Source organism: Stenotrophomonas sp. YJH_SMC_69, from assembly GCF_059370495.1.
Genome location: NZ_JCAFTS010000003.1, coordinates 1 through 449,623, shown reverse-complemented (window position 1 = coordinate 449,623; position 449,623 = coordinate 1). Strand labels below are relative to the sequence as shown.

402 protein-coding genes, 10 tRNA genes and 1 pseudogene (1 of these 413 cut by a window edge) are annotated in these 449,623 nt (G+C 67.2%); 186 read left to right on the top strand and 227 right to left on the bottom strand.

What is annotated here, in order from left to right; translation table 11 throughout:
- On the bottom strand, window positions 1-103 hold the beginning of the coding sequence (locus tag AC5P8F_RS07630; RefSeq protein WP_046431542.1) for a HesB/IscA family protein. The gene continues 236 nt to the left of window position 1, outside the view; the window shows 103 of its 339 coding nt (coding positions 1-103); the start codon lies at window positions 101-103; the stop codon falls past the left edge of the window.
- A gap of 128 nt (window positions 104-231) precedes the next feature.
- Between AC5P8F_RS07630 and asnS the strand changes: the two genes are divergently transcribed.
- The 12 genes from asnS (at window position 232) to AC5P8F_RS07570 (ending at window position 10,773) form a co-directional block, all read left to right on the top strand.
- Window positions 232-1,626, top strand: coding sequence for an asparagine--tRNA ligase (asnS, locus tag AC5P8F_RS07625; RefSeq protein WP_014647663.1), 1,395 nt, complete (start codon window positions 232-234; stop codon window positions 1,624-1,626).
- A 30-nt stretch (window positions 1,627-1,656) separates the two neighbouring features.
- Window positions 1,657-1,956, top strand: coding sequence for a hypothetical protein (locus tag AC5P8F_RS07620; RefSeq protein ID WP_005410232.1), 300 nt, complete (start codon window positions 1,657-1,659; stop codon window positions 1,954-1,956).
- Between the two features lie 7 nt (window positions 1,957-1,963).
- A complete protein-coding gene (locus tag AC5P8F_RS07615) occupies window positions 1,964-2,278 on the top strand; it encodes a hypothetical protein (protein WP_006453002.1) in 315 nt (104 codons plus the stop codon).
- A gap of 7 nt (window positions 2,279-2,285) precedes the next feature.
- Complete coding sequence (locus tag AC5P8F_RS07610; protein WP_014647665.1) at window positions 2,286-2,924, top strand: FMN-binding negative transcriptional regulator; 639 nt, start codon at window positions 2,286-2,288, stop codon at window positions 2,922-2,924.
- A 72-nt stretch (window positions 2,925-2,996) separates the two neighbouring features.
- Window positions 2,997-3,659 (top strand): carbonate dehydratase, encoded by a 663-nt coding sequence (gene can, locus AC5P8F_RS07605; RefSeq protein ID WP_010480460.1) that lies wholly within the window; start codon window positions 2,997-2,999, stop codon window positions 3,657-3,659.
- Window positions 3,660-3,678: 19 nt separating this feature from the next.
- On the top strand, window positions 3,679-4,200 hold the full coding sequence (locus AC5P8F_RS07600; protein ID WP_041864228.1) for a 3-hydroxyanthranilate 3,4-dioxygenase: 522 nt from the start codon (window positions 3,679-3,681) through the stop codon (window positions 4,198-4,200).
- Between the two features lie 203 nt (window positions 4,201-4,403).
- Window positions 4,404-5,678 carry a kynureninase gene (gene kynU / locus AC5P8F_RS07595; RefSeq protein ID WP_014647667.1) on the top strand — a complete coding sequence of 425 codons (1,275 nt, stop codon included), beginning with the start codon at window positions 4,404-4,406 and terminating at the stop codon, window positions 5,676-5,678.
- Between the two features lie 31 nt (window positions 5,679-5,709).
- A complete protein-coding gene (locus AC5P8F_RS07590) occupies window positions 5,710-7,077 on the top strand; it encodes an FAD-dependent oxidoreductase (protein ID WP_495227830.1) in 1,368 nt (455 codons plus the stop codon).
- The gene (sbcB, locus tag AC5P8F_RS07585; protein ID WP_495227826.1) at window positions 7,077-8,516 is read left to right on the top strand and encodes an exodeoxyribonuclease I; all 1,440 of its coding nucleotides are present in this window, start codon (window positions 7,077-7,079) and stop codon (window positions 8,514-8,516) included. The genes AC5P8F_RS07590 and sbcB overlap by 1 nt, the downstream gene beginning before the upstream one ends.
- Entirely contained in the window at window positions 8,513-9,199 is a 687-nt protein-coding gene (locus tag AC5P8F_RS07580; protein WP_032962055.1) for a DUF2461 domain-containing protein, read from the top strand. The genes sbcB and AC5P8F_RS07580 overlap by 4 nt, the downstream gene beginning before the upstream one ends.
- A complete protein-coding gene (locus AC5P8F_RS07575; protein WP_049408572.1) occupies window positions 9,199-10,179 on the top strand; it encodes an aldo/keto reductase in 981 nt (326 codons plus the stop codon). The genes AC5P8F_RS07580 and AC5P8F_RS07575 overlap by 1 nt, the downstream gene beginning before the upstream one ends.
- 42 nt (window positions 10,180-10,221) lie before the next feature.
- Window positions 10,222-10,773, top strand: a complete 552-nt coding sequence (locus AC5P8F_RS07570) for a DUF2939 domain-containing protein (protein WP_495227823.1) — start codon at window positions 10,222-10,224, stop codon at window positions 10,771-10,773.
- 171 nt (window positions 10,774-10,944) lie between these two features.
- Here the strand turns inward: AC5P8F_RS07570 and AC5P8F_RS07565 are convergent, their stop codons facing one another.
- The 3 genes from AC5P8F_RS07565 to AC5P8F_RS07555 all read right to left on the bottom strand — a co-directional run bounded on the left by AC5P8F_RS07565 (window position 10,945) and on the right by AC5P8F_RS07555 (window position 17,967).
- On the bottom strand, window positions 10,945-11,889 hold the full coding sequence (locus AC5P8F_RS07565; RefSeq protein WP_005410242.1) for a 5'-nucleotidase: 945 nt from the start codon (window positions 11,887-11,889) through the stop codon (window positions 10,945-10,947).
- Between the two features lie 47 nt (window positions 11,890-11,936).
- On the bottom strand, window positions 11,937-12,710 hold the full coding sequence (locus tag AC5P8F_RS07560; RefSeq protein ID WP_032962058.1) for an NAD kinase: 774 nt from the start codon (window positions 12,708-12,710) through the stop codon (window positions 11,937-11,939).
- 280 nt (window positions 12,711-12,990) lie between these two features.
- Window positions 12,991-17,967, bottom strand: coding sequence for an NAD-glutamate dehydrogenase (locus AC5P8F_RS07555; protein WP_046431556.1), 4,977 nt, complete (start codon window positions 17,965-17,967; stop codon window positions 12,991-12,993).
- A 250-nt stretch (window positions 17,968-18,217) separates the two neighbouring features.
- Between AC5P8F_RS07555 and AC5P8F_RS07550 the strand changes: the two genes are divergently transcribed.
- From AC5P8F_RS07550 to AC5P8F_RS07540, 3 genes are read left to right on the top strand one after another with little or no spacing between them, the layout of a single operon-like run.
- Window positions 18,218-18,874 carry a TetR/AcrR family transcriptional regulator gene (locus AC5P8F_RS07550; protein ID WP_046431559.1) on the top strand — a complete coding sequence of 219 codons (657 nt, stop codon included), beginning with the start codon at window positions 18,218-18,220 and terminating at the stop codon, window positions 18,872-18,874.
- Window positions 18,874-20,139 (top strand): efflux RND transporter periplasmic adaptor subunit, encoded by a 1,266-nt coding sequence (locus AC5P8F_RS07545; RefSeq protein ID WP_288496560.1) that lies wholly within the window; start codon window positions 18,874-18,876, stop codon window positions 20,137-20,139. Before AC5P8F_RS07550 ends, AC5P8F_RS07545 begins: the two co-directional genes overlap by 1 nt.
- Before the next feature lie 15 nt (window positions 20,140-20,154).
- Entirely contained in the window at window positions 20,155-23,328 is a 3,174-nt protein-coding gene (locus AC5P8F_RS07540) for a multidrug efflux RND transporter permease subunit (RefSeq protein WP_046431562.1), read from the top strand.
- 151 nt (window positions 23,329-23,479) lie between these two features.
- Here AC5P8F_RS07540 and AC5P8F_RS07535 read toward each other — a convergent pair whose 3' ends face one another.
- Window positions 23,480-23,767 carry a hypothetical protein gene (locus tag AC5P8F_RS07535; RefSeq protein WP_046431564.1) on the bottom strand — a complete coding sequence of 96 codons (288 nt, stop codon included), beginning with the start codon at window positions 23,765-23,767 and terminating at the stop codon, window positions 23,480-23,482.
- 130 nt (window positions 23,768-23,897) lie between these two features.
- Window positions 23,898-25,046 carry an acyl-CoA dehydrogenase family protein gene (locus AC5P8F_RS07530; RefSeq protein ID WP_049442456.1) on the bottom strand — a complete coding sequence of 383 codons (1,149 nt, stop codon included), beginning with the start codon at window positions 25,044-25,046 and terminating at the stop codon, window positions 23,898-23,900.
- Between the two features lie 152 nt (window positions 25,047-25,198).
- On the opposite strand from AC5P8F_RS07530, the gene AC5P8F_RS07525 reads away from it, so the two are divergent.
- The 4 genes from AC5P8F_RS07525 (at window position 25,199) to AC5P8F_RS07510 (ending at window position 31,246) form a co-directional block, all read left to right on the top strand.
- Window positions 25,199-26,128, top strand: a complete 930-nt coding sequence (locus AC5P8F_RS07525) for an ArsR/SmtB family transcription factor (RefSeq protein ID WP_014037755.1) — start codon at window positions 25,199-25,201, stop codon at window positions 26,126-26,128.
- A 13-nt stretch (window positions 26,129-26,141) separates the two neighbouring features.
- Complete coding sequence (locus AC5P8F_RS07520; RefSeq protein WP_014647681.1) at window positions 26,142-27,233, top strand: homocysteine S-methyltransferase family protein; 1,092 nt, start codon at window positions 26,142-26,144, stop codon at window positions 27,231-27,233.
- 57 nt (window positions 27,234-27,290) lie between these two features.
- On the top strand, window positions 27,291-29,975 hold the full coding sequence (gene metH / locus AC5P8F_RS07515) for a methionine synthase (protein WP_346601775.1): 2,685 nt from the start codon (window positions 27,291-27,293) through the stop codon (window positions 29,973-29,975).
- A gap of 86 nt (window positions 29,976-30,061) precedes the next feature.
- On the top strand, window positions 30,062-31,246 hold the full coding sequence (locus AC5P8F_RS07510) for an MFS transporter (protein WP_346601776.1): 1,185 nt from the start codon (window positions 30,062-30,064) through the stop codon (window positions 31,244-31,246).
- 12 nt (window positions 31,247-31,258) lie between these two features.
- Here the strand turns inward: AC5P8F_RS07510 and AC5P8F_RS07505 are convergent, their stop codons facing one another.
- From AC5P8F_RS07505 to AC5P8F_RS07480, 6 genes are all read right to left on the bottom strand, one after another.
- Entirely contained in the window at window positions 31,259-33,337 is a 2,079-nt protein-coding gene (locus AC5P8F_RS07505) for an acyltransferase family protein (protein ID WP_346601777.1), read from the bottom strand.
- Between the two features lie 48 nt (window positions 33,338-33,385).
- The gene (locus AC5P8F_RS07500; RefSeq protein WP_049408561.1) at window positions 33,386-34,066 is read right to left on the bottom strand and encodes a DUF2058 domain-containing protein; all 681 of its coding nucleotides are present in this window, start codon (window positions 34,064-34,066) and stop codon (window positions 33,386-33,388) included.
- 10 nt (window positions 34,067-34,076) lie between these two features.
- Window positions 34,077-34,319, bottom strand: a complete 243-nt coding sequence (locus AC5P8F_RS07495) for a SlyX family protein (RefSeq protein ID WP_005410256.1) — start codon at window positions 34,317-34,319, stop codon at window positions 34,077-34,079.
- Window positions 34,312-35,661, bottom strand: a complete 1,350-nt coding sequence (locus tag AC5P8F_RS07490) for a UDP-glucose dehydrogenase family protein (protein WP_495227819.1) — start codon at window positions 35,659-35,661, stop codon at window positions 34,312-34,314. The genes AC5P8F_RS07495 and AC5P8F_RS07490 overlap by 8 nt, the downstream gene beginning before the upstream one ends.
- 23 nt (window positions 35,662-35,684) lie before the next feature.
- On the bottom strand, window positions 35,685-36,662 hold the full coding sequence (locus tag AC5P8F_RS07485; RefSeq protein ID WP_495227817.1) for an FKBP-type peptidyl-prolyl cis-trans isomerase: 978 nt from the start codon (window positions 36,660-36,662) through the stop codon (window positions 35,685-35,687).
- 96 nt (window positions 36,663-36,758) lie between these two features.
- Complete coding sequence (locus AC5P8F_RS07480; RefSeq protein WP_014647689.1) at window positions 36,759-37,346, bottom strand: glutathione peroxidase; 588 nt, start codon at window positions 37,344-37,346, stop codon at window positions 36,759-36,761.
- A 365-nt stretch (window positions 37,347-37,711) separates the two neighbouring features.
- Here AC5P8F_RS07480 and AC5P8F_RS07475 point away from each other — a divergent pair, with 365 nt between their 5' ends.
- The 7 genes from AC5P8F_RS07475 (at window position 37,712) to AC5P8F_RS07445 (ending at window position 42,291) form a co-directional block, all read left to right on the top strand.
- Complete coding sequence (locus tag AC5P8F_RS07475) at window positions 37,712-37,948, top strand: hypothetical protein (protein ID WP_014647690.1); 237 nt, start codon at window positions 37,712-37,714, stop codon at window positions 37,946-37,948.
- A gap of 2 nt (window positions 37,949-37,950) precedes the next feature.
- Entirely contained in the window at window positions 37,951-38,310 is a 360-nt protein-coding gene (locus AC5P8F_RS07470; RefSeq protein WP_005410261.1) for a GntR family transcriptional regulator, read from the top strand.
- The gene (locus AC5P8F_RS07465; protein WP_014647691.1) at window positions 38,310-39,185 is read left to right on the top strand and encodes an ABC transporter ATP-binding protein; all 876 of its coding nucleotides are present in this window, start codon (window positions 38,310-38,312) and stop codon (window positions 39,183-39,185) included. Before AC5P8F_RS07470 ends, AC5P8F_RS07465 begins: the two co-directional genes overlap by 1 nt.
- Entirely contained in the window at window positions 39,182-40,210 is a 1,029-nt protein-coding gene (locus AC5P8F_RS07460; RefSeq protein ID WP_046431579.1) for an ABC-2 transporter permease, read from the top strand. Before AC5P8F_RS07465 ends, AC5P8F_RS07460 begins: the two co-directional genes overlap by 4 nt.
- Before the next feature lie 25 nt (window positions 40,211-40,235).
- Window positions 40,236-41,123, top strand: a complete 888-nt coding sequence (locus tag AC5P8F_RS07455) for a GIN domain-containing protein (RefSeq protein ID WP_014647693.1) — start codon at window positions 40,236-40,238, stop codon at window positions 41,121-41,123.
- Window positions 41,124-41,153: 30 nt separating this feature from the next.
- On the top strand, window positions 41,154-41,759 hold the full coding sequence (locus AC5P8F_RS07450) for a YggN family protein (protein ID WP_346601780.1): 606 nt from the start codon (window positions 41,154-41,156) through the stop codon (window positions 41,757-41,759).
- Between the two features lie 106 nt (window positions 41,760-41,865).
- Complete coding sequence (locus AC5P8F_RS07445) at window positions 41,866-42,291, top strand: hypothetical protein (protein WP_014647695.1); 426 nt, start codon at window positions 41,866-41,868, stop codon at window positions 42,289-42,291.
- Between the two features lie 105 nt (window positions 42,292-42,396).
- Here AC5P8F_RS07445 and AC5P8F_RS07440 read toward each other — a convergent pair whose 3' ends face one another.
- Window positions 42,397-43,824 (bottom strand): class II fumarate hydratase, encoded by a 1,428-nt coding sequence (locus AC5P8F_RS07440; RefSeq protein ID WP_032962093.1) that lies wholly within the window; start codon window positions 43,822-43,824, stop codon window positions 42,397-42,399.
- A gap of 292 nt (window positions 43,825-44,116) precedes the next feature.
- On the opposite strand from AC5P8F_RS07440, the gene purB reads away from it, so the two are divergent.
- The 6 genes from purB to lpdA all read left to right on the top strand — a co-directional run bounded on the left by purB (window position 44,117) and on the right by lpdA (window position 54,316).
- Window positions 44,117-45,484 (top strand): adenylosuccinate lyase, encoded by a 1,368-nt coding sequence (gene purB / locus AC5P8F_RS07435; RefSeq protein ID WP_111207021.1) that lies wholly within the window; start codon window positions 44,117-44,119, stop codon window positions 45,482-45,484.
- Window positions 45,485-46,236: 752 nt separating this feature from the next.
- The gene (locus tag AC5P8F_RS07430) at window positions 46,237-47,649 is read left to right on the top strand and encodes a ribosomal protein uL16 3-hydroxylase (RefSeq protein WP_346601782.1); all 1,413 of its coding nucleotides are present in this window, start codon (window positions 46,237-46,239) and stop codon (window positions 47,647-47,649) included.
- A gap of 9 nt (window positions 47,650-47,658) precedes the next feature.
- Window positions 47,659-48,555, top strand: coding sequence for a GNAT family N-acetyltransferase (locus tag AC5P8F_RS07425; protein WP_049442447.1), 897 nt, complete (start codon window positions 47,659-47,661; stop codon window positions 48,553-48,555).
- A 186-nt stretch (window positions 48,556-48,741) separates the two neighbouring features.
- Window positions 48,742-51,573, top strand: coding sequence for a 2-oxoglutarate dehydrogenase E1 component (locus AC5P8F_RS07420; RefSeq protein WP_014647701.1), 2,832 nt, complete (start codon window positions 48,742-48,744; stop codon window positions 51,571-51,573).
- Window positions 51,574-51,613: 40 nt separating this feature from the next.
- Window positions 51,614-52,816, top strand: a complete 1,203-nt coding sequence (gene sucB, locus AC5P8F_RS07415; RefSeq protein WP_014647702.1) for a dihydrolipoyllysine-residue succinyltransferase — start codon at window positions 51,614-51,616, stop codon at window positions 52,814-52,816.
- Window positions 52,817-52,879: 63 nt separating this feature from the next.
- Complete coding sequence (gene lpdA, locus AC5P8F_RS07410; protein ID WP_014647703.1) at window positions 52,880-54,316, top strand: dihydrolipoyl dehydrogenase; 1,437 nt, start codon at window positions 52,880-52,882, stop codon at window positions 54,314-54,316.
- Window positions 54,317-54,464: 148 nt separating this feature from the next.
- On the opposite strand, the gene AC5P8F_RS07405 is transcribed toward lpdA, so the two are convergent.
- The 11 genes from AC5P8F_RS07405 to AC5P8F_RS07355 all read right to left on the bottom strand — a co-directional run bounded on the left by AC5P8F_RS07405 (window position 54,465) and on the right by AC5P8F_RS07355 (window position 68,146).
- Entirely contained in the window at window positions 54,465-54,713 is a 249-nt protein-coding gene (locus tag AC5P8F_RS07405; RefSeq protein WP_049442445.1) for a hypothetical protein, read from the bottom strand.
- Window positions 54,710-54,922, bottom strand: a complete 213-nt coding sequence (locus AC5P8F_RS07400) for a hypothetical protein (protein WP_014647705.1) — start codon at window positions 54,920-54,922, stop codon at window positions 54,710-54,712. Before AC5P8F_RS07400 ends, AC5P8F_RS07405 begins: the two co-directional genes overlap by 4 nt.
- A gap of 209 nt (window positions 54,923-55,131) precedes the next feature.
- A complete protein-coding gene (locus tag AC5P8F_RS07395) occupies window positions 55,132-56,724 on the bottom strand; it encodes an alkaline phosphatase D family protein (RefSeq protein ID WP_495227812.1) in 1,593 nt (530 codons plus the stop codon).
- Window positions 56,724-58,967 (bottom strand): TonB-dependent receptor family protein, encoded by a 2,244-nt coding sequence (locus tag AC5P8F_RS07390; RefSeq protein WP_445978828.1) that lies wholly within the window; start codon window positions 58,965-58,967, stop codon window positions 56,724-56,726. The genes AC5P8F_RS07395 and AC5P8F_RS07390 overlap by 1 nt, the downstream gene beginning before the upstream one ends.
- Before the next feature lie 173 nt (window positions 58,968-59,140).
- Entirely contained in the window at window positions 59,141-60,571 is a 1,431-nt protein-coding gene (locus tag AC5P8F_RS07385; RefSeq protein ID WP_014647708.1) for a replicative DNA helicase, read from the bottom strand.
- A gap of 295 nt (window positions 60,572-60,866) precedes the next feature.
- Window positions 60,867-61,427, bottom strand: coding sequence for an NADPH-dependent FMN reductase (locus AC5P8F_RS07380; RefSeq protein ID WP_014647710.1), 561 nt, complete (start codon window positions 61,425-61,427; stop codon window positions 60,867-60,869).
- Window positions 61,428-61,493: 66 nt separating this feature from the next.
- The gene (asnB, locus tag AC5P8F_RS07375) at window positions 61,494-63,437 is read right to left on the bottom strand and encodes an asparagine synthase (glutamine-hydrolyzing) (RefSeq protein ID WP_481443487.1); all 1,944 of its coding nucleotides are present in this window, start codon (window positions 63,435-63,437) and stop codon (window positions 61,494-61,496) included.
- A gap of 3 nt (window positions 63,438-63,440) precedes the next feature.
- Window positions 63,441-65,720 (bottom strand): thiamine pyrophosphate-dependent enzyme, encoded by a 2,280-nt coding sequence (locus AC5P8F_RS07370; RefSeq protein WP_046431612.1) that lies wholly within the window; start codon window positions 65,718-65,720, stop codon window positions 63,441-63,443.
- Window positions 65,721-65,798: 78 nt separating this feature from the next.
- Window positions 65,799-66,455 carry a glutathione S-transferase family protein gene (locus tag AC5P8F_RS07365; protein WP_046431688.1) on the bottom strand — a complete coding sequence of 219 codons (657 nt, stop codon included), beginning with the start codon at window positions 66,453-66,455 and terminating at the stop codon, window positions 65,799-65,801.
- Window positions 66,456-66,631: 176 nt separating this feature from the next.
- The gene (locus AC5P8F_RS07360; RefSeq protein ID WP_053495598.1) at window positions 66,632-67,174 is read right to left on the bottom strand and encodes a GNAT family N-acetyltransferase; all 543 of its coding nucleotides are present in this window, start codon (window positions 67,172-67,174) and stop codon (window positions 66,632-66,634) included.
- 126 nt (window positions 67,175-67,300) lie between these two features.
- Complete coding sequence (locus AC5P8F_RS07355; protein ID WP_046431690.1) at window positions 67,301-68,146, bottom strand: glycine zipper 2TM domain-containing protein; 846 nt, start codon at window positions 68,144-68,146, stop codon at window positions 67,301-67,303.
- A 163-nt stretch (window positions 68,147-68,309) separates the two neighbouring features.
- Between AC5P8F_RS07355 and AC5P8F_RS07350 the strand changes: the two genes are divergently transcribed.
- Together AC5P8F_RS07350 and AC5P8F_RS07345 are read left to right on the top strand one after the other, a co-directional pair.
- Window positions 68,310-68,525 carry a DUF6116 family protein gene (locus tag AC5P8F_RS07350; RefSeq protein WP_014647716.1) on the top strand — a complete coding sequence of 72 codons (216 nt, stop codon included), beginning with the start codon at window positions 68,310-68,312 and terminating at the stop codon, window positions 68,523-68,525.
- The gene (locus AC5P8F_RS07345; RefSeq protein ID WP_046431615.1) at window positions 68,522-69,295 is read left to right on the top strand and encodes a TatD family hydrolase; all 774 of its coding nucleotides are present in this window, start codon (window positions 68,522-68,524) and stop codon (window positions 69,293-69,295) included. Before AC5P8F_RS07350 ends, AC5P8F_RS07345 begins: the two co-directional genes overlap by 4 nt.
- A gap of 34 nt (window positions 69,296-69,329) precedes the next feature.
- On the opposite strand, the gene AC5P8F_RS07340 is transcribed toward AC5P8F_RS07345, so the two are convergent.
- Window positions 69,330-70,154, bottom strand: coding sequence for a tRNA threonylcarbamoyladenosine dehydratase (locus tag AC5P8F_RS07340; protein ID WP_495227807.1), 825 nt, complete (start codon window positions 70,152-70,154; stop codon window positions 69,330-69,332).
- Window positions 70,155-70,233: 79 nt separating this feature from the next.
- Here AC5P8F_RS07340 and AC5P8F_RS07335 point away from each other — a divergent pair, with 79 nt between their 5' ends.
- Together AC5P8F_RS07335 and AC5P8F_RS07330 are read left to right on the top strand one after the other, a co-directional pair.
- Window positions 70,234-70,668, top strand: a complete 435-nt coding sequence (locus tag AC5P8F_RS07335) for a cytochrome c (RefSeq protein ID WP_014647719.1) — start codon at window positions 70,234-70,236, stop codon at window positions 70,666-70,668.
- Between the two features lie 136 nt (window positions 70,669-70,804).
- On the top strand, window positions 70,805-71,299 hold the full coding sequence (locus tag AC5P8F_RS07330) for a glycine zipper 2TM domain-containing protein (protein WP_005417545.1): 495 nt from the start codon (window positions 70,805-70,807) through the stop codon (window positions 71,297-71,299).
- A 72-nt stretch (window positions 71,300-71,371) separates the two neighbouring features.
- Here the strand turns inward: AC5P8F_RS07330 and AC5P8F_RS07325 are convergent, their stop codons facing one another.
- Window positions 71,372-71,581, bottom strand: a complete 210-nt coding sequence (locus AC5P8F_RS07325; RefSeq protein ID WP_014647720.1) for a cold-shock protein — start codon at window positions 71,579-71,581, stop codon at window positions 71,372-71,374.
- A gap of 235 nt (window positions 71,582-71,816) precedes the next feature.
- Between AC5P8F_RS07325 and AC5P8F_RS07320 the strand changes: the two genes are divergently transcribed.
- From AC5P8F_RS07320 to arsC, 3 genes are all read left to right on the top strand, one after another.
- Window positions 71,817-72,302, top strand: coding sequence for a DUF456 domain-containing protein (locus AC5P8F_RS07320; protein WP_495227805.1), 486 nt, complete (start codon window positions 71,817-71,819; stop codon window positions 72,300-72,302).
- Between the two features lie 118 nt (window positions 72,303-72,420).
- Window positions 72,421-73,575, top strand: coding sequence for a phospholipase A (locus AC5P8F_RS07315; protein WP_032958894.1), 1,155 nt, complete (start codon window positions 72,421-72,423; stop codon window positions 73,573-73,575).
- Window positions 73,575-73,916: an arsenate reductase (glutaredoxin) gene (arsC, locus tag AC5P8F_RS07310; RefSeq protein WP_014647723.1), complete on the top strand. Its 342-nt coding sequence runs from the start codon at window positions 73,575-73,577 to the stop codon at window positions 73,914-73,916. The genes AC5P8F_RS07315 and arsC overlap by 1 nt, the downstream gene beginning before the upstream one ends.
- A gap of 71 nt (window positions 73,917-73,987) precedes the next feature.
- On the opposite strand, the gene AC5P8F_RS07305 is transcribed toward arsC, so the two are convergent.
- From AC5P8F_RS07305 to AC5P8F_RS07295, 3 genes are all read right to left on the bottom strand, one after another.
- The gene (locus AC5P8F_RS07305) at window positions 73,988-74,623 is read right to left on the bottom strand and encodes a glutathione S-transferase family protein (RefSeq protein ID WP_049442437.1); all 636 of its coding nucleotides are present in this window, start codon (window positions 74,621-74,623) and stop codon (window positions 73,988-73,990) included.
- Window positions 74,624-74,680: 57 nt separating this feature from the next.
- Entirely contained in the window at window positions 74,681-75,019 is a 339-nt protein-coding gene (locus AC5P8F_RS07300; RefSeq protein WP_046431623.1) for a hypothetical protein, read from the bottom strand.
- Between the two features lie 125 nt (window positions 75,020-75,144).
- Entirely contained in the window at window positions 75,145-76,662 is a 1,518-nt protein-coding gene (locus AC5P8F_RS07295) for a fumarate hydratase (RefSeq protein WP_014647726.1), read from the bottom strand.
- Between the two features lie 146 nt (window positions 76,663-76,808).
- On the opposite strand from AC5P8F_RS07295, the gene AC5P8F_RS07290 reads away from it, so the two are divergent.
- From AC5P8F_RS07290 to AC5P8F_RS07270, 5 genes are all read left to right on the top strand, one after another.
- Window positions 76,809-77,693, top strand: a complete 885-nt coding sequence (locus tag AC5P8F_RS07290; protein WP_495227802.1) for an RNA polymerase sigma-70 factor — start codon at window positions 76,809-76,811, stop codon at window positions 77,691-77,693.
- Between the two features lie 57 nt (window positions 77,694-77,750).
- On the top strand, window positions 77,751-78,215 hold the full coding sequence (locus tag AC5P8F_RS07285) for a hypothetical protein (RefSeq protein ID WP_227864535.1): 465 nt from the start codon (window positions 77,751-77,753) through the stop codon (window positions 78,213-78,215).
- 174 nt (window positions 78,216-78,389) lie between these two features.
- Window positions 78,390-78,842 carry a carboxymuconolactone decarboxylase family protein gene (locus tag AC5P8F_RS07280; RefSeq protein ID WP_134809081.1) on the top strand — a complete coding sequence of 151 codons (453 nt, stop codon included), beginning with the start codon at window positions 78,390-78,392 and terminating at the stop codon, window positions 78,840-78,842.
- 188 nt (window positions 78,843-79,030) lie between these two features.
- Window positions 79,031-80,902, top strand: coding sequence for an ABC transporter ATP-binding protein (locus AC5P8F_RS07275; RefSeq protein ID WP_111206010.1), 1,872 nt, complete (start codon window positions 79,031-79,033; stop codon window positions 80,900-80,902).
- A 79-nt stretch (window positions 80,903-80,981) separates the two neighbouring features.
- Window positions 80,982-81,761 (top strand): ferredoxin--NADP reductase, encoded by a 780-nt coding sequence (locus AC5P8F_RS07270; protein WP_014647730.1) that lies wholly within the window; start codon window positions 80,982-80,984, stop codon window positions 81,759-81,761.
- 75 nt (window positions 81,762-81,836) lie between these two features.
- On the opposite strand, the gene AC5P8F_RS07265 is transcribed toward AC5P8F_RS07270, so the two are convergent.
- Entirely contained in the window at window positions 81,837-82,316 is a 480-nt protein-coding gene (locus AC5P8F_RS07265; RefSeq protein ID WP_495227799.1) for a glutathione peroxidase, read from the bottom strand.
- A 130-nt stretch (window positions 82,317-82,446) separates the two neighbouring features.
- Here AC5P8F_RS07265 and AC5P8F_RS07260 point away from each other — a divergent pair, with 130 nt between their 5' ends.
- On the top strand, window positions 82,447-84,615 hold the full coding sequence (locus AC5P8F_RS07260; RefSeq protein ID WP_014647732.1) for a M3 family metallopeptidase: 2,169 nt from the start codon (window positions 82,447-82,449) through the stop codon (window positions 84,613-84,615).
- Window positions 84,616-84,766: 151 nt separating this feature from the next.
- On the opposite strand, the gene cfa is transcribed toward AC5P8F_RS07260, so the two are convergent.
- Genes cfa through AC5P8F_RS07245 form a run of 3 tightly spaced genes read right to left on the bottom strand, consistent with a single transcriptional unit; the run spans window position 84,767 to window position 87,123 of the window.
- Window positions 84,767-85,882: a cyclopropane fatty acyl phospholipid synthase gene (cfa, locus tag AC5P8F_RS07255; RefSeq protein ID WP_126411165.1), complete on the bottom strand. Its 1,116-nt coding sequence runs from the start codon at window positions 85,880-85,882 to the stop codon at window positions 84,767-84,769.
- Window positions 85,883-85,901: 19 nt separating this feature from the next.
- Complete coding sequence (locus AC5P8F_RS07250) at window positions 85,902-86,783, bottom strand: DUF3298 and DUF4163 domain-containing protein (protein WP_134809088.1); 882 nt, start codon at window positions 86,781-86,783, stop codon at window positions 85,902-85,904.
- Window positions 86,784-86,820: 37 nt separating this feature from the next.
- On the bottom strand, window positions 86,821-87,123 hold the full coding sequence (locus AC5P8F_RS07245; RefSeq protein ID WP_006455911.1) for a GNAT family N-acetyltransferase: 303 nt from the start codon (window positions 87,121-87,123) through the stop codon (window positions 86,821-86,823).
- A 208-nt stretch (window positions 87,124-87,331) separates the two neighbouring features.
- Between AC5P8F_RS07245 and AC5P8F_RS07240 the strand changes: the two genes are divergently transcribed.
- Window positions 87,332-87,493: a hypothetical protein gene (locus AC5P8F_RS07240; RefSeq protein ID WP_014037806.1), complete on the top strand. Its 162-nt coding sequence runs from the start codon at window positions 87,332-87,334 to the stop codon at window positions 87,491-87,493.
- 43 nt (window positions 87,494-87,536) lie between these two features.
- Here AC5P8F_RS07240 and AC5P8F_RS07235 read toward each other — a convergent pair whose 3' ends face one another.
- Both AC5P8F_RS07235 and AC5P8F_RS07230 read right to left on the bottom strand, forming a co-directional pair.
- Window positions 87,537-88,163, bottom strand: a complete 627-nt coding sequence (locus tag AC5P8F_RS07235; RefSeq protein ID WP_014647735.1) for a rhomboid family intramembrane serine protease — start codon at window positions 88,161-88,163, stop codon at window positions 87,537-87,539.
- A gap of 7 nt (window positions 88,164-88,170) precedes the next feature.
- Window positions 88,171-89,736 carry a POT-type proton-dependent oligopeptide transporter gene (locus AC5P8F_RS07230; protein ID WP_495227797.1) on the bottom strand — a complete coding sequence of 522 codons (1,566 nt, stop codon included), beginning with the start codon at window positions 89,734-89,736 and terminating at the stop codon, window positions 88,171-88,173.
- Window positions 89,737-89,898: 162 nt separating this feature from the next.
- On the opposite strand from AC5P8F_RS07230, the gene AC5P8F_RS07225 reads away from it, so the two are divergent.
- Window positions 89,899-90,747: an endonuclease/exonuclease/phosphatase family protein gene (locus tag AC5P8F_RS07225; protein ID WP_495227795.1), complete on the top strand. Its 849-nt coding sequence runs from the start codon at window positions 89,899-89,901 to the stop codon at window positions 90,745-90,747.
- Window positions 90,748-90,878: 131 nt separating this feature from the next.
- On the opposite strand, the gene AC5P8F_RS07220 is transcribed toward AC5P8F_RS07225, so the two are convergent.
- Entirely contained in the window at window positions 90,879-91,490 is a 612-nt protein-coding gene (locus AC5P8F_RS07220) for a superoxide dismutase (protein ID WP_005410310.1), read from the bottom strand.
- A gap of 219 nt (window positions 91,491-91,709) precedes the next feature.
- Between AC5P8F_RS07220 and AC5P8F_RS07215 the strand changes: the two genes are divergently transcribed.
- Entirely contained in the window at window positions 91,710-92,162 is a 453-nt protein-coding gene (locus AC5P8F_RS07215) for a guanyl-specific ribonuclease (RefSeq protein WP_041863621.1), read from the top strand.
- Window positions 92,162-92,575 carry a barstar family protein gene (locus AC5P8F_RS07210; RefSeq protein WP_014647739.1) on the top strand — a complete coding sequence of 138 codons (414 nt, stop codon included), beginning with the start codon at window positions 92,162-92,164 and terminating at the stop codon, window positions 92,573-92,575. Before AC5P8F_RS07215 ends, AC5P8F_RS07210 begins: the two co-directional genes overlap by 1 nt.
- A 128-nt stretch (window positions 92,576-92,703) precedes the next feature.
- Here AC5P8F_RS07210 and AC5P8F_RS07205 read toward each other — a convergent pair whose 3' ends face one another.
- Window positions 92,704-94,464 (bottom strand): hypothetical protein, encoded by a 1,761-nt coding sequence (locus AC5P8F_RS07205; protein ID WP_495227794.1) that lies wholly within the window; start codon window positions 94,462-94,464, stop codon window positions 92,704-92,706.
- Between the two features lie 10 nt (window positions 94,465-94,474).
- Window positions 94,475-95,074, bottom strand: a complete 600-nt coding sequence (locus AC5P8F_RS07200) for an NfuA family Fe-S biogenesis protein (protein ID WP_014037813.1) — start codon at window positions 95,072-95,074, stop codon at window positions 94,475-94,477.
- Between the two features lie 90 nt (window positions 95,075-95,164).
- Between AC5P8F_RS07200 and AC5P8F_RS07195 the strand changes: the two genes are divergently transcribed.
- From AC5P8F_RS07195 to zupT, 3 genes are all read left to right on the top strand, one after another.
- On the top strand, window positions 95,165-95,515 hold the full coding sequence (locus AC5P8F_RS07195) for a 4a-hydroxytetrahydrobiopterin dehydratase (RefSeq protein WP_495227792.1): 351 nt from the start codon (window positions 95,165-95,167) through the stop codon (window positions 95,513-95,515).
- Window positions 95,512-95,928, top strand: coding sequence for an energy transducer TonB (locus tag AC5P8F_RS07190; protein ID WP_014647742.1), 417 nt, complete (start codon window positions 95,512-95,514; stop codon window positions 95,926-95,928). The genes AC5P8F_RS07195 and AC5P8F_RS07190 overlap by 4 nt, the downstream gene beginning before the upstream one ends.
- Before the next feature lie 92 nt (window positions 95,929-96,020).
- Window positions 96,021-96,830 carry a zinc transporter ZupT gene (gene zupT, locus AC5P8F_RS07185; RefSeq protein WP_014647743.1) on the top strand — a complete coding sequence of 270 codons (810 nt, stop codon included), beginning with the start codon at window positions 96,021-96,023 and terminating at the stop codon, window positions 96,828-96,830.
- Window positions 96,831-96,932: 102 nt separating this feature from the next.
- Here zupT and AC5P8F_RS07180 read toward each other — a convergent pair whose 3' ends face one another.
- Window positions 96,933-97,907, bottom strand: coding sequence for an RluA family pseudouridine synthase (locus AC5P8F_RS07180; RefSeq protein WP_049442427.1), 975 nt, complete (start codon window positions 97,905-97,907; stop codon window positions 96,933-96,935).
- A 407-nt stretch (window positions 97,908-98,314) separates the two neighbouring features.
- Between AC5P8F_RS07180 and rne the strand changes: the two genes are divergently transcribed.
- Entirely contained in the window at window positions 98,315-101,587 is a 3,273-nt protein-coding gene (gene rne / locus AC5P8F_RS07175; RefSeq protein ID WP_495227790.1) for a ribonuclease E, read from the top strand.
- A 169-nt stretch (window positions 101,588-101,756) separates the two neighbouring features.
- Here the strand turns inward: rne and AC5P8F_RS07170 are convergent, their stop codons facing one another.
- The 10 genes from AC5P8F_RS07170 to AC5P8F_RS07125 all read right to left on the bottom strand — a co-directional run bounded on the left by AC5P8F_RS07170 (window position 101,757) and on the right by AC5P8F_RS07125 (window position 115,607).
- Entirely contained in the window at window positions 101,757-102,644 is an 888-nt protein-coding gene (locus AC5P8F_RS07170) for an endonuclease/exonuclease/phosphatase family protein (protein ID WP_032960121.1), read from the bottom strand.
- A gap of 2 nt (window positions 102,645-102,646) precedes the next feature.
- Window positions 102,647-105,814 carry a discoidin domain-containing protein gene (locus AC5P8F_RS07165; protein WP_053496314.1) on the bottom strand — a complete coding sequence of 1,056 codons (3,168 nt, stop codon included), beginning with the start codon at window positions 105,812-105,814 and terminating at the stop codon, window positions 102,647-102,649.
- Window positions 105,811-106,647: a carbohydrate ABC transporter permease gene (locus AC5P8F_RS07160; protein ID WP_006456347.1), complete on the bottom strand. Its 837-nt coding sequence runs from the start codon at window positions 106,645-106,647 to the stop codon at window positions 105,811-105,813. The genes AC5P8F_RS07165 and AC5P8F_RS07160 overlap by 4 nt, the downstream gene beginning before the upstream one ends.
- Window positions 106,644-107,525 carry a carbohydrate ABC transporter permease gene (locus AC5P8F_RS07155; protein ID WP_005410323.1) on the bottom strand — a complete coding sequence of 294 codons (882 nt, stop codon included), beginning with the start codon at window positions 107,523-107,525 and terminating at the stop codon, window positions 106,644-106,646. Before AC5P8F_RS07155 ends, AC5P8F_RS07160 begins: the two co-directional genes overlap by 4 nt.
- Window positions 107,522-108,862 (bottom strand): sugar ABC transporter substrate-binding protein, encoded by a 1,341-nt coding sequence (locus AC5P8F_RS07150; RefSeq protein ID WP_014647749.1) that lies wholly within the window; start codon window positions 108,860-108,862, stop codon window positions 107,522-107,524. Before AC5P8F_RS07150 ends, AC5P8F_RS07155 begins: the two co-directional genes overlap by 4 nt.
- Window positions 108,863-108,866: 4 nt before the next feature.
- Complete coding sequence (locus AC5P8F_RS07145; RefSeq protein WP_014647750.1) at window positions 108,867-110,471, bottom strand: glucoamylase family protein; 1,605 nt, start codon at window positions 110,469-110,471, stop codon at window positions 108,867-108,869.
- Between the two features lie 243 nt (window positions 110,472-110,714).
- Window positions 110,715-113,771, bottom strand: coding sequence for a TonB-dependent receptor (locus AC5P8F_RS07140; RefSeq protein WP_111206003.1), 3,057 nt, complete (start codon window positions 113,769-113,771; stop codon window positions 110,715-110,717).
- A gap of 78 nt (window positions 113,772-113,849) precedes the next feature.
- Window positions 113,850-114,887, bottom strand: a complete 1,038-nt coding sequence (locus AC5P8F_RS07135; RefSeq protein WP_111206002.1) for a LacI family DNA-binding transcriptional regulator — start codon at window positions 114,885-114,887, stop codon at window positions 113,850-113,852.
- A gap of 148 nt (window positions 114,888-115,035) precedes the next feature.
- Window positions 115,036-115,311, bottom strand: a complete 276-nt coding sequence (locus AC5P8F_RS07130; protein WP_014647753.1) for a BolA family protein — start codon at window positions 115,309-115,311, stop codon at window positions 115,036-115,038.
- Window positions 115,308-115,607, bottom strand: a complete 300-nt coding sequence (locus AC5P8F_RS07125) for a YciI family protein (RefSeq protein WP_014037825.1) — start codon at window positions 115,605-115,607, stop codon at window positions 115,308-115,310. The genes AC5P8F_RS07130 and AC5P8F_RS07125 overlap by 4 nt, the downstream gene beginning before the upstream one ends.
- 375 nt (window positions 115,608-115,982) lie before the next feature.
- Between AC5P8F_RS07125 and AC5P8F_RS07120 the strand changes: the two genes are divergently transcribed.
- The 3 genes from AC5P8F_RS07120 to AC5P8F_RS07110 are packed head-to-tail and all read left to right on the top strand — an operon-like array spanning window position 115,983 to window position 119,410.
- Window positions 115,983-116,891 (top strand): segregation and condensation protein A, encoded by a 909-nt coding sequence (locus AC5P8F_RS07120; RefSeq protein ID WP_014647754.1) that lies wholly within the window; start codon window positions 115,983-115,985, stop codon window positions 116,889-116,891.
- Window positions 116,892-116,904: 13 nt separating this feature from the next.
- On the top strand, window positions 116,905-117,780 hold the full coding sequence (scpB, locus tag AC5P8F_RS07115) for an SMC-Scp complex subunit ScpB (protein WP_014647755.1): 876 nt from the start codon (window positions 116,905-116,907) through the stop codon (window positions 117,778-117,780).
- Complete coding sequence (locus tag AC5P8F_RS07110; protein WP_126411172.1) at window positions 117,773-119,410, top strand: pseudouridine synthase; 1,638 nt, start codon at window positions 117,773-117,775, stop codon at window positions 119,408-119,410. Before scpB ends, AC5P8F_RS07110 begins: the two co-directional genes overlap by 8 nt.
- A gap of 115 nt (window positions 119,411-119,525) precedes the next feature.
- Here AC5P8F_RS07110 and AC5P8F_RS07105 read toward each other — a convergent pair whose 3' ends face one another.
- Window positions 119,526-120,314, bottom strand: coding sequence for an AraC family transcriptional regulator (locus AC5P8F_RS07105; RefSeq protein WP_049442508.1), 789 nt, complete (start codon window positions 120,312-120,314; stop codon window positions 119,526-119,528).
- A 90-nt stretch (window positions 120,315-120,404) separates the two neighbouring features.
- On the opposite strand from AC5P8F_RS07105, the gene AC5P8F_RS07100 reads away from it, so the two are divergent.
- Complete coding sequence (locus tag AC5P8F_RS07100) at window positions 120,405-121,535, top strand: MFS transporter (protein WP_014647758.1); 1,131 nt, start codon at window positions 120,405-120,407, stop codon at window positions 121,533-121,535.
- Here the strand turns inward: AC5P8F_RS07100 and AC5P8F_RS07095 are convergent.
- The 3 genes from AC5P8F_RS07095 to AC5P8F_RS07085 all read right to left on the bottom strand — a co-directional run bounded on the left by AC5P8F_RS07095 (window position 121,522) and on the right by AC5P8F_RS07085 (window position 124,037).
- Window positions 121,522-121,956, bottom strand: coding sequence for a hypothetical protein (locus AC5P8F_RS07095; protein WP_014037831.1), 435 nt, complete (start codon window positions 121,954-121,956; stop codon window positions 121,522-121,524). The genes AC5P8F_RS07100 and AC5P8F_RS07095 overlap by 14 nt on opposite strands.
- Before the next feature lie 111 nt (window positions 121,957-122,067).
- Window positions 122,068-122,874 (bottom strand): amidohydrolase, encoded by an 807-nt coding sequence (locus AC5P8F_RS07090; protein ID WP_495227787.1) that lies wholly within the window; start codon window positions 122,872-122,874, stop codon window positions 122,068-122,070.
- Between the two features lie 14 nt (window positions 122,875-122,888).
- A complete protein-coding gene (locus AC5P8F_RS07085; RefSeq protein WP_032960092.1) occupies window positions 122,889-124,037 on the bottom strand; it encodes a pyridoxal phosphate-dependent aminotransferase in 1,149 nt (382 codons plus the stop codon).
- Between AC5P8F_RS07085 and ccmA the strand changes: the two genes are divergently transcribed.
- The 11 genes from ccmA to AC5P8F_RS07030 all read left to right on the top strand — a co-directional run bounded on the left by ccmA (window position 123,991) and on the right by AC5P8F_RS07030 (window position 132,615).
- Entirely contained in the window at window positions 123,991-124,845 is an 855-nt protein-coding gene (ccmA, locus tag AC5P8F_RS07080; RefSeq protein ID WP_425604372.1) for a heme ABC exporter ATP-binding protein CcmA, read from the top strand. The genes AC5P8F_RS07085 and ccmA overlap by 47 nt on opposite strands.
- Window positions 124,842-125,537 carry a heme exporter protein CcmB gene (gene ccmB / locus AC5P8F_RS07075; RefSeq protein WP_006456616.1) on the top strand — a complete coding sequence of 232 codons (696 nt, stop codon included), beginning with the start codon at window positions 124,842-124,844 and terminating at the stop codon, window positions 125,535-125,537. Before ccmA ends, ccmB begins: the two co-directional genes overlap by 4 nt.
- Window positions 125,538-125,580: 43 nt before the next feature.
- Window positions 125,581-126,351 (top strand): heme ABC transporter permease CcmC, encoded by a 771-nt coding sequence (ccmC, locus tag AC5P8F_RS07070; protein WP_032960090.1) that lies wholly within the window; start codon window positions 125,581-125,583, stop codon window positions 126,349-126,351.
- Window positions 126,348-126,536: a heme exporter protein CcmD gene (gene ccmD, locus AC5P8F_RS07065; RefSeq protein ID WP_005410342.1), complete on the top strand. Its 189-nt coding sequence runs from the start codon at window positions 126,348-126,350 to the stop codon at window positions 126,534-126,536. Before ccmC ends, ccmD begins: the two co-directional genes overlap by 4 nt.
- Window positions 126,533-126,994 (top strand): cytochrome c maturation protein CcmE, encoded by a 462-nt coding sequence (ccmE, locus tag AC5P8F_RS07060; RefSeq protein WP_075076334.1) that lies wholly within the window; start codon window positions 126,533-126,535, stop codon window positions 126,992-126,994. The genes ccmD and ccmE overlap by 4 nt, the downstream gene beginning before the upstream one ends.
- Window positions 126,995-128,914: a heme lyase CcmF/NrfE family subunit gene (locus tag AC5P8F_RS07055; protein WP_134809104.1), complete on the top strand. Its 1,920-nt coding sequence runs from the start codon at window positions 126,995-126,997 to the stop codon at window positions 128,912-128,914.
- 8 nt (window positions 128,915-128,922) lie between these two features.
- Window positions 128,923-129,540 (top strand): DsbE family thiol:disulfide interchange protein, encoded by a 618-nt coding sequence (locus AC5P8F_RS07050; protein WP_014647766.1) that lies wholly within the window; start codon window positions 128,923-128,925, stop codon window positions 129,538-129,540.
- 4 nt (window positions 129,541-129,544) lie between these two features.
- Window positions 129,545-129,994: a cytochrome c-type biogenesis protein gene (locus AC5P8F_RS07045; RefSeq protein ID WP_005417657.1), complete on the top strand. Its 450-nt coding sequence runs from the start codon at window positions 129,545-129,547 to the stop codon at window positions 129,992-129,994.
- On the top strand, window positions 129,988-130,977 hold the full coding sequence (locus AC5P8F_RS07040; RefSeq protein ID WP_169410942.1) for a tetratricopeptide repeat protein: 990 nt from the start codon (window positions 129,988-129,990) through the stop codon (window positions 130,975-130,977). Before AC5P8F_RS07045 ends, AC5P8F_RS07040 begins: the two co-directional genes overlap by 7 nt.
- Before the next feature lie 180 nt (window positions 130,978-131,157).
- Window positions 131,158-132,270 (top strand): homoserine O-acetyltransferase MetX, encoded by a 1,113-nt coding sequence (gene metX, locus AC5P8F_RS07035; RefSeq protein ID WP_111205996.1) that lies wholly within the window; start codon window positions 131,158-131,160, stop codon window positions 132,268-132,270.
- The gene (locus tag AC5P8F_RS07030; RefSeq protein WP_014647770.1) at window positions 132,271-132,615 is read left to right on the top strand and encodes a DUF1294 domain-containing protein; all 345 of its coding nucleotides are present in this window, start codon (window positions 132,271-132,273) and stop codon (window positions 132,613-132,615) included. It begins immediately after the preceding gene.
- A 112-nt stretch (window positions 132,616-132,727) separates the two neighbouring features.
- On the opposite strand, the gene cydC is transcribed toward AC5P8F_RS07030, so the two are convergent.
- A complete protein-coding gene (gene cydC, locus AC5P8F_RS07025) occupies window positions 132,728-134,407 on the bottom strand; it encodes a thiol reductant ABC exporter subunit CydC (RefSeq protein WP_495227785.1) in 1,680 nt (559 codons plus the stop codon).
- A complete protein-coding gene (cydD, locus tag AC5P8F_RS07020; RefSeq protein ID WP_495227784.1) occupies window positions 134,404-136,149 on the bottom strand; it encodes a thiol reductant ABC exporter subunit CydD in 1,746 nt (581 codons plus the stop codon). The genes cydC and cydD overlap by 4 nt, the downstream gene beginning before the upstream one ends.
- Before the next feature lie 228 nt (window positions 136,150-136,377).
- Between cydD and AC5P8F_RS07015 the strand changes: the two genes are divergently transcribed.
- From AC5P8F_RS07015 to pgaD, 10 genes are all read left to right on the top strand, one after another.
- Window positions 136,378-137,967 carry a cytochrome ubiquinol oxidase subunit I gene (locus AC5P8F_RS07015; protein WP_005410352.1) on the top strand — a complete coding sequence of 530 codons (1,590 nt, stop codon included), beginning with the start codon at window positions 136,378-136,380 and terminating at the stop codon, window positions 137,965-137,967.
- Between the two features lie 15 nt (window positions 137,968-137,982).
- Window positions 137,983-139,134, top strand: coding sequence for a cytochrome d ubiquinol oxidase subunit II (gene cydB / locus AC5P8F_RS07010; protein WP_014647773.1), 1,152 nt, complete (start codon window positions 137,983-137,985; stop codon window positions 139,132-139,134).
- Window positions 139,135-139,192: 58 nt separating this feature from the next.
- The gene (gene cydX / locus AC5P8F_RS07005) at window positions 139,193-139,309 is read left to right on the top strand and encodes a cytochrome bd-I oxidase subunit CydX (protein ID WP_005410354.1); all 117 of its coding nucleotides are present in this window, start codon (window positions 139,193-139,195) and stop codon (window positions 139,307-139,309) included.
- A gap of 55 nt (window positions 139,310-139,364) precedes the next feature.
- Window positions 139,365-139,441 (top strand) — tRNA-Pro (locus AC5P8F_RS07000).
- A gap of 140 nt (window positions 139,442-139,581) precedes the next feature.
- Window positions 139,582-139,658 (top strand) — tRNA-Pro (locus AC5P8F_RS06995).
- Window positions 139,659-139,879: 221 nt separating this feature from the next.
- Window positions 139,880-141,085: a CynX/NimT family MFS transporter gene (locus AC5P8F_RS06990; protein ID WP_014647774.1), complete on the top strand. Its 1,206-nt coding sequence runs from the start codon at window positions 139,880-139,882 to the stop codon at window positions 141,083-141,085.
- A gap of 341 nt (window positions 141,086-141,426) precedes the next feature.
- Window positions 141,427-143,454, top strand: a complete 2,028-nt coding sequence (gene pgaA, locus AC5P8F_RS06985) for a poly-beta-1,6 N-acetyl-D-glucosamine export porin PgaA (RefSeq protein ID WP_262224489.1) — start codon at window positions 141,427-141,429, stop codon at window positions 143,452-143,454.
- A gap of 1 nt (window position 143,455) precedes the next feature.
- Window positions 143,456-145,342: a poly-beta-1,6-N-acetyl-D-glucosamine N-deacetylase PgaB gene (gene pgaB / locus AC5P8F_RS06980; RefSeq protein WP_014647776.1), complete on the top strand. Its 1,887-nt coding sequence runs from the start codon at window positions 143,456-143,458 to the stop codon at window positions 145,340-145,342.
- A 7-nt stretch (window positions 145,343-145,349) separates the two neighbouring features.
- Window positions 145,350-146,600: a poly-beta-1,6-N-acetyl-D-glucosamine synthase gene (gene pgaC, locus AC5P8F_RS06975; protein WP_153643664.1), complete on the top strand. Its 1,251-nt coding sequence runs from the start codon at window positions 145,350-145,352 to the stop codon at window positions 146,598-146,600.
- Window positions 146,597-147,067, top strand: a complete 471-nt coding sequence (gene pgaD, locus AC5P8F_RS06970) for a poly-beta-1,6-N-acetyl-D-glucosamine biosynthesis protein PgaD (RefSeq protein WP_014647778.1) — start codon at window positions 146,597-146,599, stop codon at window positions 147,065-147,067. The genes pgaC and pgaD overlap by 4 nt, the downstream gene beginning before the upstream one ends.
- Before the next feature lie 96 nt (window positions 147,068-147,163).
- Here pgaD and AC5P8F_RS06965 read toward each other — a convergent pair whose 3' ends face one another.
- The 11 genes from AC5P8F_RS06965 to AC5P8F_RS06915 all read right to left on the bottom strand — a co-directional run bounded on the left by AC5P8F_RS06965 (window position 147,164) and on the right by AC5P8F_RS06915 (window position 158,599).
- Window positions 147,164-148,435, bottom strand: a complete 1,272-nt coding sequence (locus tag AC5P8F_RS06965) for a glutamate-5-semialdehyde dehydrogenase (RefSeq protein WP_014647779.1) — start codon at window positions 148,433-148,435, stop codon at window positions 147,164-147,166.
- The gene (proB, locus tag AC5P8F_RS06960) at window positions 148,432-149,589 is read right to left on the bottom strand and encodes a glutamate 5-kinase (protein WP_014647780.1); all 1,158 of its coding nucleotides are present in this window, start codon (window positions 149,587-149,589) and stop codon (window positions 148,432-148,434) included. The genes AC5P8F_RS06965 and proB overlap by 4 nt, the downstream gene beginning before the upstream one ends.
- 11 nt (window positions 149,590-149,600) lie before the next feature.
- On the bottom strand, window positions 149,601-149,864 hold the full coding sequence (locus tag AC5P8F_RS06955; RefSeq protein WP_014647781.1) for a YciI family protein: 264 nt from the start codon (window positions 149,862-149,864) through the stop codon (window positions 149,601-149,603).
- Entirely contained in the window at window positions 149,864-151,159 is a 1,296-nt protein-coding gene (gene argH, locus AC5P8F_RS06950) for an argininosuccinate lyase (RefSeq protein ID WP_481443651.1), read from the bottom strand. The genes AC5P8F_RS06955 and argH overlap by 1 nt, the downstream gene beginning before the upstream one ends.
- A 20-nt stretch (window positions 151,160-151,179) precedes the next feature.
- Complete coding sequence (argC, locus tag AC5P8F_RS06945; RefSeq protein WP_014647783.1) at window positions 151,180-152,133, bottom strand: N-acetyl-gamma-glutamyl-phosphate reductase; 954 nt, start codon at window positions 152,131-152,133, stop codon at window positions 151,180-151,182.
- On the bottom strand, window positions 152,130-152,729 hold the full coding sequence (locus tag AC5P8F_RS06940; RefSeq protein WP_014647784.1) for a GNAT family N-acetyltransferase: 600 nt from the start codon (window positions 152,727-152,729) through the stop codon (window positions 152,130-152,132). Before AC5P8F_RS06940 ends, argC begins: the two co-directional genes overlap by 4 nt.
- A 4-nt stretch (window positions 152,730-152,733) precedes the next feature.
- Window positions 152,734-154,062, bottom strand: a complete 1,329-nt coding sequence (locus AC5P8F_RS06935) for an acetylglutamate kinase (RefSeq protein ID WP_014037858.1) — start codon at window positions 154,060-154,062, stop codon at window positions 152,734-152,736.
- Window positions 154,063-154,137: 75 nt separating this feature from the next.
- On the bottom strand, window positions 154,138-155,226 hold the full coding sequence (locus AC5P8F_RS06930) for an acetylornithine deacetylase (protein WP_014647786.1): 1,089 nt from the start codon (window positions 155,224-155,226) through the stop codon (window positions 154,138-154,140).
- Between the two features lie 151 nt (window positions 155,227-155,377).
- Window positions 155,378-156,574, bottom strand: coding sequence for an argininosuccinate synthase (locus tag AC5P8F_RS06925; protein WP_014647787.1), 1,197 nt, complete (start codon window positions 156,572-156,574; stop codon window positions 155,378-155,380).
- A gap of 119 nt (window positions 156,575-156,693) precedes the next feature.
- The gene (locus AC5P8F_RS06920; RefSeq protein ID WP_014647788.1) at window positions 156,694-157,704 is read right to left on the bottom strand and encodes an N-acetylornithine carbamoyltransferase; all 1,011 of its coding nucleotides are present in this window, start codon (window positions 157,702-157,704) and stop codon (window positions 156,694-156,696) included.
- A gap of 331 nt (window positions 157,705-158,035) precedes the next feature.
- A complete protein-coding gene (locus AC5P8F_RS06915; RefSeq protein ID WP_014647790.1) occupies window positions 158,036-158,599 on the bottom strand; it encodes a glycine zipper 2TM domain-containing protein in 564 nt (187 codons plus the stop codon).
- 188 nt (window positions 158,600-158,787) lie between these two features.
- On the opposite strand from AC5P8F_RS06915, the gene cysS reads away from it, so the two are divergent.
- The 3 genes from cysS to AC5P8F_RS06900 are packed head-to-tail and all read left to right on the top strand — an operon-like array spanning window position 158,788 to window position 161,915.
- Complete coding sequence (gene cysS, locus AC5P8F_RS06910; protein ID WP_014647791.1) at window positions 158,788-160,164, top strand: cysteine--tRNA ligase; 1,377 nt, start codon at window positions 158,788-158,790, stop codon at window positions 160,162-160,164.
- 54 nt (window positions 160,165-160,218) lie between these two features.
- On the top strand, window positions 160,219-160,671 hold the full coding sequence (locus AC5P8F_RS06905; protein WP_014647792.1) for a SufE family protein: 453 nt from the start codon (window positions 160,219-160,221) through the stop codon (window positions 160,669-160,671).
- The gene (locus AC5P8F_RS06900) at window positions 160,668-161,915 is read left to right on the top strand and encodes an MFS transporter (RefSeq protein ID WP_495227781.1); all 1,248 of its coding nucleotides are present in this window, start codon (window positions 160,668-160,670) and stop codon (window positions 161,913-161,915) included. Before AC5P8F_RS06905 ends, AC5P8F_RS06900 begins: the two co-directional genes overlap by 4 nt.
- A 552-nt stretch (window positions 161,916-162,467) precedes the next feature.
- Here the strand turns inward: AC5P8F_RS06900 and dksA are convergent.
- Window positions 162,468-163,694 carry an RNA polymerase-binding protein DksA gene (dksA, locus tag AC5P8F_RS06895; protein WP_495227779.1) on the bottom strand — a complete coding sequence of 409 codons (1,227 nt, stop codon included), beginning with the start codon at window positions 163,692-163,694 and terminating at the stop codon, window positions 162,468-162,470.
- Between the two features lie 271 nt (window positions 163,695-163,965).
- Between dksA and yidD the strand changes: the two genes are divergently transcribed.
- The 3 genes from yidD to AC5P8F_RS06880 are packed head-to-tail and all read left to right on the top strand — an operon-like array spanning window position 163,966 to window position 166,413.
- Window positions 163,966-164,220 (top strand): membrane protein insertion efficiency factor YidD, encoded by a 255-nt coding sequence (yidD, locus tag AC5P8F_RS06890; RefSeq protein WP_014037867.1) that lies wholly within the window; start codon window positions 163,966-163,968, stop codon window positions 164,218-164,220.
- A 1-nt stretch (window position 164,221) separates the two neighbouring features.
- Window positions 164,222-165,568 carry a dihydroorotase gene (locus AC5P8F_RS06885; RefSeq protein WP_014647796.1) on the top strand — a complete coding sequence of 449 codons (1,347 nt, stop codon included), beginning with the start codon at window positions 164,222-164,224 and terminating at the stop codon, window positions 165,566-165,568.
- A complete protein-coding gene (locus AC5P8F_RS06880; protein ID WP_262224492.1) occupies window positions 165,568-166,413 on the top strand; it encodes a M23 family metallopeptidase in 846 nt (281 codons plus the stop codon). The genes AC5P8F_RS06885 and AC5P8F_RS06880 overlap by 1 nt, the downstream gene beginning before the upstream one ends.
- Before the next feature lie 89 nt (window positions 166,414-166,502).
- Here AC5P8F_RS06880 and AC5P8F_RS06875 read toward each other — a convergent pair whose 3' ends face one another.
- From AC5P8F_RS06875 to efp, 5 genes are all read right to left on the bottom strand, one after another.
- Window positions 166,503-167,207 carry a squalene/phytoene synthase family protein gene (locus AC5P8F_RS06875; protein WP_014647798.1) on the bottom strand — a complete coding sequence of 235 codons (705 nt, stop codon included), beginning with the start codon at window positions 167,205-167,207 and terminating at the stop codon, window positions 166,503-166,505.
- A gap of 11 nt (window positions 167,208-167,218) precedes the next feature.
- On the bottom strand, window positions 167,219-167,914 hold the full coding sequence (locus AC5P8F_RS06870; protein ID WP_014647799.1) for a phosphoglycolate phosphatase: 696 nt from the start codon (window positions 167,912-167,914) through the stop codon (window positions 167,219-167,221).
- Complete coding sequence (gene ubiG / locus AC5P8F_RS06865) at window positions 167,911-168,627, bottom strand: bifunctional 2-polyprenyl-6-hydroxyphenol methylase/3-demethylubiquinol 3-O-methyltransferase UbiG (protein ID WP_014647800.1); 717 nt, start codon at window positions 168,625-168,627, stop codon at window positions 167,911-167,913. The genes AC5P8F_RS06870 and ubiG overlap by 4 nt, the downstream gene beginning before the upstream one ends.
- A gap of 26 nt (window positions 168,628-168,653) precedes the next feature.
- On the bottom strand, window positions 168,654-169,997 hold the full coding sequence (locus AC5P8F_RS06860; RefSeq protein WP_014647801.1) for a TRZ/ATZ family hydrolase: 1,344 nt from the start codon (window positions 169,995-169,997) through the stop codon (window positions 168,654-168,656).
- Between the two features lie 206 nt (window positions 169,998-170,203).
- Window positions 170,204-170,770, bottom strand: coding sequence for an elongation factor P (efp, locus tag AC5P8F_RS06855; protein ID WP_005410381.1), 567 nt, complete (start codon window positions 170,768-170,770; stop codon window positions 170,204-170,206).
- A 96-nt stretch (window positions 170,771-170,866) separates the two neighbouring features.
- Between efp and epmB the strand changes: the two genes are divergently transcribed.
- Window positions 170,867-171,907, top strand: a complete 1,041-nt coding sequence (gene epmB, locus AC5P8F_RS06850) for an EF-P beta-lysylation protein EpmB (protein WP_126411185.1) — start codon at window positions 170,867-170,869, stop codon at window positions 171,905-171,907.
- A 67-nt stretch (window positions 171,908-171,974) separates the two neighbouring features.
- Here epmB and AC5P8F_RS06845 read toward each other — a convergent pair whose 3' ends face one another.
- The 3 genes from AC5P8F_RS06845 to AC5P8F_RS06835 all read right to left on the bottom strand — a co-directional run bounded on the left by AC5P8F_RS06845 (window position 171,975) and on the right by AC5P8F_RS06835 (window position 175,847).
- Window positions 171,975-174,101: a putative bifunctional diguanylate cyclase/phosphodiesterase gene (locus AC5P8F_RS06845; RefSeq protein WP_014647803.1), complete on the bottom strand. Its 2,127-nt coding sequence runs from the start codon at window positions 174,099-174,101 to the stop codon at window positions 171,975-171,977.
- A complete protein-coding gene (locus AC5P8F_RS06840; protein ID WP_495227776.1) occupies window positions 174,098-174,973 on the bottom strand; it encodes a phosphate/phosphite/phosphonate ABC transporter substrate-binding protein in 876 nt (291 codons plus the stop codon). The genes AC5P8F_RS06845 and AC5P8F_RS06840 overlap by 4 nt, the downstream gene beginning before the upstream one ends.
- A 103-nt stretch (window positions 174,974-175,076) precedes the next feature.
- Complete coding sequence (locus tag AC5P8F_RS06835) at window positions 175,077-175,847, bottom strand: RNA methyltransferase (protein WP_032956141.1); 771 nt, start codon at window positions 175,845-175,847, stop codon at window positions 175,077-175,079.
- A gap of 120 nt (window positions 175,848-175,967) precedes the next feature.
- Here AC5P8F_RS06835 and AC5P8F_RS06830 point away from each other — a divergent pair, with 120 nt between their 5' ends.
- The gene (locus AC5P8F_RS06830) at window positions 175,968-176,795 is read left to right on the top strand and encodes an inositol monophosphatase family protein (RefSeq protein ID WP_005417749.1); all 828 of its coding nucleotides are present in this window, start codon (window positions 175,968-175,970) and stop codon (window positions 176,793-176,795) included.
- A 671-nt stretch (window positions 176,796-177,466) separates the two neighbouring features.
- Here AC5P8F_RS06830 and htpX read toward each other — a convergent pair.
- Window positions 177,467-178,333, bottom strand: coding sequence for a protease HtpX (gene htpX, locus AC5P8F_RS06825; RefSeq protein WP_014647806.1), 867 nt, complete (start codon window positions 178,331-178,333; stop codon window positions 177,467-177,469).
- A 93-nt stretch (window positions 178,334-178,426) separates the two neighbouring features.
- Between htpX and gluQRS the strand changes: the two genes are divergently transcribed.
- The 3 genes from gluQRS (at window position 178,427) to phaR (ending at window position 180,822) form a co-directional block, all read left to right on the top strand.
- Window positions 178,427-179,347, top strand: a complete 921-nt coding sequence (gene gluQRS / locus AC5P8F_RS06820) for a tRNA glutamyl-Q(34) synthetase GluQRS (protein WP_041863637.1) — start codon at window positions 178,427-178,429, stop codon at window positions 179,345-179,347.
- 17 nt (window positions 179,348-179,364) lie between these two features.
- Window positions 179,365-180,105: a beta-ketoacyl-ACP reductase gene (locus AC5P8F_RS06815; protein ID WP_014647808.1), complete on the top strand. Its 741-nt coding sequence runs from the start codon at window positions 179,365-179,367 to the stop codon at window positions 180,103-180,105.
- Window positions 180,106-180,288: 183 nt separating this feature from the next.
- Window positions 180,289-180,822 carry a polyhydroxyalkanoate synthesis repressor PhaR gene (gene phaR / locus AC5P8F_RS06810; RefSeq protein WP_041864232.1) on the top strand — a complete coding sequence of 178 codons (534 nt, stop codon included), beginning with the start codon at window positions 180,289-180,291 and terminating at the stop codon, window positions 180,820-180,822.
- A gap of 74 nt (window positions 180,823-180,896) precedes the next feature.
- On the opposite strand, the gene AC5P8F_RS06805 is transcribed toward phaR, so the two are convergent.
- The 6 genes from AC5P8F_RS06805 to AC5P8F_RS06780 form a co-directional block, all read right to left on the bottom strand.
- A complete protein-coding gene (locus AC5P8F_RS06805; protein WP_049405938.1) occupies window positions 180,897-181,859 on the bottom strand; it encodes a TraB/GumN family protein in 963 nt (320 codons plus the stop codon).
- A 2-nt stretch (window positions 181,860-181,861) separates the two neighbouring features.
- Window positions 181,862-182,791, bottom strand: coding sequence for a DUF1684 domain-containing protein (locus AC5P8F_RS06800; RefSeq protein WP_014647811.1), 930 nt, complete (start codon window positions 182,789-182,791; stop codon window positions 181,862-181,864).
- A gap of 11 nt (window positions 182,792-182,802) precedes the next feature.
- A complete protein-coding gene (mutL, locus tag AC5P8F_RS06795) occupies window positions 182,803-184,707 on the bottom strand; it encodes a DNA mismatch repair endonuclease MutL (protein WP_495227773.1) in 1,905 nt (634 codons plus the stop codon).
- A 146-nt stretch (window positions 184,708-184,853) separates the two neighbouring features.
- Window positions 184,854-186,422, bottom strand: coding sequence for an N-acetylmuramoyl-L-alanine amidase (locus AC5P8F_RS06790; protein WP_032956153.1), 1,569 nt, complete (start codon window positions 186,420-186,422; stop codon window positions 184,854-184,856).
- Window positions 186,423-186,504: 82 nt separating this feature from the next.
- Entirely contained in the window at window positions 186,505-186,987 is a 483-nt protein-coding gene (gene tsaE / locus AC5P8F_RS06785; protein ID WP_049442404.1) for a tRNA (adenosine(37)-N6)-threonylcarbamoyltransferase complex ATPase subunit type 1 TsaE, read from the bottom strand.
- The gene (locus tag AC5P8F_RS06780) at window positions 186,984-188,468 is read right to left on the bottom strand and encodes an NAD(P)H-hydrate dehydratase (RefSeq protein ID WP_414612006.1); all 1,485 of its coding nucleotides are present in this window, start codon (window positions 188,466-188,468) and stop codon (window positions 186,984-186,986) included. The genes tsaE and AC5P8F_RS06780 overlap by 4 nt, the downstream gene beginning before the upstream one ends.
- Before the next feature lie 23 nt (window positions 188,469-188,491).
- On the opposite strand from AC5P8F_RS06780, the gene queG reads away from it, so the two are divergent.
- A complete protein-coding gene (queG, locus tag AC5P8F_RS06775) occupies window positions 188,492-189,562 on the top strand; it encodes a tRNA epoxyqueuosine(34) reductase QueG (RefSeq protein WP_046431754.1) in 1,071 nt (356 codons plus the stop codon).
- A gap of 44 nt (window positions 189,563-189,606) precedes the next feature.
- Complete coding sequence (xseA, locus tag AC5P8F_RS06770) at window positions 189,607-190,938, top strand: exodeoxyribonuclease VII large subunit (RefSeq protein WP_046431756.1); 1,332 nt, start codon at window positions 189,607-189,609, stop codon at window positions 190,936-190,938.
- A gap of 632 nt (window positions 190,939-191,570) precedes the next feature.
- Here xseA and AC5P8F_RS06765 read toward each other — a convergent pair.
- Complete coding sequence (locus tag AC5P8F_RS06765; RefSeq protein WP_005417787.1) at window positions 191,571-192,467, bottom strand: M48 family metallopeptidase; 897 nt, start codon at window positions 192,465-192,467, stop codon at window positions 191,571-191,573.
- Between the two features lie 84 nt (window positions 192,468-192,551).
- A complete protein-coding gene (locus AC5P8F_RS06760; RefSeq protein WP_014647818.1) occupies window positions 192,552-194,438 on the bottom strand; it encodes a formylglycine-generating enzyme family protein in 1,887 nt (628 codons plus the stop codon).
- An 84-nt stretch (window positions 194,439-194,522) separates the two neighbouring features.
- Here AC5P8F_RS06760 and rnd point away from each other — a divergent pair, with 84 nt between their 5' ends.
- Window positions 194,523-195,602, top strand: a complete 1,080-nt coding sequence (gene rnd / locus AC5P8F_RS06755; RefSeq protein WP_134809115.1) for a ribonuclease D — start codon at window positions 194,523-194,525, stop codon at window positions 195,600-195,602.
- 89 nt (window positions 195,603-195,691) lie between these two features.
- The gene (locus AC5P8F_RS06750) at window positions 195,692-196,765 is read left to right on the top strand and encodes a hypothetical protein (RefSeq protein WP_126411189.1); all 1,074 of its coding nucleotides are present in this window, start codon (window positions 195,692-195,694) and stop codon (window positions 196,763-196,765) included.
- Window positions 196,766-196,836: 71 nt separating this feature from the next.
- Here AC5P8F_RS06750 and AC5P8F_RS06745 read toward each other — a convergent pair whose 3' ends face one another.
- On the bottom strand, window positions 196,837-199,167 hold the full coding sequence (locus tag AC5P8F_RS06745; protein ID WP_478409047.1) for a TonB-dependent receptor: 2,331 nt from the start codon (window positions 199,165-199,167) through the stop codon (window positions 196,837-196,839).
- A gap of 231 nt (window positions 199,168-199,398) precedes the next feature.
- Here AC5P8F_RS06745 and AC5P8F_RS06740 point away from each other — a divergent pair.
- A tRNA-Ala gene (locus AC5P8F_RS06740) sits at window positions 199,399-199,474 on the top strand.
- A gap of 61 nt (window positions 199,475-199,535) precedes the next feature.
- Here the strand turns inward: AC5P8F_RS06740 and AC5P8F_RS06735 are convergent.
- Window positions 199,536-199,709 carry a hypothetical protein gene (locus AC5P8F_RS06735; protein WP_006457496.1) on the bottom strand — a complete coding sequence of 58 codons (174 nt, stop codon included), beginning with the start codon at window positions 199,707-199,709 and terminating at the stop codon, window positions 199,536-199,538.
- Between the two features lie 158 nt (window positions 199,710-199,867).
- Between AC5P8F_RS06735 and AC5P8F_RS06730 the strand changes: the two genes are divergently transcribed.
- Window positions 199,868-200,353 (top strand): hypothetical protein, encoded by a 486-nt coding sequence (locus tag AC5P8F_RS06730; RefSeq protein WP_126412540.1) that lies wholly within the window; start codon window positions 199,868-199,870, stop codon window positions 200,351-200,353.
- 6 nt (window positions 200,354-200,359) lie between these two features.
- On the opposite strand, the gene AC5P8F_RS06725 is transcribed toward AC5P8F_RS06730, so the two are convergent.
- Window positions 200,360-201,121 (bottom strand): SDR family oxidoreductase, encoded by a 762-nt coding sequence (locus tag AC5P8F_RS06725; RefSeq protein WP_014647822.1) that lies wholly within the window; start codon window positions 201,119-201,121, stop codon window positions 200,360-200,362.
- Between the two features lie 132 nt (window positions 201,122-201,253).
- Between AC5P8F_RS06725 and AC5P8F_RS06720 the strand changes: the two genes are divergently transcribed.
- Window positions 201,254-202,096 carry a bifunctional transcriptional activator/DNA repair enzyme AdaA gene (locus tag AC5P8F_RS06720; protein WP_049408320.1) on the top strand — a complete coding sequence of 281 codons (843 nt, stop codon included), beginning with the start codon at window positions 201,254-201,256 and terminating at the stop codon, window positions 202,094-202,096.
- Window positions 202,097-202,178: 82 nt separating this feature from the next.
- Here the strand turns inward: AC5P8F_RS06720 and curA are convergent, their stop codons facing one another.
- Window positions 202,179-203,204, bottom strand: coding sequence for an NADPH-dependent curcumin/dihydrocurcumin reductase (gene curA, locus AC5P8F_RS06715; RefSeq protein WP_495227767.1), 1,026 nt, complete (start codon window positions 203,202-203,204; stop codon window positions 202,179-202,181).
- Window positions 203,205-203,538: 334 nt separating this feature from the next.
- Here curA and AC5P8F_RS06710 point away from each other — a divergent pair.
- The 7 genes from AC5P8F_RS06710 to dxs all read left to right on the top strand — a co-directional run bounded on the left by AC5P8F_RS06710 (window position 203,539) and on the right by dxs (window position 210,106).
- Window positions 203,539-203,614: transfer RNA gene (locus AC5P8F_RS06710), tRNA-Phe, on the top strand.
- A 72-nt stretch (window positions 203,615-203,686) separates the two neighbouring features.
- Window positions 203,687-203,762: transfer RNA gene (locus AC5P8F_RS06705), tRNA-Phe, on the top strand.
- A 141-nt stretch (window positions 203,763-203,903) separates the two neighbouring features.
- Window positions 203,904-204,455, top strand: coding sequence for a lipocalin family protein (locus AC5P8F_RS06700; protein ID WP_495227765.1), 552 nt, complete (start codon window positions 203,904-203,906; stop codon window positions 204,453-204,455).
- A 165-nt stretch (window positions 204,456-204,620) separates the two neighbouring features.
- Entirely contained in the window at window positions 204,621-205,097 is a 477-nt protein-coding gene (locus AC5P8F_RS06695) for an LEA/WHy family protein (RefSeq protein WP_014647826.1), read from the top strand.
- Window positions 205,098-205,161: 64 nt separating this feature from the next.
- A complete protein-coding gene (locus AC5P8F_RS06690) occupies window positions 205,162-206,952 on the top strand; it encodes an acyl-CoA dehydrogenase C-terminal domain-containing protein (protein ID WP_014647827.1) in 1,791 nt (596 codons plus the stop codon).
- Window positions 206,953-207,427: 475 nt separating this feature from the next.
- A complete protein-coding gene (locus tag AC5P8F_RS06685; RefSeq protein WP_032956174.1) occupies window positions 207,428-208,093 on the top strand; it encodes an HNH endonuclease in 666 nt (221 codons plus the stop codon).
- Window positions 208,094-208,198: 105 nt separating this feature from the next.
- Entirely contained in the window at window positions 208,199-210,106 is a 1,908-nt protein-coding gene (dxs, locus tag AC5P8F_RS06680; RefSeq protein WP_495227851.1) for a 1-deoxy-D-xylulose-5-phosphate synthase, read from the top strand.
- Window positions 210,107-210,245: 139 nt separating this feature from the next.
- On the opposite strand, the gene AC5P8F_RS06675 is transcribed toward dxs, so the two are convergent.
- The 3 genes from AC5P8F_RS06675 to AC5P8F_RS06665 all read right to left on the bottom strand — a co-directional run bounded on the left by AC5P8F_RS06675 (window position 210,246) and on the right by AC5P8F_RS06665 (window position 211,525).
- Complete coding sequence (locus AC5P8F_RS06675) at window positions 210,246-210,449, bottom strand: hypothetical protein (protein ID WP_005417823.1); 204 nt, start codon at window positions 210,447-210,449, stop codon at window positions 210,246-210,248.
- 174 nt (window positions 210,450-210,623) lie between these two features.
- Window positions 210,624-211,187 (bottom strand): DUF3011 domain-containing protein, encoded by a 564-nt coding sequence (locus AC5P8F_RS06670; protein ID WP_032956176.1) that lies wholly within the window; start codon window positions 211,185-211,187, stop codon window positions 210,624-210,626.
- 131 nt (window positions 211,188-211,318) lie between these two features.
- A complete protein-coding gene (locus AC5P8F_RS06665; RefSeq protein ID WP_032956178.1) occupies window positions 211,319-211,525 on the bottom strand; it encodes a hypothetical protein in 207 nt (68 codons plus the stop codon).
- 402 nt (window positions 211,526-211,927) lie between these two features.
- Here AC5P8F_RS06665 and AC5P8F_RS06660 point away from each other — a divergent pair, with 402 nt between their 5' ends.
- From AC5P8F_RS06660 to AC5P8F_RS06645, 4 genes are all read left to right on the top strand, one after another.
- Window positions 211,928-212,209 carry a hypothetical protein gene (locus tag AC5P8F_RS06660; RefSeq protein WP_014647838.1) on the top strand — a complete coding sequence of 94 codons (282 nt, stop codon included), beginning with the start codon at window positions 211,928-211,930 and terminating at the stop codon, window positions 212,207-212,209.
- A 12-nt stretch (window positions 212,210-212,221) separates the two neighbouring features.
- Complete coding sequence (locus AC5P8F_RS06655; protein WP_014647839.1) at window positions 212,222-212,455, top strand: DUF1653 domain-containing protein; 234 nt, start codon at window positions 212,222-212,224, stop codon at window positions 212,453-212,455.
- Between the two features lie 91 nt (window positions 212,456-212,546).
- Window positions 212,547-213,119: a TetR/AcrR family transcriptional regulator gene (locus tag AC5P8F_RS06650; RefSeq protein ID WP_049442390.1), complete on the top strand. Its 573-nt coding sequence runs from the start codon at window positions 212,547-212,549 to the stop codon at window positions 213,117-213,119.
- A 13-nt stretch (window positions 213,120-213,132) separates the two neighbouring features.
- Window positions 213,133-213,465, top strand: a complete 333-nt coding sequence (locus tag AC5P8F_RS06645) for an SMR family transporter (protein ID WP_014647841.1) — start codon at window positions 213,133-213,135, stop codon at window positions 213,463-213,465.
- A 22-nt stretch (window positions 213,466-213,487) separates the two neighbouring features.
- Here the strand turns inward: AC5P8F_RS06645 and AC5P8F_RS06640 are convergent, their stop codons facing one another.
- Window positions 213,488-213,661: a DUF1328 domain-containing protein gene (locus AC5P8F_RS06640; protein ID WP_005417836.1), complete on the bottom strand. Its 174-nt coding sequence runs from the start codon at window positions 213,659-213,661 to the stop codon at window positions 213,488-213,490.
- A gap of 94 nt (window positions 213,662-213,755) precedes the next feature.
- Window positions 213,756-214,397: a LysE family translocator gene (locus AC5P8F_RS06635; protein WP_032956184.1), complete on the bottom strand. Its 642-nt coding sequence runs from the start codon at window positions 214,395-214,397 to the stop codon at window positions 213,756-213,758.
- 162 nt (window positions 214,398-214,559) lie between these two features.
- Between AC5P8F_RS06635 and AC5P8F_RS06630 the strand changes: the two genes are divergently transcribed.
- Entirely contained in the window at window positions 214,560-215,252 is a 693-nt protein-coding gene (locus tag AC5P8F_RS06630) for an aspartate/glutamate racemase family protein (RefSeq protein ID WP_032956186.1), read from the top strand.
- Window positions 215,253-215,264: 12 nt separating this feature from the next.
- Here the strand turns inward: AC5P8F_RS06630 and AC5P8F_RS06625 are convergent, their stop codons facing one another.
- On the bottom strand, window positions 215,265-215,660 hold the full coding sequence (locus AC5P8F_RS06625; RefSeq protein WP_032956187.1) for a hypothetical protein: 396 nt from the start codon (window positions 215,658-215,660) through the stop codon (window positions 215,265-215,267).
- A gap of 241 nt (window positions 215,661-215,901) precedes the next feature.
- Here AC5P8F_RS06625 and AC5P8F_RS06620 point away from each other — a divergent pair, with 241 nt between their 5' ends.
- Both AC5P8F_RS06620 and AC5P8F_RS06615 read left to right on the top strand, forming a co-directional pair.
- A complete protein-coding gene (locus AC5P8F_RS06620; RefSeq protein WP_495227762.1) occupies window positions 215,902-216,417 on the top strand; it encodes a DUF3011 domain-containing protein in 516 nt (171 codons plus the stop codon).
- A gap of 86 nt (window positions 216,418-216,503) precedes the next feature.
- A complete protein-coding gene (locus AC5P8F_RS06615; RefSeq protein WP_049442388.1) occupies window positions 216,504-216,953 on the top strand; it encodes a GNAT family N-acetyltransferase in 450 nt (149 codons plus the stop codon).
- Here AC5P8F_RS06615 and AC5P8F_RS06610 read toward each other — a convergent pair.
- From AC5P8F_RS06610 to thrS, 11 genes are all read right to left on the bottom strand, one after another.
- Window positions 216,932-217,273, bottom strand: coding sequence for a low molecular weight protein tyrosine phosphatase family protein (locus tag AC5P8F_RS06610; protein WP_049442387.1), 342 nt, complete (start codon window positions 217,271-217,273; stop codon window positions 216,932-216,934). The two genes, AC5P8F_RS06615 and AC5P8F_RS06610, sit on opposite strands and share 22 nt — an antisense overlap.
- Window positions 217,270-217,470 (bottom strand): hypothetical protein, encoded by a 201-nt coding sequence (locus AC5P8F_RS06605; RefSeq protein WP_049442386.1) that lies wholly within the window; start codon window positions 217,468-217,470, stop codon window positions 217,270-217,272. Before AC5P8F_RS06605 ends, AC5P8F_RS06610 begins: the two co-directional genes overlap by 4 nt.
- Window positions 217,471-217,587: 117 nt before the next feature.
- Window positions 217,588-217,664 (bottom strand) — tRNA-Pro (locus AC5P8F_RS06600).
- Window positions 217,665-217,732: 68 nt separating this feature from the next.
- Window positions 217,733-218,089 carry a MerR family transcriptional regulator gene (locus AC5P8F_RS06595; protein WP_005410431.1) on the bottom strand — a complete coding sequence of 119 codons (357 nt, stop codon included), beginning with the start codon at window positions 218,087-218,089 and terminating at the stop codon, window positions 217,733-217,735.
- Window positions 218,070-218,369 (bottom strand): integration host factor subunit alpha, encoded by a 300-nt coding sequence (locus tag AC5P8F_RS06590; protein ID WP_005410432.1) that lies wholly within the window; start codon window positions 218,367-218,369, stop codon window positions 218,070-218,072. The genes AC5P8F_RS06595 and AC5P8F_RS06590 overlap by 20 nt, the downstream gene beginning before the upstream one ends.
- A gap of 27 nt (window positions 218,370-218,396) precedes the next feature.
- On the bottom strand, window positions 218,397-220,778 hold the full coding sequence (gene pheT / locus AC5P8F_RS06585) for a phenylalanine--tRNA ligase subunit beta (protein WP_495227760.1): 2,382 nt from the start codon (window positions 220,776-220,778) through the stop codon (window positions 218,397-218,399).
- Between the two features lie 87 nt (window positions 220,779-220,865).
- Window positions 220,866-221,861 (bottom strand): phenylalanine--tRNA ligase subunit alpha, encoded by a 996-nt coding sequence (locus AC5P8F_RS06580; RefSeq protein ID WP_005417865.1) that lies wholly within the window; start codon window positions 221,859-221,861, stop codon window positions 220,866-220,868.
- A 193-nt stretch (window positions 221,862-222,054) separates the two neighbouring features.
- On the bottom strand, window positions 222,055-222,414 hold the full coding sequence (rplT, locus tag AC5P8F_RS06575; protein WP_005410435.1) for a 50S ribosomal protein L20: 360 nt from the start codon (window positions 222,412-222,414) through the stop codon (window positions 222,055-222,057).
- A gap of 11 nt (window positions 222,415-222,425) precedes the next feature.
- Complete coding sequence (gene rpmI / locus AC5P8F_RS06570) at window positions 222,426-222,623, bottom strand: 50S ribosomal protein L35 (protein WP_005410436.1); 198 nt, start codon at window positions 222,621-222,623, stop codon at window positions 222,426-222,428.
- Window positions 222,624-222,889: 266 nt separating this feature from the next.
- Window positions 222,890-223,432: a translation initiation factor IF-3 gene (infC, locus tag AC5P8F_RS06565; RefSeq protein WP_079222586.1), complete on the bottom strand. Its 543-nt coding sequence runs from the start codon at window positions 223,430-223,432 to the stop codon at window positions 222,890-222,892.
- A 48-nt stretch (window positions 223,433-223,480) separates the two neighbouring features.
- Window positions 223,481-225,382, bottom strand: a complete 1,902-nt coding sequence (gene thrS, locus AC5P8F_RS06560) for a threonine--tRNA ligase (protein ID WP_197605690.1) — start codon at window positions 225,380-225,382, stop codon at window positions 223,481-223,483.
- Between the two features lie 429 nt (window positions 225,383-225,811).
- Here thrS and AC5P8F_RS06555 point away from each other — a divergent pair, with 429 nt between their 5' ends.
- Genes AC5P8F_RS06555 through AC5P8F_RS06545 form a run of 3 tightly spaced genes read left to right on the top strand, consistent with a single transcriptional unit; the run spans window position 225,812 to window position 227,941 of the window.
- Window positions 225,812-226,108: a hypothetical protein gene (locus AC5P8F_RS06555; RefSeq protein ID WP_005410439.1), complete on the top strand. Its 297-nt coding sequence runs from the start codon at window positions 225,812-225,814 to the stop codon at window positions 226,106-226,108.
- Window positions 226,108-226,371 (top strand): hypothetical protein, encoded by a 264-nt coding sequence (locus tag AC5P8F_RS06550; RefSeq protein WP_032957460.1) that lies wholly within the window; start codon window positions 226,108-226,110, stop codon window positions 226,369-226,371. Before AC5P8F_RS06555 ends, AC5P8F_RS06550 begins: the two co-directional genes overlap by 1 nt.
- Window positions 226,372-226,381: 10 nt before the next feature.
- Window positions 226,382-227,941, top strand: coding sequence for a PepSY-associated TM helix domain-containing protein (locus tag AC5P8F_RS06545; RefSeq protein WP_495227758.1), 1,560 nt, complete (start codon window positions 226,382-226,384; stop codon window positions 227,939-227,941).
- 24 nt (window positions 227,942-227,965) lie between these two features.
- Here the strand turns inward: AC5P8F_RS06545 and AC5P8F_RS06540 are convergent, their stop codons facing one another.
- The 29 genes from AC5P8F_RS06540 to AC5P8F_RS06400 all read right to left on the bottom strand — a co-directional run bounded on the left by AC5P8F_RS06540 (window position 227,966) and on the right by AC5P8F_RS06400 (window position 257,856).
- Entirely contained in the window at window positions 227,966-228,370 is a 405-nt protein-coding gene (locus AC5P8F_RS06540; RefSeq protein WP_032957457.1) for a VOC family protein, read from the bottom strand.
- A gap of 97 nt (window positions 228,371-228,467) precedes the next feature.
- Entirely contained in the window at window positions 228,468-229,658 is a 1,191-nt protein-coding gene (locus AC5P8F_RS06535) for a glycoside hydrolase family 18 protein (protein WP_049405013.1), read from the bottom strand.
- Window positions 229,659-229,938: 280 nt separating this feature from the next.
- On the bottom strand, window positions 229,939-232,047 hold the full coding sequence (gene pnp / locus AC5P8F_RS06530; protein ID WP_046431803.1) for a polyribonucleotide nucleotidyltransferase: 2,109 nt from the start codon (window positions 232,045-232,047) through the stop codon (window positions 229,939-229,941).
- Between the two features lie 151 nt (window positions 232,048-232,198).
- Window positions 232,199-232,459, bottom strand: a complete 261-nt coding sequence (gene rpsO, locus AC5P8F_RS06525; protein ID WP_005417886.1) for a 30S ribosomal protein S15 — start codon at window positions 232,457-232,459, stop codon at window positions 232,199-232,201.
- 173 nt (window positions 232,460-232,632) lie between these two features.
- The gene (gene truB, locus AC5P8F_RS06520; protein WP_445978801.1) at window positions 232,633-233,541 is read right to left on the bottom strand and encodes a tRNA pseudouridine(55) synthase TruB; all 909 of its coding nucleotides are present in this window, start codon (window positions 233,539-233,541) and stop codon (window positions 232,633-232,635) included.
- 107 nt (window positions 233,542-233,648) lie between these two features.
- Complete coding sequence (rbfA, locus tag AC5P8F_RS06515; protein WP_005410447.1) at window positions 233,649-234,032, bottom strand: 30S ribosome-binding factor RbfA; 384 nt, start codon at window positions 234,030-234,032, stop codon at window positions 233,649-233,651.
- Window positions 234,033-234,164: 132 nt separating this feature from the next.
- Complete coding sequence (gene infB / locus AC5P8F_RS06510) at window positions 234,165-236,810, bottom strand: translation initiation factor IF-2 (protein ID WP_014647858.1); 2,646 nt, start codon at window positions 236,808-236,810, stop codon at window positions 234,165-234,167.
- Window positions 236,811-236,902: 92 nt separating this feature from the next.
- A complete protein-coding gene (gene nusA, locus AC5P8F_RS06505; protein ID WP_014647859.1) occupies window positions 236,903-238,414 on the bottom strand; it encodes a transcription termination factor NusA in 1,512 nt (503 codons plus the stop codon).
- A 4-nt stretch (window positions 238,415-238,418) separates the two neighbouring features.
- Window positions 238,419-239,009: a ribosome maturation factor RimP gene (rimP, locus tag AC5P8F_RS06500; protein ID WP_014647860.1), complete on the bottom strand. Its 591-nt coding sequence runs from the start codon at window positions 239,007-239,009 to the stop codon at window positions 238,419-238,421.
- A 366-nt stretch (window positions 239,010-239,375) separates the two neighbouring features.
- Window positions 239,376-239,452: transfer RNA gene (locus tag AC5P8F_RS06495), tRNA-Met, on the bottom strand.
- A gap of 82 nt (window positions 239,453-239,534) precedes the next feature.
- Window positions 239,535-239,611 (bottom strand) — tRNA-Met (locus AC5P8F_RS06490).
- A 127-nt stretch (window positions 239,612-239,738) separates the two neighbouring features.
- Window positions 239,739-241,199: an NADH-quinone oxidoreductase subunit NuoN gene (gene nuoN, locus AC5P8F_RS06485; protein WP_032957446.1), complete on the bottom strand. Its 1,461-nt coding sequence runs from the start codon at window positions 241,197-241,199 to the stop codon at window positions 239,739-239,741.
- 15 nt (window positions 241,200-241,214) lie between these two features.
- Window positions 241,215-242,723 carry an NADH-quinone oxidoreductase subunit M gene (locus AC5P8F_RS06480; protein ID WP_019660580.1) on the bottom strand — a complete coding sequence of 503 codons (1,509 nt, stop codon included), beginning with the start codon at window positions 242,721-242,723 and terminating at the stop codon, window positions 241,215-241,217.
- Between the two features lie 23 nt (window positions 242,724-242,746).
- The gene (gene nuoL / locus AC5P8F_RS06475) at window positions 242,747-244,921 is read right to left on the bottom strand and encodes an NADH-quinone oxidoreductase subunit L (RefSeq protein WP_134809121.1); all 2,175 of its coding nucleotides are present in this window, start codon (window positions 244,919-244,921) and stop codon (window positions 242,747-242,749) included.
- 7 nt (window positions 244,922-244,928) lie between these two features.
- Window positions 244,929-245,234: an NADH-quinone oxidoreductase subunit NuoK gene (nuoK, locus tag AC5P8F_RS06470; RefSeq protein ID WP_005417921.1), complete on the bottom strand. Its 306-nt coding sequence runs from the start codon at window positions 245,232-245,234 to the stop codon at window positions 244,929-244,931.
- Window positions 245,231-245,887 carry an NADH-quinone oxidoreductase subunit J gene (locus tag AC5P8F_RS06465; protein WP_014647864.1) on the bottom strand — a complete coding sequence of 219 codons (657 nt, stop codon included), beginning with the start codon at window positions 245,885-245,887 and terminating at the stop codon, window positions 245,231-245,233. Before AC5P8F_RS06465 ends, nuoK begins: the two co-directional genes overlap by 4 nt.
- Window positions 245,888-245,896: 9 nt before the next feature.
- Window positions 245,897-246,385 (bottom strand): NADH-quinone oxidoreductase subunit NuoI, encoded by a 489-nt coding sequence (nuoI, locus tag AC5P8F_RS06460; protein WP_005410456.1) that lies wholly within the window; start codon window positions 246,383-246,385, stop codon window positions 245,897-245,899.
- 4 nt (window positions 246,386-246,389) lie between these two features.
- Window positions 246,390-247,484 (bottom strand): NADH-quinone oxidoreductase subunit NuoH, encoded by a 1,095-nt coding sequence (gene nuoH / locus AC5P8F_RS06455; RefSeq protein WP_014037948.1) that lies wholly within the window; start codon window positions 247,482-247,484, stop codon window positions 246,390-246,392.
- Window positions 247,481-249,715 carry an NADH-quinone oxidoreductase subunit NuoG gene (nuoG, locus tag AC5P8F_RS06450; protein ID WP_241887690.1) on the bottom strand — a complete coding sequence of 745 codons (2,235 nt, stop codon included), beginning with the start codon at window positions 249,713-249,715 and terminating at the stop codon, window positions 247,481-247,483. Before nuoG ends, nuoH begins: the two co-directional genes overlap by 4 nt.
- Entirely contained in the window at window positions 249,712-251,052 is a 1,341-nt protein-coding gene (gene nuoF / locus AC5P8F_RS06445) for an NADH-quinone oxidoreductase subunit NuoF (RefSeq protein WP_014647866.1), read from the bottom strand. Before nuoF ends, nuoG begins: the two co-directional genes overlap by 4 nt.
- Window positions 251,053-251,056: 4 nt before the next feature.
- Window positions 251,057-251,584, bottom strand: a complete 528-nt coding sequence (nuoE, locus tag AC5P8F_RS06440) for an NADH-quinone oxidoreductase subunit NuoE (RefSeq protein WP_014647867.1) — start codon at window positions 251,582-251,584, stop codon at window positions 251,057-251,059.
- A 97-nt stretch (window positions 251,585-251,681) separates the two neighbouring features.
- Entirely contained in the window at window positions 251,682-252,989 is a 1,308-nt protein-coding gene (locus AC5P8F_RS06435) for an NADH-quinone oxidoreductase subunit D (protein WP_014647868.1), read from the bottom strand.
- Window positions 252,986-253,735: an NADH-quinone oxidoreductase subunit C gene (locus tag AC5P8F_RS06430; RefSeq protein ID WP_014647869.1), complete on the bottom strand. Its 750-nt coding sequence runs from the start codon at window positions 253,733-253,735 to the stop codon at window positions 252,986-252,988. The genes AC5P8F_RS06435 and AC5P8F_RS06430 overlap by 4 nt, the downstream gene beginning before the upstream one ends.
- Window positions 253,736-253,768: 33 nt before the next feature.
- Window positions 253,769-254,323 (bottom strand): NuoB/complex I 20 kDa subunit family protein, encoded by a 555-nt coding sequence (locus AC5P8F_RS06425; protein ID WP_005417936.1) that lies wholly within the window; start codon window positions 254,321-254,323, stop codon window positions 253,769-253,771.
- Complete coding sequence (locus AC5P8F_RS06420; RefSeq protein ID WP_008265012.1) at window positions 254,314-254,670, bottom strand: NADH-quinone oxidoreductase subunit A; 357 nt, start codon at window positions 254,668-254,670, stop codon at window positions 254,314-254,316. Before AC5P8F_RS06420 ends, AC5P8F_RS06425 begins: the two co-directional genes overlap by 10 nt.
- Window positions 254,671-254,781: 111 nt before the next feature.
- Window positions 254,782-254,866 (bottom strand) — tRNA-Leu (locus tag AC5P8F_RS06415).
- 51 nt (window positions 254,867-254,917) lie between these two features.
- A complete protein-coding gene (secG, locus tag AC5P8F_RS06410; protein WP_014647871.1) occupies window positions 254,918-255,355 on the bottom strand; it encodes a preprotein translocase subunit SecG in 438 nt (145 codons plus the stop codon).
- 31 nt (window positions 255,356-255,386) lie between these two features.
- On the bottom strand, window positions 255,387-256,142 hold the full coding sequence (gene tpiA, locus AC5P8F_RS06405) for a triose-phosphate isomerase (RefSeq protein ID WP_134809124.1): 756 nt from the start codon (window positions 256,140-256,142) through the stop codon (window positions 255,387-255,389).
- 778 nt (window positions 256,143-256,920) lie between these two features.
- Complete coding sequence (locus AC5P8F_RS06400) at window positions 256,921-257,856, bottom strand: isopenicillin N synthase family dioxygenase (RefSeq protein WP_032956201.1); 936 nt, start codon at window positions 257,854-257,856, stop codon at window positions 256,921-256,923.
- A gap of 194 nt (window positions 257,857-258,050) precedes the next feature.
- Here AC5P8F_RS06400 and AC5P8F_RS06395 point away from each other — a divergent pair, with 194 nt between their 5' ends.
- From AC5P8F_RS06395 to AC5P8F_RS06385, 3 genes are read left to right on the top strand one after another with little or no spacing between them, the layout of a single operon-like run.
- Complete coding sequence (locus AC5P8F_RS06395) at window positions 258,051-259,928, top strand: DUF3413 domain-containing protein (RefSeq protein WP_134809125.1); 1,878 nt, start codon at window positions 258,051-258,053, stop codon at window positions 259,926-259,928.
- 20 nt (window positions 259,929-259,948) lie between these two features.
- The gene (locus AC5P8F_RS06390; protein WP_014647875.1) at window positions 259,949-261,094 is read left to right on the top strand and encodes a glycosyltransferase family 4 protein; all 1,146 of its coding nucleotides are present in this window, start codon (window positions 259,949-259,951) and stop codon (window positions 261,092-261,094) included.
- Entirely contained in the window at window positions 261,087-261,944 is an 858-nt protein-coding gene (locus AC5P8F_RS06385; protein ID WP_014647876.1) for a polysaccharide deacetylase family protein, read from the top strand. Before AC5P8F_RS06390 ends, AC5P8F_RS06385 begins: the two co-directional genes overlap by 8 nt.
- A 78-nt stretch (window positions 261,945-262,022) precedes the next feature.
- Here AC5P8F_RS06385 and glmM read toward each other — a convergent pair whose 3' ends face one another.
- The 5 genes from glmM to trpB all read right to left on the bottom strand — a co-directional run bounded on the left by glmM (window position 262,023) and on the right by trpB (window position 267,226).
- Window positions 262,023-263,384, bottom strand: coding sequence for a phosphoglucosamine mutase (gene glmM / locus AC5P8F_RS06380; protein ID WP_014647877.1), 1,362 nt, complete (start codon window positions 263,382-263,384; stop codon window positions 262,023-262,025).
- A complete protein-coding gene (accD, locus tag AC5P8F_RS06375) occupies window positions 263,384-264,259 on the bottom strand; it encodes an acetyl-CoA carboxylase, carboxyltransferase subunit beta (RefSeq protein WP_005410473.1) in 876 nt (291 codons plus the stop codon). The genes glmM and accD overlap by 1 nt, the downstream gene beginning before the upstream one ends.
- A gap of 261 nt (window positions 264,260-264,520) precedes the next feature.
- The gene (gene trpA, locus AC5P8F_RS06370; RefSeq protein ID WP_046431828.1) at window positions 264,521-265,330 is read right to left on the bottom strand and encodes a tryptophan synthase subunit alpha; all 810 of its coding nucleotides are present in this window, start codon (window positions 265,328-265,330) and stop codon (window positions 264,521-264,523) included.
- 1 nt (window position 265,331) lies between these two features.
- Window positions 265,332-266,012 (bottom strand): hypothetical protein, encoded by a 681-nt coding sequence (locus AC5P8F_RS06365; protein WP_014647879.1) that lies wholly within the window; start codon window positions 266,010-266,012, stop codon window positions 265,332-265,334.
- The gene (gene trpB, locus AC5P8F_RS06360) at window positions 266,009-267,226 is read right to left on the bottom strand and encodes a tryptophan synthase subunit beta (protein WP_032957499.1); all 1,218 of its coding nucleotides are present in this window, start codon (window positions 267,224-267,226) and stop codon (window positions 266,009-266,011) included. The genes AC5P8F_RS06365 and trpB overlap by 4 nt, the downstream gene beginning before the upstream one ends.
- A 97-nt stretch (window positions 267,227-267,323) precedes the next feature.
- Between trpB and AC5P8F_RS06355 the strand changes: the two genes are divergently transcribed.
- Window positions 267,324-268,211, top strand: a complete 888-nt coding sequence (locus AC5P8F_RS06355; RefSeq protein WP_032957497.1) for a LysR family transcriptional regulator — start codon at window positions 267,324-267,326, stop codon at window positions 268,209-268,211.
- 72 nt (window positions 268,212-268,283) lie between these two features.
- On the opposite strand, the gene AC5P8F_RS06350 is transcribed toward AC5P8F_RS06355, so the two are convergent.
- From AC5P8F_RS06350 to prmB, 13 genes are all read right to left on the bottom strand, one after another.
- Window positions 268,284-269,393, bottom strand: a complete 1,110-nt coding sequence (locus tag AC5P8F_RS06350) for a toxic anion resistance protein (protein ID WP_197605860.1) — start codon at window positions 269,391-269,393, stop codon at window positions 268,284-268,286.
- Between the two features lie 44 nt (window positions 269,394-269,437).
- A complete protein-coding gene (locus tag AC5P8F_RS06345) occupies window positions 269,438-270,139 on the bottom strand; it encodes a hypothetical protein (RefSeq protein WP_329768462.1) in 702 nt (233 codons plus the stop codon).
- Window positions 270,140-270,141: 2 nt separating this feature from the next.
- Window positions 270,142-275,529, bottom strand: a complete 5,388-nt coding sequence (locus AC5P8F_RS06340; RefSeq protein ID WP_495227752.1) for a DNA repair ATPase — start codon at window positions 275,527-275,529, stop codon at window positions 270,142-270,144.
- An 85-nt stretch (window positions 275,530-275,614) separates the two neighbouring features.
- Window positions 275,615-277,633 carry a hypothetical protein gene (locus AC5P8F_RS06335; protein ID WP_014647885.1) on the bottom strand — a complete coding sequence of 673 codons (2,019 nt, stop codon included), beginning with the start codon at window positions 277,631-277,633 and terminating at the stop codon, window positions 275,615-275,617.
- Window positions 277,630-278,304, bottom strand: coding sequence for a hypothetical protein (locus tag AC5P8F_RS06330; RefSeq protein WP_014647886.1), 675 nt, complete (start codon window positions 278,302-278,304; stop codon window positions 277,630-277,632). The genes AC5P8F_RS06335 and AC5P8F_RS06330 overlap by 4 nt, the downstream gene beginning before the upstream one ends.
- A 168-nt stretch (window positions 278,305-278,472) precedes the next feature.
- Window positions 278,473-279,129, bottom strand: coding sequence for a phosphoribosylanthranilate isomerase (locus AC5P8F_RS06325; protein ID WP_014647887.1), 657 nt, complete (start codon window positions 279,127-279,129; stop codon window positions 278,473-278,475).
- Window positions 279,126-279,896, bottom strand: coding sequence for a tRNA pseudouridine(38-40) synthase TruA (gene truA, locus AC5P8F_RS06320; RefSeq protein WP_014647888.1), 771 nt, complete (start codon window positions 279,894-279,896; stop codon window positions 279,126-279,128). The genes AC5P8F_RS06325 and truA overlap by 4 nt, the downstream gene beginning before the upstream one ends.
- A gap of 32 nt (window positions 279,897-279,928) precedes the next feature.
- Entirely contained in the window at window positions 279,929-280,291 is a 363-nt protein-coding gene (locus AC5P8F_RS06315) for a VOC family protein (RefSeq protein ID WP_014647889.1), read from the bottom strand.
- 26 nt (window positions 280,292-280,317) lie between these two features.
- On the bottom strand, window positions 280,318-282,330 hold the full coding sequence (locus tag AC5P8F_RS06310; protein WP_346601441.1) for a FimV/HubP family polar landmark protein: 2,013 nt from the start codon (window positions 282,328-282,330) through the stop codon (window positions 280,318-280,320).
- 145 nt (window positions 282,331-282,475) lie between these two features.
- Complete coding sequence (locus AC5P8F_RS06305) at window positions 282,476-283,504, bottom strand: aspartate-semialdehyde dehydrogenase (RefSeq protein ID WP_014647891.1); 1,029 nt, start codon at window positions 283,502-283,504, stop codon at window positions 282,476-282,478.
- A gap of 90 nt (window positions 283,505-283,594) precedes the next feature.
- Window positions 283,595-284,632, bottom strand: coding sequence for a 2-hydroxyacid dehydrogenase (locus tag AC5P8F_RS06300; protein ID WP_197605854.1), 1,038 nt, complete (start codon window positions 284,630-284,632; stop codon window positions 283,595-283,597).
- A complete protein-coding gene (gene aroC / locus AC5P8F_RS06295; RefSeq protein ID WP_014647893.1) occupies window positions 284,625-285,728 on the bottom strand; it encodes a chorismate synthase in 1,104 nt (367 codons plus the stop codon). The genes AC5P8F_RS06300 and aroC overlap by 8 nt, the downstream gene beginning before the upstream one ends.
- Window positions 285,725-286,654, bottom strand: coding sequence for a 50S ribosomal protein L3 N(5)-glutamine methyltransferase (gene prmB / locus AC5P8F_RS06290; RefSeq protein WP_014647894.1), 930 nt, complete (start codon window positions 286,652-286,654; stop codon window positions 285,725-285,727). The genes aroC and prmB overlap by 4 nt, the downstream gene beginning before the upstream one ends.
- Before the next feature lie 123 nt (window positions 286,655-286,777).
- Here prmB and AC5P8F_RS06285 point away from each other — a divergent pair, with 123 nt between their 5' ends.
- Together AC5P8F_RS06285 and asd are read left to right on the top strand one after the other, a co-directional pair.
- Window positions 286,778-287,428, top strand: coding sequence for an SCO family protein (locus tag AC5P8F_RS06285; RefSeq protein ID WP_014647895.1), 651 nt, complete (start codon window positions 286,778-286,780; stop codon window positions 287,426-287,428).
- Window positions 287,425-288,267, top strand: a complete 843-nt coding sequence (asd, locus tag AC5P8F_RS06280) for an archaetidylserine decarboxylase (RefSeq protein WP_169411778.1) — start codon at window positions 287,425-287,427, stop codon at window positions 288,265-288,267. The genes AC5P8F_RS06285 and asd overlap by 4 nt, the downstream gene beginning before the upstream one ends.
- Before the next feature lie 111 nt (window positions 288,268-288,378).
- Here asd and AC5P8F_RS06275 read toward each other — a convergent pair whose 3' ends face one another.
- Window positions 288,379-288,726, bottom strand: a complete 348-nt coding sequence (locus AC5P8F_RS06275; RefSeq protein WP_046431838.1) for a ribonuclease E inhibitor RraB — start codon at window positions 288,724-288,726, stop codon at window positions 288,379-288,381.
- A gap of 23 nt (window positions 288,727-288,749) precedes the next feature.
- Window positions 288,750-290,360 (bottom strand): transglycosylase SLT domain-containing protein, encoded by a 1,611-nt coding sequence (locus AC5P8F_RS06270; protein WP_014647898.1) that lies wholly within the window; start codon window positions 290,358-290,360, stop codon window positions 288,750-288,752.
- 122 nt (window positions 290,361-290,482) lie between these two features.
- Here AC5P8F_RS06270 and AC5P8F_RS06265 point away from each other — a divergent pair, with 122 nt between their 5' ends.
- Entirely contained in the window at window positions 290,483-291,988 is a 1,506-nt protein-coding gene (locus tag AC5P8F_RS06265) for a helicase HerA-like domain-containing protein (RefSeq protein WP_046431840.1), read from the top strand.
- A 127-nt stretch (window positions 291,989-292,115) separates the two neighbouring features.
- Window positions 292,116-292,622, top strand: coding sequence for a transcription elongation factor GreB (greB, locus tag AC5P8F_RS06260; RefSeq protein WP_014647900.1), 507 nt, complete (start codon window positions 292,116-292,118; stop codon window positions 292,620-292,622).
- Window positions 292,623-292,709: 87 nt separating this feature from the next.
- Here greB and AC5P8F_RS06255 read toward each other — a convergent pair whose 3' ends face one another.
- From AC5P8F_RS06255 to AC5P8F_RS06205, 11 genes are all read right to left on the bottom strand, one after another.
- Window positions 292,710-293,534 (bottom strand): DUF3025 domain-containing protein, encoded by an 825-nt coding sequence (locus AC5P8F_RS06255; RefSeq protein WP_495227749.1) that lies wholly within the window; start codon window positions 293,532-293,534, stop codon window positions 292,710-292,712.
- A complete protein-coding gene (gene rimO, locus AC5P8F_RS06250) occupies window positions 293,531-294,892 on the bottom strand; it encodes a 30S ribosomal protein S12 methylthiotransferase RimO (RefSeq protein WP_142235326.1) in 1,362 nt (453 codons plus the stop codon). Before rimO ends, AC5P8F_RS06255 begins: the two co-directional genes overlap by 4 nt.
- A 188-nt stretch (window positions 294,893-295,080) precedes the next feature.
- Complete coding sequence (locus tag AC5P8F_RS06245; RefSeq protein ID WP_041863666.1) at window positions 295,081-295,296, bottom strand: hypothetical protein; 216 nt, start codon at window positions 295,294-295,296, stop codon at window positions 295,081-295,083.
- 87 nt (window positions 295,297-295,383) lie between these two features.
- Window positions 295,384-303,660, bottom strand: a complete 8,277-nt coding sequence (locus AC5P8F_RS06240) for a host specificity factor TipJ family phage tail protein (protein WP_495227747.1) — start codon at window positions 303,658-303,660, stop codon at window positions 295,384-295,386.
- On the bottom strand, window positions 303,651-304,046 hold the full coding sequence (locus tag AC5P8F_RS06235; protein ID WP_014647904.1) for a hypothetical protein: 396 nt from the start codon (window positions 304,044-304,046) through the stop codon (window positions 303,651-303,653). The genes AC5P8F_RS06240 and AC5P8F_RS06235 overlap by 10 nt, the downstream gene beginning before the upstream one ends.
- On the bottom strand, window positions 304,046-304,507 hold the full coding sequence (locus AC5P8F_RS06230; RefSeq protein WP_014647905.1) for a DUF1833 family protein: 462 nt from the start codon (window positions 304,505-304,507) through the stop codon (window positions 304,046-304,048). The genes AC5P8F_RS06235 and AC5P8F_RS06230 overlap by 1 nt, the downstream gene beginning before the upstream one ends.
- Complete coding sequence (locus AC5P8F_RS06225; RefSeq protein WP_014647906.1) at window positions 304,504-304,857, bottom strand: hypothetical protein; 354 nt, start codon at window positions 304,855-304,857, stop codon at window positions 304,504-304,506. The genes AC5P8F_RS06230 and AC5P8F_RS06225 overlap by 4 nt, the downstream gene beginning before the upstream one ends.
- Window positions 304,854-307,169, bottom strand: coding sequence for a phage tail tape measure protein (locus tag AC5P8F_RS06220; RefSeq protein ID WP_069116152.1), 2,316 nt, complete (start codon window positions 307,167-307,169; stop codon window positions 304,854-304,856). The genes AC5P8F_RS06225 and AC5P8F_RS06220 overlap by 4 nt, the downstream gene beginning before the upstream one ends.
- A gap of 94 nt (window positions 307,170-307,263) precedes the next feature.
- Window positions 307,264-307,506, bottom strand: a complete 243-nt coding sequence (locus AC5P8F_RS06215) for a phage tail assembly protein T (protein ID WP_227864145.1) — start codon at window positions 307,504-307,506, stop codon at window positions 307,264-307,266.
- 80 nt (window positions 307,507-307,586) lie between these two features.
- Entirely contained in the window at window positions 307,587-307,931 is a 345-nt protein-coding gene (locus tag AC5P8F_RS06210) for a hypothetical protein (RefSeq protein WP_014647908.1), read from the bottom strand.
- Window positions 307,931-308,389, bottom strand: coding sequence for a phage tail protein (locus tag AC5P8F_RS06205; RefSeq protein ID WP_346601446.1), 459 nt, complete (start codon window positions 308,387-308,389; stop codon window positions 307,931-307,933). The genes AC5P8F_RS06210 and AC5P8F_RS06205 overlap by 1 nt, the downstream gene beginning before the upstream one ends.
- A gap of 365 nt (window positions 308,390-308,754) precedes the next feature.
- Between AC5P8F_RS06205 and AC5P8F_RS06200 the strand changes: the two genes are divergently transcribed.
- The 3 genes from AC5P8F_RS06200 to AC5P8F_RS06190 are packed head-to-tail and all read left to right on the top strand — an operon-like array spanning window position 308,755 to window position 310,028.
- Window positions 308,755-309,426, top strand: coding sequence for a dienelactone hydrolase family protein (locus AC5P8F_RS06200; RefSeq protein ID WP_032957503.1), 672 nt, complete (start codon window positions 308,755-308,757; stop codon window positions 309,424-309,426).
- Entirely contained in the window at window positions 309,423-309,845 is a 423-nt protein-coding gene (locus AC5P8F_RS06195) for an HIT domain-containing protein (protein ID WP_014647910.1), read from the top strand. Before AC5P8F_RS06200 ends, AC5P8F_RS06195 begins: the two co-directional genes overlap by 4 nt.
- 15 nt (window positions 309,846-309,860) lie before the next feature.
- A complete protein-coding gene (locus tag AC5P8F_RS06190; protein ID WP_005418011.1) occupies window positions 309,861-310,028 on the top strand; it encodes a LiaI-LiaF-like domain-containing protein in 168 nt (55 codons plus the stop codon).
- Between the two features lie 106 nt (window positions 310,029-310,134).
- Here AC5P8F_RS06190 and dcd read toward each other — a convergent pair whose 3' ends face one another.
- Complete coding sequence (dcd, locus tag AC5P8F_RS06185) at window positions 310,135-310,707, bottom strand: dCTP deaminase (protein ID WP_014037995.1); 573 nt, start codon at window positions 310,705-310,707, stop codon at window positions 310,135-310,137.
- A gap of 78 nt (window positions 310,708-310,785) precedes the next feature.
- Window positions 310,786-311,640 carry an iron-sulfur cluster carrier protein ApbC gene (gene apbC, locus AC5P8F_RS06180; protein ID WP_014647911.1) on the bottom strand — a complete coding sequence of 285 codons (855 nt, stop codon included), beginning with the start codon at window positions 311,638-311,640 and terminating at the stop codon, window positions 310,786-310,788.
- Window positions 311,641-311,853: 213 nt separating this feature from the next.
- Between apbC and AC5P8F_RS06175 the strand changes: the two genes are divergently transcribed.
- From AC5P8F_RS06175 to AC5P8F_RS06145, 7 genes are all read left to right on the top strand, one after another.
- Window positions 311,854-314,643, top strand: a complete 2,790-nt coding sequence (locus AC5P8F_RS06175; protein ID WP_014647912.1) for a TonB-dependent receptor plug domain-containing protein — start codon at window positions 311,854-311,856, stop codon at window positions 314,641-314,643.
- A gap of 387 nt (window positions 314,644-315,030) precedes the next feature.
- On the top strand, window positions 315,031-318,009 hold the full coding sequence (locus tag AC5P8F_RS06170) for a TonB-dependent receptor plug domain-containing protein (protein WP_014647913.1): 2,979 nt from the start codon (window positions 315,031-315,033) through the stop codon (window positions 318,007-318,009).
- Between the two features lie 94 nt (window positions 318,010-318,103).
- Complete coding sequence (locus AC5P8F_RS06165) at window positions 318,104-320,131, top strand: alpha/beta hydrolase family protein (protein ID WP_495219816.1); 2,028 nt, start codon at window positions 318,104-318,106, stop codon at window positions 320,129-320,131.
- A 172-nt stretch (window positions 320,132-320,303) separates the two neighbouring features.
- Window positions 320,304-322,406 carry a M13 family metallopeptidase gene (locus AC5P8F_RS06160; protein ID WP_032957470.1) on the top strand — a complete coding sequence of 701 codons (2,103 nt, stop codon included), beginning with the start codon at window positions 320,304-320,306 and terminating at the stop codon, window positions 322,404-322,406.
- A 215-nt stretch (window positions 322,407-322,621) separates the two neighbouring features.
- Window positions 322,622-324,628, top strand: a complete 2,007-nt coding sequence (locus AC5P8F_RS06155; protein ID WP_069116157.1) for a M13 family metallopeptidase — start codon at window positions 322,622-322,624, stop codon at window positions 324,626-324,628.
- Window positions 324,629-324,751: 123 nt separating this feature from the next.
- The gene (locus tag AC5P8F_RS06150) at window positions 324,752-325,246 is read left to right on the top strand and encodes a VOC family protein (RefSeq protein ID WP_445978787.1); all 495 of its coding nucleotides are present in this window, start codon (window positions 324,752-324,754) and stop codon (window positions 325,244-325,246) included.
- Between the two features lie 76 nt (window positions 325,247-325,322).
- Complete coding sequence (locus AC5P8F_RS06145; RefSeq protein WP_288496721.1) at window positions 325,323-326,906, top strand: phytoene desaturase family protein; 1,584 nt, start codon at window positions 325,323-325,325, stop codon at window positions 326,904-326,906.
- A 140-nt stretch (window positions 326,907-327,046) separates the two neighbouring features.
- Here AC5P8F_RS06145 and AC5P8F_RS06140 read toward each other — a convergent pair whose 3' ends face one another.
- The 7 genes and pseudogenes from AC5P8F_RS06140 to AC5P8F_RS06110 form a co-directional block, all read right to left on the bottom strand.
- The gene (locus AC5P8F_RS06140; protein WP_126411223.1) at window positions 327,047-327,718 is read right to left on the bottom strand and encodes a rhomboid family intramembrane serine protease; all 672 of its coding nucleotides are present in this window, start codon (window positions 327,716-327,718) and stop codon (window positions 327,047-327,049) included.
- 93 nt (window positions 327,719-327,811) lie between these two features.
- Complete coding sequence (locus AC5P8F_RS06135) at window positions 327,812-328,240, bottom strand: MGMT family protein (protein WP_401750863.1); 429 nt, start codon at window positions 328,238-328,240, stop codon at window positions 327,812-327,814.
- On the bottom strand, window positions 328,147-329,067 hold the full coding sequence (locus AC5P8F_RS06130) for a DMT family transporter (protein ID WP_075075895.1): 921 nt from the start codon (window positions 329,065-329,067) through the stop codon (window positions 328,147-328,149). Before AC5P8F_RS06130 ends, AC5P8F_RS06135 begins: the two co-directional genes overlap by 94 nt.
- 160 nt (window positions 329,068-329,227) lie before the next feature.
- On the bottom strand, window positions 329,228-330,586 hold the full coding sequence (gene gorA, locus AC5P8F_RS06125; protein ID WP_014647922.1) for a glutathione-disulfide reductase: 1,359 nt from the start codon (window positions 330,584-330,586) through the stop codon (window positions 329,228-329,230).
- Window positions 330,583-330,744: pseudogene (locus AC5P8F_RS06120) on the bottom strand (amino acid dehydrogenase); the annotation flags it as partial. The gene gorA and the pseudogene AC5P8F_RS06120, both read right to left, overlap by 4 nt.
- 26 nt (window positions 330,745-330,770) lie before the next feature.
- Window positions 330,771-332,015: a DUF418 domain-containing protein gene (locus AC5P8F_RS06115; protein WP_041863671.1), complete on the bottom strand. Its 1,245-nt coding sequence runs from the start codon at window positions 332,013-332,015 to the stop codon at window positions 330,771-330,773.
- A 99-nt stretch (window positions 332,016-332,114) separates the two neighbouring features.
- Window positions 332,115-332,597, bottom strand: a complete 483-nt coding sequence (locus AC5P8F_RS06110) for an FKBP-type peptidyl-prolyl cis-trans isomerase (RefSeq protein WP_014647924.1) — start codon at window positions 332,595-332,597, stop codon at window positions 332,115-332,117.
- A 111-nt stretch (window positions 332,598-332,708) separates the two neighbouring features.
- On the opposite strand from AC5P8F_RS06110, the gene AC5P8F_RS06105 reads away from it, so the two are divergent.
- Entirely contained in the window at window positions 332,709-333,248 is a 540-nt protein-coding gene (locus AC5P8F_RS06105) for a C40 family peptidase (RefSeq protein ID WP_026347086.1), read from the top strand.
- Between the two features lie 131 nt (window positions 333,249-333,379).
- Window positions 333,380-334,153: a C40 family peptidase gene (locus tag AC5P8F_RS06100; RefSeq protein WP_005414115.1), complete on the top strand. Its 774-nt coding sequence runs from the start codon at window positions 333,380-333,382 to the stop codon at window positions 334,151-334,153.
- 212 nt (window positions 334,154-334,365) lie between these two features.
- Here AC5P8F_RS06100 and AC5P8F_RS06095 read toward each other — a convergent pair whose 3' ends face one another.
- Entirely contained in the window at window positions 334,366-335,700 is a 1,335-nt protein-coding gene (locus AC5P8F_RS06095) for a dicarboxylate/amino acid:cation symporter (protein ID WP_014647927.1), read from the bottom strand.
- Between the two features lie 154 nt (window positions 335,701-335,854).
- Between AC5P8F_RS06095 and AC5P8F_RS06090 the strand changes: the two genes are divergently transcribed.
- The 5 genes from AC5P8F_RS06090 (at window position 335,855) to AC5P8F_RS06070 (ending at window position 341,098) form a co-directional block, all read left to right on the top strand.
- Entirely contained in the window at window positions 335,855-337,561 is a 1,707-nt protein-coding gene (locus AC5P8F_RS06090; RefSeq protein WP_014647928.1) for an alkaline phosphatase, read from the top strand.
- Complete coding sequence (locus AC5P8F_RS06085; protein WP_032960809.1) at window positions 337,558-338,097, top strand: WG repeat-containing protein; 540 nt, start codon at window positions 337,558-337,560, stop codon at window positions 338,095-338,097. Before AC5P8F_RS06090 ends, AC5P8F_RS06085 begins: the two co-directional genes overlap by 4 nt.
- 549 nt (window positions 338,098-338,646) lie before the next feature.
- Window positions 338,647-339,933, top strand: coding sequence for a tRNA lysidine(34) synthetase TilS (tilS, locus tag AC5P8F_RS06080; protein WP_495227742.1), 1,287 nt, complete (start codon window positions 338,647-338,649; stop codon window positions 339,931-339,933).
- 36 nt (window positions 339,934-339,969) lie between these two features.
- Window positions 339,970-340,230 (top strand): exodeoxyribonuclease VII small subunit, encoded by a 261-nt coding sequence (locus AC5P8F_RS06075; RefSeq protein WP_014647931.1) that lies wholly within the window; start codon window positions 339,970-339,972, stop codon window positions 340,228-340,230.
- Window positions 340,220-341,098 (top strand): polyprenyl synthetase family protein, encoded by an 879-nt coding sequence (locus AC5P8F_RS06070; RefSeq protein WP_014647932.1) that lies wholly within the window; start codon window positions 340,220-340,222, stop codon window positions 341,096-341,098. The genes AC5P8F_RS06075 and AC5P8F_RS06070 overlap by 11 nt, the downstream gene beginning before the upstream one ends.
- Before the next feature lie 76 nt (window positions 341,099-341,174).
- Here AC5P8F_RS06070 and AC5P8F_RS06065 read toward each other — a convergent pair whose 3' ends face one another.
- The gene (locus AC5P8F_RS06065; protein ID WP_014647933.1) at window positions 341,175-341,546 is read right to left on the bottom strand and encodes a DUF4870 domain-containing protein; all 372 of its coding nucleotides are present in this window, start codon (window positions 341,544-341,546) and stop codon (window positions 341,175-341,177) included.
- A gap of 87 nt (window positions 341,547-341,633) precedes the next feature.
- Entirely contained in the window at window positions 341,634-343,001 is a 1,368-nt protein-coding gene (gene pmbA / locus AC5P8F_RS06060; RefSeq protein ID WP_495227740.1) for a metalloprotease PmbA, read from the bottom strand.
- A gap of 68 nt (window positions 343,002-343,069) precedes the next feature.
- Between pmbA and yjgA the strand changes: the two genes are divergently transcribed.
- Complete coding sequence (yjgA, locus tag AC5P8F_RS06055) at window positions 343,070-343,657, top strand: ribosome biogenesis factor YjgA (RefSeq protein ID WP_014647935.1); 588 nt, start codon at window positions 343,070-343,072, stop codon at window positions 343,655-343,657.
- A gap of 41 nt (window positions 343,658-343,698) precedes the next feature.
- Here yjgA and tldD read toward each other — a convergent pair whose 3' ends face one another.
- From tldD to AC5P8F_RS06035, 4 genes are read right to left on the bottom strand one after another with little or no spacing between them, the layout of a single operon-like run.
- Complete coding sequence (gene tldD / locus AC5P8F_RS06050) at window positions 343,699-345,144, bottom strand: metalloprotease TldD (RefSeq protein ID WP_014647936.1); 1,446 nt, start codon at window positions 345,142-345,144, stop codon at window positions 343,699-343,701.
- A gap of 57 nt (window positions 345,145-345,201) precedes the next feature.
- Window positions 345,202-349,059 carry a YhdP family protein gene (locus tag AC5P8F_RS06045; RefSeq protein ID WP_495227738.1) on the bottom strand — a complete coding sequence of 1,286 codons (3,858 nt, stop codon included), beginning with the start codon at window positions 349,057-349,059 and terminating at the stop codon, window positions 345,202-345,204.
- Between the two features lie 30 nt (window positions 349,060-349,089).
- Window positions 349,090-350,577 (bottom strand): ribonuclease G, encoded by a 1,488-nt coding sequence (gene rng / locus AC5P8F_RS06040; protein ID WP_005418079.1) that lies wholly within the window; start codon window positions 350,575-350,577, stop codon window positions 349,090-349,092.
- Window positions 350,570-351,178 (bottom strand): Maf family nucleotide pyrophosphatase, encoded by a 609-nt coding sequence (locus AC5P8F_RS06035; RefSeq protein ID WP_032961948.1) that lies wholly within the window; start codon window positions 351,176-351,178, stop codon window positions 350,570-350,572. The genes rng and AC5P8F_RS06035 overlap by 8 nt, the downstream gene beginning before the upstream one ends.
- Before the next feature lie 129 nt (window positions 351,179-351,307).
- Here AC5P8F_RS06035 and AC5P8F_RS06030 point away from each other — a divergent pair, with 129 nt between their 5' ends.
- From AC5P8F_RS06030 to arcD, 4 genes are all read left to right on the top strand, one after another.
- Window positions 351,308-352,045: an SIMPL domain-containing protein gene (locus tag AC5P8F_RS06030; RefSeq protein ID WP_049442355.1), complete on the top strand. Its 738-nt coding sequence runs from the start codon at window positions 351,308-351,310 to the stop codon at window positions 352,043-352,045.
- A gap of 219 nt (window positions 352,046-352,264) precedes the next feature.
- Window positions 352,265-352,915: an energy transducer TonB gene (locus tag AC5P8F_RS06025; RefSeq protein ID WP_495227736.1), complete on the top strand. Its 651-nt coding sequence runs from the start codon at window positions 352,265-352,267 to the stop codon at window positions 352,913-352,915.
- A gap of 197 nt (window positions 352,916-353,112) precedes the next feature.
- On the top strand, window positions 353,113-355,908 hold the full coding sequence (locus AC5P8F_RS06020) for a TonB-dependent receptor (protein ID WP_014647941.1): 2,796 nt from the start codon (window positions 353,113-353,115) through the stop codon (window positions 355,906-355,908).
- A 167-nt stretch (window positions 355,909-356,075) separates the two neighbouring features.
- Complete coding sequence (arcD, locus tag AC5P8F_RS06015) at window positions 356,076-357,497, top strand: arginine-ornithine antiporter (RefSeq protein WP_049442504.1); 1,422 nt, start codon at window positions 356,076-356,078, stop codon at window positions 357,495-357,497.
- A gap of 49 nt (window positions 357,498-357,546) precedes the next feature.
- Here the strand turns inward: arcD and AC5P8F_RS06010 are convergent, their stop codons facing one another.
- The 9 genes from AC5P8F_RS06010 to AC5P8F_RS05970 form a co-directional block, all read right to left on the bottom strand.
- Window positions 357,547-358,512 (bottom strand): alpha/beta hydrolase, encoded by a 966-nt coding sequence (locus tag AC5P8F_RS06010; RefSeq protein WP_495227734.1) that lies wholly within the window; start codon window positions 358,510-358,512, stop codon window positions 357,547-357,549.
- Window positions 358,513-358,589: 77 nt separating this feature from the next.
- A tRNA-Asn gene (locus AC5P8F_RS06005) sits at window positions 358,590-358,666 on the bottom strand.
- A gap of 22 nt (window positions 358,667-358,688) precedes the next feature.
- Entirely contained in the window at window positions 358,689-359,159 is a 471-nt protein-coding gene (rlmH, locus tag AC5P8F_RS06000) for a 23S rRNA (pseudouridine(1915)-N(3))-methyltransferase RlmH (RefSeq protein ID WP_014647944.1), read from the bottom strand.
- A 66-nt stretch (window positions 359,160-359,225) separates the two neighbouring features.
- Window positions 359,226-359,636 (bottom strand): ribosome silencing factor, encoded by a 411-nt coding sequence (gene rsfS, locus AC5P8F_RS05995; protein ID WP_005418109.1) that lies wholly within the window; start codon window positions 359,634-359,636, stop codon window positions 359,226-359,228.
- Window positions 359,637-359,694: 58 nt separating this feature from the next.
- A complete protein-coding gene (nadD, locus tag AC5P8F_RS05990) occupies window positions 359,695-360,360 on the bottom strand; it encodes a nicotinate-nucleotide adenylyltransferase (RefSeq protein ID WP_014647945.1) in 666 nt (221 codons plus the stop codon).
- A 3-nt stretch (window positions 360,361-360,363) separates the two neighbouring features.
- Window positions 360,364-361,401, bottom strand: coding sequence for a DNA polymerase III subunit delta (gene holA, locus AC5P8F_RS05985; protein WP_032961944.1), 1,038 nt, complete (start codon window positions 361,399-361,401; stop codon window positions 360,364-360,366).
- Between the two features lie 12 nt (window positions 361,402-361,413).
- The gene (locus AC5P8F_RS05980; protein ID WP_041863673.1) at window positions 361,414-361,989 is read right to left on the bottom strand and encodes an LPS-assembly lipoprotein LptE; all 576 of its coding nucleotides are present in this window, start codon (window positions 361,987-361,989) and stop codon (window positions 361,414-361,416) included.
- Window positions 361,990-362,126: 137 nt separating this feature from the next.
- Complete coding sequence (gene leuS / locus AC5P8F_RS05975; RefSeq protein WP_049442503.1) at window positions 362,127-364,769, bottom strand: leucine--tRNA ligase; 2,643 nt, start codon at window positions 364,767-364,769, stop codon at window positions 362,127-362,129.
- 105 nt (window positions 364,770-364,874) lie between these two features.
- Window positions 364,875-365,474, bottom strand: a complete 600-nt coding sequence (locus AC5P8F_RS05970) for a DUF998 domain-containing protein (RefSeq protein WP_046431876.1) — start codon at window positions 365,472-365,474, stop codon at window positions 364,875-364,877.
- 323 nt (window positions 365,475-365,797) lie between these two features.
- Between AC5P8F_RS05970 and trxA the strand changes: the two genes are divergently transcribed.
- From trxA to AC5P8F_RS05945, 5 genes are all read left to right on the top strand, one after another.
- Window positions 365,798-366,655 (top strand): thioredoxin, encoded by an 858-nt coding sequence (trxA, locus tag AC5P8F_RS05965; protein WP_014038035.1) that lies wholly within the window; start codon window positions 365,798-365,800, stop codon window positions 366,653-366,655.
- Window positions 366,656-366,762: 107 nt separating this feature from the next.
- Complete coding sequence (locus AC5P8F_RS05960; protein WP_032961938.1) at window positions 366,763-368,463, top strand: FecR family protein; 1,701 nt, start codon at window positions 366,763-366,765, stop codon at window positions 368,461-368,463.
- Window positions 368,460-370,085, top strand: a complete 1,626-nt coding sequence (locus AC5P8F_RS05955; RefSeq protein WP_495227731.1) for a CHASE2 domain-containing protein — start codon at window positions 368,460-368,462, stop codon at window positions 370,083-370,085. Before AC5P8F_RS05960 ends, AC5P8F_RS05955 begins: the two co-directional genes overlap by 4 nt.
- 67 nt (window positions 370,086-370,152) lie before the next feature.
- Window positions 370,153-370,605, top strand: coding sequence for a DUF4442 domain-containing protein (locus tag AC5P8F_RS05950; protein ID WP_014647953.1), 453 nt, complete (start codon window positions 370,153-370,155; stop codon window positions 370,603-370,605).
- 47 nt (window positions 370,606-370,652) lie between these two features.
- A complete protein-coding gene (locus AC5P8F_RS05945) occupies window positions 370,653-371,369 on the top strand; it encodes a hypothetical protein (protein ID WP_111206954.1) in 717 nt (238 codons plus the stop codon).
- Between the two features lie 8 nt (window positions 371,370-371,377).
- Here AC5P8F_RS05945 and AC5P8F_RS05940 read toward each other — a convergent pair whose 3' ends face one another.
- Window positions 371,378-372,694: a hypothetical protein gene (locus AC5P8F_RS05940; protein ID WP_049419039.1), complete on the bottom strand. Its 1,317-nt coding sequence runs from the start codon at window positions 372,692-372,694 to the stop codon at window positions 371,378-371,380.
- Between the two features lie 76 nt (window positions 372,695-372,770).
- On the opposite strand from AC5P8F_RS05940, the gene AC5P8F_RS05935 reads away from it, so the two are divergent.
- The 9 genes from AC5P8F_RS05935 to rnfB all read left to right on the top strand — a co-directional run bounded on the left by AC5P8F_RS05935 (window position 372,771) and on the right by rnfB (window position 381,914).
- Window positions 372,771-373,454: a DUF502 domain-containing protein gene (locus tag AC5P8F_RS05935; RefSeq protein ID WP_495227729.1), complete on the top strand. Its 684-nt coding sequence runs from the start codon at window positions 372,771-372,773 to the stop codon at window positions 373,452-373,454.
- Window positions 373,451-374,236, top strand: a complete 786-nt coding sequence (locus AC5P8F_RS05930) for a queuosine precursor transporter (protein ID WP_014038042.1) — start codon at window positions 373,451-373,453, stop codon at window positions 374,234-374,236. Before AC5P8F_RS05935 ends, AC5P8F_RS05930 begins: the two co-directional genes overlap by 4 nt.
- Window positions 374,237-374,330: 94 nt before the next feature.
- Window positions 374,331-376,271, top strand: coding sequence for a DUF885 domain-containing protein (locus AC5P8F_RS05925; RefSeq protein WP_014647957.1), 1,941 nt, complete (start codon window positions 374,331-374,333; stop codon window positions 376,269-376,271).
- Window positions 376,272-376,287: 16 nt separating this feature from the next.
- Window positions 376,288-377,358, top strand: a complete 1,071-nt coding sequence (locus tag AC5P8F_RS05920) for a serine hydrolase domain-containing protein (RefSeq protein ID WP_014647958.1) — start codon at window positions 376,288-376,290, stop codon at window positions 377,356-377,358.
- Entirely contained in the window at window positions 377,355-377,759 is a 405-nt protein-coding gene (gloA2, locus tag AC5P8F_RS05915) for an SMU1112c/YaeR family gloxylase I-like metalloprotein (RefSeq protein WP_014647959.1), read from the top strand. Before AC5P8F_RS05920 ends, gloA2 begins: the two co-directional genes overlap by 4 nt.
- Window positions 377,760-378,178: 419 nt before the next feature.
- Entirely contained in the window at window positions 378,179-378,622 is a 444-nt protein-coding gene (locus AC5P8F_RS05910) for a DUF2147 domain-containing protein (RefSeq protein ID WP_012480941.1), read from the top strand.
- A gap of 102 nt (window positions 378,623-378,724) precedes the next feature.
- Window positions 378,725-380,806 (top strand): methionine--tRNA ligase, encoded by a 2,082-nt coding sequence (gene metG / locus AC5P8F_RS05905; protein WP_495227727.1) that lies wholly within the window; start codon window positions 378,725-378,727, stop codon window positions 380,804-380,806.
- 78 nt (window positions 380,807-380,884) lie between these two features.
- Window positions 380,885-381,475 (top strand): HAD family hydrolase, encoded by a 591-nt coding sequence (locus AC5P8F_RS05900; protein WP_495227849.1) that lies wholly within the window; start codon window positions 380,885-380,887, stop codon window positions 381,473-381,475.
- Between the two features lie 25 nt (window positions 381,476-381,500).
- Entirely contained in the window at window positions 381,501-381,914 is a 414-nt protein-coding gene (rnfB, locus tag AC5P8F_RS05895; RefSeq protein ID WP_014647962.1) for an Rnf electron transport complex subunit RnfB, read from the top strand.
- Window positions 381,915-381,964: 50 nt separating this feature from the next.
- Here rnfB and AC5P8F_RS05890 read toward each other — a convergent pair whose 3' ends face one another.
- Window positions 381,965-382,312: a RidA family protein gene (locus AC5P8F_RS05890; RefSeq protein WP_005418155.1), complete on the bottom strand. Its 348-nt coding sequence runs from the start codon at window positions 382,310-382,312 to the stop codon at window positions 381,965-381,967.
- A 192-nt stretch (window positions 382,313-382,504) separates the two neighbouring features.
- Here AC5P8F_RS05890 and mprF point away from each other — a divergent pair, with 192 nt between their 5' ends.
- The gene (gene mprF, locus AC5P8F_RS05885) at window positions 382,505-385,069 is read left to right on the top strand and encodes a bifunctional lysylphosphatidylglycerol flippase/synthetase MprF (RefSeq protein ID WP_014647963.1); all 2,565 of its coding nucleotides are present in this window, start codon (window positions 382,505-382,507) and stop codon (window positions 385,067-385,069) included.
- Between the two features lie 124 nt (window positions 385,070-385,193).
- Here mprF and AC5P8F_RS05880 read toward each other — a convergent pair whose 3' ends face one another.
- The 4 genes from AC5P8F_RS05880 to AC5P8F_RS05865 all read right to left on the bottom strand — a co-directional run bounded on the left by AC5P8F_RS05880 (window position 385,194) and on the right by AC5P8F_RS05865 (window position 388,058).
- Window positions 385,194-386,540, bottom strand: a complete 1,347-nt coding sequence (locus tag AC5P8F_RS05880) for a virulence factor family protein (RefSeq protein ID WP_495227724.1) — start codon at window positions 386,538-386,540, stop codon at window positions 385,194-385,196.
- 78 nt (window positions 386,541-386,618) lie between these two features.
- Window positions 386,619-387,236 carry a DUF998 domain-containing protein gene (locus tag AC5P8F_RS05875; protein ID WP_014647965.1) on the bottom strand — a complete coding sequence of 206 codons (618 nt, stop codon included), beginning with the start codon at window positions 387,234-387,236 and terminating at the stop codon, window positions 386,619-386,621.
- On the bottom strand, window positions 387,233-387,406 hold the full coding sequence (locus AC5P8F_RS05870) for an oxidoreductase-like domain-containing protein (RefSeq protein ID WP_032958663.1): 174 nt from the start codon (window positions 387,404-387,406) through the stop codon (window positions 387,233-387,235). The genes AC5P8F_RS05875 and AC5P8F_RS05870 overlap by 4 nt, the downstream gene beginning before the upstream one ends.
- Window positions 387,407-387,455: 49 nt before the next feature.
- Entirely contained in the window at window positions 387,456-388,058 is a 603-nt protein-coding gene (locus tag AC5P8F_RS05865) for an HD domain-containing protein (protein WP_014647966.1), read from the bottom strand.
- 229 nt (window positions 388,059-388,287) lie between these two features.
- Between AC5P8F_RS05865 and AC5P8F_RS05860 the strand changes: the two genes are divergently transcribed.
- Window positions 388,288-389,439 carry a tetratricopeptide repeat protein gene (locus AC5P8F_RS05860; RefSeq protein ID WP_262224520.1) on the top strand — a complete coding sequence of 384 codons (1,152 nt, stop codon included), beginning with the start codon at window positions 388,288-388,290 and terminating at the stop codon, window positions 389,437-389,439.
- Window positions 389,440-389,446: 7 nt separating this feature from the next.
- Here AC5P8F_RS05860 and AC5P8F_RS05855 read toward each other — a convergent pair whose 3' ends face one another.
- Window positions 389,447-389,782, bottom strand: coding sequence for a zinc ribbon domain-containing protein YjdM (locus AC5P8F_RS05855; protein ID WP_010482882.1), 336 nt, complete (start codon window positions 389,780-389,782; stop codon window positions 389,447-389,449).
- 192 nt (window positions 389,783-389,974) lie between these two features.
- Here AC5P8F_RS05855 and AC5P8F_RS05850 point away from each other — a divergent pair, with 192 nt between their 5' ends.
- From AC5P8F_RS05850 to AC5P8F_RS05840, 3 genes are all read left to right on the top strand, one after another.
- Window positions 389,975-391,336 carry an Hsp70 family protein gene (locus AC5P8F_RS05850; RefSeq protein WP_032958655.1) on the top strand — a complete coding sequence of 454 codons (1,362 nt, stop codon included), beginning with the start codon at window positions 389,975-389,977 and terminating at the stop codon, window positions 391,334-391,336.
- Between the two features lie 229 nt (window positions 391,337-391,565).
- Window positions 391,566-391,859 (top strand): YkgJ family cysteine cluster protein, encoded by a 294-nt coding sequence (locus AC5P8F_RS05845; protein ID WP_053462562.1) that lies wholly within the window; start codon window positions 391,566-391,568, stop codon window positions 391,857-391,859.
- A gap of 11 nt (window positions 391,860-391,870) precedes the next feature.
- Window positions 391,871-392,053, top strand: a complete 183-nt coding sequence (locus tag AC5P8F_RS05840; RefSeq protein WP_005410566.1) for a hypothetical protein — start codon at window positions 391,871-391,873, stop codon at window positions 392,051-392,053.
- A gap of 49 nt (window positions 392,054-392,102) precedes the next feature.
- On the opposite strand, the gene AC5P8F_RS05835 is transcribed toward AC5P8F_RS05840, so the two are convergent.
- From AC5P8F_RS05835 to AC5P8F_RS05825, 3 genes are read right to left on the bottom strand one after another with little or no spacing between them, the layout of a single operon-like run.
- A complete protein-coding gene (locus AC5P8F_RS05835) occupies window positions 392,103-392,984 on the bottom strand; it encodes a DUF4097 family beta strand repeat-containing protein (protein WP_032958651.1) in 882 nt (293 codons plus the stop codon).
- Window positions 392,985-392,995: 11 nt separating this feature from the next.
- Window positions 392,996-393,529: a hypothetical protein gene (locus tag AC5P8F_RS05830; RefSeq protein WP_046431913.1), complete on the bottom strand. Its 534-nt coding sequence runs from the start codon at window positions 393,527-393,529 to the stop codon at window positions 392,996-392,998.
- Window positions 393,526-394,104 carry an RNA polymerase sigma factor gene (locus tag AC5P8F_RS05825; protein ID WP_032958649.1) on the bottom strand — a complete coding sequence of 193 codons (579 nt, stop codon included), beginning with the start codon at window positions 394,102-394,104 and terminating at the stop codon, window positions 393,526-393,528. Before AC5P8F_RS05825 ends, AC5P8F_RS05830 begins: the two co-directional genes overlap by 4 nt.
- Window positions 394,105-394,230: 126 nt before the next feature.
- On the opposite strand from AC5P8F_RS05825, the gene AC5P8F_RS05820 reads away from it, so the two are divergent.
- Entirely contained in the window at window positions 394,231-394,410 is a 180-nt protein-coding gene (locus AC5P8F_RS05820) for a hypothetical protein (protein ID WP_014647972.1), read from the top strand.
- A 35-nt stretch (window positions 394,411-394,445) separates the two neighbouring features.
- Complete coding sequence (locus AC5P8F_RS05815) at window positions 394,446-395,039, top strand: mechanosensitive ion channel family protein (RefSeq protein ID WP_080469282.1); 594 nt, start codon at window positions 394,446-394,448, stop codon at window positions 395,037-395,039.
- 206 nt (window positions 395,040-395,245) lie between these two features.
- On the opposite strand, the gene AC5P8F_RS05810 is transcribed toward AC5P8F_RS05815, so the two are convergent.
- Both AC5P8F_RS05810 and AC5P8F_RS05805 read right to left on the bottom strand, forming a co-directional pair.
- Window positions 395,246-395,512 carry a DksA/TraR family C4-type zinc finger protein gene (locus AC5P8F_RS05810; protein ID WP_014647974.1) on the bottom strand — a complete coding sequence of 89 codons (267 nt, stop codon included), beginning with the start codon at window positions 395,510-395,512 and terminating at the stop codon, window positions 395,246-395,248.
- Between the two features lie 170 nt (window positions 395,513-395,682).
- Complete coding sequence (locus AC5P8F_RS05805) at window positions 395,683-396,240, bottom strand: DUF2058 domain-containing protein (protein WP_014647975.1); 558 nt, start codon at window positions 396,238-396,240, stop codon at window positions 395,683-395,685.
- 62 nt (window positions 396,241-396,302) lie between these two features.
- Between AC5P8F_RS05805 and AC5P8F_RS05800 the strand changes: the two genes are divergently transcribed.
- From AC5P8F_RS05800 to AC5P8F_RS05790, 3 genes are all read left to right on the top strand, one after another.
- A complete protein-coding gene (locus AC5P8F_RS05800) occupies window positions 396,303-396,803 on the top strand; it encodes a M48 metallopeptidase family protein (protein ID WP_014647976.1) in 501 nt (166 codons plus the stop codon).
- A gap of 47 nt (window positions 396,804-396,850) precedes the next feature.
- Complete coding sequence (locus tag AC5P8F_RS05795; RefSeq protein WP_014647977.1) at window positions 396,851-397,549, top strand: RNA pseudouridine synthase; 699 nt, start codon at window positions 396,851-396,853, stop codon at window positions 397,547-397,549.
- A gap of 108 nt (window positions 397,550-397,657) precedes the next feature.
- Window positions 397,658-399,250: a phospholipase D family protein gene (locus AC5P8F_RS05790; protein WP_329768445.1), complete on the top strand. Its 1,593-nt coding sequence runs from the start codon at window positions 397,658-397,660 to the stop codon at window positions 399,248-399,250.
- 3 nt (window positions 399,251-399,253) lie between these two features.
- On the opposite strand, the gene AC5P8F_RS05785 is transcribed toward AC5P8F_RS05790, so the two are convergent.
- Window positions 399,254-400,330: an HDOD domain-containing protein gene (locus AC5P8F_RS05785; protein WP_046431919.1), complete on the bottom strand. Its 1,077-nt coding sequence runs from the start codon at window positions 400,328-400,330 to the stop codon at window positions 399,254-399,256.
- Window positions 400,331-400,608: 278 nt separating this feature from the next.
- Between AC5P8F_RS05785 and AC5P8F_RS05780 the strand changes: the two genes are divergently transcribed.
- Window positions 400,609-401,706, top strand: a complete 1,098-nt coding sequence (locus AC5P8F_RS05780; protein WP_008264553.1) for a Glu/Leu/Phe/Val dehydrogenase dimerization domain-containing protein — start codon at window positions 400,609-400,611, stop codon at window positions 401,704-401,706.
- A gap of 47 nt (window positions 401,707-401,753) precedes the next feature.
- Here AC5P8F_RS05780 and AC5P8F_RS05775 read toward each other — a convergent pair whose 3' ends face one another.
- A complete protein-coding gene (locus AC5P8F_RS05775) occupies window positions 401,754-404,594 on the bottom strand; it encodes a S8 family serine peptidase (RefSeq protein ID WP_495227720.1) in 2,841 nt (946 codons plus the stop codon).
- A gap of 182 nt (window positions 404,595-404,776) precedes the next feature.
- Here AC5P8F_RS05775 and AC5P8F_RS05770 point away from each other — a divergent pair, with 182 nt between their 5' ends.
- The 3 genes from AC5P8F_RS05770 (at window position 404,777) to AC5P8F_RS05760 (ending at window position 406,985) form a co-directional block, all read left to right on the top strand.
- A complete protein-coding gene (locus tag AC5P8F_RS05770; RefSeq protein WP_014647981.1) occupies window positions 404,777-405,952 on the top strand; it encodes a thiolase family protein in 1,176 nt (391 codons plus the stop codon).
- Between the two features lie 124 nt (window positions 405,953-406,076).
- On the top strand, window positions 406,077-406,418 hold the full coding sequence (locus tag AC5P8F_RS05765; protein WP_005418203.1) for a hypothetical protein: 342 nt from the start codon (window positions 406,077-406,079) through the stop codon (window positions 406,416-406,418).
- 156 nt (window positions 406,419-406,574) lie between these two features.
- The gene (locus AC5P8F_RS05760) at window positions 406,575-406,985 is read left to right on the top strand and encodes a hypothetical protein (RefSeq protein ID WP_014647982.1); all 411 of its coding nucleotides are present in this window, start codon (window positions 406,575-406,577) and stop codon (window positions 406,983-406,985) included.
- Window positions 406,986-407,097: 112 nt separating this feature from the next.
- On the opposite strand, the gene AC5P8F_RS05755 is transcribed toward AC5P8F_RS05760, so the two are convergent.
- The gene (locus AC5P8F_RS05755) at window positions 407,098-408,735 is read right to left on the bottom strand and encodes an acyl-CoA dehydrogenase family protein (protein ID WP_046431928.1); all 1,638 of its coding nucleotides are present in this window, start codon (window positions 408,733-408,735) and stop codon (window positions 407,098-407,100) included.
- Between the two features lie 113 nt (window positions 408,736-408,848).
- Between AC5P8F_RS05755 and AC5P8F_RS05750 the strand changes: the two genes are divergently transcribed.
- The 4 genes from AC5P8F_RS05750 to pdeM are packed head-to-tail and all read left to right on the top strand — an operon-like array spanning window position 408,849 to window position 414,538.
- Window positions 408,849-409,847, top strand: coding sequence for a ligase-associated DNA damage response exonuclease (locus tag AC5P8F_RS05750; RefSeq protein ID WP_495227718.1), 999 nt, complete (start codon window positions 408,849-408,851; stop codon window positions 409,845-409,847).
- Window positions 409,844-411,451, top strand: a complete 1,608-nt coding sequence (locus AC5P8F_RS05745) for an ATP-dependent DNA ligase (RefSeq protein ID WP_046431931.1) — start codon at window positions 409,844-409,846, stop codon at window positions 411,449-411,451. Before AC5P8F_RS05750 ends, AC5P8F_RS05745 begins: the two co-directional genes overlap by 4 nt.
- Window positions 411,448-413,907: a ligase-associated DNA damage response DEXH box helicase gene (locus AC5P8F_RS05740; protein ID WP_495227716.1), complete on the top strand. Its 2,460-nt coding sequence runs from the start codon at window positions 411,448-411,450 to the stop codon at window positions 413,905-413,907. The genes AC5P8F_RS05745 and AC5P8F_RS05740 overlap by 4 nt, the downstream gene beginning before the upstream one ends.
- The gene (gene pdeM / locus AC5P8F_RS05735; protein ID WP_014647987.1) at window positions 413,897-414,538 is read left to right on the top strand and encodes a ligase-associated DNA damage response endonuclease PdeM; all 642 of its coding nucleotides are present in this window, start codon (window positions 413,897-413,899) and stop codon (window positions 414,536-414,538) included. Before AC5P8F_RS05740 ends, pdeM begins: the two co-directional genes overlap by 11 nt.
- 1 nt (window position 414,539) lies before the next feature.
- On the opposite strand, the gene AC5P8F_RS05730 is transcribed toward pdeM, so the two are convergent.
- From AC5P8F_RS05730 to rlmD, 9 genes are all read right to left on the bottom strand, one after another.
- Window positions 414,540-414,809: a hypothetical protein gene (locus AC5P8F_RS05730; RefSeq protein WP_014647988.1), complete on the bottom strand. Its 270-nt coding sequence runs from the start codon at window positions 414,807-414,809 to the stop codon at window positions 414,540-414,542.
- 180 nt (window positions 414,810-414,989) lie between these two features.
- On the bottom strand, window positions 414,990-416,258 hold the full coding sequence (locus tag AC5P8F_RS05725; RefSeq protein WP_014647989.1) for an FAD-dependent oxidoreductase: 1,269 nt from the start codon (window positions 416,256-416,258) through the stop codon (window positions 414,990-414,992).
- A 125-nt stretch (window positions 416,259-416,383) separates the two neighbouring features.
- Window positions 416,384-416,590 (bottom strand): cold-shock protein, encoded by a 207-nt coding sequence (locus AC5P8F_RS05720; RefSeq protein WP_005410590.1) that lies wholly within the window; start codon window positions 416,588-416,590, stop codon window positions 416,384-416,386.
- 88 nt (window positions 416,591-416,678) lie between these two features.
- The gene (locus tag AC5P8F_RS05715) at window positions 416,679-417,425 is read right to left on the bottom strand and encodes an S-methyl-5'-thioinosine phosphorylase (RefSeq protein ID WP_006461208.1); all 747 of its coding nucleotides are present in this window, start codon (window positions 417,423-417,425) and stop codon (window positions 416,679-416,681) included.
- Between the two features lie 82 nt (window positions 417,426-417,507).
- On the bottom strand, window positions 417,508-418,062 hold the full coding sequence (locus AC5P8F_RS05710; RefSeq protein WP_495227714.1) for a hypoxanthine-guanine phosphoribosyltransferase: 555 nt from the start codon (window positions 418,060-418,062) through the stop codon (window positions 417,508-417,510).
- Complete coding sequence (gene nagZ / locus AC5P8F_RS05705; protein ID WP_014647990.1) at window positions 418,062-419,069, bottom strand: beta-N-acetylhexosaminidase; 1,008 nt, start codon at window positions 419,067-419,069, stop codon at window positions 418,062-418,064. Before nagZ ends, AC5P8F_RS05710 begins: the two co-directional genes overlap by 1 nt.
- 159 nt (window positions 419,070-419,228) lie before the next feature.
- Entirely contained in the window at window positions 419,229-419,924 is a 696-nt protein-coding gene (locus AC5P8F_RS05700; protein WP_495227712.1) for a DsbA family oxidoreductase, read from the bottom strand.
- 115 nt (window positions 419,925-420,039) lie between these two features.
- Complete coding sequence (locus AC5P8F_RS05695) at window positions 420,040-420,525, bottom strand: CYTH domain-containing protein (RefSeq protein ID WP_042359274.1); 486 nt, start codon at window positions 420,523-420,525, stop codon at window positions 420,040-420,042.
- A gap of 34 nt (window positions 420,526-420,559) precedes the next feature.
- Window positions 420,560-421,894: a 23S rRNA (uracil(1939)-C(5))-methyltransferase RlmD gene (gene rlmD, locus AC5P8F_RS05690; RefSeq protein ID WP_197606543.1), complete on the bottom strand. Its 1,335-nt coding sequence runs from the start codon at window positions 421,892-421,894 to the stop codon at window positions 420,560-420,562.
- 127 nt (window positions 421,895-422,021) lie between these two features.
- Between rlmD and AC5P8F_RS05685 the strand changes: the two genes are divergently transcribed.
- On the top strand, window positions 422,022-422,750 hold the full coding sequence (locus AC5P8F_RS05685; protein ID WP_014647994.1) for a response regulator: 729 nt from the start codon (window positions 422,022-422,024) through the stop codon (window positions 422,748-422,750).
- A gap of 514 nt (window positions 422,751-423,264) precedes the next feature.
- Here AC5P8F_RS05685 and recO read toward each other — a convergent pair.
- The 9 genes from recO to rpoE all read right to left on the bottom strand — a co-directional run bounded on the left by recO (window position 423,265) and on the right by rpoE (window position 431,925).
- Window positions 423,265-423,984, bottom strand: coding sequence for a DNA repair protein RecO (gene recO, locus AC5P8F_RS05680; RefSeq protein WP_197606965.1), 720 nt, complete (start codon window positions 423,982-423,984; stop codon window positions 423,265-423,267).
- An 18-nt stretch (window positions 423,985-424,002) separates the two neighbouring features.
- Window positions 424,003-424,899, bottom strand: a complete 897-nt coding sequence (gene era, locus AC5P8F_RS05675; RefSeq protein WP_005410599.1) for a GTPase Era — start codon at window positions 424,897-424,899, stop codon at window positions 424,003-424,005.
- Window positions 424,896-425,576, bottom strand: coding sequence for a ribonuclease III (gene rnc / locus AC5P8F_RS05670; RefSeq protein ID WP_046431951.1), 681 nt, complete (start codon window positions 425,574-425,576; stop codon window positions 424,896-424,898). Before rnc ends, era begins: the two co-directional genes overlap by 4 nt.
- Entirely contained in the window at window positions 425,566-425,949 is a 384-nt protein-coding gene (locus AC5P8F_RS05665) for a DUF4845 domain-containing protein (RefSeq protein ID WP_014647998.1), read from the bottom strand. The genes rnc and AC5P8F_RS05665 overlap by 11 nt, the downstream gene beginning before the upstream one ends.
- A 52-nt stretch (window positions 425,950-426,001) precedes the next feature.
- On the bottom strand, window positions 426,002-426,796 hold the full coding sequence (gene lepB / locus AC5P8F_RS05660; RefSeq protein WP_014038087.1) for a signal peptidase I: 795 nt from the start codon (window positions 426,794-426,796) through the stop codon (window positions 426,002-426,004).
- A gap of 55 nt (window positions 426,797-426,851) precedes the next feature.
- On the bottom strand, window positions 426,852-428,645 hold the full coding sequence (lepA, locus tag AC5P8F_RS05655; protein WP_032958997.1) for a translation elongation factor 4: 1,794 nt from the start codon (window positions 428,643-428,645) through the stop codon (window positions 426,852-426,854).
- A 180-nt stretch (window positions 428,646-428,825) separates the two neighbouring features.
- A complete protein-coding gene (locus tag AC5P8F_RS05650) occupies window positions 428,826-430,358 on the bottom strand; it encodes a DegQ family serine endoprotease (RefSeq protein WP_049420101.1) in 1,533 nt (510 codons plus the stop codon).
- 74 nt (window positions 430,359-430,432) lie between these two features.
- Window positions 430,433-431,308 carry a sigma-E factor negative regulatory protein gene (locus AC5P8F_RS05645; protein WP_049441924.1) on the bottom strand — a complete coding sequence of 292 codons (876 nt, stop codon included), beginning with the start codon at window positions 431,306-431,308 and terminating at the stop codon, window positions 430,433-430,435.
- Window positions 431,305-431,925, bottom strand: coding sequence for an RNA polymerase sigma factor RpoE (gene rpoE / locus AC5P8F_RS05640; RefSeq protein WP_014038091.1), 621 nt, complete (start codon window positions 431,923-431,925; stop codon window positions 431,305-431,307). The genes AC5P8F_RS05645 and rpoE overlap by 4 nt, the downstream gene beginning before the upstream one ends.
- Before the next feature lie 235 nt (window positions 431,926-432,160).
- On the opposite strand from rpoE, the gene AC5P8F_RS05635 reads away from it, so the two are divergent.
- The 4 genes from AC5P8F_RS05635 to AC5P8F_RS05620 all read left to right on the top strand — a co-directional run bounded on the left by AC5P8F_RS05635 (window position 432,161) and on the right by AC5P8F_RS05620 (window position 437,300).
- Complete coding sequence (locus AC5P8F_RS05635; RefSeq protein ID WP_134809163.1) at window positions 432,161-434,224, top strand: 3-hydroxyacyl-CoA dehydrogenase NAD-binding domain-containing protein; 2,064 nt, start codon at window positions 432,161-432,163, stop codon at window positions 434,222-434,224.
- 715 nt (window positions 434,225-434,939) lie between these two features.
- Complete coding sequence (locus AC5P8F_RS05630) at window positions 434,940-435,803, top strand: pirin family protein (protein WP_005410608.1); 864 nt, start codon at window positions 434,940-434,942, stop codon at window positions 435,801-435,803.
- Between the two features lie 121 nt (window positions 435,804-435,924).
- Window positions 435,925-436,644 (top strand): aquaporin Z, encoded by a 720-nt coding sequence (aqpZ, locus tag AC5P8F_RS05625; protein WP_049441926.1) that lies wholly within the window; start codon window positions 435,925-435,927, stop codon window positions 436,642-436,644.
- A 197-nt stretch (window positions 436,645-436,841) separates the two neighbouring features.
- On the top strand, window positions 436,842-437,300 hold the full coding sequence (locus AC5P8F_RS05620) for a hypothetical protein (protein WP_049441929.1): 459 nt from the start codon (window positions 436,842-436,844) through the stop codon (window positions 437,298-437,300).
- Window positions 437,301-437,428: 128 nt separating this feature from the next.
- On the opposite strand, the gene AC5P8F_RS05615 is transcribed toward AC5P8F_RS05620, so the two are convergent.
- A complete protein-coding gene (locus AC5P8F_RS05615; RefSeq protein WP_014648005.1) occupies window positions 437,429-438,280 on the bottom strand; it encodes a pirin family protein in 852 nt (283 codons plus the stop codon).
- Window positions 438,281-438,495: 215 nt separating this feature from the next.
- On the opposite strand from AC5P8F_RS05615, the gene AC5P8F_RS05610 reads away from it, so the two are divergent.
- Both AC5P8F_RS05610 and AC5P8F_RS05605 read left to right on the top strand, forming a co-directional pair.
- The gene (locus tag AC5P8F_RS05610) at window positions 438,496-440,577 is read left to right on the top strand and encodes a carbon starvation CstA family protein (protein ID WP_014648006.1); all 2,082 of its coding nucleotides are present in this window, start codon (window positions 438,496-438,498) and stop codon (window positions 440,575-440,577) included.
- Window positions 440,577-440,801, top strand: coding sequence for a YbdD/YjiX family protein (locus tag AC5P8F_RS05605; protein ID WP_032958992.1), 225 nt, complete (start codon window positions 440,577-440,579; stop codon window positions 440,799-440,801). The genes AC5P8F_RS05610 and AC5P8F_RS05605 overlap by 1 nt, the downstream gene beginning before the upstream one ends.
- A 117-nt stretch (window positions 440,802-440,918) precedes the next feature.
- On the opposite strand, the gene AC5P8F_RS05600 is transcribed toward AC5P8F_RS05605, so the two are convergent.
- Window positions 440,919-442,169, bottom strand: coding sequence for a DUF819 family protein (locus tag AC5P8F_RS05600; protein ID WP_053496043.1), 1,251 nt, complete (start codon window positions 442,167-442,169; stop codon window positions 440,919-440,921).
- Between the two features lie 157 nt (window positions 442,170-442,326).
- On the opposite strand from AC5P8F_RS05600, the gene AC5P8F_RS05595 reads away from it, so the two are divergent.
- Window positions 442,327-442,716: a VOC family protein gene (locus AC5P8F_RS05595; protein WP_014648009.1), complete on the top strand. Its 390-nt coding sequence runs from the start codon at window positions 442,327-442,329 to the stop codon at window positions 442,714-442,716.
- An 86-nt stretch (window positions 442,717-442,802) separates the two neighbouring features.
- On the opposite strand, the gene AC5P8F_RS05590 is transcribed toward AC5P8F_RS05595, so the two are convergent.
- Complete coding sequence (locus tag AC5P8F_RS05590) at window positions 442,803-444,089, bottom strand: sensor histidine kinase (protein ID WP_032958989.1); 1,287 nt, start codon at window positions 444,087-444,089, stop codon at window positions 442,803-442,805.
- On the bottom strand, window positions 444,076-444,789 hold the full coding sequence (locus AC5P8F_RS05585; RefSeq protein ID WP_014648011.1) for a response regulator transcription factor: 714 nt from the start codon (window positions 444,787-444,789) through the stop codon (window positions 444,076-444,078). The genes AC5P8F_RS05590 and AC5P8F_RS05585 overlap by 14 nt, the downstream gene beginning before the upstream one ends.
- A gap of 131 nt (window positions 444,790-444,920) precedes the next feature.
- Here AC5P8F_RS05585 and AC5P8F_RS05580 point away from each other — a divergent pair, with 131 nt between their 5' ends.
- From AC5P8F_RS05580 to AC5P8F_RS05570, 3 genes are all read left to right on the top strand, one after another.
- Window positions 444,921-446,624, top strand: a complete 1,704-nt coding sequence (locus AC5P8F_RS05580; RefSeq protein WP_050483544.1) for an ArnT family glycosyltransferase — start codon at window positions 444,921-444,923, stop codon at window positions 446,622-446,624.
- 111 nt (window positions 446,625-446,735) lie between these two features.
- Complete coding sequence (locus AC5P8F_RS05575; RefSeq protein ID WP_041863683.1) at window positions 446,736-447,503, top strand: phosphatase PAP2 family protein; 768 nt, start codon at window positions 446,736-446,738, stop codon at window positions 447,501-447,503.
- Window positions 447,500-449,149 (top strand): phosphoethanolamine transferase, encoded by a 1,650-nt coding sequence (locus AC5P8F_RS05570; RefSeq protein ID WP_014648014.1) that lies wholly within the window; start codon window positions 447,500-447,502, stop codon window positions 449,147-449,149. Before AC5P8F_RS05575 ends, AC5P8F_RS05570 begins: the two co-directional genes overlap by 4 nt.
- Window positions 449,150-449,623: the final 474 nt, after the last annotated feature.

The following is a 449,623-nucleotide window of genomic DNA, read 5'->3' as shown; positions in this document are numbered from 1 at the left end:
AGCCGGTCTTGGTCACGCCGAAACGCAGGCCCAGCGCGCCGGGGGTCTGGGCGACGAAGCGCTGCACGCGCTCGAAGGCAATGGGGGTCAGGCTGACGGCCATGGGGCTACTCCAGAGGTACGGGGACATTATAAGGAGCCGTTGCCACGAAAAATGCCTCGCAAGCAGAACGCTGCAACCGGTAAACTCCCGTGTTCACAGATCGAGTCGATCAGCAGAGGATTCAAGTCATGACGGTGGTCAGCGTTGAACATGCGCTTGCCGGGAAGATCCCGGAAGGCGGCGAAGTCACGGTACGCGGATGGGTGCGCACGGTGCGCGGTTCAGCGAATCTGGCCTTCGTGAATGTGAGCGACGGCTCCTGCTTCGCCCCGATCCAGGTCGTGGCCGGCGACAGCCTGGCCAACTTCGATGAGATCAAGCGCCTGACCAGCGGCTGCTCGGTCATCGCCACCGGCACGCTGGTGAAGTCGCAGGGCAAGGGCCAGTCGTTCGAGATCCAGGCCAGCACGCTGGACGTGGTCGGCTGGGTCGAAGACCCGCTCACCTACCCGATCCAGCCCAAGCCGATGTCGCCGGAGTTCCTGCGCGAAGTGGCGCACCTGCGTCCGCGCACCAACCTGTTCGGCGCGGTCACCCGCATCCGCAACTGCCTGGCCCAGGCCGTGCACCGCTTCTTCCACGAGAACGGCTTCAACTGGATCAGCACCCCGATCATCACCACCTCCGACGCCGAAGGCGCCGGGCAGATGTTCCGTGTGTCCACTCTGGACATGGTGAACCTGCCGCGTGACGAGAAGGGCGCGATCGATTTCAGCCGCGACTTCTTCGGCAAGGAAACCTTCCTGACCGTGTCCGGCCAGCTGAACGTCGAGGCTTACTGCCTGGCGCTGAGCAAGGTCTACACCTTCGGCCCGACCTTCCGCGCCGAGAACAGCCACACCACCCGCCACCTGGCGGAGTTCTGGATGATCGAGCCGGAAATCGCCTTCGCCGACCTGGCCGAAGACGCGCGCCTGGCCGAGGAGTTCCTGAAGTACCTGTTCCGCGCAGTGCTGAACGAACGCAGCGACGACCTGGCCTTCATTGCCGAGCGCGTGGACAAGAACGCGATCACCAAGCTGGAAGACTTCATCAACGCACCGTTCGAGCGCATCGACTACACCGACGCGGTCAGCCTGCTGCAGAAGTCCGGCAGGAAGTTCGACTTCCCGGTTGAATGGGGCCTGGACCTGCAGACCGAGCACGAGCGCTGGCTGACCGAGGAACACGTCGGCCGCCCGGTGGTGGTGACCAACTATCCGGAGCACATCAAGGCCTTCTACATGCGCCTGAACGACGACGGCAGGACCGTTGCCGCGATGGACGTGCTGGCCCCGGGCATCGGCGAGATCATCGGCGGCAGCCAGCGCGAAGAGCGCCTGGACGTGCTGGACGCGCGCATGGCCCAGTTCGGCCTGGATCGCGAGCACTACAGCTGGTACCGCGATTTCCGCCGCTATGGTTCGGTGCCGCACGCCGGCTTCGGCCTGGGCTTCGAGCGCTTGGTGGTGTACGTCTGCGGGCTGTCCAACATCCGCGATGCGATCCCCTACCCGCGCGCGCCGGGCAGCGCGGACTTCTAAGCCCCACACGACCACGGAGGTACCGCCCCCATGACCCTGTTCTTCGCCCTCTGTTTCGTCGGCGTTGCAGTGGCCGGGTTCAGTGCCTTCGTGATCTTCTGGCCGCTGACCCTGGTGCACGTGCGCGACCGCCATCCGGCGCTCGCCGCGCGCTTCGGCAGCGGCGCCTTCCTCAAGCCCGATGCCCTGGCCTGGCTGCTGCGACGCGACTATCGGCAGCAACCGGACCGCTCGCTGTCCGGGCTGGCGACACCGGCCTGGGTATCGCTGCTGACCCTGCTGGCCGGACTGGGCATGGCCGCCCTGCTCTGGCTGGCCTCGCTCTGGTAATACGCTCATGAATGACATCACCGCCTCGCGCGACAGCTGGTGGCTGGCCAGCCTCGGCAACACCCTCATCTGGGCGCGCCTGCGCGTTCGCCCGGCCGGCACTGCCGAAGTGCTCGACAGCGATGGCAACACGCTGAGCTACGACAGCGAAGACACCGCCCGTTCGCAGTTGTTCGACGCCGAGTTCGTCGAGTACGACGGCCTGGACGAGGAGGACGCACTGGTGCGCGGCTTCAGCCTGCACGAAGTGCAGCCGCCGCAGGCCGACAGCGACGAGGGCCTGCGTGGCCGCATGATCCAGTCACTCGGCGGGCGCGCCTGACCCCTGCATGTTCACCCCGCGCGCCTTCGCCGAGACCGACCTGCTCTGGCTGGACCGCCTGCTGGCGCGCGACCCGTTCGTTACCGTGCTCACCCCCGGCAGCGATGGCCTGCCGGAGCTGACCCGGATGCCGGTGCTGTACCGGCGTGACGGCGACCAGATCGAACTGCGCGGCCACTGGGCCCGCGCCAACCCGCAGTCGCGCCACAGCGGCGCGGCCAAGGTGCTGGTCGATGGACCGCACGGTTACGTCTCGGCCAGCTGGTATCCGGACAAGGAGCCCGCCGCGCGGGTACCGACCTGGAACTACGCTGCTGCCGAGCTGCGTGGCCAGCTGCAGACCTTCGACGATGCCGGCGCGCTGGCGGAGCTGGTCGGCGCGATCAGCGACCGCTTCGAAGCCAGCGTCGGCCAGGCCTGGCAGTTCGATGCCACGCGTGCCGAACATGGCCCGGAGCTGCGCGCCATCGTCGGCTTCCGTTTCCAGGTCGAACATGTGCAGATGAAGCTCAAGCTGAGCCAGAACCATCCCGACGCCAACCAGCGTGCGGTGATCGCCGAACTGGAACAGCTGGGCACCCCCTCTTCCACCGAGTTGGCGCAGTGGATGCGCTGGCACCGCGAACAGGCCGCCCGCAGCGACTGAACGCCGCAGATTCCCGCGACGACGCAGCCGGACGGCTGCGGCGCGCCCCCACCCCACGCCAGGGACCCGAACATGAAAGACATCCACAAGCTGCTGCAGAACAACCGCGACTGGGCCGACCGGATCGAGAAGGAAGACCCCGAGTTCTTCCACCAGCTGGCCAAGCAGCAGCACCCGGAATACCTGTGGATCGGCTGCTCCGATTCGCGCGTGCCGGCCAACCAGATCATCGGCATGGCCCCGGGCGAAGTGTTCGTGCACCGCAACGTCGCCAACGTGGTCGCGCACACCGACCTGAACTGCCTGAGCGTGGTGCAGTACGCGGTGGACCAGCTGAAGGTGAAACACATCCTGATCGTTGGCCACTACGGCTGCGGCGGTGTGCATGCCTGCCTGCACAACACCCGCGTCGGCCTGGCCGACAACTGGCTGCGCCACGTCGGTGACGTGATGCAGAAGCACACCGGCATCCTCGATGCGATCGAGACCGATGAGCTCAAGCACGCGCGCCTGTGCGAACTGAACGTGATCGAGCAGGTGGCCAACCTGTGCCGCTCGACCATCGTGCAGGATGCGTGGGCCCGCGGCCAGAAGCTGATGGTGCATGGCTGGGTCTACAGCCTGAAGGACGGACGCGTGCGCGAGATGGGCATCGACGTCGGTTCGCAGGAAGAGCTGCAGCCTGCATATGAAAAGGCCCTGTCCTACATCCCGCGCAAGGGCAAGCGCGACTGATCCCTTACGGATGACCATCATGCTCGCTTCGCCGATCAACCTGCACGCCTGGATCGAAGAGAACCGCCACCTGCTGAAGCCGCCGGTGGGCAACAAGATGATCGACAACGGCGATTTCATCGTGATGGTGGTCGGCGGGCCGAATTCGCGCACCGACTATCACTACGACGAAGGCCCCGAGTGGTTCTACCAGCTCGAAGGCGAGATGGTGCTGAAGGTGCAGGAAGACGGCGCGGTGCGCGACATCCCGATCCGCGCCGGCGAGATCTTCCTGCTGCCGGCAAAGGTTCCGCACTCGCCGCGGCGCCCGCCCGGTGGCATCGGCCTGGTGGTCGAGCGCAAGCGCCTGCCGCACGAGATGGACGGCGTGATCTGGCACTGCGAGCGCTGCAACCACAAGCTGCACGAAGAGTTCTTCCCGCTGCAGAACATCGAGACCGACCTGCCCAAGGTGTTTGCGCGCTACCACGCCAGCCTGGAGCTGCGTACCTGCAGCCAGTGCGGGCACGTGGATCCGCTGCCGGTGCCGGCGGTGGGCTGAGTCCCGAACGGTAGTCGCCCACCTTGGTGGGCGCTTGCTTGCTCCCGCCCTGGTAGATGCCCACCTTGGTGGGCGCTTTCTTGTACGTGCGCCAACGAAGGTTGGCGACTACCGGATCACACGGCGCTGGTGCCGGGCCGGCTGCTACCGGGCCATGCCCCAGGCGCTACACTGGCGGTCCCGTTGCAGCCTGTTGCCCGACCATGTCCGACCTGCTCAGCCGCACCCACGCCATCGCCCTGGACGCCGCCGATCCGCTGCGCCCGCTGCGCAGTGAATTCCTGATTCCGCGCCATGAGGGCGGCGAGCAGACCTACTTCGTGGGCAACTCGCTGGGCCTGCAGCCGCGCGGCGCGCAGGCAGCGGTGCAGGAAGTGATGAAGCAGTGGGGCGAATTGGCGGTGGAAGGCCACTTCACCGGCCCGACGCAATGGCTGTCCTACCACCGCCTGGTGAGCGCGCAGCTGGCCCGCGTGGTTGGCGCGCTGCCCAGCGAAGTGGTGGCGATGAACACGCTGAGCGTAAACCTGCATCTGATGATGGTCAGCTTCTACCGGCCGACCACGCAGCGCCCGGTGATCCTGATGGAAGCCGGCGCGTTCCCGACCGATCGCCACGCGGTGGAAGCCCAGATCCGCTTCCATGGCTTCGACCCGGCCGAGTGCCTGGTGGAAGTGCAGCCGGACGAAGCCAACGGCACGATTTCACTGAACGCCATCGAGCGCGCCATGACCGAACACGGCCCGCGCCTGGCACTGGTGCTGTGGCCTGGCGTGCAGTACCGCACCGGCCAGGCCTTCGACCTCGATGCGATCACCCGCGCCGCCCGCCTGCAGGGCGCACGCATCGGCTTCGACCTGGCGCACTCGGTCGGCAACCTGCCGCTGCGCCTGCATGACGTGGCCCCCGATTTCGCCGTGTGGTGCCATTACAAGTACCTCAACAGCGGCCCGGGCGCAGTGGCTGGCGCCTTCGTGCACGAGCGCCACCACCGCGACACCACCCTGCCACGCTTTGCTGGCTGGTGGGGCCATGAGGAAGCCACCCGCTTCCAGATGGCGCCGCAGTTCACTCCGGCCATCGGCGCCGAGGGTTGGCAGCTGAGCAATCCACCGATTCTCGGCCTGGCACCGCTGCGTGCCTCGCTGGACCTGTTCGAGCGCGCCGGCATGGAGGCGCTGCGCAGCAAATCGCTGGCGCTCACCGGCATGCTCGAAGCACTGGTGCGCGCGCGCCTGCCGCAGGTGCTGGACATCATCACCCCGGCCGATCCGCAGCGCCGCGGCTGCCAGTTGTCGCTGCGCGTGATCGGTGGCCGCGAGCGTGGCCGCGCACTGTTCGAGCACCTGCGCGGCATCGGTGTGCTCGGCGACTGGCGCGAACCCGACGTGATCCGCATCTCGCCCACCCCGCTCTACAACCGCTACCTGGACGTGCACCACTTCGTCGAGGAAGTGGAAGCCTGGGCCGGCCTTTGAGCCGGTCCCTCCCCTGCTGCTGGACAGTTCGTTGATCGCACATGCTTCCCGCTCGTTGAGCATTATCGGTGCCGGCCTGGCCGGGTCCCTGCTGGCCATCCTGCTGTCGCGGCAAGGCTGGCGCATCACCCTGTACGAACGCCGCGGTGATCCGCGCGTGGCTGATTACGAGAGTGGCCGCTCGATCAACCTGGCATTGGCCGAGCGTGGGCGCAATGCGCTGCGCCAGGCAGGTGTGGAGGACGAAGTGATGGCACGCGCGGTGATGATGCGCGGCCGCATGGTGCACCCCCGCGACGGCGAACCGCAGCTGCAGCGCTATGGCCGTGATGACAGCGAAGTGATCTGGTCGATCCACCGCAGCGATCTGAACACCACGTTGCTGGAACTGGCCGAGCAGGCCGGCGCCACCGTGCACTTCCATCGGCGCCTGCACACCGTTGATTTCGACGCCGGTTACGCGCGTTTCATCGATGACTGCGACGACAGCCCGCACGACATCCGCTTCGACACCCTGATCGGTGCCGACGGCGCCGGTTCGGCCCTGCGCGCGGCGATGAACCGCCGTGCCCCGCTGGGCGAGGACATCGCCTTCCTCGACCACTCCTACAAGGAGCTGGAGATCCCTCCGGCCGCCGACGGCAGCTTCCGCATCGAGCGCAATGCGCTGCACATCTGGCCACGCGGCCATTACATGTGCATCGCCCTGCCCAACCACGAAGGCACCTTCACCGTCACCCTGTTCCTGCCCAACCAGGGCGATCCCAGCTTCGCCACGGTCAACACCGGCGCGCAGGCCGAGGCGCTGTTCGCACGGGAGTTCGCCGACACCCTGCCGCTGATCCCGAACCTGCGCGCGGACTGGGAACAGCACCCGCCGGGGCTGCTCGGCACGCTCACCCTGGAGCGCTGGCACCAGCACGGTCGCGCCGTACTGATCGGCGATGCCGCGCATGCGATGGTGCCGTTCCACGGCCAAGGCATGAACTGCGCGTTCGAGGACTGCGTTGCGCTGGCCCGCCACCTGATGGAAGCGGATGACCTGGAAGGCGCGTTCGCCGCGTTCGAAGCCGAGCGCAAGCCGAATGCACGTGCCATCCAGCAGATGGCGCTGGAGAACTACCTGGAGATGCGCGACCGTGTCGCCGATCCTGCGTTCCTGCTGCAGCGCGAACTGGAGCAGGAACTGCAGCGGCGCTGGCCGACCCGCTTCGTGCCGCACTACACGATGGTCACCTTCCTGCACACACCTTACGCCGAGGCGCTGCGCCGCACCGAACTGCAACGCGACATGCTGGTGGCCGCCACCACCGGTCACGATTCACTGGACAACATCGACTGGGCCGCGCTGGAAGCGCAGATCCACGCGCAGCTGCCGGTCCTGGAGGGCGCGCACTGATGGCCGACAGCTTCCTGTTCTACGACCTGGAAACCTTCGGCCAGGACCCGCGGCGCACGCGCATCTCGCAGTACGCCGCGATCCGTACCGATGCCGACCTCAACGAGATCGATACGCCGGTCAGCTTCTTCGTGCGCCCGGCCGATGACCTGCTGCCCTCACCGATGGCGACCCTGGTTACCGGCATCACCCCGCAGCAGGCCCTGGCCGAGGGGATCAGCGAGGCCGAGGCCTTCGACCGCATCAACGAACAGCTGTCGCGCCCCGGCACCTGCGCGCTGGGCTACAACACGCTGCGCTTCGACGATGAATTCGTCCGCTACGGGCTGTTCCGCAATTTCCACGACCCGTACGAGCGCGAGTGGCGCAACGGCAATTCGCGCTGGGACCTGCTGGACATGCTGCGCCTGATGCGCGCGATGCGCCCGGACGGCATCCAGTGGCCGCTGCGCGAGGACGGCGCCACCTCGTTCAAGCTCGAGCACCTGGCCGAGGCCAACAACGTGCGCGAGGGCGATGCGCACGAAGCGCTGTCCGACGTACGTGCCACCATCGGCATGGCACGCCTGTTCAAGCAGTCGCAGCCGCGCCTGTGGGAGTACGCGCTGAAGCTGCGTGACAAGCGCTTCGTCGGCGGCCTGCTGGACGTGGCCGCGATGAAGCCGGTACTGCACATTTCCATGCGCTACCCGGCCAGTCGCCTGTGCGCGGCGCCAGTACTCCCGCTGGCCGTGCACCCCACCATCAACAACCGGGTGATCGTGTTCGACCTGGAAGGCGAGATCGACGACCTGCTGAAACTGCCGGCCGAGGTGATCGCACAGCGCCTTTACCTGCGCGCCAGCGAGCTGCCCGAAGGCGTGGCGCGGGTGCCGCTGAAGGAAGTGCATCTGAACAAGGTGCCAGCGCTGATCGCCTGGAACCACCTGCGCGCCGATGACCACGCGCGCCTCGGCCTGGACGTGGCCGCGATCGAGGCCAAGGTGGAACGGCTGCGCGCGTTCGCCCCGCAGCTAGCCGAGAAGGCGCGCCAGGTCTACAACCAGCCCCGCGTCGCCACCGTGGCCGACGTCGATGCCTCGCTGTACGACGGTTTCCTCGGCAACGGCGACAAACCGCTGCTTGCGCTGGCACGCACCACCGCGCCCGAGCAGCTGGCCGCGCTGGAAGGCCGTTTCCGCGACCCGCGCCTGCCGGAGCTGCTGTTCCGCTACCGCGCGCGCAACCACCCCGACAGCCTCGCGCCGGCGGAACGCCAGCGCTGGCAGGATTACCGCCGCCAGCGCCTGCTCGGCGACGGCGGGCTGGGCGAACTCAACCTGCCCCAGTACCGGCAGCAGCTCGATGCACTGGCCGCCGAAGCGCCCGACGATGCGCGGCGCCAGGCCCTGCTGCAATCGCTGCGCGACTGGGGCCAGCACCTGCAGGAGACACTGTGAGCACCTACTTCTCGGACGCCAGTTTCAGGTTCCTGCGCAGCCTGGCGCGGCACAACGACAAGGCCTGGTTCAACGACCACCGCCAGCAGTATGAAGACCACGTACGGCAGCCGTTCCTGCGCCTGCTGGGCGACCTGCAACCGGCCCTGGCCGAGGTCAGCGAACACTTCCGTGCCGATACGCGCGGCGTCGGCGGCTCGCTGTTCCGCATCCACCGCGACGCGCGCTTCTCCAACGACAAGTCACCGTACAAGACCTGGCAGGGCGCACGCCTGTTCCATGAGCGCCGCCGTGAAGTAGCCGCGCCTTCGTTCTACGTGCACCTGCAGCCGGGCGAGAGCTTCGTCGGTGCCGGCCTGTGGCATCCGGAACCGGAAACCCAGCGCCGCGTGCGCCACTTCATCCTCGACAACCCGGGCAGCTGGAAGGCCGCCGCGCACGCACCGGGCCTGCGCAAGCGCTTCGATTTCGAGGAGAGCGAAAAGCTGGTGCGTCCGCCGCGTGGCTTCCCCGCCGACTTCGAGTTCATCGACGACCTCAAGCACCGCAACTGGGTGATGTGGCGCTCGCTGGACGACGCCACCATGACCGGTCCGCGCCTGCTGTCCACGCTGGGCAAGGATCTGGCCGCGCTCGGCCCGTTCGTCGACTACCTGTGCGCGGCGCTGGACCTGGAATTCTGATGCCATTGGCACAGCAACGCCGCACGCTGGGCCGCACCGGCCTGGCGGTTTCGCCGGTGGGCCTGGGCTGTTCCGGCTTCTGGGGGCATCGCCGATTCCCGGAACAATCGGCCGCGAACGTGGTCGAGCATGCACTGGCACAGGGCGTGAACCTGTTGGACACCGGCCACAACTACTCCGGTTTCCACGCCGAGCCGCGGCTGGGCCGCATCCTGCGCCCGTTGCTGAAACAATACCCGCGCGACGCGCTGGTGATTTCCAGCAAGGGCGGCACGCTGACCGGCCAGGCCGGCGTCAGCGGCGCCGAGCAACGCAATTTCTCGCCGGCAGCCATCACCGCCAGCTGCGAGGCTTCGCTGCGCAATCTCGGCCTGGATCACCTGGACATCTACCAGTTGCATGGCGCCAGCGAGCACGACATCAACGATGACCTGCTGGCCGCGCTGCAGCGCCTGCGCGAACGCGGGTTGATCCGGCACACCGGCATCAACACCCACTCGGCCTCGACCCTGCGCTGGATGATCGCCCATCCCGACGCCTTCGATGTGGTGCTGCTGGACTACAACGCCCTGCAGCAGGACCGCGAACCGCTGATCGACCAGTTGCAGGCGGTGGGCATCGGCGTGCTGGCCGGGACCGTGCTGGCGCAGGGCCACCTGCTGCCCGCGCGCCCGCGCCTGCCACGGCTGGCCGATGGCTGGTACCTGGCGCGCGCCTGGCTGAAGCCCAGCAGCCGGCAGCTGATGCGCAGTGCCCGCCAGATGCGCCGGGCAGTGGCCGCGATCCGCAGCCAACGCCCGGCCCAGACCGCCTTCGCCTATGCGCTGGGCCATCCCGGCGTGGCCAGTGGCATCCTTGGCACCACCCGTACCCGCAGCCTCGACGAGGTGCTGGCGACGCGGCTGGAAGCGCTGACCCCGGCCGAACGGCAACAGCTGGTCGATGCCTTCGGTGACGGCCGTGGCTCGCCCAGTCATTGAGTCTTCACCCGGCACTGCCGCCATTGCGGCAGTCTGGTCGGCATGAAGAAACTCACCGCACTCATTGTGCTGCTGGTCCTGGCCGTCGCCGCCTGGTGGTTCGGCGGCCCCTACATGACCGTCAATGGCCTGTCCAAGGCCATCGAGCAGCGCGACACCGCCCGCCTGGAGCGTTACGTCGACTTCCCGCGCGTGCGCAGCAGCCTGCGTGCGCAGCTCAACGACTACCTGGTGCGCCAGGCCGGCCCCGACGTGGCATCCAGCCCGTTCGGCGCCCTGCTCTATGGGCTGGGCGACCAGCTTGGCGGTGCCGCAGTGGAGACCATGGTGACCCCGACCGGGATCGGCGCGATGCTGCAGGGCCTCGTGCTGTGGAAGCGTGGCCGCAATGAACTGCAGGGCGGCGATGCCTTCGGTGCGACCGAACCGGCGCGGCCGCTGAAGCATGCCGAGCATCATTTCGAGGCACTGGACCGATTCGTGATCGACGTCGATCGCGGCCCCGGCCAGCCACCGTTGAAGGTGGTGCTGGAGCCGCAGGGCCTGCGCTGGAAGGTGGTGGACCTGCAGCTGGGAATGTCGGGCAGCCCTTGATCGGACCCGTGGCCTGACGGCAGCGCCAACCAAGGTTGGCAACTACCGGGGCATGTGGCTCTGGTAGATGCCCACCTTGGTGGGCATGTGGCTCTGGTAGATGCCCACCTTGGTGGGCATGGGTCCTAGGCAGTGCCAACCAACGGTTGGCACCTACCGGTCGAGTCCGCCCTACCCCTCGTTGGCGACGCCGTGCGGCACGTGGCCGGCGGCCACATGCTCGCGGGCGCTGTCGATGTTGTGCTGCGAATCGTCGAAGAAGATGTCGGCACCGAAGGCCTGCAGGAACGGGCCCTTGTGACGGCCGCCCAGGAACAGTGCCTCGTCCAGGCGCACGCCCCACTCGCGCAGGGTGCGGATCACCCGCTCATGCGCCGGTGCCGAACGCGCGGTCACGAGCGCGGTACGGATCGGCGCGCTCTCGCCGGCCGGGAACACTTCCTGCAGCGTATGCAGGGCCGACAGGAAGCCACGGAAGGGACCGCCGCTGAGCGGCTCGCGGGCGCGCTCGCGCTCGTGGCGGCCAAACGCTTCCACGCCCTGCTCGCGCGAGATGCGCTCGCTCTCGTCACCGAAGATCACCGCGTCACCATCGAAGGCGATGCGCAGCTGGCCGGCCGGGCGACCAGTATCGATCTGGTCGGCGGCTGCCGCAGCGGTCTCGCCCGGCGGCTTGGGCAGGATGGTTGCCGCCGCGATGCCATGACGCAGCGCGCTGCGCACCGATTCGGGGTTGGCCGACAGGAACAGGTCGGTACCGAACGGCTTCACGTACGGCCAGGTCGGCTCGCCGGCGGTGAAGGTCGCGCGGATGATGCCCAGCCCATAGTGCTGGATCGAATTGAAGATGCGCAGGCCGGTATCGGCCGAGTTGCGCGACAGCAGGATCACCTCGACCCGCGGGTTCTCCGGGCTGGCGCCCTGGTTCAGCGCCAGCAGCTTGCGCACCACCGGGAAGGCCACGCCGGGGCCGAGGATATCGTCCTCGTGCTGGCGCTGGAATTCGGCGTAGGCCGCCACGCCATCACTTTCGAACAGCGCATGGCTTTCCTCGAGGTCGAACAGCGCGCGCGAGGTCACCGCGACGGTCAGCAAGCGGGGGGAGTTGTCGCCCATCGGTGGGGGTCCTTCAAGCGGTCGGCGGGGCCGGCCGCCCATTGTCCTCAAAAAACGAACTGTTCGCTCAGGATCCTGTCTTCCAGGTTGTGCTCCGGGTCGAACAGCAGGGTCACGCGGCGGTCCTTCGACTCGCGGATGGTCACCTCGACCACGTCGCGGGTCTCGTGCGAATCCGCCGTGACGCTGACCGGGCGCTTGTACGGATCGAGCACGCGGAAGCGCACCTCGGTATCGGCCTTGAGGATCGCCCCGCGCCATCGACGCGGCCGGTACGGGGCCAACGGCGTCAGCGCGATGGTGTGCGAGCCCAGCGGCAATACCGGGCCATGCGCGGAATAGTTGTAGGCGGTGCTGCCCGCCGGGGTGGCCACCAGCACGCCGTCACCGATCAGCTCGGCCACGCGTTCCTGGCCGTTGAGGTCGATGCCGATATGCGCGGCCTGCCGGGTCTGGCGCAGCAGCGAGACATCGTTGTAGGCCAGCGAACCGGTACTGGTGCCCGACTCGGTCAGCGCCACCATTTCCAGCGGGCGCAGGTTGGCCGGTTCGGCACGCGCAATGCGGGCCTGCACGTCGTCGTCGCCGCGGTACTGGTTCATCAGGAAGCCGACGGTGCCCAGCTTCATGCCGAACACCGGCTTGCCCAGGTGCCCATGCCGATGCAGGGTCTGCAGCATGAAGCCGTCGCCCCCCAGCGGACACAGCACGTCGGCCTGCTCCGGCGCGTGATCGCCATAACGCGAGACCATCGCGGCGCGGGCCATCTGTGCAGGTTCGGTGGCGCTGGCCAGGAAAGCGATGCGGGGGGTGTCGCTCATCGGTGGATCCGGGTGGGTGTGCCAGCAAGAGCATACCCGGTAGTGCCGGCCGCTGGCCGGCAGCTGCACCCGATTGTGGTCCATGCGGTTGCCGGCCAGCGGCCGGCACTACCCGGCAATGCAGAACGGCCCCGCTTTCGCGGGGCCGTTCCTCCAACTGCTGCAGATCAGGAGCCCCCTGAGTCAGGGGGGCGCGCCAACGGCGCGGGGGTCTGGGAGCATGGTTGGCATGGGGCCCACGGTTTGCAGAGCAAACCGTGGGGCGTCAGCGCGAATGCGCTTACGCACCATGCGCGGCCAGCTGACCCAGGCGCTGCACCGCGACCGAAACGGTCGGGTAGTCCAGGGTCTTCTGCTCGGCCAGTTCGGCCAGCATCGCCAGGGTGAAGCGCAGGCTGCTGTCGTCGCGACCCATCCAGGCCGCCACCTTTGCTTCGGCACTGCTGCCCTTGGTACCCAGCACCTGGCCCGCCAGATTGCGGTGGTTGGCGGCCAGCTCGTCACGCAGCACGCCACGTGCCACCGCGTGCCAACGGCCATTGACCTCCAGCGCATCGACCTGCTCGAACAGCCACGGCAGCTGCAGGGCATCGCCCAGGCGGAAGTGGACCTTGGACACGTCCACCGGCTTCAGCTTGCGGGTACGGGCCAGTTCGATGATGTCGAACGCCGGCTCCAGGAAGTGCAGTTCGGCCAGCTGCTGCGCCAGCGCGGACGGCAGGCCCTTTTCCTTCCACTCGGCCACCAGGGCTTCGTAGGTCGGACGCTGCGAATCCGGCAGCACACCCGAGGCAACGCGGATGTCGTTGAACGGGCCCTGGTAGCGGTTGACCGCTTCGGTGATGCCGGGCATCGCGCCGGGGCGCGACAGCAGCCAGCGCACGAACGAGCGCTGCAGCTTCCAGATCACTTCCAGGGCGTCGATCTGCACCGACTCCGGCACCTTGCCGTCGAGGGCATCGATCTGCGCCCACAGCGCGCGTGCATCCAGCGTTTCACGGCTGATGGTGTAGGCCTTGGCGACCTCGGCGATGGAACGGCCGGTGTCTTCCTGCATGCGCATCAGGAAGGTGGCGCCCATGCGGTTGATGGTCTGGTTGGTCACGGCCGTGGCGATGATTTCGCGCTTCAGGCGGTGACGCTCCATTGCGTCGGCATACTTCTTCTGCAGCGGGGTCGGGAAGTAGCGCTGCAGTTCCTTGGACAGGTACGGATCTTCCGGGATGTCCGAATCCAGCAGCTGGGCGAACGCCACCAGCTTGGAGTAGGACAGCAGCACCGACAGCTCCGGACGGGTCAGGCCCTGGCCGCGCGCCTTGCGCTGCGACAGCTCGGCATCGGACGGCAGGAACTCGATCTGGCGATCAAGCAGGCCCTGCTGTTCCAGGGTACGGATGAAGTGCTGCTTGGAACCCAGGCGCTTGACCGCCATCCGCTCCATCAGGCTCAGCGCCTGGTTCTGGCGGTAGTTGTCGTTGAGCACCAGCTCGGCGACTTCATCGGTCATCGAGGCCAGCAGCTTGTTGCGCTGCTCGACGGTCAGCTTCTTGGCCCGCACCACATCGTTGAGCAGGATCTTGATGTTGACTTCATGGTCGGAGGTGTCGACACCGGCCGAGTTGTCGATGAAGTCGGTGTTGAGCAGCACGCCGGCCTGCGCGGCTTCGATGCGGCCCAGCTGGGTCATGCCCAGGTTGCCGCCCTCGCCCACCACCTTGCAGCGCAGCTCGCCACCGTTCACGCGCAGCGCGTTGTTGGCACGGTCGCCGACATCGCTGTGCTGCTCGCTGGCGGCCTTGACGTAGGTACCGATGCCGCCGTTCCACAGCAGGTCGACCGGTGCCTTCAGGATCGCGCTCATCAGCTCGTTCGGCGACAGCGCCTTGACGTTCTCGTCCAGGCCCAGCGCTTCACGCACCTGCGGGGTGATCTCGATCGACTTCAGGCTGCGCGGGTACACGCCGCCGCCCTTGCTGATCAGCTTGGCATCGTAGTCCGCCCAGCTCGAACGCGGCACGGTGAACAGGCGCTCACGTTCGACGAACGTGGTGGCCGCGTCCGGGTTCGGGTCCAGGAAGATGTGGCGGTGATCGAACGCAGCCACCAGGCGGATGTGGCGCGACAGCAGCATGCCGTTGCCGAACACGTCGCCGGACATGTCGCCGACGCCGACCGCAGTGAAGTCCTGGCTCTGGCTGTCACGGCCCAGCGCACGGAAGTGGCGCTTGACCGACTCCCACGCACCGCGTGCGGTGATGCCCATGCCCTTGTGGTCATAACCGACCGAACCACCGGAGGCGAACGCATCGCCCATCCAGAAGCCGTGCGCGATGGCCAAGCCGTTGGCGATGTCGGAGAAGGTCGCAGTGCCCTTGTCGGCGGCCACCACCAGGTACGGATCGTCCATGTCGTGGCGCACGACATCCACCGGCGGCACGATCTTGTTGTTGACGATGTTGTCGGTGATGTCCAGCAGGCCCTGGATGAACAGCTTGTAGCAGGCCACGCCGTTGGCGAAGATCGCATCACGGTCGCCGTTCACCGGCGGGGTCTTGGCGAAGAAGCCGCCCTTCGCGCCGACCGGCACGATGACGGTGTTCTTGACCATCTGTGCCTTGACCAGGCCCAGCACTTCGGTACGGAAGTCTTCGCGACGGTCCGACCAGCGCAGGCCACCACGGGCGACCGCGCCGAAGCGCAGGTGGGTACCTTCCACGCGCGGGCCGTAGACGAAGATCTCGCGGTACGGGCGCGGCTTCGGCAGGTCCGGCACCAGCGCCGAATCGAACTTGAAGCTGATGACATGGCCGTGCTGGCCGTTGGCATCGGTCTGGTAGTAGCTGGTACGTAGGGTCGCGTCGATCACGCCCATGAACGAGCGCAGGATGCGGTCCTCGTCCAGGCTGGACACGCGGTCCATCAGCTTCAGCAGCGCATCGCGCGCGGCCTGCATCTGCGCGTCGCGGTCACCCTTGCGGGCGTCGACCACGGTCTTGAGCACCTTCAGGGTGGCATCGTCACCGGCAGCCAGCACGTCGAAGTGGGCCTTCAGCTGGGCCTGGCCGGCGGCGATGTCGTCCTTGCTTTCGTGGCCGGTGGCCGGATCGAAGCGGGCTTCGAACAGCTCGACCAGCAGGCGGGCCAGCAGCGGGTAGCGCGCGAAGGTGCCTTCCACGTAGGCCTGGGAGAACGGCACGCCGGTCTGCAGCAGGTACTTGCAGTAGCCGCGCAGCATGGCGACCTGGCGCCAGTGCAGGCCGGCAGCCAGCACCAGGCGGTTGAAGCCGTCGTTCTCGGCATCGCCGTGCCAGACGCGGGCGAAGGTCTCGCCGAAGGCTTCATCGACACTGGCGGCATCGATCGCGCCGGCGGTCGACTCGACCTCGAAGTCCTGCACGTACACCGGGGCGTTGTCGACCGACAGGCGGTACGGACGCTCGGCGATCACGCGCAGGCCCATGTTTTCCATCATCGGCAGCGCGTCCGACAGCGGAATGTCGTCAAGCTGGCGATACAGCTTCAGGCGCAGGCCATCACCGCTTTCGCGCGGCACGGCCTGCAGGCTCAGGCGCAGGTCGTCCGGGCCGGTCAGGGCGTCGAGCTGGCTGACATCGTTGGCGGCAACCGCGGTGCTGTTGTCTTCGATGTAGCCGGCCGGCAGCGCCTTGCCGATACGGGCGGCGATGCGCAGGCCTTCGGTCTCGCCGTGGCGGGCCACCAGCGCTTCGCGCAGGTCGTCCTGCCAGTTGCGCAGCACCTGGGCCAGCTTCTGCTCCAGTTCGGCGGTATCGACGTCGAGCATCTCACCCGGCTTCGGGCGCACGATCAGGTGCACCTGGGCCAGCGGCGATTCGCCCAGCACCACCGAGCTGTCGACGTACTCGCCGTGCAGCGCGTCCTTCAGCATCGCTTCGATGCGCAGGCGCACGTCGGTGTTGAAGCGCTCACGCGGCAGGTAGACCAGCGCGGAGATGAAACGGCTGTACTTGTCGCGGCGCAGGAACAGGCGGCTGCGCACGCGCTCCTGCAGGCCCAGCACGCCCATCGCGGTGCGGAACAGTTCGTCCTCGCTGGACTGGAACAGTTCTTCGCGCGGCAGGGTTTCCAGGATGTGGCGCAGGGCCTTGCCACTGTGGCTGGCCGGGGCCAGGCCCGACTGCTTCATCACGTGCTCGTGGCGCTGGCGCACCAGCGGGATTTCCCACGGGCGGCGGTTGTAGGCGCTGGAGGTGAACAGGCCGAGGAAGCGCTGCTCGCCGATGATCTTGCCCTTGGCGTCGAATTCCAGCACGCCGATGTAATCCATGTAGCCAGCGCGATGCACGCGCGAACGGGCATTGGTCTTGGTCAGGATCAGCGCATCCTTCAGACCGGACGTGGTGTTCAGGCCCTGCGCGGCCAGGGTCTTGACCGGACGGGCGGCGGACTTGTCCTTGCCGCGCATCAGGCCCAGGCCGGTGTCGTTCAGCGGCGCCAGCACCTCTTCCTTGCCCTGCTTCTCGACGCGGTATTCGCGGTAGCCGAAGAAGGTGAAGTGGTTGTCGGCGGCCCAGCGCAGGAACTCCTGTGCTTCCTTGCGCGATGCGTCGTCGACCGGCAGCTGGCGGCTGCCGAGGTCGTCGGCCAGCGCCAGCGCCTTGTCCTTCATCGGCTGCCAGTCGCGCACGATCGCACGCACTTCGTCCAGCGCCTTGTTGATGGCCTGTTCGATGGCAGCCATGGCGTCGGCCGGCTGGCGGTCGATCTCCAGCAGCATCACCGACTCGGCATCGCCCTCGCCGACCTTGACCAGCTTGCCGGCCTTGTCGCGGGTGAAGCGCAGCACCGGGTGGCCCAGCACGTGGACACCCACGCCCTGCTCGGCCAGCGACATGGTGACGGTATCGACCAGGAACGGCATGTCGTCGTTGACGATCTGCAGCACGGTGTGCGGCGATTCCCAACCGTTGGCCTTCGCAGTCGGATTGAACACGCGGACGTTGGCCTTGCCGGCCTTGCGGGCACGGGCGAATTCCAGCGTCTCAGCCGCGAGCGCGGCCCACTCTTCAGCGCTGTGGTGCGGGAACTCGTCCGATTCCATGCGCTTGTAGAAGTCAGTGGCGAAGGCCACCGCTTCGGCCTGTGCGGCCGCGGGGTAGCGCTTGCGCAAGGCCGTGTACACCGGCTCCAGGGAGAAACCAGCGGTCACTGCGACCTCCGACTCTGCTGGTTTCGTCTTGTTTTTCACGGTCTTGGCTGCGGTTTTTTGCGGTTTCATGGCAGAGCGATGCGCTTGCTCAGTTGGGAAAATGAAATTGTAGCCCTACCGCACGAAAAGGCCTTGCTGCAGGACGGAATAAGCAGATTCGGGTTTGCTGCGGTTTAGACGCCTATTCAGTTCGCTCCGGTATGGAGCTGGCGCCTGCTTCAGCACTGCCGACAGGATCGGCAAAGCGTGTTACCGGAAGACACACGCGGCGACGCCGATTCGATTCCACAATCCTGAACTGGACGGTATAGTCCACCGCGTGAACCCGGCCTACCTCCCCGTTGCCCTCGACGCGCGCGATGAGCGCGTGTTCGATGCCGTGCGCAGACTGCTGGCCGAGCAGGGCATGCAGATGAGCATGGACGCGGTGGCCCAGCATGCCGGCTGCTCCAAGCAGACTTTGTACTCGCGCTACGGCAGCAAGCAGGAACTGCTGCGCCGGGTGATGCAGCGCCACGTCGGCCACGCCACCGGGGCCATGCTGCGTGCACTCCGCGGTGACGACCTGCGTGCCAGCCTTCTCCAGTTCGCCACCGACTTCCTGGAGCATTTCAACCAACCGCACGTAGGACAGGCCTGCCGGCTGATTGCAGCCGAGGCAGCCCAGTTTCCCGAAGAGGCGCGTACGCTGTACCGGCACGGTGCCGGCGCGCTGACGCTTCATCTTGCTGAATGGATTGAAACCGTTTGCATGCAAGGCCAGCTCCGGCATGACGACCCGCACTTCATGGCCGAACTGCTGCTGAGCATGATCGCCGGTCAGGATTTCGACAAACAGCGCTTCCATACCCCCCATCGTGATGACGCGCTCCTGCGTCGGCGCTGGGCAGAGTTCTCCGTCGACAGCTTCCTGCGCGCGTTCGCGCCACAGCCGTCGCCGGCCCCGTCTACAAACCAACCCCGGAGTTCCTCCTGATGACCGCCCCACTCCGCACCCTTGCCTTGACGTGCGCCGTTGCTGTCGCGCTGGCTGCCTGCAAGAAGCCGGAACAGCAGACGCCCCCGCCGCCGGAGGTGGGCGTGATCGACGCCAAGCCGCAGACCCTGCCGCTGCAGCGCGAACTGGTCGGCCGCCTGTCGCCGTTCCGCAGCGCCGACGTCCGCGCACGCGTACCCGGCGTGCTGCTCAAGCGCGTTTACCAGGAAGGTTCGCAGGTCAAGCAGGGCCAGACCCTGTTCCTGATCGACCCGGCGCCGCTGCGTGCCTCGCTCAACGCCTCCGAGGCCCAGCTGGCTTCGGCCCGCGCCACCTACGCCAATGCCAAGGTCGCCGCCGATCGCGCGCGCTCGCTGGCGCCGCAGCAGTTCGTCTCCAAGTCCGACCTGGACAACGCCGAATCGGCCGAGCGCACCGCCCTGGCCGCCGTCAAGCAGGCCGAAGCGGCAGTGACCTCTTCGCGGATCAACCTGGGCTACGCCGAAGTGACCGCGCCGATCAGTGGCGTGGCCAACAAGCAGCAGGTCACCGAGGGCGCGCTGGTCGGCCAGGGCGATGTGACCCTGCTGACCACCGTTGACCAGCTCGACCCGCTGTATGTGAACTTCTCGCTGAGCGTGGATGAGCTGACCCAGCTTCGCGCGCAGCAGGCCAAGGGCTCGCTGGCGCTGTCCGGCGACGGCAAGGCCACGGTCAACGTCAAGCTGGCCGACGGCAGCACCTATGGTGAGCCGGGCACGCTGGACTTCTCCTCGACCACGGTCGACCCGGCCACCGGTGCGGTGTCGCTGCGTGCGCTGCTGCCGAACCCCCAGCAGATCCTGCTGCCGGGCGCCTTCGTCAGCTTCCAGGCCAACCTGGGCGAGCGCAACAATGCCTACCTGGTGCCGCAGCAGGCGCTGCTGCGTGACACCACCGGCGGCTACGTGATGGTGGTCGGTGCCGACGGCAAGGTGGTGCGCAAGAACGTGAAGACCGATGGCGCGCAGAACGGCAACTGGCTGGTCAGCGACGGCCTGGCCGCCGGTGACAAGGTGATCGTGGCCGGCGTGCAGAAGGTCAAGGAAGGTGCACCGGCGGTGGCCAAGCCGTGGACCCCGGGGCAGGACGCCAACGGCAAGCCTGCCGCAGGCGGCGCCGCTCCGGCGGGCGCAGCACCGGCGGCAGGCAAGGCACCGGCCGACGCCAAGCCGGAACAGGCCGATGCGGCCAAGCCGGCCACCACCGATTCGAACAAGCAGTAACGGGAACCTTCCGTCATGCCTAAATTTTTCATCGAACATCCAGTCTTCGCCTGGGTGGTTGCGATCCTGATCTCGCTCAGCGGCGTGATCGCGATCCTCAACCTGGGCGTGGAGTCCTATCCCAACATCGCCCCGCCGCAGGTCACCGTCTCGGCGACCTACCCGGGCGCCAGCGCGGACACCACCGAGAAATCGGTCACCCAGGTGATCGAGCAGCAGCTGACCGGTATCGATCACCTGCTGTACTTCAGCTCCTCGTCGGCCTCCAACGGCCGCGCGCAGATCACCCTGACCTTCGAGACCGGTACCGATCCGGACATCGCCCAGGTGCAGGTGCAGAACAAGGTTTCGCTGGCCACGCCACGACTGCCTTCGGAAGTGACCCAGCAGGGCGTGGTGGTGGCCAAGGCCAATGCCGGCTTCCTGATGGTGGTGGCGCTGCAGTCCGATACCCCGACCATCAACCGTGACGCCCTGAACGACATCGTCGGCTCGCGCGTGCTCGACCAGGTCTCGCGTATCCCCGGCGTCGGCAGCACCCAGCAGTTCGGTTCCGAGTACGCCATGAACATCTGGCTGAACCCGGAGAAGATGCAGGGCTATGGCCTGTCGGCCAGCCAGGTACTGGCCGCGGTACGTGCGCAGAACGTGCAGTTCGCCGCCGGTGCGCTGGGTTCGGACCCGTCGCCGGAAGGCCAGCACTTCACCGCCACGGTCTCGGCCGAAGGCCGCTTCAGCTCGCCGCAGGAATTCGAGAACATCATCCTGCGCGCCAACGCCGATGGCTCGCGCGTGCTGCTCAAGGACATCGCCCGCGTCGCCTTCGGTGCCAACAACTACGGCTTCGACACCCAGTACAACGGCAAGCCGACCGGCGCCTTCGCCATCCAGCTGCTGCCGGGCGCCAACGCCCTGAACGTGGCCGAAGCGGTGCGCGCCAAGATGGACGAGCTGCAGCCCAGTTTCCCGTCCGGGGTGACCTGGTTCTCGCCGTACGACAGCACCACCTTCGTCAAGATCTCGATCCAGGAAGTGGTCAAGACCCTGTTTGAAGCGGTCCTGCTGGTGTTCCTGGTGATGCTGATCTTCCTGCAGAACTTCCGCGCCACACTGATCCCGACCCTCGTCATCCCCGTCGCCCTGCTCGGTACCTTCCTGGGCATGTGGATGATCGGCTTCACGATCAACCAGCTGACCCTGTTCGCGATGGTGCTGGCGATCGGCATCGTGGTCGACGATGCGATCGTGGTGATCGAGAACGTCGAACGCATCATGAGCGAGGAAGGCCTGGCGCCGAAGCCGGCCACGCAGAAGGCGATGACCCAGATCACCGGCGCGGTGGTGGCGATCACCGTCGTGCTGGCGGCGGTGTTCATCCCGTCCGCCCTGCAGGGCGGCGCCGCCGGTGAGATCTACAAGCAGTTCGCCCTGACCATCGCCATCTCGATGGCGTTCTCGGCGTTCCTGGCACTGGGCTTCACCCCGGCGCTGTGCGCGACCTTCCTCAAGCCGACGCACAACGACAACCCGAACATCGTCTACCGCACCTTCAACAAGTACTACGACAAGATCAGCCACACCTACGTGGGCCACATCACCTCGGCGGTGCGCCATGCGCCGCGCTGGATGATCCTGTTCGTGGTGCTGACCGCGCTGTGCGGCTTCCTGTTCACCCGCATGCCGGGCAGCTTCCTGCCGGAAGAAGACCAGGGCTATGCGCTGGCGATCGTGCAGCTGCCGCCGGGCTCGACCAAGGGCCAGACCAACGAAGTGTTCGCGCAGATGCGTGGCATCCTGGAAAAGCAGGATGGCTATGAAGGCATGCTGCAGGTGGCCGGCTTCAGCTTCGTCGGTTCCGGCGAGAACGTGGGCATGGGCTTCATCCGCCTGAAGCCGTGGGAGGAACGCAAGTTCACCGCGCCCGAGTTCATCCAGAACATGAACGGCGCGTTCTACGGCATCAAGGAAGCGCAGATCTTCGTGGTCAACCTGCCCACCGTGCAGGGCCTCGGCCAGTTCGGCGGCTTCGACATGTGGCTGCAGGACCGCAGTGGTGCCGGCTACGAACAGCTGACCCAGGCGCGCAACATCCTGCTGGGCAAGGCCGCGCAGAAGCCCGAAGCCCTGGTCGGCGTGCGTCCGAACGGGCTGGAGAACGCCCCGCAGCTGCAGCTGCACGTGGACCGCGTGCAGGCGCAGTCGATGGGCATGTCGGTGTCGGACGTGTACAGCACCATCCAGCTGATGCTGGCCCCGGTCTATGTCAACGACTTCTTCTACGAAGGCCGCATCAAGCGCGTGACCATGCAGGCCGATGGCCCGTACCGCACCGGCCAGGAGTCGCTGAAGAGCTTCTACAGCCCCTCCACCCTGACCCAGAACGCCGATGGCACCAACGCGATGATCCCGCTCAACACGGTGGTCAAGTCCGAATGGGTGTCGGCACCGCCGTCGCTGAGCCGCTACAACGGCTACTCGGCGATCAACATCGTCGGCTCGCAGGCCCCGGGCACCAGCTCGGGCGAAGCGATGCAGACCATGGAGAGCATCGTCAACGACGACCTGCCGGCCGGCTTCGGCTACGACTGGTCCGGCATGTCCTACCAGGAAATCCTGGCCGGCAATGCCGCCACGCTGCTGCTGGTGCTGTCCATCGTGGTGGTGTTCCTGTGCCTGGCCGCCCTGTATGAAAGCTGGTCGATCCCGGTGGCGGTGCTGCTGGTGGTGCCGCTGGGCGTGCTGGGCGCACTGGGCCTGTCGATGCTGCGCGGCCTGCCCAACGATCTGTTCTTCAAGATCGGCCTGATCACCGTGATCGGCCTGGCCGCGAAGAACGCGATCCTGATCGTGGAGTTCGCGGTGGAGCAGCGCGCAGCCGGCAAGAACCTGCGCGATGCCACCATCGAAGCGGCCCGCCTGCGCTTCCGCCCGATCCTGATGACCTCGTTCGCGTTCATCATGGGCGTGATCCCAATGGCGATCTCCACCGGCGCCGGCGCCAATTCCCGCCACGCCATCGGTACCGGCGTGATCGGCGGCATGCTGTTCGCCACCCTGCTCGGCCTGCTGATGATCCCGGTGTTCTTCGTGGTCGTGCGCCGCATGCTGGGCGACAAGCTGGATGAACCGTCCAAGGAGTTCATGGAACGCCAGCGCGACGCGGATGCTGCACACCGTCCGGATCGTTGATCCGGCAGTGCGCTGAAACGAAAAGGCCCCGGAGCGATCCGGGGCCTTTTTCTTGCCGCCTTTGAATTCATGCCAACCAAGGTTGGCATCTACCAGGGCAACGGCATGCCCGGTAGCCGCCAACCTTGGTGGGCGCCGTTCGAGTCACGTCTCAGCGCAACAGCGCGACCACCACGCACACTGCCACGATTACCAGTGCAGCCCACTGCATCGGCACGAAAAAGAAATGATGGGGCGCCACTTCGCCCTTCTGCCGGGGTGCCCGGTTGAGCCACAGGCCCAGCAGCACGTTCACCGCCGCGCCAATGCTGGCACCCAGCAACACCTGCGAGAGTGGGGTGTTGCCCTTGGGGCCTGCGTGCGGGAAGAAATACGCCAGCAGCAGGATCGCTGCGATCGGCGTGATCAGTGTCAGGATTCCCCAACCACGATAGATCATCTGTGCAGACCGTATGGAAACGGCCTGCATTGGAACAGATCCGGCATCGTTCGGCCAAGAGCACAGCGCATTCACGCGTGGCGCGGATCGACCGGCCGCGCCGCCCTTGCAGCGGCGCGGCCGTTGCGTCTCAGCGCAGCCCGGTTTCGTTGCGGGCGATCACCAGGCGCTGGATTTCCGAGGTGCCTTCATAGATCTCGGTGATCTTGGCATCACGGAAGTAACGCTCCAGCGGCATCTCCTTCGAATACCCCATGCCGCCGTGGATCTGCACCGCCTGGTGGGTGATCCACATCGCCGCTTCCGAGGCGGTGAGCTTGGCGATGGCGGCTTCGTTGCTGAAGCGCTTGCCCTGGCCCTTCACCCAAGCCGCGCGCAACGTCAGCAGCAGCGCTGCATCCAGCTTGCACTTCATGTCGGCAATCTTGGCCTGGGTCATCTGGAAGGTGCCGATGGCGGCACCGAAGGCCTTGCGCTCCTTCACGTACTCCAGGGTCGCTTCATAGGCGGCACGGGCGATGCCGATGGCCTGCGAGGCGATACCGATGCGGCCGGCATCGAGCACGCTCATGGCGATCTTGAAGCCCTCGCCCTCCTGGCCCAGCACGTCCTCGGCCTGCGCCACGTAATCGTTGAACTCGATCTCGCAGGTGGCCGAGGCGCGGATGCCCAGCTTGGGCTCGGTCTTGCCACGACCGAAACCGGCCTTGTCGGTATCGATGAGGAAGGCGGTGATGCCGCGCGCGCCCTTGTCCGGCTCGCTCATCGCGAACAGCACGATGTACTTGGCCACCGGGCCGGAGGTGATCCAGCTCTTCTTGCCATTGATGACGAAGGTGCCGTCGGCCTGTTTCACCGCGCGGCAGCGCATGGCAGTGGCATCGGAACCGGACTGCGGCTCGGTCAGCGCGAACGCGCCGATGGCGGTGCCTTCGGCGATGGCACGCACGTAGGTCTGCTTCTGCTGCTCGGTACCGTGGGTGAGGATGCCGTTGCAGAACAGCGAGTTGTTGACCGACATGATGGTCGAGTGAGCGGCGTCGGCGGCGGCGACCTCCACCATCGCCAGCACGTACGCAACCGGGTCCATGCCCGCACCGCCGTACTCGGTCGGCACTTCGATGCCCATCAGGCCGTTCTCGCCCAGCAGGCGGATGTTGTCCAGCGGGAACTCGCCGGTGCGGTCATGGTGCTCCGCGCTGGGGGCGATCTTTTCCTGCGCGATGCGCCGCGCCACGTCCTGCAGCATCAACTGCTCTTCGGTAAAGCTGAAATCCACAACACCCTCCCGGGTACATGAAGTTATGGGCCGCATACGGCGCGCCCAGGTGCTCCGATTGTACCGGGGGCCGGCTGTTTCCGTACGCTGGCGACTTGACCGCGGCAGCCTCCTCGGCGAATATATCTCTATATCGCGATAGGTAGATATTTATGGATCTGGAAGACTGGTCGACCCGCCTGAAGGTGTTCGCCGATGCCACCCGCGTGCGCCTGCTGGCGCTGCTGGAGCAGGAGGAACTGACCGTGGCCGAACTGTCGGCAATCACCCGGCTGGCGCAGCCGCGCGTGTCCACCCACCTGGCGCGCCTGAAGGAAGCCGGCCTGGTCCGCGACCGCCGTGCCGGCGTGTCGGCCTACTACCGTTTCGACGAAGCCCAGCTGGACCCGGCGCAGCGTGCATTGTGGCATGCCTTGAGCAACGGAAGCGACGACCCGTTGCTGCGCCAGGATGCCGAGCGCGTGGCTGCAGTGCTGGCCCATCGCGCCTCTGACCAGAACTGGGCCGACAGCGTGGCCGGCGACATGGAGCGCCACTACTCTCCGGGCCGTACCTGGGAGGCGCTGGCGCGCACCGCCTTGCCGTTGCTGGAGACCGGCGACGTGCTGGACATCGCCTCCGGTGACGGCGTGCTGGCCGAACTGGTCGCCCCCCACGCCAAGCGCTACATCTGCATCGATACCAGCGCGCGCGTGGTCGCCGCTGCCAGCGAGCGCCTGCGCCGGCTGCCCAATGTGGAAGTCCGCGAGGGTGACATGCATGCCCTGCCGTTCAAGGACGGCAGCTTCGACCTGGTGGTGCTGATGCACGCGCTGACCTATGCCAGCAAGCCGGCGCAGGCCGTAACCGAAGCCGCACGCGTGCTGCGCCCGGGCGGCCGCCTGCTGCTGTGCAGCCTGGCCCGTCACGAGCACAAGGCAGCGGTGGAGGCCTATGGCCACGTCAACCTCGGCTTCAGCGACAAGGAGCTGCGCAAGTTCGTCGACAAGGCCGGCCTGCAGGTGTCCAGCCTGGAAACGGTCACCCGCGAGAAGCGTCCGCCGCACTTCGAAGTGATTTCGCTGATCGCCAACAAGCCCTGAGCCCGAGACCACCATGCCCGCCCTGCCCTGGTTGCATCCTGACCGTGCCAACGCCCTGCTCGACGCCCTGCGCGAGCGGATCCTGATCATCGACGGCGCGATGGGCACGATGATCCAGCGCCATGGCCTGCAGGAAGACGACTACCGCGGCGAGCGATTCGCCGGTGGCTATGACCATGCGCACGGTCCCGGCTGCGACCACGGCACGCCTGAAGGCCATGACCTGAAGGGCAACAACGACCTGCTGCTGCTGACCCGGCCGCAGGTCATCGCCGACATCCATACCGCATACCTGGACGCCGGGGCGGATCTGGTCGAGACCAACACCTTCAACGCCACTTCGGTCAGCCAGGCCGACTACCACCTCGAACACCTGGTGTACGAGCTGAACAAGGCAGGCGCCGCTGTTGCACGCGCCTGCTGCGATGCGGTGGCTGCGGCCACGCCGGGCAAGCCGCGCTTCGTGATCGGGGTGATCGGTCCCACCAGCCGCACCGCTTCGATCAGTCCCGACGTCAACGATCCGGGCTTCCGCAACACCAGCTTCGACGAGTTGCGCGACACCTATCGCGAAGCCATCGAGGGCCTGATCGATGGCGGCGCCGACACCCTGATGGTCGAGACCATCTTCGACACGCTCAATGCCAAGGCCGCGCTGTATGCGCTGGAGGAGGCCTTCGACGCGCGTGGTGCACGCCTGCCGGTGATGATCTCCGGCACCATCACCGACGCCTCCGGGCGCACCCTGTCCGGGCAGACCGCCGAGGCCTTCCATGCGTCACTGGCGCATGCGCGCCCGCTGTCGATCGGCTTGAACTGCGCGCTGGGCGCCGAGGCGATGCGCCCGCACGTGGAGACCCTCTCGCAGGTCGCCGACTGTTACGTCAGCGCACATCCCAACGCCGGCCTGCCCAACGCCTTCGGCGAGTACGACGAAACGCCTGAAGAGATGGCCACCACCCTGCGCGGCTTCGCCGAGGATGGCCTGTTGAACCTGGTCGGCGGCTGCTGCGGCTCCACCCCCGACCACATCCGTGCGATCGCCCGCGCCGTGGCCGGGCTGCCGCCGCGCGCCCTGCCCGGTGTCCAGGAGCAGGCCGCATGAATGTCGCCGCCACCGTTCCACACTTCCCGCCCTCCTGCTGTTGAGCCGACGCCTGCCATGACGCCTGTCCGCCCTACCCGCCTGTCCGGCCTGGAACCCCTGGTCATCACTCCGGACCTGCTGTTCATCAACGTCGGCGAACGCACCAACGTCACCGGCAGTGCGCAGTTCCGCAAGCTCATCAAGGAAGGCCGCTACGAAGAAGCGGTGGACGTGGCCCGCCAGCAGGTCGCCAGCGGCGCGCAGATCCTCGACGTCAACATGGACGAGGGCCTGATCGATTCGGAAGCGGCGATGACCCGCTACCTCAACCTGATCATGTCCGAGCCGGACATCGCCCGCATCCCGGTCATGGTCGACTCCTCCAAGTGGAGCGTGATCGAGGCCGGGCTGAAGTGCCTGCAGGGCAAGAGCGTGGTCAATTCGATCTCGCTGAAGGAAGGCGAGGCGCTGTTCCGCGAACACGCGCGCAAGGTCCTGCGCTACGGCGCCGCCGCGGTGGTCATGGCCTTCGATGAAAGCGGGCAGGCCGATACCCGCGCGCGCAAGGTCGAGATCTGCACCCGCGCCTACCGCATCCTGGTCGACGAGATCGGCTTCCCGCCGCAGGACATCATCTTCGACCCGAACATCTTCGCCGTCGCCACCGGCATCGAAGAGCACGACAACTATGCGGTGGACTTCATCGAAGCCACCCGCATCATCAAGCAGACCCTGCCGCACTGCCACGTCTCCGGCGGCGTCTCCAACGTCTCGTTCTCGTTCCGCGGCAACGAAACGGTGCGCCAGGCCATCCACTCGGTGTTCCTCTACCACGCCATCGCCGCCGGCATGGACATGGGGATCGTCAACGCCGGCGCCATGCCGATCTACGACGAGCTGGAGCCTGAGCTGCGCGAGCGCGTCGAGGACGTGATCCTCAACCGCCGCAGCGATGCCACCGAGCGCCTGCTGGAGATCGCCGAGCGCTACAAGGGCAGCAAGGGCGCGGCGAAGACCGAGGACCTGGCCTGGCGCGGGAAGCCGGTGGCGCAGCGCCTGGCACATGCGCTGGTGCACGGCCTGGATGCCTTTGTCGAGCAAGACACCGAGCTGGCCCGGCAGGCCTCCAGCCGCCCGCTGGACGTGATCGAGGGCCCGCTGATGGACGGCATGAACATCGTGGGCGACCTGTTCGGTGCCGGCAAGATGTTCCTGCCGCAGGTGGTGAAATCCGCACGCGTGATGAAGAAGGCGGTGGCCTACCTGCTGCCGTACATCGAGGCGGAGAAGGCACGCAGCGGTGATACCGCCAAGAGCAATGGCAAGATCATCATGGCCACGGTGAAGGGCGATGTGCATGACATCGGCAAGAACATCGTCGGCGTGGTCCTGGCCTGCAACAACTTCGAGGTGGTCGACCTGGGCGTGATGGTGCCGGCGCAGAAGATCCTCGATGCCGCCCGCGAGCACAACGCCGACCTGGTCGGCCTGTCCGGACTGATCACCCCGTCGCTGGAGGAGATGAGCCACGTCGCCCGCGAGATGGAGCGCCAGGGCTTCGACCTGCCGCTGCTGATCGGCGGCGCCACCACCTCGCGCGCGCACACCGCGCTGAAGATCGACCCGCACTACAAAGCGCCTACGGTGTGGGTGAAGGACGCCTCGCGCGCGGTGGGCGTGGCCCAGTCGCTGATCTCACGCGACCTGCGCGAAGCCTTCGTCGCGGCCAACGAGGCCGACTATGCCGAGATCCGCGCCCGCCACCGCAACCGTGGCGACGCCAAGCGCCTGGTGACGCTGGAACATGCGCGCGCGCAGAAATTCCAGGGCGGCTGGGACAGCTACATGCCACCGGCACCGGAACAACCCGGCCTGCACGTGTTCGATGACTACCCGCTGGACGAACTGGTCGACTACATCGACTGGACACCGTTCTTCCAGGCCTGGGAGCTGGCCGGCAAGTTCCCGGCCATCCTCACCGACGAGATCGTCGGCACCCAGGCCAGCGAGCTGTACCGCGATGCGCGCGCGATGCTCGAGCGCATCGTCGGCGAGAAGTGGCTGACGGCCAAGGCCGTGTTCGGCCTGTGGCCGGCCAACAGCATCGGCGACGACGTCCGCGTGCAGCACCCGCAGGGCGAAACCACCCTGCACTTCCTGCGCCAGCAGGTAGACAAGCCGGCCGAGCGCCCGGACTTCTGCCTGGCCGATTTCATCGCGCCCCTCGACAGTGGCAAGCAGGACTGGATCGGCGCGTTCGCAGTCACTGCCGGTATCGGCATCGACGCGCACGTCGCGCGCTTCGAGGCCGAGCATGACGACTACAACGCGATCCTGCTGAAGGCACTGGCCGACCGCCTCGCCGAGGCGCTGGCCGAGCGCCTGCACCAGCGCGTGCGTACCGAATTCTGGGGCCATGAGCGCGCCGAGGCGCTGGACAACGACGCCCTGATCGACGAGCAGTATCGCGGCATCCGGCCGGCGCCTGGCTATCCGGCCTGCCCGGAACACAGCGAGAAACGGCGCCTGTTCGACCTGCTGCAGGCCGAAGCAAACGCCGGCATGGAATTGACCGAGAGCTTCGCGATGCTGCCCACGGCCGCTGTCTCGGGCTACTACTTCAGCCATCCGCAGAGCCAGTACTTCGTGGTCGGCCGGCTCAGCCGCGAACAGGTCAGCGACTACGCCCGCCGCAAGGGCGTGGACCGTGCCCAGGCCGAACGCTGGCTGGCCTCCAACCTCGACTACGACCCCGAATGACACAAAAAGGGGACGGAGGGGATTAAGTCGCTTATGCACAAACGACTTAATTCCCTCCGTCCCCTTTTTTGCCTCATCATTCCGCGATGACCGTTCCCGTTGCACGCCTCTCCAGCTTCTACCTGTTCTACTACGCGGCGCTGGGCGCGTTCACGCCGTACTGGAGCCTGTTCCTGACCGCGCGCGGCATGAGCGTGACGGCCATCAGCGTGATGATGGGCCTGTGGTACGCCACCCGCGTGATCGCGCCCAGCACCTGGACCTCGCTGGCGGCCGCATCGCCACGACCGATCCGCCTGCTGCGCGCGGGCTGCGTGCTGACCCTGCTCAGCTTCGCGCTATTCCTGCTGCCGCTGCCACAGCCGTGGATGTACCCGGCGATGGTGGTGTTCTGCTTCTTCTACAACGCGGTGATGCCGCAGTTCGAGTCGATCACCCTCACCCATCTGGGCAACGACAGCCATCGCTACGGGTTGATCCGGGTCTGGGGCTCGCTCGGCTTCATCGCCGTCGTGACCCTGTTCGGCTGGCTGATCGAAGATGACGGCACGGCCAGCCACGCCGGGCTGCTGCCGTGGATGATGCTGCCACTGTTCGCGCTGCTGGTCGCCTCGGCCTTCAGCAACCACTACGCGCGCGGCATCGGCAAGACCGGCGGCGACGCCAGCGGCTTCTGGCAGATCGTGCGCCGACCGCCGGTGCTGGCGTTCTTCCTGGCCGCCTTCATGGAGCAACTGTCTTTCGGCCCGTACTACACGTTCTTTTCGGTCTACATGGACCATCACGGCTACCGCACGTCCACCCTGGGCCTGTTGTGGACCATCGGTGTGGTCTTCGAAGTGGGCGTGTTCTTCACCATCGGCCGCTTCTTCCGCCGCTATGACGCCAGCTGGATGCTGTTGATCGCGCTGGTCAGTTCCTGCCTGCGCTGGGCCGTGACCGCACTGTTCCCGGAAAACCTGCCGGTGATGCTGCTGGCGCAGAGCGCGCACGCGCTGGGCTTTGCGGCGTTCTTCGCAGCAGCGATGCAGATGCTGGCGACCTACTTCCCCGGTCGCCTCAATGGGCATGGCCAGGGGCTGCTGTACGGATTCTCGTCCGGTGTCGGCGGTGTGCTCGGCGCACTCATTGCCGGCCAACTGTGGAAGATCGACGATGGTCGCACCGCGTTCCTGGCCGGCAGCGGCTTCGCCCTGATTGGCGCCCTGCTCTGTTTCTTCGCACTGAGCCTGCCGCTCATACGTGCGCGACGGAACAGCCACGCGCGCTGACCCCTGCCCGGCTCAGCGCTGCAACAGAACCTGTTGCAGCGAGGGCAGCAGCACCCGATTGCCATGCGCACTGAGATGATCGCCATCGAAGAACAGCGGCCGCCCATCGCGCTGGGCTGGACATAACGCGTCGTCGCACAGCACCGGCATCGGGTCCCACAGCACGCCACCTGGCAGTCCATCGACCACCTGCTGCAGGCTGCCCAGCATGGGTGCCCGCAACGTTTCCATCGCGACGCGCGTGCTGTCCAGGCCGTTGCGGCAGACCTCGTTGCGGGCATTGAAGCGGTCCGAGCAGCGATAGGGCGGCGCTGGCAGCACTGGCTTGGGCGCCTCCAGCACGATGCGTACGCCACGCTCGGCCAGGGGTCTCCACTGCGCGACCGCCTCGGCCACTTCGGCGTCGCGTCCTGCCGCGGCCTCTGCCGTCAGTTCGCCCGCCAGCTGCGCCTGCGCATCGAACAGCACGAACTGATCGGAAAGGCGTGGCACGCGCAACGACACCAGCACCACGGCATCCCCCGGCTGCGCGCGCCGCGCGATATCGGCGAACACCGCGGCGTCGAAATCAGCGCAACCGGCACCGGCACCGCGCCACTTCTGCAGGCTCACCTGCGGGCATCCGCCGCGGCCATAGAGGGAGACCGCCGAGCCGGTTTCCAGGGCCAGTCGCTGCAGCAGCTCGATGTAGGCCATCGCATGCGAATCACCAGCAACGAACACCCGCTTCGGCGCGCCAACCGGTAGCGGGCGGTCGCAGTCTCCACGCGCAAAGGTGCGCGCACTACCGCCTTCGAAACGATGCTTGGCGACCACCAGTGCACACTCGGGATAGTCACCGGCCACGCTCTTGCCATTGGGGTACCAATCGGTCGGATGCCGGCTGACCGTACTCAACGACAGCCGCGGCGCCTGCAGGTAGAGCACTGTCTGGATGCCGGCGGCGCACAGCAGTACGACCGCGCCGGCCAGCACCCAACGCCCGGGACGCAGACGCTGCGCCAACGTGCCGCGGAACGGCTGTTCCACCCAGCGCCACGACAGCCATGACAGCAGCAGCACCAACGCCATCGCGGCGGTCATCTGCAAGGGTGTCTGCAGGCCCACGGTCCAGCGCATCAGCACGAACACCGGCCAGTGCCACAGGTACAGCGAGTACGACAGCAGGCCGATACGGCGCATCGGGGCGCTGGCCAACAGGCGCGCCACCCATGCCTGCGGATGATGATGCAGCGCCCACAGCAGGCCCGCGGTGGCGAAGGCCGGCAGCACGCCGTCAGGCCACGGTGACCGCCCGGCACGCGCGGACCACAACGCCCACCCCAGCAGGCCCAGCGCCACCATGGCCAGCAGGGAGAACACCGGCGCGGCGCGCTTCAGTGCCTGGCCGGTTGCCGGGTCCAGCGATTCGCGCACATGCAGCAGCTGGAACAGCAGCACGCCCACCCCCAGTTGCCAGAGGCGGGTGCTGGTGGCATAGAACGCCCACGATGGCGGCGCCTCGCGCAGACCCAGCACCGCCGCATGCAGCAGCGACGCCATGCTGACCAGGGCGAACAGGCCCAGGCTGATCCAGCGCCCGCGTGCACCGCGCGCCCAAGCCAGGAACAGCAGCGGGAACAGCAGGTAGAACTGCTCTTCCACGCCCAGCGACCAGGTGTGGGTGTAGGGATTGAATTCGGCCCTGGGTGCGAAATAGTCGTTGCCGATCGCTGCCAGCACCCAGTTGCTGAAGCCGAAGAACGCCATCAGTCCGGTCCTGTCACTGGCTTCGCTGAGCCAGGACTCGGGAATGAACAGCACGCTTGCCACGGCAGTCAGCAACAGGCAGGCCAACAGCGCCGGCGCGATGCGACGGATGCGGCGCGCATAGAAGCGCAGCATCGACTGCCCCAGCGACAGCGACAGCGGCGGCAGCCGGTGTACCGACGCGCTGACCACGAAACCGGAGATGACGAAGAACACATCCACGCCGGTGAACCCGCCTGGCAACCAGGCCGGGTCCAGGTGGAACACGATGACGGCCAGCACAGCGATCGCGCGCAGGCCGTCAATGTGCGGCACGTAGCCACGGCTTGGATCAGCGGTCATCCCTTCCCCCACGGCCGCGACGGCAGCGCGCCCGCGGCGGTCACGCGTTTACCAGACCAGGTCGTCCGGCACCTGGTACTGCGGGTCCGCGTACGGATCTTCCTCGGCCGGCGCATTCGGATCGACCTTCAGCGCCACCGATGCGGCGAACACCGCCTCGCACTGCGCCAGCACCTCGGCGGTCACCAGCAGGTAGCGGCCATTGAGCTGGACCACACCCAGCTCACCGGCGTTGAGCGCGGTCAGCTGTTCGGCGGTCACATAGATGCGCTTGATCTTGCCGCCGTAGGGGAAGTGGCGGGCAATGTCCGCCGCTTCGGCATTCAGGCCCTTGTCCTTCAGCAGTTCTTCCAGCTTGGCCTTGGCCTCGCGGCGCACACGCGCCTCTTCCTGCTTCAGGCGCTCGGTTTCGATGCGCTCTTCCTTTTCCTTCTGCGCGCGGATGGCGTAGGCCTTGGCCAGGTCCATCTCTTCTGCGCTGCGCGGCTTGCGCGGGCCCTGCTGGCCCGGGCCACGCGACTGGCCGGGCTTGCCCGGGCCGCCATGGCCAGGACCGCGACGCTGGCCAGGCTTGTGCTCGCCCTTGCCAGCGCCCTGCGGCTTTCCATTGCCGTTGCCACCCTTGCCCTGCGGGCGGCCATCACGGCGGGGGCCATCATTCTTGCGCTCTGGCTTGGGCGCAGGCTTGAAGCCCAGGCCCATCAGCTGGTCGCGGAGGGTATCGCTCATAGGATTCGGATCAGTAGTGCGGCGGCGGCGGTTCGCTCGCCGGATCGGAAGAATTCAGCGCGTTGCGGACCTTGCCCAGATCTTCCAGCAGCACGCGCAGCACGTCGGCGTTGCGCATGCCCTGCATGCGGGCATCGGCCAGCGCATCGCTCAGTTCGGCCAGCGCCTGTTCCTGGAAGGACACGCGCATTTCCAGTTCGACCAGGCGCGCTTCCAGCGCCTGCTCGCGTTCGGTTGGCAGCAGATCAGACATGCAGCGAGCGCCCCCGGCCAATGCCGTAATACGCCAGGCCCGCTGCTTCCACGTCCGCCGGCTCGTACAGGTTGCGGCCGTCGAACACCACCGCGTCCTTCAACTGCTCGCGCAGCGTCTGGAAATCGGGGCTGCGGAACTGCTTCCACTCGGTCACCACGACCAGTGCATCGGCGCCCTGCAGCGCCTCGCTGGCATTGCTGCAGAACACCAGGTCATCGCGTTCACCGAAGATGCGCTGCGCCTCATGCATCGCTTCCGGATCGTAGGCACGCACCGTCGCACCGCCTTCCCACAGTTGCGCCAGCAGGCGTCGGCTGGAGGCTTCGCGCATGTCGTCGGTGTTTGGCTTGAATGCCAGGCCCCACACGGCGAAGGTCTTGCCACGCACGCCTTCGTCCTCGCCCTTGTCGTAATGGCGCTGGACCAGGGCGAACAGATGGCCCTTCTGCGCATCGTTGACCGCTTCCACGGCGTTCAGCAGTTTAGGCTCCAGGCCGGCCTGCTGCGCGGTGCGGGCCAGCGCCTGCACATCCTTGGGGAAGCACGAGCCACCATAGCCGGCGCCCGGGTAGATGAAATGCCAGCCGATGCGCGGATCCGAGCCGATGCCCTGGCGGACCTGCTCCACATCGGCGCCGACACGTTCGGCGATGTTGGCGATTTCGTTCATGAACGAGATCTTGGTCGCCAGCATCGCGTTGGCGGCGTACTTGGTCAGCTCGGCCGAACGCACGTCCATTTCCACCACGCGGTCGTGGTTGCGGTTGAACGGTGCATACAGGCGCCGCATCACCGCCACCGACTCGGCGCTGGTCGCACCGATGATGATGCGATCCGGACGCATGCAGTCGGCAACGGCGTCGCCTTCCTTCAGGAATTCCGGGTTGGACACCACGTCGAAGGCGATGTCGGCGCCACGTGCCGCCAGCTCTGCGGCAATGGCGGCACGGACCTTGTCGGCGGTGCCCACCGGCACCGTCGACTTGTTGACCACCACGGTCGGCACGCTCATGTGCTGGCCGATGGTGCGGGCCACGGCCAGCACGTACTGCAGATCAGCGCTGCCATCCTCGTCCGGCGGCGTGCCGACGGCGATGAACACGACCTGGCCGTGGCCGATCGCGGCTGCGGCATCGGTGGTGAACGTCAGCCGCAACGCGGCGTGATTGGCCTTCACCATCGGTTCCAGGCCCGGCTCATAGATCGGGATGATGCCCTGGTTGAGGCCATCGACCTTGGCCTGGTCGATATCGACGCAGACCACCTGGTGGCCGACATCGGCCAAGCAGGTACCGGTCACCAGCCCTACGTAACCGGTACCGAAAATCGCAACGCGCATGTCCGTGCTGGCTCCGTGGTCGCTTACGGCAGGACGCCCAGCAGCTCGACGTCGAACGTCAGAGTCGCGTTCGGGCCGATCGGGCCACCCGGGGTGCCGTTCTCACCGTAGGCGAGCTCGCCCGGGATCCAGAAGCGGTACTTCGAACCGACCGGCATCAGCGCGACGCCTTCGGTCCAGCCCTTGATCACCTGGTCCAGGCCGAACTCGGCCGGCTGGCGACCATAGGAGCTGTCGAACACGGTGCCGTTGAGCAGCTTGCCTTCGTAGTTCACGCGCACCTTGCTGCTCGGCAGCGGACGCTCGCCGCTGCCCGGGCGGATGACCTGGTACTGCAGGCCCGACGGGGTGGTTACCACGCCCGGCTGGGTCTTGTTCTTGGCCAGGAACGCATTGCCTTCCTCGCGGTTGGTCTGCGCGGAAGCGGCGGCCTTGGCCTGCATTTCGGCCTGCTTGCTGCCCATGAACGCCTGGATGGTGGCGGTCGCGTCAGCTTCCGTCATCTTCGGCTGACCCTTGCTCAGGCCGGTGCTGATCGCGTCAAACAGCGAGGCGACGTCGATGTCGTCCTTCAGCTGTGCCAGCGACGGGCCGACCGAGTAGGAACCGATCATCTGCGACACCTTGACGCGGTCGACCTTCGGCGGCTGCGAACCCGGCGCCATGCCCGGCACCTGCTGCCCGCTGCGGGCCATCACGACCTGACGCAGTGCGGCATCGGTGGCCTTGGCCTGTTCCTGGGTGATCTGCGGCTGCAGGCCTTCGAACGAACGTTCCACGGCGGTGCGCAGCGCGGCCACATCGATCTCATCGGCGATCGGGGTGAACGACTTGGCGACGTCCAGGCCGATGGCGTAGCCGAGCTTCTGCTTGGGGGAATTCAAGGTTGCGGTCTCCTTGGCGGCTGCGGGGGCAGCCGGTTGTTGCGACAGAGCGACACCCGAAGTGCCCATCGCCAGAATCAGAACCGACGCCGCGGCGCCGCGCATTCCCATCTTCATTCGCTGCATTCCTGGAAGTGTCTGGGCGCCGACGTCGGCGCGAAAAGAAGCATTGTCGCACGCATGCCGTCGATGTCGAGGCATCCGTGCCGGATATCAATGCGTAGGAGCGACGGCCAGCGCCTTGTCGATGGCGGCGGTCAGCTGTGGATCGTCCGGCGTCACCTTGCTGGCGAACTGGGCGATGACCTTGCCATCGCGGCCGACCAGATATTTGTGGAAGTTCCAGCCCGGCGCCACGCCGGTGGCTGCGGTCAACCGCTGGTACAGCGGCGTGGCCTCCGCACCGACGACGTGCACCTTCTCGAACATCGGGAACTTGACGCCATAGGTAAGCGTGCAGAAATCCTGGATCTGCTTCTCGTCACCCGGTTCCTGGCCCTTGAAATCGTTGGACGGGAAACCCAGCACGGCAAAGCCGCGGCCGGCATAACGCTTCTGCAGCGCCTCCAGGCCTTCGTACTGGGGGGTATAGCCGCACTTGCTTGCGGTATTGACCACCAGCAGCACCTGCCCGTGGTAGCGCTGCTGCAGGTTGACCTGCTGCTTGCTGGCCAGCGGGCGATAGTCCAGGTCCAGCAGATCGGCCGCCAGCACATGGGCGGAACCGGCCAGGCCGGCCACCAGCAGGGTCAACAGGGACAGGCCGCGCAGTCGGCGCGGAACAACGGTCGGCAGGGGCATCGAGAGCAGTCCGCGGTAGCCATTCACAGGGCCGGCCGATAGCGGCCGGGAATCGGCCGAACTATAGCACCGGGCTCCGTTGCCCCTTGTTGCGGCGGGCGCCGGCGGCTTTGCGCGGCGTGGCCTTTCCCGGGAGGACCCACCCTCAACGGCGCAGGGATGACATAGCATGGGCAACGCTGAATGGAAGGCAGGGCGTGATCGGCCCGCACGACAATTCCGTTTCCCTTTTCAATCAAGGGGATAAGGGGATATTTCAGCGGTTTGACCACCCCTGCCATCAGTTGGGCACGGCAAGGGGTTGCACGTGGGCGTGCCGGTGTTATAGTTGCATACAACACCAGTCACCTGAGACAGGGGGAGCCATGAACGCCCGGATCCGTCGCAACCTCACCGCACCCGCGGCCGCTGCCGTTTCGACCCTGATCGTGCTGGCCTGGCTGGCCATGCCAACCGCTCCCGCCTCCGCCGACAGTGCGCAGGATGCATCCGTTTCGCCGGCCGGGAACGCCGATCCCTCCCCCTCTCCCCCGCGTCGGCTGCACAGCTCCCTGTCCATGCCGTATTTCTCGTTCGCACAGCCGCTGACCCCACGGAGCTGAATATGAGCGACATCCAGTGGAGCGACGGCGCTCCCATCTACCGTCAGTTGAAGGAGCGCGTGATCGCCATGATGCTCGACGGAATCCTCAAGCCGGGCGATGCCCTGCCTTCGGTGCGCCAGGTGGCCGCCGACTACCAGCTCAACCCCATCACCGTTTCGCGCGCTTACCAGGAACTGGCCGATGAAGGCCTGGTCGAGAAGCGCCGCGGCCTGGGCATGTTCATGACCGAGCAGGCGGCCACGCAGCTGCGCAGCAGCGAGCGCGAGCGCTTTCTCAACGAAGAATGGCCGGCGGTGCTGGAGCGCATCCAGCGCCTGGGCCTGAGCCTCGACGAATTGCTGCCCCAGGGGAAAGTCTGATGAATAGCACCGCAAGTGAACCGGTCATCACCGCCCGAGGCCTGCGCAAGGCCTACAAGACCACCGTGGCCCTCGACAATGCCAGCTTCAGCATTCCGAGCGGGCGCATCGTCGGCCTGATCGGGCCCAACGGCGCCGGCAAGACCACCGCGCTGAAGGCCATCCTCGGCCTGACCTCGGTGGAAGGTGAGTTGAGCGTGCTCGGCCGCGACCCGCGGCAGCACCGCGACGCGCTGATGAACGACATCTGCTTCATTGCCGACGTCGCCGTGCTGCCGCGCTGGCTGAAGGTCCGTGAAGCGATCGATTTCGTCGCCGGTGTCCATCCGCGCTTCGACCGTGCCCGCTGCGAGCGTTTCCTGGCCAACACCAAGCTGCAGCCGAAGCAGCGCGTGCGCGAACTGTCCAAGGGCATGATCGTGCAGCTGCACCTGGCGCTGGTGATGGCCATCGATGCGCGCATCCTGGTGCTGGACGAGCCCACCCTGGGCCTGGACATCCTGTACCGCAAGGAGTTCTACCAGCGCCTGCTGGAAGATTATTTCGACGAACAGAAGACCATCATCGTCACCACCCACCAGGTGGAGGAGATCGAGCACATCCTCAGCGACGTCATGTTCATCCGTGATGGTCGCATCGTGCTCGATGCAGAAATGGACGATGTCGGCCAGCGCTACACCGAGCTTCTGGTCAACGCCGACCAGCTGGAGACCGCGCGTGCGCTGAAGCCGATCGACGAGCGCAGCCTGACGTTCGGCAAGACCGTAATGCTGTTCGACGGTGTGCCGCGCACCCAGCTCTCCACCCTTGGCGAGACCCGCAGCCCGGGCCTGGCCGATCTGTTCGTCGCCATCATGAAGGGGACCTACGCATGACTGCCGTCAACCACCCCGTCAGCCCGATGGGCACCCTGCGCTGGCTGCTCAAGCGCGAGTACTGGGAGAACCGTGGCGGTTTCCTGTATGCGCCGCTGATCGCCGGCCTGATCTCGCTGGTGATGAGCACCGTCGGCATCGCCTTCGGCCTGTTTGCACTGAACCGTGCAGCACGCAACGGCGCACTGCATGTCGACGGCGAGAGCGTGAACATCAACGGCCTGGACCTGGCCCTGCTGACCCGCGACATCAGCGCCAAGGACCTGGCCGACCTCGGCAACGGCCTCGACCTGACCCTGGTGCTCAGCTCGGCCTGGCCGTTCCTGGTGCTGGCCTTCGTGGTGTTCTTCTACTGCCTGGGCGCCCTGTACGACGACCGTCGCGACCGCAGCATCCTGTTCTGGAAGTCGCTGCCGCTGTCGGACACCCAGACCGTGCTGTCCAAGGTGATCAGCGCACTGGTGGTGGCCCCGCTGATCGCGGTGATCGCCGGCATCATCACCATGTTCGGCTTCATGCTGGTGATCAGCATCGTCGCGCTGATGCACGGTGGCAGCCCGATGACCCTGATCTGGGGTCCGGCCAGCCCGTTGACCCTGGCCGCCGGTCACCTGGCCTGGATTCCGGTCTACGCCCTGTGGGCCCTGCCCACCGCCGGCTGGCTGCTGCTGTGCTCGGCCTGGGCCCGTACCAAACCGTTCCTGTGGGCGGTGATGCTGCCGCTGTTCGCCGGCGTCATTGTCAGCACCACCAAGGTGATGCCGTTGATCGGCCTGACCACCGGCTGGTTCTGGCAGAACATCGTTGGCCGACTGCTGCTGGGCGGCGTGCCGGGCACCGACCTGGTGTATCGCCTCAGCGCCGAGGAAGGCACGCGTCGCGATCTCGAATCGGTGGTCAGCCTGATGTCCCCGGCCTCGCAGCTGAAGTCGCTGGCGATGCCGGAACTATGGATCGGTGCCGCCGTCGGTGTCGTGTTCATCGTCCTCGCCATCCGCCTGCGCAAGCGCGCCGGCGAGATCTGATTCCATCCACCCGGAGGCACCACCCATGCGTTCCCTGCTCGCCTGTTCTGCGTTGTTGCTGTTGCCTCTGTCGGCGCTGGCCGCCGATGCTCCGAACTGCAAGTTCACCGCCGCCCGCACGCTGAAGCTGGATGTGGCCGGCGCCAAGGCGGTGGTGCTGGAGGTGAACCAGCATGACCTGAAGGTCGTCGCCAGCAAGGGCGGTGGCCAGCTCGATGGCCGCGCCTGCGCCTCCAGCCAGGAATGGCTGGACCAGCTGGTACTGGAGCAGCGCAGGGAAGGCGACAAGCTGGTCGTCAGCCTGCGCCGCGACGGCCGCCACAGCGGCATCAGCCTGGGCAACAGCTATGCGTGGCTCGACATCCGCGGCAGCGTGCCCGACAACCTGCCCCTGCAGCTCAAGGTCGGCTCCGGCGATGCCAGCGTGGACAACGCCCAATCGCTGAGCGTGGACGTCGGCTCGGGCGACGCGATCGTTCGCGGCACCCGCGGCAGCATCCACGCAGCGGTGGGTTCGGGTGACCTGGACATCGACGGTGGCGGCTCGCTGAACCTGCTGTCGCTCGGCTCCGGCGACGTCAAGGCGCGCAACATCGGCGGCGATGCGGTCACCGGCACCGTCGGCTCCGGTGACCTGAAGATCAGCGATGTCCGCGGCAACGCCCGGCTGGACACGGTCGGTTCCGGCGACATCGGGTTCAAGCGCGTGCAAGGCAACGTCGAGGTCGGCGTGGTCGGCTCGGGCGATGTCGATCTGTCCGACATCGGCGGCAACGTGCACGTGCGCAGCCATGGTTCGGGCGACATCCAGGTCGACGGCGTGCGCGGCAGCCTGACCGTCGACCACAGCGGCAGCGGCGATGTCGGCCACCGCAACGTCGGCGGCACGGTCACCCTGCCCCGCAACAAGTAACCGCCACCGGACCAATTCGAGGGAGTTGCCATGAACCTGCTGCGCCTGCTGCCTACCATCCTGCTGTGCCTGCCGCTGATCGCCTGCGGCGGCACTTCTTCCACGCCCGACAAGACCGTCGGCAAAAGCGTCGCCGAAGCCACCAGCGGCGTCGGCCAGACCGTCAAGGAGGCCATGGTTGATGCCCGCAAGGACATCACCCAGGGCAACATCAACATCTCCGCCGACAAGCAGCCGCGTGCGGAGATCACGCCGGATGGCCACCTGCTGATCGACGGCAAGGACGTGCCGGCCAACGAGGCCCAGCGACAGCGGTTGCTGGAGTACCGCGGCCACGTCGTCGCCATTGCGATGGACGGCATGGATGTCGGCCTGGCCGGCGCCAAGCTCGGCGCCAGCGCTGCCGGAGAGGCACTGAAGGGCATCTTCAGCGGCGACAGCGAAGGCATCGAGAAGCGGATCAACGCCGAGGCCGAGAAGATCGAAGCCCAGGCCAAGCGCATCTGCAACCGCTTGCCGGCGATGCTGGCCAGCCAGCAGGCACTGGCGCGCGAGCTGCCGGCGTTCAAGCCCTACGCAACGATGGACCAGAGTGACGTCGACGACTGCGGCAAGGACACCGTGGTCAAGCGCTAGGCCTGTGACAGATCATCGCACCCGGCCGGCAGCGGCGCCCCGCTGCCGGCCGTCGTGCGCCGGCCGGCTTACAATGGCGGCCCCGGAGGCCCCCCAACCGAATGCCATGAAGAAGTTGTTCCTGCTGCTGGCCGCCCTGCTCTGCCTGGGCCTGGTCGGCTGTGACAAGGATTACCGCAACCACCGCGCCGAGCGCGGCAAGCCAAAGATCTCCGTCAGCGAAGGCATGGTCACTGTGCGTCGCCCGCCGGCGCCGAACATCATCATCCTCGGCGATGGTTCGATGAAGGTGGACGAGATCCAGATTCCGCTGGACGAGGCACAGAAGCAGATGCTGCAGACCATGTTCGGCAAGCTGCAGGTGCTGCGCCAGAACACCCTGGTCGCCGCCCCGGCCGATCCCAACATGCAGCCGGTGAAGATCCAGCCGCCGGAAGGCATGGAAGTGATCCCGGCCGACCTGGTCCAGCGCATCCCCGAGTTCAAGGACTACACCGACACCTTCGGCAACATCGTCGCCGACCGTCGCTGAAAAAACGCCGCCCCCTGGGCGGCGTTTCCTCTTGTAGAACCGAGCCCATGCTCGGCCCAGGTCCAGGGAGCAGCCGGCCATGGGCTCGGCCCTACGACCGGCAGATCAACCGCCGCCGCCACCGCCCCCCGCGTGGATGCCACCGGCAGTCAGTGCGGCCGGGTCCAGCAGGCGGCGCAGCTCGGCTTCATCCAGGCCGCTGTCCTCCAGCGCGACATCCAGCACCGGACGCTGCTCCTTGTAGGCACGCTTGGCAATCGCCGCCGCCTTCTCGTAGCCGATGATCGGGTTCAGCGCGGTGACCAGGATCGGGTTGCGCGCCAATGCTTCGGCAACGCGATCCTCACGCACCTTCAGCCCGGCAATCGCGCTGTCGGCCAGCAGGCGCGACACATTGGCCAGCAGGCCAATGCCATCCAGCAGGTTCACCGCGATCAGCGGCAGGGTGACATTGAGCTGGAAGTTGCCGGTCTGCCCGGCCACGGTGATCGCGGTGTGGTGGCCGATCACCTGCGCGCAGGCCATCACCGTCGCTTCCGGAATCACCGGGTTGACCTTGCCCGGCATGATCGAGCTGCCCGGCTGCAGCGCCGGCAGTTCGATCTCGCCCAGCCCGGCCAGCGGACCGGCGTTCATCCAGCGAAGATCGTTGGCGATCTTGATCAGCGCCACCGCCAGTGCATTGAGCTGGCCCGACAGTTCCACCGCGTCATCCTGCGCGGCCAGGCCCTCGAACTTGTTCTCGGCGCTGTCGAACTTGAACCCGGTCTGCTGCTTCAACGCCTTGGCCACCTGCGCGCCGAAGCGCGGGTCGGCATTGATGCCGGTACCGATGGCGGTGCCGCCCAGCGGCAGCCGGCGCACACGCTTGAGGCTGTCTTCGATGCGTTCCTGTGCCGAGGCCAGCTGTGCCGACCATGCGCCGAACTCCTGCTCGAAGGTCAGCGGCATCGCATCCATCAGGTGCGTGCGGCCGGTCTTGACCACCTTGCGCAGGCTGCGGCCCTTCTTGTCGAGGGTCTTGCGCAGGTGCACCAGCGCCGGCAGCAGCTGCTCATGTGCCGCCAGTACCGCCGATACGCGCAACGCGGTCGGGATCACGTCATTGGAGCTCTGCCCCTGGTTGACGTGGTCATTGGGGTGCACCGCGGTCTTGCCCGCCTTGCCGGCACGGTTGGCCAGGGTGGCGATGACCTCGTTGGCATTCATGTTCGAGGACGTGCCAGAACCGGTCTGGTAGACGTCGATCGGGAACTGCGCGTCCCAGGTGCCGGCGGCCACTTCGGCGGCAGCGGTCTGGATGGCCTTGGCCACGTTCTTGGGCAGATGGCCCAGCTCGGCGTTGACGCCAGCGGCAGCGCCCTTGACCAGGCCCAGGGCACGGATGAAACCGCGCGGCATGCGCTGGCCCGACACCGGGAAATTCTGCACGGCACGCTGGGTCTGCGCGCCCCAGAGGGCGTCGGCAGGCACCTGCAGCTCGCCCATGCTGTCGTGTTCGATTCTGAAACCCTTGCTTGCAGCTCTGCTCATTGCATCAACTCCGCACTACTTCAGTTGGGGAAAGGGAAGCGGCGGCTGGCAGGGTGTCGCTTCCCGGGCTGGCGGCTGCGCCAACGATACTCCCTTGCCCGCAGCGTGGGATGACGAGGACGGGCCAGATCGTTCCGTCCGCAGGGCCGTGTTGTAGAGCCGAGCCCATGCTCGGCTGCCCGCGGGGCGCCGGATTCTCCGAAGCAGCCGAGCGTGGGCTCGGCTCTACAGGGCACGCCCCGCCGGCACGTCGTAGAATATCGGCCCCGCCGCTCGTCCCAGCCCTGCCGACATGTCCGATTCCGCCCTGCTCGCCCTGTCCCCGCTCGATGGCCGCTATGCCGGCAAGGTCGACGCCCTGCGCCCGATCTTCTCCGAGTACGGCCTGATCAAGGCCCGCATCACGGTCGAGGTGGAATGGCTGCTGGCCCTGGCCGCCGAGCCGGGCATCGTCGAACTGGCTCCGTTCTCCGACGCTGCCATCGCCCGCCTGCGCGCGCTGGCCGCCAGCTTCAGCCCGGCCCAGGCCGCGCGCGTGAAGGAGATCGAGCGCACCACCAACCATGACGTCAAGGCGGTGGAGTACTTCATCAAGGAACAGCTGAAGGACGACGCCGAGCTGGCCCCGGCGCTGGAATTCGTGCATTTCGCCTGCACCAGCGAAGACATCAACAACCTCAGCTACGGCCTGATGCTGGAACAGGCGCGCCGCGAGGTGCTGTTGCCGACCCTGGACGGCATCGCCAGCACCCTGCGCACCCTGGCCCACGCCGAGGCTGGCCAGCCGATGCTGTCGCGCACCCACGGCCAGACCGCCTCGCCGACCACCCTGGGCAAGGAGCTGGCCAACGTAGTCGCGCGCCTGGAGCGCCAGCGCCGGCAGATTGCCGCGGTCGAACTGACCGGCAAGATCAACGGCGCGGTGGGCAACTACAACGCCCACATCGCCAGCTACCCGGACGTGGACTGGCCAGCCTTCGCCGAGCGCTTCGTGACCGGCCTGGGCCTGGTGTTCAACCCGTACACCACGCAGATCGAGCCGCACGACAACATCGCCGAGATCGGTGATGCCGCACGCCGCGCCAACATCATCCTGATCGACCTGGCCCGTGACATCTGGGGCTACGTTTCGCTGGGCTACTTCAAGCAGCGCCTGAAGGAAGGCGAAGTTGGTTCGTCGACGATGCCGCACAAGGTCAACCCGATCGATTTCGAGAATGCGGAAGGCAACTTCGGCATCGCCAACGCGCTGTTCGAGCACTTCAGCGCGAAGCTGCCGATCAGCCGCTGGCAGCGTGACCTGACCGATTCCACCGTGCTGCGTGCGCTGGGCACCGCGTTCGGCCACAGCCAGGTGGCACTGGATTCGCTGGCCAAGGGCCTGGGCAAGCTGGAAGTGAACCCGCAGCGCCTGGACGCCGATCTGGACGCGGCCTGGGAAGTGCTGGCCGAGGCCGTGCAGACGGTGATGCGCCGCCACGGCCTGCCGAACCCGTACGAGCAGCTGAAGGCGCTGACCCGCGGCCAGGGCATCACCGCCGAGTCGATGCGTGCGTTCGTGCAGGGGCTGGAGCTGCCGACGGATGCGAAGCAGCGCCTGCTGGAGATGACCCCGGGCAGCTACACCGGCCTGGCTGAGTCGCTGGCGAAGAAGATTTAAGGGGATTCCTTTGCGGCGGCGGCCGCGGGCGCTGCCTGCGGCAGGCAACGGCAACGGCAACGGCAATAGCAACGTCAAGAGCGGCTCTGGATTGCTGCTAGCTGGGTGGGGCGGGAGGGGCCAGCGGGACACGCCGTGAACCCATCCATGGGGGCTCGATGGCGCCATCCATGGCGCCAACGGTCCCGCTGGCCCCTCCCGCCCCACCTCTGACAGTTTCCCGGTGACGGATCGAAGAGCATTGGGTTGTCGGACGGAATTTGAAAGAGGGACGCGGCTTCGCCGCGTCCGTCTTTGTTTGAGGGTCTTTTGTAGAGCCGAGCCCGTGCTCGGCTGCTTTTGGGCGTGGGCAACAGCAAGCCGAGCGTGGGCTCGGCTCTACAAGGGCATGAGCAAGCGCAGCGCGCGACCCGCTGTTGCCTTTGATCTTCTTCTTTCCATTCCGTGGCGGGCCGCGCAGGAAACTGTCAGGGGCCGGGCGGGTGGGCTGCGCGGGGGTGTCCGCCGCATGGATGCGGCGGCCAAGCTTACAGGGACGTACTTGCAGCGTCCCCCGCGCAGCCCACCCGCCCGGCCAAACCCGGCTTTTGCTTTCAGCGACCAACCCAGACCCCGCCACGAGGGGCTCCGCCGTTGGCCGGACACCCCGCGACAAACCACCGCACGTGCGCAATCCCGACGAACGGCGGACAATGGAACCCTTGGCGGCTCGCCACGCCGCCCCTCCCGCTTTCCGCTGCAAGGATTCCCCCATGGCCGCCCGCAAGTCCTCCGCCCCCCTGATCGAAGTCACCGCCCGCCCTGGCCAGCCGCTCGGCATGGCGCCGGCCACCTTCCTGCGCGACTTCTGGCAGAAGCGCCCGCTGCTGATCCGCAATGCCTTCCCGGATTTCCAGACCCCGGTACAGCCGGAAGACCTGGCCGGGCTGGCCTGCGAGGAAGGTGTGCTGGCGCGCCTGATCGAGCACGACAAGGCCCAGGACGGCTGGCGCGTGCGCACCGGCCCGTTCCAGGAAGACGTGTTCCCCGCCCTGCCCGACCACGACTGGACCCTGCTGGTGCAGGACGTGGACAAGTGGGACCCGGACGTGCGCGCCCTGATCGAGCACTTCAGCTTCCTGCCGCGCTGGCGCATGGATGACGTGATGATCAGCTTCGCCGCCACCGGCGGCTCGGTCGGCGCCCATGTCGATCAGTACGACGTGTTCCTGCTGCAGGCCCACGGCCACCGTCGCTGGCAGATCGATGCGAGCGAATCGATCAAGGGCAGGCAGCCGCCGCTGGGCTTCCGCCCGGACGTGGAGCTGAAACTGCTGAAGGTGTTCAAGCCCACCCACGACTGGGTGCTGGCGCCGGGCGACATGCTGTACCTGCCGCCGAACGTGCCGCACCACGGCGTCGCCGAAGACCCCTGCCTGACCTTCTCGTTCGGCATGCGTGCGCCGTCTTCTGCCGAGCTGATCAGCGACTATCTGGACACCCTGATCGCCGATGCCGATGAGAACATCCGCTACCAGGATGCCGACCTGAAGGTGCCGGCCGACCCGAACGAAATCGACACGGTGGCGATGGCGCGGGTGATCGCCGCCCTCAACGCCATCCGCATGAACGACCCGGACAAGCTGGGTGACTGGTTCGGCCGCTTCATCACCACCTACCGCGCCGCCGGCGAAGTGATGGCCCACCAGGCTGCGCCGGCCGCGGAGCAAGTGGTCGAAGCGCTGGCCTCGGGCATGCTGCTGCAGCGCCACCCGTGGGCCCGCCTGGCCTGGCGCCGGGCCAAGCGTGGCGCCAGCCTGTATGTCAGCGGCCAGGACTTCGCGCTGCCGGTGAAGGACGCGCAGCGACTGGCCGGCGCCGAGCAGCTCGACGCCGCCGCCTATCGCGGCCTGTCCGACAAGGGCCGTGCCGTGGTCCAGCAGCTGCTGGTCGGGGGTGTGTTCCAGCTGATCGACCCGAATGAGGTGTACGAGGCCGAAGACGAGGAAGACAGCGAGGATGCCGTGGTGCTCGGCGAGGTCGTCGAAGGCCGCGACCGCGTCGAGGCGATCGACGTCGACGCGGTGTCCGACGATGTCCACTCCGTGACCGTGCACGACGACGGTATCGAGGTCATCGTCAACTTCGAGGACGACGACGAAGACGACAGCACCGGCCGGGCCTGAGCCATCGTCATGATCCGGGTCCAGCAGGTCAGCCACGCCGACGCCCACGTTGCCATCCACGACGTGCGCCAACGCGTGTTCGTGCAGGAACAGGGCATCGCCGCCGAGCTGGAACGCGATGCGCTGGACCCGGTCAGTGCCCATGTGCTGGCGCTGGACAGTGACGGCCAGCCGGTCGGCACCGGCAGGCTGGCTCCGGACGGCCGCATCGGCCGCATGGCCGTGCTGGCCACCCATCGCAGCAACGGGGTCGGCGAGGCCCTGCTGGCGGCCCTGGTCGAAGCCGGGCGCCGGCTCGGCCTGGCCGAACTGCACCTGCACGCCCAGCTGCCCGCGCGCGATTTCTATGCACGCCAGGGCTTCCTGCCCGAGGGCGAGGTGTTCGAGGAAGCCGGCATCGGACACCAGCAGATGCGCCGCCGGCTGGGCGTGGCCAGCGCCATCGACAGCCGCGCCGAGGCGGTGGCGATCACCACGGCCATCATCCACCGCGCCCGTCGCCAGCTGTGGCTGCACAGCCGCCAACTGGACCCGGGGCTGCTCGACGCGCCCCCGGTACAGTCCGCCCTGCGCCGCTTCGTCACCGCCCGCCACGACAAGCAGCTGCGGGTGATCGTGCACGACGCCGCCGCGATCGCGTCTGCCGGGTCGCCGCTGCTGGCGCTGGCCCAGCGCCTGCCCAGCGTGGTCCAGTTCCGCGAGGTCAGCGATCCGGTCGACCGCGCGCTGGCCTCGGCCTGCCTGCTCAACGATGCGGGCGACTTCTACTTTCGTCTGATCGGCCATCGCCTCGACGGCGAGGCCGGCATCGCGCTGCCAGCACGTTCGCAGCCGTTCGAGCAGCAATTGCAGCGTGTCTGGGACCGTTCGCGCGTCTGCAGCGAACTGCGTGCGCTCGGCATCTGAGTCGGCACAGCCGACCGAACCTGTCTGGAACCGGCATCGGCGGACGCGGGATACCTGTGGTGGTGCCCCTTCGTGTCCGGTTGGGGGTACAATTTGGCTGTTTGAACGCGCCCGCGCAGGCCTATTCATCTTCCTGCCGGGTCCTTCTGAAGCCATACCCCACAAAGCGAATCAACACCCTCCATCGTGGACAATCAACTGAAGCAGTTTGCGCAATCTTCGCAACTCGCCGGCGGCAACGCCTCCTATGTCGAGGACCTGTACGAGCAGTACCTGGTCTCCCCGGATAGTGTCGATCCCAAATGGAAAACCTACTTCGACGGCTTCAAGGGCCGCGAAGCAGGTGACATTCCGCACTCGGCCGTCATCTCCCACATTGCGGACGCGGCCAAGGATGCGCTGAAGGCCGGTACCGGTAACGGTGCAGGCGACGAGCGCGAGCGCAATGTCGGTCGTCTGATCACCGCCTACCGTTCGCGCGGCCACCTGGACGCCCGCCTCGATCCGCTGGGCCTGGCCGCACCGGTCAATACCCCGGATCTGGGCCTGCCGTTCCACAGCCTGTCCGATGCCGACCTCAACAGCGAGTTCAGCACCGGCGGCGTCGGCGGCCAGCCGCGCATGAAGCTGCGCGACCTGCTGGCACGCCTGAAGGCGACCTACACCGGCTCGATCGGTGCGGAGTTCATGCACATCTCCGAGGTCGAGCAGCGCCAGTGGATCTACAAGAAGCTGGAAGCCGCCGGTGGCAACTACCAGCTGGACGCTGACACCCAGCGCCGCACCCTGGAGCGCCTGACTGCGGCCGAGGGCCTGGAGCGCTACCTGCACACCAAGTACGTCGGCCAGAAGCGGTTCTCGCTGGAAGGCGGCGATTCGCTGATCCCGATGATGGACACCATCATCCGCAACGCCGGCAAGGATGGCGTCAAGGACGTGGTGATCGGCATGGCCCACCGTGGCCGCCTGAACGTGCTGGTCAACACCCTGGGCAAGAACCCGCGCAAGCTGTTCGACGAGTTCGAAGGCAAGTTCGAGCACGACGAGCACGCCTCGGCCGGCGACGTGAAGTACCACATGGGCTTCTCCGCCGACGTCGCCACCGATGGCGGCCCGGTGCACCTGGCGCTGGCGTTCAACCCGTCGCACCTGGAAATCGCCGACCCGGTCGTGGCCGGTTCCGTGCGTTCGCGCCAGGAGCGCCGCAAGGACACCGCGCGGAAGCAGGTCATGCCGATCCTGATCCACGGCGACGCGGCCTTCTCCGGCCAGGGCGTGGTCATGGAACTGTTCCAGATGTCGCAGGCCCGCGGCTTCGCCGTCGGCGGCACCGTGCACATCGTGGTCAACAACCAGGTCGGCTTCACCACCTCCAACCCGCTGGATACGCGTTCCACGCGCTATGCCACCGACGTGGCGAAGATGATCGCCGCGCCGGTGCTGCACGTGAACGGCGATGATCCGGAAGCAGTGGTGTTCGCCGCGCAGCTGGCCTTCGAGTTCCGCCAGACGTTCGCCAAGGACGTGGTCATCGACCTGATGTGCTACCGCCGCTGGGGCCACAACGAGGCCGACGAACCGGCGATCACCCAGCCGCTGATGTACCAGGTGATCCGCAAGCACCCGACCACCCGCGAGATGTACGCCGAGCAGCTGGAAAAGGCGGGCGTGATCGCCGCCGGCGCCGGCAAGGCGATGGTCGATGCCTACCGCGAGAAGCTGGACGCCGGTGAAGTGACCACCGAGCTGGCCAAGGTCGAGAAGACCCCGCCGAGCAGCCCGCTGTTCGTCGATTGGCCGAAGCTGCTGGAAGGCAAGCTGTCCGACCCGGTCTCGACCAAGGTCGAGAAGAACAAGCTGGTCGAGCTGGCCAAGCTGATCAACACCATTCCCGATGAAGTGCAGCTGCACTCGCGCGTGGCCAAGGTCTATGACGACCGCCGCAAGATGGCCGCCGGCGAGATCCCGGGCGACTGGGGCTTTGCCGAGAACCTGGCCTACGCCACCCTGCTCGACGAAGGCCATGCACTGCGCCTGGTCGGCCAGGACGTGGGCCGCGGTACGTTCACGCATCGCCACGCGATCCTGCACGACCAGAAGACCGACAACTACTACATGCCGCTGCGGCAGCTGGTGGATTCGCCGGAGAAGGCCACCGTCATCGATTCGCTGCTGAGCGAAGAAGCGGTGATGGCCTACGAGTACGGCTTCTCCACCACCGATCCGAACACGCTGTGCATCTGGGAAGGCCAGTTCGGCGACTTCGCCAACGGTGCCCAGGTGGTGATCGACCAGTTCATCGCCGCCGGTGAAGCCAAGTGGGGCCGCATTTCCGGCCTGACCCTGCTGCTGCCGCATGGCTATGAAGGGCAAGGCCCGGAACACAGCTCGGCGCGCCTGGAGCGCTTCCTGCAGCTGTGCGCGCTGGAGAACATGCTGGTGGTCGTGCCGTCGACCCCGGCCCAGGCCTTCCACATGCTGCGTCGCCAGCTGCACATGACCACCCGCAAGCCGCTGGTGGTGATGTCGCCGAAGTCGCTGCTGCGCCACAAGCTGGCCGTGTCGACCCTGGACGAGCTGGCCAACGGCGAGTTCCAGCACCTGATCGGCGACGCCAACGCAGACGCCAAGAAGGTCAAGCGCGTGGTGCTGTGCTCGGGCAAGGTCTATTACGACCTGCTGGAGGACCAGATCAAGCGTGGCCAGGACGACGTGGCGATCATCCGCGTGGAGCAGCTGTATCCGTTCCCGCGTGCGCTGCTGGCGGCCGAACTGAAGAAGTACGGCAAGGCCACCGACGTGGTGTGGACGCAGGAAGAACCGCAGAACCAGGGCGCGTGGTACCAGATCCGCCACCATCTGCAGTTCTGCCTGGCCGATGGCCAGAACCTGCACTACGCCGGTCGCGCACGTTCGGCCTCGCCGGCTGCCGGTCACATGGCTGACCACGTCCGCGAGCAGCAGCAGCTGATCGCCGACGCACTGGTCAACCCGTTCAACGACACGTTCGCTGAATAATCCTCCCCCTATTTAGAAGACAAACCAGGAAGCTCCCGCAATGGCCACCGAAGTCAAAGCCCCGGTACTGCCCGAATCCGTCGCCGACGGCACCATCGCCACCTGGCACAAGAAGGTGGGCGACGCCGTCAAGCGCGACGAAAACCTGCTTGACCTGGAAACCGACAAGGTCGTCCTGGAAGTGCCGTCGCCGGTCGACGGCGTGCTGAAGGAAATCAAGTTCGCCGAAGGCTCGACCGTGACCTCCAGCCAGGTCGTGGCGATCATCGAGGAAGGCGCCGTTGCAGCTGCTCCGGCACCGACCGCCGAGGCCGCTCCGGCCGCTGCTCCGGCCGCCGCCGCTCCGGCTCCGGCCGCTGCCGCTGCGCCGGCCCCGGCCGCCAAGTCGGCCGCCGATGCGCTGCCGCCGGGCGCCCGCTTCACCGCCATCACTGAAGGCGTGAACCCGGCCGATGTCGACGGCACCGGCCGTCGCGGCGCGGTCACCAAGGAAGACATCGTCAACTTCGCCCGCAACGGCGGCGCCGGCAAGGCCGGTGGCGCACGCCCGGAAGAGCGCGTGCCGATGACCCGCATCCGCAAGCGCATCGCCGAGCGCCTGATGGAGTCGAAGAACTCCACCGCGATGCTGACCACCTTCAACGAAGTCGACCTGTCCAAGGTGTCGGCGGCGCGCAAGGAACTGCAGGACGAGTTCGTCAAGGCACACGGCATCAAGCTGGGCTTCATGAGCTTCTTCGTGAAGGCCGCCGCCAACGCGCTGCAGCGCTTCCCGCTGGTCAACGCCTCGATCGACGGCGACGACATCATCTATCACGGCTACTCGGACATCTCGATCGCCGTCTCGACCGAGAAGGGCCTGGTCACGCCGGTGCTGCGCAACGTCGAGCGCATGTCGTTCGCCGACATCGAGAAGACCATCGCCGACTACGCCAAGAAGGCCCGTGACGGCAAGCTGGGCCTGGAAGAACTGCAGGGCGGCACCTTCACCGTGACCAACGGCGGCACCTTCGGTTCGCTGCTGTCGACCCCGATCATCAACCCGCCGCAGAGCGCCATCCTGGGCATGCACGCCATCAAGGAGCGTCCGATCGCCCAGAACGGCCAGGTCGTGATCGCGCCGATGATGTACCTGGCGCTGTCCTACGACCACCGCATCATCGACGGCAAGGACTCGGTGCAGTTCCTGGTGGACATCAAGAACCAGCTGGAAAACCCGGGCCGCATGCTGTTCGGCCTGTAAGACACCTCCCGCCCCTCCGCGCCTGCGCGGAGGGGTTCTGGTAATGCATCAAGGAATAATTCAATGGCTGAACAATTCGACGTCGTCGTCATCGGTGCCGGCCCGGCCGGTTACCACGCTGCCATCCGCGCGGCCCAGCTGGGCCTGAAGACCGCCTGCATCGATGCAGCGCTGGGCAAGGACGGCAAGCCGGCCCTCGGCGGCACCTGCCTGCGCGTGGGCTGCATCCCGTCCAAGGCGCTGCTGGATTCCTCGCGCCAGTTCTGGAACATGGGCCACATCTTTGGCGACCACGGCATCAGCTTCAAGGATGCCAAGATCGACGTCGAGGCGATGGTTGGCCGCAAGGACAAGATCGTCAAGCAGTTCACCGGCGGCATCGGCATGCTGTTCAAGGCCAACAAGGTCGCCGCCTACTACGGCTTCGGTGAACTGCAGCCGGGCAACGTGGTCAAGGTCACCCAGCATGACGGTTCCATCGTCGAGCTGAAGGGCACCAACGTCATCATCGCGGCCGGTTCGGATTCGATCGAACTGCCGTTCGCCAAGTTCGACGGCGAGACCATCGTCGACAACGTTGGCGGCCTGGACTTCACCGAAGTGCCGAACCGCCTGGCCGTGATCGGCGCCGGCGTGATCGGCCTGGAACTGGGCAGCGTGTGGAAGCGCCTGGGCGCTGAAGTCACCATCCTGGAAGCCATGCCGGAGTTCCTGGCGGCTGCCGATGCCGAAGTGGCCAAGGCGGCTGCCAAGGAATTCAAGAAGCAGGGCCTGGACATCAAGCTCAATGCCAAGGTCTCCAAGACCGAGATCACCGGCAAGGGCAAGAAGAAGGAAGTCATCGTCACCTACACCGACGCGGAAGGCGAAAAGACCCTGACCGTGGACAAGCTGCTGGTGGCCGTTGGCCGTCGCGCCGCCACCAAGGGCCTGCTGGCCGAAGGCACCGGCGTCAAGATCAACGAGCGCGGCCAGATCGAAGTCGATGCGCACTGCCACACCGGCGTCAACGGTGTGTGGGCAGTCGGCGACTGCGTGCGCGGCCCGATGCTGGCGCACAAGGGCTTCGAGGAAGGCATCGCGGTGGCTGAGCTGATCGCCGGCCTGCCGGGCCACGTCAACTTCGACACCATCCCGTGGGTCATCTACACCGAACCGGAACTGGCCTGGGTCGGCAAGACCGAAGCGCAGCTGAAGGCCGAAGGCATTCCGTACAAGGCCGGCAGCTTCCCGTTCGCCGCCAACGGCCGTGCCGTGGCGATGATCGAGCCGGCAGGCTTCGTGAAGATCCTGGCCCATGCCGAAACCGATCGCATCCTCGGCATGCACCTGGTCGGCGCCAACGTCTCCGAGCTGGTGCACGAAGGCGTGCTGACCATGGAGTTCAGCGGTTCGGCCGATGACCTGGCCCGCATCTGCCACGCCCACCCGTCGCTGTCGGAAGTGGTCCACGACGCGGCGATGGCGGTCAGCAAGCGCGCCATCCACAAGGCGAACTGATCGGCATCATGGTAGGTGCCGACCGTTGGTCGGCACTCACCTGCAGACGAAAAACCCCGCTTCGGCGGGGTTTTTTGTTGCCCGTTTCCCTGTAGCGCCGAGCCCACGCTCGGCTGCCCTGCAAAGGCCGCCGAGCATGGGCCCGGCCCTACACCTTTCCAGCAGGCTTCTTCGGTGGATCCTCACAGACCCTGTGCTGTACCACCGTATCGCCGGCCTTCCATTGCTTGACCACCCGGCAGCGCGCCTCGGCTTTCAGCGCAGGGACCGCCGCTGCATTGGCTTCGTCAGCCGCAGCGCTCTGCTCGCGCTCCAGCCATGCCGACGGGGGTACCGGGGGTGCGGCCAGCACCGGGCCTGGCAACAGGACCAGACCGGCCAGCAGCACCCTCCTCATGCGGGAACCGCCCGGCCGCCAAGCAACCGCGCCGGCAGCATGAACAGCGCGCGCAGGAAGGCGAACAACGCCGAGAAGGTGATGCCGACCAGGCGGAACGGCAGGCTCAGCAGCCACACGAACGGCCACGCGATCAGGGCGAGGATCGCCAGCGGCCAGCACAGCACGAACAGCAGGCACCACACACCGAGCGCGAACAGGGTCTTCATCACGGTCTCCTTGGGGCGGCACCCTGCCGCCTGCGGACACCTTGGCGCCCCGCCCTCGCCGCCGGCAAACGGTTTGCGACGAAACCGGGCTGGGGGCGATGAAATCCGGTGCAGGGCCGTCGTTGTAGAGCCGAGCCCACGCTCGGCTGCTCTTCGTTGCGATCACAGAAAACCCGCGCTGCGCGCGACAGCCGAGCGTGGGCTCGGCTCTACAGGAGCTGCACCGCGCCCGGTCGGCCGTGGACCACCTGGAATCGCGCCGCGGTACGCACTGCGGCATCGGGGCGCAGCACGCTGTCGGCGAAGCGGAGCTCGGCGTCCACGGTCTGCCGGTTCAGCTGCAGCTCCCACCAGCCGCGGCGGTCGCCGTCGAAATAGCGGATATGCGGGTTCTGCGGAATCGACGGCCCGTAGTACGGCCCGTACGGCGTGTCGTCGCCGCCACTGCTGATCGCCGGGGCGATGAATTCGGTGGCCACGACCGGCGCACTGGCCGCGTCGAAATCCAGCTTCAGGTCGTTGACGAAGGTGGAATGCCAGTCGCCGCCCAGCACGATGGCATTGCCCTGCCCGCCCGCCTGCATCGCCTGCAGCAGACGCCTGCGTGCGGCGGGATAGCCATCCCACGCGTCGTTCCAGAAGCGCTCGCGTGGCGTGCCGCCGTCCAGCAGCAGCTGCGCCATCAGCAGCTGCTGCACCACCACGTTCCAGCGCGTGCCCTGCGCGGCGGCCATCGACTGCGTGAACCACGCTTCCTGCCCCGTGCCGAGCATGCTCATGCGTGGATCCAGCGCCGCTTCGCAGCGCGGTGACTCGCCCACACCGCAGGGATTGGCCGGGCGGAACTGGCGGCAGTCGAGCAGGGTCAGCTGTGCCAGATCGCCGTAACGCAGGCGCCGGTGCACGCGCAGGCCGCCATTGCCCGCAGGCGTGCTGCGCATCGGCAGGTGTTCGTAGAACGCGCGGTAGGCCGCCGCGCGGCGAACGATGAAGTCCTCGATCGACACGCTGGGCTTCTCCGGATGGATGCCCGAGTAGTCGTTCTGCACCTCGTGATCGTCCCAGATCACCGCGAAGGCGTGTGCGGCATGGGCCGCCTGCAGATCCGGGTCGAGCTTGTACAGCGCGTACTGGTCACGGTAGCGCTCCAGGCTCACCGTCTCGCCACTGAAACGCGCCGCGTCCAGCGTGCTGCCACGCACGTTCTGCAGCGGGCTGTATTCGTACATGTAGTCGCCGGCATGCAGCACGAGGTCGACATCGCTCCGTGCGATATCACGCAGCACCGGGTAGTAGCCGCTGTTCCAGGCCTGGCAGGTGCACAGGGCCAGCCGCAGCTGCTGCAGCTGCGTGTCCGGTAGCGACGCGGTGCGGAAGTGGCCGACCGCGCTTTCCTCATCGCCATCGCAGGCGAAGCGGTAGTAGTAGTCGCGGCCCGGGCGCAGGCCATTGACCTCCACGTGCACCGAATGGGCCAGCTCCGGCACCGCGGCAGCGACGCCCCGCTGTACCAGCCGGCGCATGCCGGCGTCTTCGGCCACGAACCAGCGCACCGGCACCGCCCGCGACGGCATGCCGCCGCCGTTGAGCGGGTCCGGCGCCAGCCGCGTCCACAACACGGCCCCCTGTGGATCCGGATCACCGGCGGCGACACCAAGGGTGAACGGATCACGCCCCAGCCGCGGCCGTGGGCCGGCCGTGGCCAGCCCCGGCATCGCCGCCAGCGCGATCGCCGCCCCCGTGCCCTGCCACGCCATGCGCAGCAGGCGACGACGGCGTTCCGGATCCACAGGCCCGCGCATCAGAAGCGCACGGTGGCGGTGGCCATCATCTGGCGCGGCGCGCCGACCTGCATGGTCGCCAGGCTGCGGGTCGGGTCGGCGGCGTAGGTGCCGTTGGTGTTGATCGAGGACAGGTAGCGCTTGTCGGTCAGGTTGGTCAGGTTCAGCGACATGGTCAGGTTCTGCGCCGGGCCCAGCGCGCCGAAGTCATAGGCCACGGAGGCATTGACCAGCCAGTAGCTCGGCACCGACGCGTCGTTGGTATAGGTCACGTAGCGCTTGCCGACGTGGTTGGCCGACAGGCGCATGTCCCAGGGGCCCGGGGTCCAGGCCAGGGTGCTGGCGAACATCCATTCGGGGGTGTCGACGGTCTTCTTGCCGCGGGTCGGCACCACGCCATTGTTCACGTAGTCGTTGTCGTAGGTGCTGTCATTCCAGGACAGCGCGTTGGACCAGGCCAGGTCCTGCATCGGCTTCAGCTGCAGTGTCGCCTCGGCGCCGCGGCTGGTCACCGAACCGACGTTGGAGAACAGCGCCGGGCAGCCGAGGATGCCCACGCACTGGGCGATCGCCAGCAGGCGGTTGTCGAACTTGACGTCGTACACCGCAACCGAGGCTTCATAGCCCTTCCCGTAGCCGCGCCAGCCCAGTTCCAGGGTGCGTGACTGTTCCGGCTTCAAGTCCTGCGCGCTGGCATCGAACGCCGCCTGCGGCACGTTGAACGGGCTGCCCACGCCCAACGCGTAGGCGGCGATGTTCCTGGCGAACGAACCGAAGATCTCGTTGCCTTCGTTGAGCTTGAAGTTGAATCCCGCCTGAGGCAGCAGGCCCTTCTTCGAAGTCAGGCTGCTGTTGTTGGCATAGCTGCCCAGTGGCGTGCGCACGCGGGTGCGGGTGTGCGGCGACTTCGCACCGATGTCGATGGTCAGCCGGTCATCGAACAGGCGGAAGCGGTCCTGCACGTAGAACTGGCGGGTAATGGTGGTGTAGCGCTGGTGCCACACGCGCTGGTCCGGGTTGCGCAGGAAGAAGTCATCGGTGACCGGGCCGTCGATGTAGTAGAAGTTGCGCTGCACGCTGTGGCCGTTGTCCTCGTACCAGAGACCGGCTTCCAGGTCGTGGCCACCGACGTTCCAGGTGAACGCCGAGGTCACGCCGGTACGGTCGATCGCGTACTCGGTGGTGCGGATCGAGATCGGAATCTCGCGACTGGTGCCCGGGTTGGATGGATTGGACGGGCTGAACCAGTGGCCCTGGCCGCGGTTGCTGTGGTTGTACACATTGACCTTCAGCCGCATCGACTCGTTCAGGCCGAAATCGCCGGCGATGCTGGACAGGTCATCGTTGCGCAGGCCGTGGCCGGAGTAGTACGCATCCCAGGGGCTGTTGACGCCGCCCGTGAACCTGCCGCGCGCGGCGGCGACGGCACGATCCCAGTCCGGCGCGTAGTTGTCCCAGTCCCAGCCAAGGCGATCGATCATCTCCAGCGACAGGTCCTGGTAGTCCGCCTCGACGCGGCGCGAGGCGTTGAACAGCGCGGTGATCCTGCTGTCCGTTCCGAAATTGTAGGTGGCCTTGCCGTTGAACTGTTTCAGCTCCTGCGAGCCCTTGCCCTTCCACTTGTCGCCTTCGGAGTACACGCCGGACAGATAGGCCGCAAAGCCCTGGTGCTCACCCGTCTCCAGGCGCGCATAGCTGCGCCGCGCGCTGTCGCTGCCGAAGCCCTGCGCCAGCACCACGCCGTACTCGGTGGACGGATCGATCGAATAGAACTGGAACACGCCACCGAGGTTGCTGGTGGACGGCGTACCCAGCGCGCCGATGCCGGTGGACACTTCGGCTCCGCCCAGGTTCTCGCTGATCACGGCACGGCTGATGTGCAGGCCGTTGCTGTTGCCATAGGCCATGTTGCCCAGCGGGATGCCATCGAGCGTGTAGCCCAGGCGGCTCTGGTTGAAGCCACGCAGGCTGATGGTGGTGGACCATTCGTAGGCGCCAGTGGCATCGGCCGACTCGAAGTGAACGCCCGGCTTGCTGGCCAGCAGCTTCAGTGGGTTCGCACCGGGCGGCAGGATCTTCATGTCCTCGGCGGTCACGCGCTGCACCTGGCGGGCTTCACCGCGGCCGATCACCGAGATCGAATCGAGGGTGGTCGCCGACGGTGCGTCGGGGGCGGGGGCGGTTTCAGCGGCAGCGAGCGACGGCAGCGAAGCACAGACCAGCAGGGCCAGCAGATTGCGGCGAAGCGGAGCGTGGGACGACATGGAGGCGGATTCCTTGGGCACGCTGGACGCCGAAGGGCGGCGTCGAAGAGCAGCAGCGGCGGAATCGTAGAAGCGGCGCGTTACATGTCATTTACACGCCACATGCGGAATCCTTGCGTTCCGAATGGTTTACCGTCCGGAAGGCGATTGCCGGCCAGCGGCCGGCATGGCCGTTATTCGAACGAGCCGACCGAATCGTGGGCCAGGTTGTCGAAGCGGGTGTACTCGCCGAAGAACTTCAGCTTGCACGAGCCGGTCGGGCCACCACGGTGCTTGCCGATGATAATCTCGGCCAGGCCCTTGTCCGGCGAGTTTTCCTTGTTGTAGTAGTCGTCGCGGTAGATGAACACGATCATGTCCGCGTCCTGCTCGATTGCGCCCGACTCGCGAAGGTCGGCCATCACCGGGCGCTTGTCGGTACGCGTTTCCAGCGAGCGGTTGAGCTGTGACAGCGCGATCACCGGCACATTCAATTCCTTGGCCAGGCCCTTCAACGAACGCGAGATCTCCGAGATTTCGGTCGCGCGGTTTTCGCTGTTGCCGGGCACGCTCATCAGCTGCAGGTAGTCGATCACGATCAGGCCGAGGTCATGCTCGCGCTTGAGGCGGCGGCACTTGGAGCGCAGCACTTCCGGCGACACGCCCGGCGTATCGTCGATGAAGATCTTGGTTTCCTTCAGCATCTTGATCGCGCTGGTGACGCGGCTCCAGTCCTCGTCTTCCAGCTGGCCGGTACGCAGGCGCTGCGCGTTGATGCGGCCATTGGAGGAAATCAGGCGCATCGCCAGCTGCGATGCCGACATTTCCATCGAGAACACCGCCACGCCCTTCTTCGACTTGATCGCCGCGTACTCGGCGATGTTCAGCGCGAAGGTGGTCTTGCCCATGGCCGGGCGCGCCGCGAGGATGATCAGATCGGTCGGCTGCAGGCCGGCGGTCATCGCATCGAAATCGGTGTACCCGGTCGGCAGGCCGGTGATGTTGCCGCCGTTCTCGAAGCGGTTGCGCAGCTCCTCGAATGCATCCTTCAGCGCACCGGGCATGGCCACGAAATCGGTGCGACCACGTGCGCCCTGTTCGGCAATGGCGAACACGCTCTTTTCCGCCGAGGCCAGCAGCTCGCTGCTGTCGCGGCCTTCGGGCTGGAAACCGTCGTTGACGATGTCGGTGCCCACTTGGATCAGCTGGCGCAACACTGCCTTGTCACGCACGATCTCGGCGTAGGCCACGATGTTGGCAGCCGACGGCGTGGTACTGGCCAGTTCGATCAGGTAGGCACCGTCGCCCACCAGTTCCATCTTGCCCTGCGACTCGAACCACTCGCCCAGGGTCACCGCATCGAACGGACGCTCGCGCTCGGAGAGCTCGCGGATCGCCCGATAGATCATCTGGTGGTCGCGACGGTAGAAGTCGCCTTCGGTCAGCTGGTCATTGACCCGGTCATACGCTTCGGGCGCCAGCATCAGCCCCCCCAGCACCGCCTGCTCGGCTTCCACCGAATGCGGCGGTACCCGCAACTGGTCGATGCGCGACTCGTCGCGATCGCGATCGAAGCCATCACCGCGCTCTCTGCGGTTGGAACGGAAGCCGGGACGAGCGGACATGCTGCGGTGTTTCCTGCAAAAGTGGGCCAGACGAGTGTAGGCATGCGCCGACCCCGGCGACCATGGACAAGCCTGTGGATAAGCCGTGGAGAAACGGGGGATATCCGCCGGCGCCTGGCCAGACTGGCGTGGGGGCGTCGCACTGCCTGCGACAGGCGCCATTGCGGCACCCGAGCGGAGCATTATCGCAGATCAGGCGCCACGGGTCGGAGCCCGTCGCTGCGCGTCAGGATCCGACCCCGGGCGTGGTTGGGGTCGGATCCCTCTGCGACGCAGAACTCCGACCCCGCAGGCGTCAATCGCCCTTGACGTGCACCGCGATCAGCGCCAGGAAGCGGTCCACGTAGCCCTGCAGGAACTTCTGCGTGCCCTCGTTGTGGATCGTGCCGTCGGCATCGATCAGGCCCTCCTTGAAGTGGATGAACGCCTCGGGCTGCCCAAGCACATGCATGTCCAGGAAGGCCAGGGTGTTGCGCAGGTGCTGCTGGGCCACGGCGGTACCGATCTGGCCGATGGAGGCGCCGATCACCGCCGCCGGCTTGCCGGCAAACGCACTGTCACCGTAGGGACGCGAGCCGATATCGATGGCGTTCTTGAGCACGCCCGGCACCGACCGGTTGTATTCGGGGGTGACGAACAGCACCGCGTCGGCGGCGCGCACCTGGTCCTTCAGCCGGGTACCCTGCGCCGGGTACTGCGCGTCGAAGTCCTGGTCATACAACGGCAGGTCGCCGATCTGCACGTACTGGAAGCGTGCGCGATCACCGGCGATCTTCTCCAGCGCATGGGCCAGCTTGCGGTTGCACGAGTCCTTGCGCAGGCTGCCGACGAACACGGCGATGGTGGGGACGGACATCGGGACATACTCCTCATGGTGCGGGAGGCCCAGCCTAGTCGCCGGGCCCGTGCAGGCCGGTGAAGATCAGCCGCCCCCAATGCCTGCGCGCACCTGCCGCCAATGCGCCTGCCAGGCCTGGAACATCAGCACGTTCCACAGATGGGTATGCCACTTGCGCTGCCCTCCCAGGAACTGCTGCCACAGCGGCTGCACCGCCGCCGCCGACAGCACGCCCTCACGCTCCAGCCGCGCCGGCTGCAGCAGGTCCTCGGCCCAGGGCCGCAGGTCGCCTTTCAGCCAGTCACTGACCGGCGCGCCGAAACCGCGCTTGGGACGGTGCACCATCGAATGCGGCACGTAACGGCCCAGCACGCGCTTGAGCAGCACCTTGCTGGTGGTCTCGCTGCGCTTGAAGCCCAACGGCAGCGACCAGGCGAACTCGGCCACCCGCCAGTCCAGCAGCGGTGCGCGCGCCTCCAGGCTGACCGCCATCGAGGTGCGGTCGACCTTGCACAACAGATCGTCCGGCAGGTAGGTCACGAAATCGGCCAGCATCATCGCGTCGGCCGGCGTACCCGCGCCGTGCAGCGGATCGGCCAGGTCGTAGAAGCTGCCGGCGGCCCGCGCGCCGGTCACCGCCGCGGCCGGGTCGCGCCAGCGCGAGATGCGGTTGCGGTAGACGTCGCCGATGCCACGCGCACCGGTCTCGGCCAGCAGCGCGGCCAGGCCGCCGGTGCGCGAGGCTTCGCCCTGCTGCTGCGCACGCGCGCCCATCCAGCGCCGCAGCGGCCCCGGCACGCGGCCGAGCATCTGCCAGTTGCGCAGCGCGCGTACATACCGGGTATAGCCGAAGAACAGCTCATCGCCACCGTCACCAGACAGCGCCACGGTCACGCCCTGCCGCGCCAGCCGGGCGACCAGCGCGGTCGGCACCTGCGACGCGTCGGCAAAAGGCTCATCGAACATCGCCGGCAACTGCGGCACCACCGCCAGCGCGTCGGCGCCGCTGACGTACAACTCGGTATGGTCACAGCCCAGGTGGGCCGCCAGCTCCCGGGCCAGCGGCGCCTCGTCATGTCCCGAATCGGTGAAGCCGATGCTGAAGCTGTGCACCGGCTGCCCGCTCTGGGCCTGCATCAGCGACGCCACCAGTGAGGAATCGGTGCCACCAGACAGGAATACGCCGACCGGCACGTCGGCCACCATGCGTAGCGCCACCGCGTCGCGCAGCAGCGTGTCCAGCTGTTCCTCGGCGTCCTCGATGCGGCCCTGGAAGGGTGCGGCCAGCGCCGCCTGCATGCGCGCGCGCGCATCCCAGTACGGCCGCTGTGCCTGTTCCGGACGATGCGCGGATGCGCCGGCAGCGACGGCCGCCGCGTCCAGGCGCAACACCCGGCCCGGCATCAGCTTGTAGCAGCGCTGGTGGATGCTGTGCGGCGCCGGGATGTAATCCAGCCGCAGCAGCAAGGTGAGCGCATCGCGGTCGATGTCGTTGTCGAACGCCGGGTGCTGCCAGAGCGCTTTCAGTTCCGAACCGAACACCAGCGTGTCGCCGGCCCAGCCGTAGTACAGCGGCTTCTTGCCGACGCGATCGCGGGCCAGCCACAGGCAACGCTCCTGGCGGTCCCACAGCGCGATGGCGAACATGCCGTTGCAGCGCTGCAGGGTGTCTTCCACGCCCCATTGCAGGATCGCCGCCAGCAGTACTTCGGTGTCGGAATGGCCGCGGAAGGCATGCCCCAGCGGCTCCAGTTCCTCGCGCAGGGCGGCGAAGTTGTAGACCTCGCCGTTGTAGGCCATCACGTAGCGGCCGTCGGCCGAGGCCATCGGCTGGTGGCCCAGCGGGGACAGGTCGAGGATGCTCAGGCGGCGATGCGCCAGCGCGATGCCCGCCTCGGCATCGACCCAGCTGCCGCCATCATCGGGCCCGCGGTGGTGCAGCGCCTGGCCCATGGCCAGGGCCTGCGCCTGCAGCGCCTCGGCCGACGCCACCGGCGCCGGCAACAACATTCCCGCCAATCCACACATGCATCAGGGTTCCTGCGCCAGGTCGAGGGCGGCGCCAATCACCGCATTGTCGCTTGGAAGCCCGAACATTGCTGCCCCCGCCAGTGGCGTGTAGGTGTCGGCACCGCAGACCCGGCGCAACGGCAGATGGCCGAACCCGGCCTCGACCAGCGCGGTGACCACGCCCTCGCCCACCCCGCCGCTGTGGCGGCCTTCATCCAGCACCAGCACCCGCCGTGCGCTGGCGGCCTGGGCAGCGATGAAACCGGCGTCCAGCGGTACCAGCCAGCGCAGGTCGACCACCCGCACCTGCCAGCCCAGCTGCTGCTCGATCGCCCGCGATGCGCGCAATGCCATCGGCACGCCGTTGCCATAGGTATAGATCACCAGATCGCCGGCCTCCGGCGCATAGACCCGGCCCTCCCCCGGCACCAGCGACTGGCCCTGTGCGGGGAAGTCGAACAGCCACTGGCCATCGCCGGCTTCGTGCAGGTCCTTGCTCATGTACAACGCGATCGGCTCCAGGAACACCGCCACGCGCCCATCCACCCGCGCCAGTGCGGCCAGCGTGCGCAGCATCATCACCGCATCGTCGCCACGCGACGGGCAGCCCACCACCAGCCCCGGGATGTCGCGCAACGCGGTGATCGAGTTGTCGTTGTGGAAGTGGCCACCGAAGCCCTTCTGGTACCCCAGCCCGGCCACCCGCACCAGCATCGGGTTGCGGTACTGGTCGTTGGAGAAGAACTGCAGCGAACACGCTTCGCCGCGCACCTGGTCGATGGCGTTGTGCAGATAGGCCAGGTACTGGATCTCCGGAATCGGCAGCATGCCCAGGTTGGCCAGGCCCTGAGCCATGCCCAGGATCATGGTCTCGTCCAGCAGGGTGTTGAACACCCGGCGTGGGCCGAAGCGGCGCAGCAGATCCTTGGTGACGGTGTAGACACCGCCCTTCTGTGCGACGTCCTCACCGAACAGCAGGCTCTGCGGATACTTCGCCAGCAGTTCCTGCAGGGCATGGTTGATCTGGATCGCGAGGTGGCGTGGCGCCTGCCGTTCGGGCAACGCCTCCGCACCGCCATACAGCGCTTCACGCGTTCCGGCGGGCACCTCGCGCCGTGCTTCGGCCTGCACCGCAGCCGGCGTATAGGGCGCAAGCGGCTCCATCACTTCCCGCAGCGACTGCAGCTTCGGCCGTCCTTCGGCATCGGCGGCGGCGGCCATGCAGCGCGCGCGCATCGTCTCGTAGGCCACCTCGATGGCGGCCGCATCCATCCAGCCCGATTCCATCGCGATCTGTGCCGAGCGCAGCAGCGGATCCTGCGCCTCGGCCGCGCACAGCTCCGGCAACGCGCGCCATTCCACCTCGAAGTCGGTGCCGGCGTGCCCCATCAGGCGCGTGGTGCGCAGATGCAGGAAGGTCGGCCGCCGCGTACGCCGGCAGTGCTCCACCGCCGCCTGCACCTGCGCATGGCCGGTGGCCAGGTCGAGGCCATCGGCGTAGAAATAGTCCAGCCCGGGCTGACCGCTGAAGCGTTCGGCGATCCAGCCTTCAGGCGTTTTCACCGAGATGCCCAGGCCATTGTCCTCGCAGACGAACAGGACCGGTGCCGGCAGCTTCTGGTAGGCCGACCACATCGCGGTGTTGAACGCGGTCTGCGCGGTGGCATGGTTGGCCGAGGCGTCGCCGAACGAGCACAGTACGATGCTGTCGGCCGGAATCGGCAGTTCGTGGCCCAGCCGCTTGCCGCTTTCGAGGGCCAGCGCGGTGCCCAGCGCTTTCGGAAGATGCGAGGCGATGGTCGAGGTCTGCGGCAGCACCCACAACGGTTTGCTGCCCCACACCTTGTGCCGCCCCCCGCTGGCCGGGTCATCGGCGCTGGCAGCAAAGGACAGCGCGGCATCGCGCAGCGGGTCGATCCCCGGCACCTGGCGTGAGCGCTCGGCCATGAAGGCACCGGAGCGATAGTGCAGGAATGCTGGATCCGTATGCCGGCAGGCCCGCGCCAGCAGCGCATTGCCTTCGTGGCCGGATGAACCGATGGTGTAGAAGACCTTGTTCTGCACGCGCAGCACGCGCGCCATCAGGTCCAGCTGGCGGCTGGCCAGCTGCGAATCGAACAGCTCGCCAAACGCGGCGGCGGTAAGCGTGCTGCCCGGCAGGATCGGCGCATCCGGCGCCGGGCGCGGGCGCGGGGTACCGCGCCAGCCACGCACCGCGTCGAGGAAATTGGCGTCGCACACGTCGGCGCGGTTGAGCACGCGCATGCGTGCGGGAATCGGATCTGGAACCACAGCGAACATCGAACACCCTCCGTGTCGTTGTTGCATTCCGCCCGGGGTTGGCCAGGCGCTACCCTGTGGGGATCACCTTGGTGAGAGTCATGCGGCCTCGAAGCGGGCGCGGACCTCGGCGGTCACCGCCGGCATCGGCAGGAAGCGCGGCTGCCCGCGCACGCGCTGCAACCAGGCGCGAACTTCCGGGAACGGCTGCAGGCTGATTCCACCCTCGCCTGCGACGTCGGTGTAGGCGAACAGCGCGATGTCGGCGATGCCGTACCCACTGCCGGTGAACCATTGCGCATCACGCAGGTGCTGCTCCATCACCGCCAGTGCAGCGGCGGCGCGCTCGTGCAGGCGTGGCAGTTCGGCGCGGCGCGGCGACCCAGGCGGGGTCCAGCCGCGGATGAAGCGCGCGACCGCTACGCACGGCTCGTGCGTGTACTGCTCGAAGAACATCCAGCTCAGTGCCTGCGCGCGCTCCCAGCCATCGGTGGGCAGGTAGGGCGTGCCTTCGGCCAGCCAGAAAAGGATCGCATTGGACTCGGTCAGCACGCGGCCATCGTCGCGGACGATCAACGGCACCTTGGCATTGGGATTGAGCGCGAGGAACTCAGGGGTGTGGGTCTGGCCGTGGGCACTGTCCACTTCCACCCAGCGGTAGCGGCTGCCGAGCTGCTCCAGCAGCAGGCGGACCTTGTGGCAATTGCCTGACACCGACATGCCGTGCACCGTCAACGGGACGCGCTCTTCCACCATTGCCTGCTCCCTCGGATCCGGCCGGCGGCCGGCTGCGTGCAGTCTGGCAAGCACGCCAGTGAATGCCAAGCGCGGGTGCAGCATGACTACACGGTAGTGCCGGCCGCTGGCCGGCATCCTCGATGCAGCTGGATCCAAGCGATTGCCGGCCAGCGGCCGGCACTACCAAGCCACGCTCAGCGCGCGCGTTGCCGCCACTGTTCGCGCGACTGGCCCCAGATCTGCATGGGCTTGTCGTTGTATGGCGCTGGCAACTCCCCCATGCGCAGCAGGGTGCTTCCCAGCTTGCGTGCCACGGCCCGCGAGTTGTCGTTGTCCTCGGCGATCGTGTGGATCACCTCAGCCCATCCCAGCGTATCGAACGCCCAGTCGATCGCCGCGACCGCCGCCTCCGGCGCATAGCCCCGGCCCCAGCTGGCATGACGGATGCCCCAACCAACCTCGGTACCCGGCCAGTCCTGCGGCTGCCACGGTCCCATCCGCCCGATCCAGTCGCCGCTGGATTTCTCGATCACGCTGAACATCGAGAAGCCGAACAGCTGCCAGGCGCCGGCCAGGCTGCAGAAACCGCGCCAGGCTACCGAGGGTGGCTGCACGCCGCCCAGGGTACGCATCGTGGCCTCGTCGGCGCAGAACGCCAGGTACGGCTCGTAGTCCTCGCGAAGCAGCGGGCGCAGGATCAGCCGCTCGGTTTCGATGCGCAGGTCGAAGATGCTCATGCCGGCTCCATGTCGAAGGGGGCACCCATGATGGAGGATGGCTTCCCTGCGCGGATGAATATCGCCGGTCGCAATGAAACGGGCCGGCATGAGCCGGCCCGTCAGGTACTGCATGCTGCGCCGGGATTACTGGCGCGTGGCTGCGGCAGTGGCACCGGCGGCAGCGGTCTGCGTGACCAGCTGGCCATCGACCACCGGCAGGCGATCGCTGGCCGGCTTGTTGTCCATGCGCACGGTCTTCTCCGCGCCGTCATAGCGGTAGGTCACGTTGTAACCCTTCACCACGTCGTTGGTACCCATGGCAATGCGGTTGCCCGGCTTGCTGGCCATGCGCATGGTGCCGGTGGTGCCATCCTCATTGCGATAGGTCACGTTGTAGCCGGTGACGCGGCTCGACTCGGAGGTGGCGGTCTCGGTGTGGCACTGGCGCTCGGTGCGGTTGACCACGCGGCCACCCACATGGCGCTTGTCGATCTGGTTGCCGATGAAGCCGCCGGCCACGGCACCGGCGGCGGTCGCGGCCTTCTTGCCGTTGCCGCCACCGACCTGGTTGCCGAGCAGGCCACCGACCACAGCGCCGACCACGGTGCCGCCGACGTTGCCATCACGTTCCGGCAGGCGTTCCTGCACCGTCACGTCCTGGCAGACCTCGTGCGGGGTCTGGGTGGTGGAGGTCTCGCGCACTGGATCGGTGCCGATCACAGTGGCGTAGGCCTTCTGCTTCTCGGTGATCGGGTCAACCTTCAGCACATCGGCATATTCAAGCCCGCGCGGCGCGGACGGGTCCAGCTTGTCACCACGTGCGCCGTCGTCAGAAGCGTTACCTTCAACGAGGCGCGATTCACCATTGGGGGTTCCGGCGCTGATGGAATCGGGCGACTTGTCACCACTCTTCATGAAGGCGGCGGTGGCGATGCCACCGACCAGCAGCGCGCCCGCTGCGACCAGGACAGTTGTAGTTGTGCTTTTCATGACCTGCTCCTTGCGGACCATCCGCAACGTTCTCGGGGCAGATTGCAGCATGCGCTGCCTGAACGGAATCTCCACATTTCCTGCTCATTCCGATAACCCATTCAGCATCGGGAAATGCTGGGCCCGTGGTAGCGTTTGCACATTCCCCACGAGGCTCCCCGCCATGGCCAACCCGATGCTGCTGCCGGTACTGCAATGGGCCCGCCGGCTGCGCTACCCCACCCTGTTCAAGCTCACCGCCGGCCTGTTCGTGCTGACCTTGTTCATCCCGGACCCGATCCCGTTCGTCGATGAGCTGGTGCTGGGCTTCGGCACGCTGCTGCTGGCCAACTGGAAGAGCCGCAACGCCGCAACACCTCCGCCGCTGGAACAGCGTTGAGCATCCTGGTTGACAGCCACTGCCATCTGGATGCCAGCGGGTTCGACCGTGACCGCGCTGCGGTGATCGAGCGTGCGCAGGCCGCGGGGGTGCGCCAGCAGGTGGTACCGGCGGTGACCGCGGCCAGCTGGCCGAAGCTGCGTGAGGTCTGCCAGCAGGCGCCGGGGCTGTACCCGGCCTACGGCCTGCATCCGATGTTCCTGGCCGATCACCAGCCCGGGCACCTGCCACTGCTGCGCGAGTGGATCGAGCGCGAACGCCCCTGTGCGATCGGCGAATGCGGCTTGGACTTCTTTGTCGAAGGGCTGGACGCCGACGCCCAGCAGGCGTATTTCATCGGCCAGCTGGAACTGGCCCGCGAATTCGAGTTGCCGGTGATCGTGCACGCGCGACGCGCGGTGGATGCGGTGATCGCCGCCATCCGCCGCGTCGGCGGCCTGCGCGGCGTGGTGCACAGCTTTTCCGGCAGCCCGGAACAGGCCGCGCAACTGCACAGGCAGGGCTTCCTGCTCGGCCTCGGTGGCCCACTGACCTACGATCGCGCGCAACGGCTGCAGCGGCTGGTGCGCGAGATGCCGCTGGAACAGCTGCTGCTGGAAACCGACGCGCCCGACCAGCCCGACGCCGGCATCCGCGGCCAGCGCAACGAGCCAGCGCGGCTGGCGACCATTGCCCGGCACGTGGCCGCATTGCGCGGGATGGAGCTGGAAGCCGTGGCCCAGGCCACGACGGAGAATGCGCGGCGATTGTTCGCGCTGCCGGCAATGTAACGGGTAGGTGCCGGCCGCTGGCCGGCACGATCCATCACACCGCGCTGGCCTCTACCGCATCCACCTTCACCTTCTTCGGCTCCAGCAGCATCTCCAGCGCCTTGCCAACCGCCGCGAAGGCGAACGCGCCGGTGATGTGGGTTGCCGCGCCCAGGCCGGCACCACAGTCCAGCTTCAACGCCGCATCGGCGCCCAGGTTCGGACGGATGCCGCAGACGCTGCCATCGGCCTGCGGGTACTTCACATTCTCCAGCGAATACACCGCCGGTACGCCGAAATAGCGCTTGGCGTTCTTCGGGAAGTTGAATTCGCTGCGCAGCTTCTTGCGGATCAGCGCCAGCATGGCGTCGTGCTCGGTGCGAGAGACATCGCGGATGCGCACCAGGGTCGGATCGGTACGGCCACCGGCGGCACCGACGGTCAGCAACGGCAGCTTGCGGCGGCGGCACCATGCGATCGTCTCGACCTTGACCCGGAAGCTGTCGCAGGCATCGATCACCAGATCGAACCCCCGGTCCAGCAGCTCGGCCATGTTGGACAGGGTCAGGAATGCCTGCACCGCGTCGACCCCGATGTCCGGATTGATCGCACGGCAACGCTCGGCCATCGCCTCGGCCTTGTTGCGGCCGTAGTTGCCTTCCATCGCCGGCAGCTGCCGGTTGGTGTTGGACACGCAGATATCGTCGGCATCGATCAGGGTCAGGTGGCCGACGGCCGAACGGGCCAGCGCCTCCACCACCCACGAGCCGACGCCGCCCATGCCGACCACCGCCACGCGGCTGCCCTGCAGGCGCTCGAGTGCACCCACGCCGTACAGCCGTTCGATGCCGGCGAAGCGTTGTTTGACCTGTTCGTTCATCGGGCTATTTTAACGTGCAGGTGCTGGCGCCCGCAGTACGCCGGCGTCGAACCCACCGTTGCACGCCCGGAGTGCCCGCATGAATGCCAGCCCGCCCCGCCGCCTGTCCAGCGCCCATCGCTACCTGTTCGTGCTCTGCCTGGGCCTGCTGATCGGCCTGATCGCCACGGTAATGGTCGGCCGCGCCCTGCAGGCGCGTCGCGATCCGTTCCCGGGCAGCCTGATGCAGGTGATGCAGCGGCAGTCACAGCTGCTGCAGCAGGCCCAGCTGCAGAACCGCTGCAGCCTGGCTGACAGCGTGCCGCGGCTGCAGGTGCTGCGCCTGCTGTCCAATGACCTGGACCAGGCGTTTCCCGGGCTGAAGGACAGTGCGCAGTTCCAGCAGCACGCCAGCCAGCTGCGCGGCAACCTCAACACGGCGCTGGCCTCACCCCCCGGCGACTGCAGGGCCCTCGCCCAGCTGGTGGAAACACTGCAGGCGGACTGCCGCGCCTGCCACCAGGATTTCCGCTGAGCCGCATTCATCCTGCAGCCGGGCAGCACGCACACGGTTGGCGCGTTGTTCACGTTCGAAAGGAGAGGATTCGTCCACCCTGCTGCACGACGCAGTACCACCCAACCCACCCGCCTTCACGGCCAGGAGACGCCCCATGAAGATCCAGCTCATCGCCGCCAGCGCCATCGCTACCCTCGCGCTGGCTGGCTGTGCCACCTCGCCCGGTTACAGCGGCGGTGGTTACAACAACGGCTACAACAACGGCGGCTACGGCAACAATGGCGGCTACAACCAGGGCCGTTGCGCTGACTGTGGCATCGTCACCCGCATCAACACCGTGCCCTCGGGCCGCACCGCGCCCAGCGCGACCGGCGCGATCCTCGGCGGCATCGTCGGCGCCGTGGCCGGCCATGAAATCTCCGACCACACCGGTGGCAGCCGTGGCAACAAGAACATCGCCGCCGCCGCAGGCGCGGTCGGTGGTGCCCTGGCCGGCAACCAGATCCAGAAGAACGTCACCAGCGATACCTATGACATCAGCGTGCGCATGGATGATGGCCGCACCATCGTGGTCAACCAGCGCGATCTCGGCGGCATCCGCGAGAACACCTACGTGCGCGTCGTCAATGGCAAGGTCATCCTGCGCTGACCTGCACCGGGCCAACGGCAAAGAAAAAGGCCCGCTTGCGCGGGCCTTTTTCATGCCGACGGGCGGCGGGTATTACACCGGCTGCACCTTGTCAGCCTGCAGGCCCTTCTGGCCCTGCACGACTTCGAAGCTCACAGTCTGGCCTTCCTTGAGGCTCTTGAAGCCCTGGGTCTCGATGGCGCGGAAGTGCACGAACACGTCCTCGCCATTCTGCCGGCTGATGAAGCCGAAGCCCTTCGCATCATTGAACCACTTTACGGTACCGGTCTCGCGCTCAGCCATCTCACTAACTCCCTTTGACTCTCTCTTGTTGTTGGAAACGCCCGGTGGGCGGCTGACAAGCAAGGGGGAAGCGAGGTGCATCGATGCAGCGGATCGGAAAGATCTTGCTTCATCAGGCCACGATCCACGGTGACCTTGCCAAGCTCAGCGACTGCAACTTAACCCGCCCAAAACGAAAAAGCAACTGGCAAAATCTTTCACTGTCAACCCCAAAACGGCCACCATACGGGACAGCATGGGACTCTCATTCATCTTATATCTGCTAGCGGTCATTTTTGTCCTGATCGGCATCGCCGGCATCATCCTGCCGGCCCTCCCGGGCATCCCGCTGGTGTTCATCGGGCTGCTGCTGGCGGCCTGGGCCGACGGCTTCGCCCACGTCGGCTGGCCCACCCTGGTCGCGCTGGGCGTGCTGACCCTGCTTTCACTGTTGGTGGACGTGCTCGCCACCGTAGTTGGCGCGCAGCGCGTCGGCGCCAGCCGCAAGGCCCTGTGGGGCACCTTCGTCGGCAGCATCGTCGGCCTGTTCTTCATGCCCATCGGCCTGTTTGCCGGACCGCTGGTCGGCGCCCTGCTCGGCGAGTACCGGCACACCCGCGAACTCGGCCGCTCGACCAAGGTGGGCCTGGCGACCTGGCTCGGCATCCTGCTCGGCCTGGCACTGAAACTGGCGGTGGTGATCGCGATGCTGGGCCTGTTCGCGTTCGCTTGGTTCTTCTAAGCCACCTAGCCTTCACGCCACGCGCACGCCGTGGCCGTGCATAAACGGTGGGGCTGGCCGCGATCCGGTGCAGCCGCCACACTGTGCGATTCCCGTATCCATCGAAGGGCCTGCTGCAATGACCCTCCCCACGCTGCTTCCCCGTCTGGCGCCGCTGGCGCTTGCCCTGGCCAGTGCACCGTTGGCTGCGCAGGAGTTCGCGCCCAGCGCCGACACCTCGCCGGCCGCCTGCGCGGCGATCACCACCGACGCGGCCCGCCTGGCCTGCTATGACCGCCTCTTCGGGCATACCCCGGAGGCCACCGCCGCCGCCGATGCCGCCGCCGAATCGGCTGCGCAGGCGCGCCGCGAGGAACGACAGACCGCGCGCGTGAGCCAGGGCGAGGAAAAGCTGCGCGAGCGGGTCAGCGACCTGTTCCGTCCGGCGGCACCGGACAGCGCGCTGGCCAATGCTGGCCGCGGTTCGCTGCTGGACAGCCGCTGGGAGCTGGCCGAGGACTCCAAGCTGGGGCCCTTCCAGCTGCGTGCCTACAAGCCGGTGTACCTGCTGCCGGCGTTCTGGACCAGCGACCGCAACACCACGCCGCATTCGCCGAACCCGGCCAACAGCGTGACGACCCCGCAGGTACTCGACAGTACCGAGCTGAAGTTCCAGATCAGCTTCAAGACCAAGATCGCCGAGAACCTGTTCGGCGACAACGGCGACATCTGGGCTGGCTACACCCAGAGTTCGCGCTGGCAGGCCTACAACAGCGAGGATTCGCGCCCGTTCCGCGAAACCAACTACGAACCCGAAGTGATGATGGTGTTCCGCAACGGCTACTCGATCGGTGGCTGGCGCGGGCGCATGACCGGCATCAGCCTCAACCACCAGTCCAACGGACGGGCCGATCCGCTCTCGCGCAGCTGGAACCGGGTCATGCTCAACATCGGCCTGGATCGCGAGAACTGGGCGCTGGTGCTGCGCCCGTGGTACCGCATCCCGGAAAGCCGCAGCGAAGACAATAATCCGGACATCGAGGATTACATGGGCCGGGGTGACGCGACCCTGATCTGGAACCGCAACGGGCATGAGGTCGCGCTGATGGCGCGTCATTCGCTGCGCACCGGCAGCCGCTCCCACGGTGCACTGCAGCTGGATTACGGCTTTCCGATCAGCAATCTGCTGCGTGGCCATGTGCAGGTCTTCGACGGCTATGGCGAGAGCATGATCGACTACAACCACAAGGCCACCTATGTGGGCGTGGGCGTGTCGCTGCTGGAGTGGTTCTGATGGACGTGACGATCTGGCACAACCCGGCCTGCAGCAACTCGCGCGGCGCACTGAAGCTGATCCGCGATGCGGGCTTCGACCCGGTGGTGATCGAGTACCTGGGCACCCCACCCGACGCGGCCACGCTGCGCCAGGTGCTGGCCGAGTCGGCCCTGAGCGCGCGCGACCTGGTGCGCAGCAAGGAGACCCAGTTCGCCGAACTCGGGCTGGAAGATGCCGACGATGCCACCCTGCTGGCTGCGATGGCCGAACACCCGCGCCTGATCAACCGCCCCGTGGTGCGCACGCCCAAGGGCACACGGCTGTGCCGCCCGCCGGAAACGGTACTGGAGATCCTGTAACGGAAAAGGGGACGGAGGGGATTAAGTCGTTTGTGCACAAACGACTTAATCCCCTCCGTCCCCTTTTCTGGTTACCGCCAGTCGGTGATGCCTTCGCGGCGGTAGGCCTCGGCGAACGCCGGGCGCGCCTTCATCGAGGTGGCATGTGCCTTGAGCGACGGCCAGGTGTCACTGGGCCTGGGCATGTTGCGCGACCAGCGCATCAGCATCACCAGCATGTAGTCGACCACGCAGGGCGTGGCGCCCAGCAGGTAGGGCCCATGCGCCAGCAGGTGCGTGGCCACATGCTGCCAGGCCGCTTCCAGGCGCTGTCGCGCCATCTCGCGACTGGCCTCCACGTTTGCCTCGCCCGCCACCTCGTGCGGATAGAACCAGGCGCGATAGGCCGGCTGCAACGTATTGGCACACCAGAACATCCAGCGGTAGGCATCGGCGCGCTGCGGCGTGCCCAGTGCCGGCAACAAACCGGCGTCCGGATGGCGGTCGGCCAGGTACAGGGCGATCGCCGCCGCTTCAGTCAGTACCAGGCCATCGATCAGCAGCGTCGGCACCACGCCGGCCGGATTCAGTGCCAGGTACTCCGCCGACTTGTGCTCGCGCGCGTCGAAATCCAGCAGCACCAACTCGTGCTCGATGTCGAGCTCGATCAGCAGCCAGTGCACCACCAGCGCGGCGGTGCTTGTCGAACCATACAGCGTGGTGCTCATGCGGCGGATCCTGTGCAGGTGGGCCGGCCGATTATGCGCCCGTGCGGGAGCCGTCGCTCAGCCGCAGCTGCTCATGCAGGTATCGCGGCGCTCGCCACAGGACATCATCGGCGCGCGCAGCGTGCAGTCATGCGTCTTCAGTTCGCAGGCACGGCGCAGGTCCGGGTTGTCCACGTCCTTGCAGCGCTTGTCCGGCGCCGGCACCATCCGCTGCTCGCAATTGCTCTGGCGGCTGCCGAGAGAGTCATTCTGCGCCATGCAGCTGCGATAGCCGGCCTGGCACTGCATGCGGCATTGCGCCGATGCAGGGAAATCCGCGCCTTCGTACGACGCCGGGGTGCTGCAGCCGGCCAGGGCCAGCAGCACGCCGGCCACGATGAAGCGATGCAGGGCCATGGACACGTCCTGTGCGAGGGTGTGCCGACCGTAGCAGAGCCAGGGCTACAGGCGTGTTAATCCTGCCTCCAGATACAGCAACGGCGCCACAGGGGCGCCGTTGTCCGGACCGAAGCGTGCGGGAATTACTCCACCACCACCGGAATCTTGCCGATGCGGGCCTGCCACTCGCGCGGGCCGGTCTTGTGCACCGATTCGCCGGCGGAGTCGACGGCCACGGTCACTGGCATGTCCTGCACGGTGAACTCGTAGATCGCCTCCATGCCCAGGTCAGCGAAACCGACCACCTTGGCCGCCTTGATCGCCTTGGACACCAGGTAGGCCGAGCCACCGACGGCCATCAGGTAGGCCGACTTGTGCTTCTTGATCGCCTCGATCGCGGCCGGGCCGCGCTCGGCCTTGCCGACCATGCCCAGCAGGCCGGTCTGTGCCAGCACCTGCTCGGTGAACTTGTCCATGCGGGTCGCCGTGGTCGGGCCGGCCGGGCCCACCACTTCGTCACGCACCGGATCGACCGGGCCGACGTAGTAGATGAAGCGGCCCTTCAGATCGACCGGCAGCTGCTCGCCCTTGTTGAGCATGTCGACCATGCGCTTGTGCGCGGCGTCGCGGCCGGTGAGCAGCTTGCCGTTGAGCAGCAGGGTCTGGCCCGGCTTCCAGCTGGCCACGTCTTCCGGGGTAATCGTATCCAGGTCCACCCGGGTGCCCTTGGATGCGTCGTAGGTCAGCTTCGGCCAGTCTTCCAGCGACGGCGGGTCCAGCATCACCGGGCCGCTGCCATCCAGGGTGAAGTGCGCATGGCGGGTGGCCGCGCAGTTCGGGATCATCGCCACCGGCAGGTTGGCCGCGTGGGTCGGGTAGTCGTTGATCTTGATGTCGAGCACGGTGGTCAGGCCACCCAGGCCCTGCGCACCGATGCCCAGCGCGTTGACCTTCTCGTACAGCTCCAGGCGCAGCTCCTCGATGCGGTTGGACGCACCACGGGCCTGCAGCTCGGTGATGTCGATCGGCTCCATCAGCGCTTCCTTGGCCAGCAGCATCGCCTTCTCGGCGGTGCCACCGATGCCGATGCCCAGCATGCCCGGCGGGCACCAGCCGGCGCCCATGGTCGGCACGGTCTTCAGCACCCAGTCGACAATCGAGTCGGACGGATTGAGCATGGCGAACTTGGTCTTCGCTTCCGAACCACCGCCCTTGGCGGCGACGATCACGTCGACTTTGTTGCCCGGCACCACCTTGACGTTGACCACGCCCGGGGTGTTGTCCCTGGTGTTGATGCGCTTGCCTGCCGGATCGGCCAGCACCGAGGCGCGCAGCTTGTTGTCCGGGTGCATGTAGGCGCGGCGCACGCCTTCATTGGCCATGTCTTCCACGCCCATGGTGGCGTCATCCCAACGCACGTCCATGCCGATTTCCAGGAACACGGTGACGATGCCGGTGTCCTGGCAGATCGGGCGGTGGCCCTCGGCGCACATGCGCGAATTGATCAGGATCTGCGCCATCGCTTCCTTCGCCGCCGGCGACTCCTCGCGCTCGTAGGCGGCGGCAAGGTTCTTGATGTAGTCGACCGGGTGGTAGTACGAGATGTACTGCAGCGCGTCGGCGATGGACTGGATGAGGTCTTCCTGCTTGATCGATGTCACGTCTTGCTCGCTTGCTCGAGGCTGGCGGGGGTAATCCACCCATTTTACCCCCTCCCCCGGCCCCGGGGTGGTAGTGCCGGCCGCTGGCCGGCAAGATTCCCCCGACGCTCTGTCACGCCACGCGCCACTGCGGCGTCCTTGCCCACATGAACGCCGAAACCGCTTTCCAGACCCACCGCCCGCGCCTGATGGCGCTGGCCTACCGCCTGCTCGGCAGCCGCACCGACGCCGAAGACGTGGTCCAGGACGCCTGGCTGCGCTGGTCCGGCGCCGATCCTGCGGCCGTCCGCGATGCCGAGGCCTGGCTGGTCACCACCACCACCCGGCTCGGCCTGGACCGGCTGCGTGCGGCCAAGCGCGAGCGCGCCCACTACGTCGGCCCATGGCTGGCCGAACCGCTGGCGGTCACCCTGGAGCCGGACCCGGCGCCCGGTCCGGCCCAGCTGCATGCGCTGGCCGACGACGTCTCGGTCGCTTTCCTGACCCTGCTCGAACAGCTCGGCCCCGAGGAACGCGCCGCCTTCCTGCTGAAGGAGGCGTTCGACCACGACTACCGCGAAATCGCCGAGCTGATCGGCCACAGCGAGGCCAACTGCCGGCAGCTGGTGCACCGTGCCCGGCAACGCCTGCAGGCCGGACGACCGCGCTTCAATGCCGATGCCAGCCAGCACCGGCAGCTGCTGGCGCGCTTCATGGAGGCCTCGCAGCGCGGCGACAGCGACGCGATCCAGGCCCTGCTGCACGCCAACGCGGTGCTGGTTTCCGACGGCGGTGGCGTGGTCACTGCGGCGGTGCGGCCGCTGCTGGGCGCCGAACGCATCGGCCGCCTGTTCTGGGCCATCGCCCGCCGCGGCGCGGTGCATCCCGCCCAGCTGGGCTACGTCAACGGCGAGCCGGCGATCCTGCGCTTCCAGGGTGAGCGCCTGCATTCGGTCACCACCATCGAAGTGGTCGATGGCCGCATCGCCAACGTGTACAGCGTGTTGAATCCGGAAAAGCTGCCGGGTATTCAAGGCGCACTCTCCGATTAGACATACGGACTTGGGCTTGGGCAATCTGTCAGCGCAATGGAAAGGAAACTGACGACAATGAATTCCAAGAAGCCAAGAAAGAGGATCAAAGTGAACGTCGGCGATGTATTTGCCGTACCGCTCAATGAAGTCGAGCTCGTTTTTGGCTATTTGCGCACTTACCAAGATCCGGACGTAGCGATCCTTCCATTCATTTCAAAGGGCAGAATGCTCCGTGACTGCGAACTTCCCACGTTGGAGAGCTTCATGGATGTACTGACTATTCGCACCGGAATTGAAAGAGGTGATTGGCCCAGAATCGCCTCTTTTCCTTTTCCGAATGAAGAATCAACTTGGGCACCACCAAGAAGGCAACTATCAACGATCCGTCCGGATGTCAGGCTCGTGGTAGTCAAGGGCAACTTTATTCCTGCTGAAAAATATGGCGAATGGGACACTCTACCCGTGCTCATCAAAGCCGATACTGGCCAATTGAAAGCGTTGATTCTCACGTCAGCAGCCGAGTTCCAAATGCTCACCTGAACGAGATCCCCCGCGGCTCGATGACGCTACAGGAGTCTTTGAGTTCGGTACTCGCACCTGGAGTCGCTCTTGGCCCGTCGTCATGTCGCTTTTGACCATTCGATGTCACGAACAGGGACGCCACGGCGTCCTGGTAGTGGAAAGGCGGCCACCGTGGCCGCCGTGGAGCCGAAAATGTCCGACCACGCCTCTCCCCGCGTCCCCTACACCCGCCTGGCCGCCGAGGCCTTCAAGGGCCTGCTGGCCACCAGCCAGGCCGTGCATGACAGCTCGATCGATCCGACCCTGATGGAACTGGTGTTCCTGCGCGTGTCGCAGCTCAACGGCTGCGGCTACTGCATGGACATGCACGGCACCGCGCTGCGCAAGGGCGGCATCGAGCCGCGCAAGCTGGACACGCTGCCGGCATGGCACGAGAGCCGCTTCTTCGACGAACGCGAGCGCGCGGCACTGGGCTGGGCCGAGGCGCTGACCCGGCTGACCGACGGCGCGCCGTCGCAGGCCGCGTTCGATGCCCTGGCACCGCACTTCGATGAGAAGGGCATCAGTGACCTGAGCATGGGCATCGCGGTGATCAATGCCTGGAACCGCCTCGGTGCGGGGTTGCTGCCGCCGCTGCCGGCCTGACCCACCCCGCCTTCGACAGTTCATCGGTGCTGCTGGTAGGTGTCGACCTTGGTCGGCACGCTGGATCCACGCAATGCGTGGATGCAGGAGGGTCAGATCCCTTCGCTTCGCGAAGGGATCTGACCCCGGTGCCGGCAACTCGGCTGCACTGACTCCCCCTGCACGTATCACGCGCGCACAATACGCGCATGCCTGCCATCCCCACCGCTGGCGCTGCCGCCGCGAAGAAACCCAGCCTGCGCCAGCGCTTCAAGGCGATGCGCAACCTGCCGCCGTTCCTGCGCATGGTCTGGCAGACCAGCCCCGCGCTCACCCTGGCCAGCCTGGGGCTGCGCCTGATCCGTGCGCTGCTGCCGGTGGCGATGCTGTACGTCGGCAAGCTGATCATCGACAGCGCCCTGCACCTGAGCCAGCACGACGCCGGTTTCCCGCCGCTGGGCGAGGCGCTGTCCAGCGGCATGCTCAATCCGCTGCTGGGCCTGCTGGCGCTGGAATTCGGCCTGGCCATCGCCTCGGACCTGCTCGGCCGGCTGGTCAGCTATGCCGACGCGCTGCTGTCGGAACTGTTCGCCAACGTCACCAGCATCCGGCTGATGGAACACGCGGCGACGCTGGATCTGGAGGACTTCGAGGACCCGGACCTGCAGGACAAGCTGGACCGCGCGAGGCGCCAGACCATGGGCCGGATGAACCTGATGAGCCAGCTGTTCGGCCAGGTGCAGGACGCGATCACCGTGGCCAGCCTCGCCGTCGGCCTGCTGGTCTACGCGCCGTGGCTGATCCTGCTGCTTGCGCTGGCACTGGTGCCGGCCTTCATCGGCGAATCGCACTTCAACGCGGCCGGTTACAGCCTCAACTTCCAATGGACGCCCGAGCGCCGCCAGCTCGACTACCTGCGCCAGCTCGGTGCCAGCGTGGAAACGGCCAAGGAAGTGAAGATCTACAACCTGCACCGCTTCCTGGTCGAGCGCTATCGGCGCCTGTCGGTGGCGCTGTTCCAGGCCAACCGTGCCCTGGCACGGCGCCGGGCGTTCTGGGGCACGCTGCTGGCTGCGCTGGGTACGCTGGGCTACTACACCGCCTACGCCTACATCGCCTGGCGCACGGTGCGCGGCGATTTCTCGATCGGCGACCTGACCTTCCTTGCCGGCAGCTTCCTGCGCCTGCGCCAGCTGCTGGAAGGCCTGCTGATCGGCTTCTCGCAGGTGGCCAGCCAGGCGCTGTACCTGGACGACCTGTTCTCGTTCTTCCAGATCGAGCCGGAAATCCACTCGCGCGAAGGCGCCATACGCGTGCCGCAGCCGATCCGCCAGGGCTTCGTGTTCGAGAACGTCGGCTTCCGCTATCCCGATGCCGAACAGTGGGCGGTGCGCCACCTCGATTTCCAGCTGCAGGCCGGCGAAGTGCTGGCCCTGGTCGGCGAGAACGGCGCCGGCAAGACCACCCTGGTGAAGCTGCTGGCACGCCTGTACGAACCGGACGAGGGCCGCATCCTGCTCGATGGCCGCGACCTGCGCGACTACGACCTGGACGACCTGCGCGCCAACCTCGGGGTGATCTTCCAGGACTTCGTGCGCTACAACCTCAGCGCCGGCGAGAACATCGGCGTCGGCCAGGTCGAGGCCATGGACGACCGGGCGCGCATCGCCGACGCCGCGCGCCGCGGCATGGCCGAGGAAGTGATCGAGGAGCTGCCCGGTGGCTACGACCAGCTGATCGGCCGCCGTTTCAAGCAGGGCGTGGACCTGTCCGGTGGCCAGTGGCAGAAGATCGCCATTGCCCGCGCATGGATGCGCAATGCGCAGGTGATGATCCTGGATGAGCCAACGGCAGCACTGGATGCGCGCAGTGAGTTCGAGGTGTTCCAGCGGTTCAGGGAACTGGCGGATAATCGCACCGCCGTATTGATTTCCCACCGTTTTTCCTCGGTCCGCATGGCCGATCGCATCCTGGTGCTGGCCGATGGCCGGATCGAGGCCAGTGGCACCCACGCCCAGCTGATGGCACAGGGCGGCCGCTATGCCGAGCTGTTCGAGCTGCAGGCGGCGGGTTACCGCTGAGAACGCCTCTCGTTCCGCCCAATGAGAACCCGTCTCATTTGAGATAGAATTCCCCCGACGACTTTTGATAGATACGCCCATGTCCTCCGCTTTTGGCGCCGAAACGGTGCTTGAGGTCCGTCACTGGACCGACGCCTACTTCAGTTTCACCACCACCCGCGACAGCGGCTTCCGCTTCGAGAACGGCCAGTTCGTGATGATCGGCCTGGAAACCGAGGCACGGCCGCTGCTGCGTGCGTACTCCATCGCCAGCGCCAACTGGGAAGAGCATCTGGAGTTCTTCAGCATCAAGGTGCAGGACGGCCCGCTGACCTCGCGCCTGCAGCACATCAAGCCGGGCGACAAGGTGCTGGTCGGCAAGAAGCCCACCGGCACCCTGCTGATCAGCGACCTGCACCCGGGCAAGAACCTGTACCTGCTGGGCACGGGTACCGGCATGGCGCCGTGGCTGTCGGTCATCAAGGACCCGGAGACCTACGAGCGCTTCGAGAAGGTGATCCTCTGCCACGGCGTGCGCTACGAAAAGGATCTGGCCTACCGCGATTACTTCGAGAGGGAGCTGCGTGAGCACGAGTTCCTGGGCGAGATGATCGGCGACAAGCTGCTGTACTACCCGGCCGTCACCCGCGAGCCGTTCGCCAACCAGGGCCGCCTGACCTCGCTGATGGAAAGCGGCCAGATGCAGCGCACCCTCGGCCTGCCGGAGCTGAGCCCGGAAAACGACCGCGCGATGATCTGCGGCAGCCCGCAGATGCTGGCCGACCTGCGTGCTGTGCTCGATGCCCGCGGTTTCCAGGTTTCGCCGCGCATCGGCCAGCCGGGCCACTACGTGTTCGAGCGCGCGTTCGTCGAGAAATGATGCTGCAACGGTAGTGCCGGCCGCTGGCCGGCTCTTCCTGGCCCACGGGGTTGCCGGCCAGCGGCCGGCACGACCTCACAGCAGCGCTTCGATCTCGCCGCGCAGCTGCTCCGGCCGGGTGGTGGGCGCATGCCGCGACACCACCCGCCCCTGGCGATCGACCAGGAACTTGCTGAAATTCCACTTGATGCGGGCACTGCCGAGCACGCCGCGCTTCTCCCGCGCGAGCCACCTCCAGAGCGGGTCGGCCCCCTCGCCGTTGACCTCGATCTTTTCCGACAGCGGGAAGCTGACCGGATAGTCCAGCGAACAGAACTGGCGGATCTGCGCGGCATCACCGGGCTCCTGCGCGCCAAACTGGTTGCACGGGAAGCCGATCACCACCAGGCCGCGCTCGCGGTAGTCCTGCCACAGCTGCTCCAGCCCGGTGTACTGCGGGGTGAAGCCACAGCGGCTGGCGACGTTCACCAGCAGCAACGGGGGGCCCTGGTACCGGGCCAGCGCCTGCGGCTGGCCGTCGAGGTCGCGGAAGCTGAAATCGTAGGCAGTGGTCATGGCAGCGGGCCGTGGGCGGTGAACGCATGGTACCCGCGCCCGGCCCCGGCAACATGCCTTTTGACACAAGTGCAGTCGCCGCCGGCCGGGTTACCCTCGGGCCCTTGTTTGCCTTACCGGAGCTTCTACCTTGACCACTCGACTTGCCCTTGCCGTGGCCATGTCCCTCGGCCTTGCCCTGCCCGCCTTCTCGGCCGGCGCCGCCACCCCGGCTGCCAGCACCAATGCCCAGCAGGCCAACCCGTTCTTCGCCGAAAGCCCGCTGCCGCTGCACTTCCCGCAGTTCGACAAGATCAAGGACAGCGACTTCGCCCCGGCCTTCGACGCCGGCATGGCGCAGCAGCTGAAGGAAGTGGAGGCGATCGCCAACAACAAGGCCAAGCCGACCTTCGACAACACCATCATCGCGCTGGAAAAGAGCGGTGACATCCTCGACCGTGCGACCACCGTGTTCTTCAGCCTGGTCGGCGCCGATACCAACGACACCCGCAAGAAGCTGCAGGCCGACTACTCGGCGAAGTTTGCCGCGCACAGCGATGCGATCGCGCTGAACGGCAAGCTGTTCGCCCGCATCCAGGCGCTGTACGACACCCGCAGCCAGCTGGGCCTGGACGCCGAAGGCGTGCGCCTGGTCGAGAAGTACTACGACAATTACGTGCGCGCCGGCGCCAAGCTGTCCGAGGCCGACAAGGCCACGCTGAAGGACATGAATGCCGAACTGGCCAATCTGGGCACCAAGTTCAGCCAGAACGTGCAGTCGGAAGTGAACGCTTCGGCAATCACCGTCGACGACGTCAAGGAGCTGGCTGGCCTGTCCAAGGAGCAGATCGCCGCCGCCGCCGAAGCCGCCAAGGCCCGTGGCCTGGAAGGCAAGTACGTGATCACCCTGCTCAACACCACCGGCCAGCCGCCGCTGACCAACCTGGCCAACCGCGCCCTGCGCCAGAAGATCTACGAAGCCTCGACCACCCGCGGCAGCCGCGGCGGTGAGTTCGACAACACCGCGCTGGTCTCGCGCATCATGCAGCTGCGTGCCGACAAGGCCAAGCTGATGGGCTTCCCGAACTTCGCCGCCTACAACCTGACCAACCAGACCGCCAAGACCCCCGAAGCGGTCAACGCGATGCTCGGCAAGCTGGCTCCGGCCGCGGTGGCCAATGCCAAGCGCGAAGCCGCCGACCTGCAGGCGATGATCGACAAGGAGCAGAAGGCCGCGCGCAAGCCGACCTTCCAGCTGGAACCGTGGGACTGGGCCTTCTACAGCGAGAAGGTGCGCCAGGCCAAGTACAACTTCGACGAGTCGCAGCTGAAGCCATACTTCGAACTGAAGAACGTGCTGGAGAACGGCGTCTTCTACGCCGCCGGCCAGGAATTCGGCCTGACCTTCAAGCAGCGCACCGACCTGCCGGTCTACCACGATGACGTCACCGTCTACGACGTGTTCGACGCCGATGGCAGCCAGCTGGCGATCTTCATCTTCGATCCGTATGCACGCGCCTCCAAGCGTGGCGGTGCGTGGATGAACTCCTACGTCTCGCAGTCCAAGCTGACCGGCTTCAAGCCGGTGGTAGCCAATCACCTGAACATCCCGAAGCCGCCGGCCGGCCAGCCGACCCTGCTGACCTGGGATGAGGTGAACACCACCTTCCACGAGTTCGGCCACGCCCTGCACGGCATGTTCTCCAACGTGAAGTATCCGTACTTCTCGGGCACCTCGGTGCCGCGCGACTTCGTCGAGTTCCCCTCGCAGGTGAACGAGATGTGGGCCGACAACCCGGTCATCCTGAAGAACTACGCCAAGCACTACCAGAATGGTTCGGCGATGCCGCAGGCCCTGCTGGACAAGGTGATTGCCGCATCGAAGTTCAACCAGGGCTTTGCCACCACCGAATACCTGGGGGCGGCGATGCTGGACCAGAACTGGCACCAGATCGGCCCGGACCAGGTGCCGGCGGCCAAGGACGTGATGGCCTTCGAGCGCGCCGCGCTGGAGAAGGACGGCATCTACTACGCGCCGGTTCCGCCGCGCTACAAGACCCCGTACTTCAGCCACATCATGGGCGGCTACTCGGCCGGCTACTACGCCTACATCTGGTCGGAAGTGCTCGATGCCAACACCCAGAAGTGGTTCAAGGACAACGGCGGCCTGAGCCGCAAGAACGGCGACCACTTCCGCGCCACCCTGCTGTCCAAGGGCGGCAGCGTCGACGCGATGCAGCTGTTCCGCGATTTCGCCGGCCACGAGCCGCAGATCGAACCGCTGCTGGAAAAGCGTGGCCTGACCGGCGCCGGCAACTGATCGCCAGCGCAGTCGCCTGAATCGAAAACCGCCCGGGAGACCGGGCGGTTTTTTGTTGTGGTCGGGGTCAGAGCCCTCTTCTGCGAAAAGGGATCTGACCCCGGGGTCGGATCCCTTTCCGACGGAAAGGGCTCCGACCCCAGCCACGCCATCAACGCGGCGCCACGTACCCACCCGGCACGCCTTCCGGCGACAGCACCAGCTGCCACAGCTGCGCGTGCCGGCAGCGGAAGGTGGCCATCGACCCGGCCAGGTAGAAGCGCCACATGCGCCGGAAGTGCTCGTCGTAGTGCGCATCCAGCCGCGGCCACGCTGCTTCCACGTTGCGCCGCCATGCCTGCAGGGTCAGGTCGTAGTCGGTGCCGAAGTTGTGCCAGTCCTCCAGCACGAAACGGCCTTCGAACGCCTTGGTGATCTGCACCGCCGACGGCAGCATCGAGTTGGGGAAGATGTAGCGTGCAATCCATGGATCGGTGCGATGCCGTGAGACGTTGGTGCCGATGGTATGCAACAGCAGCAGGCCACGTGGCGACAGGCAGCGCTTGGCCACTTCGAAGAAACCGGCGTAGTTCTTGTCACCGACGTGCTCGAACATGCCGATCGAGAAGATCGCATCGAACGGTTCGTCCAGTTCACGGTAATCCTGCAGGCGGATCTCGATCGGCAGGCCAGCGCACAACTGCCGCGCGAACTCGGCCTGCTCCTGCGATATGGTCACGCCGACGCCGCTGACACCGTAGCGCTCGGCGGCGAACTTCAGGGCTTCGCCCCAACCGCAGCCAATGTCCAGCACGCGCTGGCCCGGGCGCAGGCCCAGCTTGCGGCAGACCAGGTCGAGCTTGGCCTCCTGTGCGGCGTCGAGGTCGTCGGCGTTGCGCCAATAGCCACAGCTGTAGACCAGGCGCTGGCCGAGCATGGCCTGGTAGAGATCATTGCCGAGGTCGTAATGGCGGCGACCGACTTCGTAACTGCCCTGCCCCGCCTGCAGGTTGAACAGGCGCGCCTTCAGCGCGTCTGCCACTTCGCGCCAGCCGTGCACCCGTTCATCCAGGTGCGCCTGCATCAGGTGGACGAGGAATTCATCCAGGACATTGGCATCCCACCACCCCTCCATGTAGCTCTCGCCCAGGCCGAGCGAGCCGTGGCCCATGACCCGCGCGAAAAAGCGCGGGTCATGCACCTGGATGTCCTGTGGCTGGGTGCCGCCGATGCGGACCCCGGCTTCGTGGAGCAGGCCGGCGACCCGCTCCTGCAACCCTGTATCCACGCCACCTCCTCGACTGCGGTCAACCGCGTGCGAACAGCTCCACGTAGTCCTTGGCCACGTGCGGCAACAGCACCGCTGCCGGTACATCGGCGGTCTGGGTGCCGTCCGAGTATGGACCCACCTGGTACGGCGGGAAAACAAAGCGCAGCGCGGTGATCTGCCCCTTGTCGTCGGTCAGTGGCTGGAACTGGCTGAAATTGTCGGCCTGCGGGCCGGTTCCGTCGGCGATCATGCGCGATGCGTTGCGCAGCGATTCCTGCAGCTGGGCCGGGTCCATGTCCTCGCCACTGAGGCGGGTGGCCACGCGTTCGCGCAACTGGTCGGCGACGAAATCGCTGATCGCCTTCCAGCCCTTGGCATCGGCCACAAGCTTTTCGGCGCTGAGCATCTGCTGCTGCTGCGGCAGCCACACGAAGCGCGCCACCAGCGGTTCGCCGTGGGCGCCACCCGTGTAGCGGCTGCCGTCGGCACTGACCACCACCAGCTGCGGGGTTTCAAGCAGCTTCTCGAAGCTCAGCGACAGCTCGTAGGGCATGGTCGGCTTGTCGTTGCCCAGCCCGTCCAGCGCCTGCTGCAGGTCGCTGCGCGCACTCGTGGCATAGCTCTGCAGCGCGCGGGCCAGGCCCGGATAACGGTCGATACCGGCCGGGTAGCTGATGCCCACCACTTCGCGCTCGTTGTTCTCGATCACGTCGCGCAGATCCAGCGGCGCTTCCGTGGCCGGCGTTTCGCCCGCGGCCGTCGCCTCGGCGGCGGGCGCCGCGTCGGTCGCCGGTGCCGGCTCGCTTTCACGCTGGCAACCGGCCAGCAACAGCACGCCCACCACGCCGGCCAACACGCTGCCGTGCAATGGCCGGTTGTTTCCAATCTTCATCGGGATCCCCTGTTCATGTTTGTACATCATCGCCTGCCATGGCTGAAGCGTGACCCGCTGGCGTTCAGCCAACGAGCAGGTCGTGGTACTCCTCGTGGCGCTGCAGGAAGGCCTCGGCGTAGGAACATGCCGGCACCACCTTGTATTTCTGCTCGCGCGCGAAACGCAGTGCCACGCGGGTCAGCTCACCGGCGATGCCACGGCCGGCGATCGGCTCGGGCACCTCGGTATGGGTGATGACCATGCGCCTGCGCTTGATCTGGTAATCGAGCACCGCCAGCTGTCCGCGCACACGTGCGGTGAAGCGGTGGTTGGCCAGGTCGTGCTCGACCTCATAGGCCAGACCGGGGGGCGTGACCGAAGCCATGGAACTGTCTCCTGCGGCGACTGCGTGGATGGTGCGCAGCCGGGCGCCATGATCGCGTGAAGCCTGAACAGGGGCAAGTCCAGTCCATTCACGTCAGTTTTCGCCCTCAAGCTGGAGGCGGGCCGGCCGCTATCGCCTATGGAGGGGTACGGCCAGGCTGGCACGACCCTTGCGACCGTTGACCATGCGCACCACCGTGGAGGCTCCCATGCACGCCAGCAATTCCCATTCCGATACCGACCGCGCCCTGCTGGAGGGCCTGCTGCAACTGGCGGTGGAAGGGCAGACCGAGGATCAGGATTTCCAGCGCATCGGCGAGGAAGTGTTCGCCCGCCTGCTGGATACCTACGGCCAGCAGACCGCAGCCTGACCCGGCCGGGGCGGATCGGACCCGATCCGCCCCGCTACCCGCATCAACCGCCGCCGAGGCGGAAGGTCGGGTTGGAGAGTTCGCGCAGGAAGTGGGTGAAGATGCTCGGCTGCATGGCCAGCATGAAGATCACGCCAAACGCCGCACCTGCCAGGTGCGCGCTGTGGTTGATGCGGTCGCCACCGCGCCTGTCCATCCAGATGCTGTAGCCGACGTAGAACGCGGCATAGATGATCGCCGGTGCCGGGATGAAGAACACCAGGATGATCGACCACGGCTTGATCAGGATGAAGGCGAACAGCACCGCCGATACCGCCCCGGACGCCCCGAGGCTGAGGTAGTTCGGGTTCTTCTGGTTCTTCAGGTAGCTGGGCAGGATCGAGACCAGCAGCGCGCCGATGTAGAACGCCGGGTAGGTCAGGTAGCTGCCGGTCAGCTGCACCATCACGCTCTCGATGAATCCCCCGAAGAAGAACAGGGTGATCATGTTGAAGATCAGGTGCGACCAGTCGGCGTGGATGAAGCCATAGGTCACCAGCCGGTCGTACTGGCGGTGACGGTCGATGGCCGGCGGCCACAGGATCAGGCGGTCGGCCAGCTTGCGGTTGTTGAACGCCATCCACGACAGGATGGCGGTGATGGCGATCAACAGCAGATTGACGGGGGTCATGTCAGGCTCAGGCGGTACGGTAGTTGTCGACCATACGATAGCGTTTCGCGTACCAACCGAAGGCCAACGCCGCGACGAAGGCGAAGCCGGCGAAGAAGAACATCAGGAACGCCGCCTCGCTCAGGCCCGTGCCCGCGATCTGGTGGGTGACCGTGTCGTTGCGCACCGCCGCGTTGGACAGCAGCACCCACAGGTTGCCGATGGTGGTGGTCAGGTTCCAGAAGCTCATCACCACGCCCTTCATCGCCTGCGGTGCCTGGCTGTAGGCGAACTCCAGGCCGGTGGCCGAGACCAGCACCTCACCGAAGGTCAGCAGCGCGTACGGCAGCATCTGCCAGAAGATCGACATGGCGTTGCCGCCGTCCATCACCACCTGGATGCCACCCACCACGATCCAGGCCAGGCCACTGAAGGCGATGCCGGCGGTCATGCGGCGCAGCGCGGTCGGTTCGAAGCCGAAGCGGCGCAGGGCCGGATACAGCACCAGGTTGTTGAACGGAATCAGGATCATCACCAGCAGCGGGTTCAGCGCCTGCATCTGCGAGGCGGTGAACCAGCTTGGCATCTGCATCTGCTGGCCCTGCAGGACCCAGGTCGAGGCCTTCTGGTCGAACAGCGAGAAGAACGGCGTGGTCAGCGCGAAGATCACCAGCACGCGCAGTACCGAGCGCACGCCTTCCACGGCTTCGGCCGGATGCTGGCCACGGGCGCGGTCCAGCTGCAGCCAGGTGCCGCCACCGATGCCGGCAAGGATGGCCACCAGCGCCAGGCACAGGCAGATCACGATGCCCAGCGAACCGACCAGGCCGAACGAGGCCACCGCCAGCGCCAGGCCAAGCACGGCGATCACCAGGCCCGGACGGCCCTGGCCAGCCACGCGCGTGGTCAGCGCGGTACGCACCACGTTGGCGAACGAATGCGGGTCCTTCGGCGGCAGCGGCACCAGCACGTAGCGCCTGCGGCCCAGCCAGAACACGAAGGTAGCGATGAACATCAGGATGCCCGGGATGCCGAACGCCCACTGCGGGCCGCAGTTCTTCAGCACCAGCGGGATCAGCAGCGAGGCGAACAGCGAGCCGAAGTTGATGATCCAGTAGAAGGCGTCGAAGACGATCTTGGCCAGGTGCTTGTTGCTCTGGTCGAACTGGTCGCCCATGAACGAGGCCACCAGCGGCTTGATGCCGCCGGCACCGAGCGCGATCAGGCCCAGGCCGAGGAAGAAGCCCTCGCGGCTGTTCTCGAACAGCGCCAGGCACAGGTGGCCGGCGCAGTAGACCAGGCTGAACCAGAGGATGGTGTGGTACTTGCCGAAGAACCGGTCGGCCAGCCAGCCACCGAGCAGCGGGAAGAAATACACGCCGATCATGAAGCTGTGCATGATGTCCTTGGCTTCACCGGCACGGCCTTCGGCAGTGATTTCCTGCAGCAGCAGCGAGGTGATCAGGAACTGCACCAGGATGTTGCGCATCCCGTAGAAACTGAACCGCTCGCAGGCCTCATTGCCGATGATGTACGGAATCTGGCGCGGCATCTTTCCCTGGCCGGCGATGGGGGCGACTGCGTCGTGGCTCATCCTGTAAGGCATTCCTGCAAAGCGAAAGGCGCAAGGTTACCGGAACCGGGGCTTGCGAAGCACGCTGCAGGGCTGCATGACAACGGTGCCAATCCATGGCAGGCAGTGCAGGCCCTGCCGGAAGTCACGGCACCTGCACGACAAAAGCGTAAACTTATCGTTATGCGCCCCTTCGCCCACGCCCGCCTCCTGCTCAGCTGCCTTGCGCTGTTGCTGGCGTTGCAGGCGCAGGCACGACCACAGGCGCCGGCCGCCGTTGCCAGCGAGAGCGACCCCAGGCAGCTGACGGTCGCCGCGCTGGAGCTGCCCAGCCGCGATGACGCGCAATGGAAGCAGCGCCGCGAGCAGGTCGCACAGCTGCTGACCGAGCTGCAGCCGGACGTGATCTCGGTGCAGCAGGTGCTGCAGCAGCAGGGCCGCAACCCGGCCTGCTGGCTGGCCAGCCGGCTGCGCTACAGCTGCGACTTCGTTACCGCCGATCCGCCCAGCCAGCCGCTGCGGCATGGCAACGCCATGCTGACCCGGCTGCCGGTCAGCGAGGACGGCGTGACCCTGCTGCATCCTCCCGGCACCTTCAGCGCGGCCGGCATGATGCGGCTGAGGCTGGGCGAGGCGTTGGTCAACATCTATGTGGCGCGGCTGCGCCCGGACCCGGACGAGGCCAGCGCCCGCCAGCACCAGACCAGCGACCTGATGACCTGGATCGGCGCCACCGCCGAAGGCATGCCGAGCCTGATTGCCGGCGATTTCTCGGCCAGCACGGTGGAACTGGTGCGCAGCACGCCGGGGTTCCAGCCGGCCCGGCGCAATCCCGGCGGCCGTGCCGAGGCGCCGGCGGCCAGTGGGGGCGGCAGCAGCGGCCACGGCCTGGATGTGCTGTTCCAGGTCAAGCATTTCGGCGGCATCCGCCAGCAGCCGATCCTGCTGCCGGCCGACGGCGACCTGCCCGGCCTGCGTCTGGGTGTGATGGCGACCCTGCGCCTGCAGGGCGATACGGCCACTGCGGAATAGGTAGTGCCGGCCGCTGGCCGGCTCCCCCGGTACTGCACGGTTGCCGGCCTGCGGCCGGCACTATCGAACGACTGCTGCAACAGAAAAGGCCGGGGTCTCCCCCGGCCTTCTCATGTCATCCCGTCACGCGATCAGGCGATCGCTTCCTGGTAACGGCGCTCGACTTCGTTCCAGTCGATGACGTTGAAGAACGCGCCGATGTATTCCGGGCGGCGGTTCTGGTACTTCAGGTAGTACGCGTGTTCCCACACGTCCAGGCCGAGGATGGGGGTGTTGCCTTCCATCAGCGGGCTGTCCTGGTTGCCGGTGCTCTCGACCACGACCTTCTTGTCCGGGGTCACGCTCAGCCACGCCCAGCCACTGCCGAAACGGGTCAGCGCGGCCTTGGTGAAGGCATCCTTGAACTTGTCGAAACCGCCCAGGTCCTTGTCGATGGCCTTGGCCACGTCGCCCACCGGGTTGCCGCCGGCATTGGGGGCCATCACGGTCCAGAACAGCGAGTGGTTGGCATGGCCACCACCGTTGTTGCGCACCGGGCCCTGCAGGTTCTCCGGCAGCGACTTGAGCTTCTTCACCAGCTCTTCGACCGGCAGGTCAGCGTACTCGGTGCCTTCCAGCGCCGCGTTGACGTTGTTGATGTAGGTCTGGTGATGCTTGGTGTGATGGATTTCCATCGTCGCCGCATCGATATGCGGTTCCAGCGCGTCGTAGGCGTAGGACAGCTTGGGCAGGGTGTAGGCCATGATGCATCTCCTGATTGCGAGGGCACCCGACGATGTCGGGCGGTGCGCGGTGAATGATGGGGACAGACCGCCAGATTACCAAGGGGGATGTAAAGGAAATTGCGTCCTGCCAGTGAGCACGACGGCAATTGTTACGCAGCAGTGACGCAGCGCGCTCCTCATGCACCGTGCAGCGCACAGGCGCTACAGTGCGTGTACTACCCTCGCCCGCCCCTGCCCATGCGCAACCCCCGGCTGCTGATCACCGCCATCGCCCTGCTGCTGCTCGGCCTGGTCGCCAACCATTTCCTGCAAAGGCCGCCAGCGCCGCAGTTCGCACCCGACCTGCAGGGCACGCCTGTCGCGCGCGCGCCGGCCACCGCCTCGCCCGGCAAGGACAGCGGACTTCCCGCGTTCCTGCCCGCCGAAGCGCGCGCGACCATCGCCCTGATCCAGCGTGGCGGTCCATTCCCGCACCGCCAGGACGGCAGTACCTTCGGCAACCGCGAGCAGCAACTGCCGCAGCGCGCGCGCGGCTACTACCGCGAATACACCGTCGACACCCCTGGCGCGCGTACGCGTGGCACGCGTCGCATCGTCACCGGCGGCGATCCGCCGGAAGCGTGGTACTACACCGACGACCATTACGCGTCATTCCGCAGCTTCACCGTACCGGCCCAGGGAGCGCAGTGATGAGCCACGATGATTTCGGCCTTGGCCTGCATGACATCAACAACGCCGGCGTCTACGCCATCGACAGCGACGACATCGGCGCACTGGCCGCGGCGATGCGCGATGCCGGCCTGAAAGTGATCCGCATCGATCTGGAGGGCGTCGCGGACAAGCGCACCCTGCTCGCCCGTTTGGCCGCACAGCTGGATTTCCCGGCCGGTTTCGGCGGCAACTGGGATGCGCTGTCGGACAACCTGCGCGACCTGCAATGGCTGCCGGCCAATGGCTACGCGCTGTTCCTGGCCGACGTGGACGCGCTGCGCGCCGGTCCGCAGAAGGACTTCGACACCCTGCTGGACGTGATGGACGAGACCAGCCGTGACTGGGTCGGCCGCGACGTACCGTTCTGGGTGTTCCTGTCGCAGAGCGCGTAAGGTCACTGCCTTGGCCGGCATGCACTGACGCCTTGGCAGAGGCCGATCTTGGTCGGCGCTTCTGTGCCAACCAAGGTCGGCATCTACCAAAGCGCGGGCCGGCCAGCGCATCGGGCGCGGCCGAAGCTTTAGCGGCTCCCGTTGTCTTCCTGCAGTTCCTTCTTGAACGGGATGTCCGGCGGCGGTCGTGCCACGGCCGGCTGGTCCTGCATGTTGGGGTTGGTCAGGCCACAGCCGCCACCGGCCTGCAGGATCGAAATGACGCAGGAGATCCTTGTGTTGGTGCCCGGCAATGGAATCTCCATCGCCTTGACGCCCTTGCGCACCCATTCGGCCAGCAGCGATTCCTGCGGCACCCAGTATTTGTCGAACGAGGTCGGCGTGTAGTCGTACGGCGGGCGCTTCAGCCAGGTGCCGGACTGCGCAATGCGCTCCTTGCTCCAGCCGTCGTTGGCACCGCCGGGCGCACCGCGCGCGGCATGGCCATCGCCCTCCTGGCCAGGCACGCGCACGCTGCCATCGGCATTGAACAGGCCGCTGCCCTTGCCGGCGGTACTGGCCTGGCGGGTACCGTTGCTGCTGCCGTCGCGGTTGCGGCTGGAAGACCCCCAGTCATCGCCCTTGGCAGGTGTCGCCCAGTTGCCTGGATCAGGCGCCGGGCGCGCTCCCGCGTTTGCGGGTGTGCTGCTGGATGCTGACGGACGCGCGCTGCTGCTCGCCTGCGTCGCGCTGCCCTGGGCCGCAGTCGCAGGCGTCGCCGTGGCACTGCCACTGGAGGATGCCGGCGCTGCCACCGGTGCCGAGGCCACTTCACGTTCCCGCACCTGCACGTCGCGGCCAGTGGGCGCGCGTACGGCGGGCTCACGCCCGGCCACCGCCGCCATCCGCACCTGCGGATCGGCCACGGCCTGCACTTCACGTTCGCGCACCTGCACGTCCTGCTGCGGCACGCGCACCTGCACTTCCGCGCTGCGCAGCGGTTGGGGAGCCACCGGCGCGTCGACCGTACTGACTTCGCGTTCGCGCACCTGGATGTCACGCACCTGCGGCGTGCGCACGGCCAGTTCCGGGGTACGCACCGGGCTTGGTGTCGGCGGCGCCTGCACCGGCTGCACGCTGCGCTCGCGCACGGCGGGTGTGCTGTCATGCGGCACGACGCTGACTTCGGTGCGCGGCACACTGACCGGCGGCACCACGAAATCCGTGCTGGCCTGCGCCACTTCGGTGGCCTGGACGGGCGAAAGCGGCGGCGCGGCCACCGGCGCCGGCTCGGCGTCGGCCGGCGGTGGTGGAACGCTGGCGGTCGGCGCGGATGCCGGGGATGAGGCGGTGGTTTCGGCAGCCACCGGACGCGGCGCAGGGGCCGAGGCAGCGCCCGCCTCCTGGCCCGGCGTAACCCGACCTGCCGCCGCAGCCGCAGCCGCTTCGGCGCCCGGCTGATCGCCACCGCCTTCCTGCGATGCGCGGCCGACGAACTCCACCTGCACGCGCTCGCCCTCGGTGCCCTCTTCGTCCGGCGCGCTGGTACGGATCACCGCCACCCACAGCAACAGCACGAAGAACAGCAGGTGCAGCAGTGCACTGACCAGTGCCGAGGTCCAGCGCATCCAGCGCTGGTCGCGCGGCGCGGCGTCCCAGTCCTGCCAGAACAATCGGCGCAGTGCCTGCCACGGCGACAGCCGCGGCGACTGGCCTGGCGGGCCCGGCAGCGGGCGCGGCAGGAAAACTGCGATCACCTCGCGGGCATGGAACGGCCGCGGCAGTGGCCCCAGCGAGCGCAGCCACAGCGCCCAGCCATAAGGCAGGCGCGTGGACTTCTCGAGGACGGCGCGGGGCTGCTGGCGCGCCAGCAGCAGATCAATGAGTTGCTCGGCCCGGGTCAGAGGCACGCGTCAGCGATCAGGCGACGTTGCCGCGCGGAATGTAAGGCGCGTGGCCGCTGTCATGATCGGTCGCGTCACGCACAGCGGTCACGCCCGGCACGCGGCCCATCAGGGTTTTTTCGATGCCCTGCTTGAGCGTCACATCGGCCATGCCGCAGCCCTGGCAGCCACCACCGAAGCGCAGCAGCACCACGCCGTCGGACGAGACTTCCTGCACGGCCACCTTGCCGCCATGCGAGGCCAGCTGCGGATTGACTTCGTTCTCCACCACCCAGTGCACGCGTTCGACCAGCGAGGCCGCATCACCCGGCGCTTCGCCCTTGATGCGCGGCGCCTTGATGGTCAGCTGCTGGGCACCGGCGGTGCCGGCGACGATGTCGATCTCGGCGCCATCGAGCCAGCCAACGCTGCCGGCGTCGACATAGAGGGTGAAACCATCGCAGTCCACCGCCCACTCGTCACCGAGCAGGTCGGTCGGTTCGGCGAATTCCAGCCGGGCATCGGCGCGCGGCGTACCGGGGTCGACCGCGCTCAGGCGCACGCCCATGCCGGGCACGCCCTCGCGTTCGATCAACTTGCGGAAATGGGTCTGGGCAGTGTCGGAGATCTGGATCATCAGGCTATTCTAGCCAAGTAAGCGTCAGCCGCTCATTCGGTTTATACACCGTCCGGCGCATTGTTCAGTCAACACGAGGTGGAGATTCCCATGGCCGACCTGATTCCACTGGCCCAGGCCCGTTGCGTGCCGCGCAAAGGCAGCGACCACAAGCTCGGCGAGGCCCGCCTGGCCGAACTGCTGCCGCAGGTTCCCGGCTGGGAGCTGAGCGAGGGTGACCAGGCCCTGTCGCGTACCTTCCGCTTCAAGGATTACTACGCCACCATGGCCTTCGTGAACGCGCTGGCCTGGATCGCCCACCGCGAGGACCACCACCCGGACCTGGGCGTGCACTACGACCGCGCGGTCGTGCGCTTCTCCACCCACGATGTGGGCGGGCTGAGCGATAACGACTTCATCTGCGCGGCCAAGACTTCGGCCCTGACGGAGCAACTGCCATGAACGTACGTTTGCTGAGCCTGTCCCTGATCGCTGCGACCGGTCTGGCCGGCTGTGGCGCGTCCGAACCGCCGTCACCGCCACCACCGCCACCGACCGAAGTGGCCGCGGTGAAGACGCCGCCGCCGCAGTACCCGCTGGAACTGGCCTGCATGGGCGTGGGTGGCACCAGCACCTTCAAGGTGACCATCGGCACCGACGGCAAGCCGAGCGAGGTTGCGCTGTTGACCGGGGCCGGCAACCCGCAGCTGGACGAACTGGCCAAGACCGCCGTGCAGGGCTGGCAGTTCAAGGCCGCCACCCGTAACGGCCAACCGGTGCCGGCCACCATCCAGGTTCCTGTCAGCTTCAACCCGCCACAGCCGAAGCCGGACCAGTGCTTCGCCATCGAAGAACGCCTGCGCCGCGGCGGCTGATCGCGCGCCCCCCGACCGGGCCTGCCGACGCCCGCCTCGCCGCCCCGGCCCTGCCCGGGGCGGCTGTCTGTTGACCAGGATCGCGTGGGTTGATGCTGCAGATTCCCCCTGAAAACATCTGGATCGCACTGGCGGTCACGCTTGCCGCAGGCCTGGCCACCGCGATCGGCAGCCTGCTGGTGCTGTTCTCGCGCCGCCCCAGCCCGCGCCTGCTGGCGTTCGGTCTGGCCTTTGCCGGTGGCGCGATGGTCTATGTGTCGCTGTCGGAGATCCTCAACAAGTCCATTGCGTCGTTTGCACTGGCGTATGGCGAGCGCACCGGCTTCACCTACGGCACCCTGGCCTTCCTGCTGGGCGTGATCGTGATCGTACTGATCGACCACTTCATTCCCAATCCGCATGACAGCCTGGACAAACAGGACCCTGCGTTCCGCGAGAACAGCCGCGAGTACCTGAAGCGGGTCGCGCTGCTGACCTCGGTTGCGATCACCGCACACAATTTCCCGGAAGGGCTGGCGACCTTCTTCGCCACGCTGGAAAGCCCATCGGTGGGCATGCCACTGGCCTTCGCCATCGCCATCCACAACATTCCCGAGGGCATCGCGATCGCGGTGCCGGTGTACTTCGCCACCCAGAACAAGTTCTACGCGTTCAGTGCCAGCCTGCTGTCGGGCTTGGCCGAGCCCGTGGGCGCGGCGCTTGGCTACTGGCTGCTGTCAGGATCGCTGTCGCACGCCACGTTCGGCTGGGTGTTCGGCCTGATCGCCGGCGTGATGGTGTTCCTGGCGCTGGATGAGCTGCTGCCGGCGGCCAAGCGCTATGCCAAGGGCCACGAGACGGTTTACGGACTGGTGGCCGGCATGGGCACGCTGGCGATCAGCCTGGTGCTGTTCAAGTGGTGAGGGGTTCCCGGCTCGCCCTGTAGAGTCCAGCCATGCTCGACTGGCTTTCCGCGCGGCCCGACCGAGGCGCAGTCGAGCGTGACTCGACGCTACGGGAGATCCTTACTTCAGCCGGTCCAGCGCCTCGACCAGCTCATCCGCCAGCGGCGCGTTCAATACGTATGGGCTCTTGCCGTCATCCAGCGCGAACTCCAGCGAGGCCGCATGCAGGAACAAGCGCTTCAGCCCGATCTGCTCACGAAGCCGCTTGTTGACCGCTGGATCGCCGTATTTGTCGTCACCGGCCACCGGATGCCCCAGATGCTGGGCGTGCACGCGGATCTGGTGGGTGCGGCCGGTCTCGATGCGGACTTCGCAGTACGAATGGCCACCGCGGCGTTCCAGCACCCGGAAGTGGCTGATCGATTCCTTGCCGATCGCATTGACCTGCACATGGCGCTCGCCGCCCTGGCGCAGGCCCACGTGCAGCGGGGCGTCGACCGTCATCACGCCGTCGGGCATGCGCCCGGCCAGCAGGGTCAGGTAGCGCTTGCGGATGCCGGCGCCGTGGTCTTCACGCAGCAAGGCCTGCAGTTCGCTCAGCGCGGAGCGCTTCTTGGCCACGACCAGCAGACCCGAGGTGTCGCGATCCAACCGGTGGACCAGCTCCAGGGTCTGCCCCGGGCGCAGCGCGCGCAGCGTCTCGATGGCGCCGAAGCTGATGCCGCTGCCGCCGTGGCTGGCCACGCCGGTCGGCTTGTTCAGGGCCAGCAGGCGGGCGTCCTCGAAGACGATGGCCTGCTCCAGGCGGCGCATGAACGCCTCCGGCGGACCGGCCTTGTCTCCTTCCTCAGTGAGACGGACCGGCGGCACGCGCACCTCGTCACCGGCCTCGAGCTTGCGTTCGGCCTTGGCGCGGCCACCGTTCACCCGAACCTGGCCACTGCGCACCAGCTTGTAGACCAGGCTGCGCGGGGCGCCCTTCAGCTGGCCGAGCAGGAAGTTGTCCAGGCGCTGGCCGGCGCGGTCGGCGGGAACGGTGATCATGCGCACGGAAGGCTTGTCGCCAGCGGGTTTGATGGGGTCTTGGGCGGTCATCAGGCTGTTTATTCTGTTACACTCGGGGGGCGAGATAAGGGATTGATTTCGTTGGAAGTTACTCAGGGCCAGAAGCCCAGCTTCCGACGAATCCGGCACAGTGCGCGACCACCGCCCGCGGGGCGGCCATGTTAGCGGCTCACCGGCCTTCCCGGCCATCGCCGGATGCCTGACACGCAACCGTGCTGAACATGTCCCGCGTGGCGCTCCAGCCTGGCTGACAGCTGCCTGCGGCCTGTAACACCCCAAAACCCATAAGAGTGAAGCGCTCCCGCGGCCTGCCGTGGTGTCGTAGCGCTGGAAACCCAAGCCGCCCTCCCCGCGCTTGCGCGAATGGGCGGCGAACCGTGTCCAGAGGCGAAACCCCATGGCGTTCCGCGCGGTAGCCGCTTGCGAGGAACGCAACAATGAAGCGAATGCTGATCAACGCCACGCAGGCTGAAGAGCTGCGTGTTGCCATCGTGGATGGCCAGTCGTTGTATGACATCGACATCGAACAGCCGTCGAAGGAACAGAAGAAGTCCAACATCTACAAGGGCCGGATCTTCCGCATCGAGCCCTCGCTGGAAGCCGCCTTCGTCGAGTACGGCGGTGGCCGCCATGGCTTCCTGCCGCTGAAGGAAATCTCCCGCGACTACTTCCAGGCCGGTGTCGACCACAACAAGGCCGGCATCCGCGAGCTGCTGAAGGAAGGCCAGGAGATCGTCGTCCAGGTCGACAAGGAAGAGCGTGGCAACAAGGGCGCCGCCCTGACCACGTTCATCTCGCTGGCCGGCCGCTACATGGTGCTGATGCCGAACTCGCCCAGCGCCGGCGGCGTTTCCCGTCGCATCGAGGGCGAAGACCGGGCCGCGCTGAAGGACGCCCTGGACAAGCTGAACATTCCCGACGACATGGGCGTGATCATCCGTACCGCCGGCGTCGGCCGCGATGCGGAAGAGCTGCAGTGGGACCTGGACTACCTGCTCAATGTCTGGCGCGCCATCGCCGAAGCCGCACTGAGCAAGCCGGCTCCGTTCCTGATCTACCAGGAATCGCGCCTGATCGTGCGCGCCCTGCGTGACTACCTGCGCGCCGACATCGGCGAGATCCTGGTGGACACCGAGGAGATGTACGAGCACGCCCGCGAGTTCATGCAGCAGGTGATGCCGCAGACCCTGCGCAAGCTCAAGCATTACAAGGACGACATCCCGCTGTTCAACCGCTTCCAGATCGAGTCGCAGATCGAGGGCGCCTACGAGCGCAACGTGCGCCTGCCGTCGGGCGGCTCGATCGTGGTCGACCAGACCGAAGCGCTGACCGCGGTCGACGTCAATTCCTCGCGCGCCACCAAGGGCAGCGACATCGAGGACACCGCGTTCCAGACCAACCTGGAAGCGGCCGAGGAAGTGGCCCGCCAGCTGCGCCTGCGCGACCTGGGCGGCCTGGTGGTGATCGACTTCATCGACATGGCCTCCAACAAGCACCAGCGCGAGGTCGAGAACCGCCTGGCCAACGCGCTGAAGTACGACCGTGCGCGCGTCCAGGTTGGCCGCATCTCGCGCTTCGGCCTGCTGGAAATGAGCCGCCAGCGCCTGCGCCCGAGTCTGGGTGAATCCAGCCAGATCGTCTGCCCGCGTTGCGACGGCCACGGCCGCATGCGCAGCGTTGAGTCGCTGTCGCTGTCGATCATCCGCGTTGCCGAAGAGCATGCGATGAAGGAAAACACCGGGCAGGTGCTGGTCCAGGCGCCGGTGGAGATCGCCAATTACCTGCTGAACGAAAAGCGCAGTGCCCTGCGCGAGATCGAGCAGCGCCACGAGGCGCCGATCGTGATCGTCGCCGACGAGCAGCTGCACACCCCGCACTACACCGTCACCCGCCTGCGCGAGAACGAGCTGGGTGAAGAGAGCAACAAGCCCAGTTACCAGCGCGGCACCCCGCGCAAGCTGCCGGTGCATGCCCTGACCAAGGGCCAGCTGAACATCCCGCCGCCGGCGGTGACCCAGGTCAAGCACACCTCCCCCGCCCCGGTGCGCGAGGAAGTGGAGCCGGCCGCAGCGGCACCGGCCCCGGTCGTGGCAGCGCCGGTTGCAGCGGCCCCGAGCGGCGGCGTGATCGGTTGGCTCAAGCGCGTGTTCGGTGGCGAACCGGCGCCGGCACCGGCACCGGCGGCTCCTGTTGCCCGCCAGCAGCAGGACGGCGGCCGCAAGGACCGCAACAAGGATCGCAACAAGGACCGCAAGGATCGCCGCGACGACAACCGTGGCAACGGCAACGCTCAGCAGCAGAAGGATGGCGGCAACCGCAAGGAGCGCGGTGAGCAGCGCAAGGACGGCCGCAACGGCAACAACGGCAATGCCCAGCAGCAGCCGCAGCAGGGCAGGCAGAAGGAGCCTCAGCAGAAGGACGGCCAGCAGCCGCATCAGCAGAACAAGCCGCGCAACGAGCAGCAGGGCCAGAACCAGAACCAGCAGCAGCCGAAGCTGAAGCAGCCCAAGCAGCCGCGCCAGCCGCAGGACGGTGACAAGCCGGCCGAGAAGCCGCAGCGCAGCACCGCCGAGGCACCGGCCGAGGCCGTGACCGCGGCTGCCGCCGTGGCCGCCACGGCGGTCGCCGCCAATGGGGTGACCGCTCAGGAAGCCACTGCGCCGGTGGCGCCGGTTGCGCCGGCCGCCTCCGCTCCTGCGGAAGCCACTGCACCGGCCGACACCACTGCCAACGCCGGCAACGGGGCCGAGGCGATTGCCGTGACCGGTGAAGAGGCTGCTGTCGACGCCAACGGCGAGCAGGCCGGTGAAGGCGCGACCCGCCGCCGCCGTGGCCGTCGTGGTGGCCGTCGCCGCCGTCGTGGTGGCGCCGAGAACGCTGCCGGCGGCGATGGCCTGGGCGATGATCAGGACGACGCGGACGACAGTGATGACACCGATGCCGCTGATGTCGCCGAGCAGAGCAACGACAGCGTCGCCGGGACCACTCCGGTCGCCGCTGCGCAGCCGGCCCGTTCGCAACCGGAATTCGATTTCGATGACGAAGTCGAACCGACCGCTGCCGAATCCGGAAAGCCGGTCCGTGCCGCCGCCGCTGTTGTCGCCGCGCCGGTCGCGGTGGTGAGCGGCGCCGTGGTCGATGCCGCTGCACCGGTGGTGGCCGAGGTACAGGCCCCGATCAATACCGTGGCCAAGGCCGAACCGGCATCTTCGCCGGTGCAGACCAGCATGCTCGATGCCATCGACGCGGCGACCCCGGCCCAGCCGCTGGTGGCTGCAGCACCGGCGGTCGAAGCCAAGCCGGTCGTGGTTGAGGCTGCCCCGGCCGTTGAAGCCACTCCGGTGGTCGAAGTGAAGCCGGTCGTGGTCGAGGCTGCTCCGGTCGTGGAATCGAAGCCGGAGGTTGTTGCAGCGTCCCCGGTGGCTGAAGCCGAGCCGCTGGCCGTTGAGGCCGCCCCGGTGGTGGAGGCCGCTCCCGCGGTTGAAGCCAAGCCGGTTGTCGAGACCGCACCGGTCGCCGAACAGCCAGTCGCTCCGGTGGCAGTTGAAGCCGCACCGGTGGAAGCTGCGGCCCCGGTCGCCGATGCGGTGGTGACGCCGTCGATCGATCCGGTCGCCGATGGTCACACCGATGCCGCCGCCCAGGCGGCCGAAGCCAAGGCCGACGAAGAAGACGAAGACGCCGCCAAGCGCACACCGCCGGCGAACTGATCGCGATCTGGTCGCGTGAAAAGGAACGGCGGGGATCGATGATCCCCGCCGTTTCTGTTTGTGCGCCGGGCGCGTGCAGCGCTCTGGTAGAGGCCAACCTTGGTTGGCGCCGTTGTTCGAGCGAACGCGGACACGTCCGTGCCAACCAAGGTTGGCACCTACCAGGACATCAGCGCGTCGGCGCGAACTGCAACCGGGTCCACACGCCGTAGTGGTCCGAGGCCCAGCGACCGCTGTCATCGGGCTGGTCGAACAGGAGCTTCGCTTCGCGCGCGACCATCCGGTCCTGCTGGAAGAAGATGTGGTCGATACGCGAAGGTGCCTGGTAATAGTGCCGGTTCAAGGTGCTGACCCCGGCCAGGTCGGTGTTGACGTGCACGCTGCCATAGCTGTCGCCGTAATGGCTGCGCAGCTCGCTCAGGTCACCTGCGTCCACCAGCGCATTGAAGTCGCCCGCGATCACCACCGGCGCGCCGGCCGAGGTAGCGGTGATGAAGCGCAGCAGGTCCTCGACCTGGGTACGGCGGATGCGCTGACCACTCTCGTCGTTGCGCTCGTTGAGATGCGTGGCGTAGACGTTCACCGGCGTGCCGTCGACGTCGATGCGCAGGTGGGCCACCGTGCGGTAGTCGTCCAATGGCAGCAGCAGATGGTCCCCCTGGGCGAGGATCGGCCGCCGGGTCAGCAACGCATTGCCGTAACGCTTCGGCGCACCCACCGGATCGGTGGACACGAATACGTACTTGTAGCCGAGTTGGCTGGCCAGCCACTGCGCCTGGTTGCGCACGTTGCGGCGCTGGATCACCTCCTGCAGCGCGATGGCATCGGGCTGCAGGCGCTTGAGTTCGGCCAGGATGGTACGGCGGCGGCTTGGCCAGTCTTCGCGGTCATGATGGAGGTTGAAGGTGACCATGCTCATGCCTGGCGCGCTGGCGATGTCCACCGCTGGCGATGCGACCTGCGGCACCGCCGCCAGCGTCAGCCCTGGCAATGCCAATGCAATGGCCAGCCCCAGGGCGCGCACCGTCGCACGCGCTCCCTCCCCTTGTTGCTTCATCGTTACTGCCCCTTGCGCTCGGCGCGGCGCACCGCGCCCGGTACATCGATCTCGACCCGTGCCGGCAGCTGGTGCACGTGCAGTTCCTTGTTGATCCATTCGGCCGCTTCGCCGTTGATGGTCGCCTCGCCCGGATCACCGGCGTACGGCCACGGCAACACCACGCCACCGACCGGTGGCACCAGGCCCGGCTGCACCTCCAGCACCAGCTGCTTGTCGCTGCGCTGCAGGCGGTAATTGAGCTGGCCCTGCGGCGTGCGAAGGCCCTGCACGGCGATGCCCTCGCCCTGCAGCCAGGCCGTCGGGATGCCGGCGGCCAACACCAGCGCATCGTCCATGTCACGACTGTAGGCGAACATGTCCAGGGCCGAGCGCACGAAGTCCGAGGCGACCCAGGCATGCGGCAGGTCACCGACGAAGAACGGCTTGCGCGGCGTGCGCGAGACCACTTCGGCCCACTGGTTCCAGGCCTGCGGCGCACGGTCCTTGAAGAAGAACTCGGTCGCCTGCCAGGCGCGATCGCGCCAGCCCAGGCGAACGAAGGCGGCCACGTTGCGCCATTCGTACGGCGTGTAGTCCTTCCACTCGCGCTTGCCATCGCGGCGGGCCACGAATTCCTTCCAGTAGCGCTCGAAGGTCGCCTCCAACGCCTGCTGCGGCAGCCGGCCCTGCTCGCCGCCCGGCGCCAGCGCGATGGTGGTCGAGGTCGCGTCGAAATCGCCCAGCTCGGCCGAGCCCGGCAGGTAGTCGATGTTGTGCTGCTGCATCGCCGACAGCAGTGACGCCTGCAGGTCATCACGGAACTGGTCACGCGACTCGGCGATCTGCATCGCTTCGACCTTGCCCAGCTGGGCCGCCAGCGATGCTGCGTCCTTGTAGCCGCGCAACGCCCAGAAATTATCCCAGTACGAATGCATCGGCTTGGCCGAATAGCCTTCGTGGCTGATCGAGGCCGGCATCATCCCGTAGAACGCCGGATTGCGCGCACGGTTCTCTTCGGTACGCTCGCTGGCACGCAGCTGCTCCATGTAGCTGTAGGCGCCCTGCACGTGCGGCCACATCAGCTCGGCGAAGGTGCTGTCGCCGGTATAGCGCCCATATTCGGCGATGCTGTAGATCAGCTCACCGTGGCTGTCGTTCTCCGGTACCGGGTCGCTGCCGCGCGCATCGACACAGCACGGCACCTTGCCGTTCTCGAACTGGTAAGGCGCATACCAGTTGATGTAGTCACGCACGGCATCGCTGCGCCCCATGCGCAGCAGGCCTTCGGAAATCATCGCGCCGTCGCGGATCCAGCTGCGCGCGTACGAGCGCGTGCCCGGCTGCAGGCGCGGGCCGACCCGGGAGATCAGCATGTGCGCCACGGCGGTGCGCAGGGTGTCGACCAGGGCCTGGCCTGCCGCCGGCACCTGCAGCGAGACCACGCCCAGCGCGTGCCGCCACTGTTCGGCCACCTGCGCCTGCGCCTTGGCCACGTCCAGCGCCTGCGGCGCCCAGCTCCCGGTCTGCGGCAGCACCACTGCCACTTCGCGGCTCTGCCCGGGTTCCAGCTTGATCGTATACAGCAGCGCACCGGACGCCATGCCGGTACTGTCCTTCACTGCCGTAGTGGCCGGATACTTTCCGGACGCAAGATGCATCGCATCGAGCTTGCCATCGAACGTGCTGGCGAAACGGGCATCGGGCACCTGCAGTGGATAGATGCGCGGCTCGCCGTTGATGCGTACCAGCTGTTCGCCCACGTCCAGCGCATCGATGCGGCTGAAGCCGCCGACGGTGTTGAGGAACTGGGTCGGCGGGTTGACCTGCCAGGGGCGGATCGCCAGCGCCAGGGTGTACTCGTGCGCCACCTTGTCCGGATTGCTCAGCCGATAGCGGCCGATCAACTGCGCGCGCTCCGGCGTGCCCTGCACGAAGCTGGTCACCGCCAGGCCGGCCTTCTCGTGCACCCAGTCGACGTTGGCGATCGGAAGATAGTGGTCCTGCAGCGACTGGGTAGTGGCCACCTTCGACCAGTCCAGCAGCTTGCCGTCGAGGCGGATGAACGGCTCGATGCTGAAGCTGCCCTTGGCCGGCTCCAGCGCACCGTCCTCGCTGATCAGCGCCTGTTCCTGGCCGCCATCGAGGCCGAGCAGGGTCCAGTACGGCTGTTCGCCCACATACGCACGCGGCAGCGAACCGCGCGGCAGGTCGGCCGCCACCGAGGACAGGAAGGCGTTCGGCGTGGCGGCGAACGCCAGCGGCTTGAGCGTGATGTCACGGATGCCATAGCGCCAGTTCGGGCCATCGAGCAGATCGAAACGCACGTAGCGTGCGTCGGTGTCCGGCAGCGCCAGCCAGTCGCGGCCACCCGCACCGCCGGTCACCTCGCGCACAGTGCGCCAGTCCCGGCCATCTTCGGACGTCCGCACGGTGTAACGATTGGCTTCCAGGTTCGGCAGCCAGTCGATCACCGCACCGCCGATCTCGCGGCTCTTGTGCAGGTCCAGGCTGATGGTCTGCTGCTTGACCCCGCCGCTGATCCAGAACGTATCGCCCTTGCCATCGATCATGCGGTCCTGCAGCGCGGTGGCGGTATCGGCGATGACCGATGGCACCAGTGCCGAATCATCCTGCGGTGGCAGGCCCTGCAGGGTCAGCTTGTCGAAGCACACCGTGCCGCGGCCACCGACCTTGCTGTAGATCGTGAACTCGACCGCGGCGCTGCGCGCCATCTCCTTCTCGGGCGACGGCCCCCACGCCTTGTCGATCTGGCGACGCCGGTATTCGACCGGTGTCCACGCCTTGGGGAAGCTGTAGCCCGGGCGGTTGACCCACCAGACGTTGTCGCCGCTGGCATCGATCAGCTTGAACTGCAGGTCGTTGGCCGGCGAATCACCACGCAGCTGGAAGCCGAAACGGTAGTTGACCGGGTAGTCGATGTTCAGCGCGCGGCGGATGCCGACGTAGCCGGAGACCTTGTGGAAATCATAGTCCAGGCACAGGGCACGGCCGCCGCCGGCGCCGCTGACCGGCCGCAGCGAACCACTGACCTGGTCGGACAGCACCAGTTTCCAGGCGCCGATATCGTCGAAGTCGTCCAGCACCTTCGGCGCCGGCAGTGCCGGTGGTGCGGCGATCGCCAGGGAGGTCCACAACAGTCCCAGTCCAACGGCGATCGCTCGCTTCATCCCTTGACGCTCCCCAGCAACAGACCTTGGATGTAGTACCGCTGCAGCACCAGGAACAGCGCCAGCACCGGAACCACGGTGACCACCGCGCCAGCCATCATCATTTCCACGTCCATGATGTGTTCGCGCGAGAGGGTGGCCAGCGCCACCGGCAAAGTGTAGTGCTCCTGGTCGGTCAACACGATCAGCGGCCACATGAAATCGTTCCATGCGCCCATGAAGGTGAAGATCGCCAGGGTCACCAGCACCGGCTTGAGCATCGGCAGCACGATCTGGAAGAAGATGCGCAGCTCCCCTGCCCCGTCGATGCGCGCCGCTTCCAGCAGTTCGTCCGGGATCGAACGTGCGTACTGGCGTACCAGGAAGATGCCGAACACGCTGGCCAGCGCCGGCACGATCACGCCGCCGAAGCTGTTGACCAGCCCCAGCTGCTTCATCAGCAGGAACAGTGGCAGCATCGCCACCTGCGCTGGAATCACCAGCGCCGCCATCAGTACCTGGAACAGGCGCTCGCGGCCGACGAAGTTGAGCTTGGCGAAAGCGTAACCGGCCATGGTGTTGAGCAGCAGCGAGCCGATCGTGATGCCCAGCGACACCAGCAGGCTGTTGGCGAAGTTGCCGCCCATGCCGGTGCGCGCGAACAGTTCATGGTAGTTGTGCGTGGTGATGCTCGAAGGCAGCAGCGGCGGCGGGAAATGGCTGGCCTCGCCCTGCGGCATGAACGAGACCGAGACCATCCACAGCAGCGGTGCCAGGCTGACCAGGGCCAGCACCAGCAACGCACCATTGATCATCCAGGGGTACCAGCGCGACTGGCCGATTTCACGACTCATACCAACTGCCTCTTGCGGCCGAAACGCAGCATCACGGTGGTCACCGCCAGGATGATCAGGAACAGCAGGAACGCCACGGCGGAGGCGCGTCCCAGGTTCCACCACTTGAAGCCTTCCTCGAACATGAAATACAGCACGCTGACGGTGCTCTGCAGTGGGTCGCCGCGGGTCATCACGTAGGGTTCGGCGAACAGCTGGAAGTAGCCGGACACGGTAATCACCCCGACCACCAGCAGCACCGGGCCGAGCATCGGCAGGGTGATGTGCAGGAACTGCTTCCAGCGCGAGGCACCATCGATGCGCGCCGCTTCGTACAGGTCATGCGGGATCGCCTGCAGGCCGGCCAGGAAGATCACCATGTTGTAGCCGAAGTTCTTCCACACCGCGAACAGCATGATGGTCGGCATCGCCCAGTTGGGATCACCCAGCCAGTCGATCGGGCTGATGCCCAGATGGCCCAGGCCGTAGTTCACCAGGCCATAGCTGGTATGGAACAGGTAGCGCCAGATCACCGCCACCGCCACCAGCGTGGTCACCACCGGCGCGAACAGGGCCGTGCGGAACAGGGCCTTGAAGCGCGCGGCCGGTGCATTGAGCAGCATCGCCGCGCCCAGCGACACGCCGATCGACAACGGCACGCCGATCAGCACGAAGTAGGTGGTGTTCCACAGCGACTTCCAGAACATCGGCGTCTGCAGCAGGTCGATGTAGTTGCCCAGGCCGACGAAGCGCAGGTTGCTGCTATCGGCCAGTGCATAGAGGTCGAAGTCGGTCACGCTCAGTGCAAGCGCCGAGGCGACCGGCAGGCCGAAGAACACGCCCAGCACGATCAGCGAGGGGCCGGCGAAGATCCAGCCGGCCAGCGAAGTACGTTTCATTGCGCGCTCCCGGCGGCCACGGCGCTGCTCGATTGCGGCGACGGCGCGCGCTCCTGCAGGCGTTGTTGTTCATGCATCCAGCGGCGCTTGGCCAGCACCTTGTCCACGCGCTGGTCCAGCTCTTCCACGGCCTTGTCCTGCGGCAGGCCACCGCGCACCACCTTCTCGGTGACGATGCGCATTTCCTGCACGATGCGCTCCCATTCGAGCACCTTCGGCGTCGGCCTGACCCGCTCCAGCTGATCGCGGAACGCGGCCGCCAGCGGATCATTGGCCAGCGACGGCGTGTTCCACGCACTGCGGCGCGGCGGCAGGTCGCCAATGATCGAATGGAAGCGTGCCTGGATTTCCGGCCGCGACAGGAATTCGATCAGCTTCCAGGACGCCTCCTTCTGCTGCGACTTGCGGAAGATCACCAGGCTGGTACCACCGGCGATGCCCGCGCCCGGACCGTCCGGCCCCGGCAGCGCGGCGGTGCCCCACTGCCCTTCCAGTTCCTTCGGCTGCAGCTTCTTGAACTCGCGGATGTTCCAGGGGCCGGAGATGTAGAACACGTTGAAGCCGCGGAAGAATTCGTCCCAGACATTGGAGATCTGCGTCTCGGACATCTTCGGCGCCCAGCCCTGCTCGAACATGTTGGCGTAGAAGCCCAGCGTGCGGCGGAACCCCGGGCTGGAGAAATTGCCCCGGGTGTCGTCGTCACGCAGCAGCGGGTCGGGCTGCTGCAAGGCCAGCGACAGCTGCTGCTCGAACTCGTTGATCGGCATCAGCACCGCGTAGCGGCTCGGGCCCTGCATGCGCTTGATCGCCGCCATCTGCTCTTCCCATTCCTGCCACGTACGCGGCGGGTGGTCGTAACCGGCCTTGGCCAGCAGGTCCTTGCGGTAGTAGATCAGGCGCGTATCGACGTACCACGGCACGCCGACCAGCCCGCCGTGGATCACGTTGGTATCCCAGATGCCCTGGAAGTAGTCCTTCGGGTCGACCACGGTGGAGCGCTGCACGAACGGCTGCAGCGGGGTCAGCGCGTCGAGTTCGGCGAACTCCGGCACCCAGGTGTTGCCAAGCTGGCACACGTCCGGCAGGCCGTCGGCGGCGAACGCGGTCAGCAGCTTCTCATGCGCGGCGGTCCACGGGATGTTCTGCACATCCACCTTGATGCCGGGGTTTTCGGCCTCGAATTCGTGGATCAGCTCGCTGACCACCTCGGCTTCGCGGCCCATCGCCCAGAAGCGCACGGTGGTGGTGCCCGGTTCGGTACGGGCGCAGCCGGCCACGGCCAACGCGGCCAGGGCAGGCAGCGCCCAGCGGCGCAGGCGGTCGATCCAGTTCGGCATCGGGCTACTTGCCCTGGCCTGTGGTGCGGTTGGCATTGTTCTTCTGTTCCTGCGCGGCAGCCGCGCGTGATTCGGCGATACCCACCGCGCGTGCTGCCGCGGCCTTTTCGTCTTTCTGCAGTTCCAGCGGCTGGAACGACCCTTCCGGCGCCAGCCAGCCGCCACTGAACCCGGCCCGCTCCAGGCCCTTGCGGATGTACGGGTTCTTCTTCATCACTTCCCAGACGAAGTCATCGCGGTAGTTGGCGATCATGGTCAGGATCGGGCCCTGGTCGATGGCGATGTAGTCGCTGGCGACCCAGCCGCGATCGGGAACCAGACGACCGGTCTTGATCGGGATGTCGTAGTTGAAGCTGGGGTTGAACGAATCCAGGAAGCCGTAGCTGGAATAGATGTAGTCGCCAAAGCGCTTGTGCATCTCCAGCGTGGCCGGGATCACCTGCTCGGGGGCGAACACCACCGAGGCGATCGCAGCGGTCGGGGCGATGGTGCCGTCATCAAAGTTCTCGCGCAGGCCGGCGCCGCGCGAGGAGTAGTGGCGGAACTGGCGCTGCTCGCCGCGGTACTCCTGCGTGGTGTTCTGCGGACCATCGCTGGCGGTCAGGCCCCACACGTTCTCGCCATACTCCTTCCACTGCATCGGGTTGGCGATGGCATATTCGCGCTGGGCCAGCGCGGCCGACCGGCTGTTGAGGAAATAGGTGCTGCCGCGCTCGCGCATGTAAGCGTCCTGGATGTCGCGGAAGTCGATCCAGACGTGGCTGTACTGGTGGCCGAACAGCGGGCCGAAGGACAGGTATTCCTGGCCCTGGTAGACGCCCCAGTCGTTGTCGTAGGTACGCGTCCACACCGTCCACGCGTCCGGGCTGACCGGGTGCGTCGGCGAGCCCAGGGCGAGGATGTACACCATCATCGCCTCGTTGTAGCCCATCCAGTCGTGGTCGATGAAACCGCTCTCCGGGAACCAGCCCATCGAGATCAGCGGTGCACGCTGCTGCAGCCACGGCCAGTCGACCTTCTTGTACAACGTATCGGCGATCTGGCGGATTTCCTTCTCGCGCGGATCATCACCGTCGTAGTACGACTGCGCGAACAGCACGCCCATCATCAGCAGCGCGGTATCCACCGATGACAGCTCGACCCAGCTGTCGTAGCGACGGCCTTCCTGCATGTCCAGGAAGTGGTAGTAGAAGCCCTTGTAACCGGCCTTGCCGGTGCGCTGCGGGCCCATCGGCACGTCGCGGAAGAACTTCAGCGTGGTCAGCGTGCGGTCGATCGCCTGGTTGCGGCTGACCCAGCCGTTCTCGATGCCGATCGGATAGGCGGTCAGCGCGAAGCCGACCGAGGCGATGCTGGCGAACGGCCGCGACGGGTAGCGGTCCGGGGTCAGCCCGTTGACCTCGTTGGTGGTATCCCAGAAGAACTGGAAGGTGCGGCGCTCGATGTCATCGAACAGCGGCGGCAGCTCAGGCTTCATGGGCCGAGGCGGTGCATCGGCCTCGATCAGGATCACCGGCGGGCGCGGTTTGGCAGGTTCCTGCTGGGCCGGCTGGCAGGCGGCCACGGCCAGGCTCAGCGCTGCGGCGGACAACAGATGGCGTGCCTGCATGGCGCGGTTCCTCCGGTGGTCTGATCGATGGGAAAGCATACCGTCCAATGATCTGAAATCGTTTACAAGGTGTGTGCTTAAAAAACCACGAAAAACGTGGCCTGACACCGCGATCATTGCCCACGCCGCTGCCCCCTGGCCGGCAGCGGCGTGGGCAATGGACCGGCACGGGGCCGGCCATTGCCGTTTTCACCGATGCCGCCAGCGAGCCGGCGGCATCGGGTCATGCATCACCGCCCGGGCTTAGAAGCGGAAGCCCACTTCGGCCTTGACCTGGCGCGGAGTACCGATGATGTCGCCGGTCTCGTTGTAGCTGGCCTGCAGCTTGCCGTTGGTCTTGACGTAGTTGTAGGTGGAGAAGTTGTCGAAGTTGAACACGTTGATGATGTCCAGGCGGGCGTACAGCTCAGTGTTGCCCGGCATCTTGAACGTCTTCGTCGCCTGCAGGTCGACCGAACGGTAGCCGAAGATCTTGCCGCCCACCAGGAACTTGCCGGTTGCGTTGGGCACGGCCGCCTGCGGAGTCGGCAGCGTGTAGCCGCTGGCCTGCATCACCGGGTACCAGTCGTTGACGGCGGTCGGGGTGGCCAGGGTGATCTTGCCGCCGAAGGTGATGCCCCAGAAGCCCGCGTACGAACCGGTCACCACCAGGCGGTGGCGCGGCGCGCCGTTGGAACGGATGGTCGGGTAATCACCGATCAGACCGCGATCAAAGGCGTACTTCTCGTTGATGTCACGGTTGTGGCGCGCGGTGGTCCAGGTATAGGCGATCGAGGTGCCCCAACCGCTTTCCTTGGTGAACGGCTTCTGTGCCGACAGCAGGACCTGGGTGGCACGGGTCTTGATGCCCTGCTGGCCGATGATCAGGCTGCCGAAGCCCGGCACGTTGCAGCTCCAAGCCTGGCTCAGGCCCGGGGAGGTGCCACCACACAGGCGCGGATCATCGAAGAACTGGCCGGTCGGGTAGCGGTTGCCCAGGGTGAAGGCGAAGCCGTCGTAGCTCAGGGTTCGAGCGATGGTGGCGTCGGTCAGCCAGTCGCCGATCTGGTTGCTCATGCCCAGGCTGAACTGATCCGAGTACGGCGCCTTCAGCTTGTTGTTCAGCAGGTCCACTTCCAGGCCGGCATTGCTGGTCGCGCCGACCAGTGCCTGCAGGTTGCCGATGCCGTTGAGCAGGTTCGGGTTCCAGTCATAGCAGGCGGCCTGGCCGTTGATGCAGGCGCCGGTGGCCGGGTTGCGGAAGTAGATGGTCGGCTGCGGCAGGGCCAGCTTGGTGGTTTCCAGCTGCAGGTTGTCGAACAGGTCACGGTCGTAGGAACGGCCGGCACCACCATGGATCACGTGCTGCTCGTCGGCATTGATGTCATACGAGAAGCCCAGGCGCGGCTGCCAGGCATCCTTGAATGCCTTGCGGTTGTGACCGTTGCTGATGTAGTCGCTGATGTCCAGGCCGCCCAGTGCCAGCGAATCGGCATAGGTCTGGCCGGCCGGAGCGCGCGGATCCTGCGAATAGATGGCGTCGACCACCTGCTGCGGGGTCACGAAGTCCAAGTAGGACGGGGTCTTTTCGTAGTCCCAGCGCAGGCCGATGTTCAGCTGCAGGTGGTCATTGACCTGCCAGTCGTCCTGGATGAACACGCCGTACTGCTTGGACTTCGAACGCACTTCGCCGGACACGCCGGTCACGCCGGTCACCGGCTTGACGAACTGCGCCTTGTACGGAATGGAATCGGGGAAGTCCGGATCACCCAGCGAGTAGGTGAAGGTCGGGTTGATCTGCGCCGCATCGGACGCGTACAGGTCGATCTGCTTGTACTTCACGCCCATCTTGATGGTGTGGTCGCCCGCCCACTGGATGCCATCCAGGGTCAGGTTGTCTTCGATCGACCAGCCCTTCTGGCCCTTCACCTGCGAATCCAGTGCCGAGGCGCCACCGATCTTCACGATGGTGCGGTCTTCCGGGCCGTCCGGTGCGGTGTAGGTGATGCCGTTGGCCAGCGTCAGCGGGGTCGGATTGTTGAACGAATCTTCGTGGGTGACCATCAACTCGTTGTAGTAGCGCTCACCGCTGTGGTTCCAGCGCAGGGCATAACGACGGTCGGTGTTGACCACTTCACGGCCGGCTTCCGGCGAGGTCTGGCCGCTGAACTGCGACTGGGTTTCGTCGCGGTCCTGGAAGGTCAGCTCGATGCGGTCGTTGTCGGTCGGCTCGAAGTCGATCTTGCCGAAGATCAGATCCTGCTGGAACGGCTGGCTGGCCGGGCCGAGGCCGGCGGCACCGGCGGGCGGCAGCAGGCCGGCAGCGCCGGTGACCGCGCCATCCGGCGCGATGGTGACCGGCAGGTCGAAGCGCTTGGCTTCGTAGGTCACGAAGAAGTGCGCCTTGTCCTGGATGATCGGGCCGCCCAGGGCGAAGCCGTATTCCTTCTCGGCCGAGACCATCTTTTCCTTGCCACCCTGGCGCTCTGCCGGGGTCTTGGCACGCATGTCTTCATCGGTGTAGCGGTAGAACGCCTCGCCCTTGAACTCATTGGTGCCGGACTTGGTCGCAGCCGTCACGGCGGCGCTCGACACCTGGCCGTACTCGGCCTTGTAGTTGCCGCTGATGACCTTGTATTCACCGATGGCGAGCTGCGGGAACGGGTTGCCTGCGCTGCCGGACTGGCCGGCCACGCCGCCGCCCTTGACGTAGCTCTTCTGGCCCACACCGTCAATGTACACGTTGGTGCCGTCGGCGTTGGTCGCACCGCCGCGCAGCGAGGTGTTGCCCTTGGCGTCACGGGTGAAGATCATGCCCGGCACCGCGTCGGCGAACTCCAGGAAGTTGCGCGACACCTGCGGGGTGGTCTGGATCTGCTGCAGGCTGACGGTCTTGCCGACTTCGGAGGTGCGCACTTCCTGCAGCAGGGTCGGCGCGACGACGTTGACGGTGTCCAGGTTGGTGGCCGCGGTCGAACCGGGGGTGCTGCTGGCGGCACCGGCAAAGTTCAGCGTCGCGGTCGAGGCCACGGTGACGGTGACCTTCTGGGTCTGGCCGTTGGCGACCACGTCATAGGTACCCGGGTCCAGGCCCATCAGCGAGTAGCTGCCGTCGGCGCGGATGGTGCCACGGCGGACGGTACCGGTGGCCACGTTGGTGGCGGTCACTTCGGTACCTGCCTGGGCGCCGGCAACCTGGCCGCGCAGGCTGGCGTTGGCCGACTGCGCCATGACGTTGGGGGCGGCGGCCAGCATCAGGCAGCTGACCAGTGCGGTGCTCAGCAGCCGGCGCGCCGGCATGCGGAAGGTGGTATGCATCATCAACTCAATCTCCGGGTGGCGGTAACCGCTTGCGCGGTCCCTGCGATCAGTCAAAAAAAAGAAGGAACGCCTCTGGCTTCAATGGCCGGATGGCGGAGTGGTGGAATCGCGAACTATCAAGCGGGGAACCAGGGTCTGCTTGTCCCCTGTCCCATCCGTGGAGGTGCCGTCCATCAACTGCATCAGACGCGTCATGGCCCGGTCGCCGAGCTCGGCGATGCTGACCTGCATGGTGGTCAGCGACGGGTGGACGAAACGCGCCAGTGGAATGTCATCGAAACCTGCCAGGGCAACATCGGCCGGCACACGGACACCAGCCTGCGTGAACGCATACAGGCAGCCCAGGGCCATCATGTCGTTGGCGGCGAACACGGCATCGGGCAGCGCTCCGGCTGCCAGCAACTCCTGACCGGCGCGATGGCCGGAAGCTTCGTCGAAATCACCGGGCAGCTCGATGCCTTCGGCGCCACTGCCAAACGCCACCAGCGCGTCACGGAAGCCGCGCAGGCGCTCGCGCGCGTCGAAGTTGAGGTCCGGGCCAGAAATGAAGGCAATGTGGCGGTGGCCGGCGTCCAGCAGGTGGCGGGTCATCGCCATCGCACCGGCGTGGTCGTCGATGCTCAGCACCGGATGGTCCTGCCCGGGCAGATAGGTGTTGATCAACACCGTCGGCAGCGACTGCGGCAGGTTGTCGGTCAGGAAGCCCGGGCTCTCGGCATAGGGCGAGAGCACCAGCAGGCCGTCGACGCGGCCGCGCATGGCACGCAGGGCGGCGCCCTGCTGTTCCTGGTCGCCGTGGTAGCTGGACACCAGCAGGTGCTGGCGGCGGTTGCGGGCCACGCCGTCGATGCCGCGCATCAGTTCGGAGAAGAATTCGCCGTACAGGTCAGGCAGCACCACGCCCACCGTATTGGTGCGGCGGCTGCTCAGGCTGCGAGCGGCGGCATGCGGGGTGTAACGCAGCCGTGCGGCCACCTCCAGCACAAGCTGGCGGACCGGTTCGGCGACATTTTCATGCCCGTTGAGCGCGCGGGAAACCGTGGCCACGGAGACCCGGGCTTCGCGTGCGACGTCTTTGATTGTGATAGCTGCCTTGTTCACGAAGCCGCCCTCCACGGCTTGGACCTACCAGCATTGGCGCGGAATGTAAGCGTTTCCATCTGGGCTTGTAAACAGTCCGTTAGGCGAATGTCCCGAAATGGACATGAAAACCTGTCCGTGGCCAGGCCCTTGCGGACCCGCCAGGACAGTGCGGGACAAGGGCTCAGCCCTGTTCTGACGGGGTATGTGCGCGGATGGACAGCGCGTGGATATCGGTGTCCATCATCGACCCCAGCGCGGCATAGACCGCGCGATGCCGGGCCAACGGAGCCAGTCCGGCGAAGCGTTCACTCACCACATGAACGTTGAAATGGCCGCGCCCGTCGCGCGCGCCGGCATGGCCGGCATGGCGATGGCTGTCATCCTCGATCTCGAGCACGCTGGGTGCCAGCGCCTGCTGCAGCGCATCACGGATCCGCTCGATCCGTTCCGCGTTCACGGCAGGACCTTGCGGAACGGGCGTACCTGCACGCGGGTGTAGACGCCGGCAGCCACGTACGGGTCGGCATCGGCCCAGGCCTGGGCCTGCGGCAACGACTCGAACTGCGCGATCACCACCGAGCCGCTGAAACCGGCCGGGCCCGGGTCTTCACTGTCCACCGCCGGGCACGGGCCGGCCAGCAGCAGGCGTCCCTCGTCGCGCAGCGCGTGCAGCCGCGCCAGGTGTTCCGGCCGCGCCTGCAGCCGCTGCGCCAGCACATCCTGGCCGTCATACCCTTCGATCACATACCACACCGGCATTTCCTCGCTTGCGTTGTCGGGTCCGCAGATTCTAGCCAATGCAGCCCCCGCCCCGGTCCGGCTGGACACTGGCGCGGCAAAGGCTTACCCTAGACTCCATTGCACGTGGCTGGATGCAGCGGCCCGTCGGTTTTTGCGGCCAACGCAGCCCCCGACGACCGTCCCGCTGCTTCAAACCGGACCACCCGGCCGGGCCACGTAGACGACCTCCCCGTAGTTCTGTCGCTGCCGTTTACCGCGGCGCGTCCCGCTGTTTGATATGTGTGGAATCGCGCCGATCCCGGCGTGTCTGGCGCCTTGGGGCTCCGTGGCGTTGGCCCGGCGAACCCGGTGCCGCGACTGGTCCGTTGCAATCCTGATCTCCATTAGATGACTTCCGAACTCGCGCTCGACGCGAACCCGCCAACCCGGCCGCCCGCCCCCCAGCAGCAGGAAATGCCGCTGGCCGTGGTGCATGGGCAACCGGTCCTGCAGATTCCGCAGGACCTGTACATCCCGCCGGACGCGCTGGAAGTCATCCTGGATGCCTTTGAAGGCCCGCTGGACCTGCTGCTGTACCTGATCCGCCGCCAGAACCTGGATGTACTGGACATTCCCGTTGCCGAGATCACCCGGCAGTACGTGGAGTACATCACCGTGATGCGCGAGCTGCGCTTCGAGCTGGCGGCCGAATACCTGGTGATGGCCGCGATCCTGGCCGAGGTGAAGTCGCGGATGCTGCTGCCGCGCCCGGTCAGCGAGGAAGGCGATGAAGCCGACCCGCGCGCCGAACTGGTGCGCCGGCTGCAGGAGTACGAACGCTTCAAGCAGGCCGCCGAGAACATCGACGCCCTGCCCCGCCAGGACCGCGATACCACCGTGGCACATGCCTTCATGCCCGAACGTGCCACGGTGAAGCTGCCGCCGCCGGTGGACCTGAAGGAAATGCTGCTGGCCCTGCACGACGTGCTCAAGCGTGCCGAGCTGTTCAGCGGCCACGCCATCAAGCGTGAGGCACTGAGCGTGCGGCAACGCATGGGCGAAGTGCTGGGACGCCTGGAAGATGGCAAGTTCTATCGTTTTGAAGGGCTGTTCACCGCCGAAGAAGGCAAGCTGGGCGTGCTGGTCACGTTCCTGGCGGTGCTGGAGCTGGCCAAGGAACAGCTGCTGGACATCGTCCAGGAAGAACCGCTGGCGCCGATCTACGTGAAGTCGCTGGCGGCCGGCAACACCAATGCCCCGCTGCAGTTCAGTAGCGAGTTCGACGACAACGACGACGACGCCAATGCAGACGAGTGAGCGCTGACTGCCGATGGATCAATCGCTGATCAACCGCATTGTCGAGGGTGCCCTGCTGGCTTCCAGCCAGCCGCTCACCCTGGCCCAGCTGAAGGACCTGTTCCCGGAAGAGGAACCGGCACCGCCGGGCAGCATCGAACGTGCGCTGGAACGCCTGCGCGAGGCCTGCGAAGGCCGCGGCGTGGAACTGGTCGAGGTCGCCTCCGGCTTCCGCTACCAGGTCACCGGCGAAGTGCATGGCTGGATCAGCCGGCTGTGGACCGAACGCAAGACCCGCTACACCCGTGCCACCCTGGAAACCCTGGCGCTGATCGCCTACCGGCAACCGATCACCCGCGGCGAGATCGAACAGGTGCGCGGCGTGGCGGTCAGCAGCAACATCATCCAGGCGCTGGAAGAACGCGAGTGGATCCGCGTGGTCGGCCACCGCGACGTGCCCGGCAAACCGGCGCTGTTCGGCACCACCAAGGGCTTCCTGGACTACTTCGGGCTGAAGCGGCTGGACGAACTGCCGCCGCTGTCGGAGCTGAAGGACCTGGGCGAGCTGGAACCGCAGCTTGCCCTGGACCGCGATGCGCCGGCCGTCGCCGGTGCCGAGGGTCCGGACATCTCGGCCGGCGCCGATGGCGCTGCCGCGAACGATGATGCCAGCCTGGCCGGCAGTGACACCCCCGATTCCGCCGATGCAGCCCCTGCGTCGGCCACCGATGAGCAAGCACCTTCGCCCCTCGATGATGGGCACCCCGATTCCGCGCCGGGCGAGCGCGCGGTGCCCCTGAACGAACGCGAAGACAACGCCGTCGCGATGACGACCGTGGCTGTTGACCAAGCCGATTCCGAACCAGAGGCCGACCTCGAAACCGTCGGCCGGAGCAAAACTGATGAGTGACACCCCCCGTAACAAGCTCTCGCTGAAGCGCGAAGCCACCTCCGAACAGTTCAAGCTGGAAGAACGCCTGCACAAGGTGCTCGCCCAGGCCGGCCTCGGCTCGCGCCGCGCGCTGGAACAGCGCATCGCCGAAGGCCTGGTCAAGGTCAACGGTGAAGTCGCGCAGACCGGCATGTCGGTCAAGAGCGGCGACAAGATCGAACTGGATGGCCGCGGCTTCGTCGCCACCGCCCTGGCCGAGCCGTCGCGCGTGCTGGTCTACAACAAGCCGGAAGGCGAAGTGACCACCCGCGATGATCCGGAAGGCCGCCCGACCGTGTTCGAGTCGCTGCCGCCGCTGAAGGGCGCGCGCTGGATCGCCATCGGCCGCCTGGACATCAACACCACCGGCCTGCTGCTGGCCACCACCGACGGTGAGCTGGCCAACGCCATGATGCACCCGTCGTTCGAGGTCGAGCGCGAGTACGTGGTGCGCGTGCGTGCGCCGGAAGGCGAGGAAAAGGTCTCTGACGCCATCGTCGACCGCCTCACCCGTGGCGTCGCGCTGGAAGACGGCCCGGCCAAGTTCGATGAGATCGAACGCATCGGCGGCACCGATTCGCACGACTGGTTCCGCGTCGTGGTGAAGGAAGGCCGCAACCGCGAAGTGCGCCGGCTGTGGGAGTCGCAGGGCTGCCAGGTCAGCCGCCTGAAGCGCACCCGCTATGGCAAGGTGAGCCTGCCGCGCGAACTGGCCCGTGGCCATTCGGTGGAACTGGGCACCACGCAGGTTGAAGCCCTGCGCGCCCAGCTGAAGCTGGAAGAAGGCGCACCGTCGGCACTGACGCTGCAGCCGGTGATCGGCCAGCGCCGCGCGGCCAAGACCACCGTGCGCGTGCGCGAAGGTGGCCGTGGCAACGCCTACGTCAACGGCCACAACACCGCCGACGAAGGCCGCGAGCTGCGTCGTTTCGACAACGTCCGCGAAGACCGCGGCCGTGGTCGCGGCGGCAAGGGTGGCGGCTTCAAGGGCGGCCTGACGGTCAGCGGTGAAGCGGCAGCCAAGCAGTCGCAGAAGCCGTTCAAGCAGCGCGCCCAGAAGAATGATCGTTCGCTGCCGGAAGGCAATCCGGCCGCGTTCCGCACCTGGTACGTGCCGGATGGCGTGAGCACCGGCCCGAGCGGCCATCGCAACGCCGGCCCGGGCGCACGCGGCCCCGGTGCCCGTGGTCCGGGTGCAGGCGGCCAGGGCCGTCCGTACGGCAAGCCGAAGGGCCCGGGCGCAGGCGCCGGTGGCGGCCAGGGCCGTGGCGGCTTTGGTGGTGAAGGCCGTGGCGGCGCAGGCGGCCAGGGTCGTCCGGCCGGTGCGGGCAACCGCTCGCAGGGCCAGGGCAACAAGCACCCGTACGGTCATCCGGGCAACGCGCCGAGCTTCCCGTCCGACCACGCCACGCCGGGCTTCAACCCGTATGGCAGCCCGAAGCCTGCACAGGGCGCCCGTCCGGGCGGTCGCGGTCCGGGCGGTGGCAACCACCGTGGCCCGGGTGGTAACCGTGGCCCCGGTGGTCCGGGTGGCAACCGAGGCCCGGGCGGCCCCGGTGGCAACCGCGGTCCCGGCGGCCCGCGCCGCAGCGGCCCGCGCGGCGGCTGATCGGCAGCCACGTTGAAATGCAGAACCCCGGCTCCGTCCGGGGTTTTTCTTTGAAAAGGGGACGGAGGGGATTAAGTCGTTTTCGCCACGCCGTGCGTCGAAGGGCGAAAGCGACTTAATCCCCTCCGTCCCCTTTTGCGTGGCGCTGGAACGCGGCGGGCGTGGTGCCGGTCATGCTGCGGAAAAAGGCGATGAACGGACTCTCGGCGGAAAAACCAGTGTCCTGCGCAACGTGCCCGATGCGATGGCCAAGCAGCAGCAGCTCCATGGCGCGCATCAGGCGCCATTGCTGGCGCCAGGCCTGGTAGCCCATGCCGGTGTCGCGTTGCATCAACCGGCCGACCGTGCGCATGCTCAGGCCCGCACGCGCAGCGAGCTCACCCAGTTCAGGCGGCAGCTGCTCGGCCGGCGGCAGGCAGCGCGCGATGCGTGGATCGCGTGGCAGCGGCAGGTCCATCGGCGCCACCGGTGCGGCGGCGATCTCCAGCACGCACAACGCCAATTGATGGTGCGCGCGCGGCGCCCGCCAGTCATGGTCGAACGGCGCCTGCGCGATCGGTTCCAGCAATGCCTGCAGCAGGGGGCCGACGCCGATGATCGCCGGCTGCTGCGGCAGCCGTGCCGACAACGTGGCATCGAAATACAGCGAGCGGTAGTCCACGGCCTGGCGCATCTGTGCGCGATGGCGCAGGCCGCCGGGAATCCATGCCGCGCGCGAGGGCGGCAGCAGGCTGATGCGGTCGCCGAAGGTCAGCCGCGTGCAGCCCCGCCGGGTGTACAGCAACTGCGCGCGCGCGTGCTGGTGCCAACCCGAATCATGATCGGCCAGCGACGACGCGATGCCCAGCACCGGTGCGCTCCAGGCATCCGCATCGAAGTGCGCATCCGGTTGCAGCCACGCCATGTCCGATTTCATCCATTTCCTGGCCGGACCGACAGAGTGCGCCACTACGCCGGCCACCACAATACGCGGCCCTGTTTGCGGAGCACCCGCATGTCGCGTCGCCTGTTGTTGCTCACCATCGCGCTGCTGATGTTCCCCCAGTTGGCGCAGACCCTGTACAGCCCGGCCCTGGCCGACCTCGCCGGGCGCTTCGCACTGCCCCCCGGCGCCGCCAGCCAGGCCATGAGCCTGTACCTGTTCGGTTTTGCCGCCGGTGTCCTGCTATGGGGGCGGCTGGCCGACCATGTCGGTCGTCGCCCTGCCCTGCTCTGCGGCCTGGCCGTGTTCGTACTGGCCGCCTGCGGCGGCCTGCTGGCCAGCACGTTCGGCCAGGTCCTGCTGGCCCAGGCACTGGCCGCACTGGGTGCGGCGGCGGCCTCGGTGGTAACCCAGACCGTACTGCGCGATCACCTGAAGGGTCCGGCGTTGGCGCAGGCGTTCTCGTGGATCGGCATGGCGCTGGCCTTGAGCCCGGCGATCGGGCTGGCACTGGGTGTGCTGCTGGTGGACAGCCATGGCTATGCCGGCGTCCAGGCCGGCCTGCTGCTGATGGTCAGCCTGCTGATGCTCGGATGCGCAACGGGCCTGCGCGAGAGCCGCCCTGCGGAAGTCGCGCACACTCCCATGCTGCCACTGTTGTGGCAACTGCTGCGTGATCGCTGGATGTGGTCACAGGCGCTGCTGGTGATGGCGTTCAACGTGGCGATGTACAGCTGGTACGCGCTGGGCCCGTTCGTGTTCGAACGCCTGCACTGGCCGCTGGCCTGGTTCGGTGCCAGCGGCGCGCTGCTGGCGCTCGGCTCGGCGCTGGGTGCATGGGGCAATGCTCGCCTGCTGCGCGCAGGCGTTGCCTCTGCCACGCGCATCCGGCTCGCCGCAGGGCTGGTGCTGGCCGGTGGGCTGTTGGCTGCCTTGCTGCACAATCAGCCGGCACTGGTCGCGGCGATGGTACCGGTGGTGGCCGGGTTCGGCCTGGCCATTCCCAATGTGCTGGGCCAGGCCCTGCGCGGATACCCGCACTGCCTGGGCAGCGCCGGCGCCCTGTTCGGCCTGCTCTACTACCTGTTGATCGGCGTGGCGATGGCCGTGGTCGGCGCACTGCAACTGCTGGCGCCGACACTCATCGTGTGCGGCGTGCTTGCCCTGTGGCTGCAGCGGCCGGCACGGCTCAGCGCCGGCTGATGGTGAAGGCGGCGCCGTCCACGCCCAGATCCCAGCCCTTGCCGGTGCCGGACAGGGCCAGCGAGATGTCGCCCTTGGTCATCACCTGCGCGTTGCTGGACTTCACGGCACCCGCATGCGCGCCAACCGAGGCGTAGGTGCCCAGCAGCTCGTTGACGCTGACGGCGCCGGTGAAGCTGCCACGGCCATTGGTGATCTTCGACTTGCCCACGGTCAGGCCGCCGCCCTTCACTTCGATACGCACCGGCAGGCTGGTGCCGTTGCTGCAGCTGACCGTGCCGTTGCCGGAAGCGGTCTTGTAGATCAGTGACCAGCCGGACAGGTTGTAGCGCAGCTGGCAATCGAGGTTGCCGGCGGCGTGCGCGGCCGGGGCCAGCGTGGCAGCGGACAGGGCCAGCAGCAGGGCGAAGGGCTTGTTCATGGCAGGACTTCCAGTTCGGTCGGACTGCCGGCGAATCTAGCAGCGCGCGCGTGCACGCTGGATGCAGGCGCGCGCGCTGCGTGGCAGGCATTCAGCCGCCGTCGTGCTGTTTCAGGCCTGCTCGTCCAGGTGGAAGGCATCAGCATCGAGCATCGCCGGGAAACGCGCGCGATGTGCAGCCAGTGCGTCGGCCGAAATGGTGGTGGTCACCACCTGTTCGCGTTCGCGGATCTCCACCTGCGGCTGGCCGAGGAAGTCGATCACCGCGCTGTCGCCGGCGTAGTGCAGCTGGTTGCCGTCCACGCCGACGCGGTTCACCGCCGCCACGAAGCACAGGTTCTCGATCGCCCGCGCACGCAGCAGGGTCTTCCATGCATAGGCGCGCGCCGACGGCCAGTTGGCGACGAAGATCTGCAGGTCGAAATCCAGCTGCTGCGGGCGTTCGACGTTGTAGCGGTTGCGGCAGAACACCGGGAAGCGCAGGTCGTAGCAGACCTGCGGATTGATCCGCCAGCCCTTCCATTCCACGCTCAGGCGCTCACGGCCAGCGGCATAGCGCTCATGCTCGCCGCCGTAGCGGAACAGGTGCCGCTTGTCGTAGTACTGCAGCCCGCCATCAGGCGTAGCGAACAGCAGGCGGTTGTAGACGCCGTCGCCCGCGCGCAGCTGCACGCTGCCGATCACCGCCGCGTTCAAGACCTTGGCCTGTTCGCGCACCCAGGCCACGGTCGGCCCGTCCATGCCTTCGGCCTGGGCGATGGCGTCGTTGGAGAAGCCACTGGTGAAGGTCTCCGGCAGGATCACCAGGTCGGTACTGCCGGCCAGCGGTGCCAGCAACGCACCGTAGTAGGCGCGGTTGCCGGCCGGGTCATGCCAGCGGGTGTCGCCCTGGACGAGGGAAATGCGCAGGTCCTGCATGTCCGTGTCTCCGCTCACAGCAGGCGCAGGCGTTCGATCGCCGCGTCCATGGTCGCTTCGTTCTTGGCAAAGCACAGGCGCACCAGGCGCTGGCCGGCCGGCGGAGTCTCATAGAACGGCGACAGCGGAATGGCGGTGACGCCCTTCTCGATGGTCAGCCACTTCACGAACTCATGGTCCGGCAGGTCGCTGATCGCCGAATAGTCGACCAGCTGGAAGTAGCCACCCGGGACCGGCAGCGCTTTCAGGCGGGTGCCGGCCAGCTGCTCGCGGAAGCGGTCGCGCTTGGCCTGGTAGAACGCGCCCAGTTCCAGGTGGTGTTCGGGTTCGTCGCGGATCATCGCGGCGAAGCCATGCTGCGCCGGGCCGAAGCTGGTGAAGGTGTTGTACTGGTGCACCTTGCGGAACTCGGCGGTCAGCGCCGGCGGGGCGATCGCATAGCCGATCTTCCAGCCGGTGCAGTGGTAGGTTTTGCCGAAGCTGGAGATGACGAACGCGCGCTCGCGCAGTTCCGGGTAGCGCAGCGCCGATTCATGGCGACGGCCGTCGTAGATGATGTGTTCGTACACCTCATCGGAGATCAGGTAGATCTGCGTGCCGCGCAGCAGTTCGGCCAGCGCCTGCATGTCCTGCGCCGACAGCATCGCGCCGGACGGATTGTGCGGGGTGTTGACGATCAGCATGCGGGTGCGCGGGGTGATCGCTGCGCGCACGCGGTCCCAATCGACCGCGAACGTCTGCGGATCCAGCGACACATGTACGGCCCTGGCACCGGCCAGGTCGATCGCCGGTTCGTAGCAGTCATACGCCGGGTCCAGCACGATCACTTCCTCGCCGGCACGCACCACGGCGTGGATGGCGTTGAAGATGGCCTCGGTGCCACCGCTGGTGACGGTGATCTCGCTGTCCGCATCGACCTGCGCGCCGTAGCAGTCCAGCACCTTCTGTGCGATGGCCTGGCGCAGCGGCGCCACGCCAGTCATCGGCGGGTACTGGTTCAGCCCGGCGGCCATCGCCCTGGCGGTCTCGTCGATCAGGCGCTGCGGCGCCGAAAAGTCCGGGAAACCCTGGCCCAGGTTGACCGCGCCGTGTTCGGCGGCGAGCTGGGACATCACGGTGAAGATCGTGGTACCGACCTTGGGCAGCTTGGTGGTGGGTTGCATCGGCCTGGGCTGTGGGGGAACAGACCTGCGAGTTTACGCAATCCGCGCGTCGGTAGTGCCGGCCGCCGGCCGGCAACCTCGGCTGGCAGATAGCGAAATTGCCGGCCAGCGGCCGGCACTGCCAACGGCATTCACCGCTACAATTGCCGCCGCACTCCGGCATGAAGACCTTTGCCCCTTGAACACCCCTGCATTGCTGGCTGCCAGCGGCCTGAGCTTCTCCCGCAATGACGAGCCGGTGTTCGGCCCGCTGGACTTCCATGTGGACGCCGGCGAAGCCCTGCTGGTGCAGGGCGGCAATGGCGCCGGCAAGACCACCCTGCTGCGCGTGCTGGCCGGCCTGGCCCGGCCCGGTGCCGGCCAGGTGCGGATCGACGGCAAGCCGGCCAGCAATGCCGAGCGCGCGCGCTATGTCGCCTACCTCAGCCACCTGCCAGCGCTAAAACCGGACCTCGGCACGCTGGAAAACCTGCATTTCCTGTGCGGCCTGCACGGACGGCGTGCGCGGCAGATGCCCGGCAACGCGCTGGCCATCGTCGGCCTGGCCGGTTATGAGGACACCCTGGTACGGCATCTGTCGGCCGGACAGAAGCGGCGGCTGGCACTGGCGCGCATCTGGCTGTCGCCGGCACCGTTGTGGCTGCTGGACGAACCCTATGCCAACCTCGACCTGGAGGGCATCACCCTGGTCAACCGGATGATCTCGGCGCACCTGCGCGCCGGCGGCGCTGCGCTGGTCACCACCCACGGTGCCTATGCCGCACCGCCGGTGCGCACCCGCCAGCTCGACCTCGGCGGTGCCGCGTGATCGCGCCGGGCACCGAACCGGGCCTGTGGCAGACCGCAGGCGCCCTGCTCAAGCGCGACCTGCGCCTGCTCTGGCGCCGCCGCGGCGATGCGCTGCAACCGCTGCTGTTCGCGGTGCTGGTAGTGGTGCTGTTCGCCCTGGCCCAGGGCCGCGAACCACAGCTGTTGGCCGCCACCGCCGGTGCAGTGCTGTGGCTGGCCGTGCTGCTGGCCGGACAGCTGTCGCTGGATTCGCTGTTCCGTTCCGACGCCGAGGATGGCTCGCTGGAACAATGGCTGCTGGCGCCGGTGCCGCTGGCCTGGCTGGTGCTGGTGCGCGTGCTGCTGCATTGGGCCACCACTGCGCTGCCGCTGATCGTGGTCAGCCCGCTGCTGGCCGAAATGCTGCATCTGCCGCATGACCAGCTGCCGATGTTGCTGGCATCGTTGCTGCTGGGCACGCCGTTGCTGAGCCTGATCGGTGGCGTGGTCGCCGCGCTGACCGTAGGCATCCGACGCTCTGGTATTCTCGTGGCGCTGCTGTCGTTGCCGCTGTACGTGCCGGTGCTGGTGTTCGGCGCAGGCAGCCTGGCGGCAGCCGGACGCGGACAGGATCCGGTCGGTGCGCTGCTGATGCTGGGCGCCGGCCTGCTGGTCGCGCTGGTGCTGGCGCCGCTGGCCACTGCCGCTGCAATACGTATTTCTCTGAGTTGACCGAGCTGAGAGCCAATCCACCCCTGCTGGATAGCCGCCACGCATGAATCCGATTGTCCGCTGGTTCCACCAACTCGGTTCGCCCCCCACGTTCGACCGTTTCGCTGCCCGCTGGTCGCGGGTGTTCTACCTCGCGGCGGTGCCGGTGCTGCTGGTCGGCATGTGGCAGGCGCTGCTGGTGGTGCCACCGGAAGCCAAGCAGCTGGACAGCTTCCGCATCCTCTACATCCACGTACCCAGTGCCTGGATGAGCCTGTTCGTCTTCGCGCTGATGGCGTTGTATGCGGCCATCGCGCTGGTCTGGCGGATCAAGGTCTGCGAGATCCTGGCCATGGCCTGCGCGCCGATGGGTGCCGGCTTCACCCTGATCACCCTGCTGACCGGCAGCATCTGGGGCAAGGGCACCTGGGGCACCTGGTGGGACTGGGACCCGCGCATGACCAGCGAGCTGGTGCTGCTGTTCCTGTACCTGGGCGTGATCGGCCTGTACCACGCCATCGAGGACCGCCGCAGCGCCGCACGTGCGGCCGGCCTGCTGGCCATCGTCGGTGTCAGCCTGCTGCCGGTGATCCGCTACTCGGTGGACTGGTGGGGCGGCCTGCACCAGCGCCAGTCGATCAACGTATTCGGTGAATCGGCGATCAGCAGCGCGATGATCGCGCCGCTGTGGTGGATGGTGATCGGCACCAAGTTCTGGTTCGCCGGTTCGGTGCTGGCCAAGGCCCGCGCCGACAATCTCGACCGCGAGGCCGGCAAGGCCTGGGTCGGCGGCCGCGTCGATGCCGGACGCCCGGCCCGGGAGGCCCAGCCATGACCCACCTGCCCTATGTGATCGGTGCCTACGCGGTGTTCGTGCTGGTGCTCGGCGCCGATGCCATCGGTTCGTGGCTGCGCCTGCGCGTGGCGCGCCGGCTGGCACTGGCCCGCCAGCAGCGCCAGCAGACCCGCGCCGGCAGGCAAGACGCAGCGGCGCCGTTGTCGACGGAGCTGGAACGATGACCCCGGTACAGCGCCGCCGCCTGGTGTGGGTGCTGCTGGCCCTGCTCGCCTCCGGCCTGGCCACCGCACTGGTGGCGATGGCACTGGAGCGCAACATCGCCTACCTGTACACGCCCTCGGAAGTGCTGCGCGGCGATGTCGATGCACAGTCGCGCTTCCGCCTCGGTGGCATGGTGGTGAAAGGTTCCTTCAACCGACCGGTCGGCTCGCTGGAGGCGCGCTTCGAGGTGACCGACGGCGACGCGCAGCTGGCGGTGACCACGTCGCGGATCCTGCCGGACATGTTCGCCGAAGGCACGGCGGTGGTCGCCAGCGGCCGCCTGCAGGACGGCACCTTCGTCGCCGACGAGGTGCTGGCCAAGCACGATGAGAAGTACGTGCCGAAGGAAGTGGCCGACAAGATGGGCGACGCCCATCGCAAGCACGACGTGCCGATGACGGCACCCGAGGTGCGCTGAGTGCTGCCCGAACTGGGTCAGATCCTGCTGCTGTGCGCGTTGCTGGCCTCGCTGCTGCAGGCCGGCCTGCCGCTGGTCGGTGCGCAGCGCAACAATACGGCGTGGATGGCGGTGGCACGACCTGCCGCGTTCGCGCAGCTGCTGCTGGTCGCCGGCGCGTTCGCGGTACTGACCGCCGCGTTCGTGCAGCAGGACTTCTCGGTGCGCTACGTGGCCGAGAACTCCAATACGCTGCTGCCGATGGTCTACCGCTACTCGGCGGTCTGGGGCGCGCACGAGGGCTCGCTGCTGATGTGGGCGCTGGTGCTGGCGCTGTGGACCGGCGCGGTGGCGCTGTTCTCGCGGCACTTGCCGGCACCGGTGCAGGCGCGCGTGCTGGCGGTGATGGGCGTGGTCAGCGTCGGCTTCCTCGCCTTCCTGATCTTCACCTCCAACCCGTTCCTGCGCCTGAACCCGGCACCGCTGGAAGGCCGCGACCTCAATCCGCTGCTGCAGGACCCGGGGCTGATCATCCATCCGCCCATGCTGTACCTGGGCTATGTCGGCTTCGCGGTGCCGTTCGCCTTCGCGGTTGCCGCACTGCTGGAAGGCCGCGTGGACGCACGCTGGCTGCGCTGGACGCGGCCATGGACCAACGTCGCCTGGGGCTTTTTGACCCTGGGCATCGCGCTGGGCAGCTGGTGGGCCTATTACGAGCTGGGCTGGGGCGGCTGGTGGTTCTGGGACCCGGTGGAGAACGCCAGCTTCATGCCGTGGCTGGTCGGTGCGGCATTGATCCATTCGCAGGCCGTCACTGAAAAGCGCGGCACCTTCGGCAGCTGGACCCTGCTGCTGGCGATCGCCGCCTTCGCGCTGTCGCTGCTGGGCACGTTCCTGGTGCGCTCCGGCGTGCTGACCAGCGTGCATTCGTTCGCCGCCGATCCCTCGCGCGGCTTGTTCATCCTGGTGTTCCTGTCGGTGCTGGTCGGTGGCAGCCTGCTGCTGTACGCGCTGCGTGCCAGCCAGCTGAGCGTGGATGCCGAGGACCCACGCCGTGGCTTCACCGCCACCTCGCGCGAGACCCTGCTGCTGGCCAACAACCTGCTGCTGGCCACCGCCTGCGCGATGGTGCTGCTCGGCACGCTGTACCCGCTGCTGGCCGATGCGCTGTCGCTGGGCAAGATCTCGGTCGGCCCGCCCTACTTCGGCAGCCTGTTCCTGCTGCTGATGGCACCGATGATCCTGCTGCTGCCGTTTGGCCCGCTGGTGAAATGGCAGCGTGACCAGCCCTCGCGCGCCTTCGCGCTGCTGGCACCGTGGCTGGGCCTGGCGCTGCTGCTGGGCGCGCTGGCCTGGTGGCAGGCGCCGCAGAACGGCTGGAAGGCCGGCATCGGCGTGGCCGCTGCGGCCTGGGTCGCGCTCGGCACCGCACGCTTCGTCTGGCAGCGCCTGCGCGGCAATGGTCGCTTCACCGCCGAAATGCTCGGCATGATCGTCGCCCACGCCGGCATTGCCGTGTTCGTGGCCGGCGCGCTGCTGGTGGAGGCGCTGAACGTGCAGCGCGAAGTGGCGCTGGCACCGGGCCAGCAGCTGGTGGTCGGTCGCCACGAAGTGCGCTTCGAAGGCGTGGACCATCGCGAAGGCCCCAACTTCATCGCCGACCGCGGCCACCTGCGCGTGTTCCGCGACGGCCGCGAGCTGGCCCTGCTGCACCCGGAGAAGCGCCAGTACGCCAGCGGCGGCCAGGTGATGACCGAGGCCGGCATCGATGCACGCTTCAATGGTGACGTCTACGTGGCATTGGGCGAGCCGCTGGGCAACAATGCATGGGCGGTCCGGGTGCACATCAAGCCGTACGTGCGCTGGATCTGGCTGGGCGCGCTGTTGATGGCCCTGGGCGGATTCATCACCGCCGCCGATCGCCGTTTCCGTCGTCCGTAGGAGTTCCCATGTCCGAGTCCCCCACCCCGCGTCCCTCCCGCCCGCTGCCGCCGGTAGCCATCGTGATCGGCGTGCTGTTCTTCTTCGGCCTGCTCGGGCTGATGATCTACGGGGTGATGAAATCAGGCGATCCGCAGCGCGACGTACTGCCGTCGGCACTGATCGACAAACCGGCGCCGGCATTCGCGCTGCCGGTGCTGCACGACCCGGAAATGATCGTGCACAGCGACGACCTGCGCGGCGCGCCCTACCTGCTGAACGTGTGGGGCAGCTGGTGCGCGGCCTGCCGCGAAGAACACCCGGTGCTGACCCGCTTCGCGGAAAGCAAGCGTGTGCGCGTGATCGGCTACAACTGGAAGGACGACCCGACCGACGCGCTGCACTGGCTGGAACAGCTGGGCAACCCGTTCATGGTCGTGCTCAGCGATGTCGAGGGCCGCACCGCGATCGACTGGGGCGTGACCGCCGCACCGGAAACCTTCCTGGTCGATGGCAGCGGCATCGTGCGCTGGAAGTACAGCGGTGCGATGACCCAGCGCGTGGTCGACGAGAAGCTGATCCCGGCGCTGCAGAAGATCGAGAAGGCCCAGGGCAGTGCCGGCAACACCCTGCATACGGCGCCCTGAGCCCATGCGCTGGCTGCTGGCGTTGCTGCTCCTGATGCTGCCGCTGGCCGCGCTGGCCCAGCAGCCGCTGCACGATCCGCAGCCGCTGCAGTTCCGCGATGACGCCGAGGAACGCCGCTTCCATGACCTGGCCGCGCAGCTGCGCTGCGTGCAGTGCCAGAACCAGTCGCTGGCCGATTCGAACGCGCAGATCGCCCAGGACCTGCGCCGCGAGGTGCTGCAGCTGATGCAGCAGGGGCACGACGACGCACAGATCAAGCAGTTCCTGGTCGCGCGCTACGGTGAGTTCGTGCTCTATCAACCACCGTTGCAGCCGGGCACCTGGCTGCTGTGGGGTGGCCCCCTGCTGGTGCTCGGCGCCGGTGCACTGGTAGTGCTGGGCATCGTCCGCCGACGTGGACGCACCGTCGGCGCGGCGCCGGCCGGCAAGGCCGATGAAGGAGACGAATGGTGAACCATTGGCTGCCGATGCTGGCCGGGCTGGTCGCCGCGCTGATGGCAGCGCTGGTGCTGTGGCCACTGCGCCAGCGCGGTCGGCGCGGTTTCGTGGTCGGCGTGCTCGCGCTGGGCGTGGCCGGTGCCTGCCTGTATCTGCTGGTCGGTGACCCAAGGGCGGCACAGGTACAACCGACCCCGTCGGCAGCCACCCTGCGCGATGGCGTGCAGGCACTGCAGGACGCACTGGAGCGCGACCCGCAGCGTGCCGACGGCTGGGCATTGCTCGGCCGGTCGCAGGCCGAACTGGGCAACGCCGCAGCCGCGGCGGATGCCTTCGCGAGGGCCGCCGCATTGGCACCGGAAGATCCGGGCGTGCTGGTGGAAGCCGCGCAGGCGCGCGCGCAGGCTGATGCCGGCAAGCAGTTCGATGACACCGCAATGGCCTGGTTGCAGCAGGCGCGCGCACAGGCTCCCGATGCCGAGCGCGCCAGCTGGCTGCTGGGCATCGCCCTGCGCCAGCGCGGAAAGAACGCCGAGGCCGCGGATGTGTGGAGCGGCCTGCTGCCACGACTGGAGCCGGGCGCCGCGCAGGCGCTGCAGGCACAGATCGCCCTCGCGCGCGAGGCCGCTGGCCAGGCGCCCGATGCTGGCGCTGCGGCGCCACCGGCGCTGCTGCAGGTGCGCGTGCAGCTGCCGGCACTGAAGAACGCCGAGTGGCCAGCCAGCACCCAGGTGTTCGTGCTGGCCCGTGCCGTCGGCGGCCCGCCGATGCCGGTGGCCGCTCGCAAGCTGCCGCTGAGCGGATTCCCGGACACGGTCGGGCTGGGCGACGGTGACAGCCCGATGCCGACCGCACCGCTGTCGGCCCATCGCGAAGTGGAAGTGGTGGCACGCATCTCGCGCAGCGGCAGCGCCAACCGCAGCGAGGACGACCTGCAGAGCGTTCCGGTGAAGGTAAGCCTGCCCCACGACGGTGTTGTGGAGCTGCGCTTCCCTTGACCTGTAGAGCCGAGCCCATGCTCGGCTGCCCGGCGCCGGCAACTCAACCGCAGCCGAGCATGGGCTCGGCTCTACAGTAGATCCACGCCATGCGTGGATGCGACGGTCCGGTCCGCGTCCATCCATCCATGGAAACCAGCGTGTCGCCAGCTCCACATGCAGCCCCGCTAGAATGACTGCATGACCGAATTCATCCCGCCCGGCACCCGCTTCCACGCCCTGCCCTCGCCGTTCCCGTTCAAGCGCGGTGGCGCCCTGCACGGCGCACGCGTGGCCTACGAGACCTGGGGCACGCTGGCCGCTGACGCCAGCAATGCGATCCTGATCGTGACCGGCCTGTCGCCGGATGCGCATGCGGCGGCCAACGAGGCCAATCCGGCGCCGGGCTGGTGGGAAGCGATGGTTGGCCCCGGCAAACCCATCGATACCCGCCGCTGGTTCGTGGTCTGCGTGAATTCGCTGGGCAGCTGCAAGGGATCGACCGGCCCCGCCTCGATCAACCCGGCCAGCGGTGAGCCCTACCGCCTGGACTTCCCCGAGCTGTCGATCGAAGACGGCGCTCGCGCCGCGATCGAAGTCGTGCGTGCGCTGGGCATCGCGCAGCTGGCCTGCGTGGTCGGCAATTCCATGGGCGGGATGACCGCGCTGGCCGTGCTGATGCTGCACCCGGGCATCGCGCGCAGCCACGTCAACATTTCCGGCAGTGCGCAGGCGCTGCCGTTCTCGATCGCGATCCGCTCGCTGCAGCGCGAGGCCATCCGTCTCGACCCGCGCTGGAATGGCGGCCACTACGACGATGCCGAGTACCCCGAGTCCGGCATGCGCATGGCGCGCAAGCTGGGCGTGATTACCTACCGCTCGGCACTGGAATGGGATGGCCGCTTCGGCCGCGTGCGGCTGGATTCGGACCAGGCCGACGACGATCCGTTCGGGCTGGAATTCCAGGTGGAAAGCTATCTGGAAGGCCACGCACGGCGCTTCGTGCGTTTCTTCGATCCCAACTGCTATCTGTACCTGAGCCGTTCGATGGACTGGTTCGACCTGGCCGAGTACGCCGACGGCGACGTGCTGGCCGGGCTGGCGAAGATCCGGGTGGAGAAGGCACTGGCCATCGGTGCCAACACCGACATCCTGTTCCCGGTGCAGCAGCAGCAACAGGTCGCCGACGGCCTGCGTGCCGGCGGTGCCGATGCGCGCTTCATCGGCCTGGAATCGCCACAGGGCCATGATGCCTTCCTCGTCGATTTCGAGCGTTTCGGTCCGGCCGTGCGCGGCTTCCTCGACGCGCTGTAAGTGGCGTGGCGGCGTAACCTCGCGCTGGCCGCCTTCGGCGCGCTGACCGCCTTAATGATCAGCGGTGTGCTGCCGTTGTGGCTGGGTGGCTGGTGCCTGCTGGCCAGTGCGGTGTCGTTCGGTCTCTATGGCCATGACAAGCGCGCGGCGCAGCGAAAGCGATGGCGCATTCCCGAGCGCACCCTGCAGCTGCTGGCCTTCGCCGGAGGCTGGCCCGGCGCGCTGCTGGGCCAGGCGCTGTTCCGCCACAAGCATCGCAAAGCCGCATTCCAGTGGGTGTTCTGGCTGTGCGTGCTGGCCAACGTGGCCTCGATCGCGGTGATGCTGCGCGAGTTCTCCCATTGACCGGCCTGTAGAGCCGAGCCCATGCTCGGCTGGCTTGCTTCCGGAGCCGAGCATGGGCTCGGCTCTACAGTAGATCCACGCCATGCGTGGATGTGCCGACCAAGGTCGGCATCTACCGAAGCACTTCGCGCTCCAACACCCCATCGCGCAACCGGTACTGCGCATCGACCACGCCTTCGGGCAGGTCGTCGTGGGTGATCATCAGCAGGCTGCGCCCGTCCAGCAACCCGGAAAGGTCCTGCAACAGCGCACGTGCGGTATCCACGTCCAGGCCTTCGGTGGGTTCGTCCAGCAGCAGGATCGGCGCATTGCGCAGCAGCGCGCGCGCCAGTGCCAACCGCCGCGCCTGGCCGGCCGACATCGTCGCGCCGTTCTCGCCCACCCAGGCCTGCAGGCCACCGTTGCGCTCGGCCCAGTCCCCCAGGCGCACGCGACGCAGGACCGCCCACAACGCGGCATCACGGGCGTCGGGATCCCCCAGCCGCAGGTTCTCGGCCACGGTACCGGCAAACACCGGTGCGTTCTGCGGAAGCCAGGCCAGCTGGCGGTGCCACTCGGCCTGGGCGACGTCGCGCAGGTCGCGTCCGCCATAGGTGATTCGCCCCTGTTGCGGATCCCACAACCGCAGCAGCAGGCTGGACAGCGTGGTCTTGCCACTGCCGCTGTCGCCACGGATCGCGATGCGTTCTCCCGGCGCCAGGGTCAGCTGCAGGCCGGACAACACCGGCCGTGCGGCACCTGGCCACTGGAAGTGCACGTCATCCCAATGCACGTGCGCCGCCTGGGGTACCGGCTGCGGCGTCTGCGGATCCTCCACCGTCGGCGGTTGTTCGACGATGGCCTGCAGGCGGTCAGCAGCAACGCGCCCGGACTGCAGCGACTGCCAGGCCAGGCCCATGCCGGCCCAAAGTTCGATCAGCGCCACGGTCAGGAAGACGAGGCCCGCGGCCATTTCCGGCGCGATGTGCTGCTGTTCGGTGGCGTGCAGAGCCAACGCCAGCATCGCCACCAGGCCCAGCCCCGCCACCAGGCCTTGCAGGGTCGAGGCCGCGATCAGGCGCCAACGCCGACGACGATCACGCGAGGCCAGCTGCTTGGCGGCCACGCGTACCTTCAGCTGCCAAGCCGCATCGGCATGCAGCGCAGCCAGGTCACCGGCCCCCTCCAGCCCTTCGAATGCAGCGGTGCGCAACGCCGCGCGGTGCGCGGCACGATCGGCCTCTTCGTCGTCATGGCCACGCACGCCCAGCCACGGCACGCCGAAGGCGACCAGCAGCGCCAGCACCGCCAGCAGTACCGCCGCCGAGGGCAGGATCAGCGCTGCCGAGGCAACCGCCACCAGCGACAGCGCGCCCAGCGCCACCAGCGGCCCGATCGCACGCACCAGCAGCCCATCCACTTCGCCGATGTCCCCCAGCAGCCGCGCCAGCAGCTCGCCGGTGCGCGTGGCGCCCAATCGTGCCGGCGCCAGTGGCAGCGCGCGGCGGAAGAACCACACGCGCAGGTCGCGGGCGATGCGCAGCGTGGCATCGTGGCCGACCAGCTTTTCGAAGTAGCGCGACACGATGCGCGCCATGGTCAGGCCACGGATGCCGGCCGAGGGTGAGAAGAAGTTGAAGCCCTGGCCGAGGCCGGCCGCACCGGCCAGCGCGGCCGCCGTGAGGAAACCACCGGACAGGCCCAGCAGCGCCGTGCCGGCCAGCATCGTGGTCCACAGCAGCAGCAGGGTCAGCAACAGGCGCGGCCGGTGCCGCAGGAATATCGCGCGCAGCGAATCAGGCGAACGGCTCATGCGCGCACCGCCTGTGCCGGCTCGACCAGGCGGCCTTCCGGCAACAGCAGGCAACGATCGGCCCAGGCGATCACCGCCGGGCTGTGGGTGGCGACCACTACGCTGCGCCCGCGTGCATACGCGGCCAGACTGCGCAGCAGCGCCGCCTCGGTATCGGCATCGAGGAACGCGGTGGGTTCGTCCAGCAGCAGCACCTGCGGGTCGCGCAGCAGCAGGCGGGCCAAGCCGATGCGGCGCGCTTCGCCACCGGACAGGCCGAAACCACGCTCGCCGATCACCGTATCCAGCCCCTGCGGCAGGCGCTGTGCGAACTGCAGTACCTGCGAGGCCTCGGCCACCGCGCGCAGGCGCGCATCGCTGGCGCCGGGATCGGCCAGGCGCAGGTTGTCGGCGATGCTGCCGTGGAACAGGTACGGTCGCTGGCTGGCATAGGCCACCTGCACGCCGGGGCGCAGCTGCAGCTTGCCGGCACGCGGCGGCAACCAACCGGCCAGCGCCTCCAGCAGCGTGCTTTTGCCGGACCCGCTGGGACCGACCAGGGCCAGGCGCTGGCCCGGCTCCAGCAGCAGGTCCAGATCCCGCAGCACATCCTGCGGCGCCCCCAACGGGCGCAGTACCAGTCCTTGCGCCTGCAGTGGCGGCAAGGCGGCCTCGGCCGGCTCCACCGCCAGCGGCGCAACCTCGTTCTCGATCAGGCCCTGCTCGTCCGGCAGCGACTGCAGCAGGCGTTCCACTTCGGCGGCGGCGGCCAGTGCATTGGCGCGATCGTGGTAGTGCGCAGCCAGCCGTCGCAGCGGCGCATAGAACTCCGGCGCCAGCAGCAGGCAGAACAGGCCCGCACCCAGCGTCGGCACCGCTGCATGCAGCGACATCATGCCCAGATAGCTCAGGCCCAGGTACAGCGCCACCATCGCCACGCTCACCGAGGCGAAGAATTCCAGCACGGTGGACGACAGGAAGGCGATGCGCAGCACCTTCAGGGTGCGCACGCGCACGCCTTCGGCGGCGGCCTCGATGCCGGCCAGTTCGGCTTCGCCGCGGCCATACAGGCGCAGCAGGCCCAGGCCCTTGATGCGGTCGGCGAAATGGCCGCTCATGCGCGCCAGTTCGCCCAGCTGCGCGCGCCCGGCGGCTTCAGCGCCCCAGCCCACCAGCATCATGAAGAACGGCACCAGCGGCGCGGTGAACAGCAGGATCAGCGCCACCACCCAGTCCACCCAGGCGACAGCGGCCAGGATCAGCAGCGGCACCACCACCACTTCGGTGCGCACCGGCAGGAAGCCGCTGTAATAGCTCTCGATCGCATCACCGTGATGCAGCATCAGTTCGCCCAGTTCACCGGTGCGGCGCTGCCGCAGCCAGAGCGGGCCCTGGCCCAGCAGGCGCGCGAACACGCGTTCGCGCAGTGCCAGCCGGGCGGCGTCGGCCACGTCACCGGCGGCGGCCTGGGTGGCGCTGCCCAGCAGGGTGCGCAGCACCAGGATCACCGCCAATCCCGCCAGCACCGGCAGGCCAGAGGCCAGCGACACGCGCTCCACCAGCACCTGCTGCACCAGCCAGGCGATGGCGGCAGCCTGGCCGATCAACAGCGCGCCGGACAGGCTGATGCACAGCGCGGCCAAGCGCTGGCGGCCCCGGGCGGAGCGTGCCAGGTCGGCCAGCCAGGCCTTGCGCACACGCCGCTGGCGGGCGGTTTCAGCCTCCGGGGACAGGCCGTCAGGGGTCGTTTCGGCAGCGCTCAAGAGGTCTTCACGGGCAGCGGGGGAGACACGGCATTGTAGGCGCAGGCAATAGCCCGCCCCTGCGGCCGGCGGTCGCAGTCTTCATCAGGTTGGCATACGATCAATCGGGGCACCTGTTCATACATTGATCTGGATCAAGGCTGTTTGAAGTAGTCGGTCACATCATTCACGTCGTAGACCACCCTTCCCGCCACCTGCAACGGCACTATCCAACGAGGTAGCCAGGCCATGATTGATCAGACAGTCGTAGAACTGTCGCGGCTGCAATTCGCGCTGACCGCGATGTACCACTTCCTATTCGTACCGCTCACCCTCGGCCTGTCCTTCATGGTGGCCATCATGGAGAGCGTGTACGTGATGACCGGCAAGGAGATCTGGCGCAGGATGACCCTGTTCTGGGGCGTCCTGTTCGGCATCAACTTCGCCATGGGCGTTGCCACCGGCATCGTCATGGAATTCCAGTTCGGCATGAACTGGTCCTACTACAGCCACTACGTGGGTGACATCTTCGGTGCGCCACTGGCGATCGAAGGCCTGATGGCGTTCTTCCTGGAAGCGACCTTCGTCGGCCTGTTCTTCTTCGGCTGGAACCGCCTGAGCAAGGTCAAGCACCTGATGGTGACCTGGCTGATGGCGCTGGGGACCAACCTGTCGGCGATCTGGATCCTGGTGGCCAATGGCTGGATGCAGAACCCGACCGGTGCGGTGTTCAACCCGGAAACCATGCGCATGGAAGTGGTCGACTTCATGGCGGTGGTGTTCAACCCGGTGGCGCAGGCCAAGTTCGTGCACACCGTCAGCGCCGGCTACGTGACCGGTGCGGTGTTCGTGATGGCGATCAGCGCCCTGTTCCTGCTGCGCAACAAGCACAAGGACCTGGCCCGTCGTTCGTTTGCGGTGGCCGCGGCGTTCGGCCTGCTGTCATCGCTGTCGGTGGTCGTGCTGGGTGACGAGAGCGGTTACGCCGCCAGCGAACACCAGAAGATGAAGCTGGCCGCGATCGAGGCGATGTGGGAGACCGAGCGTGCGCCGGCCGACTTCACCGCCTTCGGCATCCCCAACCAGGAGACTCACCAGAACGACTACGCGGTGAAGATCCCCTACCTGATGGGCCTGATCGCCACCCGCTCGTTGAACCAGCCGATTCCCGGCATCCTGGAACTGGTCGAGCGCGCCGAACACCGCGTGCGTGGCGGCCAGCTGGCCTACGGTGCATTGGAACGCCTGCGCGCCAACAAGAACGACGTTGAAGCGCGCGAGATGTTCGACCGCCACTGGCAGGACCTGGGCCACGGCCTGCTGCTCAAGCGCTATCGCGATGACATCCTCAACGCCACCCCGCAGGAGATCTCGCAGGCGGCGATGGACACGGTGCCGCGCGTGATGCCGTTGTTCTGGACCTTCCGCGTGATGGCCGGCCTGGGCTTCTACCTGATCGCCTTCTTCGCACTGGCCTTCTACTACTCGTGCCGCAACAACTTCCAGGACAAGCGCTGGTTCCTCAAGCTGGCCCTGTGGACGCTGCCGGCACCGTGGATCGCGATCGAGTGCGGCTGGTTCGTGGCCGAGTATGGTCGCCAGCCGTGGGCGGTCGATGGCGTGCTGCCGACCTTCTATGCGGCGTCGGGCCTGGCCCTGCATGAAATCGTGCTGACCCTGGCCGGCTTCACTGCCATCTACACCGCGCTGATCGTGGTCGAGATCAAGCTGATGCTCAAGGCGATCCGCAAGGGTCCGGACGAGGTGCTGCCGTCGCTGCAGTCGCCCCAGCCGCATGCTTCCCACAATGCCTCGGCGCCGGCCGCCGGCCAGGCCTAAGGCAGGAGAACCAAGATGGATTTCATTCTTCTGGACTACACCACGCTGCGCGTGATCTGGTGGCTGCTGCTCGGCATCCTGCTGATCGGTTTCGCCGTGATGGATGGTTTCGACCTGGGCGTGGGCACCCTGCTGCCCTTCGTCGCCCGCAACGACGCTGAGCGCCGGCTGGTGATCAATACCATTGGTCCGGTCTGGGAAGGCAACCAGGTGTGGCTGATCCTGGGCGGCGGCGCGATCTTCGCCGCCTGGCCGCCGCTCTACGCGGTCAGCTTCTCCGGGTTCTACCTGGCGATGTTCGTGATCCTGTTCGCCCTGATCCTGCGTCCGGTCGGCTTCAAGTTCCGCAGCAAGATGCCCAGCGAGCGCTGGCGCAACACCTGGGACTGGGCGCTGTTCATCGGTGGCTTCATCCCGGCGCTGATCATGGGCGTGGCGGTGGGCAACGTGGTGCTGGGCGTGCCGTTCCACTTCGATGACAGCATGCGCATCTTCTACACCGGCTCGTTCTTCGGCCTGCTGATGCCTTTCGCACTGCTGGCCGGCCTGCTCAGCGTGTCGATGCTGGTCGCCCACGGTGCCGCCATGCTGGTGCTGAAGACCGACGGCCCGGTGGCCGAGCGTGCGGCCCGCTTCGGCAGCATCGCCGCGATCATCGCTTTCGTGCTCTTTGCGGTCGGCGGCGCCTGGGTGGCCTTCGGCCTGCCGGGTTACCAGATCACCTCGCAGGTGGTCACCGACGGCGCCACCAATCCGCTGCTGAAGACCGCCGAACTCGGCGCCGCCGGTGGCTGGATGCGCAACTACAGCACGATGCCGGCCACGATCCTGGCCCCGCTGCTCGGCCTGGCCGGCCTGCTCGCCAGTGCGGTGCTGCTGCGTGCCCGCCGCGGCGGCCTGGCCTTCATTGCCTCCGGTGCGGCCATCGCCGGCATCATCCTGACCGTCGGCTTCGCCATCTTCCCGTTCCTGCTGCCGTCCTCGAGCCAGCCCACCTCCAGCCTGACCGTGTGGGATGCCTCGTCCAGCCACCTGACCCTGTGGATCATGCTGCTGGCCACGGCGGTGTTCCTGCCGATCATCCTCGCCTACACCACCTGGGTGTACCGCGTGCTGAAGGGCAAGACCACCACCGAAGAGATGGGCAACAACCCGAACGCGTATTGATTGCTTGCACGTGTGCCGACCAACGGTCGGCACCTACCCGGAATGAAGGAGACTGATCATGTGGTATTTCGCCTGGATTCTCGGTGCCGGCCTCGCCTCGACGGTGGCCATCCTCAACGGCATGTGGTTCGAAGCCCGCGAGCAGAACCGCATCGAGAAAGAAAATCGTCGCTGAGCTGTAAAAAAACCTTGCCGCCTTGGCCTTCACACGGTATCTTAGGCGGCTCCTTCGGGGTGTAGCTCAGTCTGGTAGAGCGCTACGTTCGGGACGTAGAGGTCGCAGGTTCGAATCCTGTCTCCCCGACCACTTCGGTGGTCGCATTGAAGCCTGGTGAAGTCGTCCAGGCTTTTTTGTTCCCTGAAGTGGCACTGCTTCGGCAGTGTGAAGAAAACAGCATTCACCCCTTGCCGCCATCGGGGTGAATCGCTAGAATAGGCGGCTCCCTTCGGGGTGTAGCTCAGTCTGGTAGAGCGCTACGTTCGGGACGTAGAGGTCGCAGGTTCGAATCCTGTCTCCCCGACCACTTCGGTGGTCACCAAGAAGCCTGGAAGACATCACTGTCCTCCGGGTTTTTTTGTATCAGGCACCTGGCCGCCCGCATGACGGGACCTTGCCGGAGCCCGCACGTACAATGGCCGCGCTGCCGGCCCGCCAGCAGCCCCTCCCCCACCTGCCGCTTCGGCGTAGACCGATGCCGGCGCTGCATGCCATTGCCCCGGCGTGCGACACCTGCAAGGACCACCGATGAGTTCCTCCCCTTCCGATTCGCCGTCGCTGCTGCACGGCCGCGTCCTCGCATTCGCCGCGATCCTGCTGGCAGCGATCAACCTGCGCACCGCGGTCACCTCGATCACCCCGCTGCTGGACGTGCTCGGCCAGCAGTTCGGTTTCGGTACCACCATGACCGGCGTGCTGGGCATGCTGCCGACCGCGTCGTTCGCACTGTTCGGCGTGGCCACGCCGGCACTGGCGCGGCGCCTCGGGCTGGAGCGCACCACGCTGCTGGCGATGGTGATGGCGATGGCCGGCCTGCTGCTGCGTTCCAGCGCCGGCAACGTCGGCACGCTGCTGTTGGGTTCGGTGGTGGCACTGGCCGGCATGGGCATCGGCAACGTGGTGGTGCCGCCGCTGGTGAAGCGCTATTTCGCCAACAAGGTCGGCACCATGAGCACGCTCTACATCAGCGTGCTGCAGCTGGGCACGATGCTGCCGGCGCTGCTGGCGGTGCCGGTGGCCAACGCCGCAGGCTGGCGCGTGTCGCTGGGCATGTGGGCGCTGCTGGCGCTGGCTGCCGCACTGCCGTGGCTGGTGCTGGCCACGCGCGCGCCGAAGCCGCAGTCCAACGTGTCCGATCCGACCGCGCAGCCGCATGGCAAGGTCTGGCGCACGTCACTGGGCTGGAGCATGACGCTGATGTTCGGCATGACCTCGCTGATGACCTACTCGATGTTCACCTGGCTGCCGCGCATCGTGGTCGAGGCCGGTGGCACGCCCGCGTTCGGTGGCGTGATGGTCGCCGTGTTCTCGGCGCTGGGCCTGCTGCCATCGCTGGTCATTCCGTCGATGGCGGTGCGCATGCAGAACCCGTTCCCGCTGGTGCTGATTGGCTTTTTCTCGTTCGTGATCGCCTTCACCGGCCTGCTGCTGGCACCGATGAAGGCCCCCCTGCTGTGGGCCTGCCTGCTCGGCGTCGGCCCATCCACCTTCCCGCTGGCACTGACCCTGATCAACCTGCGCACCCGCACCCCGACCGGCTCGGCGGCGCTGTCCGGCTTCATGCAGGGCGTGGGCTACAGCTTCAGCTGCCTGGGCCCGTTCCTGGTCGGCTGGCTGCACACGGTCAGCGACGGCTGGACCCTCCCGTTCAGCTTCCTGTTCGGCTGCGCCGCCCTGATGCTGTGCGCCTCGTGGGTGGCCTGCAAGCCGCGCAAGCTGGAAGATCTCTGGTAAGCCACGTGGGGCCCGCAACCGGGCCCACCTACCATTCGTCAGCCCGTCTGCGCATTTTGACGCCGGGCTGACAATTCCGGGCGGATAGTGCCCACGAATGCCCATCCTTGCCGCGTGCCGGCATCGGGCATGGGGGCGGCAGCGCCGCCCGGGCCACCACTCGGTGTGCGGGGGACTTCGTTTCAGACAAGACATCGCAGGTCGCTGTCCGGGTTGTATCCGTCTTCGCTGGGCGGGAATGCACGAAGGGAGTGACGCGGGCCACGGCCACGCCAAAAGCTGGCATGTGATGTGCGTCACATTTTTCAGGTTGTCTGGTTCGGAAGCCAAGGGGGTCCCCAATGGTTGTCCACCGCCGGCTGGCGCTCTGCGTCGGCCTCGCCTGCACCGCCCTGGCCTGGGCCAGCAGCGCTGCCCCGCCCGACCGCGAAGCAGCGTTGGCCGAGATCGGCCGCTATCGAGACCAGGCGCGTTGGCTGGACGCCCTGGGCGCGATCGAGCGCGCCAGCCAGCAGCAACCCAACGACGACCTGCTGTTCAAGCTGCGCGTATTGACGCTGGGCGACATCGGCAACGCCTGGCGTGCGTGGGAGCTGTACCAGCAGCGCCCGCAACTGTTCGACGCTGCGCAGAAACAGCGCCTGGAGGGCGACTACCTGGCCAAGCTGGTGGTCTGGAGCCTGGCCTACAGCAGCAGCGAGGACAGCCGCCTGGAAGAAGCCGAATCGACCCTGGCCCGCATGCAGCGCTACCTCGGCGGCGAAGGCACCCCGCCCTCGCAGGCACCACTGCGGATCCGCATGGACCGTCTGATCCTGCTCAACCGGCTGGGCCGCCATGCACAGGTCCGCGAGGAAGCGCGGGCACTGCAGGCCGAAGGCCACACCCTGCCCGACTACGTGCTGCCCGCAGTGGGCGATTCGTTGATGGGCACCCTGCACCCTGAAGAAGCCATCCCGGTGCTGCAGGCGGCCGTCGCTGGCGACCCGACGCGCGACGCCTCGCATTCGGAACTGGCTTACGCCTACCTGGAAAGCGAGCAGCAGGAAAAAGCCATCGACCTGCTGCAGGCATGGCGCGACAAGGAGCCGGCGTGGCGCTGGAGCAACGGCAAGTCGCCGTACGCGAACTGGTCGCGCTACGAGGCCGATCTCAACCTGGCGATGGTGCGCGCCTACAGCGGCGACCTGCACACCGCGCAGCACGACCTGGAGTCGATGGTCGAGATCGCACCCGGCAACGGCGGGCTGCAGAGTGCGCTGGGCAGCGTCTACATGATGCGCGGCTGGCCACGCCGGGCGCTGCAGCGCCAGCAGATGGCACACGCGCTCGATCCGCGGGACATCGAACCGCGGCTGGGCATGGAAGAGGCCTATGTCGCCCTGCAGCGCGACGACCTGGCGCGGCCGCTGCACGATGACCTGGTCGCACGCTACCCCACCCAGCCGGCAGTCGAACGCATGGACCAGGCCTGGCGCGCGCATCGCGGCTGGCAGCTGAAGGCATGGACCGACATCGGCCGCAGCTCCGGGGGCGGTGGTACTTCGCCCCTGGGCAACAACGACCGCCACTACGGCGTGGACGTGGAGACGCCGGTCCTTGATGACCGCTGGCGGTTGTTCGCCCTCGCCGACCGTCGCGTGACCGACTTCCAGGACCAGCGCATCGATCCCCTGTGGCTGGGTGCGGGCGTGCGTTACCGCCTCGGGCAGCTGGATGCGGAAGCGGCGGTCCTGCGCGCCAACGATCACATCGGCGACACCGGCCTGCGCGTCGGCGTCGGCTGGCAGTTCAACGATTCCTGGCACGCCGGCGTGGTGGTCGCACGCAATGACCCGGAGGCCTCGATGCAGGCGCGCGCGGCCGGCATCACCGCCGACAGCGTGAGCGCACAGGTGGACTACCGGCGCAGCGAGCTCACCCACTGGACGTTCGGCGCGAGCCGCTTCCGCTATGACGACGGCAACCACCGCGAGCTGTTCGGCACCAGCGTCCAACAGCGCCTGCTGACCCGCCCACGCTGGCTGGTCGATGGCCTGGCCAGTGCCTACACCAGTCGCGGCAGCCGCGATGATGCGCCCTACTTCAACCCGAAGCGCGACCGCATGGTCGAGATCGGCCTGCGCATCGACCAGCAGCTGTGGCGGCACTACGAGCGCCACTTCCGGCACCGGCTGACCGTCTCGCTCGGCGACTACTGGCAGGACGGCTTCGGCAGCGCGTTGGTGCCGTCGGTGTCCTACATGCACGAGTGGCAGCTGGGCCCTGGCCGCGTGTTCGAGTATGGCGTGCGGTGGTCACGACCGGTCTACGACGGCCATCGCGAGCGCCATATCGGCTTCGAAGCCGCATTGCGCTGGGGAGACTGACATGGCCCGCTTCCTGCGACTGATCGTGCTCCTGCTGCTGGCCTGCGTGCCACCGGCGTTCGCGCAGCAGCCCCTGCATCTTGATGCGATCGACAACGGCCTGCTGATCCTCAGCTACCACGACATCCGCGACAAGGTGGCCGCCAAGGGTGATGCCGATTCCTATGCGGTGAGCACGCAGAACTTCGCCGCGCACCTGGACTGGCTGGGCGCGCACGGCTACCACCCGGTTTCGCTGTCGCAGCTGATCGAGGCCTCGCAGGGCCGCGCCACGCTGCCTCCCAAGCCGGTGCTGCTGACCTTCGACGATGGCCTGCGCAGCGTCTACGACAAGGCCTTCCCGCTGCTGCAGGCCTACCACTACCCGGCCCTGGTGGCGGTGATCACCGATTACGTGGACATGGCACCGGGCCGCACCATCGACTACGGCTACCGCCCGTTCGGCCACGATGACTTCGTGACCTGGGCGCAGCTGAAGCAGATGCACGACAGTGGCCTGATCGAAGTGGCCAGCCATACCGACGACCTGCACCACGGCGTGCTTGCCAATCCGCAGGGAAACTCCACGCCCGCCGTGGTCACCCGCATCTACACCCCGGCCACGCGCAGCTACGAGAGCGGGACACAGTATGAGCAGCGCCTGCGCACTGATCTTTCGCGCAGCGTGCAGCGCATCCAGCAGCACCTGGGCGTGCGCCCGCGCGCCATCGTCTGGCCATATGCCGCGTACAACCAGTTGAGCAACGACATCGCCGAGCAGCTGGGCATGCCGGTTTCGTTCGACCTGGAAGGCCGTAGCACGCCAGTGGCCCGCGACCTGCACGGGCTGGCACGATTGCTGGTGAGCAACAACCCGACCGTGGAAGGCCTGGCCTACGAACTGCGCCGAGACGTGGCGCTCGATGGCATCCGCGCCCTGCAGATCGATCTGGATGATATGTATGACCCGGATCCAGCCCAGCAGGCACGCAATCTCGATGCATTGATCGAGCGGGTCAAGCGCATCGCGCCGACCCATGTCTATCTGCAGGCCTTTGCCGACCCGGACGGCAACAACACCGCCGATGCGCTGTATTTCCCGAACCGGCACATGCCGATGCGGGCGGACCTGTTCAGCCGCGTCGCCTGGCAGCTGAAATCCCGCGCGGGCGTGAAGGTCTACGCGTGGTTGCCAGTGCTCGGCTTCGAACTGCCCGACCCGGAGCAGCGCAAGGTGCTGGCGATCCGCAATGGGGATGCCGACGGCATGTACCGGTTGGATTTCACCAACCCGAAGGCCAGGCAGATCATGCTCGACATCTACGAGGACCTGGCGGTCAATTCCTACTTCGAAGGCCTGCTGTTCCATGACGACGGCTACCTGCGCGACACCGAGCTGCCCGCCCTGGCGGCCGGCGAAGATGGCAGCGCACGTACCCAGGCACTGATCGACTTCACCCTGGCCCTGCGCAACAGCGCGCAGCGCTGGCGGCCGAAACTGGCAACGGTGCGCAACCTGTATGCCGAGCCGGTACTCCGCCCGCAGAGCGAAGCCTGGTTCGCGCAGCGCCTGGACCTGTTCAACAAGGCCTACGACCAGACGGCGCTGATGGCGATGCCGTGGATGGAAGGCAGCAGGCACCCCGAGCGCTGGCTCGACCAGTTGCTGGCCGCGGTACGCGCGCACGACCCGCAGCTTCAGCACACGCTGTTCGAGCTGCAGACCGTCGATTGGCGCAGCGGGCAGCCGATTCCCGCCGGGCGCCTGCGTGCGCAGATCCGCCAGTTGCAGGCGCAGGGCGTGCACCACTTCGCCTGGTACCCCGATGACTTCATCGCCGACCAGCCCTCCACCCGCGATGCCCGCGCGGCAATGTCCGCCGGCAACTTCCCGTACCCGGAGAAGTGACGTGGACATGCATCCGCTGCTGCAGGTCCTGTTCCAGTTCGCCTTCTACTACCCGATGGTGATGGCGTTCTTCTGGATGTCCGGTGGCCTGTACTACTACTTCCGGCGCGAGCGTCACTCACGTCCGCGCAACGATCCGCCCTTGATGATCGCCCCTCCCTTCGCGACCTTGCTGGTGCCCTGCCACAACGAAGCAGAAAACCTGGACGACACGCTCACTGCGGCGCTGGCCCAGCGCTACCCCGCCGATTACGAAGTGATCGCCATCGACGATGGCAGCAGCGATGACACCGGCGCACGGCTGGATGCGCTGGCGGCAAGGCATCCACGGCTTCGCGTGCTGCACCTGGACCGCAACCTGGGCAAGGCCAATGCGCTGCGCATGGGCGCACTGGCCGCACGCTCGGAGTACCTGGTGTGCATCGATGGCGATGCGATGCTGGAAGAGCATGCACTGCACTGGATGGTCTGGCACCTGGTCAGTGGCAACCGGGTCGGTGCGGTCACCGGCAACCCGCGCATCCGCAACCGCTCCACCCTGCTCGGACGCCTGCAGGTGGCGGAATTCTCCTCGATCATCGGCATGATCAAGCGGGCACAGCGCGTGTATGGCCGCATCTTCACCATCTCCGGCGTGATCGCCGGCTTCCGCCGCACTGCCCTGCACCAGGTCGGCTGGTGGTCGGATGACATGGTGACCGAGGACATCGACATCAGCTGGCGCCTGCAGCGCGCGCACTGGGACATCCGCTACGAACCCAATGCGCTGTGCTTCATCCTGATGCCGGAGACGCTCAAGGGCCTCTGGCGGCAGCGCCTGCGCTGGGCCCAGGGCGGCGTGGAAGTGATGCTGCGCCACGCGCGCTCGCTGCTGCACTGGAAAGAGCGGCGCATGTGGGGCGTGCTGCTGGAGTACGTGTTGAGCGTGGTCTGGGCCTACACGATGCTGTTCATCGTGCTGCTGTGGGCACTGGGCAAGTTCATCGAGCTGCCGCCGCAGCTGCATATCGCCAGCCTGCTGCCGGAGTGGCATGGCGTGATCCTGGCGCTGGTCTGCCTGCTGCAGTTCGCCAGCAGCCTGATCATCGACCGGCGTTACGAAACACAGATTGGACGCAATTACTTCTGGGTCATCTGGTACCCGATGGCGTACTGGCTGATCAGCCTTTCCACCACCCTGGTGGCGCTGCCCAAGACGCTGCTGCGCCGTGGCAGCAAGCGCGCCACCTGGACCAGCCCTGACCGGGGGATCCGATGAACGCGCAACGCCCGTCCAACCGCTTCGACTCGCGGATGATCCGCAAGCCGCATCGCCAGCCACACTTCCAGCGCACGGCCTGGGGCTTCGTCACCCTGGCGTTCTGGGGCTTCTACTTCTATCTGTGGGCCCCCCTGGTGACCCTGCTCTCGTGGTTGATCGGTGGCCAGCTGGCCTGGCGGCAGCTCTACGAACGGCAGAACCAGTTCGACCCGTACGTGCTGGTCGCGCTGCCATTGATGCTGCTGTGCGCCAGCGTGCTGCTGATCGCCTGGGCCGAGTACAACCGCGCCCGCTTCCGTGGCCGCGAACGCCGCCTGCCGCGGCCCCTGGCCAGCCTCAACGAAGTGGCCGCCGATCTGGGCGCCAGCACCGGGCTGGCCGAACGCCTGATGGGCTGCAAGGCCGCCACGCTGCACATGGATGATCACGCACGGCCGGTCGGCATCCGCCGCGAGGTGGTGTAGCTGCCGACCTGGGTCGGCGCTTGGGCCTGGTGGGTGCCGACCTTGGTCGGCACCGGGGTTTGCCGCGAAGAGCATCTACGCGCGGCGTGGATCCACTTATGTACGCGTCTGCCCTTCGCCGCGCACGACAAATCGTTCAACGGTGAGGGCTTCCAAGCCCATCGGGCCGTAGGCGTGCAGGCGCGTGGTGGAAATACCGATCTCACTGCCCAGGCCCAGCTGGCCACCATCGGAGAAGCGCGACGAAGCGTTGACCATCACCACCGCCGAGCGCAGCGCGTTGACGAAGCGCTCGGCGTGGCCGGTGTCCTCGGTGGCGATCACTTCGGTGTGGTCGGAGGTATAGGTGCGGATGTGCGCGATGGCTGCATCAAGATCATCGACCACGCGCACCGCCAGCACCAGATCGAGGAACTCGGCGGCGTAATCCTCCTCGGTCGCCGCCGTGCTGCCCGGCAGCAACGGCTGCGCCTGCGCATCGGCGCGCAGCTGCACCCCACGCTCACCCAGCGCCTGCGCCACGCGCGGCAGGAACGCGTCAGCCACGGCGCGGTGCACCAGCAGCGTCTCCAGCGAATTGCACGCCGCCGGCCGGCTGCACTTGCCGTCCACCAGCAGGTCGATGGCCTTGCCGAGGTCGGCGCTGGCGTCCACGAACAGGTGGCACACCCCCTTGTAATGCTTGATCACCGGCACGCGCGCGTGCTCGGCCACGAAACGGATCAGGCCTTCGCCGCCACGCGGAATGGCCAGGTCGATCAGCTCATGCAGCTGCAGCAGTTCCAGCATCGCCTCGCGGCGCAGGTCGGTGAGCACGGTCACCGCCGCCGGCGGTACGCCGTTGGCCTTCAATGCACCGGCCAGCGCCTGGGCGATGGCGGTATTGGAGTGGATCGCTTCGGAACCACCGCGCAGGATCACGCCATTGCCGGCCTTCAGGCACAGCGCGGCGGCTTCGGCCGTCACGTTCGGGCGCGCCTCGTAGATCATCGCGATCACGCCCAGCGGCACGCGCACCTTCTGCACGCGGATGCCGTTGGGACGTACGTCGTCGCGCGTCACCTGGCCGACCGGGTCAGGCAGCGCGGCCACCTCGCGTACCGCCTCGGCCATCGCGAACAGCCGCGGCGGGTCCAGTGCGAGGCGGTCGAGCATGGCACTGCCAACGCCCTTGTCGCGCGCGGCGGCGAGGTCGCGTGCGTTGCCGGCCAGGATCAGTCCGGCATTTACTTCCAGGGCCTGCGCCATCGCCAGCAGCAGCGTGCGTCGCGCCGCACTGTCCAGGCCGGCAACGATCTGCGCTGCATCACGGCAGGCGCGCGCCTGGGCTTCGATTTCGCTCATCGGGGTGTCCTTCAAACCGGTCATGGCAGCACCAGGTCGTCACGATGGACGACGCTGCCGCCGTAGTTGTAGCCCAGCACGGCCTGGATGTCGCGCGAATGATGGCCGGCGATCCGGCGCACGTCGTCGGCCGCGTACTGGCTGACGCCGCGGGCGACACAGACACGCCCCTGCGGTGCGATCCAGCACACCTGCACCATGTCGCCGCGGCGGAATGCCCCCTCGGCAGCGGTGATGCCGCCGGGCAGCAGCGAGGCGCCCTTCTCCCGCATCGCCTGTGCCGCACCGGCATCGACGACGATCGCGCCCTCGGCCAGCGGCGCGTGCCGCAGCCAGTGCTTGCGGGCAGCCTCGCGGCTGCGTGCGGCGTGGATGCGGGTGCCGAACAGGCGGTCCTGCGCCAGCGCGCGCACCACATCGCTGCTGCGGCCGTTGAACAGGTAGGTCTCGATGCCGAGGCGGCCCGCCTTGGCCGCCGCCTCCAGCTTGGTACGCATGCCGCCGGTGCCGGCGCGCGAGCCGGCGCCGCCGGCCATCGCCAGCACATCGTCACTCAGTTCCGGCACGTCGTGCAGTGGCCGCGCGTCGGCCACGGTGCGCGGATCTGCGCTGTACAGGCCGTCGATGTCGGTGGCGATGAACAGTGCATCGGCATCGACCAGCGCGGCCACGGTCGCGGCCAGGTTGTCGTTGTCACCGAGCTTGAGCTCGTCCACCGATACCGTGTCGTTCTCGTTGACCACCGGCAGCGCACCCAGCCGCAGCAGTTCGCTCAGCGTGGCGCGTGCATTGAGGTAGCGGCGGCGGTTGCGCAGGTCGTCGTGGGTCAGCAGCACCTGCGCCACCGGGCGCTCAAAGAAGCGCTGCCAGAGCCCGATCAGCTGCGCCTGGCCGAGCGCGGCCAGGGCCTGCCGCGCCGCCATCGCCGCACCGGGTTCATCGGCCCGCGGCAGGATCGCGCGCCCCGCCGCAACCGCGCCGGAGGAGACGATCACCACCTCGCGCCCAGCCAGTACGTTGGCGGATACAAACTGGGCCAGGCCCAGCGCGTGGCGTGGCGACAGGCCGCCACCATCGGCCGCCAGCAGGCTGCTGCCAACCTTCAGCACCGCACGCCGCCATGGCGGCAGCGCCTGTTGCGGGAACGGCGAAGCGACGGTGGCGGCGTGCAGGGTCATCGGTCAGGGCCTCAGCGGGTATTCCATTCGTGCACGGTCAGCTCGGAAGCGTGCATCGTCACCAGGGGATCGGTGGCGACGATGGCCCGCGCCTGTTCCAGGCTCTCGACATTGCACAGCACATAGGCGCCACCGCTGCCATCGGCGAAACCACCGGTCAGCTGCAGCTTTCCCTGTGCCTGCAACGCCTCGAGGAAATCGCGGTGCGGCTGCACCGCCGCATCGTTGAAGTCCGGCCGGCGCATCGCCATCACCAGATAGACAGTGCCCGCCATCAGGACAGCGCCTGCCAGCGTGCGCGCAGTTCGTCCAGGCGCAGATCGGCAGCCGAGCCCGGCGATACACGCGCAGCCAGGCTGCCTTCCGGGGTACGTCCCTGCCCTGCGCTGTCGGCACCGGCTGCAGCGGCCTTGTAGGCCTCGCGGAACGGCACACCGGCCACCGCCGCTTCCACGGCGACGTCGGTGGCATACATGCCCGAATCGATCGCTGCGCGCAGCCTGTCGTCACGCCACTCCAGATTGGCCAGCAGCGCCGGCAGCAGTTCCAGCGCGGCCAGGCCACGGCCGAAGCCGTGGAAGATGGCGCCCTTGGACGACTGCAGGTCACGGTGATAACCCGAAGGCAGCGACAGCAGCTGCTCGATCTCGGTGCGCGCGGCGGCGACGCTGGCGTGGGTCGCACGCATCAGCTCGATCACGTCCGGGTTGCGCTTGTTGGGCATGATCGAACTGCCGGTGGTGTACTGCGCCGGCAGCGCGACGAAGCCGAACTCGGCGCTGGTGAACAGCGACAGGTCCCAGGCGATGCGGCGCAGGTCCAGCGTAGCGCCACCGAGTGCTTCCAGCGCGGCCAGCTCGAACTTGCCGCGCGACAGCTGTGCGTAGATCGGCGAGATCTGCATGCGCGCGAAACCGAGCGCGGCCGTGGTGTGCTCGCGGTCCAGCGGCAGGTTCACCCCGTAGCCGGCGGCGGTGCCGAGCGGATTGGCGTCGACCAGCGCATGGGTGTCACGGGCTCGGATGGCGTTGTCGATGAAGGCCTCGGCCCATCCGGCCCACCACATGCCGGCCGAAGAGACCACGGCGCGCTGGATATGGGTATAGCCGGGAATCGGCAGGTCCTTCTCGGCCTGCGCACGGTCCAGCGCGATCTTGGCCACGTCGGTGCTGAGCCCGGCCACGCGCAGCAGCTTCTCCTTCAGCCACAGGCGGGTGGCGACCAGGATCTGGTCATTGCGGCTGCGGCCGGTGTGGATCTTGCGGCCAGCGTCGCCGAGGCGTTCGGTCAAACGCGCTTCGATTGCTGAGTGACCGTCTTCGTACTGCGCATCCAGCACGAAGCGGCCTTCACGGAAATCCTGCGCCAGCACGTCGAGCTCGCGCAGCAGGCCTGCCAGCTCGTCGGCGCTGAGGATGCCGATGTGCTGCAGGCCCTGCGCATGCGCGGCGCTGGCAGCGATGTCATGCAGGAAGAACTCGCGGTCGAGGATCACGTCGTCGCCGGCGAGGAAGGTCTGGATCTGGGCGTCGACAGCGACGCCGGGCTTCTGCCAAAGAAGGTCTGCCATGGGGGCTCCGGAAGGCGTGTTCAGTGCGGGATCGACGTCAGTTCGTCGATGCCCAGCGCAAGGTTGAGGTTCTGCATGGCCTGGGTGGCCGCGCCCTTGAGCAGGTTGTCCAGGGTCGCCACCACCACCACCCGCTTGCCGCCCGGGGCCAGGGTGAAGCCACCGACCTGGGCACCGTGGCGGCCGGCGATGCGGCTGACCCACGGCGCTTCATCCACCACTTCGATCAGGGGTTCGCCGGCATAGGCCTGCTGGAAGCGCTCGACGATCTGTTCGCGGGTCTGCACGCGGTTCAGCCACAGGTTGGCGGTCAGCGTGATGCCGCGGAAATGCGGCGCGACGTGCGGCATGAACTCGACGGCCACGCCCAGCTGCACCGACACCTCGCGCTCGTGCACGTGGTTGGTCAGCGCATACGGCATCAGGTTGTCGGCCAGCAGTTCGACGTTGTTCTTGTCCGACGGCGTGGTACCGGCACCGGAGTAGCCGGAGACACCGAAGCACTGCGGCGGGCCGGCCAGCAGGTCCAGCAGCGGATGCACCGCCAGCTGCATCGCCGTGGCATAGCAGCCCGGGTTGCTGATGTGCTTCTGGCCGTTGTAGCGGCCGCGGGTCAGCTCCGGCAGGCCGTAATACCAGCTGTTGTCGAAGCGGTAGTCGGCCGAGAGATCGACGATGACGGTGTCCGGCTTGGCGGCTTCAAGCGCGGCCACGAACGGTGCGGCCAGGCCGTTGGGCAGGGCCAGGATCACCGCGTCCACGCCTTTGGCGGCCACCGCGTCGGCATCCAGGTTCTCGTACTGCAGCTCGCCCTGGAACTCCGGGTGGTGGTCGGACAGGCGCTGCCCGGCGCGCTCGCGCGAGGAGACGAAGGCCAGTTCCAGGCGCGGATGGGCGGCCACCAGCTTGATCAGCTCGGCGCCGGTATGGCCGCGGGCCCCGACGATGCCCAGGGTGAAAGTCGAATCGTTCATGCGTGGCTGTCCAGGCGGTACTGCAGGTGGCGCTTCACGCCCTGCCATTCCGCATCGATGATGGAGAAGATGACGGTGTCGCGCGGCGTGCCGTCGGCGTGCCGCTTGTGGTTGCGCAGCACGCCATCCTGCTTGGCGCCGAGGCGTGCGATGGCGGTGCGCGAAGTGAAGTTGAACCAGCTGGTCTCGAACACGACGCTCAGGCACTGCAACCGCTCGAACGCGTGGCTGAGCAGCATCAGCTTGGTCTCGGTGTTGACCCCGGTGCGTTGCGCAGACTCGCCATACCAGGTGTAACCGATACTCAGGCGCGGCACGTCCGCTTGCAGATCGTAGTAGCGGGTGGTGCCGACAATCTGGTCGTTGGCATCGAACACCACGAACGGCAGCACCCTGCCTTCGGCCTGCGCCTGCAGCGCTGCCTGCACGTAGCCGGCCATGGTCTTCGCATCGGGCACCTGGGTGTACCAGAGCCTGGACAACGCGCCATCGCCAAGCGCGCCGCGCAGGCCATCGATATGCCCCATCTGCAGCGGCTCCAGCCGCGCATGGGTGCCCGCCAGCGTAGGGACCTTGGTCCAGTCGGCATGGTTCATGTGTTCAGCCCTGCAGGCTCGGCGCGCGCCGGGCGCAATGGTCGACATAGGTCTTGATCCGGTCGATGCCGTCGGCGCCGAACCAGAACACCTTCCAGTGGTCCTGCTTGTAGCAGCCGTCGGATTCAGCGTAATAGAAGTGGTTGATCGGATTGCCATGGCGCGAACGCCAGAACAGCTGCGGGGTTTCCTCCAGCATCACGTTCCAGACCGCACGGCCCAGGCCCTCGCCCTGCGCATCGTCGAGCACGGCGAACTTGTCCAGGTACACGCCCTCGGCCTCGTCGGTGAGGATCACCGCGGTGCGGTAGTTCTCGCTGACGTAGGCGCGCAGCAGCTTCGTCTTTTCGAAGTACTCCGGCACCAGGGTGCGGCCGAAGCTGGATTCGATCAGGCCCTTCAGGCGCGGCAGGTCCAGCTCGTTCCAGGCGGTGGCGCGCAGCACCTTCTCGCCCTTGCGCACCAGCGTGCCCGACCCCTTGTGGGTGAACAGTTCCTTGGCCAGATCGGCCGGGCGCGTGATCGACACCGACGATTCCAGCGGCAGGCGATCGAGCAGATCCTTGATCTGTTCGATCTTCACCTTCATGCCGCCGTGGATCCACGGCTGCGCGATCAGGTGGTCGTACTCGGTGGACAGGTTGATCGAATCGATCACGTTGCCCTGCTCGTCCAGCAGGCCGCCAGTGCCGGTCAGGAAGATGATCTTGTATGGCTGCAGTTCCTGCACCAGCTCGTTGGCGGCGAAGTCGGCGTTGACGTTGAGGATCTGGCCGCCAGCGGTCTCGCCCAGGCTGGTGATGACCGGGATCGACCCGGCACGCAGGCTGGCCTCGATCGGTGCCAGGTTGACCTTCTTCACCTCGCCGACCAGGCCGTAGGTGTCCACGTCCAGGTACTCGGCCTCGAACACGCCGCCGGTGATCGAGGTGGCGCGCGCTCCGTTCTGCTGCAGCGCCTCGACCAGGCGCAGGTTGGACTGCTGGAACACCCGGCGCACGATCGCCAGCGCTTCCGGCGACGTCACGCGCAGGCCGTTGACGGTCTGCTTCTCGATGCCGGCGGCCGACAGTTCGGCATCCAGCTGCGGGCCGGCACCGTGCAGCACGATCGGGGTCAGCCCGACTTCCTGCAGGAACGACAGCGAAGAGGTCAGCGCGTCGAGGTCGTCGCGCAGCACCGCGCCGCCGACCTTGACCACGGCGAAGCGCTTGGCGTCCAGCTGCGAGAAGCGCTTGAGGTACTGGCTGATCTCCTTCGCGCTGGCCATGCTGGAAAGCAGGCGCACGATGGTCTGGCGGGTCTGGCGGTGGGGCTGGAGGGCAGGAGACATTTCGGTTTCGTCACAGGCGGCGGTCGCCGCGTTGCAGTTCCACCCGGCCAGGGCCGGGCGGCGTTGTAGGGTCGATCAGGCGCCGGCGGCGATGATGCGATGCACGGCGTCGGTGTAGCGCTGCAGCTGCTCCAGCGTCACGAACTCATCAGCGGTGTGGGCCTGGGCGATGTCGCCCGGGCCGAACACCAGCGTGGTGTAGCCACCGGCGGAGAACAGCGAGGCCTCGGTCCAGAAGTCCACCGCGTTGCCGATCGGCAGCTCCAGCGCATCGGCCACATCGCGCGCCAGCAGGCGGCGGTTCTCGGCCTCGGCGATGTCACCGGCCGGCAGGCTGGGGCCACGGAACGTTTCGGTGAAAACGGCGGCTTCCGGTTCGGCGAAACCGGCGAAGGTCGCCAGCAGGCCATCGATGTCCATCGACGGCAGCGGGCGGAACCCGAAGCGCACCTCAGCAGCCGGTGCGATCATGTTGGCCTTGATCCCGCCTTCGACGCGACCGATGTTGAAGCGCAGCCCGGTCAGCCCGCCGAAGCGGGCCGAGGCCAGCGATTCCACATGGTCCAGTGCACGGTTGCCCCAGCGCATGGCCTGGTGCAGCGCGCTGGCGGCCGCGTCCTGCTTGCCGGACGCATGGCCGGCGCGGCCGGCGAACTGCATCAGCACCGAGCTGATGCCACGATGCGCCAGCACCGCTTCACTCATGGTCGGCTCGGCCACCAGCACCGCTTCATACGGCAGGCCACGGGCCAGGAACGCGGCGATACAGCGCGGATCGTTGGCTTCCTCGTCGCTGGAGAACAGGAAGGCGGCATCGCCATCGCTGGCATTGGCCGCCGCCACCAGCGCAGCGGCGGCGCCCTTGATGTCACACACGCCCAGGCCGACCACGCGGTCGTCCAGGCGGCGCATCACATGCGGGTCGGCACTCCAGTGCGGCGAGTCCGGCACGGTGTCCAGGTGCACGTTGAACAGATACTTCGGCGTGCCTCGCACGGCGTACAGGCTGACTGCGCCCGCGCCATGGTCGATCACCTCGACGTTGAAGCCGGGCAGGTTGTCGCGCAGGTAATCGAAGATGCCACCGGTGGTGATCGCACGCGGCGGGTTGCGGGTGTCGAAGGACACCAGGGCCTGCAGGTGATCGAGCGTCTGTTCAAGCATGTGTCTGAATATCCGTAGGGTTCGAAATCGGTAGTGCCGGCCGCTGGCCGGCTCCGCAATGATCCAGCCGTGCCACGAGCCGGCCAGCGGCCGGCACTACCCTCCATCGACGTTGCGAGGCGCCGGCCAGCGGCCGGCACCCCGTCACAGGTCAACCGCGATTGACCTGCGCATAGACAGTGGAGCTCATCCCGAACAGCTTGATGAAGCCTTCAGCCTCCTCCACGCCCCAGTCGGCCGACTGCGCGTAGGTGGCGCCCTTGGTGTTGAGCAGGTGCGGCGACTTCACGGCCACCGCATCGACGCGGCCACCACGGGTTTCCAGCACCACTTCGCCGTTGACCTTGGCCTGCGAGGACTTCAGGAAGGCTTCGATGTCGGTCTTCAGCGGGTCGTGGTAGAAGCCTTCGTACACCAGCTCCACCCACTTGCGCGCCACGTCCGGCTTGAAGCGGTTCTGCTGCTTGGTCAGCACCGCATCTTCCAGCGCACGGTGTGCGGCCAGCAGCGAAACCAGGCCCGGGGCCTCGAACACGATGCGGCCCTTCAGGCCGATCACGGTGTCGCCGGTGTAGACGCCGCGGCCCACGCCGTACGGGGCGAACAGCTTGTTGAGCTGGGCCAGGATCTGGTCGCCCGGCAGCGCCTTGCCGTCCAGTTCGACGGCTTCGCCTTCAACGAACTTCAGGGTCACGGTCAGGGCCTGCTCCGGCCACTCGCTGCGCGGTGCGCACCAGCCACGCGCGCCCTCGCCCGGAGCTTCCCACCGGTCGATCTCGCCGCCGGACATGGTCAGGCCCAGCAGGTTCTCGTTGATGGTGTAGGCCTGCTGCTTGGCGCGCACGCCGAAGCCACGCTCTTCCAGGTACTTCTGCTCGTAGGCGCGGGTCTGGGTGTGTTCCTTCTGGATCTCGCGGATCGGCGCGATGATCTGGTAGTCGCCCAGCGCCTTCACGGCCAGGTCGAAGCGGACCTGGTCGTTGCCCATGCCGGTGCAACCGTGGGCGATGATGTTGGTGCCCAGCTCGGCAGCACGCTTCAGCGCGGCATCGACGATCAGGTAGCGGTCCGAGACCAGCAGCGGGTACTGGCCCTGGTAGCCTTCGCCGGCCCACACGAACGGCTTGACGAAGCCTTCCCAGATGGCCGGGCCACCGTTGACGGTGAGGTGGCTCGCCACGCCCAGTTCGGCGGCGCGCTTCTCGATGAAGTCACGCTCTTCATCATCGACGCCGCCGGTGTCGGCGAACACGGTGTGCACGTTGTAGCCGCGCTCCTGCAGGTACGGCACGCAGAAGCTGGTATCCAGGCCGCCGGAGAAGGCGAGAACGACGTCTTTGTTGCTCATGGGGGTCAGGTCCACTTGGGGGATGGGAATTCGGTAGAGCCGACCGTTGGTCGGCTGGAATATTGGATGCGCCGCTGCGGGAGCAGCCGACCAACGGTCGGCTCTACCCCTTGTTCGATCTAGCGCCCGGCAACCGCCGCCATGATCGCCTTCTGCACGTGCAGGCGGTTCTCGGCTTCGTTGATGGCGATACACTGCGGCGAATCCATCACCGCGTCGGTGGCCTTCACGTTGCGGCGCAGCGGCAGGCAGTGGCTGAACACACCATTGTTGGTCAGCGCCATCTTCCGCTCGTCCACGATGAAGTGCTTGAACTGGTCGCGGATCGGCTTCTCCGGTTCCCAGTTGCCGAAGAACGGCAGCGCGCCCCAGCTCTTGGCGTAGACCACGTCGGCGCCGGCGTAGGCGCTGTCGATGTCATGGCTGATCTTCAGCGAGCCGCCGCTCTCGGCCACGTTCTGCTCGGCCCAGCCCATGTAACGCTCGTCGAGGATGTAGTCGGCGGTCGGGCACAGCAGGGTCACGTCCATGCCCATGCGGGTGGCGATGGTCAGCGCCGAATTGGCAACGGCGGTGTTCAGCGGCTTGGGGTGGTAGGTCCAGGTCAGCACGTACTTCTTGCCACGCAGGTCCTGGGTGCCGAAGTGCTCCTGCAGGGCCATGATGTGGGCCAGCTCCTGGCACGGGTGGGTGATGGTCTCCATGTTGATGACCGGCACCGGCGAGTACCTGGCGAAGCTGTTGAGGACGATGTCCTGGCGGTCGTAGGCCCAGTCGATGAACTTGGGGAACGCACGCACGGCGATGATGTCGCAGTAACGACCCAGCACCTTGGCCACTTCAGCGATGTGCTCTTCGGTATCGCCGTCCATCACCGTGCCGAGGTTGAACTCGATCGGCCACGCATCCTTGCCCGGCTGCAGCACCACCGCGTGGGCACCGAGCTGGAACGCGCCCAGTTCGAAGCTGGTGCGGGTGCGCATGGACGGGTTGAAGAACACCAGCGCGATCGACTTGCCCTTGAGCTGGTCGCCGAGCTTGTTGCGCTTGAACAGCGCCGCCTGGGTCAACAGCGCGTCGAGATCGCTGCGGCTCCAGTCCTGGGTGTTCAGGAAGTGCTTGGGGGACATCATCTTTCCTTGCGTGGCGGCGCCGGTTTCGACGCGGTGGAAGGGAAAACAGGAATCAAAGGTGGAGCGGGAAGATTGCAGTTGCAGCTTTCAGAAGATGCACTTTTGAAGCGCGGAAACGAAAAAACCCAGCCGGCGGGCTGGGTTTTTTCGGACGAACAGCAAAAAGCTCCGGTTACCCAGCGAGGATGTGGGGTTCCGGTCGACGCGCACGCGAGGTCATGCCCGACGCCTGTCGGGCTGCGCTGCTGTCGTGCTGGAAGTCGGTGAGCTTCATGGTCAACCATCTTTGCATGCGGCCGAGGCCGGCGCAAGGGCCGGGGTCCCAGAATCAGGGATTGCTGGCCGTGCCCTGCTCCGGGCCGACCCAGGGCGTGATCGACACCCGGATCTTGAGCCGGTTGCCGGGGTCTTCCGGCAGCCGCGAACGGTACTTGGTGCCCTTGTAGACGTAATCCACGTCGTAGGCGATGGGCCGGCGGAATTCACGCCCCACCGGCACGATGCGGCAGTCGCGGGTCAGCATCGGGCCAGTGTTGGCCGGTGCCGGGGCCGGCGTCTCGGCTCCGGGCTCCTCAACGGCCTCTTCGTCGCTGCGCTTGAACATCGAGCGCACCGAGTCCCAGAAGCGGCTGATCCGGCCCTTGTCCTCGACCGGCTCCTCGCCGGTCACGTTCACCGGGGCCAGGGTCCGGGTCGACACCGGCTCGCAGTGCTCCTCGGTGCGGGTCGCGCGCAGGGTCTGGAACACCGGCTCCACGTTCAGCACCTGGGCGTAGTCGAACTTCACGTTCTCAACGATCACCACCCGGTTGCGGGGCTCGGCCTCCTGCGCCAGCACCACGGCGGGCAGCGCCGACAGGCAGGCCAGGGTCAGCAACGCGGTGGATTTCATTGGCGACGGGAGCAAGGACACGGCAATAGTGTAGGCAGTGGCGAGCGCAAGGGGCTGAACATTACCCGTCCACGCCGCTCCTGCCCACCCCACCCCGGGCGGCCCCGGCGTCCACCGGTGGCAACGGGTGCCCCCAAAGGGGGCCGACACGTTCTAAAATCACAGGCTTGTCCCCCAGCCACAGCCCCATGACCCTGCGCCTGCACAACAACCTGACTCGCCAGCTCGAACCGTTCACCCCGCTCGATCCGGCCTGTCCGACCCTGTATGTGTGCGGCCCGACGGTCTACAACTACGTGCACATCGGCAACGCCCGTGGCCCGGTGGTGTTCGGGGTGCTGGCCGACCTGCTGCGGCGCCGTTTCGGTGGCCTGCGCTACGCGCGCAACATCACCGACGTGGACGACAAGATCAACACCGCCGCGCGCGAGCAGGGCGTACCGATCAGCACCATCACCGACAGGTTCGCCGCCGCCTACCGTGAGGACATGGCCGCGCTGGGCGTGGTGCCGCCGGACATCGAGCCGGAGGTGACCGCGCACATTCCGCAGATCATCACCATGATCGAGCAGCTGATCGCCAACGGGCATGCCTACGCTGCCGAAGGCCACGTGCTGTTCGCGGTGGCCAGCTTCGATGGCTACGGCAAGCTCTCGCGCCGCGATCCGGACGAAATGCTGGCCGGCGCCCGTGTCGACGTGGCCCCGTACAAGCGTGATCCGGGTGATTTCGTGCTGTGGAAGCCGTCCAGCGACGACCTGCCCGGCTGGGCGTCGCCCTGGGGCCGTGGCCGCCCGGGCTGGCACATCGAGTGCTCGGCAATGGCCGCCGCCCACCTGGGCGAGACCATCGACATCCATGCCGGCGGCGTCGACCTGCAGTTCCCGCACCACGAGAACGAGCTTGCGCAGAGCGAGTGCGCCCACGGCGGCAAGATCTTCGCCCGCTTCTGGCTGCACAACGGCATGCTCAACTTCGGCGGCGCCAAGATGAGCAAGTCGCTGGGCAACATCGAGCGCGTGCACGACCTGGTGCGCCAGCACCCGCCGGAAGCACTGCGCCTGGCCCTGCTGTCGGCCCACTACCGGCAACCGCTGGACTGGTCCGATGGCCTGATCGAACAGTCGGTGCGCACCCTGGACCGCCTGTACGGCACCTTGCGCGAACTGGCTTCAGTCGAGGCGGTCGTTGCGATCCCGGCCACGGTCGAAGCGACTCTGGATGACGATCTGAACACCCCGCAGGCACTGGCCGAAGTGGCCCGCATCGCCGCCGATGCGCGTCGTGCCACCGATCCGGCCGAGCAGGCGCGCCTGAAGGGTGAACTGCTCGGCGCCGGACTGGCACTGGGCCTGCTGCAGGCCGATCCAGCGCAGTGGTTCGGCACTGCGGCCAGCGACGGCGGCGACGATGCCCGCATCCAGGGCCTGATCGACGAGCGCGCTGCGGCCAAGAAGGCGCGCGACTTCGCCCGTTCCGATGCCATCCGCGACCAGCTGGCCGCCGAAGGCATCGTGCTGGAAGACACCCCGCAGGGCGTGCGCTGGTCGCGCAAGCGCGGCTGACCCGCCCTGCCCCGTGGCCGGTACGCCGGCCACGCCCCCACCGTAGAGACTGTTGTGACCGACTCCCCGTTCCCGCTTGAACCCACCGCCGCCGAGGCACAGGCCGCCATCGCCGAGGAATTCGGCTTCTTCGGCGACTGGTCCGAGCGCTACCAGTACCTGATCGACCTCGGCCGCAAGCTGCCGGCCTTCCCGGAAGAATGGAAGACCGAAGAGCATCGCCTGCTCGGCTGCCAGTCGATGGTCTGGATCGTGCCCGAAGGCAACGCGCAGTCGCTGCGCTTCCATGCCATCAGTGATTCGGCGATTGTCTCCGGCCTGATCTTCCTGGCCCTGCGTGTGTACTCCGGGCGCTCGGCGCAGGAGATCCTGGCCACCGAGCCGAGCTACATCCAGGACATCGGCCTGGCCCGCCACCTCTCGCCGACCCGCAGCAACGGCGTGGCGGCGATGCTGGCCTTCATCCGCGAGACCGCGCAGGCCCAGCTGCAGCGCGACCCATCGTGAGCGAGCCTGCCACAGCCGAAGACAGCGCGCTGGGCCTGCTGTCCCGGCCCGGTTTCGCCAGGCTGCTGGCGTACCGCATCTTCGCGATGCTGTCCTACCAGGTGGTCGCGGTCACCGTCGGCTGGCACATCTACGAAGTCACCCGCAATCCGTTCTCGCTGGGCCTGATCGGCTTGGCCGAGGTGCTGCCGTTCTTCTGCGTGGCGCCGTTCGCCGGTTACCTGGTGGATCACCTGCCGCGCCGCCGCCTGGGCATGGTCGCCTGTTGCGGACTGATCGCCACCGCACTGGTATTGACCAGCGTGTCCATGGGCTGGCTGCCGATCGACGGCGTGTGGCCGATCTACGCAGCCATTGCGCTGACCGGCATGGTCCGCGCCTTCCTGTCGCCGATCTACAACGCCCTGTTCGCCCGCGTACTGGCCCGTGACCAGTTCGCGCGTGGCGCCGGCCTGGGCGCGGTGGTATTCCAGGCCGGCATGATCGCCGGCCCGGCACTGGGCGGCGTGCTGGTCGGCTTCGGTGGCAAGGGCCTGTCCTACGCGGTGGCCACCGCCTTCGCGCTGGTGGCGATGGCCTGTCTGGCCACGCTGAAAGTGGAGGAGCCGGTGCACACCGGCCCTGCCGCGCCGATCTTCAAGAGCATCGCCGAAGGCGCGCGCTTCGTGGTCGACAACCGGATCATGGTCGGCGCGATGGCGCTGGACATGTTCTCGGTGCTGCTGGGCGGCGTGGTGGCGATGCTGCCGGCGTTCCTGCACGAAATCCTGCACCACGGCCCGGAAGGCCTGGGCATCCTGCGCGCGATGCCGGCGCTGGGCTCGGTGTGCGTGGGCCTGTGGCTGGCCCGCCACCCGCTGCACCGCAATGCCGGCCGCGTGCTGCTGTTCGCGGTGGCCGGCTTCGGCCTGTGCGTGATCAGCTTCGGGCTGTCGCAGCACTTCTGGCTGTCGGCGCTGATCCTGCTGTTCTACGGCGCCTTCGATGGCGTCTCGGTGGTGATCCGCTCGACCATCCTGCAGCTGGCCACGCCGGAAGAAATGCGCGGTCGCGTATCGTCGATCAACGGCATCTTCATCAGTTCGTCCAACGAGCTGGGCGCGTTCTATGCCGGCACGATGGCGAAGCTGCTCGGCCTGGTACCGGCCGTGGTGCTGGGCGGGTTCGCGGTGCTGAGCGTGGCCGGGATCACCGCGTGGAAGAACCCGACGCTGCGGAAGTTGAATCTTCGCGACCTGCAGTGAGCCTGTAGAGCCGAGCCCATGCTCGGCTGCGTATTTCCGTGCGCCCACGCGCCGGGCCATGCCCGGCGGGCTCTTTCCGCGACCGCGGTGGGGTGTCACGTTTCTTTTCGCGCGAAAAGAAAAGTAACCAAAGAAACACGCCGCCATCCGCGAGCCGGCGCTGCGCGCCGGTGCCCTGTGCTCCTCGGTGAATCAGGGGACGGCGCGGAGAGCCAGCCGACCAGCAGTCGGCTCTACAGGATAGAGCCGCCTCTTCGCCCCTGATTCCCCTGCGGTGCTCGGCTCGCTACAAGGCGGACCCAACAGCCGCGAGCGCACGCATGACCGCTCCTGATAGAGCCAAGCCATGCTTGGCTGCCTTTGCTTTTGCTTTTGCTTTTGCTCCTCCTTGCCCTCCGGCTTCGGCCTGAGCCGAGCGTGGGCTCGGCTCTACATCGGACCCACCCGCAGGCTCCACCCGATACCCGGAAGGCGCTCTACACAGCCAACTCGAACCCAACAAAAAACCCGGCCGAAGCCGGGTTTTCTGCATGACCAGACAACGATCAGGAATCAGTCGCCCTGCTGCTTCTGCAGATGCTCCCAACGCTCCTGGGCATCGATGGTGCGCTCGGCGGTCAGGCGCGCCTCCAGGCGCTCCAGGCCGATTTCTTCGCCGGTGTCGACGCAGTAACCGTAGTCGCCCGCTTCCAGGCGCTTCAGGGTGCTGTCGATCTTGCCGATCAGCTTGCGGTAGCGGTCGCGGGTACGCAGTTCCAGCGAGTTCTCGGTTTCGCGGGTCGCGCGCTCGGCTTCGTCGCCGATGTCACGCACTTCCTCGCGCAGGTTCTCGATGGTCTGCTTGGACTCTTCCACCAGGTCCGCGCGCCAGTTCTGCAGGCGCTGGCGGAAATACTCCTGCTGCAGCGGGCTCATGTATTCCTCTTCCGAGGACGGCTTGTAGCCAGCCGGCAGGATCGGGCGGCCGGTGGCCTCGTCGGTCTTGTATTCGACCACCTTGTACTTGCTGCGCGGGGCCGGTGCTGCCGAGCGGGCGGCGACGGCCACGGCAACCTTGCCGACAGGGCGCGACACGGTCTTCGGGACGGAATCGGATTTCACGGCGGTTTTGGCAGGCGATTTCGAAACGGGCACGGGATTCTTGGATTGCGGGGCCTTCGAAGCGGCAGGAGCGGCGGCCGGGGCCGGCTTGGAGGCCGGTTGGGCTGCTGCCACTGCCACGGTCTTGGCCGGGACAGGCTTGGCCGGAGCCGGCTTGGCAGCAGGCTTCGGTGCGGACTTCACTACTGGGGCCGGGGCCGGCTTTACGGCCGGTGCGGCAACATTCTTGGCAACCTTCTTTGCAGCGGCAGGCGTGGCGACCGGCTTGGCCGCAGCGACCTTCTTTGCCGCCGGCTTGGCGACCGGCTTGGCTGCAGCCTTCTTCACCACCGCCTTCGGCGCCGGCTTGGCTGCTGCCTTCTTGACCACCGGCTTGGCGACGGTCTTCTTCACCGGCGCAGCCTTGCTGACGGCCTTTTTCACCGGCGCCTTCTTGCTGGCAGCGGCTGGCTTGGCCTTGGCGGGCGCAGCGGCTTTCTTCGCCACCGGCTTGGTTGCCTTGACCGGCGTTTTCTTTGCGGTGGCCTTCCTGGCCGCCGGTTGCGAGGACGCTGCCTTGGTCGCCGGCTTGCTCGCCGGCTTCTTGGCAACGGGCTTTGCCGCCAACTTCTTCACAACAGGCTTGGCGGTTTTCTTGGCGGCCGTTGCGGCCTTCTTTGCAGTTTTTTTAGCAGCCACGAAACGCTCTTCCTTGGATTCCCCGGGGCCCGGGAAAGCGGGCCTTTATAGCCTACCCGACCCGCAGCAGCAACCTCGGCACCCTGCTCCATTCAGTCCTGGAGCCAAGGCGCCCAATGGGCAGTCCGACGAACACGGACCGCCTTGCGCGGTACGGAACCTGGCCAGCACCCGACGGTGCTGGTACCGGTCGCAGGCCATCGGCGACATGCGACCAACGGCCCATCCTGCACAAATGCGGCCTTCATGCCAACTGGCATAAGATGACTGGGTGATCTCGCGCCTGCTCATCGCCCTGCTGCGCTTCTACAAGCGCTTCATCAGCCCCTTGCTGGGGCCCCGCTGCCGTTTCGTGCCGAGCTGTTCTGAATACGCGATGGACGCGATCTCGCGGCACGGCCCGCTGCGCGGCAGCTGGCTGGCTGCGCGCAGGCTGGGCCGCTGCCACCCGTTCCATCCCGGCGGCTTCGACCCCGTGCCCGAGTCCCCCAACGCCCCCTCTTGCCGTTGCACAGGAAAACATTGACATGTCCTCCACCCTCATCACCAATGCCCGCATGGTCAACGAAGGCCGCACCTTCGACGGCGACCTGCGCATCGAGAACGGCCGCATCGCGCAGATCGGCAACGGGCTGGCGCCGCGCGACGGCGAGCAGGTGGTGGACGCGGCCGGGCGCTGGCTGCTCCCGGGCATGATCGATGACCAGGTGCACTTCCGCGAACCGGGCCTGACCCACAAGGGCGACATCGCCAGCGAATCGGCGGCGGCCGTGGCCGGTGGCCTGACCAGCTTCATGGACATGCCCAACACCAACCCGCCGACGCTGGATTCGACCATCCTGGAAGCCAAGTACGAGCTCGCGCGCGGCCGCGCCTGGGCCAACTACGGCTTCTACCACGGCGCCAGCAATGACAACCTGGACGCCATCCGTGCGCTGGACCCGAAGAAGGCGCCAGGCGTGAAGGTGTTCATGGGTGCTTCGACCGGCAACATGCTGGTCGACAACCCCGAAACGCTGGACGCGATCTTCCGCGAATGCCCGACCCCGATCATCACGCACTGCGAAGACACGCCGATGATCGATGCCAACCTGAAGGCCTTCCAGGAAAAGTACGGCGATGCGCTGACCCCGGACATGCACCCGGACATCCGCTCGCGCGAAGCCTGCATCAAGTCGACCCGCCTGGCGATGTCGCTGGCGCGCAAACACGGCACCCGCCTGCACGTGCTGCACATCTCCACCGCCGATGAACTGGCGCTGTTCGAGAAGGGCCCGCTGATCCGCGCCGATGGCAGCCGCAAGCAGATCACCGCTGAAACCTGCGTGCACTTCCTGCACTTCGCGCGCCCGGACTATGCGACCAAGGGCAACCTGATCAAGTGCAACCCGGCCATCAAGGAAGTGTCCGACCGCGAGGCGATCACCGCTGCGCTGGCCGACGACGTGCTGGACGTGCTGGCTACCGACCACGCGCCGCACACCTGGGAAGAGAAGCAGAAGCCCTACGCGCAGGCCCCCTCCGGCCTGCCACTGGTGCAGTACGCGCTGGTGGCCGCGCTGGAGCGCGTGCACGAAGGCAAGCTGACCCGCGAGCAGGTGGTGCAGAAGTTCGCCCACGCCCCGGCGCAGCTGTTCGACGTGGAAGAACGTGGTTTCCTGCGCGAAGGCTACTTCGCCGATCTGGTCCTGGTCGAAGACGTGCCGTTCACGGTCAAGCGCGAGGACGTGCTGTCCAAGTGCGGCTGGTCGCCGTTTGAGGGCACCACCTTCCGTTCGCGCGTCGCCTCCACCTGGGTCAACGGCCAGCTGGTGTGGGACGGCAGCAACCTGGTGGGCGAACCCGCCGGCCAGCGCATGACCTACGACCGCTGATGCGCTCGGCACTTCTGATCGGGTCGCTGCTGGCCGCGCCCCTGTTTTCCGTACCCGCGGCGCAGGCGCAGGATGGCATTGGCAGCCTGATCGACAGCCGCGTGGTGTTCCCGACCAGTGCATCGCAGGGCGCACTGGTGATCGGCAAGGTTCCCGCCGGCAGCCGCGTGCAGTACGCCGGTCGCCAGCTGCGGGTGAGCGGCTACGGCAGCGTGGTGTTCGGCATCGGCCGTGACGAGAAGGGCCCGCTGCGCGTGCAGGTGCAGCGCCCCGATGGTGGCAACGAGACCGCGACCATTGCGGTGACGCCGCGCGACTGGCCCACAGAGCGGGTCAATGGCGTGCCGCCGAAGACGGTCAACCCGCCGCCGGCGATTGCCGAGCGGATCAAGCGCGAACAGGCGCAGGTGACCGCCGCACGCGCCCGCGATGACGACCGCACCGACTTCACCCAGACCTTCATCTGGCCGGTGCAGGGCCGCATCAGCGGCCGCTTCGGCAATGCCCGCGTGTACAACGGCCAGCCCGGTGCCGGTCATTCCGGCATGGACATCGCGGTGCCGACCGGCACGCCGGTGAAAGCACCGGCCGCCGGCATCGTCACCTTCGCCGGCCCGGACCTGTACCTGACCGGCGGCACGTTGCTGCTCGACCACGGCTTCGGGGTCAGCTCCAACTTCCTGCACCTCTCGCGCATCGACGTAAAGGTCGGCGACCGGGTTGAACAGGGCCAGGTGATCGCTGCGGTCGGCGCCACCGGCCGTGCCACCGGCCCGCACCTGCACTGGGGCATGAACTGGTTCGAGACCCGTATCGACCCGCTGCTGGTGCTGGAGCGCAAGTAACGGTAGTGCCGGCCGCTGGCCGGCAACCTCATCCTCTTCCGCGCCCTGCTGGATGCCGGCCAGCGGCCGGCACTACCAGGTACGTTGGATCAACCGCGCGCGGCCCACCACACGCGCAGCAGGGTGCGCACCGGGGTGGCCTCGATCGGCTTGCCTGCGGCCTGTGCCGCCACCCGCGCACGCGCCAGGCTGGACCACACACGGCGCGGGCGCGGGCCGGGCACGCGGGTGCCCCACCCCTTCAACAGATGCTGCGCCCAACGCTGTGCGGCATTGCTGGCGTCCTCGTCCAGCAGGCTGCGCGGCACACCCGCCACGCCAGCGTCCTGCAGGCGCTGCGCCAAGGTCTGCAGCTGCACCGCACGACCGGCGCCGGTGCGCGGCTTGTCAGCGAACAAGGCCGCCTCCACCGCGGCTACGGCCTCGGCGTAGTTCGCCAGCGCGCGCCCGGCGCCGGCCGCATCCAGCGCGACCGTGCGCGCTTCAACCAGATCCGGAAGTGCTTCGGCCAACTGGGCCCATGGCGCACGCACCGGCTCCAGCAGCCTGCCCAGCGGATGGCGCGAGCGATGTCCCGCCCAGCTGCGCAGCTCCTCGCCCCACCACGCCAGCTTGGCGTCGGCCGGCAGCGGATCGCCGCTGGTGTTGAGCATGTCGTCGAACTCCTGCAGCAGCGCGAACCACGCCACTGCAAGCTCGCGTTGCGATTCGGCCACGAACGGGGCGGCCACCGACCATTCCGGCCAACGGCTGCGCCACTTGTCGAGGAAACTGTCCAGCGCGGTACTGCTCACTACACCATTCCTTACGGCTGGGCCGGGGCTGCCGGCCGGGTCGGCCAGAGACTGGCCAGTTGCAGAAGTTCAGCGTTCTCGACCAGCACGTCGGCCTGCCAGGCCAGCGGATCGTCGCTGTGCAGGCGGTAGCCCCACAGGGCTGCCACCGACGGCATGGCCGCGGCTCGCGCGGCGATGATGTCGCGCTCGTCGTCACCCACGTACACGCAGTCTTCGGCAGCAACGCCAATGGCCTGCGCAGCGTGCAGCAGCGGCAGCGGGTGAGGTTTGCGCTCGGCCAGGCTGTCACCGCCGACCAGCACTGCACAGCGCTGCTGCCAGCCGTGCTGCGGCAGGATCAGCCGCGCCAGGTACTCGGGCTTGTTGGTGACGATGCCCCACACGGTGCCGGCGTCATCCAGCGCGGCAAGCATGCCGGCCACGCCATCGAACAGCACCGCGTGCTGGCCGATCAGCGCTTCGTAGCGCTGCAGGAATTCCGGAATCAGTGCATCTCGCGCAGCGGCATCCAGGTCCGGGAAAGCGGCCCCGACCATCGCGCGCGAGCCCTTGGAGACCACCGGGCGCAGCACCGCCGGATCGATGGGCGCACGACCACGCTCGGCCAGCATCGCGTTGCAGGTGGCGACGAAGTCCGGCGCGCTGTCCAGCAGGGTGCCGTCCAGGTCGAACAGCACCGCACGCGGGAAGCGGGCGGCGGTCATGCCGGCTTGACCGCGTAGGCCAGGTAGTTGATGTCGGTGCGGCTGCTCAGGCGGGCATGGTTGCGCCACGGCTCGTAGGCCATGCCGCTGACATCCACCAGCTGCAGGTCGGCCTCGCGCAGCCAGCGCGCCAGCTCGGCCGGCTTGATGAATTCCTGGTAGTGGTGCGTGCCCTTGGGCAGCAGGCGCGCCACGTACTCGGCGCCGACGATCGCCACCGCGAACGCGGCGGCGGTGCGGTTGATGGTCGACAGGAACAGGTGGCCGCCCGGCTTCAGCAGGCGCTTGCAGGCCTCGATGATCGCGCCCGGGTCCGGCACGTGCTCCAGCATTTCCATGCAGGTGACCACGTCGAAGCTGCCCGGCTGCTCGGCGGCCAGATCCTCGGCCGCCTGCACCCGGTAATCGACCTGGGCGCCGCTTTCCAGCGCATGCAGGCGCGCGACCTTGACCAGCTCCGGGGCCAGGTCGATGGCGGTGACGTCAGCACCGGCCTGGGCCAGCGCTTCGCTCAACAGGCCGCCACCGCAGCCGATGTCGAGCACGCGGGCGCCGCGCAGCGGCACGCGGTCAGCCACGTACTGCAGGCGCACCGGATTCAGCGCATGCAGCGGCTTCTGCGGGCCGTCAGCGTCCCACCAGCGGTTGGCCAGCGCAGCGAACTTGTCCAGCTCGGCCTGATCGAAATTTGAGGAAGCGTGGGGGGCAGTCATGGGGGATGTCCTTGCGGCGCCAGGGTTCAGGCGCGGATATGGCGGATGCGCTCGCGCCACTGGCGCGCGTTGGCGATGATGCCCGGCAGGTCCATGCCGACCAGCTCGCGCTGCACCAGCTTCGGCTTGCCGGCGATCCAGACATCGCTGACCTGCTGGCGGCCGGTGGCGTACACCAGCTGCGACAGCACGTTGTGCAGCGGCTGTGTTTCCAGCGCGGACAGATCAACGCAGACCAGGTCGGCCTGCTTGCCGACTTCGATCGAGCCGATGCGGTCGCCGAAGCCCAGCGCGCGTGCGCCACCCAGCGTGGACGCGCGCAGCGTGGTTGCCGCGTCCAGTGCAGTGGCGTCGTCGGCCACGGCCTTGGCCAGGATCGCCGCGGTGCGGTTCTCGCTGAACATGTCCAGGTCGTTGTTGCTGGCGCAGCCATCGGTACCGATCGCCAGGTTCACGCCTGCGCGCTGCAGGGCGCAGGCCGGGCAGAAACCGGAGGCCAGCTTCAGGTTGGATTCCGGGCAATGCACCACGCTGACGCCACGTTCGGCGCACAGGTGGATTTCCGCATCGGTCAGCTGGGTCATGTGCACCGCGATCAGGCGGTCGTTGACCAGGCCGAGCCGATCCAGCCGCGCCAGCGGGCGCTGGCCGTGCAGCCTGATCGAATCGTTGATTTCCTGCGCGGTCTCGTGGGTGTGCAGGTGCACCTGCATGTCGAGCTGGTCGGACAGCATCCGTACCCGCTCGAAGTTGGCATCATTGACCGTGTAAGGCGCATGCGGCGCGAACGCGGTGCCGATCAGCGGATCGGTGCGCCACTGGTCGTGCAGTTCGCCGGCCTTGGCGAAGTACTCGTCGTCGGTCTTGGCCCAGGCGGTGGGGAAATCGATGATGACCGCGCCCACCAGCGCGCGGAAACCGTGTTTCTTGTAGACCGCGGCCTGCACGTCGCCGAAGAAGTAGTTCTCGTTGGCGCAGGTGGTGCCGCCGCGCAGCATCTCGGCGATGGCCAGGGTGGTACCGTCGGCAACGAATTCGGGGCCGATCACCGCCGCTTCCACCGGCCAGATGTGCTGCTGCAGCCAGGTCATCAGCGGCAGGTCGTCGGCAACGCCGCGCAGCAGGGTCATCGGGTTGTGCGTGTGCGCGTTGACCAGGCCCGGCATCAGCGCAGCCTCGGGTCGGCTCACCACCTGGGTGGCGCGGAAGCGTGCGCGCGCCTCGGCACGCGGCAGGATGGCCACGATCTCGCTGCCACGCACGGCAACGGCATGGTCTTCCAGCACCACCGCATGCGGCTCGATCGGAACGACGTAACCGGCTTCGATGAGCAGGTCGCAGGCTTCGGGGAGGTGCGGGCTATCGCTCATGCGGGCTCACTGGCTGTGGGGGCGGCGAGATACTTCTGGGGACACGCCCCTGAGTCAGGGGCTGCCGCGAAGCGGCGGGGTCTGGAGACCCGTGAAGCGGGGCCCATGATCTGCCGAAGCAGATCATGGGAGCGCCAGCGCGAATGTGCTGGCGCGTACCCGGCCAGCGGCCGGCACTACCGCAAGGTCGGCCTATGGCCGGAACCTTACTTGACGCGTGCGGAGTATTCGCCCGAACGGGTGTCGACGCGGATCACTTCGTCCTGGTTGACGAACAGCGGCACGCGGACCACGGCGCCGGTTTCCAGGGTGGCCGGCTTGCCGCCGCCGCCCGAGGTGTCGCCACGGACGCCCGGATCGGTTTCGGTGATCTTCAGTTCGACGAAGTTCGGCGGCTGCACGAAGATCGGCTCACCGTTCCACAGGGTGACCACGCAGGACTCTTCGCCCTTCAGCCACTTTTCGGCGCCGCCCATGCCGGCCTTGGTGGCCTGGACCTGCTCGAAGGATTCCGGGTCCATGAAGTGCCAGTACTCACCGTCGCTGTACATGAAGTTCATGTCGGTATCGACGACGTCGGCTGCATCCAGCGAGTCGGTCGACTTCATGGTCACTTCCTGGGTACGGCCGTCCTTGATCAGGCGGTACTTCACGCGGGTGAAGGCCTGGCCCTTGCCCGGCTTGACGTATTCGGTGTCGATGATGACGGCCGGTTGGTTGTTGACCAGGATCTTCATCCCGTTCTTGACGTCGTTCATGCCGTAGCTGGCCATGCGTAAACTCCTGAGTGGCAAAAACGCCGCGGGTGCGGCGAGCCGTTAGAATGGAAAGCCCACCGGGTGCCGGTGGGCGACTGTTTTTCTGCCCCCATGATAACCGCAGGCCCCCTCTCCATGCAGCTTTCCGCCTTCCCCCGGCCCCAGTCGCCAGGCGCGCCCGCGCGCTGGCAGCAGCTCTGGCGCCAGGCGCTGCGCGACCCGCACGCCCTGCTGGCCCGGCTGCAGCTGGACCCGGCCGCGCTGGGTGTCTCGGAGGCGGCCATTGCCCAGTTCGCGCTGCGCGTGCCGGAGGGCTTCGTGGCGCGCATGCGCGTGGGCGACGCGGCCGACCCGCTGCTGCGCCAGGTGCTGCCCGTCGACGAGGAAATGCGCCCGGCACCCGGGTTCAGTTTCGATGCGGTGGGTGATGGTGCCGCCAGGAAGGCCACCGGCGTCATCCAGAAGTACCGTGGACGCGCCCTGCTGGTCGCCACCGGCAGTTGCGCGATCAACTGCCGCTACTGCTTCCGCCGCCACTTCGACTATGCCGCGGAAAACGCCGCCAAGGGCGGCTGGCAGGAGGCCGTAGCGGCCATCGCGGCCGACCCGGACATCGACGAGGTCATCCTGTCCGGCGGCGACCCGCTGTCACTGGCCACGCACAAGCTGGCCGAGCTGACCGATGCGCTGCGCGCGATCCCGCACATCCGCCGCCTGCGCATCCACACCCGGCTGCCGATCGTGCTGCCGGAGCGCGTGGACGAGGAGCTGCTGGCCTGGCTGGGCAGCCTGCCGTGGCCGCTGGCGATCGTGGTCCACGCCAACCATGCCAATGAGTTCGACGCCAGCGTGGACGCTGCGATGAGCCGCCTGCGCGGCGTCGGCGCCCAGCTGCTGAACCAGGCCGTCCTGCTGCGCGGGGTCAACGACAGCGTGCGGGCCCTGCAGGACCTGAGCGAGCGCAGCTTCGCCGCCGGCGTGCTGCCCTATTACCTGCACCAGCTGGACCGGGTCGAGGGCGTGGCCCACTTCGAAGTGGACGACAGCCAGGCCAAGGCGCTGATTGCCGGCCTGACCGCGCGCCTGTCCGGCTACCTGATCCCCAAGCTGGTGCGCGAACTGCCCGGCGACCCGAGCAAGCGCCCGCTGTAATTCCGCAGGGGGTCAGATCCCTTTTTCCTGCGGAAAAGGGATCTGACCCCGACACAACAACCGTCGGTCAGAGACCCGATTCGATCATCCGCACCACTTCGGTGGCGGTCACCGGGTGGCTCAGCCAGTAGCCCTGGCCAAGATCGCAGCCGCGCTGCACCAGCAGTTCGAACTGCGCCTGCTGCTCGATGCCTTCGGCCACCACCGTGATGCCCAGCGCGTGGGCCATGGCGATGATGGCCGTGGTCAGTGCCAGATCGTCGGGATCGCGCTGCATGTCGGCCACGAAACTCTTGTCGATCTTCACGCCGTCCACCGGCACCTGGCGCAGGTGACTGAGACCGGAGAAGCCCGTTCCGAAATCATCCAGCCAGACCTTCACGCCGGTGCGGTGCAGCTTGTCCAGCAGCTGCGCGGCAACCATCTCGTCGCCGATCACTGCGGTTTCGGTCAGCTCCAGGTGCAGGCGCGAGGCCGGTAGCCCGGACTCATGCAGGCACTGTGCAACCAGCGCCGGCAGCTCGCCGCCGCGCAGCTGCCGCGGTGATACGTTCACCGACACGAACAGATCGTCGCCGCCCGCACCCCGTGGCCACTGCGAGGCTTCCATGCAGGCCGCACGCAGCACCTTCGGGCCGATGATCTCGATCAGTCCACTCTGCTCGGCCACTTCGATGAACACCGACGGCGGAATCGTGCCCAGGGTCGGATGCTGCCAGCGCAGCAGCACTTCGACGCCCACCATGCGCCGGTCGCGCATGCGGAAGATCGGCTGGTAGGCCAGGCGCAGCTCGCCGCGCTCCCAGGCCCCGCGCAGCTCCTGCTCCATGTGCACGCGGCGCTCGACCGCATGGTCCATCGCCCGGCTGTAATGGCGGTAGCAGTTCTTGCCGGCCATCTTCGCCTGGTACATGGCGATGTCGCCGTTCTTCAGCAGCGTCGTCGCATCGGCGGCATCGTCCGGGAACAGGGTCACGCCGATCGAGGTCCCCAGGAACAGCTCCCTGCCCTGTACCACCAGCGGCTTGCCCAGTTCGCGCACCAGCACCTCGGCCAGCAGCCGGGCGTTCGCGGCCACGTCGCCATCGCCGACCAGGATCACGAACTCGTCGCCGCCGAAGCGGGCCAGCAGCGCCTCATCGCCTCCCGCTTCGGCGACCGCGCGCCCGATGCGCTGTGCGAACTGCAACAGCGCTTCGTCACCGGCCTCGTGGCCGAGGGTATCGTTGACGCGCTTGAAGTCGTCGATATCGGCGAACAGCAGGCCCAGCCGATGATTGGATGCGCGCGCCGCCATCAGGCGATGGTCCAGTGCTTCCCGGAACGCCAGCCGGTTGGTCAACCCGGTCAGCGCATCGGTATAGGCCATGCGCCGCACCTCGCGGTCATGGCGGGCGATGGAATCGCGCATCCGGGCAAAGCCGCGCACCAGCTCGCCGACCTCGTCATTGCGGGTGTTCTCGGCCAGCGGCGCCTGGTAGTCGCCAGCCTCGATGCGGCGTGCCGCAGCGGCCAGGTCCCGGATCGGCGCCACCAGGGTGCGCTGCACGTACAGGATCACCGCCACGCCGATCACCACCAGCAGGCCCAGCATCAGCAGCAGCCAGCCCAGGTGGCGGCTGCCGACCTGCTGCAGGCGCTCGCCGAGCGTGGCATTGGCTGCCTGTTCGCGCTGCTGCACCTCGTCCAGCGCCATGCCGACGCGGACGCCGCCGATGCGCTGGTTGCCGACCATGATCGGCATGGTGTTGTCGAGCACCTTGGGCGATTCCTGCACCACCAGCGCCTGCGCCACCGCGGCCTTGGGAGCGAGCGGGTCGGCCATCGGCTGGCCGAAGCCGGACACCTCGATCGAGCCGTCATGCACCAGCCGGCCACGGTCGTCGAACACCAGCACATAGCGCACGACCGGCTGCCGTGCGGTGCTGCGCACCAGCGCACCGACCTGGTCCAGGTCGCGGTAGTACAACGGGTTGGCCAGCGCGTCGGACAGCTCGCGCGCCATCGCTTCGCCGCGGCTGCGCACGCTGCGGTCGAACAGTTCATGGATGACGCCACCACTGAGGTTGCGCACCTCGCCCTGCATCGCCGCCTGCCGCCCCAGCAACACTGCCAGGATCGCCACCACCACGACCATCGCCCCGCCCATCGCGAGCAGGAACCGGGCCTGCATTCCCGAGCCGAGCCACTTCATTCCACTTCCATCCGCACGCGCGTCAATCCTTGTTTCAATTCAACCAGCCGCTGCTGCGCATGCGCATCGACGCGGTGGAAACCGGAAGTACCGAAAAACCGATGCAACGCCCCCTGCGCCTGCGGGTCACTGGCCGCCTGCAGCAGGACGTCCTGCAGCCGGTCACGCACCCGCGGGTCGAGGTCGGCGCGCACCATCTCCACCGCCCGCGGGTAGGGCCTGGTGCGCAGCAGCTCGCGGAAGTCGCGCCGGAATGCCGCCGGCATCCTTCGCTCGTCGTTCCAGTCCACGCTGCTCACCGCCCCCACGTCAACCACGCCCTTGTGCACGAACGTAGCGATGTTCAACTCGCTGCGCGCGAACACATACCCCACACTGTCCCGGCCCGGCATGTCCCATACGCCGGCCAGGATCTGCGGCGCCAGCCCCTCCTGCAGCAGCGTCATCACCGGCACCAGGTAGGCACTGGTGGACGCCGTGTTCTGCAACGCCAGGCGATGCCCACGCATATCCTGGATGCGCTGGACCGGACTGTCGCGGCGCACGAAGAACACGGTCTGGTACTCACGCACACCATTGCGCTCGGTCAGCAACAACGGCCGCGCGCCACTGCGCTGGCCGAGTGCCACTGCCGTACCCGACGTTTCCGTGACCCAGTCGACCCGCCCCCGCCGCAGATAGCTGGCCATCTGCTGCGGGTCGCGCGCCATCAGGATCCGCCCCTCCTTGATGCCGACGTCATGCATGCGTGCCACCACATAGTCCAGCAACGGCTGCAGCTGCTCGTAATGGGCCTTGGGATCATCGCTGATCCGGCCCAGCACCAGCACCGGGTCCGGTGCTGCATGCACCGTCCCGGCCAGCAGGATCATGACCAGGCTCAGCAGTCCCCTCTGCACTGCCCTTCGCAGACCCGACACAGGCTTCATCCCCCCTGGGTATCCGGACAGACTACCCGAAAAAATGAGAACGTCGTCAGCTGTCCTTGTTGCCCGCTTGTGCCAGTCGCGCCATGCGCTGGGTGTCGGCCAGGATGCCGCGCAACAGGCGCACTTCCTGCTCGCTCGGCTCGCTGCGCAGGAACAGGCGGCGCAGCTTGCGCATCGCTGATTCCGGTGCGCGGCCCTTGTGGAAATCGATCTCGTCCAAGGTGTCGCCGAGCTGGGCGAAGAAGCTCTCCATCTGCTCATGGCTGGCGGCCTGTTCGCGGAAACCCGGCTCGGCGTCGGCGGCCGGCTGCGCGCCCAGCAGCTGCATGCGCGTTTCATAGGCCAGCACCTGCACCGCAGCTGCCAGGTTGAGCGAGCTGAACGCCGGGTCGGATGGAATATGCACCGCCGCATGGCAGAGCTGCAGTTCCTCGTTGGTCAGCCCGGTGCGCTCGCGACCGAACACCAGCGCCACCTCGGCGCCCTCGCCCGCCTTGGCCACCGCACGGGCGGCGGCATCGGCCGGCAGGTACTCCTCCAGCTGGACGCGGCGGGCACGGGCGGTGCAGCCCAGCACCAGTCGGCAATCGGCCACGGCCTCGGCCAGGGTGGCCACCACCGGGGCGTCCCCCAGCACGTCTTCGGCACCGGCCGAGCGGCGGAAAGCCTCCTCGTCCAGCGGTTTTTCGGGGGCGACCAGCACCAGGCGGGCCAGGCCCATGGTCTTCAGGGCACGGGCGGCAGCGCCCATGTTGCCGGGGTGCTGGGTACCGACCAGGACGAATCGGAGGCGGGTGGCGGCGGGAAACTGGGACATGAACAGGGAAAAGGTCGAGCTGGACGATGACCAATGGTAAACTGTGCGGCCGGCCACTGCGCCGGACCCGCTCTTTTCCCCCGCCAGTCCATCTCTTCTGCCTTTCCGGGAGCCCACGCCATGCAGAAACCCGCCGTCACCGTCATGGTCAAGGCCGCCCGCCTCGCCGGCAACGTCCTGTTGCGCAACATCAACAAGCTCGAGGCACTGAACGTGGTGCAGAAGGGCCGGATGGACTACGCCAGCGAAGTGGATGCGGACGCGGAAAAGGTCATCGTCAAGGAACTCAAGCGCGCTTACCCGGACTACGGCATCTTCGGCGAAGAAGGTGGCGTGCAGGGCGAGCGCCGCCAGATGTGGGTCATCGACCCGCTGGACGGCACCAGCAATTACCTGCGCGGCGTGCCGCACTACTGCGTGTCGATCGCCCTGGTCGAGAATGGCGAACCGACCGATGCGGTCATCTTCGACCCGCTGCGCAATGAACTGTTCACCGCAAGCCGTGGCGCTGGCGCCGTGCTGAACGACCGCCGCATCCGCGTGGCCGATCGCAAGGACCTGGAAGGCACGATGATCCACACCGGCTTCGCACCGCGCGAGCGCAGCCGTGCCAGCGCCCAGCTGAAGGCGGTTGACGCCCTGCTGGTGCACGGCGAGGACATCCGCCGCACCGGTTCGGCCGCACTGGACCTGGCCTACGTGGCCTGCGGCCGCGCCGACGCCTACTTCGAAGCCGGCGTGAAGGCGTGGGACATCGCCGCCGGCCTGCTGCTGGTCCGCGAGGCGGGTGGCAAGGTCTGCGACTTCAAGGGCGCGACCCTGGGCCGCATGGACAACCGTGGCCCGGAGACCCACCAGATCGTGGCCGGCAACCTGAAGGTGGCCGAGTCGCTGCAGAAGGTGCTGGTCAACACCGGTTATGCGGCGGAGTTCGACGCGAAGTTCTGAGGTTTCGCGTAAAGCGCTTCATGGAGACGGCACCTGCGAGGGTGCCGTTTTCGTTTGTGCGCACGGAGAGTCGTTTCCGCGACCGCGGAGGGGTGTCACTTTCTTTGCTCGTGCAAAGAAAGTAACCAAAGAAACACGCCGCCAGGGCGCGAGCCGATGCTACGCATCGGTACCCTGCGCTCCTCGGCCCGTCGAGGGACGGTGCGGGAACTCGCTGCGCTCAGACACCCGCACCTCTTCGCCCTCGCCGGACCTGCGGTGCTCGGCTCGCTCAAGGCGGACCCAAGGTCAAATGCCACAGCTGCACCCAGTAAATCCACGCCACGTGTGGATGCTGTTGTTCTTGATCTTGATCTTGATCTTCCAGTCCGCCTTGAGCGAGCCGAGCATCGCAGGGGAATCAGGGGCGAAGAGGCGCCGGTGTCTGAGCGCAGCGAGTTCGGCGCCGTCCCCTGATTCGCCGAGAAGCACAGGGAACCGTCGCGCAGCGACGGCTCGCGCCCCGGCGGCGTGTTTCTTTGGTTACTTTCTTTGCACGAGCAAAGAAAGTGACACCTCCCCGCAGGCGCGGAAACGATCCGCCGGGCACGATCCGGCATCAGCAATGCATCGCGCAAACAAAAACGCCCGGCGCGGGGCCAGGCGTTCCTGCACTACCGTGGAGCGGTGGCTTACGCCGCCGTCGACGCCCGCAGCGCGGCGATGCGCTCTTCCAGCGGCGGGTGGCTCATGAACAGCTTCTTGGCCGTCGAACCGGAAATGCCGAAGGCGGCAATCTGGGTCGGCAGCGTGCTCTGGCCGTGGTTGAGCTGCAGGCGCTCCAGCGCGGCGATCATCTTCTGGCGGCCCGCCAGCGAGGCACCACCCGCATCGGCACGGAACTCGCGATGGCGCGAGAACCACATCGAGATCATCGTGGCGAACAGGCCGAACACCATCTCCAGCACGAACACGATGATGTAGTAGGCGAAGCCGCGGCCGCCGCCTTCGCGGTTGCCCGACAGTGCGCTGTCGATGATGCCGCCGACCACGCGGGCCAGCACGATCACGAAGGTGTTCAACACGCCCTGCAGCAGTGCCATGGTGATCATGTCACCGTTGGCGACATGGGCGATCTCGTGGCCCAGCACCGCTTCGGCCTCGTCTTCACTCATGTTGTGCAGCAGGCCGGTGGACACCGCCACCAGCGCATTGTTGCGGTTGGCACCGGTGGCGAAGGCATTGATCTCCGGGCCGTCATAGACCGCCACTTCGGGCATGCCGATGCCGGCCGCCTTGGCCTGCCGCTCGACGGTGGCCAGCAGCCAGCGCTCGGTCTGGTTGCGCGGCTCGGTGATCACCACCGCACCGGTGGAGCGCTTGGCCATCCACTTGGACAGCAGCAGCGAGATGAAGGAGCCACCGAAGCCGAAGATCGCGGCCATGACCAGCAGGCCACTCATCTGGCTCGGATTGACCCCCAGCAACGACATCACGATGCTGGCGAGGATCAGGACCGCGAAGTTGGTCGCCAGGAACAGGGCAATGCGGGTAAACATGGGAAAATCCGGCTCGGAAGGGGTCGATAACAGTCAATTTGCGGTGTGGTCAGCTTGAATTCAAGCGCCAACCTGACCGACGATTCAGCCAGCATGACCTCCCCCATTTCCTGCGGCCGCTTCGCGCCCTCGCCGACCGGCCTGCTCCACCCCGGATCCCTGCTTGCCGCCTTCGGCAGCTGGCTGCTCGCCCGCCATCACGGCGGCCTGTGGCGGCTGCGCATTGAAGACGTCGATCCGCCGCGCACGGTGCCTGGCGCCGCGGAGGCACAACTGCAGGCGCTGGCCGCCTTCGGCCTCACCCATGACGGCCCGGTCCTGTGGCAGAGCGCGCGCGGGGAGGCCTACCAGGCCGCGCTCGACGTGCTGCTGGCCAGCGATCTGGCCTTTGTCTGCCACTGCAGCCGCAGCGAACTGGCCGCCAGCGGCGGCATCCACCACCGCTGCGTTGCGCGACAGCCACGACCGGACCCTGCCGTCCGCTTCCGCGTGCCACGCGGCAGCATCGTGCACTTCAATGATGGCCTGCGCGGGCCGCAGCACCAGGACGTGCATGCCGAGGTTGGCGACTTCGTGCTGCGCCGTGCAGATGGCTGCTGGGCCTACCAGTTGGCCGTGGTGGTCGATGACGCCGAACAGGGCGTGACCGAAGTGGTGCGCGGCGCCGACCTGCTCGATTCCACCGCGCGGCAGATCCTGCTGCAGCAGGCGCTGGGCCTGGCCGTGCCACGCTACTGGCACCTGCCGCTGCTGCTCGATGCACCGGGGCACAAACTGTCCAAGTCGCTGGCGTCGCTGCCGGTGGACAGCACGCGGCCGGTGCCGGTATTGCGCGCGCTCTGGCAGCTGCTGGGCCAGGCGCCTGCCGCACTGGACGGCGCCGATGACCGGGATGCGCTGCTGGAGGCTGCGCAACGGGCGTTCGACCCGGCGCGGCTGCCGCGGACCGACATCCTGTTGCCGGCCGGCGCACTTTCCGCGCCGATGTTGCAGAATCCCCCTTCCCCCACCTGATACCCGGACAGCACTCCATGACATCTCGCGTCGCACTGGTCACCGGCGGAACCGGCGGCATCGGTACCGCCATCTGCCAACGCCTGGCCGACCAGGGCCACCGGGTCGCCACCAACTACCGCGACGAGGCCAAGGCCCGCGCCTGGCAGCAGGCGATGACCGAGCGCGGCTACCACGTGGCGATCTTCCCGGGCGATGTCTCCGATCCGGACAGCGCCGAAGCACTCGTGCGCGCCGTCGAGGCCGAGCTGGGCCCGGTCGAGATCCTGGTCAACAACGCCGGCATCACCCGTGATACCACCTTCCACCGCATGCGCGCGGACCAGTGGCACGATGTGATCAACACCAATCTCAACTCGGTGTTCAACGTCACCCGGCCGGTCATCGAGGGCATGCGCCGCCGCGGCTGGGGCCGGGTCATCCAGATCAGCTCGATCAACGGCCTGAAGGGCCAGTACGGCCAGGCCAACTACGCTGCGGCCAAGGCCGGCATGCACGGCTTCACCATCTCGCTGGCCCGCGAGAACGCCGGCTTCGGCATCACTGTCAACACCATTTCGCCCGGCTACGTCGCCACCGACATGGTGATGGCGGTTCCGGAGGACGTGCGCGCCAAGATCATCGCCGACATCCCGACCGGACGCCTCGGCAAGCCGGAAGAAATCGCCTATGGCGTGTCCTTCCTGGTGGCCGAGGAAGCCTCGTGGATCACCGGCAGCAACCTGGACATCAACGGCGGCCACCACATGGGCTGGTGAGCCGCGCAGGGGGGCGCCGCGGCATGCACCGGCGGCCCCTGCCGATGGTCATGCTGCGCAGCACGCAAACCCTTGTTGCGCAACATGATCGCCCCTGAAAGCCAAGCCTGGCGGGGGCTGGAGCGGTTGCAACCGCTGCTGCACTGCGCCATGCTGCGCGTCTACTGTGACGAGTACCGCTTCATGGCTGCGACCCGCATCATCAAGAAGTATCCGAACCGCCGTCTCTACGACACCGAGATCTCCAGCTACATCACCATCGAGGACGTGCGCCAGCTGATCCTGGACGGTGAAGACTTCGAAGTCCGCGACGCCAAGAGCGGCGACGACCTCACTCGATCGGTCCTGCTGCAGATCATCGCCGACCAGGAACAGGACGGCGAACCGATGCTGTCCACCCAGCTGCTGAGCCAGCTGATCCGCTTCTACGGCGATTCCCTGCAGGGCTTCATGGGCAACTATCTGGAGCGCAGCATGCAGGTCTTCCTCGACCAGCAGCAACAGTTCCGCCAGCAGATGGGCAACCTGCTGGGCCAGACCCCGTGGGCGATGATGAACCAGCTGACCGAGCGCAACCTGGAGTTGTGGCAGGAATTCCAGCGCAGCATGGGCAGCGGTTTCGGTGGCCCGCGCCCCGGCGGTACCGGAACGGGAACCGGCACCGGCAACAAGCCCGGCGAACCGGGCACCGGCACCGGCGGCAAGACCCGCCGCTGAACGGCAGCTACGGCTGATACGAAAACGGCGCGCCCCTGGCGCGCCGTTCTGTTTGGCATCGCGCCAACGATGCGTCAGCGTTTCGCCTTGCACCCCGTGCACACGCGCTCGACCTTGTAGCCCTTGGCCTTCAGCTTCTCGACCACGCCATCACTGCCCAGCAGGTGCAGCGTGCCGACCACCACCAGCGTACCGCCCTGCCCGGCCTGCAGGTACGGCTGCAGCTTCGGCACCCAGGCATCGTTGCGCCCGGTGTTGATGCGCTGGTACAGCTGCGGATACTGCTGGCGCATCTCCGCCGCCATCTTGGTCCACAGCAGGCGCTCGTCGCCGCGACGCCATGCATCATGCAGCAGCCGCGCCTGCTCATCGGCCTTGCCGGCCTGGTCCAGCGCTTCGGCCAGCATCTGCCGCTGCTCCTGCACCGTCATCCCGTCAAGCATGCCGATCTGGGTATCGATGTCCTCCAGGCCCGCCGTCTTGCGGCCGGTCTTCTGCGCACGCTCCATGAAGTGGCGGTCCAGGCCCAGCGCCGGGTCCAGGCCCAGTTTCTGCATCTGCCCGACCGAAATGCTCAGGCCGACAAACCAGGCCTTCATGCCCTGCATCTGCGCCAGCGGCAGCTGGTTCTGGGCAGCAAAGGCCTGCAGCTTCTGCCAGGTCGGCGCATCCAGATCACGCTTCAGCTCGCTGCCATCGGTGCGGGTCGCGGCCTGCACCATGCGGCTGGCCAGCTGCGGCGACTGCATGTCTTCCGGCGACAGCTCGAACACCACCCGCTGCGAGGCCTCGAACGCCTGCTCGACATCGGGCGACAGCGGGTAGTCCTGCGGCTTCAGCAGGTGGAACGACCCCAGCAGGTAGACGCGTGCATCGCCCGGGCCGGTGACTTTCCACAACAGCGGTACGGGCGGCTTGGCCGCCGCGGCGGTCGCGGCCGCAGCCGTGGTGCCCGGCGCATCGCGGGCAGTGGCCAGGGGTGCCATCGCGCACGCCGCCATCAGCAGCGCGGCACGGAACAGGTGTTTGATCGGCATGGTCAGCCTTCTCCTTCAGGCAGGTGGTACGCCTTCTCGCCCGCTTCCACGCGCAGATCCAGCCGGTTTTCCGGTGGCGCCAGCGGACAGGTGGCGTAGGCGGTGAACGCGCACGGCGGGTTGTAGGCATGGTTGAAATCGATGCGCACGGTGCCGTCTGCGGCGGGCGCATCGGTATCCAGGTAGCGCCCGGCCGGATAGCTGCCGCGGCCGCTGGTGCGGTCGGCGAAGATCAGGAACAGCGGCTGCCCGGGCGCACCGATCGCTTCCAGCCGCCAGCTGCGACCATCGCGTTCGAACTCGACCGCGCCGGCATTGGGCATCTCGGTGGTCAGGCCGGTGATGTCGACGATCGGCAGGGTCTTGCCCGGCGGGTGCGCGATGAAGCGCGCCTGCACCTGCCAGTCCACGCCGCCCGGCCAGTACTGCAGGCCGGCAAAGTCACGCCGCGCAGGCGCATCGGCATGCTTGACCCGCAGCGCGTCCCGCGGCCCCCGGCGGATGATGCTGAGCTGGCCCTTGCCGCCATCGAAGGCCAGCAGCGTCGGTTGCGCGTCCTTGTCGGTGTCAACGCGGATGCGGCCGCGCACCGGCAGGCCATCATGACTGACATCGACACCGGCTTCAGGCGTGAACCACCACTGCGTCCCTTCGCGACGCAGCAGGCCCAGCTTGTCCGGGCCAACCGTCAGGCGGATGCCGTTGGTAGCGCCGCTGCCAACGAAATGCGATTTGTTCTGCAGCCAGTGCAGGCCCACCAGCGCCGTCCAGCCATCGGGCCGGGTCAGGTCCTGGTAGCGCGCTACACGCCATTGTTGCTGCGCGGCCGCGTAGGCCGGATCTTCAGCGGCCGTCGGCACCGGCGGTGTTGCCGGGCTGCAGGCGGCCAACACCACGGCGGCCAGCAGGCCCGCCATTCCCCGATAACGCATCGATGCTCCCCTCAACGTCCGCGCAGGAACCAGCGGTCGATCTCCGCCAGCGAAAAACGGGCCCAGGTCGGTCGGCCGTGGTTGCACTGGCCGGACCGTTCGGTGATTTCCATGTCGCGCAGCAGCGTGTTCATTTCCGGCAGGGTCAAGCGCCGGTTGGCACGCACCGCGCCGTGGCAGGCCATGGTCGACAGCAGTTCGTCGCGTGCACTGGCCACGCGGCGGCTCTGGCCATGCTCGCGCAGGTCGGTCAGCACGTCGCGCAGCAGCCCTTCCGGTTCGGCATGCGCCAACAATGCCGGAATACTGCGCACGTGCAGCGAACCGGGGCCGGCACGGGTCACCTCGAAGCCGAGCGCCGCCAGGGTTTCAGCTTCGCTCTCGGCGGTGTCGGCCTCGCGCTCGCCCACTGCCAGCGTGATCGGCACCAGCAACGGCTGCGACTGCAGGCCGATGCCATCGTGCGCGTTCTTCAGGCGCTCGTAGCCGATGCGTTCGTGGGCCGCATGCATGTCGACCACGATCAGGCCTTCGGCGTTCTCGGCCAGGATGTAGATGCCATGCAGCTGCGCGATCGCATAGCCCAGCGGCGGCACGCCTGCGTCGGCACTGGTGACCGGCAGTCCGTTCTCGGTCGGCATCGGCGGCAGCGCAGCACCGCGCTCGGCGCCGGCCGGTGCGGCATACAGCGCGGCATAGGCAGCCGGTGCATCGGCCACCTGCAGGCCCAGCGGCTGCTGCGGGCGCCATCCGGAGAATCCGCCACCACCACCTCCCGAGCCGGCACCCGGCGCGGGCCCACGCACCAGCCCGAATCCCGACGCGCCTGCGCTCGATGCCATCGGCATGGCCGTGGCATCCACCGGCTGCGCAGCACCGGCACCGATCTCCTGCGCCGACATGCCGGCGCGGGTATCGGCCAGCGCATCCTTCAGCGTGCGGTAGACGAAATCATGGACCAGCCGCGAATCACGGAAGCGCACTTCGTGCTTGGCAGGGTGCACGTTGACGTCGACGCGGGTCGGATCCAGTTCCAGGAACAGCACATAGGCCGGCTGGCGGCCGTGGTACAGCACATCGCCGTAGGCCATCTTCACTGCGTGGGCGACGCTGCGGTCACGCACCGAGCGACCGTTGACGTACAGGTACTGCTGGTCGGCGCTCGCGCGCGAATAATGCGGCTGCGCGATCCAGCCATGCAGGCGCAGTCCGGCACCGCTGTGGTCCACGCGCACGGCCTGGTTGGCGAAATCCTCGCCCAGCGTTTCGGCAAGGCGTGTATCGGAATACAGATCGCCCGGCTTGTAACGACGCGAGGCCTTGCCGTTGTGCGACACGCGCAGCTCGACATCCGGCCGTGCCAGCGCCAGCGAACGCAGCCACTCTTCGATATGGCCCAGTTCGGTGCGCTCGGCGCGCAGGAACTTGCGCCGCGCCGGCACGTTGTAGAACAGCTCGCGCACTTCCACCGTGGTGCCCGGCGCGTGCGCGCGCGGGGTCACCTCGCCGATCTTGCCGCCTTCGATCTGCAACGCCGAACCGTGCTCGTCATGCGCGCGGCGCGAGGCCAGGGTGAAGCGGCTGACCGAGGCGATCGAAGGCAGCGCTTCACCGCGGAACCCCAGCGTTGCCACCGATTCCAGATCGTCCAGGTCGGCGATCTTGCTGGTGGCGTGGCGCGATACCGCCAGCGGCAGCTGCTCCGGTGCGATGCCGCTGCCATTGTCACGGATGCGGATCAGGCGCACACCGCCCTCTTCCAGATCGATGTCGACGCGGCTGGCGCCGGCATCGATCGCGTTCTCGACCAGTTCCTTGACCACCGACGCGGGCCGTTCGACCACTTCGCCAGCGGCGATCTGGTTGATGAGGATCTCCGGCAACGGCCGGATCGGGCGCGGACCGGGCGCGCTCATGGGAGGTGATGGGCAGCAGACTTCATGGGTCGATGATAGCGGAGCTGCCGAGGATAGAGTCGAGCCATGCTCGACTGCGGGCTACCGACAAGGCCCAGTCGAGCGCGGCTCGACTCTACGGAAAGCAGCAACCCGCCTTCGGCGGCTTACTTGCTGCCGCCGGCCATGGTGCCGGCCGCGTCGATCTCGGCCTGGGCGCGGGCCGCATACAACGTCCCCGGCGGCGGCTGGCGGCTGAAGAAGGTGTGCACGCCGTCCAGCACGGCGCCAGCGATCTTGCGCTGGTACGCCGGGTCCATCAGGCGGCGTTCTTCATCCGGATTGGAGATGAACGCGGTTTCCACCAGCATCGCCGGCATGTCCGAGGTGCGCAGCACCGCGAAGTTGGCGCGCTCGATGTTCGGCTTGTGGTTGTTGCCGATCCGCTTCAGGCCGCCCAGCACGTGGCCGGCCGCGTCTTCGGACGCCTTCATGTAGCCGCTCTGCGCCAGGTCCAGCAGCACGTTGGCCAGGGTGCCTTCGGTCTGCTGCAGGCGCACGCCACCGACCAGGTCGGCCGCGTTTTCCTTGTCCGCCAGCCAGCGGGCGCGCTGCGAAGAGGCGCCCTTGGTCGACAGCACGTAGACCGATGAGCCCGTGGCCGAGCGGTTTTCGGCCGCGTCGGCATGGATCGAGATGAAGATGTCCGCCTTGTTCGCACGCGCCTTCTGCGCACGCATAGGCAGCGGAATGAACACGTCGCTGTCGCGCGTCAGGTAGGCCTTCAGGCCTGGCGTGGCGTTGACCTGGCGGGCCAGCTCGCGCGCCACTGCCAGAGTGACATCCTTCTCGCGCTTGCCGGTCGGGCCGATCGCACCCGGGTCCTGGCCGCCGTGTCCGGGATCGATCGCCACCACCAGGTGGCGCATGCCGGCCTGCATGCGGATACGCGACGCATCGCTGGGCATGACAGGACGCGGCGGTTCCACCGGCGTCGGTGCCGGTGTAGGCACGGTGGCCGGCGGCGTGGTCACCACCGCTGCGGTGCGCTGGCCGGCGAGGATCGCGGCCGGCGAGGACGACGGCGTGCTGCTGGCGGTGACACCGGCCGCAGCAACCTGGGCCGGCGCGGTGGTCGGTGCCGGGGTCGGCGTGGCTGGTGCGGCGGCAGTGGCGCTGGCCTGCTGCTGTACCTGTGCGGTCAGCAGGGCCGTGGCACGCGCGGCATCGGTGCGCGACTGCGCGCTCTCGGCCGGAGTCGGTACAGGTGCAGCTCCCGCCGCGGGCGCCTGCGGCTGGACGGCTGGCGTCGCCGCCGGGCGGCTGCTGGCCACGGCCGGGCCATCGCCCGGCCATTCGATCACCAGCTTGGATTCATTGCCCTCGCGCTGCATCTGCGGGCGGAACGGCGCCACCGATTCGGCGAGGTCGAAAACGACGCGGAACGTGCCTGGGACCGGCTGTCCGGTACGCACCGCCGTGACCACGCCCTGCGCGGCCGGCATCTTCAGGTTGCGTATGGCGCTGGAGTCGGGGAAATCGACCACCAGGCGGTTCGGGCCGGCCAGCGACAGGGTCTTGTAGCCGCCACTGCCGACCAGCGAGATCTCGGCACGGGTGCCGGTAGCGCCGGTGTTCAGCAGGACCTGTCGGACTTCACCCGCCCACGTACTGACGCTCGCCAGACCCAGTCCGACGGCGGCACAGATGGCGATGAGACGGTTCCCCGGGCGCATGGCTCAGGATTCAATCACCGCGCTGAACGGAATGCAACACCTTTTTCCTTAATAATCCGTAACCTGCCGGTCTTTGTTCTCGTCAGCCGACAGAAATGGCCTGCAAGTCGCCCCCTTGCGGCAACCGTTCCAGCCATTCATGTCCTACGTCGCTGGCCCCAGTGAGACGGACGCGTCGTCCCTGCCCGTCGATCTCCAGCGCCACCACCAGGTCGGTCGGCGGCAGCGCGCCGGCGCCCCGTTCCGGCCATTCGACCAGCCACAGCACCGCGCTGCCCTCGTCCAGGCCGAGGAAATCCAGCTCACCGGCCTGGCCGATGCGATACAGGTCCAGGTGCCACGCCTCGCCGCCACTGGCCAGCGGATAGCGCTCGACCAGGGTGTAGGTGGGGCTGCGGATCGCGCCCTGCACGCCCAGCGCGCGCAGCAGCGCGCGGGCCGTGGTGGACTTGCCGGCACCCAGGTCGCCGCGCAGTTCGATCAGCGCCTGCGGCGGCCGGGTGGCCGCCAGCCACTGCCCGAGCAGTTCGGTGGCGTCGCTGTCGGCAAGGAAGAATTCGGTCATGGGGAGAGGTCCGGGTTGGCCAGTCGCCGCAGCGGCGCCAGCAGATCAGTAGGAAGCAGGCCGCGCGCGCCATCGGCGGCAGCTGCATCGCCCGCCAGCGCATGCAGCAGCGCGCCCGCGGCCGCGGCATCGAAGGCCGCAAGGCCCTGCGCGCGCAGGCTGGCGATGATGCCGGTGAGCAGGTCGCCCATGCCTCCCACGGCCATCCCTGGGTTACCGGCAGCGATCAACCGGGGCGTTTGCCCAGGCGCTGCCACGATGCTGCCAGCGCCCTTCAGCACCACCACGGCATGGAAGCGCTCGGCCAGCATGTGCGCACAGGTGTAGCGGTCGGCCTGGATTTCAGCCGTGCTGCAGCCGAGCAGGCGCGCGGCCTCGCCCGGGTGCGGTGTGAGAATGGCATCGGGCAACGCGCGGGGATCCTGCGCCAGCAGGTTCAGGGCATCGGCATCGACCACTAATGGCTTGTTGCTGGCCAGCACCCGCGCAAACAAGGCGCGTGCCCATTCGTCCTGGCCCAGACCGGGCCCGATCGCCACCACCTTCGCCTTGTCCAGCAGCGCCGGCAGCACATCGCCATCTTCCAGTGCATGGGTCATGGCCTCGGGCAACCGGGCCAGCAGTGGACCGACGTGGTCGCGGCGGGTGCCCAGGCTCAACAGCCCCGCACCCGCGCGCAAGGCGGCTTCGGCCGCCATCGCGATGGCACCGCCGCTGCCATGGTTGCCGCCGACGCACAGCACGTGCCCGGATTCGCCCTTGTGGGTATTGGCGCGGCGCGGTGGCAACAGGGCCCGCAACCTCACCTGCGTCCAGTGCTCCGCAGCGGGTACCACGCCTTGCCAGGCCGCCGCGGGCAACAGCAGGGGCGCCAGGACCTTGTGCCCGCAATGATCCAGCGCATCGCCGGAATACAGCCCGCGATGCGCCACGATGAACTGCAGGGTCAGTGCAGCGCGCACTGCTACGCCCGGCACCGCCCCACGGTCGGCATCGACGCCACTGGGAACATCCAGCGCCAGCACCGGCGCAGTCTGCGCGTTGAGCGCGGTAATCAACGCCTGCGCCGTACCCTCCGGCGCGCGATCAAAGCCCAGCCCGAACAGGGCATCGACCCAGACGTCGGCCTCGGGCAGCATGCCGTCGAAATCGGTGATGGTGCCGCCGCCGGACCTGAATTCAGATGCTGCACGCTGTGCCAGCGCGGTCGAGGGCGGCCTGCCCGGCAGGGCGATCACTGTCACCTCGCGCCCGGCCTGCAGCGCGTGACGGGCCAACACATGGCCATCGCCCCCATTGTTGCCAGCGCCGACCACCACGCCGATCCGCCGCGCCTGCGGCCAATGCTGCAGCAGGCACTGCCAGGCGGCCTGGCCGGCCTGCGCCATCAGGCCCCAGCCGCCGTCGGCGGCCAACGCCGAGGCCTGCGCATCAAGCGCACGCGCGGCAGCGGAATCGAACAGATCGGCAAGGTTGGCCATGCAGGGATTTTATACTGGTGCACATGTCCCCCGCCCCCACCCCTGTCGATCCGGTCCAGGCCGTGCAGCGCATCCGCGACCTAGCGCGTGCGCATGGCTTCCAGCGCTGCGGCATCGCTGGTATCGAACTGGGCGAGGATGAAGCGCACCTGGCCGACTGGCTGGGCCAGGGCCTGTACGGCACGATGGACTGGATGGCGCGCCACGGCACCTTGCGCGCGCGACCGGCCGAGCTGCTGCCCGGCACCGTGCGCGTGATTTCAGTGGGCATGGACTACAGCCACAAGGACGACACCGAAGCCTGGGCGACCCTGGCCGACCCGGGCCGCGCCTACGTGGCGCGCTACGCGCTGGGCCGCGACTATCACAAGCTGATGCGCAACCGCCTGCAGAAGCTGGCGACGCAGATCAATGATGAAGTAGCGCCACTGGGCTACCGCGTGTTCGTCGATTCCGCCCCCGTGCTGGAACGCGCACTGGCGCGCAACGCCGGCCTCGGCTGGATCGGCAAGCACACCTGCCTGATCGACCGCCATGGCGGTTCATGGTTCTTCATCGGCGAGATCTACATCGACATCCCGTTGCCGATCGACACGCCGGCCACGGCGCACTGCGGCACCTGCACGCGTTGCATCGATGTCTGCCCGACCCAGGCCATCACCGGCCCGCAGCGGCTGGACGCGCGGCGCTGCATTTCCTACCTGACCATCGAGCACGACGGCGCCATTCCCGAAGACATGCGTCCGTTGATCGGCAACCGCATCTACGGCTGCGACGACTGCCAGCTGGTCTGCCCCTGGAACAAGTTCGCCAAGCGCACCGACGAAGCCGATTTCCGCGCGCGCAACAACCTCGATACCGCGCGCCTGGACCAGCTGTTCGCCTGGGACGAGGCCGAGTTCCTGCGCCGCACCGAGGGCAGCCCGATCCGCCGCAGCGGGCACGAGCGCTGGCTGCGCAACATCGCCGTGGCACTGGGCAACGCACCGTCCTCGGCCGAAGCATTGGCCGCATTGCAGACCCGCGTCGATGATCCCTCGCCGCTGGTGCGTGAACACGTGCAGTGGGCGCTGGGCCAGCACACGGCGCGCTGACGTGCGATCCTGAGCCCCCGCTCCACCCGCAGCACGCCGTTCCCATGCAGCCACGCAACAACGACATTTTCACCCCCAGCCAGCTCAACACCCTGGCCCGCGACCTGCTGGAAGGCAGTTTCCCGGCGATCTGGGTCGAGGCCGAACTGGGCAGCGTGGCGCGTCCTGCCTCCGGTCACCTGTATTTCACCCTGAAGGACGCGCGTGCGCAGCTGCGTGCCGCAATGTTCCGGATGAAGGCGCAGTACCTGAAGTTCGTGCCGCGCGAAGGCATGCGCGTGCTGGTGCGCGGCAAGGTGACCCTGTACGACGCCCGTGGCGAGTACCAGATGGTGCTGGACCACATGGAGGAGGCGGGCGAAGGCGCACTGCGCCGCGCCTTCGAGGAACTGAAGGCACGGCTGGAGGCCGAGGGCCTGTTCGACCCGGCGCGCAAACGGCCACTGCCGGCGCATGTACAACGTCTGGCAGTGATCACCTCGCCGACCGGCGCCGCCGTGCGCGATGTGCTGAGCGTGCTCGGCCGCCGTTTCCCGCTGCTGGAAGTCGACCTGCTGCCGACCCTGGTGCAGGGCAGCAGCGCCGCCGCGCAGATCACCCGCCTGCTGCAGGCGGCCGATGCCAGTGGTCGCTACGACGTGATCCTGCTGACCCGCGGCGGCGGTTCGCTGGAAGACCTGTGGGCCTTCAATGACGAAGCCCTGGCCCGTGCGATCGCCGCCAGCCACACCCCAGTGGTTTCGGCGGTCGGCCACGAAACCGACTTCAGCCTCAGCGACTTCGCCGCCGACCTGCGTGCACCGACGCCTTCGGTGGCAGCTGAACTGCTGGTACCCGACCAGCGCGAACTGGCACTGCGCCTGCGCCGCACGGCCGCGCGCATGGTGCAGCTGCAACGGCATGCGATGCAGCAGGCGATGCAGCGCGCCGACCGCGCCCTGCTGCGCCTGAACGCCCAGAGCCCGCAGGCGCGGCTGGACTTGTTGCGCCGACGCCAGCTGGATCTGGGCCGGCGCCTGCATGCTGCGTTCAACCAGCAGCAGGAGCGTCGCGCCGCGCGCCTGCGTCATGCGGCGGCAGTGCTGCGCGGGCACCATCCGCAGCGCCAGCTCGATGCGATGCAGCGCCGTCTGGCTGCCCTGCGCGGGCGGCCGCAGGCCGCGATGCAGCGCCTGCTGGAGCGCGATGCACTGCGACTGCGCGGACTGGCGCGTTCACTTGAAGCAGTCAGCCCGCTGGCGACCGTGGCGCGTGGCTACAGCATCCTGACCCGCAGCGATGACGGTACGCTGGTGCGAAAGCTTGATCAGGTACAGTCCGGTGACGCCCTGCAGGCCCGCGTCGGCGACGGCGTGATCGACGTACAGGTCAAGTAAGGGGCGTTCGGCAGGGCTGCGCCCTGCACCTGCGGTAGTGCCGGCCGCTGGCCGGCAACCTCAACAGCAACAGCAACAGCAAAAGCGGCTCTGGATTGCTGATGGTTTGGGGGGCGGTGTGGCTGTGCAGGACACGCCGTAAACCCCGCTGCGCGGTCCGGCCCAGCCGCCGGCGGCTGTGCGTTCGGGCGCTTGCGAAGCAGTGCTTCGCAAGCAAAGCGCCCTCACCCTTGGGGGCTCGACGGCGCCAACGGTCCTGCACAGCCACACCGCCCCACCTCTGACAGATTCCGATGACTGTTGGTAGGTGTCGAGCTTGGTCGACACGGTAGATCCTGTCAGATATCGAATCAATTCGGGGTCAGATCCGTTTTCCTACGGAAAACGGATCTGACCCCAAGAGCATTTCCGACAGACCGCAGCAAACTGTCGAAGGCGGGGTGGGTCCGGTTGCGGGAGTGTCCGCGGCATGGATGCCGCGGCCAAGCCCCCATGGAAGGGTTTACGGCGTCTCCCGCAACCGGACCCACCCCGCCATCCCTCAGGAAACCCGCTTCCGCTGTTGCTGCTGCCGGCCAGCGGCCGGCACTACCTACCGCGGGTGCAGGGCTGCAAGCCCTGCCGCCCCTCCCCTACTTTGCCTGCTCGCAGAACTTCTGCCGGTACTCGAGCGCCTTCGGCATCAGCGCCTGCAGGTTCTGGATGCGGGTACCCGGGTTCGGGTGGGTGGAGGCGAACTCCGGCGGCGCCTGGCCGCCACTGGCCTGGCCCATGCGCTGCCACAGCGGCACCGCCTCGCGGGGATCGAAGCAGGCCGCTGCGGCCAGCATCAGCCCCACTTCATCGGCCTGCGTCTCGTGGCTGCGCGCATAGGGCAGCAGGTAGCCGTAGCCCATCGCCGACATCATCATCTGTTGCTGCTGCGCATCCATGCCGCTGGCGGCACCAGCCATCTGCCCGATCTGGGTCAGCTTCTGCTGCGCCATCCGCTGTGCACCATGGCGTAGAAGCGCATGGGCGATCTCATGGCCCATCACCACCGCCATCGCGTCACGCGTACGCGCCACCGGCACCAGGCCGGTGTAGACCGCCATCTTGCCACCCGGCAGGCAGAACGCATTGGCCTGCTCGGACGGGATCACATTCACTTCCCACTGGAAATCCCGCGCGAAATGCGCCGGCTGCACGCCGTGCTCCTGTGCCAGCGCGGTCTCCACCACGTCCACCTTGGCGATCAGGCGCTGGGCGATGTCGCGCACATCACGCGCGATCGGCGCATTCGGATCCATCGGCCGTTCCTGCGACAGGATCTGCTGGTAGGCCTGCAGCCCGAGCGCGGTCTCCTGGCGCGCATCCAGGCTGCTGTCGATCATCACCTTCTCGCCGGTGTAGGGATCGACCGTGCGATTGGAGAACCAGTAGAACACCGCATAGCCCGCCGCCAGCAGCAGCACCCACCAGCGGATGTTGCCGAACAGGCCGCGCCGCTGCGGGCCTTGCGGCGAACGGGAAAAGGGATCGTTGCGCATCGGTGTCTTCCAGCAGGCCCCGCCGGCCGGCGGGCACGGCGCAATCTTAGTGCGCGGACGCCAGCAGCGGGTGAAGCCCGATGCTCAGATGCCCCGCACCAGACGGAAGCCGATGCGCGCGTTGGTGGTGTCCGAGTCCTGCGATTGCCGCCAGGCCGCACGGGTCTGCTCGGGCGCATTGGCCCAGTTGCCGCCCCGGATCACCCGCGACCGGCAGCCCGGGTTGAACCAGGCGACACCATCGGACGGCGCACGCCGGTAGCTGGCATGCCAGCAGTCGGCCACCCACTCGCTGAGATTGCCGGCCATGTCGTGCAGGCCGAAGGCATTGGCTTGGAAACTGGCCACCGGCGCGGGCCCCCACCAGCCATCGCCATAGCCGACGAAGGCGTTGTGCCAGTGCCGCCCCGAGGGCGAGACATCCTTGCTGCCGGTGAAGTTGCCAGCGCCGGGCGGCGGCGTGCCGGCGTCGCCCCACGGATAACGGCCACTGCTGCCGGCACGCAGCGCGTACTCGAATTCGGCCTCGCTGGGCAGCCGGTAGCTGCGTCCTGTCTGCTCGGACAGCCACGCCGCGTAGTTTTCGGCATCACGCACGCTCACATGCATCACCGGCGAATTGCCCAGTGCGCGCGCGCCATCGTAATCGGAACGCCAGTCCACACCGCTGCGGCGGATGAAATTGCCGCTGCGCTCGTCATAGACCACCGAGTGGCCGCGCCGGGTCGCACGCGGCCGCGCATTGGTCGACTTCACATAGCGCTCGAAATCACTGACCGTGATCTCGGTGATCGCCATCGCAAACCCGCGGTCGAAGCGCACATAATGCGAGGGCCGCTCGGCATCACTGGCACCGGGCTCGGCATCACCCGCGCCCATCTGGAAGCCACCATGCGGCACCACGATCATCTGCGGGCCGCGCCCGCCATCGCGCATGGCGTCGCTGAACACCTGCCCGGGACGGAAGCTGCCGTAATGGGTGGCCAGGTCGATGCGTTCGCGCAACTGGGCCACCACCGCATCCCCTGGCAAGGCGATGCGCAGGGCCTCGGCCAGCTTCTCGCGCGCCGGCTTCAGGCCCTGTGGCGTCGCCAGTTCGCGAAGGCCATCATCGCGCAGCTGCAGCAGTGCCGCCGCGCGGATCTGTTCGATACGTTCGAAGGCATCGGCAATGGCCGGTGATGAGTCACGGACCTTGCTGGCTTCGGCCAGCCAGGTGCCGGCGCTGGCAAAGTCACGCACCCGCGCCGCGTCCTCGGCACGGCGGATCAGGCCACTCTCGGCCGCCGCCAGGCCCTGCCGTGCCCGGCTGTTGTGTTCATCCAGGGCCAGCGCTTCACGGAAGTTGCCGATCGCTCCGTCACCGTCCTCACCGATCCGCCCCGAACGCAGGTCTTCCTCGCCGGCACGGTTGTAGGCCACCACGCGCTGGGCGAGCTCCACCCGTCCCTGCAGCGCGCGAACCTTCTCATCCTTCGGCGCCAGGGTCAGCAGCACCAGTGCCTGGCGGCTGGCCTCGGCCAGCGCCTCGCGCTGCTGCAGCGGCCGGACCAGCAGGGCATCGGCCTGCTGCTGAAGGCGCTGGCGGGCGCGCTGCAGGCCGTTGCGGGCCTGGCGGTCATCCGGGTCTTCTTCCTGCACCGCCAGCCACAGCGGAACCGCCGCGTCGGCGTCCTCGTACAGGCGCCCTTCGGCGAACGCCTTCTCGGCCGCGCGACGCAGCTGGGCCAGGCTGCGCCCCTGCCGATCGACCCGCGGTGGCGTCCACCGCTGCACATCCTCGGCGGCATCCTCACCGGCGATGGTGACGCTGCCCTGCGCCGCCTCCGGCGTCGCGTCCGCCTGCATGCCTTGCTGCGGCCGTGCGTCTTCGCCAGCAGCCGGTCCCGGCTCCGGTGTCGCCGAGGGCGACGGCGTGCAGCCGGCCAGGGCCAGGGCGGTGCACAGCACGGACGACAGCGGAAAACGCAAGCAGGATCTCCTTCGGCACGGATGCGGACCGACGTTAGGCTATTCTCCCCTGCCTGAGCAAACCCGAGTAGTAGGCCCTGACCCGTGGCAATCTGGATCACCACCCCCGCCGAGCTGGATCCGTACTTCCAGCAGCGTCCGGCCCGCATCGGCCTGGACACCGAATTCATCCGTGAACGCACCTTCTGGCCGCAGTTGGCCCTGGTGCAGATGGCGGTCGGGCAGGACATCCTGCTGATCGACCCCCTGATTCCCGGCATGACCGAAGCGCTGGCGCCGTGGCTGGCCGATGAATCGATCGTCAAGGTGATGCACAGCGCCAGCGAAGACCTGGTCGCCTTCAAGTGGGCCTGCGGCGTGTTGCCACGTCCGCTGTTCGACACCCAGATCGGCGCCTCGCTGGCCGGCATCGGTGGCGGTATGGGCTACCAGAAGCTGGTCGCGGAAATCACCGGCGTGGCGCTGGCCAAGGGCGAGACCCGTTCGGACTGGATGCGCCGCCCGTTGTCCGACTCGCAGCTGCAGTACGCCGCCGACGATGTCGAGCACCTGTTCGCGCTGCATGACGCCATCGATGCCAGGTTGCAGGCGCTGGGCCGCCAGCAGTGGCTGCACGACGACGGCGAGCGCCTGCTGGCCAGCGTCGCCAATGACGAAGACCGTTGGCCGCACCTGGCGATGCGCTCGGCGCAGTTCCTCGACACGGCCGCACAGCATCGGCTGCTGCGTCTGCTGCGCTGGCGCGATGTGCAGGCACGCAGCAGCGACCGCCCGCGCAGCTGGATCCTGGACAACGAACTGGCCGCCACGCTGGCACGCACGCCACCGGCCGATGCCGCCGCACTGGGCAAGCTGTTCGAACAGTTCCCGAAGGCACCGCGCAAGCTCGCGGGCGCTGTGTGGCAGGCGCTGGATACGCCGCTGGCCGATGAGGCCGAAGCACCGCTGGCGCTGCCGGCCAACGACAGCAACAAGCAGGCACTGAAGAAGCTGCAGGACGCGGTTGCCGAGCGCAGCCGCGAACTGGGCCTGCCGGATGGCGTATTGGCCTCACGCAAGCACCTGGAAAGCTATCTGGAACGCCGCCAGTGGCCGGCCGCACTGGCCGGCTGGCGCCAGCAAGAGCTGGAAGCGCGGCTGCAGGCGCTGCTGCCGGCACGCTGAAGCACCGGGCGCCGGACCACGCCGGCGCCATGCACCTTGAGCCTGCAGGGGCCGTGCTAGGGTTTACCGGTACTGACAAGGAGACGTCGATGCAGACCCTCAAGATCGCGACCGCCTGCGCACTGCTGCTAACCACGTTGGGCCTGGCATGCTCTGGGCAGGCCGCACCGCTTTCCTATGCACAGGAAAAGGAGAACACAGCCAAGCTGGTGGACATCATTGACGGCGCCACCCGCGACGGTCTGGTTGCCGTGCTGGTGCCGGCCCCGTATGTCGTGCACAACGGCGGGCCAGGCATCGGCTCTCCGGTCCCCGGCTTTCATCTGGGCAAGCGCTCGACCGACCTGCCCGGGTTCTCGACGCGGGTGTCCTTCCAGCACAAGGACATTCCCTCCCAGGGCTATGTGCAGCTGTTCAACACCAACGAACTGGAAACCGGCCCGCAGCGGACGGTGTTGATGGACGTGTTCGAGGTGCATCTGATTCCGCCGGGCACCTATCTGCTGAACGGTGCGGAGAACTACCGCCTGAACACCCGCGTGGCCAAGCTGAAGCCGCTGGGGACTACGGACGAAGTATCGAAGGACATCGGCGCCACCCGCCTGGCCGACGTCGATTACCGTTTCTATTCCTGGAAGAAGGTCTGGGTACCACCCGGCGTCCTGACCGATCAGCACTCCCAGCAGGTCTGCATCTCGGTGCATGTGGCCTCCGGCAACTGCGTGGCATGGGGCACCCAGAACTACGAAACCTCGCGCCCGACCGAAGGCTACTGGGATGACAGGATCGTCCCTGAAGACATCCCTGCCGTACGCATCCAGGCGGTCATTGCCAAGGCCCACGCGCCACTGGCCTTCACTGCCCGCGAAGGGCAGATCCTGCTCAGCCCCTTCATTGTTGCCGCCGACGGCGATATCGATTTCAACGCGAACGACTGCGCACCGGTCGACAAGCTGACGGGATGCGCCCTGCGCCGCTTCACGGTGCACTACCAACCCGCGCCGCTGGACGCTGCACGCAAGCACATCGCAATCACCTCGCGCGGCCTCAACGGCAAGCAGCGCAAGGTACTGGAGCGGATGGAGGCGATGCAGCTGCAGGTGCTGGGCCCCAGTGCGCCGTCCGATGCAGCGCTGGGCAAGGGCGTCAGCGCCACGCCGTGAGCACGGATGATGCCGAGCAACGAAAAACGGCGCTCGATGAGCGCCGTTTCCGTTACACGACGGGGTAAGCCTTACCAGTTCATGTTCAACGAGACACCGACGGTGCGCGGTTCGTTGTAGACCGCGGCCATGTAGTTCTCGATCACACCCTTGAGGTTCTTCTCGTTGGTGATGTTGCGCGCGAACAGCGCCACTTCATAGGCACCGTAGTTGCCCGAGTAGCCGATCTTCAGGCCGCCCTCGAAATCACCCTTGGAGTTGAACTCCTTGCTGTCGTACAGCACGAAGCTGGTGTAGCCCTGCTTGTTCCAGTCGGTGGACACGAACATGGTGCCCGCGTCGCTGACCGGGAAGTCGTAGCGGGCGGCCAGGTTGACGTTGTACCTCGGCGCGTTCGGCAGCGGGTTGCCGTCGATCTGCGCGAAGGTGTTGGCACCGACCTTGATGGTCGGGTCATTCACCGTGCACACCACCTTGCCGTTGAGGCCGCAGACCTGCGCGTAGACGCGCTTGTCCTTGATCTCGCTGTGCAGCAGGCTGACGCCGGCGCTCAGGGTCAGGTTCGGGATCGGGCGCAGCTCCATGTCCGCTTCGAAACCGTAGGCCTTGGCCTTGTCGGCATTGAACAGCACGCCGTTGCCGTCCGAATCGTTGCCGTTGAGCTGGATGTCATTGACGGTGTAGGTGAACGCAGTGGCGTTCAGGCGCAGGCGATTGTCCCACAGGCTGCTCTTCACGCCGGCTTCCCAGGACAGGATGGTCTCGGAATCGGCGGTGGTGAAGTCGGCATTGAACACCGCCGAACGGCCCTGGATGGTCGGGCCGCGGAAGCCGCGTGCGACCTTCGCATAGACGCTCACGTCCGGCGTGATCTGGTACATCGCGCTCAGATCCCAGCTCGGGGTGGTGTCGGACATCTTGACGTCGGTGCGGCCCTTGTAGGTCACCAAGCCGGCGGCGGTGTCAGCGGTCTTCAGCAGGCGGGTGTGCTTCTCGTCCTTGGTCTGGCGCAGGCCGGCCGTGACGGTGAACTTGTCGGTGAAGGCGTAGCTCAGCTGGCCGAAACCGGCCCACGAGGTGTTCTTGTTGCGCAGGCGCACCCAGTTGTTCGGGTTGCGGGCCGCACCCTGCAGGAACCACGCACGCTGGTAGAAGTCGGTGGTGTCGCTGCCGTTGAAGTAGAACGCACCGGCCTGCCACTGCAGGGCGCTGTCGTCATGGCTGGCCAGGCGGAATTCCTGGGTCCACTGGTCCAGGTCGCGGATGCGGCCCATCGACTGGCCGTAGCCGTTCGGCACGCCGTTGACCGGGAAGTTCACCGCAGCGCCGCCGTCGGTATCACCACGGCTGTAGCCGGAGGTGGTCTCATAGGCGGTGATCGAGGTGAAGTCGATCGCGCCGAAGTCGTAGCGTGCCTTCACCGAGCCGCCGTAGGTCTTGTAGGCCTGCGGGTTGTTGCCGGCTTCGTCGTAGGCGACCTGGTCGCGCGGCACGTCGGTCTTGTTCGAGCCCTTGGTCAGCGCACCACGCAGGAACAGGGTCGAGGTGCCTTCGTAATCACGGGCGTGGGCCGAGGCCAGGATCGAGAACTGGTCGCTCGGGGTCAGCAGCAGCTGCGCGCGCACGTTGCGGTCATCGAAGCCGCCCATGGCGTTCTTCTTCGGGCTGACCGTGCCGTCAGCGCTCGGGCCCTTGTAGGTGTTGTCGACGTAGTCGTCGCGGTGCTGGTACAGCGCCGACACGCGGAACGAGGCGATGTCGTTGATCGGGCCGCCAAAGCCGCCGTCGATCGACACGCTGTTGTAGGTCGCATAGCTGGCGCTGACGCGGCCGGTGTAGTCCTGGGTCGGCTTCAGCGTGTCGAACTTGATGATGCCGGCGGTGGTGTTGCGGCCGAACAGCGAGCCCTGCGGGCCGCGCAGCACTTCCACCTGGTCCACGTCATAGACCGGGTTGGACTTCAGCACCACGTGCTCCAGCACCACATCGTCCTGGATGATCGACACCGGCTGCGAGGCACCCAGGTAGAAGTCGATGTTGCCCAGGCCGCGGATATAGAAGCGCGGGAAGATGCGGCCGGTGGTGGTTTCCGCATACAGGCTCGGCACGCGGCCGGACAGCGCCAGCAGGGTGTCGTCGCCGCCGGCGGTGAAGTCGCGCATGCGCTCGCCCTGCACCACGCCCACCGAGACCGGCACTTCCTGCAGGTTCTGCTCGCGGTGCTCGGCGGTCACGGTGATCGTGTCCAGGCCCGTCGGGGTCGGCGCGCTGTCCTGCGCGGCGGCACCAAAGCTGCCGACCAGGGCCAGGCCGGCACAGGCCAGGGCCAGCGGATGGCGGCGGAAGGAAACGAAGGAAGACGACATACCCGACAGGCGGCGGGAATCGGAATGGGAGGGCATGGAATGCTCTGAGGAGGCGTCCGTGCGGCCTGCGCGAGCCGGGCGGCAAAAAGGAGGAGAACTGCGCAAGCCGCCATTATCCCCCAAATTGTTACGATTTCGTTGCGCGGCATCCGGCCCCGACAAACCGGACGGTTTCGGCACAGTGCACGCCTTCATGCCACGCCGTCCGGCACATCCCGGGTCGGCTTGGCAAGGCGCAGCCAGTTGGCTACACTGAAGCCCTGCCGTGGGGCCATAGCTCAGCTGGGAGAGCGCGTCGTTCGCAATGACGAGGTCAGGAGTTCGATCCTCCTTGGCTCCACCACTCATTAAGAAGACCCGCCGATCGTCGCGATCTGCGGGTTTTTTCTTGCATCGATCACGAGTCAGGCAGGTTCCTGATCCCCGTCCTTGCGGCGTGGACCACGCGAATGCGTATCACGCACCTGCTGATCGCGCTGCCCCGGCCGCTGCTTTGCCACGTCCTCCTGCGCCCTGTCCTGACGGCTTTCCTGTACGCCCTGTTTCGGATCGCCAGGGTCTTTGTCGCGCTCGCTCATCGAAGTCTCCTGTGCCGGCGAAGGCCGATCAGGACTTCACGCTAGAGGCTGCGCAGTGATCCGCAGGTCAGGCCCGCGCGAACAGCGTGTGCAGTTCCGCTTGCCGCCGCAGCTCACGGCTCTGCAGAATCCGGACCAACATGCCCAGCCAGTCCGCGATGTCACCTCCTGCCCAGCACGCCGCGCGTACGCTGCCAATGCGCCTCGATCCAGCGGACGGCAGCATCCAGCTCGGCCACCTGACGACGTTGATCTGCCCCACCCTGTCACTGGAGGAGGCGCGCATCGCCTTCGCCATGCTGATGCATGGCGAGCGCGATGCCGGCACCGGCTATCACTGGCTCAGCCTGCACCGGCTCAGTCTGGGCGGTGCGCCCGCCGGCATCAGCCTGTGCTTCCACGGGCAACAGCTGGACATGGTGAAGATCAGCGTCGACCTGCCGGGTGCGACACTGGAAGACGGCTGGCCGACCCAGGTCGCGATCGATGCCGAAGTCGCTTTCATGCGTCGCACCTTGGCCACGGCTCTGGGGCGCAAACTGGCAGGTGGCCGCGCCCGGTTCGAGTGGGGCGAGGCATGGGCCCGGTTCGACCCGAAAGGCTTCATGGCCAGCAGCGGTATCCGCTACACGCCGCGCTCATGACGCCGCTCAGGTACGGGTGATCGACACTCCACCTTCAACACGCATCGCGGTACCGGTAACGAAACTGCTTTCATCGCTGGCCAGGAACAGCGCCGCGTTGGCGATCTCCTCCGGCTCGGCCATGCGCTTGAGTGCGTGCAGCGAGCGCACGAAGTCGCGGGCATCGCCGGTGGGTGCGGCCTGCCGGCCCATCTCGGTATCGGTACCGCCAGGCAGCAGCACGTTGCTGCGTACGCCACGCGCGCCGTACTCGGCGGCGATCACCTGGCTCAGGCCGATCAGTCCGGCCTTGCTCGACGCGTAGGCGGCCATACCCGGGAAGCCCACGGTATGGCCGACAAAGGTACCGACAAACACCAGCGAGCCACCCCCGCGTGCCAGCAATGCCGGCAACTGCGCGCGTGCGGCATGGAAGGCGGCGTCGAGATTGGTGGCCATCACCTCGCGCCACGCATCCGCCGGGAACTCTGCTGCCGGCACGCCGGGGCCGAGCATGCCGGCATTGTTGAGCGCGATGTCCAGGCCTCCGAATGACTGTTGGGCCAGATCCACCAGCGCCTGCGCCGTGCCCGGATCAGCCACATCGGCGGCATGCATCACCACCTCGCCGCCGGCGCCACGGATCTGCTCGGCCAGTGCGTGCAGCGGTTGCGGCCGCCGCGCATTGAGCACCAGTTTTGCCCCTTCGGCAGCAAAGCGCAGGGCGCTGGCACGACCAATGCCAGCGCTGGCACCGGTGATGAGGGCGATCTTGTTGTTCAGGCGCATGAGGGTGGTACCGGTTGTGGAGTGGCCGCCACGATGCCGCGCCTCCGGCCCACCAACACTCCGTTTCCGGGCCTCGCGGCCAGGTGCAGGAAACGGAGTTTCCGCAGAACCGGCACGTGCCAGAATCCGCCCATGGACAGCACCGCCACCACCGCCCTCGACGCCCGCGTCGAACGGGTCTGCCGCCATCTGCAGGCCAGCCTCGACGAGCCCTCGCTGCAGGAGCTGGCCGACATCGCCGGCTGCAGCCCGACGCGCCTGCATCGCCTGTTCAAGCAGGCCACCGGGCTGACCCCCAAGCAGTACGCTGCCGCGCTGCGCGCCGACCGCCTGCGCACCGGGCTCGAACAGCAGGAGCGCATCACCGATGCCTTCCACGATGCCGGCTTCGGCTCCAGCGGGCGCTTCTACGAGAACGCACCGAAGTTGCTGGGCATGACTCCCAAGCAATGGCGCGCAGGTGGTCGCGGCGAAGTCATCCACTTCGCGCTGGCCGAAAGCTCACTGGGCAGCGTGCTGGTGGCCAGCAGCGGGACCGGCGTGGTCGCGATCCTGCTCGGCGACGATCCGGAGGCGCTGCTGCAGTCACTGCAGCAACGCTTCCGCCAGGCCGAACTGGTCGGTGCCGACCACGGCTATGAGCAACTGGTGGCACAGGTGGTGGGCCTGGTCGAGGATCCCTCGCGAGGCGCCACACTGCCGCTGGATATCCGCGGCACCGCCTTCCAGCAGCGGGTATGGCAGGCACTGCAGCAGATTCCGCGCGGCCAGACCGCGTCGTATGCGGATATTGCCGCGCATATCGGTGCACCACGCTCGAGTCGTGCGGTGGCACGTGCCTGCGCGAGCAATCCATTGGCGGTAGCCGTGCCCTGCCACCGCGTGGTGCGCCGCGACGGTGACCTGTCCGGCTATGCCTGGGGCGTTGCGCGCAAGCGCGAACTGCTGCGCCGGGAAAAGGTCGCCAACGGCTGACGCCACCCGATAGCCGCCGACCTTGGTCGGCACACCCAGCTTCCGGTAGTGGCCGACCTTGGTCGGCACACCCACCAAGCACTCAATCCAGCTTCACCACCAGCTTGCCGAAGTTGCGCCCCTGCAACAGCCCGAAGAACGCCTCCGGCGCCTTCTCCAGACCTTCCACCACATCCTCGCGGTACTGGATGCGGCCCTCGCGCAGCCACTGCGGCATCTCGCGTTCGAAGTCCGGCCACAGGTGGTTGAAGTCGTGCACGATGAAACCACGCACGGTCAGGCGCTGGCGCAGGATCTGGCTGAACAGTGACGGCAGCCGATCCGGGCCAAGCTGCTCGACGCCCCGCTCGTTGTAGGTAGCGATGGTGCCGCAGACCGGAATGCGGGCGAAGTCGTTGAGCAGCGGCAGCACCGCATCCAGCACATGGCCGCCGACATTCTCGAAGTACACGTCGATGCCCGCAGGCACTGCCGCGCGCAGCTGGTCCGCAAAATCAGCCACGCGATGATCCAGCGCCACGTCCACGCCCAACGTCTGCAGATAGGCACGCTTGGCCTCGCCACCGGCGATGGCGACCACGCGCGCGCCCTGCAGCTTGGCCAGCTGCGCCACGGTCGCGCCCACCGGCCCGGTCGCGGCGGCTACCACCAACGTCTCGCCCGGCTTCAGACGGGCGATTTCATGCAGGCTGGAATAGGCGGTGAAACCGGGCATGCCATATACCCCCAGCGCCGTACTGAGCGGCAGCCCGGCCGGATCCAGACGACGCCCCAGCGCCTTGGCCGGCAGCACCGCGTGGGTCTGCCAGCCACCCGGCGCCAGCACCAGCTCGCCTGCGGTTACGCCCTCGGCCTTGGATTGCAGCACCTCGGCCACGGTCTGGCCTTCCATCACCGCCCCTACCGCCACCGGCGCGGCATACGACGGGCCCTCGTCCATGCGTCCTCGCATGTACGGGTCCAACGAAAGGTAGCGGTTGCGCAGCAGCACTTCGCCATCGGCCAGTGCCGGCAGCGCAACCTGTTCCAGGCGGAAATTGGCTGCACTTGGCGCCCCCTGCGGACGCGAGGCAAGCACGATGCGGGACGCGGTGGAGGAATCGGACATGGCCAGGTCTCTGCTGTTGCCAGCATCGGGAAAGGACTGCCGACACTACGCTGCGGCGATCCCCGATGGCGGCCACGAAAACAGCGTTCCATTGCCCGGACCCGCGCGGGTCCGGCGCACCCCTTGCCCTTGCAGCTTTGGCGAACGCGGCGACCTGCTGATTTCCACCGCAGACGACAATCGATGGGGCACGCCCCGCCCCACAACGGAGGATCAAGCACTTGCGAGCGCGCAGAGGGCAATGTGAAGAAATCTTGGCAAAACGCTTGCCGAAGGCAGCCGACCTCCGTAATATACGCGTCCTTGGCAGCGACCTCGCTGCAACGAAACATGTGGCCGAGTAGCTCAGTTGGTAGAGCAGGGGATTGAAAATCCCCGTGTCGGCGGTTCGATTCCGTCTTCGGCCACCACTTTCGAAGGCCTGCAGAAATGCGGGTCTTTTTTTTCCGGAAACCGCACTCACCGCGGTAGCCACACAATTTGGCCGAGTAGCTCAGTTGGTAGAGCAGGGGATTGAAAATCCCCGTGTCGGCGGTTCGATTCCGTCTTCGGCCACCATCTTCAGAGACCTGCAGAAATGCAGGTCTTTTTTTATTCGCGCTTCGCGCAAGCGGCGACCACCGTGGCCCGGTTGACGAAACATTTACACCGGCACGGGCCGCGGCACCTACGCTCCAGACTCCCGCCTGGAGCCTGCCGATGCATCTGCGCCCCGCCCTGCTCGCCTGCCTGCTGCTGGCCGCCTCCCCGGTGATCGCCACTGAACCGGTGCGCGCGGTCGAGCACCTGGACATTGATCGCTACGCGGGCCAATGGCACGAGATCGCGCATCTTCCAGTCTCGTTCCAGAAGCAGTGCGTGGGCGACATCACCGCCAACTATGGCCTGCGCCGCGACGGCCGCATCAGCGTCACCAATGCCTGCCGCAAGGGTGACGGCGAGCGCGTGGTCGCCGAAGGCGTGGCACGCCCGGTGGCCGGCCATCCCGGGCAACTGCAGGTGCGCTTCGTCCCCGACTGGCTGAGCTGGGCGCCCCTGGTCTGGGCCGACTACTGGGTGCTGGCGCTGGACCCGGACTATCAATGGGCCCTGGTCGGCGAACCCGGCCGCAAGTATCTGTGGATCCTCTCGCGCCTGCCGGAGATGGAGCGCGACCGGTTCGAACAGTTGAAAGCCAAGGCCGAGTCGATGGGGTACGACCTCGGGCCACTGCGCCTGATGGCCCCGCTGCGCGATCCCGCGGCCGACTGAACCGCTTCGCATCAGGCGCATCGTGCGCGCGCCATCCGGCGTTGTGCATGCCCGACCGCCATCTTCACGCGCTACCCTCTGCGGACGGGTCGCTCCGGGCGATCCATAAAACCATACGCCGTAGTATGCTTACCCCAACGCACCCCCTCCAGAGGACTTGCGCCCATGCTCCACCGCTTCCGTACCGCCTTGATCGTCCTGTGCACCCTCGCCCTTGTTGCCTGCAGCAACGGCATCGTCAAGCGTGTTTCGGAACCGGCGGCCAGCCTGCAGCAGCTGACCGTGCGTGCCGACGGCAACTGGACCGTGGCCCTGCGCCTGCAGAACTTCAGCTCGATGCCGATGACCTTCGATGATGTCTCACTGGCGCTGACCGTCGGCGACAGCGATGCCGGCACCCTGCAGGTCAAGCCCGGCATCTCCATCGGCGGCACCTCCGCCGACGTCATCAATGTCGACCTCGTGCCCAGCTCGACCGCGCGCCTGGTGGTGGCCGACGCGCTGGCCAGCAACCGCACCCTGGCCTACGCCCTGAAGGGAACGGTGGCGGCCACGCCGCAGGAAAAGAAGCAGCGCAGCTTCGACATCAGCAGCCGCAGCACCCTCAACCAAGCCCCCGGCCTGCCCGGCGTGCTGCGCTGAACCCGCCTTTCGTCGCGGCGCCCGGCGCCGCTCCCCTCTGCCCTGATCAAATCGAGACGTACCGATGAGCAGCTACACCGCCCCGCTTTCCGACCTCCGTTTCGCCCTGCACGACGTGCTCAAGGTCGAACCCCTGTTCGCCCGCCTGGGCTTCACCGACGCCACCGCCGACGTGGTCGATGCCGTGCTGGAGGAAGCCGGCCGCTTCAGCGCCACCGTGCTGGCCCCGCTCAACAGCGTCGGCGACGAGATCGGCTGCGTACTCGACCAGGCCACCGGTGAAGTGACCACCCCGCCCGGCTTCAAGCAGGCCTACGACCAGTTCGTCGATGGCGGCTGGACCGGCCTGACCGCCTCGCCGGAGCTGGGCGGCCAGGGCCTGCCGCACACCCTGGGGGTGCCGCTCAACGAAATGATCAACGCCGCCAACCTGGCGTGGGGCAACTTCCCGCTGCTCTCGCACGGCGCCATTGAAGCGCTGAAGCAGCACGGCGAGGCGTGGCAGCACGACGCCTTCCTCAAGCCGCTGATCGAAGGCCGCTGGACCGGCACGATGTGCCTGACCGAGCCGCACTGCGGCACCGACCTGGGCCTGCTCAAGACCAAGGCCGAGCCGAACGCCGACGGCAGCTACTCGATCACCGGCACCAAGATCTTCATCACCGCCGGGGAGCACGACCTGACCGGGAACATCGTGCACCTGGTGCTGGCCAAGCTGCCCGACGCCCCTCCGGGCGCCAAGGGCATCTCGCTGTTCGTCACCCCGAAGTTCAAGGTCGACCGCGATGGCAACGTCGGCGAGCGCAATGCACTGCGCTGTGGCTCGATCGAACACAAGATGGGCATCAAGGGGTCGGTCACCTGCGTGATGAACTTCGATGGTGCGCAGGGTTACCTGGTCGGCCAGCCGCACAAGGGCCTGCAGGCCATGTTCACCATGATGAACACCGCGCGCCTGGGCGTCGGCCTGCAGGGCATCGGCCTGTCCGAGCGCGCCTACCAGAACGCACTGAAGTACAGCCGTGAGCGCCTGCAGTCGCGCGCCCTGAGCGGCGCCAGGTTCCCGGACAAGCCGGCCGACCCGATCCTGGTCCACCCGGACGTGCGTCGCATGCTGCTGACCGTGAAGTCGCTGGTCGAAGGCAGCCGCCTGCTGGCGCTGCATGCCGCCACCCTGATCGACATCGCCCACCACGCCCAGGATGCCGCCGAGCGCGAGCGCGCCGACACCCTGGTGAGCTTCCTGACCCCGATCTCCAAGGCCTGCCAGACCGAATGGGGCATCGAGAACACCTACAACGCCCTGCAGTGCTTCGGTGGCCACGGCTACATCCGCGAGCACGGCATGGAGCAGCTGGCCCGCGATGCACGCATCACCACGCTGTATGAAGGCACCACCGGCATCCAGGCGCTGGACCTGATCGGCCGCAAGACCGCATCCAGCCAGGGCGCCGGCCTGAAGCTGATGCTGGCCGAGATCGAAGCCTTCGCCAAGGAACACGAGGGCAACGAAGCGCTGGCCGAGTTCATCGGCCCGCTGCGCGCCAAGGCCGCCGAATGGGGCAAGCTGACGATGGACGTGCTGCAGCGCGCGGCCGCCAATCCCGACGAACTGGGCGCGGCCAGCTACGACTACCTGTTCTATTCGGGTTACGTGGTGCTGGCCTACTGGTGGGCCCGCAGCGTCGCCGCCGCCGATGCCAGCGCGCACGGCGCCGCCTTCGCCCAGGGCAAGCGCGAGACCGCACGGTTCTACTTCGCCCGCGTGCTGCCGCGCACCCTCAGCCACGCCGCCGCGATCCAGGCCGGCGCCGCGCCGCTGATGGCCATGGACGACGAGCGCTTCGGCGCCTGAGCCGGGCTTCGCCCGGCACCCGCGGTAGTGCCGGCCGCTGGCCGGCAACCGCAATAGCAACAGCTGGATCCAGGTGGATGGCGGGGCGGTGTGGGCTGGCAGGACACGCCGTAAACCCCGCTCCGCGGTCCGGCCCAGCCGCTGGCGGCTGTGCGTTCGGGCGCTTGCGAAGCAGTGCTTCGCAAGCAAAGCGCCCTCACCCTTGGGGGCTCGATGGCGCCCTCCATGGCGCCAACGGTCCTGCCAACCCACACCGCCCCGCCTCTGACAGTTCCCCGCGATCTGCGTAGATCCACGCCACGCGTGGATGGAAACCACTGAAATCCATCTGGGGAAAAGCCCCCCTTTGTTAAGGGGGGCGCACCGACAGGTGCGGGGGATAGGAGGAATGCGCGGACCTGAATCATTGCGATTTGGGTTTCGCCCTCCGGGCGATACCCAAATCGCAATGATTCAGGTATAAGCTGTTCTCCCGATGGAGACAGACACTACACGCTTGGGTCTGATCGAAGCCGGAGCTCCGTTTTCTGCTCCGGGCGCCGAAGCATCGCCCAATGCCACGACGCTGCATCGCCCCGGTTCGGTCCGGCTGCTCTCGCTTGATGCCCACGGACGCGTACTGGACTGGATCACCTGGCAGGATGCGGCCTGCCTCTACGCCCGCGAGGCGGTGGCCTGGACGCTCGGCGACCCCTGCCTGCACATCCACGGTGGCACCAACCGTTTCAGCGGCCTGCAGAGCGGCATGGACCTGCACCCGATCATCGCCGCCCGCGGCCACGCCCGCTCCCGTGCGATCGACCCGACGCCGAACCTGACCAACCAGGCCCTTTTCGCCCGCGACGCCCATCTGTGCATGTACTGCGGCCAGCAGTTCAGCCGCCCCACGCTCACCCGCGATCACGTCATGCCGCTGTCCAAGGGCGGCCTGGACTGCTGGGAAAACGTGGTCACCGCCTGCTTCCACTGCAATTCGCGCAAGAGCGACCGCACCCCGCAGCAGGCCGGCATGCCCCTGCTGGCAGTGCCCTACCGGCCCAGCTGGATCGAGCACCTGATCCTGTCCAACCGCAACATCCTGGCCGACCAGATGGCCTTCCTGAAGGCGCAATTGCCCAAGCGCTCGAAACTGAGCACCTGAACGCCTGAAAATGCAACCCTCACCGTCCTGTCACGGACGGCGGCGTTTGCTTGCCCCACCCCCGTTTGAGGGCGAAAATGGGCGTTCAGAAAAAGTGCGAACATGATGATCGACTCTGCCCGCTATCCCCGCCTCGCGCGCATCCAGACGCCGGATGACCTGCGCACGTTCGACGAATCCGAATTGAGGGCGGTTGCCGACGAACTGCGCGCCTACCTCATTGAATCGGTGGGCAAGAGTGGCGGCCACTTCGCCGCCGGCCTGGGCGTGATCGAGCTCACCGTGGCCCTGCACTACCTGTACCAGACACCGCACGACCAGCTGGTCTGGGACGTCGGCCATCAGACTTACCCGCACAAGATCCTGACCGGCCGCCGCGACGAGATCCACACCGTCAAGCAGAAGGACGGCATCGCGCCGTTCCCGAAGCGCGAGGAAAGCGAGTACGACACTTTTGGTGTCGGCCACTCCTCGACCTCGATCTCGGCCGCACTGGGCATGGCCATCGCCCGCCAGTCCGAAGGCGACGACCGCAAGATCGTGGCGGTGATCGGTGACGGCGCGATGACCGCCGGCATGGCGTTCGAAGCGCTGATGCACGCTGGCGGCATGGAGCCGGAGCCGAACCTGCTGGTGATCCTCAACGACAACAACATGTCGATCTCCGAGGCCGTGGGCGGCCTGACCAAGATGCTGGGCCGCGCCACCGGCAGCCGCACGCTCAACGCGCTGCGCGAAGGCGGCAAGAAGATTCTCGGTGACAAGAAGAACAATCCGGCACGCTTCGTGAAACGCTGGGAAGAGCACTGGAAGGGCATGTTCGTGCCTTCCACGATGTTTGAGGAAATGGGCTTCCACTACACCGGCCCGATCGACGGCCACGACATGCCCGCCCTGCTGTCCACGCTGAAGACGCTGCGCGCCTCCAAGGGCCCGAAGCTGCTGCATGTGATGACCACCAAGGGCAAGGGTTACGAGCCGGCCGAGGGCGACCAGATCGGTTACCACGCCGTGGGCCCGTTCGATCCGGACAAGGGCCTGGTGGCCAAGGCCGGTGCCAAGAAGCCGACCTACACCGATGTATTCAGCGACTGGCTGTGCGATGCCGCCGCCGCCGAGCCGCGCCTGTACGGCATCACCCCGGCGATGCGCGAAGGCTCCGGCCTGGTGCGTTTCAGCAAGGAATACCCGCAGCGCTATTTCGACGTGGCGATTGCCGAACAGCATGCGGTCACCCTCGCCGCCGGCATGGCCACACAGGGTGGCAAGCCGGTGGTGGCGATCTACTCGACCTTCCTGCAGCGCGCGTACGACCAGTTGGTACATGACGTGGCCATCCAGGACCTGGACGTGCTGTTCGCGATCGACCGCGCCGGCGTGGTCGGCCCGGACGGTGCGACCCACGCCGGCAACCTCGACCTGAGCTTCCTGCGCTGCGTGCCGAACCTGGTGGTGATGGCACCGTCCAACGAAGCCGAGTGCCGGCAGATGCTAAGCACCGGCCTGCAGCACCCGGGCCCGGCCGCCGTGCGCTACCCGCGCGGCACCGGCACCGGCGTTGCAGCCGGCACCGACCTGTCGACCCTGCCGATCGGCAAGGGCGAACTGCGCCTGCAGGGCAGCCGCATTGCCCTGCTCGCCTTCGGCAGCACCGTGGCCGCCGCCGAGCAGGTCGGCCGCGAACTGGGCCTGAGCGTGGTCAACATGCGTTTCATCAAGCCGCTGGACCGCGAGCTGGTGCTGGCTGTCGCCGCCCAGCACGAGGGCCTGGTGACGATCGAAGACAACGTGGTGGCCGGTGGCGCCGGCTCCGGTGTTGGTGAACTGCTCAATGCCGAAGGCGTGCTGCGGCCGATCCTGCACCTGGGCCTGCCCGACAGCTACCAGCACCATGCCAGCCGCGAAGACCTGCTGGCCGACGCCGGCATCGACGCGGCCGGCATCCGCGCCGCTGTGCTCAAGCGCTGGCCGCAGCTCGCCGCAGGTACCCCGCCGCTCAGCGCGGCAGGCTGAGGCCGATCACCACCCGGTAGATCCACACAGGGCGCAATGGGTGCGGACAGCGTCCGCACCCTCCAGGCTCGAAACGCGTAGATCCACGCCATGCGTGGATGATGGAATTCCGGGTGCCTGCCTTGGCAGGCACCCGCGCTCAGCCGTAACTGACCGCTTCGACGAATGCGCCGCTGGCTTCCACGCGCACGGCCGCACGCTGACCGGTGTCGACAAAGTGCAGGCGGGCCAGGGTCTCGGCGAAGTCGTAGGCGCGGGCGCCATCGCGGAACTCGATCGGCTCCGGCCGGTCCGGATGCAGCACGCGCCACTGGCGCTGTTCGCATTGCAGGCGGATCAACATGCAGCTCACTCCTTGAGGCAGCGTATCGATGGCGGCGGGATGCCCATGCCGGTTATGGCACACGGCACCGCTGGAATTCAGGGCACGCAACGTGCCCTGATCGCAGACAATACGGCGTTCAAAATGTGAGCTGTATCAGATTATTCTGATTTTCATGGGCTGAACCCGTAAAGCTCAGTTCACCTGGAACTGCGCCCGGCAGCCATCACTCACCCAGATGCCGCGGCGATCCCAGCCCCAGCTCTGGCCTTCGATGCAGGCGCTGCGTGAGTCCTGGCGGATCAGGCGCACACCCCGGCGGATGCGCGCATCGCAGTACTCCTGCCGATGTCCATTGGAATGGCAGGTGACCACATCGCCGCCGCCCCATCCGTTGCCATTGCCATTGCCCCAGCCGCCACCATTGCCACCCCAGCCGCCACCGCGGCGGTATTCACCGACGAATTCGGCACGGCACCCCTGTGTGACCCAGACGCCGTTGCGCGACTGGCCCCAGGTCTCACCTTCCACACAGGGCGAACCGGACAACTGGCGGATCAACCGCGCGCGGCCGTCCAGGCGGCACTCATTGCTGCGATTCTTGACCGACTCGCAGCGCACGATGCCACTGCCATCGCGGCCACCATAGCGGTCGTCGTCATAGCCGTAGCCATAGCTCTGCGCCTGGGCGCCGCCGGCCGCCGCCAGCATCGGCAACAGGGTGCAGGCCAGGGTGCGCCAAGTGAGTGCCTTGCCCATCGAGATCTCCAGATGAATACGATGGCGCAAGCATCCGGGATTCACGGCCCGGCGCACAGAGGGGAGCGCAACGGCAGTTTTTCCCCATTCAAACAACGCAACCGGACCTGACTGCGTCACAGTTGCTGGCGTCACTCTCCGACGTGAAGCGCGTCTACCGTATTGCCAAGCGCCGCGACCCGCACCGTGCTGCGCTGGCCGGTGCGGCGGTGATGCTCCAGGGCCAGCGCGGCGGCGGCGTCAAAGGCGTCGGCGCCACGTGCGTAGCGGGTGGCCTCGCGTGCCTGCGGGTGCAGTACGGACCAGCGCTGGGCAGTGCATTGGACGGTGATGACCATGGGGAGGCTCCTGCGGATAGAGGGTGCGGTGGCAGGCAGACGTGCCGCTCGCCGTTACACCATCAGGCTAGCGACCGCCTCCGGGATGGCCTATCAGATTTGTACGAAAAGTCCGCGCCAGTGCGTCAGAGCCCCACCCTCATCACATCCCTGAGTCCGTTTAGCTCGTTCATTCCGTGATCCTTGTCACGGAGTCAGCTGGGCTTCACACTACCATCATCAACAGGGGCCCCTTCCACATGCGCACCTTCTTCTCGCACCAGCGTTCGACGTTGCTGAAGTTCTATTTCGTGGCCAGCTATCTGATTCTGATCGAAGAGTTGGTCCGCGCCGCCGTGCATTGAGCGCTTGCTGACGGGCTATTTGCGACAGAAAATGTTGCTTTACGCACGGAGCTCGCGCATGAAGGTGCTTCTTCTGATTCCAGCGCTGCTGGTTCTGGCCGCATGCGCGAGCCCGGACAATGCAGCCCCGCGTGCCGACGGCAAGCCTTCGACCACCATGCCCAAGGTAGGCGGCGATCGCGACGCGCACGGCTGCATCGGCTCGGCCGGCTACCAGTGGTGCGAACACAGCCAGCGCTGCGAGCGGCCCTGGGAGCTGGCACAGGCACACGGCCTGGCCAACAGCGCCGAGGCCATCGACGCGTACTGCGCCACGCCCGCCAGCCCGGCGCGCAAGTGAGCACGACCCGTCATGGCTGAGCTGAGTCCCCTGCCCGACCTCGCCCGTGGCCGGTATCGCCACTTCAAGGGCGGCGAATACGAAGTGATCGACATCGTCCGCAGCAGCGAGACGCTGGAACCATTGGTGCTGTACCGCGCACTCTACGGCGAAGGTGGCCTGTGGGTACGCCCCTACCCGATGTTCGTCGAGCAGGTCCCAGGCAAACACGGCCCGCAGGCGCGTTTCGCACGCATCGACGATTGATCCGGCTCCCACCGGGCGGTGGCCGATGGTCGCGCCGGTGACGCGATCCGGCTGCGCTACAATCATACCGTCCAGTCGGTTTCTTCCCATCATGTCCCCGCCCCCTCCCCGCTCGCGGCGCAAAGCGCCCGACAGCGTGCGCCAGTCATTGCTGCACGCCACCATCGCCGTGATTGGCCAGAACGGGCTGGCGGCACTGACCGTGCAGGATGTCGCGCGCGTGGCCGGGGTCAGCAAGGGCGCGTTGTTCCACCATTTCAGCAGCAAGCAGGCGCTGGTCGATGAAGCCATCGGCGCACTCATCGGCGAATTCGAGGCGCGTGTGCGCACGCTCCTGCAGGACGGCACGCCCGGCCACGGCTGCTTCAGCCGCGCCTATGTGCGGGCCAACTTCGAGCACCTGCTGCAGCAGGAACAGGACAACGACGTCGGCCTGACCCTGGGCAACCTGATGGAGCCGGCCCTGCTGGCGCACTGGCGCGACTGGAAGCGCGCGATGCTGGCCGAGTTCCCCGGCGAGGCGGGCGATCCGCGCCTGTACGCGGCACGCTGCGCGGCCGATGGCTATTGGGCCACCGCCTATGGTCGGCCGCTGGACGAAGCAGAGCGCCTCAATGCGCTGGCGATGGCCGAGCAGGCCCTCAAGCTGTGCGACCCGCAGTGACCCGGAGCCCGCGATGAACCCCTATATCTACCTGGCCGCCGCCATCGTGCTGGAAGTGATTGCCACGTCGCTGCTGAAGGCCTCGGACGGCATGAGCCGGCTGTGGCCGACACTGGGCGCGCTGGTCGGCTACGGGCTGTGCTTCTACCTGCTGTCGGTCACCATGAAGTCGGTGCCGACCGGCATCGCCTATGCGATCTGGTCCGGCGTCGGCATCGTGCTGATCTCGCTGATCGGCCTGGTGGTGTTCAAGCAGCGGCTGGATGCAGCTGCGCTGGCCGGCATCGCGCTGATCTGCGCCGGCGTGCTGGTGATCAACCTGTTCTCGCGCAGCAGCGCGCACTGAACACGCTGCTGCGCGACAGGTGCTAGCTGACCTTCTTCGCCACGCTCATGCCGATCAGGAACAGCACCACGGCAATGATGATGCCGGCCCAGAACAGGAACTTGGCGATGCCCACAGCGGCACCGGCGATGCCGCCGAAGCCCAGCACGCCGGCGATGATGCCGATGATGGCGAAAATGATGGCCCACTTGATCATGTCAGTCCTTACCCCGCGGGGAACGCAAACGGTGTGATCAGGCTAGGCCGCAGCCGATGCGGCAGTCGTGAAAAGGCCGCGTGTGCGGCGTGAATCAGCGCGGCCGGAAGCGCAGCAGCGCCACCGCGAAGGCCAGGAACACGCTTCCCACCAGCCGGTCGAACCAGCGCCGTGCGAATGGCTTTGCAAGCCAACGACGCAGGCCGTGGCCACCGGCGGCGTACATCACGTACCAGAACAGTTCGCAGGCCGCGAAGGTCGCCACCAGCACGCTGTACTGCACGGCCTGGCTACGCGACGGATCAACGAACTGCGGCAGGAACGCCGCGGCGAACAACAACAGCTTGGGGTTGCTCAGGCCAACCCACAGGCCGCCACGGAATACCGTCGCTGCGCCATGTACCGGCGCCAGTGTGACCTCTGCAGCATCGGCCACCGCGGGTGCCGGGCGGCAGCTGTCACGCCACGCCTTGATGCCAAGCCAGGCCAGGTAGGCCACACCGAGATAGCGCAGCACTTCGAACAGCATCGGCGAGGAGTGCAGCAACGCGCTCAGGCCCGCAGCGGATGCGGCCAGCACCAGCAGCATCGCCAGCAGGCAGCCGGCCATGGCCGGCACGCTGCCACGGAACCCCAGCCCGACGCTGCGCCCGAGGATGTGCAGCATGTTCGGCCCGGGCGTCCCGCACAGCACGAAGACCGTGGCCAGGAACCACCACCAGGTATGCAGGGCCATTGCCGGTTTCCACTTCAGAAGACGGCACCAGCATAGGGCACCCATGCAGGACGCGGCACATACAGCGGGCGGTGGATGCGACGGTTACAGATGCCGCCGCCCGTGCACGGCAGCGCCACTGCCATCTGTGCTGCAATGGCCGTCTCTGGCTTGGAGCAGTGCATGAAGACCCTTGGCCTGATCGGCGGCATGAGCTGGGAAAGCTCGGCGCAGTACTACCGGCTCATCAACGAGGCGGTGCGGCATCGCCTCGGTGGCGCGCATTCGGCGCAACTGCTGCTGTGGTCGGTGGATTTCGCCGGCATCAAGCAGCTGCAGCACGACGGCCAATGGGATCTGCTGGGCAACCACATGCTCGATGCTGCACGGCGGCTGCAGGCCGGTGGCGCCGAGCTGCTGGTGATCTGCACCAACACCATGCACACGCTGGCCGGCCGGATCGAAGCCGGATGCCCGCTGCCCCTGCTGCATATCGCGGACCCGACCGCCGCGGCGATCCTGCAGGCCGGCATCCGCAAGGTGGGACTGCTCGGCACCGCCTTCACCATGGAGCAGGCGTTCTACCGCGACCGGCTGCAGGACCGCTTCGGGCTGGAGGTACTGGTTCCGGAGGCCGATGATCGCCGCAGCGTGCACGACATCATCTACCAGGAGCTGATCTGCGGCGTGGTCAGCGAGCATTCGCGGCAGGCATACGCCGGCGTGATCGCGCGCCTGGTTGCACGCGGCGCCGAAGCGATCATCCTCGGCTGTACCGAAATCATGTTGCTGGTCCGCGCCGAGGACAGCCCGGTGCCGCTGTTCGACACCACCACCCTGCACGCCCTGGCGGCGGTGGATGCGGCACTGGCCTGACCCTGCGCGCTGTCAGTCTTCGCCCTGCACTTCCAGTGCGGTGATCAACCAGTCGACCACGGCCTGCGAATCACACAGGAAGAAGATGGCATCGCCCGAACGCGCCTCAGTCAGCAGCCGATAGACGGTAATCGCCACTGCCGACTGGTTGGCGATGAACACCTCCGGGCTGCGCGGTCCCTCGCTGTGGCCGGCCACGGCATGCAGCGCCTTGCGCGCAGCCACGGTGGCGGGCGGGTCCGCGCTGCGGGCCAGTTCCGGCCCGCGCAGGCCCCACGCAATGAACACATGCTTGCCCTTGAACGTGGTGTCCAGGACACGCACCTGCCCGGCCTCTGCGCCAGCCGAGCGATGAATGACGGTACTGCTGATCAACGCAACCCCCTGTGGTCGTCGTGGTCCGCGCATCCTCCTCCACACGCCGGCTGCACGCCAGTGACGGCAGCCACAGGCTGGGCCGGCAAGCGTGGGAGAGATGTAAGAAGGTGTAAGCCGATGCGATCGGATGTGCCGCGATGATAAGGGATGTAAGGCTCTGCATGGGCCGGTGCACACTACTAAATCCCCACTGAGCCAACGCCGGAACGATCCGTTCCGAGGGCCCCGGGCTGGTCCATTCTTGCGGCCCGTTCCCCTGCCGAGGCCCCCCATGACCCATCGCCTGCTGCTGCCGATTGCCCTCCCCACCCTGGCCCTGCTGCTGGCCGCCACCACGGTGGCCGCCCAGGATTACGACAGCGATCCCATTGCGCCGCTGCGCTGCGAATCGCAGTTCAACAAGACCCAGCAGTGCCCGATCGAAGGCCGCATGCGCCTGGCCAGGCAGCTGTCGGTCACCCGCTGCGTAGAGGACCAGAACTGGGGCCAGAGCCGCCGCATGCTCTGGGTCACCGACGGCTGTCGCGCCGAGTTCGTGGCCGACGGACAGGGACGCGGCCGCTGGCCGGGGCGCGGCCGTGACCGTGACCCCGATGACGATGGCGAGCGCCTGGTCTGCGAGTCCTACGAGCAGAAGGACAAGGAATGCCGCATCCGTGTGCGCCACGAGGTACGCCTGGTCAAGCAGAAGTCGGTGACACCGTGCGTCGAGGATCGCAACTGGGGCTGGGACCGCCGCGGCGTGTGGGTCAGCGACGGCTGCCGTGCCGAGTTCCGTGTGTATTGACTGCCGACCACACGCTGGCTGTGGCGGATGCGCAGACACGGCCGACGCGATCGATAGACTGGGCGCACCCAGCCCAGGAGCCTTCGATGGTGCCGCCCGATCCCTCCTCGACGATGTTGCACATCCGCGAGGCAATGCCCGCCGACGTTTCCGCGTTGATCGCGCTCGACAGCGTTGCGGTCCACGATCCGCAACGCGCACGGCAGATCAGCGACTGGCAGGCCAATGGTGGCATGCACGTGGCCGAATGGGCCGGCCAGCTGGCCGGTTACCTGGCCATCCACCATCACTTCTTCGGCGAAGCCTTCGTCGAGATGCTGATGGTGGCGCGCGAACAACGCAGCCAGGGCGTCGGCGCCGCCCTGCTGCGCCATGCCATCGCGCTGCACGGCCACGGCAGGCTGTTCACTTCGACCAATGCTTCCAATACCGGCATGCAACGCCTGCTCGCCGCTTCGGGTTTCATCGACAGCGGCATCGTGCACGGATTGGACGAAGGCGATCCGGAACTGATCTACCGCTTTGCCGGCAGCTGATCGAGATACGTGGTCACCTTTGCATCCAGCAGGTCCATCAACAGCGGATCCATGCAGCGATAGTCGTCGGGGATATCCAGGCAATGCAGGCGCTTGTGTTCCAGCAGGCGCGCATAGGCGGCCTGCAGGCGATGCTGGTGCTTGGCCTCCATCACGAAGATGACATCGGCCCAGCGGATATCCGCCGGGCCGATGGGGCGTCGTGCATGCGGGCTGGTGCCGGCCGACAGCGCAGCGAAGCCGGGTCGCCGTCGCCACATGGCTTCGGCGGTCGGGCTGCGCAGCTGGTTGCGGCTGCAGACGAACAGCAGGTTGATCATTCCTGTTCCTGCAGTTGGCGGGCGCTGAGGACCGGATAGGTGAAGCCCAGCTGGCGTGCGCGCGCGAGCTTGGCATCGCGCGTATACAGCAGCTTCCAGTTCTTCTCGGGCTTGTAGCTGTAGGCGGTCGTGGCGCGGTCGCCACCACGGTTGCGAGCCTGGCTGCGACGCCAGGCACGGCTTCTTGCAGAATCCATGATGTGTTCTCGTGAGTACCGGGTTCAGCAGCCGCGGTAGTACGAGTGGCGCGCAGCATACACCGCACGCACAAAAAAGCCCACGCATCGCTGCGCGGGCTTCTTGATTCATCACAGTGGTCGGGACGGCCGGATTCGAACCGACGACCCTCTGCCCCCCAGGCAGATGCGCTACCAGGCTGCGCTACGCCCCGACTGATGCTGCGATGTGCCCGCCACTGCGGCGGGCCGTGAAGTATAGCGGATTACGATGGAAATGGGATCAGCGGCGCAGCAACTGCAGCACTTCTTCCAGCTCCATGCGCACCTGCTTGATGATCTGGTTGCTCAGCGCCGATTCCTCGCGGGCATCGGGGCCGTCCAGACGCAGGCGTGCACCACCGATCGTGTAGCCCTGTTCGTACAGCAGGCTGCGGATCTGCCGCACCATCAGCACGTCGTGGCGCTGGTAGTAGCGGCGGTTGCCTCGGCGCTTGGCCGGCTCAAGGCTGGGAAACTCGGTTTCCCAGTAGCGCAGGACATGCGGCTTGACGTCGCACAGCTCGCTGACTTCACCGATGGTGAAGTAGCGCTTGGCCGGGATCGGCGGTAGTTCGCGGTTACTGCCCGGATCCAGCATAAGCTTCCACCCTCTCCTTGAGCTTCTGGCCCGGACGGAAGGTGACCACCGTACGGGCGGAAATCGGAATTTCCTCGCCGGTCTTGGGGTTGCGACCCGGGCGCTGGTTCTTGCGCCGCAGATCGAAATTGCCGAAGCCCGACAGCTTCACCTGACGTCCCTGTTCCAATGCTTCACGCAGCACATCGAAAAACGCGTCGACGAATTCCTTGGCTTCCCGCTTGTTCAGACCGACTTCGTCGAACAGCTTTTCCGCCATCTCCGCCTTGGTCAATGCCATTGCCTGCTACCCCCGAGTGCTGCCCGCTCAGCCGCGGATCCGGGCGTGGTGTTCACGCTCGATGGCAGTGACCGCCTCGGCCACCACCGCATCCACGTCGCGGTCCGTCAGAGTGCGCGACTTGTCCTGCAAAATCAAGCCCATAGCGAGACTCTTGAATCCCGGCTCGACGCCCTGGCCGACGTAACGGTCGAATAGGTTCAGGTCGCGCAGCAGCGGGCCGGCGGCCTGGCGGACGGTGGCCGCCAGATCGGCCCAGGCCACCTGTTCAGGCACCAGGAACGCCAGGTCGCGACGCACCGCCGGGAAGCGCGACAGCTCGCCGGCGCGCGGCAGTCGGCGGGCCGTCAGCGGCTCCAGGTCCAGCTCGAAGGCGTAGACGTCGGCTTCGATATCCATCGCCCGGGTCAGTCGCGGGTGGATCTGGCCGATCCAGCCGATCGCCACGCCATCGCGGTACACCTCGGCCGAACGCGCAGGGTGGCCGTAGGCGCGGACGGACGGGCGGAACTCCAGCTGCGCGCCACTGGCGGCCGCCAGCGACTCCAGGTCGCCCTTCAGGTCATGGAAGTCGACCTTGCGGGTCGGCAGGCCCCACTGCACCGCCTGCGCCTCACCGCAGACCGCAGCGGCCACGCGCGGGGTTTCCAGCGGTGCCGGCTGGCCGTCTCCGGCCTGCTGGGCGAACACGCGGCCGAGCTCGAACAGGCGCACACGGCCCAACTGGCGGGCGGCGTTGCGGCCCAACGTGGCGACCAGGCCCGGCAGCAGCGACGGGCGCATCACCGCCAGTTCGGCCGACAGCGGGTTGGCCAGCGGCACCAGGCCGTCGCGCAGCTGCCACTGGGTCAGCAGCGCGTCGTCGACGAAGGCGAAATTGACGGTTTCCTGCTGGTCACGGGCGATCAGCTGGCGGCGCACGCTCAGCGCGTCCAGCTGGGTCTCGCTCGGCATCGCCACGCGCGAGGCACCGCCCGGCAGCGTGGTCGGGATCTGCTCGTAACCGTGGATGCGGGCCAGCTCTTCGATCAGGTCCTCTTCGATGGCGATGTCGAAGCGGCGGCTCGGCGCGACCACCTGCCAGCCGTCGGCGGCGGCGACCACGTCCATGCCCAGCGCGCGCAGGATGCGCTCGACTTCCGCATCGTCGATGGTGATGCCGAGCACGCGGGTGATGCGGGCGCGGCGCAGCACGATGGCCGCCGGCTGCGGCAGATCGGCTTCACGCACGGCCTCGGTGACCGGTGCCGGGGTACCGCCGGCCAGGTCCAGCACCAGGCGGGTGGCGTACTCGATCGCGGTGCGCGGCAGCGCCGGATCGACGCCGCGCTCGAAGCGATGGCCGGCATCGGTGTGCAGGCCAAGCTTGCGGCCACGGCCCATGATGGCGGCCGGCGCGAAGTGCGCGGCTTCCAGGAACACGGCGGTGGTCGCGTCGGTGACGCGGGTGTCGAAGCCGCCCATCAGGCCGGCCAGGCCGACCGCGCGGTCAGCGTCGGTGACCACCAGGAAGCTGTCGTCCAGCGCAGCATCGCGGCCGTCCAGCAGCTTCAGCGTCTCGCCCGCGCGCGAACGGCGCACGGCGATGCTGCCCTGCAGGGTGCCCAGGTCGTAGGCGTGCATCGGCTGGCCCAGCTCCAGCATCACATACTGGGTGATGTCGACCAGCAGCGAGACTGGACGCACGCCACTGCGGCGCAGGCGCTCGGCCATCCACAACGGGGTCTTGGCGGCAGCATTGACGCCTTCGATGACACGGCCCAGGTAACGCGGCGCTTCGGCGCCGGCGTCGAGCTGGATGCCCAGCTCACGGCTGCCGACTGCCGGAATGGCGTCGGCAGCGAAGTCCAGCACTTCACTGCGGGTGGCGGCGGCGACGTCGTAGGCGATGCCGCGCAGGCTGAAGCAGTCGGCGCGGTTCGGGGTCAGCTTGATCTCGATGCTGGCATCCGGCAGGCCCAGGTACTCGACCAGGGTCTGGCCGACCGGTGCGTCGTCGGGCAGTTCCAGCAGGCCGGAAGCATCGTTGTCCAGGCCCAGTTCCTTGGCCGAGCACAGCATGCCGTTGGACTCGACGCCACGCAGCTTGGCCGGCTTGATCTTCAGCTCGCCGATCTGCGCACCGACCATCGCCAGCGGCGCGACCAGGCCCGGGCGCGCGTTCGGGGCGCCGCACACGATCTGCAGCAGTTCGCCCTGCCCGGCATCAACCCTGCACACCTGCAGGCGATCCGCTTCCGGATGGCGCACCGCATCGACGATGCGTGCCACGACCACGTGGTCGAGGCCTTCGCCCAGCGCGGTCACGTCTTCCACTTCCAGGCCGATGGCGGTCAGCACTGCACTCAGTTCATCGCGCGAAGCGCCGGTCGGGACGTGGCTGCGCAGCCAGTTTTCGGAGAATTTCATGGTGTCATCCTGGTGGGCCCGGCGCATGCGCCTGGGCCTGCGAATTTGGGAGCAGCCGAGCATGGCTCGGCCCTACACGGTTGCGGCTTACGCGAACTGTTTCAGGAACCGCACGTCGTTCTCGAAGAACGCACGCAGGTCGTTGACGCCGTAGCGCAGCATTGCAAAGCGCTCCACGCCCATGCCGAAGGCGAAGCCGGTGTAGCGCTCCGGATCGATGCCGACGTTGCGCAGCACGTTCGGATGGACCATGCCGCAGCCCAGCACTTCCAGCCAGCGGGTGCTGCCATCGGGCTGCTGCCAGGCGATGTCCACTTCCGCGCCCGGCTCAACGAACGGGAAATAGCTGGGGCGGAAGCGCATTTCGAAATCGCGCTCGAAGAAGGCGCGCACGAACTCGGCCAGCGTGCCCTTCAGGTCGGCGAAGGTCGAATGCTCGTCCACCAGCAGGCCTTCCACCTGATGGAACATCGGCGAATGGGTCTGGTCGCTGTCGCTGCGGTACACCTTGCCGGCGGCGATCATGCGCAGCGGCGGTGCGTGGTCACCCATGTAGCGCACCTGCACGCCGGAGGTGTGCGTGCGCAGCAGGCGGCCGTCGCCGAAGTAGAAGGTGTCGTGCATGGCGCGCGCCGGATGGTGCGGCGGGAAGTTCAGCGCCTCGAAGTTGTGCCAGTCGTCCTCGATCTCCGGCCCTTCCGACAGCTCGTAGCCCAGCCGGCCGAAGATGCCAGTGATGCGCTCCAGGGTGCGGGTGATCGGATGCAGGCCGGCGCGGTCGCCGTTGCGACCCGGCAGGGTGATGTCGATGGCTTCGGCGGCCAGGCGTGCATCCAGTGCCGCATCTTCCAGCAGCGCCTTGCGCTCGCCGAGCGCGCGGGTCAGCGCGTCGCGGGCCTGGTTGATCGCTTCACCGGCGGCCTTGCGCTCGTCGGCCGGCAGGGCGCCGAGCTGCTTGAGCTGCGAGGTGATGCTGCCACTCTTGCCAAGCAGGGCCACGCGCAGCTGTTCCAGCACGTCGGGGCTCTGTGCGGCGGCCACATCGGCCAGCGCCTGGGTGGTGAGGGATTGGATGTCGCTCATGGGGGGCCGGAACTCCAGTCGATCTGCCATCGCGATGCGCGAAGGGCCGACCCCTGTCGCCACCGCCGTCCCCGCGCTGCCGCCATGGCCTCGCCGGGACCCAAAAAAGAATGGGGAAGGACTTGCGCCCTTCCCCATGCATTGCCTTGACCTGACACCGTTCCGGATGAACGGTTACGGCATCGGGAAGGACTTATGCCGCCAGCGCGCCCTTGGCCTTTTCGGCCAGCGCAGCAAAACCGGCTGCGTCGTGCACGGCGATGTCAGCCAGGACCTTGCGGTCCAGGGTGATGCCGGCCTTCAGCAGACCGTTCATGAAGCGGCTGTAGCTCAGGCCGTTGATGCGGGCAGCCGCATTGATACGGGTGATCCACAGCGAACGGAAGTTGCGCTTCTTCTGCTTACGGCCGATGTAGGCGTACTGCTGTGCCTTGATGACCGCCTGCTTGGCGACGCGGAAGACCTTGCGGCGGGCGTTGTAATAGCCCTTGGCGAGATCCAGAATCTTCTTGTGGCGGCGACGCGCCTGTACGCCACGCTTAACTCGTGCCATTTTTCAGTTCCTCAGAGGTAAGGGAGCATGCGGTCCAGACGGCCTGCGTCTTCTGCACGGACATGGCCCGTCTGACGCAGATTACGCTTACGCTTGGTCGCTTTCTTCGTGAGGATGTGGCTACGGTTGGCGTGGCCGCACTTGTACTTGCCCGAGGCGGTCTTGCGGAAACGCTTGGCCGCTGCCCGGTTGGTCTTGATCTTGGGCATTGCAATGTCCTTGATGGGATTTGACCCTGGTTTCTGACTGATCTGGCGGCGGCCTGGGCCGCTCTTTCCGTCCTGCCATGATCGGCGTACGACCCGTCCTGGGTGGGTCGAGCCGGGCATGATACAGGCAAAACCGCCCTGCCACCAGCCCCAGCACCCCTTGCGCCGGCATTTCACCGGCATCCTGCAAAAGCAAAGGGACGCCAGTGGCGTCCCCTTACCCTGAACCATTCAGCCAGGCGCCCCGGAAGGCGGCCCGTCAGGCCTCAGGTCTTCTTCTTCGGCGCGATCATCATGACCATCTGACGCCCTTCCAGGCGCGGACGGGATTCAATGACGATGTCCTCGCCCAGATCGGTCTCGATCCGGTTGGCCATTTCGCGACCCAGTTCCTGGTGGCTCATTTCACGGCCACGGAAACGGATGTTGACCTTGATCTTGTCGCCTTCTTCAAGGAACCCGCGCATCTTGCGCAGCTTGATCTGGTAGTCGCCCTCGTCCGTGACCGGACGGAACTTCACTTCCTTGATCTCGACCTGCTTGGTCTTCTTCTTGGCCTCGCTGGCCTTCTTCTGCGCTTCGAACTTGAACTTGCCGAAGTCCATGATCTTGCAGACCGGCGGATCGGCCTGCGGCTGGATTTCGACCAGGTCCAGGCCTTCATCTTCGGCCATGGACAGCGCTTCGTCGCGCGACAACACGCCGATCATTTCTCCGTCACTGCCGATCACGCGGACGCGCGGCACACGGATTTCCTGATTCTTGCGGTTCTGTTTGTTGTCAGGGGTGCTGATATTACGTTCTCCCAAGGGTATCGAACCGGTCCGGGTGCCTGTGCCCCCGGACCGGACCTTTGCTTACGCGCCCTCGGCCTGGAGCCGCTCGATGAAGGCCTGCAGGCTCATGCTGCCCAGGTCTTCGCCAGAACGCGTACGCACCGCCACAGCCCCATTTTCCTTCTCGCGGTCACCAATGACCAGCAGGTAGGGCACGCGCTGCAACGTATGCTCGCGGATTTTATAGCCGATCTTCTCGTTACGCAAATCCGAGCTGACGCGGAAGCCTTGCTCCGCAAGGGTTTTGGTCACGCCCGAGACGTAGTCGGCCTGGGCGTCGGTGATGTTGGCCACCACCACCTGGATCGGCGCCAGCCAGGCCGGGAACTGGCCGGCATGGTGCTCGATCAGGATGCCCAGGAAGCGCTCCATCGAGCCGACGATGGCGCGATGCAGCATGACCGGGTGCTTCTTCTGGCTGTTCTCGTCCACGTACTCGGCGCCCAGGCGGCCCGGCATCATGAAGTCGACCTGCATGGTGCCCAGCTGCCAGGTACGGCCGATGGCGTCCTTCAGGTGGTACTCGATCTTCGGGCCGTAGAAGGCGCCCTCGCCCGGCAGCTCCTGCCATTCCACGCCACAGGCGGACAGCGCCGAACGCAGTGCGCCCTCGGCCTTGTCCCAGGTGGCGTCGTCGCCCAGGCGCGATTCCGGACGCAGCGCGATCTTGATCTGGATCTCGTCGAAGCCGAAGTGCTGGTAGACCGCCAGCGCCTGCTGGTGGAACGCGGTCACTTCCGATTCGATCTGGCTCTCGGTGCAGAACACATGGCCGTCGTCCTGGGTGAAACCACGCACGCGCAGGATGCCGTGCAGCGCGCCGGACGGCTCGTTGCGGTGGCAGGAACCGAACTCACCGTAGCGGATCGGCAGGTCGCGGTAGCTGTGCAGGCCCTGGTTGAACACCTGGATGTGGCCCGGGCAGTTCATCGGCTTGACCGCGTAGGTGCGCTTCTCCGACTCGGTGAAGAACATGTTGTCCTGGTAGTTGTCCCAGTGGCCGGACTTCTTCCACAGGCTCACGTCCAGGATCTGCGGGCAGCGCACTTCGCCGTAGCCGCTGCTGCGGTAGACCTTGCGCATGTACTGCTCGACCACCTGCCACAACGCCCAGCCCTTCGGGTGCCAGAACACCAGGCCCGGCGCCTCTTCCTGCAGGTGGAACAGGTCCTGCTGCTTGCCGATGCGGCGGTGGTCGCGCATCTCGGCTTCCTCGATGCGCTTGATGTACGCCTCGAGCTGCTTCTTGTCGGCCCAGGCGGTGCCGTAGATGCGCTGCAGCTGTTCGTTCTGCGCATCGCCGCGCCAGTAGGCGCCGGAGATGCGGGTCAGCTTGAAGGCCTTCAGGAAGCGCGTGTTCGGCACGTGCGGGCCGCGGCACATGTCCACGTATTCCTGGTGGTAGTACATGCCCATCGCCTGGATGTCGTCGGACATGTCCTCGATCAGGCGCAGCTTGTAGTCCTCGCCACGGGCCTTGAAGATCTCGATCACTTCGGCGCGCGGGGTCATCTTCTTGATGACGTCGTAATCCTGGGCGATCAGCTCACCCATGCGCTTCTCGATCGCGGCCATGTCGTCCGGGGTGAACGGGCGCTCGGAATAGATGTCGTAGTAGAAGCCCTCGGCGATCACCGGGCCGATCACCATCTTCACGTCCGGGTACAGCTGCTTGACGGCGTGGCCGACCAGATGGGCGCAGGAGTGGCGGATGATCTCCACGCCCTCCTCGTCCTTGGCGGTGATGATGCGCAGGCTGGCATCGTGGTCGATGACGTCACTGGCATCGACCAGCACGCCATCGACCGAACCGGCGATGGTGGCCTTGGCCAGGCCGGCACCGATCGACTGGGCGACGTCCATGACGCTGACGGGGTTTTCGAACTCGCGGCGGCTGCCGTCGGGAAGGGTAATGTTGATCATCGCATTGGCTTCGTGCGGGGCCCGCTGGGCGGGCTGGAAAGCGTTCCCGGGCCATTGCCCGGGCAATAAAAAAGCGCCGCGAGGGCGCCTGGAATACAGGGCCTTCGGGGGCAGGTCAACAGTGGGCGGTGGTAGTGCTCATGTCGCACGCTCGGCCGGCGCTGGGCGCGGGCCACCTTGTTCCAGTCAGGGTTCTGCGACGATCTTAAACCAGCACACCGGAAAGCCCAAGGCCTACCGTACGGTCCGCTGAATGGCCCTCGCTGGCGGCGTGAAAACGCAATGATTACCATGTCCGCGCAGCCCGCCCCGTGCCAGCCTGCCCGCTTCCCCCCAGGACCTCGTGATGCGCCACCCGCTCCGACCGGCTCCCGCCGGCCCCGCCCGTGCCCCGCGTTCGCTGGCCCGCTGCCATGGCGGCCGCCCGCAATGATCACCGTCGGCCTTTCCACGCTGGGCTTCTGCAGCCTGGGCATGCTGGCAGCGATGTTCTCGGCACTGGCCTTCTATGCCGCCTCGCCGCACTGCCGCTGGCCCCGCCTGCGCCGCGCCGGCCGCCTCGGCCGCCAGATCGGCCTGGTCGCCGCCGCGGCCGCATTGTGGCTGTGGATGGCCGAACTCGGCTTTGCCGCTGGCCTGGTGGCGATGCTGTGCACCTGGATGCTGGCCGCGATGCTGCTGCCGGCACTGGCCGCCTGGCATCGCCCGGGCACGGAGTCGCCCTGATGTGGCCGCGCGCCTTCGCCGGCATCGTGGCCGGCTTCTTGCTGGCCGCCGCCGCGACCGGGCTGGTGACGTGGTTGCCGCCGGGCCCGTGGCAGAACGCGCTGGTGCCCAGCCTGATCACGTTCATCCCGCTGTGGATGCTGGCTGCCCTGTGGGCGTTCAGCTTCCGCAGCGCGCTGCGCGCCTGGGTGACACTGGCCGGCAGCGCTGCGGCCGGCTTCGCCGTGCTGACGCTGCTGCGCCTGACCGGCGCGGTGCAATGAGACTCCGCCCATGAAGCTCAGCTCGCAGACCCTGCGTACGTTCACCACCCTGCACACCTGGGTCGGCCTGGTTGCCGGCTTCGGCCTGTTCGTGGCCTTCTACGCGGGTGCGCTGACCCTGTTCCACCACGACCTGCCGCTGTGGCAGACGCCCGGTGCAGCCACCGCGTTGCCGGCGGGCCTGGACGACGCACAGTACCTGCTGGAAGACGTGCTGGCGGCACACCCGGAGGCCCGCCGCCACGTCGGCATGACGTTCCCCGGCGCCGAACATCCGCAACCCCTGGCCTACTGGCAGGCCGACGACGGCAGCTGGCGCTATGCCTGGCCGGGCCAGATCGCCGGCAGCCCGACGCCGCCACAGACCGGGCTAGCCGAACTGGTCAACGAACTGCACTACAGCCTCGGCCTGCCGGTGGCCGGCATCTACGTGATGGGCATCGTCAGCCTGCTGTATGGCATGGCGCTGCTGAGCGGCCTGGTGATCCACCTGCCGAAGCTGTTCGGCGACCTGTTCGCGCTGCGTCCGGGCCGCAACCTGAAACAACTGTGGCAGGACGCGCACAACGTGATCGGCGTGCTCAGCCTGCCCTTCCACCTGATGTTCGCGGTCACTGGCGCCCTGCTCTGCCTGGTGTTCGTGCAGATGGCCCTGCTCAATCCACTGATCTACGACGGCAAGGCCCTGCAGGCGGTACCGACTGCAATGGACACCGCGCCGGTGCGCGACGCCAGTGGCATCCCGGCACCGCCGGGCAGCCTGCGCCTGCTGCATGCGCGCGCGCTTGAAGTAGCCCGCGCACAGGGCGTGGCCAACTTCGAGCCGGCCTACCTGAAGCTGGCCAACGCCGGCGATGCCAGCGCCACGATCGAGATCACGGGCGAATCCACCGGCACACTCGGGCCGCTCGGTTCGGTGGCCCTGGACGTGGCCACTGGCAACGTCCTGGCCTCCCAGCTGCCGGGCCAGCGCGATGCCAACCACGCCACGCTCAGCGCCGCCTATGCCCTGCACTTCGGCGAGTTCGGCAACGGCGTGGTGGTCTGGCTGTACTTCCTGCTCGGCCTCGGCGGTGCGTTCCTGTTCTACTCCGGCAACCTGTTGTGGATCGAGTCGCGGCGCAAGCGTCGCCAGCCGCAACAGCCACGCGCCGGGGTGAACATGGCGCGGGCCACGGTTGGCGTGTGCATCGGCCTGTGCGTGGCGATCTCGGTCGCTTTCATCACCGCGCTGGTGCTGGAGCGGTTGGCACCGTCGGCGGTCGACCATGGCATCCGCTGGGCCTGCTTCGGCAGCTGGGCAGCCTGTGCGCTGTGGGCTGCACTGCGCCGCCCCGCGCAGGCGGCGCGCGAGCTGCTGTGGGCCGCAGCGCTCAGCACTGCACTGGTGCCGGTCCTGCACGGCGCACTCAATGGTGACTGGCTGTGGCGCGCCGCCGCGCGTGGCCATTGGCCGCTGTTCTGGGTCGATGCCATCGCGCTGGCCATGGCCTTCGGCTTCGCTCGCCTGGCCGTCGCCAGCCAGCGCCGCGCCCGCAACGGCGACCCCAACAGCGTCTGGGCCAACTGAGTCTTCGCCGGGCATGGCCCGGCGCTACCGCTGCGGGTGTTCTTCGCCCGGGTAACGACTCACTTCGATCAGGTTGCCATCCGGGTCGCGGAAGTACACCGATTCGATCGGTCCCAGCGCACCGGTACGTGTGGCCGGCCCCTCCTCCACCACGATGGCCTGCGCCTGCAGGTGCGCCAGCACATCGACCATTGCCGTATGCGTGACCAGGCACAGATCGGCACTGCCCGGCGTGGGTCGCAGCGCATGCGGCTGCAGTGGCGCGCTGGCCGGATGCAGGTTGATCTTCTGCTGGCCGAACTGCAGCGCGGTACGGCCAGCGCCGAAGCGCACGACCTGCATGCCGAGCACGCGCTGGTAGAAGTCACAGCTGCGTTCGATGTCGGCGACGGTGAGGACCAGGTGGTCCAGGCGTTCGAGATGGATCATGCCCAAAGCGTAGCGCCGCCGGCGTCGTCGCAATGTGCGGTGTCGGGTCGATGGCGTTGCCGCCTGGCGCCGGGCATGGCCCGGCGCCACCAGTGACTCAATCGCCGATGCGCGCCTTCTGCCACGGGCCGAGCATCGCGTTGAGCAGGCTGGCCTGCTCGTCGTCGCCGGTCAGCTCCCACATGAACACCCCGGCCAGGCCCTGCTCACGGGCGAACCGGGCACGCAGGCCGATCGAGCGCGGGTCTTCATAGCTGATGAAGATCTTCTGCACGGCGTTGTACAGCCACGGGCTCTGCGCCTGCGGCTGCCAGTGCTTCACCCAACCCGGCTGGTCGAGATAGCGCGCCTTGATCACCCGCCAGTCGCCGGCGTCGGCCGGTGCGCTGTAGGGCTGATACAGGCCATCCGGCGCATCGCCGGTGACCTTGAAGCCGCGCCCATAGAACGGCACGCCCAGCACCAGCTTGTCGGCCGGCACACCGTGCTCGCGGTAGTACTGCACCGCGCCGGCCACGTTGTTCCAGCGCCGCAGCTCCGGCGCCAGCGGATCGGCCGGCACTTCATGCAGGGGCGCATTGAAGGTCGACACCGATGAGAAGCCGGTGCCCATGTCATAGCTCATCAGGTTGATGAAATCGAACACCTTGGCCAGCGCCGGCAGGTCGTAGCTCGCCGCCGGATCATAGGGGCCATCGGTCTGCAGGCGACCGGCGGCCAGCGCGGCGCTCAGCAGCATTGGCTGCCCCACCTTGCGCCCGTGCGCGTCGAGTGCCACGCGGAACGCCTGCGCGAGCCTGGTCAGGTTGGCGCGATCCTGCGGGCGATGCGCCAGCTCCTTCGGCCCGCCACTGACCGGGAACTCCCAGTCGATATCCACACCATCGAAGCTGCCGGCATGGTGATCGAAGAACAGTGCCATGCATGAGTCCACCAGGCGCTTGCGGCTGGCCTCGGTCAACGCTGCATCGGAGAACCCACCCGCACCCCAGCCACCGATCGAAATCAGCGTGCGCAGGTGCGGATGCGCCTTCTTGAGCTCGGCCAGCGCGGCGAAGTTCTTCGGCGCTTCCGCGCCGACCGCGCAGCGGCCGTCCTCGATGGTGGAGAACGCATAGAACAGATGGGTCAGGCGCTCGGCGGGAATGCTCGACACCGGATAGCGCTCGGCCGAGCCGCCGGGGTAGTAGGCACCGAAGATCGGCGGCGGCGCCGGCGCGGCGCGCGCAGCGATGGGCACGGCACCGGCAATCAGCACGGCAAGGACGGCCACGGTCTGGCGGAACATGGGATCTCCCGGCTCGAAGGCGCCGCCACGTTAGCAAACCGATGTGGCTGTGGGACGGTTGTCGCGGCATGTCGTCCCGTGGACATTCGTGATCCGCGCAACCGTGACAGAACGATGGCCACGTGGCGGCGCTCACGCACTGCAGCAGGACATGCAGCGACCTGGATGAGCGGCACTGCATGACATCAAGGCAAAGAAAAAGCGGGCCGAAGCCCGCTTTTTCATTTGCGAAAGCGTGAGGACCGACGGGCCTCACCCACCGCACAATCAGCAGTACCGATTATTCGGCGCTGACGGCGTCGCCTTCTTCCACGGCCTTCATCGACAGGCGGATACGGCCCTGCTTGTCGACTTCCAGCACCTTGACCTTGACCACATCGCCTTCCTTCAGCACGTCGCCGACCTTCTCGACGCGATCGCTGGAGATCTGCGACACGTGGACCAGACCGTCCTTGCCCGGCAGGATCGTGACGAACGCACCGAAGTCCATGATCTTGGCGACCTTGCCTTCGTAGATGCGGCCCGGCTCGACGTCCGAGGTGATCTGCTCGATGCGGGCCTTGGCGGCCTGGGCAGCGATGGCATTGACCGAAGCGATGACGATGGTGCCGTCATCCTGGATGTCGATCTGGGTGCCGGTTTCCTTGGTGATGGCCTGGATGGTCGAGCCACCCTTGCCGATCACTTCGCGGATCTTGTCCGGGTGGATCTTGATGGTCAGCAGGCGCGGCGCGTAGTCCGACAGCTCTTCACGCGGAGCGGTCAGGCCGTGGGCCATTTCGCCCAGGATGTGCAGACGGCCAGCCTTGGCCTGCTGCAGAGCCTGCTTCATGATCTCTTCGGTGATGCCTTCGATCTTGATGTCCATCTGCAGGGCGGAAATGCCCTCAGCGGTACCGGCCACCTTGAAGTCCATGTCGCCCAGGTGATCTTCGTCACCCAGGATGTCGGACAGGACGACGAAGCGCTCGCCTTCCTTGACCAGGCCCATGGCGATACCGGCCACCGGCGCCTTCACCGGCACGCCGGCGTCCATCAGGGCCAGCGACGAGCCGCAGACCGATGCCATCGACGAGGAACCGTTCGACTCGGTGATTTCCGAGACGACGCGGATGGTGTACGGGAAGGATTCCAGCGACGGCATGACAGCCAGCACGCCGCGCTTGGCCAGGCGACCGTGGCCGATTTCGCGGCGCTTCGGGCCCATCATGCGGCCGCACTCACCCACCGAGAACGGAGGGAAGTTGTAGTGGAACAGGAAGTTTTCCTTGTACTCACCGGCAACGGCGTCAATGACCTGGCCGTCACGGGCGGTGCCCAGGGTGATGGTCACGATGGCCTGGGTTTCGCCACGGGTGAACAGCGAGGAACCGTGGGTACGCGGCAGCACGCCGGTCTTCACGGTGATCGGGCGGACGGTGTCCAGCGCACGGCCGTCGATACGGACCTTGGTGTCCAGCACCGAGTCACGCATGGTGCGGTATTCCAGCTCGCCGAATTCCTTCGACAGCTCGGCCGGGTTCCAGCCTTCAGCGGCCACGCGACCAGCCAGGGCTTCGAACACGTCCTTCTTGATCGCCGAGATGGCGTCGCGGCGCTGCAGCTTGTCACGCACCTGGAAGGCTTCGCCCAGGCGCGGGCCGATGGCTTCCTTCAGGGCGGAGATCAGCGCTTCGTTCTTGGCCGGGGCTTCCCAGGTCGACGGCTTGGTGCCGGCTTCGACGGTCAGCTCGTTGATCGCGTTGATGACCTTCTGCATTTCGCGGTGACCGAAGGTCACGGCGCCCAGCATCACTTCTTCGGACAGCAGCGCGGCTTCGGATTCAACCATCAGCACGGCGTTGGAGGTACCGGCGACGACCAGCTCCAGCTGCGAGTCAGCCAGTTCGCTGACGGTCGGGTTCAGGATGTACTCGCCGTTCTTGTAACCGACCTTGGCCGCGCCGATCGGACCCATGAACGGGGTGCCAGCCAGGGCCAGGGCAGCCGAAGCACCGATCAGGGCCGGGATGTCACCGTCCACGTCCGGGTTCAGCGACATCACCGTGGCGATGATCTGCACTTCGTTCTTGTAGTCTTCCGGGAACAGCGGGCGGATCGGACGGTCGATCAGACGCGAGATCAGGGTTTCCTTCTCGGTCGCACGGCCTTCGCGCTTGAAGAAACCACCCGGGATACGGCCGCCGGCGTAGAACTTTTCCTGATAATCGACGGTCAGCGGGAAGAAGTCCTGGCCTTCGCGCGCGCTCTTGGCGGCGACGGCGGTGACCAGCAGTACGGTGTCGTCCATCTTGACGATGACGGCGCCGCTGGCCTGACGGGCGACTTCGCCGGTCTCAAGCGTGACGGTGTGCTTGCCGTACTGGAAGGTTTTGGTGATTTTTGCCACGGAGGGTGTCCTTGGGGATGCTGTCTGCGAATTTGGACCGTCGGCGACCCTTGCCGCCAGCGGGTGGCCGGATCGTTCCGGCCTGAATCGGGGATTGCGGTACTACAAAACAAAACCGCGGCGCATCGCTGCGCCGCGGGGGATTCGTTGCTTAGCGACGCAGGCCAAGCTTCTCGATCAGGGCCTTGTAGCGCTCGACGTCCTTCTTCTTCAGGTAGTCGAGCAGGCTGCGACGGCGGTTGACCATCTGCAGCAGGCCGCGGCGGCTGTGGTGGTCCTTCTTGTGGGTCTTGAAGTGGCCGGTCAGCAGTTCGATGCGGGCGGTCAGCAGTGCAACCTGGACTTCCGGGGAGCCGGTGTCAGCCGCGCTGCGCTTGTTGTCTTCAATGACCTTCTGGGTGTCGATCGACATTTCTTTTTTCTCTGTGATGCGTGGCCGGCAGGAACGCGCTTCGCGCACCGCCAGGCTCGCCGTGGACTACGAGGATGAAACCTGCGCGAGGCAGGTTGCCGGAAAACGGCCGCGAAATTGTAACGGCCGGGGGCGTCCGGGACAAGGACCGGGGCTGAACCGGCAGGCCCCGGTCAGAGGTTGAAACGGCGCTGCGGGGCCAGCAGGCCACTCTCGTCGACCTGGCCCAGGCCCTGGACAGCATCGTCCGGACCGAACACGGCCACCAGGCCGCGCGGCCAGGACAGGTCGCGCTGGCGCTGGCCCACGCAGAACCGGTGGGCCTGGTCGGCGTCCAGGTCGACCCTCGGGTATTCAGCCAGGCCGGCCGCCAGCGGCAGCAGCAACGCGTCCATGCCAGCCTCGTCACCGGCCTCGACCATCGCCCGCAGCTGGTCCAGGGTGACCATGGCAGGCTCGCGGAACGGCTCGACCCAGAGCCGGCGCAGCGCGCTGATGTGGGCGCCACAGCCCAGGCGTTCGCCGAGGTCGCGGGCCAGGCTGCGGATATAGGTGCCGGAACCACAGGTCACGCGCAGCCGCAGCCGTTCCGGCTGCTGCTCCAGCACCTCGATGGCGTGTACCTGCACCTCGCGTTCGGGCGCTTCGATGACGTCACCGCGGCGGGCCTTCACATACAGCGGTTCACCGCCCTGCTTCAGCGCCGAATAGATCGGTGCACGCTGGCGGATGGTGCCGGTCAGCGGCGCCAGCGCAGCCTGCAGGGCCCCGGTACTGATCGCCGGCACCGGGCGCTGCAGCAGTACCTGGCCTTCGGCATCGTCGGTATCGGTGGTCTGGCCGAGCACGATCTCGGCGTCGTAGGCCTTGGCCGAACCCAGCAGCAGGCCAGCGATCTTGGTCGCCTCGCCGAAACACAGCGGCAGCAGGCCGGTGGCCAGCGGGTCGAGGCTGCCGGTATGCCCCCCCTTCTCGGCGCGGAACAGGCGGCGCGCCACCTGCAGGGCGGCGTTGGAGCTCATGCCGGTCGACTTGTCGAGCAGCAGGATGCCATCCAGGCGACGGAACTGAATTCGGGTCATGACAGGAAAGTGTTGAGACGGGCCATGCTCGGCTGCCGCAGCGCGGCCTGCATCAGACATCGCGCAGCCGGAATGCAGCAACGCCGGGCATGCCCGGCGTCGCGCGGTTATTCTTCGTCGCTCTCGCGACGCTTCTCGGCGGCCAGCGTATCGGGCAGGTCGCGCAGGATGTTGTCGATGTGCTCACCACGGTCGACCGAGTCATCGTAGTGGAAATGCAGCTCCGGCACGTGACGCAGCTTCATCGCGCGGGCCAGGTCCATGCGCAGGCGGTAGCCCAGTTCCTTCAGGCCGGCCACGGCTTCAGCCGAACGTTCCGGCATCAGCGCGGTGACGAACACCTTGGCATGGGCCATGTCGCGGGTGATTTCCACGTCGGACACGCTCACCGAGGGCAACCCGTGCTCGCGCACGGCGTTGTGCACCAGGGTGCCGAGTTCACGGCGCAGCTGGGCGGAGACACGGTCGGTTCGATGGAAAGTCTTGGGCACGAGGAGCTCTTGGTTCAGTTGTCGCCCGACCAACGGTCGGGCACTACCTTTGATTCGATTGTCGCCCGACCAACGGTCGGGCGCTACAGGTACATGGTGGGGCCCGACCGTTGGCCGGGCCACCTTGCAGCATTACAGGGTGCGCGGCACTTCGATACGTTCGAAGCACTCGATCTGGTCACCCGGCTTGACGTCGTTGTAGGCCTTCACCGCGATACCGCATTCGGTACCGTTGCGGACTTCCTCGACGTTCTCCTTGAAGCGACGCAGCGATTCCAGCTCGCCCTCGAAGATCACCACACTGTCGCGCAGCACGCGGATCGGCTTGTTGCGCTTGACCACACCCTCGATGACCATGCAGCCGGCGACGGCACCCAGCTTCGAGCTGCGGAAGACGTCGCGGACCTCGGCGATACCGATGATCTCTTCGCGGATCTCCACGCCCAGCAGACCGGAGGCCACCTGCTTCACCTGGTCGATCACGTCATAGATGATCGAGAAGTAACGCAGGTCGACACCATTGGATTCGATGATGCGACGGGCCGAAGCGTCCGCACGCACGTTGAAGCCGATGACGGTGGCCTTCGAAGCGGCGGCCGAGTTGGCGTCCGACTCGGTGATGCCACCCACGCCGGAGTGGATCACGTTGATGCGGATGTCTTCGTTGGACAGCGCGACCAGTGCCTGGCTCAGCGCCTGCACCGAACCCTGCACGTCGGCCTTGATGACCAGGTTGAGGACCTGCTGGCCCTCGCCCTTGCCCAGGGTCGCCATGATGTCTTCCATGCGGCTGCCAGCGGTGGCCACCAGGCGCGATTCACGGCGCTTGGTCTCGCGCTGCTGGGCAACGTCCTTGGCCAGGCGCTCGTCCTCGACGACCACGAAGTCGTCACCAGCTTCCGGCACGCCGGACAGGCCCAGGACCTGCACCGGAATGGACGGGCCGGCGAACTCCGGCTGCTTGCCGGTTTCGTCGAACAGCGCACGCACGCGGCCGTACTGGATGCCGCACACCAGGTAGTCGCCCTTCTTCAGGCGGCCCTGCTGCACCAGCACCGTCGCGACCGGGCCGCGGCCCTTGTCCAGCGACGATTCGATCACCACGCCCGAGGCGCGGCCTTCATCGACCGCCTTCAGTTCCAGCAGTTCGGCCTGGATCGAGATGGCGTCCAGCAGGTCGTCGATGCCCAGGCCGGTCTTGGCCGAGATCTCCACCATCTGGGTGTCACCACCGAAGTCTTCGGCCACGACCTGCTCGGACAGCAGTTCGTTCTTGACCCGCATCGGATCCGCGTCGGACTTGTCGATCTTGTTGATCGCCACGATCAGCGGCACACCCGCCGAACGGGCGTGCTGGATCGCTTCCTTGGTCTGCGGCATGACGCCGTCGTCGGCGGCCACGACCAGCACCACGATGTCGGTCAGCTTGGCGCCGCGCGCACGCATCGAGGTGAAGGCGGCGTGGCCCGGGGTGTCCAGGAAGCTGATCACGCCCTTCGGCGTATCGACGTGGTAAGCGCCGATGTGCTGGGTGATGCCACCCGCTTCGCCGGTGGCGACCTTGGTGCGGCGGATGTAATCCAGCAGCGAGGTCTTGCCGTGGTCGACGTGGCCCATGATGGTGACCACCGGCGGACGCTGGGTGGCTTCGCCCTGGTTTTCACCGGTCGAGGCCAGCAGTGCGTCTTCGGCGTCGTTGTCGTTGGCACGGATCGCCTTGTGGCCGAGTTCTTCGGTCACCAGTGCGGCGGTGTCGTGGTCGATGGACTGGGTGATGGTCGCCATCACGCCCATCTTGAACAGCGCCTTGACCACCTCGCCGCCCTTCAGCGCCAGCTTCTGCGCTAGGTCGGCCACGGTGATGGTGTCGCCGATCGCCACTTCACGCACCACCGGTGCGGTCGGACGCTCGAAGGCGTGCGGGCCGGCATTGTTGCCACCGCGCGACATGTCGCGACGGCCACCGGCCTGGTTGCGCCCGCCCGGACGACCCCGGGTGTTGCTGTTGTTGCTGTTGCCACGACGCGCACGGTCGGCGGCCGACAGGTGCATCTGGCCGGCGAAACGGTCACCCGGGCCACGCTCGTTGCGCGGCGCGCTGCGGTTGTTGCGATCGTCGTTGCGCGGCGGCGGCGGTGCACCACGCGGCGCAGCCGGGGCTGCGGCCGGGGTGCGCGGCGGGCGCGGCGCGGTTTCGTCGATCGGAGCACGCTTGGGCTTGCTGGCAGCCAGCGTCTCGGCCGCCTTGGCGGCAGCCGCAGCTTCCTCGGCAGCCTTCTTCTCGGCCTCGGCGCGTTCCTTGGCGGCGGCCTCTTCCTCACGGGCACGGACGATGGCTTCGTCGCGCAGACGATCCTTCTCGGCCAGGGCCTGCTGTTCGGCAAGGTTGCGGGCGCGCGACTCTTCCAGCTTGCGCAGGATGTCGGCGCGCTCTTCGTCCGGGGTCATGGCGCGAGCACCATCCTTGACGTAGGTACGCTTCTGGCGCACCTCGACATTCACGGTCGTCTTGCTGCGACCGGAATTGACCGTCACTTCCTGCTGCTTCCGGCGGTTGAGCGTGATCTTCTTCGCAGACTGATCGGTCTCTTCCGGGGCCTGCTCGGGCTTGCCGTGCGAACGACGAAGGAAGCCCAGGAGCTTCACCTTCTCGGAGCTGGTCACGACCTGGTCGGGACCGCTGAACTTCATGCCGGCACCGGCCAGCTGTTCCAGCAGTTTTTCGACCGGCGTGTTGACCAGTTCGGCAAGCTTGCGGATGGTGGTTTGCTGCGACATTCGGATCCTATGATCTTGTGGGCGCCCCCCCGCATGTGGAGGTGGCGCGGATTCTACGCCCTGAGCGGCTCAGGGCCCTGTTCATTGCCGGCTCATTCGCCGCGTTCCAGTCGGGCGATCTCCTCGGCTCGGGCGGCCAGGATCAGCGCGGCGGCGCGCGCCTGATCCAGTCCTTCGATGCCGAAGTCCATGACCTCGTCGGCGGCCAGGTCGGACAGATCCTCGCTGGTACGCACGCCGTGGCCGGCCAGCGCGTATGCGGTGGCTTCGTCCATGCCCTTCAGGGACAGCAGGTCCTGCGCCGGCTGGCCGTCTTCAAGGCCTTCCTCGACTGCCAGGGCCTCATTGAGCAGCGCATCGCGGGCACGAGCGCGCAGCTCTTCGACGATGTCCTCGTCGAAACCTTCCACGGCCAGCAGTTCGCCGACCGGGACATATGCGATTTCCTCGACGGTGCCGAAGCCTTCGCTGACCAGGATGCCGGCGATTTCCTCGTCCACTTCCAGCTTGTCCATGAACAGCTGGCGGGCCGCAGCCTGCTCGGCTTCCGACTTGGCGGTGACCTGGTCCTGGGTCATCACGTTGAGCTGCCAGCCGGTCAGGCGGCTGGCCAGGCGCACGTTCTGGCCGCCCTTGCCGATCGCCTGGGCCAGGCGGTCTTCGGCAACGGCCAGGTCCATCGAGTGCTTGTCTTCGTCGACGATGATCGACTGCACTTCGGCCGGCGCCATCGCGTTGATGACGAAGTTGGCCGGGTTGTCGTTCCACAGCACGATGTCCACGCGCTCGCCATTGAGCTCGTTGGACACGGCCTGCACGCGCGAACCGCGCATGCCGATGCAGGCGCCGATCGGATCGGTGCGCTGGTCGTGGGCCAGCACGGCGATCTTGGCGCGGTCGCCCGGGTCACGTGCACAGGCCTTGATTTCCACCAGGCCCTGGCCGACTTCCGGCACTTCCAGCTTGAACAGCTCGATCATGAATTCCGGGGCGGCACGGCTGATGAACAGCTGCGGGCCACGCGGCTCCGAGCGCACTTCGGCCAGGTAGCCGCGCACGCGGTCACCGGCGCGCAGCACGTCGCGCGGGATGCCCTTGTCCTTCGGGATGAAGCCTTCGGCGTTGCCGCCGAGGTCGACATAGATGTTGCCGCGCTCGGCGCGCTTGACCACGCCGGTGATCAGCTCACCCACGCGATCCTTCCACGCATCCACGACCTGCTGGCGCTCGGCTTCGCGCACGCGCTGGACGATGACCTGCTTGGCGGCCTGGGCAGCGATGCGGCCGAAATCCGGGTTCTCGATCTGCTCTTCGATGTAGTCACCGACCTCGACGCCTTCGGCTTCATCGACGGCGTCCATCAGGCGGATCTGGCGGTCCGGCGATTCCATGACCACGTCATCGGCCACCACTTCCCAGCGGCGGAAGGTTTCGTAGCTGCCGTCCTTGTGGTCGATGACCACGCGGGTCAGTACTTCCTCGTCGGGATAGCGCTTCTTCGCTGCCGAGGCCAGGGCGGCCTCGATGGCATCGAAGATCACTTCACGCGGCACGCCCTTCTCGTTGGCGACTGCGTCGACTACCAGCAACAGTTCCTTGCTCATTGGCTCACTCCGCGCGCGGCTTCTTTGCCGCCGGCTCGTTGGAAGAAGAATTCGTGTTTGGCTTCGGACGCTTCGGTGCCGGACCGGTCGGCTTGCTCGGGGCCAGCCCCAGCGCCACCCAGTCGGGCATGATCCGTGCCTTGTCGATGTTGTCGGCCGACACGACCACTTCGGCCTTGTCGACGATGAAAGTGATGGTCCCCGCCGCCTCGTCGGTCGCCTCGATACGACCCTGCAGGCGACGACGGTTGTCCTGCGGCAGCTTCAGCGTGACCTTGGCCGATTCGCCGAGGTGACGGCCGAACTGCTCCAGGCTGAACAGCGGACGGTCGACGCCCGGCGAGGACACTTCCAGCGTGTAATTGCCGCTGATCGGGTCCTCGACGTCCAGCTGCGCCGACACTTCGCGGCTGACCCGCTCGCAGTCGTCGACATTGATGATGCGCTCGGGCTGTTCAGCCAGCGGCACGTCGATGTAAAGGCGCAGGGTCGCACCGCCGGGGGCCGGCAGATACTCAACGCCCAGCAGCTCCAGGCCCAGCGACACAACGGTCGGGGCGAGCAGATTCGCGATGTCGGTTGCCTTGTCGCTCACAGCCTGCCTTGATCTCTATGGTTGGGTGCCGGCCTTGGCCGGCGTGGAAACGTGACGCCCCGGAAACGACAAAGGGCCCGTTGGGCCCCTTTTCCGGAAAGACTCCGGTGACTGGATTCCGGTTGCAACCTGCATTGCCTGCCGGTTGCGGCCCTCCTTCCGGGTCCGGACTCCCGCTGGGAGGCCGCCTTCAGGGGTACTGCTAGGCCGCTGATGATAGCGACTGCACCGCGCTGGTGCAAGGTGCGGACCCGGGTCAGATCCCTTTTCCCGTGGATAAGGGATCTGACCCCGATCACGCAGAAACAACGCAGACCCCAAAGAAAAACGCCCTCGAAGCAGGACTTCGAAGGCGATCTCTTTACTTGGTAGCGGGGGCAGGATTTGAACCTGCGACCTTCGGGTTATGAGCCCGACGAGCTGCCAGACTGCTCCACCCCGCATCAGAAGCGGAATCATGAGGCATTGCTGCGAAAAATGCAAGCTTTCCCTCATTCATCGAACCGGTTGGCGCCGATCCGACGTTGGTAGCGGGGGCAGGATTTGAACCTGCGACCTTCGGGTTATGAGCCCGACGAGCTGCCAGACTGCTCCACCCCGCACCGGAAGTGTTTGAACTGCTGCCCTGCTCTTTCGAGGAGGACTACCGCAACGATGTTCTGGCTGAACCGCTGCAGTGACAACTCAGGCTGCGCATATTACACGAATCGCGCAGCTTTGTGTCAACTTTCATGCAAGATGCGCAAATGCCTGCTGGCACCAGACCATGATCGGGTTCCAGGCCAGGCCCAGCGCGAGCAGCGCCAGGGCATTCACGCCCAGCACCACGCCCAGCACGCGGTCGTTGCTGCGCGGCATGGCCTCGCCCACCGGCTCATCGAAGTACATGACCTTGATGACGCGCAGGTAGTAGAAGCAGCCGACCACGGCGCACAGCACGCCGAGGATGGCCAGCCACAGCAGGCCGCCGTTGACGGCCGCGCCCAGCACCGCCAGCTTGGTCCAGAAGCCCAGGAACGGCGGGATGCCGGCCAGCGACGCCATGATGCACAGCACCAAGCCGGCCATCCACGGGTTGCGGGCGTTCAGGCCCTTGAAGTCCTCGATGTTCTCGGCTTCAAAGCCGGCACGCGACAGCGCGATGATCGCGCCGAAGGCGGCGGTGGACATGATCGCGTAGGCCAGTGCATAGAACAGCGCGGCGGCGTAGCCCTGCGAACCGCCACCGGCGATGCCCATCAGCAGGAAGCCGATGTGCGAGACGGTGGAGAACGCCAGCATGCGCTTGAGGTTGCTCTGCGCGATGGCCATCAGGTTGCCGATGACCAGCGATACCGCGGCCAGGCCGGCAATCAGCAGCTGCAGTTCGGTCGACAGCGGGCCCACGCCCATTTCCAGCAGGCGGTAGGCCATGCCGAACGCGGCCAGCTTCGGCGCCGAGCTGATGAACAGTGCGATCGGTGCCGGGGCACCCTGGTACACGTCCGGCAGCCACATGTGGAACGGCGCGGCACCCAGCTTGAAGGCGACGCCGGCGATCATGAACACCGCACCGGTGATCAGCAGCACGCGCTCTTCCGAGTGCGGGATGGCCTCGCGGATCACATCCAGGTGCAGGCTGCCGGTGGCGCCGTAGATCAGCGACATGCCGTAGAGCAGCAGGCCCGAGGCCAGCGAACCCAGCACGATGTACTTCATCGCCGCTTCCGAGGCCAGGCCGCTTTCGCGGTTGCTGGCGACCAGGGCGTAGGAGCACAGCGCCAGCAGTTCCAGGCCCAGGTAGACCATCAGCAGGCTGCCGGCCGAGACCAGGATCATCATGCCGGCGGTGCCGAACAGGATCAGCACCGGGATCTCGCCCTGGAACAGGTCGCGATCACGCAGGTAGCGCCAGCCGTAGACCAGGGTCAGGCCGCTGAGCAGCACGATCCCGGTCTTCATCACGTCCGCGGCGGTATCGCGCACGAACATGCCATGGAAGACCTCCCCCTGCCCGCCCACGCCGGTGGCCAGCATGAACAGCACCACGGCCAGCGCAGCGAGCGAGAACAGGTGGGTGACGATCTTGTTCCGGTTGCTGACGAACAGGTCGAGGATCATCAGGGCGAAGGCGCTGCCGATCAGCACCAGCTCGGGAGCGAGCGGTGGCAGGTCAGCGGCGGTCAATGGCAGCAGCGGCGAGGTGGTCATCATCAAATCCTGGAATTACAGCAGCTTGCTGGATGCGATCTGCATCGCCAGCTTCGCGATCGAGGGCTCCATCAGGTCGGTCAGCGGCTTGGGGTAGATGCCCAGGGCCAGCACGCCGATGGCGAACACGCCCAGCACCAGCCATTCGCGGCCGTTGATGTCCTTCAGTTCGGCAACATGGCTGTTGGCCACTTCACCGAAGAAGATGCGCTTGTACAGCCACAGGGTGTAGGCGGCGCCGATGATCAAGGTGGTGGCCGCGCCCAGGGCGATCCACGGATTACGCTGGAAGGCCGAGAGGATGACCATGAACTCGCCAACGAAACCGCTGGTACCCGGCAGGCCCGCGTTGGCCATGAAGAACAGCATCGCGAAGGTGGCGAACCACGGCATCACGTTGACCACGCCGCCGTAATCGGCGATGCGGCGGCTGTGCATGCGGTCGTACAGCACGCCGACGCAGGAGAACATCGCGCCGGACACGAAGCCGTGCGAGATCATCTGCACCATGGCGCCCTGCAGGCCCAGGCGGGCGGCATCGGCGTTGCCGGCTTCGCGCACCAGCCACAGGGCGATGAAGGTGCCCAGGGTGACAAAGCCCATGTGCGCGATCGACGAATAGGCGATCAGCTTCTTCATGTCGTCCTGCACCAGGGCGACCAGGCCGACGTAGATCACCGCGATCAGCGACAGCGCGATCACCAGCCAGGCCCATTCCTGCGACGCGTCCGGGACGATCGGCAGGTTGAAGCGCAGGAAGCCGTAGCCACCGATCTTCAGGGCGATCGCGGCCAGGATCACCGAACCGGCGGTCGGCGCTTCCACGTGGGCGTCCGGCAGCCAGGTGTGGACCGGGAACATCGGCACCTTGACCGCGAAGGCGATCAGGAAGGCGAAGAAGATCCAGGTCTGCTCCTTGGCCGACAGCGGCAGCGCGTACAGGTCGGCCAGCTGGAAGCTGCCGCCCTTCATGTACAGGTAGATCAGCGCCACCAGCATCAGCACCGAGCCGAGGAAGGTGTACAGGAAGAACTTCAGCGCGGCGTAGATGCGGCGCGGACCGCCCCAGACACCGATGATCAGGAACATCGGGATCAGCATCGCTTCGAAGAACACGTAGAACAGCATCGCGTCCGTCGCGGCGAAGATGCCGACGGTGACACCTTCCAGGATCAGGAAGGCCGCCACGTACTGGTTCACGCGCTTGTCGATGGCGCTCCAGGCGCCGATCAGGGCAAGCACGCTGACCAGGGTGGTCAGCAGGATCAGCGCCACGGCAATGCCGTCCACGCCCAGGTTGTAGCCGATCTTGTACGCCGGGATCCAGGCATGGGTCTCGACGAACTGCAGACCATCGACGCCTGCGTTGTAGCCGCTCAGCAGCGAGAGGCTCGCCACGAAGGTCAGCACCGCTACGCCCAGCGACGCCCAGCGGGCGGTCTGCGCATCACGGATCGCAAGGATCAGGGCACCACCGATGATCGGCAGCCAGATGAGGACACTGAGTAGAGGCCAGTTCGACACGTCTTCTTATTCCGTACAGGTCATCAACGCAGGTAATGCATCAGCACGCCCAGCAGGGCAATCAGGCCGATGATCATCGCGAAGGCGTAGTGATAGAGGAAACCGGATTGGGTACGACGCAGCACGCCGGCTGCGACGTCCACAACACGTGCCGAGAGATTGACCACGCCGTCGACGATGTTGCTGTCGATCCAGCGCGAGACCTTGCCCAGCTTGACGCTGCCACCGGCAAAGCCATCGATCCACAGCTTGTCGAAGCCGTACTTGTTTTCAAGCACCGACACCAGCGGAGCAAAGGTCTTGCGGGCCTTGCCCGACAGGTCCGGCTTCCACAGGTAGAACAGTGCGGCCAGCAGGAAGCCCGCAACGGTCAGCATGAACGCCGGAGCCATCATGCCATGCAGCGCGAAGGCGACCGGGCCATGGAACTCCTCACCCAGGAAGCCGATGGTGTTCTTGGCCGGATCGTAGAAGTCGACGATGCCGGTGAAGAACGTGTGCGCCTGGCCCTTGATGGCATCGTGCGCGTGGTTGCCGGCCCAGTCGGTGCCGTACAGCATCGGGCCGATGCTGAAGAAACCGATGGCGATCGACGGGATGGCCAGCAGGATCAGCGGCAGGGTCACCACCCACGGGGTTTCGTGCGGCTCGTGCGGACCGTGGCCATGGCCGTGGTCGTCGTGGCCATCACCATGGTGTGCATCGCCGTGGTGGGCGTCGGCGGCGTGGTGATCGTCATGGCCGTGGCCGTGATCGTCATGCGCGTCGCGGAAACGCTCCTTGCCGTGGAAGGTCAGGAACAGCAGGCGGAAGCTGTAGAAGCTGGTGACGATCACGCCACCCAGCACCGCCCAGTAGCCATAGGTGGCCACCCAGTTGTTGGACAGGTGCGCGTGCAGCTCGGCCGCCTCGATGATGGTGTCCTTCGAGTAGAAGCCGGAGAAGAACGGCGTGCCGACCAGCGCCAGGGTACCGATCCACATGGTGATGAAGGTGATCGGCATGTACTTGCGCAGGCCGCCCATCTTGCGCATGTCCTGCTCGTGGTGCATCGCGATGATGACCGAGCCGGCGCCCAGGAACAGCAGGGCCTTGAAGAAGGCGTGGGTCATCAGGTGGAACACGGCAGCCGAATAGGCCGACACGCCCAGTGCAACCGTCATGTAGCCCAGCTGCGACAGGGTCGAGTACGCGACCACGCGCTTGATGTCGTTCTGCACGATGCCGATCAGGCCAGTGAAGAACGCGGTGGTGGCACCGATGAACAGCACGAAGTTCAGCGCGGTCTGCGACAGCTCGAACAGCGGCGACATGCGGGTGACCATGAAGATACCGGCGGTCACCATCGTCGCGGCGTGGATCAGTGCCGAGATCGGGGTCGGGCCTTCCATCGAGTCCGGCAGCCACACGTGCAGCGGGACCTGGGCCGACTTGCCCATGGCACCGATGAACAGGCAGATGCAGATGACGGTGGCGATCGACCAGATCACCGGCTCGTTCAGCAGCTGCATGCCCAGCAGCGTGCCGTCCCAGATCTGCAGCTGGGCGCGCGGGTCGGCCAGCATGCCGGCCTGCGAGAACACCTGCGAGTAGTCCAGGGTGCCGAACACCCACAGCACGCCGGCGATGCCCAGCAGGAAGCCGAAGTCACCGACGCGGTTGACCAGGAACGCCTTCATGTTGGCGAAGATCGCGGTCGGGCGCTTGAACCAGAAGCCGATCAGCAGGTACGACACCAGGCCCACCGCTTCCCAGCCGAAGAACAGCTGCAGGAAGTTGTTGCTCATCACCAGGGTGAGCATCGAGAAGGTGAACAGCGAGATGTAGCTGAAGAACCGCTGGTAGCCCGGATCGTCCTGCATGTAGCCGATCGTGTAGATGTGGACCAGCAGCGACACGAAGGTCACCACCACCATCATCATCGCGGTCAGCTTGTCGACCATGAAACCGACGTGGGCCGAGTACTGGCCGACTTCGAAGAACGTGTAGATGTTCTGGTTGAACGGCTGCGCCCCGCCCCACAGCAGCTGGTAGAGCGTATACATCGACAGGCCGCAGGCCACCGCGACGCCGAGGATGGTGATGGTCTGCGCGCCGAAGCGCTTGACCTGGCGACCGAACAGGCCGGCGATGATGCTGCCGAACAGCGGTGCGAGCACCACTGCGATCAACAGACTCTTGGAGAGAGTGATTTCCATCTGTGGATCAGCCCTTCAACGAATCGACTTCGCCGACATTGATCGTGCGGCGTGTACGGAACAGGGTCACCAGGATCGCCAGGCCGATGGCGGCTTCCGCGGCGGCGACGGTCAGGATGAAGAACACGAACAGCTGGCCGGACGGATCGCCCAGCTGACGCGAGAAGCCGACGAAATTGATGTTCACCGACAGCAGCATCAGCTCGATCGACATCAGCAGGACGATGACGTTCTTCCGGTTGAGGAAGATACCGGCCAGGCTGATGGCGAACAGCACCGCGCCCAGCGCGAGGATATGGCCAAGGGTGATCACGGCTGGGTCTCCTCGCCGGCGACCGGCTTGCTGTTGCTGTGCACGACCGGTGCTTCGGCACCCATCTTGACCATGCGCAGGCGCTGGCCGGCCTTGACCATGGTCTGCTGGCCCGGGTTCTGGCTCTTCACGCCGGTACGGCGACGCAGGGTCAGCATCACGGCGGCTACCACGGCCACGGTCAGGATGACGGCGGCGAACTCGAACGGCAGCAGGTACTCGGTGAACAGCGTGCGTGCCAGCCAGGTGATGTTGGAGCTGTCGGCGGCGACCGCAGCGGCGTTGTCGGCCGGGAACGGCGTGACCGAACGCGCCTTGACCCCGATCAGGATCAGCATCTGCGCCAGCATCGCGACCGCGACAATCAGGCCGACCGGCAGGTAGCGCACCCAGCCCTCACGCAGCTTGGTGGGGTCGATGTCCAGCATCATCACCACGAACAGGAACAGCACCATCACCGCACCGACGTAGACCAGCACCAGCGCCACACCGAGGAACTCGGCGCCCACCAGCAGCCACACGCAGGCGATGGAGAAGAAGGTCAGCACCAGGCAGAGCACGGCGTGAACCGGGTTGCGCACGCTGATCACCGCACCGGCCGAAACCGTTGCCGCGATGGCGAACACCCAGAAAGCGATATTTACCCAATCCATCTCTCGACCTCAGCGGTAAGCGGCATCGGCGGCGCGACGCTCGGCGATCTCGTTTTCGAGACGGTCGCCCAGGGCCAGCAGCTGCGGCTTGGTAACGATGTTTTCGCCACGATTCTCGAAGTGGTACTCGAGGATGTGGGTTTCGACGATCGAGTCCACCGGGCAGCTTTCCTCACAGAAGCCACAGAAGATGCACTTGAACAGGTCGATGTCATAACGCGTGGTGCGGCGGGTGCCGTCCTCGCGCTTGGCCGAGTCGATGGTGATGGCCAGCGCCGGGCACACCGCTTCGCACAGCTTGCAGGCGATGCAGCGCTCTTCGCCGTTGGGATAACGGCGCAGCGCATGCAGGCCACGGAAGCGCGGCGACTGCGGGAACTTCTCCATCGGGTACATCATCGTGTACTTCGGCTTGAAGCTGTACTTCAGCGTCAGCCAGAGGCCCGCCAGCAGTTCGAGCAGCAGCAGGCTCTTGAAGTAATGGGTAATCCTGTTCATCACTTTAGACGCCCTTTTGAATCACGCCGAAGAACACCATGACGGCGGTAACCGCGATCCACAGAATGGCCAGCGGGATGAAGACCTTCCAGCCCAGGCGCATGATCTGGTCGTAGCGGAAGCGCGGGAAGCTGGCACGGAACCAGATGTAGGCACTGGCGAAGAAGAACACCTTGACGAACAGCCACGGCGCGCCCCCCTTCCAGATCCAGTCGACCAGCGGCGAGACATCGCCGAAGTTGACCCAGCCCTGGACCGGGCTCAGCCAGCCGCCGAGGAAGAAGATCGAGATCAGGAAGCTGATCAGGATCATGTTCGCGTATTCGGCCAGGAAGAACAGGGCGAACGCACCGCCGGAGTATTCGACCATGTGGCCGGCGACGATTTCCGATTCGCCTTCCACCACGTCGAACGGCGCGCGGTTGGTTTCAGCCACGCCCGAGACCCAGTAGATGACGAACAGCGGGAACAGCGGCAGCAGGAACCAGTCGAAGAAGCCGGAACTGCCGGCCTGCGCCATCACGATGTTGCTCAGGTTCAGGCTGCCCGAGGCGATCATCACGCCGACCAGGGCGAAGCCCATGGCGATTTCGTAGCTGATCATCTGCGCCGAGGCGCGCATCGCACCCAGGAACGCATACTTCGAGTTGGACGCCCAACCGGCCAGGATGATGCCGTAGATGCCCAGCGAGGTCATCGCCAGCAGGTACAGCAGGCCGGCATTGGCGTTGGACAGCACGATCTGCGAATCGAAGGGCACCACCGACCAGGCCGCGAAGGCCGGGGCCAGGGTGATCAGCGGGGCCAGCAGGTAGATCGCCTTGTTGGCGCTGCTCGGCTGAACCACTTCCTTGAACAGCAGCTTGAAGACGTCGGCGAAGGCCTGGAAGATGCCCATGCCCACGTACATCGGGCCGTGGCGGACGTGCATCCAGCCGATCAGCTTGCGTTCCCAGACCACGTAGAAGGCCACCGAGATGATCACCGGAACGGCGATCACCAGGATCTTCAGGATGATCCAGATCAGCGCGCCGATGTCACCGAGGCCCAGCAGCCACTGGTGCAGCGGGTCGACCGCGTTCAACAGCAATTCGTTCATGCAGCCACCACCGATACGCGAGCGGCACCCAGCGGCGCGGTCGCGCCGTGGCCCGATTCAATCCAGACCGAACCCGCAGCGACGCGGGCGTCGACCACCACCGGCAGGGTGGCCTTGCCGGCATCGGTGCCGACCTTGGCCATCTGCCCTTCCTGCAGCTGCAGGCGAGCGGCATCTTCAGCGTTCAGCACGATGCGCGGGGCGTTGTTGAGCGGATGCGACTGCAGCGCCGGGGCGCGACGGACCACCGCATCGGTGCGGTAGATCGCGGCGGTCGAAGCCACTTCCAGGCCTTCGCCGGCAACCACCGGCTGCGCCGAAGCGGCAACGGTGACCGATACCGGGGCCAGGCTGGCGCGCAGGCCGGCCAGGTCGGTGAAGTCGAAACCGGCCACGGCCAGCTCGCCGCCCAGGGCGCGCAGCACGCGCCAGCCTTCACGGGCCTCGCCCGGCAGCTTGCCGCCGGCACGGGCCGACTGCTCGCGACCATCAAGGTTGGTCAGGGTGGCGTCGATTTCCGGCAGCGCACCGATCGGCAGGATCACGTCGGCGACGTCGCGGGTCGAGGCACAGGCGAACTGGCTGAAAGCCACCACCTGGGCACCGGCCAGCGCCTTGCGCGCGGCAGGTGCATCGGCGAAGTCCAGGCCCGGCTCAAGGCCGTACACCACATAGGCCTGGCGCGGCTGCGCCAGCATCGCGGCGACGTCCCTGCCGGCCGGCAGCACACCGGCGCGGGTCAGGCCAACGGCGTTGGCGCCCTGCGGGATGCGGCACAGCTTGGCACCGGTGGCGGCGGCGAACTCACGCGCAGCAGCGCGGATCGCGGCAGCCCGCGGGTGGTTTTCGGCGATGCCACCGACGATCAGCACGGTGTTGTTGCCGCCCTGCACTGCCGAACGCAGCTCGGCGTTGGCCAGCGCGTCGACGAACTTGGACGGTGCGACGATCTGCTTGCCGGCGATGCTGAAGGCGAAGTCGAAGTCCACCGGGTTGACGACATGGATCTTCGCGCCCTTGGTGGTCTGCGCCTTGCGCAGGCGGGCGTGCAGCAGCGGCAGTTCGTGGCGGATGTTGCTGCCCAGAACGACGATGCGGTCAGCGCCTTCGATTTCGGCCAGCGGCAGGCCGAACACTTCGGCGGTTGCGGCGTCGGAGAAATCGCGGTTGTTGATGCGGTGGTCGATGTTGCCCGTGCCCAGGCCCTTGGCCAGGCGGGCCAGCAACGCGCCTTCCTCGTTGGAGGTGGACGGGTGCACCAGCACGCCCAGGTTGTCGCCCTGGTTCGCCTTGAGGATCTCGGCGGCCGCGGCCAGGCCTTCGGCCCAGCTCACTTCCTTCCACTCGCCATTGACCTTGCGCAGCGGCTTGACCGCACGGTCTTCGCTGTACAGGCCCTGGTGCGAGTAGCGGTCACGGTCGGACAGCCAGCACTCGTTCACGGCTTCGTTGTCGCGCGGCACGGTGCGCAGCACTTCACCGCGACGCACGTGCAGGAACAGGTTCGAACCCATCGCGTCGTGGTAGCCCAGCGATTCGCGCGCGGTCAGTTCCCACGGACGGGCGCGGAACTGGAACACCTTGTTGGTCAGCGCGCCGACCGGGCAGACGTCGACGACGTTGCCGGACAGCTCGGTGGTCAGCGGCTTGCCGTCGAAGGTGCCGATCTGCAGGTTCTCACCGCGGTACATGCCACCCAGTTCGTAGGTACCGGCAACGTCGGCGGTGAAGCGGACGCAGCGGGTGCACTGGATGCAGCGGGTCATCTCGGTAGCGACCAGCGGGCCCATGTCCTCGTCCGGCACCACGCGCTTGCGCTCGTTGAAGCGGCTGACCGAACGGCCATAGCCCAACGATACGTCCTGCAGCTCGCACTCGCCGCCCTGATCGCAGATCGGGCAGTCCAGCGGGTGGTTGATGAGCAGGAACTCCATCACCGAGCGCTGGAACTTCAGTGCCTTTTCGCTGCGGGTGGCGACCTTCATGCCGTCCATCACCGGGGTGGCGCAGGCCGGCGCCGGCTTCGGCGACTTCTCCACGTCCACCAGGCACATGCGGCAGTTGGCGGCGATCGGCAGCTTCTCGTGGTAGCAGAAGCGCGGAATCGGAATACCGGCCTTGTCGGCCGCCTGGATGATCATCGAACCCTTGGGCACGACCAGCGACTTGCCATCGATCTCGATGGTCACGTGATCCGGTGGCACGTTCGGGTTTACGGGTTGCGCGCTCATGCGGCGGCTGCCTCCACCTTCTTGCCGTCAACCATCGAATGACCGTTGACGATGTAGTACTCGAATTCGTCCCAGAACTGGCGCAGGAAGCCCTGGATGGGCCATGCAGCCGCTTCACCGAACGCACAGATGGTGTGGCCTTCGATCTGCCCGGCCACCGCCTTCAGCTGGTGCAGGTCTTCCATCGTGGCCTTGCCGGCGACGATGCGCTCCAGCACGCGGTGCATCCAGCCAGTACCTTCACGGCACGGGGTGCACTGGCCGCAGGATTCCTTGTGGAAGAACTGGCTGATGCGGCAGGCGAACTTGACGCAGCAGACGCTGTCGTCGAGCACCACGATCGCGCCCGAACCCAGGCCGGAGCCCAGTGCACGGATGGTGTCGTAGTCCATCGGCAGGTCCTCCAGCTCGGCCGCGGTCAGCACCGGCATCGACACGCCGCCCGGGATCGCGCCCTTCAGCGTGCGGCCCGGACGCAGGCCACCGGCCATTTCCAGCAGGTCGTGGAATTTGGTGCCGAGCGGCACTTCGAAGTTGCCGCCGTTCTGCACGCAGCCGGACACCGAGAAGCACTTCGGACCGCCGTTGGCGGTCAGGCTCAGGCCCTTGAACCACTCCGGACCGTTGCGGATGATCGCCGGCACCGAACCGTAGGTTTCGGTGTTGTTGATCGTCGACGGCTTGCCATACAGGCCGAAATTGGCCGGGAACGGCGGCTTGTAGCGCGGCTGGCCCTTCTTGCCTTCCAGCGATTCCATCAGCGCGGTTTCTTCGCCGCAGATGTAGGCGCCGGCGCCCAGCGCACCGTAGATGTCGATGTCCACGCCGCTGCCGAGGATGTTCTTGCCCAGCCAGCCGTTCGCATAGGCGTCGGCCAGGGCCTGCTCGAAGTGCTCGAACGGCTCGTGGTGGAACTCACCGCGCAGGTAGTTGTAACCCACGGTCGAACCGGTGGCGTAGCAGGCGATCGCCATGCCTTCCACCACCGAATGCGGGTTGTAGCGCAGGATGTCGCGGTCCTTGCAGGTGCCCGGCTCGGATTCGTCCGAGTTGCAGAGGATGTACTTCTGCATGTTGCCCTTGGGCATGAAGGACCACTTCAGGCCGGTCGGGAAGCCTGCGCCACCGCGGCCGCGCAGGCCCGAGGCCTTGACCATCTCGATGACCTGCTCCGGCGGGATCTTCTCTTCGAGGATCTTGCGCAGGGCGGCGTAGCCACCGGTCTTCAGGTAGCTTTCGTACGACCACGGGGTGTCGTAATGCAGGGTGGTGTAGACCACCTGGTGCGGCAGCGGCGCGGGGCCGACCGGACCCTTGGATTCGTGGTGATGTGCCATGCCCTTACTCCAGCCCGTCCAGCAGCTCGTCGACCTTTTCCAGGGTCAGACGCTCATGGTAGTGACCGTTGATGACCATCATCGGCGCGCCGCCACAACCTGCCAGGCACTCTTCCTCGCGCTTGAGGTAGACGCGGCCGTCCGGGGTCGATTCACCGTGCTTGATGCCCAGCTTCTTCTCGCAATGGCGGACGATGTCCTCGGCGCCATTGAGCCAGCAGCTGATGTTGGTGCAGATGGCCACGTTGTTGCGGCCCACCTTCTCGGTCTCGAACATCGAGTAGAAGCTGGCGACCTCGTAGGCCCACACCGGCGGCAGGTCGAGGTACTTGGCGACGGCGGCGATCAGCTCGTCGGTCAGCCAGCCCTGGTTCTGCTCCTGGGCCGCATGCAGGCCCTGCAGCACGGCAGAGCGCTTGCGGTCCGGCGGGAACTTGGACAGCCAGTGATCGATGTGAGCGCGGGTCTTGTCGCTCAGCACCACCATCGGGTCGACGTCGCGCGCCGCCTCGAAATTACCTGTCGCCTTCATCGGCCGACCTCAGCGAAATGCATAACGTGAAATTCCAGAAACTGCGGCGCCGGCTTGCGCCGGCTGCCTGCAGCGGGCGTTGGCGTGGCGGACGGCATTACCGGTCAACCTCGCCGAACACCAGGTCATAGGTACCGATCATCGCCACCACGTCGGCCAGCATGTGGCCGCGCACGATCGAATCGATCGAGGACAGGTGGGCGAAGCCCGGTGCGCGCAGGTGCACGCGGAAGGGCTTGTTGGCGCCATCGGAGACCAGGTAGCAGCCGAATTCGCCCTTGGGCGCTTCCACGGCCGCATAGGTTTCACCCGCCGGTACGCAATAGCCTTCGCTGAACAGCTTGAAGTGGTGGATCAGCGCTTCCATGTCGTCCTTCATGTCCTCGCGCTTGGGCGGAGCGACCTTGAAGTTCTTGACCATGACCGGGCCGGGGTTGGCCTTCAGCCACGCCACGCACTGCTTGATGATGCGGTTGGATTCGCGCATTTCGGCGACGCGGACCAGATAGCGGTCGTAGCAGTCGCCTTCCTTGCCCAGCGGGATGTCGAAATCGACAGCATCGTACTTGGCGTACGGGCGCTTCTTGCGCAGGTCCCAGGCCACGCCCGAGCCACGCAGCATCACGCCGGTCATGCCCCACTGGTGCGCCAGTTCCGGAGTGACCACGCCGATGCCGACGGTACGCTGCTTCCAGATGCGGTTGTCGGTCAGCAGGGTTTCGTATTCGTCGACGCGCTTGGGGAACTCGACGGTGAAGTTCTCCAGGAAGTCCAGCAGCGAGCCTTCGCGCGAAGCATTGAGCTGCTTCAGCGCCTTGCCCTTGTGCCAGCGCGATTCCTTGTACTTCGGCATGTGGTCCGGCAGGTCGCGGTAGACACCGCCCGGGCGGTAGTACGCCGCGTGCATGCGCGCGCCGGAGACCGCTTCATAGCAGTCCATCAGCTCTTCGCGCTCACGGAAGGCATACAGCATCACGGCCATCGCACCCAGGTCGAGCGCGTTGGAGCCCAGCCACATCAGGTGGTTGAGGATGCGGGTGATCTCGTCGTACATGGTGCGGATGTACTGCGCACGCTCCGGCGCCTCGATGCCCATCAGGGTCTCGATCGCGCGCACGTAGGCGTGCTCGTTGCACATCATCGACACGTAGTCGAGGCGATCCATGTAGCCGATCGACTGGTTGAACGGCTTGGACTCGGCCAGCTTCTCGGTGCCACGGTGCAGCAGACCCACGTGCGGGTCGGCACGCATGATGGTTTCGCCGTCCATTTCCAGGATCAGGCGCAGCACACCGTGAGCGGCCGGATGCTGCGGGCCGAAGTTCATGGTGTAGTTGCGGATTTCCTGCCGGCTTTCGGCGGCGTTGCTGGCGAACGCTTCGCCGGCCTGGTGTACGTGGCTCACTTCACTGCCTCCTGCGCGCGCTCACCGGCTGCGGTCTGCAGACGGGCGTCGTCACGGATCACGCGCGGCACGCCGACACGCGGCTCCACCGAGGTGACCGGTTCGTAGATCACGCGCTTCTTTTCTTCGTCGTAGCGGACTTCGACATTGCCGATCAGCGGGAAGTCCTTGCGGAACGGATGGCCGACGAAACCGTAGTCGGTCAGGATCCGGCGCAGGTCCGGGTGGCCTTCGAAGATCACGCCGTACAGGTCGAACGCTTCGCGCTCGAACCAGTTCAGGCCCGGCCACACGCTGGTCAGCGAGGACACCACCGGCAGCGCTTCGTCAGGGGCGAAGCAGCGCAGGTGCATCATCAGGTTGTGCTGGTACGAGCGCAGCTGGGCGACCACGGCGAAACGCTGGGTCGGCATGTGCTGCGGGCGGGCACCGTCGGCACCGTTTTCCTCGGTGGGGAACTCGCCCCACGCGAAGCGGCCCTGGGCCTTGCCTTCGACGCCACGGCTGAAGCCCTGCGAGGACACGTCGGCGGTGTCCCATTCGTCGGAGCCATAACCGAGGTAGTCGACGCCGCACAGATCCACGGCCTGCTCGAAACCAAACTCGTCACGCAGCGCCAGGGCGGTGGCGTGCCACTCGGCGGCAGGCACTTCCAGCGTCACTTCGCCGCGGGGTTCGACCACGATGACCTTCGCACCAGCGAAACGTGCGGAGAGTCGGTCGATGAAGGATGCTTGCTCTGCCATGGGGGCTTGGCGCGCTCTTGTCAGGTGAAGGGGTCAGCGGGCGATGGTCTGTGTACGCCAGATCTTCTTCTGCAGCTGCAGGATCCCGTACACCAGCGCCTCGGCGGTCGGCGGGCAGCCCGGGACGTAGACGTCCACCGGCACCACGCGATCACAGCCGCGCACGACAGAATAGGAGTAGTGGTAATAGCCACCGCCGTTGGCGCAGCTACCCATCGAGATGACCCACTTCGGGTCCGGCATCTGGTCGTAGACCTTGCGCAGCGCCGGGGCCATCTTGTTGACCAGGGTACCGGCCACGATCATCACGTCGGACTGACGCGGCGACGGGCGGAACACCACGCCGTAACGGTCAAGGTCCAGGCGCGCGGCGCCGGCGTGCATCATCTCGACCGCGCAGCAGGCCAGGCCGAAGGTCATCGGCCACATCGAGCCGGTGCGCGCCCAGTTCAGCAGTGCGTCGACGCTGGTGGTGACGAAGCCCTTTTCCAGCAGCGGGTTGTCGCCTTCCGGCCGCAGGATGTCATCAACCCGGCCTTCCGGCGACGGGTTGTTCATGAGGCCATCGAGAGTCTGAATCACTCCCATTCCAGCGCTCCCTTCTTCCAGACGTAAATGAAACCGAGGAACAGCATGCCGACGAACAGGCCCATGGTGATGAGCGAACGGGCGCCCAGCTCCATGAAGACCTGGGTCCACGGCACGATGAAGATGATTTCCAGGTCGAAGACGATGAACTGGATCGCGATCAGGTAGTAGCGCACGTCGAACTTCATGCGCGCGTCTTCGAAGGCCTCGAAGCCGCACTCGTACGGCGACAGCTTTTCCAGATCGGGGCGGCGGGGACCGAGGAATCGACCAACCAGCATCAGCGTAATGCCGATACCGGTGGCAACGATCAGAAACAGCAGAGAAGGCAAATATTCGGCCAGCACAGCGATTCTCTCTTGCCTCTGCCGCCGCGCCTGCAGGCGCTTTGGCATGGGGGAGTGGACGGGAACCTGCCTGGCGCCTTGCGCGCCAGACGAACCCGCTTTACTTACAAATGGTGCCCAAGAGGGGACTCGAACCCCTACGACTTGCGTCGCTACCACCTCAAGGTAGTGCGTCTACCAATTCCGCCACCTGGGCAAACGATCACATCAGACTATCTTCCCGATGCGCCGCGTATTGTAACCGGCTTCAGTGTTTCTGGGAGCCTTCCGAAGGCTTTTCTTCACCAGAAACCGAAGATTCCGCCTGAGCCGGCACATTCGCCGCCGGAACCGGGGCGGCCGGGACCGGATCCGCCTTCGGAACGGCCGGCAGTTCGCCCGCCGGAGCCGCCGGCGCGCTGGCCGCCGGGGCGGACATCAGGCCCAGGTCCTGGTCGGCCGCCGGACGGGTGCCGTGACCGGCATACCAGGCCATGAAGAGACTGATGCCGAAGAACACGACGGCCAGCCACTTGGTCGACTTGGACAGGAAGTTCGAGGCGCCACGCGCACCGAACACCGTACCCGAGGCGCCGGCGCCAAAGCCCGAACCCGCCGCCGCACCCGAGCCACGCTGCATCAGGATCAGCGCGATCATGGCCACAGCGACCAGCACGTAGACGACATTGAGGATCAACATCAGCATTGGAAACCGCCCTCGGACAATACTTCTAGGATTAGTTCGCGGCCGCCGCCCGTGCGATGGCCAGGAAGTCCGCGGCCACCAGGGAGGCGCCGCCGACCAGCCCACCATCGACATCCGGCTGCGCGAACAGTTCCCCGGCATTGTCGGGCTTCACGCTACCGCCGTAAACAATGGGCAGTGAATCAGCAATTCTAGCATCGAAGCGCGCAACTTCGCCACGGATGAACGCGTGCACCTGCTGTGCCTGCTCCTTTGTAGCGGTACGGCCGGTACCGATGGCCCAGACCGGCTCGTAGGCGACCACGGCCTGGGCAAAGCCGGCCGCGCCGACCAGTTCAAGCACCGGCGCCAGCTGGCTGGCGATGACCGCTTCGGTCTGCCCGGCCTCGCGCTGCTCCAGGGTCTCGCCCACGCACAGCACCGGTACCAGGCCGGCATGCTGGGCGGCGGCGAACTTGCGCGCGACCAGCTCGCTGCTTTCATGGTGATACTGGCGGCGCTCGGAATGGCCGACCAGGCCATAGCGGGCCCCGACCTCGACCAGCATGGCCGCGCAGACCTCGCCGGTATAGGCGCCCTTCTCGTTGCTGCTCACGTCCTGCGCGCCGAAGGCCAGGCTGGTCTCGCCGAAGTCCTCGACCAGCTCGCCCAGGTACGGCAGCGGCGGCAGGATCACCACGTCCACCCCCTCCAGCGGCAGCCCGGCAGCCACCTGCCCCAGCAGTTCATTGGCGAATTGACGGCTGCCATGCAGCTTCCAGTTTCCGGCGACGATCTTGCGGCGCATGAGCGGGTGGCTCCTGTGTGAAGTCAGCCGGTCATGATACCCGTTGCGGCAAAATCCGTTTCATTGTAAGCGGTTACATGGATTTTCAGCCAACGGCGCAGCCCCTCGTGGCGGAGGGGGGGCGGGGTTTGGTTGGTCGCGGAGAGCCCGGCTCGATCTGGGGCTTGGCCGGGCGGGTGGGACTGCGCAGGGGGCGCTGCAAGTACGTCCATGTAAGCTCGATCGCCGCTTGCTCGTGTGCGCTGTCCTGCGCACACGGCAAGACCGGGATTGGGCGTCCTGCCCAACCCGCCCGAGGCATGCCTCGGGCCCATGCGGCTCACGCCCCTGCGCAGCCCCACCCGCCCGGCCTCTGACACAGTCCGGCGGTTCCGCCCGCCACGGGAAGAAAAAAGAAGAGCAAGAGCAAAGACAAAAGCTGCATTCCGGGTTGATGCTGGCTGGACCAACCCCCTACCCCACTTCGATCCGAGAGATCTCATCCACGCATGGCGTGGATCTACCGTGTCGAGCAAGGTCGACACCCACCAACCGTCACCGGGAAACTGTCGAAGGCGGGGAGGTGTCGGATGGCGGGGTGTCCGCGGCATGGATGCCGCGGCCAAGCCCCCAGGGATGGGTTTACGGCGTCCCCGCCATCCGACACCTCCCCGCCTCCCCACGGAACACCCCAGAGCCGCTTTGGCTTTGGACTTGCCGGCCAGCGGCCGGCACTACCGCGGGTGCAGGGTGCAACCCTGCAAAGAAAAAGGCCGCCTTTCGGCGGCCTCACTTTTCCTTACTTCAGCTTGATCTCGCGCAGGCGTTCCTCGAGGAAGCCGTGGGCGGTGATCGCCTCCGGATACCGGCTCGGGTTCTCCGGGGTGATGCACGAGGGCAGCACGTCGATCAGGAAGTCCGGGTTCGGGTGCAGGAAGAACGGCACCGAGTAGCGCGGCTGGCGCGCCAGGTCACCCGGGGGGTTGACCACGCGGTGGATGGTCGACGGATACACGTGGTTGGTCAGGCGCTGCAGCATGTCGCCGATGTTGACCACGATCGTGTCCGCATCTGACGTAAATGGCACCCACTCGCCGTCATGCGACTGCACTTCCAGGCCTGCGGCACTGGCGCCGACCAGCAGGGTGATGAAGTTGATGTCGCCATGGGCACCGGCACGCACGTTCGGGATGTCGTCAGTGGTGATCGGCGGGTAGTGGATCGGGCGCAGGATCGAGTTGCCGAAGTTGGTCTTGTCGGCGAAGAAGTCTTCCGGCAGGCCAATGTGCAGGGCCAACGCGGACAACACGCGCGACCCCAGGTTGTCCAGCGCCTGATACAGGCCGTAACCGCGCTCACGGAAACCTTCGACCTCGGCCGGCCACAGGTTCGGCGCCATCACGTCCCGGTACTTGGAATCGTCGGCGATCTCGCGGCCGATGTGCCAGAACTCCTTCAGGTCGAAATGCTTGGAGCCCTTGGCGGTTTCCACGCCGAACGGGGTGTAGCCGCGGGCGCCGCCGCTGCCGGCCACGTGGTACTTGCGCTTGACCTCTTCCGGCAGGGCGAAGAAAGCCTTGAAGGCATCGTAGGCCGCGTCGATGTCGGCCTGCGGGATGCCGTGGTTACGGATGCCCGCGAATCCCCATTGGCGGTAGGCCGCGCCCAGCTCGGCCACGAAGGCCTCGCGGTCGCTGTCGAAACGGGTGATGTCGAGGGTGGGGATCTGGCTCACAGCGGTTCCTGGCTTGTCGTTGGGTCTGAGGGGGCCAACGCATTCATGGCCCGCCTGAACATTGTGACAGATCGCCCGGGGGACGCCACTCGATACACGGAAACAAACCGATACAATGCGCGACCCGCGCGCGGAGCAACGCTTCCGTCACGTTGGCCCCGCCCCTCTCCTGCACCCCCTGAACCTGTCCCACCATGCCCGCAGCTGCCCCTGCCGCCCCTGCCATTGAAGGTTCCGCCCGGCGCTGGCGGCGGCTGGCCTGGTGGTCGCTGTTCATCGCCGGCAATGCGGTACTGGCCGCGGCGATTGCGCTGGGCAATGTACCGCTGCGTGACAATCCGGGCGGCGGCGCCGGCCTGGCCTATCTGGCGGTCGCCCTGCCCGGCCACCTGCTCGCGTTCGGTGTGCTGGCCGGCCTGCTGCCGCTGCTGCTGGGCCTGTGGCCACGCAGCGCGCGTACGCTGAGCATCAGCGCGGCCGTGCTGCAGGGCCTGTGGCTGTGCCTGCTGCTGGTCGACGCCAAGGTCTTCACCCTGTACCGCTTCCACCTCAATGCCATGGTCGTGAACATGGTGTTCGGCGGCGCCCTGCAGGACCAGGTTGCCCTGTCCTGGAAGACCTGGCTGCAGGTCGGCCTGCTGGTTGCCGCGGTCTTCACCGCCGAGGGCCTGCTGGCCTGGGCGTGCTGGAAACTGCTGCCGGCCGCGCCGCGCCGTCGACGGGTGCTGCAGGCCTGGGCGGTGGTCGCGCTGCTGATGGCCGGCGGCCAGGTCGCCACGGCCTACTACGACGCCCGCGGCGACCGTGATGTGATCGCGCAGTGGAACTACCTGCCGTGGGCGCAGCCGATCACGGCCAAGAGCTTCATGCGGCGCCTGGGCGTGGTCAGCCAACAGCACGCCGGCCTGCCCGACCCGCGCCATGCGCAGCTGCTGTACCCGCTGCATCCGCTGCGCTGCCAGAGCCCACATCGTCCCAACGTACTGATGGTGGTACTGGAGTCGCTGCGCCACGATGTGCTGACACCGCAGCTGATGCCCAACACGTCGACGCTGGCGCAGGATGCGCGCGTCTTCGACCACCATTTCAGCACCGGCAATGCCACCCGCTACGGCCTGTTCGGACTGTTCTACGGCCTGCCCGGCGGCTATTGGCCGAGCATGCTTGACGAGCAGCGTGGCTCGCAGCTGTTCCAGGTGCTGGGCCAGCAGGGCTACGACCTGCACCTGTACGGCAGTGCGCCGTTGTACAGCCCGGAGTTCGATCGCACGGTGTTCGCCGATGTCCGCGACCAGCTGCACCAGGGGCCGGCAGCGCTGAAGTCAGACGGCCGCGACCGCGCGATCATCAGTGCGCTGCAGCAGGACATCCGCGCCAGCCAGGCCGCGCAGCGCCCGTGGTTCGGCTTCGTGTTCCTCGACTCCACCCATGCGCCCTACCACATGCCCGAGGGCTATCCGGCGGTGGCCACACCGATGGCCGCCGATATCGATTTCCTCAAATTCGGCCCGGAGCATGACCCGACGCCGGAACTCAACCGCTACCGCACCGCCGTGCACTATGCCGACAGCCTGATCGGCTCGCTGCTGGACGACCTGCGCGCACAGGGCCTGGCCGAGGACACCATCGTGCTGGTCACCGGTGACCATGCCGAAGAGTTCAACGACCTCAAGCTGAACTACTGGGGCCACAACGGCAACTTCTCCGACTATCAGCTGCAGGTCCCGTTCGTGCTGCATTGGCCGGGCAAGGCCGCTGGCCACGACGCACGCACCAGCTCGCACGAAGACTGGGTGCCGACACTGATGCGCCACGCACTGGGTTGCGAGAACGCACCGGCCGATTACAGCACCGGCCAGGACCTGCTGGCCGAGCCGCAGGGCACGCGTGCGCTGGTGGTCGAAAGCTGGTCGCAGCGCGCGGTGCGCCATGGCGATGCCATCTATGTGTTCGACAAGTTCGGCAACGCCACCGCCCTGGACCTGCGCTACCGGCCGCTGCCACAGCAGGCGCCCGATGCGGCCGCCGTACGCACTGCATGGGAAGCGCTGACCCGCTTCCGCAACCGCTGACCCTCAAGGATCGATCCTGCATGAACCGTCCGCTGCGCATCCTGCACACTGAAGCCGCCAAGGGAATGGGCGGGCAGGAGATCTACATCTTCCGCCACATGCAGGTGATGCGCGCGCGTGGCCACGAGGTGGCGCTGCTGTGCCAGCCCGAAGCGCGACTGGCCCAGCTGGCACGCGATGATGGTTTCACCGTGCATACCCTGCGCATGGGTGGCCTGCTGCGCCTGCTGCGCGGCATCTGGTCGGTCTCGCGCCTGGTGCGCCGCGAACGCTATGACGTGGTCAACACCACCAGCCGCCGTGACGCACTGATCGCCGCCGCCGGTGCACGCCTGGGCGGCACGCCGCTGGTGGTGCGCTCGCGCCACCTGATGAGCCCGGTCAACTCGCTGCTGACCTATACCGGCCTGCCGCACCGGGTGCTGACCGTCAGCAGCTTCGTCAAGCAGTTGCTGGCCGCGCGCGGCATTCCGGCCGAACACATCGGTATCGTGCCGCCCATCGCGGTCCCGCCGCGCTGGAGCGAAATCCGCAAGGACGACCCCTGGCAATGCCTGCAGGAGGTACGCGCGGACGTGCGCGCCGAACTCGGCTTCGGCGAACAGGACATCGTGGTCGGTTGCGTGGCGGTGCTGCGCGAACCCAAGGGTCATGCCGACCTGCTGCAGGCGATGGTGCCGCTGTGCAAGACGCACCCGAACCTGCACCTGGTGGTGGTCGGCGATGGCCAGCCGGTCATGGACCGGCTGCAGGCGCTGCGCGACGAGCACGGGCTGCAGCAGCAGGTCCATCTGCTCGGCTATCGCGATGGCGCATGCCGGCTGATGGCTGGCTTCGACATCTTCGCGCTGGCATCGCACAAGGAAGCGGCCGGTACCGTCTTCCTGGAGGCCGCCTATGTCGGGGTGCCGATCGTGGCCACGCGGGTGGGTGGCGTGCCGGAGATGGTGGTGGATGGCAGCAATGCGATCCTCACCCGGCTGGGCGACAATGCAGCCCTGACAGGCGCCCTGCGCCTGCTGGTGGACGATCCGGAACGGCGGCGGCAGATGGGCCGCGCCGGGTGGGACTGGATGCGCAGCGCGCACCGGTTCACTCCCGACGGCCACGGTGAGACCACCGAACACTATTACCACCAGTGGCTGAAGGAGCTGGGACATGGCTGATGCCCGAACCGTACCGGTGCTGATGCACCACCACGTCAGTCCGTCGCCGGGCATGATCACCGTGTCACCGGAGAATTTCGAAAGCCAGATCGCGTGGCTGGCCGGCAACGGCTGGACGTCGCTGACACTGGACCAGTACGCCGGCTTCCTGGCCGGCAAGCCGGTGCCGCGCAAGTCGATCGTGATCACCTTCGACGATGGCTACCTGGACAACTGGGTGTATGCGCACCCGATCCTGCAGAAGTACGGCATGCACGCGGTGGTGTTCGTGGTCACCGGCTGGATGGGCGAAGGCCCGGAGCGGCCCCACGCCGGGCTTGCCGGGGCAACGTTGCCTGCCACGCCGGACCATCGCGGCTGCGAAGCGGCGATCTACGAGCAGAACCGCAGCGACGACGTGATGATGCGCTGGAGCGAAGCGCGCGCGGCCATCGCCGCCGGCACCTTCGAAGTGCATTGCCACACCCATACCCACACCCGCTGGCTGCGCCGCGACGACCTGGACCGCGCACAGCGCCGTGCCGGCCTGAGCCACGACCTGGCAGTCTCGCGCAACGTCCTGCAGGACAAGCTTGGCGAGGTGTCCGATACACTGTGCTGGCCCTACGGCGATTTCGACCAGGACCACATCGAGGTGGCGCGCGAGCACGGCTTCCGCTACCTGCATACCACCCACCCGTTCGGACGCAATGTGGTGGGCGGCGACCCGGAGCGCATCTATCGTTTCGCGATCCGCAACCGCCCGGCCAGCTGGCTGCGAAAACGCATCGCACAGAGCTACAACCCGCTGATCGCACCGCTGTTCAATGGCTTCAAGGCACGCCAGAAGAAGATGGTGCCGGGGCCGTAGGCAACCCACCGCCCTGCCCCTTCAACGAAAACGCCCCGGCATTCCGGGGCGTTTTCGTTGGGCGGATGTGCAGCGGCCTCAGGCGGCGGCTTCACGTACCGCCGCGGACAGTCGATCCAGCGTGTCCTGCATCAGCGTCGCATCATCGGCCTCGACCGTGACCCGCACCACCGGCTCGGTACCGGACGGGCGCAGGAACGCACGGCCACGGCCGGCCACCGACTGCTGCGCGACAGCCAGCGCGGCCTGCACGCTGCCGGCCTGCACCGTGGCCTTGGCCGAGACATTGCCCAGCCGCACGTTGACCGTCTTCTGCGGCACCCGCACCAGTCCTTCCAGCGCCTGGCGCAGGGTCTGCCCGCTGTTGCGCAATGCCACCAGCACCTGCAGCGCGCTGACGATGCCGTCGCCGGTGGTGGCCCGATCCAGGCACAGCAGGTGGCCGGAGGCTTCACCGCCGAGCACGCCGCCGCCTTCCATCAGCGCCTGGTGCACGTAGCGATCGCCGACATTGCTGCGCACGAACGGAATCTGCAGGTCGGCAAATGCCTTCTCGACGCCGTAGTTGCTCATCAGCGTGCCGACCACCGGGCCGCGCAGGCGGCCTTCGGCTTTCCATGCACGGGCCAGGATATACAGCAGGTCATCGCCGTCGACCGGGTTGCCCTGGTCGTCGGCCATCAGCACGCGGTCGCCATCCCCATCGAAGGCGATGCCGAGATCGGCGCGGGTTTCGCGGACCTTGGCCGCCAGGTTGTCGATGTGGGTGGAACCCACGCCGGCGTTGATGTTGACGCCGTTGGGCTCGGCACCAATGCCGATCACCTCGGCGCCCAGTTCACGGAACAGCAGCGGCGCGATCTGGTAGGTGGCGCCGTGCGCGCAGTCCAGCACCAGGCGCACGCCACGCAGGTCGAACGCGCGCGGCACGCTGGCCTTGCAGAACTCGATGTAGCGGCCGACCGCTTCGCGCGCACGCGACGCCTTGCCCAGCTTTTCCGATTCGGCGGTGGTGAACGGGATGTCCAGCGCCGCTTCCAGGGCCAGCTCGGTGGCATCGTCGAGCTTCTCGCCCTGGGCGGAGAAGAACTTGATGCCGTTGTCGTAGTGCGGGTTGTGCGAGGCGCTGATGACGATGCCAGCGTCCACGCCAAGCGTACGGGTCAGGAACGCCACCGCCGGGGTCGGCATCGGCCCCAGCAGCTGCACGTCGGCACCGGCGGCGACCAGGCCGGCTTCCAGTGCCGCTTCGAACATGTAACCGGAGATGCGGGTGTCCTTGCCGATCACCACGATCGGCCGGCGCCCGTCCTGGCCGCGCTGGTCGACCAGGACACGGCCCAGGGCGTTGCCCAGGCGCAGCACGAAGTCGGCCGAGATCACGCCCTGGCCGACCCGTCCACGGATGCCATCAGTACCGAAGTACTTGCGGCCTCCCATCAAGCCACCTCCGGCGCCGGCTGACGGCCCAGCATTGCCAGCAGATCGGACAGGCGGTCGCGCATTTCGCGACGGTCGCAGATCTGGTCGATGGCGCCGTGCTCCAGCAGGAATTCCGAGCGCTGGAAGCCTTCCGGCAGCTTCTCGCGCACGGTCTGCTCGATCACGCGCGGGCCGGCGAAGCCGATCAGCGCCTGCGGCTCGGCGATGTTGATGTCACCCAGCATCGCGAAGGAGGCCGACACGCCGCCGGTGGTCGGATGGGTCAGCACCGAGATGTACGGCAGGCCGGCTTCACGCAGCTTGCCCAGCGCGGCCGAGGTCTTGGCCATCTGCATCAGCGAGAACAGGCCTTCCTGCATGCGGGCGCCACCGCTCTGCGAGAAGCACACGTAGGGCGCACCGATCTCGACCGCGGTTTCCGCGGCCAGTGCGAAACGCTCGCCGACCACCGAGCCCATCGAGCCGCCCATGAAGGCGAAGTCGAACGACGATGCCACCAGCGCACGGCCCTTGAGCAGGCCGCGCATGGCGATCAGCGCGTCGTACTCGCCGGTGTTCTTCTGCGCGATCTTGATGCGCTCGCTGTACTTCTTCTGGTCCTTGAACTTGAGCAGGTCGGTCGGCCCCAGGCGCGCACCGATCTCGGTGGTGCTGTCGGCATCGAACAGGGCGGCCAGGCGCGCACGCGCACGGATCGCCATGTGATGGCCGCACTTCGGGCAGACTTCCAGGTTCTCTTCCAGTTCCGGACGGTACAACGCGCTGCCGCAGTTGCTGCACTTTTCCCACAGGCCCTCGGGGACACTGCGCTTCTTGCTGGGGGTGTTGTCGGTGCGGATGCCGGACGGCATCAACTTGCTGAGCCAACTCATGCGGGAGGACACTTCCGTTCAGGGCGGCCCGGGGGCCGCAAAGGCGGACAGTCTAGCTCCGCTTTCCCCGCCCGTGCACCCCCTTGCCAGCCACGGGGCAGCCGGAAAAAACCATGCTGGGACGTACGTTTAGGTGCTGGGGCGGTGCCCGCCGCTGGCCGGCAGCCCTTGCGTGCAGACCGATGGGTAGTGCCGGCCGCTGGCCGGCAGCCCTTGCACGCGAGCCCTCAGGAGGATGCCGGCCAGCGGCCGGCACTACCGTTACGCGTCCAGCGCCTGCCGCAGCGGGGCGAGGAAGGTCCGGGCGTGCTGCGCGGCCTCTTCCGCCGAGCCCGCTTCGGCCAGCGCCGCCACCAGCGCGCTGCCCACCACCACGCCGTCGGCCTGCCGGGCCATGGCCGCGGCACTGGCGGCATCCTTGATGCCGAAGCCCGCCACCACCGGCACCGACGCACGCGCGCGCAACGCCTGCAGGCGGGCACTGGCGGCATCGCTGTCCAGGCGCTCGGACGCGCCGGTGACACCGGCAAAGCTGACGTAGTAGAGATAGCCACGGGCCAGCGCCAGCAGCTTGTCGGCTCGCGCCTCGCTGGTGGTCGGCGACGCCAGCAGTACCAGCGCAAGGCCGGCTGCGTCGAACGCCTGCTGGGCGTCGCCCGCTTCTTCCGGCGGCAGGTCGACCAGCAGCACGCCGTCCACGCCGGCGTCGACGGCGGCCTTGGCGAAGGCCGCGTAACCGTGGATCTCCACCGGGTTCAGGTAGCCCATCAGCACCACGGGGGTCTGCGCATCGCGCTCGCGGAACTGCGCCACGGCCTGCAGGACGTAGCGGCTGCCGGCGCCGCGCGCCAGCGCGCGCTCGGAGCTGCGCTGGATGGTCGGGCCATCGGCCATCGGGTCGGAGAACGGCACGCCCAGTTCAATCACGTCGGCGCCGGCGTCGACCAGTGCGTGCATGACCGGCACGGTGGCCTCCAGCGAGGGATCACCGGCCGTGACGAAGGGGATCAGCGCCTTGCGCTGCTGTTCGCGCAGACGCTGGAAACAGGCATCGAGTCGGGATACGGACATTTCAGGCACATCCTTCAATCAGTTCAATCGCATCGCTGGTTCCCCAGTACATCTGGGTGACCCGCCCTTCAAACAGTTCCACGCGGATACCCAGGTCCGAACCCGGGTCCTGCCAGGTGAGGTACTCGCCCTGGTCACCATCGTAGGCATGCGGGCTGGATACCGGCGGCTTCGGGAACTGGGCCATGGCCTGGGCGCGGGTCATGCCGACACGCAGGCCGAACGGACCGGGCTGCTGGGTCGGCGCCCCGCTGTCCGGATCCAGGCCGAGATCGAAACGGACGACGCGATCTTCATCGGTCATCATCGACACGCCGGGCGGCAGCCCCTTGCCGTCGTAGTACTCGCAACTGCCGCCGATGGCTTCGACCGCCCCTTGCGCGGTCCACGGCCCGAGTGCCTTCAGATCGCTCATGTGCTGGCCGATCAGCACCTCGCCGGCATGGTCCAGCGCCACCGAGACCACCGCGGGCGCGCCATCGCTGTCCATATCTTCCGTGGACGGCGGATCGACGATCGGCGCACGTGCCATCGGGTCGAGGTCATCATTCGCGGCCGCCTGCTGTGCCGGCTGCGTGGTGGCCTTGGCGGCCGGTGCCAGCAGCGGCGGCTCCGGCGGCTGGCACGCGGCCAACCCCAGCGCCAGCAGCAGCACGCCACTGTTGCGCAGCAGCGCGCTCACAGCACCAGCCCTTCGCGCGCGGCGATGGTATGCACATCCTTGTCGCCACGGCCGGACAGATTGCACAGCACGATCTGGTCACGCGGACGCTCACGCGCCAGCTTGATCGCCTGCGCCAGCGCATGGCTGGACTCCAGCGCCGGCAGGATGCCCTCGGTATGCGCCAGCAGGTGGAAGGCCTGCAGTGCTTCGTCATCGGTGATGCCGAGGTAGCGCGCGCGGCCGGTATCGGCCAGGAATGCGTGTTCGGGGCCGACGCCCGGATAGTCCAGGCCGGCCGACACCGAATGGGTCTCAATGATCTGGCCGTCGTCGTCGCACAGTACATAGGTGCGGTTGCCATGCAGCACGCCCGGGCGACCGGCGGCGATCGATGCAGCATGGCGACCGGTGCTGATGCCATCACCTGCGGCCTCGGCGCCGACGATCTCGACCTGGCGGTCGTTGAGGAAGGCATGGAACAGGCCGATGGCATTGCTGCCGCCGCCGACGCAGGCAGTGATCGCATCGGGCAGGCGGCCGTACTCGGCCAGCATCTGCTCGCGTGCCTCGCGGCCGACGATGGCGTTGAAGTCGCGCACCATGCGCGGGTAGGGATCCGGACCGGCGACCGTACCGATGATGTAGAAGGTGTCCTGCACATTGGTCACCCAGTCGCGCATCGCTTCGTTGAGCGCGTCCTTCAAGGTGGCCGAACCGGAGGTGACCGGCACCACCGTCGCGCCGAGCAGCTTCATGCGGTAGACGTTGATCTTCTGCCGCTCGATGTCGGTGGCGCCCATGTACACCACGCATTCCAGGCCCAGCCGCGCGGCAACCGTGGCGCTGGCCACGCCGTGCTGGCCGGCACCGGTCTCGGCGATGATGCGCTTCTTGCCCATCCGCGCCGCCAGCAGCGCCTGGCCGATGGTGTTGTTGATCTTGTGCGCGCCGGTGTGGTTCAGGTCTTCGCGCTTGAGCAGGATCTGCGCGCCGCCGACATGGTCGCTCAGCCGCTGGGCGTGGTAGATCGGGCTCGGCCGGCCCACGTAGTGGGCCAGGTCGCGGTCGTAGGCGGCCTGGAAGGCCGGATCCTGGCGGGCCTGGTCATAGGCCTGGGCGAGTTCCTGCAGCGGGCCGACCAGGGTTTCGGCAACGAAGCTGCCACCGTAGCGGCCGAAATGGCCCTGGGCATCCGGGAAGGCGTGGTAGTCGGCAATGGGGGAGGCAGACATGGAAGCGACCGCTGGTTCGAGACAGGTGGATACTCTAGCGCACGGGTCGTGACCGGAAAATGGATATTATCTGGCATATACCGTCAGGAAATCTCACATGAGCCGTTCGCTGTTGCCACCGCTCAATGCGCTGCGCGCGTTCGAGGCCACCGCCCGCCTGGGCGGGGTTGGCCGCGCCGCGCAGGACCTGCACGTGACCCACGGCGCGGTCAGCCGCCAGCTGAAGCTGCTGGAAGACCACCTCGGCCTGGCGCTGTTCCAGCGGGCCGGTCGCGGCCTGCGGCTGACCGCTGCGGGCACGCGCCTGCAGGCAGCGTGCAGCGAGGCCTTCAGCGGCATCGAAGACTGCGTGCGCGAACTGCGCCGGCCGACCGCGGCCCCGGCGCTGGTGCTGGGCTGCAGCGGCAGCGTGCTGGCGCGCTGGATGATTCCGCGCCTGCCCGCACTGCAGGCTGCCCTGCCCGGCGTACGCCTGCAGTGGTCGGCGCTGGATGGCAGCTTCACCGAGGCGCAGGCCGCACTGGACGCGGTGCTGCTGCTGGCGCAGGGGCCGTGGCCCCGGGGCTGGCAGGTGCGTGAGCTGGCGCCGGAACGGGTCGGTGTGGTGGTGGCCCCCTCGCATCCGGCCGCGCAGCGCCTGCGGCATGTGCCGCCCTCGGCGCTGCTGCAGGAGACGCTGCTGCACACCAGCTCACGGCCGCAGGCATGGCCGGCGTGGGCGCAAGCGCACGATCTGGACACCTCGAAGCTGCAGCTGGGTACTGCCTTCGAGCACCTGTACTACCTGCTGGAGGCAGCGGTGGCCGGGCTGGGCCCGGCGATCGCACCCGAGCCCCTGGTGGCCGAGGACCTGGCCGCCGGGCGACTGGTCGCGCCGTGGGGGTTTGCCGCCACCGGTGGCTTCTGGGTGCTGGCGCGACCGGATGGACCGGCAGATGGGCGCGTGGATGCGCTGGCCGACTGGCTGGGCCAGCAACTGCGCTGACAACAAAAAGGGGACGGAGGGGATTAAGTCGCAAGTGGCACAAACGACTTAATCCCCTCCGTCCCCTTTTTTTCAGCTGGCAGTCGGGGTGACCAATCGCTGCTGCAGGTCTTCGCGCAGGCGCGACAGCTCGACTTCGGCCTGCTGCCGCTGCTGCATTCCTTCGCGATGGATGCTGCGCACTTCCTCGACCGTGGCGATCAACTGGTCGTGCACGTGGCGCAGCGTCGCCACGTCGATCACGCCGCGCTGGTTGCTGCGCGCGGTATCCACCGAGGCCTGGCGCAGCAGGTCGGCGTTGCGGCGCATCAGCTCGTTGGTGGCATCGTCGATGGCGGTGGACAGCTCGACCGCGGCCTTCTGCTCACCCAGCGAAAGCTGGATGGCGAACTGGCGCTTCCACGACGGGATGGTGATCTCGCGCACCGTGTTGAACTTCTCGATCAGCTGCAGCGCGTTGGCCTGGATCAGGCGGATCATCGGCAGCGACTGGTCGGCCGCATGCTGCATCAGCTGCAGGTCGGACACGCGCTTTTCGAGGAGGCGGATCGCGTTGTCGACTTCGCTCTGGCGGATGCGCTGCTGCGGATCCTCACTGCCCTGCCCGGCCTGCTGCTCGGCCTGCAGTTCGGCCAGGCGCTGCTTGCCGGCCGCAGCATACAGGCCCAGCGCATGGCGTTCTTCGCGGACGATGTCATGCATGCGGTCGAACTCGCCCACGCGCTTGCCCATCAACGCCTGCTGCACACCGACATCACCCAGCAGCTGCTCGATCTGCGCATTGGTGTCGCTGAACTTCTGCACCAGCTCGCCCTTGGATACGCGCAGGCGGTCGATCAGGCCACCGATCACCGGCACCTTCGACCGCTGCGCGAAGCCGTCCAGCTTCAGGCTGCGTGCGATGCGCACCACTTCGCCCAGTTTCTCGCCGCTGGCATCGAGGTCACGATTGCGCACCTGGTCCAGCAACTGGCTGGAAAACGCCGCGGTGCGCGTGGCCGCTTCGCGACCGAAGACCTGCAGGTTGCCCGGGCGCAGGTCATCCAGCTCCAGACGGATCTCGGCGATGCGCGGCAGATCCTCGCGGACCAGGCCAAGCGCCTGCAATGCGCCTTCATCGAGCGGAACGGCGGTAGTCGTGCCGGGCACGAGGGCACCGGGGGTCTGGCTGTCCTGGGTCATCGGGCAGTCTCCTTGCAGTTGGGTAAGCGGCAGCGGCGGCCGGCTCAAGGCAGTCTAGCCTGAGCCGCCGCGACCTCGTCATCGATCTGTGCGTGCAGCGTGGCGGCCTTCGCCGCCAATGTGGCGCCGGCCGCGGCCTGGCCCGCCGCGGCGGCCTGCCGCCAGGCTGGCAACAGGACGTCATGGATGCGCGCGAAGCGTTGCAGCAGCACGTTGTCCTGGTCCTGCAGGAGCTGCCACTGGCCGGCCTCGAGACGGCGCAGCGTGGCCAGCCGGCGCAGGTGATCGAGCCGTTGCGACAGCGCGGCCTGGCCGGCGGTATCCAGCGACGCCAGCCGCACCGCTGCCAGCTCGACCCAGGCGTCCAGCGCTGCGGCCGCCGCTGAATGTCCGGCGATGGCCATGGCCCGCAGCTGCAGCTGCTGCTGCAGCTGCTGGGCCTGCTCGCGCGCCTGCAGGGCCAGCACGCCCAGCTGCGACTGCAGCGCACGTCCTTCCGCCTCGCGATCGACATCGCGCCCCAGCAGGCGGCCCCACCAGCCCGCCTGCTGCCGGATCTGCGCCGGGTTATCGGCCTGCAGGGCCAGCGCGATGCGTGCCAGTGCGGCCACCAGCCCTGCGCCCGCGCCCGGCGGCAACGGAGTTTCGCGCCGCGCCAGCACCTGCAGCAACGGCGCACCATAGTCGGCCAGCGCGGCGACATCGGCCGTGTCCGGCAAGCTCGGTGGCGGCAGTGGCGCCTGCATGGTCACGGCAGCGGCGGCGGCTTCGGTGTCGTCGCTGGAATCTCCTCACCGTCGTCCGGCGGCAACGACTCGCCGTAGAAGTGACGCATCAGCGCCTCATCCAGCGCGCGCTCCTCCGGCGTCGTGGCACGGCGCACACGCGCACGCTGCGCCACCGCACTGTTCGGCACCCCACGCTCGACCTGCTGCCGCGCCCAGCCGGCGAACGCGGCCAGGGTCTGGGACACCTGTGCCTGCTGCGCCTGCGATGCCGCCAACAGTTCCACCAACGGTGCCAGGCCAGCCTGCAGGTCGTCGGCCAGGACCGTCGTCGGCACACTGGCGGCTGCCGCGACCGGCACCGGCGCGGCGGCCGGACGTGTTTCAGAAAGACGATGCAGGGCCTCCAGCAACGCCGGCCACGGTGCCGGGTCGGCAACGGCAATCGCTTCCGGCGCCGGCGGCGGAAGCTGCAGGGCGGTGGCGATGTCGGCCAGCTGCGCGACCACGCGCCCGCCGACATCGCTGTCGTCGGCCCCCATGGCCTTGTTGCGCAGGAAGTCGCGCTTGATCTGCGTCCAGCGTTGCGCCTGCGTGTCGTCCAGCACGCCGCGCAGCTCGGCCAGCTTCAACAGGTTTTCTTCGGCGCCGGTGGTCAGCAGCTGTGCCTCGCCCAGGTAGTGGTCGGAGATCAACTGCTGCAGCTCGTCCTCGTTCATCACCGGCGAGATCTTCTCGGCCAGCTTGTTCATGTTGCGGTAGCTACCCTGCAGCCGGAACGGCGGCTCGGTGCGGTAGCGATCGTCCTGCGCGGCACTGGCGATGTACTGCTGGTTGACGCGGTAGACCACGTCGCGCACGCGCAGCATGCGCTGCAGGGTGGCGGTGATTTCGTTGATCTCCGCGCTGCTGTAGGCGTGGCTGAGGCCGTTGGTCGAGACCTCCTTGCCCATCGCCCGGTCGACCAGCGTGTACAGGTCAGCCATGTCGCGCGTAGCCAGCGGCGCCAGCACCGGGTTGGAAGTCAGGCTGTTCTCGATGTAGCTGAGGGTAAAGGCCGCCTCCATGCCACCGAGCACATCACCCAGGTTGTAGATGTCGGCACGGTTGGCCAGCATGTCCGGAATCTTGAACACCTCGCCGGACTCGGTATACGGGTTGCCGGCCATCACCACGCAGAATTTCTTGCCGCGCATGTCGTAGGTGCGGGTGCGACCGCGCCACACACCTTCGATACGGCGGGTGCCATCGCACAGCGAGATGAACTTCTGCAGGAACTCCGGATGGGTGTGCTGGATGTCGTCCACATACAGCATGGTGTTGTTGCCCATTTCCAGCGCCAGGTTGAGCTTCTCCAGCTCCTGCCGCGAGGTCGCGTCCGGTGCCTGGGCCGGGTCCAGCGACCGCACCTCGTGACCCAGCGCCGGGCCGTTGATCTTCATGAAGACCAGGCCCAGGCGGTGCGCCACGTATTCCATCAGCGTGGTCTTGCCGTAGCCGGGCGGCGAAATCATCATCAGCAGGCCCATCAGGTCGCTGCGCTTGTTCTCGCCGACCGTGCCCATCTGCTTGGCCAGGTTGTCACCGATCACGCCCAGGTAGACATCATTGATCAGCTTGTTGCGTACGAACGAGGACAGCGGCCGCGCCTTGAACTCGGAAAGCCGCAGGGTCTCGCGCTCGCGGCCGATGATGCCCTGGCGCAGCGCCTGGTAGGCATGGAACGCTGGCACGAAATGACGCAGGTGCTGCTTCAGGCGCGCCAGGAAATCATCCAGCGATACCACCAGCGTGCCGTTGCTGATGCGTGCGTGTTCACCCAGCAGGCCACTGACCTCCGCCTGCAGCGCGGCGTCGCTGGCACGGGTACGCAGCTGGCGCTGCACCAGCAGCAGCGCTGCAGCCTCGTCGACGTAGCCGGCATGCGGGGCATGCGCCGGCATCCGCGCCAGCGCCCGCAGCCACTGACCGGCCAGCGCCCAGCGCGTGGCCAGCGGATCCTGGCTGCGCTGCAGGGCGCGTTCGACCGCCTCGCGTTGCCCGGCCTGTTCCAGCTGCCGAGCCAGTGCCTCCAGCAGCGCCACCGCATGGCGGCTGCTGCTGAACACCGGTTCGCCGGCCGCCAGTTCCTCGCCCAGATAAGCGGCCGCGGCCTCTGCGGCATCGGCATCGAACGGCAACGCGTGGGATTGCGCATACGCCAGCAGTGCCTCGGCCATTTCCGCACGCAACGCCAGGCGCCCTTCGTCGGACCCCAGCAGGCGTGCCAGCGCTTCAGCACCCATCTGGCGGGCCGGCCATTGCGCCACCGCTTCGCGCCGCTGCTCGGCAGCCCAGAACAGCACCGCCAGCGCACGCACCCGCGGTGCATGCCGCAGGCTGCCGGCCGCCTGCTGCGAGGGCAGCAACGCACGCAGGATCAGCGCGGCATCATGGTCATGGATGCCGCGCTCGTAGCCTTCGCGGTAGCGCGGTGCGGCAAACGCACGCACGCGCTGGTCCAGTGCTTCGGGCGTGGCGACGTCGTGCTGCAGCGTGGCCAGGTCAAGCCCGTCGCTCCCCTCCTGCGCGGCCATCAACAGGCTGCCGGCAAGATACTCGCCGCGATACAGTGCAGGTGATTCGGAGTCCAGGGTGACCGGCCAGAACGGCTTCAGCGCATCCAGCTCCGGATCGTGCAGGGTCTCCAGGAAGTCGGTGCCGGTCAGATGGATCGCCAGCGTGTCACCACGCGGCAGCAGGGTCAGGTCCAGCGCCTGGGTGTTGACGCTGAAGCGATGGCGCGGCCCCAGCCGCACCACGTTGCCGCCCGCCTCGTACAGATCACTGCGGTCACGCAGCTGGCGCACCGCCTGGTCACGCACGCCCTTCAGGCGCGCTTCGATGTCGTCGGCCTTGACGTTGTCATGCAACGCGCGCAGGCGTTCGGCCAGCTCACGCAGCTTGAGGATCAGCGGATCGCCGGCAAAGAACGCATTGAGCTCATCGGCGGTGGCGAAGCGCTCGGTGCGCTTGGCCAGGCCATCGAGGATGCGGCTGGCCGCATCCAGCACCGAACGTGCCTTGCGCTGGCGGTCATCCAGCAGCGCCTGCTTGTGCGTTTCGAAGGCTTCAACCAGCTCTTCGCGCTTGCTCAGGATGTCGCCGAGGAACTGCTCGTGTTCGCCGAACTGGCTCTCCAGCTCCTCCAGCTGCACCAGCAGGCGCGACAACTGCTCGTCGGCACGCTCCGGGTCCGTGGCCAGCGCCAGCGCGCTGGTGATCGACTGCGAGAACAGCGCGAACTGCGCGGCGAACTGCGCCACGGCCTCGGCTGAGCCGAGCGACCTGCGGCGCTGATCGGCACGCGCGCGGGCCTGGTTGAGGCGGCCGTACAGCACCGAAATGGACTCGACCACGCGGGTGCGGGCGGTGGCATCGTCCACCTTCAGGCCGGCCATCAGTTCAGACAGCATATCCAGATCGGCCGCCATCCCGCGCAGCCCCTCCAGCTGCTCATCCAGCTGGCGGGCACTCTGCGCCTGCTGCGCAGCCTCATCCAGCGCCTGCAGGCGCGTGGTCAGCGGCACCAGCGCGGCATCGCCGGCGAGGAAGTCACCCGTGGCGGCGCCGACATGATCCTGCGCCTCCACCAGCTCGGCCGTCATCGTCTCGATGCGCGCGGTGTCGATGTAGCGCAGCTCGCGGATGGTCAGCAGCCGTCCGCGCAATGCGGTGATCGCATTGAGGGCCTCGACGAAGGCCTGCACCTCGCTCCAGTTCTGCGGCTGCAGCCGGCCCAGCAGCGCCTTGTGCGCGGCCTCTGCCTCGACCATCGCCTGCGCCGACTGCTGGCGGATCGACTGCACCTTCTCGTACTCGTCCAGCACCGATTCGCCGGTGGCGCTGATCTGCCGCAGCAGCGCCTCGGCGCCATCGCAGGCCGCGTCGCCCAGCCAGTGGTGGGCATCGAACAGGCGCCGGGTGTCGGCCACCAGGCGCTGGTAGCGCTGCACCGACACGTCCTGGCCATCGATCTCGCGCGCCAGGTTGAACAGGTTGGAGATGCCCCGCACCAGTTCGGCGTTGCCGATGCGTCCCATGAAGGTGTTGCCGGGTGGCCGGCTTGCAGCAAACTCGTCACTGCTGAACGGGGTCTGCCAGACCTGCATCGGATGGATGCGGGTCGGTTCGCTGCCTTCGGCATGGAACAGCACCATGCGCCCGTCCTGCATCAAGGCGTAGCCATGGCCGAACACCGGGTTCTGCAGCACGCGCTGGATGGTGTTGTAGACGAACAGCGCCGAGCGCCCGCCTTCGCGCTCGTAGAAGATGTACAGCACGTCCTCGCCGTTGGGCGAACGGATGCTGCGCTTGAACTGCATGCCGGCCATCGAGGCGTCGAACGCCTTGTGCTCGCCGCCCTGCAGGTAATAGCCACCCGGGAAGATCACGCCGTGGTCTTCGGGCAGCTGCACGCAGGCCTGCACGATCGCATCGTTGCGCACGATGCCGCCGGTCAGCGTGTTGTAGATCAGCCCGCGCCACTCCGTCTCGCGGTACGGCAGCACTTTCAGCAGCACCAGCGAGCCGACCCGGGCGAACTCGAACTGGGCGTCGTCCAGCGACTGCGTGCTGTCCTCCACCGGTTCGCTGTAGATGCCCTGCCCGGTCTCGGTGTTGTTCTCGACCTTGATCGTGAGGTCGCCGCCGGTGGTCTCCACGAACAGGGTATCGAGGATGTTCAGGTGCGAATGGCGGCCATTGACCGCCAGGTCGCGGGTCGCCCGGGTCCATTCGAAGTCGAACGGCGGCGGCAGTGCGATATCGCGCTCACCGCGCGCATCCAGATAGGTCAGTTCGCCATCGCGCGACAGCGCCCAGCGGAACACGCGCACGTCGCTGCTGCGCTCACCGATCTGGAACGACGCCAGCAGCTTGTCGCCCACCACGATCAGCTGCAGCAGGCGCGCGTGCTTGTAGTAGGCGTACAGTTCGTTGAAGTCGTGCACGAAGCCGGGCTGGTCGAGGAAGCTGCCCTTCAGCTCCAGCGCCGCCACGTCGTAGCCGTCGCTGCCCTGCACCAGCCGGTACAGGCCGAACACGTCCTCGATGCGGGTCTGGGTCTTCAGCCCGATGAACACGTTGTAGCCGAACAGCAGGCGGTCCGGCCCGACCTGCACGATGTCACGGCCGACGCAGTTGTTTTCGCTGCGGATGCGGAAGCGCCCGACTACCTCCAGGCGGCTGTCGCCGAACTCGGCCAGGCGCTGGCGGTTGAGCGTTTCGGCCAGGCCCTGCAGGCGCTGGCCCTGCTCGGCCAGGCGGCGGCGCAGGACTTCATAGGCACCGCCCTGGGCAACGGCCTGGTCGACGGTAGTGCCGCCGGCCTCCGGTGCAGTGGATTCGGCGGACGGATGGGTATCAGACATCAGCAGGCTTCCGGCTCACGGGCGGACGGCCGCGGTTGCGGCCGGCGCGGGCGGGCGATGGCCGCAGCAGCCATCGCCCGATGCATCAACGGGCGCTGTCGACCACGGTGGCCGACACGGTCGGCACCGCTTCGGCATCCTCGGCGATCTGGCGCGGCGCCGGTTCGGCCACGGCCACGCCCAGGTAGCGCTGCATCAGCTCCTGCACGATCGGGCTCTTGCCGGCAAAGCCTTCGATCGACTTGCCCAGCGACACTGCCTTGACCAGGTTCTCGAACATGCCGCCGTCGCCACCGACCAGATCGATATCGGCGTTGCGCAGCGCGCTGGCGATGACGTTGGCGTTCTCGCGCGAGACTTCCTTGCCGGCTTCGATCGAGGCCAGCGCCTGCTTCAGGCTGTTGTCCAGCATCATGCGGAACTCTTCGTGGCCACGTGCCTGGTCGCTCAGCGAAGCGATCGCTTCGAACTTGCGCACCAGGCCTTCGGCCTCGGCCAGCAGCTTCTTCTGCACCACGCCGGCTTCGGCGTTGCCCAGCGATTCGGTGGCGGTGGCACGGGCCAGGCCCATCTTCTCCTCACCCTGCGCCTGCGCCTGCAGGGTCTCGGCCAGCACGCGGGCTTCGTTGCTGCCCTGCTTCAGGCTGGCTTCGGCCTTGGCTTCGATCACGCGGGCCTCGGCGATGCCGACCTTCTCGATGGCCAGTGCCGAAGCTTCACGCACCTGCGCTTCGGCCAGGCCCGGTGCGGCCTGCTCGGCGCGCAGCGCGTCGGCCAGCAGGCGCTTGGCTTCGGCCTGCTTGCCGGCTGCTTCGTGTTCGGCCTGGGCCAGCGTGGTCAGTTCCACTGCGCGGTGCTTGGAAGCGGTCTCGCGTGCCTGCGCTTCCTTTACCTCGCGCACCAGCGATTCCTGTGCCTTGGCCTCGGCTTCCAGGATCAGCACCTGCTTCTGGCGGTCGGCCTCGGAGACCTCGCGCACTTCCTTGATGCGCTCTTCCTCCTGCGCCACGGTCTTGTCGATGGAGATGCGTTCGCGGGTGATGTTGGCCACGTCCATCTTGCCCTGCTCGACCACCTTGTCGCGCTCCACGCCCTGCAGCTGCACTTCGCGGTCGGTGGTGACCTGCTCAAGCTGGCGTGCGCGCTCGACGCGCTCGGCCTCGATGGCCACGGCGCGCTGGCGGTTCTGCTCGGCCACTTCCACTTCGCGCAGGCGGTTCTGGTCGCGGATCTCGATCAGCTGCTGTGCTTCGATGCGGGCGTTCTCGGACAGCTGGCGCTGCTCTTCCTGCACCTTGGCGGTCTCGGCCTCCTCGCGCGCGCGGATGGTCTCGATCTCGCGCTTCTGACGTGCTTCGGCTTCGGCCTGCTGGCGTTCCAGCGCCAGCAGCGCTTCACGCGCTTCCACGTTCTTCTTGGTGATGGCGAGCTTCTCGTTCTGCTCCAGCTCGTTGGTCACCACGTTCTGCGCGGCGGTCAGCTCGGTGATCTTGCGGATACCCTGCGCGTCAAGGATGTTGAACTGGTCCAGCAGCGCCTTCGGGGTCTGCTCCAGGTAATCGATCGCCACGTCTTCCAGCACATAGCCGTTGAGGTCGTTGCCGATCACCGCGATGATCTCGTCGCGGAACTCCTGGCGCTTCTCGAACAGTTCGGTGAAGTCGAACTTCTTGCCGACCGTCTTCAACGCTTCGGAGAACTTGGCGTTGAACAGCTCATCGACGGCATGCTTGTCCGACGCACGGTCGGCACCGATGGCCTTGGCCACGCGCAGCACGTCGGCCTGGGTCTCGTTCACCCGCAGGTAGAAGGCCACGGCGATGTCGGCACGCATGTTGTCGCGGCAGATCAGGCCTTCCTTGCCACGGCGGTCGATCTGCAGGGTGATCAGGCTGATCCGCATCAGCTCGGCGCGGTACAGCACCGGGATGATCAGCGCACCGGTGAAGTGCACCTTGGGCGTGGAGCTCATGTCGTTGACGATCAGGGCCACGCCCTGGTCGACCTTGCGGTAGAAGGCCTTGAACAGCCCGGCCACGCCCAGCAGCAGGACGAGCAGGCCGCCGGCGACGGCCAGGAACGGTAAGAGGGATGCCAACGTCATTGATGAGTCTCCTTGTTGCCCGGAAGCAGGTTGTCCTGGAAATCGAGGGCGATCGCATCGGCGCGGACCACCCGGTAATAGTGTTGTTCGGCCATGTGCTCAACCAGCACGATGCGCTCGCCACGCTGCAGTTCGATGTCGCTGCGGATCTGCAGCACCAGCCCGGCGCCGCCATCATCGACCGTGGCATGACCGCTGCGTGCGTCCACCTTCGGCGACGCGACCACGCCGGCCCGGCCGAGCAGCGATGCCTGCGGCACCGGCCGCAGGCGCAGCAGGAAGCGCCGGACCGGGCGCAGGATCAGCGCGATGAGCGGTACCGCTGGCAGCGGTGCCAGCACCGCCACGAGCGTACCCAGGCCCCAGCGCAGCAGGTCCGGCAGCGGCAGCAGTACGAACAGATGGATGAAATAGGTGATGAGCCAGCCGAACAGGCTCAGCAGGGTGACCACCACCATGATCGGGACGCCACCCAGGCCCCAGCGCGCCAGCATGGCCGACAGGCCACTGAGGTCGGTCCCCGCCTCGAGCGCGCCATCGGCGCCGAGATTGCCAAAACCGTCATCGACCAGGCCGAACGCCGCAACCGCCCAATACATCACCGACACCAACAGCAGAATGCTGTACGGCAGCGTCGGGTAACCGAGTACGACGGTGAGAAACTCCTGCATCGCTTGCCTTCCTGGGCTGTGGGCGGCGGCCGCCCGTTCGGGGCGCGCCGCGCGCGTCCCGTCGATCCCCGCGCCAGCCCTCATGGCAGGCGCGCTTGGGACCATCCTATGTGAAGAATGCGTGCAGGCTCAAATCCAGGTCCAAATCACGGCAAATAATGACGCCAATCACTCGAGAACCGTGCAATCGGCGCGGCGCACTTCCTCGACGAAGGTGCGCATCTTGTAGCCGTCCTTGATGCCCGGCTCCAGTTCGATGCCACTGGAGACATCCACGCCCCACGGCAGGGTACCCAGCACCGCGTCGTAGACGTTTTCCGGGTTCAGGCCGCCGGCCAGCAGGAACGGGCGATGCAGGCCGGTCGGGATCCGGCCCCAGTCAAAGGCCACGCCGGTGCCGCCACCGCCACCCGGCGCGTGGCTGTCGAACAGGAAGCCGGCGGCGCTGGGATAGCGCAGCTGCAGGGTGCGGGCGTTGATCTCTTCACGGCCGCCCATGGCGATCGCCTTCAGGTACGGCATGTTGAAGCTGCGGCAGAAGCTCTCGTCTTCCTCGCCGTGGAACTGCAGCAGGGTCGGTCGTACCGTGCGCAGCACCTCGCGCACTTCTTCCTTGCTGTTGTTGCGGAACAGCGCCACCACGTCGACCATGGGCGCGATCGCCTGGCGCATCGCGCGTGCCTCGGCCGGAGCGACCCGGCGGCTGCTTTCACGGGCGAAGATGAAACCCACCGCGTCCACGCCCAGCTCACCGGCCAGGCGGACGTCGCCGGCCCGGGTCATGCCACAGAACTTGATGCGCGTGCGGTAGTAGGAGCGGCTCATAGCGTGACCTCGGCGGGCAGATGCCAGTTGTCGGGGTACAGGGGCCCAAGGAACACCAGGCCCTGCGGCGGTGCGGTGGGACCGGCTACGGTGCGATCGCGCCCGGCCAGCAGTTCGGCGATCCATTCCACCGGCTTCTCGCCACTGCCCACCAGGATCAGCGATCCGACGATATTGCGGACCATGTGATGAAGGAATGCATTGCCCTGCACGGCGACCTCGATCACCTCGCCCTGGCGGCTGACCTGCAGTGACTGCAGTTCACGCCGTGCATGCAGCGCCTGGCACTGCACCGAGCGGAACGCGCTGAAGTCGTTCTCGCCTAGCAGGGCCTGGCCGGCGGCATGCATCAGGCCCGCGTCCAGCGCACGGCGCTCCCAGCTGAGGGTCTGCCGCTGCAGCGCCGGCCGCACTTCGCGGTTGAGCAGGCGATAACGGTAACGGCGTGCCCGCGCCGAGAAGCGGGCGTGGAAATCATCGGCCACGGGCACGCACCAGCGCACCGCGATCGAGCGCGGCAGGCGGGTGGTGGTGCCCAGCATCCAGGCGCGCGGATCGCGCACCACGTCGGTGTCGAAATGCACGACCTGGCACTGGCCGTGCACGCCGGCATCGGTGCGACCGGCACAGACCACCTGCAGCGGCGCATCGGCCACCGACGACAGGGCCTGCTCAAGGCTGGCCTGCACGCTGGGACCACCCTCGCCCAGGTTCTGCCAGCCCCTGAAATCGCTGCCGTCGTACTCGACGCCAAGCGCGTAACGCATGTGCTACCTCGATGTTGCGGGAGGGGCGGCGCTCAGGCCGGATCGCGTTCGGACCAGACCGCCAGTTCGTTGCCACCGGGCTCGACGAACTGGAAGCGGCTGCCACCGGGGAAAGAAAACACCGGCCGTACGATCTCGCCGCCAGCGTCGCGCACCGCTGCCTCGATGGGCGCCAGCTGGTCGGCATACAGCACCAGCAGCGGCGCGCCGCTGTCACTGGCTCGTTGCGGCTGGCCGCGGAAGAAGCCACCCTGCAGGCGGCCATCGTCGAAGGCGGTGTAGTCGCTGCCATAGTCGACGAACGACCACCCGAACACCTTTTCGAAGAAGGCGCGGCTGTCGGCCGGGTCACTGGAGGCGAATTCAACGTAGTCGATACGGCGCTCGCGGCTCATGGCACGGTCCTTGTCGGCGGGTTCGGTCACGGCAGGCGGGCCAGCAGTTCGCGAGCCTGGGCCTGGCAGTGCAGGTCGCCGCCCTCGGCCACTTCCAGCAGCAACGTCCGTGCGGTCTGCGCATCGCCCAGGTCGAGGTAGGCGATGGCCAGTTCCAGGCGTTCCTGCCCGGCGCGCGGCGCCCAGCCGGCATCGCTGGCCGGCGCGGCAGTACCGTCTTCATGCGCGGCCGCGGCCAGCGCGTCGTGCGGCGCCGCGCTCGAATCCCCGCCGTCATGATGCTCGGCCGGCAGGTCGAACACGCCGCGGAACTGCGGCTGCTGTTCGGCGTGCAGCGCGTAGTCCGGTACTGCGATCTCGTCAGGGACCGCCTGCGCGGGCGGCTCATCCTGCACGGGGGTGTCCTGCATGGCCACCGGCTCGTCCCAGCGCGGCAGGTCGGTCACGGCCCCGGGCAGCTCCACCACTTCGTCATCGCGCAGCGTCTGCGCCTGCCAGTCAGTCTGGGCGGCGACGTCGGCGACCGCTTCGGCAGCCACGTCATCCTGCACCTCGGCTTCGGTCGCCCAGGCAGGCATCGCCGGTTCCTGGCGGCCACTGTCGGACACCGCCGTCGACCACGAAGACTGCTCGGCCAGCGTATCCAGCGCCGCGCCGGCCGGTACCGCAGCGGCCAGGCCGGCGGCGTCGCCTTCCTCGCGCAGCGGCGGCAGTGGCGACGGCTTGCGACGACGCAGCAGCCAGGCCGCGCCGGCCGCCAGCAACAGCACCGGCAGACCCAGCCAGTACCACGGCGTTGCCGCATCGCGGGCAGCCGGTGCCTGCGCCAGGCGCTGCTGCGCCGCGGCCAGGTCGTTGTCCTTCATCGCGATCAGCGACTGCTGCTGTTCCTTGAGTTTTTCCAGGTCGGCCACCCGCTGCTTCAGCTCGCCGATCTCGGCATCGCGGGTCGCGATGTCCTCGCGTGCCTGGCGCAGTTGTTCGTTGCCCAGCATGTCACCCTCGCTGCCGGCTGCAGTGCCGGTGGTTGTGCCCGCGTGCGCGGCCTCGGAGGCCAGCGCCGGAGCGATTTCAAGTCGTGCCCCAGTGGCCGCAGCCGGGGAAGAAGCCTTCGTGGTTCCCGCCGTGGCGACCGGGGCGACAGTACCCGCCGGTTGCGGCACGGTGCGCGCCTGACGCCACTGTGCGGCATGCTCGCGCACCAGCGCGGCGGCCTCGGCGGCATCGACCGCCGCCAGTGCATCGCTGCCGGGCATGCGCAGCACGGCGCCCTGCCTGAGCAGGTTGACGTTGCCACGGATGAAGGCCTCCGGGTTGGCCCGCAGCAGCGCAATCATTGCGCGGTCGCGGCTGACCTGGTTGCCGCGGGCCACCACGCTGGCGATCTGCGACAAGGTCTGCCCACGCTGGACGGTAACGCTGCCATCGGCTGCCGGTGCGGCAGCGGGTGCAGCCACTGCACGCGGACGAGCCGGTGCGGGTGCCGGCGTGGTGGCGGTGGACGGCGCAGGCGCGCTCACGCTCTCCGCGGCGGCGGGCGCCGGGGCGGCCTCACGGGCGATGGTGTTGGAGAGCGTACCTGCGGGTGCAACGATTTCCGGCTCGGCCACGGCCAGTGCGCTGGACGGTGCATCGACCAGCGCCGAGTACTCGCGCACCAGGCGGCCCTGGCCCCAGTCCGCCTCGATCAGGAAGCTCAGCGACGGGGTCTCGACCGGCGTCTGCGAGGTCACCCGCACCACTGCCCTGCCCTGCGCATTGCGGGTCAGTTCGAACTGCAGTTCGCCGACCAGCCCGGTCGGCCGCTGCAGGCCGACGCGCTCGAAGGTGACCGGTGAGGCCAACGCGACACGCAGGTTCTCCAGCTCGGACGGATCGGCCGAGACCACCGGGATTTCGGCCAGCAGGGGCTGGCCCGGCTTGGACAGGACACGGATGTCGCCCAAGCCCAGGGCAAGCGCCGAACTGCTGGCCAGGGCCAGCAGCGCGGTGGAAAGATAGAGGAGGGGGCGCTTTGCGCCCCTGGCCCGTTTATTCATGGCGACACTATAAAGCGTGCGGACCGCGGTCCGCACCCACCGATGGAGACCTTCGGTAGTGCCGGCCGCTGGCCGGCAGACACGCACGTGCCATCACGGCAATGCCGGCCAGCGGCCGGCACTACCGGTGAGGCAACCGCTGTGATCAGCGCTGCTCGGCGGCGACCAGCTCGGCCAGCTGCACGGCATTCAGGGCGGCGCCCTTGCGCACGTTGTCCGATACGATCCACAGGTTCAGGCCGCGCGGGTGCGACAGGTCCTCACGGATGCGGCCGACGTACACCGCGTCGGTGCCCGAGGCGTGGGTGACCGGGGTCGGGTAGCCACCGGCCTCGTGACGGTCCACCACTTCGATGCCCGGCGACTGCTCCAGCAGCGCACGTGCTTCGGCCACGGTGACCTTGTCGCGGGTTTCGATCGCCACCGACTCGGAATGGCCGTAGAACACCGGCACGCGCACTGCAGTCGGGTTCACCAGGATGCTGTCGTCGCCGAGGATCTTGCGGGTCTCCCAGATCAGCTTCATTTCTTCCTTGGTGAAGCCGTTGTCCTGGAAGTCGTCGATGTGCGGGATCAGGTTGAAGGCGATCTGCACCGGGAAGCGCTGCGGATCGATCTCCTGGAAGCTCAGCAGCTGGCCGGTCTGCTTGCCCAGCTCCTCGGTGGCCGAACGACCACCGCCGGACACCGACTGGTAGGTGGAGACGTTGATGCGCTCGATGCCGTACTTGCGGTGCAGCGGCGCCAGCGCCACCAGCATCTGCATGGTCGAGCAGTTCGGATTGGCGATGATGCCGCGCGGACGGTTGGCGACCTGTTCCGGGTTGACTTCGGACACCACCAGCGGCACGTCATCGTCGTAACGGAAGGCCGAGGAGTTGTCGATCACCACCGCACCTGCGGCGGCGAACTTCGGTGCGTATTCCTTGGACACGCTGCCACCGGCCGAGAACAGCGCGATCTCGACGCCGGCCGGATCGAAGGTGGCCAGGTCCTGGACCGTGACCTTCTGGCCGTTGAACTCGATCTCGCCACCGGCCGAACGCTCGGAGGCCAGGACGCTCAGGGTACCGACCGGGAAATCACGCTCGGCCAGGATCGACAACATGGTCTCGCCGACGGCGCCGGTGGCACCGACGACGGCGACGTGGAAACTGCGCTGTGCATTGCTCATGGGGGAACTCTCACGAAAACGGGAATGGGGAAAAACACGCACGACAGCTGGGTTCGGGGAACCTCCTCAAGCGGGGCGCGCGGAGGTTCCCTATCGTTTCCCGGTTTTTTTGCCCAGCGTCACGCGCGCGGCCATCGCCGCGTCAGCGTTGATCGCGCTCGGCATCCGCGACGGGCCGCCGTCCAGGCCGAGCCCGGCAAGCAGATTATCCACGGCCAGCTGTACCATCGCCGTGCGCGTGGCCAGCGAGGCGCTGCCGATATGCGGAGTGAGCACGACGTTGCGCAGCGCCAGCAGTTCCGGGCGTACCGTTGGCTCGCCTTCGTACACATCCAGACCCGCCGCAGCCAGGCGACCGTTGGCCAGCGCATCGGCCAGCGCGATCTCATCGACCAGGCCACCGCGGGCGATATTCACCAGCGTCGCCGACGGCTTCATCTTCGCCAGTGCGGCGGCATCGATCAGATGATGCGAGGCCGGCGTGTACGGCAGCACCAGCAGCAGGTGGTCGGACTGTGCCAGCAGCGTATCCAGGTCCACATAGGTCGCGCCCACTTCCGCCTCGGTCGCCGCCGGCAGCTGCGACCGGTTGTGGTACAGCACCTTCATGCCGAAACCGTGCGCGCCGCGACGGGCGATGCCCTGGCCGATGCGGCCCATGCCAAGGATGCCCAGCGTGCTGCCGTGGATATCGGCACCGAGCATGGTCTGGAACGACCACTGCTGCCACTGCCCTTCGCGCAGCCAGCGCTCGGACTCGGTGATGCGGCGCGCGGTGGCCATCAGCAGGGCGAAACCGAGATCGGCGGTGGTTTCGGTCAGGACGTCCGGTGTGTTGCTGGCCAGGATGCCGGCGGCGCTGAGCGCGTCGACGTCCAGGTTGTTGTAGCCCACCCCGACATTGGCGATCACCTGCAGCTGCGCGGCGCCGGCCACCTGGGCCGCGCCGATGCGCTCGTTGAGCGTGATGATCGCGCCGTCGGCGCTGGCCAGTTGTCCGGCGATCTGGTCCGGCGCCCAGGCGGTGACGGTGTCGGTGCTGCGCAGCTGCACGCGATCGCGCAGCGGCGCGATGGCCGTGTCGATCAGCGGCTGGCTCACCCACACGGTCGGCCGCGTGTCAGCCATCGATCTGCCCGGGAATGCGCGGGGTGATCGTGCCGACATCGCCGCACTGCGCGCGGTGGCGCAGCGCCTGGTCCATCAGCACCATCGCTACCATCGCCTCGGCGATCGGGGTGGCGCGGATGCCGACGCAGGGGTCGTGGCGGCCGGTGGTGACCACCTCGACCACGTTGCCGGACGTATCCAGCGACGGGCCCGGCAGGCGCAGGCTGGAGGTCGGCTTCAACGCGATCGAGGCGACCACCGGCTGGCCGGTGGAAATGCCACCGAGGATGCCACCCGCATGATTGCTGGCGAAGCCCTGCGGGGTCAGCAGGTCGCGGTGTTCGGTGCCCTTCTGCGCGGCGCTGGCGAAACCGTCGCCGATCTCCACGCCCTTCACCGCGTTGATGCTCATCAGCGCGGCAGCCAGTTCACCGTCGAGTTTGCCGTAGATCGGCTCACCCCAGCCCGGCGGCACATTGTCGGCGACCACGTCCACGCGCGCGCCGACCGAATCTCCGGACTTGCGCAGCGCGTCCATGTACGCCTCCAGTTCGGGCACCTGTGCAGCGTGCGGCCAGAAGAACGGGTTGTCTTCCACCGCCGACCAGTCGAAACCGGCCGGGGTGATGTCGCCCAGCTGCGACAGGTAGCCACGCACGGTGACGCCGAAGCGCTCGGCCAGCCACTTCTTGGCGACCACGCCAGCGGCCACGCGCATGGTGGTCTCGCGTGCCGAGGAACGGCCGCCACCGCGCGGGTCGCGGATGCCGTACTTGTGCCAGTAGCTGTAGTCGGCATGGCCCGGCCGGAACTGCTGGCCGATGTTGGCGTAATCCTTGCTGCGCTGGTCGGTGTTGCGGATCAGCAGCGCGATCGGGGTGCCGGTGGTCAGGCCCTCGTACACGCCGGACAGGATCTCGACCTCGTCGGCCTCGCGCCGCGCCGAAGTATGCCGGCTCTTGCCGGTGGCGCGGCGCTGCAGGTCGTGGGCGAATTCGGCCGCGTCCAGCGCCAGCCCCGGCGGGCAGCCATCGATCACGCAGCCGATGGCCGGCCCGTGCGACTCGCCGAACGTGGTGACGGTGAACAGCTTGCCGAACGAATTGGAGCTCACGGGCGCTGCGCCGCCAGTTCGGTGATGCGTGCGCTGTGGGCGATCAGCTCGCGGCATTCAACCGCGAAGATACCCATCTGGCCGACCTTGAATTCGATCCAGGCGAAATCGACTTCCGGCAGCAGCTTGACCAGATGCTGCTCGGATTCGCCCACTTCACAGATCAGCAGGCCGTCCTCGCTCAGGTGCAGCGGGGCATCGCGCAGGATCTTCAGCACCAGGTCCAGGCCGTCGTCGCCGGCACGCAGGCCCATCTCCGGCTCGTAGGAGTATTCCTGCGGCAGGGCATCGGTCTCGTCGTTGGTGACGTATGGCGGATTGGTGACGATCAGGTCGTAGTGGCGGCCGGACAGGCCGTTGAACAGGTCCGACTTGATCAGGGTGACGTTGTGCGCCTGCAGGCGCTCCTTGTTTTCTTCGGCCAGCGACAGTGCATCGTCGCTCAGGTCGACGCCGTCCACCTGCCAGTTCGGGTAGTAGTGGCCCATGGCGATGGCGATGCAGCCCGAACCGGTGCACAGATCCAGTGCACGGTACACGTCGCGGCCGGCCAGCCACGGCTCGAAGCCGCATTCGATCAGTTCGGCGATCGGCGAGCGCGGTACCAGGGCGCGCTTGTCGCTCTTGAAGCTCAATCCTGCAAACCAGGCCTCACCGGTCAGGTAGGCGGCCGGGATGCGTTCATCGATGCGGCGCTGGAACAGCTCCAGCACGCGCAGCTTTTCGGCCTGCAGCAGGCGCGCCTGGCCGTAGGCCGGGCCGAGGTCGTGCGGCAGGTGCAGGCTGTGCAGCACCAGCTGGGTGGCCTCGTCCAGCGCGTTGTCGTAGCTGTGCCCGAAGGTCAGCCCGGCTTCGTTGAAACGGCTGGTGCCGTAGCGGATCAGATCGATGATCGTGTGGAGTTCGGCGGCCGTTTCAGCGGTCATGGCGGTACTGCGGGCAAAGTGGCCCCCGATTATAGGGGCTGGCGCCCGTGGCGGCATCCGTTGCGGCGGAAACGATTCGGGCCACAGCCGGTATGATGGGGCCCACTTCGCGCGGGAGCCCCCATGTTCAATCGCAACGCCGGCATCATCCTGCTGATCGCCCTGGCGGCGGGTCTCGGCCTGCTGGCCGCCCAGCAGGTGTTCGCGCCGAAGCCGCCGGCCAATGCCCCGGCCACCGAAGCGATCACGCTGTATCCGCAGCCGCGCGAACTGCCTGACTTCAACCTGGCCCAGTCCGACGGCACCCGCCTGATCCCGGGCGAACTGAAGGGCCACTGGACCCTGGTGTTCCTGGGCTTCACCTTCTGCCCCGACGTCTGCCCGACCACGCTGGCCGCGCTGGCCGGCGCGCAGAACCAGTGGGAAGCCCTGCCCGACAGCCTGCGCCCACGCGTGCTGTTCATCTCGGTCGACCCCGACCGCGACAGCGCCACCCGGCTGGGCGAGTACGTGCACGGCTTCCACAAGGACACCCTGGCCGCCACCGCTGACGTTCCCTCGCTGGAGCGCTTCGCCACCTCGTTGGGCTTCGTGTTCCAGAAGGTGCCGGGCAAGCATTTCGACGAGAACCCCGAGGATTACACCGTCGAGCATTCGGCCAGCCTGGCCGTGCTCGACCCGCAGGGCCGCCTCGCCGGCCTGGTACGCCCCCCGTTCAACGCGCCGGCGATCGCCCGCGACCTGCAGAAGCTGACCGAGAAAACCGCCCCATGAGCCTCACCACCGCCCTGACGTATGCCCTGCCCCACCGCCTGCTGTCCTCGATGGCGCGTTCGCTGGCGTACTCGGACGATCCGCGCGTGTCGCGCTGGCTAATCGACACGGTCACCCGCAAGTTCAACGTCAACCTGGACGAAGCGGCCAACCCGGACCCGCGCAGCTATGCGACCTTCAACCAGTTCTTCACCCGTGCGCTGAAGCCGGGCGCACGCGTGGCCGATGCCGATCCGCGCAGCCTGGTGATGCCGGCCGACGGCCGCATCAGCCAGCTCGGCAGGATCGAGGCCGGCCGCATTTTCCAGGCCAAGGGCCAGTCGTTCACCGCCGCCGAACTGCTGGGCGGCGCCGAGGATGCCAAGCCGTACAACGACGGCCTGTACGCCACCGTGTACCTGTCCCCGCGCGACTACCACCGCGTGCACATGCCCTGGACCGGCACCCTGCGTGAAACCGTGCACGTGCCAGGGCGCCTGTTCAGTGTCGGCCCGGCGGCCGTCAACGGCGTACCGCGCCTGTTCGCACGCAACGAACGCCTGGTCTGCCATTTCGATACCAGCTTCGGCCCGATGGTCAGCGTGATGGTCGGTGCACTGCTGGTGTCCGGCGTGGAAACCGTGTGGAGCGGCGAGGAGATTCCGCACTACGGCGACCGCATCACCCGCAAGGACTACCGCGGCCAGGGCATCAGGCTGGAGCGTTTCGCCGAGATGGCACGCTTCAACTACGGCTCGACCGTGATCGTGCTGCTGCCGCCGGGCGTGGCCGAATTCGCCCCGCAGCTGGGCGCCGAAAGCCCGGTACAGCTGGGCCAGGCCCTGGCGAAGCTGCGCTGATAAAAAGGGGACGGAGGGGATTAAGTCGTTTATGCATAAACGACTTAATCCCCTCCGTCCCCTTTTCCACAACGGGATGCCGGCCAGCGGCCGGCACTACCGGTACGCGCGTTACTGCAGGGCCGGGGCCGGGCCGACGTCCATGCCGTCGTAGTCTTCCACGCCCTTCTCCGCGGCCAGCGCTGCGAATTCCTGGTTGCGACGGTCCAGCGAGGCTTCGTCGTGGATCTCCACGCGCTCCACATGCAGCACGTGGAACGGCGCGTCACCCTCTTCCGGATCTTGTTCGAACAGTTCCACGAAGGTGTAGCCCTGCGCCTGCAGGTGCTCTGCCAGTGCCTGCAACGGCTCAGCAGTGGAGTGCACGAAGAAGTACCCCCACAGCAACGGGCCGTTGATGTCCCAGTCGGTGTTTTCGCGGAGGTTGGCGAACAGGTTGCGGGTGTCTTCGAGATCCATGCGGGTTCCAGGGGTCGGGGGAATTACTTGTCGCAGCCCTGCAGCTTCAGCGTCTGGCCGTGACGCAGGCTGTAGGCCGGGGCCTTCAGGCCGTTGGCGCGGGCCAGGGTCGGCACGTCGCACTGGAACTTCGCCGCGATGGCGCCCAGGGTCTCGCCCTTGCCCACCTTGTGGCTGCGCACCGGCTTCGGGCGCGCGGCCGGCGCCGGGCGAGGCGTCGCCACCGCCGCCACCGGCGTGGTCGGCACACTGGTGGAGGCCGCAGCGTCGGCCACCGGCACCACGCCGCCCACGGCGACGCTGCCGGTGTAGCTGGCCGCGGTCGGGCGCTTGATCGCCGCGTTCAGATCGGCGGTGATCAGGGTGCGGGCCAGGTCGGCACGCGGGCCACTGACGCAGTTGCGCTGGTACAGCCCGGCGATGCGGGTGGTGGCGTTGATCAGGGTGCCGGCCGGAATCCAGCCATCGGCTTCATAGCGCGGGTTGAGGTTGCGCAGCGCGCGCATGTAGCCATCACGGGTGCCGTGGCTGCCCAGGCAGATGGTCAGTTCATAGATGGTGGTGGACTTGGCCAGGCGCAGCGTGGCCGGCTGCGCGCTGATCTTCGGGAACTCCACGCCATACTGCTGCGGGTGCAGGAAGATCCAGGCCGCGGCAATCACCATCGGCACATAGTCCTTGGTCTCGCCCGGGAACTGGTTGTAGACACTGTCGGTCCAGAAGCTCTGGCCGGCGCTCTGCTTGAACACGCGTGCGGCACGGCCTTCGCCACCGTTGTAGGCGGCCACCGACATTTCCACGTTGTTGTTCAGTTCGCGCAGGCGTTCGTTGAGGTAGCTGGCGCTGGCCTCGGCGGCGCTGCGCGCATCGAAGCGCGTGTCGAAGCCGGTGCCATCCGGGCCGAGGCCGAAGCGACGGCCAGTGGCCGGCATGAACTGCATCAGGCCGGCGGCGCCGGCACGCGAGGAAGCGTGCACGCGGCCGTTGGATTCCTTGGCCATGATGCCGAACAGCAGCGCCTCGGGCAGGCCACGCTTCTCCCACTCCGGCCACATCACCGCGCGCAGGTTCTGGTAGTTCTCGTAGCTGGTCAGCAGCGCAGGACGCATGTCGGTCAGCCAGCGACGGATGCCGGCCTGCACCGCCGGGTTGTACTCGACCATGCTGTCGAAGGCGTGCCGCTTGTCGTTCAGCAGCGCGGCAGCGCGCGCGGCCTCGGGCACATCCGCGGTCAGCGGGCCGATGTGATCCGGGTCGGCTTCCAGGCGGTCACCCCCCTCGTCGGCCACGTCATCGCTGGCAGCGGCATCGGCGTCGTGCTTGAGCAGGCGCTTGTAGCTGGCCAGCAGGGTGCCCATCTGGCAGCCCTTCTGCTTCACGCAGTCGTTGAGGACATCTTCCATGTCCTCCAGCGCGGCGTCGGCCTCGTTGCTGCCCTTGGGGTCGGCATTGGCGACCAGCAGCAGGGCGTCGCTGTAGCGCTTTTCGGCGACGGTCATGCGCTGCTGCAGCGCATCCACCTTCACCTTGTCCCGGGCCGAAACCCGCTGCGCATGGGCGTCGGGCGCCAGGGAAACCAGGCCGGCCAGGGCCAGCAGCGGCCAACCGCGGGAAATCAGGACAGGAACGGGCATTGATGGCACTGTGTGCGAAACAGGCAGGCAGAGTAGCGGCGCCGCCAAGGTCCGGGCAAGCCGACCTTCGGACCGTCACTGCCGGCGGTTAACATTGGGCTATTCATCACAAGGGCTGGACCATGGATCCGATTCTGCTCGGCAAAGGCATTACCGACGATATTGCCGTCACCCTGCTGCCGAAACTCGGCAACCGCCACGGCCTGGTGGCCGGAGCCACCGGTACCGGCAAGACCGTGACCCTGATGACGCTGGCCGAGGGCTTCTCGCGACTGGGCGTGCCGGTGTTCCTGGCCGATGTGAAGGGCGATGTCTCCGGCCTGGCCGTGCCCGGCAGCGGCGCCGAGAACCTGCTCCAGCGTGCCGCCGAGATCGGCGTGGCCGACTATGCGCCGGCCGCCAGCCCCACCCTCTTCTGGGACCTGTACGGCAAGCTGGGCCACCCGGTGCGCACCACCGTCAGCGAAATGGGCCCGACCCTGCTGGCGCGCATCCTCGAGTTGAACGACACCCAGTCCGGCGTGCTCGACATCGTGTTCAAGCTGGCCGACGACCGCGGCCTGCTGCTGCTGGACATGGACGACCTGCGCGCCCTGCTCGGCCTCGTCGCCGAGGAGCGCAAGGACATCTCCACCGAGTACGGCCTGGTCAGCGCGCAGTCGATCGCCGCGATCCAGCGTTCGGTGCTGCGCCTGGCGCAGGACGGTGGCGAGCACTTCTTCGGCGAACCTGCGCTGGAGCTGGCCGACATCATGCGCGTCAACCACGACGGCCGTGGCATGATCGGCATCCTCGCCGCCGACCAGCTGGTACTCAAGCCCAAGCTGTACTCCACCTTCCTGCTGTGGCTGCTGTCGGAGCTGTTCGAGCAGCTGCCGGAAGTGGGCGACCTGGACAAGCCGAAGCTGGTCTTCATCTTCGACGAGGCGCACCTGCTGTTCGACGATGCGCCGCCATCGCTGGTGCAGCGCATCGAGCAGGTGGTGCGCCTGATCCGCTCCAAGGGCGTGGGCGTGTATTTCTGCTCGCAGTTCCCCGACGACGTGCCAGGCAACATCCTCGGCCAGCTCGGCAACCGCGTGCAGCACGCACTGCGCGCGTTCACCCCGCGCGACCAGAAGGCGGTGAAGACCGCGGCCGAAACCTTCGTGCCGAACCCGAAGCTGGACGTGGCCAAGGTACTGAGCCAGCTCGGCACTGGTGAGGCCCTGGTCTCCACGCTGCAGGACAAGGGCATCCCGATGCCGGTGCAGCAGACCATGATCGCGCCGCCACGCTGCCGGATGGGGCCGATCACCGAAGCCGAGCGCGCCCAGGTGCGTGCCGGCAGCCCGGTCGGCAGTCGCTACGACACCGCGATCAACCGCGAATCGGCCGCCGAACTGCTGGCCCAGCGTGCACAGAAGACTGTCGAACAGGCGCAGGCGCCGGCCGCGCGCAGCCGCGAACAGGACGAAGCGCAGGAAGGCGGTTTCGGCCAGGCGATCAAGGATGCGATCTTCGGCACCAAGCGCCGCCAGGGCATGATCGAGACGATGGCCAAGCAGACCACGCGCACCGTCGGCACCAAGCTGGGCAACCAGATCGTGCGCGGCATCCTGGGTGGCATCTTCGGCGGAAAGCGTTGATCTGCCACGGCCGGGGTCAGAGCCCTTTCCGCTGGAAAGGGATCTGACCCCAGGGTCGGATCCCCCCCCGCCAGGGAGGGCTCCGACCCCGCTCCCCGTTCGTCATCCAGAAAAGAAGTCGTATTGCATGTCGCGTTGGCGCCCCCCCGCAGAAAAAAGCACGGCACTGATCACTGCCTCCGGGCATGCCCGGCTGAAGGCCGAACTGGATGAGCTGTGGCGCGTGCGCCGCCCGGAGGTGGTGAAGGCACTGGCCGCGGCCGCCGCGGAAGGTGACCGCTCCGAGAACGCTGAATACACCTATCGCAAGAAGCAGCTGGGCGAGATCGACCGTCGCGTGCGCTACCTGACCAAGCGGCTGGAATCACTGCGCGTGGTCGACACCACGCCGACCGACCCGCTGGCGGTGTTCTTCGGCGCATGGGTGGAACTGGAGAATGTGGACAGTGGCGAGACCAGCCGCTATCGCATTGTCGGGCCGGATGAGACCGATGCCGGGCTGGGCTGGATCAGCATCGATTCGCCGTTGGCGCGGGCGCTGCTGAAGAAGCGACTGGATGATGAATTCTCGGTGGAGCTGCCCGGCGGGCAATTCACCTTTGCGGTGATCGGGGTGGAGTACGCGCCGTTGTAGAGTCGAGTCATGCCCGACCTCGCTGCCGTTGTAGAGCCGAGCCCATGCTCGTCTGATGGGCAAACGCAGCCGAGCATGGGCTCGGCTCTACAACGGCGGCGGGTATGTGCGCCCTGCGCGCAACGGGCGGAAATACCCGGCATTGCGATAGAAGGCGGAATCCTGCACGCCGTGCCAGCCAGGAACACCGGCCAACGGCAGGGGCCGCAGCTGCAGCGGATCGGTCACTGCCCTGCCTTCGGCAATGGCCGCAGTCACCGCGTCAACGCAGGCAGCATCGGCATCACCCTGCACCACCACGCACTTGCCCACCAGCAATCGCCCCGGCAGCAGTGCCTGTTCCATCAACGCGTGCCCGAATACCGTGGCAATGGCGATGTCACCGCTCTGCCAGCGCGTTGGCTCGAACAACGCAGGCCAGTCATGCCCATCCCACGCGCGCAGCAACGTGACATCCCCCACACGCACGATCACGCCGGTTTCGTCGAACTGGGTCAAGGCGGCCTGCGCGCGGTTGCGCTGGCCGGGTGGCATGGCTTCGATATGCCGGCACTGCTGCACGTTGAGTGCCCGCTTGAGCTGCTGGTGGGAGGCCCACACCAGCGCGTTGAACAGGTCGTGCCAGTTGTCGGCACGGGTGGCGATGCGCCCCTGCGCGATGCGGGCCTCGTAGTGCAGGCCATCGGCCAGCAACGCGGCATCCTGTTCGACCAGCTGCCAACCCGGCAGGGACAGGCGTGCGTCAAGCGCCGCTATGGACGGCCAGTGGGGGCCATCCAGCAGATCACGGAAATCCTGCAGCCCGGCAAACAGCGGCTGCGCGAACACCTGCGGATCGATCGCCGCACGTGGCGGCGGTACGAAGCGCCGGACGCCGCCCCCGTCATTGGCGGCGGTCGTCGCTGCGGTCACAGCATCTTGAGGTCGAATGCCGGGCGGGGAGCGGCGGGCAGCGCGTCACCGTACAGGTCGTGCTCGTCGCTCTCGGTGATTTCCACGTCGACGAATTCGCCCACGCGCAGCGGCACCTGGTCGGCGTTCTGGATGTGCACCAGTCCGTCGATCTCCGGCGCATCGGCCCTGGAACGGGCCACGGCGATATCGCCTTCGATGGCGTCGACCAGGCACTGCTGCACGGTGCCGATCTTGGCCTCCAGGCGTGCGGCGGAGATCTGCGCCTGCTTCTCCATGAAGCGGGCCAGACGCTCCTGCTTCACTTCCTCCGGCACAGCATCGGGCAGATCGTTGGCGGTGGCCCCCTCGACCGGCGAATAGGCGAACGCGCCCACGCGATCCAGCTGCGCTTCGTCGAGGAACGACAGCAGTTCTTCGAACTCGGACTCGGTCTCGCCCGGGAAGCCGACGATGAAGGTCGAACGCACGGTGATGTCCGGCGCGATACGGCGCCAGTTCTGCACGCGCTCCAAGGTCTTCTCGACCGCACCGGGGCGCTTCATCAGGCGCAGGATGCGCGGACTCGCATGCTGGAACGGGATGTCCAGGTACGGCAGGATGCGGTTCTCGGCCATCAGCGGCACCACTTCGTCCACGTGCGGATACGGGTAGACGTAGTGCATGCGCACCCACGCATCCAGCTCGGACAGGCCTTCGCACAGCGCCTTCAGGCGGGTCTGGTAGGCCTTGTCGCGCCACATCTTCTCGGCGTACTTCACGTCCACGCCGTAGGCAGAGGTGTCCTGCGAAACCACCAGCAGCTCACGCACGCCACCACGCACCAGGCGCTCGGCTTCGCGCAGCACCTCATCCACCGGGCGCGAGACCAGCTTGCCGCGCATCGACGGAATGATGCAGAAGCTGCACTTGTGGTTGCAGCCTTCGGAAATCTTCAGGTAGGCGTAATGGCGCGGGGTCAGCTTGATGCCGTAGTCGGGCACCAGATCCACGAACGGATCGTGCTTGGGCGGCAGTGCTTCATGCACCGCTTCCATCACGCTCTGGTAATCCTGCGGGCCGGACACCGCCAGCACGTTGGGGTACGCCTCGCGGATCTGCTCAGGGCGCTTGCCCAGGCAGCCGGTGACGATGACCTTGCCGTTCTGGTTCATCGCCTCGCCAATGGCATCCAGCGACTCGGTCACCGCCGAATCGATGAAGCCACAGGTGTTGACCACCACCACGTCGGCCGAATCGTAGGACGGGACGATGTCGTAGCCTTCCGAGCGGAGCTGGGTGAGGATGCGCTCGGAATCGACGAGGGCCTTCGGGCAGCCAAGGCTGACGAAGCCGACTTTGGGGTTCAGCTGGGACATGGAATCGCGGGACTCTGGGGGCCTGGGCCCCTGCCGGCATGGCAGGGGTTCCTGGGGGCCGGGGCCTGAAAGGGCGCCAGTATACCGGGCTTCGGGCCAGCGCCCTGAATCGCCGCTGCCGCCTGCGGCGCCTGGCCCGTGAAGGGTCAGTACCCGGTCATATCCAGCACCACTGCAACCGCCCGGTCTCAGCCAGCGGCTGCTTCAATGGGCAGCGCTTCTTCCACCTCGATCGCCTCGAACCGGTACAGTGCCCCGAACTTCAAGGCATACGCATCCAGCGGCGATACCGGGATCACCATCTGCGGAAGAAGGTTCTCGCCCTCCGGCCGGAAATGCAGATTGACCACCCCCGACTGCTCCACTGCGCGGGTCAGCAGGACAAGACGTGCGTTGAACTTCATGTTGGATCTCCAAAAAAAGGGCCGCATCCACCGGCGGCCCGAACGGTTTTCATGCAGGGCACCCACCGCGACGGGCAGGTGCACGGGTCACCACACGCCCATGCGCACGCGCAGGCGTCCGGCTTCGTCATAGACCCGCCAGTTGCCATCGCTGTACTCGGTACGACGCCCGCCACCGGGGGCACTGACACTGAACGCGTCGGCCACCACATCGAAACGCGAGACCTGGCCGCTGGACGCCAGTTGCACGCCCCCTACCCGGCCATCTGCACGGACGTTGACCGACCACTGCGCGGAAGACTCGGTGCCTCCGGCCGACCAGGTGGGCGGGGCGGTTGCTGCCGCGTCCACCTGGCTGAGCATCGGGCGGAACATCCAGAAATAGGGCGTGTTTCCACCGGTGCCGATCACGATCACGCGAAAGCGAGCGAAGGTCGCCGTGGCGGGCGCCTTGGTGATCAGGAACGTGCGCGTCAAGCGGTCGAGCGTGATCGGGGTTCCGGTATCGCTCCTCACGCCCGGGCTGTGCACCAGCCCCAGGTGATTGCCGGCCGCATCGAAGAACGTCATCTCTAGCTTGGCTTCCACGCGATGGGTATTGATCCAGGCGGACGCGCAATAGGTCTTGCCGCCTTCGATGGCGATGTCGTACTCGGTTCCCCACCATGCCATTTCGCCTGCTGCGACGACGCCGGGCGTCACCGCGCCCAGCCCGAAGATCCCCTGCGGATGCCAGTTGTCATCGCCGGTGGGGTTGCCCAGTTCGGTCCACCGCCCGTTCGGATTACTGCCCCAGCCCCACCCCGAGCGCTGCCAGAAGGGGAACGTGGTGTTCATCAGCAGGTTGCCACCGGCGCCCAGATTCTTGACCTGCGCCTGCATGCTGGTGACCACGGCTGCATCCGCCTTGCCACCCAGTGAGGCCTGCACGCCATCGATCCGCCCGGACAGCGCAGTCAGTTGCGTACCCTGCTGGCTGACCTGGCTGTTCAGCTGCGAGAAGCCGCTGGCCGATACATCGCCCACCTGGGTCTTGAGCTGGGTCAGGTCACGCGCGGTGGTGTCCAGCTTGGTGCCCTGCTGGCTTACCGAGGTGCTCAGCCCAGTGATGGCCGAGGCATTGGCATCGTTGGCCACCTGGTCGGTGATGTCATAGACCTGGACGCTGTCCACCCGCACCTGACCGTTGTCGGGATGAACATAGAGGTTCAAGCGCCAGGCATCGATGCCGCTGTTGAAGGCATCGAAGTCGAACGATCGGGTCTCGAACGCCTCCACCGCGAACACGGCACGCAGATCCTGGTAGGACTGCTGGCCTGCCGCATTCTTGCGATACATCCGCACCAGCAGATTGTTGGCGCCGCCAGCACCGCAGGCGCGGACGATCACCCGCAGGCGGCGCGCGCCGTTGATCGGCACCCATTTGCCACCGTTGGCCTGCAGGGTCGGATTCACGTTCGTGTAGCGGTTGAGCAGCACACCTGGGCGTCCGTCGCCGTTGACCGTACTCCACACCGCCCCATTGGCCGCCGCCGATGCCGTCCACCCCCCCAGCCCTTCGGCGAAGTCGGGATTGGGCAGCAGGCCGCTTCCGGTGTTGAGCACGCCCTTCAGCCCGCTGGACAGGCCGGTGAGCTGCTGCGCCTGCGCGTCGACCTTCGTGCCCTGCTGATCGACTTTGGTGGTCAGCGCGGTCACCGCGGTGGCCGTGGCAGCGGCGCTCTGCTGCGCGGCGTAGGCGTCGGTGACATCGATCATGCGGATGTCGTCCACCTGCACGCGCACGCCCACTTCGCGCGCACCACTTCCTCCCGGAATGCTGACCAGCATCCGCCACTTCGCCGCAGACGCGGCGGTGTTCAGGTAACCGCTGACCTTGGTCCAGCCATCCTTGCGCAGCGAGGCCAGTGCGTAAGCCTGCAAGGGCCACGAATTCTCCGCGTTGGCTTCGTTGGTGGTCTGCCAGCCCACCCGGATGGAACCAGCGGTCGGCTGGATACTGTCCGGATGCAGGCGGGCGTAGTACTCCACATAGATGCGGCGATTGCCGGTGATGGGGGTCCACTGCCCGAGGTACAGGTCCGCATTGGTGTTCGGGCTGGTGTTGGCCGCAACGTTCACGTCCAGACCGCGCTCACCGGTCCGGCGAGCATCGGCGCGGGCGGTGTAGATCGTGCCCGCCGCACTGCCCAGCAGTTGGCCATCCTGGAACGTTTCGAACGCACCCAGCGGGAACAGGCTGTCGCTGCCATTGAGGACCGACTGCACGTCCGACTGCAGCTTGAGCACACTGGACGCACTGCTGGTGACACGATCGCCCAGCTGCACCACGTCGCTGCGCAGGTTGGCGATGGCCGTCGCGTTGCCGGCGATGTCCTGCGCATCGGTGATGTCGTAGAACTCGATCCGGTCGAACAGCACCTTGCCGCCGGCATTGGTCAGATGCACCTGCGGCATGATCTCGTTGCGATCCTGCGCGGCAGACCATTCGGCCGTGTAGGTTTTCCAGGACGCATCGGACAGGTTCAGCGTCACGTCGGCATGGCTTTCACTCACCCCGCTGGTCCGCACGCGCAGCCGGCAGACCAAGGTCGCCGTCGCATCGTCGAAGGCGCGGGCGACCATCACCAGGCGGTACCGCCGCGACCTGCCGGCAACAACGGGCAGCCACCGCGCGTCATTGGCCGTGATGGCCGGATTCTGCCCGGCCTGCGGCCCATGCGTCATCAGCAACGCATCACCACTCTGGCCCGATGCCTTCACCCACTCCACGGTGTTGGCCGACACGGTACGGGTCAGCGTCCACCAGGCGGCACTGCCAGCAAAGTTACTGTTGCGCAGCACGTTGTCGCTGCTGGTCACCGAGGTGTCGACCCGCGCGGCCAGGCTGGTCAGGCTGTCGGCGGCGGACACCAGGTCGGTACCGAGCTTGCTGACGTCGGTGCGCAGCCCGGTCAAGGCGTCCGCATTGCTCCGCGCCGTACGATCGAGCATCGACGAATCCTGCGATCCGGTCGGCACGCCATTGAGCACGGTGACGGTCATTTCCACCCACATGCCAGTACGGCCGGTCTCCGGCAAGGGCGACAGGATCTGCCTGCCACCGCCGGCACCACTCCTGCGCCGCCCGATCATCACCAGCATCCGCGACCCCGACAGGGCCGCCAGGTTTTCCTGTGACAGGCCCGCGTCCAGCAGGCGGGTGCGCAGGCCACTGGTGTCGCTGTTGCTGGCACTACTGATCGCCCCCACTGCATCGGACGTATAGGCAATGAAGTACTGGTTGTCCTTCAGCGTCTGGTCGTACCAGGTGTTGAAGCGGGCCGACTCGCTCTGCAGATTGCCATGGGTATCGAACACCGCCGTATCGGTGATGCTGTTGTCCGCATTGATGATGCCCACCCGCAGCCCCCGGTTGGCGCCCATGCCCGGCACGATGCTGCCATTGGCACGGTACACACCCGATGCACGGGGGCCACCGGTGGGCCAGGCGAGGATATGTGCGTTGGCGATGATGTTGTAGGCCACCATGTTGCCGATGCCCGAGGCCAGCCGGGTGACGTCCTCGGCGGCACTGCTCAGCTTGCCATCGATCTGTTCCACCCTGGTCGACAGGCCACTGACCGCCGCAGCGTTCGCGTCGACATCGGTCACATCCTCCACCCACAGATCGTCCAGCCACAACGTGCCGGCCGTGCCATTGCGGTTGATCGTGACCTTGATGCCCTGCACCGTGCCGGTAGGCGACAACGTCACGAAGGTCTCGGTCTTGACCCAGTCCGCCGATTTCGGGAACGACTGCGTGGCGCCGCCCATCAGGTTGCCGTTGTGGTCGGCGACGCGCAGCTTGGTATTGTCGGCGGTGCCGTCGAAGTCCTCGCTGGTCCGCGTCCAGCACGACACTCGATAGCGACGGCCGGCGGTCAGGGTGATGACGCGCCCCTCATTGACCGCGGCGCTGACCACCGTATTGCTTCCGCCCGCATAGGGCTCCGCCTTCCAGCACAGGCTGTTGCCGCGGCCCTCGCGCACCACCGATGCTGCGGTGGTGTTGAAGAACGTCCAGCCGGTGCCAGCGCCCAGGTTGAAGTCGCCATTGAGCGCGAGGTTGCTGCCCGCGCCCATCACCGCTTCCATGCGACTCTTCAGCTGCACCAGGTCCTGGCTGCTGCTGGTAACCCGGCCATCGAGCTGCCCGACTTCGGTCTTCAACGCATTGAAGGCGCTGGATCCGATCTTGTCCCCCATCGTGGCATCGAGGCTGTCCACGCGCCGCCCCAGCGCGGTGTCAGCGGTCACCATCGCCTGCTGCAGGCTGCTGACACTGGCACTGGTGGCCAGCGCGCCGGTGCCTGCCGGCATCCGTGCCTGGAGTGCCTGGATCGACTGCGCGTTGACCTGGTCGCCACTCAGCCGTGCGGTCTTCTCGGCCGCGATCAGGCCCTGGCTGACCCCTGCCAGGTCACCGCCCTCGTAGCTGCCGCGCAACTGCACGGCCAGCGACTCGCGCCGGCCCGCTTCGCTGCTGTCTGCTGCGACGCGTGCAGTGGCTTCGTCCTGCAACATGGCCACCGACGCACCCGGCGTCGGGCGGCCGATCGCCACCCAGTCCAGCAGGAAGTAGTCGGCATCGGTCTGCGCCTTGGACAGATCCAGGCGGATCTGGTCGACGATGGTCCCGTTCCATGGAATGTTGTCCACGTCCAGCGTCGCGATGCCGTTGCTGTCATAGCTTGGCTCCGCGAACTGCACCATGCGTGCGTTGTCCCACGACTGGCCGGGACCATTCCACAGCAGGCGCCCGTCCCAGGCAGGACTGCCCACCTTGCGGATGCGCAGCTTGACGAAGCGGTGCGCCGCGCCCTGGACATCCTGGCCGCGCGGGCTCGTCACGAAGGCGTCGCTGGCATGGTTGGCCGGGCGCAGCCAGCCCTCCACCAGCGTTGGACTGCCGCCATTCGCGCCCCAACCTTCCACGCTGCTGTCGAAGTACCAGATGCGCTTGCTGTCGAACTGCACGCCACTGCCTGCCGACAGCTGGCTCACCATGCGGGTCAGGTTCTCCACATCTGACCGGCGCTCGCTGGTTTCGCGGGTCACCGCCGTGGTCAGCTCGGTGCGGGTATTCAGATCGCCGGCAGCACGGTCCAGCACTTCGCGCGCCAGGCCATCGGTGTTCGCCTTGAGCGCCTGCGCCTGCTGGTCCAGCCGTTCGGCCTGGCCGGCAAGTCGTTGGGCGCTGGCGGTGATCTGGTCCTGCAGGCGCAGCGATTCGCTACGCAGCGCCTCGGCTGCACGGGTGGCGGCGGCCAGGTCGCTGTCGATGCGGGCGTTGATTTCCTTGCCCAGGTCCTGCTTGACAGATTCGACCACACCGCCGATTCCCTCCAGCGTCTGCCCGGTATTGCGCCCCAGCGAGCGTCGCAGGTAGCGGGCACCGACGGACAGCACGCCAGCGGTGTTGCGACTGCGGCACGCAAACGTCCAGCTGCCCGCCTCTGGCAATACGGCTTCGATTGCGGAGGTGAAGAAGCCACCGGCATCGCCCAGCGGGGTCATGTGCTCCCACAGCGGGTTGTCGATACTGCCGGCGGTATAGCGGATTTCCACGCCGGCGAAATCAGCCGACCGCACGGTGTCGCCGGAGAAGCCCCACACATACCGGCGCACGCCACCGCTGAGCTCTTCGATGTCGAACAGATCGACCAGGACCGGCGGCGCATCGGCACCCAGCGTGGTGTACTGGGTGGACACGGCAACGCCGGCACGGCCATCGGGGCTGTACGGACGAACGACCACCGGATAGGTACCCGCTCCGGGAATCGCCCAGCTCGCTGATCGCGTGGTGGTGCGTGCCACTTCCTCCAGCGCGGCATTGCCGTCTGGATCGGACAGGACCCGCGTTTCGCCGGTGGGTCCACTGATATCGAAGCTGGCCTGCAGTTCGGTATGCACGCTGCCACCCCGGCTGACCTGGCGCTCGACCACCTTCAGATTGCTGGCCACCGGCCGGGTCTGCAGCGAGGATTCATTCGACGGCGGCACATACTGCCCGGTCCGCACGTAGTGCCAGAACTCGGGCCCCTCCTGCACCACCTCCACAGCGGCGCCCTTCAGGTCACCTTCCGGGCGGATGCCGGTCACGCGCACGCGGGTACCCGGCGTCTGCTTGAAGTCGTAGATCCAGATCGTGTCGTGTGCAGGATTGCCGTCGTTGTGGCCCGGCAGCGGTGCATCTGCCGGCCACGGATCGGCCAGCACCAGCCTGTCACTTGGCTCAGCGCCCGGAACCACGCGCAGTACGCGGTAGACACGCTCGCCTGGAATACGCAGGCCGATGAACGCACTGCCCAGCGAAGGTGCCGGGACCGTCTCGTCCAGTTGCAGCGTGGCAACGCCTGCAGCGTCGACGGCGGCATCGATCAGGCGGCCACCGAAGCCCCACTGGGTAAGGTCGTGCTGCAACGCCAGCACCGACAACCGCGAGTAGGCCAGGTGCTCGATGTCGGTGCTGTAGCTGATCGACTTGTATTGATAGACGCTCTGCGCCAGATGCCAACGCGCCAGCATCGCGGCATGGGCTTCGGAGCTGACGCCCTCACCGGTGATCTTGGCTGGATTGAGCATCACCTCCACGCCCGGCGCCGGCACGCGCAGCGTCGCCGCCTTCCAGGTGCGGCGGTCCAGGTAGCTGTACTCGATGCCGTCGGCAGCGTTGGCCAGGGTGTAATCGACCTGGAACTGGCCCTTCTTGATCGTGGCCATGTTGACCACGCCGGACAGGGGCTGCTCATCGGCCGCCCAGGCCACGCCCAGCCGGCCCTTGGCCCAGGTCACCTGGCCGAAGCCGGCCAGCGCGATGGCGTCGAGCACTGCCTGGTGGCTGCGCACCTCGGTCAGCCAGTAGTCGTAGCCCAGCGCGTTGTCCGCGCAGTGCAGCATGAAGGCTTTCAGGCTTTCGATATCGATGCGCCGGTCGGCCATGCCCAGGCCGGCGATGCGCTTGCCGTTCTCATCATGGATGCCACGCGCGTAGGCCAGGATCTGTGCGCCCGGGTTGCTGGTTTCCTCGGTCACCCAGCCGGCCGCTTCACCCTTCCACACCGGAATCGGTCGCGCATGAGCCACGCAGCGGATCTCATCCGGGGTGCCATTGAGCTGGCCGGACGCCTTCATCTGCAGGCCGATGGCAGGAATGCCGGCATGGCTGGCGTCGTCGCGCTGCACGCTGACCAGCGTGGTCCAGGTGAAATTCGCCTGCGCGCCACTGCCATCGGTGTTCTGCCCGGCCACGCGTACGCGCACGTCGTACTGGCCCAGCTCCACGTCGCGGCCGTAGCTGACGCGGCGCGCCTTCTGCGTGCGTCCCACGACGCTGTAATTGCCGAACGACTGCCAGGCATCGGAGCCGACCGGCCGGTACTGGATCTGGATCTGCTCGCGGTTGTCCTTGTCCTTGCCCTTGGACGTGGTATCCCACAGCCGGAACTCGATGTTCACCTGCAGGCGCAGAGAGTCAGCGGAGCTGGTGCGCTCCACCCACGGGCTGGCCACGTGCTTGGCATCGCTGCCGGTATCGAGCAGCTGCGCGCCTTCAATCACATCCGCGTTGCTGTACAGCGGAATCGCTTCGTCGGGCATCTGCGGGAAGCCGCGGAACCAGGTGCGCACGCCTTCGTAGCTGGACAGCGCTGAATCACCGTTCTGCAGGGCCTCCACCCGGCCAACGTTGATGCCCGGGCTGAGGGTCAGGCCGACGTACTGCTCATCGCCCTCGAACCAGGTATAGGGGCGGCTGATCAGGTCCGGAGCGAGGCGCGTGGAACCGAACAGCAGGCCCAGCGGTTCATAGGCGCGCACACGGTTGCGCGGCGCTGCCAGGGAATACGCCGTGTCGGCGACACCGCCGCCACCGGGCTTGGGCGGCTTCGGCGTGAGAACCTTGTTGATCAGCACGCTGCCGGCCACGTAGACCGCGGATGCGGCCAGCGTGCCGTACGTGCCTGCGATGGCGCCTGCGCCCCACGCGGAACCGGCCACCAGCGTGCCGATGCCGAAGGTGAAATAGGTCAGCGCGATCATCGCCACCAGCGGAATCACCGCCTTGCCCACCACGCTGCGCACTTCGATCAACTGGCCATGGCGCGGTCGCGTGTGCATCCACTGCTCGCGCGGCACCTCCAGCCCGTCAACGCAGACCTGCCATGCGCGGCCATCGAGCCCGTCTACATGGCGCATGAGGAATGCGTACAGGCTTTCACCCGGGCGCAGTTCGACCGGCACGTTGCGCTGGCCATCCAGCAGCACCGGGTGCGGGGTGATGATGAGGCGGCCGTCGACCGCCGGTTGTGGTGTCAGTTCCATGCGTAGTATCCCTCGATCCTCAGCCCAAATCCGGGCAGGTCACGAACGCGGTGCAGCACGCTGCAGCCGTTCGTTTCGTTGCTGTGCAAGACCCAGCCCTCATGAGCCAGGAAAAAGAAAACCCCGGCGTGGCCGGGGTTGTGTTGTCCGCGTTCGATCATCAGTACCAGGTCGCCGTCCTGTGGAGGCCCCTCGCGAGGTACCGCCTGCGCGCGCGACAATGCGCCCAGCTCGGCCGAGCCGCGCCGCCCGCGCGGCCGGCGTCCGGGCAGTGCCACTTCACGGGCGAACAGCGCCCGCTGCACCTGCATCACCAGGTCGGCGCAGTCGCACGCTGCTTCGTCATAGGGGATGCCCACCCATCGCTCGACGTCGACCAGGCGCATCAGAAGATTCCCGGCAGCGTGAACGGATTGGCATGCAGCAGCACGGCCTGCTGGCGCATCAGGAAGTCGACACCACACTGGGCACTGACCGTGCGCGTGTTGACCGACACCTGGGTCATCGGCAGGTCGTACTCGGCCTCGATGGCATCCGGATCGGCGCGATCGGTCAGCATCAACCGTGCGGTCACCATCTCTCCGGGGGCAAGCCCTTCCAGGTCCTCGGTGAGTGCGCGGCCGATGTTGTCGATCACCAGCTGCGCGCGCGGTGCCTGTCCACTGACATCGTCGGGAAGCTGGAAGCCGAACGGTGCGGCAATGAACTCCTTGCCGTTGCTGGTCCAGTTGACGTTGTCGTTGACGATCCGCAACACCTCCGGCATCGACGGCGCCGACACTTCCAACAGCATCAGCGGTCCCTGGGTGTCGGCCAGGCGCTGGCGGCGCTCATGGAAGGAACTCATCGCATGTACTCCAGTACAAGATCGCGCTTGGAGAAGCGGAACCGGGTGTTCAGTGGCACCAGGCGGCCGATGCCCTGCGGGAAGCGGGCGCTGATCGGCTGCCCGGTCCGCGGGTGCTCCATCGTGAACCAGCCGACGCGACCGACATCGTGCAGGTACCACGCTTCGAATGCCTCGGCGTCAGCCGCGGTGCGGAACTGCACCGAGGCGTACACGTTCTTCATCACCCGGCTGTTGAGCGCGCGCATCTTGCTGGGGCCGCGCTCCATCTCGGTCCGCTCTTCCGAAGCGACGATCTCCTCGCCGTAATCCGCAAAGCGGATTTCTGCATATTCTGGCCAACTGCTCATCCCACTGCCTCCGTCCATCCGTATCGGGCCCGTCCAATGGCGCCCAGCTCACCACCGTTGAGGCTGTCGCCCACGATGTCGATCACCAGCCGCCGTACTTCGCTGCCATCGGGCATGCGCTGCCGCTCTTCCCGGGTGTTGACCCGGCTTTCGCCGTAGTTGTTGATTTCCACATTCATCCCACCCTCGCCGGCACGGGCGATCGGTACCTGCACATAACCCCCGCTATCACCACCGGACAGGCCATTGCCGGTTCGCAGCGAAGTGCGCAGGGCGAAGAATGCCGATGGGCCGCCGAGCGCAGCCATGTCTTCCTGGCTGAGCACGCCCTCGCCCTTGTGGACGATGCCGGCCGGCTCGTACTTGCCCCCTGGGCCCGTGTACCCGCCGATGGAAAAGCCGGTGATCTTCGGCCCGAACATCTGCCCGATCGAACTGATCAGCCCACTGACCATCTGTTTGGCTGCCACGCGCGCCAGATCGGCGATGATCGAGTCGGCGAGGTCGGAGAAGGACAGCTTTCCGGTCTGGGCAAACTTGACCAGACTGTCTTCCAACCCGCCCAATGCATTACTGAAGACGCCGTGGCTCAACTCGGCGGCATTGGCCGCGGCATCGGCATAGTCCTCGAACGCCCGCATTGCGCCGTTCTTCCAATCGGACTGGTATGCCTTCTTGTTCTCCTGGAACTCTGCCTCGCGTTGCAGTGACTGTTCATGGAATGCATCGAGCTCGGCCAGCCGGGCTCTGTAGCGCTCCGACTCGATGACCTTGCCGTCCTCACCACGCGACTCGTCGTCCAGCGCGCGCTTTCGATTGTCCCGATCCTCATCCAGAGCGGAACGGCGTTGCATGCGATCCACGCTCGCTGCGCCATGGCCGATGCCGAACAGCGCCTGGTCGTTGCCGCGCTGCTGTGCATGCGCCGCCTGCTGGAGCTCCCGCTGCAGCTTCAGCAGATCCTGCTGGGCCTTCTTCGACGCTTCAGCGGCTGCCGCTTCCTTGGCCAGGGCCACCGCGGCGTCCAGCGAGGCCTTCACCCGCAGTTGCTTCTGCTCGCTGAGCTTCTTCTCGGCATGCTCCATCTCGTCAAGGAGGGTGACCTGCAGCTTTTCCGCCTCTGTCATCCCCTCCTTCAGCTTCTGCCGCACCCGGTCCTGGGCGATCTGCTTCTCGATGCGATCCATCAGCCCGGCGTACGCATCAGCCTGCTCGTGCACGCCCCTGACCGACTGCTGGGCGGCCTGCTGCTGTTCGCGGAACTGGGCCTTGCGTTCGATGTCGGCCTTCTTGCGCGCGGCATCCCTGTTGAACTCTGCGCGCTGGGCCGGGTCCATCTTGTCCGGGCCGCCCCTTGCGTTGATCTCCGCGCCGCGTTCAGCCATCCAGGCCGCGTACTCGCCACGGGTCAGCCGGATCCACTCGACCTCGTCCCGCCACGCCTCTCCGCGCATGGCGCCCAGCATGCCGTTGAAGGCATCGGTCGCCTTCAATGCGTTCCATTGCGTCGCACCCAGAGACGCGATGAGCTGGTCAAGCGTCTGGTTGTCCACGTTCTGGATGGCCGCGGCAATCGCATTGAACAGCTTCTCGTCGAGGGCGCCCCTGATCGTTTCTTTCAGGCCCCGGAACTTCTCCTGGACCGGCGCGACCTCCGCCTGGAACGCTTCCAGGTTCGCCCTGGCCTTCTCCAGCTCGGCGTAGTCCGAGGCTGCACTCAGGCCCGCCCCTTCCCGTCCCGATCGCTGGCCATGACTCACTCGGCCTTCCCAATGGACGACCGAGCCCTGCAGCGCCTTCTCGCGTGCCTCCAGCTCTCGCAGCGCCCTGGCCTGCTCATGCAGCGTGGCGACCGCCTGCTCCAGGGGCAGCGTGCCCGCGCCCATGCCCAGGCCGGCCTGGTCCATCGAGAACGACATCTGCTGCAGCGACTGCATCTGCTCCTTGTACTCGCTGCGCGCACGTTCGGACGCCTTGACCATGTCCAGGTACGCTTCGCCCAGCTTCTGCACCGACGCGATGGCGATGCCCCATGGGCCACCGGCGGCCGTCAGCAGGCCGCTACCAAGCTCCTTCAAGCCACTGCCGAGCACATCGCCGCCGACGTTGGCCTTTGCCTTTGTCGCGGCCTTGCCCGTTGCGCCCTCCGGTGCCGCATGCACGCGCGCCAGCGCGGCGGCCGTCCGCTCGGCCTCCGCGCGCAGTGTCTTGAGATTCTGCGTTGCCAGGCGGCTGGCCTCCGCCATTGCGGTACGGAAGCCCGTCGTGTTGACCCGCAGTACTACGTCTAGATTCTGGTTAGTGGACGCCATACGCGTTCCTCCAAGAATGATGAGGGGCCCCGCAGGGCCCCAGGTTCGATTGCATGCCACGCATCGGAGAAGCAATGCCCTGCCCCGCCCGGAATCACGCCGCAGCGTTGCGCCGCGATGCGCTGCCGAACAGTTCCAGCAGCTGCTGCGAGCGCTCCTTTGCCGCCCTCTCCGGCGACGCACGCGGTCGCACCAGCAGGAAGTCGTCGGCAGTGGTCGTATTGCCGTGCACCTGCGCCAGCACACTGGTCAGCTGGGCGAGCATCCCCTGCAGGGGCTGGTCCAACGGCTCCAGGCGTGCGAACGCATACATCTCCGAGAGCTGGCGGGAGGTCACTCCCGCCAGCAGGTGGTCCGGATGCGGGAGGCCCAGCCTCCACGCGATCCGGAACTGAAGCCGGCGCTCAGGCCGGCGGATCAGTTTTTTTCCAGCTCTCCCACGGCCGCATCGCCGAGCGCATTGAGCGTCTGCGCGACACGGAACACGCGATCCAGCGCCGCGGCCGATTTCGTGCCCAGCTGGGCCACCTCGTGGTCGGAGAACAGGCGCTCGCCCATTTCATCGACCAGGCACAGGCCGACGAATCGCGCGCGGAAGTCATCCACCTTGGGCGTGTCACCGCCATAGGTCTCCTGCTCCCAGCGATCACGGTCACGCGCCGACATCATCGCCACGCGCACGCTGCCGCCCCATTCGGGTACGGCGACGTCCTCGTGCCGGCGATCCTGCGCGTCCAGGATCTGCTGCTTGCCCAGCAGCATCACGGGGTGCCGCCAGCGGTCACGGTTACCAGCGCGAACTCACGCGGCAGCAGGTCCGCAGTGAACGTCAGCACCTGGTTGGTGCCCGGGGCCACGTTGAAGGCGGCGACCTTGGCGACGAAGGTAGCGGCATCGCCGGTGGGCAGCACCATCAGGAAGTGCAGGTCGGCATCCGGATCGGCGTCGCGCAGGATCTCCTGGCCTGCCGAGCTGCCGACCGGCCAGCGGTGGCCGGACACCTGCACGGCCTGGCCGCCGGACAGACCCGCGATGTTCTCCATCTGCTTGGAACGCAGGTTGGTGGCATCAAGGGTGTTGGCCTGGCCGCGGCCGAACGGGAAGGCGGTCAGGCCGTCGATTTCGGTATAGCCGGCCGGATTGTTCGGCGCGGTCGGGGCGGTACCGGCCTTCACGTACAGCGCGGAGTCCTGGGCGGAAATGGCTTGATTGATGGACATGGTGTTGAATCTCCTGGAAATGAAAAAGCCGCCTTGCGGCGGCTGGGGTTCGGGGTGATCAGGCTCGGGGCTGCCTGCAGTGGGTCATCGTGGCTGGCCCGTCACAGCCACCGGTTGCGCGTTGCGACCCGCAACACGCGGACAACAAAAAAGCCCCCGGCTCGCGCCGGAGGCTTGTATGTCATCGTGGCTGAAAGCTTAGGCTGCGGGTGTGCACCGGTCAATGCAGAAACAGCCCTCTGCACCGCCTTGGGAACGCACTGCCGCAAACCCGCAGCCGCCCGATCCGGCACAGCCGCTGACGCCGCGCTAACCGGCGCAGCGCCGACAATGCAGCTCTGTTCCCAGCAACGAGGAAGATGACGATGGCCGAGTGGATCACCCTGGATACGCATCACGGCCCGGTACGGGCCTGGCAGGCCCTGCCGGACGGCACCGCGCGCGGCGGACTGGTGGTGGTGCAGGAAATCTTCGGCGCCAATCCGCACATCCGCAGCGTGGCCGAGCGCTTCGCAGCCGAAGGCTATGCGGTGCTGGCGCCCTCGTTCTTCGACCTGGTCGACGGCCCCGACGCCGACCCGGATGCGCTGCCCTACGACGCCGAGGGCGTGAAGCAGGGCCTGGAACGGGTCGGCGCGCTGGGCATGGAACGGGCGCTGGAGGTCGTGCGCGCGGCGGCCACCCGACTGGCGCCCTACGGCAAGGTCGGCACCGTCGGCTACTGCTGGGGCGGCACGGTGGCGATGCTGTCCGCACTGCGCCTGGGGTTGCCGTCGGTCAGCTACTACGGTGCGCGCAACGTGCAGTTCCTCGACGAGGCGCCCAAGGCCCCGGTGATCTTCCACTTCGGCGCCCAGGACCGCAGCATCCCGCCGGAAGCGGTCCAGGCCCACCGCGAGAAGCTGCCGCAGATGGCCACCTACGTCTATCCGGCCGATCACGCCTTCAACCGGGAGGTCGGACATGCGTATGATCCAGACAGCGCCGCCCTGGCGCTGCAACGCACCCTGGACTTCTTCTCGGAGCATCTTGGATGAGCGAATTCGAACTCGATTCACGCCTGGCCACCGATAGCGTGCTGGTGGCGGAAGGACCGTTGTCGCAAGTGCGGCTGATGAACGACGAACGATTCCCCTGGCTGGTGCTGGTACCGCGCCTGGCCGGGGTGACCGAGTGGATCGAGCTGGACGGCGAGCAGCAGGACAAGCTGCGCACCGAGCTCAACCGCGCCTGCAAGGCCCTGAAGGGTGCCGACGGGGTGGAGAAGATCAACATCGGGGCGCTGGGCAACATCGTGCGCCAGCTGCACTTCCATGTCATCGGCCGCCATGACGGTGATCCGGCCTGGCCGGGCCCGGTCTGGGGCAGTGGCCCGGCGCACCGCTACGAGCCGGCGGCGCTGGACCAGCATGTCGCCTACTGGAAGGAACGGCTAGGATATCCGGCCCAGTCCTGAGCCTTCGCCGACCCGATGCGATTCAACCTCGTTGCCGCCGTCCTGCTGATCCTGATCGGCCTGTTCATGCTCGCCAGCAATCTCGGCTGGACGCACCTGAACCTGTCCAAGCTGCTGTTGACCTGGTGGCCGGTGGCCCTGGTTGGTGTCGGCATCGCGATGCTGTTCGGTCGCGGCAAATAAGGAAGGCGGCGCATTGCGCCGCCTTCCCTCATGTAGAGCCGAGCCATGCTCGGCTTCAATGCAGGGCAGCCGAGCATGGCTCGGCTCTACAAATCGCCTGCAATCGTCAGGTCCGCGGCAGGGTCACGCCGGTCTGGCCCTGGTACTTGCCGCCACGGTCGCGGTAGGACGTCTCGCAGACGTCGTCGGCGGCCGCCTGGAAGAACAGCATCTGTGCCACGCCTTCGTTGGCGTAGATGCGCGCCGGCAGCGGCGTGGTGTTGCTGAATTCCAAGGTGACGTGGCCTTCCCATTCCGGCTCCAGCGGCGTCACGTTGACGATGATGCCGCAGCGCGCGTAGGTGCTCTTGCCCAGGCACACCACCAGGGTATCGCGCGGGATGCGGAAGTACTCGACGGTACGCGCCAGCGCGAAGCTGTTCGGCGGGATGATGCATTCGTCGGCGGTGATGTCGACGAAGCTGCCCGAGTCGAAGTGCTTGGGATCGACGATCGTCGAGTTGATGTTGGTGAACACCTTGAACTCGCGCGAGCAGCGCACGTCGTAGCCATAGCTGGACGTGCCATAGCTGACGATGCGCTGGCCGTTGGCCTGCTTCACCTGCCCGGCCTCGAACGGCTCGATCATGCCGTGCTGCTCGGACATGCGGCGGATCCAACGGTCACTCTTGATGCTCATGCTTTGTCCTGGGGGTACGAGGGGGCGCGAGGATTCTAGCAGGGGCCCGGCCTCGGCCGGCGGCCCCTGCCCCGGCCCTTACAGCAGCGACGACAGGATCGGGATCGAAGCCCGCGGGCGCCTGCCCACTTCCTCGATCAGGCGCTGTGCGGCATGGCGGTAGGCCTGGGCCGGCGCCGAATCCGGCTGGGCGACGGTGATCGGGGTGCCTGCATCGCCCTGTTCACGGATGCCGATCTGCAGGGGCAGAGAGCCCAGCAGCGGCACGCCGTACTGCGCGGCCATGCGCTCGCCGCCGCCCTCGCCGAACAGGTGCTCGATGTGCCCGCAACTGCTGCAGGTGTGCACCGCCATGTTCTCGACGATGCCCAGCACCGGCACCTCGACCTTCTCGAACATCTTCAGCGCTTTCTTCGCGTCCAGCGTGGCGATGTCCTGCGGCGTGGTGACGATCACCGCACCGGCCAGCGGAATCTTCTGGGTCAGGGTCAGCTGGATGTCACCGGTGCCCGGCGGCAGGTCGATCAGCAGGAAATCCAGGTCGTCCCACAGGGTGTCGTTGAACAGCTGGGTCATCGCCGAGGTGGCCATCGGGCCCCGCCAGATCATCGGCGTGTCCTCTTCGATCAGGTAGCCGATCGACATGGTGTCCACGCCAAAGGCACGCAACGGCTCGATGCTCTTGTTGTCCGGGCTTTCCGGGCGACCGGACAGGCCCAGCATGGCCGGCACGCTCGGCCCGTAGATGTCCGCATCGAGCACGCCCACGCGCGCACCGAGCTGCTGCAGCGCCACGGCCAGGTTCACCGAGGTGGTGGACTTGCCGACGCCGCCCTTGCCCGAACCGACCGCGATCACGTTGCGGATGCGGGCATGCGGCGTAAGTCCCTTCTGGACCTGGCTGACATGGGGACGGCGGGGAGAACTGTTCACAACGGGCACCGGCGGGGTCAGGGGGATAACCCGACATCATACAAGCTGGATGCAAGCTGACTGAAATTCAGGAATGCGACAGATTCGTGCACAGATTGTTAAGTTCATGTTACGTTCGATGAGCACTGTTTTGAGCTGCGGAGCCGGATATTCCAGCCCGCGCGATGGCGCATGCGCAGTGCCGTTTTTGTTTTTGCTCTCCAATGGAATTACATGAAACACGTCAGCAATACCGCACGTCGCAACACGCTCGCCGTCGCCCTGATGTCCGCTCTGATGGCCGCCGCCCCGGCAATGGCCCAGGACAAGGCGACCAACCTGGACAAGATCACCGTCACCGGTTCGCTGATCCCGCAGACCCAGGTCGAAACCCAGACCCCGGTGATGTCCATCACCGCCGAAGACATCCAGACCCGCGGCTTCAGCAGCGTTGCTGAAGTTCTGCAGCAGTCGTCGCTGACCACCGGCGGCCTGCAGGGTGGACAGACCTCGGGTGCGTTCACCCAGGGCGCCGAAGCCGCCGGCATGTTCGGCCTGAACCCGGGCTACACCAAGTACCTGATCAACGGCCGCCCGATGCTCTCGTATCCGGCGCTGTACAACGGCAGCGAGTCGTTCAACAACATCAGCGGCATTCCGATCGACATCGTCGAGCGCATCGAGGTCCTGCCGGGCGGCCAGTCGTCGCTGTACGGCTCGGACGCGATCGCCGGCGTGGTCAACATCATCCTGAAGGAACGCATGGACGGCGGCACGATGTCGATCCGTGGCGGCACCTACACCGAAGGTGGTGGCAGCAACATCCGCTTCAGCGCCGCCAAGGGCTTCAACGCATTCGACGACCGCTTCCACGCGCTGGTCAACGTGCAGATCGAAAACGGCAGCCCGATCTGGGGCTACCAGCGTGACATCACCAAGCAGAACAACCCGGTCGGCTATACCGCACAGCTGCCGTCGAACGACTTTGCCGTCATCGGCAACGCCGACAACAAGCTGTACATGATGGACCCGACCCGCTGCGCCAACGTCGCAGGCCTGTACGACGGCACCACCACCGTCGGCAAGCGTGCATCGGGCGAATCGTGCGGCTCGGTGTACAGCGCCGGCTACAAGACCCTGAAGAACGGCAAGAACAGCGGCCAGTTCTACTCGTCGATGACCTTCGACGTGAACGACAACTTCCAGCTGTTCGCCGATGTGCTGTACAGCAAGGAAAAGACCGAGTTCACCTCCGGCTCCAGCGCCCTGTGGTGGGGCACCAAGTCGGTGATGGGCGGCTTCTACGACCAGGGCCTGGGCAAGGTCGTGAACCTGCAGCGCGCCTTCGCACCGGAAGAAATCGGCCCGGGCCACTACAACAACATCCTGAACTCCGATGAGAGCCGTTCCTACCAGGTCACCCTGGGTGGCAAGGGCATGGTCGGCGACTGGGACTACAGCGCCAGCTTCACCCGCGGCGAATACCGCCTGGACCAGAACCGCTTCGCGCGCTGGAAGGACAAGATCGAAGGCTTCTTCGGCGACACCGTGCTGGGCCCGCGCCTGGGTACCACCGCTGATGGCTTCGGCATCTACAACCCGGACTACGCCGCGTTCTACTCGCCGATCACCCCGGACCAGTTCGCCAGCTTCACCGGCTATGGCACCCACCGCAGCAAGACCTGGCAGAACCTGGGTCGCGTGCAGGTGACCAACGGGTCGCTGTTCTCCCTGCCGGGCGGCGACGCCGGCCTGGCCGTGGTGCTGGAAGGTGGCAGCGAAGGTTGGGATTACTCGCCCGACCAGGCCTTCGTCGATGGTAACGCCTGGGGCGCCACCGCCGTGGCCGGTGCCGGCCACCGCAGCAACTACGCGGTGACCAGCGAACTGCGCATGCCGGTGTTCGAGTCGCTGACCATCAGCGCCTCGGGCCGCTACGACGCCTTCAAGATCGCCGACAAGACCGTTGACAAGGCCACCTACAGCATCGGCCTGGAATACCGCCCGGTTGAGAGCCTGCTGCTGCGCGGCAAGTACGGCACCGCATTCCGTGCGCCGACCCTGTCCGATGCCTTCCAGGGCATGAGCGGCTCGTTCGCCTCCGGCCAGAACGACTACTACCGCTGCAGCCAGATGGGCTACGCGCTGCGTGACGAAGCCTGCTCGTTCTACAAGACCACCTCGGTGTACAGCGAAAAGTCCGGCAACCCGGACCTGAAGCCGATCACCGCCGACGTGTGGAGCGCGGGCGTGGTGTGGGCCCCGGTGAGCAACTTCTCGCTGTCGGTCGACTACTACAACTGGAAGATCAAGAACGAGGTCAAGACCCTGAGCACCGACCAGCTGCTGCTGGCCGAGTACCAGTGCCGCAACGGCCTGCCGAACAACACCTCGGCCAGCTGCCAGAACGTGACCGACTGGGTGTCCCGCGACGCCGGTGGCAACCTGGCCCGCGTGTACACCCCGAAGCTCAACGTGGCCAGCCAGAACCTGGAAGCGGTGACCGTCGGCGCCAAGTACCAGCAGGACCTGGGCCGCTTCGGTTCGCTGATGTTCTCGGGCAACTACACCAACATGCTGAAGCGTGAAGTGGTGCCGCTGCCGGGCGCACAGAAGCTGGATCTGCTGAGCGATCCATACAACATGTGGTACTACGACAACTTCGCCAAGGTGCGCGGCGATGTGTCGGTGGGCTGGGCCATCTCCAAGTTCACCACCACCCTGTACGCCAACTACGTCGGCAGCACCCCGAACTACCTGGCCTACACCGGCCGCAGCTATGACTACGTCCACTCCTCCGGCGCCAAGGCCGGCAAGTGGGGCTCGTACACCACATACAACATGAGCCTGAACTACCAGGCGCAGGACGATCTGACCCTGTCGCTGATGGTCAACAACGTGTTCAACAAGCTGCCGGAAGGCCAGCGCTACAACTACCCGGGCAACGAATCGACCCCGTTCAACGACGGCTTCTACAGCGTCTACGGCCGTCAGATCTCGGCCCAGGTCAAGTACGACTTCTGATCCCGTCGTATTCCGGACTGCGTGTCTGGACCAGGCCCCGCTTCGGCGGGGCCTTTTTTTGTCCGTCGCACAGCACGGCCACATCCCGTTCACGGCTCAGACACGTTTGACATGAACCGAAACAAATCAATACATATCAATGAGATGAAGGAGAAATGGGCGCTCCTGTCACTGCAAGGCGCGCCCATCACCCACAGCTTCATGACTCCCTCGTGAACGTTTGACAGGCTCGGTTAATGTCGTGTTAATCTCGGGTCATCGGCACGTGAAGCCGGTACCAGCGCCGGGTGGCAGCACGCTGCCGACCCCGGGCAAGGGGCACACGGAGACGCCGACAAGGACCTGTCCCGGTGTACGACGCAATCATTCGATTCAAGGGGATTTCAGATGATCAATCGCAAGTCGCTCAGCAAGCACCCGCTGAGCTTCGCCCTCGCCTCCGCCGTGCTGCTCGCTGCGGCTGCCCCGGCGATCGCACAGGACGCCTCGGGCTCGACGCAGACCACCGAAGAGGCATCCAAGTCCAAGGCCACCAATCTGGATACGGTGACCGTCACCGGCTCGCGCATCAGCCGCGACGTGTTCAACTCGGTCTCGCCGGTGCAGGTCGTCACCCGTGAAGAAACCACCCTGGCCGGCTTCAACTCGACCACGGCGGCCCTGCAGAGCACCGCGGTCACCGCCGGTGCGGCGCAGATCAACAACGCCTATGGCGGCTACGTCACCGACGGTGGCCCGGGCGCCAACACCCTGGGCCTGCGCGGCCTCGGCCCGACCCGCACCCTGATCCTGCTCAATGGCCGCCGCGTGTCGCCGGCCGGTACCCGCGGCTCGGTGGGCTCGACCGACCTGAACGTGCTGCCGAACTCGATCGTCGACCGCGTCGAAATCCTGAAGGACGGTGCGTCCTCGATCTACGGCTCCGACGCCGTTGCCGGCGTAATCAACATCATCACCAAGAAGAAGGTCGATGGCGTCAGCTTCGAAGCACAGCACAACGCCACCGATGGCGGCGGCGGTGAAGAGCGCCGTTACTCCATCATGTTCGGTGCCACCGGCGAGCGCTCGCACTTCTCCGGCTCCTATGAGTACTACACCCGCAACGAGCTGACCCTGGCCGACCGCAGCTGGGCCGGTGGCTGCCCGACCGACATGTACCGCGACATCGACGCGGGCGACTATTGGGGCAGCGGCGACTTCATCGACCCGCTGACCGGCAAGCCGAAGTGCTGGTCGCTCGATGCCGGCGGCACCACGCTGAACACCATCGGCACCAACACCCGTACCGGTGTTGCGGCCCCGGGCGGCGCCGGCACCCGCTTCAACCGCTGGCGCCCGAATGCGGCCATCACCACCGGCCTGGTGGGCTACGAAGGCGTGGACCTGAACACCCGCGACACCTTCGATCCGGCCATGCGCAACCAGTCGCTGATCTCGCCGACCAAGACCCACACCCTGTACCTGCAGGGTGGCTTCGACCTCAACGCACTGGGCGATGCCGAGCTGTACTACGAGTTCCTGGGCAACAAGCGCAAGTCGACCCAGACCGGCTATCGCCAGCTGACCCTGGACTATGCCGTGGGCAGCCCGCTGATCCCGGCCAACCTGCGTGACAGCGTTGCCGGTGCTCCGACCGACCAGACCAGCGGCAAGAACCTGGGCGTGCGTGCGTTCATCGGTTTCGGCAACGACACCAACAAGCAGAACGTCGACTTCCTGCGCTTCAATGCCGGCCTGCGTGGCCACCTGAGCTCGGAGTGGAACTATGACTTCAACGTCATGCACTCGCGCAGCGACGCCGACTACACCTTCGAGAGCTTCCTGACCAGCCGCCTGCGCCAGAGCCTGGACGTGGTCTCCAACGGTGCCGGTGGCTATGTCTGCCGGGACGGCTCCAACGGCTGCATCGCCGCGCCGGCGCTGAACACCAACACCATCGGTGGCAAGCTGCCGCAGGACTGGAAGGACTGGGTGTTCGTGCCGGTCACCGGCAACACGCTGTACAAGGAAACGACGGTCAACTTCAACGTCAACGGCCCGCTGTTCGACATGCCGTACGGTTCGGCCGGTGGTGCATTCGGCGTCGAGTACCGCAAGGCACGCATCGACGACACCCCGTCGCCGTACTCGATCAATGCCGACCTGTACAACCTGACCAACGCCACTCCGACCCGCGGTTCGGACTCGGTGTTCGAAGCCTACGGCGAACTGGAACTGCCGCTGCTGTCCGGCGTCACCGCTGCCGAGGAACTGACGGTCAACCTGTCCGGCCGCTACACCGACTACAAGTCCTACGGCTCGGATGAGACCTACAAGATCGGCGCGCTGTGGACCCCGGTGAAGTGGCTGTCGTTCCGTGCGTCGTACGGCACCTCCTACCGCGCACCGGCGCTGTTCGAACAGTTCCTGGGCGGCACCACCGGCTTCCTGAGCAGCAGTGCCGACCCCTGCAACGAGTATGGTGATCGCAACCCGAGCTCGCCGCGTTACCAGAACTGCGCATCGCTGGGCCTGGCACCGGACTACCTGGCCACCCAGGGCGTGACCGTGGTCACCCAGGGTGGTGCCGAGGCCGGCCTGGAAGCCGAAACCTCCAAGGCCAAGACCCTGGGCGTGGTGATCCAGCCGGAATTCGGCAGCGGCTTCGGTGACCTGTCCTTCGCCGCCGACTACTTCGACATCGAAGTGAAGAACGGCGTCGACAGCGCGGGCGGCGCGAACATCCTGTCGCGCTGCTACGACAGCGGCAGTGCCGACTTCTCCTCCGGTTCGGGTCTGTGCCGCCTGGTGGCCCGCAACCCGGTCAACAACCAACTGGTGGTGACCAACGGCTTCATCAACCTGTCCACCGACAAGGTCCGTGGCCTGGACTTCACCACCCGCTATGTCCGCGAAATCGGCCCGGGCACCCTGCGCACCACGCTGCAGTTCACCCACTACCTGGAACAGGCCAGCAAGGTCTTCTCCGACGATCCGCTGGTGGACTACAACGGCATGCTGTCGCGTCCGGAAAACACCGCCTCGCTGGACCTGAGCTACAAGTGGAAGAACTGGCAGGTGCGTTACGGCCTGGACTGGATCGACAAGATGGACAGCTACGCGTACTACGAGGAGCGCAACCCGGGTGACTTCGATCCGGCCACCTCGGCGTACAAGCTGTACACCCCGAACTACTTCCTGCAGGCCATCTCGGTGAAGTATGAAGCGGACAAGTGGTCGGTCACCGGTGGCGTGCGCAACTTCGCCGACCGCAAGCCGCCGACCATCTCGCAGGGTGTCTACAGCACCGTCGGCAACGCGCTGCTGTACAGCGGCTTCGACTACTTCGGTCGCAGCTACTTCCTGAACATCACGCGTTCGTTCTGATCCTGCTCCCTGCAACCGCCGCCCTTCGGGGCGGCGGTTCCATTTCAGGCACCGGATTCTCCGCAGGCCGGTGCCAACGCATTCCGAGGTTGCAATGAAGCGAGCCCTGCTGCTGGCGGCCCTGGCCAGCCTTTCACCGTTGCTGCACGCCAAGCCTGTGGCGCCCACCATCGAACAGATGGCCGCCTTCCCGGCCATCTCCAGCCTGTCGTTGTCACCAGACGGAAAACACATCGCCGGCCTTCGCGCCGATGGCGAGGAGCGCGTGATCGTGGTTTGGCGGACCGATGCACTGGACAAGCCACCCACGGTGATCGGCGCCAACCGCATGAAGTTCCAGAGCGTGTCGTTCATCAAGAACGGACAGCTGGCCGTCGTGCTGTGGCAACCCTACGACCTGCGCGCCGACCGGGTGACCAAGACCTTCGTCAGCAAGTTCTTCATCACCGACATCGAAGGCAAGCAGTGGAAGGAGCCGATCACGCCGCCGCGCGCCTCCAGTCGCAATGAAGAGCTCGAGCAGGCACTGGCCAACGCCACGGTGCTCGACACCCTGCCCAACGATCCCGACCACATCCTGGTGGTCAACGGTTCGGGCAGCAGTTCCGGTGACGTCTACAAGGTCGACCTGCGCAACTTCACCTCCCAGCGCATCCAGAAGACCGAAGAGCGCGTGGCGGGCTATATCACCGACCTGGACAGTGAACTGCGGGCACGCCTGCGGCAGGACGTCGACGGTACCGGCGCCTACGTCGCCACCGAGTTCCGCTCGCCTGCCAACGGTGCCTGGGAGGAGCATTTCCGCTCCTACGTGAAGAACCGCGACGTCAACCAGGTGATCGGCTTTGCCGATGATCCGAACATCGCGTTCGTACTCAGCAATGTCGGCCGCGACAAATCAATCGTCTACGAGTACGACATCACGGCCCGCAAGCAGAAGGAAGTGCTGTTCGAGCACAAACTGTTCAACGCCGGCTCGATGCTGATCAACCGCCACCGGAGCGGTGCGGTACCCTTCGGCGAGATCATGGGAATCGGCTACGCCGGTCCGCGCGGCGACGACATCCAGTGGACCTCTCCGCGCATGAAGGCCCTGGACCAGGGGCTGCGCCAGGCGCTTGGCATCCGCCAGGAGCCGCTGGCGATGGTCGATACCGCGAACGGCCAGCGCTACACCGCCAACTACGATACAGGCCTGAGCTACCGCATCGTCGACTACACCGCCGATCTTTCCAATGTGCTGGTGGCTACCTCCGGCCCTTCCAACCCGCCCGAGTATCACCTGCTGCACGACGGCAAGCTGACCCTGCTGGCCAAGACCTATCCGCAGATCCAGCCAGCCGCGCTGGGCACCACCCGGCTGGTCTACTACAAGGCACGCGACGGGCTGGACATTCCGGCATTCCTGACCACGCCCAGCGCCGAGCTGTGCGGTGCCGGCCCGTGGAAAGCCGTGGTGCATCCGCACGGCGGCCCGTGGGCACGCGATGGCATGGACTTCGACGGCTCGATGTGGGTACCGCTGATGGCATCACGCTGCATGGCGGTCCTGCGCCCGCAGTTCCGCGGCTCGGCCGACTGGGGCCGCAAGCTGTGGATGGCCGGTGATGCCGAATGGGGCCAGAAGATGCAGGACGACAAGGACGATGGCGCGCAGTGGATGATCGACCAGAAGATCGCCCAGCCCGGCCACATCGCCATGTTCGGCTTCTCCTATGGCGGCTACTCGGCGTTCGCGGCTTCGGTGCGTCCCAATGGCCTGTACAAGTGCGCCATCGCCGGTGCCGGCGTTTCGGACATCAAGAAGATCTGGTCGCGCTTCTATACCAACCCGTTCTTCCGCCAGGCCCAGGCGCCGACCGTGGCCGGCCTCAACCCGGTCGACAAGGCCGGTGAAATGAAGATTCCATTGATGGTCTACCACGGTGACCGCGACCGCACGGTGCCGATCGAGCAGTCGGAGTGGTTCGTGAACAAGGCCAGGGGTTCGGGGCAGCCGGTCGAGTTCCACGCCATCGCCGACTACGCGCATGGTCCCGCCTGGACCCGCGCGATCATGGGTGACCAGCTCAGGCTGATCGACGACTACCTGGGCAAGGGCTGCGGCGGCGGCGGCCTGTAAGCCGCACCGCTTCCTGCAAGGGCGCCCACGGGGCGCCCTTGCACGTTCTGGCCCTTGCGCCCGGACATGACCTTCGACACCCTTGCAGGCCAGGCCGGCGGCGTATCGTTCGGCCCACGGCCGTACCTGCGGCTTCTCCCTGACTCACTCGGCCTGGAGGCCAAGAATAGTGATGACGCGCACTCCCAAGATCGTCCTGCTCAGCCTGGCCGTGTCGGCCGTGCTGGCCGGCTGCGGCAAGAACGAAACCCCGGCCAAGGATGCCGCGACCCCCGCCCCGGCCACCGCCGAAGCCACCACCTACAAGCTGGACGACAGCAAGCTGCCGGCCTACAACGCCTTCCAGCCGAGCGACCTGGACACCACCAAGGACGCGTGCACCGCCTTCGGCGACTACGTCAACAGCAAGTGGCTGGCCGCCAATGAAATCCCGGGCGACCGCACCAGCTGGGGCGCGTTCACCATCCTCGACGAACGTTCGGTGGCCGTGCAGCACCAGCTGGCCGAACAGGTTGCGCAGGTCAAGAATCCGAACCACATCGAGAAGATCGTCGGCGACCTGTGGGCCACCGGCATGGACGAAGCCAAGATCAACGCCCAGGGCATCGAGCCGCTGAAGGCCGACCTGGCTGCGATCGACGGCCTGCAGGACAAGGCGGCCATCGCCAACTACCTGCGCACCAGCGCCGCCAAGGGTGACAACCTCCTGTTCGGCTTCGGCGCTGAAGCCGACTTCAAGAACTCCGGGGTGAACATGGCCTATGCCAGCCAGGGCGGCCTGGGCCTGCCGGATACCACCTACTACACCGATGCCAAGAACGCCGACAAGCTGAAGGCCTATCAGGCGCATGTCGCCAAGGTGCTGGAGCTGTCCGGCGTGGCCGCGGCCGATGCAGCCAAGCAGGCCGAGGACGTGGTCAAGTTCGAAACCCGCCTGGCCAAGGCCTCCAAGTCGCGCGTGGAGCTGTCGCGCAACGTCGAGCTGTACTACAACCCGGTCACCCTGGCCGACGCCGACAAGCTGACCCCGAACTTCAGCTGGACCGAGTTCTTCAAGTCGCAGGGCGTGGCCGCGCCGGAGAAGTTCTCGCTGGCCATGCCGGCCTTCCATGAGGAAGTGAGCAAGTCGCTGGCCGACACCGATCCGTCGGTGTGGCGCGCCTACCTGCGCTTCCACACCGTGGACAGCGCCTCGCCGTACCTGGCCGATGCCTTCGTGCAGGAGAACTACGAGTTCTACGGCAAGACCCTCAACGGCCAGAAGGAGCAGAAGCCGCGCTGGAAGCGTGTGCTGGGCACCATCGAAAACGATGCCGGTGAAGCCTTCGGCCAGCTGTACGTGAAGGTTGCCTTCTCGCCGGAAGCCAAGGCGAAGATGGAAGAACTGGTGAAGAACCTGGCCGCCTCGCTGAAGGACCGCATCCAGGGCCTGAGCTGGATGAGCGAGGAAACCAAGGCCAAGGCCATCGCCAAGTGGGAAACCTTCACCCCGAAGATCGGTTACCCGGACAAGTGGCGCGACTGGTCGGGCCTGCAGACCCAGCGCGACAGCTACCTGGGCAACGTGCGCGCGGCCAACGAGTTCAACTACAAGTTCAACCTGTCCAAGATCGGCAAGCCGGTGGACAAGACCGAGTGGGGCATGACCCCGCAGACCGTCAACGCCTACTACAACCCGCTGCAGAACGAGATCGTGTTCCCGGCCGCCATCCTGCAGCCGCCGTTCTTCGATCCGAAGGCCGACGACGCGCTGAACTACGGCGGCATCGGTGCGGTGATCGGCCATGAGATGACCCACGGTTACGACGACCAGGGCGCACGCTTCGGGCCGACCGGCAACATGGAAGACTGGTGGACCCCGGCCGACAAGAAGAACTTCGAAGGCCTCACCGGCAAGCTGGTCAAGCAGTTCGACCAGTACAAGGTCGACGGCCAGGCAGTGAACGGCCACCTGACCCTGGGCGAGAACATCGCCGACCTGGGCGGCCTGGCCACCGCCTACGACGCCCTGCAGAAGGCCACCGCCGGCAAGGAAGATGCGAAGGTCGACGGCTTCACCCGCGACCAGCGCTTCTTCTTCAACTGGGCCACCGTGTGGCGCACCAAGTACACCCCGGAAAACGCCAAGGTCCGCCTGGCCACCGACCCGCACGCCCCGGCGCAGTTCCGCGCCATGGGTGCGCCGTCGAACCTGCCGACCTTCGCTGCCGCGTTCCAGTGCAAGGCCGGTTCGCCGATGGCCCGCACCGGCGAGCAGCAGGTGGTGATCTGGTAAGCCACGGCTGACGCTGCGGCAGACCTGCAAAGGCCCGGGAATCCCGGGCCTTTGTTTTTCACAGCGCCCGTCATCCACGCATGGCCCAGGCCGTTGGTAGATGCCGACCCTGGTCGGCGCACGGCCCGGCGGCGCCACCGTGACGCGTGCATGCCGCGCCCATGCACGGCTTGCTATAGTGCGCGCGCCCTCAATCCATCACGGATTCGTTCCACATGCCCAATTTCCGTCCGCTTGCCATCGCCCTGGGCATCAGCCTGGCGACCCTGGTCCCGACCCACGATGCGTTCGCCGCCAAGAAGAAGGCCGCGCGCGCCCCGGCCGTCAGCGCCCAGTGCAGCGACTTCTACGATGCCACCAACGCAGGCTGGCTGAAGGCCAACCCGGTGCCGCAGACCGGTGCCACCACCGCGCTCGGCCAGCTGGTCGAGCGCAGCCGCCAGCAGCAGCGTGAACTGCTCGACGCCGCGATGAAGTCGCCGCAGGGCAACGTGCAGAAGCTGCTGGGCGACTTCTGGGCCAGCGGCCTGGACGAAGCCGCCGTGGAAGCGGACGGCTCCAACCCGATCGCGCCGCTGCTGACCCGCATCAACGCCATCAAGAAGGCCAAGGATGTGCCGGCCTCGATCGCCGCGCTGCACCAGGTGGGCATCCCGGTGGCCTTCAACTTCGGCCCGGACGTCGACCTGAAGGCACTGGACCGCCACATCGGTTACTTCATGCAGGGCGGCATGGGCCTGCCGGACCCGGCGTTCTATACCCGCACCGACGCCGATACCGTGGCGCTGATGGGGCGCTACCGCAACTACGTCAAGCAGATCCTGGCGCTGACCGGCACCCCGGCGGCCAGGCTCGATGCCGAATCGCAGTCGGTGATCGCGCTGGAGACCGAGCTGGCGCGCAATGCGCAATCGCTGGCCGGCATCAACAACCCGTTCAACAACTACGCGCCGATCTCCACCAAGGAGCTCAACAGCCGTTACCGCAACCTGCAGCTGGACGCGTTCCTGAAGGCACAGGGCGTGGACGACGACCTGGTCTCGCTGGCCGACCCGGGCCTGTTCAAGCAGCTCGATGGCATGGTCACCAAGCTCAAGCCGGACCAGTGGAAGGCCTACCTGCGCTGGCGCGTGGGCGACTCGATGGCACCGTACCTGTCCAAGGCCTACCGCGACGCGGAGTTTGAATTCCGTGGCCGCGTGCTGCGTGGCGAAACGCTGCCGCCGCAGCGTTGGGAAGACGTGCTGGAGGCGATCAACGTGGCCGCCGGCCCGATGGTCGGCCGCGAATATGCGGCCCGTTACCTGTCGGCCGAAGACCGTCGCCAGGCGGCGTGGATCGTCGACAAGCTGCGCGAAGTGCAGATCGAGGCGGTCAAGAACAACAGCTGGATGAGCGCCGAAGCCAAGACCGAAGCGCAGGCCAAGCTGGCTGCGCTGAAGATCGAGATCGGCACCCCGTTGCGCGACCTCGACTACAGCGTGCAGCCGATGGGCCGCGGTTCGTTCGGCGGCAACATGCTGATCGCGTCGACCTGGCGCCACCGCGAGGAAATGAAGCGCATCGGCAAGGGCAACGCCGACCGCCGCTGGGACGTGCTGCCGCAGCAGCCGTCGCTGGCCTACGACCTGGCACAGAACCGCCTGATCGTTACCGCGGCGATCCTGCAGGGCCCGGTGTTCAATGCCAAGGCCGACGCCGCCGACAAGTTCGGCAGCTTCGGTGGCCTGGTCGGCCATGAGCTGACCCGTGCGATCGACGCCAAGGGTGCACTGGTCGACGCCAAGGGCGAACTGCGCAGCTGGTGGACCCCGGCCGACAAGACCGCCTGGACCCTGCTTGGCAACCGCGTGGCCGCGCAGTACAGCGCCTACGATTTCCCGGGCGTGAAGGGTGCCAAGGTCAACGGCACGCTCACCCAGGAAGAGAACCTGGCCGACATCGCCGGTCTGGAACTGGCCTGGGCGGCCTATACCGCGCAGGAGCCGAAGGCCAAGCCGGCACAGCAGCAGGGCTTCTTCCGCGCCTGGTCGGCGTTGTGGGCACAGCAGCTGTCGCCGAACGAGGCCGTGCGCCGCCTGACCGCCGACATCCGCGCGCCGGGCCTGTGGCGCAGCAACGGCACGCTGGCCAACCTGCCGGCATTCGGTGCCACCTTCAGCTGCAAGGCCGGCCAGCCGATGCAGCGCAGCGAAGCCGACCAGATCAAGGTCTGGCGCTGAGCCACGCGCACTACCCGTAGTACAGGGGGCGCCTTCGGGCGCCCTTTTTTGCGGGTGCAGCACGATCCCGGGTTAACACCGCGCGTGCTATCGCTGCGGCTTCGTCCATCGCGGAGCCCCGACATGGCACACAAGAACACGATCTGCCTCTGGTACGACAACGGCGCGCTCGAGGCCGCCACCTTCTACGCCAGCATCCTGCCCGACAGCGCGGTGATCGCCGTGCATCGCGCCCCCGGCGACTTTCCGGATGGCAAGGAAGGCAACGTGCTGACGGTCGAGTTCACGGTCTGCGGCATTCCCTGCGTCGGCCTCAACGGCGGACCTGCGTTCAAGCACAGCGAAGCGTTCTCGTTCCAGATCCAGACCGACGACCAGGCCGAGACCGACCGCCTCTGGGATGCGATCGTCGGCAATGGCGGACAGGAGAGCCAATGCGGCTGGTGCAAGGATCGCTGGGGCATCTCCTGGCAGATCAGCCCGCGCATGTTGATCGAAGCCGTGACCAGCAAGGACAAGGCATTGGCCAAGCGCGCCTTCAACGCGATGATGCCGATGAAGAAGATCGACATCGCCACCATCGAAGCGGCAATCAAAAAAGGGGACGGAGGGGATTAAGTCGTTTCTCCCCATGCCCCGTGTGCAGATGCAGATTGCGACTTAATCCCCTCCGTCCCCTTTTTGCGAGGTGTTGATGTCCTGGGATGCGATCGTCGTTGGTGGCGGCCACAACGGCCTGGTCTGCGCGGCCTATCTGGCGCGCGCTGGAAAGAAGGTGCTGGTGCTGGAACGTCGTGGCGTTCTCGGCGGTGCTGCAGTCACCGAGGAATTCCATCCCGGCTTCCGCAACTCGGTGGCGTCGTACACGGTGTCCCTGCTGCAGCCCAAGGTGATCGACGACCTGCAACTGCATGCGCATGGGCTGCGCATCATCAATCGCCCGGTCAACAACTTCCTGCCGATGGAGGATGGTCGTTACCTGCTGTCGGCACCGGGCCGCACCCAGGCAGAGGTCGCGAAGTTCTCCGAGCGGGATGCGCAGCGGCTACCCGAATACGAAGCGCGCCTGGAGATCTTCGCCGATGTGCTGCGCGCGTGGGCCCTGCGCGCGCCACCGGATGCCGGCGTTGCGGGTGGTTGGCGCGCGTTGCCTGCGCTGTGGCAGATGGGTCGTCTTGGTCGTGAACTGGCCACGCTGGATGCCTCGCTACGGCAGGAGCTGCTGGACCTGTTCACGCTGTCGGCAGCCGAGTATCTGGATCGCTGGTTCGAAAGCGAACCGATCAAGGCGCTGTTCGGCTTCGATGGCATCGTCGGCAACTACGCAAGCCCCTATACACCGGGCAGTGCCTACGTACTGCTGCACCACGTATTCGGCCAGTGCAATGGCGTGAAGGGTGCGTGGGGCCATGCGATCGGCGGCATGGGCGCGATCAGCCAGGCGATTGCAGCCTCGGCACGCGAGGCCGGGGCGGAACTGCGCGTGGAGGCCGGCGTGCAGCGCGTGCGAATCGAACAGGGCCGCGCGGTGGGCGTCGAACTGGCCAACGGCGAGATCCTGCGCGCACGCACGGTGGTCGCCAATGTCAATCCGAAACTGCTGTACGAACAATTGCTGGAACCGGCACAGGTACCCAACGCGACACGCGAACGCATGGCGAACTGGCGCTGCGGTTCCGGCACGTTCCGGATGAACGTGGCGCTGTCGCGGCTGCCGGAGTTCCGCGCCCTGCCCGGGCCCGGCGATCACCTCAGCGCCGGCATCATCATGGCACCCAGCCTGGATTACATGGACCGCGCCTGGCTGGATGCGCGCCGCGACGGTTGGGCGCGCGAACCGATCGTGGAAATGCTGATTCCGAGCACGCTGGACGATTCGCTGGCGCCGCCCGGGCAGCACGTGGCCAGCCTGTTCTGCCAGCATGTGGCGCCGGTGTTGCCTGAAGGCCGCCATTGGGACGATCACCGGGAGACCGTGGCCGACCTGATGATCGCCACCGTCGAACAGCATGCGCCCGGCTTCACCGCCAGCGTGCTCGGTCGGCAGGTGCTGTCGCCGCTGGATCTGGAACGCACCTTCGGCCTGGTCGGCGGCGACATCTTCCACGGCGCACTGAGCGCCAACCAGCTGTTCTCGGCACGGCCGATGGTCGGCCAGGCCGGCTATCGTGGCGCCCTGCCCGGGCTGTACCTGTGCGGTTCGGGCACACACCCCGGCGGCGGCGTCACCGGTGCACCGGGGCACAACGCGGCGCAGGTGGTGTTGCAGGATCTGTAGAGGCGTGCCGACCAACGGTCGGCACCTGCAGCGTCAAATGATCCCATTCAAAGCGTGCCAGCCAGGGTTGGCACCTGCCCGCGTGGGAGAAGGCGTGCCGACCAACGGTCGGCACCTGCAGCGTCAAATGATCCTTCGGATCATTTGACGCTGCGCAGATGGTTCGGGCGCTTCGGTGGGCCGGGCGGGCGGCGCCTGAACGGCGGCTGCCCGCGCCAGTAGCGGATCAGCAACCAGCCGAACAGCATGCCGCCGAGGTGCGCGAAGTGGGCCACGCCCGGCTGCCAGCCGGTCATGCCCAGCACCAGCTCGCCCACACCGAACAGGATCACGAAAGTGCGCGCCTTCATCGGGATCGGCGGGAACAGCAGCATCACCCGCTGGTTCGGGAACAGCATGCCGTAGGCCAGCAGCAGGCCGAACACGCCGCCGGAGGCGCCCAGCACCGTGGCAGGGTTTTCCAGCAGCGTACCCACCAGCAGCTGGCAGACACCGGCACCGGCCACGCACACCAGGTAGTACAGCAGGAAGCGCTTCTCGCCCCAGGTCTGCTCCAGCGGCGCGCCGAACATGAAGACCGCCAGCATGTTGAAGAACAGATGGCCGAAGCTGCCATGCAGGAAACCGTAGGTCAGCAGCTGCCAAGGCTGGAAGTTGCCACCCGGCGAGAACGCGTCGAAGCCCTGCTGCAACGGTTGCAGCATGAACGGCTCGAAGGTCTGCATGCCGAGCAGGAACGGCTGCTGCAGCAGGAACAGGATCGCGTTGGCGATCAGCAGGGCCTTGGTGACGGTTGGCAGTCGCGGGAACATGGGAGCACCGGCATGGAACGGCCTCCATCATAGCCGCAGCATCGTGTCTTGTTGGCGACCCGCAGGTCCGGCCTGTTCAGTCGCCAGCGGTGCTCAGCCCGGGCCCCACACCGCTGCGTCCAGCGCCGCCGCCGGATCGGTCGCCGGCATCCGCACCCGGCCGTTCTCCACCCGCACACCCTCGGCGCGCAACCGTTGTGACTGCTCGCGCCAGCCGGCCGACCCTTCTTCCATGGCAATGCGCCCGTCCGAGCGCAGCACGCGGTGCCAGGGCAGGTCCGGGTCGTCGTTCTGGCCCAGGATGCGTGCGGTCAGGCGTGCACGCCCGGGCAGGCCCGCGCGCATCGCCACCTGGCCGTAGCCCATCACCTGCCCCGCCGGGATTGCGCGGATCACCGCCAGGATGCGCGCACGCGCCTGCTCCGGCGTCAGCGCCGCAGGCGGGTCACCAGCAGAACGCCGATCAGCACCAGCACGGTGCCGGCGATCTGTGCCGGCCCCATCGGTTCGTCGAGCAGCCATAGGCTCATCACGATGGTGGAAACAGGGCCCAGCATACCGACCTGCGCGGCCAGCGACGAACCCACGCGCTGCACCGCCAGCATGATCGCCAGCACCGGCAGCACCGTGCACACGGTGGCATTGACCAACGACAGCCACTGCACCGGCGCCGGTGCCTGCCACAGCAGCGGCAGCGGATGGGTCACCGCGAAATGCAGCAGCACCAGCACGCTGGCCACGCAGCTGGCATAGGCGGTCAGCCGCACCGCACCGATGCGCGCGACCACCTGCCCACTGCCGAACAGGTACAGCGCATAGCTGAGGGCACTGCCCAGCACCAGCAGGCTGCCGACGATGATCTGCCCACCCTCGCGCTGCAGATCGTGGCCGAAGGCCAGCAGCACGCCGAGGTAGCTCAGCACCAGCGCACCGATCTGCCAGCGGCCCGGCCGCTGGCGCGCCAGCAGCACGTTGATCAGCAGTACCAGGGTCGGGTTCAAGTACAGGATCAGCCGCTCCAGGGTCACGCTGATGTACTGCAGTCCCTGGAAGTCGAGCAGGCTGGACAGGTAGTAGCCGGTGAAACCCAGCCACAGCACGCGGGCACGGTCGGCCCAGGACAACGGCTCGGCCCGGCGCGCGGCCCACAGTGCCATCAGTACGAACAGGGGCAGCGCCATCAGCATGCGCAGGGCGAGCAGCGTGGTGGCATCGACGCCGTGGCGCAGGCCGAGCTTGACGATGATCGCCTTGCCCGACGCGGCGATGGCGCCGGTCGCGGCCAGGCCGATGCCGCCCAGCGCAATGCGTGGGGAAGCAGTGGCGATGCGGGAAGCGGGAGTGGACATCAGGACGACGGCGGGCCGCGCAGAGCGGCCCGGTAAGGCGTGGGGGACGCTCATTGTCGCATGGGGGCGCCCGCTGCCCTGTAGAGCCGAGCCTGCGCTCGGCGTCGCCAGGCCGGTGCGAAAGGCTGCCGAGCAGGGCTCGGCCCCACAACGGCCCGGCTCAGCGCATCAGCACCACTTCTTCGGCCGAGGTCGGGTGGATCGCCACGGTGTCGTCGAACTGGGCCTTGGTCGCGCCCATCTTCACCGCCACCGCAAAGCCCTGCAGGATCTCGTCGGCCGCTTCGCCCAGCAGGTGGATGCCTACCACGCGTTCTTCCGGGCCGGCACAGACCATCTTGAACAGGCTGCGCTGGGTACCATTGGCCAGCGCCTGCAGCATCGGGCGGAAGCGGCTGTGGTAGACGCTCACCTGGTCGAAACGCCGGCGCGCTTCTTCCTCGCTCATGCCCACCGCGCCCAGCGGCGGATGCGAGAAAACCACGCTGGCCACGTTCTCGTAATCCATTTTGGACTGCGGGCGCCCCCCGAACAGGCGGTCCATCAGCCGCCGCGAAGCGGCCACCGCCACCGGGGTCAGGCCGACCTTGCCGGCGATGTCACCGACCGCGTGCACGCTCGGCACGCGGGTGGTCTGCCACTCGTCCACCTGCACCTGCTCGTGCTCGCCGATGTCGATGCCGAGCGCTTCCAGACCCAGGCCACGGCTGTTGCCGCGGCGGCCGGCAGCGAAGAACACCGCATCGAACACACTGTCGATCGGGCCGTCATGGCCGAACGCCCGCACGCGCTCGCCATCGCGCTGCAGTTCGCGCAGGCGATAGTCGAAATGGATCCGCACGCCCTGCTGTTTCAGGTTCTCGGCCAGCTGATCGGTCAGCTCGTAATCGAAGCGCTCCAGCAGGCGCTTGCCGCGCACCAGCAGGCTCACGCGGCTGCCGAGCGCCTGCAGCAGGCCAGCCAGCTCCACCGCGATGTAACCACCACCGATGATCGCCACCTCGGCCGGCGCCGCACGCAGGTCGAAGAAATCGTCGGAGACCAGGCCCAGCTCCGCGCCGGGAATATCCGGACGCAGTGGATGCGCGCCAGTGGCGATCAGGATGTGTTCGGCGCTGTAGTGCACGCCATCACTGCAGGCCACGGTGTGCGCATCAAGCAGATGGCCACGTGCCGGAATGCGCACCACGCCGGTTTCGTCCAGGCGCTTGTGGTAGCTGGTGTGGATGTTGCTGATGTAGGCCTGGCGATGGATCACCAGTTCCTTCCACGACAGCGCCGGGCGTGCCTCGACATCGAAGCCCATCGCATTGGCCAGGCCGATGCGCTCGTGCAGGTCGGCCGCCAGCCACATCGCCTTCTTCGGCACGCAGCCGACATTGACACAGGTTCCGCCCAGTTCGCCGGGTTCCAGCATTGCCACACGCTTGCCATGCTGCGCGGCGCGGATCGCACCGGCCAGGCCGGCGGAGCCGCCGCCAAGGACGATCAGGTCGTAATCATAGGATGCAGTGCTCATCGGAATCGCTCGGGTCGGTAAGGGGCAGGATCGATCGCTGGCGTGTGGCCGCAGACGAGATCGGCGATCCGCTGGCCGATGCCGGCGCTCATGCTGACGCCGAGCATGCCATGCCCCGCTGCAGGCCAGACGTGAGGATGCGCGGGCGCGCGGCCGATCGGCACAGCGCGTGCGCGCTCATCGCTCACCCCTGCTTCGTCCTGCGCCGCATCGGTGGCCACTGCCGGTAGGTCATTGCACGCCACAGCCATTCCATCGGACCAAAGCGGAAGCGCGCCAGCCACGCGTGCGAAACAGCCACCTGCACGGCAAACAACAGCAGCGCGAACAGCAGCTGCACGCTGCGCGGCATCATCTCGAACCTGCCCAGGCCGTAGTGGTAGAAGGTCCAGGTACACAGCAGCGACTGGCCAAGATAGTGGGTCAACGCCATGCGCCCCACCGGCGCCAGCCACGCCAGCCGCGTGCGCCAGTGCACGATCCACGCCAGGTAGCCCAGGCACATCGGCAGCCCGCCAACCGTGACCAGGGCCATCGCCGCGGTCACCGGCAGGTTGTAGGCGCCGGGTGCAAGGTAGGGTTTCCAGGCAACCCCCAGCAGCGTGACCAGCAGCCCCAGCGGCAGTGCGATCCAGCGCAGCGACGCGTACAGCCGCGGGAAGCGCTCCGGCGTCGCCAGCGCGCCACTGCCGGCGAACCAGCTGCCGAGCAGGAACATGCCCAGCACTTCCGGGCCGCTGATCAGCAACGCGCCCATCGAGGTGCCGAACTCGCTCAGGCGCTGCACAGTGGCCTGCGCCCAGCTGCCCTGCCCGTACACCTGCCGCTGCAGGTCGATGCTCTGCTGCGCCTCGGCAAGCATGCCCTGCACCTCTTCGGCCGACGCCATCGACACCATCGCACCCACCAGCAGCATCATCGCCACACCGCCGAGGTAGACGATCACGCCCATCCACGGCAGCCAGCTGCGCGGCGCCTCGCGGCAGGCCAGCAACGGCAACGAGACCAGCGCATACATCACCAGGATGTCGCCGGACCAGACCAGCAGTGCATGGCACAGGCCGATCAGCAGCAGGCCGGCGCTGCGGCGCAGGTAGAACGGGGTGAAGTCGCGCCCGGCCACCTCGGCGCGTTGTGCCATCACCGCAAAGCCGGCACCGAACAGCAGCGAGAACAGGGTGAAGAACTTGCCCTGCACGAACACATAGACGAAGGCGTCGGCCCAGTAATCGATGCCCCGCCAGTGCACGTCAATGCCGGTGAAGGCCAGGTCCAGCGGGCCGCTGAAAGCCTCGATGTTCATCAGCAGGATGCCCAGCAGCGCAGCACCACGCAGCACGTCCAGCACGGCGATGCGTTCGCCGGAAGCCACCGGCTGCAGGGAAGGAGAAGCGGCGTTCACGGGGCGTCCGTCAGGCAGGTCCGCCATTATGCCGCCGGCCCGTGCACCATGGATGGCCGCGGCGTGTTCCAGAAACGCAACGGCCCGCCGAAGCGGGCCATTGCTGCCATCACGATCGCGCTGCGATCAGTGCTGGTGACCGCCGTCGCCGTGGACGTGGCCGTGGTCCAGCTCTTCCTTGCCGGCTTCGCGCACGTCGACGATTTCGACGTCGAAGTGCAGGTCCTTGCCAGCCATCGGGTGGTTCAGGTCAACGTCGACGACGCTCATGCCGACCTTCTGCACGGTCACCGCACGCGGGCCGAAGTTGGTCTGCAGCACGACCTGCTGGCCCGGCGCCAGCTTGGTATTGCCGAAGTGCTTCTTCGGCACGCGCTGGGACAGGCCCTCACGACGCTCGCCGTAGGCATCGGCCGCCTTGACGTCGACGTTGAAGGTCGCGCCGGCTTCCTTGTCCATCATGGCGTTTTCCAGGCCCGGGATGATGTTGCCGTGACCGATCAGGATCGCCAGCGGCTCGCCGCGGTCCTTGGACGATTCGATCGGCTCCTGGCCGACTTCGGAAACGGTGTAGTGGAAGCGGACAACGCGGTCTTTTTCGATCTTCATGCGCAACTCTGTCTGGATCTGCCGGAGGCAGGCGGGTTGGGGCGGGTTGTCGCCCGGCGGGGACGCCGCCATCATGACGGCCAATCCAAGGTGGCGCATTATCCGGAGATCATGCACATCACGCCAGTTTCGTCCGGCCAGCGCCGGTTTCTCGCCCCGGCCCTGCTGCTGGCCCTGCCCCTGTTGATGACCGCCTGTGGCGGTGGCAAGGCCACCCGCCCGGCCCCGCCCCCGCCCACGGCGAACTGGCCAAAGACCGTGCCGGACAACCCCGAGGCTGCCAACTCGGTGCTGATGCGCGCCATCAGCCTGGTCGGCACGCCCTACCGCTATGGCGGCAACACCCCGGATTCGGGCTTCGACTGCAGCGGCCTGGTCGCTTATGTCTATCGCGAGATGCTGGACCTGCGGCTGCCGCGCACCTCCCGCGACCTGGCGGCGGTGCAGGGCCCGAAGATCGACCCGCAGCGCCTGGCCACCGGCGACCTGGTGTTCTTCGGCAGCCGCGGCAGCGTCACCCACGTCGGTATTTATGTAGGTGAAGGGCGTTTCGTGCATGCGCCGAGCACCGGCGGCACCGTGCGCCTGGACTCGCTCAGCGGTCCCTACTGGAAGGACCACTACACAGGGGCGAAACGCGTCCTTCGCTAAAATGAACAGGCGATATATTCAAAACTGTGACGAACATCACCGCGCAACTAACGAATTACTAACGGAATTTTTAACTTATCCGCGCTTTTACAGGGCATGATGCCCCATCGTTTTTTTCCTGTGACCGACGCGTGACGACTGACGACCTGAAAAGCGAAGGCCAGACTTCCGTATCTTCACGTAGTGCCCGCCCGCTGTTGCTTGGCCTGGCACTGTGTCTGACCAGCCTTCCGGCCTGGTCGCAGACTGCTCCGAACCGTTCCGATGTGACCCCGGCCCCGGTGGCCGAGAGCACCGCCCGACCGGCCGCCAAGGCCGAGGCTGCCGCTCCGCAGCGCAGCCGCGTCGATGCCGCCGCCAGTGCCACGCTGGCCGCCCTGTTGCCGCACCTGGCCGCCAACGACACCATTCCGCTGATGGACCGCTCGGCCGTGGTGGCCGGCGACCTCAGCCGCCTGCTCGCCAACTACGACACCAGCAGCGCCGCCAATGGCAGCGTCGTCGGCACCGCCGCCGACAACGGCAAGGTGCAGTCGCTGCTGCGCCGCGCGATGACCCTGCTGGGCACCCCGTACCGTTGGGGTGGCAGCAACCCGGACAGCGGTTTCGACTGCAGCGGCCTGGTCGGTTATGTGTTCCGTTCGGCCCTGGGCATCGAACTTCCGCGCGTCTCGCGCGAGATGGCCCACGATGACAATGCCGAACTGATCAACGACCGCACCGCGCTGGCCGCGGGTGATCTGGTGTTCTTCGGCCGCAAGGGCCGCGTCGACCACGTCGGCATCTACGTCGGCGATGGCCGTTTCCTGCACGCGCCGAGCTCGGGCAAGGACGTCCGCGTGGACACCCTGCTCAGTGGCTACTGGGGCAACAAGTTCATGCAGGCCCGCCGGGTCGACCTCTGACCGGCAGGCGTCACGGCGCCGTCTGACACGAGAAAGCCGCTGCCCTGCAGCGGCTTTTTTGTTGGGCCCGCGTAATGGTGGGTAGCTGCCGACCTTGGTCGGCACCGCCTCCATCCACGCATGGCGTGGATCTACCGCGGTCGGCAGCGCGTCAGCCATCTCCCAAACGAAAGGCCCGCCGGTCAGGGCGGGCCTTTCATCTCCACGCAACCTCAGCTGCGTGGCGGTGTCGGGTCAGGATCGTCCACGCCCACATTGCTGGACGGATTGTCATACACCGCCTGGTCCAGCAGCCCGGTTTCCTTGGCCACGATCACCGGCACCAGCATCTGGCCGGTCACATTCGTCATCGTGCGCATCATGTCGAGGATGCGGTCGATGGCATACAGATAGCCGATGGTCTCCAGCGGCAGGTTGGCTGCGCTCAGCACCACCGTGGCCATGATCACCGCGGTACCCGGCACGCCGGCCGTACCGAAGCTGCCCAGCACCGAGGCGATCAGCACCACCACGTACTGCTCCGGGGTCAGCGGCACACCGCTGTACTGCGCGATGAACACCGCGCACAGCGCCGGATAGATCGCGCCGCAGCCATCCATCTTGATGCTGGCGCCCAGCGGCACCGCGAATGAACCGTAGTCCTTGTTCACGCCCAGGTTGTGGGTGATCGAACGCAGCGCCACCGGCATCGCGGCGAAGCTGGACGAGCTGACGAAGGCCACCTGCATGCCCGGCGCCGCGCCGCGGAAGAACTTCAGCGGGTTCAGGCCGTGCGCCAGCAGCAGCGCGCTGTAGACCACCACGATGTGCAGGGCGCAGGCCACGTACAGGGCCAGCACGAAATGGCCCAGCGGCAGCAGCTTTTCGAAGCCATAACTGCCGACCAGGCCGGCGATCAGGCCGAAGGTACCGATCGGGGTGACTTCCAGCACGAAGCGGGTCACCTGGATCATGATGTCGCTCATCTGGCCGACCAGCTTGCGCGCCTCGGTCACCTTCTCGCCCAGCTTGACGATGGCAAAGCCCACCAGGCCTGCGAAGAAGATCACCGGCAGGATCGAGCCGCGACCGGCCGCCAGCACGGTCTCACCGGCCGCATTGACCTTGGTACCGATGCCGGACAGCGCGTAGAAGACATTGGCCGGCACCACGTCCAGCAGCACCTGCACCACACTGGGCACTTCGCGCGGCACGTAGTTGCTGGCCATTGTCAGCTGCAGCCCGCCGGCACCGGGCTGCAGCACGGTCCCCACGCCCAGCCCAACGCATACCGCCAGCGCCGCGGTGATCACGAACCACAGGAAGGTGCGGCCACTGAGCGCGGCGACCGACTTCTGCCCGTGCAGCGACGAGATCGCGTTGATGACCGCGAAGAACACCAGCGGCACGGCGATCATCTTGATCAGGGTGACGTACAGCTCACCGAGCGGGCCGAACCACGTTTCCGCGGCCGGGCCAAGCGCCCAGCCGGCCAGCGCGCCGAGCACGAAGCCACCGACCACGCGCTGCCAGAATGGAATCCGCAGCCAGGCAGAGACCAGCTTCATAGGCAATCCAGAGGGGAAGGAAGGGATGCTGGCACGATAGCCCAAGGCGGCCCGCAGAACGACCGCCCGGCCGGCAAATCAGTGTGTCATCGGCGTGCCTTGCAGGGGCGGGCATAATGAACGTCCCGTTACAGTTTGTGAGATCCCAGCGTCCATGCGCCGTTCCGTCTCCCTGTTGGCCGCCTGCGCCACCACCCTGCTGCTGGGCGCCTGCGCCAGCACCACCCCCGCCTCTGCCCCGGCCGGCCTGAAGGTCGCCGTCGACCCGGTCGCCCATCCGGCCGGCGAGACCCCGCAATGGTGGTACCGCAGTGGCGCCGCCCAGGCCGCCGCCAACGGCGCGATGTCCGGCAAGGCGAAGAACGTCATCCTGTTCCTCGGCGACGGCATGAGCCTGACCACCGTGGCCGCCTCGCGCATCTACGAAGGCCAGCAGAAGGGTGGCTCGGGCGAGGAGAACCTGCTGTCCTGGGAGCGCTTCCCGGCCACGGCGTTCAGCAAGACCTACAACACCGATTCGCAGACGCCGGACTCGGCCGGCACCATGACCGCCATCACCACCGGCGTGAAGACCCACATGGGCGCGATCGGTGTCAGCGCCGGCAGCCGCACCGACTGCGCCGACAGCCTGTCCAAGGGCCTGCTGACCTGGCTGCAGCTGGCCGACAGCGCCGGCCTGGCCACCGGTGTGGTGTCCACCGCGCGCCTGACCCATGCCACCCCTGCTGCCACCTATGCGCACTCGCCCGAGCGCAACTGGGAAAACGACACCGACCTGACTGAAGCGGCCAAGGCTGCAGGCTGCAAGGACATCGCACAGCAGCTGCTGTCGACCTCGCGTTATGGGCGCGGCCCGCTGGTCGCTCTCGGCGGCGGTCGCGGTGAATTCACCACCGTGGAAGAGCGCGATCCGGAATACGACGACAAGGTCGGCCAGCGCCTGGATGGCCGCAGCCTGGTGCAGGAATGGCAGCAGGCGCACCCGCAGGGTGCCTACGTGTGGAACAGCAAGCAGCTGGCGGCGGCCGCCAATGCGCCGGCCATCCTCGGCCTGTTCGAACCGGACCACATGCGCTACGAATACGAGCGCCCGCAGGATCCGGGCGGTGAGCCGAGCCTGGCCGAACTGACGGCTGCAGCGATCAGGAATCTGGCCAGGCACCAGGAAGGCTACGTGCTGATGATCGAAGGCGCGCGCATCGACCACGCCAACCACAGCGGCAACGCCTACCGTGCACTGACCGAGACCGTGGCGCTGTCCGACGCGGTGCGCGTGGCCAACGAACTGACCTCGGCCGACGACACCCTGATCATCGTCACCGCCGACCACTCGCATACGCTGAACTTCGTCGGCTACCCGGCACGTGGCAATCCGATCCTGGGCAAGGTGAAGGACAAGGGAGGCGAAGATGGTGCCGGCAAGCTGGACTACGCGCTGGACGGCACCGGCCAGCCGTACACCACACTGAGCTATGCCAACGGCCCGGGCCATACCGGCAGCAGCAACCAGCAGCCGGCCGGCCCGAAGCGTTACCCGCACAACCCGAGCAGCTTCGAACCGGCCAACGGCCGCCCGAACCTGCGCGAGGTCGACACCGAGCATCCGGACTACATGCAGGAAGCACTGGTGCCGATGAAGTCCGAATCGCACGGTGGTGAGGATGTCGGCATCTGGGCGCGTGGCCCGGGCAGCAAGGCGATCCGCGGCACGTTGGAACAGAACGCGATCTACCACATGATCGTGCAGGCCACCCCGGCCCTGCGCGAGCGCCTGTGCCAGGCCGGCACCTGCGATGACAAGGGCGTGCCGGTGCAGCTGCCGGCACCGACGGCCTTCGAGCGCAAGGCCGAGGCCAAGTGATCGTGCGGCAGGCCCGCCTCGACCGCGGCCGCTTCGCGCGGTCGCTGGTCCTGCTCGGCGTACTGGCCGGTTCCAGCGCGCTGGCGCAGGCGCCGGCCTGCAAGCTGCTGACCGACGAACACGGGTTGTGGCCGCTGCCCAACTGCGAGGTGGTCGATCACCGGCCGAAGATCAGCGCCGATGCGCTGAAGGACCTGAACTACGACGACCACGGCCTGGCCGTGGTGTATGCCGACCAGGGCTTCCACTACGTCGACCGCAAGGGCCGCAGCCTGCCTGTGCTGACCTGGGACAACGGCCCGGAAACACCGCAGGAAGGCCTGCTGCGCGGCCGCGTCGGCAACCGTGTCGGCTACTTCGACCTGACGTTCCGCCAGGTGGTGCCCGGCACCTACGATTTCGGGTGGCCGTTCCAGGATGGCGTGGCCGAGGTCTGCAACGGCTGTCGGCGCGGCACGCCGGATGCCGATGGCCACACGCCGATGGAAGGCGGAGAGTGGTTCCGCATCGACCGCGCGGGCCGTCGGGTGAAGTAGGTTTTTCGGCAGGGCTGCGCCCTGCACCTGCTACACGCCAGAGCAATAGCAACGGCCACGGCCGAAGCAACAGCAACAGCGTGCGTTCCGTGGGATGGCGGGGCACTGTGGGTTTGCGGGGACGCCGTAAACCCGTCCCTGGGGGCTTGGTCGCCGCATCCATGCGGCTCACACCCCGCAAACCCACAGTGCCCCGCCTTCGACAGTTTTCCGGCGGCTGTTGGTAGGTGTCGACCTTGGTCGACACATCTGTCAGATATCGAAATAAATCGGGGTCAGATCCGTTTTCCGCAGGAAAACGGATCTGACCCCATCGGCACGTCCAACAGTTCGCAGGAAACTGTCGAAGGCGGGGTGGGTCCGGTTGCGGGGGCGTGAGCCGCATGGATGCGGCGACCGAGCTTACATGGACGTACTTGCAGCGGCCCCCGCAACCGGACCCACCCCGCCTCCCCTCAGGAAACCAGCTTCTGCTGTTGCCGTTGCCGTTGCTCTGGATCGTAGCGGGTGCAGGGCGCAGCCCTGCCGAGCAACCCTATACTTGCCGCCGTGACTGCCTTCCCTGCCCTCGTTCCGCTGGATGCGCCACTGCTGGTGGGCTACAGCGGCGGTGTCGACTCGACCGTGCTGCTGCACTGGCTGTGGCGCAGCGCCAAGGCCTCCGGCACGGCGCTGCGCGCGGTGCACGTGCACCATGGCCTGCACCCCGATGCGGACGACTGGGTGCTGCATTGCCAGCAGCAATGCGCAGCGCTGGGCATCGAACTGGCCGTGCATCGCGTGCAGATCGACCCCACATCGGGCCTGGGCCTCGAAGGCGCAGCACGGCAGGCGCGACGCGCCGCGTTCGCCGCCGAACTGCGCGACGGCGAAACACTGGCGCTGGCGCAGCACCTGGACGACCAGGCCGAGACCTTCCTGCTGCGTGCCCTGCGTGGCTCCGGCGTCGATGGTCTTGCCGCGATGTCCGCAGACAGCCGCGTAGGCGAACACCGTGTGTGGCGACCGCTGCTGGCGGTGCCGCGCCGTGCGCTGCTCGATTACGCGCACCAGCACGCGCTGCGCTGGGTTGAAGACCCCAGCAACGCCGACGACCACGCCGATCGCAATTTCCTGCGCCTGCAGGTGCTGCCGTTGCTGCGCCAGCGCTGGCTGCACACCGCCGCGGCATTGGCGGGCAGCGCCCTGCATTGCCGGCAGACCCGCGAACTGCTGGACGAGGAGGACGCCGAGCTGATCGTGCATCTGGAGGTGGCACCGCGTGTGCTGTCGCTGCAGCTGCTGCGCCAGGTGTCACCGGGCCGCGCCGCGCGCGTGCTGCGTGCCTGGGTGATCGGCCATGGGGCCGCCCCACTGCCGGCCACGGTGCTGCAGCAGGCGCTGGACGAGCTGCTACCAGCCAGCAACGATCGCCAGGCGCGGGTGCGCTGGCACGATCATGCCATCCAGCAATGGCGCGATCACGCCTATCTCCTGCCCGCGCAACTGCCGGCGCTTCCCCATGATTGGCAGGCCGGATGGGATGGACGCGCGCCATTGGCGCTGCCCGATGGCGGTCAGCTGCACCTGCACGGCGCCGAGGCCTTCGAACGGCCGCTCCAGGTCCGTGCGCGTGTGGGCGGCGAACGCATCCTGCTGCCCGGTCGCCAGCATTCGCATGCGCTGAAGGACTGCCTGCAACGCGAACACCTTGCCCCCTGGCGACGCGCCCAGCTGCCGCTGGTCTTCGATGGAGCGCAGCTGCTTGCCGCCGCCGACGTGGTCATCGCAGCTGCCCTGCAGGCCTGGTTGCAGGCCCACGACGCGCAGCTGCAGTGGCGTCCCGGCGGCTGGTGAATTGACCCCCGCGCGCAGCCCGTCCACACTTGCCGCATGGCCAAGAAGTCCCCCGAAAACGCCTCCCCGGTCGCCCAGTTCGAGCAGTCGCTCGAATCGCTGGAGCAGCTGGTGGAGCAGATGGAAACCGGCGAGCTGAGCCTGGAAGCGTCGCTCAGTGCTTACGAACGCGGCGTCGGTCTGTACCGTCAGTGCCAGCAGGCGCTGGAGCAGGCCGAATTGCGCGTGCGCCTGCTCAGCGATCCGGCCCAGCCGGAAACGGCCGAGCCTTTCGATCCGCCCAACCATGACGGCTGAAGCCCTGTTCGCGCGCTGGCGCGACCGTATCGAAAGCCAGCTCGATGCCGCCCTGCCCTCGCCCGCCGAAGCACCGCAGCGCCTGCACCAGGCCATGCGCTATTCGGTGCTGGGCGGTGGCAAACGCATGCGCCCGCTGCTGGTGTATGCCAGTGGCCACCTGTTCGGCGCGCAGCCGGAACAGCTGGACGCGGCGGCGATGGCTGTCGAGCTGATCCACGCCTATTCGCTGGTGCATGACGACCTGCCGGCGATGGACGACGACGCCCTGCGCCGCGGCAAGCCGACCACCCACATCGCCTTCGACGAAGCCACCGCGATCCTGGCCGGCGACGCCCTGCAGACGCGTGCCTTCGGCCTGCTGGCCGATGCGCCGCTGCCGGCCACGCTGCGCGTGGCCTGCCTGCAGACCCTCGCTCACGCGTCCGGCGCCTCCGGCATGTGCGGTGGCCAGGCGCTGGACATCGATGCCACCGGCCAGCAGCAGACCCTGGCGGCACTGACCCGCATGCATGCGCTGAAGACCGGCGCGCTGATCCGTGCAGCGGTGCGCATGGGGGCGCTGTGCGGCCAGGCCCACGAGCCGCAGCTGGCCCAGCTCGACAGTTTCGCCGATGCACTCGGCCTGGCCTTCCAGGTCCGCGATGACATCCTCGATGTCGAAGCCAGTTCCGAACAGCTGGGCAAGACCGCCGGCAAGGACGAGGCGCAGGACAAGAGCACCTTCCCCGCGCTGCTCGGCATGGACGGCGCGAAGGCGCAGCTGCGCGAACTGGCCGCACGCATGCAGGCCACGTTGGCCGGCCATGGCGAAGAGGCCGATGCGCTGCGCGCGCTGGCAACGCTGGCGGTGGAACGCGATCACTGATCGCCGCCGGTGGCGCTGCCCTCAAACAGGAACGCCCGGCAATGCCGGGCGTTCCTGTTTGCGCATGCGGCCGGTATTACTTGATCAGGCGCAGGGTGAACGGGTAGCGATAGGCTTCGCCGTTGTTGGCCTTGACTGCGGCAATGATGCAGAACACCAGGTTGATGATGCCCACGATCGGCGCCAGGATGCCGCCGATGATCACCACCATCAGGATGATGCTGATGACCATGGCGATGGTCACGGTGATCTGGAAGTTCAGCGCTTCCTTGGCCTGGTCGGTCACGAAGGCCTTGCTGGCGTCATCCTTGTTGATCAGCCAGATGATCAGGGCGCCGATGAACCAGGTGAAGATGCCCAGCAGGTGCGCAGCCAGCGCCATGGTGCGCTGGTCGGCCGGGGCATCGGTGGTTGCCGGCGGCGGCGGGACGTTATCGAATTCGCTCACGACAAAACTCCTTTTCATTGGGTGGTCTTGACCCACCAGCACCAAGCTGGTTGCGTCAGGCGCGCATAGCTTACGTCATCAATGCCATCAATCATTACCGGCGACGGTCATCCGCCCCAGCAGGATCGAACCGGTCCGGATGTGCGAGCGCGTGTCGACGTCGCTGCCGACCGCCTCGATGCTGCTGAACATCTCGCGCAGGTTGCCGGCGATGGTGACGCCGTCCACCGGGTACTGGATCTCGCCGTTCTCGACACAGAAGCCGCCCGCGCCTCGTGAGTAATCGCCGGTCACCCCGTTCACGCCCTGCCCCATCAGCTCGGTCACCAGCAGGCCGTCACCCATCTGCCGGGCGATCTCTTCCAGCGGGCCGGCATTGGCCGCCAGCTGCAGGTTGTGCACGCCGCCAGCATTGGCGGTGGTCTGCAGGCCCAGCTTGCGCGCCGAATAGCTGCCCAGCACGTAGCGCTGCAGTACGCCGTCTCGGACCAGCGCCGAACTACGGGTGGCCACGCCGTCGCCGTCGAAGGCGGCCGAGCGCAGGCCACGGCGCAGGTGCGGCAGCTCGTCGATCTGCATCCATTCCGGGAACAGGCGTTGGCCGACGCTGTCCAGCAGGAAGCTGGCCTGGCGGTACAAGGCGCCGCCGGACACCGCCGACAGCAGGTGGCCGACCAGGCTGCGCGCCACTTCCGGGGCGAACAGCACCGGCATGCTGCCAGTAGCCAGTGAACGCGGCTGCAGGCGGGCCACGGTGCGCTCGGCGGCACGACGGCCGACCAGGCCCACGTCTTCCAGGTCCTCCCGGGCAAGCGCGCTGGTGTACCAGCCATCGCGCTGCATGCCATCGCCCTGCCCGGCGATCAGCGCGCAGCCGACCGAATGGTGGGTGCCGCGCTCACGACCAAAGAAACCATGCGAATTGGCATACACCGACAGGCTCTGCATGCTCGACACCGATGCGCCGTCGGAATTGCGGATCTGCGCGTCGGCCTCGCGACCGGCCGCCTCGCAGGCCAGGGCCAGGTCCACCGCCTCATCGGCCTGCAGCGCCCACGGGTGCCAACCGTCCAGCTCCGGGAAGTCGGTGGCCATCAGTGCGGCCTCGGCCAGGCCGGCAGCCGGGTCATCCTCGGTATGCCGGGCAATCGCGCAGGCCTGCTCGACCGTAGCGGCCAGGCTGGCCTCGTTCAGGTCACCGGTGCTGGCACTGCCCTTGCGCCGGCCGAAATAGACGGTCACGGCGATGCCGCGGTCACGCGTGGACTGCACGGTCTCGACCTCACCGAGGCGGACATTGACCTCCAGTCCGCGGTCCTCGCTGCAACTGACCTCGGCCTGGCTGGCGCCCAGCGCGCGGGCGCGGTCGAGCAGCTGCTGGGAGAGGTCGGCCAGCCGTTCCAGCCGGGCCGGGCTGTCGTCGCCGACGGCCACTTCAGGGGCGATCACGTTCAATGCTTTATCCTGTACAGGTTGGGCCCGGCATCACGCCGGGCGACTTTTTTTGAGATCAGGTAGGGACGATGCGCGGACGCGACGAAGAAACCGGTGAATTCCACGACAAGAGCCGCAGCCAGAACCGGCGCGACGCGCTCGACGTCCTGGCCCTGGGCGAGAAGCTGGTGTCGTTGACCCCGGCCCAGCTGGCGCGCCTGCCGATCCCGGAAGACCTGCTGCCGCATATCGCCGAGTGCAAGCGCATCACCGCCCACATCGCCCACAAGCGCCAGCTGGCGTTCCTGGCCAAGCACATGCGCCGCGAGGACGAGGCAACGCTGGACGCGATCCGCGATGCGCTGGACGCCAACAGCGAGACTGGCCGCCGCGAAGTGGCGATGATGCACCGCGTGGAAGACTGGCGCGACCGCCTGTTGGCCGACGGTGACAAGGCGCTGGCCGCCCTGCTTGACGACTACCCGCAGGCCGACCGCCAGCAGCTGCGCACCCTGGTACGCAACGCGCAGGCCGAAAAGGCGAAGAACAAGCCGCCGCGCGCCTACCGCGAGATCTTCCAGGTGCTGCGTACGCTGATGCTGCCGGCGGCGCTGGGCTTGAAGACGGCGGGCGACGAACACGCCGGCGATCCGGTCGACGAGGCCGACGAGGACTGAGTCCGCGCCGGCCCGGGCGGTGGCCGCGGCCATCGCCACGCTCAGGCCTGCGTACCGCCGACGGTGATGCCCTCGATCAACAGCGAGGGCTGGCCGACACCCACGGGCACACTCTGCCCGTCCTTGCCGCAGATGCCCACGCCCTCGTCCAGGGCCAGATCGTTGCCGACCATGCGCACCTTCTGCATGGTCTCCGGGCCGTTGCCGATCAGGGTCGCGCCCTTCACCGGGGTGGTGATGCGGCCATCCTCGATCAGGTAGGCCTCGGTGGCCGAGAACACGTACTTGCCGCTGGTGATGTCGACCTGGCCACCGCCGAAGTTCACCGCGTACAGGCCCTTCTTCACCGAACGGATCATCTCCTGCGGGTCGTGCTCGCCGGCGCGCATGTAGGTGTTGGTCATGCGTGGCATGGTCAGGTGCGCGAACGATTCGCGGCGCCCGTTGCCGGTCGGGGCCATGCCCATCAGCCGCGCGTTGAGGCTGTCCTGCATGTAGCCGACCAGGATGCCGTCCTCGATCAGCGGGGTGCACTGGCTCGGGTGGCCTTCGTCGTCGATGTTCAACGAACCGCGGCGACCGTCGAGGGTGCCGTCGTCGACGATGGTCACCCCCGGTGCGGCGACGCGCTCGCCGATGCGGCCGGCGTAGACGCTGGTGCCCTTGCGGTTGAAGTCGCCTTCCAGGCCGTGGCCGACCGCTTCGTGCAGCAACACGCCCGGCCAACCCGGGCCGAGCACCACCGGCATCATGCCGGCCGGCGCCGGCACCGCGTCCAGGTTCACCAGCGCCTGGCGCAGCGCTTCCTGGGCCAGGGCTTCGGGGCGGCCGCTGGCGAACAGCGCTTCGTAGCCATAACGGCCACCACCACCGGCGTAGCCGGACTCGCGACGGCCGTTGTGTTCGACGATGACCTGCACGTTCAGGCGTACCAGCGGGCGCACGTCGGCCGCCAGCACGCCGTCGCTGCGGGCGATCAGCACCGTATCGACGCCGCCGGACAGGCTCACCATCACCTGCTTCACGCGCGGGTCGGCGGCACGCAGGTAGCCATCCAGGCGCTTGAGCACCTCGACCTTGGCCTCGTTGCCGATGCCGTCGATCGGGTCCAGCGCCGGGTACAGCGCGCGCGCATTGCCGCGCAGCAGCGAACGTCCGGTCTGCGCACCGCCCTCGCGCGAGATCGCGCGCGCCGACTGCGCCGCCGCCAGCAGCGCATCGGCATGGATGTCATCGGAGTAGGCGAAGCCGGTCTTCTCGCCGGAAATCGCCCGCACGCCCACGCCCTGCTCGATGGAATGGGCGCCGTCCTTGACGATGCCGTCTTCCACGCTCCAGCTCTCGCGGCGGGCGTGCTGGAAATAAAGGTCGCCGAAGTCGACACCAGGGCCGAGCAGTTGCCCGAAGGTGCGCTCCAGGCCGGCGGTATCCAGGCCGCCGGGGCGCAGCAGGCGGTCTTGGGCAAGCGTCAGGGCGATATCAGTCATGGTTTCGATCTGGGGTGCGGGGGCGCTCAGGCAAGCCCCGTGAACAGGAAGCCGTGCTCAGCGCGAGCGCGGCAGGTCGGTGACGGTCGGCGGAATGGCCGGTGCAGGTGCCGGCACGGGCGGTGATGGGGTCTTGTCGCGGCTGCGCTCGATCACTTCCACCTTCGGCTCCTTCCATGGACCGGTCACCTTGTAGGTACGGGCGCCAATCTCGCCCAGCGGCTTGGACAATACCGCATTGGTGGCCGCGCCCAGCGCCGCCCCCACCGGGCCGCCGGCCACCGCACCGACCACGGTCAGCAGGTTGCCCGCGCGCGGGTTGACGTCGATGGTCTGGTCGAACTGCTGGTTGCGCAGGTCGGCCTGGCCACGGATGGTGATGTTGGCCGCCGGGCCTTCGATCAGCACCTTGTCGGTGCGCGCCATGCCCTGACCGAACTGCATGCTGCCCTCGATCTGGTTGAACGCGAAGCCCTTGGAGAAGAAGTCGCGGAAATCGAACATCAGCCGCCGCGGCAGCTGCGCGACGCTGAGCAGGCCCAGCACGCGGCCGGCGCCCGGCTCCAGCTCCAGCAGCTGGCCATTGCGCGCATGCAGGTCGAGGCTGCCCTGCAGGTTGCCCAGCTGGAAGTCCGACGGCCCCCCGCTCCAGGCCGCCTGCAGCTGCGCCTGGCCGGAACCGCCGCGCAGCTGGCCGCCGTAATCAAGGTTCTGCATCAGCCCGCCCAGGTCCTCGCTGCGCACCTGCGCGGTCAGTTCGGTACGGGCGCCGCCCGTACGGCCGAGCCAGCGGCCGGTGATGTCGATTTCCTGGTCCGGCGCGCGGAAGCGCAACGCGTCCACGTTCAGGCCGTTGGCCAGTGGGCGCGTGCGCAGCACCGCCTGGCCCAGCACCACCTTGCCGAACTTCAGGTCGGCGATGTCCAGCGCGAACGGCGGCAGCTTGGCCGGGTCCATGTCATTGGCACCGGCCTGTACCCGCGCCGGCGCGGCGGCCGCCCCCGGTACCGCCGGCAGTGACTGCCAGTGCACCCGGTCAAGCTGGCCGCTGATGGTGCCGCCGTCGGCGTTGGGTACGGTCAGGCGGCCGGCCAGCGACGGCCCGTCCAGGCGCACGTCCAGTGCCTGCGGGCCCGGGTGCAGCTGCAGCCGGGTCTGCTCGAAGACTCCGCCGATCAGCTTGAGCTGGCCGACCTGCACGTCGACCGCGCGCAGCGGCATCGCGTCGTCGTCACTCCCACCGCGCGCCAGGCTGATCCACTCCAGCGCATCCAGGGTCGGGCTGCGGCCATTGACCGTCAGTCCGCTCGCCGGCGGCTCGCGGTCGACATGGTCGCTGCCCAGCGTGACCTGCACACCGGTCTGGTTGTTGTGGCTGCGCGCGGCCAGGGCCAGGCGCTGGCCGAACGCCACATCGATGCGGCCGGCGCCCATCGGCAGCTGCGCGGCCACCGTGGTCGCCAGCGGCTCGGCGGCCGGCTTGTCCAGCGGCGCCGGCAGGTCGAGCCGGGTGCCGACCAGGTCCGAACTCAGTCGCAGCTCGCTCGGCGGCGCAGGCGCGCCGGGCGCCACCTTGGGCAGGTTGACGCCGATGGTCCAGGCCGAATTGCCGTTGATGTAAGGCTTGAGCCAGGCCATCTCCGGAGCACGGTCGATCAGCACGCTGGCATCGAGGCGGGCGGTCAGCTGCGACTCGAAGGCGCGCGTGCTGTCATGCACGTAACCTCCGGCACGCAGGCTCAGCCGTCCTTCCTGGCCGAGGTGGCGCACCGCCAGGTCCTCGGCGCCGAAACCGCCATTGCTGTAGCGCGCCTGCCCGTGCATGTTGTCAAAGGTCAGCTGGAAGCGCTTGTCGACCAGCTTCACGCCGGCCAGATCGACCGTGCCCTGCAGGTGGCCCTCGCCCTCGTCCTGATGCAGCGGCTGCAGCAGATCGAAGGTCACATGGGCCGGACCACTGGCGACCAGATTGTCCAGCGTATCGCCGTAATCCTTGTGCAACGGGCTCTGGCGCAGCATCGCCAGCAGCTTGCCGGCCTCGCTCGGCGCGTCGGCACGTACGTACAACGGCTGGTGCCCGAAGTCCGGAATGCCCGCTTCGAATTTCTGTACCGCCACGCCGGCAAGATCACCCCGTCCACGCATGTCGAAGCCAGGGCCGATGAAGGCGATGTCGGCGTCGACCTGGCTCATCAGCGGCCAGTCGTGCTGGAAGCGGATGTCGCCATTGGTGATGTGGCCGGTGGCCTCGAAGCGGCCATCATTGTTGTCGAACGGCCAGTCGTCCAGGTCACCGGTGACCAGGCCGACGCCATTGCGCACCTGGCCGCCAGCCAGCGCCATGTCCAGCCAGTCGGTGGCGCCCTTGCTCATCTTGGAGTGGATCCAGAAGCGCTTGGCCGCCGTCATCGGCACGTCGTCCAGCTTCGCGGCCAGCTGCAGCCACGGCCGCGTGCCGTCGCCCTGGAACCAGACCCCGCCGCGCACGTCGGCCGCGTAGTCGGTGCCTTCCACACGCATCGCCGGCGTCCCGATCCGCCAACCACCGCCCTCGTCGCGCCAGCCCACGATCTGTCCGGCCAGGTGCAGGTCATGGCGCACGCCGAAGCCGGTCGGCCAATCGAACTGCAGCTGCCGTTGCGGTTGCAGCTGCAGGCTGAAGCCGTCGGCGTCGCCTTCAAAGCGCCCGCCCAGGCCGCGCAGGCCGGGCGAGTTGCCCACGCTGGCGAAACCCAGCGACTGCAGTTCACCCTGCGCCCACAGGGGGCCATCGCGTTCGCCCGACAGCTGCAACGCGCGCACGTCCAGCTGCGGCCTGGACAGGAACAGCCAGCGACGCAGGCCCGGCTCAAGGCGATCACTCAGGGCCAGCGCACGCAGTGCGATGCCGGCCTGCACTTCACCGGAACGGACCTGCAGCTGTTTGCCGACCTGCAGCTGCAGGCCATCGAGGCGCTGCTCGCCGTCTTCATTCTTCAGCCGCAGCTGCGGTACCTGCAGCGCCCAGCCCTCGGCCTGGCGCTGCCAGCGCAGGCGGGCCTGCAGTCGCTGCAGCTGCAGCTGCGGCGCCGCCATGCCGGGTATCGGTGCGCCATCAATGCGCACGTCGCGCAGGTCCGAATCCGTGGTCAGCGCCACCGGCGCGAAATCGCGCAGGGTCAACCACAGGTTCAACTCGCCCTTGCCCTCGCGCAGGCGCACGCCGCCAGCCGCCAGCAAGGGCGCCCAGGCGTGGAAATCGACCGGGTCGGCGCCCAGCCAGGCCTCGCCGTTGCCGCGCGCACGGTCCACGTCCAGCACCGCGGTCAGCGGCAGCGCTTCGGGCTGCGCCCAGGCGCGTACGCCCACGCGCAGGCGATCGCCATTGACCCGCATGCGCAGGTCGATGCGCGGCAGCGTGGTGTCGATGCCCAACGTCGGCGCGTGCACGCCCAGGCGCCCTCCGATCACCTGCAGCTCGCCCAGCCGGCGCAGCGCATCCAGCGGATCGCCGCCGTTGTCCGATTGCGGCAGCCCGCGCACCGTCCAGCGTCCGTCCTCGCCCTGCTGCAGATCCAGCGCCAAGCCACGCAGGCGCAGCTCGGTCAGCGAGCGCCCGGGCAGCAGCCCGCTGTACATCGATACCAGCACCTCGGCCTCGCCGATCGCCAGGCCCTGCCCGGCGCCGATGCGCAGGCCTTTCAGCTGCAGCAGCGGGCCACGACGGGTCCAGGCGGTCTGCAGCTGGTCGAAACGCACCGGCTGGCCGGCACGCTCGCTCAGCCAGGCGGCGATCCTGTCAGGATGACGCTCGGCCAGCGGCAGCAGCTGGCTGAGCGTGCCCACCAGCAGTGCAAGCCCGACCAGGCCCACCGCACAGGCGGCAATGAAATGACGGCGGATCCTTCGCAGTCGCAGGCGCGGCGGCGCGCTCATCGGCCACCGCCGGCCTGCAGCCGGCGAGGATCAGAGCAGAACGACATCGAATTGCTCCTGCAGGTACTGCTCGTCCGCCTGGAAGCGGATGCTCTTGCCGAGGAACTCTTCCAGCTCGGCCACCGCCGAGGATTCCTCATCGGTAATGCGCGCGACCACCTTGGTCGAGGCGATCACCAGCAGGCGCGCAGCATCGAACTGGCGCACGGCACGGGTGATCTCGCGGAAGATCTCATAGGTCACCGTCTCGGTGGTCTTGATGCTGCCGCGGCCGCTGCACTGCGGGCAGGTCTCCGACAGCTGGCGCTCCAGGCTTTCCACCGTACGCTTGCGGGTCATCTCCACCAGGCCCAGCGGCGAGAAATCATAGACCGTGGTCTTGGCATGGTCGCGGGCCAGCGCCTTTTCCAGCGTGCGCAGCACCTGGCGACGATGCTCCGCATCATCCATGTCGATGAAGTCGATGATGATGATGCCGCCCAGGTTGCGCAACCGCAGCTGCCGCGCCACCGCCTGCGCCGCTTCCAGGTTGGTGCGGAACACCGTTTCTTCCAGGTTGCGCTGGCCGAGGAACGAGCCGGTGTTGACGTCGATGGTGGTCATCGCCTCGGTCTGGTCGATCACCAGGTAGCCACCGGATTTCAGCGGCACCTGCTTGTCCAGCGCGCGGCCGATCTCGTCCTCCACGCCGAACATGTCGAAGATCGGGCGGTCACCGGAGTACAGCTCCAGCTTCTCGGCCAGCACCGGCATGTACTTGGCGACGAAGGCCTGCAGTTGGCCGAAGGTCTCCTTCGAGTCCACCTTCACCTTGTCCACGTCCTTGCGGATCAGGTCGCGCACCGACCGCAGCGGCAGGCTCAGGTCTTCATAGATGATGCTGCACGACGGCGCTTCGCGGCCGCGGCGCTCGACCACGTTCCACACGCGCGACAGGTAGGCGATGTCCTCGGCGATGGCCTCGGCCGGCTGCCCTTCGGCGTTGGTGCGCACGATGTAGCCGTAGCCGCCGTGCTGCGCCGACAACTCGGTCACCAGCGCCTTCAGGCGGGCGCGCTCGGTTTCATCCTCGATGCGCGCGGACACCCCCACCACCTTGGACTGCGGCAGCAGCACCATGTAGCGCGAGGGAATGCTGATCTGCGTGGTCAGGCGTGCACCCTTGGTGCCGATCGGGTCCTTCACCACCTGCACCACGATGTCCTGGCCGTCACGCAGCAGCTCGACGATCGGCACGCTGGCCGGCGGCGGCAGCGTCGTGTTCTCGGTGTCGGCACTGGCCACCGGGGCCGGGCGCACCACGTCGTTGGCGTGCAGGAACGCGGCGCGCTCCAGGCCGACCTCGACGAACGCGGCCTGCATGCCGGGCATGACCCGCTGCACCTTGCCCTTGTAGATGTTGCCGACCACACCCCGGCGCCAGCCGCGCTCGATGTGCAGTTCCTGCAGCATGCCGTTCTCGATCACCGCGACCCGGGTTTCGCGGGGGGTCACATTGACCAGGATTTCCTCAGACATCGGCAGCCTCCCTGGCGGCATCGGCAGTGGGGGCCGGCACGCCACAGCGCGCCAGCAGACGATCGGTATGCAGCAATGGCAGCCCCATGACGCCGGAGTAGCTGCCGGAAAGATGTTCGATCCAGCGCTCGGCCCCGCCCTGGATGGCGTAGGCCCCGGCCTTGTCCAACGGCTCGCCGGTGGCGACATAGGCGGCGATGTCGGCGGCGGCGATCGGGGCGAAGGTCACTTCGGAAATGACCAGTTCGCTGTCCAGCCCGTCGGCGCCGACCACCACCACCGCAGTCATCACCTGGTGGGTGCGCCCGGCCAGACGCGCCAGCATCGCGCGCGCGCCGGCGGCGTCGGCCGGCTTGCCGAACACTTCACCGTCCAGCACCACCTCGGTGTCCGAGCCGAGCACCCGCGCCTGCGGGTCCTCGGCCAGCACCCGGGCCAGCCCGGCGCGCGCCTTGTCGGCGGCGACCCGGCACACATACTGTTCGGCACTCTCGGTCGCGGCGCGCTGCTCGACGACCTCCAGGTCCAGGGCCTGGAAGGGGCGTCCGAGTCGGGCCAGCAACTGGTTGCGTCGGGGGGAGCGGGAAGCAAGATAGAGCATCGGCACAGCATAACCTGAGCCCGTCACCTGAATCGTCGGCAACCCGTTACGGAACGCGTACAACCCCTTACAGGCTCACAGCGCGTTCATCGCTACGACACCACCCTCACCGCACAACAAGGAGATCCCATGCGCCTGACCGCCACCCCGCTGCTGCTCGCCCTGTCCCTCGCCCTTGGAACCTCGATGACCGCCCATGCCGCCCCGTCGTCGCCGTCGATCGCCGCCGCGGCCGAAGGCACCCTGCTGAACATTTCGGCCAACGCCGAGGCCACCCGCGTGCCGGACGTCGCCACCCTGTCGGCCGGCGTGGTCACCCAGGCCGCCGACGGCAACAGCGCCATGCGCCAGAACGCCCAGCAGATGGACAAGGTGTTGGCCGCGATCAAGGCCGCCGGCATCGCCGAGCGCGACGTGCAGACCAGCGGCGTCAGCCTCAACCCGCAGTACCGCTATGCCGACAACGAGGCGCCGAAGATCACCGGCTACCAGGCCAGCAACACGGTCAGCCTGAAGGTCCGTGACATCGCCAAGCTCGGCAAGGTGCTCGATGCGCTGGCCGCTCAGGGCGCCAACCAGATCAACGGCCCCAGCTTCGAGATCGACCAGCCGGAACCGGTCTATGACGAAGCCCGCCTGGCCGCGCTGAAGAAGGCCCAGGCCCGCGCCCAGACCTATGCCAAGTCGCTGGGCCTGCAGGTGCGCCGCATCGTCAGCATCTCCGAGAACAGCAGCGGCGGTTTCCGCCCGATGCAGATGATGCGCACCATGGCGGCCGGTGCGGCGATGGACAAGGCCACCCCGGTCGCACCGGGCGAATCGACCGTCTCGGTCAACCTGGACGTGGTGTTCGAACTGGGCCGCTGATCGCGTCCGCCGCGGTCGACGACACAGGCGGGTCCCGCAGGGGGCCCGCCTTTTTCGTGCCCTCCGCCGACACTGGCTGAAGGCCAGCCCAACGATCATGCCCCTGCCTCTAGGCAGTAGCCGTCGTGCCGCGCTACTGATGGACTGCCAGCCGCGTGCGGCAACCCCGCCACGGGCCCTGGTGCGTTGAGGACTTCGTCACTGGCATGGAGGTGGATCATGGTTCGTACGTACCCCGTTGCATCCCTGCATTTCGACCCCGCCCGGGTGGCCGCCTGGAGCGCGGCGATCGCCCTGCACCTGCTGGCCTTCCTGTTGCTGCTCATCCCTGCGACCTACCAGGCCGTGCAGGTCCCGCGTGAAAAGACGCCGGTCCGGCTGATCGAGAAGATCCCGCCACCGCCAACGCCGCCGGTTCCGGTCCCGCCCAAGGAGATCGTCCAGGTGGTGCCGAAACCGCGAACGCAGCCAGTGGTACCGCCACTGCCGGCGCCCACCGCGACCGTGGAGGAGACCCAGGGCATCGCGCTGCCGGCCACCGAACCGGCTCCGCCGCAGCTGGCGCCCAGCATCGACACGTCCACCCCTCTGGCCGGCGCCCAGCTGCAGTACCGCAGCGCCCCGCCGCCGACCTACCCCATCCAGTCCCTGCGCAACCACGAACAGGGAACAGTGCTGTTGCGGGTGGAAGTGGACAGCCATGGCCAACCGGTCGCGGTCAGCGTCGAGCGCAGCAGCGGCTCGCGCAACCTGGACCAGGCCGCCCGCCAGCAGGTGCTCCGGCACTGGCGCTTCGAGCCTGCCCAGCGTGACGGCGTGGCAGTTCCGGCCATCGGCCTGGTACCGGTACAGTTCTCGCTGCCCGACTGAGCCCCACCACCGGCCCGGCCTCGCGCCGGGCCGGTCCCTGCCGCTGCCCGGGAAATGCGGACAGGCCAGGGACCAAGCGTTACCGATTAAGCAAAATTTCACGACTTCGTCACCTGCAGGAAACCTAGATTGGCGCGTCCCGGTATCGATCCGGCGACAGCCCTCAACGCTACGGTTTTCCAGTTAGGAGAGAAGCTGTGAAACACCCGATCCAACGGCCCGCCAGCCGCCGCCGCAGCACCCTGGCATCGTCCATCACCCACATCCTCACCGGCGGCGCCCTGCTGCTGGCCGGCGCCGTCGCTTCCTCCTCCGCCTTCGCGCAGGAAAAGGCCACCAACCTCGACCGCATCACGGTCACCGGCTCCAACATCCCGCGCACCAACACCGAGACACCGTCGCCGGTGCAGGTGGTGACCCGCCAGGAAATCGACCGCACCGGCAAGACCTCGCTGGCCGAGTACCTGCAGACCATCACCGCCGATGGCGCCGGCTCGATTCCCAAGACCTTCGGCAACGGTTTCGCCGGCGGTGGTGCCGGCATTTCGCTGCGCGGCCTGGGCGCCGGCTCGACGCTGGTACTGTTGAACGGCCGCCGCATGGCCACCTATGGCCTGGCCGATGACGGACAGAAGGTCTTCACCGACCTCAGCACCATTCCGCTCGATGCCGTCGAGCGCGTGGAAGTCCTGAAGGACGGCGCTTCGGCGATCTACGGCTCCGATGCCATCGCCGGCGTGGTCAACATCATCCTGCGCAGCGACTTCCAGGGCGCCATCCTGCGTGGCTCCTACGGCCTGTCCGGTGACAGCGATGGCGACGCCCGGAAGGCAACCCTGACCGCCGGTACCGGCGACCTGGCCACCGATGGCTGGAACGCCTTCTTCAGCCTGGACGTTGGCAAGACCGACGCGATCAAGATCAGCGACCGCAAGAACCGCAAGTGGATCGGTACCGGTGACACCCGCCCGTGGGGCTATGACAAGACCGCCCAGTTCCTCGGCGGTGCCTACACCCGTGGTGGCACCTCCGGCGGTTCCGGCCCGAACGGCTCCTACCTCGACGCCACCGGCCATCTGGTGCCGCTGCCGGGTTGCGCCGGCCTGACCACCATCGGTGGGCAGACCCCGGCCAGCATCGCCGCCGATGGCTGCCTGTGGGATCCGGCGCAGCAGTACCGCGACCTGATTCCGGAAGAGAAGTACGTCAACGTGTTCGGTCGCGCCAGCTTCGCCTTCGGTGAAGGCGGCGAGATCTACACCGAGATCGGCTACTCGAAGAAGGAAACCATCTTCAGCAACACCCCGTCCGGCGTGTCGGGCGGCTGGGGCTATCCGGGCGGCCCGGTCAATGCCAACAGTGGCCCCGGTGCCACCGTGCTGGGCCCGAACCATCCCGACAACCCGACCCCGGGCACGGCGCGCCGCGTGCGTTACTCGGCCTGGGATGTCGGCCCGCGCGTGACCGACAACACCAATGAGTTCAACCGCTTCCTGGTCGGCATCAAGGGCAACTGGGGCGACTGGAGCTACGACACCGCCTACCTGCACTCGGGCACCGACCTGACCAACAAGCGCACCGGCTTCCTGCGCTACAGCGCCGTCCAGTGTGCACTGGGCAATGCCAACTGCGCCGGTGGCGTGTGGCGTATCGGTGATGATGCCGGCAAGAACTCGCAGGCGCTGTACGACTACATCTCGCCCACGATCAGCGCCCGCGCCAAGTCCAGCCTGGACATGTTCGACTTCACCGTCTCGCGCAGCCTGATGGACCTGAAGGGTGGTCCGCTGGGCCTGGCGATCGGTACCGAGTGGCGCAAGACCAGCAACAGCCTGACCCCGCAGACCTACACCGACCAGGGCGACATCATCGGCCTGGGCTACTCGGCCTATGACGGCACCCAGAACGTCTACGCCGGCTACGTCGAACTGTCGGCACCGGTGCTGGAACAGCTGGAACTGTCCGGCGCCCTGCGTTACGACAAGTACGAAAGCGGCGAAGGCAAGGCTACGCCGAAGCTGGGCGTGAAGTGGACCCCGGCCGACTGGATCGCCCTGCGCGCCAGCTACGCCGAAGGTTTCCGCGCGCCGAACCCGGCCGAGAACGGTGACGGTGGCCTGGCCGCCTTCTCCACTGCGGTCGACCCGGTGCGTTGCCAGATCAGCGGCGGCGCTGCCAGCGAATGTGGCGCCAATTCGGTGGCGATCATCACCAAGCCGAACAAGCTGCTGAAGCCGGAAGAGTCCAAGAGCTACTCGGTCGGCATCGTGCTGCAGCCGACTTCGACCACCTCGATGACCGTCGATGCCTGGCAGATCAAGCGTACCAACGAGATCGTGCAGGGCAGCACGGCGGCGGCGATCCTGGCCGGCAACGTGCTGCGCGACAGCAACAATCTCAATGGCGTGGCCAACAGCGGCACCATCCTGGCGGTCAACACCGGCTACGTGAATGCCAGCTCGTCGCGCGTGCGCGGTATCGATACCGATATCCGCCAGACCTTCGAGATCGGCCCGGGCCAGCTGGAGCTGGACCTGCAGTGGAGCCACATCCTGAAGTTCGAGCGCACCGAAGGCGGCGACACGGTTGATTACGTGGGTACCCACGGCAACTGCGACGTCACCAACTGCATCGGTACGCCGAAGGACAAGGTCAACTTCGGCACCACCTGGAAGCAGGGCCCGTGGAGCGTCAGCGGCATCGTCAACTACATCAGCAAGATGGACAACATCGACAGCCGTGGTGGCAGCTACCTGGCCTTCTACGCTGACGGTACGCCGGTGAAGAAGATCTCTTCGTTCACCACGATGGACCTGTCCGGTCGCTGGAGCATCAACGACTCGTTCGAACTCAACGCCTCGGTGGCCAACGTGTTCGACCGCATCGCCCCGCTCGATCCGACCACCTACGGCGCGGTGAACTACAACCCGATGCACTTCTCCGGTGCGCTGGGCCGTTACTACACCGTCGGCTTCAAGTACACGTTCAAGTAAGACCGGTTGCAGCGTCACCTTCGAAGGCCCGGGCCGTTGCCCGGGCCTTCGTCGTTTTCACGCGGGCCGGTTCCTGCAGGCTGGCTCTTGCCTGCTGACTCTTGCGGACATGTTCACGAGGACATGGCTACCGTATGCTCGCGGCATTCGCGCCGCAGGGGATCTCCATGGCCGCGACATCGCAACGGCTGGGCCTGCCCGCGTTGACTGCACTGGTAGTCGGCTCGATGATCGGCGCCGGCATCTTTTCACTGCCGCAGAACGTCGCGCGCAGCGCCGGCCCGGCCGCCGCCTTGATCGGCTGGGCGGTCAGTGGCGCCGGCATGCTGATGCTGGCCTTCGTGTTCCAGGCCCTGGCCAATCGTCGCCCCGACCTGGATACCGGCATCTACGCCTATGCGCGCGAAGGCTTCGGCAACTACATCGGCTTCTCCGCGGCGTGGGGCTACTGGGTGGCGTCGGTGCTCGGCAACGCCAGCTTCTTCGTACTGATCTTCAGTGGCCTCGGCCACTTCGTGCCGGTCTTCGGTGAAGGCAATACACCCGCCGCCGTAGCCGCTTCATCACTGCTGCTGTGGACCGTGCACCTGCTGGTGCTGCGCGGCCTGCGCACGGCCGCCATCGTCAACGGCCTGGTGACGGTGGCCAAGCTGCTGCCCATCGCGTTGTTCCTGATCCTGGCGGCGGGCGCGTTCCGCATGGACGTGTTCCGCGCCGATTTCCTCGGTACGCCCGCACTCGGCGACCTCGGCCAGCAGTTGCGCGGCATGATGCTGGTGACCGTGTGGGTGTTCATCGGCATCGAAGGGGCCAGCATCTATTCGCGGCGTGCCGCGCGCCGTGCCGACGTCGGCCGTGCCACGGTGATCGGTTTCCTCGGGGTCTGGCTGCTGCTGGTACTGGTCAGCCTGCTGTCGATGGGCGTGCTGTCGCAGGCCGAGCTTGCCGGGCTGCCCAACCCGTCGATGGCCTACGTGCTGCGCGCCATCGTCGGCGAATGGGGCGCGACGGTGATCATCATCGGTTCGATCGTCTCCGTGCTCGGCGCATTGCTGGCCTGGGTGCTGCTGTGCGCCGAAGTGCTGTATGCCGCCGCCGGTGATGGCACCATGCCGGCCTTCCTCGGCCGCGAGAACGCGCGTGGCGTGCCGGCCAATGCACTGTGGTTGAGCAATGGCCTGATCCAGTTGTTCCTGCTGATGGTGCTGGTCAGTTCGGGCAGCTACACCGGGCTGGTGCTGCTCGCTGCGTCGATGAGCCTGGTGCCCTACTTCCTGTCCACCGCGTTCGGCGTGCAGCTGGCCTGGCGCGGGCAGGCCTACGCCGGCGAACCAGGCGTGCGCTGGCGCGATTTCGGGGTCGCACTGCTGGCCAGCGCCTATGCGCTGTGGCTGGTGTATGCCGGCGGCCTGGACAACCTGCTGCTGTCGGTACTGCTGTACGTGCCCGGCGTGGTGTTGTTCGCTTTGACCCGGCGCCAGCGCGGCGAGCGGGTATTCACGCGCTGGGAGTGGGTACTGTTCGGCGCGATCCTGGCGGTGGCGATCGCCACGCTGGTGGCCTTCTGCAGAGGTGAGCTGGCACTGTAGAGCCGAGCCCGCGCTCGGCTTCACACAGGCAGCCGAGCATGGCTCGGCTCTACAACTGGCGATCCGCCAGCATGCCGATATCCTGCATCCAGCGCTCGGCCAGCTGCGGCCACGCCGCGACCGGTGCATCCTTCATGCGCAGCCCGAATGCGTGGCCGCCGCGTGCAAACAGATGCATTTCCACCGGCGCGCCCGCGTCCGCCAAGGCACGGTAATAGGCCAGCGATTCGCGCACGTCATCGGTGCGATCGTCGGTGGCCTGCGCGATGAACGTCGGCGGCACCTTGTCATCCACGGTGATGTCCCTGACCAGCGACAATCCCTTCCCGTGCCCTGCCCGCAGGTGCCCGGAATACATCACCATCGCGAAATCGGGACGGCTGGGTTGCTCATCCGCAGCATCGACCGGCGCGTAGCTGCGCAGCGCGTGCGTGCTCAGTCCCGCCACCACGTGACCACCGGCGGAAAAGCCGATCGCCCCGATCCGCTTGGGATTGATTGACCAGCGCTCGGCCTGTGCGCGCAGCAGGCCCATTGCACGCTGTGCATCCTGCAGGGCCATCGGCACTTTCGGAATGTCGCGGCAGTTGCACTCGGGGTCCCAGTTCGGGCCAGAGGCTGGCACCCGGTACTTCAGCAATGCACAGGTGATGCCCTGTGCGGTCAGCCAGCCGCAGATCTCGCTGCCTTCCAGGTCCATCGCCAGCACCCGATAGCCTCCGCCAGGCACCACCATCACTGCGGTGCCGGTGGCCGGTCCCTTCGGTGGAAACACGGTGAGGGTCGGCGCAGCGACGTTCTGCAGCATCATCCAGTGTTCGCCACTGGCTTCGGAGATCACTTCGCTGACCTGCTCGGGCCCCTTCAACTTCGGCGGCGCGATCACCGTGCCCTGCGGCCACAACGGAAGCTCGGTGGTGCCCTGTGGCGGATGCCAGGTGGAAGGCGCGGCCTTCGTTGTGGCGAACGGCACCATCGCCAGCAGCAGGAAGCTCGAGTACAGCAGCACGCGCATGATCGGCATCCATGGTTGCAGCAGCAGAGTGTAGCGACAAAAAAAAACCTGCATCTTGCGATGCAGGTTTCTCAAGGTGGCGCCCGAAGTTGGACTCGAACCAACGACCCCCTGATTAACAGTCAAGTGCTCTAACCGGCTGAGCTATTCGGGCAGACGACTAGTATAACCACTCTTCACGCGCGATGGTAGGGGTGATTGGCAATCATTGCGGCGGCCCGATACAGCTGCTCGGCCACCACCAGGCGCACCAGCATGTGCGGCAGCGTCAGCGGTCCGATCGACCACTTCTCATCGGCCAGCGCGGACACCTCCGGCGAATGCCCTTCCGGGCCACCAATCAGGAACGCCAGGTCGCGGCCCTGCCCGCGCCAATGCTCCAGGCGCTGTGCCAGCTGTTCGGAACTCAGCTGTCGTCCTGGCACATCCAGTGCCACCACATAGGCGTTCTTCGGCAGCGCAGCGATGACCCGCTTGCCTTCCTCTTCAGTGGCGCGGCGCGGATCACGTCCCTTGCCGCGCAAGCCGGGCTCGATTTCCACCAGCTCGAACGGCAGCCAGTGCGACAGCCGCTTCTGGTACTCGGCGAAGCCCTGCGCGACCCAGCTGGGCGCGCGTTCACCGGTGGCGATCAGGCGGGCTTTCATCTACACGGTCCTCCAAAACGTCGACGGCGCCATCGGCGCCGTCGAAGGGATGCATCAACGTGCGGCTCAGGCCACTTCGTCGTCGCTGGACGGCGGCTGGTCGCCAACGGTCCACAGGCGCTCGAGGGCGTAGAACTCACGCACGCGCGGCAGCATCACGTGGACGATCACGTCGCCCAGATCGACCAGCACCCACTCGGCTTCGCGCTCGCCTTCAACACCCAGCGGCATCACGTCGATGTTCTTGGCGAAGCGCACGACTTCATCGGCGATCGACTTGACGTGGCGGGTCGAGGTGCCCGAAACGACGATCATGTAGTCGGCAACGCTGGACCGGCCGCGCACGTCGATCTCGACCAGGTCCTTGGCCTTCAGGTCTTCGGTGGCTTGGCGGACGCTGGCCAGCAGTTCCGGCACGGACGGCGGCGGGCTGGGCAGATCGACCTTGATGGTCTGGGGCTGGGTCTGGTTGCTCAAAGTGGATCGACTCGATAAACGTGGGGGCGATTATACGGGGATGGCACGGCGGCGCCATTCACGCTGTGGCCGGGCGGTACAGCCCGTGTGCAGCGACGTAGTCCGCGACGGCCGGCGGCAGCAGGGCGCGCCAGGGGCCACCGGCGGCGATCTGCGAGCGCACGGCGCTGGCCGATTCCTCGCGCAGCGGGTGGTGCAGGCGCAGGATGCGTCCGGCCGGGCTGGCGAACAGGGCCTGTTCGTTGTCGGCCCAGCGCCCCTGCAGGGCACGCCCCAGTTCACCGTCGATCGACGCCTGCAGCGGGCTGCCCGGCCGCTCGGCCACCACGAAGTGGGCCAGCCCGAACAGGGCCTCCCATTCGTGCCAGCCGGACAGGCCCAGCAGGCTGTCGGCGCCCACCAGCCAGGCCAATGGCCGGCTTGGGCCCAGCTCGCCACGCAGCTCGCGCAGGGTATCGACGGTGTAGGACGGACGACCGGGATAGCGCGTGGCACGGTCCAGTTCACGACGGTCCAGCAGCAGGCCCGGTTCGTCGCCGATGGCCAGCGACAACATGGTGCAGCGCTGCTCGGCGGTAGCGCCGGGCACCGCACGGTGCGGCGGATCGCCTGCCGGCAACATGCGCACGGCCACCTGCAGTTCGTCCCGGGCGGCTCGCGCGATTGCCAGATGCCCCAGGTGCACCGGATCGAAGGTGCCCCCGTAATAGATCCGCAGGCTCATCGCTCAGGCCCGCGCCAGCAGGCGCACGGCACGCGGTTCGGCCACGGCCACCAGCAGGCGCTCCAGCGCCAGCCAGGCATCGCCGTCGGCCCTCCCCTTGGCGATGCGGTCGACCAGCCCGGCTTCGGCCACGAAGCGTTCCCAGCGCTTGCCTTCCGGGTGCCGCTGCAGCGCGCGCTTGTAGGGCGCCTGCCGTGATTCCCAGATGCCACGCGATTTCATTTCGGCGGCCAGGTTGCCGCCACGGGCCTGCACACGGGCCAGGCCGGCACCGGCCAGCAGTTCACGGATCACGATCGGCATCAGTGCGGCCACCGCTTCGCCTTCGCCGCGCAGGCCAGCCAGCATGCGCAGCACGGCCGGCGGCTGGCCGGAGAACGTCGCCTCCACCAGCCGGAACACGTCGTAGCGGGCAGCGTCAGCCACCAGCGATTCCATCCGCTCCACATCCAGCGGCTGGCCATCGGCCAACAGCGCCAGCTTGTCGATTTCCTGGGCGGCGGCCAGCAGGTTGCCCTCCACCCGCTCGGCCAGGCGTTGCACGGCGGCCGGGTCGGCACGCAGGCCCTTGCCGCGCAGGCGGCGCTCGATCCAGTCCGGCAGTTCGTGCGGCTTGATCGCCCAGGCCACCGACAGCACGCCGATGCGGCTGACCGCCTCGGCCCACTTGCCCTGATGGGCCTTGCTCCATTCATTGGCGGTGATCATCAGCACCACGTCCGGCGCCGGATTGGCGCAGAACTGGCTGATCACTTCGGCGCCGTCCTTGCCGGGCTTGCCGCTGGGCAGGCGCACCTCGACCAGGCGGCGGGCGCTGAACAGGCTGGGCGCATTGAAGCTGGCGTCGAGCTGGTTCCAGTCGAAATCCCGCCCGTCGGCGTCGAACACTTCGCGTTCGCCGATGCCGGAGGCGCGCGCGCGCGCGCGGACGGCATCTGCCGCCTCCAGCACGCGCAGGGTTTCCGGGCCTGCGATCAGGTACACCGGCGCCAACGGGGTGTCAGCGCCCTGGCTGGCCAGCTGCTCCGGACGCAGTTCCATCGTCGCTGCCGCTCAGTGCTTGGCGTCGGCGGCCGGCACCGCACCCTCGATCGGCTTGGCCTTCGGCGCGGACAGGCTGCCGCCCTTCTCGATCTCGGCGCGGACCACGCTGTCGATACGGCGGATGATCGAGGCGGACATTTCCCGGCGCAGCTCCGTGGCCAGGATTTCGCGTTCGGTGGTGGTACCGGTGGCGTCGGTCGGCGGCGACACATAGTCGCGCGACAGTTCGATCACCTGCTGCGGCACCAGTTCGCTGCCATCCTCGCGACGGAAGATGAAGATCACCGCGTAGCGCAGGCTGTATTCCTGTGCGCGGCCCTGCGAGTCGATGGCGATCGGCAGGTCACCCCAGCGCTCGGACAGCACCTGCAGCTGGGCGTTGGGTCCCTTGCTGTCCTCATCGGCCAGCTTGGCACCGGAGGCCAGCAGGCTGCGGTTGAGCAGCTTGACCAGTTCACTGTACGGGGCGGTGGAGACCACCTTCACCGGGGCAGTGTCGGTCGGCAGCATCAGCTTGTTGCGCAGATGGAAACCGCAGCCGGCGAGGCCGAGGACAAGAACGAGGGCAAGCAGGATTCGGGTCATGGAGACAGTCTGGCGGAGCCGGGCGATCACGGCAACACACAGCGTGCCCGAAGCCGCGTGAATGCAGGGCCATCAGGCGCCCGGCCCTGCTTATGGAATGGCACCGGCCACCGCGCGGGTGACCGGTGCCGGGGACATCAGGCAGCGACGATGTTCACGATCTTGCCCGGGACGATGATGATCTTGCGCACCGTCAGGCCTTCCATGAACCTGGCCGCGTTGGGCTCGGCCAGGGCCAGCGCCTCGACCTGCTCGCGCGCGGCATCGGCCGCCACCTCGATGGTGCCACGCAGCTTGCCGTTGACCTGCACCGCCAGGGTCAGCGCATCGCGCACCAGCGCGCTGCTGTCGGCCTGCGGGAACGGCTGGTCTTCCAGCAGCGTCTCGCCATGACCCAGCACCTGCCACAGGGCGTGGCTGGCATGCGGGGTGATCGGGTTGAGCAGCAGCACGATCGCCTGCAGCGCTTCCTGGCGCACCGCGCGGCCCTGCTCGCTGCCATCCTCGAACTTGGCCAGCGCGTTCATCAGCTCCATCACCGCAGCGATCGCGGTATTGAAGCTGTGGCGGCGGCCATAGTCGTCACCGACCTTGCCGATGGTTTCATGGGTCTTGCGGCGCAGCGCCTTCTGGTTGGCATCCAGCGCCGCGATATCCAGTGCCGGGGCGGCACCGTCGGCAGCGTGCTTCTGCACCTGGGCCCAGAGGCGGCGCAGGAAGCGGGCCATGCCGTCCACGCCGGCTTCGTTCCACTCCAGCGACTGTTCCGGCGGTGCGGCGAACATCGAGAACAGGCGCACGGTATCGGCGCCGTACTTGCCGACCATCGCCTGCGGGTCCACGCCGTTGTTCTTCGACTTGGACATCTTCTCGGTACCACCGACCACCACCGGCTGGCCGTCGGCGATCAGGGTGGCGCCGGTGATGCGGCCGCGCTCGTCGCGCTGCACTTCCACGTCGGCCGGGTTGATCCAGTCCTTCGAGCCGTCCGGGTTCGGGCGGTAATAGGTTTCGGCGATCACCATGCCCTGGCACAGCAGGTTGCGCGCCGGTTCGTTGCTGTCCACCATCCGCGCGTCGCGCAGCAGCTTGTGGTAGAAGCGGAAATACATCAGGTGCAGGATCGCGTGCTCGATGCCACCGATGTACTGGTCCACCGGCAGCCAGTAGTTGCCGCGCTTGTCGACCGCATCACGGGCACCCGGCGAGGTGTAGCGGGCGTAGTACCAGCTCGACTCCATGAAGGTGTCGAAGGTGTCGGTCTCGCGCTCGGCCGCGCCGCCGCAATCCGGGCAGGTGGTCTTGCGCCATTCCGGGTCGGTCTTGATCGGCGAGCCGGTACCGGCGAAGGCCACGTCTTCCGGCAGCACCACCGGCAGCTGCTCTTCCGGCACCGGCACCGCGCCGCACTTGGCGCAGTAGATCACCGGAATCGGGCAGCCCCAGTAGCGCTGGCGGCTCACGCCCCAGTCGCGCAGGCGGTAGTTGACGCGGCGCTGGCCCTGGGCCTTGCGCTCGAAACGTTCGGCCAGGGCTTCAAAGGCGCCCTGGAAATCCAGGCCGTCGAACTCGGCCGAGTTCACCAGCTCGAAGGCACGGCTCTTGTCGCTGTACCAGTCCTGCCAGCGGCTACCGTCCCAGTTGCGCTCCTCTTCGGTGCGCGCATCCTTCAGCGCGATCACCTGCTTGATCGGCAGGCCGTACTTGTTGGCCACTTCGTTGTCGCGCTGGTCATGGCCCGGAACGGCCATCACCGCGCCGGTGCCGTAGCCCATCAGCACGAAGTTGGCGACCCACACCGGCACCGGCTCGCCGGTGACCGGATGCAGCGCGCGCAGGCCGGTGTCCATGCCGCGCTTTTCCTGGGTTTCCAGTTCAGCCTCGGACACGCCACCCTGCTTCAGGTCGGCCAGCATCGCCGCCAGCTCCGGGTTGTTCTTCGCCGCATGCAGCGCCAGCGGGTGCTCGGCGGCGATCGACACGAAGGTCACGCCCATCACCGTGTCCGGGCGGGTGGTGAACACGCGCAGCGGGTCCAGCGCGCTGCCATCGACATCGCGCACATCGAACTGGATCTCCAGGCCCTCGGAACGGCCGATCCAGTTGCGCTGCATGGTCTTGACCGATTCCGGCCAGCCGTCCAGCTCGTCCAGGCCGTCCAGCAGTTCCTGGGCGTAGTCGGTGATGCGCAGGAACCATTGCGGGATCTCGCGCTTCTCCACCAGCGCACCGGAGCGCCAGCCGCGGCCGTCGATGACCTGCTCGTTGGCCAGCACGGTCTGGTCGACCGGGTCCCAGTTCACCACCGCGTTGCGGCGGTAGGCCAGGCCCTTGCGCATCAGGCGGGTGAACATGCGCTGCTCGTGGACGTAATAGTCCGGACGGCAGGTGGCGAACTCGCGCGACCAGTCGATGGCATAGCCCAGCGACTTCAGCTGGCTGCGCATGTGGTCGATGTTCTTGTAGGTCCACGCCGCCGGCGCGGTCTTGTTCTTGATCGCAGCGTTTTCCGCCGGCAGGCCGAACGCGTCCCAGCCCATCGGCTGCAGCACGTTGTGGCCGGTCATGCGCTTGTAGCGGCTGATCACGTCGCCGATCGTGTAATTGCGCACGTGGCCCATGTGCAGCGCACCGGACGGGTACGGAAGCATCGACAGGCAGTAGTACTTCGGCTTGTCCGAAGTCTCGTCGACCTCGAAGGCACGGGTGGCGTCCCAGTACTGCTGGGCGGCGGATTCAACCTGCTGCGGGTCGTAGGCGTTGGTTTCAGCGCTGGTCATGGAACACGCGGATGCGGCGGCAAAGCGGTACAGCGTACCGCAGTGCGGCAAATGGCTCCAATCCTGCCTGCCGGACGCCGGCGCCGCGGCGCTCGGGGAGGCGTCTCAGCGCGGACGCGACAGCGGCAGGGCCGCCGCCAGCCAGACCAGCCAGCAGGCGAACGCGAGCCGTTGTGCCATCGGCGCCGGCAGTGTGCCCTGCAGGGCGAACGCCGCCAGCGCGGCCAGCACGCCGCAGCCCAGGGCCACTGCGCCCGAGGCCCGGCCATGCGCCTGGCGCAGATGGGACACGCCCAGCAGCACGGTGCCGGCGACGAAACCCAGCACCCAGATCATCCAGGCGCTGGCATGCAGCTGGCTGGCGGGCCCATGCAGGTCATCCACGTCCAGTGGCAGCAGCCCCATCGCGGCAAAGGCCAGACCGGCCAGCAGCAGCATCTGGCTGCCGACCCGTGGCGCCCAGCCAGCAGTGGCCGGCAGACTGCGGCGCAGGCGTTCAGCCACCGCCACCGCCAGCACGCCGGGCAGCACGAAACCCAGCAGATTGAAGGCCAGCGCATGCGGTACACCGCGCGCACCCAGCAGCGCCACCGGGTGGCGAGCCTGGGCATAGCCGTCCAGGCCGGCACCGAAGCCGGCCACGGCCAGGACGAATACGACTGCCGCAAGCAGCCCCAACCAACGATCAAGCCGGACCACGGACATTGCGCGCAATCACCTGGAAAGGAATGGACCACGGCATTGTCGCGGTAGCTGCGCGATGCGCCAAGCGCGGCGCATTCCAGAGCACTTCAATATCCGCCTGCTGCGCCTACCGTGATGCTCGAGGCATGGCAGTTCCGCCCTGTCGCAAGCGCGCCTCCCCATCGAAGCCTGTCGCCTCCGGCTAGTGGGTGATCCACACGCTGCACTGCGCCCCTGCCGGCCCGCCAGCACCACTCGAGGGCGTACTCCGTGATGGCAGGGTTGAGACCGACATCGATCGTCACCATAGAATCGGTCTCCAGATGCCAAGCGATGCCTCCCCCATGACCGAGACGACCTACGTATTCGACGCCACCACTGCGACCTTCGAGGCCGAAGTCCTGCAGAAGTCGCTGCAGACGCCGGTGCTGGTCGACTTCTGGGCCACCTGGTGCGGGCCGTGCAAGACCCTGGGCCCGATGCTGGAAAAGCTGGCTGCCGAGTACAACGGCGCTTTCGAGCTGGCCAAGGTCGATGTCGACAAGGAACAGCAGATCGCGGCAGCCTTCCAGATCCGCTCGGTGCCCACCGTGTTCCTGGTCAAGGGCGGCCAGCTGGTGGACGGCTTCCCCGGCGCCATTCCGGAAGGCCAGCTGCGTGAATTCCTGGCCCAGCACGGCATCGTGCCGGCCGATGTCGGCGATGCCGCCCCTGAAGATGACGCCCCGCTGGACCCGCAGGCGCAGGTAGACGTACTGCGCGCGCAGATCGCCGCCGAGCCGGACAAGGATGAGCTGAAGCTCGACCTGGCCCTGGCCCTGCTGCAGATCGGCGGCGTGGACGAGGCCGGTACCCTGATCGACGGCCTGCCGGCCAATCTGGCCACCGACGACCGCGCCGTGCGCGCCCGTGCCCGCCTGGCCTTCGCCGCTGCGCTGAAGGATGCTCCGGCGGCCGAGGTGCTGGAGGCCCGCATCGCCGCTGATGGCAAGGATCTCAAGGCCCGCCACCTGCGCGGCGTGCAGCTGCTGCTGGGCGGGCATGACGAGGCCGCCCTGGCGCAGTTCCTGGAAATGCTGCGGATCGACCGTGGATTCGAGGAGGGCCTGCCACGCAAAGCCTTGATCGACGCCTTCAATGTGATCTCCGACGAGGACCTGGTGGGCCAGTACCGCCGCAGGATGGCGTCGCTGCTGTTCTGAACGGAAGCCCGCTCCGTTCAGAATCCCTGCACTGAACGCGGGCAATAATGCGCGCGCTGGCGGCCTTGCGGTCGCCACGATCCGTTCGGGGGGATGAGGTCGGGGCCATGGGGTCTTGCAGCTGCACCCCCGCATTGCCGGGATTGCAAACTGTGACCGTCGTCCGCTCTCTGTCGTTCGCCATGCGTTTAACGGGCGCCCTGCTCTGCGCCCTCCTCCTGCCGCCTGCCATCGCCGGCGCCCAGGACTGGAACTACCGGGTCCGGCCCGGCGACACCCTGTGGGACCTGGGTGGGCTGTACCTGAAACCCTCGGTACGCTGGCAGCAGCTGCAGCAGCACAACCGCATCGACAACCCCTACCAGTTGCCGCCGGGCCAGCTGCTGCGCTTCCCGATCAGCTGGCTGCGCACCGAACCGGCGCCGGCCCGGGTGCTGTCGGTGCGCGGCAAGGTCGAGCTGTCCGGTGCCGATGGCACGGCGACCCGTGCGCTCCAGGCCGGCGAGCAGCTGCATATCGGTGACACCGTGGAAACCGAGGGCGATTCCAGCATCACGCTGGAATTTGCCGATGCCTCGCGCCTGCAGCTGCGCGAATACTCGCGCCTGCGCCTGGACCAGCTCAGCCGCTATGGCCACACCGGCATGGTCGACACCCGCCTGCGCCTGCAGCAGGGGCGCGCCAGCAACCGGGTGACGCCGGCGCGCGGCCCGGCCTCGCGCTACATCATCGATGCACCCACCGCGACCAGCAGCGTGCGCGGCACGGTGTTCCGGGTCAGCGCCGGGGATACCGGGCACGTCGGCGCCACCGAGGTCCTGCAGGGCAAGGTGCAGGTCGGCAACCCCCATGGCCAGCGCTTGGTGCGGCCGGGGCAGTCCACCCGCAGCAGCAGCGCCGATGCGGCCCCCGCCGCGGTCTCGGCCCTGCTGCCGGCGCCGGCGCTGCGCAATGACGCGCTGCGCCTGGCGCCGCTGCCGACCCTGCTTGCCTGGGAACCGGTCACTGGCGCCGATCACTACCGGGTGGAAGTGGTGCAGGCGGCAACGCCGGAGATCCTGCTGTTCGCCACCACCACCGCCGACACCCGGTTAGCGATCGGCGACCTGCCGCCCGGCCAGCTGCGCCTCCTGTTGCGCGCGGTCGACGCACAGGGCGTCGAAGGCCTGGATGCGAGCGCCGATTTCGAGCTCAGTGACCAGCCACCGCCGCCGCTGACCGTATCGCCGCTGCATGGGCAGACGATCAACAGCGACCGCCCGCGCTTCCGCTGGAGCCAGGCCCCCGGTGCACGCAGCAGCGTGCTGCAGATCGCCGCCGAACCCAGCTTCCGGCAGCCACTGCAGGAGCAGGCTACCCATGCGACCGACCTGCGCCTGGCGCAACCGCTGCCGCCCGGACAGTACTACTGGCGCGTGGCCTCGCGCGATGCCGAAGGCCACCAGGGCCGCTATGGCCAGGCGCTGCCGCTGCAGCTGAGCAACGAGCCGGTGGACCCGGCACTGCAACCGCCCGAGGCCGCGCACGGCGAGCTCACCCTGCGCTGGCAGGCCGGCAGCGAAGGCCAGCGCTACCGGGTGCAGGTGGATCGCCGCGGTGACTTCAAGGCCCCATTGATTGATGAAACCGTGGCCCAGCCGCAGGTGAGCTTCAAGCGCCCGTGGAGCGGCACGCTGCACGTGCGCGTGCAGTACATCGACGATGACGGCCACGCCGGCGAGTTCTCTCCTGCCCAGCAGATCCCGTTGCCATGCCGCCTGTGCTACGGCGCCGGTGGCGGTGCACTGCTGCTCTGGTTGTTGTTGTGAGGCGCTCGCCGCTGCCATGGTCGAAGCGGATCCTGCTGGCCCTGCTGGCCGGCGTGCTGACCATCGTGGCCAGCCAGGGCCAATGGCTGTGGCGGCAGGACGAGGCGGCCTATGACGCACTGGTCGGCAACTGGGACTACCGCCCCGACCCCAGCGTGCTGATCGTGGCCATCGACGAAGGCAGCCTGCAGCGTATCGGCCAGTGGCCCTGGCCGCGCTCGGTGCATGCCCGCCTGCTGGACCGCCTGACCGATGCCGGCGCCGAACGCGTTGCGCTGGACCTGATGCTGTCCGAACCCGACCGTCGCGACAGCCGCCAGGATGATGAGCTGGCGGCCGCGATCCGACGCAACGGCCGGGTGGTGCTGCCGGTGCTGGCGGCACCGGCGGCCGGCGACCGCATGGCCGAGGAAATGCTGCCGATCCCGCAGATCGCCGCCAGTGCCGCCGCGATCGGCCACACCGATGTCGAGGTGGATGGGGACGGCGTCGCCCGCGGCGTCTATCTGCACGCCGGTATCGGACGGCCGCACTGGCCGGCACTGGGCCTGGCACTGGCCGACCTGCCGGCGGGTGCGGTACGCGGCCTGCCCGACCCCGACCCGGAGCTGGGCTCGCCCTATCAATGGCGTCGCGATGATTACGTGCGCGTGCGCTACGCCGGCCCGCCCGAGCGGCTGCCGCAGGTGTCCTATGCGGACGTGCTCGATGGGCACGTGGATGGAGCGATGCTGCATGGCCGCCGCATCGTGGTCGGGATGACGGCCAGCGGCATCGCGCCTCGCCTGCTGACCCCGACCACCCGCGAGTTCTGGATGAGCGGCAGCGAGTACCAGGCCAACATCACCTCGATGCTGCTGCAGCACAAGCAGATCGACGTGCTGCCGCACGCCTGGCAGCACGCCATCAGTGGCGTGCTGGTGGCGCTGTGCGTGATCCTGCTCGGCCTGCGCCTGCCGTGGCTGGTCGCGCTGTGTTCGCTGCCGATGCCGCCGCTGCTGAGCTGGCTGCTGCTGCGCACCGGTGACCTGTGGTGGGCACCGGCCAGCGCGATGCTGGGCGTGGTGCTGGCACTGCTGGTCTGGGCGGTGTGGCGGATCTCGGCCTGGCACCGCCTGGCCAACCGCGATGCCCTCACCGGCCTGGGCAACCGCCTGCGCTTCGAGCAGTCACTGCAGCAGGAATGCGACGCCGCGCGGCGCAGTGGCAAGCCATTGAGCCTGGCGCTGATCGACGTCGACCACTTCAAGCGCCACAACGACCGCCATGGCCACCAGGTCGGTGACCGCGTGCTGCGTGATGTCGCCCGCCTGATCGGCGCCCATGCGCGCCGCCCGCGCGACATGGCGGCGCGCTACGGTGGCGACGAATTCGCACTGGTGCTGCCGGATACGCCGGCCGAGGGCGCGCGCCGGGTGATCGAGGACCTGATTGCCTGCGTGCGTGCACTGCCGGCGCCGGGCGATGGCAGCGATGACGGCGTCACGCTCACCATCGGGGTATTCACCCGCGTGCCCGACGGTGACCTGCAACCGCACCATTTCGTGGAAGGCGCCGACACCGCCCTGTACCAGGCCAAGGCCAACGGCCGCGACGGGTTCATGATCGACGGCGGGACGTGACTCCCGGGGTGCAACATACGCATGCGAATGGTTAGACTGGGCACCTCGCCTCGCGCCCCGGACCCGCATGAACGCCCGCCTGTTCCGCTTCGGCATCAACCTCTGGCCGCCGTTCCTGTTCACCGGCATCCACGTCACCCGGATCACGCCCGATTACCGGCAGATCGACGTGGCACTGCGACTGCGGCCGTGGAACCGCAATTACGTGGGCACGCATTTCGGCGGCAGCCTGTTCGCGATGACCGATCCATTCTGGATGCTGGGCCTGCTGCACATCCTCGGCCGTGACTATTACGTGTGGGACCGGGCCGGTGCGATCGATTTCCTCAAGCCTGGCCGGGGCACGGTGCGCACTTCGTTCCGCATCGATGATGCACTGCTGGCCGAACTGCGTGCCGAAGCGGCCGGCGGCGAAAAGGTGCTGCGCTGGTTCAGCAACGATGTCGTCGACGAAAGCGGCGAAGTGGTCGCCCAGGTACGCAAGCAGGTGTACCTGCGGTTGAAGCCGCACGCACGCTGATCCAGCACGCGCGCGCTATCCTCGGCCTCCCTGCCATGGAGGCTCCGATGCGCCCGTATGCGCTTGCCACACTGCTGACCCTGCTGTCCTTCACCACCCACGCCCTCGACCTGCCACCGGTGCAGTATCCGACGCTGCCGGCCCAGGCGGCCAATGCCGCCGGTTTCGTCCCCCAGGGCTGGGCACTTGAATCGAGCGTCGAAGGCGATCTCGACCAGGATGGCCGCGCGGACCTGGTGCTGGTGCTGCGTCAGCAGGCGCCACGCAACGTCATCGAGCACGATGGCTTGGGTCCCTCGCCGTACGACAGCAACCCGCGCATTCTCGCCGTGGCGTGGTCGCGCCCGTCCGGCTATGTGCTGGCGGTGCAGGACCACCAGCTGATACCACGCCCGGACAATCCGGTGATGAGCGACCCGCTCGAAGACGGCGGCGTCAGCATCCAGCGGGGCACCCTGAAGGTCGCACTGTTTTCATTCGCCAGCGCGGGCAGCTGGTCAATGGGCACGACCGCCTTTACCTTCCGTTGGCAGGACGATGCCTTTGCGCTGATCGGCTACGACCAGAATTCGGTGATGCGCAATTCCGGGCAGACCGAGTCGGTGAGCGTGAACTTCTCCACCGGCAGGGTAAAGCGGAGCGAAGGCAGCATCGAGGACGACAAGGACAGCGTGCACTGGGAGCCCCTGCACAGCCGCCGCCGCTGGACGCTGCAGACCATCGGTGATGGCTGGGCATTCGATCCGCTGGCGGGCAGCGACTGAGACGCTGCTCAATCGCGCGCAGCAGCGGCCGGGGCGTTCTCCATCACCAGCGGCACCGACAGCCATGGGCTCTCGTCGGTGCTGCGCGACGGTGAACGCCGCGGCACCTGCAGACGGCGGCCATCGGCCGACAGCTGCGGTGCCCGCACCGGCGAGCGGAACTGCGCAGGCAGGCGCTGCAGCGCATCCACCGGATCCTGCGCCTGCTGCCGCAGCCAGCGCTGCGCGCCGATCAGCCGCACCATCGCGGCGGCATCCTGGGTCCGTGACGAATAGGCCGGATAGACCGGGCGGGCAATATCGGTCAGCACGCACCCCAGGATGTTCGACAGGCAGCCAAAGTCATGCTGCGGCGGTGCCGGCACCGGCAGCGGGCGATCCGCTTCCAGCGCCGCCATCGCCGCCGCGCCGCAGGCCCAGCCCAGATTGCCCGCCGCGCGCGCCAGGGTGCTGCTGCGATCCAGGACCAGCACCCCGCCGAATTCCTGCGCCGAAGTTTCGATCGCAGCCCGGCTCATCGCGTACTCACCCTGCATCGCACGGCACAGGCTCTGTTCGGCGGCCAGCATCGGCTGCATTGCCTGATCGCATTCCGCTGGCAACGGATGGTCGGCCGGCAGTTCGACCAGCATGTCGGCCAGCAGTTGGGCATTGGCCTGCACCAGGCTGGCACCGATGATGCTCTCCACCAGGTAACTGCCGCCCGTCACCAGCCGCCGGCCCAGCTGAAGCCCCCTGCAACTGCCACGCAGCGCACCGTCGATATCGCCCTGCACATAGGCCAGCGCGCGTGCGCTGGTGGCATCGATCATCAGGCCATAGGTCGGCATCGGCACCAGGATGCCGTCGCCCTTGGGCCGGAATGGCGACACGAAGTGGTCCGCATCGGCCAGCTGGTCCAGGCGCGCATGCAGCTGCTGGTGGCCAGCGTGGGCATCGACGAAGCGCTGCGGGTCGGCGCGCACCTGGCCCAGGCAGTCACTGGCGGTCGGCCCGCAGCTGGCCGCCGGTCGTGATCGCAGCGCGTCATGGTCCTCCGCCAGCTGCGGTCCGGCGCCGCCATTGCCGCGCGGATCGGCCTCCCAACGCTGCACGTCGCGGGCCAGGGCCTGTTCGCGCTGGCGCGCGTCCAGATCGTCGAACGCGAGCGTCCACAGCAGCGCAAAACCGTTGTGGCCGTGGACAGGCAGGCGGGCCTGCAGGCGCTGCTGGGCCTGTCGCCGCGATTCCGGCACCGGCCACATGCGCGAGGCGCACCACACCACGATGGCCAGCACCAGAAGGCCTGCCAGGGTCCAACCCAGTCCGCGCAGAATCTTCAACACAGCTTCCCTTCCATGTGCCGTTGCCGCAGTCGATTGCCCAGCGTAATCGAGCGGCCGTGACCGCTACAATGCGCACATGTCGCTCGAAGCCCCCGCCCTGGTCCCCCGCCCCTCCCTGCAGGGCCTGTTCCTGACCGGCCTGCTGACCCTGCTGCCGATCTGGCTGACCTGGGTCGTGGTCAAGTTCGTGTTCGTGCTGCTGTCGGGCATTTCCAGCCCGTTGGTGGTGCCACTTTCCGAGCAGATCGCGACAAGCTTTCCGCACTACCTCGGCTGGGTCCGGGCCGAGTGGATCCAGAACACCATCGCCCTCCTGGCCACCCTGCTGGTGATCCTGGCGGTGGGCGTGGCCAGCCGCCGCGTGCTGGGCCAGCGCCTGCTGCGCTGGGTCGGCGCGGTCATCAAGCGCATTCCGCTGGCCAGCATCATCTACGACAGCGCCAAGAAGCTGCTGGACATGCTGCAGACCGAACCGGGCAGCACCCAGCGCGTGGTGCTGATCGACTTTCCGCACCGCGACATGAAGTCGGTCGGGCTGGTCACCCGCGTGATCAAGGAACACGGCACCGACCGTGAACTGGCCGCGGTGTACGTGCCCACCACGCCGAACCCGACTTCGGGTTACCTGGAAATCGTGCCGGTGGAACTGCTGACCCCGACCGACTGGACCGTCGACCAGGCCATGAGCTTCATCATTTCCGGCGGCGCCGTCGCGCCGTCCAGCGTTCCGTTCACGCGCGCCGGCGATCGCAGCGAATGACCGCGGCGCCGATCGAGCGCCCGTTGCAGGACCGCGCGGTCCTGCTGTTCATCGTGCTGGCTGCGTTCTTCTGCGGCAATGCGGTGCTGGCCGAACTGATCGGAGTGAAGATCTTCGCGCTGGAAGACACCCTCGGCATCGATCCGCTGAACTGGAACCTGTTCGGCCAGACTGGTTCGCTCAGCTTCACCGCCGGCACCCTGCTATGGCCGGTGGTGTTCATCATGACCGACACCATCAACGAGTTCTTCGGCAAGCGCGGCGTGCGCTTCATCTCGTGGCTGGCCGTGGTCCTGATCGCCTATGGCTTCCTGTTCGCCTTCGCGGCGATCTCGCTGGCGCCGGCCAGCTGGTGGGTCACCTCCATGGACGGGCACGGCGTGCCGGACTACCAGGCCGCATTCGCAGCGGTGTTCGGCCAGGGCATGTGGACCATCGCCGGTTCACTGGTGGCCTTCCTGCTCGGCCAGCTGATCGACGTGGCGGTGTTCCATCGCATCCGCCAGGCCACCGGCGAGCGCCACGTGTGGCTGCGTGCGACCGGGTCCACCGCGATCTCGCAGGTGGTGGACAGCTTCGTGGTGATCTGGATCGCCTTCGTGCTCGGCCCGCAGCACTGGCCGACCTCGCTGTTCCTGGCCGTCAGCAGCGTCAACTACATCTACAAGATGGGCTTTGCAATTGCCCTGATTCCGCTGCTGTACCTGATGCGGCGTGCGATCACCCGCTATCTGGGCGCAGACAGGGCCGCTGCGCTGCGCGCGGCGGCGGCGGCTGACTGAAGCCCCAGCGGCGGCAAGCTGACTGCGCCTTCACGCTGGCCGTACGCGGCCGGATCGTGCAAGCTCCACGGTCTGTGTTCCACGGAAGCTCCTGATGCCGCATCCCACCCGCGCCCTGGCCGCCGCCATCGCCGCGTTGTTCCTGTTCAGTGCCGTGCCGTCGGCCGAAGCAGCGAAAAAGAAGGCCAGCCGCCCTGCCGCCGCGCAGACCCGCCAGGCTGCCAAGCCCAAGGCCAGGCCCGCCCGCGCCACCGCGCCGGCGCGTGGCAGTTCGGCACGCCGCGCCGCGCCGCGTCCGGTCGCGCCGGCACGTGCCGTACCCAAGCAGGTACAGCTGGAGCGCCTGTACGACGAGTACTGGGATGCCTCGATGCGGTTGAACCCGCTGCAGGCCACCTTCCAGGGCGAATCCCGTTACAACGACCAGCTGCCCAACATCCTGTCCGCCGCCTGGCGCCAGCAGTCGCACGACTTCACTACGCAATGGCTGGGCAAGGTCGAGAAGCTCGGCAGTGATGGCCTGCAGGGCCAGGACCTGCTCAGCTACGAGATCTTCGTGCGCGACGCACGCGCCTCGCTGGCCGCCGAGCGCTACCCGGGCTGGATGATGCCGATCAGCCAGTACTACAACATCGGCAGCATCATGGCGATCCTCGGTGCCGGTGCCGGCGCGCAGCCATTCAACACCGTGCAGGACTACGACACCTGGTCGCGCCGTTCGCTGGGCATTCCCGAACTGTTCGACCAGGCCATCGACAACATGCGCCAAGGCATGAAGGCCGGCGTGGTACAGCCGCGCGACCTGATGGAAAAAGTGCTGCCGCAACTGGATGCGGTGATCAAGCCGACCGCCGAAGAGAGCATCTTCTGGTCGCCGATCCGCACCATGCCCAACACCATCCCGGCCGAGGACAAGGCGCGCATCAGCGCCGAGTACAAGCGCATGATCGAACTGCGCATCATGCCGGCCTATCGCGCCCTGCGCGGCTTCATCGCCACCGAATACCTGCCGGCCACGCGCGCCAGCAGCGGCCTGGGCGCACTGCCCGATGGCCAGGCCTGGTACGCCAGCCTGATCGTGCAGACCACCGCCAGCGACCAGACCGCCGCGCAGCTGCACGCGCTGGGCGAACAACGCGTGCAGGAACTGCAGGCGCAGATCGCCACGGTGATGAAGGATGCCAAGCTGCGCGGCACCCCCACCAAGCTGCTGCGCAGCATGCGCAACGACCGCCAGTTCCAGTACGGCGATGCCAATGCGCTGATCAACCGTTACCGCCAGGTGCAGCAGCAGGTCAACGCACGCCTGCCGCAGGTGCTGGATACCTTGCCGAAGGCGCCGCTGGACGTACGCGCGGTGGAACCGGAGCGTGCGCTCACCGCCGCTGCCGCTGCCTACCAGCCGGCACTGCCCGGGCAATCCGCGGTGCTGTACGTGAACACCCGCGACCTGCCCAGCCGCAAGCGCTGGAACGTGCCGGTGCAGTACCTGCATGAAGCGATCCCCGGCCACCACGTGCAGCTGGGCCTGCAGCAGGAGCTGGCCAAGCTGCCGCGCTTCCGCCGCCTCGGTGGCGATCTCGCCTTCGTCGAAGGCTGGGGCCTGTACGCCGAAACGCTGGGCGAGGACCTGGGCATCTACACCGATCCCTACGACCGCATCGGCTACCTGTACTCGCGCCTGCTGCGCGCCGCCCGCGTGGTGGCCGATACCGGCGTGAATGCCCAGGGCTGGAGCAAGCAGCAGGCTGTCACCTACCTGCAGAAGACCGTGGACATGAGCAGCGACGATGCCAACGCCGAAGTCGAGCGGGTCATGGCCCAGCCTGGCCAGGCACTGTCGAACGTGGCCGGCCTGACCACCATTGTCGCCCTGCGCGACAAGGCCAGGGCGCGCCAGGGCGCCGCCTTCGACCTGCGCCGCTTCCACGCCGAACTGCTGAAGGACGGCTCGATGCCGCTGGACGTGCTGGACCGCAAGATGGAACGCTGGATGGCCCAGCCGGCCAGCGCCACGCCCGCCCCGTCACCCTGAGCCTTCCGGAGCCGCCATGCGTCCTGCCGTCGCCCTGTTCGCCGCCGTGCTGGGCCTGCTGCCGCTGGCCACCGTTGCCGCACCGGTGCTGGCCCCACCGGATGCGGGCATCGACGGCCTGATGCAGGCCTACGACGGCCAGGTGCCCGGCGCCGCCGTACTGGTGCTGCATGACGGCAAACCGGTATTCCGGCGCGGCTATGGCCTGGCGGTGGTGGAGGACGGCACGGCGGTCACCGCGGCCAGCAACTTCCGGCTGGCCTCGGTCAGCAAGCAGTTCACCGCTGCGGCGGTGTTGCTGCTGGTGGAAGATGGCCGGCTCGGGCTGGACCAACCTGCCCGGCAATGGCTGCCCGAACTGCCCCCGGCTGCGGCCGCCATCACCATCCGCCAGCTGCTCTCGCATACCGGTGGCCTGCCCGACTACGAAGACCTGATGGACCCGGCTGATGCTCGGCAGGTGCATGACGCCGATGTGCTGACCCTGCTGTCGCGCCAGGACCGGCTGAACTTCGCGCCCGGCACGCAGTACCACTACAGCAACAGCGGCTATGCGCTGCTGGCACTGATCGTCGGCCGCGCCTCCGGCCAGGATTTCGCAGCCTTCCTGCAACAGCGCATCTTCCGCCCGCTGGGCATGGCCCACACCGTGGCCCATCAGGACGGCATCGATACCATCGCCGCACGCGCCTATGGCTACAGCTGGATCGATGGCCGTTGGCAGCGCACCGACCAGAGCACCACCAGCGCCGTGCTCGGCGATGGTGGCATCTATTCCTCGCTGGACGACCTGGCCCGCTGGGATGCGGCGCTGTACGACGACCGCCTGCTGTCGAAGGCCTCGCGCCGCGCGATGTTCAGCCCCGCCACATCGACGCCCGAACCGGATGTACCGCACTACGGGTTCGGCTGGCGGCTGAATGGCCCCGTCCAATGGCACAGCGGCGAGAGCATCGGCTTCCGCAACGTGATCGTGCGCCACCCGGAAAAACACCTGACCGTGATCGTTCTGACCAACCGCAACGACCCCGAACCCTATCCGCTGGCGCTGAAGATCGCCCAGCGCTGGCTGGACACCCTGCAATGACCGCCGATTCCGGTGCCCTGCTGGGCATCCACCACGCCGCACTGATCTGCAGCGACTACGCACGTTCAAAAGACTTCTACGTGCGCATCCTCGGCCTGCGCGTGCTGGCCGAGAACCACCGCGCCGCGCGCGATTCCTGGAAGCTGGACCTGGCCCTGCCCGACGGCGGCCAGCTGGAACTGTTCTCCTTCCCCTCGCCGCCGCCCCGTCCCAGCCGCCCGGAAGCCCAGGGCCTGCGCCACCTCGCGTTCCGCGTGGCCACGCTGGAACCCTTCATCCAGCGCCTGTCAGCGCACGGCGTAGTGTGCGAACCGATCCGCGTGGACGAGTACACCGGCCGCCGCTTCACCTTCTTCGCCGACCCCGACGACCTGCCGCTGGAGCTGTACGAAGCCGGTTGACGTCCCCGGGGGTCAGATCCCTTTTCCGACGGAAAAGGGATCTGACCCCATCGCCGCCACCGGAAACGTCATCCACGCATGGCATGGATCTGTGTCGACCAAGGTCGACACCCACCAACCGCACCAGCACCGGCAGATCGCCGGAAACTGTCGAAGGCGGGGCATTGTGGGTTTGCGGGGTGTGAGCCGCATGGATGCGGCGACCAAGCCCCCAGGGACGGGTTTACGGCGGCCCCGCAAACCCACAGTGCCCCGCCATCCCTCAGCAAGTCCGCTTTTGCTGTTGCTCCGGCTGTTGCGGCTGCCTCTGCAGGTGCAGGGCGCAGCCCTGCAAAGCCCCCCCTTCCCCATACCCCGCCGAATGGGTATACAGTCGACCCATGCCGGCACCGTGCCGGAATGAACCCTGGGAGGGGACCATGCGCAACACCTTCAAGACCCTGCTGCTGGCACTGCCGCTGTGCCTGGCCGCCCTGTCGGCCCAGGCCGCCGACGGCGCCGCCGGCCGCTGGAAGACCATCGACGACAAGACCGGCAAGGTGAAGTCGATCGTCGAGATCACCCAGGCCGCCAACGGCACCCTGACCGGCAAGGTGGTCGACATCCTGCACTCGGACAAGGGCCCGAACCCGGTCTGCGATGGATGTGAAGGCGCCAACAGGAACAAGCCGGTGAAGGGCATGACCATCCTCTGGAACCTGAAGGCCGATGGCGCCAACAAGTGGTCCGGCGGCACCATCCTCGACCCGGCCAACGGCAAGACCTACAAGTCGAAGATGGAGCTGCAGCCGGGTGGCACCAGGCTGGACGTGTCCGGCTGCATCGCCTTCATCTGCCGCGCGCAGACCTGGCAGCGCGAATAAGCGCCCCGGCCCCCGCTTCATCCCCGTGACCCGGCCCCGGCCGGGTCACGTCGTTGCGGGCATGCGATACTCTGCGGTTCCCCTCGGCTTCACCCCGCGACCATGACCCGTACCGCGCTCGTCACCACCGCCCTGCCCTACGCCAACGGCCCGCTGCACCTGGGCCACCTGGTCGGCTACATCCAGGCCGACATCTGGGTGCGTGCGCGGCGAATGAGCGGCGGCAAGGCCTGGTTCGTCTGCGCCGACGACACCCACGGCACGCCGATCATGCTGGCCGCGGAAAAGGCCGGGGTCACCCCGGAAACCTTCATCGCCAACATCCAGGCCAGCCACGAACGTGACTTCGCCGCCTTCGGCGTGGCCTTCGACCACTACGACTCGACCAACTCGGCGGCCAACAAGGCACTGACCGAGCAGTTCTACCTGAAGCTGGAAGCGGCCGGCCACATCAGCCGCCGTTCGGTCGCCCAGTTCTACGACCCGGCCAAGGGCATGTTCCTGCCCGACCGCTACGTCAAGGGCATCTGCCCGAACTGCGGCAGCCCCGACCAGTACGGCGACAACTGCGAAGTCTGCGGCGCGACCTATGCACCGACCGACCTGAAGGAGCCGCGTTCGGTCATCTCCGGCGCCACGCCGGAAATGCGCGATTCGGAGCACTTCTTCTTCGAGGTGGGCCACTTCGATGCATTCCTGCGCGAATGGCTGGCCGGCGATGTCGCCCTGCCGGGCGTGAAGGCCAAGCTGGGTGAGTGGCTCAACGCCGAAGGTGGCCTGCGCGCGTGGGACATCTCGCGCGATGCGCCGTACTTCGGTTTCCAGATTCCCGGCCAGCCGGGCAAGTACTTCTATGTCTGGCTGGATGCGCCGATCGGCTACCTGTCCAGCTTCCAGACCCTGTGCGGCAAGCTCGGCGAAGACTTCGAAGCGCACCTGCGCGCCGGCACCGCCACCGAACTGCACCACTTCATCGGCAAGGACATCGTCAACTTCCACGGCCTGTTCTGGCCGGCGGTGCTGCACGGTACCGGCCAGCGCGCGCCGACCCGCCTGCACGTCAATGGCTACCTGACCGTGGACGGCGCCAAGATGAGCAAGTCGCGCGGCACCTTCGTGATGGCACGTACCTTCCTCGATGCCGGCCTGGAGCCGGAAGCGCTGCGCTATTACTACGCCGCCAAGTCCGGTGGTGGCGTCGACGATCTTGACCTGAACCTGGGTGATTTCATCGCCCGCGTCAACGCCGACCTGGTCGGCAAGTTCGTCAACCTGGCCAGCCGCTGCGCCGGCTTCATCAGCAAGCGCTTCGACGGCCAGCTGGCCGCGCAGCTGCCCGACGCGGCGCAGTACCAGCGCTTCGTCGATGGCCTGGCGCCGATCCGTGAAGCCTACGAGCGCAACGACCCGGCTGCGGCGATCCGCCTGACCATGACCCTGGCCGACGAAGCCAACCGCTACATCGACGACGTCAAGCCGTGGGTCATCGCCAAGCAGGAAGGCGCCGACGCGCAGCTGCAGGCCGTGTGCAGCCAGGGCCTGAACCTGTTCCGCGTGCTGGTCACCGCACTGAAGCCGGTGCTGCCGGCCACCGCCGCGCAGGCCGAGGCCTTCCTGGCCGCGCCGGTCAATGACTGGACCGAACTGGCACAGCCGCTGCTGGGCCACCGCATCACCGACTACACCCCGCTGTTCACCCGTATCGACCCGAAGAAGATTGACGCCATGATCGACGCCTCCAAGGACACCCTGCAGCCGGCCGCCGCTGCCGCCCCCGCCGCCAGGACCGACGCCGCCAAGCCGGCCACACCGGCCCCGGCCAAGGACGGCGTGAAGAGCGCCGATGCTCCGGCCTATATCGGCATCGACGATTTCGCCAAGCTCGACCTGCGCATCGGCAAGGTGCTGGTGTGCGAGTTCGTGGAAGGTTCGGACAAGCTGCTGCGCTTCGAACTGGATGCCGGCGAACTGGGCAAGCGCCAGATCTTCTCCGGCATCCGTGGCAGCTACGGCGAGCCGGAAGCCCTGGTCGGTCGCAGCGTGGTGTTCATCGCCAACCTGGCCCCGCGCAAGATGCGCTTCGGCCTGAGCGAAGGCATGATCCTGTCGGCCGGTTTCGACGGCGGCGCGCTGGCGCTGCTGGACGCCGACAGCGGCGCGCAGCCGGGCATGCCGGTCCGCTGATGCCTGCAGCGGGCGCGGCCACCGCCGCGCCTGCCGGCAGCATCGGCCAGCGGAGGCAACGCGATGGGAAGCAATGGAATGGAACTGGCGCTGTTCGACTTCGACCACACCGTGACCACCTGCGATACCTATGGCCGTTTCCTGCGCCGCGTGGCCACCGCCGAACAGCTGGCGCAGGCGTGGTGGAAGGTCGGCCCGTGGCTGGCCGCATACAAGCTGAAACTGATCTCGGCCGAACGCATCCGTGCACGCGTCACCCGCCTGACCTTCCGCAACCGCTACAGCGATGACATCGCCACGCTGGCCGCAGGCTTCTCGCGTGAGTTCCTGCCCGAGGTGGTGCGCCCGGAAATGCTGGAGCAGATCCGCTGGCACAGGGAACAGCAGCATACCGTGGTGATCGTGTCCGGCTCGCTCGACCTGTACCTGCGGCCATGGTGCGAGCAGCTGGGCCTTCAGCTGATCTGCAACCGGCTGGAAAGCCAGGACGGCCGCCTGACCGGTCGCTATGCCGGTGGCGACTGCGGCCCGCGCAAGGTCGAGCACATCCGTCGCCAGTTCGATCTGTCCCGCTACGTGCGCATCCATGCCTACGGTGACAGTTCCGAAGACAAGCCGATGCTGGCGCTGGCCCACGAGCGCTGGTTCCGTGGCAAACCCCTGAAGTAACCCCGACGCGCAGCCTTCGCCACGCATGAGCCTGATCCCGCCCCTGACCGAACGCCTCGACCGCCTGCTGCCGCAGACCCAATGCGGGCAGTGCGGCTACGACGGCTGCCGCCCGTATGCGCAGGCGATGGCGCGCGGCGAGGTGGGCGTGGACCGCTGCCCGCCGGGCGGCGATGCCGGCGCGCGCGCGCTGGCGCAGGTACTGGGCGTGCCTGCCATTCCGTTTGATCGTTCGCGTGGCGAACACAAGGTGCCGCAGGTGGCGCTGATCGTGGAAGCCGACTGCATCGGCTGCACCAAGTGCATCCAGGCCTGCCCGGTGGACGCCATCGTCGGCGGCGCCAAGTACATGCACACGGTCATCGCCGATCTGTGCACCGGTTGCGAACTGTGCATTCCGCCGTGCCCGGTGGACTGCATCGAGTTGCTGCCCCTGTAACAGGGGTCGGATCCCTTTCCGCGGGAAAGGGATCCGACCCCATCCCGCAGTTATGGCACGGCCGCCGTCACCACGATCTCGACCTTCCACTCGGCGTGGGCCAGCTTGGCTTCGAAGGTTGCGCGGGCCGGGGTCGCGCCCTCGACCACCCACTCGTCCCACGCCTTGTTCATGCCGTCGAAGTCGGCGATATCGGCCAGGAACACTTCCGCGCGCAGCACGTGCTGGCGATCACTGGCGACCAGTGCCAGCAGCTTGTCGATCTCCGCCAGCACCTGCCGGGTCTGCCCGGTGATGTCCTGGCTCGTGTCTTCCGGAATCTGGCCGGAGAGGTAGGCGACCTTGTTGTACACGGTCATTTCGGACATGCGCGGTCCGACGTCGTAACGCTCCATCATGGGCGTGGCTCCTGCGGGTGATCAGGCCTGCATTGTCCTCCAATCCGGTCGACGGTGGGTGCACGGGCACCTTCCGCGACACGTCACTACCGGGCTCCGACGGTCCCACTGGTCAAATGACGATGACAGGCGCACGATGCGCCACGCCCGCGTTGACACCGCCCTCGCCCCTCCTGCCGCACCCTTGCGCCGATGACCGTCCCCGTCGATTCCACCACTGCCCCTTCCACGCCAGCCTGGAAGCGGGTTGCCACCATCGTCATTCCGCTGCTGATCCTCGCCCTGGCCCTGCACGGCCTGGCCAACGAGTTCGACGAGCACGGCTACCGGGCCATCCGCCAGGCGTTCCGCCAGCTCAGTGGCATGCAGATCGCGCTCACCGTGGTACTCGGCCTGGCCAGTTACGCCTGCCTGATCGGCTTCGATGCCATTGGCCTGCGTCGCAGCGGCATCCGCGTGCACCCTGCGCGAGTCGGCATCACCGCGTTCCTTGCGCACACGCTGGGCCAGACCGTGGGCTTTGCCGCGTTGACCGGCGGCGCGGTACGCCTGCGTGGCTACCGCAGCGCCGGCCTGGACCTGGCGCAGATCGGCCAGGTGGTGCTGATGAGCACGCTCGGCTTCGTGTTCGGGGCATGGCTGCTGATCAGCGTGGCACTGTGCATGGAACCTGCAGCGGCAGCGTTGGCATTGCCATTGAATCCCGATGCCGTGCGCATCGTCGGCATCGTCGCCCTGCTCGCATATCTCGGCACCGTGCTGCTGGTCGGCCGCGATGGACGGCAGTTCAGCGTGTTCGGCCATGCGTTGTGGCTGCCCGACCGCCGCACCATGATCGGCGTCACCGTGCTGAGCGTGATCGAACTGGTGCTGGCCAGTGCCGCGTTCTACGTGCTGCTGCCGGACTCCACGCCGACCGGACTGCCCGGCTTCGTCGGCCTGTACCTGGTGGCCGTGCTGGCCGGCCTGGTCTCGACCGTGCCCGCCGGCCTTGGCGTGTTCGAGTGGAGCCTGCTGAAGCTGTTGCCGCAGGTGGCACCGGCGGCGGTGCTGGCAGCGGCGCTGATCTACCGCGTCACCTACTACGTGCTGCCGCTGGTGCTGGCCACCCTGCTCGCCCTTGCGCCCGCCCTGCGTCAGCCACTGCAGGCCAGCGCCGGGGCAACCCGTGCGGGCTGGAACGCGCTGCGCCCGTGGCTGCCGCAGATCATCGCGCTGGCGGTGTTCAGCATCGGCGCCGCACTGGTCATCGACGGCACGCTGCCGACGCCACGCCGTCACCTGGTCAATGCCTCGCTGCCGATCCTGGAGACCTCGCACCTGATCGGCAGCCTCAGCGGCGTCGCACTGCTGCTGATCGGCCAGGGCCTGGCCCGGCGCAGCCACGCCGCGTGGGTGCTGGCGATGGCAGTGTGCGTGATCACCCCACTGCCGCTGTGGCTGCGGGGTGGCCAACTGTTGATCGCCGTCTCGGCAGTGCTGGTGGCGATGGCACTGTGGGCCGCACGTCGCGAGTTCTACCGCCAGGGCGCGCTGCTGGACGAAGCCTGGTCATGGCCGTGGCTGCGCAACCTCGGCCTGGTGCTGGTCGCGGTCACCTGGCTGCTGTTCTTCACCTACAGCCATGTCGAGTACCAGAACGAGCTGTGGTGGCAGTTTGCGATATCCGGCAACGCACCACGCGCGCTGCGCGCGTTGCTGGTCGTGGCGATCGCGCTGGTGATGTTCGGCCTGGCGCGGCTGCTGCACAGCACGCGCAGCCCGCTGCCAGCCGCCGACGAGGCCACGCTGCAATCACTGGCGCCGGTACTGGCCGGTGCCACCGATACCCAGGCCTGCCTGGTGCTGACCGCCGACAAGGCGGTGCTGCGCGACGAGGCGAAACAGGGCTTCGTGATGATGCAGCGCTACGGCGGTTCGCTGATCGCGATGGGCGATCCGGTCGGCCCGCCGGAGGTCGCCCGCGCATTGATCTGGCGCTTCCGCGAGGAAGCCGACCGGCTCGGCCTGCGCCCGGTGTTCTACCAGGTCGGCGAGTCCTACTGGCAGACCTACCTCGACCTGGGCCTGGGCCTGGTCAAGCTGGGCGAAGAAGCGATGGTGCCGCTGCACGATTTCGGCCTGGAAGGCCGCGAACGTGCGGACCTGCGCCAGGCCTGGAACCGGGGCAAGCGCGGCGGCCTGTCCTTCCGTGTGGCACCGGTGGAGGAAATTCCCAGCCTGCTGCCGCGCCTGCACGCGATTTCCAACGCGTGGCTGGAAGACAAGGCCGGCGACGAAAAGGGCTTTTCGCTGGGCAGCTACGACCCGGATTACCTGGTGCGGTTCCCGGTGGCACTGGTGGAGGCCGAAGGCCAGATCGTGGCGTTTGCCAACCTGTGGCAGGCACCGGCCGGTGCCGAGCTGTCGGTGGACCTGATGCGCCACGTCAACGAGGCGCCGAAGGGGACGATGGACTTCCTCTTCATCGAACTGTTCCTGTGGGGGCGCGCGCAGGGCTATGCACGCTTCTCGCTGGGCATGGCGCCACTGTCCGGGCTGGCACAGCATCGCCTGGCCGGCCGCTGGAACCGCCTGGCCGGCCTGCTGGCGCGGCATGGCGAACGCTTCTACGGCTTCAGTGGCCTGCGCCGCTTCAAGTCGAAGTTCGACCCGCAGTGGCGGCCACGCTATCTCGCTGCGCCGGGCGGCATGCACCTGCCAGCCGCACTGCTGGATGCCACGCGCCTGATCTCGCTGGACCCGCGGCGCAACTGACGCCCCGCACCACCAGGCATACCCGGCGCCACCTGCCGCCCGGTAGGTGTCGACCTTGGTCGACACGCTCATCCCCAAGGCGCCCTCAGCCCCAGCGCCGACCAAGGTCGGCGTCTACCAAGCGCTACATACCGCCCTTGAGGATCACCTCGGCCAGCCGATCATAGTCACCACCGAAATGGTGGTCACCCGGCAGCTTCACCTTCTTCACACCGTCATTGGCCGGCAGGTCCGGGCACAGGGCGTCCTCATCCTTGTCGCCGTACACGCACAGCGTTTTCTCCGCCGGCAGTCTGGCCACTTCCGGCGCGATCGGCAGGCCGTCGCCGCCGCCGCCCAGCCAGTTGCTGACGTGGAACTCGAAGTCGGCCTTCTTGCCTACCGACAGCAGCACGATGCGATCCAGCGCTGCACGGGTATCGGCATCGAGCTGGTTGATGGTCGCCGGCAGCACGTCGGCCCCCTGCGAGAAACCGATCAGCATCACCTTGTCGCGGTGCCACTGCTGGCGGTAGTGATCGATGATCTTCTGCAGGTCAGCAGCGAAGCCCTTCGGCGTGCGCTCGCTCCAGAAGTAGCGCAGCGAGTCGATGCCGACCACAGCCACGCCGTGCTCGTTGAGCGACGACGCCACGTCCTTGTCCAGGCCGGCCCAGCCACCATCACCGGAGACGAACACGGCCAGCGTGTCGCCGTTGCCGGTCGACGGTACTTCCACCACCGGCAGGCCCTTCAGCGCGGCCGGCGGCGGTGCCAGGCTGACGCCTGCCTGCGCACCCATCACCCGCGCTGCAGCCACCAGGCCCGGTGAGGCATCACCACGCGCCGTGCGCTTGAACTCGCGCGCCATCGCCACCTGCTGCACGAAACCGCTGGCCTCGCCCGCCTCGCAGCCGTGATCACCGGCTGCACTCAACCACGGGAAGTTCAGTTCGGCGGGTTGCAGCGTGTTGCGCTTCACGCCATCGCCGCAGACCATGCGCTCGTGGTTGTGGTCCGGGCAGAAACCAGTGGTGAGCAGGCCGGCGAACACCTGCGTATCGGCCTGCGCAGCCAGCGCATAGGCCATTTCAGCGCCTTCGCCATCGCCGCCGACCAGCGGCAGGTGGTACCCGGGCAGATGCAGCGAGGCCTGCAGCCAGCGCGAGAAATTCTCGACATCGCCGGAACCGAACGAACAGGTCGGGTTGCCTTCGCGCTTGAGCACGCCGCGCAGGTGCGCGATGTCCACGGCGGCGACCATCGCACCGTCGGCACGCAGGGCCTCGATCGGCAGACGGCTGGTATCGCCACCGGGAGTCGGTTCGTGGAACCAGATCACCACCCGCTGCGGGGTACCGGCCGGCATATGCACCGGAATCTGTTCGAACCGCCCGTGGCTGAACTGCTGCACGGTCGCTGCCGCGGTTGCCGGCAGTGCGGCCAGCGCCAGCACCACGCCCATTACCCTGCCCAGCCCTGCACGCTTCATATCGCAGCCCCGATGGAATGCGCACACGATACGCTGCCTCCACGTGCACGGCACGTACCGGTGCAGGCCGTTGGGGTTTCAGCAGGCTGCGGCGCGACGACTGCGCCGATACAGCGCCAGCGCCAGATACAGCAGCCAGCCCACGATCACCACGATCACCACTTTCTGCCCCAGCCCGCGCGGCGGCCCGCCACGCCACAGCACGTGCAGCCACAGCAGCACGAAGGCCAGCCAGGCCCAGCCCCAGAGCAGGCCGGCGGCGGATTGCCAGCCCGGTTCGCGGCGCAGGTACCAGGCCTGCAGCAGCATGCCGACGCTGGCACACAGGAACGCAGTGTTGGCCGCCAACCCGTGGATGAACGGTGCCAGCAGCGGGGTTGCTTCGGGCAGCCAGCTGTCACCGATGGCGACCGTGGCCAGGCCCAGCGCCGAGACCGTGAACAGCAGCGGCGCCGCCGCGCTGCGCCGCGGGCCGATGCTGCCGCGATAAAGGGCGATGCCGAGCAGGGTGATCGCCAGTGCCAGCAGGCAGTACGCCGCACGCAACGCCAGCCCCCACGGCCCGTGCAGGTAGAGGCTGAGCGTGGCCCGCACCCAGTCCAGGTCGGTGCGTGCGAACTGGGTCCACAGCGCGGTAACCAGGAACAGAACCAGGGCTGCCAGCGCCAGCAGCGCCGCCGGACGCGCGCGGCTCATGCGGAGGCTTCCGGGTGCCGCGCCTGCCATTCGGCCAACGCCTTGCGATAGCGCTGCAGCTCGTCGGCATACAGGTCCAGCACGCACAGCGGGCAACCGCTGCCACAGCATTCGTTGGGACCGGGCTCTTCCGGCGGCAGCGGACGGGGATCGGGATCAGGGACGGACACGGTTGGAAGCGGCAATCGGTGGAAACGGGCCCCAGTGTAGCGGGCTGGCTCAGCGACCCAGCTGCCGCCGCAGGTTGTCGCGCGCGGCCGCGTCGAGGCGCTGGTGGAAGAACTCGCTGAGGAAGATGCGCGGTGCGCGCAGCAGGCCCTGCAGGAAACGGCGGCGGCCAGCGCGATACAGGAAGCCCGGCACCACGCCCTTGTACTCTTCGGCCACGCCCCGGTCATAGGCGGTGAACACCGGTTCCGGCGCGGCCAGGATCGCCATGTCGCAGTCCAGGAACAGCGCGGCCTCGGCATCGACATCGTCCGGGCCGAGCGCGCCATGGCGGGCGGTCAGCAGGATCAGCTGCTCGACCCGGGCGGCATCGACAGCGGCGAGTTCCGGCGCCTGCGTGATCGCCTGCAGGGCCATCTGCGCCGAACGTGCTTCGTTGTCCTTTCGCCCCGCCACGTAGATCGCATCGTGGTAGAGCACGGCCAGGTAGACCTCGGCCGGCTGCTGCCAGCCGGGGCCGTCGGCAACCTCCTGGCAGTGCTGCAGCACCGCGCGCACGTGGCCGAAGTGATGGTAGGCGCGTGGTGGCGTTGCATAGCTGTCCTGCAGCGCCTGCCACTGCGCCGGAGCGAGCGTCAGCGGGGAAAAGTCCATGCCCGGATCATCCCGCCTGCGCGGTTGACGGGCAAGCTGTCGCTTTTTTCACCACGTCCTCACAACGCCCTTCGCACTAGGCCGCAACGCGGTTGTCCACAGCTTTCCCGAGCGCTGGTCCACACCGGTTGTGGATGAACGTGCGGACCGACCAACGGTCACTGCAGCGGTGCGCGCACAGGTCTACACTCGCCTCAGGCGGGAGCGCCCGCCGCTGCCGGGAGCCGTCATGTACCGTCCTGCCGCCCGATTCGTTCTGCTCGCACTGGCCGCATTGGCAGCACCGTCCGCGATCGCACAGGATCATCCGGGAACGGCCGCGCCGCTGGCCGTTGCCAGCACCGCCACTCCGGCGATACCGACGCCGCAGCAGGTGTTCGCGATTCCACCGGCGATGCGCGACATGCTGCGCACGCAGGTGATCAATCACAGTTACTCCCGCGAGCAGCGCCTGCAGGCGCTGGTGGAGATGATCTTCGACCGCCACGGCCTGGACCTGCAGTACGACGCCGATGCGACCTTCACCGTCAGCGAGATCTGGCAGCAGCGGCGCGCCAACTGCCTGGCCTTTACCCTGATGTTCGTCGCGCTGGCACGCGAAGCCGGCATCCAGGCACGCGTGCAGGAAGTCGGCCAGGTCGTGTCGTGGTACCAGGACCAGGCCCAGGGCCTGGTCTACAGCGTCGGCCACGTCAATGCCGGGGTCGGCTTCGCCGGCCGCTTCGCCACCGTCGATCTGGATCGCAACGTGCTGTACGACCGCCGCGGGCCGCTGCCGATCAGCCAGGCACGGGCATTGGCACACTTCTACAACAACCGCGGCGCCGAACGCATGGCCAGCGGCGATCTGGTGGGTGCACGCACCTTCTTCAATGCCGCGCTGGCACAGGACAACAGCTTCGCCGCCACCTGGAACAACCTGGGCGTGCTGGAAAACCGTACGGGCGATACCGCCGCCGCGCGCCGGGCATTGGAAACGGCGCTGCGACTGGACGGCCGCCAGGACGCTGCACTGACCAACGCCAGCGCGCTGTACCGGAAGCTGGGCATGGTCATGCAGGCGCAGGCGCTGGAGCAGCGCCTGCAGTCGGTGCAGCGCGAGGATCCGTTCGCGCAGTACATGCTCGGCGCCGAGGCCGAACGCGCCGGCCGACTGGATCAGGCGATCCGCTATTACCGGCAGGCCGTGCGCCTGTACGACACCGCACACCAGTTCCACTTCGGGCTGGCGCGGGCCTATTTCCTGGCCGGCCAGCTCAGGCGCGCCGATCGTGAACTGCTGCGCGCGCAGGCGCTGGGCGGTGCCCCGCAGCAGGCGCGCTACCAGGCCAAGCTGGACAGCCTGGCCCGCTGGCGCGCACAGCAGCAGGCCAGGCGCTGAAGGCCGGTCAGGCCTTCTTGAGGAAGCAGGTCTTCAGGACCAGGCCCTTGATCTTGTCCGAGTTGCCTTCGATGTGCTCGGCATCGTCCTCGACCAGGCGGATGTTGCGGATCACGGTGCCCTGCTTGAGCGGGATCGAGGAACCCTTCACCTTCAGGTCCTTGATCACGGTGACGGTGTCACCGGCCTGCAGGGTATTGCCGTTGCTGTCACGCACGACCAGGGTCGAACCGGCACTTTCCTCGGCGGTCCATTCGAAGCCGCAGTCGGCGCAGATCCACAGCGCGCCATCGGCATAGGTGTTTTCCAGGGTGCACTGCGGGCAGGCGGGGGCAGAAGACATCAGCAAGTAGCTCAAAGTGAATCAACAGCCGCCATTGTAACCGCCCGGCTCGCCTGCCCTTTTCCGGGCGGCGCCCGGCTCCCGGCTTGACCCGATCCGGCCTCCCGATACGGAATGGGAGGCCGCAGGAACTTGCAGTCGGCGGCGAACTGCAGCAGAGTGCGCGGCCCCTGATCGCCCCCGGAACTCCCCATGCGCCTCGGCATCGACTTCGGTACCAGCAACTCCGCCGCCGCCATCGTGCATGAGGGAACACTGCTGCCGATCCGCTTCGGCGACGCCGAGCAGTTCCGCACCAGTGTGTACTTCCCCGGCGTGGTGCCCGACCCGGACGACTTCCAGCTCGACGACGGCCAGGAACACCAGCTGCAGCAGATGATCGACAGCGCCGCGCGCGCGGCGCGCGCCGCCGGCCAGGAACGCACGCCGCAGGCGCTGCGCCGCGAAGCCCTGCGCGCGCTGCGCCGGGAATGGATGGAAGCCCGCGCCGGCAAGGAACGCAGCGCCAACGACCTGCTGCAGAACGCGGTCTACGGCGACGAAGCGCTGGAAGCCTATTTCGAGGAACACGAAGGCAACCTGGTGCAGAGCCCGAAGTCGATGCTCGGCTACAACCTGCACCCGCGCGCGAAGCAGACCATCACCGGCATCGCCGCGCACATCCTCGAACACATCCGCCTGACCGCCAGTGCCCAGCTCGGCCGGCCGCTGCGCGCCGCCCTGCTCGGGCGCCCGGTGCAGTTCCGCAGTTCGATCGGCGCAGCCGGCAACGACCAGGCGCTGGACATCCTGCGTGAAGCGGCCACCCAGGCCGGCTTCGACCAGGTTGATTTCCTCGAGGAGCCAGCCGCGGCGGCCATGCATTACCACGCCGAAAGCCGCGAGCGGCACCAGGCGGTGATCGTCGATATCGGCGGCGGCACCACCGACATCGCCCATGCCGAAGTCGGCGGCGACGACGCCCCGCGCATCCACCGCGCCTGGGGTATCGCCCGCGGCGGTACCGACATCGATCTGGCGCTGAGCCTGTCCAGCTACATGCCGCTGTTCGGCCGCGGCATCACCCGCGTGCCGGCCCACCACTACGTGGAAGCGGCCACCGTGCAGGACATGACCCGCCAGCGCGAATTCCGCCTGCACAAGTACGACCATGTCGACGCGCCCTGGGGCGAGCGCCTGCAGGCCCTGCAGGACACCGGCAACACCGCCCGCCTGTACCGTGACGTGGAACGCGCCAAGATCGCCCTCAGCGCTGCCAGCGAGCACCGCAGCACGCTGGACTACATCGCCCGCGACCTGCATGCCGACAGCAGCGCCGACGGCCTGGCCGCCGCCGCCCATGGCTACCTGGAGCAGATCCGCGAGCTGCTGGCCCAGGTCCGCAGCGACATCGGCGGCGACCCGGATGCCGTGTTCCTGACCGGTGGCATGTCTCGCGCCGGCTACCTGCGCCAGGCGGTGGCGGCCGCCTTCCCGGGCGCCCGCATGGTCCACGGCGAGCCCTCGCTGGGCGTGGTCCAGGGCCTTGCGCTGGCGGCAGCCAGCCAGGATTAACAAAACGTTACGCGGTCTAAGTTACTCTTGGTCGGCTAGAACCCTGCTGCCCCTTCCACCGGCCATGCCGGTGTGTGTCCACGGTGCAGCCTGGCCCGCCCAGCGGGCCTAGCGGCCATGCCTTCCTGGCTCGTTCATGGTCCGCGCAGCACCTGAGCCGCCATTGAGACCCGCTTTGGGCACCCGCCAGGCCCCTGAGGCCTTACAACCTGACGCAGCACCTGCACCCATCGACTGCCGCCGTTGTGACGCGGTCTGTTGCCGGTTGCCCGTGCTGCTGCAGCCCGGCGACCACGTGCCCGGCCAGTTCCTGTCACGCGACACCCACGGCCGTGCCGTGATGGCGCGCAACGAGGAAGGCTGGTGCGCGGCGATCGATCCCTATCACCTGCGCTGCACGATCTATTCGCAGCGCCCGGCGATCTGCCGCCAGTTCTCGATGGGCGGCGATGACTGCCGCCGCGAGCGGCAGGACTACCTGCGCCAGGCCGATGCCTGGGCGCTTTCCTCCCCTTCCACCTGACAGGAGCAACCATGCCCCGCAAGGCAAAGACCCCCGCGAAGGCCAGCAACAGCATCCGCAGCGAACGCAAGGGCGCGGCCGCCAGCACCGTGGTCAGCAGCGATTCGATCGCTTCGGACCTGGCAGCGTTCCGCAAGGCCGGTGGCAAGATCGAAGTCCTCGGCACTACCTGGGCGCTGAAGAAAGCCAGCTGACCCAGCTCCGACCGCGGCGGCGCTGCCGCCGCGGCCTGCCGGACCGCGCTCAGCGATCCAGGCGTACCCGCACACTGCCCGAATGCGACTGGATGCGGATGTCACCGTCGCCATTGCCGAGCCGAGTATCGAGATGGCTGCCGGGGCCGTAGCGCGGCCGTTCCACCTGGCCGGCGTCGCTGTTGATCGACCCGCTGAAGCTGTTCACCGACAGCTGCGCCGAAACCGTGCGTGGCAGGCGCAGGTTGACCGACGCGCTCACCGATTCGACATTGATACGGCCCCCCGGCGCCAGCCCGGCCGCCGACAGGTCGATGCTGCCCGACACGGTTTCCACCGCCAGCCGCTGCACCCGCCCGGCATCGACCTCGACCCGGCCGGATACCGTCTGTGCACCGATGTCACCGGACACGCCGCCGCCGGCTTCGATGCGGCCACTGACCGTGTTCACGTCCAGCTTCGGCGTCTGCAGGCGCGCGATGACACCGCCGCTGACCGTATTGAGCTTGCTGTCGCCGCTGCGACCGGAGGCGCTCAGGCTGCCGCTGACCGTGTCGGCCTGCAGGCGGCGCACATCGATGCCGCTGATGTCCTGGCTGGCACTGACCGTACTCAGCAGCAGTTCCACCGAGCGCGGCACGTTCAGCACCAGCGTCGCGCCGCCGTTGTTGTTGCGACGCGGATACTCGATCTCCCAGCGCACGCGGTTGGCACTCTTCTCCTGGCGCAGCTGCAGGCCATCGCTTAGCGTACCGGTGAGCTGCACGTCGTTGCGGTCCCAGCCACGCACGCTCACTTTGCCGGCCACGTTGCTCAGTTCGATGCGGCCGCCGGCGGCCAGGTTGTGGCGCTCGTCGATCCGGGTGTCAGCCAGGGCCACCGCGGGCAGCAGCAACAGCGCGGCGCAGCAGGTCATCAGGGTTCGTGTCATCGGGGGTCTCCTCAGGTCGTCAGGCCGGACTCGGCGGCATAGGCCGCCTGCCGGGTCAATTCCAGCCGCAACGCATAGGTGCGCTTGAGCTGGCCAAGCAGATGCGGCGCGCGTGGATCCTGCGCCAGCGCGGCCCGGATCTGTGCCGCGCTTTCATCGAGTTCGTGCAGCGCCGGCTGCCATTCCGGCGCCCGGCCTGCGGGCAACGAGGCCACTGCCTGCTGGTACTGCTCGGTCATCGCCGCGGCCTGCAGTTGCAGGGTAGACGGCACCGGCGCGTCCGGCTGCGCATGGCGCCACGGCGCCACCGCGTAGAGCGCCAGGCTTGCGGCCAGTGCGGCCCCCACCGGCAACCACCAGCGCCGGCGCGAACGCCCCGGCAGCACCACCACGTTGCCGGTCGGCGCAGGCGCCGCCTGTGGTTCACGCGGCGGCAGCTGCGCCGACAACCGCGCCCAGCCATCGGCGGGCAGGCCGCGTTCGGAAGGCAGCGCGCGCAGTCGGGCCACCAGATCGTGGTCGGAATCGTGTTCGTGTGTACTCATGTCATGTCTCCCAGCCGTGCGCGCAACAGGCCGCGCGCACGATGCAACTGTGCCTTGGAGCTGCCGACGGCCATCTGCAGCTGCGCGGCGATCTCCTGGTGTTTCCAGCCCTCGATGTCATGCAGCACCAGTACCGCGCGCGCCCTCGGCGGCAGCGTCGCCAGCGCGCGCTCCAGGTCGCGCTCGGTACCGGCGCAGCGGTCGTGTACGGCCAGCTCCTGCAGTCCTCCGTCCACATCATCAAGACTGTCGTGGTCCTGCCCGGCGGCGCGCCCACGCAGTTCCATCAGCGCAGCGTTGACGCCCAGGCGATGCAGCCAGGTCGACAGGCTGCTCTCGAAACGGAACCCCGGCAGCGCCTTCCACGCCTGCAGGAAGGCTTCCTGCAAGGCGTCTTCGGCACGCGCCTGCTGGCCCCCGCACAGCCGCCACAGCACGGCGAACACGCGCGGTGCATGCCGCCGGTACAGCAGTTCATAGGCCGAGGTATCGCCGGCGGCGGCCGCCCGCACCAGGGCGGGTTCATCGACGGCGTCGTGGGCGGCAGGCGGCGCGGGCATGGTGGTGTCGAGCATATCGCTTGGATGCGGCGGCCCGGGAAAAGGTTTAGAGCCGGACGACGTTCACTGCCGTGCAACCTTTTCGACACCTGCTGCATCCATGCAAGGTCCTTCGCGAAATTGCCGTCCAGGAGTCCTGCCATGTCCAGCCCAACCTGCGCCGCCCTGCTGGTGATCGCCGCCTGCGTCGTGCTGCAGGCACTGGGCCTGTCGCTGCAGCTGCACCCCGGTAACGGCCGTGCCTGCCTGCAACAGCATCGCCAGGCGCTGGTGTGCCTGGCCTGGGCCCCGGCGGTCGAATCCCCGGCACGCGCCGGGTAACATCGAAGGTCGTTATTGCCACCTGTTGTCGCCCCATGATGTTGTCGCTGAAGGATCACCTGCCGCCCTGGACCCACCCGTGGTTGAACTACGCCGGCGTCGCCCTGCAGATCGTAGTGGTGCTTCTGGTCGCGTGGCTCCTGCGCGTGCTCGCCCGGCGCCTGATCCGCCGCTTCGCCGAGCACTACACGTTGCCGCCCGAGATGGTGATGGGCGCGCGCCGGATCACCAGTTTCGTGGTCTATTTCAGTGCCCTGCTGTACATCCTCAGCCTGCTCGGCGCGAAGCCCTCGGTGCTGTGGACCGCGTTCACCGGCTTCGCGGCCGTGGGCGCGGTGGCCTTCTTCGCGGCCTGGAGCGTGCTGTCCAACATCTTCTGCACGCTGCTGATCTTCACCACCCGCCCGTTCCGCCTGCACGACTACATCGAGGTGCTGGAGAACGGCGAGAAGCCGGGCCTGAAGGGCCGGGTGATCGACGTGAACCTGATCTACACCACGCTGCAGGAGACCGGCGAGGGCCACGAGGGCACGGTGCTGCAGCTGCCGAACAACCTGTTCTTCCAGCGCACGGTACGGCGCTGGCGTGACCCGGCGCAGGCCCCCGGCGGCATCCAGGGCGACGGTTGAGGGTGGAGTTTTCGGCAGGGCTGCGCCCTGCACCTGCAGAGGCCGAAGCCGAAGCCGAAGCAAGATCAAGAGCGGCATTCCGTGGGATGGCGGGGCGGTGTGGGTCCGGTTGAGGGGGGCCAGATCAGTGAGCGCCATGGATGGCGCCTTTGATGTTGACGTTGCTTCTGCAGGTGCAGGGCGCAGCCCTGCAATAAAACACCCCTTTACCTCAGCTGGCTGTCCTTGCTGCCACGCCGGTTGTACCCGGCATGCGCCTGGTCTTCGTCGTCCCGCGCCTGCTGGCACGCAACGCACAACCGCACACCAGGCACAGCCTGGCGCCGCGCCAACGGGATCGGCGCGTCGCATTCCTCACAGTGTTCCAGACCGGGTCCCTCGCGCAGCTGGCGCCGCGCGCGGGCGATCGCGTCGTCGACGGTGGCGTCGATCTGGTCCTGGACCGCGCCGTCTCCTGCCCAACCGGTGGCCATGGCTATCCTCCGCAGGTGTGTCGCCCGATATGGGGACGATACACCCCGGCAAAAAGGAAGGCCTTCATGTAGAGCCGAGCCATGCTCGGCTGCTCTTCAGGATGCCAAACAGAACGCCGACGGATCCGATCAGGCCGATTGCGGCTTAATCCCCTCCGTCCCCTTTTTGCTTACCAGACCAGGTCGTCGGGCACCTGGAACTGCGCGTAATAGGCGTCGTCTTCTGCGTTGCCGGTGGAGATCTCGGCGGTCGAGCCCGGCTGGCCGTGGTCGACGATGATTGCTTCGGGTGCGCGTTCACGCACCTTTTCGGCGGCGGCGCGGGGCAGCAACGCATAGCCCTCGCCGTGGGCGACGATGACCAGCACGCCCACCGACAGCGCCTTGCGCAGCTTGGGGTCGATCAGCAGGGTACGGATCGCTGCGCCATCGCTGAAGCGGTACTCGTCGTCGCCCTTGTGGGGTACGGCATGGGCCGTGATGATCTGCCTGGCCTGGGCCTTCTGTTCAGCCTGCCTGGCCTGGGCATTGCGTTCGGCGGCCAGTGCGCGGTCGCGCTCGACCTTCTCGGCGCGGGCACGTTCAGCCTCGCGCTGGACCTCGGCCGAGGTCGATTCGGCCTTGCCCTGGCGGGCCTTGGCCTGCTCGCGTGCGGCGGCGCTGGCCTGCGACTTCTTGGCCAGGCCGGCCTTGAGCAATTGTTCCTGCAGCGCGTTGGGCTTTGCCATGGTCGGTGCGTACCGCGTGTAATCTTGGATGCCCCATTCTACCGACGCCCCGCCGGCCCTGCATGGCAGTCCTGAAGTACCTCACCGGTTATCCCGAACCCCTGGTTGCCCAGGTCAGCGAGCTGCTGGCGCAGGGCAGGCTCGGCCCCTGGCTGCAGCAGCGCTACCCCGACCCGCACGAGGTGCGCAGCGACCGCCAGCTGTACGACTACACCCAGGAGCTGAAGGACCGTTACCTGCGCAAGTCGGTGCCGCTCAACAAGGTCTGCTACGACAATACGCTGGAAGTGATCAAGCACGCGCTGGGCACCCACACCGCCATCTCCCGCGTGCACGGCGGCCGCCTCAAGGCCAGCCGCGAGATCCGCATCGCGACCGTGTTCCGCCAGGCACCCGCGGCGTTCCTGCGCATGATCGTGGTGCATGAGCTGGCCCACCTGAAGGAAGCCGACCACAACAAGGCCTTCTACCAGCTGTGCCAGCACATGGAGCCGGACTACCTGCAGCTGGAGTTCGATACCCGCCTGTACCTGACCGAGCTGGCCAACCGCGGCCAGCGCTGACCGGCCGCAGCAGCTACACTGCGCGCCCCCTGCCCGACCTGCCTGCCATGGAACCGATCCGTCTCGACAAACGCCTGTCCGCCCTGCTCGGCATCCCGCGCGGCGAAGCGCGGCGCTACATCGAAGGCGGCTGGGTCACGGTCAACGGCGACGTGGTGGAACAGCCGCAGCGCCCGGTCGATGGCAGCGCGGTGATCGTGGTGGCCGAACAGGCCAGCGATGAAAAGGCCGAGCGGGTCAGCATGCTGCTGCACAAGCCGGCCGGTGTCGCCGCCGAAACCCTGTGTGCCCTGGTCAGCAGTGACAGCCGCAGCGAACTTGATGCCAGCGACATCCGTCCGTTGCAGCGTCACTTCCACGGCCTGCAGCTGGCCGCCTCGCTGCCGGCCAGCGACAGCGGGCTGGTGGTGGTCAGCCAGGATCCGGCCACGCTGGCCCACCTGCAGCGCAACCTGGGCCGTACCGAGCAGGAATACCTGATCGAAGTGGCCGAAGGCGGTCCCGAGCGCGGGCCGTGGCTGATGGCGCGGCTGCAGCAGGAATCGGGCGGCGCCAAGGTCAGCTGGCAGAGCGAGCAGCGCCTGCGCTTCGCCGGCAAGGGCCTGACGGCCAAGGGGCTGCGTGTGGCGGTCAGCGCCGCCGGCCTGGAGGTCACGGCCGTGCGCCGCCTGCGTATCGGACGCGTGGCGCTGGGGCCGCTGCCGCCGGGGCAGTGGCGCTACCTGGGCAGCGACGAGCGGTTCTGAGGTGTGCGGGTCAGGGCCCTTTCCCGTGGAGAGGGATCCGGGGGTCGGATCCCGTGCCGAAGGCAGGGGCTCTGACCCCCTGTCGATCCTGCAGGCATTCCTTCACGCATGGCGTGGCTCTACCATCGGGGCATGAGCCTGCCCAAGCCGCTGTGGCGACGCCTGCTGCGTGTTGCTGCGATCATCCTCGCCGTGCTGGTGCTGCTGGTCCTGTCCGGGCTGCTGCTGGCCGACCATCTCACGCCGCAGGCGCATGGCGCGCCTTCGCACGTGCTGCCGCTGCAGCCGGCACAGACCCGCATCGACCAGCAGATCGTGCCGCTGCAGGCGGCCCATCCCGGCCAGTCGGGCGTGGCCTTCCTCAGCGATGGCATGGATGCCTTCGCCGCCCGCGCGATGATCACCACCCAGGCCGGCCGCAGCCTGGACCTGCAGTACTACATCTGGCACGACGACCTGATCGGCCACCTGATGGCCAAGGCGCTGTACGACGCCGCCGAGCGCGGCGTGCGCGTGCGCATCCTGCTCGATGACATGAATGCCAAGGACAAGGACGCGCTGATGATGGCGCTCGATGCCCATCCGAACATCGAGATCCGCCTGTACAACCCGTTCCGCAACCGGACCGGCATCCTGCGCATGGTGGAGATGGTGCAGCGCTTCTTCAGCGTGAACCACCGCATGCACAACAAGAGCTGGATCGCCGATGGCCGCGTCGCAATCGTCGGTGGCCGCAACATCGGCGAGGAGTACTTCAGCGCGCGCACCGACGTGAACTTCCAGGATCTGGACCTGCTGGTCGCCGGCCCCGCCGTGGAGCAGGCCAACCGGATCTTCGACGACTACTGGAACAGCGAAACCGCCATCCCGGTATCCGCGCTTGCCTTCCATACCGACGCACAACTGCGCCTGCTGGTGCGCGAATCGGACCACGAGGCGCAGCGGGACGTGGCCCGCCCCTACCTTGCGCGCGTGGCCGAATCACGCCAGCGGCAGCGCCCGAGCCCCGAGCCGTTGCACTGGAGCGGTGCCGTGCGCATCGTGTCGGACCCGCCGATGAAGCACCGCAGGGATGATCGCGCCACCTGGCTGGTGTCGACCCTGATCAGCGAGCTGCAGGCCGCCCGGCACAAGGCCCTGTTGATCTCGCCCTACTTCGTGCCCGGCAACGAGGGCCTCGATGGCTTTTCGGCAATGGCCGGGCGGGGCGTGCAGATGGGCGTGGTCACCAACTCGCTGGCCGCCAACGACGTCGCCGCCGTGCACGGGGGCTACATGGGCTACCGCGTGCCACTGCTGGAAGCCGGCGTCCACCTGTACGAGCTGAAGGCACAGGGTCAGTCGGGCGATGCCGGCGTGTTCGGCAGCAGCGGCGCGAGCCTGCACACCAAGGCATTCCTGATCGATGACCGCCGCGGTTTCGTCGGCTCCTTCAACCTGGACCCGCGCTCGGCCTACCTGAACACTGAAATGGGTGTGCTGTTCGACGATCCGGTGCTGGGTACACAGCTGCGGGACGAATACCTGCGCCTGGCTGACCCCAGGCACAGCTGGTGGCTGGCACTGGACGACCGCCGCCGGTTGCGCTGGCTGGAGCGCGAACCGCCACCGCACTGGGTGGAGGCCGAGCCAGGGGCAACGGCGCGCAAGCGCTGGTTGTCGCGGGTGATCAGCTGGCTGCCGGTGGAATCGCAGCTGTAGCGCTCAGGACGCCGGAGTGGCCTCATCCTGTCCGGCCTCGTCCAGCGTTTCCACGTTGCGCCCATGCAGGCGCCGCCAGATCCAGCGCAATGCATGCGGCGGTGCCGAGGGCAGCTGCTCCAGCAGGGCCAGCATGCGGCTCTGGCTGGCATGCCCATGGCGGCACAACAGGCTGGCCGCTGCGGCCGCGCTGGCCAGGCGCAGGCTGTCGGCCAACGATCCTTCCGCATCCACCGCCAAGGCCTGGTGAACCGGCTCAGGCAACTCCCATGCGGCAGCGACCCGCTGCGCCAGCGGCAACGACCACTGCTGCAACAGCTGCAGGGCCAACGCCGGCTCCACGGGCTCGCCACGGGCCTGTGCCTCCTGCAGCAGCTGGCGCATCACCAGCGCCGCACCCAGCCCCTGCACCAGGCCCAGCCACTGCGCGGCGAAGGCATCGCCGAAGGTGACCGTACGTGCGTGGTCGGCCGCTGCACGCGATGCCAGCAGTGCGTGCTCCCAGATGATCGCGCTGAACTGCGGGAACACCTCGCATTGCACCTGCATCACCGGCTGCACCAGTACCGCACTGATGATCTGGCGCACGCCCTCGGTGCCGACCAGGGTCACCGCCCGCTGCAGGCTCTCTACCGGGCGCTCGTGGACCTTGTAGGCCGGGCTGTTGGCGATGCGCAGCAGGTTGCCGGTCAGCACCGGGTCCTGGCCGATGATCGCGGCCATCACCCGGGCCGAGGCGGCATCGTCGTTGACGGTCTGGATCAGCTGCGGCAGCAGCTGCGGCCGGCGGGGCAGCTGCCTGGCCGCCCAGTCGCGGTCCTGCAGCGCGCGCGCCACCGCCTCGCCCAGGCCTGGGTCCTGCACCGGCGTTGGCTCGCCGGCCAGCCGTGGGTACAACGCAAGCGCATGCAGCCCGCGTTGCAGGTGAGCGGCGATCTCCGGCGACGGCAGCGCCTCGCCCTGCAGGCTTGCGGCTGCGGCGGCCACCGCCTGGCGGGATGCGGCAACCAGCCGCGCCGGTGCCGTCCCGGTCGAACGTGTCAGCCAGCCGCGCAGCGATCGCCACCATGCCGCTGTCATCGCCGCCCGTCCTGTCGTTGTGATGCCCTTGCCGTCACTGACCGCCCTGCCTCTTCACGCCCATCCGGCCACCCGCCGTCGTCGCAGCATCGGCCGCACTTTCATCTTCTTTAACCTGACGGCCGCCGACGTCGACGGCAACGGCCGGGCGAATGGACTAGAATGGCGCCGCGCGACCCGTCCCCCAGCCATGACGACGTCGCTTTTTTTGTTTTGGGACCCTACCGTTCACTGGCCGCTCGCTGCAGTTCGCCGCTGTTCGCGCCATCGGAGACGCCATGCTATTCGAAACCCTCGCCACCACCGGCCACGAACAAGTGGTGTTCTGCCACAACCACGATGCTGGCCTGAAGGCGATCATCGCCATTCACAACACCACCCTGGGCCCGGCCCTGGGCGGCGTGCGCATGCGCCCCTACGCCAGCACCGACGAGGCACTGGCCGACGTGCTGCGGCTGAGCCGGACGATGACCTACAAGAATGCGCTGGCCGGCCTCAACGTCGGTGGCGGCAAGGCGGTGATCATCGGCGACCCCAAGGTGGACAAGACCGAGGTGCTGTTCCGCGCCTTCGGCCGTTACGTCGACTCGCTGGGCGGCCGCTACATCACCGCCGAAGACGTCGGCACCGACGTCAACGACATGGAGAACATCTACCTGGAGAGCCAGTTCGTGACCGGCGTGCACCAGGTCCATGGCGGCTCCGGCGATCCGGCCCCGTTCACCGCCTACGGTGCGCTGCAGGCGCTGATGGCGGCGATGCGCTTCAAGTTCGGCCACGAGGAAGTGGGCAAGACCAGCATCGCGGTGCAGGGCCTGGGCCACATCGGCATGGAGCTGGTGAAACTGCTGCGCGACCGCGGTGCCAAGCTGTATGTCACCGACCTGGACAGCGCACTGGTTGATCGCGCGGTCAGCGATTTCGGCGCCGAAGCGGTCAAGCCCGACGAGATCCACGAAGTGAACGCCGACGTGTTCGCACCGTGCGCGCTGGAAGGCGCCATCAACGCCGACACCCTGCCGCGGATCAAGGCCAAGATCATCTGCGGTACCGCCAACAACCAGCTGTCGAGCCTGGAAATCGGCGATGAACTGCACGCGCGCGGCATCCTGTATGCGCCGGACTATGCGGTCAACGCTGGCGGCGTGATGAACGTGTCGCTGGAGATCGATGGCTACAACCGCGAACGCGCGATGCGCCTGATCCGCAGCATCTATCACAACCTCACCCGCATCTTCGAACTGTCGCAGCGCGAGAACATCGCGCCGCAGCGTGCGGCCGACCGCATCGCCGAAAGCCGCATCCTGTCGATCGGCAAGCTGAAGATGCCGCTGGGCCGCAGCACCCCGCGCCTGGGCAACCTGCGCGGCGGCTGAGCCTGCCGATGTCGCGCCGGAGCTGACGTCCCGGCGCGACCTCCCGCTCAGAACCCGGTGCTGTAGCGCAGCGCCGCCTGGCGCGCGCCCTCGCCACCGACGCGCTGGTCGAAGCCCAGGCTCAGGCGGCCATTGCGGCCCCACCACGACTCCAGCGCCACGCCGAACAGCGCACTGCCACGCGGTGCGTCCCATCCCGCCAGGGGTGCCCAGGCATCGACACCAACGAAGCTGGCCTGCCAGTCCGCATCGGCACCGTCGAGCCGTTGCTGCCACTCGGCGTGCCCGCGCAGCGTCCAGCGCCCCCAGCCGCGCTCGCCGCGGATACCGGCCAGCATCTGGCTGCGCTGCACGCGGTTGGCGTCGCCACGCAGGCCGAAGCCGAAACCACCCAGCTCATTGAAGGCATCGGTATCCACGCGCGTGGTGCTGGCACCCAGATACGGTGTCAACGACGCGCCCGCGCGGCCAAAACGATAGCCGCCTTCGACGCTGGCACTGCTGAAGCGTCCGCCGTAACGTGCGGAAACACCATAGGCACCGGCGCCCAGCAGCAACTGGCGATCCAGCGCACGGGTGAACTGGCCGCTGCCGACCTGCGCCAGCGCATAGCCCCGGCCCAGGTTCCAACCGGCGTACAACTGTGCCTGCGCCTGGCGATCACGCCCACGATCGCCGCCGAAGCTGCTGCCACCATTGCTGCGGGTCTCGCCAAAGGCCACGCCCATCAGCCCATTGCTGCCCAGCGGCAGGTCCTGGCCGGCCATCCAGCCACGGCTGTCGGCGGCATTGCCGGCAAAACTGCCCTGCCCGGCCTCACCGAGCGCGCTCTGCCAGGCCCCGCGCAGGCGCGGCGCCGCCTGCACGCGATCGAAGCGCTCGGCGATCGCACGGCGCGACATGTCGATGCTGTCGAAGGTGGCCGACTCGGCCCGCGCATGCGCCTGCCCGGACAGGCTCTGCAGGCTGGCTGCCAGGCCCTCGCTGCCACCGCCGGTCCACTGCAGCGCACCGGCCGCCGTGCCGAAGGCCGAGCCCTGCAGCGCAGGACTGCCATCGAGGGCGCTGAACGCACCTTCCAGTCGTTGCGCCGCGGACTGCGCCGAGGCCGCGAGCCCGGTCGCCGCCGCCGTCACGCTCACCTGGGTCAGGTTCAACCAGGCAGTGTTGCTGTCATAGCCATAGCTGCTCTGCAGCAGCGACAGGCCCTGCAGGCCGCTGGAGGAGGCCGGGCTGCTGAAGGTGCCGCTCAGGCCACCGGCCGCATGGACCAGGTCCTGGCGGCTGCCGTTCTGCGGCACGTAGCCGGAGACGAAGCCATGCACGCGCACGCCACCATTGATCGAGGCCGTGCCGGTCACCTGCAGCGCATTGGCACCGAGCGCGATCATCAACTGGCCACCCGCCTGCTGCGTGTAGTTGCCCTCGATGGTGCCGGTGGTGCTGCCGGTGGTCAGGAACACGCTGCTGCTGTTGACCACGTTGCCGATCACGCGCGGCGTGCCGCCATTGAACTGCAGGCCGGTCGAATCCGGGTCGGGCTGGCCGAGGATGGTCACGTTGGAACGGATGACACCGCCGTTCTGCAGCGACAGGATGCCGCGTTCGATGCGGGTGGCGCCGCTGTAGCTGTTGTTGCCTGCGAGCACCAGGGTGCCCCCGCCCTGCTTGACCAGGCCGCCGCTGCCGACGATGTCGTTGCTCCACAGCGAGCCACTCGATGGCGCATCGACATTGGCCACTACGTCACCCCAGTCGAAGCGGCCCGGGCCCTTGATCGCCCGCGAGATGTCGAGCAGGCCGTAGCCGAACACCGCATCCACGCCGGGCGCGCCGATGTCCTTGGCCGTGCCCAGCAGGGTCTGCCGCACCAGGTTGTTGTCGAAGTACGGGTAGCGCTGCCAGACCAGCGCGGCGGCGCCGGAGATCAACGGGGCGGCGAAGGACGTCCCGTAGTTCCAGTAGTAGGTGCTGCCATTGGCATCGGGATAGACCGCGCTGCCCGGCGCCGCCAGGCAATAGCGCGCCGCCTGCCCGCAGGCATTGGCGTAGCTGGCCAGCGTGCCCGGTGCATAGGGATCCACTGCGGTCGCCACCAGCCAACCGCGCTCCAGGTCGGCCGCCGGCAGCGAGCCGGCAACGCCCAGCTGGCTGGGCAGGGCGGCCAGGCTGCTCGGTTCGGTGCGCGCATCGTTGCCGGCCGCGAACACCACCAGGCCGCCATGGTTGATGACGAACGGACGGTACTCGGCCGCCACCTGCGCGGTGGTCGGCAGGTCGGTCCAGTACAGGCCGCCCCACGAGTTGTTCATCACCTTCACGTTGTAGCTGATCAGGTCCTGGTGGACCTGCGCCACGCCCAGCGGACCGCTGAAGGAATTGCCCTTGCCGCTGCCGTCATCGACCGGCGGCTTGTCGGCGATGATCCGCGCCGAAACGATCTGCGCACCGGGGGCGATGCCGCCCGGCCAGGTTCCCACCGGCGCGCCGGCGGCCAGGCTGGCTACCGCCGTGCCGTGGCCCACCACGTCGTCCACCAGCAGGTTGTTGCGCGCCGGATCGATGTAGTTGAGGTTGCCCACCACCCGCCCGTTCAATGCCGCTGCGTTGCGCTGCACGCCCGAGTCGACGATGCCGATGCGCACGCCCTGCCCGGTCAGGCCGGCGGCCTGTGCGGCACGCGCATTGGTCACTGACAGGTGCGCGTCGAAGGCCGGTTCCTGCGGCTTGGCCGGAGGCGGTGCCGTCGGAGGGGGCGTCGTTGGGGGTGTGGGGGTGGTCGGAGGGGGATCGATGCGGACATTGCCGCCGCCGCCGCCACCACATGCCGTCATTGCCATCGCCAGCGCCGTTGCCAGCGCGGACCTAACCATCGTCGTGCGTTCCATCGATTCCTTCCCATGAACGTTGACCTGCCTACATCCCGGCAGGCGTGCGGTGCCGCCCAGCGGCGGCCCTCCCCGACCCTCTATACTTGGGCCGACCCCCACGCAGTCTGCCGGGAAACCGGGGCGCTTCCAACGTCCGCGGTCTCCTTTCCGAACATTGCTTACGCATCAACGAGATTGCCATGTCCAACATCGTCATCGCCGCCGCCAAGCGCACCGCCATCGGCTCCTTCCTCGGCCAGTTCAACGGCGTGCCGACCCCCACCCTCGGCGCGGCCGCCATCGCTGCCGCCCTGGAACAGTCGGGCGTACCGGCCAGCGACGTCTCCGAGGTCCTCATGGGCTGCGTGCTGCCGGCCAACCTCGGCCAGGCGCCCGCCCGCCAAGCGGCGATCGCCGCCGGCATTCCGCTGTCGACCGGCGCCACCACCCTCAACAAGGTGTGCGGCTCGGGCATGAAGACCATCATGCTCGGCCATGACCTGATCAAGGCCGGTTCGGCCAGCATCGTGGTCGCCGGTGGCATGGAATCGATGTCCAACGCCCCGCACCTGCTGCCGAACTCCCGTACCGGCAACCGCTTCGGCAACTTCCAGGCGGTCGACCACATGGCCCACGACGGCCTGGTCAACGCCTATGACGGCAAGGCCATGGGCGAATTCGCCGAATGCGCCGTGGACAAGTACCAGTTCAGCCGCGAGGAGCAGGACGCCTACGCGATCGAATCGGTCAAGCGCGCGCAGGCCGCACAGGCCAACGGTGCGTTCGCCGACGAGATCGTCGCGGTGAAGGTAGCCACCCGCAAGGGTGACGTCGAGGTCGCCACCGACGAGCAGCCGGGGCGCTCGGATATCGCCAAGATCCCGACCCTGCGCCCGGCCTTCAAGAAGGACGGCAGCGTCACCGCCGCCAGTTCCTCCAGCATCTCCGACGGCGCCGCCGCGGTGGTCCTGCTGACCGAGGAAGACGCGGCCGCCCGTGGCATCACTCCGCTGGCCCGCATCGTCGGCCACGCCACCCATTCGCAGGAACCGGAGTGGTTCACCACCGCCCCGATCGGCGCGATCCACACGCTGCTGGCCAAGACCGGCTGGTCGCTGGACCAGATCGACCTGTTCGAGATCAACGAGGCCTTTGCCGTGGTGGCAATGGCGCCGATGCGTGAGCTGGGCATCCCGCACGACAAGCTGAACGTGAATGGCGGTGCCTGCGCGCTGGGTCATCCCATCGGTGCCTCCGGTGCACGCCTGGTGGTGACCCTGGTCAACGCCCTGCGCACGCGCGGTGGCAAGCGCGGCATTGCCACCCTGTGCATCGGTGGCGGCGAAGCAACGGCAATCGCCATCGAATTGATTTAAAAAGATTTAACGATGATTTCGCAAAAATGAATGCGGGATCGCTTGACACCCAATCTTGGCTTGTCATCATGTTGTCGGCGCGCAGCATGCGCGTTGCCTAATTCTAACGACGAGGATTTACACAATGAGCATCAACAAGCTGCTGGTCGCGATGTCCCTGGCTCTGGCCCTGGCCGCCTGCTCGAAGCAGGAAGCTGCCCAGGACGCCGCTGCTTCGGCCAACGAAGCCGCCACCGAAGCCCAGGCTGCTGCCGACCAGGCCGCCGCTGCCGGCGCCCAGACCGCCGACGCTGCCCAGCAGGCTGCCAACACCGCCGCCACCGCTGCTGACGCTGCGACCGACGCTGCTGCCAACACCGCTGCTGCCGCGACCGACGCTGCTGCTGGCGAAGCCAAGGACGCTGCCAAGGCTGCCGAAGCTACCGCTGAGCAGGCCAAGGACGCTGCTGAAGAAGCCAAGAAGTAATAACTTCTTTCTTCACGCTGTTCCGGAAAAGCCGCTGGTTCGCCAGCGGCTTTTTCTTTGCGCCACTGCGACCTCGCGGCGCGGGCATCGCGACCCCACCTTCACAACGGCATGAATAGGCTGGCGTCCCCATCCATTGCAGTACCGGAGACCGCCATGAAGATTCGCCCGATCACCACCACCCTGCTGGCCGCCTCCCTGCTGCTGGCCCTGGCCGCCTGCAAGGGCCCGGAAGCCGAACAGGCCAAGCAGGACGCGCAGCAGGCCGCTGACAGCGCCGGCGCGGCTGCCCGCGATGCCGTCGACAAGGCGGCAGAAGCTACCCGTGACGCCGCCGACAAGACCGCTGCAGCCTCCGAGCAGGCCGCCGCCGATACCCAGCAGGCGCTGGACAAGGCTGCAGACGCCACCGCCAACGCTGCCGACAAGGCCAAGGACGCCGCAACCGACGCCGCCGCACACGCCAGCGACGCGACTGCCAACGCCGCACAGAAGGTGGCCGACAAGGCCCGCGATGTCGCCAATGACGCGAAGGCGAACGCCGCCAAGGAAGAAGCCAAGCACTGAGGCGTACCGGCAGCCAGGCATGGGCCCGGCGCTACAGGAAAAGCCGCGGCACTGCCGCGGCTTTTCTGCTTTTCGCTTTGCGTTTTTTCCGTTGATTCCGTGGTGGGCGCTCCTACGGCAGCGCGCGCACCAGCATCGCCGACAGATCCACGCCCGTCGGCAGGGTCCCGAACACCAGCCCATGCTCCGCTTGCAGCCGGCTGCGCACGAACGCCTCTGCCATCGGACTTTGCGCACGCAACAGCAGCGCGGCCTGCAACAACAGCACTGTGCGCTCGCAGAACAGCCGCGCCTGCGACTCATCCGGTGGCGGTGCTGCTGCCCACCGCTGCAAAGCCGCTGCGTAGCGCGCATCACGATCGGCCACCGCCGCCAGTTCAGCGCGCAGCGCCGCCAGCGCCTCCGGTTCGCGCGCCAGCGCGCGCAGCACGTCCAGACACTGGATGTTGCCGCTTCCTTCCCAGATCGAATTCAACGGTGCCTGCCGGTACAGCCGCGGCAGCATCGATTCCTCCACATAGCCCGCGCCGCCCAGGCATTCCTGTGCTTCATTGACGAAGGCCGGCGCGCGCTTGCACAACCAGTACTTGCCCAGCGCCGTCCCCACACGCGCCAACGCCGCTTCGTTGGCATCCACGCCGGCCCGGTCCACCGCACGCGCGATGCGCATCGACAGCACTGTGGCCGCTTCCGACTCCAGTGCCAGGTCGGCCAGCACATTGGTCATCAACGGGTGCTCGACCAGCAGCTTGCCGAACGTGCGGCGATGACGTGCGTGATGCAGCGCCTGCGCCAGCGCCATGCGCATTTCCGCCGCCGCGCCCAGCATGCAGTCCAGGCGGGTCATCATCACCATGCCGATGATGGTGGCCACGCCCCGCCCCTCCTCGCCCACGCGCCACGCCTGTGCCCCGCAGAACTCGACTTCGCTGGAGGCATTGGCCCAATCGCCAAGCTTGTCCTTCAAGCGCATCAACCGGAATGCGTTGCGGTCGCCGTCGGCCAGCCGGCGCGGCATCAGCAGGCAGGTCAGTCCTCCCGGCGCCTGCGCCAGAACCAGGAAGCCATCGCACATCGGTGCGGAAAAGAACCACTTGTGACCGACCAGGCGATAGCGCTCGCCATCGATCGGTTCAGCGCGCGTGCTGTTGGCACGCACATCCGAGCCTCCCTGCTTCTCGGTCATGCCCATGCCCAGCGTGATGCCGGCCTTGTCCGCCACCGGTACATCGCGCGGGTCATAGACCGGCGCTGCGGCCTTGCGCGCCCACTCGGCCAGGTGCGGCTGCGTGTGCAGCACTGCAACTGCCGCATGGGTCATCGTCAACGGGCAACTGGTGCCAGCCTCGGCCTGGTGGTGCAGGTAGCTCAACACCGCGCGCGCGACATGCCCGCCCGGTTGCGGCTCGTGCCAGGACAACCCGGCGACCCCGTGCGATTTCGCTGTGCCCATCAACTGGTGATAGGCCGGATGGAACTCCACCGTATCGATGCGATGGCCCTGCGCATCATGCGTGCGCAGGCGCGGCCGATCGCGGTTGGCATCGAAGCCGAGCCGGTACAGTTCGTCACCCGCCAGCGCACCATAGACCGCCAGCCGCGGCGCAAAGCCGCCAGCGCCTTCGCGCTGCACCGCCTCCATCAGCGCCACGTCATCGGTCCACAACTGGCGCCCCGCGAACGACGGCGGCTGGTTCAGCACCACATGGGTTTCGTAGGGCGCATTGCTGCTGAAGCTGGGTCCACTCATCCGGTCCGTCCTGGCGGCAAGAGATCTGCGGTTCGATTGTGCCGCATCGCCTGCCAAGCCCGTGTTCAGGCCGATTCTCACCCTGTGCACGAGCGGCCGGCCACAGTGACCGCATGGCAGTCAATGACGATCTGGTGGTCCTGCGCCCCGAAGGGCTGTACTGCGCCGCCGGTGATTTCCACATCGATCCCTGGCGACCGGTCCCGCGCGCGGTCATCACCCATGGCCACGGCGATCACGCACGCCCGGGCATGGGCGAATACCACTGCAGCGACGGCAGCCTGCCGATCCTGCGCTGGCGCTTGGGCGATGTGCCGGTGCAGGCGCATGCCGAGGGCGTGCCGTTCCGCCTGGGCCGGGTGCAGGTATCGCTGCATCCCGCCGGCCATGTACTGGGGTCTTCGCAGGTGCGCATCGACGACGGGCAGCAGGTCTGGGTGGCGTCCGGCGACTACAAGCGCCAGCCTGATCCAACCTGTGCGTCGTTCGAAGTGGTGCCCTGCGATACCTTCATCACCGAGGCCACCTTTGCCCTGCCGATCTATCGTTGGCCGGACACGCCCACCGTCGCTGCGGAGATCGTGGCGTGGCGACGCGAATGCGAACAGCGCGGCGAAGCTGCCATCCTGCTGTGCTATGCACTGGGCAAGGCGCAGCGGGTACTGGCCGAACTGCTGCCGCTGGACGATCGCCCGGCCTGGCTGCACGGTGCCATCGCCAATGGTGTGGAGGTGTATCGGCAGGCCAACGTGCCAATGCTGGAGACGCTGGCGGTGGCCGAGCAGGGTCGCCAGCCGGATGCCGCCGGCCAGTTGATCCTCGCCCCGCCCTCGGCCGCCGGCACACCGTGGATGCGCCGCTTCGGCCGCTACCAGCTGGGCTTCGCATCGGGCTGGATGCAGCTGCGCGGCAACCGGCGTCGCCGCAACGTCGATCGTGGCTTCGTCATTTCCGATCACGTCGATTGGCCCGCACTGCTGCAGACCATCGAACAGACCGGCGCGCAGCGGGTGATCGCCACCCATGGCAATACCGATGCGTTGATTCCCTTCCTGCGAGAGCGCGGCGTAGCGGCTGAAGCCTTCCGTACCGATTTCGGGAGCGAGGAATGAAGGCCTTCGCGGCGCTCTACCAGCGCCTGGACCGCAGCACCGCCACGCTGGACAAGCGTGCGGCATTGATCGATTACTTCCGCCAGGCAGGCGCGCACGATGCGGCGTGGGCGCTGTACCTGCTCAGCGGTGGCAAGGTGGGCGGCGCACGCCGCAAGATCGCCGCCAGTGGCGAACTGCGCGCCTGGATTGCCGAAGAATCCGGCTTGCCGCCATGGCTGGTGGAAGACAGCTATGCGCAGGTCGGTGACCTGGCCGAAACGTTGACCCTGCTGCTGGATGATCCATCCCAGCCGGCCGCCGACCGTGCGTTGGCGGATTGGATCGAACAGCATCTGCTGGCGGTGGCCAACCAGCCCGAAGCGGTACGCCGTGCGGCGGTCGTCGCGGGCTGGCAGCAGCTGTGCAGCAGCGAACGCCTGGTGTTCAACAAGCTGCTGACCGGCGCCCTGCGCGTTGGCGTCTCGCAGCGGCTGGTGCAGCAGGCACTGGCGGAGTGGTCCGGGCTGGACATCGCGCGCATCGCCCAGCGCATGCTTGGCGAGTGGGTGCCCTCGCCCGCACTGCTGGGCCAGCTGCTGTCGCCGGATGAGCTGCCACTGGACCGGCAGCAACCCTACCCGTTCTTCCTCGCCTCGCCACTGGAAGGCGATCCTGCCGAACGCCTCGGCCCCATCGAAGATTGGCTGCTGGAATGGAAGTGGGATGGCATCCGCCTGCAGCTGCTGCGCCGGCGCGGCGAGGTCGCATTGTGGTCACGCGGCGAAGAGCGGCTGGATGGTCGCTTCCCCGAAATCGAACAGGCGGCGATGGCGCTTCCCGATGGCTGCGTGCTGGACGGAGAGCTGCTGGCGTGGGACGAAGCCACGGACCTGCCGCGTGCATTCACCGCGCTGCAGACCCGCATCCAGCGCCGCAAGCCCGGTGCGGCTACCCTGCGCAACACGCCGGTGCGCGTGCTCGCCTATGACCTGCTGGAACACGATGGCGCGGACCTGCGTGAGTTGCCGTTGCGGGAACGGCGTGCACGGCTTGCCGACGTCGTCGGTGCCCTGGGTGATGCACGGATCCAGCTCTCACCCGACGTTGCCGCCGAAGACTGGCCGCAGGCGGCGGCGATGCGCGATGTGGCACGCGAACGTGGCGTGGAAGGGCTGATGCTGAAACGTCGTGCCTCGCCCTACCAGGCCGGGCGACGCCGCGGTGACTGGTGGAAATGGAAGGTCGATCCGCTCACCATCGATGCAGTGCTCCTGTACGCGCAGGCTGGCCACGGGCGGCGCAGCACGTTGTACACCGACTACACCTTCGGCGTCTGGGACGGCGACACGCTGGTACCGGTGGCCAAGGCCTATTCGGGCCTGGATGACAAGGAGATCCTCGCGCTTGATCGCTGGATCCGCGCCAATACCCGCGAGCGCTTTGGCCCGGTGCGCAGCGTACGCCCCGAACACGTCTTCGAACTGGGCTTCGAGGCGGTCAACCGCAGCAGCCGGCACAAGTCCGGTATCGCCGTACGCTTTCCACGCATCCTGCGCTGGCGCCACGACAAGCCAGCCAGCGAGGCCGATCAGCTGGCTACCCTGCAGGCGCTGGCGCGATGAACCGCAGCCAGGCACTACGCCGGCTGGAAGACTGGTTCGCGTCGAAAGGCTGGCGCTCGTTGCCGTTCCAGCGCGCGATGTGGCGGCACTATCTCGCCGGCGGATCCGGGTTGCTGCACACGCCCACAGGCAGCGGCAAGACACTGGCGATGTTCGGGGGACCGCTGCTGCAGGCCATGATCGACCCACCGCCTTCGCCCCGCCGCGCCAGTGCGGTACGCCCGCTGCAGGTGCTGTGGGTGACGCCCTTGCGCGCGTTGGCCAGCGACACCGCGCGTGCGCTGCAGGCCGTGGTCGATGGGTTGCAGCTTGGATGGCGTGTCGGCCTGCGCAGCGGTGACGCCAGCAACCGCGAACGACGACAGGCACGCGAGGGCCGCATCGACGTACTGGTCACGACGCCGGAATCGCTGGCGCTGCTGTTGAGCTATCCGGATACGCTGCCGCGCATGCGCCAGCTGCGCTGCGTGGTGGTGGACGAATGGCACGAACTGCTGGGCAACAAGCGCGGCGTCCTGCTGCAGTTGAATCTGGCCGTGCTGCGCGATGCCGCGCCTGCATTGCAGCTGTGGGGGCTGTCGGCCACGCTGGGCAATCTGGATGAGGCGCGCGACGTGCTGCTGCCCGGACAGCCCGACGCGCCGATCGTGCAGGGCGTGCGCCCGCGTGCGACCACGGTGCGCAGCCTGCTGCCCGAACCCGGTGAACGCTTTCCCTGGGCCGGGCACCTGGGCCTGGTCCAACTGCCGCGGGTGCTGGACGCATTGATGCAGGCACGCAGCAGCCTGCTCTTCACCAACACCCGTGCACAGGCAGAACTGTGGCATCAGGCGCTGGCGTCGGTTTGGCCCGAGGAACACGACACGCTCGCGCTGCACCACGGTTCGCTGGATCCGGCGCTGCGCCAGCAGGTGGAGGACGGGCTGCGTGCAGGAACGCTGCGCTGCGTGGTCGCCACCTCCAGCCTCGACCTCGGCGTGGACTTTCCCGAGGTCGAACAGGTACTGCAGCTGGGCAGCCCGAAGGGCGTCGCCCGCCTGCGCCAGCGCGCCGGACGTGCGCGCCATCGTCCCGGTGCCAGTGGCGCGATCCTCTGCGTGCCGAGCCATGCGCTGGAACTGGCCGAGTACGCAGCCGTGCGTCGCGCACTGGCCGAAGGCGTGGTCGAAGCACGCAGGCCGCCGATGCTGTCGCTGGACGTTCTGGCCCAGCATGCGGTCAGCCGTGCCCTGGCCGGTGGCTTCCACGGTGATGCGCTGCTGGCGCAGGTCCGGCGCACCCATGCGTTCGCATCCCTGGCCGAGGACCAGTGGCAGGCCGTGCTGACTTTCATCGTGCAGGGGGGCCAGGCCCTGGCCCAGTACCCTGACTTCCACAAGGTCGTGCAGGACGCCGATGGCCGCTACCGGATGCACGACCGGCGCCAGGCACTACGCCACCGGCTGTCGATCGGCACCATCAGCAGCGATGGCAGCGTGCGCGTGCAGTTCCTGCGCGGGGCCGGCCTCGGCGCCGTGGAGGAACAGTTCGCCAGCCGCCTGCGCCGCGGAGACCGCTTCCAGTTCGCCGGGCGCCTGCTGGAGCTGGTGCAGCTGCGCGACATGACCGCCTTCGTGCGGCTGGCACGAGGGCGCGGTGAAGGTGTCGTGCCCCGCTGGCAGGGAGGCCAGCTGCCGCTGTCGATGGCACTCGGCAGCGAACTGGAGTCGGTGCTGTCAGGCGCCGACGACAGTGCGGAAGCGCGCTGGCTGGCACCGCTGCTGGCACTTCAGCAGCAGGTGTCGGCGCTTCCCGGCCCGGACCACGTGCTGCTGGAAGACGTACGCCGCCGCGAAGGCCAGTTCCTCTTCGTCTATCCCTTCGCCGGACGCCACGTGCACGAGGCGCTGGCCGCCCTGTTGGCACTGCGCTGCACCCGCCAGCAACGCAACAGCATCGGCTATGCCGTGAATGATCACGGCCTGGTGCTGGCACCGGCGCAGGCGATCGACCTGGACGCGGCGCAATGGCATGCGTTGTTCACCACCGATCAGCTGCTGGACGATCTGCGTGCGGCGGTGAACCTGGGCGAGCTTGCGCGGCGCCAGTTCCGTGGCATCGCGCGCGTCGCAGGCCTGCTGGTACCCAGCCTGCCGGGGGGCATGCCGCGATCGCTGCGCCAACTGCAGGCCTCGGCGGGCCTGCTGTACGACGTGTTGCGCGAGCATGACCCCGAGCACCTGCTGCTGGCGCTCGCCGAACGCGAAGTGCTGCATGACAGCCTCGACCTGCCGGGGCTGCGCCAGGTGCTGGTCCGGATCGGCGCGCGACGCATGTCGATGCAGCGCCCTCCATCGCTGACGCCCCTGGGCTTTCCACTGTGGGCCGAACGCCTGCGCGGGCAGTTCAGCAACGAGGACTGGCGTACCCGCGTGCAACGCGCGGCCCAGCAGCTGGAACGTCGCCATGGCCGATGAAATACCGCTGCTGCTTGCCGGCGAACCGGTGACCCTGGCGGGCGCACGCGCACTCTACTGGCCGGCGCGGCAGGCGCTGCTGATCGCGGACCTGCACCTGGGCAAGGCCGATGTGTTCCGCCGCGCCGGCATCGCGCTGCCCAGCGGCGGAACCGGCGAAGACCTGCAACGCCTGCAGGGTCTGCTGGACAGGCATGCCTGCCGCGAACTGTGGATCCTGGGCGACATCCTGCATGGGCCGGCGCATCGCGCCGCCTGGTACCAGCAATGGCTCGGCTGGCGCGAACGCAACACCGCACTGGACGTGCATGTCCTGCGCGGAAATCATGACCGGCAGCTACCGCATGCCCAGCTGCAGGTGCAGATCCACGAGGAGGTGCGGCTGGCGCCGTTCCTGCTGCGCCATGAACCGTGCGCAGATCCGGCGTGGCACGTGCTCGCAGGCCACCTGCATCCGCAGGTCGCACTGCCCGCATTGCGCCGGCGCTTCCCGGCCTTCTGGCTGCGCGAGCGGATGACGGTCCTGCCGGCCTTTTCCGGGTTCACCGCCGGAATCGTGCCTGCTCCCGCCAGCGGCGAACAGATGATCGCCTGCGTGGAAAACGGCCTGGTGGAACTGCCAGTGGCTTGAATCAGGCCGGACGAATGTCCAGCTGCGGCATCAACTGGAACTCAGGCGTGTCAACTTCACGTCGCCGCGGCAAGGCCTGGATTGCCGCCAGCATCTCCTGTGCGCAGGCGCGGATGCGTCCGTGGTGCTCCGGCGATGCATGACTGATCAAGCTGCCCACATGGAATTCGAACACGTCCTCCAGTACGTCGGGCTGGTCCTCGTGCAGCATCTGCAACAGTCCGCGCAGCTTGCAGATTTCCGATTCCAGCTCCTCGACCGCGAACCACATGGCGTCCTCCTCTTCAACAACAGGCGGCACGTCCGGGCCGCGACAGGCCGCAACGGCAGCGCCGCCCGGGCCACGCGCGATGTCAATCACGGAAAGGAAAACGGGCGACGCGCAATCGCGTGCAACCTACTTCTCGCATATACACGGTGAGGCAACCGTTAATTCGCGTGACAGCGCGCTTCACGCATTCGCAGTGATCGCGCTGATGCCAGGCATCTGCGCCCCTGCAGCCAACGCGTCGACAAATGCCGGATCCAGCGCAAGCGAACCGAACCAGCCATGCTGGGTACCGCTGAGCACGCGCAGCATGTGGCCACGCCCACCCGGCAGGCGCCCCATCGGCCCGAGCAGCACGTCGCGCGCCTTTGCCCAGGCATCGCGATCAGACTGGAACAGCGGCGTCAGCCAACGGCTCCAGCGCTGGTAGACCGCAACGTGCGCCCTGCGCTGCGCCTGGTAGGCCTGCAATGCAGCGCCTCCCCCGCCATGTGCGCGCACGGCATCGCGCAATGCCAGCGCATCGAGCAGCGCCATGTTCACGCCCTGCCCCAGCTGCGGGCTCATCGCATGTGCGGCATCGCCGGCCAGCACCATGCGGCCGCAATGCCAGCGCGTCATCACGGCGTCACGGTAGACCGCGCGCGCCAGCTGGCCGGCATCATGCAGATGCGCAAAGCGCGCGCTGGCCTGCGGCCACAGCGCGTGCAGCTCGTCCAGCCAGGGCGTCATGCCATCGGCCTGCCATCGTTCGAAGTCGGCGCGTGGCAGGCTCCAGAAGAAGCTCAGGCGCGGCGTGTCATCACCTGGCCGCGTACCGACCGGCAGCAGCCCGATCATCTTGCGCGCGGCCACGTAGCGCTGCCGCAGCTCCTGCAGGTGCGGCCAGTCCTCGGCCGGCAGCAGGCACCACAGTGCGCCCCAGGGATACACGCGGTCCAGCCCGGTGCCGCCTTCGATCGAGCCGCGCAGCGTCGAAGCCGCACCATCGGCGGCCACCACCAGGTCGAACGGCCCATGCATGCGGCCCTCACTGTCATGCAGGCGGCCCTGTGCGGCATCCACTGCGGCGATGGTGACGCCGGCATGCAGCTGGCCCGCACCCGCACGCGCCCCGTCCAGCAGCGAGAACAGCGCCCCACGCTGCATGCCGAGGCCGTGCAGGCGCGCGTCCAGGCCGTCATAGCGCATGTCCATCACCGTGCGCTCGCACGGTGTATCGCCATAAAGACGGTGCACCGGCGCCGCATGCGCGCGCACGGCATCAAGCAGGCCCATCTGCCACAGCACCTGCAGGCCGCTGGGCTGCAGCAGGAAGCCGGCGCCAACCGGCCCCGGCGAGGGCACGCGTTCGAAGATCTCCACCTCGTGGCCATCACGAGAGAGCAGGATGGACAATGCCTGTCCAGCGGTGCCGTAGCCGATCACGGCGATGCGCAGTCGTTCCTTCATCGGCGCATTGTGCCCGAGCGCAAATCCGGATGGCCACCTGGAACCCTGTCCACAGCGCCGCAATGCCCGTCGCGACGCAAAAAAAACCCCGCCGAAGCGGGGTTTTCAACGCACTGTCGAGTGGATCACTCGGCCGGCGTGATGTTCGAAGCCTGGGCACCCTTCGGGCCCTGGGTCACGTCATAGGTGACACGCTGGCCTTCCTGCAGGCTGCGGAAGCCCTTGGAGTTGATGGCGGAGAAGTGCGCGAACACGTCGGCGCTGCCATCCTCCGGCGAGATGAAGCCAAATCCCTTGGCGTCGTTGAACCACTTGACGGTACCGTTCGGCATGGTGATGCGAGACCTTATGCAATGAATGGGTGGTGTACGCTGAACCCGCGCACAAGCTGAGTATGCAAAGCTTGCTCGGGGAAGACAATCACCCCCGCGCCAATTCGCCCACCAGTTCCGGAAGTCCGTTGCTGGCCGCCTGCACGTTCGCCAGTACTTCGGCCATCGTAATCTCCTCGCCATCACCGCAGCCGGCGGCCCAGTTGGCGATGATTGCCAGGCAGGCGTAATCCAGCCCCAGCTCGCGTGCCAGCGCGGCCTCCGGCATGCCGGTCATGCCTACCAGGTCGCAGCCGTCACGGCGCATGCGGGCGATCTCGGCGATGGTCTCCAGGCGCGGGCCCTGCGTCGCGCCGTAGCAGCCACCGTCATGGACTGTGACGCCGGTCACTTTCGCTGCCGCCAGGATCTTGCTGCGCAGCATCGGCGTATAGGGGTGGCCGAAATCGACGTGGACCACGTCGGTGCCTTCTTCTTCACAGATCGTGCTGATGCGGCCCCAGGTGTAGTCGATGATCTGGTCCGGGCAGGCCAGCACGCGCGGGCCGAAGTCTTCGGTGATGCCACCCACCGTGTTCAATGCCAGCACGCGCTGCGCGCCCAGCTGCTGCAGTGCGGCCAGGTTGGCGCGGTAGTTGATCTTGTGCGGCGGCAGTGAGTGCCCCTCGCCATGCCGCGCCAGGAACGCCACGCGATGGCCGAGCAGCGTGCCCACGCGCACCGGGCCGGACGGGCGGCCAAAGCGGGTGTCGACCTCGTGGGTCTGCACGTCGTCGAGCTTGGCCAGGTTGTAGACACCGGTACCGCCGATCACGGCCAGGGCGATCTGTTGCATTCAAAGCACTCCATGGAAAGACGAACGCCGGCACCCGAGGATGCCGGCGGTGGAAGAAGACGCGCCGCAGGCAGCTGCGCCGTTACTCCTTCATTGCGTAGATCGCCGGCACGCAGCGCAGGGTCTCGTTGACGTCCATGCCGAAGCCGAACACGTAGCGGTCCGGCAGCTCGATGCCGGCGTAGTCGGCGGTCACGTCCGGCAGTGCGCGGTCGTGCTTCTTCACGGTCATCGCGGCGATGCGCACGTCGGTCGCGCCCTGCTCCAGGCACCAGGTGCGGACGCCCTGCAGGGTGTAGCCCTCGTCGAGGATGTCGTCGATCAGCAGCACGCGGCGGCCGAACAGCGAGGTGGCCGGCTTGTGCTTCCAGACCAGGTCACCGCCGGTGGTTTCACCGCGGTAGCGGGTCGCGTGCAGGTAATCGAACTGCACGTCCTGGCCGCGCGCGCCCAGTTCCAGCGCCAGCTGGCCGGCGAACGGCAGCGCACCATGCATGATGGACAGGAACAGCGGCACCTCGCCCTTGTAATCGCGCGCGATGGCGTCGGCCATACCGGCGATGGCCTTGTCGATGGTGGGGCGGTCGACCAGCAGGTCAGCCTGGGCCAGGGCCTGGGAAATGGTGAGGTTGGGCATCAGACGGTTCTTCCAAGGGTTTCAAGCAGACGGGATTGGGTGTCGCCATGGCGGGCGTCGGCCAGCAGGCCGTCCCAGCCGAGCGCGCCGCGGCCAAGCAGGCCCAGCAGCGCAGCAGTATTGAGGGAGCGTCCCTGCACCGCGTGCAGGGCTTCATCGACCAGTTCCGGGTGGCAGACCAGCACCACGTCGCAGCCGGCATCCAGGTGCGCGTGCACGCGTGCCGGCACGCCACCGGCACTGTGCGAGGCGGCCATGCCGATGTCATCGGAGAACACCACGCCACGGAAGCCGAGCTCGCCACGCAGGATGTCCTGGATCCAGCGCGGGGAATAGCCGGCCGGCTCCGGCGCCACCTGCGGATAGATCACGTGCGCCATCATCACCGCATCGGCACCGGCGGCGATGCCGGCCTGGAACGGCACCAGGTCCTGGGCGCGCAGTTCGTCCAGCGCGCGCGGGTCGATCGCGGTATCGACGTGGGTGTCTTCCAGCACGGTGCCGTGGCCGGGGAAATGCTTGAGCGTGGCGGCCATGCCGACCGCATGCATGCCGCGCACATAGGCGGCGGTGAACGCGGCCACCACCTGCGGGTCTTCACTGAAGGCACGGTTGCCGATGGCGCGGTTGCCGCGGCCAAGGTCGACCACCGGCGCGAAACTCAGGTCGAGGCCGCTGGCACGTACTTCGCTGGCCATCAGCCAGGCATGCTGCTCGGCCAGGGCCAGCGCCTGCTGCGGGTCGGCGGCGTACAGCGCGCCGATGTCCTGCAGCGGCGGCAGCGCGCTGTAGCCCTCGCGGAAACGCTGCACACGGCCGCCTTCCTGGTCCACGCAGATCAGCTGCGGGCGCGGGGCGGCGGCACGGATCGCCGCACTCAGATCGGTCACCTGCTGGCGCGAGGCGAAGTTGCGCTTGAACAGCACCACCCCGGCCACGGCGTCGTGCTGCAGCCAGTCACGTTCCTGGGCGGTCAGTTCGGTGCCGGCAACGCCGATCAGCAGCATGGTCGATCTCCACAACGCGCGCCCGCATGGCGCAGTGCCGCATTGTCGCAGAACCGGCCGACAGGCGCAGGGGTCAGACGAAGGGGAGTGTGGGGTCAGAGCCCCTGCGGGGATCTGACCCCGGGGTCGGATTCCCGCGGGGGGCTGCCCCCGGTCTGCTCAGACCTCGCAGCCGTCCGGGCCGCAGGCCTCGTCGCCGTCAGCCGAAGCTGCCGGGGCGCCCTGTTCGGCTGCGATCTGGCGAAGGGCGTTGGCGAAGGCCTCTGGCGGCTGGGCCCCGGAAATGGCCCACTTCCCATCGATGACGAAAGTCGGCACCGAGGAAATGCCCAGTGCATGGGCCTGCGCCAGCCTGGCTTCGACCTCGGCCAGGCCGCGGTCGGAGCCCAGCATCTGCGCGATTTCAGCACCGTCCAGGCCGCCAGCCACGCCGGCCTTCACCAGCACTGCAGTATCGGCCAGATTCTGGCCATGCTCGAAGTGGGCACGGAAAAGTGCTTCGCCGACCGCATCCTGCACGCCGTGCTGGCCGGCCAGCCACAACACCCGATGGGCCGGCAGCGTGGTCACCCGCACCTGGCCCTGGCTGAAATCCATCGGCAGGCCCTCGGCCCGCGCGGTGGTCTGGGTCTGGCCGAGGATCTGCTCGGTGCGCTCGACGCCACCGAACTTGCGCACATAGGCCTCGCGCAGCGGCACCGGGGTGGCGTCCGCGTCCGGGTCCAGCTGGAACGGCTGCCAGTGGATATCGAGTTCAGGCGCATTGGCGCCGAGCAACTGCACACCCTGCTGGAAGCGATGCTTGCCGATCCAGCACCAAGGGCAGACCACGTCGGAGTAGATGTCGATTCTCATCCCCACCACATGGGGCCCACCTCCCTCGAAAAAAGGGCACGGAGGGGATTAAGTCGTTTCCAGCACAGCTGGGGTAAAGACGACTTAATCCCCTCCGTCCCCTTTCTTGGGGGCTTCACCACTGTGAATAGGGGTGACTGGCCAGTGCGACGTTGTAGTAGCGCGCGTCGTCGGTGACTTCGGCACCCACCCAGTCCGGCAGGTCGATCGCCTGGTCGGCGCTGTCCAGCTCGACTTCGGCCACGACCAGGCCGGCGTTGTCGCCGAGGAACTCGTCCACCTCCCAGGTCAGGCCGGCGTGTTCGACCAGGTGGCGGCGCTTGTCGATCAGGCCACCGACGCACAGCGCCAACAGGGCGCGCGCATCCTCCACCGGGATCGGGTAGTCGAACTCCTGGCGGGTATGGCCGATGGTGCGCGACTTCAGGTTCAGCGCGGCGTGGTCGCCTTCGATGCGCACGCGCACCGAGGCGTTCTGGGTGCCGCGGTCGAGCGCGCCCATGTCGTTGATGTAGCCCTGCGCCATCGGGATCACCCGATGCGCGGCGGTGCGCCAGCCATCACTGCTGACGAGGAATTTGCGTTCGATTTCGATGCCCATCGCGCCATTATGCGCGATGGGTGATGACAACCTGTCAGCGCTTCTCGAACACCGCGATGCTTTCCACGTGCGCGGTATGCGGGAACATGTCCATGGCACCGGCGCTGACCAGGGTGAAGCCCTGTTCGTTGACCAGATAGCCGGCATCGCGCGCCAGCGAGCCCGGGTGGCAGCTGACGTAGACAATGCGCTTGAACTGCTTCAGCGGCAGCTGCTGCAGCACTTCGATCGCACCCGAGCGCGGCGGGTCCAGCAGCAGCTTGTCAAAGCCCTGGCGCATCCACGGGGTGCTGCGCTGGTCCTGGGTCAGGTCGGCGCTGAAGAACTGCGCGTTGGCCAGGCCGTTGCGCTCGGCGTTCTCACGCGCACGCGCCACCAGGCCGGCATCGCCTTCCACGCCAACCACCTCGCGCACGCGGCGCGCCAGCGGCAGGGTGAAGTTGCCCAGGCCGCAGAACAGGTCCAGTACACGCTCGTCCTCACCCGGTTCCAGCAGGTCCAGGGCGTGGGCGATCATCTTCTCGTTGAGCTTGGCATTGACCTGGATGAAGTCCAGCGGGCGGAACGCCAGCTCGACATCCCACGGCGCCAGACGGAACGACAGCGGCACACCCTGCCCGTCCAGCGGCTGCACGGTATCCACGCCGCCGGACTGCAGGTAGATCACGAAGCCATGCTGCTGGCCGAAAGCCGCCCAGGCCGTGCGGTCCGCATCGCTGAGCGGCTGCAGATGGCGAACGGTCAGGACCACGGCCTGGTCACCGGCGATGAATTCGATCTGCGGGATGTCACGCTTGCCATCGAGTGACTCGATGAAGGTGGACAGCGCCTCGACCTTGGTGCCGATCTCGGGGATCACGGTCAGGCACTGGCTGAGGTCGGCGACGAAGCGCGGATCCTGTTCACGGAAGCCGACCAGGGTCTTGTCCTTCTTTTCGACCCGGCGCACCGAGAAGCGGCCCTTGCGGCGGTAGCCCCAGCTCTCGCCGACCAGCGGCGCGAGCACGGTGCCCGGCTTCACATGGCCGATCCGCTCCAGGTTGTCCATCAGCACGCGCTGCTTGGCCACGATCTGCTGGTCTTCGTCCAGGTGCTGCAGCACGCAGCCGGCGCAGGTGCCGAAATGGAGGCACTTGGGGGTCACCCGCTGCGGCGAGGCCTGCAACACCTCCAGGGTGCGCGCCTCGTCGAAATGGCGGCTGCGGGCAGTCTGTTCAGCCATCACCACCTCGCCGGGCAGCGCGCCGCTGACGAAGGTGACCTTGCCGCCCTCGCCTTCACGGCGGGCGACACCGCGACCATCATGGCTGAGGTCGAGGATCTCGGTCTGGAATGGGGTACGGTCAGTGCGGGAACGGGATCGGGCCACGTGGCAACAGGCTGCGGGCAAAAATGGGGGCGTATTGTCGCAGATCCTGACCGACGGGGCCTGGACCCGCTTGCGCCCGTGGCCGTCGTGCTTGATGATTGGGCCAGCTGACATGGAGGCAGCCCTGATGCAGATGACCCCGCGGGCCGCACGGCCCCGCTTCCTGCTTGTCGAGGACGACATCATCAGCCGCGGTTTTTTCAAGGCGGCGTTGGAAACGTTACCGGCGGATGTGGATACCGCAGATTCGCTGGCCAGTGCCCTGGCCAGTGCCGAACCCGGCGCGCATGATCTGTGGCTGATCGACGTCAACCTGCCGGATGGCAATGGCGCGCAACTGCTGCGTGAGCTACGCCGCTCACATCCCGACACACCGGCGCTGGCACATACGGCCGACGGCGATACCTCCATCCACGCCCGCCTGCGCGAAGCCGGTTTCAGCGACACCCTGGTCAAGCCGCTGGGCCGCGACCAGCTGCTGAAGGCCGTGCGCCGTGCGCTGGTCAACAGCCCGGCGGGAATCTTCGTGGCACAGGCCCCGGCCGCGGTCGAGCTGGCCGTTCAGGACTGGGACGAGACTGCGGCATTGGCCGCGCTCAATGGCCAGCGCAACCACCTGATCGCACTGCGCGAGCTGTTCCTGGCCGAGTTGCCCGGTGTGCGCGACGCGGTCGAGCAGGCGGTGGACCAGCACGACGAGCGCCAGCTGCGCAGCCAGCTGCACCGGTTGCAGGCGAGCTGTGGCTTCGTGGGGGCGGCACGGTTGGGCCGGGCGGTGCGCCAGCTGCATCATGCACCCGAGTCCGGGCAGGCCCAGGACGGGTTCCGCGCCGCGGTGGCTGCCCTGCTGCATTGAGGGTTTTTGGGCAGGGCTGCGCCCTGCACCGCAGAGGCGTCAAGCCAAGGCAACAGCAACAGCAACGGCATGCATTCCGTGGGTTGGCGGTGCGGTATCGGAGGGCGGGGACGCCGTAAACCCGTCCTTGGGGGCTTGGCAGCCGCATCCATGCGGCTGACACCCCGCCCTCCGATACCGCCCCACCTCTTACAGTTTTCCGCGATCGGGTAGATCCACGCCATGCGTGGATGAATTTCTGTCAGATATCGAAATCAATCTGGGGTCAGATCCGTTTTCCTGCGGAAAACGGATCTGACCCCAAGAGCAATCCCGACAGCTCGCGGGAAACTGTCGAAGGCGGGGTGGGTCCGGTTGCGGGAGTGTCCGCGGCATGGATGCCGCGGCCAAGCCCCCAGGGACGGGTTTACGGCGTCTCCCGCAACCGGACCCACCCCGCCTACCCACGGATAGCCAGCTTTTGCCGTTGACGTTGATTCGGCAGGTGCAGGGCTGCAAGCCCTGCCGCCCCCCCCTACCTGCGCGGCGCAAGCTGCTCGAGCATTTCCCAGGACTTCAGCCCGCGCGCGCCCAGGTGATGGGCCAGCACCCGCCGCATCGGCAGGCGCAGGCTGGCCAGATCGGCGGCATCCGGTTCTTCGTCGGCCGCAAGGGCCAGCAGCGCCGAGCCAGTGGCCGCCGCCCGGCGCTCCCCGCCACGCTCGCTCAGCAGGCGCTGCGCCCCTTCCTGCGGGTCCAGCTCGTAGCGCGCCGCCGGGTCGATCGGCTGGCCATCACTGGCACTGTCCAGCTCGAAACCCAGGCCCAGCGCGGACAGCAGTTCGCGCTCGAAACGGCGCAGGGTCCAGGCCAGGCCGGCACCGACCGCCAGCCGCGCGCGTGCCTCACCGTAGGCAAGGTACAGCTCCGGCAGCGGGTCCTGGCGCGGGGCCAGGCGCAGGGTCAGTTCACTCAGGTAGAAGCCGGCCAACATCGCCTGGCCGACCAGGCGTGGCGCGGCATCCAGCGCCTCGGCACCCCGCAGCCGGGCCAGTTCACCCCGCTGCTGGGCACTGAAGCGGATCCACTGCAACGGCTGCAGGGCGGCGCGCAGCACCTGGCCCTTGGCGGTGGACACGCCACGCGCCAGCAGGCCGATACGGCCATGCTGCGCGCTCAACACTTCGACCAGCAGGCTGGTCTCGCGGTAGGCCCGTGCGTGCAGCACGAAGCCGGTGTCGTCCTCGATCATCATCGAAGCGACCGTCGCGGCTTATTCGTAGCCGAAGGCCTTCAGCGCGGCCTCGTCGTCGGACCAGCCTTCACGCACGCGCACCCAGGTTTCCAGGAACACCTTGGCCCCGAACAGACGCTCCATCTGCAGGCGGGACTTGGCGCCGATCTCCTTCAGGCGGGCGCCGCCCTTGCCGATCACGATGGCCTTCTGCCCCTCGCGCTCGACCCAGATCACCGCACCGATGCGCAGCAGGTTGCCATCCTCGGTGAAGCGCTCGATCTCGACGGTGGTTGCGTACGGCAGTTCCTCGCCGAGCTGGCGCATCAACTGCTCGCGCACCAGTTCACCGGCCAGGAAACGCTGGCTGCGATCGGTGATCTCGTCCTCGCCGAACATCGGCGGGGCTTCCGGCAGCAGCTTCAGCACGTCGCGCACCAGCGCTTCCAGGCCGTTGCGCTTCTGCGCCGAGATCGGGTGCACGGCGGCGAAATCACGACCTTCGGTCACCTGCTGCAGGAACGGCAGCAGCGCGCCCTTTTCCTTCAGGCGATCGATCTTGTTGACCACCAGCACCACCGGGATGCCGGCGTCGCGCAGCACGTTGAACGCCAGGCTGTCCTCTTCATCCCAGCGACCGGCTTCGATCACCAGCAGGCCGGCATCGACGCCTTCCAGCGAGCCACGCGCGGCGCGGTTCATCACCCGGTTCATCGCCCGCTTCTGCACCTTGTGCAGGCCGGGGGTGTCGACCAGGACCAGCTGGCCTTCCGGATAGGTGGCGATGCCCAGCAGGCGATGGCGCGTGGTCTGCGGACGGTTGGAGACGATGCTGACCTTGGCGCCGACCAGGGCATTGGTCAGGGTCGACTTGCCCACGTTCGGGCGGCCGATGACGGCCACGCTGCCGCAATGATGGGGAGTTTGTTCGCTCACTTGGAATCCAGTTGTTCTAGGACGGCCGCAGCCGCCTGTTGTTCGGCAAGCCGCCGCGAGGCGCCTTCGCCCTCGGTGCTGGCGGCCGGGTCGGCTACGTTGCAGCGTACCCGGAAGTGCTTGGCGTGGTCGTCACCGGATTCTGACACCAGTTCATACTGCGGCAACGCCTTCTGTCGGGCCTGCAGCCATTCCTGCAGGCGGGTCTTGGGGTCCTTCTCGGGCCGGCCGGAGGCCGGCAGTGCCTCGATCGAAGCGCTGAACCAGGGCAGTACCACCGCCCGGCAGGCCTCGAAGCCGGCATCCAGGTAGATCGCAGCCACCACGGCTTCCACCGCGTCGGCCAGGATCGAATCACGACGGTGGCCGCCGGACTTCATTTCGCCCGGACCCAGGATCAGTCGATCGCCCAGTTCCAGGGTGCGCCCGATCACCGCCAGCGCGCCTTCACGCACCAGCTCGGCGCGGGCACGGGTCATCGCGCCTTCGTCAGCCTTGGGCCAGCGCTGGTATAACGCCTCGGCCGCCATCATGTTGACGATGCTGTCGCCCAGGAACTCCAGGCGCTCGTTGTGTGGCGCACCGGCACTGCGATGCGTCAGCGCCTGCTTCAGCAGCGCCGGGTCGCGGAAGGGATGACCGATCAGGTCACCACGTTGGAAAGGTTTATTCGGCACCGCTTCGGGTCAGGTCCTGGGATGAATCGAATTTGCCAACCACGTCCAGGTTGCCGACCAGCGGACGGCGCACTTCGTAGTTGACCTTGAGGGTCCAGCCATTGTCGCGGCGGTCGAACTTCACGTTGGCCGGCTTCACGTTTTCCGAGTAGTTGATGTACAGCCGCTTGAAGAACAGATCCTGGATCCGGGCCGGTTCCATGCTGCCCACACCCGGCTCGTTGGCCAGGCTCTTCATCGCCGAGCGCACCGCGTAATACTCCTGGTACATCGGGAACAGCTTCATGCCGATGTAAAGGAAGAAACCGACCACGATCAGGACCGCCAGGAACGAGGTCAGGGTCATGCCACGCTGCGTGTTCATCGTCTTCATTGCGTTCTCCCCAGATACGCGTTGGATGTGAAAATACTCGGTTGATGCCCGATCAGTTGATGCTCGAGCCGATCCGCGACGGCTCGAAGCCATCCTTGCAGAACCAGCCCTGGCAGTTCAGCCAGATCAGGAAGGCCTTGCCGCGCAGGTTTTCTTCCGGCAGCAGGCCCCAGAAACGGCCATCGTCGCTGTTGTCACGGTTGTCGCCCATGACAAGGTACTTGCCGGCCGGCACGGTCCACTGGCCCTGGCCACGCGGATAGTCGGTCTCCAGCACGGTGTGGGTACGACCCGGCAGGTGTTCGACCAGCAGGTTGGCACCCTCGCCCTGGCCCTTGTGGCCTGCATAGATGCCCTTGTTGTCGTACTTCAGCGGTTCGCCGTTGAGGATCACGCCGTCGCCTTCGAAGACCACGGTGTCGCCCGGCACGCCGATGACGCGCTTGATGAAGTTCTCACCCTTGGCCGGATCGTTGTCGCTGTGGCCGGGGAAGTGGAACACCACCACGTCGCCGCGCGACGGCTCGCCAAACGGCACGATCTTGGTGTTGCTGATCGGCAGGCGCAGGCCGTAGGAGAACTTGTTGACCAGGATGAAGTCGCCGATCAGCAGGTTCGGCATCATCGAGCTGGACGGGATCTTGTACGGCTCGGCGATGAAACTGCGCACGATCAGCACGATCGCCAGCACCGGGAAGAACGCACGCGAGTAATCCACCAGCACCGGCTCGGAGTCGAGCAGGCCCGCGCGTTGGGCGCGACGCTTGGCGAGGTACAGCTTGTCCGCGAGCAGGATCAGGCCCGAGGCCAGGGTCAGCACGACCAGGAGGATCTCAAACAGTTTCATTCAGGGTCCTTTGCAACGTCACCAGACGACCGGCCCCGCAGGGCCGGTGCGGGCCTTACTTGTTGTCCATCTGCAGGACGGCCAGGAACGCTTCCTGCGGAATCTCCACGCGTCCGACCTGCTTCATGCGCTTCTTGCCTTCCTTCTGCTTTTCCAGAAGCTTCTTCTTGCGCGAAACGTCGCCACCATAGCACTTGGCCAGCACGTTCTTGCGCATGGCCTTGACCGTGGTGCGGGCGATGATCTGCGAGCCGACGGCGGCCTGGATGGCCACGTCGAACATCTGGCGCGGGATCAGGTCCTTCATCTTCTCGCACAGCTCGCGGCCACGTCGGTCAGCGTGGCTGCGGTGCACGATCAACGACAGCGCATCGACCTTGTCACCGTTGATCAGCACGTCCACGCGCACGAACGGGCCTGCGTCGAAGCGCACGAAGTGGTAATCGAGCGAGGCGTAGCCGCGGCTGACCGACTTCAGCTTGTCGAAGAAGTCCAGCACCACCTCGGCCATCGGCAGCTCGTAGCTGATCTGCACCTGGCTGCCCAGGTAGTTGATGCCGATCTGGCTGCCGCGCTTTTCTTCGCACAGCTTGATGATGTTGCCGATGTACTCCTCGGGGGTGAGCACGTTGGCGCGGATGATCGGTTCGCGGATTTCCTCGACCTGGTTCACCGCCGGCAGCTTGGCCGGGTTGTCCATGTTGATGATCGAGCCATCGGTCTTCAGGACCTCATACACCACCGTCGGCGCGGTGCTGATCAGGTCCAGGTTGTATTCGCGCTCCAGGCGCTCCTGCACGATTTCCATGTGCAGCATGCCCAGGAAGCCGCAGCGGAAGCCGAAGCCCATCGCTTCGGAGCTTTCCGGCTCGAAACGCAGCGCGGCATCGTTCAGGCGCAGCTTGTCCAGCGCTTCGCGCAGGTCCGGGTAGTCTTCGGCATCGACCGGGAACAGGCCGGCGAACACGCGCGGCTGCATTTCCTGGAAGCCCGGCAGCGGCTTCGGCGCCGGATCACCGGCCAGGGTGAGGGTGTCGCCGACCGGCGCGCCATGCACGTCCTTGATGCTGGCGGTGACCCAGCCCACTTCACCGGCACGCAGCGCCGGCAGCACCTTGCGCTTCGGCGTGAACACGCCGACGTTGTCGACCTGGTGGTTGCGGCCGGTCGACATCACCTGCAGCTTGTCACCGGCCTTGATCTCGCCCTGCATCACGCGCACCAGCGACACCACGCCGAGGTAGTTGTCGAACCACGAGTCGATGATCAGCGCCTGCAGCTTGTCGGTGTCGCGCGGCGCCGGCGGCGGAATGCGGTGCACGATCGCTTCCAGCACGTCCTGCACGTTGAGGCCGGTCTTGGCACTGACCGGCACGGCGTCGGAGGCATCGATGCCGATCACGGCCTCGATCTCGGCCTTGGCGCGCTCGATGTCGGCGGTGGGCAGGTCGATCTTGTTGATCACCGGCACCACTTCCAGGCCCTGCTCCACGGCGGTGTAGCAGTTGGCCACCGACTGGGCTTCCACGCCCTGCGCCGCATCGACCACCAGCAGCGCGCCTTCGCAGGCGGCCAGCGAGCGGCTGACTTCATAGGAGAAGTCGACGTGGCCGGGGGTGTCGATGAAGTTCAGGTGGTAGGTCTGCCCGTCCTTGGCCAGGTACGGCAGTGACACCGACTGCGCCTTGATCGTGATGCCACGCTCGCGCTCGATCGGATTGGAATCGAGCACCTGCGCTTCCATCTCGCGGGCCTGCAGGCCACCGCAGAGCTGGATGATGCGGTCGGCCAGCGTGGACTTGCCGTGGTCGACATGGGCGATGATGGAGAAGTTGCGGATGTTCCGCATCGAATCAGAAGACATAGGTGGCGGCGGCGCGCGGCGTCGTCAGGGTAACGGTCGATTATCGCACGCCCAGCGCCCGGCCGCGAAAACCGGCTGCCGGGCACCGGCCCGGAACGACCGAAGCCCCGCCGGGGCGGGGCTTCGGGGGAGGCCCAGGGGCCGCCGGAGCGGCCCCGGCAGGCCCTACTGGCCGGCCTTGACCGCCACGAAGGCGCTGTTGCCGTTGGCCGTGCGGACCAGCAGCATGACCACGTCGTCCTTCTTGAAGCTGGACAGCGCCCGGTTCAGGGCATCCACACTGCCGACCGCGACGCGGCCGACCTGCAGGATCACCATGCCCGGCGACAGGCCAGCATCACGCGCCGCCTGGCCCTTGACCCCGGTGATGCGCACGCCTTCGTTGCCGTTGAGCCCGAACTGCTTGCGCTGAGCCGCGCTCAGGTCGCTCACGTCCAGCCCCAGCAGGGCATTGGCCCCGGTCTGCGGCGCCGCCTCGGCACCGCCGGCCGACGGCCCGCGGGCACTGGCCTGCCCGTCTTCACTCAGGGCGGTCAACGTGGCACTGAGGTCATGCGGCTTGCCGTCGCGGTACACCACCAGGTTCACCTTGCTGCCCGGCGCCATCGCACCGATCAGCGGCGGCAGGTCGGACCAGCTGTTGACCGGGCTGCCGTTGACCGAGCGGATGACGTCGCCCACCTGCACGCCGGCCTTGGCGGCCGCACTGCCGGCCACGATCTGGTTGACCAGGGCGCCACGGCTGTCCGGCAGGCCCAGGCCCTGCGCCTTCAGCGAATCGATCGGCTCCACGACCGCGCCGAGCTGGCCGCGGGTGACCTTGCCGCTCTTCTTGATCTGCTCCACCGCGCTCATCGCAAGGTCGATCGGGATCGCGAAGCTGATGCCCATGTAGCCGCCGGACGCGGAGAAGATCTGCGAGTTGATGCCGACCACTTCGCCGCGGGTGTTCAGAAGAGGGCCACCGGAATTGCCCTGGTTGATCGCCACGTCGGTCTGGATGAACGGCACATAGCGCTGGTCGGGGCCGCCCGTACTGCGGCCGACGGCGCTGACCACGCCGGCGGTGACAGAATGGTCGAGGCCGAACGGCGAGCCGATCGCGACAACCCACTGCCCCGGCTTCAGGCTGTTGGAGTCACCCACGCGCACGGTTGGCAGGTTCTTCCCGTCGATCTTCAGCAGGGCGACGTCGTACTGCTGGTCGCTGCCCACCACCTTGGCGGTGAACTCACGGCTGTCGCCCAGCTTGACCTTCACGTCACTGGCGTCGGCCACCACGTGGTAGTTGGTCAGCACATAGCCATCGGGCGAGATGATGAAGCCCGAACCCATGCCACGGCCCTTGATGCTGGGGCCACCGTCTGGCCCACCCGGCCCCTGCCCCGGCATCGGGAAGTCGGGACCAAAGAAGCGGCGGAAGAACTCCGGCATGTCATCGTCGCCCATCGGGCCGCGCGCGGCCTGGCGGTTGTTGCGGACGATGGTGGTGTCGACGTTGACCACGCCCGGGCCGACCTGTTCGACCAGGTTGGTGAAGTCGGGCAGGCCACTGACCAGCGGCTGCGCCGGTGCCCGCGCGGCCGCGGCTGGCACGGGCTGGGTCTGCGCGACGGGCGCCGGCGCCTGTGCGCAGGCCACCAGGGGAAGGGTCAGGGCCAGCAGGCCAATGGCCTGCGTGCGGAGTCGGGGAGTCATCGGACGGCAACCTCCGGGTCGGGTGGAAAGAGGAATACGGGCCCCGCCGACGGCGGGGCGTGAAGGCGCCCGGCTCAGTCGCGCGGGCGCGGCGGCACCGGCAGGTCATCCTGCAGGCGCGGCTCGAACGGATAGAACGCGGCACTACCGGCGTGGGCCGGGAAGCTGGCATTGAGCGCGCCGCCAGCGGCGGGCGCCAGGCTGGAGCGCGGCCATGGCCGGGCCTGCAGCCCGCTGACCTCGCCGAACGGCAGGTTGCGGTTGGCGTTGGCCGGCACGGTCGGGGTCAACGGTGCCTGCACGGCGGCGATGGCGCGCTGCGAAGTGTCGTCGCGCTGGGCGGCACGCGCGGCCTGCTGGCTGCGCGTAGCGCTGGCACGGCGGGCGTCCTGGCGGCGGCCCGCCGCGGCCATCGCTACGGCCGGCGCAGCAGCCACGGCCACTGCGGCCGTGTCCACCGAAGCCTCGGTGACTGGGGTCGGCGCGGCCGGTGCCAGTTCCGCCTGGCTGGCGATCACCTGCGGCGCCTGCGGTTCACCCGGCGTCGCCTCCTTCAATTTCTCGCCGCCGATGAACAGGGCGACCGCGGCCACAGATGCGGCCAGCGCAGCACCGCCGCCCCAGGCGCGCCAGCCACTGCGACGCACCTGGCGACGCGGCTCGGCCTGCGGCGTCGGCTCTGCCGCAATGGCGGCCGCAACGGCGGCACTGAAGCCGGCCGGTGCCAACGCCGGGGCCTGCCCGCGCATCACGTCGCCCAGCAGCTGCCAGCGCTCCTGGCAGCCGGCCAGTTCGGGGTCGTGTTCCATCCGGCGCAGCAGGAAGCGCGCTTCATCGGCACCCAGCTCGCCATCGACCAGGGCCGACAGCTGCTCGCGATGGCGCTGGTCCAGGCGCTGCCCGGCGGGCGATTGATGGTTCTGCGATTCGTTGAACGGATTACTGGTCATACGCGGCTCTTCTCACGGGTGGCGCTGCCGATGTCCAACAGCGGCCGGAGTTCGGTGTCGATCGCCTCGCGCGCCCGGAAGATCCGGGAACGCACGGTGCCGATCGGGCACCCCATCTTCTGCGCGATATCCTCGTAGCTCAGGCCTTCCACCTCGCGCAGGGTGATCGCCGACCGGAGTTCCTCCGGCAGCGCGTTGACGGCCTTCATGACCGTCTGTTCCAGCTCCTGGCGCATCAACTCGCGCTCGGGCGTGTCGGTGTCCCGCAGGCGGGTACCGCTGTCGAACTGCTCGGCGTCACCGATGTCGATGTCATCGGTCGGCGGACGACGATTGTGTGAAGCCAGGTAGTTTTTGGCGGTATTCACGGCGATTCGATGCAACCAGGTTGAGAACTGGGCATCGCCACGGAAACTCCCGATCGCGCGGTAGGCACGGATGAAAGTGTCCTGGGCGACGTCCTGACATTCGCTCCAGTCGGCGATGTAGCGACCGACCAGGGCCACGACCCGATGCTGGTACTTGCGCACCAGGACATCGAACGCGGCACTCTCGCCGTGCTGCACGCGCCGGACCAGCTCCAGATCCAGCTCCTGAGGTGTATCAACATCGGCCATGAGGGGCCGCACTCCTGTCAGCCCAACCGACGTCGGGCAATGAGACTGCCAATCCCGGGAAAAGTTCAGTCGCCGATCACCTGGCGCCGCACCAGCTTTTAACCACCATTCGGTTAGCGTCCCGATCCACGGCCATGGATCCGGGGGCGCCACTCCCCTGCTATTGGGATTTGACGCGGGGGAAACAACCTCTGGATCATAGCCGCTTCTCCATACACAACCGGATGGAACGTCCATGCTCTCAGGCTTCGATGGTCTCCGCTTCAGCCACTGGCACCCCGAGATCCGCGACGACGGCGTGGTGGTTCTCTCCCTGGATCGCCAGGACAGCAGCGTCAATGCGATGTCGCAGGACGTGCTGCTGGAACTGGGCGACCTGCTTGAGCGCATTGCCCTGGACCCGCCCAAGGGCGTAGTCATCCAGTCGCTGAAGAAGGCCGGCTTCATTGCCGGTGCCGACCTGAAGGAGTTCCAGGAATTCGACCGTCGCGGCACCGTCAACGACGCGATCCGGCGTGGCCAGGCCACCTACCAGAAGCTGGCCGAGCTGCCCTGCCCGACCGTGGCGGCCATCCACGGCCACTGCCTGGGCGGTGGCACCGAGCTTGCCCTGGCCTGCCGCTATCGCGTGGCCTCCAATGACAGCAGCACCCGCATCGGCCTGCCGGAAACCCAGCTGGGCATCTTCCCGGGGTGGGGTGGCAGCGCCCGCCTGCCGCACCTGGTGGGCGCCCCGGCAGCGATGGACATGATGCTGACCGGCCGCACCCTGTCGGCCTCGGCCGCGCGTGGCATCGGCCTGGTCGACAAGGTGGTGGCACCGGCGGTGGTGCTCGACACGGCCGTTGCACTGGCGCTGTCCGGCACCACCCGCCCGTTCAAGCAGCGCGCCACGGCCTGGGCCACCAACACCTGGCTGGCACGCACGCTGCTGGCACCACAGATGGTCAAGCAGGTCGCCCGCAAGGCGAAGAAGGACCAGTACCCGGCGCCGTACGCGCTGATCAGCACCTGGCAGCGCAGTGGCGGCAAGCCGATCCAGGCCCGCCTGGACGCCGAGCGGCGTGCCGTGGTGAAGCTGGCCAGTACTCCGACCGCGCGCAACCTGATCCGTATCTTCTTCCTGACCGAACGCCTGAAGGGCCTCGGTGGCGGTGATTCCGGCATCCGCCACGTGCACGTGGTCGGCGCCGGCGTGATGGGCGGCGACATCGCCGCGTGGGCCGCCTACAAGGGCTTCGAGGTGACCCTGCAGGACCGCGAGCAGCGCTTCATCGACCCGGCCATGGAACGCGCGCAGGCGCTGTTCGCCAAGAAGGTGCGCGACGAGAGCAAGCGCCCGGCCGTGGCCGCGCGCCTGAGTGCCGACCTGGAAGGCAACGGCGTGGCCGAGGCCGACCTGGTGATCGAGGCAATCATCGAGAACCCCGAAGCCAAGCGTGCGCTGTACCAGACGCTTGAGCCGAAGATGAAGCAGGACGCCCTGCTGACCACCAACACCTCGTCGATTCCGCTGGTGGAACTGCGCGACCACATCCAGCGCCCTGCGCAGTTCGCGGGCCTGCACTACTTCAACCCGGTAGCGCAGATGCCGTTGGTGGAGATCATCCATCACGACGGCATGGCGCCGGAGACCGAGCGCCGCCTGGCCGCGTTCTGCAAGGCGCTGGGCAAGTTCCCGGTGCCGGTAGCCGGCAGCCCGGGCTTCCTGGTCAACCGCGTGCTGTTCCCGTACATGCTGGAAGCGGCCACCGCGTATGCCGAGGGCATTCCGGGCCCGGTGATCGACAAGGCCGCGGTGAAGTTCGGCATGCCGATGGGCCCGATCGAACTGATCGATACCGTGGGCCTGGACGTGGCCGCCGGCGTCGGCCGCGAACTGGCGCCGTTCCTGGGCCTGCAGATCCCGGCCGCACTGCAGACGGTGGAACCGGACAAGCGCGGCAAGAAGGATGGCCAGGGCATCTACACCTGGGAGAACGGCAAGCCGAAGAAGCCGGACGTGGCCAGCGACTACCAGGCCCCGGCCGATCTGGAGGACCGCCTGATCCTGCCGCTGTTGAACGAGGCGGTGGCCTGCCTTCACGAGGGCGTGGTGGCCGACGCGGACCTGCTGGATGCCGGCGTGATCTTCGGCACCGGTTTCGCACCGTTCCGCGGCGGTCCGATCCAGCACATCCGTGCGGTCGGTGCCGATGCGATCGTCGAACGGTTGAAGGCGCTGCAACAGCGCCATGGCGACCGTTTCGCGCCGCGCCCCGGCTGGGACAACCCCGTCCTGCGCGAACCGGTGGTCTGAGTTCATCGGCCGGGCCTGCGGCCCGGCACCCGCAGAGGCAACGTCAAGTTCCACAGCAGAAGCCAGAGCCAAAGCGGCTCTGGCTTTTCTGTTTGTTGGGCGGGGCGGTGTCGGGTTGCGGGGACGCCGTAAACCCGTCCTTGGGGGCTTGGCCGCGGCATCCATGCCGCGGACACCCCGCAACCCGACATCGCCCCACCCCTGACAGTTTCCCGGTGACGGTGGGTGAACTGCGATGGCTGTAGGTGTCGACCTTGTTCGGCACGGATCATTACGAACTGGTGGGTGTCGACCTTGGTCGACACCAGGAGCGAAGCGACCCGCGTTTGATTTTGATTTTCTTTTTTCTTCTCCGTGGCTGGACGCACACGGAAACTGTCAGGGGCCGGGCGGGTGGGTTGCGCAGGACCGTTGGCGCCATGGATGGCGCCATCGAGCCCCCATGGGTGAGGGCGCTTTGCTTGCGAAGCACTGCTTTGCAAGCGCCCGAACGCCCAGCCGCCGGCGGCTGGGCCGGACCGCGGAGCGGGGTTTACGGCGTGTCCTGCGCCACCCACCCGCCCGGCCAAGCGCGGCTTTTGCTTTACGCGACCAAGCAACCAGCCACGAGGGGCTGCGCCGTTGGCTGGAACACCCTGTTACCCATACGGGGCATGTGCCCGTCACAGCTGCATGCGATGCTCATCACCTGATCCCTGCCAGCGAGAACGCCCGCATGACCACCATCATCGCCCCGCGCGTGCACGACATCGGCGGCCTGGAAGTCCGTCGCGCCGTCCCCACCCTGCAGGCGCGCAGCATCGGCTCGTTCGTGTTCGTCGACCAGATGGGCCCGGCACTCATGCACCCCGGCACCGCCATCGACGTGCGCCCGCATCCGCATATCGGCCTGGCCACCGTCACCTACCTGTGGTCGGGCGCGATCGGCCACCGCGACACGCTGGGTTCGGATCAGGTGATCCGTCCCGGTGACGTCAACTGGATGACCGCCGGCCGCGGTATCGCCCATTCCGAGCGCACGCCGCAGCCGGACCGCGATCACGACAACCCGATCCACGGCATGCAGACCTGGGTCGCGCTGCCGAAGTCGCATGAAGAGATCGAGCCGGCGTTCTACCACCATGCCGCTGCCACCCTGCCCGAGCAGCGTCGCAACGGCGCGTGGCTGCGGGTGATCGCCGGCCGTGCGTACGGCGAGGAATCGCCGGTGAAGGTGTTCGCCGACACCCTCAACGTGGCAATCGATCTCGACCCCGATGCGGAAATCGATATCGACGACGGCCACCGCGAGCGCGCGTTGTACATCCTCGAGGGCGACGCGCAGCTGGATGGCGTGGATATTCCCGCGCAGCACCTGGTGATCCCCGAAGCCGGTGCACGAGGCCGCCTGCGCGCGAAGACGCCGGTGAAGGCGATGCTGTTCGGTGGCGAGCCGCTGGATGGCCCGCGCCACCTGTGGTGGAACTTCGTGTCGAGCTCGAAGGAGCGCATCGAGCAGGCCAAGCACGACTGGGAAGCCGGCCGCTTCGGCACCATTCCGGGCGACGACAAGGAATTCATCCCACTTCCGCAGTACTGAACATCGCGTGTTGCACACATCTGAAGGTGTATCCCTGCACCCGGCGTTGACGCTACAGTCACCCGCTGATCATTGAAATGTGACATAAATCACACTTTCGACCGTCAAAGGAGTGCAACACATGAGCATGGGTAAACGCTTGTCCGCGGAGTTCCTCGGCACGTTCTGGCTGGTTCTGGGTGGCTGTGGCAGTGCGGTGCTGGCCGCCAAGTTCGGTGGCGACGGCAATCCGCTGGGTATCGGTTTCCTCGGCGTGGCGCTGGCCTTCGGCCTGACCGTGGTGACCGGCGCCTATGCGTTCGGCCATATCTCCGGCGCGCACTTCAACCCGGCAGTCAGCGTCGGGCTGTGGGCCGGTGGTCGTTTCCCGACCAGGGATCTGGTGCCCTACATCATCGCCCAGGTTGCCGGCGGCCTGCTGGCCGGCTTCATCCTGCTGCAGATCGCCTCCGGCGCCACTGGCTTCGCCATCGATGGCAGCCAGGCGGGTGCGTTCGCCAGCAATGGCTATGGCGCGCTGTCGCCCGGCGGCTACAGCGTGGCAGCCGCCTTCCTGTGCGAAGTGGTGCTGACGGCGGTGTTCCTGATCGTGATCATGGGTTCCACCCACGGCAAGGCACCGGCCGGTTTCGCCCCGCTGGCGATCGGCCTGTCGCTGACCCTGATCCACCTGATCAGCATTCCGGTCACCAACACCTCGGTTAACCCGGCCCGCTCCACCGCCGTGGCCTTCTTTGCCGGCAGCGGAGCAGTCAGCCAGCTGTGGCTGTTCTGGGTCGCTCCCCTGCTGGGCGGCGCGATCGGCGGCCTGATCTACAAGTGGATCGGCAGCGACCGCTGATCCTCGCGACTCCCATTGCGGCCGACCCTCGGCCGCAATGGTTACTTCTGTAACCGCGAATTGTGCGATTGCTCACGTTCCGTTAAGGTTGAGTTGACCGTCCGTGCACATGCCGGATGGGGCGGCATCCGGGGATGGGATGCCATGGCCGCCGGCCCTGCTGGCGGAGCCAAACAACTCATCACCTTGGGGGATGCATGAAGTTCGTGCCTGTCATGTTGTCGAGCCTGCTGTTCGCTGCGGCCCAGGCCGCCGCGCAGGCGCCGTCCGAATGTCCTTCGCTGCCAGCCAGCAGTGGCCTGCAGTGGCAGCAGCAGGTGCAGGCCGATTTCCTGGTCTGCCGCGCCAGCACCCCTGATGGCCGCGAAGTACTGAGCCTGATGCTCAGCGCGCGTGACCCCGCCATTCCGCTGAGCCGCTCGCTGCGCCAGGAAAAAGGCAGCTTCGGCGGTGAATCGCTGTACTGGTACCAGCCCGACCTGGGCGGCCAGCAACCGCCGGGTTACGCCGAACGGCGCATCAGCGTGGTCAAGATCGACAAAGGGCGTTACGCGCAGATTGCGCTGTATCCGGACAGCGCGCAGGAGCTGAGCTCACTGCAGCAGCTGGCGCAGGGCATGAGCCTGACCCCTTCGGCCGTGGCCGCCGGGCGCTGAAGGTGACGGGGATGACTGCCTGGCAGCATCCCCGCAATGCACCTCGATCGGCAGGTAGTGCCGGCCGCCGGCCGGCAAACCCTTCGGTCCTGATCAAAAGCAGGTGCCGGCCGGCGGCCGGCACTACCTCAGAACCTGCCTTCCTGGAAATCGACGAAGGCCTGCATCAGTTCCTGCCGCGTGTTCATCACGAACGGGCCGTGCCGCATCACCGGCTCGCGCAACGGACGGCCGGCCACCAGGATCAGCCGCGCGCCTTCGCTGCCAGCCGAAACATGCAGCTGTTCGCCGCCGCCCAGCACCGCCAGCTCCTGGCGCGCAACATCACGGGCGGCGTCCTGTTCACCCACCGTCAGTCCGCCTTCAAATACATAGGCAAAGGCGTTGTGGCCTTCCGGCAGCGTGTAAGTCCAGGCCCGGTCGGGCGCCAACGTGATGTCGAGATACAGCGGCTCGGTGGCCGGCTGCACGATCGGGCCGCGGGTGCCGTCGACCGAGCCGGCGATCACCTTCACTTCCACGCCGGCTGCCGGCTGCACCACGGGAATGCGCTCGGGCGCGAACTCCTGGTACTTCGGCTCGGTCATCTTCTCCTTCGCCGGCAGGTTCACCCACAGCTGGAATCCACGCATCTGCCCGCTTTCCTGCTCGGGCATCTCCGAGTGCACCAGGCCGCGGCCAGCGGTCATCCACTGCACGCTGCCCGGGGTCAACAGGCCTTCGTTGCCATGGTTGTCGCGATGCCGCATGCGTCCGTCGAGCATGTAGGTGACGGTCTCGAAACCGCGGTGCGGGTGTTCCGGGAAGCCGGCGATGTAGTCCTCGGCCCGGTCGGTGCCGAATTCATCGAGCAGCAGGAACGGGTCCAGGTCCGGCAGCGTCGGGCCGCCGATGACGCGGGTCAGGCGCACGCCGGCACCGTCGGAGGTGGGCATGCCACGGATGGTGCGCAGCACGCGGACCGGTTCGGGAAGGCTCATGGCGACTCCTGTGGGATGGATGCCCCTGAAGATGGACGCCACATGGCCGTACGCCAATGGATGGCACCGCAACCAATTGTTCCATCCCTGATGTTGGCTGCACGTCAGCGCCACCGTCGTACGACCAAAGTACTACCGCCGATTCGTCCTGTGCCAATTGACCCTGTCGTGGGCAAGCAGGACTCTTTGACTGTCTTTCCGGGAGAGAGCACCTCATGAAAGGGTTTTCCAAACTGGGCTGGGCGGCACTCGCCCTGCTCGGCGCATTCTGTCTGGGCACCGTCGCCCTGCGCCGCGGCGAGCACATCAACGCACTGTGGATCGTGGTGGCCGCGGTCTCGCTGTACCTGGTCGCCTACCGCTTCTACAGCCTGTTCATCGCCAACAAGGTGATGCAGCTGGATCCGACCCGGGCCACCCCGGCGGTGATCAACAACGATGGCCTCGACTACGTGCCGACCAACAAGCACGTGCTGTTCGGCCACCACTTCGCCGCCATTGCCGGCGCCGGCCCGCTGGTCGGCCCGGTGCTGGCCGCGCAGATGGGCTACCTGCCCGGCCTGCTGTGGCTGGTGGTGGGCGTGGTGCTGGCCGGCGCAGTGCAGGACTTCATGGTGCTGTTCCTGTCCAGCCGTCGCAACGGCCGCTCGCTGGGTGACCTGGTGCGCGAGGAGATGGGCCAGGTACCCGGCACCATCGCCCTGTTCGGTGCGTTCCTGATCATGATCATCATCCTGGCGGTGCTGGCGATGGTGGTGGTCAAGGCGCTGGCCGAAAGCCCGTGGGGCATGTTCACGGTGATCGCGACGATGCCCATCGCGATCCTGATGGGCGTGTACATGCGCTACATCCGCCCCGGCAGGATCGGCGAGATTTCGGTGGTTGGCCTGATCCTGCTGCTGGCCGCGATCTGGTACGGCGGCAAGGTCGCCGCCGACCCGGTGTGGGGGCCGGCGTTCACCTTCACCGGCACCCAGATCACCTGGATGCTGATCGGCTACGGCTTCGTCGCCTCGGTGCTGCCGGTGTGGCTGCTGCTGGCCCCGCGCGACTACCTGTCGACCTTCCTCAAGATCGGCACCATCATCGCGCTGGCCATCGGCATCCTGGTGGTGATGCCGGAACTGAAGATGCCGGCGCTGACCCAGTTCGCCGCCAGCGGTGATGGCCCGGTGTGGAAGGGCGGCATGTTCCCCTTCCTGTTCATTACCATCGCCTGCGGTGCGGTCTCCGGTTTCCACGCACTGATCTCCTCCGGCACCACGCCGAAGCTGCTGGCCAATGAAGCGCACATGCGCTACATCGGCTACGGCGGCATGCTGATGGAATCGTTCGTGGCGGTGATGGCGCTGGTGGCGGCCTCGATCATCGATCCGGGCATCTACTTCGCGATGAACAGCCCGGCCGCCGTGATCGGTGCCGATGCAGCCTCGGCGGCGCACTACATCACCAACACCTGGGGCTTCACCATTACCCCCGAGCAGTTGACCGCGACCGCGGCCGCCATTGGTGAACCGACCATCCTGCACCGCGCCGGTGGTGCACCGACGCTGGCGGTAGGCATCGCGCAGATCCTGCACGAAGCGATTCCCAGTGGCAGCGACGCGATGATGGCGTTCTGGTACCACTTCGCGATCCTGTTCGAAGCCTTGTTCATCCTGACCGCGGTGGACGCCGGTACCCGCGCCGGGCGCTTCATGCTGCAGGACCTGCTGGGCAACTTCGTGCCGGCCCTGAAGAAGACCGAGTCGTGGACCGCCAACATCATCGGTACCGCCGGCTGCGTGGCGCTGTGGGGCTACCTGCTCTACACCGGCGTGGTCGATCCGTTCGGCGGCATCCAGACGCTGTGGCCGCTGTTCGGCATCTCCAACCAGATGCTGGCTGGCATCGCGCTGATGCTGGGCACGGTGGTGCTGTTCAAGATGAAGCGTGACCGCTATGCGTGGGTCACTGCGGTACCGGCGGTGTGGCTGCTGATCTGCACCACCTACGCCGGCTTCATCAAGATCTTCGACAGCAACCCGGCGCAGGGTTTCCTGGCGCAGGCACACAAGTTCCAGGCCGCGCTCGCCAGCGATACGATCACTGCACCGGCCAAGTCGGTGGCGCAGATGAAGCAGATCGTGGTCAACGCCTACGTCAACACCGGCCTGACCGCGCTGTTCCTGCTGGTGGTCGGCGCGGTGCTGGTGTATTCGATCAAGACCATCCTGGCGGCACGCCGCAACCCGCAGCGCAGCGACCGCGAGACCCCGTACGTGGCGCTGAAGCCGCATGAAATGGTGGATCTGTGATGAGCACGCAACTGGTTCCCGCCGGCCAGTACCAGGCGCACCGCCGCATCTGGCGGCGCCTGGTGCAGACCGCACGACTGTGCTGTGGCATTCCTGATTACGACAATTACGTCCGGCACATGCTGGATAAGCACCCGGACCAGGAGCCGATGGATTACAAGACGTTCTTCCGCGAGCGCCAGGAAGCGCGTTACGGCGGGCGCAACGGCGGGCGCTGCTGCTGAGGGCCAGGCCTGCCTTTCAGCAGGCAAAAGAAAGCCGAGCGCGGGCTCGGCTCTACACGGGCAGAGCGGGTTCGCGGCGCACGCCGCGAACCCGCAACAGGATCGTCCGGCCAGGACTCAGGCGCCGGCCATCCACTTCAGGATCAGGCCGGTGACATACGCCAGCCCGGTGCCGGTGGCATAGCCCACCGTACCCAGCAGCACGCCCACCGGCGCCAGCGTCGGATGGAAGGCTGCGGCCACCACGGGGGCCGAGGCGGCCGCGCCGATGTTGCCCTGCGAACCGATCGCGAAGAAGAACAGCGGCGCGCGCAGCAGCTTGGCTACCCCCCACAGCACCAGCACGTGCGTGGCCATCCAGATCGCGCCAAGCAGGAACAGCCACGGCCGATCCAGCAGCGACAGCAGGTTCATCTGCATGCCGATGCAGGCGATCAGGAAGTACAGGAACACCGTGCCCAGCCGCGAAGCGCCTGCGGCTTCCAGCCGGCGCGCACGGGTGAAGCTCAGGCCCAGGCCCATCGCCGTGGACAGCAGGATCACCCAGACGAACTGGCTGTCGAGGCTGAACTGGCTGGCCCAGCTGACATTGGCCTTGAACCAGCCCGACAACGGCGCGGCGATGGCATGGGCCAGGCCGACGCCACCCAATGCCACGCCAACGATCACCATCAGGTCGGTCATGCTGGGAATGCGCGCGTTCTGTGCCTCGTAGGCGCTGATGCGTGCCTTCATCTCGTCGATGGCGCGGGTGTCGGCACCGTTGCGGGTATCGATCTGCTGCGCGCGGTTGGCCAAAAACAGCAGGATCGCCATCCACAGGCTGGCGCAGGCCACGTCGACCACCGCGAACTGGCCAAAGGTGGTGGCATCGGTGCCGAACACCTCGCGCATGGCCACCATGTTGGCGCCGCCACCGATCCAGCTGCCTGCCAGCGCGGCCATGCCGGCCCAGGTATCACCGGCCACCGTTTCCGGATGGATCAGCTTCATCAGCTGGAACGAGACGATGGCGCCGAGCATGATGCCGGCGGTACCGGCACAGAACACGATCAGCAGCTTTGGGCCGAGCTTGATGACGCCTTTCAGGTCGATCGACAGTGTCAGCAGGACCAGCGCAGCGGGCAGCAGCACGTCGCGCGCGACCGGGTTGTAGAGCGAGGTGTTGTGGCCATCGATGACACCGGCGGTGTTGTAGATGGCGGGGATGAAGTAGCACAGCAGCAGTGCCGGCACCCAGGCGAAGATCTTCTTCAACAACGGGGTCGGACCACTGGCGGCCCAGAAGATCAGGGCCAGGGTGGCGGCAATCAGGCCCAGTCCAACGATGTCGTTGCTGATCAGGGCGGTAGCGGGTTCGGTCGGCATGGGATCCTCTGTCGATCGAAAGAGCGGAGAAAAAAAGCGCCGCATGAAGCGGCGCAGGTCGAGATTAACATTGTCTTCACGCCTGGTCATGCTGCGCTGCTTGTCGCCTTCCCCTGCATTGACGACGATTGCGGCATCACCGTTGTGGAGCAGGCCCATGCAGCTTGGTGCGTTCTCTGTCAGCCTGTCCGTGAAGGACCTGGCCGCCTCCCGCGCGTTCCACGAAGCCCTCGGGTTCTCGGTCACCGGTGGCGATCCCACGCAGAACTGGCTGGTAATGCGCAGCAACGGCACGGTCATCGGGCTGTTCCAGGGCATGTTCGAGGGCAACCTGCTGACCTTCAACCCCGGCTGGGACCAGCACAGGCAGGAGCTGCCCCACTTCCAGGATGTGCGTGAACTGCAGGCGGAACTGGATGCCAAGGGCATCGAACTGGCAGTCCGCACTGACCCCGATGGCCAGGGGACCGGCTACCTGCAGCTGGCCGATCCCGACGGCAACGTGATCCTGATCGACCAGCACGTGGCGCGGCCGAACGGGCGGTAATGCGAACAGCCATTGCGTGGGTAGGCGTCGACCTTGGTCGACGGGCCGCATGCCAACCAAGGTTGGCATCTACCAGGACGGCCGGTTCAGGCCGGGCGCGAGGCACTGAAATCGAGCGTGACACGCGTTCCGCGCGGTTCGCAGGGCTGCAGCTGCAGGGTCCAGCCCAGGTGTTCGCACAGCCGCGCGATCAGGTCCAGGCCGATGCCGCTGCCACGATCGGCGCGTCCGCCACGGGCCATGCGCGCGTGGATGGCGGCAATCTCCTCCGGGCTCATGCCATGCCCTGGGTCCTGCAGCGTCAGCACCGCCGACGCACTCAACTGCAGCTCGATATGGCCGCGGCCGCTGTTCTCGATGGCATTGCGCAGCAGGTTGCCGATCGCCGCCTGCACCACTGCCATCGGCGCAACGATATCCACCGGCGCCGCCTGGATGCCGATGCTCAGGTCCTTGTCACCGAGCAGGTGGCGATGGTCGTCGACGATCTCCGGCAGCAGCTGGTCCAGGGCGATGCGCTCGGCACGCGCGGCCAGGCGTGCCGGATCACGCGCCAGCACCAGCAGCAGCTCGATCAGCTGCTCCACGCTCTGCGCTGTGCGCAACACCCGCTGCATCTGCTGGCGGGCGCGCTCGGGCAGGCCCGGTTGCTCCAGCGCGAGCTCGGCAGCACCGGTCATCACCGCGATCGGCGTGCGCAGTTCGTGGCTGGCGGTGCTGATGAAGACCCGCTCGCGCTCGACGAACTGCTCGTTGCGGTCCAGGTAGTCGTTCAACGCACCGGCGATGGTATGCAGCTCAGCGCTGCCGCGCGGATCGACTTCGATACGCTGGCCCTGCACGCCCGGCCGCAGCCCGGCAATGTGCTGTGCCAGCAGGCTCAACGGACGCACCATCCGCTCCATGCCGAACGACGCCATCAGCACGGTGACGAAGATCATGATCACCCCGGCCAGCATCACCCAGCGCGTGGCGAACTGTTCCAGGTCATGGAAATCGGAGATGTCAAGCGCCAGCGCCACCCGTCCCATCGACTGCGTTTCACGGACCATCACCGCCGTCTCGCGGCCCTTGACCATCACTCCGTCATGCAACCCAGGATGCAGGGAGCGCAGGCTCTCTGGCAGATTGACTGCGTCAAAGCGGTACAGGCTCAGCGTGTCCGAGTCCTGCCAGCGATAGTGAGGTTCGTGCTCGACATGCTCGACGATGCTGTCCAGTTCGGAATTGAGCAGCGCGCGCCACGCGGCGTGCTCGGCGTGTTCGTGCACGTAGTTGCCGACACTGAATACTGCAATCGACAGCAGTGCCAGGTACCCGAGCAACCACCACACCACCCGCCGGTACAGCGGCCCCGGCTTACGCGCCCTCATCAGCATTCCTGCCTGCGTCGGCAGCGTCCATCAGCGCCAACCGATAGCCCACCCGCGGCAGCGTATGGATCAGCTTGTCGGCAAACGGGCCGTCGACGCTGCGGCGCAGCTCGTAGACATGCGAGCGCAGCAGATCGCCATCCGGTGGCTCGTCGCCCCACAGGGCGAACTCCAGCTGCTGGCGGGTGACCGCACCGGGGCTGGCGCGCATCAGCACTTCCAGCAGCTTGCGGCAGGCCGGGTACAGGTGCAGCACCTGGCCACCACGCTGGGCTTCCAGGGTCGCCAGGTCCAGCACCAGGTCGCCCACCTGCAGGCGCTTGCGCGGATTGCGGCCCTGCGCGCGCAGCAGCAGCGCCTCCAGCCGCACTTCCAGCTCGGGCAGGGCGAACGGCTTGGTCAGGTAGTCGTCGGCACCGGCGCGGAAGCCGGCGATCTTGTCCGGCAGCTCGTCGCGCGCGGTCAGCATGATCACCGGCACCTCCGACGCGTGCTCGGCGCGCAGGCGACGCAGCACCTCCGGCCCCTCCATGCGCGGCAGCATCCAGTCCAGGATCACCGCATCGTAGGGGTGGCTGCCTGCCAGGTGCAGGCCGGTGATGCCATCCGGGGCCACGTCGAGCACGTGCCCGCGCGACTCGAAATAGTCGAACAGGTTGGCCACCAGCTGGCGGTTGTCCTCGATCACCAACAGACGCATGCACGAAAGATCCACGGAAGTTCGTACCATGGTAGCGCCGACCATGTCGGAATGCGGTCGCCCTGCGCCCGCTCCGACGCCTTTCCTACCCCAGCCACGTCAGAGTGGCGGTTTTGCTCCCGGAGCCTGCCGTGCCCGTAGCCCTGCCCCGCCGTTGGCGCCTGCCCCTGTTGTGGCTGCTGATCATCGCCGCGTTGGCCGCCGGTATCGGCCTGCGCCAGCCGCAGCCGCCGGACGAGCCGCGCTTCGTGCTGGCGGCCCGTACCATGGTCGAAAGTGGAGAATGGCTGCTGCCGCACCGGGGCGTGGAGCTGTACGCGGAGAAGCCGCCGGTCTTCATGTGGCTGCAGGCGGCCGCTTACGAGGTGGTCGGCAGCTGGCAATGGTCGTTCCTGCTGCCGTCGCTGCTGGGCGCCCTGCTCAGCCTGTGGCTGGTGTCGGACCTGGCACGGCGGCTGTGGTCGCCGCGGCATTCCCTGTACGCCCTCGCGGCGCTGTTCTGCACCCTGCAGTTCGGCCTGATGGCCAAGCGCGCGCAGATCGACATGGTGCTGGTCGGCATGACCACGGTGGCCCTGTGGGGATTGATGCGCCACCTGTGCGAGCGCCGCAACCTGCCCGCGCTGTGGCTGGCCGGTTTCGCCGCTGGCCTCGGCACGGTGACCAAGGGCGTGGGGTTCCTGCCGCTGCTGATGGTGCTGCCGTGGTTCGGCTGGTGGCTGTACCAGCGCCGCCGCGGGCGCAGCGTGGACGGTCCGCACCCGGCAACGCTGCTGTGGCTGATCCCGGCCTTCCTGCTGGGCGTGGCGGTGTGGCTTGCCCCGCTGGGCTGGGCATTGCTGCATGAGCCCAGCGCGTCCCTGCAGTCCTACGCCCACGAACTGCTGTTCAAGCAGACCGGCACCCGCTACGCCAACGCCTGGCACCACCGCCAGCCGGTCTGGTACTACCTGCAGGTGATCCTGACCTTGTGGCTGCCGGGCAGCCTGTTGCTGCCGATGCTGTTCAAACCCTGGTGGCGCCGCATCCGCCGTGGTGACTGCCGGCAATGGCTGCTGTTGGGCTGGGCGCTGCTGGTGCTGGTGTTCTTCAGTGCCAGCCCCGGCAAGCGCGAGGTCTATGTGCTGCCAATGCTGCCGGCGATGGCGCTGGCGGTGGCCCCGCTGTTGCCTGGCCTGCTGCGACGGCTGTGCGTGCGGCGCTACCTGTTCGGCTACACCGTGGTGCTGATGCTGGCCACCGGTGTGCTCGGGGTGATGCTGATGACCGAACATCCGTGGGCCCTGGCGCAGCTGGAACGGCGGGCGATGCCCGATTCGCTGCTGCCGGTGCTGGGAGATGGCCTGCTGACCTTTGCCATTGCCCTGGCCACGTTGATCGTGTGGCTGCGGGTGCGACGTGCCGCAACGCTGGTGTTGCTGACCCACGGCATGCTGTGGATGCTCTACGGCCTGGTGCTGATCCCGGCGCTGGATCCGTACGCATCAGCGTCGGCGGTGATGCGCCGGGTGGGCGCGCGGATCGGCCCGGATGCGGAGCTGGCACTGGTCGCCTGGCGCGAACAGAACCTGCTGCAGGCAGATCGGCCGGTGCGCGAGTTCGGCTTCAAGCGCCCGTGGGCCGAACAATGGCATGACGCCGGCCCGTGGCTGGCCGAGGCGCCGGGCAAGCGCTGGGTGCTGGTGCTGGACGATGCGATGAGCCCCTGCGTGGACCCGGCCAAGGTGATCGACATCGGCATTGCCAACAGGAATCGTTGGCAACTGCTTCCCGGTACGGCCTGGGACCCGAAGTGCCACGCCGAGCGGACCGGATCGACCGCCGAAGAAGACTGAACGGTGACGCGCGCCGGGGACTCATTAACCCGGCGCGAACGGGCGTCCGACCCTTCTCCGACATCGAGGTGACGAGCATGAGCGCGGATTCCCGAACCGCCCCTTCCCAGCATGCCCGTTCGTCCCATTGATGCGGCAGCGCCGCTTGCGACATCACCACTGGCGTCAAGATTCGCCGTAACTCACTTCTGGCTGCCTGTCGCAATCGGTCTGCCCGTGTTTACGCTGCTGATGGGTTTCGGCGGTGATCAATGGGTGGCCGATCACCTGTTCCGCCTCGAAGGTGGCCACTGGGCGTTGCAGGACGCCTGGGTCACCCGCACGGTGGTGCACAAGGCCGGCAAGTGGCTGAGCACGTCGGCGGCGCTGGTGGCGATCCTGTTGTGCGTGCACCACTGGCGCAAGGGGGGCGATCGCACCCTGCGATGGGCGCTGCTTTATGTCGTAATTGCCATGGCGCTGGGTACGGGCGTGATCTCCCTGCTGAAGACCCTGGTGCCGATGGAATGTCCCTGGGACCTGCTGCGCTACGGTGGCCATCAGCCCTATATCGGGCTTTTCACGCAGCGCCCGGCCGGCATGGCCGCACAGGCCTGCTTCCCTGCCGGCCACGCCAGCGCAGGCTATGCGTGGCTGTGCCTGTACTATTTCGCCCTGCTGTGGCGCCCGTCGTGGCGCTGGGCAGGCTTGTGGATCGGCCTCGGCACCGGCCTGGTGTTCGGCATCAGCCAGCAGCTCCGGGGCGCGCATTTCCTTTCGCATGATGTTGCCACCGCGTTGATATGTTGGCTGCTGTCACTCGGCCTGTACCTGATCGTCAAAGGCATCCTGATCCGCCGTCAGCTGGACCGTCCCAACCGCCAGGAGGCAAACGCATGAGTGCATCGGTCCAACGCCCCGCCCGCCCTTCCGCGCTGGCGGGTCTTCGCCACTGGCGGCCACAGCTGTCCACCGAAGCACTGATCGCGTTCACCAGCCTGTTCTTCGCGGTGGCCGGCAACGGCCTGTTCTGGCACAGCGCGATGGCCAGCCATCCGGGCAGCCTGCGCTACGCGCTGTCGCTGCTGCTGTTGCTGCTGGGTGCGCACGGCGTGCTGCTGGGCATCCTGGTCTGGCGCTGGAACGCCAAAGTGGTGATCAGCCTGCTGCTGCTGGTGACCGCATTCGCCGCACACTACATGAGCCGCTACCACATCTACCTGGATGCGGACATGCTGCGCAACGTGCTGGCGACCGACCCCAAGGAAAGCCGCGAGCTGATGACGGTATCGCTGCTGTGGCCGGTACTGCTGCTGGCAGTGCTGCCGATGGTGGTGCTGTGGCGCGTGCAGCTGCGCCGCCGCAGCTGGGGCCGCAGCCTGCTCTGGCGCGTCGGCTTCCTGGTGGTGGCGGCAGTGACGGCTGTCGGCGGCGCGTTGATCTCGTTCCAGGATGTCTCGGCACTGATGCGCAACCAGCGTGAAGTGCGCTATCTCGCGACACCGGCCAATGTCCTGTTGGGCATGCCGCGTGCATTGCGTGGCGACAATCCGGTGCAGCGCGCGCCGAAGCTGCCGATCGGCACCGATGCCAAGGCCACCCCGCGCGCGCCGGCCAGCAAGCCGCGCCTGCTGGTGATCGTCATGGGCGAGACCGTGCGTGCGCAGAACTGGGGGCTCAACGGTGGCCGCAACACCACCCCGGAACTGGCGCAGGCCAGCGTGATCAATTTCCCGGACATGCATTCGTGCGGCACCAGCACCGAGGTTTCGTTGCCGTGCCTGTTCTCGCCGTGGGGCCGCCATGACTACGACGAGAAGAAGATCCGCGCGCACCAGTCGCTGCTGCACGTATTGAACCGTGCCGGCATCGCACCGTTGTGGCGTGACAACCAGTCCGGCTGCAAGGGCGTGTGCGAAGGCCTGGACTTCCAGTCCCTGTCCGATGCCACCACGCCGGGCCTGTGCGCCGATGGCCGCTGCATGGACGAGATCCTGCTGCAGGACCTGGCCACCCAGGTACGCGCCAGGCCCGGCGACCGGGTGGTGGTGCTGCACCAGCTGGGCAACCACGGTCCGGCCTACTTCGAGCGCTATCCGCCCGCATTCCGCCGTTTCACCCCGACCTGCGATACCCGTGACATTGGCCGTTGCTCGCGCGAAGAGATCACCAACAGCTACGACAATGCCGTGCTGTACACCGATCACTTCCTGACAAAGACCATCGGCACGCTGCAGGGCATGCAGGATTACGACACGGCGATGATCTACCTGTCCGACCACGGCGAGTCGCTGGGCGAGAAGGGCCTGTTCCTGCACGGCGTGCCCTACGCCATCGCCCCGGCCGAGCAGACCCGGGTACCGATGACGATGTGGTTCTCGCCAGGCTTCGCCAGCAGCCGTGGGCTGGACCTGCAGTGCGTGCGCAAGCGTTCGGCGGCGTATACCGACCATGACAACCTGTTCCCGTCGGTGCTGGGCCTGATGCAGGTGAAGACCTCGCTGTACGAACGCGACCGCGACGTGTTCGCCAACTGCGAGAGTTGAGGGGTGTTCGGCAGGGCTTGCAGCCCTGCACCTGCCGGGGCAACGGCCGAAGCAACAGCAACAGCGTGCATTCCGTGGGATGGCGGGGTGGGCCCGGTTGCGGGAGACGCCGTAAACCCATCCTTGGGGGCTTGGCCGCGGCATCCATGCCGCGGACACTCCCGCCACCGGACCCACCCCGCCTTCGACAGTTTTCCGCGATCTGTTGGACATGCCGATGGGGTCGGATCCGTTTTCCGTAGGAAAACGGATCCGACCCCATTTTGATTGTCGATATCTGACAGATGTGTCGACCAAGGTCGACACCTACCGACAGCACACGGAATCTGTCAGAGGTGGGGCGGTGTCGGAGTGCGGGGTGTCAGCCGCATGGATGCGGCTGCCAAGCCTTATCTGATCGGAATCTGGCAGCGTAGGTGTCGAGAGCCGGCGTGGGCCGCCGTGTAAGCCTGGATCTCGACGATCGCCATGTAG

What these genes read in the sequence shown, in the direction of transcription:
- asnS (WP_014647663.1), top strand. Translation starts at nt 232, where the DNA reads ATGACGGTGGTCAGCGTTGAACATGCGCTTGCCGGGAAGATCCCGGAA.
- AC5P8F_RS07620 (WP_005410232.1), top strand. Translation starts at nt 1,657, where the DNA reads ATGACCCTGTTCTTCGCCCTCTGTTTCGTCGGCGTTGCAGTGGCCGGG.
- AC5P8F_RS07615 (WP_006453002.1), top strand. Translation starts at nt 1,964, where the DNA reads ATGAATGACATCACCGCCTCGCGCGACAGCTGGTGGCTGGCCAGCCTC.
- AC5P8F_RS07610 (WP_014647665.1), top strand. Translation starts at nt 2,286, where the DNA reads ATGTTCACCCCGCGCGCCTTCGCCGAGACCGACCTGCTCTGGCTGGAC.
- can (WP_010480460.1), top strand. Translation starts at nt 2,997, where the DNA reads ATGAAAGACATCCACAAGCTGCTGCAGAACAACCGCGACTGGGCCGAC.
- AC5P8F_RS07600 (WP_041864228.1), top strand. Translation starts at nt 3,679, where the DNA reads ATGCTCGCTTCGCCGATCAACCTGCACGCCTGGATCGAAGAGAACCGC.
- kynU (WP_014647667.1), top strand. Translation starts at nt 4,404, where the DNA reads ATGTCCGACCTGCTCAGCCGCACCCACGCCATCGCCCTGGACGCCGCC.
- sbcB (WP_495227826.1), top strand. Translation starts at nt 7,077, where the DNA reads ATGGCCGACAGCTTCCTGTTCTACGACCTGGAAACCTTCGGCCAGGAC.
- AC5P8F_RS07575 (WP_049408572.1), top strand. Translation starts at nt 9,199, where the DNA reads ATGCCATTGGCACAGCAACGCCGCACGCTGGGCCGCACCGGCCTGGCG.
- AC5P8F_RS07570 (WP_495227823.1), top strand. Translation starts at nt 10,222, where the DNA reads ATGAAGAAACTCACCGCACTCATTGTGCTGCTGGTCCTGGCCGTCGCC.
- AC5P8F_RS07565 (WP_005410242.1), bottom strand. Translation starts at nt 11,889, where the DNA reads ATGGGCGACAACTCCCCCCGCTTGCTGACCGTCGCGGTGACCTCGCGC.
- AC5P8F_RS07560 (WP_032962058.1), bottom strand. Translation starts at nt 12,710, where the DNA reads ATGAGCGACACCCCCCGCATCGCTTTCCTGGCCAGCGCCACCGAACCT.
- AC5P8F_RS07555 (WP_046431556.1), bottom strand. Translation starts at nt 17,967, where the DNA reads ATGAAACCGCAAAAAACCGCAGCCAAGACCGTGAAAAACAAGACGAAA.
- AC5P8F_RS07545 (WP_288496560.1), top strand. Translation starts at nt 18,874, where the DNA reads ATGACCGCCCCACTCCGCACCCTTGCCTTGACGTGCGCCGTTGCTGTC.
- AC5P8F_RS07540 (WP_046431562.1), top strand. Translation starts at nt 20,155, where the DNA reads ATGCCTAAATTTTTCATCGAACATCCAGTCTTCGCCTGGGTGGTTGCG.
- AC5P8F_RS07535 (WP_046431564.1), bottom strand. Translation starts at nt 23,767, where the DNA reads ATGATCTATCGTGGTTGGGGAATCCTGACACTGATCACGCCGATCGCA.
- AC5P8F_RS07525 (WP_014037755.1), top strand. Translation starts at nt 25,199, where the DNA reads ATGGATCTGGAAGACTGGTCGACCCGCCTGAAGGTGTTCGCCGATGCC.
- AC5P8F_RS07520 (WP_014647681.1), top strand. Translation starts at nt 26,142, where the DNA reads ATGCCCGCCCTGCCCTGGTTGCATCCTGACCGTGCCAACGCCCTGCTC.
- metH (WP_346601775.1), top strand. Translation starts at nt 27,291, where the DNA reads ATGACGCCTGTCCGCCCTACCCGCCTGTCCGGCCTGGAACCCCTGGTC.
- AC5P8F_RS07510 (WP_346601776.1), top strand. Translation starts at nt 30,062, where the DNA reads ATGACCGTTCCCGTTGCACGCCTCTCCAGCTTCTACCTGTTCTACTAC.
- AC5P8F_RS07505 (WP_346601777.1), bottom strand. Translation starts at nt 33,337, where the DNA reads ATGACCGCTGATCCAAGCCGTGGCTACGTGCCGCACATTGACGGCCTG.
- AC5P8F_RS07500 (WP_049408561.1), bottom strand. Translation starts at nt 34,066, where the DNA reads ATGAGCGATACCCTCCGCGACCAGCTGATGGGCCTGGGCTTCAAGCCT.
- AC5P8F_RS07495 (WP_005410256.1), bottom strand. Translation starts at nt 34,319, where the DNA reads ATGTCTGATCTGCTGCCAACCGAACGCGAGCAGGCGCTGGAAGCGCGC.
- AC5P8F_RS07490 (WP_495227819.1), bottom strand. Translation starts at nt 35,661, where the DNA reads ATGCGCGTTGCGATTTTCGGTACCGGTTACGTAGGGCTGGTGACCGGT.
- AC5P8F_RS07485 (WP_495227817.1), bottom strand. Translation starts at nt 36,662, where the DNA reads ATGAAGATGGGAATGCGCGGCGCCGCGGCGTCGGTTCTGATTCTGGCG.
- AC5P8F_RS07480 (WP_014647689.1), bottom strand. Translation starts at nt 37,346, where the DNA reads ATGCCCCTGCCGACCGTTGTTCCGCGCCGACTGCGCGGCCTGTCCCTG.
- AC5P8F_RS07475 (WP_014647690.1), top strand. Translation starts at nt 37,712, where the DNA reads ATGAACGCCCGGATCCGTCGCAACCTCACCGCACCCGCGGCCGCTGCC.
- AC5P8F_RS07470 (WP_005410261.1), top strand. Translation starts at nt 37,951, where the DNA reads ATGAGCGACATCCAGTGGAGCGACGGCGCTCCCATCTACCGTCAGTTG.
- AC5P8F_RS07465 (WP_014647691.1), top strand. Translation starts at nt 38,310, where the DNA reads ATGAATAGCACCGCAAGTGAACCGGTCATCACCGCCCGAGGCCTGCGC.
- AC5P8F_RS07460 (WP_046431579.1), top strand. Translation starts at nt 39,182, where the DNA reads ATGACTGCCGTCAACCACCCCGTCAGCCCGATGGGCACCCTGCGCTGG.
- AC5P8F_RS07455 (WP_014647693.1), top strand. Translation starts at nt 40,236, where the DNA reads ATGCGTTCCCTGCTCGCCTGTTCTGCGTTGTTGCTGTTGCCTCTGTCG.
- AC5P8F_RS07450 (WP_346601780.1), top strand. Translation starts at nt 41,154, where the DNA reads ATGAACCTGCTGCGCCTGCTGCCTACCATCCTGCTGTGCCTGCCGCTG.
- AC5P8F_RS07445 (WP_014647695.1), top strand. Translation starts at nt 41,866, where the DNA reads ATGAAGAAGTTGTTCCTGCTGCTGGCCGCCCTGCTCTGCCTGGGCCTG.
- AC5P8F_RS07440 (WP_032962093.1), bottom strand. Translation starts at nt 43,824, where the DNA reads ATGAGCAGAGCTGCAAGCAAGGGTTTCAGAATCGAACACGACAGCATG.
- purB (WP_111207021.1), top strand. Translation starts at nt 44,117, where the DNA reads ATGTCCGATTCCGCCCTGCTCGCCCTGTCCCCGCTCGATGGCCGCTAT.
- AC5P8F_RS07430 (WP_346601782.1), top strand. Translation starts at nt 46,237, where the DNA reads ATGGCCGCCCGCAAGTCCTCCGCCCCCCTGATCGAAGTCACCGCCCGC.
- AC5P8F_RS07425 (WP_049442447.1), top strand. Translation starts at nt 47,659, where the DNA reads ATGATCCGGGTCCAGCAGGTCAGCCACGCCGACGCCCACGTTGCCATC.
- sucB (WP_014647702.1), top strand. Translation starts at nt 51,614, where the DNA reads ATGGCCACCGAAGTCAAAGCCCCGGTACTGCCCGAATCCGTCGCCGAC.
- lpdA (WP_014647703.1), top strand. Translation starts at nt 52,880, where the DNA reads ATGGCTGAACAATTCGACGTCGTCGTCATCGGTGCCGGCCCGGCCGGT.
- AC5P8F_RS07405 (WP_049442445.1), bottom strand. Translation starts at nt 54,713, where the DNA reads ATGAGGAGGGTGCTGCTGGCCGGTCTGGTCCTGTTGCCAGGCCCGGTG.
- AC5P8F_RS07400 (WP_014647705.1), bottom strand. Translation starts at nt 54,922, where the DNA reads ATGAAGACCCTGTTCGCGCTCGGTGTGTGGTGCCTGCTGTTCGTGCTG.
- AC5P8F_RS07395 (WP_495227812.1), bottom strand. Translation starts at nt 56,724, where the DNA reads ATGCGCGGGCCTGTGGATCCGGAACGCCGTCGTCGCCTGCTGCGCATG.
- AC5P8F_RS07390 (WP_445978828.1), bottom strand. Translation starts at nt 58,967, where the DNA reads ATGTCGTCCCACGCTCCGCTTCGCCGCAATCTGCTGGCCCTGCTGGTC.
- AC5P8F_RS07385 (WP_014647708.1), bottom strand. Translation starts at nt 60,571, where the DNA reads ATGTCCGCTCGTCCCGGCTTCCGTTCCAACCGCAGAGAGCGCGGTGAT.
- AC5P8F_RS07380 (WP_014647710.1), bottom strand. Translation starts at nt 61,427, where the DNA reads ATGTCCGTCCCCACCATCGCCGTGTTCGTCGGCAGCCTGCGCAAGGAC.
- asnB (WP_481443487.1), bottom strand. Translation starts at nt 63,437, where the DNA reads ATGTGTGGATTGGCGGGAATGTTGTTGCCGGCGCCGGTGGCGTCGGCC.
- AC5P8F_RS07370 (WP_046431612.1), bottom strand. Translation starts at nt 65,720, where the DNA reads ATGTTCGCTGTGGTTCCAGATCCGATTCCCGCACGCATGCGCGTGCTC.
- AC5P8F_RS07365 (WP_046431688.1), bottom strand. Translation starts at nt 66,455, where the DNA reads ATGGTGGAAGAGCGCGTCCCGTTGACGGTGCACGGCATGTCGGTGTCA.
- AC5P8F_RS07360 (WP_053495598.1), bottom strand. Translation starts at nt 67,174, where the DNA reads ATGAGCATCTTCGACCTGCGCATCGAAACCGAGCGGCTGATCCTGCGC.
- AC5P8F_RS07355 (WP_046431690.1), bottom strand. Translation starts at nt 68,146, where the DNA reads ATGAAAAGCACAACTACAACTGTCCTGGTCGCAGCGGGCGCGCTGCTG.
- AC5P8F_RS07350 (WP_014647716.1), top strand. Translation starts at nt 68,310, where the DNA reads ATGGCCAACCCGATGCTGCTGCCGGTACTGCAATGGGCCCGCCGGCTG.
- AC5P8F_RS07340 (WP_495227807.1), bottom strand. Translation starts at nt 70,154, where the DNA reads ATGAACGAACAGGTCAAACAACGCTTCGCCGGCATCGAACGGCTGTAC.
- AC5P8F_RS07335 (WP_014647719.1), top strand. Translation starts at nt 70,234, where the DNA reads ATGAATGCCAGCCCGCCCCGCCGCCTGTCCAGCGCCCATCGCTACCTG.
- AC5P8F_RS07330 (WP_005417545.1), top strand. Translation starts at nt 70,805, where the DNA reads ATGAAGATCCAGCTCATCGCCGCCAGCGCCATCGCTACCCTCGCGCTG.
- AC5P8F_RS07325 (WP_014647720.1), bottom strand. Translation starts at nt 71,581, where the DNA reads ATGGCTGAGCGCGAGACCGGTACCGTAAAGTGGTTCAATGATGCGAAG.
- AC5P8F_RS07320 (WP_495227805.1), top strand. Translation starts at nt 71,817, where the DNA reads ATGGGACTCTCATTCATCTTATATCTGCTAGCGGTCATTTTTGTCCTG.
- AC5P8F_RS07315 (WP_032958894.1), top strand. Translation starts at nt 72,421, where the DNA reads ATGACCCTCCCCACGCTGCTTCCCCGTCTGGCGCCGCTGGCGCTTGCC.
- arsC (WP_014647723.1), top strand. Translation starts at nt 73,575, where the DNA reads ATGGACGTGACGATCTGGCACAACCCGGCCTGCAGCAACTCGCGCGGC.
- AC5P8F_RS07305 (WP_049442437.1), bottom strand. Translation starts at nt 74,623, where the DNA reads ATGAGCACCACGCTGTATGGTTCGACAAGCACCGCCGCGCTGGTGGTG.
- AC5P8F_RS07300 (WP_046431623.1), bottom strand. Translation starts at nt 75,019, where the DNA reads ATGGCCCTGCATCGCTTCATCGTGGCCGGCGTGCTGCTGGCCCTGGCC.
- AC5P8F_RS07290 (WP_495227802.1), top strand. Translation starts at nt 76,809, where the DNA reads ATGAACGCCGAAACCGCTTTCCAGACCCACCGCCCGCGCCTGATGGCG.
- AC5P8F_RS07285 (WP_227864535.1), top strand. Translation starts at nt 77,751, where the DNA reads ATGAATTCCAAGAAGCCAAGAAAGAGGATCAAAGTGAACGTCGGCGAT.
- AC5P8F_RS07280 (WP_134809081.1), top strand. Translation starts at nt 78,390, where the DNA reads ATGTCCGACCACGCCTCTCCCCGCGTCCCCTACACCCGCCTGGCCGCC.
- AC5P8F_RS07275 (WP_111206010.1), top strand. Translation starts at nt 79,031, where the DNA reads ATGCCTGCCATCCCCACCGCTGGCGCTGCCGCCGCGAAGAAACCCAGC.
- AC5P8F_RS07270 (WP_014647730.1), top strand. Translation starts at nt 80,982, where the DNA reads ATGTCCTCCGCTTTTGGCGCCGAAACGGTGCTTGAGGTCCGTCACTGG.
- AC5P8F_RS07265 (WP_495227799.1), bottom strand. Translation starts at nt 82,316, where the DNA reads ATGACCACTGCCTACGATTTCAGCTTCCGCGACCTCGACGGCCAGCCG.
- AC5P8F_RS07250 (WP_134809088.1), bottom strand. Translation starts at nt 86,783, where the DNA reads ATGTACAAACATGAACAGGGGATCCCGATGAAGATTGGAAACAACCGG.
- AC5P8F_RS07245 (WP_006455911.1), bottom strand. Translation starts at nt 87,123, where the DNA reads ATGGCTTCGGTCACGCCCCCCGGTCTGGCCTATGAGGTCGAGCACGAC.
- AC5P8F_RS07240 (WP_014037806.1), top strand. Translation starts at nt 87,332, where the DNA reads ATGCACGCCAGCAATTCCCATTCCGATACCGACCGCGCCCTGCTGGAG.
- AC5P8F_RS07235 (WP_014647735.1), bottom strand. Translation starts at nt 88,163, where the DNA reads ATGACCCCCGTCAATCTGCTGTTGATCGCCATCACCGCCATCCTGTCG.
- AC5P8F_RS07230 (WP_495227797.1), bottom strand. Translation starts at nt 89,736, where the DNA reads ATGAGCCACGACGCAGTCGCCCCCATCGCCGGCCAGGGAAAGATGCCG.
- AC5P8F_RS07225 (WP_495227795.1), top strand. Translation starts at nt 89,899, where the DNA reads ATGCGCCCCTTCGCCCACGCCCGCCTCCTGCTCAGCTGCCTTGCGCTG.
- AC5P8F_RS07220 (WP_005410310.1), bottom strand. Translation starts at nt 91,490, where the DNA reads ATGGCCTACACCCTGCCCAAGCTGTCCTACGCCTACGACGCGCTGGAA.
- AC5P8F_RS07215 (WP_041863621.1), top strand. Translation starts at nt 91,710, where the DNA reads ATGCGCAACCCCCGGCTGCTGATCACCGCCATCGCCCTGCTGCTGCTC.
- AC5P8F_RS07210 (WP_014647739.1), top strand. Translation starts at nt 92,162, where the DNA reads ATGAGCCACGATGATTTCGGCCTTGGCCTGCATGACATCAACAACGCC.
- AC5P8F_RS07200 (WP_014037813.1), bottom strand. Translation starts at nt 95,074, where the DNA reads ATGATCCAGATCTCCGACACTGCCCAGACCCATTTCCGCAAGTTGATC.
- AC5P8F_RS07195 (WP_495227792.1), top strand. Translation starts at nt 95,165, where the DNA reads ATGGCCGACCTGATTCCACTGGCCCAGGCCCGTTGCGTGCCGCGCAAA.
- AC5P8F_RS07190 (WP_014647742.1), top strand. Translation starts at nt 95,512, where the DNA reads ATGAACGTACGTTTGCTGAGCCTGTCCCTGATCGCTGCGACCGGTCTG.
- zupT (WP_014647743.1), top strand. Translation starts at nt 96,021, where the DNA reads ATGCTGCAGATTCCCCCTGAAAACATCTGGATCGCACTGGCGGTCACG.
- AC5P8F_RS07180 (WP_049442427.1), bottom strand. Translation starts at nt 97,907, where the DNA reads ATGACCGCCCAAGACCCCATCAAACCCGCTGGCGACAAGCCTTCCGTG.
- rne (WP_495227790.1), top strand. Translation starts at nt 98,315, where the DNA reads ATGAAGCGAATGCTGATCAACGCCACGCAGGCTGAAGAGCTGCGTGTT.
- AC5P8F_RS07170 (WP_032960121.1), bottom strand. Translation starts at nt 102,644, where the DNA reads ATGAAGCAACAAGGGGAGGGAGCGCGTGCGACGGTGCGCGCCCTGGGG.
- AC5P8F_RS07165 (WP_053496314.1), bottom strand. Translation starts at nt 105,814, where the DNA reads ATGAAGCGAGCGATCGCCGTTGGACTGGGACTGTTGTGGACCTCCCTG.
- AC5P8F_RS07160 (WP_006456347.1), bottom strand. Translation starts at nt 106,647, where the DNA reads ATGAGTCGTGAAATCGGCCAGTCGCGCTGGTACCCCTGGATGATCAAT.
- AC5P8F_RS07155 (WP_005410323.1), bottom strand. Translation starts at nt 107,525, where the DNA reads ATGAAACGTACTTCGCTGGCCGGCTGGATCTTCGCCGGCCCCTCGCTG.
- AC5P8F_RS07150 (WP_014647749.1), bottom strand. Translation starts at nt 108,862, where the DNA reads ATGCCGAACTGGATCGACCGCCTGCGCCGCTGGGCGCTGCCTGCCCTG.
- AC5P8F_RS07145 (WP_014647750.1), bottom strand. Translation starts at nt 110,471, where the DNA reads ATGCAGGCACGCCATCTGTTGTCCGCCGCAGCGCTGAGCCTGGCCGTG.
- AC5P8F_RS07140 (WP_111206003.1), bottom strand. Translation starts at nt 113,771, where the DNA reads ATGATGCATACCACCTTCCGCATGCCGGCGCGCCGGCTGCTGAGCACC.
- AC5P8F_RS07120 (WP_014647754.1), top strand. Translation starts at nt 115,983, where the DNA reads ATGACTTCCGAACTCGCGCTCGACGCGAACCCGCCAACCCGGCCGCCC.
- scpB (WP_014647755.1), top strand. Translation starts at nt 116,905, where the DNA reads ATGGATCAATCGCTGATCAACCGCATTGTCGAGGGTGCCCTGCTGGCT.
- AC5P8F_RS07110 (WP_126411172.1), top strand. Translation starts at nt 117,773, where the DNA reads ATGAGTGACACCCCCCGTAACAAGCTCTCGCTGAAGCGCGAAGCCACC.
- AC5P8F_RS07105 (WP_049442508.1), bottom strand. Translation starts at nt 120,314, where the DNA reads ATGGCGTGGCTGCAACCGGATGCGCACTTCGATGCGGATGCCTGGAGC.
- AC5P8F_RS07100 (WP_014647758.1), top strand. Translation starts at nt 120,405, where the DNA reads ATGTCGCGTCGCCTGTTGTTGCTCACCATCGCGCTGCTGATGTTCCCC.
- AC5P8F_RS07095 (WP_014037831.1), bottom strand. Translation starts at nt 121,956, where the DNA reads ATGAACAAGCCCTTCGCCCTGCTGCTGGCCCTGTCCGCTGCCACGCTG.
- AC5P8F_RS07090 (WP_495227787.1), bottom strand. Translation starts at nt 122,874, where the DNA reads ATGCAGGACCTGCGCATTTCCCTCGTCCAGGGCGACACCCGCTGGCAT.
- AC5P8F_RS07085 (WP_032960092.1), bottom strand. Translation starts at nt 124,037, where the DNA reads ATGCAACCCACCACCAAGCTGCCCAAGGTCGGTACCACGATCTTCACC.
- ccmC (WP_032960090.1), top strand. Translation starts at nt 125,581, where the DNA reads ATGAATCCGATTGTCCGCTGGTTCCACCAACTCGGTTCGCCCCCCACG.
- ccmD (WP_005410342.1), top strand. Translation starts at nt 126,348, where the DNA reads ATGACCCACCTGCCCTATGTGATCGGTGCCTACGCGGTGTTCGTGCTG.
- ccmE (WP_075076334.1), top strand. Translation starts at nt 126,533, where the DNA reads ATGACCCCGGTACAGCGCCGCCGCCTGGTGTGGGTGCTGCTGGCCCTG.
- AC5P8F_RS07050 (WP_014647766.1), top strand. Translation starts at nt 128,923, where the DNA reads ATGTCCGAGTCCCCCACCCCGCGTCCCTCCCGCCCGCTGCCGCCGGTA.
- AC5P8F_RS07045 (WP_005417657.1), top strand. Translation starts at nt 129,545, where the DNA reads ATGCGCTGGCTGCTGGCGTTGCTGCTCCTGATGCTGCCGCTGGCCGCG.
- AC5P8F_RS07040 (WP_169410942.1), top strand. Translation starts at nt 129,988, where the DNA reads ATGGTGAACCATTGGCTGCCGATGCTGGCCGGGCTGGTCGCCGCGCTG.
- metX (WP_111205996.1), top strand. Translation starts at nt 131,158, where the DNA reads ATGACCGAATTCATCCCGCCCGGCACCCGCTTCCACGCCCTGCCCTCG.
- cydC (WP_495227785.1), bottom strand. Translation starts at nt 134,407, where the DNA reads ATGAGCCGTTCGCCTGATTCGCTGCGCGCGATATTCCTGCGGCACCGG.
- AC5P8F_RS07015 (WP_005410352.1), top strand. Translation starts at nt 136,378, where the DNA reads ATGATTGATCAGACAGTCGTAGAACTGTCGCGGCTGCAATTCGCGCTG.
- cydB (WP_014647773.1), top strand. Translation starts at nt 137,983, where the DNA reads ATGGATTTCATTCTTCTGGACTACACCACGCTGCGCGTGATCTGGTGG.
- cydX (WP_005410354.1), top strand. Translation starts at nt 139,193, where the DNA reads ATGTGGTATTTCGCCTGGATTCTCGGTGCCGGCCTCGCCTCGACGGTG.
- AC5P8F_RS06990 (WP_014647774.1), top strand. Translation starts at nt 139,880, where the DNA reads ATGAGTTCCTCCCCTTCCGATTCGCCGTCGCTGCTGCACGGCCGCGTC.
- pgaA (WP_262224489.1), top strand. Translation starts at nt 141,427, where the DNA reads ATGGTTGTCCACCGCCGGCTGGCGCTCTGCGTCGGCCTCGCCTGCACC.
- pgaB (WP_014647776.1), top strand. Translation starts at nt 143,456, where the DNA reads ATGGCCCGCTTCCTGCGACTGATCGTGCTCCTGCTGCTGGCCTGCGTG.
- pgaC (WP_153643664.1), top strand. Translation starts at nt 145,350, where the DNA reads ATGCATCCGCTGCTGCAGGTCCTGTTCCAGTTCGCCTTCTACTACCCG.
- pgaD (WP_014647778.1), top strand. Translation starts at nt 146,597, where the DNA reads ATGAACGCGCAACGCCCGTCCAACCGCTTCGACTCGCGGATGATCCGC.
- AC5P8F_RS06965 (WP_014647779.1), bottom strand. Translation starts at nt 148,435, where the DNA reads ATGACCGGTTTGAAGGACACCCCGATGAGCGAAATCGAAGCCCAGGCG.
- proB (WP_014647780.1), bottom strand. Translation starts at nt 149,589, where the DNA reads ATGACCCTGCACGCCGCCACCGTCGCTTCGCCGTTCCCGCAACAGGCG.
- AC5P8F_RS06955 (WP_014647781.1), bottom strand. Translation starts at nt 149,864, where the DNA reads ATGGCGGGCACTGTCTATCTGGTGATGGCGATGCGCCGGCCGGACTTC.
- argH (WP_481443651.1), bottom strand. Translation starts at nt 151,159, where the DNA reads ATGGCAGACCTTCTTTGGCAGAAGCCCGGCGTCGCTGTCGACGCCCAG.
- argC (WP_014647783.1), bottom strand. Translation starts at nt 152,133, where the DNA reads ATGAACGATTCGACTTTCACCCTGGGCATCGTCGGGGCCCGCGGCCAT.
- AC5P8F_RS06940 (WP_014647784.1), bottom strand. Translation starts at nt 152,729, where the DNA reads ATGAACCATGCCGACTGGACCAAGGTCCCTACGCTGGCGGGCACCCAT.
- AC5P8F_RS06935 (WP_014037858.1), bottom strand. Translation starts at nt 154,062, where the DNA reads ATGTCTCCTGCCCTCCAGCCCCACCGCCAGACCCGCCAGACCATCGTG.
- AC5P8F_RS06930 (WP_014647786.1), bottom strand. Translation starts at nt 155,226, where the DNA reads ATGCTTGAACAGACGCTCGATCACCTGCAGGCCCTGGTGTCCTTCGAC.
- AC5P8F_RS06925 (WP_014647787.1), bottom strand. Translation starts at nt 156,574, where the DNA reads ATGAGCAACAAAGACGTCGTTCTCGCCTTCTCCGGCGGCCTGGATACC.
- AC5P8F_RS06920 (WP_014647788.1), bottom strand. Translation starts at nt 157,704, where the DNA reads ATGTCCCCCAAGCACTTCCTGAACACCCAGGACTGGAGCCGCAGCGAT.
- AC5P8F_RS06915 (WP_014647790.1), bottom strand. Translation starts at nt 158,599, where the DNA reads ATGAAATCCACCGCGTTGCTGACCCTGGCCTGCCTGTCGGCGCTGCCC.
- cysS (WP_014647791.1), top strand. Translation starts at nt 158,788, where the DNA reads ATGACCCTGCGCCTGCACAACAACCTGACTCGCCAGCTCGAACCGTTC.
- AC5P8F_RS06885 (WP_014647796.1), top strand. Translation starts at nt 164,222, where the DNA reads ATGTCCTCCACCCTCATCACCAATGCCCGCATGGTCAACGAAGGCCGC.
- AC5P8F_RS06880 (WP_262224492.1), top strand. Translation starts at nt 165,568, where the DNA reads ATGCGCTCGGCACTTCTGATCGGGTCGCTGCTGGCCGCGCCCCTGTTT.
- AC5P8F_RS06870 (WP_014647799.1), bottom strand. Translation starts at nt 167,914, where the DNA reads ATGACCGCCGCCCGCTTCCCGCGTGCGGTGCTGTTCGACCTGGACGGC.
- ubiG (WP_014647800.1), bottom strand. Translation starts at nt 168,627, where the DNA reads ATGACTGCCCCCCACGCTTCCTCAAATTTCGATCAGGCCGAGCTGGAC.
- AC5P8F_RS06860 (WP_014647801.1), bottom strand. Translation starts at nt 169,997, where the DNA reads ATGAGCGATAGCCCGCACCTCCCCGAAGCCTGCGACCTGCTCATCGAA.
- efp (WP_005410381.1), bottom strand. Translation starts at nt 170,770, where the DNA reads ATGGCCAGCTACGGCATGAACGACGTCAAGAACGGGATGAAGATCCTG.
- epmB (WP_126411185.1), top strand. Translation starts at nt 170,867, where the DNA reads ATGATAACCGCAGGCCCCCTCTCCATGCAGCTTTCCGCCTTCCCCCGG.
- AC5P8F_RS06845 (WP_014647803.1), bottom strand. Translation starts at nt 174,101, where the DNA reads ATGAAGTGGCTCGGCTCGGGAATGCAGGCCCGGTTCCTGCTCGCGATG.
- AC5P8F_RS06840 (WP_495227776.1), bottom strand. Translation starts at nt 174,973, where the DNA reads ATGATCCTGCTGGCCGGGACGGTGCATGCAGCACCGGACCCGGTGCTG.
- AC5P8F_RS06835 (WP_032956141.1), bottom strand. Translation starts at nt 175,847, where the DNA reads ATGTCCCAGTTTCCCGCCGCCACCCGCCTCCGATTCGTCCTGGTCGGT.
- AC5P8F_RS06830 (WP_005417749.1), top strand. Translation starts at nt 175,968, where the DNA reads ATGCAGAAACCCGCCGTCACCGTCATGGTCAAGGCCGCCCGCCTCGCC.
- htpX (WP_014647806.1), bottom strand. Translation starts at nt 178,333, where the DNA reads ATGTTTACCCGCATTGCCCTGTTCCTGGCGACCAACTTCGCGGTCCTG.
- gluQRS (WP_041863637.1), top strand. Translation starts at nt 178,427, where the DNA reads ATGACCTCCCCCATTTCCTGCGGCCGCTTCGCGCCCTCGCCGACCGGC.
- AC5P8F_RS06815 (WP_014647808.1), top strand. Translation starts at nt 179,365, where the DNA reads ATGACATCTCGCGTCGCACTGGTCACCGGCGGAACCGGCGGCATCGGT.
- phaR (WP_041864232.1), top strand. Translation starts at nt 180,289, where the DNA reads ATGGCTGCGACCCGCATCATCAAGAAGTATCCGAACCGCCGTCTCTAC.
- AC5P8F_RS06805 (WP_049405938.1), bottom strand. Translation starts at nt 181,859, where the DNA reads ATGCCGATCAAACACCTGTTCCGTGCCGCGCTGCTGATGGCGGCGTGC.
- AC5P8F_RS06800 (WP_014647811.1), bottom strand. Translation starts at nt 182,791, where the DNA reads ATGCGTTATCGGGGAATGGCGGGCCTGCTGGCCGCCGTGGTGTTGGCC.
- mutL (WP_495227773.1), bottom strand. Translation starts at nt 184,707, where the DNA reads ATGAGCGCGCCCGGTCCGCGCCCGATCCGGCCGTTGCCGGAGATCCTC.
- AC5P8F_RS06790 (WP_032956153.1), bottom strand. Translation starts at nt 186,422, where the DNA reads ATGCGCCCGGGGAACCGTCTCATCGCCATCTGTGCCGCCGTCGGACTG.
- tsaE (WP_049442404.1), bottom strand. Translation starts at nt 186,987, where the DNA reads ATGACCGAATTCTTCCTTGCCGACAGCGACGCCACCGAACTGCTCGGG.
- AC5P8F_RS06780 (WP_414612006.1), bottom strand. Translation starts at nt 188,468, where the DNA reads ATGGCCAACCTTGCCGATCTGTTCGATTCCGCTGCCGCGCGTGCGCTT.
- queG (WP_046431754.1), top strand. Translation starts at nt 188,492, where the DNA reads ATGTCCCCCGCCCCCACCCCTGTCGATCCGGTCCAGGCCGTGCAGCGC.
- xseA (WP_046431756.1), top strand. Translation starts at nt 189,607, where the DNA reads ATGCAGCCACGCAACAACGACATTTTCACCCCCAGCCAGCTCAACACC.
- AC5P8F_RS06765 (WP_005417787.1), bottom strand. Translation starts at nt 192,467, where the DNA reads ATGCGCAACGATCCCTTTTCCCGTTCGCCGCAAGGCCCGCAGCGGCGC.
- AC5P8F_RS06750 (WP_126411189.1), top strand. Translation starts at nt 195,692, where the DNA reads ATGCAGACCCTCAAGATCGCGACCGCCTGCGCACTGCTGCTAACCACG.
- AC5P8F_RS06745 (WP_478409047.1), bottom strand. Translation starts at nt 199,167, where the DNA reads ATGCCCTCCCATTCCGATTCCCGCCGCCTGTCGGGTATGTCGTCTTCC.
- AC5P8F_RS06735 (WP_006457496.1), bottom strand. Translation starts at nt 199,709, where the DNA reads ATGAGCGAGCGCGACAAAGACCCTGGCGATCCGAAACAGGGCGTACAG.
- AC5P8F_RS06730 (WP_126412540.1), top strand. Translation starts at nt 199,868, where the DNA reads ATGTCACCTCCTGCCCAGCACGCCGCGCGTACGCTGCCAATGCGCCTC.
- AC5P8F_RS06725 (WP_014647822.1), bottom strand. Translation starts at nt 201,121, where the DNA reads ATGCGCCTGAACAACAAGATCGCCCTCATCACCGGTGCCAGCGCTGGC.
- AC5P8F_RS06720 (WP_049408320.1), top strand. Translation starts at nt 201,254, where the DNA reads ATGGACAGCACCGCCACCACCGCCCTCGACGCCCGCGTCGAACGGGTC.
- curA (WP_495227767.1), bottom strand. Translation starts at nt 203,204, where the DNA reads ATGTCCGATTCCTCCACCGCGTCCCGCATCGTGCTTGCCTCGCGTCCG.
- AC5P8F_RS06700 (WP_495227765.1), top strand. Translation starts at nt 203,904, where the DNA reads ATGCATCTGCGCCCCGCCCTGCTCGCCTGCCTGCTGCTGGCCGCCTCC.
- AC5P8F_RS06695 (WP_014647826.1), top strand. Translation starts at nt 204,621, where the DNA reads ATGCTCCACCGCTTCCGTACCGCCTTGATCGTCCTGTGCACCCTCGCC.
- AC5P8F_RS06690 (WP_014647827.1), top strand. Translation starts at nt 205,162, where the DNA reads ATGAGCAGCTACACCGCCCCGCTTTCCGACCTCCGTTTCGCCCTGCAC.
- AC5P8F_RS06685 (WP_032956174.1), top strand. Translation starts at nt 207,428, where the DNA reads ATGGAGACAGACACTACACGCTTGGGTCTGATCGAAGCCGGAGCTCCG.
- dxs (WP_495227851.1), top strand. Translation starts at nt 208,199, where the DNA reads ATGATCGACTCTGCCCGCTATCCCCGCCTCGCGCGCATCCAGACGCCG.
- AC5P8F_RS06675 (WP_005417823.1), bottom strand. Translation starts at nt 210,449, where the DNA reads ATGTTGATCCGCCTGCAATGCGAACAGCGCCAGTGGCGCGTGCTGCAT.
- AC5P8F_RS06670 (WP_032956176.1), bottom strand. Translation starts at nt 211,187, where the DNA reads ATGGGCAAGGCACTCACTTGGCGCACCCTGGCCTGCACCCTGTTGCCG.
- AC5P8F_RS06665 (WP_032956178.1), bottom strand. Translation starts at nt 211,525, where the DNA reads ATGGTCATCACCGTCCAATGCACTGCCCAGCGCTGGTCCGTACTGCAC.
- AC5P8F_RS06660 (WP_014647838.1), top strand. Translation starts at nt 211,928, where the DNA reads ATGAAGGTGCTTCTTCTGATTCCAGCGCTGCTGGTTCTGGCCGCATGC.
- AC5P8F_RS06655 (WP_014647839.1), top strand. Translation starts at nt 212,222, where the DNA reads ATGGCTGAGCTGAGTCCCCTGCCCGACCTCGCCCGTGGCCGGTATCGC.
- AC5P8F_RS06650 (WP_049442390.1), top strand. Translation starts at nt 212,547, where the DNA reads ATGTCCCCGCCCCCTCCCCGCTCGCGGCGCAAAGCGCCCGACAGCGTG.
- AC5P8F_RS06645 (WP_014647841.1), top strand. Translation starts at nt 213,133, where the DNA reads ATGAACCCCTATATCTACCTGGCCGCCGCCATCGTGCTGGAAGTGATT.
- AC5P8F_RS06640 (WP_005417836.1), bottom strand. Translation starts at nt 213,661, where the DNA reads ATGATCAAGTGGGCCATCATTTTCGCCATCATCGGCATCATCGCCGGC.
- AC5P8F_RS06635 (WP_032956184.1), bottom strand. Translation starts at nt 214,397, where the DNA reads ATGGCCCTGCATACCTGGTGGTGGTTCCTGGCCACGGTCTTCGTGCTG.
- AC5P8F_RS06630 (WP_032956186.1), top strand. Translation starts at nt 214,560, where the DNA reads ATGAAGACCCTTGGCCTGATCGGCGGCATGAGCTGGGAAAGCTCGGCG.
- AC5P8F_RS06625 (WP_032956187.1), bottom strand. Translation starts at nt 215,660, where the DNA reads ATGCGCGGACCACGACGACCACAGGGGGTTGCGTTGATCAGCAGTACC.
- AC5P8F_RS06620 (WP_495227762.1), top strand. Translation starts at nt 215,902, where the DNA reads ATGACCCATCGCCTGCTGCTGCCGATTGCCCTCCCCACCCTGGCCCTG.
- AC5P8F_RS06615 (WP_049442388.1), top strand. Translation starts at nt 216,504, where the DNA reads ATGGTGCCGCCCGATCCCTCCTCGACGATGTTGCACATCCGCGAGGCA.
- AC5P8F_RS06610 (WP_049442387.1), bottom strand. Translation starts at nt 217,273, where the DNA reads ATGATCAACCTGCTGTTCGTCTGCAGCCGCAACCAGCTGCGCAGCCCG.
- AC5P8F_RS06605 (WP_049442386.1), bottom strand. Translation starts at nt 217,470, where the DNA reads ATGGATTCTGCAAGAAGCCGTGCCTGGCGTCGCAGCCAGGCTCGCAAC.
- AC5P8F_RS06595 (WP_005410431.1), bottom strand. Translation starts at nt 218,089, where the DNA reads ATGCTGGATCCGGGCAGTAACCGCGAACTACCGCCGATCCCGGCCAAG.
- AC5P8F_RS06590 (WP_005410432.1), bottom strand. Translation starts at nt 218,369, where the DNA reads ATGGCATTGACCAAGGCGGAGATGGCGGAAAAGCTGTTCGACGAAGTC.
- pheT (WP_495227760.1), bottom strand. Translation starts at nt 220,778, where the DNA reads ATGAAATTCTCCGAAAACTGGCTGCGCAGCCACGTCCCGACCGGCGCT.
- AC5P8F_RS06580 (WP_005417865.1), bottom strand. Translation starts at nt 221,861, where the DNA reads ATGAGCGACATCCAATCCCTCACCACCCAGGCGCTGGCCGATGTGGCC.
- rplT (WP_005410435.1), bottom strand. Translation starts at nt 222,414, where the DNA reads ATGGCACGAGTTAAGCGTGGCGTACAGGCGCGTCGCCGCCACAAGAAG.
- rpmI (WP_005410436.1), bottom strand. Translation starts at nt 222,623, where the DNA reads ATGCCCAAGATCAAGACCAACCGGGCAGCGGCCAAGCGTTTCCGCAAG.
- thrS (WP_197605690.1), bottom strand. Translation starts at nt 225,382, where the DNA reads ATGATCAACATTACCCTTCCCGACGGCAGCCGCCGCGAGTTCGAAAAC.
- AC5P8F_RS06555 (WP_005410439.1), top strand. Translation starts at nt 225,812, where the DNA reads ATGATCACCGTCGGCCTTTCCACGCTGGGCTTCTGCAGCCTGGGCATG.
- AC5P8F_RS06550 (WP_032957460.1), top strand. Translation starts at nt 226,108, where the DNA reads ATGTGGCCGCGCGCCTTCGCCGGCATCGTGGCCGGCTTCTTGCTGGCC.
- AC5P8F_RS06545 (WP_495227758.1), top strand. Translation starts at nt 226,382, where the DNA reads ATGAAGCTCAGCTCGCAGACCCTGCGTACGTTCACCACCCTGCACACC.
- AC5P8F_RS06540 (WP_032957457.1), bottom strand. Translation starts at nt 228,370, where the DNA reads ATGATCCATCTCGAACGCCTGGACCACCTGGTCCTCACCGTCGCCGAC.
- AC5P8F_RS06535 (WP_049405013.1), bottom strand. Translation starts at nt 229,658, where the DNA reads ATGTTCCGCCAGACCGTGGCCGTCCTTGCCGTGCTGATTGCCGGTGCC.
- rpsO (WP_005417886.1), bottom strand. Translation starts at nt 232,459, where the DNA reads ATGTCGATCGACACCCAGAAGGTCATTGAAGACAACAAGCGCAGCGCG.
- truB (WP_445978801.1), bottom strand. Translation starts at nt 233,541, where the DNA reads ATGACCCGAATTCAGTTCCGTCGCCTGGATGGCATCCTGCTGCTCGAC.
- infB (WP_014647858.1), bottom strand. Translation starts at nt 236,810, where the DNA reads ATGTCGCAGCAAACCACCATCCGCAAGCTTGCCGAACTGGTCAACACG.
- nusA (WP_014647859.1), bottom strand. Translation starts at nt 238,414, where the DNA reads ATGAGCAAGGAACTGTTGCTGGTAGTCGACGCAGTCGCCAACGAGAAG.
- nuoN (WP_032957446.1), bottom strand. Translation starts at nt 241,199, where the DNA reads ATGACCACCTCGCCGCTGCTGCCATTGACCGCCGCTGACCTGCCACCG.
- nuoL (WP_134809121.1), bottom strand. Translation starts at nt 244,921, where the DNA reads ATGGAAATCACTCTCTCCAAGAGTCTGTTGATCGCAGTGGTGCTCGCA.
- AC5P8F_RS06465 (WP_014647864.1), bottom strand. Translation starts at nt 245,887, where the DNA reads ATGGATTGGGTAAATATCGCTTTCTGGGTGTTCGCCATCGCGGCAACG.
- nuoI (WP_005410456.1), bottom strand. Translation starts at nt 246,385, where the DNA reads ATGAACAGGATTACCCATTACTTCAAGAGCCTGCTGCTGCTCGAACTG.
- nuoH (WP_014037948.1), bottom strand. Translation starts at nt 247,484, where the DNA reads ATGAACGAATTGCTGTTGAACGCGGTCGACCCGCTGCACCAGTGGCTG.
- nuoG (WP_241887690.1), bottom strand. Translation starts at nt 249,715, where the DNA reads ATGAGCGCGCAACCCGTAAACCCGAACGTGCCACCGGATCACGTGACC.
- nuoF (WP_014647866.1), bottom strand. Translation starts at nt 251,052, where the DNA reads ATGGCACATCACCACGAATCCAAGGGTCCGGTCGGCCCCGCGCCGCTG.
- nuoE (WP_014647867.1), bottom strand. Translation starts at nt 251,584, where the DNA reads ATGAAGGCGACAGGTAATTTCGAGGCGGCGCGCGACGTCGACCCGATG.
- AC5P8F_RS06430 (WP_014647869.1), bottom strand. Translation starts at nt 253,735, where the DNA reads ATGGCAGAGCAAGCATCCTTCATCGACCGACTCTCCGCACGTTTCGCT.
- AC5P8F_RS06425 (WP_005417936.1), bottom strand. Translation starts at nt 254,323, where the DNA reads ATGGGAGTGATTCAGACTCTCGATGGCCTCATGAACAACCCGTCGCCG.
- secG (WP_014647871.1), bottom strand. Translation starts at nt 255,355, where the DNA reads ATGCTGATGTTGATCCTCAATGTCGTCTACGTGCTGGTCGCTGTGGCC.
- tpiA (WP_134809124.1), bottom strand. Translation starts at nt 256,142, where the DNA reads ATGCGCCGCAAGATCGTCGCCGGAAACTGGAAGCTGCATGGCAGCCGT.
- AC5P8F_RS06395 (WP_134809125.1), top strand. Translation starts at nt 258,051, where the DNA reads ATGCCCGCAGCTGCCCCTGCCGCCCCTGCCATTGAAGGTTCCGCCCGG.
- AC5P8F_RS06390 (WP_014647875.1), top strand. Translation starts at nt 259,949, where the DNA reads ATGAACCGTCCGCTGCGCATCCTGCACACTGAAGCCGCCAAGGGAATG.
- AC5P8F_RS06385 (WP_014647876.1), top strand. Translation starts at nt 261,087, where the DNA reads ATGGCTGATGCCCGAACCGTACCGGTGCTGATGCACCACCACGTCAGT.
- glmM (WP_014647877.1), bottom strand. Translation starts at nt 263,384, where the DNA reads ATGGGAGGCCGCAAGTACTTCGGTACTGATGGCATCCGTGGACGGGTC.
- accD (WP_005410473.1), bottom strand. Translation starts at nt 264,259, where the DNA reads ATGAGTTGGCTCAGCAAGTTGATGCCGTCCGGCATCCGCACCGACAAC.
- trpA (WP_046431828.1), bottom strand. Translation starts at nt 265,330, where the DNA reads ATGTCCGTATCCCGACTCGATGCCTGTTTCCAGCGTCTGCGCGAACAG.
- trpB (WP_032957499.1), bottom strand. Translation starts at nt 267,226, where the DNA reads ATGTCTGCCTCCCCCATTGCCGACTACCACGCCTTCCCGGATGCCCAG.
- AC5P8F_RS06355 (WP_032957497.1), top strand. Translation starts at nt 267,324, where the DNA reads ATGAGCCGTTCGCTGTTGCCACCGCTCAATGCGCTGCGCGCGTTCGAG.
- AC5P8F_RS06350 (WP_197605860.1), bottom strand. Translation starts at nt 269,393, where the DNA reads ATGACCCAGGACAGCCAGACCCCCGGTGCCCTCGTGCCCGGCACGACT.
- AC5P8F_RS06345 (WP_329768462.1), bottom strand. Translation starts at nt 270,139, where the DNA reads ATGCAGGCGCCACTGCCGCCACCGAGCTTGCCGGACACGGCCGATGTC.
- AC5P8F_RS06340 (WP_495227752.1), bottom strand. Translation starts at nt 275,529, where the DNA reads ATGTCTGATACCCATCCGTCCGCCGAATCCACTGCACCGGAGGCCGGC.
- AC5P8F_RS06335 (WP_014647885.1), bottom strand. Translation starts at nt 277,633, where the DNA reads ATGACGTTGGCATCCCTCTTACCGTTCCTGGCCGTCGCCGGCGGCCTG.
- AC5P8F_RS06330 (WP_014647886.1), bottom strand. Translation starts at nt 278,304, where the DNA reads ATGCAGGAGTTTCTCACCGTCGTACTCGGTTACCCGACGCTGCCGTAC.
- AC5P8F_RS06325 (WP_014647887.1), bottom strand. Translation starts at nt 279,129, where the DNA reads ATGAGCCGCTCCTACTACCGCACGCGCATCAAGTTCTGTGGCATGACC.
- truA (WP_014647888.1), bottom strand. Translation starts at nt 279,896, where the DNA reads ATGCGTTACGCGCTTGGCGTCGAGTACGACGGCAGCGATTTCAGGGGC.
- AC5P8F_RS06315 (WP_014647889.1), bottom strand. Translation starts at nt 280,291, where the DNA reads ATGAGCCGCGAGCGCCGTATCGACTACGTTGAATTCGCCTCCAGTGAC.
- AC5P8F_RS06310 (WP_346601441.1), bottom strand. Translation starts at nt 282,330, where the DNA reads ATGAATAAACGGGCCAGGGGCGCAAAGCGCCCCCTCCTCTATCTTTCC.
- AC5P8F_RS06305 (WP_014647891.1), bottom strand. Translation starts at nt 283,504, where the DNA reads ATGAGCAATGCACAGCGCAGTTTCCACGTCGCCGTCGTCGGTGCCACC.
- AC5P8F_RS06300 (WP_197605854.1), bottom strand. Translation starts at nt 284,632, where the DNA reads ATGGCTGACACGCGGCCGACCGTGTGGGTGAGCCAGCCGCTGATCGAC.
- prmB (WP_014647894.1), bottom strand. Translation starts at nt 286,654, where the DNA reads ATGACCGCTGAAACGGCCGCCGAACTCCACACGATCATCGATCTGATC.
- AC5P8F_RS06285 (WP_014647895.1), top strand. Translation starts at nt 286,778, where the DNA reads ATGTTCAATCGCAACGCCGGCATCATCCTGCTGATCGCCCTGGCGGCG.
- asd (WP_169411778.1), top strand. Translation starts at nt 287,425, where the DNA reads ATGAGCCTCACCACCGCCCTGACGTATGCCCTGCCCCACCGCCTGCTG.
- AC5P8F_RS06275 (WP_046431838.1), bottom strand. Translation starts at nt 288,726, where the DNA reads ATGGATCTCGAAGACACCCGCAACCTGTTCGCCAACCTCCGCGAAAAC.
- AC5P8F_RS06270 (WP_014647898.1), bottom strand. Translation starts at nt 290,360, where the DNA reads ATGCCCGTTCCTGTCCTGATTTCCCGCGGTTGGCCGCTGCTGGCCCTG.
- AC5P8F_RS06265 (WP_046431840.1), top strand. Translation starts at nt 290,483, where the DNA reads ATGGATCCGATTCTGCTCGGCAAAGGCATTACCGACGATATTGCCGTC.
- greB (WP_014647900.1), top strand. Translation starts at nt 292,116, where the DNA reads ATGTCGCGTTGGCGCCCCCCCGCAGAAAAAAGCACGGCACTGATCACT.
- rimO (WP_142235326.1), bottom strand. Translation starts at nt 294,892, where the DNA reads ATGTCCCAGCTGAACCCCAAAGTCGGCTTCGTCAGCCTTGGCTGCCCG.
- AC5P8F_RS06245 (WP_041863666.1), bottom strand. Translation starts at nt 295,296, where the DNA reads ATGAAGTTCAACGCACGTCTTGTCCTGCTGACCCGCGCAGTGGAGCAG.
- AC5P8F_RS06240 (WP_495227747.1), bottom strand. Translation starts at nt 303,660, where the DNA reads ATGGAACTGACACCACAACCGGCGGTCGACGGCCGCCTCATCATCACC.
- AC5P8F_RS06235 (WP_014647904.1), bottom strand. Translation starts at nt 304,046, where the DNA reads ATGCGCCTGGTCGACGTCGAGCGATGGGTGGGCATCCCCTATGACGAA.
- AC5P8F_RS06230 (WP_014647905.1), bottom strand. Translation starts at nt 304,507, where the DNA reads ATGAGTTCCTTCCATGAGCGCCGCCAGCGCCTGGCCGACACCCAGGGA.
- AC5P8F_RS06225 (WP_014647906.1), bottom strand. Translation starts at nt 304,857, where the DNA reads ATGAGCAGTTGGCCAGAATATGCAGAAATCCGCTTTGCGGATTACGGC.
- AC5P8F_RS06220 (WP_069116152.1), bottom strand. Translation starts at nt 307,169, where the DNA reads ATGGCGTCCACTAACCAGAATCTAGACGTAGTACTGCGGGTCAACACG.
- AC5P8F_RS06210 (WP_014647908.1), bottom strand. Translation starts at nt 307,931, where the DNA reads ATGCTGCTGGGCAAGCAGCAGATCCTGGACGCGCAGGATCGCCGGCAC.
- AC5P8F_RS06205 (WP_346601446.1), bottom strand. Translation starts at nt 308,389, where the DNA reads ATGTCCATCAATCAAGCCATTTCCGCCCAGGACTCCGCGCTGTACGTG.
- AC5P8F_RS06200 (WP_032957503.1), top strand. Translation starts at nt 308,755, where the DNA reads ATGGCCGAGTGGATCACCCTGGATACGCATCACGGCCCGGTACGGGCC.
- AC5P8F_RS06195 (WP_014647910.1), top strand. Translation starts at nt 309,423, where the DNA reads ATGAGCGAATTCGAACTCGATTCACGCCTGGCCACCGATAGCGTGCTG.
- AC5P8F_RS06190 (WP_005418011.1), top strand. Translation starts at nt 309,861, where the DNA reads ATGCGATTCAACCTCGTTGCCGCCGTCCTGCTGATCCTGATCGGCCTG.
- dcd (WP_014037995.1), bottom strand. Translation starts at nt 310,707, where the DNA reads ATGAGCATCAAGAGTGACCGTTGGATCCGCCGCATGTCCGAGCAGCAC.
- AC5P8F_RS06175 (WP_014647912.1), top strand. Translation starts at nt 311,854, where the DNA reads ATGAAACACGTCAGCAATACCGCACGTCGCAACACGCTCGCCGTCGCC.
- AC5P8F_RS06170 (WP_014647913.1), top strand. Translation starts at nt 315,031, where the DNA reads ATGATCAATCGCAAGTCGCTCAGCAAGCACCCGCTGAGCTTCGCCCTC.
- AC5P8F_RS06165 (WP_495219816.1), top strand. Translation starts at nt 318,104, where the DNA reads ATGAAGCGAGCCCTGCTGCTGGCGGCCCTGGCCAGCCTTTCACCGTTG.
- AC5P8F_RS06160 (WP_032957470.1), top strand. Translation starts at nt 320,304, where the DNA reads ATGACGCGCACTCCCAAGATCGTCCTGCTCAGCCTGGCCGTGTCGGCC.
- AC5P8F_RS06155 (WP_069116157.1), top strand. Translation starts at nt 322,622, where the DNA reads ATGCCCAATTTCCGTCCGCTTGCCATCGCCCTGGGCATCAGCCTGGCG.
- AC5P8F_RS06150 (WP_445978787.1), top strand. Translation starts at nt 324,752, where the DNA reads ATGGCACACAAGAACACGATCTGCCTCTGGTACGACAACGGCGCGCTC.
- AC5P8F_RS06145 (WP_288496721.1), top strand. Translation starts at nt 325,323, where the DNA reads ATGTCCTGGGATGCGATCGTCGTTGGTGGCGGCCACAACGGCCTGGTC.
- AC5P8F_RS06140 (WP_126411223.1), bottom strand. Translation starts at nt 327,718, where the DNA reads ATGTTCCCGCGACTGCCAACCGTCACCAAGGCCCTGCTGATCGCCAAC.
- AC5P8F_RS06135 (WP_401750863.1), bottom strand. Translation starts at nt 328,240, where the DNA reads ATGGCTGCTCGACGAACCGATGGGGCCGGCACAGATCGCCGGCACCGT.
- AC5P8F_RS06130 (WP_075075895.1), bottom strand. Translation starts at nt 329,067, where the DNA reads ATGTCCACTCCCGCTTCCCGCATCGCCACTGCTTCCCCACGCATTGCG.
- gorA (WP_014647922.1), bottom strand. Translation starts at nt 330,586, where the DNA reads ATGAGCACTGCATCCTATGATTACGACCTGATCGTCCTTGGCGGCGGC.
- AC5P8F_RS06115 (WP_041863671.1), bottom strand. Translation starts at nt 332,015, where the DNA reads ATGGCGGACCTGCCTGACGGACGCCCCGTGAACGCCGCTTCTCCTTCC.
- AC5P8F_RS06110 (WP_014647924.1), bottom strand. Translation starts at nt 332,597, where the DNA reads ATGAAGATCGAAAAAGACCGCGTTGTCCGCTTCCACTACACCGTTTCC.
- AC5P8F_RS06105 (WP_026347086.1), top strand. Translation starts at nt 332,709, where the DNA reads ATGCACATCACGCCAGTTTCGTCCGGCCAGCGCCGGTTTCTCGCCCCG.
- AC5P8F_RS06095 (WP_014647927.1), bottom strand. Translation starts at nt 335,700, where the DNA reads ATGAAGCTGGTCTCTGCCTGGCTGCGGATTCCATTCTGGCAGCGCGTG.
- AC5P8F_RS06090 (WP_014647928.1), top strand. Translation starts at nt 335,855, where the DNA reads ATGCGCCGTTCCGTCTCCCTGTTGGCCGCCTGCGCCACCACCCTGCTG.
- AC5P8F_RS06075 (WP_014647931.1), top strand. Translation starts at nt 339,970, where the DNA reads ATGGCCAAGAAGTCCCCCGAAAACGCCTCCCCGGTCGCCCAGTTCGAG.
- AC5P8F_RS06070 (WP_014647932.1), top strand. Translation starts at nt 340,220, where the DNA reads ATGACGGCTGAAGCCCTGTTCGCGCGCTGGCGCGACCGTATCGAAAGC.
- yjgA (WP_014647935.1), top strand. Translation starts at nt 343,070, where the DNA reads ATGCGCGGACGCGACGAAGAAACCGGTGAATTCCACGACAAGAGCCGC.
- tldD (WP_014647936.1), bottom strand. Translation starts at nt 345,144, where the DNA reads ATGACTGATATCGCCCTGACGCTTGCCCAAGACCGCCTGCTGCGCCCC.
- AC5P8F_RS06045 (WP_495227738.1), bottom strand. Translation starts at nt 349,059, where the DNA reads ATGAGCGCGCCGCCGCGCCTGCGACTGCGAAGGATCCGCCGTCATTTC.
- rng (WP_005418079.1), bottom strand. Translation starts at nt 350,577, where the DNA reads ATGTCTGAGGAAATCCTGGTCAATGTGACCCCCCGCGAAACCCGGGTC.
- AC5P8F_RS06035 (WP_032961948.1), bottom strand. Translation starts at nt 351,178, where the DNA reads ATGCTCTATCTTGCTTCCCGCTCCCCCCGACGCAACCAGTTGCTGGCC.
- AC5P8F_RS06030 (WP_049442355.1), top strand. Translation starts at nt 351,308, where the DNA reads ATGCGCCTGACCGCCACCCCGCTGCTGCTCGCCCTGTCCCTCGCCCTT.
- AC5P8F_RS06025 (WP_495227736.1), top strand. Translation starts at nt 352,265, where the DNA reads ATGGTTCGTACGTACCCCGTTGCATCCCTGCATTTCGACCCCGCCCGG.
- arcD (WP_049442504.1), top strand. Translation starts at nt 356,076, where the DNA reads ATGGCCGCGACATCGCAACGGCTGGGCCTGCCCGCGTTGACTGCACTG.
- AC5P8F_RS06010 (WP_495227734.1), bottom strand. Translation starts at nt 358,512, where the DNA reads ATGCGCGTGCTGCTGTACTCGAGCTTCCTGCTGCTGGCGATGGTGCCG.
- rlmH (WP_014647944.1), bottom strand. Translation starts at nt 359,159, where the DNA reads ATGAAAGCCCGCCTGATCGCCACCGGTGAACGCGCGCCCAGCTGGGTC.
- nadD (WP_014647945.1), bottom strand. Translation starts at nt 360,360, where the DNA reads ATGAGCCTGCGGATCTATTACGGGGGCACCTTCGATCCGGTGCACCTG.
- holA (WP_032961944.1), bottom strand. Translation starts at nt 361,401, where the DNA reads ATGGAACTGCGTCCGGAGCAGCTGGCCAGCCAGGGCGCTGACACCCCG.
- AC5P8F_RS05980 (WP_041863673.1), bottom strand. Translation starts at nt 361,989, where the DNA reads ATGACCCGAATCCTGCTTGCCCTCGTTCTTGTCCTCGGCCTCGCCGGC.
- leuS (WP_049442503.1), bottom strand. Translation starts at nt 364,769, where the DNA reads ATGACCAGCGCTGAAACCAACGCCTACGACCCGCAGCAGGTTGAATCC.
- AC5P8F_RS05970 (WP_046431876.1), bottom strand. Translation starts at nt 365,474, where the DNA reads ATGTCCGTGGTCCGGCTTGATCGTTGGTTGGGGCTGCTTGCGGCAGTC.
- trxA (WP_014038035.1), top strand. Translation starts at nt 365,798, where the DNA reads ATGACCGAGACGACCTACGTATTCGACGCCACCACTGCGACCTTCGAG.
- AC5P8F_RS05960 (WP_032961938.1), top strand. Translation starts at nt 366,763, where the DNA reads ATGGGGTCTTGCAGCTGCACCCCCGCATTGCCGGGATTGCAAACTGTG.
- AC5P8F_RS05950 (WP_014647953.1), top strand. Translation starts at nt 370,153, where the DNA reads ATGAACGCCCGCCTGTTCCGCTTCGGCATCAACCTCTGGCCGCCGTTC.
- AC5P8F_RS05945 (WP_111206954.1), top strand. Translation starts at nt 370,653, where the DNA reads ATGCGCCCGTATGCGCTTGCCACACTGCTGACCCTGCTGTCCTTCACC.
- AC5P8F_RS05935 (WP_495227729.1), top strand. Translation starts at nt 372,771, where the DNA reads ATGTCGCTCGAAGCCCCCGCCCTGGTCCCCCGCCCCTCCCTGCAGGGC.
- AC5P8F_RS05930 (WP_014038042.1), top strand. Translation starts at nt 373,451, where the DNA reads ATGACCGCGGCGCCGATCGAGCGCCCGTTGCAGGACCGCGCGGTCCTG.
- AC5P8F_RS05925 (WP_014647957.1), top strand. Translation starts at nt 374,331, where the DNA reads ATGCCGCATCCCACCCGCGCCCTGGCCGCCGCCATCGCCGCGTTGTTC.
- AC5P8F_RS05920 (WP_014647958.1), top strand. Translation starts at nt 376,288, where the DNA reads ATGCGTCCTGCCGTCGCCCTGTTCGCCGCCGTGCTGGGCCTGCTGCCG.
- gloA2 (WP_014647959.1), top strand. Translation starts at nt 377,355, where the DNA reads ATGACCGCCGATTCCGGTGCCCTGCTGGGCATCCACCACGCCGCACTG.
- AC5P8F_RS05910 (WP_012480941.1), top strand. Translation starts at nt 378,179, where the DNA reads ATGCGCAACACCTTCAAGACCCTGCTGCTGGCACTGCCGCTGTGCCTG.
- metG (WP_495227727.1), top strand. Translation starts at nt 378,725, where the DNA reads ATGACCCGTACCGCGCTCGTCACCACCGCCCTGCCCTACGCCAACGGC.
- AC5P8F_RS05900 (WP_495227849.1), top strand. Translation starts at nt 380,885, where the DNA reads ATGGAACTGGCGCTGTTCGACTTCGACCACACCGTGACCACCTGCGAT.
- rnfB (WP_014647962.1), top strand. Translation starts at nt 381,501, where the DNA reads ATGAGCCTGATCCCGCCCCTGACCGAACGCCTCGACCGCCTGCTGCCG.
- AC5P8F_RS05890 (WP_005418155.1), bottom strand. Translation starts at nt 382,312, where the DNA reads ATGATGGAGCGTTACGACGTCGGACCGCGCATGTCCGAAATGACCGTG.
- mprF (WP_014647963.1), top strand. Translation starts at nt 382,505, where the DNA reads ATGACCGTCCCCGTCGATTCCACCACTGCCCCTTCCACGCCAGCCTGG.
- AC5P8F_RS05880 (WP_495227724.1), bottom strand. Translation starts at nt 386,540, where the DNA reads ATGAAGCGTGCAGGGCTGGGCAGGGTAATGGGCGTGGTGCTGGCGCTG.
- AC5P8F_RS05875 (WP_014647965.1), bottom strand. Translation starts at nt 387,236, where the DNA reads ATGAGCCGCGCGCGTCCGGCGGCGCTGCTGGCGCTGGCAGCCCTGGTT.
- AC5P8F_RS05865 (WP_014647966.1), bottom strand. Translation starts at nt 388,058, where the DNA reads ATGGACTTTTCCCCGCTGACGCTCGCTCCGGCGCAGTGGCAGGCGCTG.
- AC5P8F_RS05860 (WP_262224520.1), top strand. Translation starts at nt 388,288, where the DNA reads ATGTACCGTCCTGCCGCCCGATTCGTTCTGCTCGCACTGGCCGCATTG.
- AC5P8F_RS05855 (WP_010482882.1), bottom strand. Translation starts at nt 389,782, where the DNA reads ATGTCTTCTGCCCCCGCCTGCCCGCAGTGCACCCTGGAAAACACCTAT.
- AC5P8F_RS05850 (WP_032958655.1), top strand. Translation starts at nt 389,975, where the DNA reads ATGCGCCTCGGCATCGACTTCGGTACCAGCAACTCCGCCGCCGCCATC.
- AC5P8F_RS05840 (WP_005410566.1), top strand. Translation starts at nt 391,871, where the DNA reads ATGCCCCGCAAGGCAAAGACCCCCGCGAAGGCCAGCAACAGCATCCGC.
- AC5P8F_RS05835 (WP_032958651.1), bottom strand. Translation starts at nt 392,984, where the DNA reads ATGACACGAACCCTGATGACCTGCTGCGCCGCGCTGTTGCTGCTGCCC.
- AC5P8F_RS05830 (WP_046431913.1), bottom strand. Translation starts at nt 393,529, where the DNA reads ATGAGTACACACGAACACGATTCCGACCACGATCTGGTGGCCCGACTG.
- AC5P8F_RS05825 (WP_032958649.1), bottom strand. Translation starts at nt 394,104, where the DNA reads ATGCTCGACACCACCATGCCCGCGCCGCCTGCCGCCCACGACGCCGTC.
- AC5P8F_RS05820 (WP_014647972.1), top strand. Translation starts at nt 394,231, where the DNA reads ATGTCCAGCCCAACCTGCGCCGCCCTGCTGGTGATCGCCGCCTGCGTC.
- AC5P8F_RS05815 (WP_080469282.1), top strand. Translation starts at nt 394,446, where the DNA reads ATGATGTTGTCGCTGAAGGATCACCTGCCGCCCTGGACCCACCCGTGG.
- AC5P8F_RS05810 (WP_014647974.1), bottom strand. Translation starts at nt 395,512, where the DNA reads ATGGCCACCGGTTGGGCAGGAGACGGCGCGGTCCAGGACCAGATCGAC.
- AC5P8F_RS05805 (WP_014647975.1), bottom strand. Translation starts at nt 396,240, where the DNA reads ATGGCAAAGCCCAACGCGCTGCAGGAACAATTGCTCAAGGCCGGCCTG.
- AC5P8F_RS05800 (WP_014647976.1), top strand. Translation starts at nt 396,303, where the DNA reads ATGGCAGTCCTGAAGTACCTCACCGGTTATCCCGAACCCCTGGTTGCC.
- AC5P8F_RS05795 (WP_014647977.1), top strand. Translation starts at nt 396,851, where the DNA reads ATGGAACCGATCCGTCTCGACAAACGCCTGTCCGCCCTGCTCGGCATC.
- AC5P8F_RS05790 (WP_329768445.1), top strand. Translation starts at nt 397,658, where the DNA reads ATGGCGTGGCTCTACCATCGGGGCATGAGCCTGCCCAAGCCGCTGTGG.
- AC5P8F_RS05785 (WP_046431919.1), bottom strand. Translation starts at nt 400,330, where the DNA reads ATGACAGCGGCATGGTGGCGATCGCTGCGCGGCTGGCTGACACGTTCG.
- AC5P8F_RS05780 (WP_008264553.1), top strand. Translation starts at nt 400,609, where the DNA reads ATGCTATTCGAAACCCTCGCCACCACCGGCCACGAACAAGTGGTGTTC.
- AC5P8F_RS05775 (WP_495227720.1), bottom strand. Translation starts at nt 404,594, where the DNA reads ATGGAACGCACGACGATGGTTAGGTCCGCGCTGGCAACGGCGCTGGCG.
- AC5P8F_RS05770 (WP_014647981.1), top strand. Translation starts at nt 404,777, where the DNA reads ATGTCCAACATCGTCATCGCCGCCGCCAAGCGCACCGCCATCGGCTCC.
- AC5P8F_RS05765 (WP_005418203.1), top strand. Translation starts at nt 406,077, where the DNA reads ATGAGCATCAACAAGCTGCTGGTCGCGATGTCCCTGGCTCTGGCCCTG.
- AC5P8F_RS05760 (WP_014647982.1), top strand. Translation starts at nt 406,575, where the DNA reads ATGAAGATTCGCCCGATCACCACCACCCTGCTGGCCGCCTCCCTGCTG.
- AC5P8F_RS05755 (WP_046431928.1), bottom strand. Translation starts at nt 408,735, where the DNA reads ATGAGTGGACCCAGCTTCAGCAGCAATGCGCCCTACGAAACCCATGTG.
- AC5P8F_RS05750 (WP_495227718.1), top strand. Translation starts at nt 408,849, where the DNA reads ATGGCAGTCAATGACGATCTGGTGGTCCTGCGCCCCGAAGGGCTGTAC.
- AC5P8F_RS05745 (WP_046431931.1), top strand. Translation starts at nt 409,844, where the DNA reads ATGAAGGCCTTCGCGGCGCTCTACCAGCGCCTGGACCGCAGCACCGCC.
- AC5P8F_RS05740 (WP_495227716.1), top strand. Translation starts at nt 411,448, where the DNA reads ATGAACCGCAGCCAGGCACTACGCCGGCTGGAAGACTGGTTCGCGTCG.
- pdeM (WP_014647987.1), top strand. Translation starts at nt 413,897, where the DNA reads ATGGCCGATGAAATACCGCTGCTGCTTGCCGGCGAACCGGTGACCCTG.
- AC5P8F_RS05730 (WP_014647988.1), bottom strand. Translation starts at nt 414,809, where the DNA reads ATGTGGTTCGCGGTCGAGGAGCTGGAATCGGAAATCTGCAAGCTGCGC.
- AC5P8F_RS05725 (WP_014647989.1), bottom strand. Translation starts at nt 416,258, where the DNA reads ATGAAGGAACGACTGCGCATCGCCGTGATCGGCTACGGCACCGCTGGA.
- AC5P8F_RS05720 (WP_005410590.1), bottom strand. Translation starts at nt 416,590, where the DNA reads ATGCCGAACGGTACCGTCAAGTGGTTCAACGACGCCAAGGGATTTGGC.
- AC5P8F_RS05715 (WP_006461208.1), bottom strand. Translation starts at nt 417,425, where the DNA reads ATGCAACAGATCGCCCTGGCCGTGATCGGCGGTACCGGTGTCTACAAC.
- AC5P8F_RS05710 (WP_495227714.1), bottom strand. Translation starts at nt 418,062, where the DNA reads ATGCCCAACCTCACCATTTCCCAGGCCCTGGCCCAGGCTGACCTGCTG.
- nagZ (WP_014647990.1), bottom strand. Translation starts at nt 419,069, where the DNA reads ATGCTGCTGATCGGCGTTGCCGGCACCGAACTGACCGCCCAGGAACGT.
- AC5P8F_RS05700 (WP_495227712.1), bottom strand. Translation starts at nt 419,924, where the DNA reads ATGAGAATCGACATCTACTCCGACGTGGTCTGCCCTTGGTGCTGGATC.
- AC5P8F_RS05695 (WP_042359274.1), bottom strand. Translation starts at nt 420,525, where the DNA reads ATGGGCATCGAAATCGAACGCAAATTCCTCGTCAGCAGTGATGGCTGG.
- AC5P8F_RS05685 (WP_014647994.1), top strand. Translation starts at nt 422,022, where the DNA reads ATGCAGATGACCCCGCGGGCCGCACGGCCCCGCTTCCTGCTTGTCGAG.
- recO (WP_197606965.1), bottom strand. Translation starts at nt 423,984, where the DNA reads ATGATGATCGAGGACGACACCGGCTTCGTGCTGCACGCACGGGCCTAC.
- AC5P8F_RS05665 (WP_014647998.1), bottom strand. Translation starts at nt 425,949, where the DNA reads ATGAAGACGATGAACACGCAGCGTGGCATGACCCTGACCTCGTTCCTG.
- lepB (WP_014038087.1), bottom strand. Translation starts at nt 426,796, where the DNA reads ATGAAACTGTTTGAGATCCTCCTGGTCGTGCTGACCCTGGCCTCGGGC.
- lepA (WP_032958997.1), bottom strand. Translation starts at nt 428,645, where the DNA reads ATGCGGAACATCCGCAACTTCTCCATCATCGCCCATGTCGACCACGGC.
- AC5P8F_RS05650 (WP_049420101.1), bottom strand. Translation starts at nt 430,358, where the DNA reads ATGACTCCCCGACTCCGCACGCAGGCCATTGGCCTGCTGGCCCTGACC.
- AC5P8F_RS05645 (WP_049441924.1), bottom strand. Translation starts at nt 431,308, where the DNA reads ATGACCAGTAATCCGTTCAACGAATCGCAGAACCATCAATCGCCCGCC.
- rpoE (WP_014038091.1), bottom strand. Translation starts at nt 431,925, where the DNA reads ATGGCCGATGTTGATACACCTCAGGAGCTGGATCTGGAGCTGGTCCGG.
- AC5P8F_RS05635 (WP_134809163.1), top strand. Translation starts at nt 432,161, where the DNA reads ATGCTCTCAGGCTTCGATGGTCTCCGCTTCAGCCACTGGCACCCCGAG.
- AC5P8F_RS05630 (WP_005410608.1), top strand. Translation starts at nt 434,940, where the DNA reads ATGACCACCATCATCGCCCCGCGCGTGCACGACATCGGCGGCCTGGAA.
- aqpZ (WP_049441926.1), top strand. Translation starts at nt 435,925, where the DNA reads ATGAGCATGGGTAAACGCTTGTCCGCGGAGTTCCTCGGCACGTTCTGG.
- AC5P8F_RS05620 (WP_049441929.1), top strand. Translation starts at nt 436,842, where the DNA reads ATGAAGTTCGTGCCTGTCATGTTGTCGAGCCTGCTGTTCGCTGCGGCC.
- AC5P8F_RS05615 (WP_014648005.1), bottom strand. Translation starts at nt 438,280, where the DNA reads ATGAGCCTTCCCGAACCGGTCCGCGTGCTGCGCACCATCCGTGGCATG.
- AC5P8F_RS05610 (WP_014648006.1), top strand. Translation starts at nt 438,496, where the DNA reads ATGAAAGGGTTTTCCAAACTGGGCTGGGCGGCACTCGCCCTGCTCGGC.
- AC5P8F_RS05605 (WP_032958992.1), top strand. Translation starts at nt 440,577, where the DNA reads ATGAGCACGCAACTGGTTCCCGCCGGCCAGTACCAGGCGCACCGCCGC.
- AC5P8F_RS05600 (WP_053496043.1), bottom strand. Translation starts at nt 442,169, where the DNA reads ATGCCGACCGAACCCGCTACCGCCCTGATCAGCAACGACATCGTTGGA.
- AC5P8F_RS05595 (WP_014648009.1), top strand. Translation starts at nt 442,327, where the DNA reads ATGCAGCTTGGTGCGTTCTCTGTCAGCCTGTCCGTGAAGGACCTGGCC.
- AC5P8F_RS05590 (WP_032958989.1), bottom strand. Translation starts at nt 444,089, where the DNA reads ATGAGGGCGCGTAAGCCGGGGCCGCTGTACCGGCGGGTGGTGTGGTGG.
- AC5P8F_RS05585 (WP_014648011.1), bottom strand. Translation starts at nt 444,789, where the DNA reads ATGCGTCTGTTGGTGATCGAGGACAACCGCCAGCTGGTGGCCAACCTG.
- AC5P8F_RS05575 (WP_041863683.1), top strand. Translation starts at nt 446,736, where the DNA reads ATGCCCGTTCGTCCCATTGATGCGGCAGCGCCGCTTGCGACATCACCA.
- AC5P8F_RS05570 (WP_014648014.1), top strand. Translation starts at nt 447,500, where the DNA reads ATGAGTGCATCGGTCCAACGCCCCGCCCGCCCTTCCGCGCTGGCGGGT.